At 55.0% G+C, this 374,492-nt stretch carries 339 protein-coding genes, 14 tRNA genes, 3 pseudogenes and 1 riboswitch; of the genes and pseudogenes, 186 read left to right on the top strand and 170 right to left on the bottom strand.

What is annotated here, in order from left to right:
- The 7 genes from L466_RS04430 to L466_RS04460 form a co-directional block, all read left to right on the top strand.
- Positions 1-3,569: Ig-like domain-containing protein (locus L466_RS04430; protein WP_032681502.1), on the top strand; the 3,569-nt coding region annotated here is incomplete at its 5' end.
- Positions 3,570-3,685: 116 nt separating this feature from the next.
- Positions 3,686-9,319 (top strand): Ig-like domain-containing protein, encoded by a 5,634-nt coding sequence (locus tag L466_RS04435; RefSeq protein ID WP_032681501.1) that lies wholly within the window; start codon positions 3,686-3,688, stop codon positions 9,317-9,319.
- A 46-nt stretch (positions 9,320-9,365) separates the two neighbouring features.
- Complete coding sequence (locus L466_RS04440) at positions 9,366-10,274, top strand: OmpA family protein (RefSeq protein ID WP_032681499.1); 909 nt, start codon at positions 9,366-9,368, stop codon at positions 10,272-10,274.
- A gap of 216 nt (positions 10,275-10,490) precedes the next feature.
- Complete coding sequence (locus L466_RS04445; RefSeq protein WP_020885111.1) at positions 10,491-12,773, top strand: type I secretion system permease/ATPase; 2,283 nt, start codon at positions 10,491-10,493, stop codon at positions 12,771-12,773.
- A complete protein-coding gene (locus L466_RS04450) occupies positions 12,770-14,005 on the top strand; it encodes an HlyD family type I secretion periplasmic adaptor subunit (protein WP_020885110.1) in 1,236 nt (411 codons plus the stop codon). Before L466_RS04445 ends, L466_RS04450 begins: the two co-directional genes overlap by 4 nt.
- A 6-nt stretch (positions 14,006-14,011) precedes the next feature.
- Positions 14,012-15,511: a TolC family protein gene (locus L466_RS04455; RefSeq protein ID WP_032681498.1), complete on the top strand. Its 1,500-nt coding sequence runs from the start codon at positions 14,012-14,014 to the stop codon at positions 15,509-15,511.
- 47 nt (positions 15,512-15,558) lie between these two features.
- Positions 15,559-16,257, top strand: coding sequence for a response regulator (locus L466_RS04460; RefSeq protein ID WP_020885108.1), 699 nt, complete (start codon positions 15,559-15,561; stop codon positions 16,255-16,257).
- Positions 16,258-16,314: 57 nt separating this feature from the next.
- On the opposite strand, the gene L466_RS04465 is transcribed toward L466_RS04460, so the two are convergent.
- Positions 16,315-19,269, bottom strand: a complete 2,955-nt coding sequence (locus tag L466_RS04465) for a transporter substrate-binding domain-containing protein (protein ID WP_032681497.1) — start codon at positions 19,267-19,269, stop codon at positions 16,315-16,317.
- A 481-nt stretch (positions 19,270-19,750) separates the two neighbouring features.
- Here L466_RS04465 and L466_RS04470 point away from each other — a divergent pair, with 481 nt between their 5' ends.
- Complete coding sequence (locus L466_RS04470) at positions 19,751-21,025, top strand: tetratricopeptide repeat protein (RefSeq protein WP_025204756.1); 1,275 nt, start codon at positions 19,751-19,753, stop codon at positions 21,023-21,025.
- Positions 21,026-21,091: 66 nt separating this feature from the next.
- Here the strand turns inward: L466_RS04470 and L466_RS04475 are convergent, their stop codons facing one another.
- The gene (locus tag L466_RS04475; RefSeq protein WP_020885105.1) at positions 21,092-21,442 is read right to left on the bottom strand and encodes a hypothetical protein; all 351 of its coding nucleotides are present in this window, start codon (positions 21,440-21,442) and stop codon (positions 21,092-21,094) included.
- 226 nt (positions 21,443-21,668) lie between these two features.
- Between L466_RS04475 and L466_RS04480 the strand changes: the two genes are divergently transcribed.
- The 3 genes from L466_RS04480 to L466_RS04490 all read left to right on the top strand — a co-directional run bounded on the left by L466_RS04480 (position 21,669) and on the right by L466_RS04490 (position 26,308).
- Positions 21,669-25,217 carry a response regulator gene (locus L466_RS04480; RefSeq protein ID WP_032681496.1) on the top strand — a complete coding sequence of 1,183 codons (3,549 nt, stop codon included), beginning with the start codon at positions 21,669-21,671 and terminating at the stop codon, positions 25,215-25,217.
- A 201-nt stretch (positions 25,218-25,418) separates the two neighbouring features.
- Positions 25,419-25,868, top strand: coding sequence for a peptidoglycan-binding protein LysM (gene lysM, locus L466_RS04485; RefSeq protein ID WP_020885103.1), 450 nt, complete (start codon positions 25,419-25,421; stop codon positions 25,866-25,868).
- Positions 25,869-25,912: 44 nt separating this feature from the next.
- Positions 25,913-26,308 (top strand): YidB family protein, encoded by a 396-nt coding sequence (locus tag L466_RS04490; protein WP_020885102.1) that lies wholly within the window; start codon positions 25,913-25,915, stop codon positions 26,306-26,308.
- Positions 26,309-26,378: 70 nt separating this feature from the next.
- On the opposite strand, the gene L466_RS04495 is transcribed toward L466_RS04490, so the two are convergent.
- A complete protein-coding gene (locus L466_RS04495; protein WP_032681495.1) occupies positions 26,379-27,299 on the bottom strand; it encodes an AraC family transcriptional regulator in 921 nt (306 codons plus the stop codon).
- Between the two features lie 103 nt (positions 27,300-27,402).
- On the opposite strand from L466_RS04495, the gene L466_RS04500 reads away from it, so the two are divergent.
- Positions 27,403-28,236, top strand: a complete 834-nt coding sequence (locus L466_RS04500; protein ID WP_032681494.1) for an oxidoreductase — start codon at positions 27,403-27,405, stop codon at positions 28,234-28,236.
- 73 nt (positions 28,237-28,309) lie between these two features.
- On the opposite strand, the gene L466_RS04505 is transcribed toward L466_RS04500, so the two are convergent.
- Positions 28,310-28,660 carry a helix-turn-helix domain-containing protein gene (locus L466_RS04505; RefSeq protein WP_032670748.1) on the bottom strand — a complete coding sequence of 117 codons (351 nt, stop codon included), beginning with the start codon at positions 28,658-28,660 and terminating at the stop codon, positions 28,310-28,312.
- A 332-nt stretch (positions 28,661-28,992) separates the two neighbouring features.
- Between L466_RS04505 and L466_RS04510 the strand changes: the two genes are divergently transcribed.
- Positions 28,993-30,168: an efflux RND transporter periplasmic adaptor subunit gene (locus L466_RS04510; protein WP_014168988.1), complete on the top strand. Its 1,176-nt coding sequence runs from the start codon at positions 28,993-28,995 to the stop codon at positions 30,166-30,168.
- Between the two features lie 23 nt (positions 30,169-30,191).
- On the top strand, positions 30,192-33,344 hold the full coding sequence (gene oqxB / locus L466_RS04515; protein ID WP_020885098.1) for a multidrug efflux RND transporter permease subunit OqxB: 3,153 nt from the start codon (positions 30,192-30,194) through the stop codon (positions 33,342-33,344).
- Positions 33,345-33,413: 69 nt separating this feature from the next.
- Here the strand turns inward: oqxB and L466_RS04520 are convergent, their stop codons facing one another.
- Positions 33,414-33,890, bottom strand: a complete 477-nt coding sequence (locus tag L466_RS04520) for an RrF2 family transcriptional regulator (RefSeq protein WP_020885097.1) — start codon at positions 33,888-33,890, stop codon at positions 33,414-33,416.
- 330 nt (positions 33,891-34,220) lie between these two features.
- A complete protein-coding gene (locus L466_RS04525; protein WP_032681493.1) occupies positions 34,221-35,600 on the bottom strand; it encodes an aminotransferase-like domain-containing protein in 1,380 nt (459 codons plus the stop codon).
- Positions 35,601-35,702: 102 nt separating this feature from the next.
- Here L466_RS04525 and L466_RS04530 point away from each other — a divergent pair, with 102 nt between their 5' ends.
- From L466_RS04530 to L466_RS04545, 4 genes are all read left to right on the top strand, one after another.
- Positions 35,703-36,458, top strand: a complete 756-nt coding sequence (locus tag L466_RS04530; RefSeq protein ID WP_032677597.1) for an AzlC family ABC transporter permease — start codon at positions 35,703-35,705, stop codon at positions 36,456-36,458.
- Complete coding sequence (locus L466_RS04535; RefSeq protein ID WP_014168994.1) at positions 36,451-36,750, top strand: AzlD family protein; 300 nt, start codon at positions 36,451-36,453, stop codon at positions 36,748-36,750. Before L466_RS04530 ends, L466_RS04535 begins: the two co-directional genes overlap by 8 nt.
- 117 nt (positions 36,751-36,867) lie before the next feature.
- Complete coding sequence (locus L466_RS04540; protein ID WP_032681492.1) at positions 36,868-37,350, top strand: glutathione peroxidase; 483 nt, start codon at positions 36,868-36,870, stop codon at positions 37,348-37,350.
- A 171-nt stretch (positions 37,351-37,521) separates the two neighbouring features.
- On the top strand, positions 37,522-38,265 hold the full coding sequence (locus L466_RS04545) for an SDR family oxidoreductase (protein WP_032682046.1): 744 nt from the start codon (positions 37,522-37,524) through the stop codon (positions 38,263-38,265).
- A gap of 150 nt (positions 38,266-38,415) precedes the next feature.
- Here L466_RS04545 and L466_RS04550 read toward each other — a convergent pair whose 3' ends face one another.
- The gene (locus tag L466_RS04550) at positions 38,416-38,727 is read right to left on the bottom strand and encodes a hypothetical protein (protein WP_032681491.1); all 312 of its coding nucleotides are present in this window, start codon (positions 38,725-38,727) and stop codon (positions 38,416-38,418) included.
- Positions 38,728-39,074: 347 nt separating this feature from the next.
- Here L466_RS04550 and L466_RS04555 point away from each other — a divergent pair, with 347 nt between their 5' ends.
- Positions 39,075-39,752, top strand: coding sequence for a DUF1963 domain-containing protein (locus L466_RS04555; RefSeq protein WP_032681490.1), 678 nt, complete (start codon positions 39,075-39,077; stop codon positions 39,750-39,752).
- Positions 39,753-39,827: 75 nt separating this feature from the next.
- Here L466_RS04555 and L466_RS04560 read toward each other — a convergent pair whose 3' ends face one another.
- Both L466_RS04560 and L466_RS04565 read right to left on the bottom strand, forming a co-directional pair.
- Positions 39,828-40,334 (bottom strand): P-loop nucleotide/nucleoside kinase family protein, encoded by a 507-nt coding sequence (locus L466_RS04560; RefSeq protein ID WP_032681489.1) that lies wholly within the window; start codon positions 40,332-40,334, stop codon positions 39,828-39,830.
- Between the two features lie 269 nt (positions 40,335-40,603).
- Positions 40,604-41,479 carry a LysR family transcriptional regulator gene (locus tag L466_RS04565; protein WP_032681488.1) on the bottom strand — a complete coding sequence of 292 codons (876 nt, stop codon included), beginning with the start codon at positions 41,477-41,479 and terminating at the stop codon, positions 40,604-40,606.
- A 128-nt stretch (positions 41,480-41,607) separates the two neighbouring features.
- Between L466_RS04565 and gstA the strand changes: the two genes are divergently transcribed.
- Positions 41,608-42,213, top strand: coding sequence for a glutathione transferase GstA (gene gstA / locus L466_RS04570; RefSeq protein ID WP_032681487.1), 606 nt, complete (start codon positions 41,608-41,610; stop codon positions 42,211-42,213).
- Positions 42,214-42,545: 332 nt separating this feature from the next.
- Here gstA and L466_RS04575 read toward each other — a convergent pair whose 3' ends face one another.
- The gene (locus L466_RS04575) at positions 42,546-43,325 is read right to left on the bottom strand and encodes an SDR family oxidoreductase (RefSeq protein WP_032681486.1); all 780 of its coding nucleotides are present in this window, start codon (positions 43,323-43,325) and stop codon (positions 42,546-42,548) included.
- Positions 43,325-43,651, bottom strand: a complete 327-nt coding sequence (locus tag L466_RS04580; protein ID WP_032681485.1) for a nuclear transport factor 2 family protein — start codon at positions 43,649-43,651, stop codon at positions 43,325-43,327. The genes L466_RS04575 and L466_RS04580 overlap by 1 nt, the downstream gene beginning before the upstream one ends.
- 89 nt (positions 43,652-43,740) lie before the next feature.
- Between L466_RS04580 and L466_RS04585 the strand changes: the two genes are divergently transcribed.
- Entirely contained in the window at positions 43,741-44,067 is a 327-nt protein-coding gene (locus L466_RS04585) for a winged helix-turn-helix transcriptional regulator (RefSeq protein WP_032681484.1), read from the top strand.
- Positions 44,068-44,648: 581 nt separating this feature from the next.
- Positions 44,649-46,229, top strand: a complete 1,581-nt coding sequence (locus tag L466_RS04590) for a phosphoethanolamine transferase (protein WP_032681483.1) — start codon at positions 44,649-44,651, stop codon at positions 46,227-46,229.
- Between the two features lie 204 nt (positions 46,230-46,433).
- On the opposite strand, the gene L466_RS04595 is transcribed toward L466_RS04590, so the two are convergent.
- From L466_RS04595 to L466_RS04610, 4 genes are all read right to left on the bottom strand, one after another.
- The gene (locus tag L466_RS04595; protein WP_032682045.1) at positions 46,434-47,330 is read right to left on the bottom strand and encodes a PhzF family phenazine biosynthesis protein; all 897 of its coding nucleotides are present in this window, start codon (positions 47,328-47,330) and stop codon (positions 46,434-46,436) included.
- A gap of 137 nt (positions 47,331-47,467) precedes the next feature.
- The gene (locus L466_RS04600; RefSeq protein ID WP_032681482.1) at positions 47,468-48,004 is read right to left on the bottom strand and encodes a GNAT family N-acetyltransferase; all 537 of its coding nucleotides are present in this window, start codon (positions 48,002-48,004) and stop codon (positions 47,468-47,470) included.
- A gap of 255 nt (positions 48,005-48,259) precedes the next feature.
- Entirely contained in the window at positions 48,260-51,322 is a 3,063-nt protein-coding gene (locus L466_RS04605; protein ID WP_032681481.1) for an autotransporter outer membrane beta-barrel domain-containing protein, read from the bottom strand.
- Positions 51,323-51,438: 116 nt separating this feature from the next.
- Positions 51,439-51,753, bottom strand: coding sequence for a lipoprotein (locus L466_RS04610; protein WP_014169014.1), 315 nt, complete (start codon positions 51,751-51,753; stop codon positions 51,439-51,441).
- Between the two features lie 175 nt (positions 51,754-51,928).
- Here L466_RS04610 and L466_RS04615 point away from each other — a divergent pair, with 175 nt between their 5' ends.
- From L466_RS04615 to L466_RS04625, 3 genes are all read left to right on the top strand, one after another.
- The gene (locus tag L466_RS04615) at positions 51,929-52,561 is read left to right on the top strand and encodes a response regulator transcription factor (RefSeq protein ID WP_014169015.1); all 633 of its coding nucleotides are present in this window, start codon (positions 51,929-51,931) and stop codon (positions 52,559-52,561) included.
- The gene (locus L466_RS04620; RefSeq protein WP_032681479.1) at positions 52,558-54,345 is read left to right on the top strand and encodes a hybrid sensor histidine kinase/response regulator; all 1,788 of its coding nucleotides are present in this window, start codon (positions 52,558-52,560) and stop codon (positions 54,343-54,345) included. Before L466_RS04615 ends, L466_RS04620 begins: the two co-directional genes overlap by 4 nt.
- 76 nt (positions 54,346-54,421) lie before the next feature.
- On the top strand, positions 54,422-54,739 hold the full coding sequence (locus L466_RS04625; protein WP_032681478.1) for a YebG family protein: 318 nt from the start codon (positions 54,422-54,424) through the stop codon (positions 54,737-54,739).
- 152 nt (positions 54,740-54,891) lie between these two features.
- Here the strand turns inward: L466_RS04625 and L466_RS04630 are convergent, their stop codons facing one another.
- Complete coding sequence (locus L466_RS04630; RefSeq protein WP_032681477.1) at positions 54,892-55,728, bottom strand: MipA/OmpV family protein; 837 nt, start codon at positions 55,726-55,728, stop codon at positions 54,892-54,894.
- Between the two features lie 205 nt (positions 55,729-55,933).
- Between L466_RS04630 and L466_RS04635 the strand changes: the two genes are divergently transcribed.
- Together L466_RS04635 and L466_RS04640 are read left to right on the top strand one after the other, a co-directional pair.
- Entirely contained in the window at positions 55,934-56,611 is a 678-nt protein-coding gene (locus tag L466_RS04635; protein ID WP_020885069.1) for a response regulator, read from the top strand.
- Complete coding sequence (locus L466_RS04640; protein ID WP_032681476.1) at positions 56,611-58,005, top strand: sensor histidine kinase; 1,395 nt, start codon at positions 56,611-56,613, stop codon at positions 58,003-58,005. The genes L466_RS04635 and L466_RS04640 overlap by 1 nt, the downstream gene beginning before the upstream one ends.
- Positions 58,006-58,091: 86 nt before the next feature.
- Here L466_RS04640 and L466_RS04645 read toward each other — a convergent pair whose 3' ends face one another.
- The 4 genes from L466_RS04645 to L466_RS04660 form a co-directional block, all read right to left on the bottom strand.
- A complete protein-coding gene (locus L466_RS04645) occupies positions 58,092-58,790 on the bottom strand; it encodes an alpha/beta fold hydrolase (RefSeq protein ID WP_032681475.1) in 699 nt (232 codons plus the stop codon).
- 183 nt (positions 58,791-58,973) lie between these two features.
- Positions 58,974-59,357, bottom strand: coding sequence for a RidA family protein (locus L466_RS04650; RefSeq protein WP_020885066.1), 384 nt, complete (start codon positions 59,355-59,357; stop codon positions 58,974-58,976).
- A 107-nt stretch (positions 59,358-59,464) separates the two neighbouring features.
- The gene (locus L466_RS04655; protein ID WP_032681474.1) at positions 59,465-60,922 is read right to left on the bottom strand and encodes an MFS transporter; all 1,458 of its coding nucleotides are present in this window, start codon (positions 60,920-60,922) and stop codon (positions 59,465-59,467) included.
- Between the two features lie 49 nt (positions 60,923-60,971).
- A complete protein-coding gene (locus L466_RS04660; protein ID WP_032681473.1) occupies positions 60,972-61,718 on the bottom strand; it encodes a glucose 1-dehydrogenase in 747 nt (248 codons plus the stop codon).
- Between the two features lie 115 nt (positions 61,719-61,833).
- Between L466_RS04660 and L466_RS04665 the strand changes: the two genes are divergently transcribed.
- Positions 61,834-62,703 (top strand): LysR family transcriptional regulator, encoded by an 870-nt coding sequence (locus L466_RS04665; RefSeq protein ID WP_032681472.1) that lies wholly within the window; start codon positions 61,834-61,836, stop codon positions 62,701-62,703.
- A 19-nt stretch (positions 62,704-62,722) separates the two neighbouring features.
- On the opposite strand, the gene L466_RS04670 is transcribed toward L466_RS04665, so the two are convergent.
- Positions 62,723-63,631: a LysR family transcriptional regulator gene (locus tag L466_RS04670; RefSeq protein WP_032681471.1), complete on the bottom strand. Its 909-nt coding sequence runs from the start codon at positions 63,629-63,631 to the stop codon at positions 62,723-62,725.
- A gap of 125 nt (positions 63,632-63,756) precedes the next feature.
- Here L466_RS04670 and L466_RS04675 point away from each other — a divergent pair, with 125 nt between their 5' ends.
- The 10 genes from L466_RS04675 to L466_RS04720 all read left to right on the top strand — a co-directional run bounded on the left by L466_RS04675 (position 63,757) and on the right by L466_RS04720 (position 73,028).
- Complete coding sequence (locus L466_RS04675; protein ID WP_032681470.1) at positions 63,757-64,494, top strand: SDR family oxidoreductase; 738 nt, start codon at positions 63,757-63,759, stop codon at positions 64,492-64,494.
- 232 nt (positions 64,495-64,726) lie between these two features.
- On the top strand, positions 64,727-65,641 hold the full coding sequence (locus tag L466_RS04680) for a LysR family transcriptional regulator (RefSeq protein WP_032681469.1): 915 nt from the start codon (positions 64,727-64,729) through the stop codon (positions 65,639-65,641).
- A 170-nt stretch (positions 65,642-65,811) separates the two neighbouring features.
- Positions 65,812-66,459, top strand: coding sequence for an isochorismatase family protein (locus L466_RS04685; protein WP_032681468.1), 648 nt, complete (start codon positions 65,812-65,814; stop codon positions 66,457-66,459).
- A 333-nt stretch (positions 66,460-66,792) separates the two neighbouring features.
- On the top strand, positions 66,793-67,356 hold the full coding sequence (gene aroQ, locus L466_RS04690; protein ID WP_032681466.1) for a gamma subclass chorismate mutase AroQ: 564 nt from the start codon (positions 66,793-66,795) through the stop codon (positions 67,354-67,356).
- A 97-nt stretch (positions 67,357-67,453) separates the two neighbouring features.
- A complete protein-coding gene (locus tag L466_RS04695; protein WP_032682044.1) occupies positions 67,454-68,509 on the top strand; it encodes a catalase family peroxidase in 1,056 nt (351 codons plus the stop codon).
- Complete coding sequence (locus L466_RS04700) at positions 68,506-69,051, top strand: cytochrome b (protein WP_032681465.1); 546 nt, start codon at positions 68,506-68,508, stop codon at positions 69,049-69,051. Before L466_RS04695 ends, L466_RS04700 begins: the two co-directional genes overlap by 4 nt.
- Positions 69,052-69,126: 75 nt before the next feature.
- Positions 69,127-69,714, top strand: coding sequence for a TetR/AcrR family transcriptional regulator (locus L466_RS04705; RefSeq protein WP_032681464.1), 588 nt, complete (start codon positions 69,127-69,129; stop codon positions 69,712-69,714).
- A gap of 409 nt (positions 69,715-70,123) precedes the next feature.
- Positions 70,124-70,618 carry a putative pterin-binding protein gene (locus L466_RS04710; protein WP_020885054.1) on the top strand — a complete coding sequence of 165 codons (495 nt, stop codon included), beginning with the start codon at positions 70,124-70,126 and terminating at the stop codon, positions 70,616-70,618.
- A gap of 16 nt (positions 70,619-70,634) precedes the next feature.
- Positions 70,635-72,578 carry a putative bifunctional diguanylate cyclase/phosphodiesterase gene (locus tag L466_RS04715; protein WP_032681463.1) on the top strand — a complete coding sequence of 648 codons (1,944 nt, stop codon included), beginning with the start codon at positions 70,635-70,637 and terminating at the stop codon, positions 72,576-72,578.
- Between the two features lie 63 nt (positions 72,579-72,641).
- Positions 72,642-73,028: a hypothetical protein gene (locus L466_RS04720; RefSeq protein ID WP_032681462.1), complete on the top strand. Its 387-nt coding sequence runs from the start codon at positions 72,642-72,644 to the stop codon at positions 73,026-73,028.
- A gap of 108 nt (positions 73,029-73,136) precedes the next feature.
- Here L466_RS04720 and L466_RS04725 read toward each other — a convergent pair whose 3' ends face one another.
- Entirely contained in the window at positions 73,137-73,613 is a 477-nt protein-coding gene (locus L466_RS04725) for a GNAT family N-acetyltransferase (protein WP_014169039.1), read from the bottom strand.
- 92 nt (positions 73,614-73,705) lie between these two features.
- Between L466_RS04725 and L466_RS04730 the strand changes: the two genes are divergently transcribed.
- Both L466_RS04730 and L466_RS04735 read left to right on the top strand, forming a co-directional pair.
- A complete protein-coding gene (locus L466_RS04730) occupies positions 73,706-74,665 on the top strand; it encodes a LysR family transcriptional regulator (RefSeq protein WP_020885050.1) in 960 nt (319 codons plus the stop codon).
- A 15-nt stretch (positions 74,666-74,680) separates the two neighbouring features.
- The gene (locus L466_RS04735; RefSeq protein WP_032682043.1) at positions 74,681-75,037 is read left to right on the top strand and encodes a nuclear transport factor 2 family protein; all 357 of its coding nucleotides are present in this window, start codon (positions 74,681-74,683) and stop codon (positions 75,035-75,037) included.
- Between the two features lie 216 nt (positions 75,038-75,253).
- On the opposite strand, the gene L466_RS04740 is transcribed toward L466_RS04735, so the two are convergent.
- Positions 75,254-75,664, bottom strand: coding sequence for an ASCH domain-containing protein (locus tag L466_RS04740; protein ID WP_032681461.1), 411 nt, complete (start codon positions 75,662-75,664; stop codon positions 75,254-75,256).
- A gap of 178 nt (positions 75,665-75,842) precedes the next feature.
- Positions 75,843-76,241, bottom strand: a complete 399-nt coding sequence (locus L466_RS04745) for a MerR family transcriptional regulator (RefSeq protein ID WP_032682042.1) — start codon at positions 76,239-76,241, stop codon at positions 75,843-75,845.
- A gap of 80 nt (positions 76,242-76,321) precedes the next feature.
- Between L466_RS04745 and L466_RS04750 the strand changes: the two genes are divergently transcribed.
- Together L466_RS04750 and L466_RS0122655 are read left to right on the top strand one after the other, a co-directional pair.
- A complete protein-coding gene (locus L466_RS04750; protein ID WP_032682041.1) occupies positions 76,322-76,798 on the top strand; it encodes a DUF2938 domain-containing protein in 477 nt (158 codons plus the stop codon).
- 293 nt (positions 76,799-77,091) lie between these two features.
- On the top strand, positions 77,092-77,466 hold the full coding sequence (locus L466_RS0122655) for a cell envelope integrity TolA C-terminal domain-containing protein (protein ID WP_032681460.1): 375 nt from the start codon (positions 77,092-77,094) through the stop codon (positions 77,464-77,466).
- 89 nt (positions 77,467-77,555) lie between these two features.
- On the opposite strand, the gene L466_RS04755 is transcribed toward L466_RS0122655, so the two are convergent.
- Together L466_RS04755 and L466_RS04760 are read right to left on the bottom strand one after the other, a co-directional pair.
- The gene (locus L466_RS04755) at positions 77,556-77,936 is read right to left on the bottom strand and encodes an antibiotic biosynthesis monooxygenase family protein (RefSeq protein WP_032681459.1); all 381 of its coding nucleotides are present in this window, start codon (positions 77,934-77,936) and stop codon (positions 77,556-77,558) included.
- Between the two features lie 53 nt (positions 77,937-77,989).
- Positions 77,990-78,883 (bottom strand): NAD(P)/FAD-dependent oxidoreductase, encoded by an 894-nt coding sequence (locus tag L466_RS04760; RefSeq protein ID WP_032681458.1) that lies wholly within the window; start codon positions 78,881-78,883, stop codon positions 77,990-77,992.
- A gap of 122 nt (positions 78,884-79,005) precedes the next feature.
- Between L466_RS04760 and L466_RS04765 the strand changes: the two genes are divergently transcribed.
- From L466_RS04765 to L466_RS04775, 4 genes and pseudogenes are all read left to right on the top strand, one after another.
- Complete coding sequence (locus L466_RS04765) at positions 79,006-79,665, top strand: TetR/AcrR family transcriptional regulator (RefSeq protein WP_193163125.1); 660 nt, start codon at positions 79,006-79,008, stop codon at positions 79,663-79,665.
- 228 nt (positions 79,666-79,893) lie between these two features.
- The gene (locus L466_RS04770; protein WP_032681455.1) at positions 79,894-80,430 is read left to right on the top strand and encodes a dihydrofolate reductase family protein; all 537 of its coding nucleotides are present in this window, start codon (positions 79,894-79,896) and stop codon (positions 80,428-80,430) included.
- An 83-nt stretch (positions 80,431-80,513) separates the two neighbouring features.
- A pseudogene (locus L466_RS24040) lies at positions 80,514-80,630 on the top strand (IS3 family transposase); the annotation flags it as partial.
- A gap of 224 nt (positions 80,631-80,854) precedes the next feature.
- Positions 80,855-81,643 carry a phosphotransferase family protein gene (locus L466_RS04775; RefSeq protein ID WP_032681454.1) on the top strand — a complete coding sequence of 263 codons (789 nt, stop codon included), beginning with the start codon at positions 80,855-80,857 and terminating at the stop codon, positions 81,641-81,643.
- An 86-nt stretch (positions 81,644-81,729) separates the two neighbouring features.
- Here the strand turns inward: L466_RS04775 and L466_RS04780 are convergent, their stop codons facing one another.
- On the bottom strand, positions 81,730-82,185 hold the full coding sequence (locus tag L466_RS04780) for a hypothetical protein (RefSeq protein WP_025204709.1): 456 nt from the start codon (positions 82,183-82,185) through the stop codon (positions 81,730-81,732).
- A gap of 346 nt (positions 82,186-82,531) precedes the next feature.
- Complete coding sequence (locus tag L466_RS04785; protein WP_020885043.1) at positions 82,532-83,413, bottom strand: LysR family transcriptional regulator; 882 nt, start codon at positions 83,411-83,413, stop codon at positions 82,532-82,534.
- A 105-nt stretch (positions 83,414-83,518) separates the two neighbouring features.
- Between L466_RS04785 and budA the strand changes: the two genes are divergently transcribed.
- The 5 genes from budA (at position 83,519) to L466_RS04810 (ending at position 88,248) form a co-directional block, all read left to right on the top strand.
- Positions 83,519-84,298, top strand: a complete 780-nt coding sequence (budA, locus tag L466_RS04790; protein WP_025204708.1) for an acetolactate decarboxylase — start codon at positions 83,519-83,521, stop codon at positions 84,296-84,298.
- Positions 84,299-84,311: 13 nt separating this feature from the next.
- The gene (alsS, locus tag L466_RS04795) at positions 84,312-85,991 is read left to right on the top strand and encodes an acetolactate synthase AlsS (RefSeq protein ID WP_020885041.1); all 1,680 of its coding nucleotides are present in this window, start codon (positions 84,312-84,314) and stop codon (positions 85,989-85,991) included.
- Positions 85,992-86,011: 20 nt separating this feature from the next.
- A complete protein-coding gene (locus L466_RS04800; protein WP_020885040.1) occupies positions 86,012-86,782 on the top strand; it encodes a (S)-acetoin forming diacetyl reductase in 771 nt (256 codons plus the stop codon).
- A gap of 131 nt (positions 86,783-86,913) precedes the next feature.
- A complete protein-coding gene (locus L466_RS04805; RefSeq protein WP_014169053.1) occupies positions 86,914-87,387 on the top strand; it encodes a cold-shock protein in 474 nt (157 codons plus the stop codon).
- 162 nt (positions 87,388-87,549) lie between these two features.
- The gene (locus L466_RS04810) at positions 87,550-88,248 is read left to right on the top strand and encodes a GNAT family N-acetyltransferase (RefSeq protein ID WP_014169054.1); all 699 of its coding nucleotides are present in this window, start codon (positions 87,550-87,552) and stop codon (positions 88,246-88,248) included.
- 46 nt (positions 88,249-88,294) lie between these two features.
- On the opposite strand, the gene betA is transcribed toward L466_RS04810, so the two are convergent.
- The 3 genes from betA to betI are packed head-to-tail and all read right to left on the bottom strand — an operon-like array spanning position 88,295 to position 92,046.
- Positions 88,295-89,959 carry a choline dehydrogenase gene (gene betA / locus L466_RS04815; RefSeq protein WP_020885039.1) on the bottom strand — a complete coding sequence of 555 codons (1,665 nt, stop codon included), beginning with the start codon at positions 89,957-89,959 and terminating at the stop codon, positions 88,295-88,297.
- A 13-nt stretch (positions 89,960-89,972) separates the two neighbouring features.
- The gene (betB, locus tag L466_RS04820) at positions 89,973-91,445 is read right to left on the bottom strand and encodes a betaine-aldehyde dehydrogenase (protein ID WP_032681453.1); all 1,473 of its coding nucleotides are present in this window, start codon (positions 91,443-91,445) and stop codon (positions 89,973-89,975) included.
- 13 nt (positions 91,446-91,458) lie between these two features.
- Positions 91,459-92,046: a transcriptional regulator BetI gene (betI, locus tag L466_RS04825; protein WP_020885037.1), complete on the bottom strand. Its 588-nt coding sequence runs from the start codon at positions 92,044-92,046 to the stop codon at positions 91,459-91,461.
- A 128-nt stretch (positions 92,047-92,174) separates the two neighbouring features.
- Here betI and betT point away from each other — a divergent pair, with 128 nt between their 5' ends.
- Positions 92,175-94,208, top strand: coding sequence for a choline BCCT transporter BetT (gene betT, locus L466_RS04830; RefSeq protein WP_014169058.1), 2,034 nt, complete (start codon positions 92,175-92,177; stop codon positions 94,206-94,208).
- A gap of 599 nt (positions 94,209-94,807) precedes the next feature.
- Here betT and entD read toward each other — a convergent pair.
- Together entD and L466_RS04840 are read right to left on the bottom strand one after the other, a co-directional pair.
- A complete protein-coding gene (gene entD / locus L466_RS04835) occupies positions 94,808-95,494 on the bottom strand; it encodes an enterobactin synthase subunit EntD (RefSeq protein ID WP_032681450.1) in 687 nt (228 codons plus the stop codon).
- A 120-nt stretch (positions 95,495-95,614) separates the two neighbouring features.
- Positions 95,615-97,864 (bottom strand): TonB-dependent siderophore receptor, encoded by a 2,250-nt coding sequence (locus tag L466_RS04840; protein WP_032681449.1) that lies wholly within the window; start codon positions 97,862-97,864, stop codon positions 95,615-95,617.
- Positions 97,865-98,115: 251 nt separating this feature from the next.
- Between L466_RS04840 and fes the strand changes: the two genes are divergently transcribed.
- The 3 genes from fes to entF are packed head-to-tail and all read left to right on the top strand — an operon-like array spanning position 98,116 to position 103,392.
- Positions 98,116-99,315 carry an enterochelin esterase gene (fes, locus tag L466_RS04845; RefSeq protein WP_032681448.1) on the top strand — a complete coding sequence of 400 codons (1,200 nt, stop codon included), beginning with the start codon at positions 98,116-98,118 and terminating at the stop codon, positions 99,313-99,315.
- A gap of 10 nt (positions 99,316-99,325) precedes the next feature.
- The gene (locus L466_RS04850) at positions 99,326-99,538 is read left to right on the top strand and encodes an MbtH family protein (protein WP_014169063.1); all 213 of its coding nucleotides are present in this window, start codon (positions 99,326-99,328) and stop codon (positions 99,536-99,538) included.
- Positions 99,535-103,392 carry an enterobactin non-ribosomal peptide synthetase EntF gene (gene entF, locus L466_RS04855; RefSeq protein ID WP_032681447.1) on the top strand — a complete coding sequence of 1,286 codons (3,858 nt, stop codon included), beginning with the start codon at positions 99,535-99,537 and terminating at the stop codon, positions 103,390-103,392. The genes L466_RS04850 and entF overlap by 4 nt, the downstream gene beginning before the upstream one ends.
- Before the next feature lie 47 nt (positions 103,393-103,439).
- On the opposite strand, the gene fepC is transcribed toward entF, so the two are convergent.
- Genes fepC through fepD form a run of 3 tightly spaced genes read right to left on the bottom strand, consistent with a single transcriptional unit; the run spans position 103,440 to position 106,230 of the window.
- On the bottom strand, positions 103,440-104,240 hold the full coding sequence (fepC, locus tag L466_RS04860; RefSeq protein ID WP_014169065.1) for an iron-enterobactin ABC transporter ATP-binding protein: 801 nt from the start codon (positions 104,238-104,240) through the stop codon (positions 103,440-103,442).
- The gene (fepG, locus tag L466_RS04865; RefSeq protein ID WP_025204701.1) at positions 104,237-105,226 is read right to left on the bottom strand and encodes an iron-enterobactin ABC transporter permease; all 990 of its coding nucleotides are present in this window, start codon (positions 105,224-105,226) and stop codon (positions 104,237-104,239) included. Before fepG ends, fepC begins: the two co-directional genes overlap by 4 nt.
- Positions 105,226-106,230 (bottom strand): Fe(3+)-siderophore ABC transporter permease, encoded by a 1,005-nt coding sequence (gene fepD / locus L466_RS04870; protein ID WP_032681446.1) that lies wholly within the window; start codon positions 106,228-106,230, stop codon positions 105,226-105,228. The genes fepG and fepD overlap by 1 nt, the downstream gene beginning before the upstream one ends.
- A gap of 108 nt (positions 106,231-106,338) precedes the next feature.
- Between fepD and entS the strand changes: the two genes are divergently transcribed.
- Complete coding sequence (gene entS, locus L466_RS04875; RefSeq protein WP_014169068.1) at positions 106,339-107,586, top strand: enterobactin transporter EntS; 1,248 nt, start codon at positions 106,339-106,341, stop codon at positions 107,584-107,586.
- A gap of 44 nt (positions 107,587-107,630) precedes the next feature.
- Here entS and fepB read toward each other — a convergent pair whose 3' ends face one another.
- Positions 107,631-108,590, bottom strand: a complete 960-nt coding sequence (gene fepB / locus L466_RS04880; protein WP_014169069.1) for a Fe2+-enterobactin ABC transporter substrate-binding protein — start codon at positions 108,588-108,590, stop codon at positions 107,631-107,633.
- A 187-nt stretch (positions 108,591-108,777) separates the two neighbouring features.
- Between fepB and entC the strand changes: the two genes are divergently transcribed.
- Genes entC through entH form a run of 5 tightly spaced genes read left to right on the top strand, consistent with a single transcriptional unit; the run spans position 108,778 to position 113,607 of the window.
- Positions 108,778-109,953: an isochorismate synthase EntC gene (gene entC, locus L466_RS04885; RefSeq protein WP_032681445.1), complete on the top strand. Its 1,176-nt coding sequence runs from the start codon at positions 108,778-108,780 to the stop codon at positions 109,951-109,953.
- Positions 109,954-109,962: 9 nt separating this feature from the next.
- Entirely contained in the window at positions 109,963-111,573 is a 1,611-nt protein-coding gene (entE, locus tag L466_RS04890; protein WP_032681444.1) for a (2,3-dihydroxybenzoyl)adenylate synthase EntE, read from the top strand.
- A 10-nt stretch (positions 111,574-111,583) separates the two neighbouring features.
- Positions 111,584-112,438, top strand: a complete 855-nt coding sequence (locus L466_RS04895) for an isochorismatase (protein ID WP_032681443.1) — start codon at positions 111,584-111,586, stop codon at positions 112,436-112,438.
- Positions 112,438-113,193: a 2,3-dihydro-2,3-dihydroxybenzoate dehydrogenase EntA gene (entA, locus tag L466_RS04900; protein ID WP_032681442.1), complete on the top strand. Its 756-nt coding sequence runs from the start codon at positions 112,438-112,440 to the stop codon at positions 113,191-113,193. Before L466_RS04895 ends, entA begins: the two co-directional genes overlap by 1 nt.
- The gene (gene entH / locus L466_RS04905; protein WP_014169074.1) at positions 113,194-113,607 is read left to right on the top strand and encodes a proofreading thioesterase EntH; all 414 of its coding nucleotides are present in this window, start codon (positions 113,194-113,196) and stop codon (positions 113,605-113,607) included.
- Between the two features lie 47 nt (positions 113,608-113,654).
- Here entH and L466_RS04910 read toward each other — a convergent pair whose 3' ends face one another.
- From L466_RS04910 to L466_RS0122645, 3 genes and pseudogenes are all read right to left on the bottom strand, one after another.
- Entirely contained in the window at positions 113,655-114,767 is a 1,113-nt protein-coding gene (locus L466_RS04910) for a M20 family metallopeptidase (RefSeq protein WP_020885023.1), read from the bottom strand.
- 13 nt (positions 114,768-114,780) lie between these two features.
- Entirely contained in the window at positions 114,781-115,245 is a 465-nt protein-coding gene (locus tag L466_RS04915; RefSeq protein ID WP_032681441.1) for a YjiG family protein, read from the bottom strand.
- Positions 115,242-115,963, bottom strand: a pseudogene (locus tag L466_RS0122645) (nucleoside recognition domain-containing protein). The gene L466_RS04915 and the pseudogene L466_RS0122645 overlap by 4 nt, the downstream one beginning before the upstream one ends.
- Before the next feature lie 281 nt (positions 115,964-116,244).
- Between L466_RS0122645 and cstA the strand changes: the two are divergent.
- Together cstA and L466_RS04925 are read left to right on the top strand one after the other, a co-directional pair.
- A complete protein-coding gene (gene cstA / locus L466_RS04920; RefSeq protein ID WP_032681439.1) occupies positions 116,245-118,350 on the top strand; it encodes a pyruvate/proton symporter CstA in 2,106 nt (701 codons plus the stop codon).
- Between the two features lie 58 nt (positions 118,351-118,408).
- The gene (locus L466_RS04925; protein WP_014169079.1) at positions 118,409-118,606 is read left to right on the top strand and encodes a YbdD/YjiX family protein; all 198 of its coding nucleotides are present in this window, start codon (positions 118,409-118,411) and stop codon (positions 118,604-118,606) included.
- 53 nt (positions 118,607-118,659) lie between these two features.
- On the opposite strand, the gene L466_RS04930 is transcribed toward L466_RS04925, so the two are convergent.
- Together L466_RS04930 and L466_RS04935 are read right to left on the bottom strand one after the other, a co-directional pair.
- Positions 118,660-119,403, bottom strand: coding sequence for an SDR family NAD(P)-dependent oxidoreductase (locus L466_RS04930; protein WP_032681438.1), 744 nt, complete (start codon positions 119,401-119,403; stop codon positions 118,660-118,662).
- A 57-nt stretch (positions 119,404-119,460) separates the two neighbouring features.
- Positions 119,461-120,549 (bottom strand): oxidoreductase, encoded by a 1,089-nt coding sequence (locus L466_RS04935; RefSeq protein WP_032681437.1) that lies wholly within the window; start codon positions 120,547-120,549, stop codon positions 119,461-119,463.
- A gap of 160 nt (positions 120,550-120,709) precedes the next feature.
- On the opposite strand from L466_RS04935, the gene L466_RS04940 reads away from it, so the two are divergent.
- From L466_RS04940 to L466_RS04955, 4 genes are read left to right on the top strand one after another with little or no spacing between them, the layout of a single operon-like run.
- On the top strand, positions 120,710-122,212 hold the full coding sequence (locus L466_RS04940) for a sugar ABC transporter ATP-binding protein (protein ID WP_032681436.1): 1,503 nt from the start codon (positions 120,710-120,712) through the stop codon (positions 122,210-122,212).
- Positions 122,209-123,204 carry an ABC transporter permease gene (locus tag L466_RS04945; RefSeq protein ID WP_025204689.1) on the top strand — a complete coding sequence of 332 codons (996 nt, stop codon included), beginning with the start codon at positions 122,209-122,211 and terminating at the stop codon, positions 123,202-123,204. The genes L466_RS04940 and L466_RS04945 overlap by 4 nt, the downstream gene beginning before the upstream one ends.
- Before the next feature lie 30 nt (positions 123,205-123,234).
- Entirely contained in the window at positions 123,235-124,299 is a 1,065-nt protein-coding gene (locus L466_RS04950) for a sugar ABC transporter substrate-binding protein (RefSeq protein WP_032681435.1), read from the top strand.
- Positions 124,296-125,537 carry an LVIVD repeat-containing protein gene (locus tag L466_RS04955; RefSeq protein WP_032681433.1) on the top strand — a complete coding sequence of 414 codons (1,242 nt, stop codon included), beginning with the start codon at positions 124,296-124,298 and terminating at the stop codon, positions 125,535-125,537. Before L466_RS04950 ends, L466_RS04955 begins: the two co-directional genes overlap by 4 nt.
- Positions 125,538-125,591: 54 nt before the next feature.
- Here L466_RS04955 and mtnK read toward each other — a convergent pair whose 3' ends face one another.
- Positions 125,592-126,791, bottom strand: coding sequence for an S-methyl-5-thioribose kinase (gene mtnK, locus L466_RS04960; RefSeq protein ID WP_032681432.1), 1,200 nt, complete (start codon positions 126,789-126,791; stop codon positions 125,592-125,594).
- A gap of 105 nt (positions 126,792-126,896) precedes the next feature.
- On the opposite strand from mtnK, the gene mtnA reads away from it, so the two are divergent.
- The gene (gene mtnA, locus L466_RS04965; protein WP_025204686.1) at positions 126,897-127,913 is read left to right on the top strand and encodes an S-methyl-5-thioribose-1-phosphate isomerase; all 1,017 of its coding nucleotides are present in this window, start codon (positions 126,897-126,899) and stop codon (positions 127,911-127,913) included.
- A 43-nt stretch (positions 127,914-127,956) separates the two neighbouring features.
- On the top strand, positions 127,957-128,427 hold the full coding sequence (locus L466_RS04970; RefSeq protein WP_014169088.1) for an SRPBCC family protein: 471 nt from the start codon (positions 127,957-127,959) through the stop codon (positions 128,425-128,427).
- A gap of 40 nt (positions 128,428-128,467) precedes the next feature.
- On the opposite strand, the gene L466_RS04975 is transcribed toward L466_RS04970, so the two are convergent.
- The 3 genes from L466_RS04975 to L466_RS04985 are packed head-to-tail and all read right to left on the bottom strand — an operon-like array spanning position 128,468 to position 130,307.
- A complete protein-coding gene (locus L466_RS04975; protein WP_014169089.1) occupies positions 128,468-129,010 on the bottom strand; it encodes a 1,2-dihydroxy-3-keto-5-methylthiopentene dioxygenase in 543 nt (180 codons plus the stop codon).
- Positions 129,007-129,696, bottom strand: coding sequence for an acireductone synthase (gene mtnC, locus L466_RS04980; RefSeq protein WP_032681431.1), 690 nt, complete (start codon positions 129,694-129,696; stop codon positions 129,007-129,009). The genes L466_RS04975 and mtnC overlap by 4 nt, the downstream gene beginning before the upstream one ends.
- On the bottom strand, positions 129,693-130,307 hold the full coding sequence (locus L466_RS04985) for a methylthioribulose 1-phosphate dehydratase (RefSeq protein WP_020885012.1): 615 nt from the start codon (positions 130,305-130,307) through the stop codon (positions 129,693-129,695). The genes mtnC and L466_RS04985 overlap by 4 nt, the downstream gene beginning before the upstream one ends.
- Positions 130,308-130,430: 123 nt before the next feature.
- Between L466_RS04985 and L466_RS04990 the strand changes: the two genes are divergently transcribed.
- Positions 130,431-131,591 (top strand): pyridoxal phosphate-dependent aminotransferase, encoded by a 1,161-nt coding sequence (locus tag L466_RS04990; protein ID WP_032681430.1) that lies wholly within the window; start codon positions 130,431-130,433, stop codon positions 131,589-131,591.
- A gap of 154 nt (positions 131,592-131,745) precedes the next feature.
- Here L466_RS04990 and L466_RS04995 read toward each other — a convergent pair whose 3' ends face one another.
- Entirely contained in the window at positions 131,746-132,645 is a 900-nt protein-coding gene (locus L466_RS04995; protein WP_032677673.1) for a DNA-binding transcriptional repressor CitR, read from the bottom strand.
- Positions 132,646-133,284: 639 nt separating this feature from the next.
- On the opposite strand from L466_RS04995, the gene ahpC reads away from it, so the two are divergent.
- Both ahpC and ahpF read left to right on the top strand, forming a co-directional pair.
- Positions 133,285-133,848, top strand: coding sequence for an alkyl hydroperoxide reductase subunit C (gene ahpC / locus L466_RS05000; protein ID WP_008501015.1), 564 nt, complete (start codon positions 133,285-133,287; stop codon positions 133,846-133,848).
- Between the two features lie 175 nt (positions 133,849-134,023).
- Positions 134,024-135,589, top strand: coding sequence for an alkyl hydroperoxide reductase subunit F (gene ahpF, locus L466_RS05005; RefSeq protein ID WP_032681429.1), 1,566 nt, complete (start codon positions 134,024-134,026; stop codon positions 135,587-135,589).
- Positions 135,590-135,642: 53 nt separating this feature from the next.
- Here the strand turns inward: ahpF and uspG are convergent, their stop codons facing one another.
- The gene (uspG, locus tag L466_RS05010; RefSeq protein WP_020885008.1) at positions 135,643-136,071 is read right to left on the bottom strand and encodes a universal stress protein UspG; all 429 of its coding nucleotides are present in this window, start codon (positions 136,069-136,071) and stop codon (positions 135,643-135,645) included.
- A 180-nt stretch (positions 136,072-136,251) separates the two neighbouring features.
- Here uspG and L466_RS05015 point away from each other — a divergent pair, with 180 nt between their 5' ends.
- A complete protein-coding gene (locus L466_RS05015; RefSeq protein WP_032681428.1) occupies positions 136,252-137,490 on the top strand; it encodes a zinc-dependent alcohol dehydrogenase in 1,239 nt (412 codons plus the stop codon).
- A gap of 9 nt (positions 137,491-137,499) precedes the next feature.
- On the opposite strand, the gene yldA is transcribed toward L466_RS05015, so the two are convergent.
- Together yldA and rnk are read right to left on the bottom strand one after the other, a co-directional pair.
- Positions 137,500-137,589 carry a small membrane protein YldA gene (gene yldA, locus L466_RS24085; RefSeq protein ID WP_271661446.1) on the bottom strand — a complete coding sequence of 30 codons (90 nt, stop codon included), beginning with the start codon at positions 137,587-137,589 and terminating at the stop codon, positions 137,500-137,502.
- Between the two features lie 137 nt (positions 137,590-137,726).
- Positions 137,727-138,137: a nucleoside diphosphate kinase regulator gene (gene rnk, locus L466_RS05020; RefSeq protein WP_014169101.1), complete on the bottom strand. Its 411-nt coding sequence runs from the start codon at positions 138,135-138,137 to the stop codon at positions 137,727-137,729.
- A 254-nt stretch (positions 138,138-138,391) separates the two neighbouring features.
- On the opposite strand from rnk, the gene L466_RS05025 reads away from it, so the two are divergent.
- Positions 138,392-139,222: an alpha/beta fold hydrolase gene (locus tag L466_RS05025; protein WP_020885006.1), complete on the top strand. Its 831-nt coding sequence runs from the start codon at positions 138,392-138,394 to the stop codon at positions 139,220-139,222.
- Positions 139,223-139,311: 89 nt separating this feature from the next.
- Positions 139,312-139,929, top strand: a complete 618-nt coding sequence (locus L466_RS05030) for a flavin reductase family protein (protein ID WP_025204679.1) — start codon at positions 139,312-139,314, stop codon at positions 139,927-139,929.
- Here the strand turns inward: L466_RS05030 and rna are convergent.
- Together rna and dcuC are read right to left on the bottom strand one after the other, a co-directional pair.
- Positions 139,923-140,732 carry a ribonuclease I gene (gene rna, locus L466_RS05035; RefSeq protein ID WP_020885004.1) on the bottom strand — a complete coding sequence of 270 codons (810 nt, stop codon included), beginning with the start codon at positions 140,730-140,732 and terminating at the stop codon, positions 139,923-139,925. The two genes, L466_RS05030 and rna, sit on opposite strands and share 7 nt — an antisense overlap.
- Before the next feature lie 94 nt (positions 140,733-140,826).
- Positions 140,827-142,194, bottom strand: coding sequence for an anaerobic C4-dicarboxylate transporter DcuC (gene dcuC, locus L466_RS05040; RefSeq protein WP_020885003.1), 1,368 nt, complete (start codon positions 142,192-142,194; stop codon positions 140,827-140,829).
- 495 nt (positions 142,195-142,689) lie between these two features.
- Between dcuC and pagP the strand changes: the two genes are divergently transcribed.
- Together pagP and cspE are read left to right on the top strand one after the other, a co-directional pair.
- Entirely contained in the window at positions 142,690-143,307 is a 618-nt protein-coding gene (gene pagP / locus L466_RS05045; protein ID WP_014169108.1) for a lipid IV(A) palmitoyltransferase PagP, read from the top strand.
- A 190-nt stretch (positions 143,308-143,497) separates the two neighbouring features.
- A complete protein-coding gene (gene cspE, locus L466_RS05050) occupies positions 143,498-143,707 on the top strand; it encodes a transcription antiterminator/RNA stability regulator CspE (RefSeq protein WP_002439184.1) in 210 nt (69 codons plus the stop codon).
- Positions 143,708-143,927: 220 nt separating this feature from the next.
- Here cspE and crcB read toward each other — a convergent pair whose 3' ends face one another.
- Positions 143,928-144,311, bottom strand: a complete 384-nt coding sequence (gene crcB, locus L466_RS05055) for a fluoride efflux transporter CrcB (RefSeq protein ID WP_014169110.1) — start codon at positions 144,309-144,311, stop codon at positions 143,928-143,930.
- Between the two features lie 67 nt (positions 144,312-144,378).
- Here crcB and L466_RS05060 point away from each other — a divergent pair, with 67 nt between their 5' ends.
- Positions 144,379-145,167, top strand: coding sequence for a deaminated glutathione amidase (locus tag L466_RS05060; RefSeq protein WP_032677679.1), 789 nt, complete (start codon positions 144,379-144,381; stop codon positions 145,165-145,167).
- Positions 145,168-145,293: 126 nt separating this feature from the next.
- On the top strand, positions 145,294-145,497 hold the full coding sequence (gene tatE / locus L466_RS05065) for a twin-arginine translocase subunit TatE (protein ID WP_014169112.1): 204 nt from the start codon (positions 145,294-145,296) through the stop codon (positions 145,495-145,497).
- A gap of 81 nt (positions 145,498-145,578) precedes the next feature.
- Here the strand turns inward: tatE and lipA are convergent, their stop codons facing one another.
- From lipA to leuS, 14 genes are all read right to left on the bottom strand, one after another.
- On the bottom strand, positions 145,579-146,544 hold the full coding sequence (lipA, locus tag L466_RS05070) for a lipoyl synthase (protein WP_014169113.1): 966 nt from the start codon (positions 146,542-146,544) through the stop codon (positions 145,579-145,581).
- A 207-nt stretch (positions 146,545-146,751) separates the two neighbouring features.
- Positions 146,752-147,705, bottom strand: a complete 954-nt coding sequence (locus tag L466_RS05075) for a YbeF family transcriptional regulator (RefSeq protein ID WP_020885001.1) — start codon at positions 147,703-147,705, stop codon at positions 146,752-146,754.
- A gap of 291 nt (positions 147,706-147,996) precedes the next feature.
- Positions 147,997-148,638 (bottom strand): lipoyl(octanoyl) transferase LipB, encoded by a 642-nt coding sequence (lipB, locus tag L466_RS05080; RefSeq protein WP_020885000.1) that lies wholly within the window; start codon positions 148,636-148,638, stop codon positions 147,997-147,999.
- Positions 148,639-148,733: 95 nt separating this feature from the next.
- Positions 148,734-148,997 carry a DUF493 family protein YbeD gene (gene ybeD / locus L466_RS05085; RefSeq protein ID WP_003858718.1) on the bottom strand — a complete coding sequence of 88 codons (264 nt, stop codon included), beginning with the start codon at positions 148,995-148,997 and terminating at the stop codon, positions 148,734-148,736.
- A gap of 105 nt (positions 148,998-149,102) precedes the next feature.
- Positions 149,103-150,314: a D-alanyl-D-alanine carboxypeptidase DacA gene (gene dacA / locus L466_RS05090; protein WP_014169116.1), complete on the bottom strand. Its 1,212-nt coding sequence runs from the start codon at positions 150,312-150,314 to the stop codon at positions 149,103-149,105.
- Between the two features lie 139 nt (positions 150,315-150,453).
- Positions 150,454-151,566: an endolytic peptidoglycan transglycosylase RlpA gene (gene rlpA / locus L466_RS05095; RefSeq protein ID WP_032681427.1), complete on the bottom strand. Its 1,113-nt coding sequence runs from the start codon at positions 151,564-151,566 to the stop codon at positions 150,454-150,456.
- A gap of 16 nt (positions 151,567-151,582) precedes the next feature.
- On the bottom strand, positions 151,583-152,695 hold the full coding sequence (gene mrdB / locus L466_RS05100) for a peptidoglycan glycosyltransferase MrdB (RefSeq protein WP_014169118.1): 1,113 nt from the start codon (positions 152,693-152,695) through the stop codon (positions 151,583-151,585).
- 2 nt (positions 152,696-152,697) lie between these two features.
- A complete protein-coding gene (mrdA, locus tag L466_RS05105; RefSeq protein ID WP_014169119.1) occupies positions 152,698-154,599 on the bottom strand; it encodes a peptidoglycan DD-transpeptidase MrdA in 1,902 nt (633 codons plus the stop codon).
- A gap of 28 nt (positions 154,600-154,627) precedes the next feature.
- Positions 154,628-155,095 carry a 23S rRNA (pseudouridine(1915)-N(3))-methyltransferase RlmH gene (gene rlmH, locus L466_RS05110; protein WP_003858701.1) on the bottom strand — a complete coding sequence of 156 codons (468 nt, stop codon included), beginning with the start codon at positions 155,093-155,095 and terminating at the stop codon, positions 154,628-154,630.
- Positions 155,096-155,098: 3 nt separating this feature from the next.
- Positions 155,099-155,416, bottom strand: a complete 318-nt coding sequence (rsfS, locus tag L466_RS0122640) for a ribosome silencing factor (RefSeq protein WP_003858696.1) — start codon at positions 155,414-155,416, stop codon at positions 155,099-155,101.
- A 270-nt stretch (positions 155,417-155,686) separates the two neighbouring features.
- Positions 155,687-156,352 (bottom strand): nicotinate-nucleotide adenylyltransferase, encoded by a 666-nt coding sequence (nadD, locus tag L466_RS05115; protein WP_032681426.1) that lies wholly within the window; start codon positions 156,350-156,352, stop codon positions 155,687-155,689.
- Positions 156,345-157,376 (bottom strand): DNA polymerase III subunit delta, encoded by a 1,032-nt coding sequence (gene holA / locus L466_RS05120; protein WP_032677681.1) that lies wholly within the window; start codon positions 157,374-157,376, stop codon positions 156,345-156,347. Before holA ends, nadD begins: the two co-directional genes overlap by 8 nt.
- Positions 157,376-157,945 (bottom strand): LPS assembly lipoprotein LptE, encoded by a 570-nt coding sequence (gene lptE, locus L466_RS05125; protein ID WP_020884995.1) that lies wholly within the window; start codon positions 157,943-157,945, stop codon positions 157,376-157,378. Before lptE ends, holA begins: the two co-directional genes overlap by 1 nt.
- Before the next feature lie 14 nt (positions 157,946-157,959).
- Positions 157,960-160,542, bottom strand: a complete 2,583-nt coding sequence (gene leuS / locus L466_RS05130; RefSeq protein ID WP_020884994.1) for a leucine--tRNA ligase — start codon at positions 160,540-160,542, stop codon at positions 157,960-157,962.
- A gap of 214 nt (positions 160,543-160,756) precedes the next feature.
- Here leuS and L466_RS05135 point away from each other — a divergent pair, with 214 nt between their 5' ends.
- On the top strand, positions 160,757-161,239 hold the full coding sequence (locus L466_RS05135; RefSeq protein ID WP_025204671.1) for a zinc ribbon-containing protein: 483 nt from the start codon (positions 160,757-160,759) through the stop codon (positions 161,237-161,239).
- A 79-nt stretch (positions 161,240-161,318) separates the two neighbouring features.
- Here the strand turns inward: L466_RS05135 and rihA are convergent, their stop codons facing one another.
- The 10 genes from rihA to miaB form a co-directional block, all read right to left on the bottom strand.
- On the bottom strand, positions 161,319-162,263 hold the full coding sequence (gene rihA / locus L466_RS05140; protein WP_032681425.1) for a pyrimidine-specific ribonucleoside hydrolase RihA: 945 nt from the start codon (positions 162,261-162,263) through the stop codon (positions 161,319-161,321).
- Positions 162,264-162,383: 120 nt separating this feature from the next.
- Positions 162,384-163,109: an amino acid ABC transporter ATP-binding protein gene (locus L466_RS05145; RefSeq protein ID WP_014169127.1), complete on the bottom strand. Its 726-nt coding sequence runs from the start codon at positions 163,107-163,109 to the stop codon at positions 162,384-162,386.
- Positions 163,109-163,783, bottom strand: a complete 675-nt coding sequence (gene gltK / locus L466_RS05150) for a glutamate/aspartate ABC transporter permease GltK (RefSeq protein WP_014169128.1) — start codon at positions 163,781-163,783, stop codon at positions 163,109-163,111. The genes L466_RS05145 and gltK overlap by 1 nt, the downstream gene beginning before the upstream one ends.
- Complete coding sequence (locus L466_RS05155; RefSeq protein ID WP_020884992.1) at positions 163,783-164,523, bottom strand: amino acid ABC transporter permease; 741 nt, start codon at positions 164,521-164,523, stop codon at positions 163,783-163,785. Before L466_RS05155 ends, gltK begins: the two co-directional genes overlap by 1 nt.
- A gap of 155 nt (positions 164,524-164,678) precedes the next feature.
- On the bottom strand, positions 164,679-165,584 hold the full coding sequence (locus L466_RS05160) for an amino acid ABC transporter substrate-binding protein (protein ID WP_020884991.1): 906 nt from the start codon (positions 165,582-165,584) through the stop codon (positions 164,679-164,681).
- Between the two features lie 331 nt (positions 165,585-165,915).
- Positions 165,916-167,454 carry an apolipoprotein N-acyltransferase gene (gene lnt, locus L466_RS05165; protein ID WP_032681424.1) on the bottom strand — a complete coding sequence of 513 codons (1,539 nt, stop codon included), beginning with the start codon at positions 167,452-167,454 and terminating at the stop codon, positions 165,916-165,918.
- A gap of 5 nt (positions 167,455-167,459) precedes the next feature.
- Positions 167,460-168,338, bottom strand: a complete 879-nt coding sequence (corC, locus tag L466_RS05170; RefSeq protein ID WP_014169132.1) for a CNNM family magnesium/cobalt transport protein CorC — start codon at positions 168,336-168,338, stop codon at positions 167,460-167,462.
- Positions 168,339-168,427: 89 nt separating this feature from the next.
- Positions 168,428-168,895, bottom strand: coding sequence for an rRNA maturation RNase YbeY (gene ybeY, locus L466_RS05175; RefSeq protein WP_032681423.1), 468 nt, complete (start codon positions 168,893-168,895; stop codon positions 168,428-168,430).
- A complete protein-coding gene (locus tag L466_RS05180) occupies positions 168,892-169,938 on the bottom strand; it encodes a PhoH family protein (RefSeq protein ID WP_020884987.1) in 1,047 nt (348 codons plus the stop codon). Before L466_RS05180 ends, ybeY begins: the two co-directional genes overlap by 4 nt.
- Before the next feature lie 164 nt (positions 169,939-170,102).
- Positions 170,103-171,527: a tRNA (N6-isopentenyl adenosine(37)-C2)-methylthiotransferase MiaB gene (gene miaB, locus L466_RS05185; protein ID WP_020884986.1), complete on the bottom strand. Its 1,425-nt coding sequence runs from the start codon at positions 171,525-171,527 to the stop codon at positions 170,103-170,105.
- 136 nt (positions 171,528-171,663) lie between these two features.
- Here miaB and ubiF point away from each other — a divergent pair, with 136 nt between their 5' ends.
- Positions 171,664-172,839, top strand: a complete 1,176-nt coding sequence (gene ubiF, locus L466_RS05190; RefSeq protein ID WP_032681422.1) for a 3-demethoxyubiquinol 3-hydroxylase — start codon at positions 171,664-171,666, stop codon at positions 172,837-172,839.
- Between the two features lie 96 nt (positions 172,840-172,935).
- Here the strand turns inward: ubiF and L466_RS05195 are convergent.
- The 12 genes from L466_RS05195 to nagB form a co-directional block, all read right to left on the bottom strand.
- Positions 172,936-173,010: transfer RNA gene (locus L466_RS05195), tRNA-Gln, on the bottom strand.
- Positions 173,011-173,046: 36 nt separating this feature from the next.
- Positions 173,047-173,121: transfer RNA gene (locus tag L466_RS05200), tRNA-Gln, on the bottom strand.
- 44 nt (positions 173,122-173,165) lie between these two features.
- Positions 173,166-173,242, bottom strand: a tRNA-Met gene (locus tag L466_RS05205).
- Between the two features lie 17 nt (positions 173,243-173,259).
- A tRNA-Gln gene (locus L466_RS05210) sits at positions 173,260-173,334 on the bottom strand.
- 32 nt (positions 173,335-173,366) lie between these two features.
- A tRNA-Gln gene (locus tag L466_RS05215) sits at positions 173,367-173,441 on the bottom strand.
- Positions 173,442-173,464: 23 nt separating this feature from the next.
- A tRNA-Leu gene (locus L466_RS05220) sits at positions 173,465-173,549 on the bottom strand.
- Between the two features lie 8 nt (positions 173,550-173,557).
- Positions 173,558-173,634 (bottom strand) — tRNA-Met (locus tag L466_RS05225).
- Between the two features lie 227 nt (positions 173,635-173,861).
- Entirely contained in the window at positions 173,862-175,526 is a 1,665-nt protein-coding gene (gene asnB, locus L466_RS05230; protein WP_010428626.1) for an asparagine synthase B, read from the bottom strand.
- 249 nt (positions 175,527-175,775) lie between these two features.
- Entirely contained in the window at positions 175,776-176,528 is a 753-nt protein-coding gene (gene nagD / locus L466_RS05235) for a ribonucleotide monophosphatase NagD (protein WP_020884984.1), read from the bottom strand.
- 45 nt (positions 176,529-176,573) lie between these two features.
- The gene (locus L466_RS05240; protein WP_032681421.1) at positions 176,574-177,794 is read right to left on the bottom strand and encodes a DNA-binding transcriptional regulator NagC; all 1,221 of its coding nucleotides are present in this window, start codon (positions 177,792-177,794) and stop codon (positions 176,574-176,576) included.
- Positions 177,795-177,802: 8 nt separating this feature from the next.
- Entirely contained in the window at positions 177,803-178,951 is a 1,149-nt protein-coding gene (gene nagA, locus L466_RS05245) for an N-acetylglucosamine-6-phosphate deacetylase (RefSeq protein WP_032681419.1), read from the bottom strand.
- Between the two features lie 55 nt (positions 178,952-179,006).
- Entirely contained in the window at positions 179,007-179,807 is an 801-nt protein-coding gene (gene nagB, locus L466_RS05250; RefSeq protein ID WP_008501061.1) for a glucosamine-6-phosphate deaminase, read from the bottom strand.
- A gap of 326 nt (positions 179,808-180,133) precedes the next feature.
- Here nagB and nagE point away from each other — a divergent pair, with 326 nt between their 5' ends.
- From nagE to chiQ, 4 genes are all read left to right on the top strand, one after another.
- Positions 180,134-182,083 (top strand): PTS N-acetyl glucosamine transporter subunit IIABC, encoded by a 1,950-nt coding sequence (gene nagE, locus L466_RS05255; protein ID WP_032681418.1) that lies wholly within the window; start codon positions 180,134-180,136, stop codon positions 182,081-182,083.
- A 169-nt stretch (positions 182,084-182,252) separates the two neighbouring features.
- The gene (gene glnS, locus L466_RS05260) at positions 182,253-183,920 is read left to right on the top strand and encodes a glutamine--tRNA ligase (protein ID WP_025204665.1); all 1,668 of its coding nucleotides are present in this window, start codon (positions 182,253-182,255) and stop codon (positions 183,918-183,920) included.
- A 446-nt stretch (positions 183,921-184,366) separates the two neighbouring features.
- Positions 184,367-185,764 carry a chitoporin ChiP gene (chiP, locus tag L466_RS05265; RefSeq protein WP_020884980.1) on the top strand — a complete coding sequence of 466 codons (1,398 nt, stop codon included), beginning with the start codon at positions 184,367-184,369 and terminating at the stop codon, positions 185,762-185,764.
- Between the two features lie 47 nt (positions 185,765-185,811).
- On the top strand, positions 185,812-186,141 hold the full coding sequence (chiQ, locus tag L466_RS05270) for a ChiQ/YbfN family lipoprotein (RefSeq protein WP_025204664.1): 330 nt from the start codon (positions 185,812-185,814) through the stop codon (positions 186,139-186,141).
- 108 nt (positions 186,142-186,249) lie between these two features.
- On the opposite strand, the gene fur is transcribed toward chiQ, so the two are convergent.
- The 4 genes from fur to ybfF form a co-directional block, all read right to left on the bottom strand.
- Complete coding sequence (gene fur / locus L466_RS05275) at positions 186,250-186,696, bottom strand: ferric iron uptake transcriptional regulator (RefSeq protein WP_032681417.1); 447 nt, start codon at positions 186,694-186,696, stop codon at positions 186,250-186,252.
- A 288-nt stretch (positions 186,697-186,984) separates the two neighbouring features.
- Positions 186,985-187,515, bottom strand: coding sequence for a flavodoxin FldA (fldA, locus tag L466_RS05280; RefSeq protein ID WP_008501067.1), 531 nt, complete (start codon positions 187,513-187,515; stop codon positions 186,985-186,987).
- Positions 187,516-187,670: 155 nt separating this feature from the next.
- Positions 187,671-187,958 carry a LexA regulated protein gene (gene ybfE / locus L466_RS05285; protein WP_014169148.1) on the bottom strand — a complete coding sequence of 96 codons (288 nt, stop codon included), beginning with the start codon at positions 187,956-187,958 and terminating at the stop codon, positions 187,671-187,673.
- A gap of 128 nt (positions 187,959-188,086) precedes the next feature.
- Complete coding sequence (gene ybfF, locus L466_RS05290) at positions 188,087-188,860, bottom strand: esterase (RefSeq protein WP_014169149.1); 774 nt, start codon at positions 188,858-188,860, stop codon at positions 188,087-188,089.
- A 183-nt stretch (positions 188,861-189,043) separates the two neighbouring features.
- Here ybfF and seqA point away from each other — a divergent pair, with 183 nt between their 5' ends.
- Together seqA and pgm are read left to right on the top strand one after the other, a co-directional pair.
- Positions 189,044-189,592: a replication initiation negative regulator SeqA gene (gene seqA, locus L466_RS23740; protein ID WP_020884977.1), complete on the top strand. Its 549-nt coding sequence runs from the start codon at positions 189,044-189,046 to the stop codon at positions 189,590-189,592.
- 24 nt (positions 189,593-189,616) lie between these two features.
- Positions 189,617-191,257: a phosphoglucomutase (alpha-D-glucose-1,6-bisphosphate-dependent) gene (gene pgm / locus L466_RS05300; protein WP_032681416.1), complete on the top strand. Its 1,641-nt coding sequence runs from the start codon at positions 189,617-189,619 to the stop codon at positions 191,255-191,257.
- A 70-nt stretch (positions 191,258-191,327) separates the two neighbouring features.
- Here the strand turns inward: pgm and potE are convergent.
- The 9 genes and pseudogenes from potE to kdpF form a co-directional block, all read right to left on the bottom strand.
- Positions 191,328-192,640: pseudogene (potE, locus tag L466_RS05305) on the bottom strand (putrescine-ornithine antiporter).
- On the bottom strand, positions 192,637-194,835 hold the full coding sequence (gene speF, locus L466_RS05310; protein ID WP_032681415.1) for an ornithine decarboxylase SpeF: 2,199 nt from the start codon (positions 194,833-194,835) through the stop codon (positions 192,637-192,639). Before speF ends, potE begins: the two are co-directional and overlap by 4 nt.
- Before the next feature lie 256 nt (positions 194,836-195,091).
- Complete coding sequence (speFL, locus tag L466_RS23735; protein ID WP_106503839.1) at positions 195,092-195,196, bottom strand: leader peptide SpeFL; 105 nt, start codon at positions 195,194-195,196, stop codon at positions 195,092-195,094.
- A gap of 278 nt (positions 195,197-195,474) precedes the next feature.
- Positions 195,475-196,152, bottom strand: a complete 678-nt coding sequence (gene kdpE / locus L466_RS05315) for a two-component system response regulator KdpE (protein ID WP_032681414.1) — start codon at positions 196,150-196,152, stop codon at positions 195,475-195,477.
- Positions 196,149-198,836: a two-component system sensor histidine kinase KdpD gene (kdpD, locus tag L466_RS05320; RefSeq protein WP_014169155.1), complete on the bottom strand. Its 2,688-nt coding sequence runs from the start codon at positions 198,834-198,836 to the stop codon at positions 196,149-196,151. The genes kdpE and kdpD overlap by 4 nt, the downstream gene beginning before the upstream one ends.
- Positions 198,837-199,412: a potassium-transporting ATPase subunit KdpC gene (kdpC, locus tag L466_RS05325; RefSeq protein WP_025204660.1), complete on the bottom strand. Its 576-nt coding sequence runs from the start codon at positions 199,410-199,412 to the stop codon at positions 198,837-198,839.
- Positions 199,413-199,424: 12 nt separating this feature from the next.
- Entirely contained in the window at positions 199,425-201,473 is a 2,049-nt protein-coding gene (gene kdpB, locus L466_RS05330; protein ID WP_014169157.1) for a potassium-transporting ATPase subunit KdpB, read from the bottom strand.
- Positions 201,474-201,491: 18 nt separating this feature from the next.
- Positions 201,492-203,171: a potassium-transporting ATPase subunit KdpA gene (kdpA, locus tag L466_RS05335; protein ID WP_032681413.1), complete on the bottom strand. Its 1,680-nt coding sequence runs from the start codon at positions 203,169-203,171 to the stop codon at positions 201,492-201,494.
- On the bottom strand, positions 203,171-203,260 hold the full coding sequence (gene kdpF, locus L466_RS23310) for a K(+)-transporting ATPase subunit F (RefSeq protein WP_015386886.1): 90 nt from the start codon (positions 203,258-203,260) through the stop codon (positions 203,171-203,173). Before kdpF ends, kdpA begins: the two co-directional genes overlap by 1 nt.
- Before the next feature lie 307 nt (positions 203,261-203,567).
- Here kdpF and L466_RS05340 point away from each other — a divergent pair, with 307 nt between their 5' ends.
- The 7 genes from L466_RS05340 to nei all read left to right on the top strand — a co-directional run bounded on the left by L466_RS05340 (position 203,568) and on the right by nei (position 209,487).
- Entirely contained in the window at positions 203,568-203,774 is a 207-nt protein-coding gene (locus tag L466_RS05340) for a YbfA family protein (protein ID WP_014883027.1), read from the top strand.
- A 412-nt stretch (positions 203,775-204,186) separates the two neighbouring features.
- Positions 204,187-205,599, top strand: a complete 1,413-nt coding sequence (gene phrB / locus L466_RS05345) for a deoxyribodipyrimidine photo-lyase (protein WP_032681412.1) — start codon at positions 204,187-204,189, stop codon at positions 205,597-205,599.
- Between the two features lie 10 nt (positions 205,600-205,609).
- Positions 205,610-206,353, top strand: a complete 744-nt coding sequence (locus L466_RS05350) for a type 2 GTP cyclohydrolase I (protein ID WP_032681411.1) — start codon at positions 205,610-205,612, stop codon at positions 206,351-206,353.
- 14 nt (positions 206,354-206,367) lie between these two features.
- Positions 206,368-207,024, top strand: a complete 657-nt coding sequence (gene pxpB / locus L466_RS05355; RefSeq protein WP_014169163.1) for a 5-oxoprolinase subunit PxpB — start codon at positions 206,368-206,370, stop codon at positions 207,022-207,024.
- Positions 207,018-207,950: a 5-oxoprolinase subunit PxpC gene (gene pxpC, locus L466_RS05360; RefSeq protein ID WP_032681410.1), complete on the top strand. Its 933-nt coding sequence runs from the start codon at positions 207,018-207,020 to the stop codon at positions 207,948-207,950. Before pxpB ends, pxpC begins: the two co-directional genes overlap by 7 nt.
- The gene (pxpA, locus tag L466_RS05365; protein WP_020884969.1) at positions 207,937-208,674 is read left to right on the top strand and encodes a 5-oxoprolinase subunit PxpA; all 738 of its coding nucleotides are present in this window, start codon (positions 207,937-207,939) and stop codon (positions 208,672-208,674) included. Before pxpC ends, pxpA begins: the two co-directional genes overlap by 14 nt.
- Positions 208,675-208,695: 21 nt before the next feature.
- Positions 208,696-209,487 carry an endonuclease VIII gene (gene nei / locus L466_RS05370; protein ID WP_032681409.1) on the top strand — a complete coding sequence of 264 codons (792 nt, stop codon included), beginning with the start codon at positions 208,696-208,698 and terminating at the stop codon, positions 209,485-209,487.
- 100 nt (positions 209,488-209,587) lie between these two features.
- On the opposite strand, the gene L466_RS05375 is transcribed toward nei, so the two are convergent.
- Positions 209,588-210,871, bottom strand: a complete 1,284-nt coding sequence (locus L466_RS05375; RefSeq protein WP_014169167.1) for a citrate synthase — start codon at positions 210,869-210,871, stop codon at positions 209,588-209,590.
- A gap of 641 nt (positions 210,872-211,512) precedes the next feature.
- Here L466_RS05375 and sdhC point away from each other — a divergent pair.
- From sdhC to sucD, 8 genes are all read left to right on the top strand, one after another.
- On the top strand, positions 211,513-211,917 hold the full coding sequence (sdhC, locus tag L466_RS05380) for a succinate dehydrogenase cytochrome b556 subunit (protein ID WP_025204654.1): 405 nt from the start codon (positions 211,513-211,515) through the stop codon (positions 211,915-211,917).
- Positions 211,911-212,258 carry a succinate dehydrogenase membrane anchor subunit gene (gene sdhD, locus L466_RS05385; protein WP_010428702.1) on the top strand — a complete coding sequence of 116 codons (348 nt, stop codon included), beginning with the start codon at positions 211,911-211,913 and terminating at the stop codon, positions 212,256-212,258. Before sdhC ends, sdhD begins: the two co-directional genes overlap by 7 nt.
- Positions 212,258-214,024: a succinate dehydrogenase flavoprotein subunit gene (gene sdhA / locus L466_RS05390; RefSeq protein WP_014883036.1), complete on the top strand. Its 1,767-nt coding sequence runs from the start codon at positions 212,258-212,260 to the stop codon at positions 214,022-214,024. Before sdhD ends, sdhA begins: the two co-directional genes overlap by 1 nt.
- A gap of 15 nt (positions 214,025-214,039) precedes the next feature.
- A complete protein-coding gene (sdhB, locus tag L466_RS05395; RefSeq protein ID WP_014169170.1) occupies positions 214,040-214,756 on the top strand; it encodes a succinate dehydrogenase iron-sulfur subunit SdhB in 717 nt (238 codons plus the stop codon).
- A 226-nt stretch (positions 214,757-214,982) separates the two neighbouring features.
- Complete coding sequence (gene sucA, locus L466_RS05400) at positions 214,983-217,790, top strand: 2-oxoglutarate dehydrogenase E1 component (protein ID WP_014169171.1); 2,808 nt, start codon at positions 214,983-214,985, stop codon at positions 217,788-217,790.
- A gap of 14 nt (positions 217,791-217,804) precedes the next feature.
- On the top strand, positions 217,805-219,031 hold the full coding sequence (gene odhB / locus L466_RS05405; protein WP_025204653.1) for a 2-oxoglutarate dehydrogenase complex dihydrolipoyllysine-residue succinyltransferase: 1,227 nt from the start codon (positions 217,805-217,807) through the stop codon (positions 219,029-219,031).
- Positions 219,032-219,116: 85 nt separating this feature from the next.
- Positions 219,117-220,283 carry an ADP-forming succinate--CoA ligase subunit beta gene (gene sucC / locus L466_RS05410; protein ID WP_006809579.1) on the top strand — a complete coding sequence of 389 codons (1,167 nt, stop codon included), beginning with the start codon at positions 219,117-219,119 and terminating at the stop codon, positions 220,281-220,283.
- Positions 220,283-221,152, top strand: a complete 870-nt coding sequence (sucD, locus tag L466_RS05415; protein WP_014169173.1) for a succinate--CoA ligase subunit alpha — start codon at positions 220,283-220,285, stop codon at positions 221,150-221,152. Before sucC ends, sucD begins: the two co-directional genes overlap by 1 nt.
- A gap of 83 nt (positions 221,153-221,235) precedes the next feature.
- On the opposite strand, the gene L466_RS05420 is transcribed toward sucD, so the two are convergent.
- Positions 221,236-221,952: a GntR family transcriptional regulator gene (locus L466_RS05420; RefSeq protein WP_032681408.1), complete on the bottom strand. Its 717-nt coding sequence runs from the start codon at positions 221,950-221,952 to the stop codon at positions 221,236-221,238.
- 169 nt (positions 221,953-222,121) lie between these two features.
- Between L466_RS05420 and mngA the strand changes: the two genes are divergently transcribed.
- The 22 genes from mngA to pnuC all read left to right on the top strand — a co-directional run bounded on the left by mngA (position 222,122) and on the right by pnuC (position 239,377).
- Positions 222,122-224,038: a PTS 2-O-a-mannosyl-D-glycerate transporter subunit IIABC gene (gene mngA, locus L466_RS05425; RefSeq protein ID WP_032681407.1), complete on the top strand. Its 1,917-nt coding sequence runs from the start codon at positions 222,122-222,124 to the stop codon at positions 224,036-224,038.
- A gap of 21 nt (positions 224,039-224,059) precedes the next feature.
- Positions 224,060-226,696 carry a mannosylglycerate hydrolase gene (gene mngB / locus L466_RS05430; protein WP_032681406.1) on the top strand — a complete coding sequence of 879 codons (2,637 nt, stop codon included), beginning with the start codon at positions 224,060-224,062 and terminating at the stop codon, positions 226,694-226,696.
- Positions 226,697-227,374: 678 nt separating this feature from the next.
- Positions 227,375-228,943, top strand: coding sequence for a cytochrome ubiquinol oxidase subunit I (cydA, locus tag L466_RS05435; RefSeq protein WP_020884962.1), 1,569 nt, complete (start codon positions 227,375-227,377; stop codon positions 228,941-228,943).
- Between the two features lie 15 nt (positions 228,944-228,958).
- Positions 228,959-230,098, top strand: a complete 1,140-nt coding sequence (cydB, locus tag L466_RS05440; RefSeq protein ID WP_014169180.1) for a cytochrome d ubiquinol oxidase subunit II — start codon at positions 228,959-228,961, stop codon at positions 230,096-230,098.
- A gap of 14 nt (positions 230,099-230,112) precedes the next feature.
- Positions 230,113-230,226, top strand: coding sequence for a cytochrome bd-I oxidase subunit CydX (cydX, locus tag L466_RS05445; RefSeq protein ID WP_014169181.1), 114 nt, complete (start codon positions 230,113-230,115; stop codon positions 230,224-230,226).
- A complete protein-coding gene (ybgE, locus tag L466_RS05450) occupies positions 230,226-230,516 on the top strand; it encodes a cyd operon protein YbgE (protein WP_020884961.1) in 291 nt (96 codons plus the stop codon). The genes cydX and ybgE overlap by 1 nt, the downstream gene beginning before the upstream one ends.
- A 148-nt stretch (positions 230,517-230,664) precedes the next feature.
- Entirely contained in the window at positions 230,665-231,069 is a 405-nt protein-coding gene (ybgC, locus tag L466_RS05455; protein WP_014169183.1) for a tol-pal system-associated acyl-CoA thioesterase, read from the top strand.
- Entirely contained in the window at positions 231,066-231,758 is a 693-nt protein-coding gene (gene tolQ / locus L466_RS05460) for a Tol-Pal system protein TolQ (RefSeq protein WP_014169184.1), read from the top strand. Before ybgC ends, tolQ begins: the two co-directional genes overlap by 4 nt.
- Positions 231,759-231,761: 3 nt before the next feature.
- Positions 231,762-232,190, top strand: a complete 429-nt coding sequence (gene tolR / locus L466_RS05465; RefSeq protein ID WP_014169185.1) for a colicin uptake protein TolR — start codon at positions 231,762-231,764, stop codon at positions 232,188-232,190.
- A gap of 28 nt (positions 232,191-232,218) precedes the next feature.
- Complete coding sequence (tolA, locus tag L466_RS05470) at positions 232,219-233,508, top strand: cell envelope integrity protein TolA (protein WP_014169186.1); 1,290 nt, start codon at positions 232,219-232,221, stop codon at positions 233,506-233,508.
- Between the two features lie 130 nt (positions 233,509-233,638).
- Positions 233,639-234,931: a Tol-Pal system beta propeller repeat protein TolB gene (gene tolB / locus L466_RS05475; protein ID WP_025204648.1), complete on the top strand. Its 1,293-nt coding sequence runs from the start codon at positions 233,639-233,641 to the stop codon at positions 234,929-234,931.
- A gap of 35 nt (positions 234,932-234,966) precedes the next feature.
- Positions 234,967-235,488, top strand: coding sequence for a peptidoglycan-associated lipoprotein Pal (pal, locus tag L466_RS05480; RefSeq protein ID WP_003858578.1), 522 nt, complete (start codon positions 234,967-234,969; stop codon positions 235,486-235,488).
- A 9-nt stretch (positions 235,489-235,497) separates the two neighbouring features.
- Entirely contained in the window at positions 235,498-236,292 is a 795-nt protein-coding gene (gene cpoB / locus L466_RS05485; protein ID WP_032681405.1) for a cell division protein CpoB, read from the top strand.
- A gap of 161 nt (positions 236,293-236,453) precedes the next feature.
- A tRNA-Lys gene (locus L466_RS05490) sits at positions 236,454-236,529 on the top strand.
- 27 nt (positions 236,530-236,556) lie between these two features.
- Positions 236,557-236,632 (top strand) — tRNA-Val (locus L466_RS05495).
- A gap of 4 nt (positions 236,633-236,636) precedes the next feature.
- A tRNA-Lys gene (locus tag L466_RS05500) sits at positions 236,637-236,712 on the top strand.
- Between the two features lie 139 nt (positions 236,713-236,851).
- Positions 236,852-236,927, top strand: a tRNA-Lys gene (locus tag L466_RS05505).
- Between the two features lie 31 nt (positions 236,928-236,958).
- Positions 236,959-237,034 (top strand) — tRNA-Lys (locus L466_RS05510).
- 139 nt (positions 237,035-237,173) lie between these two features.
- Positions 237,174-237,249: transfer RNA gene (locus L466_RS05515), tRNA-Lys, on the top strand.
- A gap of 31 nt (positions 237,250-237,280) precedes the next feature.
- A tRNA-Lys gene (locus L466_RS05520) sits at positions 237,281-237,356 on the top strand.
- Between the two features lie 235 nt (positions 237,357-237,591).
- Complete coding sequence (gene nadA / locus L466_RS05525) at positions 237,592-238,635, top strand: quinolinate synthase NadA (RefSeq protein ID WP_032681404.1); 1,044 nt, start codon at positions 237,592-237,594, stop codon at positions 238,633-238,635.
- Between the two features lie 22 nt (positions 238,636-238,657).
- The gene (gene pnuC / locus L466_RS05530; protein ID WP_020884957.1) at positions 238,658-239,377 is read left to right on the top strand and encodes a nicotinamide riboside transporter PnuC; all 720 of its coding nucleotides are present in this window, start codon (positions 238,658-238,660) and stop codon (positions 239,375-239,377) included.
- Here pnuC and zitB read toward each other — a convergent pair.
- Positions 239,374-240,312: a CDF family zinc transporter ZitB gene (gene zitB, locus L466_RS05535; RefSeq protein WP_032681403.1), complete on the bottom strand. Its 939-nt coding sequence runs from the start codon at positions 240,310-240,312 to the stop codon at positions 239,374-239,376. The genes pnuC and zitB overlap by 4 nt on opposite strands.
- A 106-nt stretch (positions 240,313-240,418) precedes the next feature.
- The gene (locus tag L466_RS05540) at positions 240,419-240,799 is read right to left on the bottom strand and encodes a YbgS-like family protein (RefSeq protein WP_025204646.1); all 381 of its coding nucleotides are present in this window, start codon (positions 240,797-240,799) and stop codon (positions 240,419-240,421) included.
- Positions 240,800-241,103: 304 nt separating this feature from the next.
- On the opposite strand from L466_RS05540, the gene aroG reads away from it, so the two are divergent.
- Positions 241,104-242,156 carry a 3-deoxy-7-phosphoheptulonate synthase AroG gene (gene aroG / locus L466_RS05545; RefSeq protein WP_014169194.1) on the top strand — a complete coding sequence of 351 codons (1,053 nt, stop codon included), beginning with the start codon at positions 241,104-241,106 and terminating at the stop codon, positions 242,154-242,156.
- A 61-nt stretch (positions 242,157-242,217) separates the two neighbouring features.
- Here the strand turns inward: aroG and gpmA are convergent, their stop codons facing one another.
- From gpmA to modE, 7 genes are all read right to left on the bottom strand, one after another.
- Positions 242,218-242,970: a 2,3-diphosphoglycerate-dependent phosphoglycerate mutase gene (gene gpmA / locus L466_RS05550; protein WP_020884954.1), complete on the bottom strand. Its 753-nt coding sequence runs from the start codon at positions 242,968-242,970 to the stop codon at positions 242,218-242,220.
- Positions 242,971-243,176: 206 nt separating this feature from the next.
- Positions 243,177-244,220, bottom strand: a complete 1,044-nt coding sequence (gene galM, locus L466_RS05555; RefSeq protein WP_032681402.1) for a galactose-1-epimerase — start codon at positions 244,218-244,220, stop codon at positions 243,177-243,179.
- Positions 244,214-245,362 (bottom strand): galactokinase, encoded by a 1,149-nt coding sequence (galK, locus tag L466_RS05560; protein WP_025204645.1) that lies wholly within the window; start codon positions 245,360-245,362, stop codon positions 244,214-244,216. Before galK ends, galM begins: the two co-directional genes overlap by 7 nt.
- A gap of 3 nt (positions 245,363-245,365) precedes the next feature.
- The gene (gene galT / locus L466_RS05565) at positions 245,366-246,412 is read right to left on the bottom strand and encodes a galactose-1-phosphate uridylyltransferase (protein ID WP_032681400.1); all 1,047 of its coding nucleotides are present in this window, start codon (positions 246,410-246,412) and stop codon (positions 245,366-245,368) included.
- A gap of 9 nt (positions 246,413-246,421) precedes the next feature.
- Positions 246,422-247,438, bottom strand: a complete 1,017-nt coding sequence (gene galE / locus L466_RS05570) for a UDP-glucose 4-epimerase GalE (RefSeq protein WP_020884951.1) — start codon at positions 247,436-247,438, stop codon at positions 246,422-246,424.
- Positions 247,439-247,640: 202 nt separating this feature from the next.
- Positions 247,641-249,113 (bottom strand): molybdate ABC transporter ATP-binding protein ModF, encoded by a 1,473-nt coding sequence (modF, locus tag L466_RS05575; RefSeq protein WP_032681399.1) that lies wholly within the window; start codon positions 249,111-249,113, stop codon positions 247,641-247,643.
- Positions 249,114-249,180: 67 nt separating this feature from the next.
- Positions 249,181-249,969 carry a molybdenum-dependent transcriptional regulator gene (gene modE / locus L466_RS05580; protein ID WP_025204643.1) on the bottom strand — a complete coding sequence of 263 codons (789 nt, stop codon included), beginning with the start codon at positions 249,967-249,969 and terminating at the stop codon, positions 249,181-249,183.
- A 127-nt stretch (positions 249,970-250,096) separates the two neighbouring features.
- Here modE and L466_RS05585 point away from each other — a divergent pair, with 127 nt between their 5' ends.
- The 4 genes from L466_RS05585 to modC all read left to right on the top strand — a co-directional run bounded on the left by L466_RS05585 (position 250,097) and on the right by modC (position 252,949).
- Positions 250,097-250,246, top strand: coding sequence for an AcrZ family multidrug efflux pump-associated protein (locus L466_RS05585; protein ID WP_020884948.1), 150 nt, complete (start codon positions 250,097-250,099; stop codon positions 250,244-250,246).
- Positions 250,247-250,425: 179 nt separating this feature from the next.
- On the top strand, positions 250,426-251,199 hold the full coding sequence (gene modA / locus L466_RS05590; RefSeq protein ID WP_014169202.1) for a molybdate ABC transporter substrate-binding protein: 774 nt from the start codon (positions 250,426-250,428) through the stop codon (positions 251,197-251,199).
- Positions 251,199-251,888: a molybdate ABC transporter permease subunit gene (gene modB, locus L466_RS05595; protein WP_032681398.1), complete on the top strand. Its 690-nt coding sequence runs from the start codon at positions 251,199-251,201 to the stop codon at positions 251,886-251,888. The genes modA and modB overlap by 1 nt, the downstream gene beginning before the upstream one ends.
- Positions 251,889-251,890: 2 nt before the next feature.
- Positions 251,891-252,949, top strand: coding sequence for a molybdenum ABC transporter ATP-binding protein ModC (modC, locus tag L466_RS05600; RefSeq protein WP_020884945.1), 1,059 nt, complete (start codon positions 251,891-251,893; stop codon positions 252,947-252,949).
- On the opposite strand, the gene L466_RS05605 is transcribed toward modC, so the two are convergent.
- Positions 252,950-253,768, bottom strand: a complete 819-nt coding sequence (locus L466_RS05605; protein WP_025204641.1) for a pyridoxal phosphatase — start codon at positions 253,766-253,768, stop codon at positions 252,950-252,952. It abuts the gene before it with no gap.
- A gap of 140 nt (positions 253,769-253,908) precedes the next feature.
- On the opposite strand from L466_RS05605, the gene pgl reads away from it, so the two are divergent.
- The gene (gene pgl / locus L466_RS05610; protein WP_014169206.1) at positions 253,909-254,904 is read left to right on the top strand and encodes a 6-phosphogluconolactonase; all 996 of its coding nucleotides are present in this window, start codon (positions 253,909-253,911) and stop codon (positions 254,902-254,904) included.
- A 91-nt stretch (positions 254,905-254,995) separates the two neighbouring features.
- Here the strand turns inward: pgl and L466_RS05615 are convergent, their stop codons facing one another.
- Positions 254,996-256,279 carry a putative acyl-CoA thioester hydrolase gene (locus L466_RS05615; protein WP_014169207.1) on the bottom strand — a complete coding sequence of 428 codons (1,284 nt, stop codon included), beginning with the start codon at positions 256,277-256,279 and terminating at the stop codon, positions 254,996-254,998.
- Positions 256,280-256,503: 224 nt separating this feature from the next.
- On the opposite strand from L466_RS05615, the gene hutI reads away from it, so the two are divergent.
- The 5 genes from hutI to hutH all read left to right on the top strand — a co-directional run bounded on the left by hutI (position 256,504) and on the right by hutH (position 262,758).
- Positions 256,504-257,727: an imidazolonepropionase gene (gene hutI, locus L466_RS05620; RefSeq protein ID WP_032681397.1), complete on the top strand. Its 1,224-nt coding sequence runs from the start codon at positions 256,504-256,506 to the stop codon at positions 257,725-257,727.
- Positions 257,724-258,662: a formimidoylglutamase gene (gene hutG / locus L466_RS05625; protein WP_032681396.1), complete on the top strand. Its 939-nt coding sequence runs from the start codon at positions 257,724-257,726 to the stop codon at positions 258,660-258,662. Before hutI ends, hutG begins: the two co-directional genes overlap by 4 nt.
- 19 nt (positions 258,663-258,681) lie before the next feature.
- The gene (locus tag L466_RS05630; RefSeq protein WP_014169210.1) at positions 258,682-259,416 is read left to right on the top strand and encodes a histidine utilization repressor; all 735 of its coding nucleotides are present in this window, start codon (positions 258,682-258,684) and stop codon (positions 259,414-259,416) included.
- 136 nt (positions 259,417-259,552) lie between these two features.
- Positions 259,553-261,238, top strand: coding sequence for a urocanate hydratase (gene hutU / locus L466_RS05635; RefSeq protein ID WP_020884940.1), 1,686 nt, complete (start codon positions 259,553-259,555; stop codon positions 261,236-261,238).
- Positions 261,238-262,758 carry a histidine ammonia-lyase gene (gene hutH, locus L466_RS05640; RefSeq protein ID WP_032681395.1) on the top strand — a complete coding sequence of 507 codons (1,521 nt, stop codon included), beginning with the start codon at positions 261,238-261,240 and terminating at the stop codon, positions 262,756-262,758. Before hutU ends, hutH begins: the two co-directional genes overlap by 1 nt.
- A gap of 43 nt (positions 262,759-262,801) precedes the next feature.
- Here the strand turns inward: hutH and L466_RS05645 are convergent, their stop codons facing one another.
- Positions 262,802-263,278: a kinase inhibitor gene (locus tag L466_RS05645; RefSeq protein ID WP_014169213.1), complete on the bottom strand. Its 477-nt coding sequence runs from the start codon at positions 263,276-263,278 to the stop codon at positions 262,802-262,804.
- Positions 263,279-263,350: 72 nt separating this feature from the next.
- Positions 263,351-264,658, bottom strand: coding sequence for an adenosylmethionine--8-amino-7-oxononanoate transaminase (bioA, locus tag L466_RS05650; protein ID WP_050594883.1), 1,308 nt, complete (start codon positions 264,656-264,658; stop codon positions 263,351-263,353).
- A 68-nt stretch (positions 264,659-264,726) separates the two neighbouring features.
- Here bioA and bioB point away from each other — a divergent pair, with 68 nt between their 5' ends.
- Genes bioB through bioD form a run of 4 tightly spaced genes read left to right on the top strand, consistent with a single transcriptional unit; the run spans position 264,727 to position 268,354 of the window.
- A complete protein-coding gene (bioB, locus tag L466_RS05655) occupies positions 264,727-265,767 on the top strand; it encodes a biotin synthase BioB (protein ID WP_014169215.1) in 1,041 nt (346 codons plus the stop codon).
- On the top strand, positions 265,764-266,921 hold the full coding sequence (gene bioF, locus L466_RS05660) for an 8-amino-7-oxononanoate synthase (protein WP_032681393.1): 1,158 nt from the start codon (positions 265,764-265,766) through the stop codon (positions 266,919-266,921). The genes bioB and bioF overlap by 4 nt, the downstream gene beginning before the upstream one ends.
- The gene (gene bioC, locus L466_RS05665; RefSeq protein ID WP_032681392.1) at positions 266,905-267,660 is read left to right on the top strand and encodes a malonyl-ACP O-methyltransferase BioC; all 756 of its coding nucleotides are present in this window, start codon (positions 266,905-266,907) and stop codon (positions 267,658-267,660) included. Before bioF ends, bioC begins: the two co-directional genes overlap by 17 nt.
- A complete protein-coding gene (gene bioD, locus L466_RS05670; RefSeq protein ID WP_032670604.1) occupies positions 267,653-268,354 on the top strand; it encodes a dethiobiotin synthase in 702 nt (233 codons plus the stop codon). The genes bioC and bioD overlap by 8 nt, the downstream gene beginning before the upstream one ends.
- Here the strand turns inward: bioD and L466_RS05675 are convergent.
- On the bottom strand, positions 268,317-269,039 hold the full coding sequence (locus L466_RS05675) for an ABC transporter ATP-binding protein (protein ID WP_014169219.1): 723 nt from the start codon (positions 269,037-269,039) through the stop codon (positions 268,317-268,319). The two genes, bioD and L466_RS05675, sit on opposite strands and share 38 nt — an antisense overlap.
- Positions 269,040-269,790: 751 nt before the next feature.
- On the opposite strand from L466_RS05675, the gene uvrB reads away from it, so the two are divergent.
- Positions 269,791-271,806 (top strand): excinuclease ABC subunit UvrB, encoded by a 2,016-nt coding sequence (gene uvrB / locus L466_RS05680; protein ID WP_020884934.1) that lies wholly within the window; start codon positions 269,791-269,793, stop codon positions 271,804-271,806.
- An 86-nt stretch (positions 271,807-271,892) separates the two neighbouring features.
- On the opposite strand, the gene yvcK is transcribed toward uvrB, so the two are convergent.
- A complete protein-coding gene (gene yvcK / locus L466_RS05685; protein WP_020884933.1) occupies positions 271,893-272,801 on the bottom strand; it encodes a uridine diphosphate-N-acetylglucosamine-binding protein YvcK in 909 nt (302 codons plus the stop codon).
- Positions 272,802-273,027: 226 nt separating this feature from the next.
- Positions 273,028-273,162, top strand: a riboswitch (molybdenum cofactor riboswitch).
- Here yvcK and moaA point away from each other — a divergent pair.
- The 6 genes from moaA to L466_RS05715 all read left to right on the top strand — a co-directional run bounded on the left by moaA (position 273,150) and on the right by L466_RS05715 (position 276,623).
- Positions 273,150-274,139 carry a GTP 3',8-cyclase MoaA gene (moaA, locus tag L466_RS05690; protein ID WP_032681391.1) on the top strand — a complete coding sequence of 330 codons (990 nt, stop codon included), beginning with the start codon at positions 273,150-273,152 and terminating at the stop codon, positions 274,137-274,139. Its footprint overlaps the riboswitch before it by 13 nt.
- A gap of 24 nt (positions 274,140-274,163) precedes the next feature.
- Entirely contained in the window at positions 274,164-274,676 is a 513-nt protein-coding gene (gene moaB, locus L466_RS05695) for a molybdenum cofactor biosynthesis protein B (RefSeq protein ID WP_020884931.1), read from the top strand.
- A 3-nt stretch (positions 274,677-274,679) separates the two neighbouring features.
- Entirely contained in the window at positions 274,680-275,165 is a 486-nt protein-coding gene (gene moaC / locus L466_RS05700) for a cyclic pyranopterin monophosphate synthase MoaC (protein ID WP_008501142.1), read from the top strand.
- The gene (moaD, locus tag L466_RS05705; RefSeq protein WP_020884929.1) at positions 275,158-275,403 is read left to right on the top strand and encodes a molybdopterin synthase sulfur carrier subunit; all 246 of its coding nucleotides are present in this window, start codon (positions 275,158-275,160) and stop codon (positions 275,401-275,403) included. The genes moaC and moaD overlap by 8 nt, the downstream gene beginning before the upstream one ends.
- Position 275,404: 1 nt before the next feature.
- The gene (gene moaE / locus L466_RS05710) at positions 275,405-275,857 is read left to right on the top strand and encodes a molybdopterin synthase catalytic subunit MoaE (protein WP_014169225.1); all 453 of its coding nucleotides are present in this window, start codon (positions 275,405-275,407) and stop codon (positions 275,855-275,857) included.
- Between the two features lie 58 nt (positions 275,858-275,915).
- Positions 275,916-276,623 carry a Bax inhibitor-1/YccA family protein gene (locus L466_RS05715; RefSeq protein ID WP_032681390.1) on the top strand — a complete coding sequence of 236 codons (708 nt, stop codon included), beginning with the start codon at positions 275,916-275,918 and terminating at the stop codon, positions 276,621-276,623.
- A 58-nt stretch (positions 276,624-276,681) separates the two neighbouring features.
- Here the strand turns inward: L466_RS05715 and L466_RS05720 are convergent, their stop codons facing one another.
- The 3 genes from L466_RS05720 to L466_RS05730 are packed head-to-tail and all read right to left on the bottom strand — an operon-like array spanning position 276,682 to position 279,643.
- Positions 276,682-277,644, bottom strand: coding sequence for a lysylphosphatidylglycerol synthase domain-containing protein (locus L466_RS05720; RefSeq protein WP_014169227.1), 963 nt, complete (start codon positions 277,642-277,644; stop codon positions 276,682-276,684).
- On the bottom strand, positions 277,644-278,885 hold the full coding sequence (gene clsB / locus L466_RS05725) for a cardiolipin synthase ClsB (protein WP_014169228.1): 1,242 nt from the start codon (positions 278,883-278,885) through the stop codon (positions 277,644-277,646). Before clsB ends, L466_RS05720 begins: the two co-directional genes overlap by 1 nt.
- Positions 278,882-279,643, bottom strand: coding sequence for an endonuclease/exonuclease/phosphatase family protein (locus L466_RS05730; RefSeq protein WP_014169229.1), 762 nt, complete (start codon positions 279,641-279,643; stop codon positions 278,882-278,884). The genes clsB and L466_RS05730 overlap by 4 nt, the downstream gene beginning before the upstream one ends.
- Positions 279,644-279,776: 133 nt before the next feature.
- Here L466_RS05730 and L466_RS05735 point away from each other — a divergent pair, with 133 nt between their 5' ends.
- Positions 279,777-280,187, top strand: coding sequence for a YbhQ family protein (locus L466_RS05735; protein ID WP_014169230.1), 411 nt, complete (start codon positions 279,777-279,779; stop codon positions 280,185-280,187).
- Here L466_RS05735 and L466_RS05740 read toward each other — a convergent pair.
- The 5 genes from L466_RS05740 to cecR are packed head-to-tail and all read right to left on the bottom strand — an operon-like array spanning position 280,149 to position 285,789.
- Positions 280,149-281,255 carry an ABC transporter permease gene (locus L466_RS05740; RefSeq protein WP_014169231.1) on the bottom strand — a complete coding sequence of 369 codons (1,107 nt, stop codon included), beginning with the start codon at positions 281,253-281,255 and terminating at the stop codon, positions 280,149-280,151. The genes L466_RS05735 and L466_RS05740 overlap by 39 nt on opposite strands.
- Positions 281,256-281,264: 9 nt before the next feature.
- Positions 281,265-282,398, bottom strand: a complete 1,134-nt coding sequence (locus L466_RS05745; protein ID WP_020884927.1) for an ABC transporter permease — start codon at positions 282,396-282,398, stop codon at positions 281,265-281,267.
- The gene (locus L466_RS05750; protein ID WP_032681389.1) at positions 282,388-284,127 is read right to left on the bottom strand and encodes an ATP-binding cassette domain-containing protein; all 1,740 of its coding nucleotides are present in this window, start codon (positions 284,125-284,127) and stop codon (positions 282,388-282,390) included. Before L466_RS05750 ends, L466_RS05745 begins: the two co-directional genes overlap by 11 nt.
- Positions 284,120-285,115, bottom strand: coding sequence for a secretion protein HlyD (gene hlyD / locus L466_RS05755; RefSeq protein ID WP_014169234.1), 996 nt, complete (start codon positions 285,113-285,115; stop codon positions 284,120-284,122). The genes L466_RS05750 and hlyD overlap by 8 nt, the downstream gene beginning before the upstream one ends.
- The gene (gene cecR, locus L466_RS05760) at positions 285,112-285,789 is read right to left on the bottom strand and encodes a transcriptional regulator CecR (protein ID WP_014169235.1); all 678 of its coding nucleotides are present in this window, start codon (positions 285,787-285,789) and stop codon (positions 285,112-285,114) included. The genes hlyD and cecR overlap by 4 nt, the downstream gene beginning before the upstream one ends.
- A gap of 237 nt (positions 285,790-286,026) precedes the next feature.
- On the opposite strand from cecR, the gene rhlE reads away from it, so the two are divergent.
- Both rhlE and dinG read left to right on the top strand, forming a co-directional pair.
- On the top strand, positions 286,027-287,415 hold the full coding sequence (rhlE, locus tag L466_RS05765; protein ID WP_020884924.1) for an ATP-dependent RNA helicase RhlE: 1,389 nt from the start codon (positions 286,027-286,029) through the stop codon (positions 287,413-287,415).
- A gap of 96 nt (positions 287,416-287,511) precedes the next feature.
- On the top strand, positions 287,512-289,689 hold the full coding sequence (dinG, locus tag L466_RS05770) for an ATP-dependent DNA helicase DinG (RefSeq protein ID WP_032681388.1): 2,178 nt from the start codon (positions 287,512-287,514) through the stop codon (positions 289,687-289,689).
- Here the strand turns inward: dinG and L466_RS05775 are convergent.
- From L466_RS05775 to L466_RS05795, 5 genes are all read right to left on the bottom strand, one after another.
- Positions 289,676-290,179: a fimbrial protein gene (locus L466_RS05775; RefSeq protein WP_025204629.1), complete on the bottom strand. Its 504-nt coding sequence runs from the start codon at positions 290,177-290,179 to the stop codon at positions 289,676-289,678. The two genes, dinG and L466_RS05775, sit on opposite strands and share 14 nt — an antisense overlap.
- A 5-nt stretch (positions 290,180-290,184) precedes the next feature.
- Entirely contained in the window at positions 290,185-291,174 is a 990-nt protein-coding gene (locus L466_RS05780) for a fimbrial protein (RefSeq protein ID WP_020884921.1), read from the bottom strand.
- Between the two features lie 22 nt (positions 291,175-291,196).
- Positions 291,197-293,740 (bottom strand): fimbria/pilus outer membrane usher protein, encoded by a 2,544-nt coding sequence (locus L466_RS05785; RefSeq protein ID WP_032681387.1) that lies wholly within the window; start codon positions 293,738-293,740, stop codon positions 291,197-291,199.
- 26 nt (positions 293,741-293,766) lie between these two features.
- Positions 293,767-294,441: a fimbrial biogenesis chaperone gene (locus L466_RS05790; protein ID WP_032681386.1), complete on the bottom strand. Its 675-nt coding sequence runs from the start codon at positions 294,439-294,441 to the stop codon at positions 293,767-293,769.
- Positions 294,442-294,509: 68 nt separating this feature from the next.
- Positions 294,510-295,046 (bottom strand): fimbrial protein, encoded by a 537-nt coding sequence (locus tag L466_RS05795; RefSeq protein ID WP_014169244.1) that lies wholly within the window; start codon positions 295,044-295,046, stop codon positions 294,510-294,512.
- Between the two features lie 256 nt (positions 295,047-295,302).
- Here L466_RS05795 and ybiB point away from each other — a divergent pair, with 256 nt between their 5' ends.
- Positions 295,303-296,265: a DNA-binding protein YbiB gene (gene ybiB / locus L466_RS05800; RefSeq protein ID WP_032677728.1), complete on the top strand. Its 963-nt coding sequence runs from the start codon at positions 295,303-295,305 to the stop codon at positions 296,263-296,265.
- A gap of 115 nt (positions 296,266-296,380) precedes the next feature.
- Here the strand turns inward: ybiB and ybiJ are convergent, their stop codons facing one another.
- From ybiJ to mcbA, 3 genes are all read right to left on the bottom strand, one after another.
- Positions 296,381-296,641 (bottom strand): DUF1471 family protein YbiJ, encoded by a 261-nt coding sequence (gene ybiJ / locus L466_RS05805; RefSeq protein WP_020884917.1) that lies wholly within the window; start codon positions 296,639-296,641, stop codon positions 296,381-296,383.
- Between the two features lie 285 nt (positions 296,642-296,926).
- Entirely contained in the window at positions 296,927-297,193 is a 267-nt protein-coding gene (locus tag L466_RS05810; RefSeq protein WP_032681385.1) for a DksA/TraR family C4-type zinc finger protein, read from the bottom strand.
- Between the two features lie 117 nt (positions 297,194-297,310).
- Positions 297,311-297,577 carry a DUF1471 family periplasmic protein McbA gene (mcbA, locus tag L466_RS05815; RefSeq protein ID WP_032677729.1) on the bottom strand — a complete coding sequence of 89 codons (267 nt, stop codon included), beginning with the start codon at positions 297,575-297,577 and terminating at the stop codon, positions 297,311-297,313.
- A gap of 243 nt (positions 297,578-297,820) precedes the next feature.
- Here mcbA and rlmF point away from each other — a divergent pair, with 243 nt between their 5' ends.
- Entirely contained in the window at positions 297,821-298,732 is a 912-nt protein-coding gene (gene rlmF / locus L466_RS05820; RefSeq protein WP_014169250.1) for a 23S rRNA (adenine(1618)-N(6))-methyltransferase RlmF, read from the top strand.
- 59 nt (positions 298,733-298,791) lie between these two features.
- On the opposite strand, the gene ybiO is transcribed toward rlmF, so the two are convergent.
- The 6 genes from ybiO to rhtA all read right to left on the bottom strand — a co-directional run bounded on the left by ybiO (position 298,792) and on the right by rhtA (position 305,394).
- The gene (ybiO, locus tag L466_RS05825) at positions 298,792-301,002 is read right to left on the bottom strand and encodes a mechanosensitive channel protein (RefSeq protein ID WP_032681384.1); all 2,211 of its coding nucleotides are present in this window, start codon (positions 301,000-301,002) and stop codon (positions 298,792-298,794) included.
- 131 nt (positions 301,003-301,133) lie between these two features.
- On the bottom strand, positions 301,134-301,856 hold the full coding sequence (glnQ, locus tag L466_RS05830; protein WP_014169252.1) for a glutamine ABC transporter ATP-binding protein GlnQ: 723 nt from the start codon (positions 301,854-301,856) through the stop codon (positions 301,134-301,136).
- A complete protein-coding gene (glnP, locus tag L466_RS05835; RefSeq protein WP_014169254.1) occupies positions 301,853-302,512 on the bottom strand; it encodes a glutamine ABC transporter permease GlnP in 660 nt (219 codons plus the stop codon). Before glnP ends, glnQ begins: the two co-directional genes overlap by 4 nt.
- A gap of 84 nt (positions 302,513-302,596) precedes the next feature.
- On the bottom strand, positions 302,597-303,340 hold the full coding sequence (glnH, locus tag L466_RS05840; RefSeq protein WP_014883108.1) for a glutamine ABC transporter substrate-binding protein GlnH: 744 nt from the start codon (positions 303,338-303,340) through the stop codon (positions 302,597-302,599).
- Positions 303,341-303,702: 362 nt separating this feature from the next.
- Complete coding sequence (gene dps, locus L466_RS05845; RefSeq protein WP_010428924.1) at positions 303,703-304,206, bottom strand: DNA starvation/stationary phase protection protein Dps; 504 nt, start codon at positions 304,204-304,206, stop codon at positions 303,703-303,705.
- Between the two features lie 300 nt (positions 304,207-304,506).
- Positions 304,507-305,394, bottom strand: coding sequence for a threonine/homoserine exporter RhtA (rhtA, locus tag L466_RS05850; protein ID WP_032681383.1), 888 nt, complete (start codon positions 305,392-305,394; stop codon positions 304,507-304,509).
- 354 nt (positions 305,395-305,748) lie between these two features.
- Here rhtA and ompX point away from each other — a divergent pair, with 354 nt between their 5' ends.
- Entirely contained in the window at positions 305,749-306,267 is a 519-nt protein-coding gene (ompX, locus tag L466_RS05855) for an outer membrane protein OmpX (protein WP_020884910.1), read from the top strand.
- Positions 306,268-306,363: 96 nt separating this feature from the next.
- Here ompX and L466_RS05860 read toward each other — a convergent pair whose 3' ends face one another.
- A complete protein-coding gene (locus tag L466_RS05860) occupies positions 306,364-307,947 on the bottom strand; it encodes a phosphoethanolamine transferase (protein ID WP_032681381.1) in 1,584 nt (527 codons plus the stop codon).
- Positions 307,948-308,230: 283 nt separating this feature from the next.
- Entirely contained in the window at positions 308,231-308,362 is a 132-nt protein-coding gene (mntS, locus tag L466_RS05865; protein ID WP_020884908.1) for a manganase accumulation protein MntS, read from the bottom strand.
- A gap of 183 nt (positions 308,363-308,545) precedes the next feature.
- On the opposite strand from mntS, the gene mntR reads away from it, so the two are divergent.
- From mntR to L466_RS05910, 9 genes are all read left to right on the top strand, one after another.
- Entirely contained in the window at positions 308,546-309,019 is a 474-nt protein-coding gene (mntR, locus tag L466_RS05870) for a manganese-binding transcriptional regulator MntR (protein ID WP_014169260.1), read from the top strand.
- Positions 309,016-310,125 carry an anion transporter gene (locus L466_RS05875; protein ID WP_020884907.1) on the top strand — a complete coding sequence of 370 codons (1,110 nt, stop codon included), beginning with the start codon at positions 309,016-309,018 and terminating at the stop codon, positions 310,123-310,125. The genes mntR and L466_RS05875 overlap by 4 nt, the downstream gene beginning before the upstream one ends.
- Positions 310,126-310,226: 101 nt before the next feature.
- Positions 310,227-311,321, top strand: coding sequence for an HlyD family secretion protein (locus tag L466_RS05880; RefSeq protein ID WP_020884906.1), 1,095 nt, complete (start codon positions 310,227-310,229; stop codon positions 311,319-311,321).
- Positions 311,318-312,889, top strand: a complete 1,572-nt coding sequence (locus L466_RS05885; RefSeq protein ID WP_014169264.1) for a DHA2 family efflux MFS transporter permease subunit — start codon at positions 311,318-311,320, stop codon at positions 312,887-312,889. Before L466_RS05880 ends, L466_RS05885 begins: the two co-directional genes overlap by 4 nt.
- Positions 312,889-314,409, top strand: coding sequence for an efflux transporter outer membrane subunit (locus L466_RS05890; protein ID WP_025204620.1), 1,521 nt, complete (start codon positions 312,889-312,891; stop codon positions 314,407-314,409). Before L466_RS05885 ends, L466_RS05890 begins: the two co-directional genes overlap by 1 nt.
- A gap of 106 nt (positions 314,410-314,515) precedes the next feature.
- Positions 314,516-315,556, top strand: coding sequence for an aldo/keto reductase (locus L466_RS05895; protein ID WP_014169266.1), 1,041 nt, complete (start codon positions 314,516-314,518; stop codon positions 315,554-315,556).
- Positions 315,557-315,702: 146 nt separating this feature from the next.
- Positions 315,703-317,079 (top strand): glycoside hydrolase family 1 protein, encoded by a 1,377-nt coding sequence (locus tag L466_RS05900; RefSeq protein ID WP_032681380.1) that lies wholly within the window; start codon positions 315,703-315,705, stop codon positions 317,077-317,079.
- A 51-nt stretch (positions 317,080-317,130) separates the two neighbouring features.
- Positions 317,131-318,453, top strand: a complete 1,323-nt coding sequence (locus L466_RS05905) for a PTS sugar transporter subunit IIC (protein WP_032681379.1) — start codon at positions 317,131-317,133, stop codon at positions 318,451-318,453.
- A gap of 15 nt (positions 318,454-318,468) precedes the next feature.
- Entirely contained in the window at positions 318,469-319,185 is a 717-nt protein-coding gene (locus L466_RS05910; RefSeq protein WP_014169269.1) for a GntR family transcriptional regulator, read from the top strand.
- A gap of 70 nt (positions 319,186-319,255) precedes the next feature.
- On the opposite strand, the gene ldtB is transcribed toward L466_RS05910, so the two are convergent.
- Entirely contained in the window at positions 319,256-320,176 is a 921-nt protein-coding gene (gene ldtB / locus L466_RS05915) for a L,D-transpeptidase (protein ID WP_025204618.1), read from the bottom strand.
- A gap of 221 nt (positions 320,177-320,397) precedes the next feature.
- Here ldtB and L466_RS05920 point away from each other — a divergent pair, with 221 nt between their 5' ends.
- Positions 320,398-321,993: an ABC-F family ATPase gene (locus tag L466_RS05920; protein ID WP_014169271.1), complete on the top strand. Its 1,596-nt coding sequence runs from the start codon at positions 320,398-320,400 to the stop codon at positions 321,991-321,993.
- A 76-nt stretch (positions 321,994-322,069) separates the two neighbouring features.
- On the opposite strand, the gene L466_RS05925 is transcribed toward L466_RS05920, so the two are convergent.
- Together L466_RS05925 and L466_RS05930 are read right to left on the bottom strand one after the other, a co-directional pair.
- Complete coding sequence (locus tag L466_RS05925) at positions 322,070-324,433, bottom strand: glycoside hydrolase family 31 protein (protein WP_032681378.1); 2,364 nt, start codon at positions 324,431-324,433, stop codon at positions 322,070-322,072.
- Between the two features lie 17 nt (positions 324,434-324,450).
- The gene (locus L466_RS05930) at positions 324,451-325,752 is read right to left on the bottom strand and encodes an MFS transporter (protein WP_020884899.1); all 1,302 of its coding nucleotides are present in this window, start codon (positions 325,750-325,752) and stop codon (positions 324,451-324,453) included.
- Between the two features lie 287 nt (positions 325,753-326,039).
- Here L466_RS05930 and L466_RS05935 point away from each other — a divergent pair, with 287 nt between their 5' ends.
- Positions 326,040-327,113 (top strand): LacI family DNA-binding transcriptional regulator, encoded by a 1,074-nt coding sequence (locus L466_RS05935; RefSeq protein WP_032681377.1) that lies wholly within the window; start codon positions 326,040-326,042, stop codon positions 327,111-327,113.
- On the opposite strand, the gene L466_RS05940 is transcribed toward L466_RS05935, so the two are convergent.
- The 4 genes from L466_RS05940 to L466_RS05955 all read right to left on the bottom strand — a co-directional run bounded on the left by L466_RS05940 (position 327,110) and on the right by L466_RS05955 (position 332,829).
- On the bottom strand, positions 327,110-328,366 hold the full coding sequence (locus L466_RS05940; RefSeq protein ID WP_014169275.1) for a DUF1479 domain-containing protein: 1,257 nt from the start codon (positions 328,364-328,366) through the stop codon (positions 327,110-327,112). The two genes, L466_RS05935 and L466_RS05940, sit on opposite strands and share 4 nt — an antisense overlap.
- Positions 328,367-328,515: 149 nt before the next feature.
- The gene (locus L466_RS05945) at positions 328,516-329,331 is read right to left on the bottom strand and encodes a Cof-type HAD-IIB family hydrolase (RefSeq protein ID WP_025204614.1); all 816 of its coding nucleotides are present in this window, start codon (positions 329,329-329,331) and stop codon (positions 328,516-328,518) included.
- 161 nt (positions 329,332-329,492) lie between these two features.
- The gene (locus L466_RS05950) at positions 329,493-331,925 is read right to left on the bottom strand and encodes a formate C-acetyltransferase/glycerol dehydratase family glycyl radical enzyme (RefSeq protein ID WP_025204613.1); all 2,433 of its coding nucleotides are present in this window, start codon (positions 331,923-331,925) and stop codon (positions 329,493-329,495) included.
- Between the two features lie 4 nt (positions 331,926-331,929).
- A complete protein-coding gene (locus tag L466_RS05955) occupies positions 331,930-332,829 on the bottom strand; it encodes a glycyl-radical enzyme activating protein (protein WP_032681375.1) in 900 nt (299 codons plus the stop codon).
- Between the two features lie 128 nt (positions 332,830-332,957).
- On the opposite strand from L466_RS05955, the gene fsa reads away from it, so the two are divergent.
- Complete coding sequence (gene fsa, locus L466_RS05960) at positions 332,958-333,620, top strand: fructose-6-phosphate aldolase (RefSeq protein ID WP_020884894.1); 663 nt, start codon at positions 332,958-332,960, stop codon at positions 333,618-333,620.
- A gap of 40 nt (positions 333,621-333,660) precedes the next feature.
- On the opposite strand, the gene moeB is transcribed toward fsa, so the two are convergent.
- Together moeB and moeA are read right to left on the bottom strand one after the other, a co-directional pair.
- The gene (gene moeB, locus L466_RS05965) at positions 333,661-334,413 is read right to left on the bottom strand and encodes a molybdopterin-synthase adenylyltransferase MoeB (RefSeq protein ID WP_032681373.1); all 753 of its coding nucleotides are present in this window, start codon (positions 334,411-334,413) and stop codon (positions 333,661-333,663) included.
- A 1-nt stretch (position 334,414) separates the two neighbouring features.
- Positions 334,415-335,647 carry a molybdopterin molybdotransferase MoeA gene (gene moeA / locus L466_RS05970; protein ID WP_032681372.1) on the bottom strand — a complete coding sequence of 411 codons (1,233 nt, stop codon included), beginning with the start codon at positions 335,645-335,647 and terminating at the stop codon, positions 334,415-334,417.
- A 188-nt stretch (positions 335,648-335,835) separates the two neighbouring features.
- On the opposite strand from moeA, the gene iaaA reads away from it, so the two are divergent.
- From iaaA to gsiD, 5 genes are read left to right on the top strand one after another with little or no spacing between them, the layout of a single operon-like run.
- Complete coding sequence (gene iaaA, locus L466_RS05975; RefSeq protein ID WP_032679658.1) at positions 335,836-336,774, top strand: beta-aspartyl-peptidase; 939 nt, start codon at positions 335,836-335,838, stop codon at positions 336,772-336,774.
- Between the two features lie 11 nt (positions 336,775-336,785).
- The gene (gene gsiA / locus L466_RS05980) at positions 336,786-338,657 is read left to right on the top strand and encodes a glutathione ABC transporter ATP-binding protein GsiA (protein ID WP_032681371.1); all 1,872 of its coding nucleotides are present in this window, start codon (positions 336,786-336,788) and stop codon (positions 338,655-338,657) included.
- 23 nt (positions 338,658-338,680) lie between these two features.
- A complete protein-coding gene (gene gsiB / locus L466_RS05985; protein ID WP_032681370.1) occupies positions 338,681-340,219 on the top strand; it encodes a glutathione ABC transporter substrate-binding protein GsiB in 1,539 nt (512 codons plus the stop codon).
- A 45-nt stretch (positions 340,220-340,264) separates the two neighbouring features.
- Positions 340,265-341,185 (top strand): glutathione ABC transporter permease GsiC, encoded by a 921-nt coding sequence (gene gsiC / locus L466_RS05990; protein ID WP_020884889.1) that lies wholly within the window; start codon positions 340,265-340,267, stop codon positions 341,183-341,185.
- Between the two features lies 1 nt (position 341,186).
- Positions 341,187-342,098, top strand: coding sequence for a glutathione ABC transporter permease GsiD (gsiD, locus tag L466_RS05995; RefSeq protein ID WP_020884888.1), 912 nt, complete (start codon positions 341,187-341,189; stop codon positions 342,096-342,098).
- Between the two features lie 50 nt (positions 342,099-342,148).
- Here gsiD and rimO read toward each other — a convergent pair whose 3' ends face one another.
- The gene (rimO, locus tag L466_RS06000; protein ID WP_014169287.1) at positions 342,149-343,474 is read right to left on the bottom strand and encodes a 30S ribosomal protein S12 methylthiotransferase RimO; all 1,326 of its coding nucleotides are present in this window, start codon (positions 343,472-343,474) and stop codon (positions 342,149-342,151) included.
- A 216-nt stretch (positions 343,475-343,690) separates the two neighbouring features.
- Here rimO and bssR point away from each other — a divergent pair, with 216 nt between their 5' ends.
- Together bssR and L466_RS06010 are read left to right on the top strand one after the other, a co-directional pair.
- Positions 343,691-344,074 (top strand): biofilm formation regulator BssR, encoded by a 384-nt coding sequence (gene bssR / locus L466_RS06005; protein WP_020884887.1) that lies wholly within the window; start codon positions 343,691-343,693, stop codon positions 344,072-344,074.
- A 106-nt stretch (positions 344,075-344,180) separates the two neighbouring features.
- Entirely contained in the window at positions 344,181-345,299 is a 1,119-nt protein-coding gene (locus tag L466_RS06010; protein WP_014169289.1) for a PQQ-dependent sugar dehydrogenase, read from the top strand.
- Here L466_RS06010 and L466_RS06015 read toward each other — a convergent pair whose 3' ends face one another.
- Positions 345,300-345,926 carry a glutathione S-transferase family protein gene (locus L466_RS06015; protein ID WP_032681369.1) on the bottom strand — a complete coding sequence of 209 codons (627 nt, stop codon included), beginning with the start codon at positions 345,924-345,926 and terminating at the stop codon, positions 345,300-345,302.
- A gap of 256 nt (positions 345,927-346,182) precedes the next feature.
- Between L466_RS06015 and dacC the strand changes: the two genes are divergently transcribed.
- Positions 346,183-347,388: a serine-type D-Ala-D-Ala carboxypeptidase gene (gene dacC, locus L466_RS06020; RefSeq protein ID WP_032682040.1), complete on the top strand. Its 1,206-nt coding sequence runs from the start codon at positions 346,183-346,185 to the stop codon at positions 347,386-347,388.
- 52 nt (positions 347,389-347,440) lie between these two features.
- On the opposite strand, the gene deoR is transcribed toward dacC, so the two are convergent.
- The 3 genes from deoR to L466_RS06035 form a co-directional block, all read right to left on the bottom strand.
- Positions 347,441-348,199 carry a DNA-binding transcriptional repressor DeoR gene (gene deoR / locus L466_RS06025; RefSeq protein ID WP_014169292.1) on the bottom strand — a complete coding sequence of 253 codons (759 nt, stop codon included), beginning with the start codon at positions 348,197-348,199 and terminating at the stop codon, positions 347,441-347,443.
- Between the two features lie 67 nt (positions 348,200-348,266).
- Positions 348,267-348,875: an undecaprenyl-diphosphate phosphatase gene (ybjG, locus tag L466_RS06030; RefSeq protein ID WP_032681367.1), complete on the bottom strand. Its 609-nt coding sequence runs from the start codon at positions 348,873-348,875 to the stop codon at positions 348,267-348,269.
- A gap of 7 nt (positions 348,876-348,882) precedes the next feature.
- Positions 348,883-349,611, bottom strand: a complete 729-nt coding sequence (locus tag L466_RS06035) for a phosphatase PAP2 family protein (RefSeq protein ID WP_014169294.1) — start codon at positions 349,609-349,611, stop codon at positions 348,883-348,885.
- A gap of 168 nt (positions 349,612-349,779) precedes the next feature.
- On the opposite strand from L466_RS06035, the gene L466_RS06040 reads away from it, so the two are divergent.
- The gene (locus tag L466_RS06040) at positions 349,780-351,012 is read left to right on the top strand and encodes an MFS transporter (RefSeq protein ID WP_014169295.1); all 1,233 of its coding nucleotides are present in this window, start codon (positions 349,780-349,782) and stop codon (positions 351,010-351,012) included.
- 40 nt (positions 351,013-351,052) lie between these two features.
- Here the strand turns inward: L466_RS06040 and L466_RS06045 are convergent, their stop codons facing one another.
- Positions 351,053-351,865, bottom strand: coding sequence for a Cof-type HAD-IIB family hydrolase (locus L466_RS06045; RefSeq protein ID WP_032681366.1), 813 nt, complete (start codon positions 351,863-351,865; stop codon positions 351,053-351,055).
- Positions 351,855-353,069: an MFS transporter gene (locus L466_RS06050; RefSeq protein ID WP_032677755.1), complete on the bottom strand. Its 1,215-nt coding sequence runs from the start codon at positions 353,067-353,069 to the stop codon at positions 351,855-351,857. Before L466_RS06050 ends, L466_RS06045 begins: the two co-directional genes overlap by 11 nt.
- An 82-nt stretch (positions 353,070-353,151) precedes the next feature.
- Between L466_RS06050 and L466_RS06055 the strand changes: the two genes are divergently transcribed.
- Positions 353,152-353,703, top strand: a complete 552-nt coding sequence (locus tag L466_RS06055) for a TetR/AcrR family transcriptional regulator (protein WP_020884879.1) — start codon at positions 353,152-353,154, stop codon at positions 353,701-353,703.
- On the opposite strand, the gene L466_RS06060 is transcribed toward L466_RS06055, so the two are convergent.
- The 5 genes from L466_RS06060 to L466_RS06080 all read right to left on the bottom strand — a co-directional run bounded on the left by L466_RS06060 (position 353,700) and on the right by L466_RS06080 (position 358,620).
- Positions 353,700-354,476: an SDR family NAD(P)-dependent oxidoreductase gene (locus L466_RS06060; protein ID WP_032681365.1), complete on the bottom strand. Its 777-nt coding sequence runs from the start codon at positions 354,474-354,476 to the stop codon at positions 353,700-353,702. The genes L466_RS06055 and L466_RS06060 overlap by 4 nt on opposite strands.
- A gap of 117 nt (positions 354,477-354,593) precedes the next feature.
- Positions 354,594-355,025 (bottom strand): glutaredoxin-dependent arsenate reductase, encoded by a 432-nt coding sequence (arsC, locus tag L466_RS06065; protein ID WP_032681363.1) that lies wholly within the window; start codon positions 355,023-355,025, stop codon positions 354,594-354,596.
- Positions 355,026-355,037: 12 nt separating this feature from the next.
- Complete coding sequence (locus tag L466_RS06070; RefSeq protein ID WP_032681362.1) at positions 355,038-356,327, bottom strand: arsenic transporter; 1,290 nt, start codon at positions 356,325-356,327, stop codon at positions 355,038-355,040.
- Between the two features lie 36 nt (positions 356,328-356,363).
- Complete coding sequence (locus tag L466_RS06075; RefSeq protein WP_032681361.1) at positions 356,364-356,684, bottom strand: metalloregulator ArsR/SmtB family transcription factor; 321 nt, start codon at positions 356,682-356,684, stop codon at positions 356,364-356,366.
- Between the two features lie 250 nt (positions 356,685-356,934).
- A complete protein-coding gene (locus L466_RS06080; RefSeq protein WP_014169303.1) occupies positions 356,935-358,620 on the bottom strand; it encodes an aspartate:alanine antiporter in 1,686 nt (561 codons plus the stop codon).
- Positions 358,621-358,893: 273 nt separating this feature from the next.
- On the opposite strand from L466_RS06080, the gene L466_RS06085 reads away from it, so the two are divergent.
- Positions 358,894-359,268, top strand: coding sequence for an inner membrane protein YbjM (locus L466_RS06085; protein WP_020884874.1), 375 nt, complete (start codon positions 358,894-358,896; stop codon positions 359,266-359,268).
- Between the two features lie 30 nt (positions 359,269-359,298).
- Here L466_RS06085 and L466_RS06090 read toward each other — a convergent pair whose 3' ends face one another.
- Positions 359,299-359,568, bottom strand: coding sequence for a GrxA family glutaredoxin (locus L466_RS06090; protein WP_014169305.1), 270 nt, complete (start codon positions 359,566-359,568; stop codon positions 359,299-359,301).
- Between the two features lie 182 nt (positions 359,569-359,750).
- Between L466_RS06090 and nfsA the strand changes: the two genes are divergently transcribed.
- The 11 genes from nfsA to L466_RS06145 all read left to right on the top strand — a co-directional run bounded on the left by nfsA (position 359,751) and on the right by L466_RS06145 (position 370,468).
- Positions 359,751-360,473: a nitroreductase NfsA gene (nfsA, locus tag L466_RS06095; protein ID WP_025204598.1), complete on the top strand. Its 723-nt coding sequence runs from the start codon at positions 359,751-359,753 to the stop codon at positions 360,471-360,473.
- Positions 360,474-360,542: 69 nt separating this feature from the next.
- Positions 360,543-361,445 carry a 30S ribosomal protein S6--L-glutamate ligase gene (rimK, locus tag L466_RS06100; protein ID WP_020884872.1) on the top strand — a complete coding sequence of 301 codons (903 nt, stop codon included), beginning with the start codon at positions 360,543-360,545 and terminating at the stop codon, positions 361,443-361,445.
- A gap of 63 nt (positions 361,446-361,508) precedes the next feature.
- The gene (locus tag L466_RS06105) at positions 361,509-361,985 is read left to right on the top strand and encodes a YbjN domain-containing protein (RefSeq protein WP_020884871.1); all 477 of its coding nucleotides are present in this window, start codon (positions 361,509-361,511) and stop codon (positions 361,983-361,985) included.
- A gap of 351 nt (positions 361,986-362,336) precedes the next feature.
- Positions 362,337-363,449: a spermidine/putrescine ABC transporter substrate-binding protein PotF gene (potF, locus tag L466_RS06110; RefSeq protein WP_014169310.1), complete on the top strand. Its 1,113-nt coding sequence runs from the start codon at positions 362,337-362,339 to the stop codon at positions 363,447-363,449.
- A 143-nt stretch (positions 363,450-363,592) separates the two neighbouring features.
- Entirely contained in the window at positions 363,593-364,726 is a 1,134-nt protein-coding gene (gene potG, locus L466_RS06115; RefSeq protein ID WP_050594882.1) for a putrescine ABC transporter ATP-binding subunit PotG, read from the top strand.
- A gap of 10 nt (positions 364,727-364,736) precedes the next feature.
- Entirely contained in the window at positions 364,737-365,690 is a 954-nt protein-coding gene (potH, locus tag L466_RS06120; protein WP_014169313.1) for a putrescine ABC transporter permease PotH, read from the top strand.
- Positions 365,687-366,532 (top strand): putrescine ABC transporter permease PotI, encoded by an 846-nt coding sequence (potI, locus tag L466_RS06125; RefSeq protein ID WP_020884869.1) that lies wholly within the window; start codon positions 365,687-365,689, stop codon positions 366,530-366,532. Before potH ends, potI begins: the two co-directional genes overlap by 4 nt.
- A 65-nt stretch (positions 366,533-366,597) precedes the next feature.
- Complete coding sequence (locus L466_RS06130; protein ID WP_032681360.1) at positions 366,598-367,071, top strand: YbjO family protein; 474 nt, start codon at positions 366,598-366,600, stop codon at positions 367,069-367,071.
- Between the two features lie 40 nt (positions 367,072-367,111).
- Entirely contained in the window at positions 367,112-368,239 is a 1,128-nt protein-coding gene (gene rlmC / locus L466_RS06135) for a 23S rRNA (uracil(747)-C(5))-methyltransferase RlmC (protein WP_032681359.1), read from the top strand.
- Between the two features lie 71 nt (positions 368,240-368,310).
- Entirely contained in the window at positions 368,311-369,015 is a 705-nt protein-coding gene (locus L466_RS06140) for a response regulator transcription factor (RefSeq protein ID WP_014169317.1), read from the top strand.
- Positions 369,002-370,468 (top strand): sensor histidine kinase, encoded by a 1,467-nt coding sequence (locus tag L466_RS06145; protein ID WP_032681358.1) that lies wholly within the window; start codon positions 369,002-369,004, stop codon positions 370,466-370,468. The genes L466_RS06140 and L466_RS06145 overlap by 14 nt, the downstream gene beginning before the upstream one ends.
- Positions 370,469-370,530: 62 nt before the next feature.
- Here L466_RS06145 and artJ read toward each other — a convergent pair whose 3' ends face one another.
- The 5 genes from artJ to artP all read right to left on the bottom strand — a co-directional run bounded on the left by artJ (position 370,531) and on the right by artP (position 374,311).
- Positions 370,531-371,262 (bottom strand): arginine ABC transporter substrate-binding protein ArtJ, encoded by a 732-nt coding sequence (gene artJ, locus L466_RS06150; protein WP_020884865.1) that lies wholly within the window; start codon positions 371,260-371,262, stop codon positions 370,531-370,533.
- A gap of 177 nt (positions 371,263-371,439) precedes the next feature.
- Complete coding sequence (artM, locus tag L466_RS06155) at positions 371,440-372,108, bottom strand: arginine ABC transporter permease ArtM (RefSeq protein ID WP_014169321.1); 669 nt, start codon at positions 372,106-372,108, stop codon at positions 371,440-371,442.
- Entirely contained in the window at positions 372,108-372,824 is a 717-nt protein-coding gene (gene artQ / locus L466_RS06160) for an arginine ABC transporter permease ArtQ (protein ID WP_032681357.1), read from the bottom strand. The genes artM and artQ overlap by 1 nt, the downstream gene beginning before the upstream one ends.
- Before the next feature lie 6 nt (positions 372,825-372,830).
- Positions 372,831-373,562, bottom strand: a complete 732-nt coding sequence (gene artI, locus L466_RS06165) for an arginine ABC transporter substrate-binding protein ArtI (RefSeq protein WP_020884864.1) — start codon at positions 373,560-373,562, stop codon at positions 372,831-372,833.
- Between the two features lie 20 nt (positions 373,563-373,582).
- A complete protein-coding gene (gene artP, locus L466_RS06170; protein WP_014169324.1) occupies positions 373,583-374,311 on the bottom strand; it encodes an arginine ABC transporter ATP-binding protein ArtP in 729 nt (242 codons plus the stop codon).
- Positions 374,312-374,492: the final 181 nt, after the last annotated feature.

The raw sequence follows: 374,492 nt of genomic DNA, 5'->3' as shown, positions 1-374,492 counted from the left end.
TGGGGGCAGACGGTAAATGGGCAGTGACGCCGGAAAACCCACTGGCTGAAGGCCAGCACAACGCGGTGGTGGTGATCACCGATCCGGCAGGCAACGCCAGCGAGCCGTCCGATCCGATCGGCTTTATCGTCGACCTGACTGCGCCGGAAAAACCGGTGATCGGTGACGTGGAAGATGACGTCGGCCCAATCACTGGCCCGATTAACGATGGCGATGTCACCGATGATACCCAGCCGGTATTCAGCGGCGGCGGTGCCGTGCCTGGCGAAACCGTTGAGCTGATTATCGACGATGAAGTGGTGGGCACTGCGATTGTGGGTGAAGACGGCAACTGGGAAGTGACGCCAGAAATCCCGCTGCCGGATGGCGAACATGAAGCGGTGGTGGTCATTACCGATCCGGTAGGCAACGCCAGCGAACCGTCGGATCCTATCGGCTTTATCGTTGACACCACGCCACCGGCACAACCGACCATCGATACCGTTTTCGATAACGTTGGCGACAGAACCGGCAACCTGGCGGCAGGTGAAACCACCGATGACAACACGCCAACCTTCAGCGGTACGGCTGAAGAAAATAGCCTCGTTTACATCATCGTCAACGAGAAAGTGGTGGATTCCGTGCGCGCCACTGAAACCGGCTCCTGGACCTGGGAACCGTCTCCGGGGTTGGCTAACGGTCCGTATAACGTCCGCGTTGTTGCGGAGGATCAGGCTGGCCTGCGCTCTGAGTCGTCTGAGGACTTTAACTTTAACGTGCAGGTGGGCGGAGTCCCTACAGCGCCGGCAATTACCGATGTGATTGACGATGTTGAGTCTCACACCGGCACCGTACAGCAAAACGGTACCACCAACGACGACCGCCCAACTCTCGTGGGGACCGGTCAGGACGGTACCACCGTTTACCTGTACGACGGCGCGAACCCGGACCCGATCGGCAGTGCAGTGGTAACGGGTGGACAGTGGAAAATTGAATTTAGTACGCCGCTGGCACAGGGCGAGCACCGCTTCCGTGCGGTAGCGGAAGATGCCACCGGCAACCGCAGCCCGGAAACGGGCGAATGGGTCATCAACATTGATTCCGCCGCGCCGGGCGAGGCGACAGACGTTGAACTGTGGGACGACTTCGGCACGCCGGGGATTATTGCCGACAACGGTACGACCGATGACAACACCCCGACCTACCGGGGTAAAGGTGAAGCGGGCGGTACGGCGATTATCGACCTGGGCGATGGCACCACCGTGCGTGTACCGGTTGATGGCAGCGGCAACTGGAGCTACACCCCGGCACCTGCACTGGCGGACGGCGACTACACCTGGCAAGTCTCGATTGAAGACAAGGCCGGCAACGTCGGACCTGCATCCGACCCTATTCACTTCATCGTGGATACCAGCGGAAACGGGATTTCGATTAGCCACGTTGTGGATGATGAAGGTGGCATTCAGGGCAACCTGGCCAGCGGCAGCCACACTGATGACACGACGCCAACCGTTGTGGGCCGCGCTACGCCTGGTGCCATTGTGAAAGTCTACGTTGACGGAAACCTGGTTGACAGCGTGGTGGCCGATCCGACCACGGGTCAATGGCAGTACACCGTCAACCCGGCGCTGTCGGCGGATCGCACATATCAGATCACCGCCAGTGAAAACACCGGCACCGGTGACGGTCCACAAACCGCACCGTTTGAGCTGACGCTCGATACCCGCATTCCGACCGGCACCCTGGACGGTATAGCGGATGATGTCGGTCTGGTTCAGGGTGACCTGGCGAACCCGTCTGTGACCGACGATACCACCCCGACCCTGCGCGGTACCGGTGTGGCGGGCGACGTCGTGTTTATTTACGACGGCACGACTCTGATTGACTCCGTCACCGTTGGCCCTGGCGGCAACTGGAACTACACGTTACCGCCGCAGAATAACGGTACAGAGCTGGATATGAACGTGGTGTTCCAGAGCCCAACGGGCGTAAGAAGCGCGCCGAGCGATTCGTGGAAAATCACCATTGATACCGAAGCGCCAACGGCCAGTGCGGTGGCTGATGGCCTGAGCAAAGACTCCGGCGTGAGCGATGCGGACTTCATTACCAATAACAGCGGCCCTGGCAGCCTGGTCACCGGCCATCTCTCGGCTGCGCTGGACGCAGGCGACAAAGTCCTTGTCTCCGTTGATGGCGGCACGACCTGGCAGGAAGCGCTGGTCGACGGCGATAAGTGGGCCTATGTGGACACGCAGGGCCACAGCGCTGACTGGACCATTTTGACCCGTGTTGTTGATGCGGCAGGTAACTACACCGAGTCGTCACAGAACGTGGTGGTGGATCAGGTTGCACCGGACGCCCCGACCGACGTGGTGCGGAGCGGTAACGATGTCACCGTCACGCTGCCGGGCAGCAACGTGACGGCGGGTGATTCGGTTCTGGTGAAGGTCGGAGATGTCTCTGTCACGCACACGCTGACGGCGGCGGATATCGCGAACGGTAATGTGACGCTGAGCCTGCCACCGGGCGGTTATACCGATATTCCGGTCGGGGCAGCCATTGTGGACGCGGCGGGTAACAGCTCGGACTACCGTACCAGCGACTTCACCAGCACCAACAACTTTGAATCTGCTGATGAGTTTACGGCGATCAATGCGGGCCAGTGGGTGCACGGAATGCGTTTCTCACACACGACGGATACCAGTACGGCTGACTACGAATTCGACAGACAGCCCATCGGGGTGGGAAGCACAAACAGCCTGTATCTGTTCAGTTCATCAGCAGATGGCGGGATGGAAGCCAGCATGTTTGTCGACTTCCAGTATGGCGCCAAAACCGTCGATTTCGATTTCAACCCGAGATTTGCGGGTCCGTCTACGGTGGTGACGTTCTATGACATCAACGGCAATGTGATTGGTTCTCAGCCTGTGAACGCGCCGATCAGCAACCGTAACGTCCATGTGTCGTTAAACAATCCGGAGGAGACGCCGGTTTACCGGATGGAAATCCACCATCAGGAGCAGCCGGGCAGCACCGGGTTTGGTTTCAGTATCGATAACCTGGTGGTGAGCGGCACGGCGAAAACCGTCACGCCGGGTGAATTCCTGGCGGATAACCAGGGCGATGTCTGGTATGGCGACGCGGCGGACAACCTCTATCAGGTGAGTGACGTGGCCAGCCTGACCGACGCGGTGATCCAGGGGGGAGAAGGGACGGACACGCTGAAGCTGTTGGGTGCGGATCAGCATCTCGATATGAGCGCGCTGACCAACAAAATCCAGTCAATGGAAGTGTTCGACATAACGGGAACAGGTAACAACACCCTGACGCTGAGCGCGGGCGATGTGCTGGAGAACGCCACACAGAACCTGTTCCACGATAACGACTTCAACCAGTTGATGGTGAAGGGCGATGCAGGCGATCGGGTCAATCTCAGCGACCTGTTGCCAAACGATATAGACCCGGGCAACTGGACAGACGGTGGCACGGTTAACGTTGGCGGAGTGGAGTATCAGTCCTTCCAGATGGAAAGCCTGAATACCGAAATCCTCGTTCAGATGGGAGTGACGGTCACGCTGCAAAACCACTAATTGATATCAGGAAACGGAGGCGCCTTTAAGGGGCCTCCGGAAAGTAAAAACGTTTAGCCGTTTTTTTAATCCAGGGATTTTCCCGAACATAAACAGAATATAGTTGGATATTGAGTATGAAAAAGACCATCGCTTCTAACAACAATACTGAGCCAAACATCGCTGCTGTGGCGACACTGCCGCCGCTGCCGACCGACGTTTTACTGTGGAACGATTACCAGTTCCCGCGTGAAATTAACAATAACGATATCAGCGAAGATAACACCCCGACCATTAGCGGTAAGGGTGAGCCGGGCATGACGGCTGTGATCGACCTCGGTGACGGGCAGAGCATTCGTGTACCCGTCAATGCAGAAGGTAACTGGAGCTGGACGCCTGCCCCTGCGCTGGCGGACGGAACCTATACCTGGTCTGTGGCGCTGGAAGATGCTGCGGGTAACCGTGGTGAAGCCACCGCGCCAGTGACCTTTATCGTCGACACCGTGGGTAATGCGGTATCCATCAGCCACGCGGAAGATAATACCGGCACGTTGACCAACCCGCTGGCCAGCGGCAGCAGCACGGATGACCTTAAGCCGGTTATCGTGGGGACGGCAACGCCTGGCTCTCTGGTGACGCTGTATGTTGACGGGGAAGCGGTGGGTACGATGACTGCCGATCCAACGACCGGTGCGTGGGCCATTGAGATCAACCCTGCGCTGGAGTCGGGTAAAACCTATGAAATTACGGCAGGGGAATTCAGCGGTCCTGGTGAAATTCCACCTCCGACACGTCCATTCCTGCTGACCATCGATACCGTTGTTCCGACCGGGACGTTCGATCGCGTATCGGATGACGTTGGTCGCTATCAGGGGGACCTGCCGAATCCGGCGGTGACGGATGACACCACGCCAACCCTTCACGGTACGGGCCGCCCAGGTGACATTGTTTTCGTACGTAATGGCAGCGACATTATTAGCTCGGTAACCGTGGGCACTGATGGCCGCTGGGAATATACCCTGCCTGAACAAACGAACGGTGCCGCGCTGGATGTGAGTGTGGTATTCCGTGGCCCAACGGGCGTTGAAAGCGCGCCAACCGATCCCTGGAAGCTGGTGATTGACACCGAAGCGCCAGTGAAACCGATCATTGGTGACGTTGAAGACGATCAGGGTCCGGTTATCGGCCCAATTAATAACGGCGATGTGACCGATGATACCCAGCCGGTATTCAGCGGCGAAGGCGCTGTGCCAGGTGAAACCGTAGAACTGATCATCGACGATGAAGTGGTGGGTACCGCGATCGTGGGTGAAGACGGTAAATGGGAAGTCACACCAGAAAATCCACTGGCAGAAGGCGAGCATGAAGCCGTGGTGGTCATCACCGATCCCGCGGGTAACACCAGCGAACCGTCCGATCCGATCGGCTTTATCGTTGATACCACGCCACCGGTGAGACCGACTATCGACACCGTCTTTGACGACGCGGGTCAGCAAACAGGTTATCTGCAAAACGGCGATATCACTGACGACAGCACCCCGACCTTTGCGGGTTCTGCCGAAGAGAACAGCCTGGTGTACATCATCGTCAATGGCCGTGAAGTTGCTTCCGTTCGCGCCACCGATGAAGGTACCTGGACCTGGACGCCGCCGCTGGGGCTGGCGAACGGTCATTATGACGTGAAAGTGGTCGCCGAAGACAAAGCGGGTCTGCGTTCGGATCCTTCTGATGCGTTCTCCTTTGACCTGCTGGCAGGCGGTATTCCAACGGCACCGGCAATCACCGATGTGATTGACGATGTCGAATCACACGTCGGCACGGTACAGAACGGTGGCATCACGAATGACGATCGTCCGGTTATTACCGGTACCGCGCAGGATGGCACCACCGTCTATCTGTACGACGGCGCGAACCCGAACCCAATCGGCAGCGCGGTGGTCACCGGTGGACGCTGGACCATTGAGTTTAATTCGGCGCTGGCGCAGGGCGAGCACCGCTTCCGCGCGGTCGCAGAAGATGTGACCGGCAACCGCAGCCCGGAAACCGGTGAGTGGGTCATTATTGTGGACTCCGTCGCACCAGGCGAAGTGGCTGACGTGGAACTGTGGGACGACTTCGGTACGCCAGGTCTGATTGGTAACAACGACACCACCGATGACAACACCCCAACCTACCGTGGTAAAGGTGAAGCGGGCGGTACCGCTATTATCGATCTCGGTAATGGTACTACCGTGCGCGTTCCTGTCGATGGCAGCGGTAACTGGAGCTACACCCCGGCACCTGCGCTGGCGGACGGCGACTACACCTGGAAAGTCTCGATTGAAGACAAAGCGGGTAACGTCGGCCCTGCGTCCGACCCGATCCACTTCATCGTGGACACCAGCGGTAACGGCGTATCCATCAGCCACGTCGTGGATGATGAAGGTGCCATTACCGGCAATCTGGGCAGCGGCAGCCACACCGATGACACGACCCCAACGGTTGTGGGCCGCGCGACGCCGGGCGCACTGGTGAAGGTGTACGTTGACGGCAATTATATCGATAGCGTACGTGCGGATGCGGTAACCGGTAGCTGGCAGCTGACCATCACCCCTGCGCTGAGCGCGGATGGGACATATCAGATCACCGCGACGGAAGATCCGGGAACGGGTGACAGTGCACCTACCGCACCGTTTGAGCTGACGCTGGACACCAGCATTCCGACAGGGACGCTGGATCGCATCGCCGACGATGTAGGCCTGGTGCAGGGCAATCTGGCGAACCCGGCGGTGACCGATGACACCACGCCAACGCTGCACGGTACTGGCCGTGCGGGCGACACCGTGTTCATTTACGACGGCACCACGCTTGTTAATTCTGTGACCGTAGGCAATGACGGCACCTGGAACTACACGCTGCCACCGCAGAACAACGGCGCCGAGCTGTCTCTGAGCGCGGTCTTCCAGAGCCCGACCGGTGTGAAAAGCGCACCAACCGCGCCGTGGGATCTGACGATTGATACTGACGCGCCAACGGCGCCGACCATTACCGGCATGTATGACGATGCGGGTACGCTGATTGCGGATGGCGGCCGTTCACGCGACACCACGCCAGAACTGCGCGGTACGGCTGAGAAAAACAGCCTGGTGAAAATCTATGGCCCGGACAGCAAAACGCCAATCGCTTCGGTGTATGCCGATGCGGACGGTAACTGGACGTGGACATCGCCTGCGCTGGCAGATGCGAAACATGACTTCTACGTGACGTCACAGGATGCGGCGGGCAACGTCTCTGGCGAATCCAACCACTACGGTCTGGAAGTGGATACCCGCGCTGCAGCTCCGATCATTCTGGGGGCGTACGATGACGTGGAAGGCGGCATCTATAACGGCCTGGTGCCAGACGGTGGGCTGAGCAACGACGGCAATATGCAGCTGCGCGGAACCGCTGAGCCAAACAGCGTCGTGTATATCTACAACGCGTATAACAACGCGGTGCTGGATACGGTGAAAACTGATGCGAAAGGTAACTGGACCTGGGAGCATGCGGTTGCTGACACGGCTGCCGGTCGTCCGCATATGTTCTACACCATTGCGAAAGACGATCTGGGTAACGTGTCGGGTAAATCTGAGACCTATTCGATCAACGTAGATACCGTTAATGCGACACCAGTTATTACAGGTGCTTATGACAACGTAGAAGGTGGTATTTATAACGGTCTGGTGGGCAACGGTGGCGTAACGAACGACCGCACGCCTGAGTTACGCGGTACGGCGGAGGCTGGTAGCGTTGTGTATTTCGTCAACATGGCGAATGGTGCGACAGTGGCTTCCACAACGGCGGGAGCTGATGGTAAATGGTCTTATCAGGCGACAACTAACTATAACCAGACATATTCCTGGCAGGTTTTCTCAATCGATAATGCTGGGAACCGTTCAGCGAACTCATCAACCTTCTCACTCACGGTTGATACGGTGAATAACGCACCTGTTATCACCGGCTCTTACGATGATGTTCAGGGCGGCGTGTATAACGGTCTGGTGGGCAACGGTGGCGTAACCAACGACCGTGGCCTGGATTTACGCGGGACAGCGGAAGCGGGCAGCGTGGTGTATATCATCGACCCGGCAACCGGTGGGACTTATGGCTCGGCGGTTGCCGCTGCGAATGGCGCATGGTCATACCCAGTGACGACCAACTACAACAAGCTGTATGAATTCCAGGCTTATTCAATCGACAGGGCCGGAAACCGTTCGGCTACCTCATCGAAATTTGGGATCACCGTGGATACGGTGAATAACGCGCCCGTTATCACCGGCTCTTACGATGATGTTCAGGGTGGTGTGTATAACGGTCTGGTAGGCAACGGTGGCGTAACCAACGACCGTGGCCTGGATTTACGCGGGACAGCGGAAGCGGGCAGTGTGGTGTATATCATCGACCCGGCAACCGGTGAGACTTATGGCTCGGCGGTTGCGGCTGCGAATGGCGCATGGTCATACCCAGTGACGACCAACTACAACAAGCTGTATGAATTCCAGGCTTATTCAATCGACAGGGCCGGAAACCGTTCGGCTACCTCGTCGAAATTTGGGATCACTGTAGATACCGTCAACGCCGCGCCAGTGATCACCAGCGTAACGGATAACGTCGGTCCGGTAACGGGCAACGTGGCCAACGCGGGTTCAACGGATGACAACACGCCGACGCTGAACGGTACCGCTGAAGCAGGTAGCACAGTGTACATCGCGGTGAACGGTTCTACGTACAGTGTCACCGCCGCCGCTAACGGCAGCTGGAGCTTAACGCCGTCTGCACTGCCGTTGGGGAACCACACGTTTAGCGTGTTCTCTATCGATAAAGCAGGGAACCAGAGTGCGGGTGTTTCACGCAGCCTGACGATTGCACCGCCGATGGCCAGCGGTTACGAAGACTTTACCGGCCAGAGGGCGGGTACGTTCCTGGGGGGGAATCCGACCACGTCAGGGTTTAAGGTATTGGCTGGGGGCAGTGAAATCAGTACGACGTTAATGGGGGTAAATACTGGTAACCCATTCTTGTTCATTCGTCAGGGGAGCACCGGAACAACCTTTACCGTGGGTGACACCGATCAGATTAGCTTCCAGTTAACAGGATGGGGGATCTGGTATGGCGGTGCTTTGACGTCAATCGCACCGGCTAACGTCAAGTTTTATAATGCGGCAGGAAAAGAGATTGGTTCCCTGAGTGGGGTTGGCAGAACGGGCTCGGAGTACGTGAATTTTAATTTCAAGGCTCCTGCAGGTGAAGTGATCAGTAAAGTCACTATTGTCACTAATGACGGGAGTGGTCTGGCACTGGACAATATTGCATGGGGAACCCAGGCAGCCAGCCGTTCCGCAGGGCGTTCTATGTCCATGATGATGAACGCCGAAGAGCAGCATGACGATAGCGCCAGTGTTGTTAGCACCCTGAACGATCGTGAGATTAACCTGGATAATCTCCAGCACAAGACGATTGATATTACCAACAGCAAGCAGGACAAGCTGAATATCAGTCTGCACGACGTGCTGACCCACGCTGAAAAAGACCTGTTTATCACCGATGGCAATAAACAGCTGATGGTGCAGGGTAATAAAGGCGACGTGGTAAACCTGAGCGATCTGCTGCCTGACAACAGCGATCCGGGCAACTGGACCAACGCCGGTAATGTGAAGGTATCGGGTGTTGAGTATCAGGTGTTCCACATGGAAAGCCAGGATGTCGAGCTGCTGGTACAAGCTGGCGTAACCGTCAACGTGAATAATCACTAACTTAAACTTTTCCAGGCCTCCTTTCGGGGAGGCCTCTGGAGGATTTATGACTTTTTTCAAGACCTCTTTATTTGCGGCGCTGTTTACCTCCTCCGCATTTTTCATGCACACCGCCACCGCTGCGGAGAATTTTGGCAAGGTGTATCAGCCTGTTGCACCCGTCGCTCAGACTCAGGCTCAAATTGTTTACTACCGTGACGCCAGCAACACCACCGGCGGGGCGGCACATATTTATGTGGATAATGAATTCCACGATGCGCTGCTGCCTGGCGGTTATACCGTGTTCTGTCTGGCGCCGGGTAAGCATAATCTCGGCGCATACCAGAACGATGCACCGCAGTATCGTGGTAAAGAACAGGGTTATAACGTCGAAATGAACGGCGGGCAAACCTATTTCGTGCGCGTCAGTGACACGATGAATGCCGTGCCGGAAGCCCGTACGCGCGAGCAGGCGGAGAAGGATTTATCGGGGCTGCGCGAGCAGACCCATGTGCTTTCTCGCGCATCCAGCGTGGAAGCCTGTAAGACTCTGGCTGCGCCTCAGTACAAAGATTACACCCTGTCTGGCGATATTATGTTCCGCTTTGGACAGTCCGGTGAAAAGGGCGTTTCCGCTCAGGGCCGCCAGGCGGTGAAAGACCTGGTGGCGACAATAAAACGTGAAAACGTCGAGCTGAAACAAATTCAGGTGATTGGCCATACGGATGCTATCGGCAGCGATCGTAGCAACTACGCGCTGGGGCTGAAACGTGCGCAGACGGTACGTACGATGCTGGCAGAAAATGGCCTTCCGGCGCGTTTGATGGTGGCGTCCAGCGTCGGCAGTAACGAGCCGGTTGTTAATGACTGTGCCGCGTCCGGCAAGCGTGAGTTGGTTTCCTGCTATGCGCCAAACCGCCGCGTTGTTGTGCGCGTAAGCGGCGATCAGAACGTGACTGCACCTGAGCAAAAATAATCTTGTGTCCTGCCTTCCCGCAATGGGAGGGCATTCTCTTTTCCCTCGTGTATCCCTCATCAAACCTGTTTCGTGACAAAAAATAACCCGTTCCATTGAGACAGGTCTCATTAATTTAAGACTGTTCCGCGTGACAGAATATTCTTAATTTAAACCAATAAATCAATTTAATTCATTGATTTAAATATAAATAATCAATCAGGAAAAACGCGAAATATGGAATCCTCAACTGCAAATTTTCAGGAGGAACAGCTGCTTGCCGCCGCTCGCGATAACCGACAAAGTGATGATTCTCTGCTCAGAAGTATTGCCTGGGTGTGTGAGCATTATGGTCTCGGTAAAAGCGATGATGTTTTGCTGGCGGGTCTGCCTGTCGAACAACTCCTCACTCCCTCTTTAGCGCTTGATGCGCTCAAAAATGCCGGTGTGACCGGAGGGCTCATCAAGCGTAATAGCGCAGAACTGCCGGAGCAGATCTTCCCGATGATTTTGCTGCGTAAGGGTGCTGGCGGGATGGTGCTGCTGGGACGCGAGCGTCGTAAAAATGCCGAAGACAAATGGGATCTGTTCTATTCCCTGGTCATGCCGGATGTCTCTGACGAGCCGGTTGAACTGAATCATGAAGCGCTTAACGAGCTGTATGTTGGCTACGCGATCGCGGCTAAACCGACTGCGCGTATTGACAGTCGGGTTAGCGATATCGCGCCGCCGCAGCCGAAAGGCCACTGGCTGTTCAGTACGCTGTGGCGCTACCGTCGTTACTATCGTAGCGCCGCGCTGGCGTCGGTGCTGGTGAACGTGCTCGCGCTGGCCACCGTGTTCTTTACCATGAACGTTTATGACCGCGTGATCCCTAACCAGGCGTTTACCACGCTCTGGTCGCTGGCGATTGGCGTGCTGGTGGCAATGATTTTTGAAGCCGTAACCCGTAGCGTGCGTGCTCACCTGCTGGATACCGCAGGAAAAAAAGCGGATCTGATTGTCGGCAGCGTGCTGTTTCGTCAGGCGCTGGCGGTGAAAATGGAGCATAAGCCCGCCTCCTCAGGCTCTTTTGCCAACCAGCTGCGCGAATTCGAATCCGTGCGTGATTTTGTCTCATCCGCGACGCTTGCAACCATTGCCGACCTGCCGTTCGTTCTGCTGTTTATTGGCATTATCTTCGCCATCGGCGGCCCGCTGGCGATTGTCCCGCTGCTGATGCTGCCAATGATCCTGCTGGTCAGTATGGCCATTCAGTGGCCGCTGGCCAAAGTGATGAAAGCCAGCCTGCAAGAAGCATCGCTGAAGCAGGGCGTCCTGATTGAATCCATCGAAGGGATGGAAACGCTGAAATCCGTGGGAGGCGAGTCCTGGATGCAGAGCCGCTGGCAAAAGTTCAGCGCCATGCAATCGTCCAGCTCGGCGGCGTCTAAGCACTACTCTACGCTGGCGATGAATTCGGTGAGTTTCCTGCAACAGCTGCAGACGGTCATGCTGATTGTCACCGGTGTGTACCTGATTGATGCCGGCACCCTGACGCAGGGCGCGTTAATCGGTACGGTCATGCTGGCCGGCCGTGTGACCGCGCCGTTAAGCCAGGTCGTCGGTTTAGCCGTGCGTTATCAGCAGGCCAAAGCTGCGCTGACTTCGCTGAACAAGCTGATGGAGAACCCAACCGATCGCAGCAGTGAAATTGACTACATCAAACAGCCTGAATTGAACGGTGATATCGAGCTTAAAGGCATTACCTTCTCTTATCCGGCGCCGCCCATGCAGCCGAACCCGGATATCCTCAAAGGCGTGAATCTGACGATAAAACCGGGCGAGCGTGTGGCGATCGTCGGGAAAATCGGCAGCGGTAAATCCACGCTGCTGCGCATCATTGCCCGCCTTTACACGCCGGTGAAAGGGCAGATTTTCAGTAGCGGTCTGGACGTGAATCAAATTGAGCCGTCTGACTGGCGAAACAACGTAGGGTTTGTGGGGCAGGATGCGCGTCTGTTTTACGGCACATTGCGCGAAAACATCATGATTGGCCGTCAGAATGCGTCGTCTGATGAGTTCCTCAAGGTACTGCGTTTAACCGGGCTGGACCACATTGCCGCGCGCCACCCGCGTGGCATTCATATGCCCGTTGGCGAGCAGGGCAACAGTTTGTCCGGCGGCCAGCGTCAGCTGGTCTCCCTGGCGCGAACGCTGTTGGCGCGTCCTAACCTGTTGCTGCTGGATGAACCGACCAGCGCGATGGATGCGCAGACCGAAGCCCTGTTCCTGCAACACCTGAAAATCGCGACTGCCGGACACACGCTGGTTGTTGTTACCCATCGCCCGTCGTTGCTGGCGCTGGTGGACAGAATGGTGATTATTGAGGACGGCAAAATCGTTGCGGATGGTCCAAAACAGCAGATTCTGGCTGCGCTCAACGGCACGCCAACAGCGCAACCTGAGCAGACGCCCGCTAACGACAGTACGCCAGCGCAAGCTGTGCCAGTAAAAGAGCAGGCGGAGGCCAGCGCATGAAATTTCTAAAACAGAAGAAAAATAAACCACTCTCAGCGCGTGATGCCGCCTGGATGAGCGATATCCAGGAGGCGCTGTTCTCCCAGACCACGCCAAAATCGCGACTGGTGTTATGGCTCATCCTGGCGGTGTTCATCGGCTTCTTAACCTGGGCGCATTTCGCCAAAGTGGAAGAGATCACCAAGGGTGATGCGAAGATCGTTTCAAAAAGTCGCGAACAGATTATCCAGAGCCTCGAGGGCGGGATACTCGAAGAGTTGAACGTCCGTGAGGGCGATATCGTTGAACCGGGGCAGGTACTGCTGAAAATCGACCCGACGCGTGCGCAATCGAGTTATCAGGAGACGCTGCGCAAGGTGGTGGCACTGGAAGCGACCGTTAACCGCCTGCGTGCGGAAGCGTATGGTCTGCCGCTGACCTTTAGCGACCGCGTGAAAAAGTATCCTTCTGAGGTCGAGCTGGAAACCCGCGCTTACAATAGCCGTAAGCAAGCGCTGGAAGAGGGCGTGGCTTCGCTTGAGAAGAGCTATCGTCTGGCGCAAAACGAAATTGCCATGTCTGAGCCGCTGGCGGCGCGCGGCCTGCTTTCCGAAGTAGAGCTGCTGCGCATGCGCCGTCAGGCAAACGACCTGCAATCGCAGATTGTTGAGCGCCGCAACCGCTATCAGGCGGATGCCAACGCCGACCTGATCCGTCAGGAGCTGGATCTGGTGCAGGCTGAAGAGAGTCTGACCGGTCGCGAAGACATTGTGAACCGCACAACCATTACCGCACTGGTAAAAGGCACGGTCAAAAATGTGCGGGTTACCACTATTGGCGGGGTTATTCAGCCTGGTGAACACATCATGGAGATCGTGCCGCTGGAAGATCAGCTGCTGGTGGAAGGGAAGATCAAACCGTCTGACGTGGCCTTCCTGCATGCAGGTTTGCCTGCCATGGTGAAAATCACCGCTTACGATTTTGCAATCTACGGCGGCCTGAAGGGGCAAGTGTCTCTCGTCAGTCCGGATACGTTAAAAGATGACGCTAAAGCTGCGGCGGGCCGTCCTGATGATACGTATTACCGGGTGATGGTCTTAACCGACAGCAGTACCCTCAAAGCAGGGGATAAAGCCCTGCCGATTATTCCCGGCATGATTGCGACCGTGGAAATTCGTACGGGCGAAAAAACCATTCTCGATTACCTGCTGAAACCTATTTTCAAAGCGAAAGAAGCCTTCCGGGAGCGTTAATTTACGATGAAAAAGTATTCTCCAGTACAGCGTCGCCTGGCGGCGACGCTGACGGTACTCTCTTGCCTGATTTCAGGGAAAAGTATCGCCAGTAGCGAGGGCTTATTAGCCTTTCAACCTGTCGCTCCGCAGGCAAAATCCGGCATGGTGATGGCCTCCACCCCGCCTGCACCTCTCGCGCCACGGGTGGCGCAGAAAAGCGCGGTGGATAACCATGCTACTAGCACAACCCACACCGCGTTTGCGAAAAGCAACGCGACAAACGTTGATCGACAGACCGCCCGTGCGCCTGGCGAGAATGAAATCCGTCTGCTCTTTAATGATGCGGTCAATACTGCCCTGGGTATGAGCCCTGAGGTTCGTGGCGCACAGTTCAATACCGAGGCGGCACAGGCCAACGTTGATGAAGCGAAAGGGCAACGCTGGCCGCAGGTGGATGTCGGAACGCGTTCAAAAAGCGTTCAGTTCGGTGGCGGAGAACGGGGCTACAGCGACAGTCGTCCGGCGGTGACCGTGAATGTCGCAACCACATTGCTCGATTTTGGTCGTACCAGCAACACCATTAAAAGCCGTGAAGCGCTGCATCTGGCCGCGAAAGAGAATACGGGCGCACAGGCGGAAAACATTGCCTGGCAGGTCAGTAGTGCACTCATTGAGTTGAGTAAGCAGCGCCAGATCATTGTTCTCAGCCAAAAGTACGTGGCGCGTATGAATGAACTGGTCGAAATGCTGGACGGCATTGTGAAGGTTGACCAGGGGCGTCGCAGTGAGCTGACGCAGGCCAGAGGGCGTTTTTTACAGGCGCAATCTTCTTTAGATACGGCCATATCGCGCGCGCGTGATACGGAAATCATCCTCAACCGCCTGCTGGGGGATACGCCCGTTCCTCTGCCAACAGCACCGGTGTGGAACCTGAAGCCAGGGGAGCTGAACAAGCAGTTATCCGCCATTGAAAGCCATCCTACCATTCGACAGGCGCAGGCAGAGACCGCATCAGCACTGGCGGATGCAGAAGCGGCGCGCTCTGCCGCCTACCCAACGGTGACGTGGAACGTTGGCAAAAGTACCGGGCGCGATGAACTGGGACGTGAACAGGCGTGGGAAACCAATGTAAACTTAAGCTGGCCGATTTTCCGGGGCGGTTCACAGCGGGCAGCTGAGCTTTCTGCCGCACGCCGTGCAGATGCCAGCAGAGAGGCCATTGAACAGCAATCCCGCGATCTGGATAACCGGGTACGTGCTGCCGATCAGGATGCCCATAGCATGCTGGAGCGCGCGGAGTTGTATCATAACTTATCGATTGAATCCGATCGTATTCGTCATGATTTCTTCGATCAGTGGTATCACCTCGGTCGACGTACTCTGTTAGATGTGTTGAGTGCAGAAAGTGATTTTTACGGCAACCAGGTCGCGGAAGTGACTAACCGTTTTGATGGCTATTCCGCTATTTTTCGTAGCTATGCCAGTTCCGGTACTTTATTGTTATGGTTACGGAATAATAATTAAGTCTTTTTTAAAGATGGCTCACACTGCAGGCATAAAAGAGAATATGTATGAACCCGTTTTCAGGTAAAAAAATATACGTCGCTTTACTCGACGATCACCCGATTGTCCGTAAGGGGATGGAAATTATATTTAGCCAGGAGCCTGATTTCGAACTAAAAGGCAGCTTTGCCACTCGTATCGAACTCATGAATTTTTTACGCAACAACCGTGTTGATGTGTTGGTTCTTGACTATTTGCTTGGTGATGAAGAGATCGACGGTTTACCGATGATCAAACAGCTCATGAGCACCTTCCCGTGGCTGAAAATTCTTCTTTCCTCCACGCTGGAAAACACGGCGATTGTGCGCATGGCGTTAAAAATCGGCGTGCGTGGGCATGTCGGTAAAAGCCGTGATTTATCGGAAGTGGTGAATGCGGCGCGCCAGGTCGCGGCGGGGCGTATCTCCCTGTCAGAAAGCATGGAGAAAGAGTTCTACCTGATTTCAGAGCCTTGTGCAGACCCGACATCGGGTTCAGAGGGTGACAACGCGCCGCAGGTGATTGAGGGCATTGGCCGCCTGGATCAGCTGTCTCCTAAGGAGCTTGAGGTGCTGCGACTCTTTACCGGTGGAATGTCTGTCCTGCAGATTTCAGAGAAATTCAATCGTAGTCGTAAGACGGTCAGCGGACAGAAGAAATCGGCCATGAAAAAGCTGGGCGTAAAAACGGACTCTGAACTGTTTCTTTGGCACGACCAACTGCTTTAATCCCATTACAACAGATTCATTCGAGACATTATCAGGAGCCTTTTTCAGGCTCCTTTTTTATTTCAGTGAGACGGTATCGTCCGATGCTTTGTGCTCAATGGGATGAATATTTCGCAGTGCAGCCGCGAGATGATTGATTGAGCAGGGCTTAAACAGGCAATCATTCATACCAGCCTGTAAACAACGCGCCGTGATCTCATGCATGGCATTGGCGGTAAAGCCGATAATCCAGGCCGCGGCCCTGTGCTGTTCCTGCTCGCGCGTGCGGATTATGTGAGTCAGCTGATAACCATTCATGCCGGGCATGTTGCAGTCGGTAATGATCACGTCGAAATCTGTTTTTTCCCAGATAGCCAGTGCCTCATTTCCCTCTGACGCAAGATACGCATGCTGTCCTAACCAGGCCAACTGTTTAGCCAGCAGGATCCGGTTGGCAGGGTTATCGTCCACGACCAGGATCTTCAGGGCTGGAATTTTGTCTTCGTCTTCGTGCTGCTGGACATCCACGGCCGCCGCCGTTTTTACTTTCGGCAGTGTAAAGGTTGCTCTCACCGTGGTGCCCACGTTTTTCTCACTGGTCAGCATAAGCGTGCCGCCCATGCTTTCGCAAATGGTCCGGCTGATATAGAGGCCCAGCCCCGTTCCTGCGCGGCGGTTGTCTGCCTGACTAAAGGGCCTGAACAAGGCTGCCTGCTGGCTGGCATCGATCCCCACGCCGCTGTCCTTGACGTCAATGATGTAGTGAACGCTGTCATTTACCGGGTCTTCAGCCTGCTGCAGCGTCAGTGATACGCCGCCGACGTCGGTAAACTTAATGGCATTACTTAACAGGTTCGACAGAACCTGCTTGATGCGTAAGGGATCGGCACAGACATCGATTATGGGTTCCGTCGGGAACGCGCGAATGAGCTCGATATTTTTCTCTATGGCCACGCCCTGGAAAACCCGCATCATATTGTTAATCAGCGTACCGAGGTTCGTGGCTTCAGGATTGAAATCGAGATGCCCCCCCTCAATACGGGAAATATCCAGAATATCGCCAATTAATCCCACCAGTCCTTCTGCCGATTCATACGCCACCTCGAGCGCCTGAATATCTTGCTCACCACGGCGTCCTTTTTTCAGCACGATATCCAGCATGCCAATAATGGCATTCATCGGCGTGCGGATTTCATGACTCATGGTCGACAGGAAGACGGATTTTGCGCGGTTAGAATCCTCGGCCCTGTCTTTGGCTTCCTTAAGTTCAACCAGCAGCGCTTCACGCTCGGTGATGACCTCGCGTAATTGCACAAGCTGGGTGTTCATCTGACGACGAAGTGCCGCTTTACGCGCGATCTGTCGACGCAGGTAGAGTGCCCAACCCAGGGCCAGAATAATTAAGACGGCGCTAAAGACGGCGGTGGCAATCAACACTTCCCGATAGCGATACCAGAAGCTGTCGACAACCACCAGTTCGTTGGGGCGCCAGCGGTTGGCCAGATTTTCCAGCTCAACAGGGGGAATGCTCAGCAATATTTTATCTAAAATCCCCTGAAGTTCCGGATTGGACAGCCCGACCCCGAAAGAGATCCAGACGGGGGCGTCACCCACAATCGACACCACTTTGAGTTTGTCCTGAAAGTTGGTGAAGATTTGATAGTCACTCATGATCAGAATACCCACCGCGGCATCCGCTTTCCCCTCAAGTACGGTGGAAAGCAGCTGTGATTCATTGCCCACGTGAACAATTTCAATTTCCGGGTAACGCTGGCGCACCATACTTTCCACACCAATGTTTTTTACCATCGCCAGCCGTTTTCCACGCAGGTCTGCCAGCATATGAATGTCGTTACGATTTGTCGCTGTTGCCAGGGAAAAGGCGCTCCGCAGATAGGGGCGGGTGAAAAGAATTTTATTTTTACGCGCTTCACTGGGGGTGATTGAGGCGAGCATATCCGCGCTTGACTCGTTCACCTGTTGAATCAGTTCCTCGGTGGTGCTGCCCGTTTCAAAACGAAACTGTAAACCGGTTCTGAGCGACACAACGGAAAACAGATCGGCGGCAATACCGCGCAGCACACCTTTATTATCAATAAATGAGACCGGGGCTGCATTGTCCTGGCTGTAGATCAGAACGTTAACGATGGGATGTTTCTTGATCCACGCTTTCTCTTGCTCGGTAAAGAGAAGGGATTTCGACCCCTGTGCGAGATCAATGCGATCGGGCTGCCAGAGACGATAAAGCTCCTGCTTTTCATCTTCTGGCACGGCCTTGATTGCGGCATTAATCAGTGTGAGCAGTTGTGGTTTTTTTTGACTGACGGCAAACCCCACTTCACGGCTGGTCAGGCGTGAGAATCGCTCAACATGAATATTGTTCAGGTAGTTGCGGCTGAGCGAGTAACTGTTGCCCAGGTAAACCCGCGACTGACCAAACGCCACCGCGCTCAACGCTTCCTGATAACTGTCGAACAGGCGAAAACGGGCGTTAGGGTAGGCGGCCTGAGCCTGTGACAGGGGCAAATAGTCCCTCGGCATTGCGACGTCGGTATCACGCAGATCCTCTGCCAGAGGGGCGGTATCGCTATCGTTGAGCCCCAGCACCGGTTTATCGCTGGCATAAGGCAAAGAAAAGGCAAAGGCATCGTTATCCGGGAAGGCGGCCACGGACGGGATCAGGTCAATATCGCCACGTGCCAGCGCCTGCCACGCCTCTTCAGAGGAGCTAAACACTTTTATCTTAACCGGGAGGTTAAGTTGCCAGGCGACCAGTCCCGTATAATCCGCGCTCAAACCTTCATACTCATTGCGAATGTTACGCATGCCAAACGGTGGGGCATCATAATGGGTCACGCCCACGTTCAGTTGTCGTTGTTGTTTAATAAACGCGGCTTGATCGGCGGTAAGAGATAAACGCTGTAATCCCTGGACCGGTGTTCTCATCAGGATCTTATATTCATCGCCTATCGCTGAAGGCATTGAAAGCGAGAGTGAAACCAGCAGCACAAAAAGGCGAAAATAGTGACGCATATCTCTTTAACTGACTCCTGAAGACGAAGTGAGCCTGGGAATATCTTCCCCGGACATCGGGTGTGCTGTGAATGAAACATCATAAACAACCTGTACGGGCTAGCCCATAACTTACTGTATAGCCGATGAAAAGACATCCTTCATGCCTGACCTCAGCAATACCGGGGTCGAATTATACCGATGTCATCCTCATTTATGTGTGCGCAGTATGATGAAACAGACGATAAAGGGTTATAAGACCTGACTTGGTTATTTTTTTTAATGAAATAACATCTCATTATAAACGGTAATGGTATTAATTAAGTTGCTGTAAAATACTCAGCTTAAGTGAAATGGAATAAGAGGCGGAAATCGCTTTTTACCTGCCAGGACCGGGGCTGTACTCTCTTCAGGGAATATCAAGACGGGTCTTATCGTGAGCCACCCGTAACAATGAAAAAATCGGCTTAATTTTTCTGATTAAATAATTGAGCGGATTTTTATGCGCCCGGTACCTCAACGTCGACCTGTTAACCACGCCGCAATAAGCCAGCAGTTACATTCACTGGCGGAGATTTATCGCCAGTCTATGGCTGACGGGGATTACGCCAGCGCCTCTCGCTGCTGTGAAAAAGCCCTGGCCGTATTGCCCAAAAATATGTCAGTGCAAAGTGACTATGCGTTAAGCCTGATGCGTCAGGGAAAGTACGATCAGGCGTATAAAGTGTATCGTAAAATATACCAGTCGCCGCAGCGTCATGAAGCCTCTGAAACCTGGCTGGATGGTTTTGCTGAACTGTGTGGTCACATGGGCAAAACCCAGGAGATGCGCACCTATGGCCTTGAGTCGCTGACGCTGTCGGATCAACGCTTTGGTCACGGTAAATGCTGGCCGCTTCCCTCAACGCCGCCGCGTCCTTTTGATGCCACGCAGCGCGAAAAAAATATTATCGCCTTCAGCCTGTTCGGCGATCGGCCGCGCTATTGCGAAACGCTGATTAAAAACATTGAAGCCGCAAATTCGCTGTTTCCTGGCTGGTGTTGCCGTGTGTATCTGGATAATTCTGTGCCGCAGCACGTCTGGCAACGTCTGCAGGCGGGCGGTGCTCAACTGGTCGATATGAGCCACGAAAAAACCATCTATCCCACGTTATGGCGTTTTCTGGTGATGGACGACCCGACGGTTGAGCGGTTTTTAGTTCGTGATGCCGACTCGTTGCTCTCCGAACGCGAGCAGGTTTGTGTCGAGGCGTGGCTACGTTCGCCCTGGTACTTTCACCATATGCGTGACTATTTCACGCATACCGAGTTGTTACTCGCCGGGATGTGGGCTGGATGTGGCGGCATCTTCCCGAACGTTGCAAGAATGATGCGTGAGTTTGTCGTGCAGTACCGGGGCAATGCGCGCTTCACTGACCAGTATTTCCTGAAGGCGGTGCTGTGGTCCACCGTGCGGCAAAGTCTGCTTAGCCATGATGCTATTTTTGGTTTTCATCATGCTGAACCCTGGCCGGCGCATCCTCCTGTTCGCTGGAAGGCAGAACACTTCCACGTCGGGAGCAATGCCGGGTTTACGATCATGGCCGGGCCAAGCCATAAACAAGACGGGGAAAAGCAGGCTGTGCTGCTGAAAATGGACGGTAATGCCTGGCGGTATACGGCACCCGTGCAGCAGGGGCAGTGGAAACTGCCGATGCCTTTTTTTCTTGCCGAGGGATTTCGTCAGGGAGACGTTAAGGTCGAGATAGTGAACGACGACGATCGTCAGGGGAGCTGAGACAGATTGCGGGACTCCCGGAAACGCAGCGTCCCGCGTGTCGCCAGGACCGCAGGACGCCTGCATTTACATATTATTGAGGGCGACCTGCATACCGACCTGAACCAGCAGTTCCGTTTCCATACCTGAATGCTGATATACGGCATATTGCACGCCATCGACAGTTACTGAGCCCCGGGCTTTCGTCCATTCACCCATTTCCGCGCCTTCGGGAAGTAGGTCCGAGAGGTTAATTACATCCCCTGCATCACCTTTTATCATCAGTTGCTGGCTGGTGTCGTCGGCAAAAAGACGCGCTTCATTCTGAATTAAAACGTCGTCGAGCGTTATTTCCAGCACCACCGGAAATGGCGTATCGCGGTCCCCATCCGTGAGGGCCTCTGGCGCGATATCGCGATTATCAATATTGTTGTTCATCACGGATTAACCTGTTCAAACGTAAAAAAGTGCTTTCCTGGTAAAATGGAGGAGAAATTTTTACCGGGACGGAACAGGCGCGACAATAAGTCCGGTCTTATACTGTCGGGATCTTGTCTGCCACTGAGGTATCTGCGCAGAACAAGACAAAGCTTACTCAGGGTAAGCCGGGTCATCGGTATAATTTTATTTTCCAGCATGTTTTATTCAGGGAACGACTCGTACGATGCGTTTTTTATCAGCCCGGCTATTGAGCCTGCTTCTTACCGTGTGTTGTGTATGGCAACTGCACGCCCAGCCACTGGAACTGCAGCGTCGCGTTCAGGTTAACGCGCCGCATGTCCAGTTCAGTGAGGCGGCGCAACGCTGGCTGGACAGCCATTCCACGCTGCATGTTGGGGTTTGGGGGCAGGAGCAACCGCCGTTAAGCGAAGGGATGGGACATGGCGTCTTTGGCGGCATTGCCGCTGATTACCTGGCAATGCTGGAAGACAGCCTTAAGGTAAAAATTAAGCTGCATTACTACGAAAACAGCAGTGAAGCGTTACTCGCGCTGAAGCGCCAGGAAATACAGATGGTGGCTATCTGGAATCCGGAGCTGTGGCCAAGCCCGGACCTGCAAGCCTCACCGCCCTGGCTGCTGGATAAAGCGGTTTTGATGACCCCAAAATCACAGGGTGAAACGCCTGTCGATCTGCGAAATAAAGTGATTGGCGTCGTCTCAGGAAGCCAGGCCAGTGAAGCGCTTCGCCGCCAGTATCCGGAAAGTACACTGCGCTTCCAGTCGTGGTATAACACCGCCGTCAGCGCGCTGGCCTTTAAGCAAATCGATGCGCTGTGGATTAACCGGGCCAGTGCGGAATATCTTACGCAATACCACCAGGTCAGAGACCTGAGCTGGACGTTCAGCCCGACGATACCTAATCTGAACATGAGTTTTGGTATCGACCGACAGCTACCGCTGCTGGCGGAATCCATCGATACCGTATTTAAACATATCTCGTTAGCCAGCCGTTTACGCATTGCGACCAGTTGGGGTCTGAACCGGAGCTTTGTTATCACCGCCAATCCACTGGGGTTAGATCCCGAGGAGGAAAGCTGGCTACGCGAGCACGGGCAAATTCAGGTCATTATTGACCGCCGTCAAAGGCCTGTCACGTTTGTCAGCGAAGGTGAACCTCAGGGGCTGGTGGTCGATCTGCTTAACCAGTTTAACGACCAGTACGGCATTCGCTTTTCCTTCCTCAGCGTTGAAAGTGATGCTGAACTTCTGGCAATGAAGCGCGCTCACCCTGACGCACTGTTTGTTGAACAGGTTATCGATACGCCGCAGCAAACCAAAAGCGGTGCAGCGAAAACGCCTCCGTTGCTTACCACGCCCGCCGTGGTGGTGATGGATCAGGGCATCAAGCGCCCCAGTGATTTCTCACAGTTGAAAGGCGAGAAAATTGCCATTCAGGCGAATGACCCGCTGTTGCCCTGGCTGGACACCTGGTATCCCACCATTAAGCTGGTGAAAGTTCCGCATATGGACGACGCCCTTGAACGCTTAAAACGTGGAGAAGTCCGTGGGGTGATTGCACCGCAGTTTATTGCCAGTTATCTCGTGACTCTCCACCATCCAACCCGTTTTCATCTGGCGGTGACCCTTCCTGTGACGCCCGTCGATCTGGTGTTGTCGGCGCAAACGGACAGCAGCCAGTCGATCAATATCCTGAACAAAGCGCTGGCCGATATGCAGCCACGGGCGCTGATGCAAATGGCGGGTGACTGGCGTCAGGCGGCGATAGAAAACAGTGAAACCTGGAATAAAAGCACGTTCGTGAACTCGCTGCTGTGGGGCATATTGCTCTTTCTGGTCGTGGTGGGCTGCTGGCTGTGGATCCAGTATTTGCGCCGTGCATTACGCCGCGGCAACGTCTGGCAGCAGAAGCTGGCTGAGCAGTTGAAATTTACCCAATCACTGATAGACGCCTCTCCTGTTGCGCTCTATGTCCGCGATCGGCAGGGGAATTTACTGCGTTATAACCAGGCCTGGAGCGATACTATTGGCCTGTCAGGGCAGGATCTGAAAGGTCTGCCGATCACCGCCATCAATACGGTTGAGCCTTCAGAGCTGGCGGCGATCGAAGCCCGCTATCGCCAGGCATTGCAGGATGGTCAACCGCAGAAATGGTCCGCCAGGTTTCAGGTGGGTGAGCAGCCACGATACTTGCAGGGGTGGGTCGTGCCGTGGCATGACGGGCAGGGCGAGATTGGCGGGTTAATTGGCGGCTGGCTGGATATCACCGAAAAAGAGCTGTTGATTGCTCAACTCTCTGAAACAAAAAGTAATCTTGAGCAGGCGATTGCCAGTAAAAATGCCTTTATGCTGAGCATGGGGCATGAGGTTCGCACACCGCTTAACGTGATTACGGGTCTGCTGGAACTGGAACTTCAGGCGCTGGACGAGCGCCATGAACGCAACGAGAATCTGAACCTCATCTGGGAGTCCTCCCTTAATCTGCTTTCGTTAATTGGCGACATGTTCGATGTTTTCCGTGCCGATAACCCGCAACTGCTCGGCTTAACGCGCAGCACGAACCTGCCGCAGTTGATTGACAGCACGGTCGCCCTCTATCGTCAGCAGGCAGAAGCAAAAGGCATGAGCCTGAACGTGCTGATGGAGCTTTCAGCGCAACGCTACGATACCGATCCGCTGTTAATTATCCGCATTCTGTCGAGCCTCCTGCGCAATGCCATCAAGCATGCTGACGGCGATGCCATTGATATCGAGGTGTATGAGGGAACCCGTGACCCACAGGTTGAAAGCGTCCGGCTGGTGATTGAGGTGTGCGATGGGGGGCCGGGGATTTCCGAAGCAACCCAGGCACAAATCATCGAACGCGCGAACAACGTGACGCTTAAATCGGAGTGGACCGATACCGGCTTTAGTTTGCCCGCCTGTCTGCATATGGCGCGCGCTGCCGGGGCGGAGGTGCGCATTGAGAGCGAGCCGCACGAAGGATGTGTGGTGAGTTTCCTCTTTAATGCGACACCCTCAGCGAAAATAGCCCTGCATCATCCGGCACCGGACAGCGTAGCCAGCCTGCACATCCTGGTAGTGGATGATTATCCTCCCGCGCGTCAGACCTTACAGCAGCGACTCGAATCATGGGGACACCGCGTCTCTTTGGCCACGCAAGGAGAAGAGGCGCTGGCAATGTGGAAAGCACAGCCAGCGCGTTATGCCGCCATTATTACTGACTGTACTATGCCGGTGATGGATGGTTACGAACTGACCCGGCAGATCCGTGAGCATGAACGACGGGAAGGACGTAAGGCGATCCCCATTTTTGGCCTGACGGCCATGAGCGGCACAGAAGCGGCCGCAAGCTGTATTGATGCCGGGATGGATGAATATCTGGAAAAACCGCTAACGCCGCAAAAATTGCAGGAGATGCTGGAGCGGTATTTCGCCAGTGCCGGAAAGACGGACGCCACCGTTGACGATAAAACACGCCAGCTTCAGCTCGAAATGATCGCCGTGAATCATGACGACGCCGAACACCTTAAACAGCGACTTGAACAGCGAGAGCGCGACAAGGTTGGCCGCATGGCGCACCGGATTAACGGCGGTGCGCGGTTGATGAATTTTACCTCGCTGAAAGAGGCCTGTGAGGCGCTGGAACTCGCCTGCAACAACGAACAAGGCTGGGAATCCATCGAACCGTTGGTCAGCCGTGTGCTGGAAGAGATGGAACGGTTTAACGCGTGGCTGGAACGCCAGACGTGAGACGTCGGCAAGAGGGAATGTTGCGGCATAACGGCGATACCAGGGCAAATATCCTGCACCCTGACGCTTATTGGATATACTTCATGTGGCAGGTTGTGCTGTTTCCGGATTTTTCAGCCAGAGCGGAGACACCGCATCGTACATCCTGCAACGGGATCCAATGAAAATGTTCACCATGAAACAGTTATGGAGGTGTGGAAGATGGGATTATTAAGTTTTGTGAAAGAAGCGGGCGAGAAAATCTGGGATGCCGTATCCGGCGGTAGCAAGGAAGATCAGGCCGACAAGCTGAAAAAACATATTGATAGTCTTAACCTGCCTGGTGCCGAAAAGGTCAACATTAATGTCGCGGACGACGGTACGGCGACGGTGACCGGCGACGTGGGCTCCCAGGAAGATAAAGAAAAAATTCTGGTGGCGGTAGGTAACGTCACCGGGATTGGTCAGGTCAATGATAGCGTGACCGTCACCCAAAGCGGGGTGGAAAGCCGCTATTACACGGTGAAATCCGGCGATACCCTGAGCGCCATCTCAAAAGCGATGTATGGCTCTGCCAATGAGTATCAGCGTATTTTTGAAGCCAATAAACCGATGCTGACGCATCCCGACAAAATCTACCCGGGTCAGGTACTGATTATCCCGGCTAAGTAAGCCGTCAATCAGGACGTGTTAGCGATGTTTGTAGGGAGTCTGTGATGGGATTATTAGATCAAATCGGCAGCCTGGCCGGCGGGCAGGGCGGTAAGACGGAGCAACTCCAGGCGATCATGACCTGGATTGAGCAGCAGGGCGGCATTCAGGGGATCCTCGAAAAATTCCGCAATGGCGGCCTGGGCGGCGTTGTCGAGTCGTGGCTTAGCCAGCAGAGTAATCAGTCGGTGAACAGCGAACAGATCACATCGGTGTTTGGATCGCCAGCGCTGCAGGATCTTGGCGCGAAACTGGGCGTGGATTCTCAAACCGCGTCGACGCTGATTGCTGAATACCTGCCTAAAATCGTCGACGGTCTTTCACCGCAGGGCGAAGCCCCGGCCCAGGGCGACCTGATGTCTGCGGGACTTAATCTGCTCAAAGGTAAGTTCCTGAGTTAGTGCAATCCGCAGCGTCATGACGCCGTGTACATACCAGGCCTGTATTCAGGCCTGGTATGTAGTATCAGGCTTAATGGGAAGAGACAAATATCGACGCCTGCTGCACAGGCGGAACGGCGAAATTACGCTGCATGCGTTTTATTTCCTCTGCGGGTGGCAAACCAAACAGCCGTTTGAATTCACGATTAAACTGCGACGGACTTTCATAACCGACGGCGTAGCTCGCGGCGGCGGCGGTAATATGCTGACGCACCATCAACATCCTTGCCTGGTGCAGGCGCACCGATTTCACATATTGCATCGGCGGCATACGGGTTATCGCTTTGAAATGGGTGTGAAACGTCGGCACACTCATTCCGGCCTCCATCGCCAGTTGATTAAGCGTTAACGGCTCAGCGTAGGCGGTATGGATGTGCTGCAGTACTTTGCCAATTTTGCCGAACTGCCCCTGTAAGGCCAGCGCGGCGCGCATGGCCTTGCCCTGGGCACCCGTCAGGACGCGGAAATAGAGCTCTCGCACCCGCGCCGGGCCGAGGATCGCCGCCTCAAGCGGATTGTTCAGTACTTCAAGCAGGCGCAGCACGGCCGTTTTTACCGCGTCGTCCATCGGGCTCGACATCATGCTTTGCGGCGCAGCGGGAGGATGTGGGGCGTGATGCTGCTCAATCTGCAACATCAGTTCAGCGGCAAGCTGAAAATCCAGATGCAGATATATCGCCAGCAAGGGGTGTTCTGCCGATGCGTCGGTTTCCATCACAAACGGCACCGGAACCGACACGGCCAGATAGTGCTGTTCATCATACAGATAGGTCTTCTGACCGAAAAAGCCGCGTTTGCTGCCCTGGCAGACAATTACAATCCCCGGATCGTAAAGCACGGGCGTTCGCGCAAGCGGGCGGTCGGCACGCAAAATTCGCACATCAGGTAACGCCGTCAGGTTGTACCCCTCCTGCACCGCCAGTGCTTTTACTAAGGTAATCATCCCGGACATCACTGCACCTCATAAAATCAGGCAATAAAAAGAGAAGATACGGCCTAAAAATACGGCAGGGCAGAGAATACCATGCAACCTTCACTGTTCATGGGAGTAATTTATGGCATCTGCAAAAACAATCTTAATCACCGGCGTTAGCAGCGGCTTTGGTCGTGCTCTGGCGGAGGAAGCCCTCGCCGCAGGCCATCGGGTCGTGGGGACCGTGCGCACCCCCGAAGCAAAGCAGGCATTCGAGACACTCGATACGCAGCGGGCATTCGGCTGCCTGCTGGATGTCACGGACTATGCGCACATTGATGAAGTGGTTACGCAGAGTGTATCTACCGTCGGTCCGATTGATGTCCTTGTGAACAATGCCGGTTACGGTCACGAAGGCATACTGGAAGAGTCCTCGCTCGCAGACATGCGCCGCCAGTTTGAGGTGAATGTGTTTGGCGCCGTCGCGATGATCAAAGCCGTGCTGCCGGGCATGCGCCAGCGTCGTCACGGCCATATTATTAATATCACCTCGATGGGCGGTTTCATCACTCTGCCCGGTATCAGCTATTACTGTGGCAGTAAATTTGCGCTCGAAGGCATATCAGATACGCTGAGCAAAGAGCTTGCTCCGTTCAACATACATGTCACTGCGGTGGCACCGGGCTCGTTTCGCACCGACTGGGCAGGACGCTCGATGGTACGCAGCGCGCGCAGCATCCCGGACTATGACGCGTTATTCGATCCTGTCCGCCAGGCTCGTCAGGAAAAAAGTGGTCAGCAACTCGGCGACCCCGTAAAAGCGGCGCGCGCCATGCTGGCTATCATTGAGAGCCAGAACCCGCCGACGCATTTATTGCTTGGCAGTGATGCTTTGAGTTTAGTGCGGGAAAAGCTCGCGCGTTTAGGTGAGGAAATCGATCGCTGGGAAGCGTTAACACGTTCAACGGACGGCTGAGCGGCGAACACGGGAACATGATTACAGGCCGGTTTGCCACCGGCCAGTACGGGTCGCGGCGAAAGCCGCGACACTAGGTTGATTGCTGGCGTTCAGGGCAGACGGTACTGCGACGCCATGCCCCGGGGGCCTGGCCATACTGACGCTTAAAGCTGCGGTTGAAGGACTGCTGGGAGTCAAAGCCCAGCGCGATCGCCACGTTCAGGATCGGTTCATCGCTGTGGGTTAAGCGCTCGACCGACTTTTGCAGCTTTTGTGCACGAATATACTCGGCCAGCGGATACCCGGTATGTTCCTTGAAGATCCGCTGGAGATGCCATTTCGAGTAGCCGGCGCGCCTGGAAACGGTGTTAATGTCCAGGCGGCTTTCAAGGTTGTTGTCGATCCAGTCGAGTAGATCATGAATAAATGCGTCAGTGTTCATGGTTTCCCCCACGCCGCGTTTTAAAAAGCATTTTTGTCTGTTGCATTTAAAGATGACTCGCTCTGACATTAAATGCAAGTTTTATTGTTGCATTTAAATCCTTGCCGAAAACGCGCCTTTTGTCCCTGAGCCAAATAGCACATAAAGTGTATTAATTATTCTTGCACTAAATCTGACGCCTTCCTACAATCGCCGCGATAGTGTATTCGCAACTGTTACAGTTTTGTGGCGATGAACGACACAAATAGTCTCAAGCCAGTCCGGACAAAGGAAGTGGCGCCGCGTCTCCCGCAGCGTCTTGCCCGGCGGCCACCATTACCGGAATAAAAATAATGAGCCTGCAAAAACCCTGGGTTAACGTTCATCTGACGGCGCTGGGAGCGATGTTTCTCTCCATGCTGCTTGTCGGATGCGATGACGGCGTGGCACAAAATGCCGTCCCACAAGCGCCCGCTGTGAGCGCCGCTGACGTGGTAGTGAAATCCATCAGTCAGTGGGATAGCTTTAACGGCCGGATTGAAGCGGTGGAAAGCGTTCAGCTGCGCCCCCGCGTCTCCGGCTACATTGATAAAGTGAATTACACCGACGGCCAGGAAGTGAAAAAGGGCGAGGTGCTGTTCACTATCGATGACAGAACCTATCGCGCTGCGCTGGAACAGGCGCAGGCCACCTTAACGAGAGCCAAAACGCAGGCCAGCCTGGCGCGCAGTGAGGCTAACCGTACCGATAAACTCGTTAATACCAACGTCGTCTCCCGTGAAGAGTGGGAGCAGCGCCGTTCGGCCGCCGCCCAGGCGCAGGCCGACATTCGCGCCGCGCAGGCTGCTGTTGACGCGGCACAACTTAACCTGGATTTCACCAAAGTGACCGCGCCTATTGATGGCCGCGCCAGCCGCGCGCTGATCACCAGCGGTAATCTGGTCACCGCGGGTGACAGTGCCAGCGTCCTCACCACGCTGGTCTCCCTGAAAACGGTTTACGTCTACTTTGACGTGGATGAAGCAACCTACCTTCACTATCAAAATCTCGCCCGCAGCGGGCAGGGCGCGTCCAGTAATCACCTGGCACTCCCGGTTGAGATTGGTCTGGTGGGGGAGGAGGGTTATCCCCATCAGGGCAAGGTGGATTTTCTTGATAATCAGTTAACGCCGAGCACCGGCACCATCCGTATGCGCGCGCTGCTGGATAATGCGCAGCGTCAGTTCACGCCAGGACTGTTTGCCCGCGTACGCCTGCCGGGCAGCGCTGAATTCAAAGCCACGCTTGTCGACGATAAAGCGGTGCTGACCGATCAGGATCGCAAGTACGTTTATATCGTTGATAAAGAAGGTAAAGCGCAGCGCCGCGATATCACGCCGGGACGTCTGGCCGCCGGTTTACGTATCGTGCAGCAGGGGCTGAACCCTGGCGATAAAGTCATCGTCGACGGTTTACAAAAAGTGTTTATGCCGGGTATGCCGGTTAACGCGAAAACCGTTCCGATGACCGCCAGCGCCGCGCTTAACTGATCCCTTACCCGAGAATCCGACATATGGACTTTTCCCGCTTTTTTATCGACAGGCCGATTTTCGCCGCAGTACTGTCGATTCTGATTTTCATCACAGGATTAATCGCTATCCCGCTGTTGCCGGTGAGCGAATATCCTGACGTCGTACCGCCAAGCGTGCAGGTGCGCGCGGAGTATCCGGGTGCCAACCCGAAAGTGATTGCAGAAACCGTGGCGACGCCGCTGGAAGAAGCCATCAACGGCGTTGAAAACATGATGTACATGAAATCCGTTGCAGGCTCTGATGGCGTACTGGTAACCACCGTGACGTTCCGCCCGGGTACCGATCCGGATCAGGCGCAGGTTCAGGTGCAAAACCGCGTGTCACAGGCCGAGGCGCGTCTGCCGGAAGATGTACGACGTCTGGGCATTACCACCCAGAAACAATCACCGACGCTGACGCTGGTGGTGCATCTGTTTTCGCCGGGCGGCAAGTACGATTCACTGTATATGCGTAACTACGCCACGCTTAAAGTGAAGGACGAACTGGCGCGTCTGCCGGGCGTGGGCCAGATTCAGATTTTTGGCTCTGGCGAATATGCGATGCGCATCTGGCTGGATCCCGACAAGGTGGCAGCCCGCGGGTTGACGGCCTCGGATGTCGTGACGGCGATGCAGGAGCAAAACGTTCAGGTTTCTGCCGGACAGCTTGGCGCCGAGCCGCTGCCGAAAGAGAGCGATTTCCTGATCTCCATTAACGCCCAGGGGCGTCTGCACACGGAAGAAGAGTTTGGCAATATTATTCTGAAAACGGCGCAAGACGGCTCGCTGGTACGCCTGCGCGACGTGGCGCGTATTGAAATGGGCTCTGGCAGCTATGCGCTGCGTTCCCAGCTCAACAACAAAGACGCGGTCGGGATTGGTATCTTCCAGTCCCCGGGCGCGAACGCCATCGATTTGTCTAACGCCGTGCGCGCGAAAATGAACGAACTGGCCACGCGTTTCCCGGAAGATATGAAATGGGCAGCACCGTACGACCCGACGGTTTTCGTTCGCGATTCCATTCGCGCGGTTGTGCAGACCCTGCTGGAAGCGGTGGTGCTGGTAGTACTGGTGGTGATCCTGTTCCTGCAGACCTGGCGCGCGTCGATTATTCCGCTGATCGCGGTGCCGGTATCGGTTGTGGGGACGTTCAGCATTCTCTACCTGCTTGGCTTCTCACTGAATACCCTGAGTTTGTTCGGGCTGGTGCTGGCTATCGGTATCGTCGTGGATGACGCCATCGTGGTGGTGGAAAACGTCGAGCGAAATATCGAAGAGGGGCTTTCTCCGCTTCAGGCGGCGCATCAGGCGATGCGTGAAGTTTCGGGGCCGATTATCGCGATTGCGCTGGTGCTGTGCGCGGTGTTTGTACCGATGGCGTTCCTCTCCGGAGTAACCGGCCAGTTCTACAAACAGTTCGCGGTGACTATCGCGATTTCGACGGTGATTTCCGCCATCAACTCACTGACGCTCTCGCCGGCACTGGCAGCGCTGCTGTTAAAACCGCACGGTGCCCCGAAAGACTTCCCGACCCGGCTTATCGATCGTCTGTTCGGCTGGCTGTTCCGTCCGTTTAACCGCTTTTTCCACCGTAGCTCTAATGGTTATCAGGGGCTGGTGGGGAAAACGCTCGGACGCCGTGGTGCGGTGTTTGTTGTATATGTGCTGCTGCTGTGCGCGGCTGGCGTCATGTTTAAAGCGGTCCCCGGTGGGTTTATACCTACCCAGGATAAGCTGTATTTAATTGGCGGCGTGAAAATGCCGGAAGGTTCTTCACTGGCCCGTACCGATGCGGTGATCCGCAAAATGAGCGAAATCGGGATGAATACCGAAGGCGTGGATTATGCGGTCGCTTTTCCTGGGCTTAACGCGCTGCAGTTCACCAACACGCCGAATACCGGGACGGTCTTCTTTGGTCTGAAACCGTTCGATCAGCGTAAACACACGGCGGCGGAAATTAACGCTGAGATCAATGCCAAAATCGCTCAAATTCAGCAGGGCTTTGGTTTCTCCATTTTGCCACCGCCGATTTTAGGGCTGGGGCAGGGGTCGGGTTATTCGCTGTACATCCAGGATCGCGGCGGTCTGGGCTATGGTGCGCTGCAAAACGCGGTGAACACCATGTCCGGTGCGATTATGCAGACGCCGGGGATGCATTTCCCGATCTCAACCTACCAGGCTAACGTTCCGCAGCTGGATGTGCAGGTTGATCGAGATAAGGCGAAAGCGCAGGGCGTGTCGCTGACCGATCTGTTCGGTACGCTGCAAACCTATCTGGGATCGTCTTATGTGAACGATTTTAACCAGTTCGGGCGTACCTGGCGCGTGATGGCGCAGGCCGACGGGCCGTTCCGCGACAGCGTGGAAGACATTGCGAATTTGCGCACCCGTAATAATCAGGGCGAAATGGTGCCAATCGGCAGTATGGTGAATATCAGCACCACCTACGGGCCGGATCCGGTGATCCGTTATAACGGTTATCCGGCGGCGGATCTGATTGGCGATGCCGATCCGCGCATTCTCTCTTCGGCACAGGCGATGACGCAACTGGACGGAATGTCTAAGCAGATCCTGCCGAACGGGATGAATATTGAATGGACGGACCTGAGCTTCCAGCAGGCCACTCAGGGCAACACGGCGCTGATCGTCTTCCCGGTTGCGGTGCTGCTGGCTTTCCTGGTGCTGGCCGCACTGTATGAAAGCTGGACCCTGCCGCTGGCGGTGATCCTGATCGTTCCGATGACGATGCTGTCCGCGCTGTTTGGCGTCTGGCTGACCGGGGGCGATAACAACGTCTTCGTGCAGGTGGGGCTGGTGGTACTCATGGGGCTGGCATGTAAAAACGCGATTCTTATCGTTGAGTTTGCGCGCGAGCTGGAGCTTCAGGGGAAAGGGATTATGGAAGCGGCGCTGGAAGCGTGCCGCCTGCGTTTACGCCCGATTGTGATGACCTCCATCGCCTTTATTGCCGGGACGATTCCGCTGATCCTCGGCCACGGCGCAGGCGCAGAAGTGCGCGGCGTCACCGGGATCACGGTGTTCTCCGGGATGCTGGGCGTGACGCTGTTTGGTCTGTTCCTGACGCCGGTGTTTTACGTGACGCTGCGTAAATTCGTTACGCGCGGCAAGCCGGTCAACGACGTTTTACCTGCCTAGGTTTTTACAGGGCACAAAAAAACCGCCTTCTCGTTAAGGCGGTTTTTTTTCGTATCAGTAAGGGCATGGCTACGCTTTTTTATGCAGGCCTTCAATTTCAGGCACCGGATCGCACCCGCTGGTATCGGCTTTTTTGACTTTTTCCAGCGCGCTGGCCACGGTATGTTGAGCCAGAACCTCTAACGAAGCCTGCTCCGCTTCATCGGCGATAGATTTGAAGTACCAGCACGCGTTGGCGCTGACGACGCAGCGAGCCGGTACGTCAGGACGCGACGCCCACAGCTTTTTATCTTCTATGACAGAAACATAGATATCACGCAGGGTGATCTTATCCGCCGGACGACCAAGATGAATAGAACCGTTACGGCCAAGGGTTGAGACGATAATGCCGTCACGCGTAAGCGGAACCATTAACTTGCGGATAAAGCTCGGATTTGCTTCCAGTCCGTAGGCCAGAATCGCACTCGTCGAACGTTCACCCGATTGCTCCGCCATCGCTACGCTGAGAACCATCTGCAAAGCTGTCGGGAAGCGGTAATCTAACATTTCATTGTCCTGGGTTGCGGTGAATCTTGTTCTTTTTGGCACCGCAGAGGTGAATAATCAATAAGTAACAATATAACAAATACGGCAATTTTTTTGAAGCAGACAACGCCTGACCTGGCCCGTAAAAAAGCGTTTACGCTTCGCGTCGAATGGCAGCATAAGACCCATCCATACGCTTTACCGATTGTATAAGCATCGTCTATTTCATCATGGCGACTGATAAAAATATTATGAAAAAATGCTGATCGAATCGCCGCTGATTTTTTGAGCACATAAAGGGAATGACATTACCCTCGTCAGAAGAAACAGGAGTCACACCTATCCTGTCATTCATACATTAAAAAGCGGGAACGGGTCTGGTTTCTGTTTGAGTTGCCCGGCAATCTCGTTGAGTTTTAAGAGTGCTTGCTTTAACTGGCTGAACTCCGTTCCGCCAATACACAACCTGACGCCGTACTGATCCGACTGTTGACCCACTTCAGTTGAGGCCGGTGCTGTCACTTTGATGCCTGTCGCCAGCGCTGCATTGTAGAAAGAGTGCGCGTCATCGCGTGAAAACGGTAACCAGAGATGAAAGCTGGGCAGCCCCGAGCGATAAACGTGCTCTCCTAAAATGTCGATAGCGAGTTGGTAACGACGCCGGGTTTCGTGTTCAATTGCGAGGGTGACGGTTTCTGCTGTGCCATCAATCAGCCATTGCTCCATGATGGAACTGCTTAGCGGAGAGACCATCATCGCCGTTGCCCTCAGCATGGATTCTGCTCGTGAATACAGCGCCTCTGGTACCAGTAGCCCGCCAATCCGCAATGCTGGATTAAGGATCTTAGATAAGCTATTCACATATAAGGTGATATCGGGGGCGATTTTGGCAATCTGTGGCAATTCTGTCGTGCTCATCAGCCGATAAACATCATCCTCAATAATCTTTATGCCCCTTTCCCGACAAACCCGAACCAGTTCCTGACGGCGGGCCAGGCTCATAATGCGTGTGGACGGACTTTGTAAGAGCGGCGTGACATAGACAGCACCGCCTTTTTCCGCATTTTCATCGAGGGTCTTTTCCAGAACAGAGACATCCATGCCTTCGTCATCCATCGGGATCCCCACTAATGTGAGCTTCAGTAAATGCGACAGCTGAATCAGCCCTGAATAGGTCTGAGCCTCAACGTACAGTCGGCCAAAAGGTTCACAGACCGTAGACAACGCTACAGAGAGCGCATGCTGAGCACCGTTCGTTAAGATGAGATGCTGGTAATCTGCCGGGACACCCAGACGACTGAACCACTGCGCAAGAAGCCGCCGGTGTTCATCATGGCCCGTTGCCGGGGCGTAAGTGTTAAACATATCCATGTCAGGACGCCGGGCGAGGGTGGTGAGTGTCTTACTCAGTGACCGGGAGGTCAGCGCTGCCGGCGGGGTGTTTTGCGACAGGTCGATAAAGGTTCGGCTTCTGGAATTGGCCAGCGCGACAAACATTCCGCTGCCCTTAACGCTTCGAACCAGACCCCGTCTTTCCAGGATCCCATAGGCTTTCGTTACAGTACCCACCGCGATACCGAGCGTATCTGCCAGTTCACGATGCGCCGGAAGGCGCGCGCCGAGCCTCAGCAGGCCTGAAAGAATATCGTCTGACAACGCCTGGACCAGCCGATCGGTAGGGGATGAATTGCCTTCTGCAAGATGGGGTTGCCACGGAGAACGTTCGCGCATGAGATTACCATAAGTGTAATGTGACACTATTTATATTTACTGATAGTGTCACATCTTTTATTCTGGCGCCAGTATTTGAAATAGACGAAATGAGCGAAACGCATGAGTGAACAACGTGTGGATGTCAGTTCTGCCAGACCATTACTGGATAAGAGTGAAACGAAGAAAAAAGAAATCCTTCGTGGCCTGAAAGATGGATTACCCGTATTACTGGGCGTGATCCCGTTTGCGCTGGTGTTGGGTGCGCAGGCAAGCCATAAGGGGCTCACGCCTCTCGACGTTCCCTTGATGACAGGATTAAATTTTGCCGGCGGGTCTGAATTTGCCGCCATACAAATCTGGACGTCGCCGCCACCTTTTTTACTTATTATGGCCGTAACATTACTGGTAAACAGTCGTCATATTTTAATGGGGGCGACGCTGGTTCCCTTACTTTCTCGTTTTCCAAAACGAAAAGTCTTACCTGCGCTTTTTTTTATGACGGATGAGAGTTGGGCACTCAGTTATAATGACGCGCATTCCAGAAATAACAAAACGGCGCCACTGTTCAGCATGCCATATTATATGGCGGTCTCTTTATCTTTCTATACGATGTGGGTTTTCTGTACCGCACTCGGCGCGTTAATTGGCCCGGTGCTGGGCGATGTTCACCAGTATGGGTTTGATATGGCCTTTCCGGCGGTCTTTCTTGTGCTGGTCAGAGGCATGTGGAATGGCATTCGTAAAGCCGTGCCCTGGATAATCAGTCTGGTTGTCTCCGTGGCGGTATGTCATTTTATTGCCGGCCTGTGGTACGTCATTGCTGGCCCTTTAGCAGGATTAGCCGTTGCCGCATTTTTAGGGGGAGAGGATGCCTGATTATCAGACCTTCATCGCCATCGTATTAATGGCACTCACCACGTATGCAACGCGTGTGACCGCTTATCTTATATTACGAAACCGGGTGCTTACGCCCAGGGCGATGACGGTACTTAAATCGTCTCCCGGTTGTGTCATGCTGGCTTTCATTGCGCCTTTTTTTGCCTCCGGAAATCCTGCAGATCTGATCGCGTTAGGGTTAACGTTGGTTGTTGCAATGCGCTTTTCAATGCCGGTGACGGTGATCTCCGGCGTGATGTTTGCCTTTATACTTCGCTATTATTTAGGGTAAGTTTCCAGACCTGCCGCGCAACCAGAAACAGAACCGACTTCCCACGTTTCATTCCCCGCCGCTGTGCGCGACGTGGTAATGTTGGCGTCGAACAGGTTCTGCGTTGAGGATCCCGCTATGACCACGTTTTATCAACTGACAGCCACCCGTCTGGATGGACAGCCTGTCGCTATGCTCGACTTCGCTGGCAAGGTGGTGTTGGTCGTGAATACCGCCAGCCAATGTGGCTTCACGCCACAATACGGCGGCCTTGAGGCGCTTTATAAGAAATACGCCGCTCAGGGGCTGGTGGTGCTTGGGTTCCCCTGCAACCAGTTCGGTAAACAGGAGCCCGGCGATGCCGACGACATCACCAGGACCTGTCACATTCATTACGGTGTGAGCTTCCCGATATTCGAGAAAATCGAGGTCAACGGAGCCGCAGCGCATCCGGTGTTTCGCTATCTGAAAAACGAATTGCCCGGCGTGCTGGGGGGACGAATCAAGTGGAACTTCACCAAGTTCCTGATCGGACGCGACGGTAAACCGCTCAAGCGTTTTGCGCCGATCACCCCCCCCGAGAAAATGGAAGCCGCAATCCTTACTGCGCTTGAACGCTAAGTATTGTGGTCATGATGGCCTGAACTTTGAAGAGTATTCATTGCAGGGGGCGTTTATCGCGCATCGCAGACGCCATGTCCGCATCTAAAAAAGCATTCACGGAAAGATGTCACTCCCTCTCCTCATGCTATATCTCCATAAACATACCCATTAATGAAAGGACGTATGGAGATGCTGAGAGGCAAAAGAGCGGTTATTACGGGTGGGGGCAGGGGATTTGGTCAGGCGCTGTGCGTATGGCTGGCGCGGGAAGGCGTTGAGGTAGAATTTTGCGCGCGGCGGGCTGATGATATTCAACAAACCTGCAGTCTTATCACTGCTGAAGGCGGTATGGCAAAAGGGTATATCTGTGATTTAACCCGGCCTGAATCCCTTTCTGCGTTTTCTTCACAGCTATTAACTTCAGACAAGCCCATAGATATTTTAATTCTCAATGCTGCCCAGTGGTTGTCAGGAACGTTAGACGACCAGCCTGATACCGACATTATTAATACCGTCAGTTCCGGCCTGACAGCGTCGATTCTTCTGACGCAGGCTCTGCTGCCTGGATTAAGACGTTCAGACAGTGCTGATATCGTCTCAATTATCTCTTCCTGCGGGATCCCGAATTTCACGGATTCAATTGCGCACCCCGCTTTTTTCGCCAGCAAACATGGGCTCAGCGGATTTACAACAAAACTCGCTCAGCAATTGTCCGAAGAAAATATACGGGTTACCGGACTGTACCCTCCTGATTTCGAACTTACAGGGTTAGATTCGAGTGTCGATAGCCAATGCAGAATGGGAGAGCGGCTCTTGAACGGGCGATCGGTCTGGGAAGCGATTCGTTTTGTGTTGGTTCAACCGCGTAGTTGCCATATAAGTAGCCTCTACTTTCAAGGTCCAACCCGCGAAGACCTGAGTGATAGGGTCTAAATCGGGTGATGTTAAACAAAACAGTCTACGCACAGAGCAGCATGTTGATACCAGATGAAACAGGCTGCTCTGTGCCTTAAGTGGATGCGTTGAGTCAATATGGGGGTTATGGCAAATCAGGGATACCGAAAGGATACCCGGAAGATGACATTAAAGCGGTGAAATTGCCTCAACAACATGCTGGAAAACGTAAGGGTCAGAAAGTAGCTTAAATTCATCATCATCCGGGTAAGTGACCGCCACATGATAGTTTTCTCCAGCAAATGCCTTCACTGACTGCAGATCCTGCCAGTAAGTTGCCAGAAAGAAATGCTCCCAACTCCCCTGCGTTTCTCTGCGAACGAATGCGCCTTTGTTCCCCGATATGCTCCTGGAATGCTCTACCCCTGTTTTTTCAAGGTGTTTTGCAAAACCTTCCGCATGTTCAAGCGGAACACATCCATGCCAGGTCCTTACAATCATTAGTGTTCTCTCTTTAGGGATGGTGAGGGTATAACCATATCATCAGAAAGCACCTCATGGTGTGATTAACGAAGAACGCTATCTCGCACATCGATTTATCGGACATTCTTCACCTTACTTCAGACTGAATCTCATGACCACGATAAATTTAGGCCACTTCCGCTCCTCGCTCGTAGGTGATCGTACGGCTCTTATGTCGGTCCGCTTTGTGCAAGAAGCGGACCTCCGTTACTATTCTGAAGAGGAAGCACAGAAATATTTAGGTCTGTTGTGTAATAATTACGATATATAATAAAAACTTCTCTATTTCAGAATCCAAGAGTATGGGCATACGCAAGGATGCAATTATGAAATCCAAGAGTGCGTTAGTTTTAGAAGAACTCAGATCCAAATTACGTACTGCATCTGTGGCACAAGTCGGTGGTTTCCGCCCTACAGCAGACCCAATTACATCCTGGTTTTTAAAAGGAGTCGCTCTTCCAGGTGAAGGGTTGCCAGTTTGGAAGGGGCAGCCGATGTTTCCGCTTCTCCAGATTCGCGTAGATGAGCTTCCCGTGATTCCTGAACAACTGAAGGGGATCGCGCTCTTAGTGCTTTATCATAATATGGAAAGCCATCCATTTGATAAACCTCATGGCGAGGGGTGGCTAATACGAGAATACGCAACCCTTGATGGGCTTGAGTTATTGCCTGCAATTAACACTCCATATCGAGCATTTCCGGTTCGGTGGGTGAGTGTCAATGATGATGCTCCGGGATGGGAGGATGCTTGGGATATTATTGACTTGTCTGACGTAAACGATGATGAGGATGCAAGTAATAGATTCTATGATGGTTTTAACCGGTACAGGGGAACCAAGGTTGGAGGATATCCAATGGAGATACAACATGGTGTGGGGATTCAAGATTTTGTCTTTCAAGTGGGGTCAGAAGAAAAAGTAAACTGGATGTGGGCGGACAATGGTATCGGCTATTTTCACAAATCCCCAGAGGGACTCTGGACGTTTTCATCTCAGTTTTACTAGAAACTCAACGTCCTCTCATCGCTCACAGCGGACCTTGCGGCTCGTATGCCGGTCCGCTTTGTGCAGAAAGTAAATTCAGCTGTATTCAATAATATCAAACCCTTCATCAGCCGTTGGCTCTGCGAAAAAGCGCGTTATGGTTTCAAATTCTTGATCTGAGGCTGTAAATTCATGCATTCCTTCTGCATTACGGGCGCGCAAGCGGGATTTACATACTTCATCAGTAACTTTCAGATAATGCAGCCTGTTACTGGCACCTGACTCCTTAATGATGCTCATCATCCATTCACGATTGGTTTGTGTGTTTGCCGGAAAATCCAGAACTACGGATAAACCCGCTTTGAGTAGCGACACCAGGTGAGGCTTCATAGCGTTTCTGAGTCTTGAGGAATACTGCACATAATCAGTTATGGATTGCATTTCATTGGCAAAGAGGGCAGCCAGCCAATAATCTTCACTGACAATTATGGTGCCGGGTAATGCACCTAACTTTGCTGACAATGTGGATTTGCCTGATGCAATTTTCCCACATAACAAGTGCAAAGTGGGTTTTTCTGACGTTGTTACTGAAGCGATATCCATTATTTACCTCACTGGATTGTTACCGGTAAGGCCCGCCTTACCGGCGGGAAAATGGCGAACGTTATCCCACCTGAGTCAGACAGGTGATAATAATCATTGAATGGAATAGGACAGAGTGTGTTTTCATTGTCATTCAAGTTAACAGGGCCTGAATGCAAAATCAGCAATTTTTTTCCCTTATATACTGAATGTCCACTCCAGTGAGTTTGGCCGCTTTGTGCCAGAAGCGGACATTTAACAAGGCGCTGAATTGAATAACACCAGCTGGCTCATCTTCGCTTACGTAGCGCATTAAGTAGCGTCTGCGTTGCATCGGAAGACGCTCCAGATGACGAACAAACCAGCCCAAATTCCCGGTGTATAGCAGGCGTCAAAGGCACCACGCACAGGTTGCGCAGCGTCTCCGGCAGGGCTGATTCAGGTACAAGGGCGACGCCCATCTCTTCCCCGACCAGCTTACAGGCGCTAATCCAGTCGCGTACTGTCACGCGTATATCAGAAAGTTGCAAACCAGCCATTTCCATCAGGCTTTTTCCATTAACGACACATCCGCCTGTGGCCAGAATAAAGGGCTGGTCTGCCAGCGCCTTTAGCGTTATGCCATAAGCCCTGGCATGATGCGCCAGCTGATGTTTAGCTGGTATTACCGCGACCCATGCATCCTGTCCTAATATAACCTCTGCACGCCCGGGGCCGGGATTCATGACCACCCCAAGTTCTACGGTATCGGCGGCAAGCCACTCTTCGACTTCCTCGTCCGATCCTTCCAGGACAACGATTTCAATACCCGGATGCAGGCGCTTAACGTCGCGAAGAAGCCCTGGCAACAATGTGGATGTCACTGAGGGAAAACTGGCCAGGCGAATGCGCCCCCGGTGTAAGTCTCGGCTTTTATCAGCCAGTATGCGGATGGCATTCAGCTGCGAAAGCATGTTTCGTGCATTTTCAATAACCTGCTCACCCAGCGCGGTAATACCGATATACCGTCGCTCACGCGTAAATACCGGGAATCCAAGCGAAGCTTCGAGCTGGGCGATGGCCTGGCTGGCACCTGACTGAGTCATTCCTATCTCTTCTGCGGCGCGCGAGATGTTGCCGGCATCGGCGACGGCCACCAGCAGGCGCCAGTGTAAAAGATTCATCATGATTATCAGTAGCTCAGCTAATAGTTAGATTCTATATCATTAATTTTACAGCGAAATACGCGTCAAATACAGTGAGTTCAGAATTGCTTCGAATTCCTCGATGGCTTTACACATTTAACGGAGACAACATGAAACTCTATTACGCCCCGGATACCTGTTCGTTATCACCGCACATTGTGCTGCGCGAACTGGAAATTGAATTTGAACTGGTGAAGGTTACCAACAAAAGCAAGCTCACTGCTGATGGTCGCGACTTCCGCACCATTAACCCTAAAGGTTATGTCGCTGCACTTGAATTGGATAATGGGCAGATACTCACTGAGGGGCCAGCCATTGTGCAGTACCTCGCCGATCTTAAACCAGAATATGGCCTGGCACCGCGCGCAGACAGTTGGGCTCGGGTGCGTCTGCAGGAATGGCTAAACTTTATCACTAGTGAAATACACGCTGGCTCGGCACCGCTGTTCAACCCCGCACTGCCCGAGGACATCAAAGCGATTTTTCAGGATAAGCTCTTCCGAAAGTTCGATTTACTCCAGGCGAGGCTCAACGAAAACACTTATCTGACTGGCTCATCCTTCAGCGTAGCGGATGCCTACCTTTTTACTGTGCTGGGTTGGTGTAAATTCTTCTCAATCCGACTGGAACGCTGGCCAGCGCTACCGGCGTACATGGAAAAAATAAATGCCCGACCTGCTGTACAGGCTGCATTACTGGCTGAAGCGTCTCAGTAGGGTAGGTAATCGCTTATTGCTGGACACAGCATGTTGAGTGTCTGCAAAGAGGTCGTCTGCCCTTTGTTCTACGCGGGCCTGAAGTTGCGCGTAGCGTTCTGCTCTTTAGCATGAGCAGATGCTGAAACCCATTCCCGGCGGCATTCACTGCTGCTTTCGTTTCATTATGGACTCAACGCCGCGCGACTTTTTGCCTTAATCTTTGCCTCAAGTCAGACCTTGCGGCTCTTATATCAGGCCGCTTTATACCCTAAGCGGCCGTTACGCCTGGCCACTCGTTTGTCGTGAGGAAACGTTAAGGCTCAAAATAATGCACTGTTTCAGATATAAAATTATACCGTCGGGACAGTACCGCCATCGATCACATATTCCGTACCGGTAATAGTGGCAGCACAGGATGACGCAAGGAAGACGATGAGGTTCGCCACTTCGATGGGCTTTGAGGGACGGCCCAGCGGAATTCCACCGAGTGCATTCATGATGATCTGCTTACCGCCCTCGTAGTCCGTTCCAGTCTGCTGAGCAAGTCGTTCCGCCATCGCTACCGATGCTTCGGTTTCTACCCAGCCAGGCGCCACACGCACCACCCGAATTCCCTTAGGGGACACCTCTTTCGACAGGCTTTTGCTGTACGCCGACAGTGCCGCTTTGGCCGCCGCATATCCGGTGGTCGATTCCGGTAACGGCAGTTCACGCTGAATAGAGGTGACGTGGATGATCACCCCATCCTGTTGCGCCAGCATCCCAGGCAACAACGCGCGATCTAAGCGTACCGCAGGCAACAGATTAAGATTGAGCTCCTGTTGCCATTCCTCTTCCCCAAGGGCTGCAAACCCACCGCCGGGAGCGGTAGAACCGCCTGCTACGTGGATGATGATATCGACGCCGCCCAGGTGTTTCTGAACGGCGTCCACGACTAAATTACATCCCTGGATGGTGGTCAGATCCGCCGCCACGAAAGCGTCTGCGGTAGATTCTGCGGGCTCGTGACGCGCGGTGGTTAGCACCGTTGCCCCTTGCTGTTTTAAAAGGCGGACAACTGCTTTGCCGATCCCTTTGGTACCTGCGGTAACCAGAACACGTCTGCCCTGTAAATCAAGATCCATCAGCATCAGATTATCTCCAGAGTCGCAATCTTGTCGCCAGCGAGGCCGAAAGTATGTGTAAGCATCACGGGGCTGCCGGGAAAATTACCGACAACGTTCGAGGTGACTATTACCCGATCGCCTTGCGTGAGAACTTCAATGGGGTGAACGCTATAGTCGAACGCATCACGCGCCGCGCGTTGCCACGCTTCGATTGCCGCGTGCCCCCGATGGGTTTTACCTTCGTCGAACACGATGGCATTGAGGGTAAAACAGCGCTTAACGCTGGCAATATCGGCACCATTGCCGATCGCAAAATAGGTTGAAATAGCTTGCGGTAGAGATAATGACATGGCCCTTACTCCCGTTATTTACAGTACGGGAATTTTTAACATAGACTGTAAAATTGACAAGTACGCACAAAAAAGTGAGCAACTGAATTATGAGTAAGTTATATAGCCCGGAATCTGCCGCAAGCGGCGTGGAACAAGTTCTGCGAATGCTGGAAGGTCGCTGGAAACTCATTATTCTGTTTCATCTTTTCGACGGAAAGGTGCAACGCTATTCTGATTTTGAAAAACTGATCCCCGAAATTTCGCAGAAGATGCTGGCACAACAGCTGCGGCAGCTGGAGGCCGACGGCATTGTGTCACGTAGGGTGTATCCTCAGGTTCCACCGAAAGTCGAATATCGGCTCACTGAGTGGGGGCAGGCGCTGTGTCCGGCTCTTGATGCGATGCTGAAATGGGCAGAAAAACGCGAGGTCTAGGGGCTCGGGTACATTTTTGTTTATGGTCGAAAATTGTTGATGTTCATTCCTTGCTGATAGCAGACCTTGCGGCTCTTATTTCGGTCCGCTTTGTGCCGGGAGTGGACATTATTTTTCTCGACTTATTCTAAATTCAATGCAAGGTACAATTATGAAATATATTGTCTGGTTTAAATTATGAACACAACCAAACCCATAAAGGGCAATATTGTGAAACGGAGGAATATTTGCATATGGCCTCATGGCCGCATCCCTGCTCATAGGCTGTTATGCGGACGTACAACGCATTGAGTGGAGTAGGGAGCATGATAAAGAGCGAAGTATGAAAATCGAAATCTACTAATCCTCGTAGTACCGAAGATTGCCGGCATACTATAGACTCTGGCACCCGCAGCGTTTCATATTCTAAAAGTCCTCAAGAAAGCTAAACAAGGCGTCCTGATTCTGTGAACCCTTTGAGCTTATGGAGCATATTTGCATTAATTGATCAAGCTCAGCTGATTATATAATAAACAAGAACCACACTATTTTCTATTTTTAAATAAAACGGATAAAAACCGAGCCGGTTTAGGTGCTATGAAATGTTATTAACTCTTAAAAAAATTTGTTATGATAATTTTAGATTTGTTTTAAGTGGGGCGTTTTTTATAATTTCAGTATCCATTGTTGTTATTGTTAATTTTATTGGTGCGCGTTATAATTTGGTCATTAATCGCACCTTGGTTTTTGCTTTTCTGTTATTAACACTTCTTTGTATCAATAGCAAAATATTAAAAAACCTTATTGGCTTTATAGTCTTAACATTAATCGCTGCTGATTTGTCTCTTCAGATGTATGCCTGGAATCACTTCAATGCTAAATTTGACTATGGTTTTGCATTAAGTGTAATAAATACTACAGGTAGCGAAGCATTTTCAATGTTAGGCGTTTATTGGAGGAGTTGTGCAATTTTTATGGGGTTGCTGTGTTTATTTTTTTTAACTATCAACTGTAGCACAAGTACCCTGCCGTTAAAGTATAGGCGATACCCTGCAATATTATTCGTGCTTTTGCTAACTGGCTATACTGTACAGGGTGTACTGCATCAATTACGAAAAAGCAATGTTGATAGCCTTGCTCAACGTGTTGTAAATTCAACTCCGCTGAGCACGGCTACAGTCTTTATGCAAGCCATCTCTGATATGAGTATTGCCTCCAGTATTAATAATAATACACCTGACTATTCAATATCACTATCAGATACCGGAATTGATAATTATGTAATTATTATTGGAGAGTCTGAGCGCAGTGCAAATATGAGCATATATGGATATGAGCGAAGCACGACTCCTGAACTGGAAGCAGAAAGGAAAAATCTTCTGTTGTTCCAGCATGCCATTAGCCCCGCGCCAGTGACCATTATGGCTGTGCCACTTGCGCTCACTGCTGATTCAGTACAGGAAGCAGATCCCGCTAAGTACAGTGACAATATTATTAGTATAGCGAACAAAGCCGGGTACGATACGTACTGGTATAGCCACCAGGGAAAAGGGGGCGCATATAATAATGTGATTACAGGTATCGCTATGAAAACCAAACACCATCAGTGGATTGATCAGGGGTTCGATGACTCTTTGCTCCCAGAACTTGAATCAACGCTGAAAACATCTGGTAAGAAATTAATTGTGCTACATCTATATGGTAGCCACGAACCAGCCTGCGCGCGCTTCCCAAAAGATGCATCCGTCTTTAAAGATGGAAATAAAGATGATGATTGCTATGATAACTCTGTGCGCTTCACGGATTATGTTATGGGGAAAGTTTTTAGCCAACTTTCAAATACACGCTCTTCTGTATTTTACTTTTCTGACCATGCCTTAATACGCGATCCTTCACGTTCAGTGGTATATTACCATGCAGGGGCTAATCCCCCCCGGGAAGCGTTATCTGTCCCAGCTTTCATTTGGTATAGCCCTAAAGTTGAAAGAAAGAATAAGTTGATCGGAGACTACGATACGCCATGGTCTACCGATGATGCGAATACCCTTTCCGAATTATGGCTCGGAATACATCGGGTTGAAAATGATATCGTTAGCTTGCAAAAGTGGCTACAGGACTATCAAAAACCGATTGTAATTAAGGATACAACGGGTAAGAAATTTAATTGGACGGATATAAAGTAGTAGAAACGATGATTCTTGGTTAAAAATTATTCTTCCGATTGACTGAAAAAAATTCATGACTATGGGAGCCAGGCCTGAAGAGGTACTGGCTCGTACTCTAAATATTCATGACCAGCTCTCCATTGATTTATACACTATGCTCTGAGTCAATCTTCATCGGGTGTGATAAAAATTGCGACATCCGCACCTCATTCACCGCGGCCGTCAGGGCAATGTAAATGAGCCTTCCATGACAACAACGCTTTTTCCTCCTACCCGAACTGACGGGCTTTCTGCAGTGCCGTCATAACCTGAAAATAATATGCTGGCGCGCCCCATATCAACGCCCTGGCTTACGCGAAGAGAGAGCTCTTTTTTATTGCGAAGCTGAGCCAGCAGGGCTGTTACTGCGCCAGTCGCGCTGCCTGTTGCCGGATCTTCGGTCATGCGTGGCGTAAACATCCGGGCCTGCAAATCACACGGGTCTTCAGGATCCGTTTCCAGCGTATAGGCGTAAATGGACACCGCACCGTCGAGGGGCAAAATAGCCCGGAAACCCTGCAAATTGGGTACGCAACAGCGAAGCGCATTTCGGGTCGCGAGTTCGGCAATCAAGAAAGGCAGGCCAACAGAGGCGACGACAGGCATATGCATTTCAGTGCGTATATCACTGGCTTCAAGAGAGAGGCAGGCCGCCACGTTTTCTGGACTGACTTCTGAGTGGCAGGATAAAGCTTGCGGAACAAGAAGCTCTGCACCCGTGACCTTTGCATTTTCTCTGATAATCCTGACAGGTACCCGCCCGGCGGCTTCTTCGAATATCAGCGTTTCAGGTAGCGATTCGCCATTCAGTTCAGCCTGATACGCCAGGACAAAAGCAGTCCCAATATTGGGATGACCAGCGAAAGGGATTTCACGCGTCGGGGTAAAAATCCGTACCCAAGCCGTATGTGATGGTTCTTCAGGAGGTAAAACAAACGTCGTTTCACTATAGCCAAATTCTAACGCGAGCAGCTGCATTTGCTCAGTGGTCAATCCCTCGGCATCCAGAACGACAGCTACCGGGTTACCGCAAAACGGTTTATCAGTAAACACATCTGCAATCACATAACGTCTTCTCACCAGGACCTCAACTTCCATGCCTTAAAATGAATTTATACTCAACGAGTTTATCGTTTTAATATACGCTCACGTGAAAACATAACCCACTGGCATTTACCTGTATGCGTATTTTTCACCTTAACGACGGACGGTGATGTTTACCTGATTTTGTTCATCCACTCCGTTAAGGTGAGTGAATACAAAAGGCTCGGCGGTGCGTCTTTAATATCATGTATATCTCTGACATATCTCAGTCCCGTTTTCTCAAGAACGTTCTGTGACGCCAGATGGTTAGCTCTGACAACGGCTGAGATCTCGGTGAGTTTCCTATCATCAAAACCATACCTTACCGCGCGTGTAGCAAATTCTGTTGCCAGGCCTTTTCCCCAGGCATCTGTCGATAACCGATATCCAAGATTGTTAATCACACTATCGCCATAGCTACGGATGCTCAGACCACCAAATCCGATAATTTTTTCAGGGGATTCGAGAAGCGATATGGTGAAGCTACCAAAGCTGTGAGTTTGCCAGTGGGCGAGCCAGCGATTGAGAACCGTTTTTGCATGATCAATATCCGGGTAGGGGCCTGCGGGGTTAAACGTGTTCGTCGCCGGATCACCATAAATTCTGAAGAGATCCGCTACGTCTGATGCCATTACCGGGCGAAGGCACAATCGAGTTGTTTCAATTCGCAAACAGACCTCCTGATATGTGTTGACGGGAATATGTCTTTCATTAATTGATGCTCTCTGATTTAAGCATATATGTGCTTTAGCGTAATTCGACAGATCCGATTGTGTGCTGTCGTGGCGAAACGCACACGACGAATACCCTGGTGTGTTAACCAATGGGCACAGATCAGCCTCACCAGACATCAGTATGCGATGGACAGAATACGGACAAAAAAAGACCCGCAGTAAGCGGGTCTGTATAAATGCTGAAAAGGGTAATCAGAACGACCAGCGCAGGTTAGCGTTGACCGAATTGATGCGGGTGTCTTGACCGAGTTGCCCCTGATAACCGACATCCAGCGTCGCAGCGCGCGACAGCTGTACGCTGACGCCGATATCGCCCACCATCACGTCCTCATCAACGGCCTGGCCCTGGGTGATGAACGCGTCACTGCCGGCAAATGCCATCCGCGATGAGGTGTTTTTATCCCCGTAGGCGTGCTGCCAGCCCAACGAACCATACAGGTTAACGTTTTTCGGCAGTTCGGTGACGCCGCGCATCCCGAGCGTGGAGTAGAAGGTGTTCATCGTTTCATTACGCACGCTCAGCGCGGCGGCACCGCCATCTTCCCTGAAACTGTCGGTATGCAGTCGAATCCAGGACAGGTTGATAAACGGTTCAACATTCATCGCCGGCTGGCCAAAACGGTAGCCCGCCTCGGTAAACGCCAGCAGCGAGTTGGCGTCGTAATCTGACTTCAGGCGGTCCGAGAAACCACTGAAATCAACGTTGCGCTCGCCTTCAATCTTGTGCCAGGTGTAACCCAGCGCGCCGCGCAGTGAGAACGCATTCTGTTGCGCTGCGGCATACAGGCCAAGGTGATAGTTGTCGGTATCCGTAGATGAACGACGGCTATCGACGTCGTAATCACCACGGCTATAGCCGAAGTACCCCCCGACACGTACGTTATGGTCAGCCAACGTGCGATCCGCGCCCAGCAGGAAGCCGGTGGTGTTGCCGTCCAGCTTGCCTGCGTTACCGTTGTCGCGCGTTCTGCTCCAGGAACTGAAGGTCTGGCCCCATACGCCGTTATTTTGTTGCTCCGGCTGTTGTACCAGCGACATCGCTAACGGCGGTATCGGCAGACTGTCATTATCGAACGCGCGCTGCATGCGCTGGTTCAGTACGTTGAACAGCTGAGTGCTGCCGGCGATCAGGTTAGACTGTACCGACGGGTAAACTTCACCTGACAGCTGGTTGAACGCCTCGCGCGCTTGCGGTGCGCTGAGTACCAGCAGAGAGTTATACAGCGCCAGGGAAGGGCCGTTTTGTGTCAGCGTGGAAAGCGCGCCGGCGGTATTCCACTGGTTGCTGGTGTTGGCCACCGTCTGGAAAATACCCGGTTTACCGCTGCCTGGATTTTCTCCACCTGGATTCTCGCCGCCTGGATTCTCACCGCCTGGATTCTCACCGCCCGGATTTTCACCGCCAGGGTTCTCACCACCCGGGTTTTCGCCCCCAGGATTCTCACCGCCCGGATTCTCACCACCCGGGTTTTCACCCCCAGGATTCTCTCCGCCGATCTCTTTCTGCGCGATGGTGAGATCGACAGCGTCGGTGCTCTGTTTCAGTGCCACGTCCAGGAAAGCGGATTTGGAGATGGCCCCGGAGAACTGGCCGTCAATTCCCCCGTCGGAGGTTAGAATGCGATAGCTTTGGCCCGTTTTGTAGCTGGTCTGCGGATCCAGCGCGGTAACCTGTACTTTAGCCTGATCGCTGATGGTCGTTTTGCCAGACACCAGTAACTGATCGCTGCGGCCGTCACCGGCGATATCAACGTCATAGAACGATTCACCCACAAAGTTCAGGTAGCGTTTCAGCGTCAGCGTGCCGATAGTGCCATCACCGGGCGAGATATGGCCGCCGGAGAGGATCTCTGTCTGGCCCAGCGTGCCGTCACCGCCCAGCGTGCCGCCGGCTTTGATCGACGCGGCGCTGCTGTAACCTTGTCCGTTACTGACCTCCGATCCCGCCGTCGCGTTGAGGATCAGCGTGCCGCCGTTCTCGGCGCTAAGCGTCTGCACATCAAAAATATCGTCCTCGGGTTGGGTGTTGATATTGCTGGCAATAATGACTTTTCCACCGCGCGCGGTCACGTTCGCCTTGAGCCCTGAAAGATCGCCGTTCAGCGTGGTCTGACCTGAGGTATTGATCACTTCACCTTCGCCGCTCATCTTGTTGCTGAAAACGTATTTTCCGTCGGTATGGTTGAAGTAGACATAGCTGCCGAATAACCCACCCCGAAGGCTGATTGCCGTCTTCGCATCAAGAGTGCCCGCGCCGCCCGCCGCGCCGAGCGTCGGCTCCGTTAAACCGGTGCCGGAGTCCATATTGCCGCGGCTGCCGATTATCAGCGCGCCCCGGTTCGAGCCGGAACCCGTCATCCCCACTACCAGCTCGTTACTGCCTGCGGAAAATGCACCGCCGTCCATGACCGACAGTACGCCATTGCCGTAATCGCCAACGCTAACGCTGCTGGCACTGGTAAAACGCGAGCCCTCGCCCGCGATAACCAGCTCGGCGGTTTTACGCGCGCCAGAGACGCCCGCCACCTGAATGTTGCCCACGTTAACCGCTCCGCCGTTGAGCACGTCCAGATCGCCATAAAGCGTGAGCGTACGGCCAACATTCCATTGCGAACTGGATCCCGTGACGGTGGCTTTCGGGCTCAGCTTGTCGGTTTCATCTGGGCCGGAACCATTGCCGATACGGGCATCGTAGGTAGTGTTGAGCGTCGCACCGTTTTCAATCGCCAGCGTGGAGCGGGCACCCAGGTCAGTGCCGACGCTGAGAAAATTACTGACGACGCGTGAACCGGCGCCCGTAGCGATAAGGTGGCTGTCGTAGCCACGGGTGGTACCGACCACGATCTCCTTCGCGCTGGCCAGCGCCCCGTCTTCAACTCGCAGGGTGCCCAGGCCAAGATTCAGGCCACCACGCAGAATGTACTGATCGTTAACCGCGTTCAGCTCAGCATTTGGTCCGCGGACCGTGACCGCGCTTTCATAAATTTGTCCGTTGAACAGTCGACCGATATTGATGTTATAGGCAGTGATTTTGCCATTATCGATCAGCAGGTTCCCACGTTGGTTACGGCCGACGTAAACATCGCCGGTGTAACCTAAAGATTCGGTAACACGCGCGTCGCCGTCAAAAATGGCATCCGCTGCGCGAGCGAAATCGGCAGGGGAGAGCATCAACAGCGGTGCGGAAAATAGAGCGAGGTAAAGTCTGGAAAGCGGTGTCTTAACCGCTAAAGAATGCGATGTAGAGTTATTCACGGGCTATCTCCGTACTCATTAGCATGATGTCTGGAAAATCGTTTTTATATGAAACTCAAATGTGTCGGGAAATTTAAAAGGCGTTATTATTTGTACGCCTTTTGGTATTGAGGAAATTATTTATGCGTGACAACCGGCGTACAGGTCGGCGCGCTTAGCGTCGGCGCAGATCCTAAAATTCCAGGCATCATCATTGATGAGCAATCGAAAATTCGCCCTTTTTCTGTCGTGGCGCGATAAGAAAGTTTTTGGCCGCCCAACGCATCCGGCTGGGCACCATTCACGTTGGTCACCGTTATTTCGTCCGACGAGCCCAGCCCCAGCATTTTAGCGGTTTCCGCCTGCAGCAATGGAATAGCCTGATCGGTTTTCAGGGTGGAACAACCGGCTAACATCAACGTAACGGTTAAAGCGATTAGTGGTCTTTTCATAAATTATCCTTTATATCCAACCAGTTAAAATCACTGATTGTATTTATGTTTTCTATTACCCAAATCAGCGGGTAATATATTTCTCTTTCCTAATTGAAAAAACCCTCCTAAAGTAGGGTGGGTCGATAATAATTCATCTGTACTCTCAGATACGCGAAGGTGAAAGGAGATTCCTTTGGGGCAGAATTATGCGTTGGTCGTTGATGATCATCCATTGGTAGCAAGCGGCATCGCCAATTTTCTGATTACACATTGCCGGTTCAAACAGGCGTATGTCGTGACGAATGAAGAAGATTGCTACCGTCATATTAGGGAAAATGGCCCGCCACGTTTACTGGTAATCGATTTTTGGCTATCTTCCGGTACGGCGTTGAAATTACTCAAAGAAGTGAAACAGCTTTACCCTCAGGTGCGCCTCCTGGTCGTCAGTGGGGATGAAAATAACGATATCTGGCAGAAAGTGCATACGGCCGGAGGACACGGTTTCGTATTGAAAAGCGAACCTCCTGAATTATTCTCACGGGCCGTTTTTGCCCTGGCGGATAATCTGACATGGTTTCCTTGTGCAAACGAATGTGCCGTTAAGACGAATAATGAGCAGTTAAGTAAATTTAACTTAACGCCGCGGCAAATTGATGTTTTGAATATGATTATGCGCGGCCTGCCAAATAAAAGAATTGCCGCCCAGCTTTCTATTTCTGAGCCCACGGTAAAAGAACACATCAGCAATATTCTGAAAAAGATAGGCGTTAACAGTCGGGTGGAAGCCATCACGCTACTGCATGGCAAACGGGAGCCGTCGGAATGAGGTTTTTCCAGGGTTCACAGAACGATGGCATCTCTCCCCCCGCGCAAATTCGCCTGCTGAATAATACGTTTCTGCGGCTGGTATTCAGCTTTAGCGCTGTGCCTTTTGTCGGCATTCCTTTCGCTATCTGGATCCATTTGCTGGGGGACGATCTGGGTCCCACCATTACCTGGATAATAATTTACTTGCTCTGTGCTGTGGCGATCCGAATAGTGCATCGGCGCTATCAGCGAGAGGTTAAAGAAAATGATGATGAGGCCGTCCTGCGCCGCTGGCTTCCGCGCATTAATAAGGTGGCCTTTTTTCACGGGCTGGGGATTTCATCACTCTATTTAATTACCCCGCAGACGCAGAATTTTGACTTTTTCCTGCTCCTTAATATCAGCATTGCCGCTATTGTCGCTGCCAATGCGACGCATCTGACGCCGGTCATCAGCACCTTCACACGGTTTTTCTTTGCCTCTTGGGGGGTTCTGACTCTCGGTATCATCCTGCGACTGGATGACCTGATGTTCATCGTGCTGATGCTGAATCTGCTGTACGGCTTCGCAATCTACCGCCATGCGTTAACGTCCCACGCGTTCTTTATCCAGCAAGCACTGCTGGAAGAGCAAAGCTCACGCCTGGCGGAGCAGTTCCGGCAGGCCAAAGAAGAAGCGGAACAGGCGTTGCTCGATAAAAATCAGTTCCTGACGACCGCCAGCCACGATCTGCGCCAGCCAGTGCATGCCATGGGCTTTTTGATCGAAGCCATTATCCACAGAAACCAGGACGACAGCCTGACGCCACAGCTGCTTGACCTGCAACAGAGCGTTCGTTCGGTGCACCTGATGTTCAATTCCCTGCTCGATCTCAGCAAAATTGAATCTGGCAATGTAATGACCGCCCCTACACGCGTGGACATCGGCACGCTTCTCGACTCGGTGATCACCCTGTTTCGCGAAGAGGCCAACAGTCGCGCACTGCGGCTGCGAACCTGGCGGCCCAAACGTCGCCTCTTCGTGATGGGGGACCCGCTGCTGGTGCGTCAGTCCTTGATTAACCTGATACAAAATGCCCTTCGCTATACGCAACAGGGCGGTGTGCTGGTTGCCATCCGTCCGCGCGGTGTCGAGTGTCTGGTGGAAGTATGGGACACCGGGGTGGGGATTGCCGACGACGAAAAAAGCAAAATCTTCTCGCCTTACTACCGCCCCGAGCTGGCATGGAAGATCGACAGCGCAGGGCACGGGCTGGGCCTGGCGGTGGTTGCCCGCTGTGCCAAGCTGATGAACGTGAAGTATGGAATGCACTCCATTGAAGGCAAAGGTTCACGCTTCTGGATGCGCTTTACGCAATACACGGGTGACGTGAAAGCGGTGGATCCACTGCCCGCCGGTGACAACATCGCTACACCGGTACGCTATGCGCCACTGCATGGCTCCTGCCTGATCGTTGACGACGATCCGCTGGTGACGTCCGCCTGGGAGAGCCTGATGAGCCTCTGGGGGATTAACGTGCGCTGCGCGGCCTCGGCCGAAGACGCTTTTGCCATCATTGACGACGGTTTCACGCCATTTGCTGTGCTGTGCGACCAGCGCCTGCGCTCCGGCGAAAGCGGGTTCGACATCCTGAAAGCACTTTTCGAACGTCTGCCCGACATGAGCGGCGCGATGGTCAGCGGGGAGTTTAACTCGCCGGTTCTGCTGGAAGCGGAGCAGGAAGGCTACCTGGTGTTGCGTAAGCCGCTGGAGCCCGCCAAACTGCATGCGCTACTGACACAGTGGTCTGCAGGCTCGGGCTAAAACGAAAGTACAATTTGACTGCAACACAATTCTGGAAATGCTATACTGTATATAAATACAGTATGAGAGGTGCATAATGGCTGTTGAAACAAAATATGTTGTCGTACGAAAAGGTGAAGAGAAAATGACATTTGCCAGTAAAAAAGAGGCTGACGCTCACGACAAACTGCTCGACATGGCAGAAGCGTTCACCGACTGGCTGTTGCAAAGCGGAATGCAGATGGACGAAACGCAGGCTGAAAATCTTGGGCTGTATCTCGCCGAGCAGAAAGAGGCCGTGCAGCATATTCTGCGTACCAGCAAGCTTCCCGATCTCAATGCCGTCACTGCCACAGATAACCCAGAGCCAGATGCGGCTGGCAGTAAAAAAATCAGAGCCGTTAAAGCTGCCTGATCGCCAGAGTGCATCATCGATTCTGATGCCCCGAGTCAGGGGGGCATCAGGGCGTGTTGAGTGCCGCCCCGTTATCTTACTGGGGCGGAACGAATACATATTATTGAGAGTTCAGAGCGAGAAGTCGTCGGGAAGCACTCATCCCATCACGATCAGAAGCTGTACGTCACTTTCAAACTTCCCGTGGGCGACGTTTTTCGTTGAACAATGGGGCTATTGCCTGCATCTCCCGTCAACTGCGTAACACCTGTTGCGACAGCTACGCTCCAGTCTGGGGTGAGCTTGTGGGTCCAGTCCACATTCAGCGAATAAGCATAAATACCGGATCCAGCATCATGTCGGGAAAACCCCGATGCTGCTGACTGTGCGGCATTCACCCCGTAGTATGTCTGCATGTATTTGCTGGATCCCCAACTGGTGGTCAGCGCCAGCGTCAGCGAATTTTTCGGTGATGTATAAAGCGGGCTGATAATCCCGAAGTGCAGGGCCTCACCGTTGTTTCTTTCAGAAACCGGCACTTCAGCCTGCAATTGCACACTCAGCCAGTCGGTCACCTTATACCCCAGTCCGGGCACAATGATGGCCGATCCTTTGACATCACCCATACCCCGCAAGTCATCACTGCCGGAGCTTATTGAATCGCTGCTCACGTCACGATCCTTGCGACCAGCGCGGTAGCTCAGCGCAGCGTTGTAATCCAGTTTACCGACACTGTTACCGTAACCGATACCCCGCGTGGTGCTGATAAAGACGCCATTTGCCATGGAGTAATCAAGCACTAATGCTGTAGTGGCGCGGCTTTTATCCGAACCAGAATAGCGTGGCGCAATATCCACACCTCCCCCCAGGGTCAACACGTTACCCTGGTTCTGTTCTGCCGCCAGTGTCGGGGTGGTCAGAAACGCCAGAACGACTCCCGGCACTATTTTTTTCAGGCTTCGAGGCAGGAGCAAAGGAGGAAACTGATGACGCAGTGCGATGTTTCTCATTAAAGAAGTCCTTGTGGATTCAAATGATGACGATACAAGCGGTTATTCACGCCAGTTTTCTCAGTTTGAATACGCACCCTAAGGTTCTTATGAGCCGAAAATGAAGAAACGCTGAAGCAAGTACCGCTGCAGTAAACCTGATAGATTTATCGAAACCGTTTTTTTCTTAAGACGTTCTTCATTCACTGTTGATACCGTTACCAATGTGAAAATTCTACTAATCGAAGACGACCTGGATCTGGGCAATGGCGTGCGGATCGCCCTTGCAGATCAAGGATTTGATGTCATATGGGTTCGCCGAAAAGAGGATGCGCTGCATCAGCTTGATGCCTGCGTGCCAGAATTGATATTGCTCGACCTGGGACTGCCCGATGGCGATGGCATGGGCCTGATGACCTGCTTGCGGCAACAGTTCAAGGGGATCCCTGTCATCATCCTGACTGCGCGAGGCACGCTACAGGATCGCCTGTGTGGGCTGGATGCCGGTGCAGACGATTACCTTGTTAAACCTTTTATTCTCGCCGAGTTGTTGGCCAGGGTAAGAGCGCTTGCGCGACGCAGTTACGGTTTTCAGAATGAGGCAATAGAAATCAGAGGGTTATCTCTGCATGTGCCAACGCGTCGCGTGACGGTGAGTGCCCGTCACGTGGAGTTGACGGCAAGTGAATACGCGCTGCTTGAAACGTTAATGTTGCGCGCTGACCGCGTGCTTACACGACGTTTTCTGGAAGAAAGAATCTTCGGCACCAAAGAAAATCTGAGTAATGCTCTCGACGTGCATATGGGGAATTTGCGTCGAAAAATCGGGGACGGTTATGTGCGAACGGTGAGAGGGGTAGGGTATGTCATTGATACTGTACCGATCTATAAAGGCGGTGATTGATGCGAAATATCTGGCGCACCCTGAGACTCCCCACGCTCGTACGGCGAATCATCATCGCCCAGATGCTACTGCTTACCTTGCTGTGGTGTCTTTTTTTGACTTTTGTTTTGTGGGAGGACTTGCGTAGCCCCCCGATATTAACGGGCAGTAAGACCTACGAAACCCTTTTTACGCTGGTGGACAGTATGGACGATCGCCCGCAGGAACGCACCGTTGTGCTGAACACGTTCAGTAAGGCGTTGCGGGAAGGATATGGCGGAGGTGAAGATCCCGAACTGTCAATCAGCCTCATTATTCGCAAACATAACGAGATAATTTATTCATCTGATGGCGCACCAACAGGGGTTGTAAGCACCAAATTGGGGGAATTACAGCGCATTGAGAGTGAGGGGCGCACCTGGACCAGCCGTACGCTAAAATCCGGGAACTCCGATGTGGAGGTGACACTTGTGACGCCTGCCGGAGGATGGAACTTCTTTATCTACCTGAACTCGCGTGGCTATTACATATTGCCGCTACTGGTATGCATTCCTTTTCTTTTATTTCCCGCGTGGCTGTCAATTCGTATTGCAATGCGACCCTGGAGCAAGGTCGTAAATGAAATATCTTTGCGAACGCCAGACGATCTCTCTCCATTAAAAGCCATGCCAAAACACAGGGAGCTTCGTCAAATGGTGGACGCGATAAATGTATTTCTTGCCAGGGTGCGCGAAAGCGCGGAAAGGGAACGGATTTTCATTGCTGATGCCGCTCACGAGCTGCGTACTCCTCTGGCTGCAATGCGAATCAACGTGGAGGCGCTGCAGTCGTATGTAAGCAATGAGACTCAACAGGAATTACTGGCGGGGATTATTCGCAGCAACAGCCGGGCTGCCCGACTCGTCAATCAATTGTTGCTGATGATGCACAGTGAAGCACGTATTGATACCGTTATGCAGCCAGTGCCGCTGACGACGCTCATTCAGGAGCGAATGGCTGCACTGGAACCGCTGGCTACGGAGCGCAGGATAGAGCTTGAATTCGTCTCTGATGATGAAGTCTGGATCACAGGCATCAGGGAGCGCCTGATGTCGCTGATTGACAATTTGATTGAGAACGCAGTCAAGTACAGCCCTGAGGGCGGACGGGTTGAAGTAGAGCTACGATCGCGGGATAAATCCACGCAGCTTCGTGTCTCAGATGCCGGACCCGGTATTCGGCCTGAATTGAGGGAGCGTGTGTTCGACCGATTTTTTCGCGACCCCAACCAGATGCAAAGCGGGAGTGGACTGGGGCTTGCCATCGTCAACGCGGTTGCGCAGCAACACAACAGCAGCGTAGGCCTGTGTACGTCTGCAGAAGGCGGGCTCCTGGTCACTGTCGATTTCCCAACTCAGATAGCCGAAAAAGCGTAGCAGAGGCCAGAAGCAGACAAATCAGAAAAATGACCTGGCGTTTGATTCGCAGAGAATAGGGGGGCTCTGTTTGCATCAACGTTATTTTAAAGGCCTGTTTTATCGAGCCATCTGGACAGACGCTGGGCCAGTTCATCCGGTTTTTCCAGAGGAATAAGATGTCCACAACCGTCAACATAATCCACACAGGTTCCGGTTAGCCTGGCGAGTTCTTCTGCCTCCTCTGTTGAACGCAGCCGATCATGTTTCGCTGCAATAACGTAGGTCGGGCATAAAATGGGTTTTAATGTTATTCGCTCGCGGTTTAGCCCTGACTGGACTCTGAATACATCGGCTCCCAGCCTTTTTCCCATATTACGGATTTTCTCAATAATGGCCGTATTACTGGCGAGATCAGCATGAAGTGATTTTCTAATGGCCGTTGTGCTCAGCCCACTAAATTCTCTGGAGGAATTGATATTCGCTGCAGCAACACGGGTATTTATCTGTTCTGCCGAATCCTCTCTGAGAGACGTGGCAATGAGGATCATCGCCGCTGTCCGTTCCGGAAAAGCCTCATAAATAGCTCTGGCAACATAACCACCTAGCGAAAAGCCGGCCAGCACAAAACGCTCCGGTAGTTTCTGGACTATATTAGCGGCTATATCCTGGATTGTGGTTCCCTGGCCCAGGCTCGCAGGTATAAAGAGCCTGCGCTCGGGAAATGCGGTGATAAAATCGTCCCACAATGTTTCATCAAGCATAAATCCCGGGATAAGTACCACAGGAAGGTTCTCTGCATTCATCGGCAAGTCCCATTTTCTGGCCGCAGTGCCATTGCCAGGGTTTCTGAATCTGTAAACATAGCCTATTGCAGTTGATGAAGAAATTGTCGTCTCGTCGAGGTCTGCCGTTTGTTCGTAGCAGACCTTGCGGCGCTTAAGCCGATCCGGTTCGTGCCTGGGGTGATTTGGGGACTCACGGCGGCACTACTTTTTAGCCACAATCCGCATTTCCACCAGCGCATTTTCTGGAATGAACGCTGATACGCCTATGGCGGTCCATGCCGGATAGGGTGCCTTTACATATTCATCTTTCACCTTAGAAAAAACGTCTATATGTTTTTTAAGATCAATATGAAAAGTGGTCATCTCAAGAATATTTTCATACCCTAAGCCTGCGGCTTTCAAATAAACACCAAGCTTATAAAACGCATCATGGAATTGTTCTTCCGGATGCTGACTTATCGGTTTGTCCTTCCGTGCCGCGGTAACACCAGAGAGATACACCGTGCCATCTGCTTCGATGACAGGCGAGAAGTGCCAGTCATCGAAATAATGTTGGAATTCTTCAGGGACTATCGATTTTTTCATGATTTTTTCTCAGGTTGACGCATGAGTACCTGCTGCGGGTAAACGGCACGCTGGGGAGGAACATGAGCAAGGATGTCCACGCCTCAGCCAGTTGATTGTCTGTTACGTTACTTGATAGACGCGCCGCTCGCAGCAGAAAATAAACCGGAGGCCTGCCGGATAAGCCGGATGCTTAGCGCGGCACCCGTGGCCAGGCATATCGCCATCGCCAGAAGGGCGACGATAAAGGCATGCGTAATATTTGCACCGCTTCTGCCGGTGTCCAGCATGCTGTAAAAAATGCCACCGATGACGGCGACGCTCAGCGCAGTGCTGATTTGGAGTGTCGAGCTGGTTACTCCGGCAATCATGCCTGAAAACGCCGGTGCAACGCGGCCTGTCACCATCCGGACCAGCGTCGGCATCGCCAGTCCCTGGCCGAGGCCGGTGATAAAAAGCAATACGGCGAGCGGCAGCATGGCCGGTGCGCTACCCGTCATGGTATGGGCAATCAACCCTGCCAGGCCTGCTAACCCCAACGTCTCGCATCCCATCCCGATTGCGCTCAGGTAATTGCCGACAAAACGTCTCAGATAAGGTGTTAGCAACGGACCGATCAGAAAACCCACGCCAAAAGGCAGAAAAAGCAGGCCCGCAGTCAGGGCGTTTAACTGCAACGCATCTTGTAGATAAACGGAGAACAAAAGAAAGAAGGCCCCGATAGAATAAAACAGCAAAACGATCGCCAGCCCCTGGCCCAGCCCCGGCGCGCGTAACACGACCGGATCAAGCAGAGGCGAACCGCCGTTCTGGCTAAGGCGACGCTCATAACGCCATAACAGCGACGCCAGCAGCGGGACAGCCAGAAATGACAGCCATGTCCACCAGGGCCATCCCGCTTCACGGCCTTCAATTAACGGCACAATCAGCGCACTCAACGTGGCGGTCGCCAGTAACATGCCGACCGGGTCCAGTCGTTGTGCGGATGGCGCACGCGTCTCTTTCAGCAGTGGCAACCCGAAGAGAATGACCAGCAGCGCCACCGGCAAGTTAACGAGAAAAATAGCGCGCCATCCCAGGTGAAACAGATCCGCTGAGATCAGGATACCGCCCACTACCTGCCCGATAACCGAGGCCAGGCCAAATACAGCGCCATAGATACTCAACGCGAACGGTTTTTCCGCTTCCGGAAAAATGGCCTGTACGGAAGCCAGTGCCTGAGGCGCCATAATCGCGGCCGTAGCACCCTGTAACACGCGTCCACTAATCAGTACCCATGGTGACCAGGCTAAACCGCACAGCAGCGATGCCGCCGCAAAACCGATAAGCCCTATAAAAAACATCTTCCCACGACCATAAATATCACCCAGACGACCGCCGGTAATTAAGGTTACGGCATACACGGCTGCATAGGACGAAATGACCAGCTGTTCAGCAGAGGAAGAGGCGCTCAGCTCGTCCTGAATAGCAGGCAGCGCAACATTGACGATAAAAAAATCGAGCGGGGGCAAAAATGCGCCAACCAGAAGGATGACAAACATTGCCCAGCGACGCGGCTCGGCTTGCGGGAGGATAGGGGTCGACATGGAACACTCCACAGGTAACGGTTATGTGCAGAGATTGAGAGGCAGGGCGTTAGCGCATGCCACCAGAGGCAAGAATCACCTCACCGGAGATCCATCCCGCATCGTCTGATGCGAGAAATGAGACGATCGGCGCAACATCCTGCACCTGACCGATGCGGCCGAGTGGGGTCTGCTTTTCATTCCATGTCTGGAAGTCCGAGTTCATCGCGCCAGCACTATGACTGCCTTCCGTTTCGATAAGGCCAGGGTTGACCGCGTTGACGCGAATTCCCCGGGGGCCGAGTTCTCGTGACAGTACCCCGGTAATAGCATCGATCGCCCCTTTGGTGCCGCTGTAGATGGCACTCTCGGCGATAAAGACGCGGGTGACGAACGAACTGATGTTAATGATGCTACTGCCTTTATTCAGATGCGGTGCAGCAGCGCCGGACATTAACAGCGGGCCCAGAACATTGATGTCGAATTGTCTGCGGTAGAGTGCCTCTGTGCTCTCTTCAATGCGGGCAAACTCATAAATGCCGGCGTTGTTCACCACAATGTCCAGCCGCCCGAAAATGTCGATGGCCGCGTGAACCAGCGCCTCAACCTCAGCCTGACGGGTGACATCCGCCGCGACCGCTACCGCCTGCCCGCCGGCAGCCTGTATATCGGCAACGACGTGATCAGCACTACTTTTGCCTGACGCGTAATTGACAATAACCTTCGCGCCGTCAGCCGCCAGTTGACGGGCAATCCCGGCTCCGATGCCTTTGGAACCACCGGTTACAATCGCCACTTTGTCTTTTAATTTGTACATGTCATTCATTTCCTGACTGGGGGGGGTGAGGACGCTATAGTGATATCGACAAAGTTGTTTTGGAACTGCCACTTTTGTATATTCAATGTTCATTTTTGTACGGTGAGATACTGGCATGGAATGGGGCGACGTCCGGGTATTTCTTGCAGTTATGCGTAAGGGCTCTTTCGGCGAGGCGGCACGAAGCCTGGGTGTGAGCCATCCGACGGTTGGTCGCCGGATAAAGGCGCTTGAGGAAGAGGCGCAGCAAGCGCTATTTCGCCGGACACAGGATGGTCTGGTTCTGACCGACGCCGGCGACAGGGTGCTGAAGCTGGCAGAAGCGATGGAAAACTCCGCGCTGGCGATGGAGCGGCGTCTCGCCGGTAATCACGAACGTCTTGAAGGGATATTGCGGATCTCTTCAGCAGAGTGGTTTGCCAACTATGTTCTCGCACCGGTCCTGGAGGAACTGACGCGCCGCCATCCGGCGATTGTGCCGGAGCTTATCGCAAGCTACCGCTTACTTAACCTGTCGCGGCGTGATGCCGACATTGCGTTTCGCATCGTTCCCTTTACCGAACCGGATATTGTCCAGCGCCGCCTGATGCGCATCCCCTATGCGCTATATGGAACGCCGGAAATCGCCGATATCGCCCGACACGATCCGGCCGCAGTGGGGCTTATTCTAATGAACACGGCACAATCCCACTTCTCTGACGTCGCCTGGCTGCTCGACAGGTTCCCCCAGTCACGACGTGTGTTCACCAGTACCAGCCGGGCCGTACAGGCACAGATGTGCCAGCGTGGAATGGGCATCGCCGTGTTACCGCGCCCGCTTGGTGATGCCATCACCGGCTTAGCGGCTATCAGCATGCCGGAGCCACCGCCGTCCAAAGATATATGGGTAGGGTATCACTCTGACCTCCGGCATATGGATCGCCTGCGGGTTATGCTGGATATCGCCGATGCGATGCTTGCCGATCCCGCGGCGCCGTCAACGTGAGCGACGGTTTACGCAGCCATTAAGCGTTCACCTCAAAGCGTTCCCGATAGAGAGAAACCAGCCAGTCTACAAAAATCCGGACACGGGGAGACAGCTGTCGGTGCTGTGGATAGATAGCCGAAAGTTGCATGGCCGGGCTTTTCCAGTCACTTAACACTTCCTGTAGCAGGCCATCCCGAAGGGCATCGTCCACATGATAACGTGGAAGCTGAACCAGCCCACATCCACGCAACGCGCAAATAACGTAATTCTCTGCGTCATTCACTGTCATCCAGCCTTTGGTCGGATAGCTTTTCTCTTTACCGTTAACAATGAGTTCCAGAGGGTAGTTCTTACCCCGGCTGGTGGAAAAGAAATTGACGCTCTGGTGAGAAAGCAGATCGTCAGGGGTCATCGGTCGGCCGTGCTTACGAAGATAGCCCGGACTGGCGCAGATAACCTGAGGCATCTGGGCTAAAGGCCGGGCAATTAATGATGAATCAAAGAGCTTGCCCGCGCGTACGGCGCAGTCAACGCCTTCCCGAATCAGATCGACCAGACGATCCCCACTGCTGATAACCAGCCTGATGGCGGGATAGCGGGCGTGAAACTCGTCAATACGGGGCAGTACAATGCGGGTCGCATGGGCCCCGTGAAGATTCACGCGCAAAATCCCCTGTGGCCTTACGCCGGAATGACGCAGGGAAGACTCCGCATCGTCCAGTTCAGAAAGAATATGCACGCAGCGTTCATAAAATGCCTCGCCATCCAGCGAGGCCCGCACGTGTCTGGTCGTCCGCTCCAGCAGACGACACTCCAGGTTTTTCTCCAGGCTTTTTATTGCATTGCTGGCCGTCGCTCTGGGGATCCCTAGCTGGTCCGCGGCCTGACTGAAGCTTTGAAGCTCTACAATGCGGGTGAAGAGCAGCATGGTATCAAATTTATCCATCACGGATCCTGAAGGCGATTATTAACGATAATGGAATTATGTTATCAAATATCACCCATTTATCTCTCCCGCTAAAACATTAATATCTCCATTCAGACCCCCTTTCACTGAAACCGGAGAGAACGATGGACAAAGTCAATAAAACTGCCCTTGTTACGGGCGGTTCCCGTGGTATCGGCCGCGCCATTGCTGAGCGTCTCGCGCGGGACGGTTTTACCACTATCGTGAATTACGCAGGTAATGCCGAGGCGGCAGAGCAAACCGTGCAGAGCATCGTCGCTAAAGGTGGCCGTGCGACGGCGATTCAGGCTGATGTTGCCAGCGAAGCGCACGTCAGCCACTTGTTCCAGCAAGCGAAAGCGGTTACCGGCAGGCTGGATGTGGTGGTGCACAGCGCGGGAATCATGCCAATGGCGAAGATTACCCCTGCCGGTCTTCACGATTTTGATCGTGTCATTCATACCAACCTGCGTGGCGCATTTCTGGTGCTGGCAAATGCTGCTGAAACCGTGAGTGAAGGCGGCAGAATCATTGCCCTTTCGACGAGCGTGATCGCCAAATCCTTCCCGGCTTATGGTCCCTATATCGCCTCTAAAGCAGGCGTGGAAGGGCTTGTACACGTGCTGGCAAACGAACTGCGGGGCAGAAATATCACCGTTAATGCCGTTGCCCCGGGCCCCACCGGGACTGAGCTCTTCTTTAACGGTAAGAGCGAAGAGCAGGTTGCGGCCGTTGCAAAACTGGCCCCGCTCGAGCGCATCGGTACCCCAGAAGAGATCGCCAGCGCAGTAGCGATGATCGCCGGTCCGGACGGGAGCTGGATCAACTCGCAGGTTATTCGTGTAAACGGTGGCTTCGCCTAATCCCCCCGACAGGCGGATGCATACGCTTTCGGGGTAAATGAGCGATGAGGCCTGCACGGTCATGCCGCGCAGGCAATAGTCAATATCGTCACTACACCTGCGGGAAACGTCCCTTCCGGGTTGATATTGATCCGACTGATGAGAGTGCGGCGGTGGTCAATGCCATTGCCGAGCGCATCCGCCAGCAATTTTTACAGCTGGCCTGCCGATAAGATATTTGGATTTAAAGAGTATGAAGAAAATGACCTCCCAGAACTTTTCCTGGGATGATTTGAAAACCGTTATGGCTGTAGGTGAGCACGGTAATCTGTCACGCGCCGCAGATGCTCTGGGCATCAATCATTCCACCTTGTTTCGTCGGTTGGGGGCCATTGAGACGTCGCTGGCATTAGCCCTCTTTCTGCGTCGCCGCACCCACTACGTTCCGACAAAAGCCGGAACCGCGCTGATCGCCCTGGGACACCGCATTGAAGAGGATATCCACTATGTTCTACAGAACATTGAAGAGGATGAATGCGGTTTTTCGGGGGAGATAAGGGTCACCACGTCGGATGCCCTTTTGCAGGATTACCTTAACCCGCTGATCGCGTCATTTAGCCGGGTAAATCCCCACATTACCTTTCAGGTCTCGACAGGAAATGAATCCGTCAATTTGTTCGATGGCGGGGCGGATATCGCGTTTCGAGCCACCAGAGACATTCCGGAGCATCTTTCCGGCCGCAAGGTGGGATCGGCGTTCTGGGCAGTGTATGGTTTACGTGAACAATGGGAAAAAAAGCAAGTCAATGCTATGGCGCTCACGGAGCATCGCTGGGTCTCCTTCCATTACGCAATGTCTAAGTTAAACGCCTTTCTGTGGATTGAAAAAAATATTCCCGAGAAAAATATCACCTTTCGCGGCGACTCCGTTCTCAGTGTTGCGTCGGCTATCTCAAGCGGGATTGGGATCGGTTTGTTACCCTGCATGCATGGCAATCAGATAGATAAACTGGCTCAGATTAGCCCCATCGTGGAGGGACTGGGTGAAGACATTTGGCTACTCGCGCATCCTGATGTGAGGAAATCAGCAAAAATAAGGGAATTTATGAATCACTGTTCCCACTATTTAGCAGAGAACAGAAAGAGAATATTCGGACAGACATATTAATTCCTTTTTTCATATAAAATTCATTAATATTTCACAGCGTTCATTTTTGCAATAAGCCCTTTGCAAAAATGAACGGACAAAAGAATATTTCGTTTTGTATAGTTTTCTCGTGTTCACGAATCAGGTCATTAATACACTGATAAATTTAAACAAACATCGCGGAAACTATTATGACGATTAAAGCAACACCTGCAGCGGCCAGAAATCTGTTAAGCCCGGAAAACCATGCGCTGATCCTGCTGGATCACCAGAGCCAGATGGCGTTCAATGTGAAAAATATTGATATCGGCCTGCTGAGGCAAAATACCGCAGTGCTCGCGGAAACAGGTAAGGGGTTTAATATTCCGACCCTTGTTTCGACGATTTCACGCCATGATTTTGCGGGCCCGGTATTTCCTGAAGTTTCAGCGGTATTCCCGGATGACGCGTCGTACGTTAACCGATCCACCTCAAACGCATGGGAAGATGGTAATTTTGTTGATGCCGTCAACAAACTGGAGCGCGACCGCCTGGTGTTTGCAGGTCTGTGGACCTCGGTCTGTCTGAATGGTCCGGTTCAGTCTGCCATTGAGCAAGGTTTTGACGTCTATATCGTCACAGACGCCAGCGGTGACATGAGTGCAGAAGCTCATGAACGCGCTGTGCAACGCATGATTCAGGCTGGCGCAAAGCCGATTACTGCCCTGACTTACCTGCTTGAACTGCAACGTGACTGGGCACGTCATGAAACCTACGATCTGACCACTTCGATCAGCCAGAAACATGGCGGAGCGTTCGGTATTGGCATCCAGTATTGTGCAGATATGGTTCACGCCTAAGATAACTCGCCATACGATTTTTTTTGCTGGGGGAGTGGAATGACCGTATGGCCGGTATGCGGGCAGGATGCAGTATTCCTGCCCGCATGATTTTTCTGAGTACTGTTCACTTCTCTTCGTTCCCCTCGCTCGCCGTTTCGGCTGCCTGACTTACCCCGAATTCTTTTGAAAACCATTCCGAACAAACATGGCATCCAGCATTGAGTAAAAAATGAGTGATGAAATTGACACTCAACCTACCAACTGGTAGGTTGGTTTTCGTTCGCTTTCCAGCCAACCGGATCCGGGCCTGAGAACGTTATTTTTTTACCTATGCGATAAGTGAGATCGGTAATGGAGAAAAAGCATGAGTTAGCGGCAGGGCCATCCATTCAGGGAGATGGCATTGCGGAAACAACGACAGCGACCGAGGTTTTTTCCGGCCCTGGCATGAGTATCAACCTGCGTTTTTGCCTGATGAAAGAGGTTGCGGCGTATAAGGCGCAGCAGGGTCAGGCAATTGCTGACCCTGAACAGGAACGGGACGTGCTTGAAAGAGCCTTTGCTGTCGCCCACGCGTCAGGGCTGGAAAGAGAGAGCGTCAGGTCTTTCATTCAACTGCAGATGGACATTGCGAAGGCTATCCAGCATTTCCATTGTGCCGACTGGCTGATGGAAGAAGACACACCGAGGACACCGATGCCGCTCTCTGCGGTGAGAGCAAAAATTGCCCATGCCGATGAATCAACGCTTCGCAGTATCGCCCGGAAATTAAAAACGGAGGGCGGCTTTTCCGGGGCCGATAAAGCGGCATTCATGCGAGAAATTCAGCATGAAAAAGTACGTGACAGAGATAAAGAGCGGCTCTGGGCTACAGTTAAAAAAATCCTGCTTCATTCATCCTGTGGCGCGTCTTAATGGGCGAGTTATCACGCCAGCAGCGAAAGACGTGCTTAATGTTTTCAGGAATACGTTCTCGCGTATTTGATTGTGTATTCACTGTGTGAGCAAAAATATGACGAACACTTCACTTTCCACCGGCCAAAAAATAGTCCGCCTGTGCCTGGTCGCGATTATTCCCCTTGTCTTGATAGCGCTGTTTCTCTGGTCAGGCGGCTGGCTGACGCCGAATCGTCTGACGTCTGACAAACTGGTTTCGGTATTGCAGAAATCGGGTGGGGAACATCCCGGTTTTCGCCGCAATCACGCGAAGGGCGTGTGCGTGGTGGGGGATTTTATCTCTAACGGCCATGTCAGTTCGTTATCGCGAGCAGCGCTATTTGCCCCTGGCGAAACGCCAGTTACGGGCCGTTTCGCCATCGCAGGGGGTAACCCAAAAGCGCCGGATTATGCCGTTCCCGTGCGCAGCATGGCGCTGCAATTCAGGCAGAGCAACGGCGAGCAGTGGCGAACAGGCATGAACGCGATGCCACGCTTTCCGGTCTCTACCGTTGAAGACTTCTATGCGCTGCAAAACCTGACTCTGCCCGATCCGGCAACCGGTAAACCCAACCCCGATAAGCTTAAGGCGTTTGTGATCGCGCATCCTCAGATGCAACCCTACCTCGCCTGGGCAAAGCAGTATGTACCTTCATCCAGTTGGGCAAGCGATCGCTTTAATAGCCTGAATGCATTTCGCTTTATTGATAAAACGGGTAAAGAGCATCTGGTCCGCTGGAGTATGGTGCCGCATATTGGCTCTCAGCCGATGAGCGAGGCGGATAAAAATGATAAAGATTTTCTGCAACACGATCTTGAAGAGCGCCTGAAGCAAGGGCCGCTGAAATGGGATCTGATGATTACCGTCGCTAAACCGGGCGATCCGGGCAACGATGCAAGCCAGGTCTGGCCTGAAGATCGGCAAACCATCAATGCCGGCATGCTCGTGCTGACGCGTGCAACACCGCAGCAAAACGGTCCGTGCAATGACATCAACTACGATCCGCTGATTTTGCCCGATGGCATTGCCCCTTCGGACGATCCTTTACTGAATGCGCGCTCGGCGGCCTATGCCAAATCCTACAATGTGCGTACCCGTGAACAGTCCCGACAGTCAGGAGCTGGCTTATGAAACAGGTTGCTTATTTCCATCCGGCGTTGCGCATTCTGCACTGGTTCATGGCAGCGGCTATCGTGGCAATGTTGTTTATCGGCATCGCGATGGTTTCAACCATTTCGTCGAAACATGCCCTGCTGGTGGCGATCCACAAACCGCTGGGGCTGATGATTCTGGTTCTGGTGGTGGTCAGGCTATGGCTGAGGTTTTATACCTCCGTCCCTTCGCTACCGGCTTCCATACCGGCCTGGCAGCGCCTGATAGCGCATCTCTCACACTGGGCGTTATACATCATGATGTTCCTTCAGCCCCTGATTGGCTGGGCGATGCAGTCAGCGGCGGGGTACCCCATCACCCTCGGGGGCGGGGTTGTTTTGCCACCCATTGTTCCGGTGAATAACGACTGGTTTGCCATTCTGCGGCCATTGCACTCTCTGGTTGCGCTGATGCTATTTGCTACCGTGATGCTGCATTTGGCGGCCGCGCTTTTTCATGCGTTAGTGCTGCGAGATAGCGTCTTTGACAGTATGGCGGGGACCGGCAGACGGCGGCAGTAAAGGCGGCCTGTCGGTAGGTTTTCGCTCTGCTCTCTGATATCTTATTGATCTGTATACTGACAATGGGTTACGGCTATGTCCACCGAACGTTCACAGAAAGCAAACGACATTGTATTTTTCACCCGACAATTACTTACCACCGGTGGCTACCGAAGCTTCAGTTTTGCCGACCTTTCTGAAAAGGTGAATATTCGCAAGGCGAGTATTCACCACCATTTTTCAAGCAAGGCGGAGCTGGTAAGGGTCGTCGTGAGCGAGTATCGCCAGGAGGCCCGCGCCGGAATGCAGGCATTAAGCCATCAACTAAATAATCCGGTTGCCGAACTTCAGGCCTATGCCGATTATTGGGCCAAATGCATCCAGGACGGTTCTGCGCCATTTTGTATCTGCGCGATGCTTGCCGCCGAACTGCCGACGTTGCCGCCCGAAGTCGCTTCGGAAGTGACGGGACATTTCGCCGATCTCTCTGGCTGGCTGACGGAGTTGCTTCAGAGAGGAGAAAGGGAAAAATGCTTTACTGTCCGGTCAACCCACGCCAGCGAGGCGGGGCAGTTAATGGCAACGGTACATGGTGCCATGTTAGCCGCACGCGCGTTTAACGACGCGAAAGTATTTCAGCAAATCGTCCAGCCGGTGATCGACAATATTCTTGTGTCGGATTGATCGCTCGATAGCACGACATTGCCCTTTTAACCTGCTTATAAGGGCGCAATGTGCACCTCTCCTGAGGGTATTCCGTAGCAATAATTGACCACTCCGCACAAATTCTGACCGTTTAAGACGCAACGGGGGATTAGAAACGACAATTTTTTCAAATTCCGCCTTCGTCCAATTTTAATAACCTGCTCTGTCTCATATTATCATGGTGTAAAAGGGAGACAGGGACACGTCTGAAGGCTAATCTTTGTTAATGACGATACGGCAAGCAACAACGTCGGGATGGCTGTCATGGACCGTTAAACGAGAGTATAACGGGACCGTTTCGTCCTGGAGTCTTATCTGGTTGGCTGGTAACAATTTGTGTCAGAATAGACGACAAGACATACCTATTTCCTTATTGGAGTCATCGCGCATGAGAATGGCAATCACCCTACTTTTCTTGATTATTTCGACCTGTTCCTGGGGGAAGGAACTCCCTAAGCTTGAAGGGAAACCCGTGTTAACCATCTCCGGGAAAATCGAGAATAGTAATCAAAATGGCGCTGCAGTCTTTGATATCGCTGGCCTGGAAAAAATCGGCCTCGTTACCATGCGTACCCGTAACCCATGGTATAATGACCAGACAAGCTTTGAGGGTATTCCCATGAAAAAACTCATGGAACTGGTCGGCGCCAAAGGCACTGTTCTGAGTGTAACCGCGCTCAATGATTATACGACTGAAATTCCCATTGAAGACTTCACAAAATATAACGTGATCCTTGCAATAAAAATGAACGGCCAATATATGCGCGTTCGCGACAAGGGCCCTCTGTTTATTGTCTATCCTTATGAAAGTAACAAAGAGTTGGATAACCAGGTCTATTACTCGAGATCAGCATGGCAGATTAGCAAAATGGTCGTAGAGTAATAATCTGGAGAAATGCATGAACAGGATCCTGGTAGGCATTATATTTTTCCTATTCATTACAACCGGGTATATTTCATTTCTTTTGCATGAGCGGCAGGAGGATTTGCAAAAACTCAACCATTATAAGGACTCCTGGTCTGTGTCTCAGATGGTTTCAGAATACTACAGGCTGGAGTCTTGGATCAGCCGTTATTCTGACAATAATCCTGATATCACCATGGACGATCTCCGCATGCGGCTGGAGATCATGCTTAGCCAGCGTGAGTTACTGAAAGAAGGCGATTTAGGGAAATATGTAAAGTCGAATAAAAACCATAATGCACTGGCAAAAAACCTGCATGAAACGCTTGATTACCTTGATCATCATCTGGAAGGGATGAGTCGCGCTCAACTTGCTGATTATCTTGAGAAAATGTATGCGCTTGATTCCGCCCTTAGCCAGTTTTCATCCAGTGCACTCTCCAATGATGTTAACTCCATCAACGAGACAAACCAGAATATACAAAACCTGTATCGTATCTATTCAGGCCTTTCGGTTCTGCTGATTATTTTAAGTGCGATATTGGGTGTTTTAAACGTCTGCCAGAACAGGAAGATACTTAAAACTCACCGACAGGTTACCAGCCTGGCAAATGAACTTCAGAAATCGAAGGAAATACTCCAGCAACAGAATAAAAAACTGGCGTATGACGTTTACCATGACTCGTTGACGGGGCTTAAAAACAGGCTTTATTTCTGGGATGATCTTATTAATAACATCTCGATAGCGAGCCGCATACACAGGCCAGTCACGGTCATGTTGTTTGATCTCGATCGCTTTAAAGAAGTCAATGACAGCTTTGGTCACGATGCCGGCGATCTGTTATTGCGTGAGGTTGCGCACCGGTTATCCTCCATGAGCAACGAAACAAATACATTCTATCGCCTCGGGGGCGACGAGTTTGCATTATTGTCTCATGAGCTGACGGAAGAAAGTGCCGTTAATCTGGCCATGGAAATCTGTGAGTGCATTAAAAAGCCTTACATAATAGGTAACTCTAACGTCACCATTGGTACCTGCGTCGGTATTGTTGTTTCAGAGTTAGAACGACGTTCAGATTACCTTTATAAGTTTGCCGATCTGGCTCTGTATGAAGCTAAACGTGCAGGCTTAAACATGATCAAAGTGTTTCGCCGCATTATGCTGCAAAAGCTCGAGGAAAGCAGAACCCTGGAGCGTGATTTATCAGTGGCAGTCGCAAATAAAGAGTTGGTCGTTTACTATCAGCCGATTGTTGATTCGTACACCACTGAAATATATGGCTATGAAGCCCTTCTGCGCTGGAATCATCCCGTTAAGGGCATCATTGCGCCGGATGATTTTATTTCGGTAGCAGAGAAAACGGGATTCATCCATGAGATAGGCAAAGCCGCGCTTGAAATCGCCTGCAAGGAAGCGACGACATGGAAGGTGCCGGCAAGGATCTCTGTCAACGTGTCTCCGGTGCAGTTAAGCAGTATGAATTTTGTCGATACAGTACGCGCAGTGCTGGCCGAAACGGGGTTGCCCGCGACCCGACTCGAACTGGAAGTGACGGAATCTTCGCTGTTTACCGACAGTGAAACCCCCATCGAAATCCTTATGGCACTCAGAGTGCTGGGCATAAAAATCTCTATTGATGATTTCGGTACGGGCTATTCCTCCCTTTCAAGATTGATTCAGTTAGGCTTTGATAAAATAAAAATCGATAAATCGTTTGTGCGAACAATATCCACGGATGAAGAAACTCAGACCATCGCAAAATTAATGGTCGGCATGGCGAAATGCCTTGATATGATAATTATTGCTGAAGGCGTTGAAACCAATGATCAACTGTTGTGCCTTCAACGTTTAGGGTGTGATTTGGCACAAGGATATCTCTTTGGAAAGCCCGCGCCCTTTATCAGTCAATCAATCAAAGCGGGTGAAACACTTGTTTAATCCTGCGGTGACGCTCCCTGGTCAACACGTGTGCCTGGCGCCTGGAAGAGAAGAGAGGGCGATATGCAGTCGCAACGGCTGATGGGGGAGGGGTATGAACCGTACGTTGAGCAACAGGGTGACAGACTGACCTACTCTTTGACGGTCGATTCCGGATTTGTCAGTTTTAACTTCACGTTTGATCTTCGCCAGACCGATCTGGATGTCCTGCTGTCGAGCGATTACAGGCGAGCCGTCCTCGAGATCACGGCCCACACCTTGCTCCAGCATTCGACACTGAAGGGGAATGACCGTTTCACTCAGAAAGACTTCGACAATCTGGTCGCAGTCACACTCCACGCATCGCTGGCGCTTTTGCACATATTCATTTCGCGCGTGAGCCGTGAGCACAATATTGCCATTGACCATTATGTCGAAGAAATACTCCACCGACGCCCACGCCGCGGTTGAACAGGCCCGAAGCCTGATCAATGTGTTCCTGATACTCCCCTCAACGCGAACATGACTGCCCCTCAACAGAAGCAGCCTGCATCTGCAATTTGCTGCAACACGGTCGCGTTATTCGGCAAAGTTCAACAGCGCGTTACCCTCCAGGCGATACCGTACCCATTCGTTTTGAGGTAATGCGCCAATGCTGAGGTAAAAATCAATTGCGGGCTGGTTCCAGTCCAGTACGCTCCATTCAAGGCGTCCGCAGCGCCGTTCCACGGCGTACTGCGCAATTTTCTTCAGCATCGCTTTTCCCGCGCCCTTGCCGCGATAATCGGGGGAAATATACAAATCTTCCATGTAAATACCGTTACGTCCAAGCCATGTGGAGTAGCTGGTGAAGAACACGGCGTATCCGGCGATTTTCCCTTCAATCTCGCAGATTAATGCTTCGGTATGGCTGCCGTCGCCAAAGAGTGTTTCGCGAATCTCATCCGGTGTGGTGACCACTTCTTGCGGGGCTTTTTCGTAAACCGCCAGCTCATAAATCATATCGTAAATAGCGGAGGCATCTTCCGGGCGGGCCTGGCGAAGGCTGATACTCATATGTTTTCCTGTCTTTTTTGCAAGGCATCGTTATTGATGGCGTTAAGCATAGGGGGTATTGTCGGAAGAATTAAGTGCAATGAAATCACCCCATGATGAATATTATGCATCCAGCGCTACGACGTCTTGATTTAAACCTGCTGCTCATTTTTGACGCCATTTATCGGCACTGTTCCGTTCGCCTCGCCGCGGATGAACTGGCGATGAGCACCTCTGCGTTGAGCCACGCGCTGTCCCGACTGCGTATTGCGCTCAATGACCCGCTATTTTACCGGGAAGGCCACCGGATGTGCCCAAGCGTGTATGCTACCCAGCTCGCGCCGTCTATTGCATCAGCACTGAAATTTCTCAATCAGGAGCTGACTGTACAACCGGCGTTCGTGGCTTGCGAAAGCACGGAGCGGATCCAGATTGCGATTACGGACTTTACCGCGTTGTGCATTTTCCCGACGTTGATGCAGAGACTGCAGCAGGAAGCGCCTGGCTTGCGCTTTGATTTACGCTATTTGCCACACAGCCCGGCGCTGAACGAACTGTTGGCAGGAGAAGTGGATCTGGCGCTGGGATTCAGTACACCCGACGATATCCGCCACAATGAACTGGACGAGATAAACTGGTTTGAGGATGAGTATGTTGTCATCAGCAATACCCGCCGAACACAGCTGACGCTGGAAGATTATCTTGCCGCACGGCATCTGGTGATAACCCCCTGGAACGAAAAACAGGGTGTACTGGATTTACGGCTTGAGCAGTTGGGATATACGCGGCAGATAGCGCTTAAGACGCCATCCATGCTGAGTGCCCCGTTTATCGTTGCGGAAAGTGACCTGCTAATGGCCATTCCCCGTTTTGCTGCTGAGAAGCTGAAACATGCTGCCAGTATTCAGATTTTTTCATTGCCGTTCACCATAAGCCCGTTTGAAGTAAAGATTTACTCGCATAAACGCAGTGGCCAGAGAGGGGCAACCAAATGGCTGAAGACGACACTTCACATGCTGGCGGACGAGTTGCCGCAAAACATTTATGGCCATGAAACTGACAGTCGAATTTGAATGAGGGTAAATGCCATGCTTCTGGAACAGTTGAAAACGCTGGAACGCACGCTTCATGGCAGCAGACGCAACGATCGTGAATGGCTTGAACAGATACTTCACGACCAGTTCAGAGAAATGACACGATCAGGTGTGTTGATCGATCGTTCGCAGACAATAGAGGCACTTTCTGCCGAAACAGTTATCCCGAACATTCTCAGCAGCAACTTTCAGCTCATCCAAATAAGAGAGGATGTCGCGATATTGCACTACAGGACATTCAATGCGGACGGCACTCGCCCGACTTTGCGCTCTTCGTGTTGGGAGCGGGCCGGGAGCGGGCAATGGAAACTGGTATTCCATCAGGGGACTCCTGATGCGGGGAGCGGATAAGGTCCCAGGAGCGCACCGCAGAAAACGATTTCTGGGGAAGTTAAACAGCCGACGGTCTGGCCTGAAATACCGGCATTACTCCGCACTCATTGTAAGCTTGTGGGGTCGCCTATCGTTCTTAGCAAACCTTGCGGCTCTTATGTCGGTCCGCTTTGTGCCAGAAGCGGGAGTTGTTATAAAGAGCAGGGGATTGAACGCAAGATCGTTTAGCTCATCTTACAGTAGTTCAACCACTTCAAATTCTTCTGTAATTAGCTCCATTTCTTCAGAGAAATACCCTTCGCGGGTGAAAAACCGCTGATGTTCCTTCTGCCAGTATTCAAGGCTTAAATCGCCTTCACCTTCTTTGCGGGCAAACTCCTCAGTAACATCACAAAAACGAACCAGTCGCATTGAAACCAGCCTGATTACGCAGATCGGGATGCTCTGGCCATCAAGGATAATGTTATAGCTCCCAATTTTCGGCGCAGGCTCTTCCTGCTGATAAGAGGCAAAAGATCCGCAAGAGGCTGTTTTGATCCCTTTTTTAATCAGATCCGCAAGCTCACTGGCCAGTTCCTGGCTGTCACCCATTTGCCAGGCATTTGCACCTGGATACTTCACTTTCAATTCCTCAACAGCAGCCATGAATAGCCCTTCTTAATTGTCTATGAAAAATGTCACACGGGGGGAGCATGAACTGTCCAGATATTAACAGCGATGCTTCCCACTGGTAATGTCGTCCACTTTTTGCTGCTGGAGACTTCACAACTCTTTTGTTAATCCGCCTGGTATCCTGAGGCGTGCCCGATTCGTTAATCGTCATTTATATGACGAGCCGAAGTCCTTTTGAGACAATCTTTTTGAACTCCTCGCATTCGGAATGCACGCTTTTCGAACAGCAAGCAACATGCTTCAGTCCCTGGCTTAACAACTGGAGCCGGCGGATGGTACTGTCGATCTCCTTTGCTCGTTGAAGAAGCAGAACATTGTTGAGTATGAGTTTGTTGTCTTCACTGAACATGTCGGCAATCTCATCAAGACAAAAACCTGCTGCCTGTCCCAGATCGATTAATTGCAATTTATTGACCACAATCTCGTTGTACTGCCTCCTAAGGCCATTACGACCAATAGGTTTAATAAGCCCTTTCTTTTCGTAATATCGCAACGCCGATGGTGTAACTCCCGTAAGGTTGGCGACTTCTCTGATATCCAGTTCTTTCATTGTTGACTTAAACCGCACTTTAAGTTGCACACTGATTATCAGCTTATCATTTCACTGATAAAAGGAAGTGGACTTTGGATATTATTTTCAAAACGATCATAACGGGAATTGGCGCAACGCTGGTTATGGATTTGTGGTCATTTTTTCAGAAGTACATTCTGAAAATACCACCATTGAATTATGCTTTGGTTGGGCGCTGGGTTTTACTCCTCCCTGAGGGGAAATTCAGGCATCACACCATTCTTTCATCGCCGCAGATACATGGAGAGATGCTTACTGGCTGGATATTCCATTACCTTACCGGTATATTTTTTGCGTTTATCCCGTTTTCGCTTGACGGAAAGTTCTGGCTCCATGAACCCTCGCTGTTAATTGGCGTGTTGACAGGCTTAATAACGTTAACTGCCCCGTTTTTGATGTTGCAACCCGCGTTTGGCTTTGGTATCGCGGCCTCACGTACACCTCATCCATGGCTTTCACGTCTGATAAGCCTGCTTACACACATTGTATTTGGTATTGGCTTATATGGCGTTGCCGCTGTTTTGGCGTCATTCTAAGAGCCTCATCAAGTCGTTCAGGCGTGAGACAGCTCGTGCTTCTTACCGGAACTACCCTCTGTCGAATTTCGCAATAATCGGCATTTTGAGAGCGCTTAAGAGGCGGGCATTGAAAAACTCCATGAGGTTATCAAAAGGGAGCCAGTAACTGCTTAATAACGACCTCGTCATCGCCAGAATGGGCAGTTGAAAATGTACTCGTGATGGCGGAATAATCTATCAATGTACATAACGAATTTAATGGAGTGAGGGTGCAGGGAGTGAGAGCGAATGAAATGGTAAGGAAATTTTTTATGCTGGCATTTGTTGCCAGTCTGGCAACGGGATGCACGCCATTAAAACCTTCCGGATGCCATAAAACCACTGCAAGGGCTAATTGCGGTTCTGGCTACTGGGACGATCAGGATGAATGGGGCGCGCAAGCGCGGGCGATCAGAGCAGCGATAAATGCAAAACTGGCTGACCCACAAAACTGGAAAGGGAAGAAGTGTCGATTACACATAGAGTTTGCTCAGAATGGTAAGGCTTTAAACATATCAACTAGCGACGGTAATAAAGCATATTGCGAAGCGGTAAAATCAGCAGCCCAGAAAGCCACCTTTCCAGCTTTTACTAATCAGGAAGTGTACCGCGATTTTCAAAAATCTCGCTTTGATTTGCGCGGTTAGTCATACCATGAACATCAGTAGGTCCGCTCCTCGCTCGTAGCGGACCTTACGGCTCAGTTAGGGGGGCGCGCTTTGCTATATTTCCGGAGTCAGGCTGTGCAGAAGCCGGGGACGGCGACCTTCTGGAACAGATGAGGGCTGGCTACGACGGATGAAGGATATGCTGGAAGTTTCGCGAGGAACTCGGGATCAGTGAAGGCCGCGCGAACCGCCTCGGTGGATTCCCACACTACATAGTTCAGGTAAGTCGGACTATCGCCGATCGCCCGATGTAATTGCATGGAAATGAAGCCCGGTTGCTTCGTTATGACCTCGGCAGCTGCCTTGAAAGCGTCCAGGAAGCCTGCTTCGTCGTCGGGATCCAAGACCGCGAAGAGGTTGATTAGCACGAGAGGTGCAGCCGCAACGCCTAGTTGGCGGTCAAACGGAAATTTCTCGTCCAGAGGTTTAAATGGTTTTATCGCGGCCATGGCGGCACTCCTGTCTACAGTAAATTGAACTGGATGAACGATGCTGCCTGCGCTCAACTGAGCATCGACTGCTGAGCGAAGATACCCGCCATCGTGCCTTGCCATGCTGCCGTAGTGACCGAGGGGATACCGGGGTTGGCAAGGTCACCGGCGGCGTAGATGCCAGGCATGCTGGTTTCGCGGCGCTCGTCGGTCTTGAGGGCGATGCCGGTTGGCGTATTGACCGTGGCGAGGCCCAGTGCATCATGAAGGCTTGCGGACGGCCTGGTCCGCGGATGCGCGAACAGAATATCGACTGAAACATCGGGGCCGGATTCGATCCTGATGGTGGCACTATGGCTTCCGTGAGGTTCGATTTCAGTGATCCTGCCATCAATGAGAGGTACCTGGCGAGTGGCCAGATCGGCCCGTATGTCGAGACTGATGTCGTGACCGTTGCCAAAGACAGTCAATCTGTTTGTCCAGTCGTGGAAGAGCCTGACCTGATTGTGCGACTGTACGCCAGACCAGATGAGGCCCCAGTGCTGGTCGGCGACTTCAAAGCCGTCGCAATAGGGGCATGGTATGATGGATGTCCCCCAGCTTTCGGCAAAGCCGGGAATATCAGGCATCTGGTCAGCGACGCCATAGCTCAGAATTAAGCGGCGCGCCCGCAGGCTTTCGTTATCATCCGTGACGACGCAGAAATCGTCGATGGTGCCAGATACGCTTTCGGCGCGAGCGTTGACGAGCTTGATCGTTGGGTAGCGTGCCAGTTGCTGCCGCGCCTCGGCCAGGATGTCCTGTGGCGGCTTGTGATCGTGGCCGAGCACACCATGTGAACGGGCAGCAAAGCGATTACGTTGCCGGCCAGTGTCGAGGACCGTAACCTTGCGACGGGCACGGCCAAGCTGCAGGGCGGCGGCAAGACCGGCAAAGCTGCCTCCGATGATGATGACGTCATTCATGGTGATAAGTTCCGTGTTGAGGATGTAAGGAGATGTGCTAGCTCTGGCGCACCTTGCAAATTTATGAAACTGCATGGTATCGTAATTAAATAATTACGATACTGTCAAGGACTGTATTTATAGTGACCAATAAAAACAACCCGACCCGGCGGGGCCGGCCTGTCAACGAGGCGCTTGGCCAGACAATCGTCGAGGCCGCCTCCGAGCTATTCGTAGAATTGGGATTTCAGGCGACAACCCTGGACAAAGTCGCCCAGCGAGCGAAGATATCCAAACTCAGCATCTATCGGCACTTCGAGAACAAGGAGGCACTCTTCAGTGCGGCCATTGTGGCCGGTTGTCATCAGTTGTTTGCACCACAGTCCCTTCTTGAAGGCGTTGACGGTTCGGTTGAAGATCAACTGATGGCGGTGGGATCATTACTGCTGCGCACGTTGTTGAGGCCCGACGTGAGTAGTGTCGAAGCCATGGTCATGGCTGACAAGACGAATCAAAAGTCGTTAAGCAAACTCCATTATGAAGCTGGCCCCGCTCATGTCATCGCCCAAATCGAAGCTCTTTTACGTCAATTGCACCAGAAAGCGCTTCTGAACGTTCCCGATCCTCTTCAATCCGCTCGCTTGTTTGCCGCGCTTTTCAAAGGCTCTGACCTTCTGATTATCGCGCGCTTCGATGCGGCCAGAGCAGAGGACGACAACGAAATCGAATCATATTGTCGGTCGGCCGTCGCCATGTTTATCGCCGCGCACGGTGGCACCCAGGATGCGATATCGCAGCTGTGAACTTGCCCTATATTCCCGCTCCGTCCTGGTCGCAACGTAAAGCCCAGACGTGATGCAACTGGAATGTCCGCTTTTCGTTCACAGCGGACCTTCAGCTAAGGTAGCTTGCTCGCTGCGTGCCTGGAGCAGATGTTGCTAACATTGTGATGTGACTTTATCGGAGCATATCAATATGGCTAACATTGCTAAACTCAACGAGATATATGCAACCTGAATACGGAGCACGTGATGGTCACCACACATGTTTTCATCGCAGTCAGTCTTGATGGTTATATCGCTCGACAGGATGGTGATATCGACTGGCTGTTGAAGCGCGATGACCCGACAGAAGATCATGGCTATGCCGCATTTATCGCGGACAAAGAATGGATCATTATGGGGCAAGGCAGCTATGAGAAGGTGCTGACTTTTGACGAATGGCCTTATGATCGACCCGTGCTGGTGCTTTCCCGGCAGCTAACCGGTACCCCCGTGCCCGAGGCGCTGAAGGGTAAAGTGCAGTTTTCATGCTGCACGCCAAGGGAGGCTCTTACTGAGCTAATGGAGAAGAACGTGCACCGGGCCTATATCGATGGTGGGCAGTTAATACAGTCGTTCCTTCGCGAAGGTCTGGTCGCCGATATCGTTATCACTACTGTTCCTGTCCTGCTCGGTTCGGGAAAGCCGCTGTTCGGAGTGCTGCCCCATGATATCGATTTGACGCTATTATCCAGCCGTAGCTTCCCTTCGGGTCTGGTACAGTCACACTATCGGCTGACGTCATAAGCTGAATCTAAGCAGAGTGATGACCTCCGCTAACGCGAGAAAATGCCCCATCTGCCAGCGGTACTGTTTTACTTCTACGACCTTACTTCAGTTCGCTGAAAAAGCAATGAATCAGAAAACGGGTCTACAAACCCCGGGATCTGCCTCGCGCCGATATCTTCGATGACATTGACATGTTTATCAGTCGGAGACTGCGGTAAAGCCATATTGGGGCGTCAGTAGAGGCCTTTGAACACTCTCCGTCGTGAGGGCTGAATTTGTCTACCATTGTACTGGCTGTCTGTACAAGAGCCAGCTTCCGCTCTTCGCTCTAAGCGGACCTTCCCACAACCTGCAACACTGCCCGTAAAACGCAATGCCCCTGATCTCTCCGCATCACACTACACTTATCCCTTAAAGCCAAACCTGACACAGGGAGTCATGTATGTCTGCGGAGAATTTATCCCAAATGGGTGCGGCAAAAGTGCAGCGTTTGGTGGATCAATATGGTCAGCAAGTCATAGATAAATGCCCTGTTAGCCCTGTGGAATACGCTTTCTACGAGCATGCGGCGGAAGAGCTCAACAGCAGGGGGATCAAAACGCCGACGCTGTTGTCTGCCGATCTACATCCACGCCGGTTAAGGCTGGAATATATCCCTGGAAAAGTGTCTCAGGATGAGGTGTCGGGGGATGACATATTGAAATGCCTTTCTCATCTTCATCGCACTCCACCAGACCCAACCTGGGTGTATCACCCTCATTCCTGGTCCGAGAAAGCGCTTGAAAAATCATTGGCGCTTTTGAAATTACCGGACCGCGCGGCCCACCAGATGCGCTGTTTTCAGCAAGCGGGCAGCGTTTTGTTTCGGCAGAAATGTTTAATCTCAGGGGATACCAACGCCGGTAACTGGGGGAGGAGAGAAAACGGAGAGTGGGTTCTCTTTGACTGGGAAAGGTTTGGCACGGGCAGTCCGGCTATCGACCTCGCCCCGCTGGTAAAGGGGATGGGCTCCAGGCAAAGCATTTTACAGCTTGCGGAGCGTTACAGCGTGCATTATCCGCATATGCCTGCCCGACAGTTAGCGATGGAAATAACCCTTGCTAAAGCATGGATTGTGTCAGAGGTGGTGTCCCTGCTCTATGACCGGAACAAAACAGATTTTGAGCTGTACCTGAACTGGTACAGAGAAACGCTTCCCGGCTGGCTGGACGAGGCTATCTCAGTACTTTAACCCTTCGTCTGCATGGGTTTTTTATATTATTAAGGCCGAAATTCTGGCTCACAGACCAGCTGGATTTCGGCCCTTAAGCTCTGGCCTTAGTGCGCCGTGATATACGGCTCCTTGACGAACTCCGCCAGCAGCCAGACCATATCATGTAGCAGACCGGTCAGCTCTTTTGCCACGTTTGCAGGCAATGTTCCGCCCATTACCGCCTGCGTTAACGCCAGCGCATAGTCCACCTGGAGCGACGTATCCTGCCAGCAGTCCGGAACGCAGGAGACAATCTTCTCTCCTGCAATCAGCTGTTCGACCAGATAAGGCGGGAGGGCAGAATCACAACGCGCGCGAAGGCGTTTAAGGACTGCCAGCAAACGCGTGCACAGTGTTGCATGGGTGACCGCATCGTCGGTTTCTACCAGCACGCTTACATACGCGGTGCAGGCATCGGCCAGTTCGAAGAGATCTGCAGATTCAGGCAGTTGTAGATGAATCAGATGGTGTATAGCGCTTTCTTCAGAGAGCGCGTAAGACAGGGAAGGGACAGTTGTCATGTGATTTTCCATTTTAAAAAAACTCCAGACCATCCAATAAGTTCCTACGCTCATGGGTGGTAGCGCTGACGGAGGTAGGAATACCGCACACGACAAAAACGGCCAACCTTTCGGTTGCTCCGCCAGCGCGACCGTAGTGTAACGGGATGAGCGCTGCCGCGACAAAATAATTGTCGTATCGTGATATGCGGGTTCCTACGCCCGGTTGCGGATGTGCCGCAACGCAGGCACTTTACGGCCGGGAGGAGAGTAAGAAAAGCAGTAACCCTGAATTACACAAGGTTACTTGCAGGTTTGCGAGGCGGCTTCCAGAAAGGCCTTAGCGGGCGCAAGCAACGCCGCGCCATTACCCTTCACTCAGCATCGCCAGAAACCGTTTCACCGTCCGCGAACGTTCAAAACGCCGCCAGCACAGCGCGATATCGGTATAAAGCTCCGGTGATGTCAGCGCATGGTAGGTCACATTGGGGGGCGAAATGGCGGCCATCGACTTCGGCACCAGGGCGAACCCGCCGCCAGCGGACACCATGCTCAGGGAAGAGGAAAGTTGCGAAGACTGCAGCGTGTGCTGCACGTCAATTCCGGCTCGCTCGCAGCAGCCGTAAACGCGATCGTACAGCCCTGGCGCGACCTCCTGCGGGAACAAAACGACCGGCGTATCACGAAGCTGGTCCAGCGCCAGCGATCCACACTTCGCCAGTGGATGGTCGCGATGCAGCGCCACAACCATCGGCTCACGGTCGAGAATTTTTAGCTCAAACGCTTTGCTGCTCTCACACGGCAGACGCACAAACGCGATATCCAGCTCACCCTCCGCCAGCATCGCCGTCAGCGAAGACATATTGGCTTCTACCTGGTGCACTCTCACCGCCATGTTCTGCAGCTGATACTGGCGAATAAGGGTGAAGATTTTGGGGTGAAAGGCGTCTGAACTGGTGATCCCAATCGACAGACTGCCGTTCAGCCCGCGGGCAATGCCCCGGGCTTTCTCCAGCGCGGCGTCGCTCAGCGCCAGGATCTTACAGGCGTCCTCATAGAAGGCTTCTCCCGCTTCAGTCAGCTCCACGCCTCGCGTCAGGCGTCTGAATAACGGCGTGCCCACTTCTTCCTCGAGCCGTTTAATCTGCTGACTCAGAGGAGGCTGTGAAATACCCAGCGCTTTGGCCGCTTTGGTGAAGTGTCGCTCACGTGCAACGGCGACAAAATACCGCAGATAACGAAGTTCCATATCAAAAACGTCTCAAACCAGCATGGATTCTATATTGGAACTCTATGCTGAATCGGGTCAACATTTATTTAACCTTTCTAAATAAAGTTGAAGAGGACGAGCATGATGGTGCATTCATCTGCATGCGACTGTGAGGCCAGTTTGTGCGAGACCCTGCGTGGGTTTTCTGCCCAGCATCCTGACAGCGTGATCTATCAGACATCGCTAATGAGCGCCCTGTTAAGCGGCGTGTACGAGGGGGATACCACTATCGCCGATCTGCTTGCGCACGGCGATTTTGGTCTGGGTACGTTCAACGAGCTGGATGGCGAAATGATTGCCTTCAGCAGCCAGGTGTATCAGCTGCGCGCCGACGGGAGTGCCCGTGCCGCGAAGCCGGAGCAAAAAACACCGTTTGCGGTGATGACCTGGTTCCAGCCGCAGTATCGCAAAACCTTCGATGCGCCGGTCAGCCGTCAGCAGATCCATGACGTGATCGACCAGCAAATCCCCTCCGATAACCTGTTCTGTGCGTTACGCATCGACGGTAATTTCCGCCACGCCCACACCCGTACCGTTCCGCGTCAGAAGCCGCCATACCGTGCGATGACCGACGTGCTGGACGACCAGCCGGTGTTCCGCTTTAACCAGCGAGAAGGGGTACTGGTCGGGTTCCGCACGCCGCAGCATATGCAGGGCATTAACGTCGCGGGATATCACGAACATTTTATCACCGACGATCGTCAGGGCGGCGGGCATCTGCTCGACTACCAGCTTGAGAGCGGCGTGCTGACCTTCGGTGAAATTCACAAACTGATGATCGACCTGCCTGCCGACAGCGCATTTTTACAGGCCAACCTTCACCCCAGCAACCTTGATGCTGCAATCCGTTCCGTCGAAAACTAACAGGAGAACCACCGTGAACAGTGATAAACAGGCACGTCAGTGGGCGCATGGCGCCGATATGGTCGTAGGCCAGCTGGAAGCGCAGGGCGTGAAGCAGGTTTTCGGTATTCCGGGTGCAAAAATCGACAAAGTATTTGATTCCTTGCTCGATTCCTCCATCGAAATCATTCCCGTGCGCCACGAAGCGAACGCGGCGTTTATGGCCGCAGCGGTAGGGCGCCTCACCGGCAAGGCCGGGGTCGCGCTGGTCACCTCCGGACCGGGCTGCTCAAACCTGATCACCGGGATTGCCACCGCCAACAGTGAGGGCGATCCGGTGGTCGCGCTGGGCGGTGCCGTGAAGCGGGCAGATAAAGCGAAGCTGGTGCATCAGAGCATGGACACGGTCGCCATGTTCAGCCCGGTGACGAAATACGCCGTAGAGGTGAGTTCACCGGATGCGATTGCCGAAGTGGTCTCGAACGCGTTTCGCGCTGCCGAGCACGGCAGGCCTGGGGGCGCGTTCGTCAGCCTGCCGCAGGATATTGTCGACCAGCCCGCCACGGGCGCGATTTTGCCGGGCAGCAGTACTGCCAAAATGGGGCCAGCACCGGAATCCGCCATTAACGACGTGGCGAAGCTTATCGAAAAAGCCAAAAATCCGGTCATTTTACTGGGCCTGATGGCCAGCCAGCCTGCCAACAGCGCCGCGCTGCGTAAGCTGCTGGAGAAAAGCCGCATCCCGGTCACCAGTACCTATCAGGCGGCCGGGGCGGTGAATCAGGAACATTTCACCCGCTTTGCCGGACGTGTCGGCCTCTTTAACAACCAGGCAGGCGACAGATTGCTGCATCTGGCGGATCTGATTATCTGCATCGGTTACAGCCCAGTGGAATACGAACCGTCCATGTGGAACAGCGGCGACGCCACGCTGGTGCATATCGATGTGCTGCCCGCCTATGAAGAACGCAATTATGTGCCTGACCTCGAGCTGGTGGGGGACATCGCCGAAACGCTGAACCTGCTCGCCAGCCGGATCGCCCACAAGCTGGAGCTCAGCGCGCGTGCGTCAGAAATCCTGGTCGATCGTCAGCATCAACGGGATCTGCTCGATCGCCGTGGCGCCTCGCTCAATCAGTTTGCCCTGCATCCGCTGCGCATCGTGCGGGCCATGCAGGACATCGTCAATAACGACGTTACGCTCACCGTTGATATGGGGAGCTTTCACATCTGGATCGCCCGCTATCTCTATAGCTTCCGCGCACGTCAGGTCATGATCTCTAACGGTCAGCAGACCATGGGCGTTGCACTGCCGTGGGCGATTGGTGCGTGGCTGGTCAATCCTGGTCGCAAGGTGGTCTCGGTGTCCGGTGACGGCGGCTTCCTGCAGTCGAGCATGGAGCTGGAAACCGCCGTGCGTCTCAACGCCAATGTGCTGCACATCATCTGGGTAGACAACGCCTACAACATGGTGGCGATCCAGGAAGAGAAAAAATACCAGCGCCTTTCCGGCGTAGAGTTCGGCCCGGTCGATTTCAAAGTCTATGCCGATGCCTTTGGGGCGAAAGGCTTTGCCGTCGAGAGCGCGGATGCGCTGGAGCCTACGCTGCGTGCTGCAATGGATGTCGATGGCCCGGCCGTGGTCGCCATTCCCGTCGACTATAGCGATAACCCGCTGCTGATGGGCCAGCTCCATCTCAGCCAGATTTTGTGAATCAATATAAGGACAGAGAAATGCAAAAAGTTGCTCTCGTAACAGGCTCAGGCCAGGGGATTGGTAAAGCGATTGCGCTTCGCCTGGTGAAAGACGGTTTTGCCGTCGCCATCGCGGATTACAACGAAGAGACGGCAAAAGCCGTTGCCGATGAGATCACCCGCAATGGAGGGAAGGCCGTCGCCGTGAAGGTGGATGTCTCCAGCCGCGAGCAGGTGTTTGCAGCGGTGGAAAAAGCCCGCACTGCGCTGGGCGGTTTCAACGTGATCGTCAACAATGCCGGGATCGCGCCTTCCACGCCAATTGAGTCGATCACCCCGGAAATTGTCGACAAAGTTTACAACATCAACGTCAAAGGGGTTATCTGGGGTATCCAGGCCGCCATTGACGCCTTCCGTAAAGAAGGGCACGGCGGCAAGATCATCAACGCCTGTTCACAGGCAGGCCATACCGGGAACCCTGAACTGGCGGTCTACAGTTCCAGTAAGTTTGCGGTACGCGGGTTAACCCAGACGGCGGCACGTGACCTTGCGCCATTAGGGATCACCGTTAACGCTTACTGCCCGGGTATCGTCAAAACGCCAATGTGGGCGGAAATTGACCGCCAGGTCTCCGAAGCGGCGGGTAAACCGCTCGGCTACGGCACTGAAACGTTTGCCAAACGCATTACGCTTGGCAGATTGTCCGAACCCGAAGATGTGGCCGCCTGTGTCTCTTATCTCGCCGGGCCAGATTCCGACTACATGACCGGTCAGTCCCTGTTGATTGACGGTGGTATGGTGTTCAACTAAATACTAATAAGCTCTGACATGAGTTTTCCCCTGCCCCCGTGCAGGGGCTTTTTTTTGTCTCCTCAGCCATTGTGGATTACACTGCGCGCTGCAAAACTTTAGTCTTAGAGATCTGACAGGCGGTAACAGCGATGAACGGTACAATCACAACGTGGTTTAAAGATAAAGGCTTTGGATTTATCAAAGATGAAAACGGTGACAACCGCTATTTTCATGTGATTAAGGTCGCCAACCCTGATCTGATTAAGAAAGACGCAGCGGTGACCTTCGAGCCTACAACCAACAACAAAGGCCTTTCCGCCTATGCGGTGAAGGTGATCCCGGAAAGCAAACACCTCTATATCGCAGGCGAGCGCGTGAAGCTCACCTCGATCAAATCGTTTGTGGTGTTCAGCGAAGAAGAGCCAGCAGATACCGGCATCGATAAAGAGAACGCGGTACTGTCCGTGGGGCTGCTGATGAATAACATCAAACCTAAGTCTGACAAAAAACCGGGTGAAATGCGCACGGTGAAGAAGCTGGCTATCACCACCTTCCAGAATACGACGATGATCTTCACGGAAGATGAGATCGACATCGACGCTACGGTGAAGCTGCTGAAATAATGTTTTGCCGGGTAGGGCGACGTCTTACCCGGCGTACCGCTGTCATCCTGGCGTGCAAACGCCACTCCCCCCGTTTTCCCGAGCAGGCGATACGCCGCGTCTCTTTTCGTCCGCTTTTTAACCTGCTATAACAAAACCCTTATCCTTCCGGGAGTCAACGCCGTGCCCGAGCTTAATCAACATGGTCAAACTGTTAACGATATCGTCCCCGACTGGAAATGCGCCCGTGCGTTAACCCGCACTCCGCTCGTCGGTCAGTATTGTCGTCTGGAGCCGCTGGATGCCGAACGCCACGCCGCGGATTTGTATGAGGCCTATGCGCTGGGGGACGACAGCGACTGGACGTGGCTTGTCAGCACCCAGCCCGTGAGCGTTGAAGACACCGCAGAATGGGTCCTTGGCAAAGTACTGGATGATGAACTGGTGCCGTACGCCGTCATCGATTTACGTACCGGGCAAGCTGTGGGGCTGGTGAGCTATATGGCAATAGAGCGCATGCAAGGGTCGGTGGAGATCGGCCACGTCACCTGGTCACGCAAGATGAAAGGCTCCCGCCTTGGCACGGAAACCGTATGGCTGCTGCTCAGGAATGCATTCGAGCATGGCTATCGTCGGCTGGAGTGGAAGTGCGATTCAATGAACACTGCCTCGCGTAATGCGGCGGAAAGGCTGGGGTTTGTCTGGGAAGGCCGGCTGCGTCAGAAGCTGGTGCGCAAAGGGCGCAACCGCGACAGCGACATGCTGTCAATCATTGATGGCGAATGGCCACAGCGGGATGCCGAACTCCGCGCCTGGCTGGCTGAAGCGAATTTTGACGGGGAAGGGCGGCAGCGTAAAAAGCTGGAGGCGTTTCGTCTGTAAAATATGCCCCTCCCCCGTTGGGAGAGGGGCTGCTTAGCAAACTGCGTTACAGGCGAACCGGTGCACCGTTGGCGACATAATATGCCGCGGTACTCTTCGCCAGCGGCTCGCGTCCGCGAATGGCATCGGCAATTTTCTCGCCAATCATGATGGTGGTGGCGTTCAGGTTGCCGGTGATGATCTGCGGCATAATGGACGCATCCACCACGCGCAATCCTTCCAGCCCATGAACGCGACCTTCGCCGTCGACCACGGCCATTTCGTCATACCCCATCTTACAGGTGCCGCACGGGTGGAAGGCGGTTTCAGCGTGGTTACGCACAAACTCGTCCAGCTGTTCGTCGGTCTGGCACTCAATGCCCGGGCTGATTTCCCGTCCACGGTATTTATCCAGCGCCGGCTGGTGCATGATCTCACGGGTGATGCGGATCGCATCGCGAAACTCCTGCCAGTCCTGTTCATGGGACATATAGTTGAACAGGATCGCCGGATGCTGATGCGGATCGCGTGATTTAATCCGTACATGCCCGCGGCTTGGTGAGCGCATGGAGCCAACGTGACACTGGAAACCGTGCTCTTTGACCGCGTTCGACCCGTTGTAGTTAATGGCGACCGGCAGGAAGTGGTACTGAATATTCGGCCATTCAAACTCCTCGCGGCTGCGGATAAACCCGCCCGCTTCAAAGTGGTTGCTCGCTCCCACGCCGGTGCCGCCAAACAACCATTCCGCACCAATCTTCGGCTGGTTCCACCACTGCAGGGCAGGGTAGAGGGAAACCGGCTCTTTGCACTCGTACTGCAGGTACATCTCTAAGTGATCCTGCAGGTTTTCACCCACACCCGGGAGGTCATGTACCAGCGGGATGTCAAACTGCTTCAGCAGTTCCGCGTTACCCACGCCGGAGCGCTGCAGGATCTGCGGAGAGGCAATCGCCCCGGCGCACAGCAGCACCTCTTTGCTGGCCGTCGCTTTTGACGGAATCGTGCTCTCGCCTTCCAGCCACTCGACGCCTGTCGCACGTTTGCCGTCAAAAATAATGTGATCGGTCATGGCATGGGTGCGAATGGTCAGGTTCGGGCGTGATTTCGCCTGATCCAGATAGCCGCGTGCGGTACTGGCGCGACGGCCCTGCGGCGTCACGGTTCTGTCCATCGGACCGAAGCCTTCCTGCTGATAGCCGTTAAGGTCGTCAGTACGCGGGTAGCCCGCCTGCACACCGGCTTCTACCATCGCTTCAAACAGCGGGTTTACGCCGGGTTTAGAGGTGGTCACGCTCACCGGGCCGTCGCCGCCGTGGTAGTCGTTTGGCCCCACGTCACGGGTCTCTGCCTTACGGTAGTAGGGTAGGCAGTTGAGATAGCTCCAGTGTTCCAGACCCGGCTCAGTTGCCCAGTTATCCAGATCCATCGCGTTACCGCGGATGTAGCACATGCCGTTGATCAGGGATGAGCCGCCCAGCCCTTTGCCGCGACCGCACTCCATACGGCGGTTGTTCATGTGCGGCTCGGGCTCGGTTTCATACGCCCAGTTGTAACGCTTGCCCTGCAAGGGAAACGCCAGCGCGGCAGGCATCTGGGTGCGGAAGTCAAAACGGTAATCCGGGCCGCCCGCTTCTAGCAGCAGAACGGTGGTATTGGGATCTTCCGTCAGTCGTGTTGCCAGTACGTTGCCGGCAGAGCCGGCACCAATAATGATGTAGTCAAATTGCAAAAAAACCTCCCGGTTAAAATATGGACTGGAATTTACCCATCTCAACCTGGATGGACTTCACCTGGGTATAACTCTGGAGCGTCATTACGCCGTTCTCGCGGCCAATGCCAGAGTGTTTGTAGCCACCAACCGGCATCTCTGCCGCGGATTCACCCCAGGTGTTGATCCAGCAGATACCCGCTTCAAGCTGGTGGATCGCGCTGTGCGCGCGGTTCAGGTCGGCAGTCACGATACCCGCCGCCAGACCGTAATCGGTGTCGTTGGCGCGACGAATCATCTCTTCGTCGGTTTCGTACGTGAGGATGGACATCACCGGCCCGAAGATCTCTTCGCGCACGATGGTCATCTCATCGGTGCAGTCGGTGAACACGGTGGGAGCCACCCACGCGCCGTTGTCAAAGCCTTCGCCTTTCAGCACATCGCCACCGCACAGCACACGCGCGCCTTCCTCTTTGCCTTTGGCGATATAGCGCAGCACGTTTTCGCGGTGCGGGAAGCTCACCAGTGGGCCAAAGTTGGTGCGTTCATCGAACAGATCGCCCGCGCGAATACGTGCCACGCGCTCAACAATTTTCTGCTCAAACGCGGCTTTGAATTTCGCCGGCACGAACACGCGGGTGCCGTTGGTGCATACCTGGCCGGAGCTGAAGAAGTTGGCCATCATGGCGATGTCCGCCGCGAGATCCAGGTCGGCATCGTCGAAAATAACCAGCGGGGATTTCCCGCCCAGCTCCATCGTTACCTCTTTCAGGGACGAGGCCGCCGAATTGGCCATCACTTTTTTTCCGCTGGCAACGCCGCCGGTGAAGGAGACTTTGGCGATGCCCGGGTGCTCGGTCAGGAACTGGCCGGTTTCTGCGCCCACGCCCGGCAGAACGTTAAACACGCCATCTGGCAGACCCGCTTCGGTGTAGATCTCGGCAAGCTTCAGGGCGGTGAGGGGCGTCACTTCGCTCGGCTTGAAGATCATCGCGTTACCTGCGGCCAGCGCTGGCGCGGATTTCCACAGGGCGATCTGGATCGGGTAGTTCCACGCGCCAATGCCCGCGACCACGCCCAGCGGTTCACGACGGGTGTAGACAAATGAGGTATCGCGCAGGGGGATCTGGCTGCCTTCCAGCGCCGGGATCAGCCCTGCGTAGTACTCCAGCACGTCCGCGCCGGTGACGATATCAACGGTGCTGGTTTCTGAGTACGCTTTGCCGGTGTCGAGGGTTTCCAGCTTCGCCAGCTCGTCGTTACGCTCACGAAGAATGTCTACCGCACGGCGCAGAATGCGCGAGCGCTCCATGGCGCTCATTGCCGCCCAGATTTTTTGCCCGCGCTGCGCGCTTTCTACGGCGCGATCGACATCCTCGCGCCCGGCGGCCTGAACGATCGCCAGGACTTCACCGTTGGCCGGGTTGATGGTCTCGAAGGTGCGACCGCTGGTGGCCGATGTATAACCACCATTGATATAAAGCTGCTGTTCTGCCATTCGGGACATAAATTCTCCTCGGTTAATCGGTCGGTAAATGCTGGCTAATAAAGTGGCTGGTGAGCGACTGGGCCAGGGTTTTATCCAGCGGTTTGCCACTCAGCGCGGCGCGCAGCCACAGCCCGTCAATCAGCGCCGCGAGCCCGTAACCCGCCTCCTGCGCCTGTTCGCGCGGCAGCTCGCGGCGGAACTCATACACCAGGTTCGACAGCAGACGGCGGCTGCTCACCTGTTGCAGACGGTAGAGCATTGGCTGATGCATGCTGCTCGCCCAGAAGGCCAGCCAGGCTTTCATTGCCGCGCCGCTGATCTGGGTTTCATCAAAATTGCCGCCGACAATCGCCTGCAGACGCTGCTCAGCGCTGCCGTGCGGTAAGGCATGCAAACGGTTCAATACCGCGTCGCGCAGCTGGCCGGTGATGTCGCGCATGGTCGCTTCCAGCAGGCCATTTTTGTCCTTGAAATAGTGACTGATGATCCCCGTGGAAACGCCCGCCCGACGGGCGATCTGCGCGATGGTCGCGTCATGCATTCCCACTTCATTTATTGCTTCCAGCGTGGCGTCGATCAGTTGCCTGCGCCGGATTGGCTGCATCCCCACTTTGGGCATTTTTGCCACTCCATTCATCAGCGTTGGTTAACCATTAAAGCGGTTTTTGATTGGACGTTCAATATAAAATGTGTCTTAATTGTTGCGGTTTTGGATTTCAATAGTTACAAAAACAGTGGGGATACTGGATGACAGATCTTTCGCAAGACAGAGAAAAGGACAAAATCAATCCGGTTGTTTTTTATACATCCGCAGGACTGATTTTGTTGTTTTCCCTGATGACGATCTTCTTTAGCGATTTTTCTGCCGAGTGGATTGGGCGCACCCTTAACTGGGTGTCGAAGACCTTCGGCTGGTACTACTTGCTGGCGGCGACGCTCTATATCGTCTTCGTCGTCTGCATCGCCTGCTCGCGCTTTGGCTCGGTAAAGCTCGGGCCGGAACAGTCAAAACCCGAGTTCAGCCTGCTGAGCTGGGCCGCGATGCTGTTTGCCGCGGGCATTGGTATTGACCTGATGTTCTTCTCCGTGGCGGAACCGGTCACGCAATATATGCAGCCACCGGAAGGGGCGGGGCAGACGATGGAGGCCGCGCGACAGGCGATGGTCTGGACATTGTTCCACTACGGCTTAACCGGCTGGTCGATGTATGCCCTGATGGGGATGGCGCTCGGATACTTTAGCTATCGTTATAATTTACCCCTCACGATCCGCTCCGCGCTCTATCCGATTTTCGGTAAAAAAATTAACGGACCGATTGGACACACCGTGGATATTGCGGCGGTGATTGGCACCATCTTTGGGATCGCCACCACGCTCGGTATCGGCGTGGTGCAGCTCAACTACGGTCTGAGCGTGCTGTTTGATATCCCGGATTCCATGGCGGCCAAAGCGGCGCTGATCGCGCTGTCGGTGATTATCGCCACCATTTCGGTTACCTCCGGCGTGGACAAGGGCATTCGCGTGCTTTCTGAGCTGAACGTCGCGCTGGCGCTGGGGCTGATCCTGTTCGTGCTGTTTATGGGCGATACGTCATTCCTGCTCAATGCGTTAGTACTGAACGTGGGTGATTACGTGAACCGCTTTATGGGTATGACGCTGAACAGCTTCGCCTTTGACCGCCCGGTCGAGTGGATGAACAACTGGACGCTGTTCTTCTGGGCGTGGTGGGTCGCGTGGTCGCCGTTTGTTGGCCTGTTCCTGGCGCGTATTTCGCGTGGACGCACCATTCGTCAGTTTGTGATGGGCACGCTGATTATCCCGTTCACCTTTACGCTGCTGTGGCTGTCGGTGTTCGGCAACAGCGCGCTGCACGAGATCATTCACGGCAATGCGACGTTTGCGCAGGAAGCGATGGTGCATCCGGAGCGGGGGTTCTACAGCCTGCTGGCGCAGTATCCGGCGTTTACCTTTAGCGCCTCTGTTGCGACCATTACCGGCCTGCTGTTTTACGTCACCTCGGCGGATTCCGGCGCGCTGGTGCTGGGGAACTTCACCTCGAAGCTCAAGGACATCAACAGCGATGCTCCCAACTGGCTGCGCATCTTCTGGTCTGTCGCCATTGGCCTGCTGACTCTGGGCATGCTGATGACCAACGGTATTTCTGCCCTGCAGAACACCACGGTGATCATGGGTCTGCCGTTCAGTTTCGTGATCTTCTTCGTGATGGCCGGGCTGTATAAATCTCTCAAGGTGGAAGATTACCGCCGCGTCAGCGCCAGCCGCGACACCGCGCCACGCCCGATGGGTGCGCAGGACAGACTGAGCTGGAAAAAGCGGTTGTCACGTCTGATGAACTATCCGGGCACGCGCTACACCAAACAGATGATGGAAACGGTCTGCTTCCCGGCGATGGAAGAGGTAGCGCAGGAGCTGAAGCTGCGTGGTGCGTATGTTGAACTGAAAAACCTGCCGCCGGACGACGGTGAGACTCTGGGACACCTGGACCTGCTGGTGCATATGGGCGACGAACAAAACTTTGTCTACCAGATTTGGCCACAGCAGTATTCGGTGCCCGGGTTTACCTATCGCGCACGCAGTGGGAAATCAACGTATTACCGCCTTGAGACGTTCCTGCTGGAAGGGAGCCAGGGGAATGACCTGATGGATTACAGTAAGGAACAGGTGATTACGGATATACTGGATCAGTATGAGCGGCACCTGAACTTTATTCACCTCCATCGCGAGGCGCCGGGGAATAGTGTGATGTTCCCGGATGTTTGAGCACTGAATTGAAGTAAAACCGCGGGGCCAGTTCTGGCCCCGTTCTACGACTGCTTATCCTTTACGACTCAGCAGCACTGCTATTTGCCCATTCTTTTTTTATATTTATCTGCCTTATCTGTTTTTATCAGTCTTTCCTTAAGCACAAATGCATTAATTCAAAAAGCGATTTACGATAATACTGCTGGTTTTTATAAGGAGATAAAAATGACGATCCCAGCTTACGTGTGGCTTAAAGGCGATGGCGGTGTTGATATTAACGGTTCTCCTGCGGAGCAATAACGGTGACCCGATGAGGACTTTCACCGGTTTTTTCCTTTTTTGCGTACAAATAGTATTTTGGTTTTTTGTTTGCGGCCTGGTATGGGCAGCCTTTTTTCCTCTGGACAACGTTCAACGTCTGGCAAACGTGTTTAGTATTTACGGCATAGAGGGTGTGCATGATTTTGCTTCGATTCTTGTTCTGTCCGTCTCGGCCATTGGTGCCACTGGGATAACAGTCATTTGCATGAGGTTTTTGTTCAGTAAGAAGTAACACCCAGCCTTATCTGCGCTGCACCTGGGGCAAGGATTGAAAAGACTGCAGTCTGGCGTATTGTTCAACGCCGTGATGATGACTTGCGCGAAGCGGCGGGAAAAGGCGGAAGCAGTGTGATCTGCGTGTTGCCGTCACGCAGCCAAAACAGCGTGAAGGCATCATCTTGCGAAAACCCCGCCAGCGGGCGGGTCAGCGCCAGCGTCAGGGTATTCTCGTCGAGCGCCGTGACGCGGGCACAATCAAAGCCCATCATCGCGTTAACCTGTGAAAACAGCGCCTTAAACAGGCTCTCTTTGGCGCTAAACGTCAGCGTCAGCGCCTGCGCAAATGGCAGGCCGGTGTGGCGCAGCAGCGTGTCCTCTGCGGGGCCAATAATCCCGTCTTTGATCTCCACCGCTTCGTCATCAGCGAGGATAATTTCCCCGTCGATACCCGTTAGCCCGTGCGGCGTTACAACGGCCAGCGCACGACTGGCCGTATGGCTGATGCTGCCCGTCATGCCGTCAGGCCACAGCGGCTCGCCGCTGCTGCCGATAGCCGGTATGGCCGTAGAGCCATATTCCTGCAGGGCGTGGGCGGCGGCGAGGCGTCCGGCCAGGTGTTCAGCTTTACGTTTGGGGGCAGCGTGAGCAAGCGCGTTGTGGTGAGGAAGCCAGAGGAGGTCTGCGTCGGTAAAGGTGGTGGGATCGAAGGTAATTTGGTGGACCGTGGTTCCGGCAAGACGAAATGTGGAGTGGGTGGTGCGCATGTTTTCTCGTCCTGACGTTGAGGAATAGTGCGGCCTGATGCCTTCACCCCGATCCTCTCCTGCCGGGAGAGGGAGACATTCAGCCCCTCTCCCGGCAGGAGAGGGGAGACACAGCCTGCCTTAGAAGTGCGTGTTCACGCTCATAAACCAGGTTCGGCCCGGCTCATTATAGGTGTATGCACCCGCGCCGTACATATACGCACCGGTTGTGGCGTTGCCGGTGGTCTGGGCATTACCCGCGCGCCACTGGCGTTTATCAAAGACGTTATCCACGCCGCCGGTCAGGCTGACGTTTTTGGTCACGTCCCAGGTCGCACTCAGGCCAACGATGCTGTACGGGCTGACTTCGTCTTTCTCAGACCCGGTCACCGGCTGGCCTTTGTAGTTGTACTTCTTCGGCTGCTGCTTGCCGTACCAGGTGAAGGTCGACTGCAGCGACACATCCTGATGTACCTGCCAGCTCAGGGTTGAGTTCAGCGTGTACTCCGGGATGATCGACAGACGGTCGCCGGTCTCCTTGTTCTTACTTTGCAGCATATAGGTGATGTTGTTGGTCCAGTTGATCGTGTCGCTGACCGGCACGTTCAGGGAGCCTTCCAGACCTTCAACCACCGCTTTAGGCACGTTTTCCCACTGGTAAATATCGGTGGTCACTTTACTGGTGGAGGTCTGGCCGACTGGCGCATACCCCGCTTCAATCTTGTTGCGGTAGTCGTTACGGAACCAGGTCACGCCCGCCAGCCAGCCGTCGTGTTTCCACTCCAGACCAATCTCTTTGTTGATGCTGGTTTCGGCTTTCAGGTCGTCATTACCCATCATGTAACAACCCACGCCGTCGGAGCTGGCGTAGCAGCCCTGGCCTTTGCTGTACAACAGATAGTTCGGGTTGGTCTGGTACAGGCTCGGCGCTTTATAGGCGCGGGCGATACCCATCTTCAGCGTAAAGTCGTCACCCAGGCCTTGCGACAGGTTCAGGGACGGGCTCCAGTTGTTACCGACGATCGTATGGTGATCGAAGCGCAGCGCCGGGGTCAGCATGGTGCTGTCCGTCAGCTCCATGTTGTTTTCAGCGAACAGGGAGAAGATCTCCGCCGAGGTATACGGGCTACGATCGTTGCTGAGCCCCGGAATGGTCCCGCCCTGCTGGGTTTGCGAGAAGGAGGTCGAGTCCTTCATGCGCTGCTGGTTCCACTCGGTGCCCAGCGTCAGGTTCTGGTTGACGAGAAAATCAATCGGCAGGTTGATTTCGCTGTGCAGCATCACATCAGCCAGGTCGGTGTCGGTGAATTTATTGCTGTTGAATAATCCTTCCGTACCGCCTGCCAGGCCTTCGCCGAGACGCGAATTGCGGGTGTGCTCGTACTGCGCCCAGTTGCTGGTGGTGATGCCATTATCCCAGCCGCCGTTCCAGGTCACCGCAAAGTTCTGGCGATAGATACGGTTAGTCTCTTTACCGTAGTTTTTCTTCACCAGACCGCTGGAGCTGTTGTCGTTGTTGGTGTTCTGGGTATCACCCGCGTAGAGGTTGTTCTGGCGGCTGTAACCCGCTTCAAACTCCAGGGACTGCATGGGCGCGAAGTCCCAGCGGACCACGCCGTTAATGTCTTTGTTCTCGACCCCTTCACGGCCTGCAGGCAGGGTGTCGGCATAGGTACCGGTACGATCGGACTGGTGACCCTGGTTGATGTCCCACGCATCGGCCTGGGTTTTGTCCAGGTTACCAAACATGCGGAAGCTGAAGTCGCCGCTCAGCGGGCCGCTCAGGCTGAAGTTGGTGCGCTTAGTGGAACCCTCATCCTTATGTTCTGGAGCATTCAGGTAGGTGTTCCAGGAGCCATGCCATTGGTTGTCGAATTTTTTGGTGATGATGTTCACCACGCCGCCTGCCGCACCGTTACCGTAGCGAGCTGCGGCCGGGCCGCGAATGACCTCAATGCGTTCAATCATCTCTGGCGGTACCCAGCCGGTGTCACCGCGGGTATCTCGCTCGCCGCGCCAGCCCAGACGGATGGAGTTGCGGCTGGTGACCGGCTTGCCGTCGATCAGGATCAGGGTGTTTTCCGGACCCATACCACGAATATCAATCTGACGGTTATTGCCGCGCTGTCCGCTGGTGGAGTTCCCGGTCAGGTTAACGCCAGGCATGGTGCGGATGATTTCGGCCACGTCACGTGCGGGCGGGTTTTTACGGATTTCATCGGCGGTGATGGTCGATACCCCTGGTGCCTGCAGGTTCTGCTCTGCGGCGGTGATCACCATGGTGTCTTCGTGCTGCGCGTTGGCGGTGTTGTCGTCTGCCAGCGCTGGCATCGCAACGCCGTAAATCCCTAAGTTGACCAGCAAGGCCAGGGAGTGAATCTTCTTATTCATTGTACGTCCTGCTTTTCGCGCCGCATCCCCGGGCTCCATTCCCGAAAGGGAGAGGAGGCGGCATGGTGTCACCCGCAGTTTGCGTAAGCAGCCCCGTCCTCGAGCGCACACAACGCGTGGCATGGTTGTTTTATGAGCGCGCTTCCCACAGCGCGGCCACTACTCTATTGCAAATGCAAATAGTTATCAATAATATTATCAATAAAATTTGTCCTGAAACAAAAAAGACTGATAAACATGAGGTTATACGGGTGACGGGGTTAAAAACGGGAAGTGAAGCCTGGTGGCAGTCGAAAAACGGACCCGAATGGACCCGCGAGAAGGGGCACTATCGTGTCACTTTCTGGTGGCGTGATCCGGCAGGAACGCAAAAGACCTCGCCGCTAAAACGCGTCTGGCTCTACATCACCGGCGTGACCGATCACCATCAAAATGCCCGTCCGCAATCCCTTGAGCGCATTCCTGATACTGACGTCTGGCAGTGGCAGGGCGCGTTCACCCCGCAATGGCGCGGCAGCTACTGTTTTATCCCCTCAGTGAACGAAGATGATTTTGCCGACGCGGTCTTCCACGGCGAGCAACCCGAACGTTTGGCGCTGCGTGAAGGCTGGCGAAAGTTGCTCCCCGCGGCGATGGCCGATCCGTTAAATCCGCAAAGCTGGCGTGGCGGACGCGGGCATCCCGTCTCGGCGCTCGAAATGCCCGAGGCCCCGGTTCAGCCCGGCTGGAACACGCCCGCAACGCCCGGCAACGCGCCCGTCTGCTTTGAATGGGAAAGCGTGCGTCTGAATAACCGCCGCCGGGTGTGGGTTTTCACCACCGGTGAAGACAGCCCGGAGCGGCCGCTTGCCGTACTGCTCGACGGTCAGTTCTGGGCCGAAAGCATGCCCGTGTGGTCTCCGCTAACCGCGCTGACAAACGCGGGCAAACTGCCGCCTGCCGTCTACGTCTTAATCGATGTGATCGACATGGCGCATCGCAATCACGAGTTACCCTGCAACCCGGATTTCTGGCAGGCGGTGCAGGAGGAACTTCTCCCGCGGGTGAACAGCCGCACTCCGTTCAGCGACCGCGCCGACCGAACGGTAGTCGCGGGTCAAAGCTTTGGCGGCCTCTCTTCACTTTATGCCGGGCTTAACTGGCCCGAGCGCTTTGGCTGCGTATTAAGCCAGTCCGGCTCCTACTGGTGGCCGCACCGTGGCGGTCAGCAGGACGGGTTGCTCATCGAACAACTTAAAGCGGGCGACCTCACCGCGCGCGGGCTGCGTATCGTTCTTGAGGCCGGACGCAATGAGCCGCTCATCTTCCGCGCGAATCAGGCGATCTACGCCGAACTGCACCCGCAGCAACCGGTTATCTGGCGTCAGGTTGACGGCGGACACGACGCGCTTTGCTGGCGCGGTGGGCTGACGCAGGGGCTGATGACCCTCTGGCAGCCGCTTATTCACTAACGGAGTCTGTATGGAATTCAGCAACCCTTTCGATAATCCGCAGGGTCAGTTTGCGATTTTGCGTAACGACCAGGGACAGTACAGTCTGTGGCCGCAGCAGTGCCAGCTGCCGGCGGGCTGGCGCGTGGTCTGTGAAGCGCAGTCTCAGGAAGCCTGTCAGCAGTGGCTCGCCGACCACTGGCAAACCCTGCAACCGTCTTATTTTGCGGGAGAGAAAGCATGAACCGTCTTCCCCTTGTCGCCGCCCAGCCGGGTATCTGGATGGCGGAGCAGCTTTCCTCCCTGCCAAACGCCTGGAGCGTGGCGCACTACACCGAGCTGAAGGGCAATATTGACGCACCGCTGCTGGCAAAAGCCATTGTTGAAGGAATGCGGCAGGCCGACACCCTGCGCATGCGTTTTGTGCAAGAGAATGGCGAGGTGTGGCAGTGGGTGGATGATGCTATGTCACTGCCTGAACCGTCCGTGGTTTGCGCCGAATCCCATGACGCGGCGATGGCCTGGATGGCAGCGGATTTAAACCAGAACCTGCGTGTGGACAGCGGTCAGCCGCTGGCGTTCCATCAGCTGATTCAGGTAGGCGAAGGGCACTGGTACTGGTATCAGCGATATCATCATCTGGTGGTGGATGGCTTCAGTTTCCCGGCGATTACCCGCCAGATCGCCGCCATTTATCACGCATGGCAAAACGGCGAGCCCACGCCCGCGTCGCCGTTTACCCCTTTCGCCGAGGTGGTGGAGGAGTACCAGCGCTATCGCGACAGCGAAGCGTATCAGCGCGACGGGGCGTTCTGGGCGGAGCAGCGTAAGCAGCTTCCTTCCCCGGTCTCGCTGTCGTCGGCACCGCTGCCGGGCCGTGCGGCGACCACCGATATTCTGCGTCTGAAGGTGACGGCTGACCGCCGCGCCTTTACCCGGCTTGCTCAGGCGGCGGGGCCGGTTCAGCGTACCGATCTGGCGCTTGCGCTGGTGGCGCTGTGGATCGGGCGTCTGACCGGACGGCTGGACTACGCCGCCGGGTTTATCTTTATGCGCCGAATGGGATCGGCGGCCTTAACGGCAACCGGTCCGGTGCTGAACGTGCTGCCGCTGGCGGTGAACATTGCCCCGCACGAAAGCCTGCCTGCGCTGGCGCATCGTCTGGCAAATCAGCTGAAAAAAATGCGTCGCCATCAGCGTTATGACGCCGAGCAGATCGTGCGTGACAGCGGACGTGCCGCGGGCGATGACGCGCTGTTTGGCCCGGTACTGAACGTCAAGGTGTTTGATTATCAGCTGGATATGGATGGCGTGGACGCCATCACCCATACGCTGGCCACTGGCCCGGTCAATGACCTTGAACTGGCGCTGTTCCCGGACGAGCAGGGCGGCCTGAGTATTGAAATCCTTGCCAATAAGCAGCGCTACGATGAAGCGACGCTAACGCGCCACGTTGCACGCCTGAACGCCATGCTGATGCAGTTTGCTGCCAACCCGGATTTGCGCTGCGGCGAAGCAGAAACCGTTTCAGAGCAGGAATACCAGCAGCTGGCGCGTATCAATGATACCGGGCTGGCGCTACCGTCAACCACGCTGGCTCAGCTGGTGGCAGACCAGGCGGATAAAACGCCGGATGCCCCCGCGCTTGCTGATGCGCACATCGAACTGAATTACCGCCAGATGCGCGAGCAGGTGGTGGCTCTTGCGACATTACTGCGGGAACGCGGCGTTAAGCCTGGCGACAGCGTGGCGGTAGCCCTGCCGCGCTCGGTGTTTCTTACCCTGGCGCTGCACGGCATCGTGGAGGCGGGCGCCGCGTGGTTGCCGCTGGATACCGGTTACCCGGACGATCGTCTGCGCATGATGCTGGAGGACGCGAAACCGTCCCTGCTGATCGCCTCTGACGATCAGCTTTCGCGCTTTAGCGATCTGCCGGTCCCTGTATTTAGTTACAACACACTATTACCTCCTGCGGGCAGTGAACCGCTGCGGCTGGCAAAGCCGGCGCACACGGCGTACATCATCTTTACCTCAGGCTCAACGGGGCGGCCAAAAGGCGTGATGGTAGGGCATACCGCCATCGTTAACCGCCTGATGTGGATGCAGGATCACTATCCGCTGGACGCGCATGACGTGGTGGCGCAAAAGACGCCGTGCAGTTTTGACGTCTCGGTCTGGGAGTTCTGGTGGCCCTTTATCGCCGGCGCGAAGCTGGTGATGGCCGAGCCGGACGCGCACCGCGATCCGCAGGCGATGCAGAACTTCTTCGCGCATTATGGCGTGACCACGACACACTTTGTGCCGTCGATGCTGGCGGCGTTCGTTGCCTCGCTGACGCCGGAAAATGCCGACTGCTGTCAGACACTGAAGCAGGTGTTCTGCAGCGGGGAAGCGCTGCCGACAGAACTGTGTCGGGAGTGGGAGCACCTTACTCATGTCCCGTTGCATAACCTTTATGGTCCAACAGAAGCGGCGGTGGACGTGAGCTGGTATCCGGCGTCGGGTCCGGAACTGGCGGCGGTGGCGGGCAACAGCGTGCCGATTGGCTTCCCGGTGTGGAATACGGGGCTGCGCATCCTGGATGCGATGATGCGTCCGGTGCCGTTCGGCGTGGCCGGTGACCTCTATCTTACCGGGATCCAGCTTGCGCAGGGGTATCTCGGTCGTCCGGACCTGACCGCCAGCCGCTTCATTGCCGATCCCTTTGCACCTGGCGAGCGGATGTACCGCACCGGTGACGTGGCGCGCTGGCTGGATAACGGCGCGGTGGAATATCTGGGCCGCAGTGACGATCAGCTGAAAATTCGTGGTCAGCGTATCGAACTTGGCGAAATCGATCGTGCGATGCTTTCGCTGCCTGACGTGGCGCAGGCTGTAGCGCACGCGTGCGTGTTTAATCAGGCGGCGGCAACCGGGGGCGATGCCCGACAGCTGGTAGGGTATGTCGTCTCCGGGTCCGGCTTGCCGCTGGACCGCGATGCGCTGCTGCACTCGCTTAAAGCTCAATTGCCGCCCCATATGGTGCCGGTGGTGCTGCTGCAAATCAGCGCGCTGCCGCTCTCTGCCAACGGAAAGCTTGACCGCAAGGCGCTTCCGTTGCCGGAATTGACCCGCAAGACGGCCGGGCGGGCGCCAGAAACAGACGCTGAAGTGGCCGTCGCGCAGGCATTTTCTGCCCTGCTCGGCTGTGAGGTGAACGACATCGATGCCGATTTCTTCGCCCTCGGCGGTCATTCCCTGCTGGCGATGCGCCTGGCCGCGCAGCTCAGCCGTACGTTTGCCCGCAGGGTCACGCCGGGGCAGATTATGGTGGCCTCGACGGTCAGCATGCTCAGCGCGCTGCTGGATTCATCGATGAATGACGAACAGGCACAGCGTCTGGGCTACGAGACCCTTCTGCCGCTGCGTGAAAGCAACGGTCCGACGCTGTTCTGCTTCCATCCGGCATCCGGTTTTGCCTGGCAGTTTAGCGTGCTGGCGCGCTATCTCAGCCCGCGCTGGTCAATCACCGGCATTCAGTCGCCGCGTCCGGAAGGGCCGATGCAGCAGTGCGCTACGCTGGACGAGGTGATCGAACAGCATCTGCAGACGCTGCGCGCGCAACAGCCGCAGGGGCCGTATTATCTGTTCGGCTACTCGCTTGGCGGCACGCTGGCGCAGGGCATTGCGGCCCGTCTGCGCGAGCAGGGGGATGCGGTGGCGTTTCTCGGCTTGCTGGATACCTGGCCGCCGGAAACCCAGAACTGGGCAGAGAAAGAGGCCAATGGTCTCGATCCGGACGTACTGGCAGAAATCGAACGCGAGCGTCAGGCGTTTATCGCCGCGCAGCAGGGGCAAGGCTCTGGCGAGCTCTTTAACGCCATCGAAGGGAATTACGCCGATGCCGTCCGCCTGCTGACAACGGCGCACAGTTCACGGTTCGACGGTAAAGCGACGTTGTTTGTTGCCGGGCGCACGCAAACGCTGGATCCGCAGCAGGCCTGGGCGCCGTGGGTGGGGGAACTGGAGGTTTACAGCCAGGATTGCGCCCACGTGGATATCATTTCACCGCAGGCGTTTGAGACAATAGGACCGGTGCTGAAGGCGATATTGGGGTAGCGGTTTCCCCTCACTCTCACCCTCTCTTCCAGGAGAGGGTGAGGGCATCAGACTGCACGCTTGCCCAACGGCACCACCAGCGGCGTACCGGCCACGGGATCGTCGATAATCATGCAGCGCATGCCGTAGATCTGCGCGATCAGATCCGGCGTCACAATCTCTTTTGGCGCACCCTGCGCCACAATTTCGCCGTCGCGCAGCGCAATCAAATGCGTGGCATAGCGGCATGCCTGATTTAAATCGTGCAGTACGGCCGCCAGCGTATAGCCCTGCGTGCGGTTCAGCTCGCTCAACAACTCCAGCAGATCGATCTGATGGCTGATATCCAGCCACGTGGTAGGCTCGTCCAGCAGCATGATGGCGGTTTCCTGTGCCAGCACCATCGCAATCCACGCCCGCTGGCGCTGCCCGCCGGAGAGCGTATCCACGCTTTGCCGGGCAAGATCGGTAATGCCCGTCGCCTGCATTGCCCGCTTCACCGCCTCATCATCCTCTTTACGCCAGCGAGTAAACAGCGGCTGATGCGGATAGCGCCCGCGCGAGACCAGTTCCTGCACCGTGATATCCCCGGGCGTGGTGGCGTTTTGCGCCAGCAGGCCGATACGGCGCGCCACCTCTTTGCTGGCAAAGCGCTGGATCTGCTCGCCGTCGAGATACACGCAGCCCTCAACCGGCGTCATCAGGCGGCTGAGGGTGCGCAGCAGGGTCGATTTACCGCAGCCGTTCGGGCCGATAATCGCCGTAAAATGGCCGTCCGGGATAGCCACCGTCAGGTCACGGGCAATGATTTTTTTGCCATAGCCGAGGGTTAAGTGTTCGCCGCGCAAGCGGGTTGTGCTGTTTGTCATTTCTTGCGTGACTCCTGAACTAACAAGACGATGAGGTAAATCCCGCCGAGGCTGACGGTCACGACGCCTACCGGAAGTTGATAAGGCATAAATAACCGCTGGGCGCAGAGGTCGGCGGCCAGCAGTAACGCTGCGCCACACAGCGCCGCCTGGGTTAATCCCCAGCGCGCCGTGCCGCTGATGCGCCGGGCAATATGCGGTGCAACCAGCGCGATAAACGAGATCGGCCCGGCGATGGCGGTGGCGGCAGCGGTCAGTAACACCGCCACCAGCATCAGCATCAGGCGCGAGCGCTCAACGCCCACGCCCAGCGCGCAGGCGCTGTCATCACCCATCTCCAGCAGGCGCATCCGGCGTACCAGCAACACCGCGCCAATAAACATCACCAGGATCAGCGGGGCAGCGGGCCAGGTTTTGCCCCACGTCAGGCCATTGAGCGAACCGGCATACCACAGCCCGGCAGAGAGCGCGGTGTCGAGCGAAGCCTGCAGCAATAGCCAGGTGTTGAAAGCCATTAACATGGCGCGAATGCCGATACCGATAATGATCAGGCGGAAGGTGTCGATACCGTTGCGCCAGGCCAGCGCCCAGATAATGAGCGCGGTGACTATCCCGCCGGTCATCGCGGTGAACGTGATGGCCGTCAGGTGCTGACCAAACAGCACCATCGCCACCAGCACGCCGCTCCAGGCGCCGGTGTTCAGCCCCATCACGTCCGGGCTGCCAAGCGGGTTGCGCATCAACGACTGAAAAATGGCACCGCTGACGCCGAGCGCCGCGCCCACCAGAATCGCCATCGCCACGCGCGGCAGTCGCCACTCGGTGACCACCAGGGTGACATTGCGCGGCGCACTGCCAAGCAGCGCGTTAAAAACCTGCGCGAAATCGAGCGTGACCGCGCCGCTGCGCAGGCTCCAGACCGCCAGCATCAGAATGACGACGGCCAGCAACGACACGCTGGTGACTAAACGTCGGGACGGGGCCATCATGCGCCACCTCCGCGTTTACGTCGCACGAGGAAGATCAGCACTGGTGCACCGATAAATGCGCTTACCACCGAGACGCGCAGTTCACCAGGCACCAGCAGGCGACCCACAACATCCGCGAACAGCAGCAGGGCAGGGGTAGCAAGCAGTGTGACCGGCAGCGACCAGCGGTGATCGGCACCCACCAGCCAGCGTGCCATGTGGGGCATCATCAGGCCGATAAAAGCAATGGGGCCGACAACTGCAGTTGCGCTGCCGCACAGTACGGTGATCGCGATAAGACCCGTTAGCTGCGTGCGCGCCACGCGGTTGCCGAGCGCGGTTGCGGTGTCGCTCCCGAGGCTCAGGCTGTTGAGCGCACGGCTTAAACACAGCGCGACGGCGGCGGCGATGAAGACCGGGATCACCACCACTTTTAAGGTTTCCAGGGTGCGGATATCCAGCGAACCGGCCTGCCAGAAGCGCAGCTGGTCGTAAACATCCGGGTTAAGCAGGGCGATGCCGTTGGATAACCCTTCCAGCACGGCGGCGAGCGCCACGCCCGCCAGCGTCAGGCGTACCGGACTCAGCTGTCCGCCACCCTGGCTACCGGTAAACGCCACCACCAGCGACGCCGCCAGCGCGCCGCAGAAGGCCATCACCAGTTGTTCAGACGGAGAGGTAAAACCGAAGAGCGCCGCGCCAAGCACAATCGCAAAGCTGGCACCGCTGTTTACCCCAAGAATGCCGGGGTCGGCCAGCGGGTTACGGGTGAGCGTTTGCATTAAGGCACCGGCAAGACCCAGCGCACCCCCGGCCAGCAGTCCGGCAAGGGTACGGGGAAGGCGGGCATCGAGCACGATGGTGCAGTCGGCGCTCTGACAGCTGCCAGTGAACGCATCGACAATAACGGACGCGGGCAGCGGCTTCGCGCCGACCAGCAAACTGAGTGCAATCGCAAGGATTAACAGTAGCAATAACACGGGCACGGCAACGGCGCGCACCGCGGAAGAGGAAAACGACATAGCAACATCCATGATTTGATAATGATAGTGATTATCGTTATCTATCTTATTTGGCTATGTTAGCATGTGCGCCAATGGAATTGGTAGAAATACACTCAAGGCCTTGTCATGAATCAAAAATCCTGGCTGCTCAACCTCAGCCTGCTGAAGACGCACCCCGCATACCGCGCTGTCTTTATCGCCCGTTTTATCTCCATCCTCTCCCTCGGCCTGCTTGGTGTTGCCGTGCCGGTGCAGATCCAGTCCATGACCCACTCCAGCTGGCTGGTGGGGCTTTCGGTCACCTTAACCGGTGGGGCGATGTTTATCGGCCTGATGGTGGGCGGCGTGCTGGCGGACCGGTATGAGCGTAAAAAACTGATCCTGCTGGCACGCGGCACGTGCGGCGTAGGCTTTATCGGGCTGTGTCTGAACGCCATGCTGCCGGAGCCGTCACTGATTGCCATTTACGCCCTCGGTCTGTGGGACGGTTTTTTTGCGTCACTCGGCGTCACGGCGCTGCTGGCAGCCACGCCCGCGCTGGTCGGGCGCGAAAACCTGATGCAGGCGGGGGCAATCACCATGCTGACCGTGCGCCTCGGGTCGGTAATTTCACCGATGGTCGGTGGCCTGCTGCTGGCGACCGGCAACGTGGCGTGGAACTATGGGCTGGCGGCTGCGGGCACCTTTATCACTACGCTCACGCTCCTGCGTTTGCCGCGCCTGCCGCCTCCGCCACAGCCGCGCGAACATCCGCTGACATCACTGATGGCCGCGATCCGTTTTCTGTTCAGCAATCCGTTGATAGGTGGTATTGCGCTGCTCGGCGGTCTGCTGACGATGGCCAGTGCCGTACGCGTGCTTTACCCGGCGCTGGCGGGCGTGTGGCAGATGAGCGCGTCGGAAATCGGCGTGCTGTACGCGGCTATTCCGCTCGGCGCGGCATGCGGCGCGTTGACCAGCGGTAACCTGGCGCAGAGTGCGCGTCCCGGGCTGATCATGCTGCTGGCTACCCTGGCGTCGTTTATTGCGATTGGTTTCTTCAGCCTGATGCCGGTATGGGCGCTGGGCGTAATGTGCCTGGTGATTTTTGGCTGGCTGAGCGCCATCAGTTCATTGCTGCAGTACACCCTGATCCAGACCCAGACGCCGGAAGGGATGCTGGGGCGTATCAACGGTCTGTGGACCGCACAGAACGTGACGGGCGATGCCATTGGCGCGGCTATCCTCGGCGGGCTGGGGGCGATAATGACCCCGGTGGCTTCAGCGAGCAGCAGCGGCTTTGTCCTGGCTATGCTGGGAGTGATATTGCTGGTGGTCCTGGTTGAGCTGCGTCGGTTCAGGCAGGAGGTTGTGTTGAACGACAGTGCGGCCTGACGCGTTCACACCGGCCCTCTCCCGAAGAGGGCCGGGTTAGCCTCTTACCTGAACAGTGCGTCTAAACGCTGCAGTACCCGCATTGCACTGTAATAATCCAGGCGGAACGTCTCTGTTCCCAGTGCCCAGACGCGCTTGTTCTGCACGGCAGGAAGGTGCGCCAGCAGCGGATTGGCGTAAATCGCATCCACATCTTTCTGATCTCCGGCAAACAGGAACAGCCCTTCGCCGTTCAGCCCGGTCGCCAGATTTTCCCCGCCTAACTGAATAATATCGTGACGCTGACCCTGGCTTTTGGAGGTGTGCAATCCGGCAGGCAGTTCAGCCAGCGTAAAGCCCAGCTGCTGCAATAACTGGCCCTGAGCGGATTCCGCCGTCCACAGGTTTGCCGAGTGCGCGGCGGCGGTGTAGACGATGGCGTTCACCGGCTGCGGCGGTAATGTCATCTGCTGTTTCACCTGGGCAAGCTGCTTATCAAACGCGGCGATGCGCTCGGCGGCCTGTTTTTCCTGACCCGTGATTGTGCCGAGCTGTTTTAGAAGCGCCTGCCAGCTTTTGTCGTCGTAGTTAATAACAAGCGTCGGCGCGATAGCTGAAAGCTGGTCATACAACGCCAGCGCCGAATCCCCGCCGGTGGCGCTGATCAAAATCAGGTCCGGCATCTGGGCGGCCACCGCTTCGGCGCTCGGCTCGCCAATGTACAGACGCGCAAGCTGACGCTGTTTCGCGATATCGCCCCACTGGCGCAGGAATCCCTGCGCATCCGCCACGCGGTTGTTGGGCGTGGTGGCGCCGCTGGCAATAACCGGCGCGTCAATCGCCAGCAGGGAGCCGGTCAGGGTCACGCTGGTGGAGACGATGCGCGTCGGTTTGTGCTCAAGCGTATGCACGCCGCGGCTGTCTGTCACCTGACGCGGCCAGTCGGCGGCAAGCGCTGAGGTAAGTCCTAAAACAAAAAGTCCGATGAAAAGCAGGGGATTACGGCAGACGGCAAGACATTTCACAACGTGGCATCCTGTTTCTGTTGAAGTTAATGCTTCTCATTTTCATGTCTGCGACGACGGGATGCAAGCGTTACCCGAAGAAGATGTTTGCTCTGCGGTTGACAGCGACGCGATGTGAGATTAGGTTAGCGAGCGTAAATATAAATGATAATCATTATTACTGCCTTTATCATTTTAGGAGGATGAAATGGATACGTCCCTGGCTGAGGAAGTTCAGCACACCGCCAGCACGCTGCAATCGGACAGCTTTTTCTTTATGTCGCCTTACCGCAGTTTTACCACGTCCGGCTGTTTTTCCCGCTTCTCTGAATCCGCCGTCGGGGGTGACGATCCGGCAGGACAGTTTCAGCAGAAATTAGCCCAGGCTTTCCGCAACGCAAAAGCCAGCGGCATTGCCCATCCTGTGATGGTGGGTGCCATTCCGTTTGATACCCGCAAGCCGTCGTCTCTGTTTATACCGCAACGCTGGCAGACCTTTTCTCGCCCGGCGCGTCAGCAGTCCGCCCGCTATGTTGCTGGCTCACAGGCGCTGAAGGTGGAAAAACGCACCGAGATCCCGCCGCAGCCGGTATTTGAAGAGATGGTCGCCCGCGCGGCTGCCCTCACCGCCACGCCGCAGGTGAACAAAGTGGTGCTGTCGCGCCTGATTGATATCGTTACCGGCAAACCGATTGATAGCGGTGCGCTCATGGAGCGGCTGATCGCCCAGAACCCGGCCAGCTACAACTTCCACGTACCGCTGGAAGACGGTGGCGTGCTGCTCGGCGCAAGTCCGGAACTGCTGCTGCGTAAAGAAGGGGCGCATTTTAGCTCTCTGCCGCTGGCAGGCTCCGCGCGTCGTCAGCCGGATGACGTGCTGGATCGTGAGGCGGGCAACAAGCTGCTGGCGTCCGAAAAAGATCGTCACGAGCATGACCTGGTGACCCAGGCGATGAAAGCCATTCTCAAACCGCGCAGCCATCACCTCAGCATGCCTTCCTCCCCACAGTTGATCACCACCCCCACGCTCTGGCATCTGGCCACGCCGGTGGAAGGTGAGGCGCGTGAAAACGAAAACGCGCTGACGCTGGCCTGCCTGCTGCACCCGACGCCAGCCCTGAGCGGTTTCCCGCATCAGGCTGCTAAGGCGTTGATCGCCGGGCTGGAGCCGTTCGATCGCGAGCTGTTCGGCGGCATCGTCGGCTGGTGTGACAGTGAAGGCAATGGCGAATGGGTGGTCACCATCCGCTGCGCTCGTCTGCAGCAGAATACCGTTCGCCTGTTTGCCGGCGCGGGCATTGTCCCGGCCTCTTCACCCGTGGGCGAGTGGCGTGAAACCGGCGTAAAACTCTCCACCATGCTCAATGTTTTTGGTTTGCACTAAGGAACACTCATGACCCTTCCCTTTACCCGTTGGCCCGAGGATTTTGCCCGGCGCTACCGTGAAAAAGGCTACTGGCAGGATCTGCCGCTGACCCACATCCTGACGGATCAGGAGAATAACGATGCGGTGGCGATCGTCGACGGTGACCGTCGCATAACGTACCGCGAGTTTAACCAGGCCGTGAATAACCTGGCATCGCGGCTGCAGGCGTTGGGGCTTCATCGCGGTGAAACGGCGCTGGTGCAGCTTGGCAACGTGTGCGAGTTTTACATGACCTTTTTCGCCCTGCTGCAGGTGGGCGTGGCGCCGGTCAATGCGCTCTTTAGCCATCAGCGCTCGGAGCTGAACGCCTACGCCGCGCAGATCAAACCTGCGCTGCTGATAGCCGATCGCGAGCACGCCCTGTTTGCAGGGGATGACTTCCTCAATACTTTTGTCGATGAGCACCGTTCGGTACGCGTCGTGCTGCTGCGCGGCGACAAAGGTGAACATGCGCTGGACGCGGCGATTGCGCATCCGGCAGAAAATTTCATTCCGAACCCGACTCCTGCCGACGAAGTGGCGTTCTTCCAGCTCTCGGGCGGGAGCACCGGCACGCCGAAGCTGATCCCGCGTACGCATAACGACTATGACTACAGCATCCGTCGCAGCAATGCGATCTGCGGGATTACCGCGGACACGCGTTATCTGAATGCGCTGCCAGCGGCCCATAACTACGCCATGAGCTCGCCCGGCTCGTTAGGCGTCTTTACGGCGGGGGGCTGCGTGGTGCTGGCAAACGATCCGAGCGCCACAATCTGCTTCCCGCTGATAGAAAAACATCAGATCACGGTTACCTCGCTGGTGCCCCCGGCGGTCAGCCTGTGGCTGCAGGCGATTGCCGACGGTGCAGGGAATGCCCCGCTCTCATCGCTGACGCTGCTGCAGGTCGGTGGGGCGCGCCTGTCCGCGACGCTCGCGGCGCGTATTCCGGCAGAAATTGGCTGCCAGCTGCAGCAGGTGTTTGGTATGGCGGAAGGGCTGGTGAACTACACCGCGCTCGATGATACGCCGGAACGCATTATCAATACGCAGGGGCGCCCGATGTGCCCGGATGACGAAGTGTGGGTGGCGGACGAGCACGGTAATCCGCTCCCGCGCGGTGAAGTCGGGCGTCTGATGACCCGCGGGCCGTATACCTTCCGCGGCTATTTCAACAGTCCGGAGCACAACGCCAGCGCCTTTGATGCGGACGGCTTTTACTGCTCCGGGGATCTGATCGCCATTGACGAACAGGGCTACATCACCGTTCAGGGACGGGAGAAAGATCAGATCAACCGTGGCGGCGAAAAGATTGCCGCAGAAGAGATTGAAAACCTGCTGCTTCGCCACGACGCGGTGATCCACGCGGCCCTGGTGAGCATGGAGGACAGCCTGCTGGGTGAAAAGAGCTGCGCGTATCTGGTGGTGAAAGAGCCACTGCGTGCGGTGGAGGTGCGCCGCTTCCTGCGTGAGCAGGGCGTTGCAGAATTTAAACTGCCGGACCGCGTGGAGAGCGTTGATGCGCTTCCGTTAACGCCCGTCGGCAAAGTCGATAAGAAACAGTTGCGCCTGTGGCTAGCTGAACGCGCCCGGGGCTAAGGAACAGAGTATGGCCATTCCACAATTAACCGCTTATGCGCTGCCGACGGCCGCAGACCTGCCAGACAACAAAGTGAACTGGGCGTTTGAGCCAGAACGTGCCGCGCTGTTGATCCATGATATGCAGGAGTATTTCCTGAACTTCTGGGGCGAAAATAGCCCGATGATGGCCCAGGTGGTCGCGAATATCGCCAGACTTCGCGATTACTGCAAGCAACACAATATTCCGGTTTACTATACCGCTCAGCCGAAAGCGCAGAGCGATGAAGACCGCGCCCTGCTGAACGATATGTGGGGACCGGGGCTGACCCGCTCACCAGAGCAGCAGCGCATTGTGTCTCAGCTGACGCCGGATGAAGCCGATACGGTACTGGTGAAGTGGCGCTACAGCGCGTTCCACCGCTCGCCGCTGGAGTTGATGCTGAAAGAGACGGGGCGCAACCAGCTGCTGATCACCGGGGTTTACGCCCATATTGGCTGCATGACGACCGCTACAGACGCCTTTATGCGGGATATCAAACCGTTCTTTATCGCCGATGCGCTGGCCGATTTTACCCGCGATGAGCACCTGATGTCTCTGAACTACGTCGCAGGGCGCGCCGGCCGGGTGGTTATGACGGACGACCTGCTGCCGTCTATTCCGGCCACGAAAGCGGCGCTGCGTGACATCATCCTGCCGCTGCTGGATGAATCAGATGAGCCGATGGATGACGAAAACCTGATCGACTACGGTCTGGACTCGGTGCGCATGATGGCGCTGGCCGCCCGCTGGCGCAAAGTGCACAGCGATATCGACTTTGTGATGCTGGCGAAAAATCCTACCCTCGACGCCTGGTGGGCGCTGCTCTCCCGCGAGGTGAAGTGATGGCGGGGTTCGATTTTACCGGCAAAACCGTCTGGGTAACGGGCGCGGGTAAGGGCATCGGTTACGCGACGGCGCGGGCGTTTGTTGAAGCGGGCGCGCAGGTCACCGGATTCGACCTGGCCTTCCCGGAGGAAGCGTATCCCTTTGCCACCGAAACGCTGGACATCGCGGATGCCGCACAAGTCCGCGAGGTGTGCGGGCGCGCGCTGGCAAGGCTTGAGCGTCTGGACGTGCTGGTGAACGCGGCGGGAATTCTGCGTATGGGCGCGACCGACCAGATTGCGCAGGAGGACTGGCAGCAAACCTTCGCGGTTAATGTCGGCGGGGCATTTAACCTGTTCCAGCAGACGATGGGCCAGTTCCGTCGCCAGCAAAGCGGGGCGATTGTCACCGTGGCGTCTGACGCGGCCCACACGCCGCGTATCGGCATGAGCGCCTACGGTGCGTCGAAAGCGGCGCTAAAAAGCCTGGCGCTGACCGTCGGGCTTGAGCTGGCGGGCAGTGGCGTGCGCTGTAATCTGGTGTCGCCCGGGTCAACGGATACCGATATGCAGCGCACCCTGTGGAAAAGCGACGACGCTGAGCAGCAGCGTATTCGCGGCTTTGGTGAGCAGTTCAAGCTCGGTATTCCGCTGGGCAAAATCGCCCGTCCGCAGGAGATTGCCAGCACGGTGCTGTTCCTCGCCTCCGATGCTGCCAGCCATATCACGTTGCAGGATATCGTGGTGGACGGCGGCTCCACGCTGGGGGCGTAGATGATCTGGAAACGTCACTTATCGCGTGAAGAAATGAACGCCACCAGTCTGAACTCCATGGTGGCGCATCTGGGCATCGTCTATACCCGCATCGGTGACGATACGCTTGAGGCCGAAATGCCCGTGGATGCGCGTACCCATCAGCCGTTCGGTCTGCTGCACGGCGGGGCGTCGGCGGCGCTGGCGGAAACGCTGGGGTCGATGGCCGGGTTTCTGATGACCCGCGACGGACAAAGCGTGGTGGGAACGGAGCTGAACGCAACGCACCATCGCGCGGTATCGCATGGGAAGGTGCGCGGAGTGTGTCAGCCGTTGCATCTTGGGCGAACCAGCCAGAGCTGGGAGATTGTGGTGTTCGACGAGCAGGGACGGCGGTGCTGTACCTGCCGGTTGAGTACCCAAATTTTGGGCTAGCGTTGCACGGTCAACATCCCTCTCCCCGCTGGGGAGAGGGGGAAGGCTTACAGCATTGAAATCACCCGCTTCAACAAGCGTATTCTCGGCGCAATCGACGCTTTATCCAGCCACTCCGCCGGGCTGTGGAACCCGGCACCGATTGGCCCCAGCCCGTCCAGGGTCGGAATGCCCAGCGCGGCGGTGTGGTTGGCATCACTGCCACCACCGACCGCCTGCCAGGTAATGGCTATTCCTTCCGCCTGACCTGCCGCTTCAACCTGCTGCATCAGCGCCTGCGTGGCTTTACTCGCTGCCATCGCCGGTTTGTGGTTCACGCGCGCCAGCGAGGTCGTGACGCCCTCTAAAAAGCCTTTTTCACACAATGCCTCCAGCGCCTGGTTCACCCGGCTGTACTCATCGTTTTCCCAGAAACGCACGTCCAGCTCGGCAACGGCTTTATCGGCCACCACGTTTGCCGCGCTGCCGCCGTGGATCACGCCGACGTTGAGCGTGGTGCCACGTTCCTGGTCGGTCAGGGCATTAATGGCAATAATGCTGTTTGCCAGGGCGGTTATCGCCGAGCGGCCTTTCTCCGGTTCGTTACCCGCGTGTGCCGCCACGCCGCTGAACGTCAGGTGATAGCCCGCCATCCCTTTGCGAGCCTTCACCAGCGAACCGTCGGCGCGCGCGGCTTCGCATACCAGCACGCAGCGGGCGCGTTTTGCCAGTTCGCCAATCCATTCGTGTGAATAGACGGAGCCGGTCTCCTCGTCGGGATTCATGGCGATCGCAATGGCCAGACGATCGCGGTCGGCTGCGTCCAGATCACGCATCGCCCACAAGATATTCAGCAGGCCGCTCTTCATATCCGATACGCCAGGGCCATAAAGACGGGTGGCGTCCTCGCTCAGCGGACGCTCGGCGACGGTGCCGGGGGCAAATACCGTATCAAGATGGCCGACCAGCAGAACGTCGAACTGTGCCGCCTGTGGCTTATTACTGACGAATACGCCCGGGCCAACCTTGTCGCCCAGATTGACCCGTTCGGTGTGCCAGCCTTCGCGCTGCCAGAGCGTTTCAATAATGCCAGCCACGGTTTCGACGCCTGCGACAGTACGGGTGCCGCAGTCCACGTTCACCAGGGTTTTCAGCTCTTCAATATAATGGTCAAGGTTCATAGTAACGTCCTGTTCAGAGAATAATGCGCATCAGCAGCATGGCTAAGAAGGCGTTGATGACCGAAATGGCAATCATCAGCGGAATACGTTTGGCGCGGGTGCCAATCACACCCAGAATGCGGCCGAGATACTGCACCTGTGAGCCCATCAGATAGATAGCAGGTGCCAGAATCGCCAGGTGCTCGCCGGTAATAATGTCTTTATCAAACAGGCCGATCGCCACGCCGATCCCACCGCCCATCGACATCCAGCCGCCAATCAGCACGGCAGCCGCTTCACCCGGCAGGCCAAACAGGCCCATCAGCGGGGAGAAGATCATCCCCAGCCCTTTCAGTGCCCCGGTAATTTCCAGCGCCTTGATGATGATAAAAGCCATGACCACGTTGGGCAGGGTGCTGCCGGTGGCAATACTCCAGCCCTTGCGTGCGCCTTCGACAAACACATCGGTAATCACGGGATGAGATTGTGGGGCACTCATACGGTCTCTCCTTGTGTCGGTTGTTGCTCAGGGGCATCTTTGCCGATGACGGTCAGGATCAGGCGCAGCAGATTCGCGCCGACAATCTTCATGATGAACATCACGGCGATGCAGGCACCAATGGAGGTCGGCACCGCGGCCGTCCCGTCAACGGCGACCAGGGTAAAGAGGATGGCACCAGAGGAGAAAAAGTTGGTGATCATCGCCCCGGCGGAGAACTGGAACATGGCGAAAACGTCTTTCTCTTTTTCGCTAATCTGCCCTTCATCGGACAGGTGCGGGTGAGGGATGCACCCACATCGGTGCTCTGCAGGCTGCCAATCAGCGCCAGCCCGGTGGTACCGGGAATGCCCAGCAGCGGGCGCAGCAGCGGCGTTAACAGCTTACGTGCTGCACGCAGCGCACCATAGTGCTCCAGCACGTTGATCATCCCGAGCGCAAACATCACGGCCGGAATTAAACCGAGCGCAAAGAGAAACCCGTCCATTGCGCCACTGCCGCCGGTACCGCGAAAGGCGCTGGTGGCGGTAGTCAGGGTGCCGTCTTCAAGACTGGCCTTGCTGACCACCTTGCCAAACGCACCGTTGAGGGTGGTGAAATCAAACACGCCGTACCACTCTTTTCCGCCCAGCAGGCCAGAGAAGAAAACGGCTGCGAATGCCAGCGCAACGTACGCGCCGGGCCCGACCTTGAGATCCTGAGGTACTGAACTGTTCATATCCTTTTCCTTGTATGCACGCGATTGCGCAGGGTCATTCTGGCGAGGTTTTGAGCAAAAAAAATGATACAAATCATTTCGTAAGGCGGTGTCAGGACGAAAAAGGCAAAAGTGTGACCCGTGGCGGCAGGGGTGTTTCAGCGGAAGGTGATCGGCTTAACAATGTGGTGTAAATGTCTGGTTTGACCACGCATTATTGCGTTTCAAAGTTGTTAAATTTTGAGCGTTGTTCTAGAAACAAAATGTAACATCTCACTGTTTCACAACAACGGACAACAACTATGAACAACTCAGGGAAATACCTTACGTGGGCAGGGCTCTCCGTTGTGGGAGCATTTGCCCTGGGCTATATCGCCCTCAACCGGGGGGAACAGATCAACGCGCTGTGGATCGTTGTCGCCTCGGTCTGTATTTATCTGATCGCGTACCGTTTTTATGGCCGCTATATCGAGAAGACGGTGTTAGGGGTCGACGGCACGCGCATGACGCCTGCGGTTCGTCATAACGACGGTCTGGACTATGTGCCTACCGACAAGAAAGTGCTGTTCGGTCACCATTTTGCGGCGATTGCCGGCGCGGGCCCGCTGGTGGGGCCGGTCCTGGCGGCGCAGATGGGTTATCTGCCGGGGATGATCTGGATCCTCGCGGGCGTCGTGCTGGCCGGTGCGGTGCAGGACTTTATGGTACTGTTCGTCTCCACCCGCCGCGACGGACGTTCGCTCGGTGAGCTGGTGAAAGAGGAGATGGGAGCCACGGCCGGGGTGATCGCCCTGATCGCGACCTTTATGATCATGGTGATCATCCTCGCGGTGCTGGCGATGATCGTGGTGAAAGCGCTGACCCACAGTCCGTGGGGAACCTATACCGTGGCCTTTACCATTCCGCTGGCGCTGTTTATGGGGATCTACATTCGCTACCTGCGTCCGGGACGCATTGGTGAAGTGTCGGTCATCGGCCTGGTCTTTCTGGTGTTTGCCATTATCTCCGGCGGCTGGGTGGCTGAGAGCCCGACGTGGGCGCCGTTCTTCGATTTCACCGGCGTACAGCTGACGTGGATGCTGGTAGGGTACGGATTTGTGGCGGCGGTGCTGCCGGTGTGGCTGCTGCTGGCCCCGCGCGATTACCTCTCTACCTTCCTGAAAATCGGCACGATTGTGGGGCTGGCAATCGGCATTTTGATTATGCGCCCGACGCTGACCATGCCTGCGCTGACCAAATTTATTGATGGCACCGGCCCGGTCTGGACCGGCAACCTGTTTCCGTTCCTGTTTATCACCATCGCCTGTGGCGCGGTGTCTGGCTTCCACGCGCTGATTGCCTCCGGTACCACGCCGAAAATGCTCGCCAATGAGAATCAGGCCTGCCTGATTGGCTACGGCGGCATGCTGATGGAATCGTTCGTGGCGATAATGGCGCTGGTCTCGGCCTGTATTATCGACCCGGGCGTTTACTTCGCGATGAACAGCCCAATGGCGCTGCTGGCACCGGCCGGCACCGTTGACGTGGTGGCCTCTGCCGCGCAGGTGGTGAGCGGCTGGGGCTTTGCCATTACCCCTGACACGTTGACCCATATCGCCAGTGAAGTGGGCGAGCAGTCTATTATTTCCCGAGCGGGGGGCGCGCCAACGCTGGCGGTGGGTATGGCGTATATTCTGCACGGCGCGCTGGGCGGGCTGATGGACGTGTCGTTCTGGTATCACTTCGCCATTCTGTTTGAAGCGCTGTTTATTCTGACGGCGGTGGATGCAGGAACGCGTGCGGCACGCTTTATGCTGCAGGATTTGCTGGGGGTGATCTCACCGAACCTGAAACGTACCGATTCATTACCGGCGAACCTGCTGGCAACGGCGCTGTGCGTACTGGCGTGGGGATATTTCCTCCATCAGGGCGTCGTCGATCCGCTGGGAGGGATTAACACCCTGTGGCCGCTGTTTGGTATTGCCAACCAGATGCTGGCGGGCATGGCGCTGATGCTCTGTGCGGTAGTGCTGTTCAAGATGAAGCGTCAGCGTTATGCATGGGTGGCGTTACTGCCGACCGCATGGCTGCTGATTTGTACCCTGACGGCAGGCTGGCAGAAAGCCTTCAGCCCGGACAACAAAGTGGGCTTCCTGGCTATCGCCAACAAGTTCCAGGCGATGATCGACAGCGGTAAGATCCCGGCGCAATATACGGAATCACAACTGTCGCAGCTGGTGTTTAACAACCGTCTGGACGCCGGACTGACCATCTTCTTTATGGTGGTGGTTGTGGTGCTGGCGTTGTATTCTCTGAAGACTGCACTGGCGGCGCTGAAAGAAGACAAGCCGACGGCAAAAGAGACACCGTATGAGCCAATGCCTGAGAACCTGGAAGAGATTGTGACCCAGGCGAAAGGGGCGCATTAATCGCTCAACCTCACCCTCTCCCCGCCGGGGAGAGGGGATAAAAGACGAGATATCCACTATGTTCGACACCCTCTCCAAAGCAGGAAAATACCTGGGCCAGGCCGCCAAAATGATGATCGGCGTTCCGGATTACGACAACTACGTCGAGCATATGCGCGTCAACCACCCTGACCAGACGCCAATGACCTATGAAGCTTTCTTCCGCGACCGCCAGGACGCCCGCTACGGCGGCAAGGGCGGCGCGAAGTGCTGTTAACCCTCTTTCGGTAAACAAAGGCTGATCTGCTTTTGTTTACATTCAATATGCGATCAGGCGTTTAACCCGCCATCGACATCCAGTCCCGTGCCGGATATTTGTCCGGCGGCAGGACTCGCCAGGAAGGTGACCGCGGCGGCGATGTCTTCCGGCTGGCCGTAATGTCCCACCGCAATCATCTGGCGCTGAGATTCAGCCTGTTCTCCATCCTCCGGGTTCATATCGCTGTTTGTCGGGCCAGGATGCACAAGGTTCACGGTAATGCCGCGCGGGCCGAGATCGCGAGCCAGACCCCGGGTAAGGGAGTTGAGTGCAGATTTGGTCATCGAATAGACGGCAATACCGGGCATCGCCACACGGTTTGCCAGACAACTGCCGATGTTGATAATGCGCCCGCCGTCAGACATATGCACCAGCGCTTCCTGAATGGCGATCACCACGCCCCGGATATTGACGTTAATCAGGGCGTCAATATCCGCCAGCGTCATGGACTCCAGCGGACCGCCGCGTGCGATCCCGGCGTTGTTGACCAGAATATCCAGCCCGCCCAGGGAGCGTGCCGCATGGGTAACCGCATCCTGAATGGCCTGTGCGCTGGCGCTGTCGGCCTGAATCGCCTCGCTGTGGCGCCCAAGCGCCTTTATCTCTTCGGCGACCGCCTGGGCTTTGTCGGCGGATTTTTCATACGTAATAACCACATCGGCACCGGCGCGTGCCAGTGAAAGTGCGATGGCACGACCCAACCCACGGCTGGCGCCGGTAACCAGCGCCTTCTTACCTGTTAAATCGATCTGCATGATGACCTCGTTGCGAGAGTGATGAGAATCATCATTAGGTATAGTCGGTCGGAACGATTAATGGCTGAAGGATTCCACTTTCTCAAACGCGGCGCGCAGAACCTCAGGGGTGAGCGCGACCGGCAAATAGTGGATAGATTCCACCGGGCGCAGCGTATGGGCAATGACCTTGTCCAGCTCGTCGCGGTTGTTGATATCCACCTCCAGTTCGCGAAGCGTGGTGGGCAGGGTAAAGCGCTGATAGGCCGCCACCAGCTCGGCCAGCACCTCATCCTGGCCGAGCAGCGCACTTTGCACCAGGATGCCGTAGGCCACTTTGGTACCGTGCAGGTATTTTTCCGTTTGCGGCAAAACGGTTAAACCGTTGTGCACCGCATGCGCGGCCGCCACGCGGGTATAGCGCTCGCCCAGACCGCCCACCATTCCGCCCCCGGCAATAATGGCATCCACAACGTCCCTGAACGCCTGCGTCGCTTCGCCACGCTGCTGGTCGGCCAGCGCCTCTTCGCTACGGGAAAGCAGCACGTCGCGGATCGCCAGCGCGCCGTTGATCCCCAGACGTACGGTCAGGGGCAGGTGTTCGGGTTGAGGGGCCAGGACCACCGCTTCATACCACTTCGCCAGCGTATCGCCGATGCCTGCCAGCAGGTACTCCGCTGGGGCATTGAGGATAATGTGCGGTTCCACCAGCACCAGGAAGTTAGCATCGTCGAACACCTCAAACTGCAGCGCCTGACCGGCATCGTTATACCAGACGGAGAGCGGCGTCCAGGCGGCGCAGGTGGCGGCGATGGTGGGAATAGCCACCACCGGCACGCCGAGACGGCGCGCCACCGCTTTGGCGGTATCAAGCAGTGCGCCACCGCCGACACCAATCACCACGCTGGCGTTATTGCCAGACGCCGTCACCAGATCGGTCACGTCACGTTCGCTGCAGTGCCCTTTAAAGCGCAGATGTTTCGCCCCCGGTGTGTGAAAGCTTTCCGGCAGGAAAGGGCGCGCGCCTTCAATGGCGCGTTCGCCATAAATCCACACCGCGCGGGAGAGCTGTTCCGGCGTAAAGAATTCATTCAGGTGCGCAAGGCTTCCCGGATGCGAGAAATAGTTCGCCGGGCCTGGCACGACGCGGATATCGGTGTTGCTCATGTGTTGTCCTTTTTTTAGCAAGCGCTAACCCGATGTTATGTCTGGACATCCGGATGGCTAATAATATTTCGCTTTATCTTATGCCTTTTCCGTCGTTGTCAGTCAACCGGAGCTGTGAAAAATTCGATAAATCACAATATGAAAGAAGGATTTAACGCGGATGGTTTCCAGTCGCCTTGAGATGCGCGGTATCAGCCTGGCCTTTTCCGGCTTTCAGGCGTTGTCGCGCGTGGATTTGACGTTAATGGGCGGCTCCGTGCATGCGCTGACCGGCGCAAACGGCGCGGGGAAATCGACGCTGATGGCGGTGCTCTGCGGCACTTACGATCGCTACGAAGGTGAGATCTGCATTAATAACCAGCCGGTGACGATCCGCGAGCCGCTTGATGCCAAACGGCTGGGTATCCACCTGGTGCAGCAGGAAGTGGACGTCGCGCTGATACCAGGGCTGAGCATTGCCGAAAACATCATGCTCGATCAGCTCGCACTGCCGGGGCATCGCTATCGCTGGCGCGCAATCCGCCAGCAGGCGAAACAGGCGCTGGCGCAGCTGGGTATCGCTTTGGATGTGCGACGCATCGTCGACACCTGCACGCTGGCAGAAAAGCAGCAGATTTTGCTGGCGCGGGCGCTCTCACACCACTGCCGTTTTCTGATTCTGGATGAACCGACCGCGCCGCTGGATAGCCATGAAAGCGAACGGCTTTTCGCCGTAGTGAGACGTCTGCAAAAGCAGGGGATTGGCGTGGTGTTTATCTCTCACCGTATTCACGAACTGAACGCTATTTGCGACACCTTAACCGTGCTGCGCGACGGCAAGCTGATTGAATCCGGCCCGATGGCGAACCTCAGCGGTGACGCAATCGTTGAGAAGATGCTTGGCCATGAGCTTAACGATATCTATCCGCCGGCCCGTCCTGCGCACAGTGACGAGACGTTGCTGCGCGTGGAAGGGCTGCACGATGACGCGCTGTTGAAAGATATCTCCCTGCACCTGCGAAAAGGCGAAATTCTGGGCATTGCCGGGCTGGCGGGAGCGGGCAAAACGGAACTCTGCAAGGCGCTGTTTGGGGCCAGCAAAAGCCGTGTAGCGCGCGGTGAGCTAAATCATCAGCCCTGGCAGCCGCGCGATCCGGCGGATTCGGTATTGCGTGGTCTGGCGCTGGTACCGGAGGAGCGGCGTAAAGAGGGCATTTTTATTGATGAACCGGTGAGCATGAACCTGGCGGTCACCGCGGATAACAGCTTCTCGCGCTGGAGCCTGTTCGGTCACCGTCAGGCGTGGCGCTGGGCGGAAGAGGTGATTGCCCGCGTCGGCGTGCGTGCGCGTGGGCCGGGGCAGGTGCTGCGTCGTCTGTCGGGGGGCAACCAGCAGAAGATTGCCATCGGCAAGTGGCTGCGCAACGACGCCAGCGTGTTGATTTTCGATGAGCCGACCAAAGGCGTCGATGTCAAAGCGAAAACCGATCTGTTCCAGTTAATTGACGGCCTGGCGCGCGAGGGCAAAGGGGTGATTTACGCCTCCGGTGAATTCGCTGAACTGGTGGGGCTGTGCGATCGCATTTGCGTGCTGTGGGACGGACGTATCGTGGCGGAAATCGCCGGGGCCGAGGCCCACGAAGAGACACTACTTTATTATTCAACCGGAGGAACGGCGTCGTGAGCAAGGCCCTTTCAGTGACGGCGGCAGCGTCTGGTCGTCAGCAAATTTTTGATTTTCTCTACAAGTGGGGCATGTTGCTGACCGTGGTGGCGCTGGTGGCCATCTTTGGCCTGGCGTCGGACAACTTCCTCGATCCGAACAACATTATCAATATCCTGCGCTCCATTGCCATCGTGACGGTGATTGCTATCGGGGTATCAATTTCGCTGACCATCGGCGGGTTTGACCTGTCGGTTGGTTCAACGGCATCGCTGGCTAACGCGCTGGTGGTGTCACTGTTCGTCTGGTACGGCTTCGGCACCACCGAATCGATACTGATTACCCTGGCGCTTTGTACTCTGGTTGGCCTGTTTAACGCGTTTCTGATTGTCATCCTGCGGATCCCGGACATGCTTGCCACGCTTGCCAGCCTGTTTGTTATCCAGGGCGTGGCGATGACCTACAGCTACGGCGGGTCAATTACCGAAAACATGGTGCTGCCGAGCGGCGACATGGCTGAAGGGACCATTCCGGCGGCATTCAGCCTGCTGGGACAGGTGCCGACTATCGTGATCATCATGCTGGTGGTAACGATCCTCGCACAGCTGGGGCTGTCACTGACCACCCACGGACGACGCATGTATGCCATCGGCGGTAATCCGGAGGCGGCACGTCTCTCCGGTATTCGCACCACGCGCTACAAGGTGGCGGCCTACGTGATTGCCTCTCTGCTCGCCGGATTAGGCGGCATTTTACTGGCCTCGCGGATTGGATCGTCACAGGTGAATGCGGGCGGCGGCTATCTGATGGATGCGGTTGCGGCGGCGTGGATTGGCTTCTCGCTCGCGGGGTCCGGAAAACCGAACGCGCTGGGTACGCTCGTCGGGGCAGTCATTCTTGGCGTGCTGTCGAACGGTCTGGTGATGCTTTCCGTACCCTATTACGCGATGGACATTATAAAAGGGCTGGTGCTCGCCGTGGCGCTGGCGATTACCTACATACAAAAACGCTAACGATTGATCACAACACAACGGGAAAACAGAATGAAAAAAATCACCCTCTCTCTGGTGGCATTAGGGTTACTGACGTCGCTGCCAGGCTTTGCGGCAACCCCCGCACCGCTTCCGCCCGCCATTGCAAATCATGATGGCCCCATCCGCATTGCGGTGATCCGTAACCTCGGCTCTGACGACAACACCACGCAGTTTGTCGCCGGTGCCATTCAGGAAGGCAAAAAGCTCGGCTTTAAGGTCAGCACCTTTTTGAGCAATGGCGACGATGCCAAATTCCAGGACTTCGTCAATCAGGCGATCAGCCAGAAATATGACGGGATTATCCTCTCTCAGGGGCGCGACCCCTATGCGACCGCGCTGGTGAAAAAAGCCGTCGATGCCGGCATTAAAGTGTCGGTATTTGATACCGCCGTTCAGGGCGACATTCCTGGGGTGACAGTGACCCAGCAGGATGATGCTTCCCTGACCCATCTCTCTTTCGGCCAGCTGGCGAAAGATTTCAACGGTAAAGCCAACATCGTGAAGCTGTGGGTTGCCGGTTTCCCGCCGATGGAACGTCGTCAGGCAGCCTATAAAGCGCTGCAGAAGCAGTATCCGGACATTAAAGAGCTGGAGTCTATCGGTGCCGTTTCGTCTGACGTGCAGGGAGATACCGCGAATAAAGTGGGCGCTATTCTGGCGAAATACCCGAAAGGCAAAATTGACGCCATCTGGGGAACCTGGGATGCCTTCAGCCAGGGGGCCTACAAAGCCCTGAAAGAGAACGGCCGCACCGAAATCAAACTCTACAGCATCGATATCTCAAACCAGGATCTTCAGCTGATGCGCGAGCCAGGCAGCCCGTGGAAAGTGAGCGTGGCGGTGGATCCGAAGCTGATTGGTGCAACCAACGTACGTCTGATTGCCAACAAGATTGCCGGTGAAACCACACCCGCCACGTATGATTTCAAAGCGGCGGCGATCCCGCAGGCGCTGCTGACCGCCCAGCCAGGCGCGGTGAACGTGGCGTCGCTGGGGAAAATCATTCCAGGCTGGGGTCAGACCGAAGATTTTATCGCCCCGTGGTTTGCGACGCTTGAAGCGAAACATCAATGAGTGTGCTTCCCACGCCTGAATACAGCCGCAATATGCGGCTGATTGGCCATAGCGACCAGGGCGGTCGCCCGGACGGCGTGCAGCTGATGGTGCATCGCGGTTTCGCGTACATCGGGCATATGGTCTCACAGGGCTTTTCTATTGTGGACGTGCGTGACCCGAAACATCCCAAGCCGGCAGGCTATATGCCCGCGCCGCCCGGCACCTGGAACGTTCATCTTCAGGCGCACGACGATCTCCTGCTGGTCATTAATGCGCGAGACTTGTTCGCGGATGCCCGTTTCGCTGACGAAAAGGTCTACTACACCCGTCAGGTAGGTGAAACCGTACGCGACGTGCAGGACAAAGGCTGGAGCGCAGGGTTGCGGGTGTTTGATATCTCCACCCCTGACAAACCGCGTGAGATCGGCTTTTTATCCCTGAGCGGCATCGGCATTCACCGTATCTGGTACGTCGGTGGGCGCTGGGCGTATGTTTCGGCGCTGATCGACGGCTTTACCGACTATATTTTCCTGACGATCGATCTGGCCGACCCGCAAAAGCCTGAGGTCGCCGGGCGCTGGTGGCTGCCGGGGATGAACCAGGCCGACGGTGAGCAACCCAATTGGCCGGAAGGTAAACGCTACGCGCTGCACCACGCGATTATTGCCGGGGATACCGCTTACGGGTGCTGGCGCGACGGGGGACTGACGCTGCTGGACGTGAAGGATCGCACGCAGCCGAAGCTGATTAGCCATCGCAACTGGAGCCCGCCGTTTGGAGGTGGCACGCACACCGCGCTGCCATTGCCGGATCGTGACCTGCTGGTGGTGCTGGATGAAGCGGTGCTGGATAACCAGGAGGACGGTGAGAAGTTCATCTGGCTGTTTGATATTCGCGAGCCGTCGAACCCGGTAAGTATTTCCACATTCCCGCAGCCGCAGGAGCGGGATTATGTGGCGAAAGGGGCGCATTTTGGTCCACACAACCTGCACGAGAACCGGCCGGGAAGCTTTGTCAGCTCAACGCTGATTTTTGCGACCTGGCAGAATGCGGGCGTGCGCGCGTTTGATATTTCCAATCCTTACCGTCCGGTTGAAACCGGTGCGCTGGTGCCGGCGGCGCCTGAGAGGATGATGGATACGCGGCCGAATCGACCGCAGGTGATCCAGTCATGCGATGTGTTTGTCGATGCGCAGGGCATTATCTACAGCACGGATTATAACGGCGGATTGTCGGTGATTGAGTATCTGGGGTAACGGCGCGCTGGTGTCTTTCTGACGGCCCTCTTCATCGGGAGAGGGCCGAGGCGTTTAACTGTACTGACGCACCCGCGCCACCAGATCTTCAGCGGTGTCGATACGGTCGGCAATCACAATCAGCGCCTTGCCAAGCGTAATCGCGTGGCGCAGGCATTCGTGGCGCATTGCTTCATCCTGAATGGTCTCGATATCCGCCACGTGCGACAGTCCGACACTGCGGCGAATCAGCTCCGTGCCGCAGAATCCGATCGCGTCTTTCCACACCTTTTTCAGGAATTCAGAGGCGTAGCCCGGGGCAGCAAGTGCCGCATCGCGCGTTTTCTCACTGGCCAGGATCTGGAAGCGCTCCGCGAAGGTGTTCCACAGCGTCTGAATGTCGGTCAGACGCTGTTCACGGGCCGCAGCGGCATCGCGAATACCGAGATGCCCCGGCAGGCCGCAGAAATTGAGCAGCAGGTTGCCGATGGCGGTGCCGACGTCAAAACCGATGGGACCGAAGTAGCCGAACTCTGCGTCGATGGCTTTCAGACTGCCGTCTGCCACGAAAATCGAGCCGCTGTGAATATCGCCATGCAGCAGGGCTTCAGCGTGTGAGAAGAAGCGGTGCTTCAGCGAGGCCACGGCAATTTTTAACTGAGCGTCATCGCGCAGGGCGGCAACGTCTTTTTCCAGTTCAGCAGGGTAGTTGTTACGTTCGTGGACCTGGTACGGATCGTTGAAGAACAGATCTTCGGTGATCTCGCACATCTCCGGATTAAGGAATTTCGCGACCTGCGCTTTCTTTTCATGCGGGTGCAGGTAAAAGTCGCTGGTATGGAACAGCGTGTGCGCGAGGTATTCACCCAGCTGACGCGCCGCCTGCGGGTAGTAGGTGTTTTTGATCAGCTCCCCGCGCCAGATGGCATGGCTGGAGAGATCTTCCATCACCATCACCGCCAGTTCGGGGTCGAAGTGGTGGATTTTCACCGTGTGCTGCGGGCTGTGCTGGTAGTGTTCGACCAGCGTTTGCGCCTCCAGGCGGGCGCGATCCAGGGTCAGTGGCCAGGATTCGCCGACGCAGCGCACATACGGCAGCGCCTGCTTAACAACGATGCGGCTTACGCCCTCGGTATCGTAAATTTTGAACACCAGATTGAGGTTACCGTCGCCCACTTCCTGCGCCTCCACCAGCGATGAGGGATCATCAAGGCCGCCGAACTGCTTTGCATACTCCACGGCATCCTGGGCGGTAAAGGTACGGTATTGCGACATTGCCTGTTCCTCACTGGTTTTGCTAATAAAGACATTTAGACGTCTATACATCTGGATTTCATCCTGACACAATGTGCTACAACAACGCAACAGGGAATTAACGACATGCAGACATTACAGACGACCAGCCTGCGAGTGGCGGAGAATCAGTTATTTATTCTCGATCAGCAGGCGCTTCCTCAGGAGAAACGCTGGCTTGACGCCTCGACGGTAGAGGCGCTGGTCGGCCATATTCACGCCCTGCGCGTACGCGGGGCACCGTTGATTGGTCTCTCTGCAAGCCTGCTGCTGGCCCTTCTGGCGGAAAACGGCAAAAGCCGTGATGAACTGGCTGTGGCCCTGGAGACCCTGCGGGCATCCCGCCCGACGGCGGTGAACCTGATGAACAACCTCGACCGCATGAAGCTGGCTCTCTGGCAGGAGGATTTTGTGCCTGCGCTGGTGGCGGAAGCGCTGCGTCTGATTGATGAAGACAAGCAGCTGTGCGAGGCCATCGCGAATGCCGGCAGTACGCTGGTGAAACCCGGCAGCCGTCTGTTGACCCACTGCAATACCGGCGGGCTGGCGACGGCAGGGGTTGGCACCGCGCTCGGCGTGATTGCCCGCGCGCATCAGGAAGGACGCGTCAGCTCTGTCTGGGTGGATGAAACCCGCCCCCTGTTGCAGGGTGGAAGACTGACCGCATGGGAACTCGGCGAACTGGGCGTGCCGTACCAGCTGATCGCCGATTCCATGGCCGCCAGCCTGATGGCAAAAGGGCTGGTTGACGCGGTGTGGGTGGGCGCAGACCGTATTGCGGCTAACGGCGACGTGGCGAATAAAATTGGCACCTATTCTCTGGCGGTTCTGGCAACGTTCCACGGTATTCCGTTCTATGTCGCCGCCCCGCATACCACGCTTGACCCGGCGTGCCCGAACGGTGAGGCAATCCCCATTGAACAACGTGCGGCCAGCGAAGTGACGGGCGTGGCCGGGAGCTTTGGCGCGGTGCAGTGGGCTCCTGAAAACGCGCAGGTCTACAACCCGGCCTTTGACGTCACGCCAGCGGCATTGATAAGCGGTTGGGTGCTGGATACGGGCATCGTCACGCCGGAAGAGGTGGCAAAAGGGAAATTCGCCTGAGGACGACTATCCTTTAAGGGGTTCCCTTTAGGAGGACAGTCACGTGACGCTTGATCCTGATACAGACTTAAAACTGGAACGCGTGGTGGATGCCCCGCGCGATCTGCTGTGGCTTTGCTGGACGACACCCGAGCACATCAAAAACTTCTTCATTCCGGTTCCGCACAAAGTGACCGAGTGTGATCTTGACCTGCGCGTTGGCGGGCGGTTTAACACGGTGTTTGAGGTAGACGGGCAACGGATGGATAACCGGGGTGTGTTTCTCGAAATCGATCCCGGCAGGAAGCTGGTCTTTACCGACGGTTATACGGAAGGCTGGAAGCCCGCCGAAAAGCCGTTTATGACGGCCATTCTACTGCTGGATGATGTGGGGGAGGGCAAAACGCGTTATACCGCCATTGCTCGCCATCCAACGGCGGAAATCCGCGAGCAGCATGAACAGATGGGCTTCCACGAAGGGTGGGGCATTGTGCTGGACCAGCTGGTGGCGTATACGAAGGGATTGAAACACTGACGTTTTTTCGCCCCCTCTCCCTGGAGGGAGAGGGGAAAAATCATGCCAGACGCGGATACGCATCCGCAATCGCATCGCCGGTGAACTGCGCAATCCACCCCTCGGGGTTATCAAAAATACGAATGGCGGTAAAGTTCGGCTCTGAGCCCATATCAAACCAGTGCGGCGTTCCGGCAGGCACGGAAATCAGGTCGTTTTTCTCACACAATACCTGACACACCTCGTCGCCAATGTGCAGGCAAAACAGCCCCGCACCCTCAACAAAGAAACGCACTTCATCTTCCCCGTGGGTATGCTCATTCAGGAACTTTGCGCGCAGTGCCTCTTTTTGAGGGTTATCGGCACGCAGGCTGATGACATCCCAGCTCTGATAACCTTTCTCTGCCACTAACGTGTCGATTGCATGCTGATAAGCCGCGATAACCGCATCGGGGGCAGGATCGCGGCCTAAGTCGCGGTCTGCGGCCCAGCGTTCAAAACGAACCCCTCTGGCGTTGAGCTGTTGGGCGATGTCGGCAGCGTCGGTGCTGTGCCAGCGAGGTTGACTGGGGTCTTTATCGGAATAAATGGTCAATGCGCTCATGAAGGGATCTGCTCCGGGTTAATCTCGTCGAACTGGTGTACCTGATGGTGATGGCTTGCACCGTCATCATCGCCGCGAATCAGCTGCAGGGTGCGAAAACCTGCCTGCTCAGCGGCGTCCAGCTCCTGATGTATATCCGACAGGAACAGGATCTGCGACGGGGGGATACCCGTTTGTGCCGCAATGTTCTGGTAAGACTGGACGTCGCGCTTGGCACCGATGTGGGTATCAAAATAGCCGCTGAACAGATGAGTAATATCACCTTCGTCGCTGTAGCCAAATAACAGTTTCTGCGCCGCGACGGAGCCTGAGGAATAAACATAGAGATCAATACCCTGCGCTTTCCATTTTTCCAGCGCAGGCAGGACGTCCGGGTAGAGGTGGCCGGTAAAATCGCCGTTAACGTAGCCGTCGTGCCAGATGATCCCCTGCAGTGCTTTCAACGCGGTTGACTTGCGGTCTTCATCCATAAACGTAAAGAGTGTGTCGATAAGGTCGCTTACGCTGGCGTGCGGGTGGTTAATTTCATCACGCAGGTTGTCCAGAATCGATTTGACCGGCTCGGCGTACTGCTGCGCGGACACAAAGGCCGCCAGACGCTCACGCGCGTAGGGGAACAAAACATCATGGACAAAACGGATATCGCTGGTGGTCCCTTCAATATCCGTCACAATCGCGCGAATCATACTCTCTCCCAGTGTCGTAAACGCATTTCGCATTCAAATAAGAATTCCAGTCCTTCCAGATGACGGCGGGCCTCGGCCACATCGCGTCCCCAGCAGGTTAAGCCATGACCGCGCAGAAGAAAACCATAATTAAACGGGTGCGCCTGAGCGTATTCGGCAATGCGCACGGCGAGTGCGTCGATATCCTGGTCGTTATCAAACACCGGGATGGCGACCGTATCCAGATGCGTGCTCTGCCCGGAGAGGGATTTTTGCATCTCAAAGCCGGTGATCTTCAGCTCGGGCTCTTTGACCAGCCGCGACAAGACCGTGGCATTGACGGTATGGACGTGCAGAACCGCGTTGGCTTCGGGAAACAGACGATAGATGAGCGTGTGAAGCCCGGTTTCAGCCGACGGCGTGCGGCCAGAGGGTGCACGGTTGGTCGCAATCTCCACCTGCAGAAAATCGTCGGTGGTCAGGCTGCCTTTATCTTTACCGGATTCACTGAGCCAGCACAGATGCGCATCCTGACGCACGGACATGTTGCCGCCGGTCGCGGGAGCCCAGCCTTTGGCGCCGATCCAGCGGCAGGCGTCGACCAGGTGTGTGAGTTGCAGGTTGTCGGTCATCTTCCTTTTTCCCTCTCGGTCAGGAATATTCATATTGTTTAGACGTCTAAGCGTCTTGATTGCCAAAGACTAACATCGTGTTATAGTGTCAGCAACATAAGTATTACATGCAGGCACAACACAATGAGCAATAACGCATTGATTCCTCAGAGTAAACTTCCCAGTCTTGGTACCACCATCTTTACGCAAATGAGCGCACTGGCCCAGCAGCACAACGCCATTAATCTCTCGCAAGGGTTCCCGGATTTTGATGGCCCGCGTTATTTGCAGGAACGTCTGGCGTACCACGTTGCGCAGGGGGCGAACCAGTATGCACCGATGACGGGCGTGCAGGCTCTGCGGGATGCCATTGCAGATAAAACGGCTGAGCTGTATGGCTATAAGCCAGACGCTACCAGCGACATCACGGTGACAGCAGGGGCGACCGAAGCGTTGTATGCCGCAATTACCGCGCTGGTGCGCACGGGTGATGAGGTGATCTGCTTTGACCCGAGTTATGACAGCTACGCGCCGGCGGTTGAACTCTCCGGCGGCGTGGTGAAACGTATCGCGCTACAGCCACCGCATTTCCGTCCGGACTGGCAGGCGTTTGCTGCCTTGCTGAGCGACAAAACCCGTCTGGTTATTATCAATACCCCACACAACCCGTCGGCGACCGCATGGCAGAAAGCCGATTTCGCAAAGCTGTGGCAGGCGATTGCCGGGCGTGAAATTTACGTGCTGAGCGATGAAGTGTATGAGCACATCTGTTTTGCGCAGGAAGGGCATGCCAGCGTGCTGGCCCATCCGCAGCTTCGCGAGCGTGCCGTGGCGGTATCGTCATTTGGTAAAACCTATCATATGACCGGCTGGAAGGTGGGGTACTGCGTGGCTCCCGCGGCCATTAGCGCTGAGCTGCGTAAAGTGCATCAGTACCTGACGTTTGCCGTAAATACGCCGGCCCAGCTGGCCCTGGCTGATATGCTGCGCGCCGAACCGGAGCACTACTGCGACCTGCCGGCATTCTACCGTCAGCGTCGGGATCTGTTTGTGAATGCGCTAAGCCAGAGCCGTCTGGAGATTTTACCCTGCGAAGGGACCTACTTCCTGCTGGCGGACTACAGCGCGATTTCAGATCGGGATGACGTGAGTTTTTGCCAGTGGCTGACAAAAGAAGTGGGCGTTGCTGCCATTCCGCTGTCCGTATTTTGCGCCGACCCGTTCCCGCATAAGCTGATCCGGCTCTGTTTTGCGAAACAGGAATCGACGCTTCTCGCGGCGGCGGAGCGGCTGAATACACTCTGAGCGTGTCATCCCTCTCGCGTTAGAATAACGGCGGTCTGCCCGTAATAAGTGAGAGTAATATCAGTCAACATAACGCGAAAGCGCGTTATAAAATATAAGTCAGGATTATGTATTAACAGAGAAAACGGGCTGTGAGCGACACAGCCCGTCGCTGTTATTTTTCTGTTACTTCGTTAATAAATTTCGCGAATGCCGTACTGTTCAATGCCGAACGATTATAAATCATAAAAATGTCAAGCGAGGGAAGGGTGAACGGTGCAGTGATTTTTTTGAGCCTTAGCACTTCACTGTATTTATCAAATAAAATTTCCGGTACGTAACCAATTAAATGAGAGGCGCTTATCATCGAAATAATAGTAAATACAGAGTCACAGCGAAAACCGATTGTCTTTTCCGCATGCACTTTTTCTGCCATCGATTGGTAGGTTTTAACGCCCGGCTCATCACTGAGGAATATCGTAAACTTCTCTTCCTGAAGCTCTTCCATGGTGGCCACCTCTTTCATCCGCGGATGATCCTGGCTGCAGACCAGCAGGACGGAATAAGATGCATATGGCACACAAATCATTGAACGGTTACTAACCGGGGCCATTGAGAAAATTAAGTCTGCCTTACGGTATGCCAGCAGATCTTCTGCGGAGTCAGCAGAGAGTAGCATGTCATGCAGTTCAATCTCGTAATTGTGCTCTCGCATCAATAATTTAAGCGGACCCAGCAGGTTTTCGGTGGTCAGAATTTGCGGGCTGTACACCACAAAATTCTTTTTTAGCGTTGAGCCATGCATGATGTTAATCGTCTGCTCAAGCTGGTTGAGGTTTTGCTCAAGATGATGGTGCAGGTTCACGCCTACCGTGGTGGGCGTAATCCCTTTCCCGGAACGAATGAACAGGGGATCGTTGAGCTGATTACGCAACCTTTGCAGCGACTGGCTGACCGCCGAGGGCGTAATATAAAGCGTTTCTGCTGCCTTGCTGATGCTTAAGTGCTGATAAATACACTCGAAAATTACCAGCAGATTAAGATCAAATTTTTTTAGATCGTAGAGATTAGCCATGTTTCATCCTGAGTGGACTGCGTTGCGTTAACACATCACTGATAACTATAGAAGGAAGTTAATCATTTACCATCCATGCAATTAACTTACTTAATTAGAGTTGTATGTTGACTTAATATATCACGATGGCAGATTTATAAAATAGAGCTTCAATGAATATTAAGATATTTTTATCTCTAAAACTGCGAGGCTGTTTGCATTAAAATAGTCTCAATTATATATAGACAAATAATTATCATTCATTTTTATTAATCCTCGCAGGCGCGTCTTCACTCCTGCGCGATAAACCGTGTTCGATGAAACCTATCACAGCCATAGATACGATTGGCGCTCATGTGCATTGCCCTCGCGCTGTGCGGGTGTTGTAATCAAGGCGCTGTTACGGCCTTGATATGAGGTTTGTAGAGCGCAACGCAACGCCAGCAATTGCTGGCACTGAAAGTTCCTGTGGAAAGTTCAGGTATCAGGGCCGCCCACCAGGGCGGCCTTTTTACTTTTGGCTTTTCGTTAATTCAGTTCATCACGTTGTCTTGTTCGGGTTGTTAGGTATGGCTGATTGATTTGATAAAGCAAACGCATTAGCCCACCCGGCGAAAGTTGGTTACCTTACATCTCAACGAAAACACGGAGGAAGTACAGATGTCTTTGATTAATACCAAAATTAAACCTTTCAAAAACCAGGCGTTCAAAAACGGTGAATTCATCGAAGTGACCGAGAAAGATACCGAAGGCCGCTGGAGCGTCTTCTTCTTCTATCCGGCTGACTTCACCTTCGTTTGCCCGACCGAACTGGGTGACGTTGCAGACCATTACGACGAACTGCAGAAGCTGGGCGTAGACGTTTACTCTGTTTCTACCGACACCCACTTCACCCACAAAGCATGGCACAGCAGCTCTGAAACCATCGCGAAAATCAAATATGCGATGATCGGTGACCCGACTGGCGCCCTGACCCGTAACTTCGACAACATGCGTGAAGATGAAGGCCTGGCTGACCGTGCTACCTTCGTTGTTGACCCGCAGGGCATTATCCAGGCAATCGAAGTTACCGCTGAAGGTATCGGCCGTGATGCTTCTGACCTGCTGCGTAAAGTGAAAGCGGCACAGTACGTTGCTTCTCACCCAGGTGAAGTTTGCCCGGCGAAATGGAAAGAAGGCGAAGCGACTCTGGCACCGTCTTTAGACCTGGTTGGCAAAATCTAAGTTTCCCGCCGTCTTTCGCGCAGTGCATCGCCTGCTCTGACGCGACAGGCTCCGGAAATGACAGTCGTAATGGGCGCGCCCGCGCCCATTTTATTCCAGCACCATGATGCAAGTTGCATTCAGGCCGCCCGAATAAGGCAGCTTGCATGATGACGTTTTTAGAGAGGGAAGAACAATGCTCGACACCAATATGAAAACCCAGCTCAAGGCCTACCTTGAGAAACTGACCAAACCTGTTGAGCTGATTGCCACGCTGGACGACAGCGCTAAATCGGCAGAGATCAAGGAACTGCTGGCAGAGATCGCCGAACTGTCACCGAACGTGACCTTCAAAGAAGATAACGGTCTGGCGGTGCGCAAGCCCTCCTTCCTGATCACCAATCCGGGTTCTGACCAGGGGCCGCGTTTTGCCGGTTCTCCACTGGGCCACGAATTCACCTCGCTGGTGCTGGCACTGCTGTGGACCGGTGGTCATCCGTCAAAAGAGGCGCAGGCGCTGCTCGAGCAGATCCGCGATATTGACGGCGATTTTGAGTTTGAAACCTATTACTCGCTCTCCTGCCATAACTGCCCGGACGTGGTGCAGGCGCTGAACCTGATGTCGGTGCTGAACCCGCGCATTAAGCACACGGCGATTGACGGCGGTACGTTCCAGAACGAAATCACCGATCGTAACGTCATGGGCGTTCCGGCGGTCTTTATGAACGGTCAGGAGTTTGGCCAGGGCCGTATGACGCTGACCGAAATCGTTGCCAAAGTGGACACGGGTGCCGAAAAACGTGCGGCAGAAGCGCTGAACAAACGTGATGCGTATGATGTTCTGATTGTCGGCTCCGGCCCGGCGGGCGCGGCGGCGGCGGTTTACTCCGCCCGTAAAGGCATTCGTACCGGCCTGATGGGCGAACGCTTCGGTGGCCAGGTGCTCGACACCGTGGATATCGAAAACTACATCTCTGTGCCGAAGACCGAAGGCCAGAAACTGGCTGGCGCACTGAAGGCGCACGTCAGCGATTATGAAGTGGATGTGATCGACAGCCAGAGCGCCAGCAAGCTGGTTCCGGCCGCGGTTGAAGGGGGATTACACCAGATTGAAACCGCCTCCGGCGCGGTGCTGAAAGCGCGCAGCATTATTATTGCCACCGGCGCCAAATGGCGCAACATGAACGTTCCGGGTGAAGATCAGTATCGCACCAAAGGCGTCACCTACTGCCCGCACTGCGACGGCCCGCTGTTTAAAGGTAAACGCGTGGCGGTGATCGGCGGCGGTAACTCCGGTGTGGAAGCGGCGATTGACCTGGCGGGTATCGTTGAACACGTCACCCTGCTGGAGTTCGCCCCAGAGATGAAAGCGGACCAGGTGCTGCAGGACAAAGTGCGTAGCCTGAAAAACGTCGATATCGTGCTGAATGCGCAGACCACGGAAGTGAAAGGTGACGGCAGCAAAGTGACCGGTCTGGAATACCGCGACCGCGTGAGCGGTGACGTGCATAGCGTGGCGCTGGCGGGGATCTTCGTACAGATTGGTCTGTTGCCAAACACCACCTGGCTGGACGGCGCGATTGAGCGCAACCGCATGGGCGAAATTATTATCGATGCGAAATGCGAAACCAGCGTGAAAGGGGTGTTCGCGGCAGGGGACTGCACCACGGTTCCGTACAAACAGATCATCATTGCCACCGGTGAAGGGGCGAAAGCGTCTCTGAGCTCGTTCGATTATCTGATTCGCACCAAAACGGCATAAAAAGAAAGCAAGACTACACCTGCAACAGGCCACCGAAAGGTGGCCTCTTTTTTTTACCTGACGACCATCACCGGAATGTGGGTGTGGCGGATCACGCTCGACGCGTTAGAGCCCAGCAGGTGGGTGGTAATGGAAGGATTACGGGAACCGATCACCACGACGTCTGCTTTCAGTTCATTGGCCAGTTCATTAACGGCATCCCGCACGCTGCCGAACCTGACGTGAGTTTTGATACGTGAAGGGTCGATGCTGAAATGCCCGACCATGGTTTGTAGACGATTTTCAGCTTCGTGCTGAAGATGCTCTTCGAAGCGACGTACATCGGCGGCAAAGCGGTGCAGACTCAGGCTGGCGGAACCCGGTAACACGTGTAAAAGATGAATGATCCCGTCCTGCTGCGCCAGGAACTCCGCGTGGCGTACGGCCTTGTCGCTCAGCTCCATCTCGAAAACATCAACCGGCATAATGATTGTCTGATACATACCCGTTTCTCCTTGTTTATAAACGCTGAATTCATTCAACCACAAAATATGAATGGTTTCTGTAAGCGCGGCGCCACTTTTTGATCTCGCCAGGAAAAATCTCAAAAGATCCGTCATCACGGGCAAGTCTTCTGGGGTAGCTACCCTTTATACACTGTCCTGGATCCTTTCGGAGGTTGCATGAAAGCACTCACGTATCACGGCCCACATCATGTTCGCGTCGAGAATGTCCCCGATCCCATCATTGAACAGCCAGACGATATTATTCTGCGGGTCACGGCTACGGCGATTTGCGGGTCCGATCTGCATCTCTATCGCGGCAAAATCCCGAAGGTGCAACACGGCGATATTTTTGGTCATGAATTTATGGGGGAAATCGTTGAGTGTGGCAGGGAGGTGAAGAATTTACAGAAGGGCGATCGCGTGGTTATCCCGTTTGTGATTGCCTGCGGTGACTGTTTCTTCTGCCGTCTGCAGCAGTACGCGGCCTGCGAGACGACCAACGCCGGGCAGGGCGCCGCGCTGAACAAAAAGCAGATTCCCGCGCCGGCCGCGCTGTTTGGCTATAGCCATCTCTACGGCGGCGTGCCGGGAGGCCAGGCGGAATATGTTCGCGTACCGAAGGGGAACGTTGGGCCGTTCAAGGTGCCGCCGCTGTTGTCCGATGACAAAGCGCTGTTCCTGTCAGATATTTTACCCACCGCCTGGCAGGCGGCAAAAAATGCGCAGATCGAAAAAGGATCGAGCGTGGCCGTGTTCGGCGCCGGGCCGGTGGGGTTGCTGACCATTGCCTGCGCGCGACTGCTCGGGGCGGAACAGATCTTCGTCATTGACCACCACCCGTATCGCCTGCGATTCGCTCAGGCGCGCTACGGCGCAATCCCTGTCAACTTTGATGATGAGAACGATGCCGCCGAAAAAATCATTGAGCAAACTGCCGGCCAGCGTGGTGTCGATGCGGTGATTGATGCCGTCGGGTTCGAAGCCAAAGGCAGCACCACGGAAACAATCCTCAGCAACCTTAAAATTGAAGGCAGCAGCGGCAAAGCGTTGCGTCAGTGTATCGCGGCTGTCCGGCGCGGCGGCGTTGTCAGCGTCCCTGGCGTTTACGCCGGGTTTATTCACGGCTTCCTGTTTGGCGATGCCTTCGATAAAGGGCTGAGTTTCAGGATGGGGCAGACACACGTCCACGCCTGGCTGGGCGAGTTGCTGCCGCTTATCGAAAAAGGGCTGCTTACGCCGGAGGAGATTGTGACCCACTATCTGCCGCTGGCGGATGCGGAACGCGCCTACAAGATTTTCGAAAAACGGGAGGAGGAGTGCCGCAAGGTCATTCTGGTGCCGGGGGCGGAAACGCCTGACGCGGCGGCACAGCAGGTGAAAGGCCTGGTCAATGCTTTCCCGGGTGGGGTGGTGTGAGATTATCGCTTACCGATGACGCTCAAGATAAAGCACCGCCATGACGATGATCGCCAGAATAATGAGAAAAATAAGTGTGATAACCACTATCTCACTCATGACCGTCCCCGCGGCACCCAAACAGATTAAGCGTGGGTTAAGGGGTTTTCGGGCGATATAGGATAATCGGGTGAATTTGCGGAAAGAGGATGCGGGTGCATCCTCTGTGCAACGCGGGAGCGTTTGTTCAGATGGGGTTAACGCAGGTAGTCGCCCGCGGCTTCTGGCTGGTAGAGCAGCTCCAGCACTTCCAGATGCGCCGCGGCACCGCCTGGCAACGCCCAGTTGATGGTGTCTCCCGTACGCAGACCAAGAAGCGCGGCACCCACAGGGGCAAGGACCGAAAGCTGTGCACTGCTGTCGGTCATCTGCGCCGGGTAGACCAGCGTTCGGGTCAGCTCTTCACCGGTGGCCAGGTTACGGAATTTAACCCGGCTGTTCATGGTGACCACGTCGTGAGGCATGGATTCAGGCGTGCACATCTGCGCCCGGTCAAGCTCTTCATTCAGGGCGTCAGCCACCGGAAGCGAAGCGAATTCTGCTTTTTCCAGCAGTCTGTCAATACGTTCTGCGTCAAGCTCATTGATGATGATGGTGGGTCTGGACATTTTTTACTCCATGTCGTTAATGCTGCGTGTAACGCAGAAACCAATCCAAAAGAAAACCCTCGCCGTCTGGCAGCGAGGGTTTAACTCTTCTGATGATACTGGCTGAGCGCACAACTTTGAAGTGATACAGGTCACATTCATGGGTCATATGAATTTTCGGTGAAAAACGTGCTCCCTTGCCAATTTGCATTATTCTTTTTAAGCGCCCCCTGCGGGCGACTATCCGCATTCAGTGTTTCTTCTCAGGAGATCTCATGAGCGATTACGACAAAATTACGTTGAAAGACGGCAGTTATTTATATTTTAAAGACTGGGGAAGCGGGCAACCCGTGGTGTTTAGCCACGGCTGGCCGCTGACGGCGGATGCCTTTGAAGACCAAATGTTATACCTGGGATCAAAAGGATTTCGCGTAATTGCACATGACCGCCGCGGACATGGCCGCTCAGCGCAGCCGTGGGATGGGCACAATATGGATCAGTATGCCGACGACCTGGCTGAGCTGACGGCGCGTCTGAATCTGAAAGACGCTGTTCACGTGGGGCATTCAACCGGCGGTGGCGAAGTGGCGCGCTATATTGGTCGCCACGGTACGGATCGCGTGGCGAAAGCGGTACTTATTGGTGCCGTGACACCGATTATGATCAAAACCGATTTCAACCCGAACGGTGTGCCGAAAGAGGTGTTTGATGGTATTCGGGAAGGCGTGATTAACGATCGCGCAGCTTTCTTCTATGCGCTGACCGAGGCGTTTTATGGCTATAACCGCCCGGGGGCAAAAGAGTCCAAAGCGGTGCGGGAGAGCTTCGTTGAGCAGGGGCTTCAGGGGTCGATCAAGGCGCTGTATGACTGCGTAAAAGCGTTCTCTGAAACCGATCTGCGTGAAGATCTGAAAAAGATGACTATCCCGACGCTGGTGATCCACGGCGACGACGACCAGATAGTCCCGATCGAGACCTGTGGTCGGGTGGCCGCAGAGATCCTGCCGAACGCTGAACTGAAGGTCTATGCCGGGGGTTCTCACGGCATATGCACCACGCATAAGCACCAGATCAATGACGATTTGCTGAAATTTATTCAGTCTTAATTCCTTGCGGATTGCGTTACGCTGAGTGTCCTGATCCAGGGTACTGAGCGAAACGCAATTCGTGTCTGCCCCACCATTAAGAGAGCACTATGTATTTCTATCAACCTTCTCTGGGACACGGCCTGCCGCATGACCCACTGAACGCGATTATTGGCCCACGCCCGATTGGCTGGATCTCCTCGTGCGACAACGCCGGTCAGCTGAATCTCGCGCCGTATAGCTTCTTTAATTGCTTTAACTATCGTCCGCCCATCATCGGTTTTTCCAGCAACGGCTGGAAAGACAGCGTGCGTAATATTACCGAAACCGGCGAGTTTGTCTGGAACCTGGCGACGCGCGATCTGGCTGAAGCGATGAATGCGACCTCGGCGATGCTTCCCCACGATGAGAATGAATTTACCTTTGCGGGGTTAACGCCAGCGGCCAGCCAGCTGGTGAACGCCCCGCGGGTGGCAGAAAGTCCGGTTAACTTTGAGTGTCGCCTGTCGCAGTGTATTCAGCTTACCGGGGCCGACGGCACACCGGTTGATACCTGGCTGGTGCTCGGCGAAGTGGTGGGTATTCACATCGCCGAAACGTTGCTGGAAGAGGGGATTTATCAGACGGCGAAAGCGCAGCCCATCCTGCGTGCGGGTGGGCCGACGGCTTACTATGGCATCAGTGACGAGCACCGGTTTGACATGACCCGACCAATCGTCAATCAGTGACCGGCTTTATCAATGACGAATTGTTTTCCGCAGTTACCCGGATGTGGCTGCGGAGCAAATGAGGTCGCAGAAAGCGGGTTATTAATGGTGTCTGCCTTAAGTGAGATCTGCATTTCGGTCAGGTAGGACGGGTTGCCATTACAGGTAAGTTTGAACGCTTTGACATTCTCCTTGCCCCAGCCCTTGGCCACGGCGCTGTCAAAATCGCTGCGGCTTACGGTTTTTCCATAGTTATCGGCGAGGAACTTGCCGACCGCGCTGTTTTTTATCTCCTGGTTCATGCGCACCATCGTGCCGAAATACGCGTCAGGATCAAAACCAAAGCACACGCCGTGTTTGGCATATTCGTAGCGTTCCAGGCAGGAGTTACCGCCAGCACCTGGCATAACGCTGTTCAGCTTCGCAGCACCTGATAGCGACAGTCCGGTTTCGGCTGCAGCGCATTTGCGGCTGGCCTTCACCTCCGGCATGTTCGGGATTGGACGGGTCGCGCAGCCAAAACGCATCCAGCGGCGTTCATCCACCCCCCGAGCGGCAACAGATTTTGGCAGCCCCGGCCATAATCCGTGCACGGTCAGAAAATCGGTTTTGTTATCACTCTCTTTTTGTAAACGGCACTCTTCGGGCTCGTTGCGGTTACGGTCGGCCATGCTCTGGCAGAACCCGGTTTGCCAGGAAAGAGCCAGAACGTAGCGATCGAAATCGCCATACTGCGTTGCCTTGAGTGGGTCGGCCTGTGCGGAGAATACACAGAGTGCCAGCGCGATTGCGCCAGACGGAATAACGATATCCTTCCTGAACATGTGATTTCCTGATCGAATGAGCATGAATAATTTCTGGAAATTATTAAAGCACAAAAAGCGCCCGCAGGCGCTTTCTGGATATCAGGAATTTAGCTTAAGCTGCGCCGGGTACCAGCACCTGCGTAGCAATAATCACGATAATCAGCCCCACAATCACGGGGACGGAGGTGCGTTTGATCACTTCAAAAGGCGAGATTTTTGCCATCCCGGCAACGGCTACAACCACACCCGATACCGGCGAAATGGTGCGACCGAGGTTTGACGCCTGCAGCATGGGGATGGAGAGATAGGCCGGGTTAATGCCTGAGGAGTGAGCCAGTTTCGGGATCATCTCAACAAAGGCGTAGAACGGCGCGTTACCTGAACCGGTGGTCATGGCGGCCAGCATGGTCAGCACCACCAGAACCAGCATCAGGATAATACTGGCCGAGCCGAACGAGGTGGCGATGGAAATCAGGCTCTGAATAAAGCCGATGGTGCTCAGGCCCTGAGCGAAGACGCCTGCTGCAACCAGCAGCATAACGACCCCTGCAAACGCATCCGCCATACCGCGATAGGCCACTTCCAGACCCGAGAAGACTTTCTGCGTGTTAAACCCACGCACAAACTCCAGCAGGGCGGCCAGCAGCATGCAGATCACCAGAATGGTGATGATGTGCAGCTGCGGGCCCCATTTACCGTCAAAAATAAGCACGCCAATAATAGGTGTGAACGGCAGAATGGCATAAAACGCTGGCGCGGTGGTGGTGATTTCACTCACGTCCAGCATCTCGTGGCTGATGTTCTCTTTCTTATCGAGATAACGCTGCCAGAAGAAGTGTGCGATGCCCATGCCGACAATGGCGACGATAGAAATGGGCAGCGTGGTTTTGAACGCAAAGTCGATAAGCGACATCTCAGCGGCTTTGGCTGCGAGCACGACATCACCGGAGGTGGGGGAAAGAATAATGGCGGCTGGCGAGGCGCAAATCGCGGCGGCCGCGCCGCGGCTGATACCGACGTTAACCATAATCGGGAACAGGGTAGCCATTAACAGTACGCCCAGACCGGTGGCGGACGACACGGCGAGAGACATCAGGCAGGCAAGGAAATAGGCCGCGACCATCAGCAGATAGGGGGAGTTAATGTACTGCAGCGGTTTGGAGGCCAGTTTAACCACCATATCATTCGCGCCGATATGGGTCATGTACGCCGCAAAACCGCACAGCATCATGATCATCATACCCAGGTCGCCACCGCGGCTCATGAGCAGGATTTTAATGTATTCAACAATGTCAGTGGCGGTGTAGCCCGTACTGTCTGCGCTGGCCGGTAACACCTGATGGCCCATGATGGCGCTGATAATGAGCAGGGTTAGCCCGCCGACAAATAACACCCCTGTGGCCGAGTAACCTTTAATGATGTAGCGCGCTACACCGACAATGACGACGACTCCGATAAGGAGCTCGATAAACGTAAGCATGGTTTCCCCTGTATCCTTGCTGCCCGAGAGCACAAATAATCAATAAAAAAGAAGGATGAAATGTGCCGAATTAATGTTCTGTCCTTGCTGATTAAAATCAATAAACAGACTACTAAAGAAGATATTAACGGTATTTTTGCCATAGCCCCGGCATTTATCTCATGCGCATATTGACCGGTATAGATATCACTATATGTCAATTAAATGATAATGGGTTGTTAAATATTTTGTGGGTTTAAATTCGCCGCAGAAAGAAAAGGCAAAAACCCTTTGGGAACTGGGTTTTTAATGGCTGCCGGCAGCCCTCCGGGACGGGCCCTGGAGACCGTCATTGCTGGCGTTGGTTGGGTTATCCAGCGTATTAAAGCCTAATAAAGGCTTACTTTTGTTGTGCTTATTATGGCGTGAAGGTATGTTCCTCTCAGAATATTCCCAGGAAGAAGCTGATTAATTAGGAATAACGCTGATGCTGTTAAGCTTTGATTAAACTATTTTATGGTAAACTTTGCCTCGAATACTAAGAATGGTAATTGCATTGTGATTGTACGTAATAAATTTTTCCTCATTTTGTTGTTTATTTTTGGGCAGTTAGCATTGTCGTCTGTTGCACACGCCGAGAGCAATGCAACCGATAAAGGCTGGTTCTCCACCTTCACTGATAATGTGTCGCAGACCTGGACTGCGCCAGAGCATTATGACCTGTATGTTCCGGCAATAACGTGGCATGCGCGTTTTGCCTATGACAAAGAAAAGACTGACAAATATAACGAGCGCCCGTGGGGGGCTGGTTTTGGTCAGTCGCGTTGGGACGAAAAAGGGAACTGGCATGGCATCTATCTGATGGCCTTTAAAGATTCCTTTAACAAATGGGAACCGATCGGGGGTTATGGCTGGGAGAAAACCTGGCGTCCGTTAGCCGATGAAAACTTCCATGTGGGGCTGGGCTACACCGCCGGTGTGACCGCACGCGACAACTGGAACTACATTCCGATTCCGGTGCTGCTGCCTCTGGCCTCTATCGGCTATGGTCCGGCAACGTTCCAGATGACCTATATCCCGGGGACATACAACAACGGTAACGTTTACTTCGCCTGGATGCGTTTTCAGTTTTAACTGAAAAAACGTCACGTACTGGTGAAAAAGTGTGCAGTCGTTGATTCCGTTGAGATAAAAAACCGTCAGCAGAAATTAACGCGACTTTAGTCACTTTTTATCAAAGAACCGCTGGACAAAAGGTCCCACAATTGATGTACTGGTACCCGACACAGCATTTGTGTCGTTTTTTAATGTAAAGGTAATTTTGATGTCTAAGATTAAAGGTAACGTTAAGTGGTTTAATGAGTCCAAAGGATTCGGTTTCATTACTCCTGAAGATGGCAGCAAAGACGTGTTCGTACACTTCTCTGCAATCCAGTCTAATGGTTTCAAAACTCTGGCTGAAGGTCAGCGTGTAGAGTTCGAAATCACTAACGGTGCCAAAGGCCCTTCTGCTGCTAACGTAATCGCTCTGTAATTCAGACGCGTCAGCAAGAATTTCAAAACCCGCTCACTGAGCGGGTTTTTTTTCGCGTTGAATCAGCTAAGCAGATACATTTTGAGGAAGCTGGCAACGATCAGCACGCTCAACAACACCACACCTGCGCTCATCAGGTTCTGTTTCATTCTGTCACCCTCGTTCAGTATTGCGTTCAGAGTGACAGAGAAAAATTAAGCCAACATTAACGCAGCGTCTGTTAGTGCGTCGTGGCGGAGGAAAATAGCCAGAATGCGATCCCCGTCATCGCAAAGGAGCCGAGCATATTAATCGCAATGTTCATCAGCGCCCAGCCGACACGCCCTTCCTGAAACAGGAAAACCACTTCCGCCGAGAACGTTGAGAAGGTGGTTAAACCGCCGCAAAAGCCGGTGGTAATCAATAGCTTCCACACGGGATCGATATGCGTCATACGGTTAAACCAGGCCAGCCCCACGCCAATAATGAAAGCACCTATCAGGTTAGCCGCCAGCGTACCCATTGGAATAGCCTGATGCAGGGGATTAAAACGCATACTCAAAAACCACCGCGCAACGCTACCCGTACCCCCACCAATAAAAACGGCTAAAAGTAGTTGTAACACTGTAAATACCTGCTATTTGATGTGTAAGAGTGGCGAGTTTAACGCGGTTTTTGCTGAGGGGACAAATATGTATGTTGCGGTAGGACAGTTTGCGGTTACGCCTGACTGGCAAGAGAATGCAGATAAATGTGTCTCTCTGATGAGGCAGGCCCGCCTGAAAGAAGCTTCCTTGCTGGTGCTGCCGGAGGCGCTGCTGGCAAGAGATGACAACGACCCGGACCTGTCGGTGAAGTCTGCCCAGCCCCTGGACGGCGGATTTTTACAGCACCTGCTGGCGGAAAGTGCGGGCAATGGTTTGACCACCCTCTTTACGGTGCATGTCCCCTCGACGGCAGGACGAGCGGTAAATACGCTCGTGGCCATCCGTGACGGCGCGATCGTTGCGCGCTATGCCAAACTCCATCTTTATGATGCCTTCAGCATTCAGGAATCGCGGCGGGTGGATCCGGGAGACAGCATCCCACCGCTGCTTGATGTCGATGGCTTTAAGATTGGGTTGATGACCTGCTACGACCTGCGTTTTCCTGAGCTGGCACTTACGCTCGCGTTAAAGGGGGCTGACGTGCTGGTTGTGCCTGCCGCGTGGGTCAAGGGGCCGCTTAAAGAGCATCACTGGGCAACGCTCCTTACAGCGCGTGCGCTGGATACTACCTGTTATGTTGTGGCCTCGGGGGAGTGCGGCAATAAGAACATTGGGCAGAGCAGGGTGGTGGATCCGCTGGGTGTTACGATAGCCGCTGCGGCGGAGGCCCCGGTTTTGCTGATGACAGAGTTACAGCGGGAGAGGATTACGCTTGCACGGCAGCAATTACCGGTTCTTCGCAACCGTCGGTTTGCGCCACCGCAATTATTGTGATGTTTTTTTCAACAATGCTTGATTCACCTTGTTACAGATTGCTATTGTGTGCACGCGTCAAATGACCGTTAATACAATCAGGTTTTTGGCGCTGAATGCAGCCTGGTTTATGTAAAGAAGGTATCTATGGGTGAGATTAGTATTACCAAACTGCTGGTGGTTGCCGCACTGGTCGTCCTGCTGTTTGGTACCAAGAAGTTACGCACGCTGGGTGGTGACCTGGGTGCCGCCATCAAAGGCTTTAAGAAAGCAATGAACGACGATGATGCGGCTGCGAAGAAAAGCGCCGAGGGTGACATCCCGGCAGAGAAGCTTTCTCACAAAGAGTAACGGCAATGCCTGAGGGCTTGCGAAAAAAAACCGGCTCAAGAGGCCGGTTTTTTTGTATTACTGTAAGTGAATATTACAGTCTTATTTCACTTCTTCGCCTTTTGCCTGCATATCGGCATGGTAAGAGGAGCGAACAAATGGGCCGCAGGCTGCGTGGGTAAAGCCCATCGCCATCGCTTCGGCTTTCATCTCATCAAACTCATCCGGGCTCACGTAGCGCTGCACGGGCAGGTGGTGGCGGCTTGGCTGCAGATACTGTCCCAGCGTCAGCATGGTCACACCGTGGCGGCGCAGATCGCGCATCACTTCGATGATCTCAGCATTCGTTTCACCGAGACCAACCATCAGGCCTGACTTGGTGGGAATATGGGGATGCGCTTCTTTAAAACGCTCCAGCAGCTTCAGAGACCAGTTATAGTCCGCACCAGGACGTACCTGACGGTAGAGACGTGGCACGTTCTCCAGGTTGTGGTTAAACACGTCTGGTGGCGTTGCGGTCAGGATGTCCAGCGCGCGATCCATACGGCCGCGGAAGTCTGGAACCAGCGTCTCAATTTTGATGTTCGGGCTTTTCTCGCGAATAGCGGTAATGCAGTCAGCGAAGTGCTGAGCACCGCCATCACGCAGATCGTCACGGTCAACGGAGGTAATAACGACATAACGCAGCGCCATATCGGCGATGGTCTGTGCCAGTTTCTGAGGTTCGTTGGCGTCGGGCGCTACCGGGCGGCCATGAGCCACATCGCAGAACGGGCAGCGGCGGGTACAGATGGCACCCAGAATCATAAACGTCGCGGTACCGTGATTGAAACATTCAGCAAGGTTCGGGCAAGAGGCTTCTTCACAGACGGAGTGAAGGCCGTTCTTGCGCATCGCCGCTTTGATCCCCTGGATACGCGAAGAGTCAGCCGGAAGTTTGATTTTCATCCATTCCGGTTTTCTTAACAGCGCTTCGCGCTCTGTAGCCACGTTTTTAACCGGGATAAGGGCCATTTTATCGGCATCGCGGTATTTAACACCGCGTTCCATCACAATGGGTTTACTCATAGCGTGCGTGTTCCAGTTGCGAATATCGAAGGAAAGCGTTTCTATTCAAGGGAATGTTGTATTTATCAACTATTTTTGAACGAACGACAGGCAGTATATCATTGAAACGGTCGGTAAAGCAGCCTGCCAGGTCGCCAATTTGTAAAATAGTTGTTGTTTTGTGCGTTTTGCCCGGCAGGGGACAGGGGCTTGTGCTGTATCAACCAGTCAGAAGGCCTGGCGGATGACGCGGATAACGTTTTCCAGCACCGGATCGCGCAAGCTGAGTTTGTTGTAATGCAGTGAAATCTCGATAGATTCCGCATTGAGCTGGTTGAGAGGAATGCTCTCCAGCGGCCAACATTTACGCAACAAGGTATACAGACGCGAAGGCATGATGCAGAGCATGTCGCTGCTGCCAATCAGGGAGGCAGTGGTGAACATATTGTAACTACTGAAGCTGATCTGGCGTTCCGGGAATATCTCATCGATTCGCTGACGCAGCGCATGGTTGGACTGTCCTTCGGTCATGAAAGACGAATGATCGTAGTTGCGCAGATTTTCAATGGTCAACGGCCCGCTCAGGGCGGGATGCTGCTGGCGGCACACCAGCACCAGGTTATCCGCATACAGGACATGTTGTCCGAGCGCTCGGGCGCTAAAGCTGCCGCTTTCTATAATCAGGTCGGTCTGAAACTGAGCAAGCTGAATATCAGGCTCGTTGAGCGGCACATTTCGCAGCAGGAGCTGGGGAACATGCTCTTTTATCGCCTGAAAAATAGCGGGCATCACCAGCACGCCGACAGACGGGGTGCAGCCGATAGTGATGGTTCTCTGTTTGTCATAGCTGCCGGTTAAATCCAGCGCACCCAGAATCGACTCCAGCCCCTGGCTGATGTACTCATGCAGATGGGTGGCGTAGGCCGTCGGCGTAACCCCCTGGCCCTTACGAATAAATAACGGGTCGGGAAATATAGCGCGCAGTTTTTGAATTGACTGGCTTATTGCTGAAGGCGTGAGATTAAGAATTTTCGCAGCATTAACGATACCCTTATGGACATATACTGCCTCAAAAATAGTCAACAAATTGAGATCAATATTACGTAAAGTCCGAAAAATTTGTGGCTTGTCCTCACCACCTGGGTCATTCAGTCGTTTGGCTGGTAAATTATTATACTCCACGCTTTCACTCCGTATACATTCACATTATGAATGATAGTTGAATTTATTTATTATGCTTGTAGAGATTCGTAAAGTGTTGGTTTTGTTTCACTTGTTTATCAAAAACAAACAGTTGTGTGATTATCACGCAAGTTACTTACGCCCTGTATGCAGTTCTGGCTGGAGGCTAAATAATATGTAGCGGTAATATTCGGGCGCTTCGAAAATATAGAATAAGCGGATTATTGTAAAGCGTAAAAGCGGTAAATAAACAGTGGCCCGTCAAATAATCGAGCCATGATGCATGATATATTAAGCAGTGATATATTCGTAAGATGGATTGTTAAGTAGGGCTAAAACGTTCTTCAAAAGCACAGGACGAATATTCTCGGGCGTTGCGCTTTCAACCCACTGGCGCATTTGCGTCATCTCCATTCCGGCGTAGCCGCAGGGGTTTATGCGCTGGAAGGGGGTAAGATCCATATTAATATTCAGTGCCAGCCCGTGGAAGGAGCAGCCCTTGCGGATACGCAGCCCCAGTGAGCAAATCTTACTTTCTCCTACATAGACGCCCGGCGCATCGGCACGCGGATGGGCTTCAATACCGTATTCCGCCAGCGTGTTAACCACGGTTTGTTCCAGCAGGGTAACCAGTTCGCGAACGCCGAGCTTTCTGCGCTTCAGGTTCAGCAGAACGTACATCACCTGCTGCCCGGGCCCATGGTATGTGACCTGCCCACCGCGATCGCTTTGGATTACCGGGATATCTCCCGTCATCAATAAATGTTCCGCTTTTCCCGCCTGTCCCTGTGTAAATACCGGCAGGTGTTCGACCAGCCAGATCTCATCAGGGGTGGTGTCATCGCGTGAATCGGTGAAATCATGCATGGCCTGGGAGACAGGCTCGTAAGGTTGCAGCCCGAGATGACGGACAAGAATTTTATCCTGATACAAAAGGACGTCTCCGAAGACGAGGGACAAAAGGTGAGGGAGAGTATATCACAAGCGGGGAGGCGGGTTACCCGGCAAACCGGGTAACCGCAGAGGGACTACAGCACCATACGAACAATTTCGATATTGCCGAGCTCTTCGTACAGCGTCTCAACCTGCTCAATGTGGGTTGCGGTAATGGTAATGGATACCGAGTGGTAGTTGCCCTTGCTGCTTGGTTTTACTGACGGAGAGTAGTCACCCGGCGCATGGCGCTGTACCACTTCAACCACCTGATCAACCAGCTCAGGTTTCGCCAGACCCATTACTTTGTAGGTAAACGGGGTAGGGAATTCAAGCAGTTCGTTAAGTTTGGTTTTCATGTCAGCTCCGGCGTAACGTCAAAAAGAATAACTCCCACGACAGGTGGGAGTTATCAGGATATCTAGTATATGGGGATCAAAATCACACTTTCAAGTGTTCAATTTTTAGCCAAACCAGTGATGGAACATCAATTTAATGTAATCAATGATTTTGCCGAAGAAATTGCCTTCCGGGATTTCTTGCAGAACAACCAGCGGACGCTGATCGATGGTTTTACCATCCAGCTGGAAGTTGATGGTGCCCACCACCTGGTTTTTCTGCAGTGGCGCGTGCAGCTCAGTGGTGTTCAGTACGTAGCTGGCTTTCAGATCTTTCATGCGACCACGAGGAATGGTCAGGTACAGATCTTTATCCACGCCAAGGGAAGCACGGTCGTTATCACCGAACCAGACTGGCTCAGAAGCAAACTCTTTACCGGCTTTCAGCGGGTTCACGGTTTCGAAGAAACGGAAGCCCCAGGTCAGCAGTTTCTTGCTTTCCGTCTCACGACCTTTGAAGGTACGACCGCCCATCACGGCAGAGATCAGACGCATCTGGCCTTCGGTGGCAGAAGCAACCAGGTTGTAGCCAGCTTTATCGGTATGGCCAGTTTTGATGCCGTCAACGTTCAGGCTGTTATCCCACAGCAGGCCGTTACGGTTGGTCTGACGGATACCGTTGAAGGTGAACTCTTTCTCTTTATAGATGGAGTATTCGTTCGGCACGTCACGGATCAGCGCCTGACCAATCAACGCCATATCACGTGCGGAGCTGTACTGACCATCTGCGTCCAGACCATGTACGGTCTGGAAATGGCTGTTCTTCAGACCCAGCGCGGTGACGTAGCTGTTCATCAGACCGACGAAGGCATCCTGGCTTCCCGCGGCGAAATCGGCCATTGCCACGCACGCATCGTTACCGGATTGCAGGTTAATACCACGGATCAGCTGAGAAACAGGAACCTGCATGCCCGGTTTCAGGAACATCAATGATGAACCTTTAAATACCGGGTTGCCGGTTGCCCACGCATCGTTACCGATGGTGACCAGATCCGTTTCTTTGAACTTCCCTGCTTTCATGGCCTGGCCGATAACGTAGCTGGTCATCATTTTGGTCAGGCTGGCCGGATCGCGGCGGGCGTCGGCATTCTGTTCAGCCAGCACTTTGCCAGAGTTGTAGTCGATCAGGATATACGATTCCGCGTCGATTTGCGGAACGCCAGGGATCATGGTCTTGATATTCAGGTCATCGGCGTGAGCTGCAGAGAGAGCAGTTGCGCAAAGGGCCGTGGTCAGCGCCATGCGCTGCACAAAACGAGCAGAAAAAGTGGTCTTCATGGTCAGAACAACGACATCCGTGATGGAATTAAAAAAAGTGCCTTACTATAGCAAATGCTATTCAGGCAGGCATCCGACTTTAAGCATGAGTTTGTGAATGTGTTTTACACAAATTGACACTTTGGATGCCGCCAGTTCATTATTTCGCTACAGCGATAAATGATTGTAGTTGGGCTTCATTTTGCAGGCGCTGCTGCAGAGACGCTGCCTGCGATTTGCTGGCAAACGGCCCCATCTGAATACGCCATACTGCGCCGTTTTGCGCAACGCGTCCCGGAACACCAAACTGCTGGCTCAGACGCTGTTGATACTGCTGCGCACGGGCCTGATCGCTTACCGCCCCAACCTGAACCACAAAGCCGCCACTGGCCGCCGCTGGAGCCGCAACCGGTGTGCTTTGCGCCGTCGCCGGAGCCGTTACGGGCGCAGGTTGTGTGGCAGGAGCGGCAACAGGAGCCGGTGCTGGCGTTGGTTCGCTGCCTTCCAGCACGCCGGTGGCTAACGTAGTCGGCGCGCCAAGGAAGCCGCTACTCTTTACCGGCGCACCCGTCGTGTCTTCGCTCTGCAGCGTATCATTGCTGATTGGGCGCACTTCTCCTGCTGGCTGAGAAGACTCTGCCGGAGAAGAGACGCTTCCCATGCCGCCGTCCAGGTTCGGGCGGTCAGGAAGGGCGTAAGTCTGTTTCGCCACCGTCGTACACGCGGTACCTGGCCCGGAGAGGGAGCCATCCTGCGCCACGATAATCGGGTCAATACGGACTTTGGTATTGTTCGAGGTGTTCAGGCGGTCTGCAGCCGCGCGTGACAGGGAGATCACCCGGTCGTTACCGTAGGGACCACGATCGTTAATGCGTACCACGATCATACGACCATTCGCCAGGTTGGTGATACGGGCGTAGCTCGGGACAGGCAGGGTCGGGTGAGCCGCCGTCAGTTGCATCGGATCGAACGCTTCGCCGGTCGCCGTCAGGTTGCTGCCTGGCTCGGCATCATAAATGGCGGCAAAGCCAGCCTGGCTAAAGCGGGAGGGATCCTGAACAATTTTGTAGCTTTTGCCGTCGCGCTCGTAATCCTGATTCGCGCTGGCATTGAGCGGTTCATAAACGGGATCGGCACCGCTGATTTCAACGATCGGGCCATTACAAACCGCAGGCTGCGGCGGCGCGACGGTTGCCTGTTGCTGACCATCATCACTTGTGCAGGCCGCAAGTAAACTTGCCGCAATGCAGATCCCCAGCCACTGCTTACGCATTCCGATCCCCTTATTTTTATACGCTTTTTGACAACATTTTTCTGTGGGTATGGATCGACATCACGATACCAAACCCGGCCATCAACACGATCAGTGCCGAGCCTCCGTAGCTCACCAGCGGGAGCGGGACGCCAACAACCGGCAGAATACCACTCACCATACCAATATTTACGAAGACATAAACGAATAAAATCAGCATCAACCCGCCTGCCATCACGCGGCCAAAGGTGGTTTGCGCACGTGCGGCGATCCACAGCCCTCGCATGATCAACAGCACATACAGCGCCAGCAGAATCAGGATGCCAACCAGGCCCAGCTCTTCCGCCAGAACCGCAAAGATAAAGTCGGTGTGGCGTTCCGGTAAGAACTCCAGCTGGGACTGGGTGCCGTGCAGCCAGCCTTTACCGCGCAGGCCGCCGGAACCGATCGCAATCTTGGACTGAATAATATGATAGCCCGCACCCAGCGGATCGGTTTCCGGATCGAGCAGCATCATGACGCGTTGTCGCTGGTAATCATGCATCAGGAAGAACCAGAGAATCGGGATGAACGCTGCCACCAGCACGACTGCAATGCCAATCAGACGCCAGCTTAAACCCGACAGGAACAGGACAAACAGGCCGGAGAGGGCGATAAGAATCGAAGTGCCGAGGTCAGGCTGCGCCGCAACCAGTAGCGTCGGCAGGAAAATCAGCACCAGCGCAATGGCGGTATTTTTCAGCGAAGGCGGGCAGACGTCACGGTTAATAAAACGCGCCACCATCAAGGGAACCGCTATTTTGGCTATTTCAGAGGGCTGGAAGCGGACAACGCCCAGATCCAGCCAGCGCTGCGCGCCTTTAGAGATGGCCCCAAAGGCATCTACCGCAACCAGCAGCACAATACAGAATATGTACAGATACGGCGCCCAGCCTTCATAGACCCGCGGCGGGATCTGCGCCATGACCACCATAATGACCAGACCCATCGCGATCTGGCCGATTTTGCGCTCCATCATGCCGATGTCCTGGCCGCTGGCGCTCCAGATAACCAGGGCGCTGTAAACCAGCAGAGCCAGCAGGATCAGCAGCATGGCTGGGTCGATGTGGATTTTATCCCACAGCGATTTTTTATTTGGATTATCCGTCATGATTATTGGTCCTCCGCCGCAGCGGCGGCCGGGTTTTCAGCCGGCAGTTCGGTGTTGTTATCACCCAGCATAATGTGGTCGAGGATCTGGCGCATGATGGTCCCTACGGCCGGACCTGCGCCGCCGTTTTCCAGAATCATCGCCACCGCAACCTGCGGGTTATCATAAGGGGCAAAGGCCGTCATCAGCTTATGGTCACGCAGACGTTCAGCAATGCGGTGCGCGTTATAGGTTTCATTGGCTTTCAGACCGAAGACCTGGGCAGTACCGGATTTGGCGGCCACTTTATACGGTGTGCCGGCGAAATACTTATGTGCGGTCCCGTTCGGGCGGTTCGCCACGCCGTACATACCGTCTTTGGCAATTTCCCAGTAACCGGAATGAATGTCACCCACCGGGGCTTCATGCGGCTGGATCCACGGCACTTTTTTGCCGTCTTCAACCGTACTTTGCAGCAGGTGCGGAACTTTCACTACGCCATCGTTGATGAGGATCATCATCGCTTTGTTCATCTGAATCGGGGTCGCCGTCCAGTAGCCCTGACCGATACCCACCGGAATGGTATCACCCTGATACCACGGCTTCTTAAAGCGCTTCAGCTTCCACTCACGGGTTGGCATGTTACCGGAACGTTCTTCTGAAAGGTCAACGCCGGTGTAATGTCCGTAACCGAATTTGCTCATCCACTCTGACAGGCGGTCAATGCCCATGTCATACGCAACCTGGTAGAAGAAGGTATCCGCAGACTCTTCCAGCGATTTGGTGACGTTGAGGTGACCATGACCCCATTTTTTCCAGTCGCGATAGCGTTTTTCAGAGCCTGGTAATTGCCACCAGCCCGGATCAAACAGACTGGTATTGCGGTTGATGACGCCCGCGCTCAGCGCAGAGACCGCCACGTACGGTTTTACCGTTGACGCTGGCGGGTAAACCCCTTGTGTGGCGCGGTTCACCAGCGGTGTATTCGGGTCATTGAGCAGACCGGAATAGTCTTTGCTGGAGATACCATCGACAAAGAGGTTCGGGTCGTAGCTTGGCATGGACACCATCGCCAGAATGCCGCCGGAACGCGGATCGGTGACGACAACGGCAGCACGGCTGCCCGCCAGTAAGGTTTCAATATACTGCTGCAGCTTGAGGTCGAGCGTCAGGTAGACGTCATGCCCCGCCTGCGGTGGCACTTCTTTGAGCTGGCGAATGACGCGGCCACGGTTGTTAACTTCAACCTCTTCATAGCCGGTCTGCCCGTGCAGGACATCTTCGTAGTAGCGTTCGATCCCCAGCTTACCGATATCATGCGTCGCCGCGTAGTTCGCCAGTTTGCCGTCTTTATCGAGGCGTTCAACGTCTTTATCGTTGATCTTGGAAACGTAACCAATGACATGCGTCAGCGCGGAACCGTAAGGGTAGTAGCGACGCTTGTAACCTTTCACTTCCACGCCGGGAAAACGATACTGGTTCACGGCAAAGCGGGCCACCTGGACTTCCGTCAGGTTCGTTTTAACCGGGATTGAGGTGAAACGGTGGGAGCGGGCACGCTCTTTTTTGAACGCGGCGATATCATCGTCGGTCAGATCGACAACGCCTTTTAGCGCTTCAAGCGTATCCTGCACATTATCGACTTTTTCCGGCATCATTTCGATTTGATAAATGGTGCGGTTTAACGCCAGCGGAGTGCCGTTACGGTCGTAGATAATGCCGCGGCTGGGCGCGATGGGCACCAGCTTGATACGGTTTTCGTTTGAACGCGTCTGATAATCGGTAAAGCGGACAATTTGCAGATTATAGAGGTTGGCGATCAGCACGCCGGTAAGCAGCAAAATCCCCGTAAAGGCGACCAGCGCCCGGCGCACAAACAGCGCGGACTCAGCCGTATAGTCGCGAAAAGAATTCTGTAGTTTCATCCGCTGCTTAATCTACCCTGGTCAGTCACTACTCGCGGTGATATGGGTGGTTGGTAGTAATGCTCCACGCGCGATACAGGCTTTCTGCCACCAGTACCCGAACGAGCGGGTGGGGAAGCGTCAGCGCGGAGAGAGACCAACTTTGTTCTGCCGCCGCTTTGCAGGCAGGAGATAACCCTTCAGGCCCGCCAATCAACAGACTGACGTCACGACCATCCTGCTTCCAGCGCTCCAGTTCGTGCGCCAGCTGCGGCGTATCCCAGGGTTTACCTGGAATATCGAGGGTGACGATGCGGTTTTTGCCTGCGGCAGCCAGCATCAGCTCTCCCTCTTTATCGAGAATACGTTTGATATCGGCGTTCTTGCCGCGTTTCCCGGCGGGAATTTCCACCAGTTCGAACGGCATGTCTTTTGGAAAACGACGCAGATATTCAGTAAAACCGGTTTGTACCCAGTCCGGCATTTTGGTGCCGACGGCGACCAGTTGCAACTTCACGCATTAACCCCAGAGTTTTTCCAGCTCATACAGGCGACGACTCTCTTCCTGCATGACATGGACAATCACATCGCCGAGATCGACAACCACCCAGTCAGCGGTCGCTTCACCTTCAACGCCAAGCGGTAACAGGCCTGCTGCACGCGATTCCTGAACAACGTGGTCGGCAATCGAAACAACATGACGCGTTGAAGTACCGGTGCAGATAATCATGCAGTCGGTGATGCTGGATTTACCCTTAACGTCGATAGCGATGATGTCCTGACCTTTCAGGTCATCAATTTTGTCGATAACAAAATCCTGGAGTGCTTTACCCTGCAAGTTTTCCCCCTGGGGTGAATGAGATTGTATAACTATGAATTCGTGGCCAGACAGTATACCTGAACTGACGCCAGTGTCGGGACAAATGTCTCCGGCCGGGCTTTTGAAGGCGGGTATCATCCCACCCTCCGCCTGAGATTGCATCGCCATTTTTGTAAAACAATTTCTGTAAAGCAATGATCGGCGGGAAAGTCTGGCAGCGGAGGATAACAGTATGGCTTAACCTGTCAAGGCAGGATAATCATTACGCCGCTTTTTCATGCGCCCCCGCTATGCGTCTGCGCTTTTCTGATACAACCCATGCGCGTGAATGTAGTCCAGCACAGATGATGGCAGCAGATCGTCACAGGCTAATCCCTGCTGCAGACGCTCGCGAATGAGGGTCGCAGAAATATCGAACCACGGCGTCTCTGCCAGATAAATCTTCCCGGCAGGCTGGTTGTGCAAGTCTTCAATATTGTCTGTGAGATGCGCCTCAAGCCACTGCTGGTACTGCTCTTCTCGCATGGTCAGCGGATAGCCCGGACGGCGACAGACAAGCAGGTGGCTGTTTTCCAGAATCGTTTCATACTGGTGCCAGGTGGGAAAATTGAGCAGGGAGTCCTGACCAATAATAAAGGCCAGCGGCGTGTCCGGCCCTTGCTCGGCTCGCCACTCCTGCAGCGTTTGCGACGTCCAGGACGGTGTGTTGCGGCGCAGTTCTCGCTCATCAAGGCTAAAAAGCGGTTTATCCGCGATAGCCAGAGTGAGCATCTCTTTTCTCTGCTCGCTGCTCGCCTCAGGTTGTGGACGGTGTGGCGGCACATTATTGGGCATGATGATTACGCGCTGAAGGCCGATCAGATTCGCCAGAATTTCAACCGGCTTCAGATGTCCGTAATGGACCGGGTCGAAGGTGCCACCGTACAGGGCCTGTAAAGAATGCATACTATCCATCGATAAATACGTCTGCCAGCGCCTTATGGCAGAGCAGCAGAGAGAGACTTTCCAGCTCCGCCCAGACCGACTGACCATAATCTTGTTTCAACGTAAGCTCAGCGCGCATCAGAAGCTGCACGGCCTGACGCAGCTGTTCATGACTCAGGCGGTTGATGGCCTCGGTGGTCATCGCCCGACGGTTTTGCCACACCCGATGTTTATCAAACAGCGAACGTAATGGCGTATGTGCAGACTGACGCTTGAGCGTAATCAGCAGTAATAATTCACGCTGAAGGGTGCGCAGCAAAATAACCGGTTCGCTACCTTCCAGGCGCAGCTGTTGCAGTATATGCAGGGCGCGTTTGCTTTTCGCTGCCAGCAGCGCATCCACCCAGTGGAAGGGCGTAAAGTGCGCGGCATCGTTAACGGCCTGCTCCACGCGTGGCAGTGTCAGCTTACCGTCTGGCCAGAGCAGGGAGAGCCTGTCCAGCGCCTGCGCCAGTGCCAGCAGGTTACCTTCATAGCAGTAGCAGAGAAGCTGGTTTGCGGCGTCGTCCAGCTGAAGATTGTTTTGCTTCGCTCTTGTCGCGACCCATTTTGGCAGATGGGATTGTTCAGGCGTCTGACAGGTCACCATAACCGCATTGGCCGCGAGCTGGGTAAACCAGGCCGCGTTTTCCTGCGCTTTGGTGAGCTTGTTGCCGCGCACAATAAACAGCAGATCGCTGTGCAGCAGACTGACCAGCGTTGCCAGCTGTTCATTGATGGCCGCGTTAGGGCCATTCTCCGGTAGCAGGATCTGGATGGTCTGGCGCGATGCGAAGAGGCTCATCGCCTGGCAAAGCGAGAAGAGGGCATTCCAGTCGGTGTTGTTATCCAGTTGGACGGTGTGGTGTTCATCAAAGCCCTGACCGGCCGCCGCCTGTCGGACGGCATCCAGGCTTTCCTGAAGTAATAACGGATCGTTTCCGAGAAGCAGATACGCCGCGCGCAGCCCTTCATTGAGCTGCGCGCGGAGTTGTTCAGGATACAGCCTGATCATCAGTTACCCATGGAGGCAGAAACAGGAGGCGTGGTGGCATCCGGTTTTTCGATGATGTCAGAACCCTGTTTCGTTGATGCGGCAACGCCCGGCAGCTTACGGATCAGCTGCTCTGCGGCCTTATCGTACATTTCGTTAATGATAATCTGCTGCTCGGCGTCTTTTGCCAGAGCCGTCTGCGGGTTATCGAAGAACGAACGGTACACTTTCGTGCTGATTGGGTAGATGTCTTTACCCGGGATCAGAACGGCAGCATTAACCGACAGGACCATCTGATACTCTGCGGTACGGCCGTCCTGGAAAATGGACGCCGTGTCTTTGGCTAAGGTTGAGCCCAGAACGCGCAGGGATGGAACATCCTGACGTAACGTCCCTTTCTCAATCAACTCAACATCGTTAAGACGCAGCTGGTTTCGAATTGCCCGGCTGAGTGGACCATTCGGATCCGATGAGTCGAAAATCATCGTTTTCATTTCAGCAGGCACTGCCGTGGTATTGCGCAGATGCCAGCCACAACCAGCGGTGACAAGCACCGCCAGAGATAAGAGTATTGTTGCCAGTTGTCGCACGTTTCCTCCCGCGCTTAGCCAACGACCAGATTCAGCAATTTACCCGGTACGTAGATCACTTTACGTACGGTAACGCCCTCAAGATATTTCGCAACCAGATGTTCCTGGCCTGCGCGTTCGCGAACCTGTTCTTCGGTAGCATCGACCGCCACGGTAATTTTACCGCGAACTTTGCCGTTAACCTGGACCACAACCAGCGTGGTGTTTTCCACCATCGCGGATTCGTCAGCCACTGGCCACGGTGCGTTGTCGATATCGCCTTCGCCTTTCAGCTCCTGCCAGAGGGTGAAGCTGACGTGCGGGGTGAACGGGTTCAACATGCGAACGACGGCCAGCAGCGCTTCACGCATTAAGGCACGATCCTGCTCGCCGTCCTGCGGGGCTTTTGCCAGCTTGTTCATCAGTTCCATAATAGCCGCAATTGCGGTATTGAAGGTCTGACGACGACCAATATCATCGGTCACTTTTGCAATCGTTTTATGAACATCACGACGCAGCGCCTGCTGATCTTCAGTCAGTGCCGCGACGTTCACTGCCGGAGCATCACCCTGAGAGGTGTGCTCGTAAACCAGTTTCCAGACACGCTTCAGGAAGCGGTTAGCCCCTTCAACGCCCGATTCCTGCCATTCCAGGGTCATGTCAGCTGGAGAGGCAAACATCATAAACAGACGCACGGTATCTGCGCCGTAACGCTCAACCATCACCTGAGGGTCGATGCCGTTGTTTTTAGACTTCGACATCTTGCTCATGCCGGTATAAACCAGTTCATGACCTTCGGCGTCTTTCGCCTTCACGATACGACCTTTCTCGTCGCGCTCAACGATCGCGTCAACCGGAGACACCCAGTTACGCTCGCCGTTCGCCCCGACGTAGTAGAAGGCATCGGCCAGCACCATGCCCTGACACAGCAGCTGTTTTGCTGGTTCGTCAGAGTTGACCATGCCTGCGTCGCGCATCAGCTTGTGGAAGAAGCGGAAGTAGAGCAGGTGCATGATGGCGTGTTCAATACCACCGATGTAGATGTCCACAGGCAGCCAGTAGTTTGCTGCATCGGAATCCAGCATGCCTTCCTGATACTGCGGGCAGGTGTAACGCGCGTAGTACCATGACGATTCCATAAAGGTATCAAAGGTGTCAGTTTCACGCAGCGCTGGCTGGCCGTTAACGGTCGTTTTTGCCCACTCAGGATCGGCTTTGATTGGGCTGGTGATACCGTCCATGATCACATCTTCCGGCAGGATCACCGGGAGTTGATCTTCTGGCGTTGGCATCACGGTACCATCTTCCAGCGTCACCATTGGGATAGGTGCTCCCCAGTAGCGCTGGCGAGAGACACCCCAGTCGCGCAGGCGGTAGTTGACTTTACGCTCACCGACGCCCAGCGACGCTAACTTGTCGGCAATCGCGTTGAAGCCATCTTCAAAGCTCAGACCGCTGAATTCACCCGAGTTGAACAGCGTGCCTTTTTCGGTCAGGGCTTGTGCGGAGAGGTCTGGCTCAGAACCGTCAGCCGCGAGGATGACAGGCTTGATGGTCAGGCCATATTTGGTGGCAAATTCGTAGTCACGCTGATCGTGGCCTGGAACGGCCATGACGGCACCCGTACCGTACTCCATCAGCACGAAGTTGGCTGCCCAGACAGGGATTGCTTCGCCCGTCAGGGGATGGATAGCCTTAAAGCCGGTATCAACGCCTTTCTTCTCCATCGTCGCCATGTCGGCTTCGGCCACTTTGGTGTTGCGGCACTCGTCGATGAAGGCCGCCAGTTCCGGGTTGTTTTCCGCGGCTTTCTGTGCCAGCGGGTGACCAGCGGCCACGGCCAGATAGGTCGCACCCATGAAGGTGTCCGGACGGGTAGTGTAGACGGTCAGAGTCCGATCGTCGTTCTCAACGTTGAAGGTGATCTCCACGCCTTCTGAACGGCCGATCCAGTTACGCTGCATGGTCTTGACGGTATCAGGCCAGTGATCCAGATTATCCAGATCGTTCAGCAGCTCGTCAGCGTAGGCGGTGATTTTGATAAACCACTGTGGGATCTCTTTACGCTCAACTTTGGTATCACAACGCCAGCAGCAGCCGTCGATAACCTGCTCGTTCGCCAGTACGGTCTGGTCGTTCGGGCACCAGTTAACGGCAGAGGTCTTCTTGTACACCAGGCCTTTTTTGTACAGCTCGGTGAAGAATTTCTGCTCCCAGCGGTAGTATTCCGGGGTGCAGGTCGCCAGCTCGCGGCTCCAGTCATAGCCAAAGCCCAGCATTTTGAGCTGGTTTTTCATGTACGCGATGTTGTCGTACGTCCACGGGGCAGGTGCCGTGTTGTTTTTGACCGCCGCGCCTTCTGCAGGCAGACCAAACGCATCCCAGCCGATTGGCTGCAGGACGTTTTTGCCGAGCATACGCTGATAGCGGGCAATCACATCACCAATGGTGTAGTTACGCACGTGGCCCATGTGTAGTCGACCAGAAGGATAGGGAAGCATCGACAGGCAGTAATACTTCTCTTTGCTCTCGTCTTCGGTTACTTCAAAGGTGCGCTTCTCGTCCCAGTGTTGCTGGACTTTTGATTCTATCTCTTCCGGGCGGTATTGCTCTTGCATGGCAGCCAGTGGTCCTGTTTTCAATACAGCTACAAATGTAGCCAATGGATGTGGTAATTCAGATCCGCATAGCATAGCCCAAACGCCCGCGCCAAAACAGCCTTTCGCACAAATGCGCGCGTGAGGAATTTGTCGGGTCTGTGGTTCACCTGGCAAAGCGGTGGCGAAATAAGGTCTATTATTAGAGTCAGTTACTTACCCGGGAGGCAAAATGATGAACAAGGTTGCTCAATTTTACCGAGAACTGGTGACAACACTGACGGAACGGCTGCGTAACGGCGAGCGTGATATCGATGCGCTGGTGGAACAGGCGCGGGCCCGCGTGACGCAAACGGGTGAGTTAACGCGAACCGAAGTGGAAGAGGTGACGCGCGCCGTACGCCGCGACCTGGAAGAGTTTGCGCGAAGCTACGAAGAGAGTCAGAACGAGGTTACCGACAGCGTTTTTATGCGGGTAATTAAAGAAAGCCTGTGGCAGGAGCTGGCGGATATCACCGATAAAACGCAGCTGGAGTGGCGTGAAGTCTTTCAGGATCTCAACCACCACGGGGTCTATCACAGCGGAGAAGTGGTCGGACTGGGGAATCTGGTGTGCGAGAAATGCCATCACCACATTGCAGTCTATACGCCGGATGTGTTGCCGCTGTGTCCAAAGTGTGGACACGATCAGTTCCAGCGTCGGCCGTTTGAGCCCTAAGTAAAAGCCGCCCTCTGCCTTCAGGTCAGAGGGAGGGCATCAGGCCACAGAGCAGTCTACCATGCCCGGTGGCCATCGCTTACCGGGCCTGACTGTAATAGCTGAGTCTTTCCGCCAGCAAATCCACGAACGCTTCCCGGTCGATATCCACCATCAGCGTGGTATTGGGTTGATTGCCCGTCAGTGAATAGTAGTCCACCACCGTCATACCCTGAGTGTATTTCCCCTGGGTTTCCACGCCCACCCACCGTTCTACTGTGGTAAACATCTCCGGTTTGAGCAGCCAGGCAATGGTGCACGGATCGTGCAGCGGCGCGCCGTGAAAACCCCATTTCTCGGCTTTGTGATACGCCATAAAGAAGTCCAGCAATTCTGCGACGGTTGTCGCCACCGGGTTGCCAATGGCACGAAAGCGCGCAATGTCGTGCGCCATTATTTGTGCGCGATGGGTGACGTCCAGGCCGGCCATGACAATCGGCAGGCCAGACTGGAAGACAATCTCTGCGGCTTCCGGATCGACAAAAATGTTGAACTCCGCCGCTGGCGTCCAGTTCCCGAGTCCCATTGCGCCGCCCATGATCACGATTCGGGCGATTTTACTGTGCAATTCCGGATGGCTGTTGAGCAGCAGCGCAACGTTGGTTTGCGGGCCGGTGGCCACCAGCGTGACCGGTTCCGCGCTTTCACGCAGCACTTTCGCCATCAACTCTACGGCGGTGCAGGGTTGCGCTTCAAACCCCGGTTCGGGCAGTGCCGGGCCATCCAGCCCACTTTCACCGTGCACGTTGTCGGCAATGATCAGATCGCGCATGAGCGGTTTGACAGCACCACCGGCGACCGGTATATCGGTGCGTTTGAGCAACGTCAGCATACGCAGGACATTACGCAGCGTTTTCTCCGGGGTCTGGTTTCCGGCAGAGGACGTAACGGCTTTGATGTCCAGTTCAGGGGAGGCAAGTGCAAGGACGAGGGCGATCGCGTCATCATGACCCGGGTCGCAATCGAGAAGGATAGGTTGTGCCATAGCGTGCTCCATACGTAGCATTATTTTGTGACAAGGTTAACGCTGCAATGTGACGCCGACGAGAAGAAGAGAGCTAAAGCGTGAAGCAGTGCGCAATCCGCAGATTGCGCACCGGGGAGATTAGTGCAGGATTTTGGCGAGGAAGTCTTTTGCTCGCTCGGATTTTGGATTGGCGAAGAACTCTTCTTTCGGCGAGTCTTCAACAATCTTCCCTTCGTCCATGAAGATCACGCGGTTCGCCACTTTGCGGGCAAAGCCCATTTCGTGGGTCACCACCATCATCGTCATCCCTTCGTGCGCCAGCTCAACCATTACGTCCAGCACTTCGTTGATCATCTCGGGATCGAGAGCGGAAGTCGGTTCATCAAACAGCATGGCGACCGGATCCATACACAGGGCCCGGGCAATAGCCACACGCTGCTGCTGACCGCCAGAGAGCTGCGCCGGGAATTTATCAGCATGCGCTGAGAGCCCCACGCGTTCCAGCAGCTTCAGACCTTTATCGCGCGCGAGCTTTTTATCGCGTTTCAGCACTTTTACCTGCGCCAGCGTCAGGTTCTCGATAATGGAGAGGTGCGGAAACAGCTCAAAGTGCTGGAACACCATGCCGACGTGGGAACGCAGCTGAGCAAGGTTGGTTTTCCTGTCATTGACTTTGGTGCCATTGACGAGGATCTCACCTTGCTGCACCGGCTCCAGGCCGTTAACGGTTTTGATCAGCGTGGATTTACCGGAGCCGGATGGCCCACATACCACCACCACGTCACCTTTTTTCACTTCGGTTGAGCAGTCGGTCAGCACCTGAAAGTGCCCATACCATTTAGAAACATTTTTCAGGGAAATCATTATACAGTCCTTTTCTTCAGCCAGCTGACCAACAGCGACGCGCTTAAACTAATCACAAAATAGACGCCACCCGCGAAGAGCACCATTTCGACCTGCGTACCGTCACGTTCACCGATGGTAGACGCGGTACGGAAGAAGTCTGCCAGGCTCAATACGTAGACCAGAGAGGTATCCTGGAACAGTACGATGCCCTGGGTCAGCAGGAGGGGAACCATGGCGCGAAACGCCTGCGGCAGAATAATGAGCTGCATGGATTGCCAGTGCGTCATCCCCAGCGCCAGCGCGGCGCTGGACTGCCCACGGGAAATACTCTGAATACCCGCTCGGATAATCTCTGAATAGTAAGCAGCCTCAAACATTGAGAACGCGACCATCGCGGAGATCAGGCGGATATCGGTTTTCGGCGACAGCCCCAGCACGTTTTGCAGAAAGCCGGGAACAATCAGGTAAAACCACAGCAGTACCATCACCAGGGGGATGGAGCGGAAAACGTTAACGTAGGCCGTGGCAAACCAGGCGAACGGTTTAAAGGCCGACAGGCGCATGACCGCCAGCAGGGTGCCCCAGACGATACCCACCACAATAGCAATCACGGTGATTTTTAAGGTGATCAGCAGGCCATCCAGCAGGTAAGGCATGGATGGAACGATAGAACTCCAGTCAAATTCGTACATTATTTGCCCCCCAGATTGCCCGGCAGGCGGATTTTGCGTTCAACCAGGTTCATCACCAGCATGATGAAAGTGTTAATCAGAACATAGGCGAGTGTGATCGCCGTGAAGGATTCCCACGCGTGGGCGGAATAATCCAGCAGCTTGCCCGCCTGTGCGGCCATATCCACCAGACCGATGGTCGAGGCGATGGCCGAGTTTTTCACCAGGTTCATCATCTCAGACGTCATTGGTGGAACAATGACGCGGTAAGCGTTAGGCAGCAGTACGTAGCGGTAAGTTTGTGGCAGCGTCAGGCCCATCGCCAGGCCAGCATTTTTTTGTCCGCGCGGCAGTGACTGAATGGCGGCACGCACCTGCTCGCAAACGCGCGCGGCGGTGAAGAGCCCCAGGCAGAGCATGGAAGAGACAAAGAACTGCACGTTCGGATCCAGTTCCGACTTAAACCACATGCCAATATTTTCCGGCAGCAGTTCCGGGACGACCAGATACCAGGTGAAAAATTGCACAATCAGCGGAACGTTACGGAACAGTTCCACATACAGGGTGCCGAGAGATGAGAGAAAACGGTTAGGTACGGTGCGCAAAATACCGAACAGTGAACCGACAAGAAACGCGATAATCCACGCCGTGATCGATAAGGCGACGGTAACCTGAAAACCGCTCCACAGCCAGCCAAGATAGGTGGTGTTGCCGAACGGGGCTTGTTGCAGGAATATGCCCCAGTTCCAGTCTATTGACATAATAAACTCCAGAAAAAAAAGGGTAGCAGCGCTACCCTCGAAGATTGGTGAGAAGCTCATTTTTCGCGCTGAGTGGGGAACGACCACTCAACGTATAGTCTGTCCATGCTTCCCGACAATCGAGAGGGCAGGAGATCCCGCCCCTGTTGTTCTAATTAGTTAAGAGCCTTGTCGTTTGGTGATTTGAACAGCGCTTTCATGTCGTCAGACAGTTCGAAGTTCATGTTAAGATTTTTGGGTGGAATCGGGTTCTTGAACCATTTATCGAACCATTTTTCCGCTTCACCGGAGGTCTGAACCTGAGCGATGGTGTCATCGATCAGCTTCTTGAACTGCGGATCGTCTTTACGTAGCATACAACCGTACGCTTCTTTAGATTGCGCCGTGCCGACGATATCCCAGTTGTCTGGTTTCTTCGCTTTTGCACGTTCGCCTGCCAGCAGGGCATCATCCATCATAAACGCCACAGCACGGCCACTTTCCAGGGTACGGAAAGAGTCGCCATGATCTTTCGCGCTGATGATGCGCATATCCATTTTCTTCTCGTCGTTCAGCTTGTGCAGCAACACTTCGGAAGTGGTACCGGAGGTAACAACGACGGCTTTGCCTTTCAGGTCCGCAAAGTCTTTGATCTCGCCGCCTTTCTTGGTCAGCAGGCGGGTGCCCACGACGAAGATGGTGTCAGAGAAGGCAGCCTGTTTCTGACGTTCAAGGTTGTTGGTGGTGGAACCGCACTCAAAATCGAACGTGCCGTTTTGCAGCAGTGGAATACGGTTTTGTGAAGTGATTGGAATCAGCTTCACCTGCAGGTCAGGTTTGTTCAGCTTTTTCTTCACAGCTTCAACGATAGCGTTGGAGTAATCCTGTGAATAGCCCACGACTTTTTGCGTGTTGTCGTAGTAAGAGAACGGGACAGAAGATTCACGGTGGCCGACCACGATCACGCCGTTTTTGGCAATCTTGTCGAGAGTGCTCCCGGCAGCCGGAGCATCTTCAGCGTGAACGACGCTTGCCGACATCCCCATAACCAGCATTGCTGTGGCCAGTTTACGTAATTGCATACCCAACTCCTTTCTTATCAGCGCCAGTGACGCATTGATACCCATTGTGATGTTGTTATATCTCGCGCTATGCGAGTGCAGTGTTATGCAAGCTTGTTAACATTTAGTCTGGCTTAATGTAAAGATTTTGCTGCGTTATTGTTTATTTTTGCGAAGCGCGCCGCACCAATCAGAGGCAAATATCTCTCGTTGCACCGTTTCGGTGCTACCGGTGATCTACGCTGGTGCGACGAAGTTGCACGTTAAGCCAAACTGCGTTTACGTGGGGAAATAAAGCAAGAGACGTGCCAGAAATGCCCTCTCCCAACGGGAGAGGGGAAGGGAGGGGAAATTATCGACGACGCTGACGCAAGCTCATCAGCACCGCGCCAAATCCGAACAGCGCGGTCAGGATCCACAGCGGCCAGTTGCCGGTGCGGGCATAAGGCGTCAGGCCCGTCGCAGGCGTGACGTTGGTCGTCAGCACTTCACGGGTGAACTGCGGGATCATGGCCTGGATTTCGCCCTGCGGGCCAATCACGGCGGTAATGCCATTGTTGGTGCTACGCAGCAGCGGGCGCGCCAGCTCCAGGGAGCGCATCCGCGCCATCTGGAAATGCTGCCACGGGCCAATCGACTTACCAAACCAGGCATCGTTGGAGATAGTCAGCAGGAAGTCAGTGTCCGGACGGAAGTTATCGCGCACCTGCTCGCCGAGGATAATTTCGTAGCAGATGGCCGCCGTCAGGGCAAAACCGTGCGCATGCAGCTGGGGCTGAACGTACGGGCCACGGCTGAATGAGGACATCGGCAGGTCAAAGAACGGTGCTAACGGGCGCAGAATGGACTCCAGCGGTACAAATTCGCCAAACGGTACCAGGTGATTCTTGTTATACCGGTCAGTGGAGTTGTAGCTGTATTCGCTGTCTTTACCCAGCGTAATGATGGTGTTGTAGGTGTCGTAGCGGTTCTGCTGATTCAGACGCGCATCGACAATCCCGGTAACCAGCGTACTGCCGCGAGCCAGCAGTAGATCGTTCATCATGTTCAGGAACGGCTGCTGGTTAATTTCCAGATCCGGAATCGCCGACTCTGGCCAGATGATCAGCTGCGATTTACCCATGACCGCCTCGGTGGCGTTAGCGTAGATCTTCAGCGTGTTCAGCAGCTCTTTCTCGTCCCATTTCATTGACTGAGGGATATTCCCCTGCACCATTGAAATCTGTGTAGTGCGCTCTGGCACCAGGCTGTACCACTGGATATAACGCAGTGGGAAAGGCAGGGCAACCAACACCAGCGCCACGACCAGCGTCTTCCAGTTATGTGTGACAAGCGCCAGGACCAGCAGTCCGCTCACCACCATCAACAGGAAGTTAATCGCTTCAACGCCCATTACCGGAGCAAGCCCCTTTAGCGGGCCATCAATCTGACTGTAACCGAACTGCAGCCACGGGAAGCCAGTCAGTACCCAGCCGCGAAGGAACTCGGTAATTTGCCAGACAACCGGCGCAGCAATGGCAACGCGCAGCCAGGTGGTTTTTGGCCACAGGCGAGAAAGGATACCCGCGAACAGACCGGTATAGAGCGAGAGATAAGCGGCCAGCAGTACCACGAGGAAGACGTTAACGGGTCCTGGCATACCGCCAAACTGAGCGATGCTGACATAGACCCAGTTGATGCCGGAGCCAAACAGCCCCAGTCCCCAGAAGTAGCCAATCGCTGCCGCCTGGACGGGACGACGATTCAGGGTTAAACCCTGAAGTCCCATCAGGGAGAGAATGGCTGCAGGCCAGATATCGTAAGGAGAAAAAGCCAGCGTTCCGCTGGCTCCGAGTAACAGCGCCAGCAGCAGACGTACGCGCTGGCGTTCAAGTAATGGGGCAAATGCCATTTACATTAATCTTCCAGTTTTGGCACCGGTGAGTCGTCCGGCGTTCTGACATGAACCTGTATAATACGTCGGCTGTCGGCCATTGCCACTTTGAACTGGTAACCGTCGATGTCAACGGTCTCGCCGCGTGCCGGAAGGTGGCCAAAGGCCTGCATCACCAGCCCGCCAATAGTATCGACCTCTTCATCGCTGAAATGGGTACTAAAGGCGTCGTTAAAGTCCTCAATCGAGGCCAGCGCGCGAACGGTCCAGGTGTGACGGCTAAGCTGACGGAAGTCGATATCCTCTTCTTCGTCATACTCATCTTCGATTTCGCCCACGATCAGCTCAAGGATATCTTCGATCGTGACGAGACCGGAAACGCCACCAAATTCATCAATAACAATCGCCATGTGGTAGCGCTGAGAGCGAAACTCTTTCAGCATCCGATCCACACGTTTACTTTCCGGCACAACCACGGCCTGGCGTAACACTTTTTCCATGCTGAAGGCTTCGGCATCGCTGCGCATAAACGGCAGCAGATCTTTCGCCATCAAAATCCCTTCAATGTGATCTTTATCTTCGCTGATGACCGGGAAACGCGAGTGTGCGGATTCGATGATCACATCGAGGCACTCGTCCAGAGTCTGGTTACGTTTCAGGGTGATCATCTGCGAGCGGGGGATCATGATGTCGCGAACGCGCTGGTCGGCGATGTCCATTACCCCTTCGAGCATTTCGCGCGTATCTTCATCGATAAGGTCGTTTTGCCCGGAATCACGAATCAGCTCCAGCAGTTCGTCACGGTTTTTAGGTTCGCCGTGGAAAAGCTGGTTCAGAATGAGGGAGAAAAATCCCTTTTTGGTGTTTGTCGTGTCGCTACTGTGTGAATTGTCGTCGCTCATGGCGTTTGTTAAGGGTTCTCTTGTTAGTTCAACGTTTACCGCCGCGCTATTTCCCTACGCGGCGGCATGTTAGTCAGTCGGTCGACTGACTATTCTTTCTCGGCAATGTACGGATCCTCATAGCCCAGAGCAAGCATTATCTCTGTCTCGAGGGACTCCATCTCTTCCGCTTCGTCATCTTCAATATGGTCGTAGCCGAGCAGATGCAGGCTACCGTGTACCACCATATGCGCCCAGTGAGCTTCCAGCGGTTTTTGCTGCTCTTTAGCTTCCTGTTCCACGACCTGGCGGCAGATGATCAGATCGCCCAGCAGCGGCATCTCAATTCCCGGTGGGGCTTCGAAGGGGAAAGAGAGCACGTTGGTCGGCTTATCTTTCCCGCGGTAGGTCAGGTTAAGCTCATGGCTTTCGGCTTCATCCACCAGACGAATCGTGACTTCTGATTCTTCCTGAAACTGGGGGATAACCGCATCCAGCCATTTCTGAAACTGCGCCTCTTCTGGCAAACCGGAATTATCGTCACATGCCAGTTGTAAATCGAGGATCACCTGACTCATTTTTGTTCTTGCTCCTGCGCTTCGCGCTTACGTTCTGCGGCCAGTTCGGCCTTACGCTTCTGATCTGCTTCTTCCCATGCTTCATAAGCGTTAACGATGCGCGCCACAACCGGGTGACGGACCACGTCTTCGCTGTGGAAGAAGTTAAAGCTGATTTCGTCGACGTCGGCCAGCACTTCAATGGCATGGCGCAGACCCGATTTGGTGCTGCGCGGCAGGTCAATCTGCGTGACGTCACCGGTAATGACCGCTTTTGAGTTAAAGCCGATACGTGTCAGGAACATTTTCATCTGTTCGATGGTGGTGTTCTGGCTTTCATCGAGAATAATGAATGCATCATTCAGCGTACGGCCGCGCATATAGGCGAGCGGGGCAACTTCAATCACGTTACGCTCAATCAGCTTCTCAACTTTCTCAAAGCCGAGCATCTCGAACAGTGCGTCGTATAACGGACGAAGGTAAGGGTCAACCTTCTGGCTCAGATCGCCTGGCAGGAAGCCCAGTTTTTCACCCGCTTCCACCGCCGGACGGGTCAGCAGGATGCGACGAATCTCCTGGCGTTCGAGCGCATCAACCGCCGCGGCAACGGCCAGATAGGTTTTACCCGTACCCGCCGGGCCCACACCGAAGGTGATGTCATGGTCGAGAATGTTGGCGATGTACTGCGCCTGGTTTGGCGTACGCGGCTTAATGACGCCACGTTTGGTCTTAATATTGATGGCCTTGCCATAGTCCGGCACACTTTCTGCGCTTTGCTCAAGCACGCGCGCCTCTTTGATCGCGAGGTGGATCTGTTCTGGCTCGATATCCTGTATTTCACCGCGCATTGGGGCGGTATCCACATACAGGCTACGCAGAATATCCGCAGCGGCGTTGACGCAGAGAGGGCGTCCGGTGAGTTTGAAATGATTATCGCGACGATTGATTTCGATACCCAGACGTCGCTCCAGTTGTTTGATGTTGTCATCAAACGGCCCGCACAGGCTCAGCAGGCGAGCGTTGTCTGCTGGCTCAAGGCTAATTTCACGCGTATCTATGTTCAAACTGTTCCTCTTTGATTGTTTAACTGACCCGGTGCCACCTGGCGTAATAAAACGGTCATTACCGAAATTATTCACGCCATAGAATAAAGGCGCAAGCGTTGCGGAAGATATTGGGGGCGATGAGAGGAAATACAAGGCCTGCCGAAACGGCAGGCCGGATGGCGTTATGGCTGGTAAATACCGACGCCAGCGTCGCTTTCTTTGCGGGTGCGGGACATGACGGATTCCGGCGACTGTGCGATGCGCAGACCCATTTCGTCTTCGGTACGGACCACTTTCGCGCGCAGGGAGTTGGTCAGCACGTCGACAATCTCCACGTCCACAAATTTACCGACCATGTCTGGCGTGCCTTCAAAGTTCACGACGCGGTTATTTTCGGTGCGTCCTGACAGCTCCATAATGCTCTTACGGGAAGTGCCTTCCACCAGAATACGCTGGACGGTGCCGACCATACGACGGCTCCAGGCGTTGGCCTGCTGGTTGATACGCTCCTGCAGAATATACAGACGCTGCTTTTTCTCTTCTTCCGGCACATCGTCGACCATATCGGCCGCAGGAGTACCTGGACGCGCTGAGAAGATAAAGCTGTAGCTGACGTCAAAATTCACTTCGCCAATGAGCTTCATCGTGCGCTCAAAGTCATCCGTGGTTTCGCCCGGGAAGCCAACGATAAAGTCGGAGCTAATCTGGATGTCAGGACGGGCTTCACGCAGCTTGCGGATGATGGATTTGTACTCCAGTACCGTATGTGGACGTCCCATCAGGTTCAGCACGCGGTCGGAACCGCACTGAATCGGCAGATGCAGGAAGCTCACCAGCTCTGGCGTGTCGCGATACACATCAATGATGTCATCGGTAAATTCCATCGGGTGGCTGGTGGTGAAGCGAAGGCGGTCGATGCCGTCGATCGCGGCCACCAGGCGCAGCAGTTCTGCAAAGCTGCCGGTGGTACCGTCGTAGTTCTCGCCGCGCCAGGCGTTGACGTTCTGGCCCAGCAGATGAATTTCACGCACACCCTGTGCCGCCAGTTGCGCCACTTCAAACAGAATGTCGTCGGTCGGACGGCTCACTTCTTCGCCGCGGGTATACGGTACGACACAATAGGTGCAGTACTTGTTACAGCCTTCCATAATGGAGACGTAGGCTGTTGGACCATCCGCGCGTGGTTCTGGCAGACGGTCAAATTTTTCGATTTCCGGGAAGCTTACGTCAACCACCGGGCGGCGATTCTCGCGAACGGCGTTGATCATCTCCGGCAGGCGGTGCAGCGTCTGCGGGCCAAAAATAATATCAACATAGTGAGCACGCTGGCGGATCAGTTTGCCTTCCTGCGAGGCCACACAGCCACCCACGCCAATGATCACATCGGGTCTTTTGCGTTTGATAAGCTTCCAGCGGCCCAGTTGATGGAACACCTTCTCCTGCGCCTTCTCACGGATCGAACAGGTATTGAGCAGCAACACGTCCGCTTCGTTCGCGTTGTCAGTCAGTTGATACCCGTGCGTGGCATCCAGCAGATCGGCCATCTTGGATGAATCGTATTCGTTCATCTGACAGCCCCAGGTTTTTATATGGAGTTTTTTTGTCATCGACTTGCTCATGCTCAGGAATGCAGGGCGCGTATTGTAATGCTTTGCTGCGGTTGTGACCAGTATGAAGGTTGTCAACCTCAAGACCGAAAAAATCCGGTAAACTTAAGGTATATACCATTAAGGATAATTGACCATGACTCTCCAACAAACCGAAATTGCCGTTGTCGGCGGCGGTATGGTCGGCGGCGCACTCGCGCTGGGGCTGGCGCAGCAGGGATTTGAGGTGACGGTTATCGAGCAGGCTGCCCCTGTTGCGTTTGACCCGATGGCAAAGCCGGATGTGCGAATTTCAGCTATCAGCGCCGCCTCTGTCGATCTACTGCGCGGGCTGGGCGTCTGGGATGCCGTGCTCGGGATGCGCGCGCACCCTTACAGCCGTCTCGAAACCTGGGAGTGGGAGAATGCGCATGTCGCGTTTGATGCCGCTGAACTGAAGCTGCCCCGTCTGGGCTATATGGTGGAAAACACGGTCCTCCAGCTGGCGCTCTGGCAGGCCCTGGAGGCGCATCCGAAAGTGGCGCTGCGCGTCCCGGCGTCACTTAACGCACTGCATCCCCACGAAGGCGGGTATTTGCTTGAGCTGGATAAGGGTGATGAGCTGGCCACGAGGATGGTTGTCGGAGCGGATGGTGCCAACTCACAGGTCAGGCAAATGGCGGGAATTGGCATTCATGCCTGGCAGTACCAGCAGGCGTGCATGCTGATCACCGTGCAGTGTGAGAATGACCCGGGTGAGAGCACCTGGCAGCACTTTACCCCGAACGGCCCGCATGCCTTTTTACCGTTGTTTGATCGCTGGGCGTCGCTGGTGTGGTATGACAAACCGGCGCGCATTCGTCAGTTGCAGGGGCTTTCAATGGAGCAGCTGCAGCGAGAGATCCATCAGCACTTCCCACGCCGTCTGGGCAACGTCATGCCGGTTGCCGCCGGGGCGTTTCCGCTTACCCGTCGCCATGCATTGCAGTATGCCCGTGCAGGGCTGGCGCTGGTGGGGGATGCGGCACACACCATTCACCCGCTGGCGGGGCAGGGCGTGAACCTGGGATACCGTGACGTTGAGGCTTTACTGGATGTGCTGGGCAATGCGCGCGCTCACGCGGAGGCCTGGGCCAGCCATCCGGTACTGAAACGTTACCAGACGCGGCGCATGGCGGATAACTTTATCATGCAGTCGGGGATGGATCTGTTTTACGCCGGCTTCAGTAACGATCTTGGTCCGGTGCGCATTCTGCGTAACATTGGGTTGATGGCGGCGGAGCGTGCCGGTGGGCTGAAGCGTCAGGCACTGAAGTACGCGTTAGGCATTTAATCTGAGTGCCTTCTCCCGCGGGAGAGGGCTTTCGGATGCGGTACATAATCCAACAAAAACAAAAAAGCCCGCAGAGCGGGCTTTTTTGTTACTAAGTGGCTGGGGTGCAGGGATTCGAACCCCGGAATGCTGGTATCAGAAACCAGAGCCTTACCGCTTGGCGACACCCCAATTGCGTTAAACAATGTGCTTAACGACTTTTTAAATTGGCTGGGGTACGAGGATTCGAACCTCGGAATGCCGGAATCAGAATCCGGTGCCTTACCGCTTGGCGATACCCCAACAATTTTTTCTCGTCTACCGAATCATTCGACAGATGATTAATTTGGTGGCTACGACGGGATTCGAACCTGTGACCCCATCATTATGAGTGATGTGCTCTAACCAACTGAGCTACGTAGCCAGTAATGCAATCTTCGATGGCTGGGGTACCTGGATTCGAACCAGGGAATGCCGGTATCAAAAACCGGTGCCTTACCGCTTGGCGATACCCCAATACCGCGGAGAACCGCAAAATCGAAGAAATATGGCTGGGGTACCTGGATTCGAACCAGGGAATGCCGGTATCAAAAACCGGTGCCTTACCGCTTGGCGATACCCCATCCGTGCAACGCTTACCTGGGAATGGTGCGGGAGGCGAGACTTGAACTCGCACACCTTGCGGCGCCAGAACCTAAATCTGGTGCGTCTACCAATTTCGCCACTCCCGCAAAAAAGATGGTGGCTACGACGGGATTCGAACCTGTGACCCCATCATTATGAGTGATGTGCTCTAACCAACTGAGCTACGTAGCCATCTTTTTTTCGCGTTACCTTATCGGCGTTGCGGGGCGCATTATGCGTATAGACCCTTGCAGCGTCAACACCTTTTTCAACGAAAATAGCCGGAATGTGACTGTTTGGTTAGGTTGCGAACAGCGTGACCGAATATTCGGCAATTATTGGTTATTTATCGTTTTTGGGGAGTGAAATAGGGGGCAAAAAAAATCAGGCCCCGCAGGGCCTGATTGGATGCTTTTCGATTACTTATAGGCAGACTGGTGTACGCCTACCGCACGTCCTGATGGATCGTTCATTGACTTGAAAGATTCATCCCATTCAATGGCTTTAGCCGAAGAACAGGCAACGGACGGGCCGCCCGGAACACACTCCGCCGCACTCGGCACCGGGAACAACTCTTCAAAGATTTCACGGTACAGATACGCTTCTTTGGAGCCTGGTGTGTTGTACGGGAAGCGGAAGCTCGCGGTTTCCAGTTGCTGATCGGAAACCTGTTTTGCCGCCACCTCTTTCAGGGTATCGATCCAGCTATACCCGACACCGTCAGAGAATTGCTCTTTCTGACGCCATGCCACGCTCGCCGGCAGGTAGGATTCGAAACATTCACGCAGGATATGTTTCTCCATTTTGCCGTTGCCGCACATTTTGTCCTGCGGGTTGATGCGCATTGCCACGTCGAGGAATTTCTTATCCAGGAAGGGAACACGCGCTTCCACGCCCCAGGCAGACATCGCTTTGTTGGCGCGTGCGCAGTCAAACATATGCAGCGCCTGCAGTTTACGTACTGTCTCTTCATGCAGCTCTTTAGCGTTCGGCGCTTTGTGGAAATAGAGGTAGCCGCCAAACACTTCGTCAGACCCTTCACCGGAGAGCACCATCTTGATGCCCATCGCTTTGATCTTACGCGACATCAGGTACATCGGCGTGGAAGCGCGAATGGTGGTCACATCGTAGGTTTCGATGTGGTAGATAACATCGCGGATCGCATCCAGGCCTTCCTGCACGGTGAAGTGGATCTCATGGTGCACGGTACCGAGATGGTTTGCCACTTCCTGCGCGGCTTTCAGATCCGGTGCGCCTTCCAGGCCCACAGCAAAGGAGTGCAGTTGCGGCCACCAGGCTTCTGAACGTTCCTGATCTTCAACACGACGCGCGGCGAATTTCTTGGTGATCGCGGAGATCACGGACGAGTCCAGCCCGCCGGAGAGCAGTACGCCGTAAGGCACATCTGACATCAGGTGGCTTTTAACAGAATCTTCCAGCGCCTGACGCAGTTCGGCTTTATCAGTCACGTTGTCTTTAACCGCATCATAGTCGAACCAGTCGCGCTGATAGTACTGACGGATCTCGCCGTCTTTACTCCACAGGTAACTTCCTGCCGGGAACTCTTTAATGGTGCGGCAAACCGGCACCAGGGCTTTCATTTCTGAGGCGACATAAAAGTTGCCGTGTTCATCGTGACCCATATACAGCGGGATAATACCAATATGGTCGCGGCCAATCAGATAGGCATCTTTTTCGCTGTCGTACAGGGCGAAGGCAAACATACCCTGCAGATCATCGAGGAATTCCGGGCCTTTCTCCTGATACAGCGCCAGGATCACTTCACAGTCAGAACCGGTCTGGAAGGCGTAACGGTCGCCGTACTCGGCGCGCAGCGCCTGATGGTTATAGATTTCACCGTTGACAGCCAGCGCGTGTGTTTTTTTCTCGTTATACAGCGGCTGAGCACCGGCGTTGACGTCAACAATGGACAGACGTTCGTGTGCCAGGATGGCTTTATCGCTGGCGTAAACGCCGGACCAGTCCGGGCCGCGATGGCGCATCAGGCGGGACAATTCGAGTGCCTTTTTACGCAGTTCGCCTGCGTCAGTTTTAATATCCAGTACGCCAAAAATTGAACACATAACCTTCTCCGTTAACCCTGTTGCTTTGTAATGTTGCTTGCTTATGAAAATGCCGCAAAGGGGGAGGGCGCGCAAGGGTTTTACGGGATAAAACGGAAATAGTGCAATGCTGATTGCCGAATAGTGAAAAACGAGCACGTCATGAACGCTTTTATTGATGATTATGCAATAAATCGGCTGTTTTGTTAGGTGTGGGTTTGTTTATCGGGCGTGAAAATAAAAAACCACGCGCTGAGGCGTGGTTTGGGATCAGATAATATCAATTTCTTCGACGGAGGGATAAATCCAGCTCGGCCGGAAGGGCATGGCGTCAATATCGTCGAGGGTGGAGACACCGGAAAGCACCAGAATGGTTTCCAGGCCCGCCTGGAATCCGGCCAGGATATCGGTGCGCAGGTTGTCGCCGACAATCACCGTTTCTTCAGAGTGGGCCTGCATCTTGTTCAGCGCAGCACGGATGATCCACGGGCTGGGCTTGCCCACGTAGAATGGTTTCCGGCCAGAGATCTTTTCGATACCGGCACACAGCGCGCCGCAGGCAGGGTAAAAACCACGGCCGTGGGTATCCGGGTTGGTGGCAATAAAACGCGCACCGTTGGCAACAAAGTAGGAGGCTTTGTGCATCATCTCCCAGTTATAGGAGCGCGTTTCGCCAACGATCACAAAGTCCGGGTTCACATCTGTGATGGTAAACCCTGCCTTATATAACTCGTGGATCAGCGCCCCTTCACCCACCACGTAGGCCTTTTTTCCTTCCTGGCGCTTGAGGAAATCAGCGGTGGCCATGGCAGAGGTATAAAACACGCTGTCCGGCACGTTGACGCCTGCTGTGGCAAAGCGGTTTGCCAGGTCCTGACCGGTCTGAGAAGGGTAGTTCGTGAGAAGAACCAGAGGCATTCCTTTGTCGATGATGCGGTGAAGAAATTCCGCAGCACCTGGTACAGCAACGTTGTCGTGCATCAGCACGCCGTCGATATCACAAATTACATTCTTAATGGTCATGGACATTCCGACATCAAAAAAAGAAGGCGTTACTATAAGACCCGATCAACTTTCCAGCAAATGTTGCAACAGAATACCGTTGAGCATGGCGCGTTTAACCAGCGCAAATGCGCCTATCGCTGAGCGATGGTCAAGCTTAGAACGAACGACGGGAAGGTTCTGGCGGAAGGCTTTCAGCGCCTGAGTGTTAATGCAGCCTTCAATGGCGGGCAGCAGGACCTTCTCGGACTCCACAATCTCACCGGCGATCACCACTTTTTGCGGGTTAAACAGGTTGATGGCGATGGCGATGGTTTTACCCAGATGGCGACCCACCTGCTCAATAACTTCACAGGCCAGCGCGTCGCCTTTGTTGGCGGCTTTGCAGATAGTCCCTATCTTGCAATCGTCCAGCGTGACGCGGCTCTGGTAACCCTGTTCAAGCAGATGGCGCACCCGCTGTTCAATCGCCGTGTTGGCGGCAATCGTCTCCAGACAGCCAAAGTTTCCGCAGTGGCAGCGTTCGCCAAGCGGCTCTACCTGAATATGACCAATCTCACCGACGTTACCGTTGCGGCCAATAAAAATGCGGCCGTTAGAGATGATGCCTGCCCCTGTCCCCCGGTGTACGCGCACCAGAATCGAATCTTCACAATCCTGGCTCGCACCAAAGTAGTGCTCTGCCAGGGCCAGTGAGCGGATGTCGTGCCCCACGAAACAGGTCACTTTAAAGCGTTTTTCCAGCGCATCTACCAGCCCCCAGTTCTCAACCTTTATATGGGGCATATAGCGGATCACGCCGCTTTCGGGGTCCACCAGGCCTGGCAGGATCACCGAGATCGCAATCAGTTCACGGATTTTGCGCTGACAGCTCTCGATAAAGTGTTCAATGGTATTCAGCAGCGCGTGTTCCAGCGTCTCCTGAGTGCGCTCCGGAAGCGGGTAGTGTTCTTCCGCGATGGCTTTGCTGCTCAGATCATAGAGCGTAAGCGTGGTGTCATGACGACCAAGACGGACGCCGATCGCCTGAAAATTGCGGGTTTCGGTAATAATGGAGATGGCGCGGCGGCCTCCGGTAGAGGCCTGCTGATCGACTTCTTTGATCAGTCCGCGCTCAATGAGCTGACGGGTAATTTTTGTCACGCTGGCGGGAGCAAGCTGGCTTTGTTCGGCTATCTGAATGCGCGAGATTGGTCCGTGTTGGTCAATCAGACGATAAACCGCCGCGCTGTTAAGTTGTTTAACGAGATCGACATTACCGATTTGAGCTTGTCCGCCTGGTGTCATACTTTTACTTACTCAGTGACGACCTCGTTACCATTAACGATGGTCTTGATAATTTTATAATCGTGTGTGAATGCCGTCAGGTTTGCAACCATACCTGGTGCAATTCCGCCAAGCTGTTTATCTACGCCCATCGCGCGCGCAGGATAAAGGGTCGCCATACGCAGGACTTCATCAAGCGCAATCCCGCAATGTTCAACCAGGTTACGCACCCCTTCAATCATCGTCAGGGAGGAACCACTCAGCGTACCGTTTTCATCAACACACAGTCCATTGCGGTAGTATATTGTTTTACCGGCAAAAATGAACTGCTCAATATTTGCCCCTGCCGGTGCGGTGGCATCGGTTACCAGACAGAGTTTGTCACCTTTCAGGCGCTTGGCGTTGCGAATGTTGGTGTAATCGACGTGCAAGCCGTCAGCAATAATGCCGCAGTAAACGTCCTGCTCATCGAGAATTGCCCCGACCAGCCCAGGTTCACGACCGGTGATATACGGCATCGCGTTGTACAGGTGCGTCGCAAAGGTAATGCCGGCGCGGAAACCTGCTTTCGCTTCTTTTTGCGTTGCGTTTGAATGGCCCGCTGAAACGACAATCCCGGCGGCGGCCAGTTTGCTGATAACGTCAGGTCCCGCGATTTCAGGAGCCAGCGTCACTTTGGTGATCACATCGGCGTTGGCACACAGGTAGTCGACCAGCTCAGCGTCAGGTTTACGCACGTAATCCGGGTTATGCGTCCCTTTTTTCACGATGTTCAGCCACGGTCCTTCAAGATGCAGACCCAGCGCCTGATTAGGGTGTTTTGCCAGGTAGTCGCGCATCACGCGGATACCCTGTTTCATGAGCTCATCACTGCTGGTGATGAGGGTTGGCAGATAGCTGGTGCAGCCCGATTTCTCGTTGGCTTTCTGCATGATTTCCAGCGTGTCGACCGTCACCGCCTCCGCGGTATCATTAAATTGCACACCGCCGCAGCCGTTCAGCTGTACGTCGATGAAACCGGGGGAGATTACTGCTCCATTGAGTGAGCGCTGTTCAATCCCCGGCGGCAGTTCTGCCAGCGGGCAAACACGTTCAATCAGGCCATCGGCGATAACAATCGCATGGTCATCCAGAATATCATGGCCGGTATAAATCCGACCGTGGGTTAAAGCGTACATAACGACCCCCGGTTAAAAAAAGCGGCCGCCTCTTGATGAAGAGGCGGTTATTCAATTACAGACCTTTGATGTTCTCAGCTTCTAACTCGTTGAAGTATTTCAGTGTTTTCACTTTCAGCTCCATCGTGGACGGTTCGTCGCACACGATGACTGATTTTGGATGCAGCTGCAGGCAGCTGATGGTCCACATGTGGTTAACGTTGCCTTCAACGGCAGCCTGCAGCGCCTGCGCTTTCACACCGCCCAGAACCAGAATCATCACTTCTTCGGCATCCAGCAGGGTGCCTACGCCTACGGTCAGGGCGTATTTTGGAACCTGGTTAACATCACCGTCAAAGAAGCGGGAGTTTGCCACGCGCGTGTCATGAGTCAGGGTTTTAATACGCGTACGGGAAGCCAGAGAAGAGGCCGGTTCGTTGAACGCGATATGACCATCGTTGCCCACGCCACCCATGAACAGGTGGATTTTACCGTAGGAACGGATTTTTTCTTCATACTGACGGCATTCTGCGTCAATATCAGGCGCGTTTCCATTCAGCAGGTTAATGTTTTCAGCCGGAATATCAACGTGATCAAAGAAATTACGGTGCATAAAGCTATGGTAGCTTTCCGGATGATCCTTGGGTAAGCCGACATACTCATCCATGTTGAAGGTCACAACATGTTTAAAGCTAACCTGGCCTGCTTTATGCATCTCAACCAGGGCTTTATACGCGGTCAGCGGCGTGCCGCCGGTAGGAAGGCCGAGAACGAAAGGACGATCGGCGGTGGGTTTGAACGCGTTAATACGGTTAACGATATGACGGGCGGCCCATTTACCGACTTGTTCAGCAGTTGCCAGGGGAATCAGTCTCATTGTTCACCTCAAGAGTTAAAGTAGAAGAGTGGGCGGATGGCTATCGGAACCTGAACTAAGCGTAACCTGGAACCTTTCAGGCCGGATCAATCCGTCTTGATTTTTTGAATGATAAAATAAGTTTTCACTGTTAGCCAGAGAAAGGGAGGGTTATTAACGATATTTGGTGACAAAAATCACAAAAAATACGTGTTTAATTTGCGATACGAATTAATTTTTCACACACTCACAATGCCAGTGAATCATCAACTGTATTTATCGTTGTCGACACAATAAAAACATAGTTTATGCACGAGCCTTAATAAGGGTCTCGTAGGGGGAATAGGATGAATATTTTAGGTTTTTTCCAGCGCCTCGGTAGGGCTTTGCAGCTCCCTATCGCCGTGCTACCGGTTGCAGCACTGCTGCTGCGATTCGGGCAACCCGATCTGCTTAATGTGCCATTTATCGCGCAAGCGGGTGGCGCGATTTTTGACAATCTGGCGCTGATTTTCGCCATCGGTGTGGCATCCAGCTGGTCAAAAGACAGCGCGGGTGCAGCGGCGCTGGCCGGGGCTGTCGGTTACTTCATCCTGACGAAAGCGATGGTGACGATAAACCCAGAAATTAACATGGGCGTTCTGGCAGGTATCATTACCGGTCTGGTCGGCGGGGCTGTTTATAACCGTTGGGCGGGGATCAAACTGCCAGACTTCCTGAGCTTCTTTGGTGGAAAACGTTTTGTGCCGATTGCGACAGGCTTCTTCTGTCTGATTCTGGCCGCGATCTTTGGCTACATCTGGCCACCGGTGCAGCACGCTATCCATGCGGGCGGTGAGTGGATTGTTTCCGCTGGCGCAGTGGGTGCGGGTATCTTCGGTTTCATCAACCGTCTGTTGATCCCAACCGGCCTGCATCAGGTGCTGAACACCATTGCCTGGTTCCAGATTGGTGAGTTTACCAACGCCGCGGGCGCGGTATTCCACGGTGATATCAACCGCTTCTACGCAGGTGACGGCACCGCGGGCATGTTCATGTCGGGCTTCTTCCCTATCATGATGTTTGGTCTGCCGGGCGCGGCGCTGGCTATGTACCTGGCCGCACCGAAAGCGCGTCGTCCAATGGTTGGCGGGATGCTGCTGTCAGTTGCCATCACCGCGTTCCTGACCGGTGTTACTGAGCCGCTGGAATTCCTGTTCATGTTCCTGGCTCCGCTGCTGTACCTCATGCACGCTGTGCTGACGGGTATTAGCCTGTTTGTTGCAACGCTGCTGGGTATCCATGCGGGCTTCTCCTTCTCCGCCGGCGCGATCGACTACGTGTTGATGTACAACCTGCCCGCGGCGAGCAAGAACGTCTGGATGCTGGTCGCAATGGGTCTGGTGTTCTTCGTTATCTACTTCGTTCTGTTCAGCGCAGTCATTCGTATGTTTAACCTGAAAACACCAGGCCGCGAAGATACGAAAGACGACATCGTCACTGGCGAAGCTAACAGCAATACCGAAGAAGGGCTGACCCAGCTGGCAACCAATTATATTGCCGCAGTAGGCGGTACGGATAACCTAAAAGCTATCGATGCATGTATTACCCGTCTGCGCCTGACGGTAGGTGATTCTGCGCGTGTTAACGATGCCATGTGTAAACGCCTTGGCGCATCCGGTGTGGTGAAACTGAACAAGCAGACCATCCAGGTTATCGTGGGTGCGAAAGCGGAATCGATTGGCGATGAAATGAAGAAAGTGGTTGCCCGTGGACCGATCGCGGCTTCTGCAGCGAACAGCGCGCCAGTGACGGAAGCCCCGGTGACAAAACCGCAGGCCGTCCCTAACGCAACGACCATTGCCGCGCTGGTTTCACCGATTACCGGTGAAGTGGTTGCGATTGAGCAGGTGCCTGACGAAGCGTTTGCCAGCAAAGCTGTCGGTGACGGTGTGGCGGTGAAACCAACGGACAAAACCGTGGTGTCACCAGCTGCCGGGACCATCGTTAAAATCTTCAACACCAACCATGCGTTCTGCCTCGAAACTGAAAAGGGCGCGGAGATCGTTGTCCATATGGGTATCGATACCGTCGCGCTGAACGGTCAGGGCTTTACTCGCCTGGTGGAAGAGGGGGTCGACGTGGTGGCAGGTCAGCCGATTCTGGAAATGGATCTGGATTACCTGAACGCTAACGCGCGCTCCATGATTAGCCCGGTCGTTTGCAGCAATATCGACGACTTCAGCGGCCTGGTGATTCAGGCGAAAGGTCAGGTCGTTGCGGGCCAGACGCCACTGTATGAGATTAAAGGCAAGTAATCGCTCCTGAGTAGAGTCATGCCTTAAGCGGCGGGGGTTTTCCTCCGCCGCTTTTTTTTGCAGCAATTGCCCCCATTATTTTCTTCAGAGACGTTTTAAGGGTTGTCACTACGTCCGGCTTATAAGATCATATGCCGTTATACGTTGTTTACGCTTTGAGGAATCCACGATGAGTGAGGCTGAAGCCCGCCCGAGTAACTTTATTCGTCAGATCATCGATGAAGATCTGGCCAGTGGTAAGCACACCACAGTTCATACCCGTTTCCCGCCGGAGCCAAACGGCTACCTGCATATTGGTCATGCAAAATCGATCTGCCTGAACTTTGGCATCGCGCAAGACTACCAGGGACAGTGCAACCTGCGTTTCGATGACACCAACCCAGTAAAAGAAGACATCGAATACGTTGAGTCTATTAAGAATGACGTGCAATGGCTGGGCTTCAACTGGTCTGGCGATATCTGCTACTCCTCTGACTATTTTGATCAGCTGTATGCCTATGCGGTCGAGCTTATCAATAAAGGTCTGGCGTATGTCGACGAGCTGTCTGCTGAAGAGATCCGCGAATACCGCGGCACGCTAACCGCGCCGGGTAAAAACAGCCCGTTCCGCGATCGCAGCGTTGAAGAGAACCTGGCGCTGTTTGAAAAAATGCGTGCGGGTGGCTTCGAGGAAGGTAAAGCGTGCCTGCGTGCCAAAATCGACATGGCATCACCGTTCATCGTGATGCGCGATCCGGTTCTGTACCGTATCAAGTTCGCTGAACACCATCAGACCGGTAACAAGTGGTGCATCTACCCGATGTACGACTTTACCCACTGCATCAGCGATGCGCTGGAAGGCATTACGCACTCCCTGTGTACGCTGGAGTTCCAGGATAACCGCCGTCTGTACGACTGGGTTCTGGATAACATCACGATCCCTGTGCATCCGCGTCAGTACGAATTCTCTCGTCTGAATCTGGAATACACGGTGATGTCCAAGCGTAAGCTGAACCTGCTGGTGACAGACAAGCACGTTGAGGGATGGGACGATCCGCGTATGCCAACCATCTCGGGTCTGCGTCGCCGTGGTTATACTGCCGCGTCTATTCGCGAGTTCTGTAAGCGCATCGGCGTGACCAAGCAGGATAACACCATTGAGATCGCCTCTCTGGAATCCTGCATCCGTGAAGATCTGAACGACAACGCGCCGCGCGCAATGGCCGTCATCGATCCGGTTAAATTGGTTATCGAAAACTACCCGCAGGGCGCGAGCGAAATGGTCTCCATGCCTAACCATCCGAACAAACCGGAAATGGGCACCCGTGACGTGCCGTTCAGCGGTGAAATCTGGATCGATCGTGCTGACTTCCGCGAAGAAGCGAACAAGCAGTACAAGCGTCTGGTGCTGGGTAAAGAGGTGCGTCTGCGTAACGCATACGTGATCAAAGCTGAGCGTGTTGAGAAAGATGCGGAAGGGAATATCACCACCATCTTCTGCTCTTACGACGCTGAAACCCTGAGCAAAGATCCGGCAGATGGCCGCAAAGTGAAAGGCGTGATCCACTGGGTAAGTGCAACACATGCGCTGCCGGTTGAAATTCGCCTGTACGATCGTCTGTTCAGCGTGCCTAACCCAGGTGCAGCAGAAGACTTCCTGGCGACAATCAACCCGGAATCTCTGGTCATCAAGCAGGGGTATGCTGAGCCGTCTCTGAAAGCCGCTGAAGCGGGCAAAGCGTTCCAGTTCGAACGTGAAGGCTACTTCTGCCTCGACAGCCGTCACAGTACCTCGGAAAAACCGGTGTTTAACCGTACCGTTGGTCTGCGTGATACCTGGACTAAAGTCGGCGAATAATAACGCTGCTCTGGTCAATGAGAGACAAACGCCGCGTAATGCGGCGTTTTTTTATTGAATGATCATATCGTTAAGCGCGAGCAAAAATAATGTCTGCGCAATATTCAGGTCAATGTGGTGCTACTTATTTTTCTAAAAAAAGTTTGTATATTTCTGAAAATAGTGAAGGCCTGAAAATAACCAGTAATTTACACAATTACTGACTTAAATTTAATGACTTGCCCCGCCAAATCTCGTCTCCCGCTAAATGTTACAAAGCACTACGAATTATGTGCACTTCGTCATAATCCTGACTTTTGCCCACGGAAAAGCATTGATAATTCGCGTCGCGAAAAATAACCTAAAGGCGGTAGTTAATTCGAGGGTATTTCTGACTACCCCTGACCTTTTGGTCTTTTATCTTTTTCGCCGTTCAGGCGTTTTAATTCGTCAAAGAGGAATAATCTATGCGTACGTTCAGTGGCAAACGTAGTGCGCTGGCGCTGGCTATCGCCGGTGTGACAGCAATGTCAGGCCTGGTGATTGCGCCAGAGGCTAAGGCAGCAGGTTTCATCGAAGATTCTACCCTCACGGGCGGTATTTATTACTGGCAGCGTGAACGTGACCGTAAAGACGTTACCGAAGACAAATACAAAACCAACCTTTCTCACTCTACCTGGAACGCCAACCTCGACTTCCAGTCAGGCTATGCCGCCGATATGTTCGGCCTGGATATTGCCGCATTCACGGCAATTGAAATGGCGGAAAATGGCGACAGCGGACACCCGAACGAAATTGCCTTCTCGTCCAGCAATAAGGCCTATAAAGAAGACTGGTCCGGCGATAAAAGCGGTATCAGTCTGTATAAAGCCGCTGCAAAATTCAAATATGGTCCAGTCTGGGCGCGCGGCGGATATATTCAGCCAACTGGCCAAACCCTGTTAGCGCCACACTGGAGTTTTATGCCTGGTACTTACCAGGGCGCTGAAGCTGGCGCTAACTTTGACTACGGTGATGCGGGTGCGTTGAGTTTCTCCTATATGTGGACCAACGAATACAAAGCCCCGTGGCATATCGAAATGGATAAGTTTTACCAGAACGATAAAAAGACCAAAGTGGATTACCTCCACTCGCTGGGTGCGAAGTACGATTTTAAAAACGACCTCGTGTTAGAAGCCGCTTTTGGTCAGGCTGAAGGTTATATCGATCAGTATTTTGCCAAAGCCAGCTACAAGTTTGATATCGCAGGGAGTCCGTTGAGTACCAGTTACCAGTTCTACGGCACGCGAGACAAAGTCAGCGATGGTGGCGTCAACGATATTTATGACGGCACGGCCTGGCTGCAGGCGCTAACCTTTGGCTATAAAGTGGGTCAGGTGGATTTGCGTCTGGAAGGAACATGGGTGAAGGCGGAAGGGCAGCAGGGCTACTTCCTGCAGCGTATGACCCCGACTTACGCATCTTCCAACGGTCGTCTGGATATCTGGTGGGATAACCGCTCTGACTTCAACGCCGACGGCGAAAAAGCGGTCTTCTTCGGCGCAATGTATGACCTGAAAAACTGGAACCTGCCGGGCTGGGCGGTGGGCGCCTCCTACGCGTATGCCTGGGACGCCAAACCGGGCGACATGGCCACACCGGATGCGTACTACGATCCGAACTACCGTCTGAAAGAGTCCTCTTACAGCCTGGATGCCATCTATACCGTGCAGGATGGACGTGCGAAAGGCACGATGTTCAAGCTGCACTTCACGCAGTATGACAACCACTCTGATATTCCAAGCTACGCGGGCGGTTACGGCAACATCTTCCAGGATGAACGTGACGTGAAATTCATGGTTATCGCACCATTCACTATCTTCTGATGAACGCTCCGGCGGGTTCCGTCCCGCCGGAATGGAGACTGCACATGATGAAAAAAATGGTAATCGTCGCGTTGCTGGCCTCGGGGCTGGTGGCTTGCGCCCAGGACCCGGCACCGAAAGAAGATTCTCGCCTGAAGGAGGCTTACAGCGCCTGCATTAACACCGCTGAAGGCTCACCGGAGAAAATTGAAGCCTGCCAGAGCGTGCTGAATGTGCTGAAGAAAGAGAAGGCGCATGAGCAGTTTGCGACGCAGGAAAATGTTCGCGTGATGGACTATCAGGCCTGCATTCAGGCGCGTAAAACCGGTAACGATCAGGAAGTGGCGAAGCGTTGCGACCAGATCTGGAAGGAAATACGCAGTAACAACGGAAATTAATTAAGCGTGTTAAGGCCCGGTGGCGCTGTGCTTGCCGGGCTTTTTTTCGCCGGGTGACAGGCAAAAAAAAGCCAACCTTGCGGCTGGCTCAGAGTATGAAAGTTCGACTTATTTGGCGTCGTGTGCGTGATCGTCTTCGCGGCAATCACCTTCAGCACAGTGACCATACAGATACAGGCTATGGTTGGTCAGGCGGATACCATGACGAGCAGCGATTTCACGCTGACGTGCTTCGATGGAATCATCGCTAAATTCAATGACCTTGCCACAATCCAGGCAGATCAGGTGATCGTGGTGGTGCTGCTGGGTCAGTTCGAATACAGATTTACCGCCTTCGAAATTATGACGGGTAACAATGCCCGCGTCATCAAACTGGTTCAGCACGCGATAGACGGTTGCCAGCCCAATCTCTTCACCCATGTCGATAAGACGCTTGTAAAGGTCTTCCGCACTGACATGGTGATTGTCTGGACCCTGAAGCACTTCAAGGATTTTTAACCGAGGAAGCGTAACTTTCAGGCCAGCCTTCTTTAATGCGGTATTGTTGTCAGTCATGCGGAATCTGTCCTGTTGCTAAACGATTCACTTCTGGAGGAAGTGACAGAAAATGCACCTGGAATAATGCGTCTCATTATAGAACTGCCATGGCTAAATGAAAACTGCAAGTCTCAGGCAAAGTATGCTTATAAAAACGTGGTATCACCGACAAACTTACTCAATGGCACCCCATTTTACCTGGGAGACATTGTACAGGTCTGGGCGAAAAAGTTAAAAGATTGTAGCGATTAATTTAATCGTTTGACCCGGTTCCTGGGCGCAACCGGGGTTGCGCCACAATAACAATCAGGCGTTAAGAATATCGTCCAGGTGCAGTTCTTCGCGGATCTGCTTCACCCACTTCTCAACGCGCTCTGCGGTCAGTTCTGGCTGACGGTCTTCGTCGATCGCCAGACCCACGAAGTGGTCGTCATCGGCCAGGCCTTTAGACGCTTCAAAGTGATAACCTGCAGTCGGCCAGTGGCCTACGATAACTGCACCATTCGGTTCAATGATATCGCGGATAGTGCCCAGCGCGTCACAGAAGTACTCAGCGTAGTCTTCCTGATCGCCGCAGCCAAACAGGGCGACCAGCTTGCCGTTGAAGTCCACTTCTTCCAGCGTCGGGAAGAAATCATCCCAGTCACACTGGGCTTCACCGTAGTACCAGGTTGGGATACCCAGCAACAGGATGTCATAGCCTTCGAGATCTTCTTTGCTGCTCTTGGCGATGTCATGCACATCGGCAACGTCTTTACCGAGCTGTTTTTGAATGTTTTTTGCGATATTTTCGGTATTGCCGGTATCACTGCCGAAGAAAATGCCGATGATTGCCATGAGTAAAATAACCTCTTGAAACTTAATGGTATGGTGGCGCAATTTGTCCACGGATAAGGGCAATAATAGCAGAACTGGCAACCCCGCGGAAACAGCTATCGCGCAGGACTGCACTCTGTGCTACATGAAAAGGGTAAGAAAGGGGATTTTCAGACTTATGCCTGGCGGCGCAACGTCTCAAGCTGGGCGATCAACATCTCTTCAATGAGCTCGCTACGGCTGATATTACGCGCTTCAGCCAGTTCGTTAAGCGCATCGACGGCGTCGGCATTGAGCTTCAGTTCGACACGCTTAAGCCCACGATTTTTATCGCGTTTAAGCTGGTTGCGTTTATTAATACGCAGCTGTTCATCGCGCGAAAGCGGATTCGTTTTCGGTCGTCCCGGTCGACGCTCATTCGCGAACAGATCTAGTGTCGTACGGTCCGTTTGTTCTTTGGCCATGATTCTGAGACTTCGGGGGAAACAAGCCGCCCTGCTATTGCCCGGGCGATGAGCGCGCCATCATACATCACCAAAAACGGCACGCCAACGACTGGAAGCCCGCAACCTTCCAGTCGCTCTCTTTTTAATCAATTCGCAGTATCAGAGAGATAGCGGCGGATGGCGCGTAACACGGCGTCAGGTTTTTCCGCGTGAACCCAGTGTCCGGCACCGGCGATGACATGGGCGCGCGCCTGCGGGAATTGCGCCAGCAAGGTGTCGCGGTAGGCGTCAGTGACATAAGGGGAGTTACCGCCGCGAATAAAGAGGGTAGGGTGTTGCCAGGCGGGCACCGTATCCCAGCCGACGATGTTGTTGTACTGCGCCCAGAGTACCGGCACGTTGAAACGCCACTGGCCGTCGACAAACGACTTCAGCAGAAACTGAATAACGCCTTCTTCATTAAGATGTTCGCGCATGACGGCTGTGGCCTGTTGGCGGGTTGAAACCCCAGCCTCTGTCACCGCATTGATGGCAGCAAAAATGTCGTCATGACGGCGCACGTCGTAATCCACCGGGGCAACGTCGATCACGACCAGACCGTTGATTCTGTCCGGTGCCAGCGCCGTCAGGGCCATTACCGCCTTGCCACCCATAGAATGCCCGATGAGCGTCACCTTCTGAAGATGGTTGGCATCAAGCGTATCGAGCAGATCCTGGGCCATTGCCGCGTAGGTCATCTCCTCTGAACGCCCGGAAAGACCGTGATTTCGCATATCGACCTGCAGAATATCGTGATCGGTAACCAGATCGCGCGCCAGCACCCCCAGGTTATCCAGGCTGCCAAAAAGCCCGTGAACCAGTACGATGGGAGAATTATTGTTCGGCGATTGTGCAGTTTGCGCTCGGGTATTCAATTTCATGGCAAAGTTCTTTTTTTACGTATGTCAGGTTAGGGTATCATGTTGACCATTCTGCCGCCCGGCTGCAAGGTTCCAGTTTAATCTGACTTTTGCCGCCAACCTGGTTTGACGCTATCCGCTGTTGGAATTTAACTTTATAATCCCAACGACTTGTATTCAGATAAGATATCGCACTGGATTAAGATGAAAACAATCGAAGTTGATGACGAACTCTATCAGTATATTGCCAGCCAGACGCGGCATATCGGGGAGAGTGCGTCCGACATTTTACGGCGCATGCTTAAAATTTCCGCCGCCTCACAGCCTGCTACCCCAGTCACTAAAGATGTCGTGTCTCAACAAAACGTTGTTGCACAAGCAAAACCTGCCGTCGCGCAAGTGAAAGACAAAGTACGTGCGATGCGCGAGTTGCTGCTCTCTGATGAGTACGCCGAGCAGAAAAAAGCGGTTAACCGCTTCATGCTGGTGCTGTCTACACTCTATTCACTGGATAACAAAGCGTTTGCTGAAGCGACCGAGTCGCTGCACGGTCGTACCCGCGTCTATTTCGCAGGCGACGAGCAAACGCTGCTGCAAAATGGCAACCAAACCAAACCTAAACATGTCCCGGGCACACCGTACTGGGTCATCACCAATACCAATACGGGCCGCAAGTGCAGCATGGTTGAACACATCATGCAGTCCATGCAGTTCCCGGCGGAATTGATTGAAAAGGTTTGCGGTACAATTTAACCCTTGCATCAGAAGGACCCGGTAATGGCAAATCACAGCCGTGCAGGCCAACCTGCACAACAAAGCGATTTGATTAACGTCGCTCAGCTGACCGCGCAGTATTACGTGCTGAAACCGGTCGTGGGCAACGCAGAACACGCAGTGAAGTTTGGTACATCTGGCCACCGCGGTAGCGCGGCGCGCCATAGCTTTAACGAACCGCACATTCTGGCTATTGCTCAGGCCATCGCGGAAGAGCGCGCTAAAAACGGCGTTACCGGTCCGTGCTATGTGGGAAAAGATACCCATGCTCTGTCTGAACCGGCGTTCATTTCCGTGCTGGAAGTGCTGACGGCGAATGGCGTTGACGTCATTGTTCAGGAAAATAACGGCTTCACGCCGACCCCTGCGGTCTCTAACGCGATCCTTGTCCACAACAAAAAAGGCGGCGCGCTGGCTGACGGGATTGTGATCACTCCATCACACAACCCGCCAGAAGACGGTGGGATCAAATACAACCCGCCTAACGGTGGACCGGCAGACACGAACGTCACGAAAGTGGTTGAAGATCGTGCCAATGCGCTGCTGGCGGATGGCCTGAAAGGGGTGAAACGCCTCTCTCTGGATGCGGCCATGGCGTCCGGCCATGTAAAAGAGCAGGATCTGGTACAGCCATTTGTGGAAGGTCTGGCGGATATCGTCGATATGGCGGCCATCCAGAAAGCCGGTCTGAAGCTGGGCGTTGACCCTCTCGGCGGCTCCGGTATCGAATACTGGAAACGCATCGCAGAGCATTACAAGCTGAACCTGACCATCGTTAACGATCACGTTGATCAGACCTTCCGCTTTATGCACCTGGATAAAGACGGCGCCATCCGTATGGACTGCTCTTCCGAGTGCGCGATGGCGGGCCTGCTGGCGCTGCGTGATAAATTCGACCTGGCGTTTGCCAACGACCCGGATTATGACCGCCACGGTATTGTCACCCCGGCAGGGCTGATGAACCCGAACCATTATCTTGCGGTTGCCATCAACTACCTGTTCCAGCATCGTCCACAGTGGGGCAAAGAGGTGGCTGTAGGTAAAACGCTGGTCTCCTCGGCGATGATTGACCGCGTGGTTGAGGCGCTGGGCCGTAAGCTGGTGGAAGTACCGGTAGGCTTCAAATGGTTTGTTGACGGTCTGCACGACGGCAGCTTCGGTTTTGGCGGTGAAGAGAGCGCGGGCGCATCCTTCCTGCGTTTCGACGGCACGCCATGGTCTACCGATAAAGACGGGATCATCATGTGCCTGCTGGCGGCGGAAATCACCGCTGTCACCGGTAAAAATCCGCAGGAACACTATAACGAGCTGGCGGCACGCTTTGGCGCGCCAAGCTATAACCGTATTCAGGCTGGCGCGACCTCCGCGCAGAAAGAGGCGCTGTCTAAACTCTCTCCGGAGATGGTCAGTGCCAGCACGCTGGCCGGAGACCCTATCACGGCCCGTCTGACGGCGGCCCCGGGTAACGGTGCCTCTATCGGTGGTCTGAAAGTGATGACCGAAAACGGCTGGTTTGCCGCGCGTCCATCCGGTACGGAAGATGCGTACAAAATCTATTGTGAGAGCTTCCTCGGTGACGAACACCGTAAGCTGATTGAGAAAGAAGCGGTAGAGATTGTCAGCGAAGTGCTGAAAAACGCGTAAATCGCGGTGGGCTGATGCCCTCACGATGCAGTCAAAACGGCAACCCCAGGGTTGCCGTTTTGCTTTTGCATTAACTGTGTTTATTTTTCAATTAAACCGTGGTGATACCAGACCGTACAGCGTCCAGCCCATAAAGGTCACCATCGCACCATACAGCATGGCTTCCTGGCCGGAAGAGTAGAGCGCATAGAAGCTGTAAATTGCCCCAATCAGCGCCACAATATTCGCCACCCTCGCTTTGCCTGCGTCCACCTTCGCCACCTTCTGAATGATGACCAGCGCCGCCATCGACAGAATATACGGAATGATATTGGTCACTACCGCCAGGTTGACCAGCACGTTGAACTGGCTGTTCAGCGACGGGCTGATGGTCATCAAAGATAACCCACTCTGGAAGATAACAATCGCCAGCATGCCCTGAACCGGTGCCTCTGCTTTGCTGACCCGGGAGAAGATTTTCGGAAAATACCCTTCGTCAGCGGATGATTTAAAGACCTGAGCGATGGTGAACTGCCAGCCGAGGAGCGAGCCGCAGCAGGACATCACCATCAGCCCCATGATCACTTTCCCGACACCCGGCGTAAACATCTGCGCAAAGGCCAGACCGAACGGTGCCGTGGAACTGGCAAGATCCATGTTCGGTACAATCCCTGCAATCACGTTGGTTGAGACAATGTAAATGGCCGCAGCGCCCAGCGTACCGCCAAGCACGGCAATCGGTACGTTCTTCTCCGGGTTTTCCACCACTTCGGCGTTAGCACACGCAGATTCCAGCCCCAGGAAGGCCCACAGCGTCATGGCGATGGAAGAGCCCACTGCGGTGAAGAACGGAACATGGTGTGGGTTCCAGGAGTTGACGTACAGCGTGGGGCTAAACCAGAACCAGCCGATGATGCACAGCCCAACCACCGGGATAATGACCCCCCAGACGGTAATACTGCTGATCTGTCCGGTAATACGCGCGCCGCCAAAGTTAGCCACGGTGCAGATCCACAGCACGCCGATGGTGGCCAGCCCGATTTGCACCGGGGTCAGCGCCACACCGAATAGCTCCGTACCGTAACCCACGGCGGAAATGGCAATCGCCACGTTAGCGATCAGCAAAGAGACGCCGTAGGTGTAGTTGGCCATGAAGTTACCGGATTTGCCAAAGGCATATTCGGCGTAGCCGCCCATCCCGCCGGGCTTGCGGCTGAACATACCGCACTTGGCGAATGCCCAGGCCAGTGCCATTGACCCCACTGCGGTCACCATCCAGGAGATAATCGAAATGGTTCCTACTTCCGCAAGCTTGGTGGGCAGCATGATGATCCCGGACCCCATCATGTTTACCATGGTGAGAATGGTCAGCTGCACCACGCCCATTTTATTGGACTTGCTCATAATTTTTCTCCTTTCAGCAGCGATGGCTGAGCGGCAGCGTGTTTGATGACGTTACAACGAACCTGCTTACGACCGTCACACTCCTCAACGTAAACGCCCTGCAGTTCCGGCGCGAAGCCCGGTAAAAGGTTGATACCCTCTTCCAGCGCAGCAAAGTAGCGCAGCACGGAACCGCCCCAGACTTCACCCGGCACAACGCACAACACCCCCGGTGGATAAGGAAGGGCACCTTCGGCGGCAATGCGACCTTCCGCATCGCGCAGCGAGACCAGCTCGACCTCACCCCGCAGGTAGGCATAGTTCGCCTCTTGCGGGTTCATCATGACGCGCGGGAAGTGAGACTTGCGGAACATCTCTTTTTGCAGCTGCTTCACATTGTGGCGGGCGTACAGCTCATGCATTTCCTGGCAAATCTGGCGCAGGGTGTAATCTGCATAGCGCTCCGGATACTGTTTACAGACAGAAGGCAGTACCTCTTTGAGGGGGGCATCCGTCTCGAGCAGTTTTTCGAAGCGCACCAGTTGCGCGACCAGTTGCTGCAGTTTGCCCATATCCTCGGCAGGCGTGAGCAAGAACAGGATGGAGTTGAGATCGCATTTTTCCGGCACGATGCCGTTTTCACGCAGGAAGTTGGCGAGAATAGTGGCGGGGACGCCGAAATCCTCGTACTCACCGGTCCGGGCGTTAATACCCGGCGTGGTCAGCAGCAGTTTGCACGGATCGATAAAATACTGATGTTCGGCATAGCCTTCGAAGGCGTGCCAGTGTTCACCGGGCACGAAGTGGAAGAAGCGCAGGTCCGTGGCAATCTCAGCGGTGTCCCAGCTTTCCCACGGACGGCCATCAACCAGTTCCGGCACGAATGGGCGAAGATACTGGCAGTTCTGCAGGATCAGCTTACGGGCTTCGATACCGGTCACCACGCAGTCCATCCACATGTTGCGACCGCTCTGTCCCTCATGCATGCGGGCGTTGATATCCAGTGCAGCAAACAGCGGATAGAACGGGCTGGTGGACGCGTGCATCATGAAGGCGTTATTCAGCCGCTTATGCGGAACATAGCGCTGCTGGCCTTTGATGTGGCTGTCCTTCTTGTGGATTTGCGAGGTCTGTGAGAAACCGGCCTGCTGTTTATGGACTGACTGGGTGACCAGGATCCCCGGATCGTTTTCATTCAGCTCCAGCAGCAGCGGAGAGCAATCGGCCATCATCGGTATAAACTGCTCGTAACCCACCCAGGCAGAGTCAAACAGGATGTAGTCGCACAGATGGCCGATGTTATCCACGACCTGGCGAGCGTTATAGATGGTGCCATCGTAGGTACCCAGCTGGATCACCGCCAGGCGGAACGGACGCGCGTCGCGGGCACGGCCCGGCGCCACTTCGGACACCAGCTCACGCAGATAATTCTCCTCGAAGCAGTGGGCGTCGATGCCGCCAATAAAGCCGTACGGGTTACGTGCGGTTTCCAGATAGACCGGCGTTGCGCCCGCCTGAAGAAGTGCTCCGTGATGGTTGGATTTATGGTTGTTGCGATCGAACAGGACCAGGTCGCCCGGAGTGAGAAGGGCGTTGAGCACCACTTTGTTGGACGATGAGGTTCCGTTCAGCACGAAGTAGGTTTTATCGGCATTAAAGACTTTCGCCGCATGCTGCTGCGCAATGCAGGGTGCCCCTTCGTGGATCAACAGATCGCCCATCGCCACGTCGGCGTTGCACAGGTCTGAGCGGAAAAGGGTTTCGCCAAAGAAATCGACAAACTGATTGCCGGCAGGGTGACGGCGGAAGAATTGCCCGCCCTGGTGACCCGGACAGTCGAAGGCACTGTTACCCTGTTTGACATAGTCGACCAGAGCCCGGAAAAACGGCGGCCGCAGTTGGGTTTCATACTTCTGCGCGGCCGCTTCCAGTTGGCGTCCGTGGAAGTCGTTGCTGGTGTCTGATGCTTCGAATACGCCGTGGATCCGCGATAAATACTCTGCCGGGATAATTTCTTCTTTATGCGTCGCGACAAAAACAGGAATGCCAAATCCGGTTGCTTCTATTTCTTCTATACGACCAGTGAAAATATCGCTGACGGCCAGAACAATGGCGGCAACATCAATATAATCTGTGGCGTTGATATCCACCAGTTCACGGTGAGTGGTAAAGCAATCAGGGCAGGTGCGGCTGGCTGCAATTTTTAAACTTTTCATCTTTCTCTCTTTATTTTAGGTAATAACATTCCCTCGATTTCTTGCAGAAAAGAAATCGATAATATGCCGGAAAACAGCAAAAGGAGGCCGCTGATTAAAAAAATCAGTAATGCGTTTTTTGCTGAATAGAATTCAGTCCGCCCGGTCGCGGATGAGCCTGAATTAAGATGAATGAGCGCACGGGTTCACAGGCAAAGGCCTGTAAAATAGGGTGTTTCAGGATAACCTGCAAGCGGGTGCGCCAGAAGTCGAAGGACTACCGGGCATTAAAGATATGAAAGTCAAAACAGTTTCGGTGGGCAAACATCATGATATGAGTTGTCCGCCTTATATGGGGCATTAAACGATTATTGTTTTCCATGTTTCATTTCCTTTCAGTAATTGAAAGCATGGACATTTTATCCTGGAAAAAGCGATTAACTGTGAAACAGATCACCGTTAACCGATCAAATCAGAAATAAATATTCGCTTTTGATGAATATCGCAGATCAAAATGCTGATATGTTGATGTTGCGTTAACGGATTGTGTTATGAATGTTCTGAGTGGACATAAATACACCAAAAAATAACCCGGAGATTATTTTCGCGCGTATTTTAGAGGAGGGTAGGTGTTTATTTAAAAATAAACTGAATAGTTATTCAAAGCATGAACCGATAACCGATACCGGTTTCAGTTAATAAATGACGAGGACGCGCGGGGTCAACTTCCAGTTTTTGTCGAAGGTGTCCCATATATATGCGTAAATAGTGACTATGTTCCACGGCGTTTGGCCCCCACACCTGACTCAATAGCTGGCGCTGGGTGAGTACCTTACCGTGATTATTGAGCAAAACGGCGAGTAGCCGAAACTCGATGGGGGTGAGATGGATTTCCTCTTCACCGCGAACAATGCGCCGTGCTGCCAGATCAACCCGAATATCACCAAACGTGTATGTTGGGTCGGCAGGGGTGGTGGCGCTGTGACGACGCAGCGCGACACGAAGGCGAGCCTGCAGTTCGCCAATACCAAAAGGCTTAATCAGATAGTCATCCGCTCCGGCATCCAGCGCCGCGATTTTATCCGACTCTTCGGTACGGGCTGACAGCACCAGAATGGGCATCTGACTCCACTGTCGAACCTCACGAATAAAATCGATGCCGTCGCCATCCGGCAGGCCGAGATCGAGGATCACCAGTTCAGGTTTGCGCGTGGCCGCTTCAATCAAACCCCGCTGGAGCGTGCCGGCGTCATGAACGCGCAGGCCATCGCCTTCCAGCGCAGCACGCAGAAACCGGCTAATGGCGATCTCATCTTCAACAATCAGAACGTTGATCACAAATCCTCTGGTAATTCATTAAGTTCTGGCGGGGCTTCCAGAGGAAGTTTAACACAAAAACGTGCGCCGCCTTCCGGGCGATTCTCCGCCGAAATGGTACCGCCATGAACGTCAATAATCGCCTGGCAAATCGCCAGACCCAGACCCACGCCGGGAATGGCCGACTCTTTATTACCGCGGGCAAATTTCTCGAAAATAGCGAACTCCTGTCCGGCAGGGATACCCGGCCCGGTATCCCAGACGTCAAGCCGTAGCGTGTGATCTTCCACCGTGGCATCCACCCCAATCCGGGCGTTTGCTCCTGCGTATTTGCCGGCATTTTCCAGCAGATTGATCAGCACGCGTTCAAACAGCGGGCCATCAACGTGAATTAACGTCAGCGGTTCGGGCATGTTCAGCGCAATGTGGCGCCCACCGAGGCCCGGCTCCAGCATTTTCAAAGCGCTACCCACCACCTCTTCGAGCGTGAGCCACTCTTTTTTGAGGTTAAATCCGCCCGACTGAATACGCGCCATATCAAGCAGATTATTTACCAGGCGTGTGGTGTTCAGCACATGCTGGCGGATCTCGCTGGCCTGCAACGCATGTTTCGAGCCTTCCGCTGCCAAATCCAGCGTCAAAATTTCTGACTGGCCAAACAGCACGGTGAGTGGGGTGCGAAGGTCGTGGGAGAGGGCGGCCAGCAATGAGTTACGAATGCTCTCGCGCTCGCTTGCCAGACGGGCCTGTTCTTCGCTGGCGGTAAGCGCCAGCCGTTCCAGCGCGCTTGCCACCAGCAGGGTAAATGTCTCCAGCAATCGCTGCTGTTCGGGGATCATCAGCTGGCGCAGATTCGAAGGTTCAACGATCACCAGCCCCTGATTTTTATCGGCACTGCGCAGCGGCAGAATTTGATACGGTACGCCGGGCAGGGTGTCCGTCCCTGCACCCGCAGGAAGTCCTTTATCAAAGCTCCAGCGCGCAATGGCTTCATCCCAGGGCGTCATGCCTGAGGCCGAGGTCAGCGGGCGCAGTTTCCCGTGTTCGTCCGGGAGTAAAATCAGGTTGCTGGCGTGAAAGGTCGAGCGGATAAACTGCTCGCTGGTCTGCACAATATCCAGCGGTGTACGGCCAACCGCCAGCGATTTAGACATCTCATAGAGATGCCGTGTGCGCTGTTCGCGGTAGCGGGCGATACGGGCCTGATAGCGTACGCCCGCCGTCAGATTACCGATCACCAGCCCAACGGTAAGCATCACGGCAAAGGTGAGAATGTACTGCACATCCGAAACGGCGAGCGTTCCGCGGGGCGCGATAAAGAACAGATCGAAGCTGATGACGTTGATGAACGTCGCCAGTACTGAGGGCCAGCGCCCGTAAAAGAGCGCCACCACGACCACGCCGAGCAGGTAGATCATCACCAGATTGGCCGCGTCGAAGGCAATCAGCCAGTGGCTGGCAATCACGGTGATCAGCGCGCAGAGCACGACGGCGACAAGACAGCCGCGGATCTGAATTCGCCATTTATCATTAAAAGTGCGGCTGTCCGGTGCGCGGTTGGGTAAAGGGGTGGGTTTGTCATCCAGTGCGACAATCACCAGATCGAGGTCGGGAGCACGCCGGGCCAGTTTGTCAGCAAAGGATTCGCGGCTAAACCAGCGACGATGCTGACGACGGCCAATGACAATTTTCCCGAGGTTGTGCTCACGCGCGTAGCGCAGAATGGCTTTATCTTCCTGGGGATCGGAGAGAGTGGCGGTTTCTGCGCCCAGCTCCTGTGCCAGACGCAGCGAACTTAAGATCGCGCGGCGCTGGTTTTCAGGCAGCGCGTGAAGCTGCGGCGTCTCGACATAGACCGCATGCCAGACGCTGCCAAACTTGGCCGCCAGGCGCGCTGCGGTGCGGACGAGCTTTTCATTGCCGCTGCCGTGACCCACACACAGCAGAATGGCATCCCGCGTATGCCAGACGCGCTCCTGCCCTTGCAGGTCACGCCAGGCGCGCATCTGATCGTCCACGCGATCCGCCGTGCGACGCAGGGCCAGCTCGCGCAGGGCTATCAGGTTGCCTTTGCGAAAGAAATGTTCGATGGCGCGTTCGGCCTGACCTGCAATATAGACTTTTCCTTCATGCAGTCGCTGGCGCAGATCGTCTGGAGGCAGATCGACCAGCACCACTTCGTCCGCAGAGTCGAAAAAGGGATCGGGTACGGTTTCGCGAACCTGAATCCCGGTCACGCCGCTGACCACGTCGTTCAGGCTTTCGAGATGCTGAACATTTACCGTGGTGAAAACATCAATGCCTGCTTCAAGCAGCTCTTCAACGTCCTGCCAGCGTTTGGGGTGGCGCGAGCCTGAAGCATTACTGTGTGCCAGTTCGTCCATCAGGATAAGCGCGGGCCTGCGGGCGAGGGCGGCGTCGAGATCGAACTCCGTGACCAGACGCCCACGATGGCTGATACGGCGAGGCGGCTGTGTCGCCAGCCCCTTCAACAGTGCTGCCGTCTCTTTCCGGCCGTGGGTTTCCACCACGCCGATAAGAATATCGAGCCCCTGCGCCCGAAGCCGCTGGGCTTCTGTCAGCATGGCGAAGGTTTTCCCGACGCCAGCACAGGCGCCGAAGAAGATTTTCAGTTTGCCGCGATGGGCTTCAGCCGTCTGTTCGAGCAGCCTGTCCGGATCCGGGCGCATGGGCTCGTCGGTCATTTAGTTTTTCCTTAGCGCGTCCAGCGCCAGATTCAGCTCAACAATATTCACCACGGGCATGCCGATGAAGCTGACCAGCGGTTTTTGCGTATGCTCTGCGACCAGCTTGCTCACCTGTTCGACCGTCAGCTGACGGGCCGCCGCGACGCGGGGGATCTGCCATGCCACCGCCTTCGGCGTCAGGCTGTAGTCCAGCCCGCTCGCAGAGGCCGTCACCAGCTCCACAGGCACCTCCCGGCTGGCCTGTGGATTTGCGGCGCGCAGGGCGGCTACACGTTCGGCAATGGCTTTATCCAGCTCCGGGTTGCTGCCGGCCAGGTTACTGCCACCGGATGCCATCGGATTATACGGGCTTTCGGCAGTGGCGGAAGGGCGTCCCTGGAAGTAACGGGCGTCGGTAAAATTCTGTCCAATCAGACGCGAACCGCGGTTTTCACCGTTTTGCACGATCAGCGAGCCGTTGGCCTGATCCTTAAACCACCACTGGCCCAGCGCGGTGGTCACCAGCGGATAAAGCCCGCCGGTAATAAGCGACAACAGAATAAACAGAAGTATAGCGGGACGTAACATCGTCATTTGATTCACCTTTTAAACCAGCCCAAACAGCGTCAACAGCAGGTCGATAACCTTGATACCGATGAAGGGGACAATCAGCCCACCCAGCCCGTAAATCCACAGGTTGCGGCGCAGCATGGCGGCCGCGGTCAGCGGTTTATAGCTCACCCCTTTGAGCGCCAGCGGGATCAGGAAGACAATAATCAGGGCGTTAAAAATAACCGCACTGAGAATGGCTGATGCTGGCGAGTGCAGATGCATCACGTTCAGCGCATTAAGCTGCGGATAGGTGGCTGCAAACGCCGCGGGAATGATGGCAAAGTATTTTGCGACGTCGTTGGCGATACTGAACGTTGTCAGTGAACCGCGCGTCATCAGCATCTGCTTACCGATGTGCACAACTTCAATCAGCTTGGTCGGGTTCGAGTCGAGGTCGACCATGTTGCCCGCCTCTTTCGCCGCCTGGGTACCGGAGTTCATGGCCACCGCCACGTCGGCCTGCGCAAGGGCTGGGGCATCGTTGGTGCCATCACCCGTCATCGCCACCAGGCGGCCTTCCGCCTGATACTGACGAATTAACGCCAGCTTGGCTTCAGGCGTTGCCTCCGAGAGAAAATCATCCACGCCCGCTTCGGCAGCAATCGCGGCGGCGGTCAGACGGTTGTCCCCGGTGATCATCACCGTTTTGATCCCCATTTTCCGCAGCTGGGCAAAGCGCTCTTTGATCCCGCCTTTTACGATATCCTTCAGCGAAATCACCCCCAGCACATGTGCCCCTTCAGCCACCACCAGCGGCGTCGCGCCCTGACGTGCCACGCTCTCGACCAGGTTGTCCACTTCTGGTGGGAAATGACCATTATTGGCTTCAATGTGGCGACGAATTGCGTCGACGGAGCCTTTACGGATCATGCGGTCCTGAATGTTGATGCCGCTCATTCGGGTTTGTGCCGTGAAGGGAACGAAAGTCGCATGGAGACTCTGAACGTCGCGCTGGCGCAGGTTAAAGCGCTGCTTGGCGAGGATCACGATACTGCGGCCTTCCGGCGTTTCATCGGCGAGGGAAGAGAGTTGCGCCGCATCCGCCAGCGTTTTTTCATCCACGCCGGGGGCAGGTAAGAACTCTGACGCCTGGCGGTTACCGAGGGTAATTGTCCCGGTTTTATCCAGCAGCAGAACGTCCACATCCCCTGCGGCTTCGACCGCACGTCCGCTGGTAGCGATGACGTTCGCGCCCAGCATACGGCTCATACCGGCCACGCCGATGGCCGACAGCAGCCCCCCGATGGTGGTCGGGATCAGGCAGACCAGCAGCGCCACCAGAACGGTGGTGGTGACCGCGGTACCGCCGTAAGCGGAGAATGGCCACAACGTGGCGGTTGCCAGCAGAAAGACAATCGTCAGCGCCACCAGCAGGATGGTCAGGGCAATTTCGTTTGGTGTTTTACGACGCTGCGCGCCTTCCACCATGGCAATCATACGGTCAAGGAAGGTTTCACCCGGGTTGACGCTACACTGGATCACCAGCCAGTCGGAGAGAATGCGTGTCCCGCCCGTTACGGAGGCGAAATCACCCCCGGATTCACGTATGACGGGAGCGGATTCCCCGGTGATGGCACTTTCATCTACCGACGCGCCGCCTTCGATGACTTCACCGTCGCAGGGGATAATGTCCCCGGCTTCGACCAGCACCACGTCACCTTTACGCAGTTCATCTGCCGGGACATGGTCCATCTGGGCACCGTATTTCGGTTCGCGTAATTTGCGCGCAAAAGCGGTCTTTTTCACCCCTTTGAGGCTATTGGCCTGCGCTTTGCTGCGGCCTTCCGCCAGCGCTTCCGCAAAGTTGGCAAACAGTACGGTGAACCACAGCCACAGGCTGATAGCGCCGGTGAACATCGCATTCCCCTGCAGATGACCCGTTCCCATGGCAATCGCCAGCGCGGTGGTGAGTAAACTCCCTATCCAGACGATAAACATCACCGGGTTGTGCCACTGCACGCGCGGGCTCAACTTTTTCACCGCATCCATGAGGGCCTGTCGAACTAACGACGGTTCGAACAGGGCCATTTGTTTACGACTCATGACAAATTCTCCGCAAAATCAGCGTAAAGAGAGGTATTCCGCGACCGGGCCTAACGCGAGGGCGGGGATAAAGGTCAGGGCGCTGACCAGCAGCACGGTACCGGTCAGCAGTCCGATAAACAGCGCGCCGTGGGTCGGCAACGTCCCGCTGGTGGTCGGTTGAATTTTTTTGCTCACCAGCGACCCGGCAATCGCCAGCACCGGCACAATGACCCCGAAACGACCCACGAACATGCAGAACGCCAGCAGACAGTTCCAGAACGGTGAGTTAGCGCTTAAGCCTGCGAAGGCACTACCGTTATTGTTAGAAGCAGAAGAGACGGCATAAAGCACTTCGCTAAAGCCGTGGATGCCAGGGTTGAAGATGCCGCTGCGTCCGGCCTCCGTCATCAGTGCCAGTGCGGTACCAGCCAGCACGAGGGCGGGGGTGACCAGAATCGCCAGCGCGGTTAACTTCATCTCACGGACATCGATTTTTTTGCCCAGATATTCCGGGGTGCGACCAATCATCAGACCCGCAATGAACACCGCCAGCAGAACAAACAGCAGCATGCCGTAAAGACCCGAGCCTACGCCGCCGAATACCACTTCACCGATCTGCATCAGCCACATCGGGATCATGCCGCCCAGTGCCGTGAAGGAGTCGTGCATAGCATTGACCGCCCCGCAGGATGCCGCCGTCGTGACCACGGCATAAAGGCTACTGGCGAGAATGCCAAAGCGGCTCTCTTTCCCTTCCATATTCATGGTGCCGTCAGCGCCCAGCGTCAGGAAATGCGGGTTACCTTGCCATTCGGCCCACATCACCAGCGCAACACAGACGACAAAGATGAGCGACATGGTCCAGAGCAGGGTGCGACCCTGACGACGATCGTTCACCACATCGCCAAAAGCAAAGCACAGCGCTGCGGGGATCAGGAAGATCGCCAGCATTTGCACAGCGTTGGTCAGTGCCGTTGGGTTTTCAAACGGATGCGATGAGTTGGCATTGAAGAAACCGCCACCATTCGTACCGAGCATCTTAATGGCTTCCTGTGAGGCCACAGGCCCCATCGGCAGAAGCTGTTTTGCCCCTTCAAGCGAGGTATAAGGCGCGTAAGGCAGCAGGTTTTGCAGCGTACCTTGCTGAATAAAGAACAGCGCGATGAGCAGAGCAATCGGAAGTAAGACCCACAGAGTAATGCGCGTGAGATCAACCCAGGCATTGCCCAGCGTACCCATATTCTGACGTGCAAACGCACGCGTCAGCGCGAAGACAACCGCGATGCCGCTGGCTGCTGAGAGGAAATTTTGTACGGTTAATCCCACCATCTGGCTGAAGTAGCTCAGCGTGGTTTCGCCGGCGTAGGATTGCCAGTTGGTATTGGTGACAAAGCTGACGGCCGTATTAAGCGCAAGATGCCAGGACAGGCCCGGTAACTGTTGCGGGTTCAGCGGCAGGCTACCCTGCAACATCAGCATGACAAAGAGCGCGACCAGCCCAACGATATTCAGCAGCAGAATAGCGACCAGATACTGACGCCAGTTCATCTCCTGATCGCGTATTCCCAGTACGCGCCAGATCCCTTTTTCGATACTTCCCGTACCCGGTAAGGACACGTTGTTGATCAGCCGCGCGAGCCCCGTTCCCAGCGGTCTGGCAAGCACCAATAAGACCAGTAAAAAGCTGGCTATAAGTAAAAACGCCTGAGCAGCCATCAGAAGGCCTCCGCATTAATCAGGGCGTATACCAGATAACCCAATAACAGGAACACCAGCACGATGCCGGTAATCAGACCTGCACTCACAATCCACCTCCGAGTGACATTTGTATTTGTGTTAACGGTAGGATTTATGGCGCAAAGATTTCGCAAAAATCGGCAGGGTGGGTGTAAAAAAAGTATAAAAATGGAAAAGGCACAATTTAACTATTGGTAAGTAAATCGTTAACTTTTTTGTAACTTACTTACGGCGGAAATGTAAATATTCACTAAATGGATGAAAATAACTGGTCTGATGAGTAGTAAAATTACAAACAAAGCGGTATTATTTTAGCCAGATCACAGATTTCAAATTTTCCGGAGCATGTTTCCGGCCAACTATAGGGGAGAAAATATGGATCTTTATAAAGCGTATCCGGCTCATATCGTTTTCATGCGTCGCACTTTCGCCGTAGTGGCTGGCGTGCTGGCCCTGCCGGTGATGCTCTTCTGGAAAGACCGCGCACGTTTTTATAGCTATTTGCACCGCGTCTGGGCCAAAACCAGCGAGAAGCCGGTGTGGATGGATCAGGCCGAGAAAGCGACCTGCGATTTTTACTGATACGAAGACGACACACAGCAATAAAAAAACCGCCTACAGCAATGTGGCGGTTTTTTTTATCCCTCAGGATCCGCGGTCCGTTGGGCCGTTTTTGGGCTATCGTCAGAGCGTGTGTCCACCGACTTATCACCGGTGGTGAACGGTGGAGCGGTTAGCAGCAGGGACCGCATGATGAAACGCTCTTTTTGCATTGCGTTCATTGTCACCAGCGTACTCGTGGTAAGACGTGATGAACCGACAGTGTCTATTGCTTTTACCATGATGGCGCAAGATACGTAGCGTTAAGGCCGCACCGGGCGGCCTTTTTTATTTCATCGCGTCTACACTTCATGGCAAAGTAGATAAAAGCCAGCCGCATTTTCTCTTTAGTGGCATGGCCTTATGGACATAATGGATAATTGCCAGGAGTTTTATGCCCACCCATCTGGTTTGGTTTCGCGCGGACCTGCGCGTACATGACAATCTCGCCCTTGCGGCTGCCTGCCGCTCCCCGGAAGCCCGCGTGCTGGCGGTGTTTATCGCCACCCCCGGGCAGTGGCAGCAGCATGCTATGGCACCACGCCAGGCGGCTTACCTCAGCTCACATCTGAATGGTTTGCAGTGTTCGCTTGCCGAAAAAGGGATCCCGCTCATTTATAAAGAGGTCAGTGACTTCTCCGCACAATGCCAGGCCGTGCAGGCAATCTGTGAGCAGTACGATGTCACCCACCTTTTTTACAACTATCAGTACGAATTCAATGAACGTCAGCGGGATCGTCAGCTGGAGAAAATCCTGCAGGATGTAGAGTGTCAGGGTTTTGATGACAGCGTCATGCTGCCGCCGGGCAGTGTCATGACCGGCAACCACGAGATGTATAAAGTCTTTACGCCGTTTAAAAATGCCTTCATTAAAAGACTGAAGGAGGCGCTGCCGGAATGCGTGGCTGCACCCACCGTGAGGGGAGAGGCCATAACGGAGATACCCGAGCGGGAGTTTGACTATCCGCAACAGGCGTTTGATGAGACTCTGTTCCCGGCTACCGAAAAAAACGCTATCGCGAAGCTGCGCCAGTTTTGTAAAGCGGGGGCAGGCGATTACGACGCGCATAGGGATTTTCCCGCGACTGAGGGCACCAGCCGTTTATCGGCCTGTCTGGCGCTGGGCGTGCTCTCTCCGCGCCAGTGTCTGCATCGTCTTCTGGCGGAACAACCGCAGGCACTGGACGGGGGCCCCGGCTCCGTCTGGCTTAACGAACTTATCTGGCGCGAATTTTATCGCCATTTGATGACGTATCACCCTGATTTATGTAAGCATCGACCGTTTATACCCTGGACTGATAACGTAAAATGGCAACACAACGAGAGCCACTTACAGGCCTGGCAGAAAGGCGAAACGGGCTTCCCGATTGTTGATGCCGCGATGCGCCAGCTCAATGAAACCGGATGGATGCACAACCGGCTGCGAATGATTACCGCCAGCTTCCTGGTGAAGGATCTGCTTATCGACTGGCGTGTCGGGGAGCGGTATTTTATTTCTCAGCTGATCGATGGCGATCTGGCGGCGAATAACGGCGGCTGGCAGTGGGCGGCGTCCACCGGAACCGACGCCGCGCCCTATTTCCGTATTTTTAATCCTGCCACGCAGGGACAAAAATTTGATGCAGACGGCGAGTTTATCCGCCGCTGGTTGCCCGCGCTGAGCAGTGTCCCTGCAAAAGCGATCCACGACCCGTGGGCATGGGCGGATAAACAGGGCGTGAAGCTCGATTATCCCCGTCCGATTGTTGACCATAAACAGGCGCGTGTCGCCACGCTGGCGGCGTACGAGGCCGCCCGCAAAGCTTAAGAGAGTGATGATGAAAAACAGCGAACTGGAAAGCCTGATTAACGAAAAACTGAACAGCGCCTCCTTCAGCGATTACGGCCCGAACGGCCTCCAGGTTGAAGGACGCGAAACGGTGCAGAAAATTATCACTGGCGTGACGGCAAGCCAGGCGCTGCTGGACGAAGCTGTCCGTCAGGAAGCGGATGCCGTTATTGTCCATCACGGTTATTTTTGGAAAAACGAAGCACCGATCATTCGCGGTATGAAGCGAAACCGCCTGAAAACGCTGCTGGCAAATGATATCAACCTGTACGGTTACCATCTGCCGCTGGATGCGCACCCGGAGCTGGGCAATAACGTACAGCTCGCGCAGCTGTTGGGGATTACCGTAATGGGTGAAATTGAGCCGCTGGTGCCTTGGGGAGATCTGGCCATGCCGGTGCCCGGCCTGGAGCTGGCTTCCTGGATTGAAGCGCGTCTGGGACGCCGTCCGCTCTGGTGCGGTGACACCGGTCCGGATACGGTGAAGCGGGTTGCCTGGTGTACTGGTGGTGGTCAGGGCTTTATTGATAGCGCGGCACGCTTTGGTGTCGACGCCTTCATCACTGGAGAAGTGTCCGAGCAGACCGTCCATTCGGCGCGTGAGCAAGGTCTGCATTTTTATGCGGCAGGTCACCATGCCACCGAGCGTGGCGGAATTCGCGCCCTCAGTGAATGGCTGACCGAAAATACCGATCTGGATGTCACGTTTATTGATATCCCTAACCCGGCCTGATGAGAGGTATCTGAGTGCAGCGAGCGCGTTGTTATCTTCTGGGGGAAACGGCAGTGGTTCTGGAGCTGGAACCGCCAGTGACCCTTGCCACGCAAAAGCGTATCTGGCGGCTAACGCAGCGCCTGGCCGATGTGCCTGAAGTGGTTGAAGCGATTCCGGGTATGAATAACATCACCGTGGTGCTGCGTAATCCGCATACGCTGGCGCTGGATGCTATTGAACGTTTGCAGCGCTGGTGGGAAGAGAGCGAGGCGCTGGAGCCGGATTCCCGGACAATTGAGATCCCGGTGGTGTATGGCGGCGAGCATGGACCCGATCTTGGCGTGGTGGCGGAACACTGCGGATTAACGGAAAAGCAGGTGGTTGAATTGCACGCCTGCGTTGATTACGTGGTCTGGTTCTTAGGTTTCCAGCCGGGCTTCCCCTATCTGGGGGGGCTCTCACCGCAATTGCATACGCCGCGTCGCGCCGAACCCCGCCTGAGCGTGCCGGCGGGCACGGTGGCTATCGGGGGTGAGCAGACCGGCATTTATCCTCTGACGTCACCGGGGGGCTGGCAGCTTATCGGGCATACGTCCAGGCCGTTATTTGAACCAGGGCAGGAGGTTCCCATACTCCTTCGTCCCGGCGATACCCTGCGCTTTATCCCGCAGAAGGAGGGGGTATGTTAACGCTGATTCGCGCCGGGCTTTACACGTCCGTACAGGATGCCGGCCGCTTTGGCATGCGCCAGTCGGGCGTGAGCTACTGTGGTGCGCTGGACAGGCCTGCGCTGGAGATTGCTAACGTGCTGGTGGGCAACCCTGGCAGCACGGCGGCACTCGAAATTACGCTTGGCCAGTGTGTGATTGAATTCGGCGAGGAGACCTGGTTTGCCTTAACCGGGGCCGCCTGTGACGCCGAGCTGGATGGCAAAGCGGTCTGGACAGGCTGGCGGCTGCGAGCGAAAGCCGGGCAGCGTCTGACCCTCAAACGTCCTGTGCACGGCGTGCGAAGCTATCTTGCGGTCGCAGGAGGGATTGATGTGCCAGAGGTGCTGGGTTCATCCAGCACCGATCAGAAAGCCGGCATTGGCGGTCATGAAGGGCGCCTGCTGCGTGACGGCGATCGTCTGGCGGTTAACCCCTCAATGCGCCACTTCTCGACGGCCCAGGGGGTAAAACAGCTGTTATGGACCAACCAAATCCGAGCCTTACCGGGGCCGGAATATCAGGAGTTCGATGAAGTCGCTCAGGAGACGTTCTGGCGTTCGCCGTGGAAGATCAGCCCGCAAAGTAACCGTATGGGATACCGCCTGCAGGGGCAGCCATTGACCCGTACGACAGATCGGGAATTGCTCTCACACGGTTTATTACCTGGTGTCATTCAGGTGCCGGGTAACGGTCAGCCGATCGTACTGATGAACGATGCGCAAACCACGGGGGGATACCCGCGTATTGCCTGCATCATTGAAGCAGATCGCTACCATCTGGCGCAAATTCCTCTCGGACAGCCGATTCATTTTGTGCAATGTTCGCTGGAGGAGGCGCTGAAGGCACGCCAGGATCAGCAGCGTTATCTGGAACAACTGGCATGGAGGCTCGATGGCAAAGATTGATTTAAACGCCGATCTGGGTGAGGGCGGAAGTGCCGATGCTGAACTGATGACGCTGGTCTCTTCGGTCAATATTGCCTGCGGGTTTCACGCGGGTGACGCGCAAACCATGCTGGTCAGCGTGCGTAATGCGATTAAGCACGGCGTGGCGATAGGGGCACATCCCAGTTTTCCTGACAGGGATAATTTTGGCCGCACGGCAATGGATCTCCCTCCTGAGACGGTGTATGCCCAGACGCTCTATCAAACGGGCGCGCTGGAGGCGATTGTGCGTTCCCAGCAGGGCGTGCTGCGCCATGTGAAACCCCACGGCATGCTCTACAATCAGGCGGCCAAAGATCCGGCTCTCGCGGATGCCATTGCCCGCGCGGTGCGGGACTGCAACCCGCAGCTCATCCTGGTGGGGCTGGCGGGGAGCGAGCTTATTCGCGCCGGACAGCGGCTGGGGTTAACCACCCGTCAGGAAGTTTTTGCTGACAGAGGGTACCAGCCGGATGGCAGCCTGGTTCCCCGTTCACTGCCCGGTGCGCTTATTACCGATGAATCACAGGCGCTGGCGCAAACGCTGGCGATGGTATGTGAGGGGTCGGTAAAGGCAATTGATGGTTCAACGGCCAGAGTCCAGGCGGATACGGTGTGTTTACACGGTGATGGTGAGCATGCGCTGCAGTTTGCACGCCGCTTACGGGCGGCCTTTGCGGAGCAGGGTATTCTCGTGAGTGCATGACATAACGATAAGGACAGAAAAATGCCTGAAGGCCCGGAGATCCGCCGTGCTGCGGATAGCCTCGAGGCGGCGATAAAGGGCAAACCGCTGACGGATGTCTGGTTTGCTTTTCCTCAACTGAAACCGTTTGAAGCCCAGCTGGTGGGGCAGACGGTGACGCACATTGAAACGCGCGGCAAAGCGCTGCTCACGCATTTCTCCCATAACCTGACGTTATATAGCCATAATCAGCTGTACGGCGTTTGGCGCGTGGTGAAGGCAAACGAGCAGCCACAAACTACCCGCGTGCTGCGCGTCAGGCTCCAGACGGCAGACAACGCGATTCTGCTCTACAGCGCATCCGATATCGAAATGTTAACGCCAGAGCAGCTGCTCACTCATCCGTTCCTGCAGCGCGTCGGGCCGGATGTGCTGGATATGAGCCTGACCCCGTGCGAGGTGAAAACCCGTCTGGTGTCACCTCGGTTTCGTAACCGACAGTTTTCCGGACTGTTGCTCGATCAGGCGTTTCTGGCTGGATTAGGAAATTACCTGCGGGTGGAAATTCTCTGGAAAGTGGGCCTGGCGGCGCAGCATAAGGCATCGCAACTCAGTGATGAACAGCTGGAGGCGTTATCCCACGCACTGCTGGATATCCCGCGCCTGTCCTACAATACGCGTGGCGTAGTGGATCACAACAAGCACCATGGGGCATTGTTCCGCTTTAAGGTGTTTCATCGTGAAGGGAAGGCGTGTGAGCGGTGCGGCGGGTTAATTGCGAAAACCACGCTGTCGTCGAGACCGTTTTACTGGTGTCCGCACTGCCAGAAGTAAAATGAAAACGGTAACCCAGGGGGTCACCGTTTTTAATGTCTTCACTCTCTCGGAGTAAGAGAGGGATGGGGTGAGGACATCAGGCCACACCCCGTTAACATCAGCGTTTGATGTCAGACTTAAAATCACGCTGCTCGTAGCCAGTATACAGCTGACGAGGACGGGCGATTTTCATGCCTTCGCTGTGCATTTCGTTCCAGTGCGCAATCCAGCCAACGGTACGTGCCATGGCGAAGATCACGGTGAACATGGAAGACGGAATGCCCATCGCTTTCAGAATAATGCCAGAGTAGAAATCGACGTTCGGGTAGAGTTTCTTCTCGATGAAGTACGGGTCGTTCAGCGCGATGTGCTCAAGCTCCATCGCCACTTCCAGCAGGTCGTCTTTTGTACCCAGCTCTTTCAGCACTTCGTGGCATGTTTCACGCATAACGGTAGCGCGTGGGTCGTAGTTTTTGTACACACGGTGACCGAAGCCCATCAGACGGAAGGAGTCATTCTTGTCTTTCGCGCGACGCACGAATTCAGGAATGTGCTCAACGGAGCTGATCTCTTCCAGCATCTTCAGTGCCGCTTCGTTCGCGCCGCCGTGCGCCGGTCCCCACAGGGAGGCGATACCCGCAGCGATACAGGCGAACGGGTTCGCGCCTGAAGAGCCTGCGGTACGGACGGTGGAGGTGGAGGCGTTCTGTTCGTGGTCAGCGTGCAGGATCAGAATACGGTCCATCGCACGTTCCAGTACCGGGTTCACTTCGTATTCTTCACACGGTGTGGAGAACATCATGCGCAGGAAATTACCGGCGTAGGAGAGGTCGTTACGTGGATAAACAAACGGCTGACCGATGGAGTATTTGTAACACATCGCTGCCATTGTCGGCATTTTGGACAGCAGGCGGAACGCCGCGATATCGCGGTGACGTGGATTATTCACGTCCAGCGAGTCGTGGTAGAACGCTGCCAGCGCGCCGGTAATACCGCACATCACCGCCATTGGGTGAGAATCACGACGGAAAGCATGGAACAGACGGGTAATCTGCTCATGAATCATGGTGTGACGGGTGACGGTGGTTTTGAATTCATCGTATTGTGCCTGCGTCGGTTTTTCGCCGTTCAGCAGGATGTAGCACACTTCCAGATAGTTGGATTCGGTGGCTAACTGATCGATGGGGAAGCCGCGATGGAGCAGGATACCTTCGTCACCATCAATGAAGGTGATTTTGGATTCGCAAGATGCGGTAGAGGTAAATCCAGGGTCGAAGGTGAATACACCTTTAGAACCCAGCGTACGGATATCAATAACATCCTGACCGAGCGTGCCTTTTAGCACATCCAGTTCAACAGCAGTGTCACCATTTAGGGTGAGCGTTGCCTTTGTATCAGCCATTTACGGTCTCCTTAGCGCCTTATTGCTTAAGACTGCCAATTACCGGATTTGCATTCTGCTGATTTCTCACCGTTACCAGTTTGTTATTTGGCTTACCGCTCAGCTCACGAGGAGAAACCAGGGTACAGAGCTATGGCGCCTTGCAGGTAAAAACATGAAAAATCAGTGAAACAACAGCAAATCAGTGTCTTCGCAGTCCGAATTATTCAAACCTGTATATCACTAATAACTGTCCTGATAACTTCGGTCAATACCATCACACTGTTACATAACTATTTGTCAGGTGAAAGTGAGACCTCATAACTTTTGCGCATTATATGCCTTTTCTGATGACGTTTGTAACAATATTGTTTAACATTTGTCAAATCAGATGATTAAAAATTAAAAAGATGTTGTTATCGTGACCCTGATCACTGTTCCAGAGAAAACCCGACAAACTGTATGTAGGTTAATTGTAATGATTTTGTGAACGGCCTATACTGCCGCCAGGTCTCCGGAACACCCTGCAATCCCGAGCCACCCAGCGTTGTAACGTGTCGTTTTAGCATTTGGAAGCAATGTTTTGCATGACGCGCAGTTATAGAAAAGGAACGCTGTCTGACCCGCATCGCAGTCCGGAGGAAGGAAACAATAAGAACAGCATGTGGGCGTTATTCATGATAAGAAATGTGAAAAAACAAAGACCTGTCAATCTGGATCTCAAAACGATCCGGTTCCCTGTAACAGCAATAGCGTCCATTCTGCACCGCGTTTCTGGTGTGATTACGTTTGTGGCGGTCGGCATTCTGCTGTGGTTACTGGGTACCAGCCTCTCTTCTCCTGAAGGATTCCTCCAGGCCTCTGCCATCATGAACAGCTTCTTCGTGAAATTTATCATGTGGGGCATTCTGACTGCGCTGGCGTACCACGTTGTTGTGGGCATTCGTCATATGCTGATGGACTTTGGCTACCTGGAAGAGACTTTCGAAGCCGGTAAACGCTCCGCTAATATTTCATTTGTATTGACTGTCGTGCTTTCACTTCTCGCAGGAGTTCTCGTATGGTAAGCAACGCCTCCGCATTAGGACGCAACGGCGTACATGACTTCATTCTGGTCCGTGCTACCGCCATCGTTCTCACCCTTTATATCATCTATATGATTGGTTTCTTCGCGACCAGCGGCACGCTGACGTGGGAAATCTGGAGTGGGTTCTTCGGATCTGCCTTCACCAAAGTGTTCACCCTGCTGGCTCTGTTCTCCATCCTTATTCATGCCTGGATTGGTATGTGGCAGGTGTTGACCGATTACGTTAAACCACTGGCGATTCGCCTTCCTCTGCAGCTGGTCATTGTCGTTGCACTGGTGGTTTACGTTATTTATGGATTCGTTGTGGTGTGGGGTGTGTAATGAAACTGCCAGTCAGAGAATTTGATGCTGTTGTGATTGGTGCTGGTGGCGCAGGTATGCGTGCAGCACTGCAAATTTCCCAGAGCGGCCAGACCTGTGCGCTGCTCTCTAAAGTCTTCCCGACCCGTTCCCACACTGTCTCCGCGCAGGGCGGTATTACCGTTGCGCTGGGCAATTCCCATGAAGATAACTGGGAATGGCACATGTATGACACGGTCAAAGGTTCCGACTACATCGGCGACCAGGATGCTATCGAATATATGTGTAAGACTGGCCCGGAAGCGATTCTGGAGCTGGATCACATGGGGCTGCCGTTCTCCCGTCTGGAAAATGGCACCATTTATCAGCGTCCGTTTGGCGGCCAGTCGAAAAACTTCGGCGGCGAGCAGGCGGCACGTACTGCAGCTGCGGCTGACCGTACCGGTCACGCACTGCTGCACACGCTGTATCAACAGAACCTGAAAAACCACACGACTATTTTCTCCGAGTGGTATGCGCTGGATCTGGTGAAAAACGCCGATGGCGCCGTTGTAGGTTGTACCGCGCTGTGTATTGAAACCGGTGAAGTGGTCTACTTCAAAGCGCGTGCTACCGTGCTGGCGACCGGCGGTGCAGGTCGTATTTATCAATCTACCACCAACGCCCACATCAACACCGGTGACGGCGTAGGTATGGCTATCCGCGCCGGCGTACCGGTGCAGGATATGGAAATGTGGCAGTTCCACCCAACCGGCATCGCCGGTGCCGGCGTGCTGGTAACAGAAGGCTGCCGTGGTGAAGGGGGTTACCTGCTGAACAAACATGGCGAGCGCTTCATGGAGCGTTATGCCCCGAATGCGAAAGACCTGGCGGGTCGTGACGTGGTGGCGCGTTCCATCATGATCGAAATCCGTGAAGGCCGCGGCTGTGACGGCCCATGGGGTCCACACGCGAAGCTGAAACTCGACCATCTGGGTAAAGAGGTTCTGGAATCACGTCTGCCAGGCATTCTGGAGCTGTCTCGTACCTTCGCGCACGTCGATCCAGTGAAAGAGCCTATCCCGGTAATCCCAACCTGTCACTACATGATGGGCGGTATTCCGACCAAAGTGACCGGCCAGGCGCTGACCGTGAACGAGCAGGGTGAAGACGTTGTTATCCCGGGCCTGTTTGCCGTCGGTGAAATTGCCTGCGTATCCGTACACGGTGCAAACCGTCTGGGCGGGAACTCCCTGCTTGACCTGGTGGTATTTGGTCGTGCGGTAGGTCTGCATCTGCAAGAGTCTATTGCCGAGCAGGGTGCGCTGCGTGATGCCACCGACGATGAAATTGATGCGTCGCTTGAGCGTCTGAACCGCTGGAACGGCAACCGTAATGGTGAAGATCCGGTGGAAATCCGCAAAGCGCTGCAGGAATGTATGCAGCACAACTTCTCGGTATTCCGTGAAGGGGATGCGATGGCCAAAGGTCTTGAGCAGCTGAAAGCGATCCGCGAGCGTCTGAAAAATGCCCGTCTGGACGACACGTCCAGCGAGTTCAATACCCAGCGCGTTGAGTGTCTGGAGCTGGATAACCTGATGGAAACGGCGTTCGCTACCGCGATGTCGGCAAACTTCCGTACCGAGAGCCGTGGCGCGCATAGCCGCTTCGACTTCCCGGATCGTGACGATGAAAACTGGCTGTGCCATTCCCTGTATCTGCCAGAGTCGGAATCCATGACGCGTCGTAGCGTCAATATGGAACCGAAACTGCGTCCGGCGTTCCCGCCGAAGATTCGTACTTACTAATGCGGAGACAGGATAATGAAACTCGAATTCTCAGTTTATCGTTATAACCCGGATGTAGATGATGCTCCGCGTATGCAGGATTACACCCTGGAAGCGGAAGAAGGCCGTGACATGATGCTGCTGGATGCCTTAATCCAGCTGAAAGAAAAAGATCCGACACTGTCGTTCCGTCGCTCATGCCGTGAAGGCGTTTGTGGCTCTGACGGTGTGAACATGAACGGTAAAAATGGTCTGGCCTGCATCACGCCAATTTCAGCGTTGCAGCGCGCGGGTCAGAAAATTGTTATCCGTCCTTTGCCTGGTCTGCCAGTCGTTCGTGATTTGGTGGTAGACATGGGGCAATTCTATGCACAATATGAGAAGATTAAGCCTTACTTATTGAATAATGGGCAAAATCCACCGGCTCGTGAGCACTTACAGTCTCCTGAGCAGCGTGAAAAACTCGATGGTTTGTACGAGTGTATTCTCTGTGCATGTTGCTCGACCTCTTGCCCGTCGTTCTGGTGGAACCCGGACAAGTTTATCGGCCCGGCCGGTCTGTTGGCTGCCTATCGCTTCCTGATCGATAGCCGCGACACCGAAACCGACAGTCGTCTGGAAGGACTGAGTGATGCTTTCAGCGTATTCCGCTGCCATAGCATCATGAACTGCGTCAGTGTATGTCCTAAGGGACTGAACCCGACGCGCGCCATCGGCCATATTAAGTCGATGCTGCTGCAGCGCAGTGCATAAGTAACAGGAGGGGAGCGTTGTTCCCCTCACTCTGACCCTCTCCTGACAGGAGAGGGGATAAAATGTAGGAAACCTCTAAAAACTGCCCCGAGGTGCAGACAGTTTTTAAAGGTTCCTTCGCGAGCCCAAGACAACATAAGAGCTCGCAGGTGAACCCCGGCACGTACGTGTTGTACGTGGTAGTTTCTACGGCGAAAGTAAGCATAAAAATGCTTAAGGGATCACGATGCAGAACGGCGCAATGAAAGCCTGGCTGGACTCTTCTTACCTCTCTGGTTCAAACCAGAGCTGGATAGAACAGCTCTATGAAGACTTCTTAACCGATCCTGACTCAGTGGACGCAAACTGGCGTTCCATGTTCCAGCAGTTACCTGGCACTGGAGTCAAACCGGATCAATTCCATTCCAAAACACGTGATTATTTCCGTCGTCTGGCGAAGGATGCCTCACGTTACTCTTCTGCGATTTCCGACCCTGACACCAATGCGAAGCAGGTTAAAGTCCTGCAGCTTATCAACGCTTATCGCTTCCGTGGTCACCAGCATGCGAATCTCGATCCGCTGGGACTGTGGAAACAAGATCGTGTGGCGGATCTCGATCCGGCGTATCACGATCTGACCGAGGCCGATTTCCAGGAAAGCTTTAACGTAGGTTCCTTTGCCATCGGCAAAGACACGATGAAGTTGGGCGAGCTGATTGACGCGCTCAAGCAAACCTACTGCGGCTCCATCGGCGCGGAATATATGCACATCACCTCTACAGAAGAGAAACGCTGGATCCAGCAGCGCATCGAATCTGTGGCGGGCCACGCGAATTTCTCTGCTGAAGAGAAAAAACGCTTCCTCAGCGAACTGACCGCAGCAGAAGGCCTTGAGCGCTATCTGGGCGCGAAATTCCCGGGTGCGAAACGCTTCTCGCTGGAAGGCGGCGACGCGCTGGTACCTATGCTGAAAGAGCTGATTCGTCACGCGGGCAAAAGCGGTACCCGTGAAGTGGTGCTGGGTATGGCGCACCGCGGTCGTCTGAACGTACTGGTCAACGTGCTGGGTAAAAAACCGCAGGACCTGTTCGACGAATTCGCGGGCAAACATAAAGAACACCTCGGCACCGGTGACGTGAAGTACCACATGGGCTTCTCGTCTGATATTGAAACCGAAGGCGGTCTGGTTCACCTGGCGCTGGCGTTTAACCCGTCACACCTGGAAATCGTGAGCCCGGTGGTTATCGGTTCTGTACGTGCGCGTCTGGATCGTCTGGACGAGCCGAGCAGCAACAAAGTCCTGCCAATCACCATTCACGGTGACGCGGCGGTCACAGGGCAGGGCGTGGTTCAGGAAACGCTGAACATGTCCAAGGCGCGTGGTTACGAAGTGGGCGGTACCGTTCGCATTGTTATCAACAACCAGGTGGGCTTCACGACTTCTAACCCACTGGATGCGCGTTCTACCCCGTACTGCACCGACATCGGTAAGATGGTTCAGGCGCCGATCTTCCACGTTAACGCGGATGACCCGGAAGCCGTGGCGTTCGTTACCCGTCTGGCGCTGGACTACCGTAACACCTTCAAACGCGATGTGTTCATCGACCTGTTCTGCTACCGCCGTCATGGCCACAACGAAGCTGACGAGCCAAGTGCAACGCAGCCGCTGATGTATCAGAAAATCAAAAAACACCCGACGCCACGCAAAATCTATGCTGACAAGCTGGAAGGCGACAACGTGACGACGCTGGAAGATGCGACCGAAATGGTCAACCTCTACCGCGACGCGCTGGATGCGGGTGAATGCGTAGTGAAAGAGCTGCGCCCGATGAACATGCACTCCTTTACCTGGTCGCCGTACCTCAACCACGAGTGGGATGAGAGCTACCCGAACAAGGTAGAGATGAAGCGCCTGCAGGAGCTGGCTAAACGCATCAGCACCGTACCAGACGCTATCGAGATGCAGTCTCGCGTAGCGAAAATTTATGCTGACCGTCAATCAATGGCGGCGGGCGAGAAGCTGTTCGACTGGGGCGGGGCGGAAACACTGGCTTACGCAACGCTGGTTGATGAAGGCATTCCTGTTCGTCTGTCCGGTGAAGATGCGGGCCGTGGCACCTTCTTCCACCGTCACGCGGTAGTTCACAACCAGACTAACGGTTCAACCTATACTCCGCTGCAGCATGTCCATAACGGTCAGGGTCAGTTCAAGGTATGGGACTCCGTTCTGTCTGAAGAAGCGGTACTGGCATTTGAATACGGCTACGCCACCGCGGAACCGCGCACCCTGACTATCTGGGAAGCGCAGTTCGGTGACTTCGCCAACGGTGCCCAGGTCGTTATCGACCAGTTCATCTCGTCCGGCGAGCAGAAATGGGGCCGTATGTGTGGCCTGGTGATGCTGCTGCCACACGGATACGAAGGTCAGGGTCCGGAGCACTCCTCTGCTCGTCTGGAACGTTATCTGCAGCTCTGCGCTGAGCAGAACATGCAGGTCTGCGTGCCGTCTACTCCGGCTCAGGTCTACCACATGCTGCGTCGTCAGGCGCTGCGCGGTATGCGCCGTCCGCTGGTGGTCATGTCGCCAAAATCCCTGCTGCGCCACCCGCTGGCGGTGTCCAGCCTGGACGAACTGGCGAACGGCACCTTCCTGCCTGCCATCGGTGAGGTTGACGAACTGGATCCGCAGGCCGTTAAGCGTGTTGTGATGTGTTCTGGTAAGGTTTATTACGACCTGCTGGAACAGCGCCGTAAGAACGACCAGAAAGATGTCGCCATCGTGCGTATCGAACAGCTTTATCCATTCCCGCACCAGGCGGTGCAGGAAGCGTTGAAACCGTATGCTCACGTGCATGATTTTGTCTGGTGCCAGGAAGAGCCGCTCAACCAGGGCGCCTGGTACTGCAGTCAGCATCATTTCCGTGAAGTCATTCCATTTGGGTCTGCCCTGCGTTATGCAGGTCGCCCGGCCTCCGCCTCTCCGGCGGTAGGGTATATGTCCGTTCACCAGAAGCAGCAACAAGATCTGGTCAATGACGCGCTGAACGTCGATTAATTAAAGGATACATAATGAGTAGCGTAGATATTCTTGTTCCCGACCTGCCTGAGTCCGTAGCAGATGCGACCGTCGCCACCTGGCACAAAAAACCGGGCGATAGCGTTAAGCGCGATGAAGTGCTGGTAGAAATCGAAACTGACAAAGTGGTACTGGAAGTACCGGCTTCAGCGGATGGCATTCTGGATGCAGTCCTGGAAGACGAAGGGACAACCGTAACCTCCCGTCAGATCCTGGGTCGCCTGCGTGAAGGCAACAGCGCGGGCAAAGAGTCCAGCGCGAAGTCTGACGAAAAAGCGTCTACCCCAGCCCAGCGTCAGCAGGCCTCTCTGGAAGAGCAAACTAACGACGCGCTCAGCCCGGCGATCCGTCGCCTGCTGGCCGAGCACAACCTGGATGCGGCTGCCATTAAAGGCACCGGTGTCGGTGGTCGTCTGACCCGTGAAGATATCGAGAAGCACCTGGCGAAAGCCCCTGCTCAGGCAGAAGCTAAAGCGCCAGCAGCGGCAGCGGCGCCGGCAGCACAGCCTGCGCTGGGTGCCCGTAGCGAAAAACGCGTGCCGATGACTCGCCTGCGTAAGCGTGTGGCTGAGCGTCTGCTGGAAGCGAAAAACTCCACCGCGATGCTGACCACCTTCAACGAAGTGAATATGAAGCCAATCATGGACCTGCGTAAGCAGTACGGTGACGCGTTTGAAAAACGTCACGGTATCCGTCTGGGCTTTATGTCCTTCTACGTGAAAGCGGTTGTTGAAGCGCTGAAACGCTACCCGGAAGTTAACGCCTCTATCGATGGCGATGACGTGGTTTACCACAACTACTTCGACGTCAGCATGGCAGTCTCTACGCCACGTGGTCTGGTTACCCCGGTTCTGCGTGATGTCGATACTCTGGGTATGGCTGATATCGAGAAAAAGATTAAAGAGCTGGCTGTAAAAGGTCGCGACGGCAAGCTGACCGTAGACGATCTGACCGGCGGTAACTTCACCATTACCAACGGCGGCGTTTTCGGTTCACTGATGTCTACCCCGATCATCAACCCGCCGCAGAGCGCGATCCTGGGTATGCATGCCATTAAAGATCGTCCAATGGCGGTAGACGGCAAAGTTGAGATCCTGCCAATGATGTATCTGGCACTCTCTTACGATCACCGTCTGATCGATGGCCGCGAGTCCGTGGGCTTCCTGGTTGCCATTAAAGAGCTGCTGGAAGATCCAACGCGTCTGCTGCTGGACGTCTAGTTTTAGCAGTCTTGCCCGGCGGCGCGTTGTCTGCCGGGCCTACAAAAGCACTACCTAACGATTACCTGAAGGATGGATAGAACACATGAACTTACATGAATATCAGGCCAAACAGCTGTTTGCCCGGTATGGCTTACCGGCTCCGGTGGGTTATGCCTGTACTACCCCGCGTGAAGCAGAAGAAGCCGCATCTAAAATCGGTTCCGGCCCTTGGGTAGTTAAGTGTCAGGTTCACGCTGGTGGCCGTGGTAAAGCGGGCGGTGTGAAGGTTGTTAAGAGTAAAGAAGAGATTCGTGCGTTTGCTGAACATTGGCTCGGCAAGCGTCTGGTAACGTACCAGACAGATGCGAACGGTCAGCCTGTCAACCAGATCCTGGTTGAAGCTGCAACTGACATCGCGAAAGAACTGTACCTGGGCGCGGTTGTTGACCGTAGCTCCCGTCGTGTGGTGTTCATGGCATCTACCGAAGGCGGCGTGGAAATCGAGAAAGTGGCAGAAGAGACGCCACACCTGATCCACAAAGTGGCGATCGATCCGCTGGCAGGCCCAATGCCTTACCAGGGCCGTGAGCTGGCGTTCAAATTGGGTCTGGAAGGCAAGCTGGTTCAGCAGTTCACCAAGATCTTCATGGGTCTGGCCACCATCTTCCTGGAGCGCGACCTGGCGCTGATCGAGATCAACCCGCTGGTCATCACCACTCAGGGCGACCTGATCTGCCTCGACGGCAAACTGGGCGCTGACGGCAACGCACTGTTCCGCCAGCCGGATCTGCGTGAAATGCGCGACCAGTCTCAGGAAGACCCGCGTGAAGCGCAGGCTGCACAGTGGGAACTGAACTACGTGGCGCTGGATGGCAACATCGGCTGCATGGTTAACGGCGCAGGCCTGGCGATGGGCACCATGGACATCGTTAAGCTGCACGGCGGTGAGCCTGCAAACTTCCTCGACGTGGGCGGTGGCGCAACCAAAGAGCGTGTAACCGAAGCGTTCAAAATCATCCTCTCTGACGACAACGTCAAAGCCGTGCTGGTTAACATCTTCGGCGGTATCGTGCGTTGCGACCTGATCGCAGACGGTATCATCGGTGCGGTAGAAGAAGTGGGTGTTAACGTCCCGGTTGTGGTGCGTCTGGAAGGTAACAACGCTGAACTCGGCGCGAAAAAACTGGCTGACAGCGGCCTGAATATTATTGCAGCGAAAAGTCTGACGGATGCAGCTCAGCAGGTTGTTGCCGCAGTGGAGGGGAAATAATGTCAGTTTTAATTAATAAAGATACCAAGGTTATCTGCCAGGGCTTCACCGGTAGCCAGGGGACTTTCCACTCCGAACAGGCGATTGCCTACGGCACGCAGATGGTTGGCGGCGTAACGCCAGGTAAAGGCGGCACCACGCACCTGGGCCTGCCGGTATTCAACACCGTGCGCGAAGCGGTTGAAGCGACGGGCGCGACCGCGACCGTTATCTACGTTCCGGCTCCGTTCTGCAAAGACTCGATTCTGGAAGCGATTGACGCGGGCATCAAGCTCATCATCACCATCACCGAAGGTATCCCGACGCTGGATATGCTGACCGTGAAAGTGAAGCTGGATGAAGCTGGCGTGCGCATGATCGGCCCGAACTGCCCGGGCGTTATCACCCCAGGCGAATGCAAAATCGGCATCATGCCGGGTCACATTCACAAACCGGGTAAAGTGGGTATCGTCTCCCGTTCCGGTACGCTGACCTATGAAGCGGTTAAGCAGACTACCGACTACGGTTTCGGCCAGTCCACCTGTGTGGGCATCGGTGGTGACCCCATCCCAGGTTCTAACTTCATTGATATCCTGAAAATGTTCCAGGAAGATCCGCAGACCGAAGCGATCGTGATGATCGGTGAGATCGGCGGTAGCGCAGAAGAAGAAGCGGCTGCGTATATCAAAGAACATGTGACCAAGCCGGTCGTCGGTTATATCGCAGGTGTGACAGCGCCGAAAGGTAAGCGTATGGGTCACGCAGGCGCGATTATCGCAGGCGGTAAAGGTACGGCTGATGAGAAATTCGCCGCGCTGGAAGCCGCAGGCGTGAAAACCGTTCGCAGCCTGGCGGATATCGGCGAAGCACTGAAATCCATCATTAAGTAAATCCTCTCTGCTCCCTGTAAAAGGGAGCGTTGAAGTAATAAGTGTCCGTTTCGACATGGTTGGCCGCTGTAAAGCGGCCTTTTTTAATGCCTGCGTTTCGCGACCAGCGTGAATTTGTAATCGTCGCTGTTAAACACGTTACGGCTGTATTCAAACACCCGCCCATCCTTCAGAAAACCACGTGACACCTTTTCCAGTATCGGTTTTGCCGGATCCAGCGCCAGCGCGTCGATCGCCTCCTGAGAGGGCATGATCGGAACCAGTTCCTGTTCACTGCGATCGATAACCATCTTCTTGATCTGTTCGATGTAGTGATATTTGGAATTTTCCATCACCTCCCAGGTGAGGTCGGCGAACATCGCCAGCGGCATCCACGTCTCTTCCAGATTCACCGGTTTTTGCTTAATAAAGCGCACCCGTTTGACATGCCACACTTTGTCATCCGGGCGAATGTTAAGCGTCTCAGCCAGTTTCACATCCGCTTTGATCACTTCGAATGTTTTTACGTCGCTGTGGGTATCGACGTTTCGGTCCGCCAGTTTTTCATAAAAGCCGGTAAGCTGATAAATGTCGTAATTGACGCGCTCCTCTCTCACATAGGAACCGCTGCCCTGAATGCTCTCGATAATCTGCTCTTCAGTGAGGAGCTTCAGTGCCTGCCTCACCGTGACGCGACTGACGCTAAATGTCTCCTGCAGGCTGGATTCCGTCGGTAACGCGTCACCGGGTTTTAACTCACCGGCGGTAATTTTCTCGCGAAGCGCATCCGCTATCTGCCGGTACATCGGTTTATTGCCCATGTCGTCTGCCTTCTAATACCTTTTCACGGAATTATGCCTCCAGCACAGAATTTGTAAATAATACAAATTAAATACAGATTGTTGGTGTTAGTGAAAATGATCACATAAAGGTATTAGCTTGTCTGTCACAATTGATCCGGAATAATTCCCCTTGAGTGTGAGGATCCTGATGAACCTGACGACCCTGACCCATCCCGACGCTGTCTGCGTGCAGGCGCAGTACACCAGTCGTGATGAAGCAATACGCCAGCTCACGATGCGGCTGGTGACGCTCGGCAAAATTACCGACGGCAATGCGTTTTTAACCGAAGTCTTTCATCGGGAATCGCTAGGCCCTACCGCGCTCGGCGAAGGGCTGGCAGTCCCGCATGGTAAATCAGCGGTGGTGAAAGAGGCGGCTTTTGCCGTAGCCACCCTGTGTGAACCGCTGAGCTGGGAAGGCGTGGATGGCCCGGAAAATGTCGAGCTGATTTTCCTGCTTGCCATTCCGCCGGCTGAAGCTGGCTCAACCCATATCCAGGTGCTGACGGAACTTACTTCTCGTCTGGCGGATGAAACTCTTCGGGCGCGCGTCATGGCGGCTACCACGGCAGCAGCGCTACTCGCCGCGCTGGACGACGTGCCACAGGAAGATGGCGTTGTCGCGTTCGTGGATGCGCCAACCATCGTTTGTGTAACTGCATGCCCCGCCGGCATTGCGCATACCTATATGGCAGCTGAGTATCTGGAAAAAGCGGGGCGTAAGCTTGGCGTAAACGTGGTGGTGGAAAAGCAGGGGGCGAACGGTATCGAAGGGCGGTTGACCGCGCAGCAGTTACGCACTGCGCAGGCCTGTATCATTGCCGCAGAAGTGGCCCTCAAAGAGAGCGAGCGTTTTCAGGGCATCCCGACGCTGTCCGTGCCGGTAGCGGAACCGCTTCGCCATGCTGAAGCGCTTATTAAGCGTGCGTTGGCCTTACCCCCCGCGGGAACGGCTCGCCATGTGCATACCGGCAATGATGTGAGCAAAAGCCTTAAAACGGAGCTTAAGCAGGCCCTGCTCAGCGGTATTTCCTTTGCCGTGCCGCTGATTGTGGCGGGAGGCACGGTGCTGGCCGTTGCGGTATTGCTGGCACAGATGTTGGGATTACAGCATCTGTTCGAGCAAGAGAACTCATGGCTGTGGATGTATCGCAAACTCGGCGGGGGGATGTTAGGCACGTTAATGGTGCCGGTACTGGCCGCGTATACCGCCTACTCGCTGGCAGATAAACCTGCTCTGGCGCCGGGTTTTGCGGCCGGTCTTGCCGCTAATATGATCGGTTCAGGTTTTTTAGGGGCGATTGCAGGTGGCCTGATTGCCGGCTATCTGATGCGCTGGGTGAAAAACCATATCCGTCTGAGTCAGCGTTATAACGGCTTTTTAACCTATTACCTCTACCCGGTGATTGGCGTGCTGGGCGCGGGCAGCCTGATGCTGTTCGTGATCGGCGAGCCGGTCGCGTGGATCAACTCCTCCCTCACGGCATGGCTTAACGGGCTCTCCGGTGCCAATGCGCTGCTACTGGGCACTCTGCTCGGTTTTATGTGCTCGTTCGATTTGGGGGGACCGGTCAACAAAGCGGCCTATGCGTTCTGTCTGGGGGCGATGGCCAACGGCGTTTACGGGCCGTATGCCATTTTTGCTTCCGTCAAAATGGTCTCGGCTTTTACCGTCACGGCTTCAACCATGCTGGCACCGCATCTCTTTAAACCGTTTGAAATCGAAACCGGCAAGTCGACGTGGCTGCTGGGCCTTGCGGGCATCACCGAAGGGGCAATTCCGATGGCCATTGAAGATCCGCTGCGGGTGATTGGCTCGTTTGTTGTTGGCTCAATGGCAACAGGGGCAATTATCGGTGCAATGGGCATCGGGTTGTCTACGCCGGGAGCGGGCATCTTCTCTCTCTTTTTACTGCATGACGCGGGGATGGGGGGCGCGATCGCGGCGGCAGGCTGGTTTGGAGCTGCGCTGGGGGGAACGATGCTCTCTACGCTCATCTTACTGTTCTGGCGACGTCAGGGCGTAAAAAAAGGCAAATACCTGACGGAAGACGTCACGCCATAAATTCACTTACAGGAAACGAAGATGAAAGCTGTATCTCGCGTTCATATCACGCCACATATGCACTGGGACCGTGAGTGGTATTTCACCACCGAAGCGTCGCGGATCCTTTTGGTCAATAACATGGAGGAGATCCTGACCCGTCTGGAGCAGGACGAAGAGTATAAATACTACGTTCTCGATGGACAGACCGCGGTACTGGAGGATTACTTTGCCGTTGTGCCGGACAACCGGCCCCGGGTTAAAGCGCTGGTTGAGCGCGGAAAGCTGATTATCGGGCCGTGGTATACCCAGACCGACACCACGATAGTCAGCGGCGAATCGATCGTTCGCAATCTGATGTACGGGATGCGCGACTGCATGGAATTCGGTGAGCCGATGAAAATAGGGTATCTGCCGGATTCGTTTGGCATGTCCGGGCAACTTCCGCATATCTATAACGGCTTTGGTATCACCCGCACGCTGTTCTGGCGCGGATGTTCTGAGCGTCACGGCACCGATAAAACAGAATTTTTATGGCAGAGCGCAGACGGCAGCGAAGTTACGGCGCAGGTACTACCGCTGGGCTACGCGATTGGTAAGTACTTACCGGAGGATGAAGCGGGGCTGCGTAAACGGCTCGATACCTGGCTTACATTGCTGGAGAACGCTTCCGTGACGAAAGAGATTCTGCTGCCTAACGGTCACGACCAGATGCCCCTCCAGCAGAACATTTTCGCGGTGATGGATACCCTTCGAAAGATGTACCCGCAGCGGAAATTTGTGATGAGCCGGTTCGAGGAGGTCTTTGAACATACTGAAGCGCACCGTGACGAACTGGCGACGCTGAAAGGGGAGTTTATCGACGGCAAATACATGCGTGTACACCGGACAATCGGCTCCACACGGATGGACATCAAAATTGCCCACGCCCGCATTGAAAACAAAATCGTGAATATCCTCGAACCGCTGGCGGCCCTCGCCTGGATGCTGGGCTTCGAGTATCACCACGGTTTGCTGGAGAAAATGTGGAAAGAGATCCTCAAGAATCATGCTCACGACAGCATTGGCTGCTGCTGCAGCGACAAAGTGCATCGTGAGATTATGGCCCGGTTTGCGCTCGCTGAAGACATGGCCGATAACCTCACGCGCTTCTCGATGCGCAAGATTGTCGACAATATGCCACAAAGCGAGGCCGACAAGCTGGTGATGTTCAATCTGATGCCCTGGCCCCGTGAAGAGGTGATTAACACCACCCTTCGTCTGCGCGCGAGCCAGTTCCGGTTGCGGGATGATAAAGGCAATGAGATCCCCTGTTTTATTCGCCGCGCCCGGGAAATTGACCCGGGGCTGATTGACCGGCAAATCGTGCACTATGGTAATTACGATCCGTTTATGGAATTTGATATCCAAATCTGTCAGATCCTGCCCGCGATGGGATACCGCACGCTTTACATCGAGCCCCAGGCTCCTGAAAAGAGGCTGTCCGCGAGGGCAAAAACGGATGCTTTGCTGGAAAATGCCTTCTGGCAAATTGATATAAATGACGATGGCACGCTGCGCCTGCGTGATAAAGAATCCGGACTTATTTATGACCGCGTACTGGAAATTGAAGAGGGGTCGGATGATGGCGATGAGTACGACTACTCGCCTTCCCGGGAAGAGTGGCGGCTCACTTCAGCGCACGGGCAGCATCATGTTGAGGTGATACAGGAAGCCTGGCAGAGCAGGGCGGTGATCCAGCATCGCATCGCCGTTCCGGCAAACCTGGTCGAGCGGTCGGCCCGCCTGCGCAATGGCGCTCTTGCGGTTGAATTTGAGGTTACTCTCAGCCATAACAGCAGGCGTGTAGATGTTGTGGCGCGTCTGGATAATCAGGCTGACGATCACCGGGTCCGCGTGCTTATCCCGACGCCGTTTATGACGGAGCAGGTACTGTCAGATACGCAGTTTGGCTCCATAACGCGCCCGGTTCGCGATGACGCGATGGCTAACTGGCAAGAAGAGGGCTGGAAAGAGGCACCGGTTCCCGTCTGGAATTTACTTAACTACGCCGTGCTTCAACAGGATCGAAACGGGCTTGCCCTGTTCACCGAAGGGTTACGCGAATTTGAAGTGGTGGGGGAGGCTGAAAAAGCGTTTGCTCTGACCCTTTTACGCGGTGTGGGCGTGTTGGGAAAGGAAGATTTACTGTTGCGCCCGGGCCGACCGTCCGGCATAAAAATGGCCGTTCCGGACTCGCAGCTTCGGGGCCGGCTCGATTGCCGTTTTAGCCTTCTGAGTTTTAGCGGCTCTCCCGAGAACGCCGGCGTTGCTCAGCAGGCGAAAGCGTGGCTTACCCCCGTCCAGTGTTATAACAAAATCCCCTGGGATGCCATGAAACTTAACCGTGCGCCGTTCAGCACGCCGGACAGATACAGCCTGCTGACCCTTTCGCCGACAGGCTGTGTTATGAGCGCGATAAAAAAGGCGGAGGATCGGGACGCGCTTATCCTTCGTCTGTTTAATCCGTCGGAGTCTGTGTCCTGTGATGCCTCTTTATCGTGGAATCAGGCCCTTAAAGGCTGTTGCGAGACGGATTTAAAAGAACAGGTGCTGGCAGGCAGGGGAGAAGAAAAGGGCATTACGGGCCTGTTCAGGCCTGGGCAATCGCGGACTTTTAGCCTGAAAACGGAAAGGTAGCGTTTGAAGTGAACAAAAGGCTGCACGCAGGGCAGCCTTTTTTATTGAATAGTCACATTGTGGTGTTAATTTTAAGCATGTCGCAGGTAAAATAAATGTAATTATCTGCGGCTGTCGTCGCACAATGGAAAAAAAACGCGCTGACGACTACCTTTATACGTTAACGCGAATGTAAAGATGCGTTGTTCTTCAGCGTTAAAATAAATCACGTCTGTTTATATTCTTTCTTGCTTTTGATAACTCCAAATATCTCGTCGTACACATGGCATTAACAAGGTTTTTACCATTCACACCACATTTAAACATGGTTAACAGAAACGGTGCTTTTTGATTTAAATCAAAGTTTAATCCTTGGAAAAAGGTGTCGAAAGGCGGTAAATTGTCCCCGATCAAAATGGCTGAAAAGTGGTAATTTTGCTATAAATTGATCGCCGTCGAAAAACGTAAATGTGATTCAATAAAAACCTGTTTATTGTAAGGGTTTTGCAGCGTATTATATTTGCGGGATCAATTTGAGTTTTTTATTAACGTATTTGTAACCTATCGTCATTGCTTTTATCCTTTCTCAGGCTAAGCGCGACGACATGGATGCGAATAATTTGTATTGGGGCATGTGTGTGAATCCTTTTCTAACGGGGTTCACTCTCGGAGTCTTCATGCGATGAGCAAGGAGTCATGATGTTAGATATAGTCGAACTGTCGCGCTTACAGTTTGCCTTGACCGCGATGTACCACTTCCTGTTTGTGCCACTAACGCTCGGTATGGCGTTCCTGCTGGCCATCATGGAAACGGTCTACGTCCTCTCCGGCAAACAGATTTATAAAGATATGACCAAGTTCTGGGGCAAGTTGTTTGGTATCAACTTTGCACTGGGCGTGGCTACCGGTTTGACCATGGAGTTCCAGTTCGGGACTAACTGGTCTTACTATTCTCACTACGTTGGGGATATCTTCGGTGCGCCGCTGGCCATTGAAGGTCTGATGGCCTTCTTCCTCGAATCCACCTTTGTAGGTCTGTTCTTCTTCGGTTGGGACCGTCTGGGCAAAGTCCAGCATATGGCGGTGACCTGGCTGGTGGCACTCGGTTCGAACCTGTCCGCACTGTGGATCCTGGTCGCGAACGGCTGGATGCAGAACCCTATCGCGTCTGATTTCAACTTCGAAACCATGCGTATGGAGATGGTCAGCTTTGCCGAACTGGTGCTGAACCCGGTCGCACAGGTTAAATTCGTTCACACCGTGGCGTCTGGCTATGTGTGCGGCGCGATGTTTGTACTGGGCATCAGCTCTTACTACATGCTGCGTGGTCGTGACTTCGCGTTTGCTAAGCGCTCCTTTGCTATTGCTGCAAGCTTCGGTATGGCTGCAATCCTCTCTGTTATCGTGCTGGGTGATGAATCCGGTTACGAAATGGGTGACGTGCAGAAAACCAAACTGGCCGCTATCGAAGCTGAATGGGAAACCCAACCCGCGCCTGCTGCCTTTACTCTGTTCGGTGTTCCCGACCAGGATGCACAGGAAAACCGCTTCGCCATTCAAATTCCTTACGCGCTCGGCATCATTGCTACCCGCTCCGTCGACAAGCAGGTGACGGGTCTGAAAGAGCTGATGGTGCAGCATGAAGGCCGTATCCGTAACGGTATGAAAGCTTACGCGCTGCTGGAGCAGCTGCGTGCGGGTTCTACCGACCAGGCCGTGCGTGACCAGTTCAACGATGTGAAGAAAGATCTGGGTTACGGTCTGCTGCTGAAACGCTATACCCCGAACGTCTCCGACGCGACGGAAGCGCAGATCCAGATGGCGACCAAAGACTCCATTCCACGCGTGGCGCCACTGTACTTCGCATTCCGTATCATGGTGGGCTGCGGCATCATCATGCTACTGATCATTGCGGCGTCCTTCTGGTCCGTGATTCGTAACCGCATCGGTGAGAAAAAATGGCTGCTGCGTACCGCGCTGTATGGTATCCCACTGCCGTGGATTGCTATCGAATCCGGCTGGTTTGTTGCGGAATATGGCCGTCAGCCATGGGCGATCGGTGAGGTGCTGCCAACGGCGGTAGCGAACTCCTCTCTGACTGCAGGCGATCTGATCTTCTCCATGCTGCTGATTTGTGGTCTGTACACCCTGTTCCTGGTGGCTGAACTGTTCCTGATGTTCAAGTTCGCGCGCCTTGGCCCAAGCAGCCTGAAAACCGGTCGCTATCACTACGAGCAGTCCGGTGCGACTACTCAGCCGGCACGCTAAGACAGGAGTCATCAAATGATCGATTATGAAGTATTGCGTTTTATCTGGTGGCTGCTGGTCGGTATTCTGCTGATCGGTTTCGCAGTCACTGATGGTTTCGACATGGGGGTGGGGATGCTCACCCGTTTCCTCGGTCGTAATGACACCGAACGTCGAATCATGATTAACTCCATCGCCCCGCACTGGGACGGTAACCAGGTGTGGCTGATCACCGCAGGCGGCGCGCTGTTCGCTGCCTGGCCGATGGTCTACGCGGCTGCGTTCTCCGGTTTCTATGTGGCGATGATTCTGGTGCTGGCTTCTTTATTCTTCCGTCCGGTTGGTTTCGACTACCGTTCCAAGATTGAAGACACCCGCTGGCGCAACATGTGGGACTGGGGCATCTTCATTGGTAGCTTCGTTCCACCGCTGGTGATTGGCGTGGCGTTCGGTAACCTGCTGCAGGGTGTACCGTTCCACATCGATGAATACATGCGTCTTTACTACACCGGTAACTTCTTCCAGCTGCTGAATCCGTTTGGTCTGCTGGCAGGCGTGGTGAGTGTGGCAATGATCATTACTCAGGGTGCGACCTATCTGCAGATGCGTACCGTAGGTGAATTGCATCTTCGCTCTCGTGCAACGGCGCAGGTTGCTGCGCTTATTACCCTGGTGTGCTTCGCACTGGCCGGCGTATGGGTGATGTACGGTATCGACGGTTATGTCATTACGTCTGCAATTAACCACACGGCACCGTCTAACCCGCTGACGAAAGAAGTGGCACGACAGGCTGGCGCGTGGCTGGTGAACTTCAACAATATGCCTGTTCTGTGGGCTATTCCGGCTCTGGGTGTGTTGCTGCCGCTGCTGACGATACTGACGTCACGTCTGGAAAAAGGTGCCCTGGCATTTGTATTTTCCTCACTGACGCTGGCGTGCATTATTCTGACTGCAGGTATCGCGATGTTCCCATTCGTCATGCCGTCCAGCACGATGATGAATGCAAGCCTGACCATGTGGGATGCAACGTCCAGCCAGCTGACGCTTAACCTGATGACGTATGTTGCTTGCGTGTTCGTACCGATTATCCTGCTGTACACCGCCTGGTGTTACTGGAAAATGTTCGGTCGTATCACGAAAGAAGATATTGAAAGCAACACTCATTCTCTGTACTAAGTAAGGAGCTGAATATGTGGTATTTCGCATGGATTTTAGGGACGCTTCTTGCCTGTGCATTTGGTGTCATTACTGCCCTGGCGCTTGAGCACGTCGAAGCGTCTAAAGCAGGTGAAGACAAACACTAATGAACATTATCGCGACGCTTTACGCGGTAATGGATAAGCGCCCGTTAAGGGCGCTTTCTTTAGTGATGGCATTACTGCTGGCAGGTTGTATCTTCTGGGACCCTTCGCGCTTTGCAGCGAAGACCAGCGAGCTTGAGATCTGGCACGGCTTCCTCATTATGTGGGCGGTGTGCGCAGGTGTGATCCACGGCGTAGGCTTTCGTCCGAAAGCGCTGCACTGGCAGGGGATTTTCTGCCCACTTATCGCCGATCTGGTGCTTCTCGCTGGCTTGATTTTCTTCTTCTTCTGAATAAGAAATGTCCGTTAATGATATGGGCTTACCCTGGCCCATAAAAATTTACTCTCCGTTTACTTTCTCCCATTCCAAACCATCTTTCCCGCGCGTATAGTAGCGAAGTTTAAAAGCTCTAACTTTTGTTGCATTACCGGGATGTAAAGTGAATACAACGCTGTTTCGATGGCCGGTTCGTGTCTATTACGAAGATACCGATGCCGGGGGTGTGGTTTACCACGCCAGCTACGTTGCTTTTTATGAACGGGCACGCACAGAGATGCTGCGCCATCATCACTTTAGTCAACAGGAGCTGTTGGCTGAGCGAGTTGCCTTCGTGGTTCGCAAGATGACGCTTGAGTATTTTGCGCCTGCCAGACTCGACGATATGCTCGAAGTCCAAACTGAAATTACATCAATGCGCGGAACCTCAATGGTTTTCACGCAGCGGATAGTCAATGCAGAAAATACGGTACTGAACTCAGCTGAAGTCCTGATCGTCTGTGTTGATCCAACCATAATGAAGCCTCGTGCGCTTCCTAAGTCTATTGTCGCGGAGTTTAAGCAGTGACTGACATGAATATCCTTGATTTGTTCCTGAAGGCAAGCCTTCTGGTTAAACTTATCATGTTGATTTTGATTGGTTTTTCAATCGCATCCTGGGCCATCATCATCCAGAGAACGCGTATCCTCAATGCGGCTGGCCGTGAAGCAGAAGCGTTTGAAGATAAGTTCTGGTCGGGTATTGAGCTTTCTCGTCTGTATCAGGAAAGCCAGGGACGCCGTGATAACCTCGTAGGCTCCGAACAGATTTTCTATAGCGGATTCAAAGAGTTTGCTCGTTTGCATCGCGCAAACAGCCACGCGCCTGAAGCGGTTGTGGAAGGTGCCTCGCGTGCGATGCGTATCTCCATGAATCGCGAGCTGGAAAACCTTGAAACGCATATTCCTTTCCTGGGAACCGTTGGTTCCATCAGCCCGTATATCGGTCTGTTTGGTACGGTCTGGGGGATTATGCACGCCTTTATCGCCCTGGGGGCGGTGAAGCAGGCGACGTTGCAGATGGTTGCCCCGGGTATTGCAGAAGCACTGATTGCGACCGCTATCGGTCTGTTTGCGGCGATCCCGGCGGTTATGGCTTACAACCGTCTGAACCAGCGCGTGAATAAACTGGAACTGAACTACGACAACTTTATGGAAGAGTTCACCGCGATTCTGCACCGTCAGGCGTTTACCAGTACCGAGAGTAACAAGGGGTAAACCATGGCCAGATCGCGTGGACGAAATCGTCGCGAGCTCAAGTCCGAAATCAATATCGTTCCACTGCTGGACGTTCTGTTGGTACTGCTGCTGATCTTCATGGCGACAGCACCCATCATTACCCAGAGCGTGGAGGTTGATCTGCCGGATGCGACAGAATCACAGGCGGTAAGCACCAATGACGATCCTCCGGTCATCATTGAGGTTTCCGGTGTAGGGCAATACAGCGTAGTGGTAGAAAAAGATCGTATGGATCAACTGCCACCTGAGCAGGTTATTGCTGAAGCGCAGCGACGCCTGGAGTCAAATCCGAAAACGGTCTTCTTAATCGGTGGCGCGAAAGACGTACCATACGATGAAATTATTAAAGCGCTGAACTTGCTACATAGCGCGGGCGTTAAGTCAGTTGGCTTAATGACTCAGCCTATTTGATCATCTGCGTAGTTTTTGGGAACCGATAGTGTCAAAGGCAACCGAACAGAACGACAAGCTTAAGCGAGCGATAATCGTCTCCGCAGTGCTGCACGTTATTCTTTTTGCAGTGCTGATCTGGAGTTCGTTCGACGAGCACATTGATGCATCATCGGGCGGCGGTGGAGGCTCTTCCATTGACGCCGTCATGGTGGATCCCGGTGCGGTAGTGCAGAACTATAACCGCGAGCAACAGCAGAAGGCGAGTGCAAAACGGGCTGAAGAGCAGCGTGAAAAACAGGCGCAACAGCAAGCGGAAGAACTGCGTGAAAAGCAGGCCGCTGAGCAGGAGCGACTGAAGCAGCTTGAGAAAGAACGTTTGCAGGCGCAGGAAGCGGCGAAAGAGCAGGCGGAACAGCAGAAGCAAGCTGAAGAGGCCGCGAAGAAAGCTCAGGAACAGCAGAAGCAGGCGGAAGAGGCGGCAGCCAAAGCCGCGGCGGACGCGAAAGCACAAGCTGATGCCCAGGCAAAATTAGCGGCGGAAGCGGCGAAGAAAGCCGCTGCCGATGCTCAGAAGAAAGCTGAAGCCGAAGCGGCGAAGAAAGCCGCTGCTGATGCTCAGAAGAAAGCTGAAGCGGAAGCGGCAAAAAAAGCTGCTGCTGATGCTCAGAAAAAAGCTGAAGCGGAAGCCGCGAAGAAAGCCGCTCAGGAAGCAGAGAAGAAAGCTGCTGCCGATGCTGCGAAGAAAGCGGCTGCTGCCGAGAAGGCTGCAGCAGAAAAAGCGGCCGCTGCTGAAAAAGCCGCAGCAGAGAAGAAAGCCGCCGCCGAGAAAGCGGCTGCTGACAAAAAAGCTGCAGCAGAAAAAGCTGCTGCCGATAAGAAAGCAGCTGCAGAGAAAGCCGCCGCCAAAAAAGCGGCCGCCGCTGAGAAAGCCGCGGATGCCGCTGGCGTTGACGATCTCCTGGGCGATCTGAGTTCTGGTAAGAATGCGCCGAAAGCGGGCGGTGGTGCGAAAGGCAGTGGTCAGCCCTCTAAAGACAGTGGTACTTCTGGTGCCAATGGTGGGGCGACGGGGGCTGATATCAGCGCTTATGCTAAGCAAATTCAGGTTGCGATTCAGAACCGCCTGTTTGATGCAAGCATCTATCAGGGCAAACAATGTGTACTGCATATCAACCTTGCGCCAGATGGTAGGTTGAAAAGCGTGACCTCTGAAGGGGGCGATCCTGCGCTTTGTCAGGCAGCATTGGCCGCTGCAAGGTCGGCGAACATTCCTAAACCGCCTAGTGAGGCTGTTTATGAACGGATAAAAGATGCCAAACTGGACTTTAAACTGTAATCGACTGTCCTTACGGAAGTATGAAAAACAGTCTATTGTCCTAACGAGTGTTTAGTAGTTTTGTCTATTTGGGTTTGTTAACATTCTGCTAAATTATCGTGGGTAAGGTTACCCGGATAAGGGAGATATGATGAAGCAGGCATTACGTGTAGCATTTGGTTTTTTAATGCTGTGGGCAGCAGTACTGCACGCAGAAGTACGTATCGAGATCACCCAGGGGGTGGATTCGGCACGCCCAATCGGTGTTGTTCCGTTCCAGTGGGCCGGTCCTGGCGCTGCGCCTGAAGATGCCGGTGGCATCGTTGCGGCTGACCTGCGTAACAGCGGTAAATTCAACCCATTAGATCGTTCTCGTCTGCCTCAGCAGCCGGGCAGCGCGCAGGAAGTACAGCCTGCCGCATGGTCTGCACTCGGTATCGATGCTGTCGTTGTTGGTCAGGTTACACCTAACCCGGACGGCTCTTACAACGTTGCATGGCAGCTGGTTGATACCGGCGGTGCACCGGGTACCGTTCTGGCACAGAACTCTTACAAGGTCACTAAACAGTACCTGCGCTACGCGGCACACGCTGCCAGCGATGCGGTATTTGAAAAACTGACCGGCATTAAAGGTGCGTTCCGTACCCGTATTGCTTATGTGGTACAGACCAATGGCGGTCAGTTCCCGTATGAGCTGCGCGTATCTGACTACGATGGTTACAATCAGTTCCTGGTGAAACGTTCTTCTCAGCCGCTGATGTCTCCAGCCTGGTCTCCGGACGGTTCTAAACTGGCTTATGTTACCTTCGAAAGCGGTCGTTCAGCGCTGGTTATCCAGACGCTGGCTAACGGTGCTGTTCGCCAGGTTGCGTCGTTCCCTCGTCACAACGGTGCGCCTTCGTTCTCTCCGGACGGTACCAAACTGGCGTTTGCGCTCTCTAAAACCGGTAGCCTGAACCTGTACGTGATGGACATTGGCTCTGGTCAAATTCGCCAGGTGACCGATGGTCGCAGCAACAACACCGAACCGTCCTGGTTCCCGGACAGCCAGAACCTGGCATTTACGTCTGACCAGGCAGGTCGTCCACAAATCTATAAAGTGAACGTCAACGGCGGTGCTCCACAGCGTATTACCTGGGAAGGTTCGCAGAACCAAAACGCGGACGTGAGCAGCGACGGTAAATTTATGGTAATGGTCAGCTCCAACGGTGGGCAGCAGCACATTGCCAAACAAGATCTGGTAGCGGGTGGCGTTCAAGTTCTGTCGTCAACGTTCCTGGATGAAACGCCAAGTCTGGCACCTAACGGCACTATGGTAATCTACAGCTCTTCTCAGGGGATGGGATCTGTGCTGAATCTGGTTTCTACAGATGGGCGTTTCAAAGCGCGTATTCCGGCAACTGATGGACAGGTAAAATCACCTGCCTGGTCGCCGTATCTGTAAATAATAATTAATTGATTACTAAAGGAATCATAGAAATGCAACTGAACAAAGTGCTGAAGGGGCTGATGATCGCTCTGCCTGTAATGGCAATCGCAGCGTGTTCTTCTAACAAGAATGCAAGCAATGACCAGAGCGGCGAAGGCATGATGGGTGCCGGTACCGGTATGGACGCGAATGGCAATGGCAACATGTCTTCTGAAGAGCAAGCGCGTCTTCAGATGCAGCAGCTGCAGCAGAACAACATCGTTTACTTCGATCTGGATAAATACGACATCCGTTCTGACTTCGCTGCGATGCTGGATGCTCACGCTAACTTCCTGCGTAGCAACCCGTCTTACAAAGTCACCGTAGAAGGTCACGCGGACGAACGTGGTACTCCAGAGTACAACATCTCCCTGGGTGAACGTCGTGCTAACGCCGTTAAAATGTACCTGCAGGGTAAAGGCGTTTCTGCTGACCAGATCTCCATCGTTTCTTACGGTAAAGAAAAACCTGCAGTACTGGGTCACGACGAAGCGGCTTACTCCAAAAACCGTCGTGCCGTACTGGTTTACTAAGAGAATTGCATGAGCAGTAACTTCAGACATCATCTGTTGAGTCTGTCGTTACTGGTTGGAATAGCGGCCCCCTGGGCCGCTTTTGCTCAGGCACCAATCAGTAGTGTCGGCTCAGGCTCGGTAGAAGACCGGGTCACTCAACTCGAGCGTATTTCTAACGCTCACAGTCAGCTTTTAACCCAACTCCAGCAACAACTTTCCGACAACCAAAACGATATTGACTCTCTCCGTGGTCAGATTCAGGAAAGCCAGTATCAGCTTAACCAGGTTGTGGAACGTCAGAAGCAAATCTTGCTGCAGATGGATAGTCTCAGCAGCGGTGGCGCAGCTGCGCAACCAGCAGCAGGCGATCAGAGCGGTGCGGCGACGTCGACCCCTGCTCCTGCGGCAGATGCTTCGGCCTCGACGGGAGCGCCTGTTCAGAGCGGTGACGCGAATACGGACTACAACGCGGCCATTGCCCTGGTACAGGATCAATCTCGTCAGGATGACGCTATCGTTGCGTTTCAGAGCTTTGTGAAGAAATACCCTGATTCAACTTATCTGCCAAATGCAAATTATTGGCTGGGTCAGCTGAATTACAACAAGGGTAAAAAGGACGATGCGGCGTTTTATTTTGCCTCAGTGGTGAAAAATTACCCGAAATCGCCAAAAGCGCCTGATGCGATGTTTAAAGTCGGCGTCATCATGCAGGACAAAGGTGACACTGCGAAAGCGAAAGCGGTTTATCAGCAGGTGGTTGCTAAATTCCCTGGCACCGAAGGTGCGAAGCAGGCGCAAAAACGTCTGAATTCGATGGGATGATTATCGCATGACCAGAAATCGCGTTATTTCTGGTCGTGCAGCATGATTCGTAAGCAGTTAAGTGATCTTCATCGAAATTTTTGTTGCGCTGAATTCTTAAATCAGTAATATATGCCGCCGTTGCCACGGGATATCAAACAACGTGAAAACAGCGTAAAAGTGGGTCGTTAGCTCAGTTGGTAGAGCAGTTGACTTTTAATCAATTGGTCGCAGGTTCGAATCCTGCACGACCCACCACTTAAAGCAGTTCCGGTAATACAGAGTGGGTGATTAGCTCAGTTGGTAGAGCATCTCCTTTACACGGAGGGGGTCGGCGGTTCGAGCCCGTCATCACCCACCACTCCGGGTCGTTAGCTCAGTTGGTAGAGCAGTTGACTTTTAATCAATTGGTCGCAGGTTCGAATCCTGCACGACCCACCAATTTTAATGTCTTACTCAGATATTAAACGTGAAGGATAACGTTGCAACAGCAACGGCCCGTAGGGCGAGGCAAAGCCGAGTCATCCTGCACGACCCACCAGGTTATTGGTATGAGTAAAAATTCAGGCAACACCCAAGCGGGTCGTTAGCTCAGTTGGTAGAGCAGTTGACTTTTAATCAATTGGTCGCAGGTTCGAATCCTGCACGACCCACCAGCCTGAATAGATTTGCAGTACATCCCGCAAGGGGTCGTTAGCTCAGTTGGTAGAGCAGTTGACTTTTAATCAATTGGTCGCAGGTTCGAATCCTGCACGACCCACCAATTTTAATGTCTTACTCAGATATTAAACGTGAAGGATAACGTTGCAACAGCAACGGCCCGTAGGGCGAGGCAAAGCCGAGTCATCCTGCACGACCCACCAGGTTATTGGTATGAGTAAAAATTCAGGCAACACCCAAGCGGGTCGTTAGCTCAGTTGGTAGAGCAGTTGACTTTTAATCAATTGGTCGCAGGTTCGAATCCTGCACGACCCACCAGCCTGAATAGATTTGCAGTACATCCCGCAAGGGGTCGTTAGCTCAGTTGGTAGAGCAGTTGACTTTTAATCAATTGGTCGCAGGTTCGAATCCTGCACGACCCACCAATGTAAAAAAGCGCCCTAAAGGCGCTTTTTTGCTATCTGTATTCCGCATATTTTGACCTTGCAGGTCGGCTCCGGCGAAGTCGCCATCCGATGCGTGCTACGCACACCTATTTCCGGTGACTTTTTCTCGCAAATTCGCTATCTTGTTTAGTATACAAAACACATTTGCCGTCCGTTTTGCTATGTCATGCAAAAGAAAGGCAATAATGTTAAGCCAGTAAAACGAGAAGCCATAATGAGCGTGATGTTTGATCCAGAAGCCGCAATCTATCCCTTCCCGCCAAAGCCTGTCCCGCTGAGTCAGGATGAGAAGCAGTTTTACCGTGAGAAGATCAAACGTCTTCTTAAAGAGCGAGATGCAGTGATGGTTGCACATTACTACACCGACCCGGAAATCCAGCAACTGGCGGAAGAGACCGGGGGCTGCATCTCTGACTCTCTGGAGATGGCACGCTTTGGTGCCAGACATCCTGCTTCCTCGTTACTGGTCGCAGGCGTTCGCTTTATGGGGGAAACCGCAAAGATTCTCAGCCCTGAAAAAACCATTCTGATGCCAACGCTACATGCGGAGTGTTCACTCGACCTCGGCTGTCCGATTGATGCGTTCTCGGCCTTCTGCGATGCCCATCCGGACCGTACCGTGGTGGTCTATGCCAATACCTCTGCCGCAGTGAAAGCGCGGGCAGACTGGGTCGTGACATCAAGCATCGCCGTTGAACTGATTGAGCATCTGGACAGCCTGGGCGAGAAAATCATCTGGGCGCCTGACCGCCATCTCGGTAATTACGTGCAGAAGCAGACCGGCGCTGACGTACTTTGCTGGCAGGGTGCCTGTATTGTTCATGACGAATTTAAGACGCAGGCGCTCTCGCGCATGAAGGCGCTTTACCCGCACGCTGCGATCCTTGTTCACCCAGAATCACCGCAGTCCATTGTCGACATGGCGGATGCCGTGGGATCCACAAGCCAGCTTATCAACGCTGCCAGGACGCTGCCGCACAAGCAGCTCATCGTGGCAACCGACCGCGGTATCTTCTATAAGATGCAGCAAGCCGTGCCTGAGAAAGAGCTGCTTGAAGCACCAACGGCGGGCGAGGGGGCGACGTGTCGTAGCTGCGCGCACTGCCCGTGGATGGCGATGAACGGCCTGAAAGCTATCGCTGAGGGGCTGGAGAAAGGCGGAGCAACGCATGAAATCCATGTGGATGCTGCTCTGCGTGAAGGTGCGTTAATTCCGCTTAACCGCATGCTGGATTTTGCGGCTACACTACGTACTTAATTCAATACGCCCTGGGGAAAAGATGGATTTTTTTAGCACACAGAACATTCTGGTTCATATACCGATTGGTGCAGGTGGCTATGACCTGTCATGGATTGAGGCCGTGGGTACGCTGGCTGGGTTATTGTGTATCTGGCTGGCAAGCCTGGAGAAGATCAGCAACTACGCGTTCGGGTTAATTAACGTTACGCTCTTTGCGATTATCTTCTTCCAGATCCAGCTGTACGCCAGCCTGCTTTTGCAGTTGTTCTTCTTTGCGGCGAACATTTACGGTTGGTACGCGTGGTCGCGGCAGAACAGCCAGCAGGAGGCGGAACTGCAAATCCGCTGGCTGCCCTTACCGAAAGCCATCGCCTGGTTTGTCGCCTGCGTTGTCGCCATTGGTTTAATGACCGTCTATATCAACCCGGTGTTTGCATTCCTGACCCGTGTCGCGGTGTCGGTCATGTCTGGCCTCGGGCTGAATGTCGCTATGCCATCACTCCAGCCGGATGCTTTCCCGTTCTGGGACTCCTGCATGATGGTGCTGTCGATTGCTGCGATGATCCTGATGACCCGTAAATACGTTGAGAACTGGCTGCTCTGGGTCGTCATTAACGTCATTAGCGTGGTTATTTTTGCACTTCAGGGCGTCTATGCGATGTCGCTGGAGTATCTGCTGTTGACCTTCATTGCCCTGAACGGGAGCCGGATGTGGATTAACAGCGCGCGTGAGCGAGGCTCTCGCGCGCTTTCGAACTAATGATGGTGATGATGTGAATGGCCGGACTGCGCCTCGTTCAGGTGGCAGTCCGGGCCGTTACAGGGCTGGTACTCCATCTGGATGGTGGCGTGGCCAATCTCATAGTGATGTTCGAGAAAGTGCTGGATGCGCTCAAGCAGGCCATCATGGTCATGGGTAGGGATCACCTGGACGTGCAATGTCATGACCGGTTTCTCACCCACCAGCCAGACGTGAACATGATGCACGTTGCGCACCTCGGGCACGGAACGACGCAGGTTGCGTTTAAGCTCGGTAATGTCCACGGATGCCGGTGCCCCTTCAAGCAGTTCATTCACGCTCTCCTTCAGCAGCCGCCAGGCACTGCGCAATACCAGACACGATACCAGCACGGACAGAATCGGGTCGACGGGCGTCCAGCCGGTATAAAGGATCACCAGCGCGGCCACAATAGCGCCGACGGAACCCAGCAAATCGCCCATAACATGCAGAGCCGCAGCGCGCACGTTGAGGTTCTTTTCCCCGCTGCCGCGATGCAAAATCCAGAACGCCAGAAGATTGGCCAGCAGACCTGCTACGGCGATAACCATCATTGTCGCTCCGGCGACCGGCTGTGGGTGACGAAAGCGCTGTATGGCTTCCCAGACGATAAGAAGGGTGATAACCACCAGAGCAATAGCGTTAACAAACGCCGCCAGAGTGGTCAGCCGCAGCCAGCCAAAGGTATGACGCGCGTTAGGCGGACGACGGGCAAACTGCACGGCCAACAGAGCGAAGAGCAGGGCGGCGGCATCGGTAAGCATATGTCCGGCATCCGCCAGAAGCGCCAGCGAGCCGGAAACCAGGCCACCAATGACCTCGATAACCATAAACGTTGCCGTGACGCCGAAGGCCAGCATAAGGCGTTTAGCGTTGTCATCGCCAGGAGACGGGGTGTGTGAATGCGTGTGCGCCATATCAGCTTTCCTTTTTGTTATTGTTTTTAGTGTAGCGTTTTTAATGGCTTACTCCAAAAAGAAAGGAGAGCCAGAGCTCTCCTTTTACGTTTACATCCGTCACGGATTATTGGGTTGTGCCATCCGTTTTGGTATTGGCATCGTCGCCCACTTTGTCATTCGAATTCGGACACTTACCGTCTTTGCACATGGTGTTCTTATGCATCTCATCGGTACTCATCGTGTCATGATTCATGGTGCCAGAGCCGCTACTGTCCGGATGCAACATCGTGCCTCCGGTATTGGTGTTCCCGGTATTGATCTGGCTGTTATCGACATTATTCGGGGCGATATTCTGTTTTGCATCAGGGGCGACCTGACCCGCCGCCGCCGCGGCATTTGCATCACCGTTGTTATCTGTTGAGCCCGTCTCAGCGGCAAGGACGCTGCCGCTTGCCAGGGTAAGGGAGGCTGTGAGGAAGAGGGTTGCCAGTTTCGTCATTTTCATCTTGGTGCTCCTGTTCTTGTCGTTACGCTGGATAACATTTTCCAACAGTGCATCTTTTTCAGAGGCGAAAGATTCCGTCATACGGACTTACGTCAGTATGGAATCGCGTTTAATCAAACAAAAGTGGTTGTTACAGTTAAAAAGCTTAGGTTAGATCTCGTTTTTCGCTATTTTGTGGCGATTTTTAGGTGAATTCCAGGAATTATCTGCGTGAAGTGTAAAACCGTGTTTACACTTTCTGGTCGGCAAGTTAGATTGAAAGGATTGCTTTCATTAATAAAGATATGGCAGAGCTGGAAAGAAAATGAATTATCAGAACGACGATTTACGTATTAAAGAGATCAATGAGTTATTACCTCCTGTAGCACTCCTTGAGAAATTCCCCGCCACTGAAAATGCCGCAAACACGGTGTCTCATGCTCGTAAAGCGATCCATAAGATCCTGAAAGGTAATGACGATCGTCTTCTGGTGGTGATTGGCCCTTGCTCAATTCACGATCCTGCTGCGGCCAAAGAGTACGCAGCAAGATTGCTCCAGCTTCGCGAAGAACTGCAAGGCGAGCTGGAAATTGTCATGCGTGTTTACTTCGAAAAGCCGCGTACGACCGTTGGCTGGAAAGGGCTGATTAACGACCCGCATATGGATAACAGTTTCCAGATCAACGACGGTCTGCGTATTGCGCGCAAACTGCTGCTGGAGATCAACGACAGCGGTTTGCCGGCTGCCGGTGAGTTCCTCGACATGATTACGCCGCAATATCTGGCGGATCTGATGAGCTGGGGCGCAATCGGTGCGCGTACTACAGAATCTCAGGTTCACCGCGAACTGGCGTCAGGTCTCTCGTGTCCGGTTGGTTTTAAAAACGGTACCGATGGCACCATTAAGGTGGCAATTGACGCCATCAATGCCGCCGGGGCACCGCACTGCTTCCTGTCCGTCACCAAATGGGGTCACTCCGCCATTGTGAATACCAGCGGTAACGGTGACTGTCATATTATTCTGCGTGGCGGTAAAGAGCCGAACTACAGCGCAAAACATGTCGCAGACGTGAAGGTCGGGCTGGAAAAAGCGGGTCTGCCACAACAGGTGATGATCGACTTCAGCCATGCCAACTCCAGCAAGCAGTTTAAAAAACAGATGGAAGTCGGCGCCGATGTTTGTCAGCAGATTGCCGGCGGTGAGAACGCGATTATTGGCGTGATGATCGAAAGCCATCTGGTGGAAGGTAACCAGAATCTGGAAGGCAGCGAGCCGCTGGTCTACGGTAAGAGCGTCACGGACGCTTGCATCGGCTGGGACGATACGGATGCCCTTCTGCGTCAGCTGGCGAATGCGGTAAAAGCGCGTCGCGGCTGAGTTTCCGGAGCCAAATAAAAAAGCGTGGATTGCTCCACGCTTTTTTTATGTCCAGCGAAAATTATTTCGCTTTACCCTGGTTCGCTACAGCCGCGGCTTTTGCAGCGATCTCATCAGCGTTGCCCAGATAGTAATGTTTGATTGGTTTGAAGTTTTCGTCGAACTCATACACCAGCGGAACGCCAGTTGGGATGTTCAGTTCGAGGATCTCGTCTTCACCCATGTTGTCCAGGTATTTCACCAGCGCACGCAGGGAGTTACCGTGAGCTGCGATGATCACGCGCTCGCCGCTTTTCAGGCGTGGCAGAATGGTTTCGTTCCAGTAAGGCACAACGCGGTCGATGGTCAGCGCCAGGCTCTCGGTCGTTGGCAGCTCAGCATCCGTCAGTTTCGCGTAACGCGGGTCGTGGCCCGGGTAGCGCTCGTCATCTTTGGTCAGCTCTGGTGGGGTTACCGCGAAGCCGCGACGCCACTGTTTAACCTGCTCGTCACCGTATTTTTCAGCGGTTTCCGCTTTGTTCAGACCCTGCAGCGCACCGTAGTGACGCTCGTTCAGTTTCCAGGATTTCTCAACCGGCAGCCAGGCCTGATCCAGTTCGTCCAGAACGTTCCACAGAGTATGGATGGCACGTTTCAGCACAGAGGTGTAAGCAAAATCAAAGCTGAAGCCTTCAGCCTTCAGCAGTTTACCTGCTGCTTTTGCTTCGCTTACGCCTTTTTCTGACAGATCAACGTCGTACCAACCGGTAAAGCGGTTTTCGTTGTTCCACTGGCTTTCGCCATGACGCACCAGGACCAGCTTAGTTACAGCCATATCGTACTCCTCATAAGCTTTATTGAATGATAACAATTCTCATTATATTGCCGTGACAGTGCCAGCAGCAACGCTTAACCCTAACCATAGCGAAAATAGTCTCTGAGTGTAAGATGCTTGTGAATCCAGGGTTATGATTTTGTCTGCGATCGGCGCTATTTTCAGCAAGACGGAGAGAAAAAGCCCTCCGCAAGGAGGGCTGGGAATTATGAATGCGGGATGAAATGATATTCTGTCACGCTAACGTACTCTTCACCCGGGCGCAGCACACAGTCCGGCTGTGGCCATTCTGGATGGTTCGGACTGTCCGGCAGGAACTCGCTTTCCAGCGCCAGACCTTGCCAGTCGCTGTACTCTTCATGTTCGCGTGCCGTGGTACCGCCAAGGTAGTTGCCTGAATAGAATTGCAGGGCAGGGGCCGTGGTGTAGACCGTCATCTGCAGTTTTTCATCCGCAGACCAGACCTGTGCGGCAGGCTGAGTCACATCGCCTTTCGCCTGCAGCAGGAACGCGTGGTCATAGCCTTTTACCTTGCGCTGATCGTCATCGCTCAGGAAATCCTGCGCGATGGTTTTTCCGCTGCGGAAATCAAAGCTGGTACCGCTGACGGCCTTGAGTCCCTGAAACGGGATCCCCATTTCATCCACCGGCAGATAGGCATCGGCCAGGATCTGGAGCGTGTGATTACGCACGTCGCACTGGTTGCCGTCCAGGTTGAAATAAGCGTGGTTGGTCAGATTGACCGGGCACGGCTTATCAACTTTCGCGCGATATTCAATGGCGATACGGTTATCGTCAGCCAGCGTGAAATGCGCGAACGCGGTGAGGTTACCGGGGAATCCCTGGTCACCGTCACGCGAGTCAAGTGAGAACAGCACTTCGCGGTCGTTTTGCTGAACGATTTTCCAGCGGCGCTTATCGAACCCTTCAGGTCCACCGTGTAACTGATTTTCGCCCTGACTGGAAAGCAACGAGTAACGCTCGCCATCAAGTTCGAAAGCGCTTTTCGCGATGCGGTTAGCATAACGGCCGACAGACGCGCCAAGATAGGCGGACTGATTGACATACTGCTCAGGCGACGCGCAGCCAAGCAGGGTTTCACGTACGCTGCCATCAGGCATTGGTACGCGAGCGGATAGCAAAGTGGCACCCCAGTCCATTAACGTAACCACCATTCCTGCGCTGTTGCGCAGGGTTAACAGGCGATACGGCAGGCCATCCGGGGCAAGGGTTGGCGTTTCGTTTAGCACTGTCCTGCTCCTTGTGATGCTTTACACACGTAGAAAGTTTCTTTAATACCTGTTTTCGCTTCGTACTGTTTTTCCACTGCCTGCTGGACGGCAGGGACGAGCTCTTCCGGCATCAGGGCAACAATGCAGCCACCGAAGCCGCCGCCGGTCATACGCACGCCGCCTTTATCGCCAATCGTGGCTTTGACGATGTCCACCAGGGTATCGATTTGCGGAACGGTGATTTCAAAATCATCGCGCATGGAGGCGTGAGATTCTGCCATCAGTTCACCCATACGTTTCAGGTCACCTTTCGCCAGCGCGGACGCCGCTTCAACGGTACGGGCATTTTCCGTCAGCACATGACGAACGCGTTTCGCCACTACCGGATCCAGTTCGTGCGCCACTTTATTGAACTCGTTGAGCGAAACGTCACGCAGCGCAGGTTGCTGGAAGAAGCGTGCGCCGGTCTCACACTGCTCGCGGCGGGTGTTGTACTCACTGCCCACCAGCGTGCGTTTAAAGTTGCTGTTAATAATTACCACAGCTGCGCCTTTTGGCAAGGGAACGGCTTTGGTGCCCAGAGAGCGGCAGTCGATAAGCAAGGCATGCTCTTTTTTACCCAGCGCAGAGATCAGCTGGTCCATGATGCCGCAGTTACAGCCCACAAACTGGTTTTCCGCTTCCTGACCATTCAGGGCGATTTGTGCCCCGTCCAGCGGCAGATGATAAAGCTGCTGGAAGACGGTACCCACGGCGACTTCCAGCGACGCGGACGAGCTTAATCCGGCGCCCTGAGGCACGTTTCCGCTGATGACCAGATCAGCGCCGCCCACGTTTTTATTACGTTTCTGCAGGTGTTTTACCACGCCGCGCACGTAGTTAGACCATTGCTGGCTGTCGTGGGTAACGATGGGTGCATCGAGGGAAAACTCATCCGTCTCATTGTTGTAATCCGCTGCAATAACGCGGACTTTACGGTCATCGCGCTTAGCGCAGCTAATGACCGTCTGGTAATCAATGGCGCACGGCAGAACGAAACCATCGTTATAGTCGGTATGTTCACCAATCAGGTTTACGCGGCCAGGCGCCTGAATGACATGGGTGGCAGGGTAGCCAAATTTCTCAGCAAACAGGGATTGTGTTTTATCTTTCAGACTCATTTTTTAGACTCCTGATTCGCGATAATGGACGTCACTCACAGCACGTAGGCGTTCTGCAGCCTGTTCTGCCGTCAGGTCACGCTGGGTTTCTGCCAGCATTTCATAGCCCACCATGAATTTACGTACCGTCGCAGAGCGCAGCAGCGGCGGATAGAAATGGGCATGCAACTGCCAGTGTTGATTCTCTTCACCGTTAAACGGAGCGCCATGCCAGCCCATTGAGTACGGGAAGGAGCACTGGAACAGGTTGTCATAACGGCTGGTCAGTTTCTTCAGTGCCAGGGCGAGGTCATCGCGCTGTGCGTCGCTCAGATCGGTGATGCGCAGAACCTGTGCTTTTGGCAGAAGCAGCGTCTCAAATGGCCATGCTGCCCAGTAAGGTACGACGGCCAGCCAATGCTCGGTTTCCACCACCGTTCGGCTGCCATCGGCCAGTTCACGATGGGTGTAATCCACCAGCATCGGCGATCCGTTTTCCGCGAAATAGGCTTTTTGCAGACGGTCTTCACGCTCGGCTTCGTTTGGCAGGAAACTGTTGGCCCAGATCTGACCGTGCGGGTGCGGGTTAGAGCAGCCCATTGCCGCGCCCTTGTTTTCGAACACTTGTACCCACGGGTAGGTCTGACCCAGTTCAGCAGTTTGCGTCTGCCAGGTGCTGACGACCTCTTTCAGCGTGTCAACACTCAGCTCCGGCAGCGTTTTGCTGTGGTCGGGCGAGAAACAGATAACACGGCTGGTGCCGCGCGCGCTTTCACAGCGCATCAGCGGGTCCTGGCTATCCGGCGCGTCGGGCGTGTCGGTCATCAGGGCGGCAAAATCGTTGGTGAAAACGAAGGTGCCTTTGTAGTCCGGGTTTTTATCGCCCGTCACACGCGTGTTGCCCGGACACAGGAAGCAGTCCGGGTCGTGCTGTGGAAGCGTCTGTTTTGCAGGCGTCTCTTGCGCCCCCTGCCAGGGGCGCTTGGCGCGATGCGGAGAAACCAAAATCCATTGCCCGCTTAGCGGGTTAAAACGACGATGCGGATGATCGACGGGATTGAACGAAGTCATGACGGATCCTTAGTCCGGATAACCTTGTGGATGGCGAGACTGCCAGTGCCAGGTATCCTGTGCCATTTCATCAAGCGTGCGGGTGACACGCCAGTTAAGCTCTTTATCGGCTTTGGAGGCATCGGCCCAGTAAGCCGGGAGGTCGCCTTCACGGCGCGGTGCGAAGTGATAATTCACAGGCTTACCGCAGGCCTTACTGAAGGCATTCACGACGTCCAGCACGCTGCTGCCGATCCCGGCGCCGAGGTTGTAAATATGCACGCCTGGCTTATCGGCCAGCTGCTGCATTGCCGCCACGTGGCCGTCGGCCAGATCCATGACGTGGATATAATCACGCACACCGGTACCGTCTTCGGTTGGATAATCATTACCGAAAATAGCCAGTGACTCACGGCGGCCAACGGCCACCTGGGCGATGTACGGCATCAGGTTATTCGGGATGCCCTGTGGATCTTCACCCATATCGCCTGACGGATGGGCGCCAACCGGGTTGAAGTAGCGCAGCAAGGCGATGCTCCATTCAGGCTGTGCTTTTTGCAGATCGGTGAGGATCTGCTCCACCATCAGTTTGCTTTTGCCATACGGGCTTTGCGGCGTACCGGTCGGGAAGCTTTCAACGTAAGGGATTTTTGGCTGATCGCCGTAGACGGTTGCGGAAGAGCTGAAGATAAAGTTTTTGACGTTCGCTGCGCGCATGGCGGAGATCAAACGCAGGGTACCGTTGACGTTGTTGTCGTAATACTCCAGCGGTTTCGCGACGGATTCACCCACCGCTTTCAGGCCGGCGAAATGGATCACCGTCTCAATGGCATGGTCGTGAAGGATCTCGGTCATCAACGCTTCATTGCGGATGTCGCCTTCCACGAAGGTCGGTTGTTTACCGCCAAGACGTTCAATCACAGGCAGCACGCTGCGCTTACTATTGCACAGGTTGTCGAGGATGATGACATCATGACCGTTTTGCAGCAGCTGCACGCAGGTATGACTACCAATGTAACCGCTACCACCTGTTACCAGAACTCGCATATTTCGCTCCATTGGGCTTATGGTATGTAATAACCATAGCATAACAGAGACGCGAAAAGTGTGACATGGGATAAAATAGTGGAATCGTTTACACTGCTTTTAAAATCCGTTTTTTGGCGGCAATGCGACATTGTAGATCAAAGGGATAGGGAAGTCTTTGTGCAGGTTATCCGAAAAAACGGAGGGGCAGAGCCCTCCGGGGTTAATCGATTTTGCTCAGCAGGTACTGATAGCGTTCACCGTCGGGCACAAACTCGAGGCGGTGCGTAATGCAGGACGGGGCATCTTCGGCATGATGGGAAACGAACAGCAGCTGCGTTTCACCTTCGCTAATCAGGACATCCACAAAACGGCGGATCAGCTGGCGGTTTAATGGGTCCAGCCCCTGTAGCGGTTCGTCGAGGATCAGAAGGGTCGGGTGTTTCACCAGCGCGCGAACGATCAGCGCCAGACGCTGCTGTCCCCACGAAAGGCTATGAAACGGCGCGTCAGCGACCCGGTTATCCATCCCCAGAATATCCAGCCACTGCTGGGCCAGCTTATGCTGTTTGTCCGAGACCGCCTGATAAATGCCAATGGAATCAAAATACCCGGACAGGATCACATTGCGCACCGTGGTGCTGACCCGGTAATCCAGATGCAGGCTGCTGCTGACATAGCCGATATGCTTTTTGATATCCCAGATCGTTTCACCGCTTCCGCGGCGGCGGCCAAACAGGGTGAGATCGTTACTGTAGCCTTGAGGGTGATCGCCGGTGATCAGGCTCAGCAGCGTTGATTTTCCCGCGCCGTTGGGGCCAACAATTTGCCAGTGTTCACCCGGGTTGACCGTCCAGCTGAGATGATTAAGGATCGGCCGATCGTCATACGCTACCACGCCATCACGCAGCACGATGCGCGGCTGGTGGGGATCTAACGCGTGGCGGGCAGAAGGTGCGTCCGGTTCCGGCAGCGTGATGCCGTCCAGGTTTTCACTGTGCGCCAGCTGGGCAATTAACGCCTGCTTAAGTAACGCCGATTTTTCGCCGGTTTCAGTCAGGTTGCAGTCAGCGAGCACGCCGGCGTTCTGAATAAACTCAGGAATTTCATCAAAACGGTTAAGCACCAGTACCAGCGTATAGCCCTGCTGGTTAAGCGAGCCGAGCAGGGTGGCCAGCTGTGCGCGGGACTGCACGTCGAGACCGTCGAACGGTTCATCCAGAATCAACAGTTCCGGCTCGCTCATCAGCGCCTGACACAGCAGCGTTTTCCGGGTCTCACCGGTCGAGAGGTATTTAAAGCGCCGGTTCAGCAGGGAGGTGATGCCAAACTGTTCTGCCAGATACGCAAAACGGGCAGGATTGTTGACCTCATCCTGAATAATGTCTGCCGTCGTGCGGCCCGTATCTTCTTCGCCCGGGCTGAGTAAATCGGTGTTATTGCGCTGCCATTCATCGCTCACCAGCTTTTGTAGTTGCTCGAATGACAGGCGCGTCAGGCGCGTAAAGTTACACTGGTATTCCCCTTTAAGGTGCGCGAGCTCTCCGCTCAGCGCACGGGCCAGCGCTGATTTCCCGCTTCCGTTTGTACCGACAAACGCCCAGCTTTCACCGGCGCGTATTGTTAAATCAGAAATCGTCAGCGTTCGGGTGTCGCTAAGACGAAACGTGCCTTGCGAAATATGCAATGATGACATGACTTATCCCATTTTTTGCAGCAACAGATGTCAGGGATACTCACTGTCGACACGCTTGTCAATGTGCTCAGCACAATGTGGCGATAATCACCCGGTCGGCGTTGAAATATGCGGTCACCACAGCACCTTCTTCTAATTCTGCGGCGTCGCTGAGGGGAAGGGTTGCGCAGAGTTCTTGCCCGTCCGGCAGGGTCATCAGTACTTCACACTGCTCTTCACCGCGTTCAACGTGGCGGATGGCACCGCGTAGCTGGTTATCAGCGGCTTTTGCTTTTTCGGCATCGGCAGTGATATTCACCCACGGCGCTTTCAGTAACACCAGCACCTCTTTACCTTCATTCAGCGCCAGTCGGTCTGCGCTTTGTGCGGTAATCGCGGCTTTCAGACGGGTTGTTCCATCGGCAAGCAGGATCTCAATATGACGCTGCACCTGGGCGTTATCGCCCGCCATCACCGTGCCAAACCACTGGTTACGGGCGCTGGTTTGCAGCGAAAAACGGGAAATGGCAGCCAGCAGGCTGTCCAGCGGGAGATTATCGTCGTCACTTAACACATCAAATGCTTTTTGCTGGATCTGCGCCAGCAGATCATACAGCTGAACCAGGCGCTGGCCGTAACGTGTCAGGATCGCACCTCCACCGCCTTTGCCGCCCGTGGCCCGGTCAACCAGCGTTTGCTCGCTCAGGGTGTTCATGTCGTTGATGGCATCCCAGGCGCTTTTATAGCTAATGCCAGCGTTCTTAGCCCCCTGGCTTATTGAACCGGTTTGTTCTATTTGTTTAAGCAGGGCGATACGTCGCGGATCGGCGAAAAGCTTCTGCTGTAGTCGTAGAGTGAGGAGAATTTCGGCCTGCATAACACTGTCCTGGCAAAAAGTGCATTGTGACCCAAATGGCGAAGGTCGCAAAGGGCACCGCACAAAAGGGGATGTTTTTCTCACTTTTCAGGGTAGAATAAGCCATTCACAATATCTGGAGAAAACCATGTTGGAATTGTTGAAAAGTCTGGTATTCGCCGTGATCATGGTACCAGTAGTGATGGCCGTTATCCTCGGTGCCATCTACGGCCTGGGTGAAGTGTTCAACGTATTTTCGAACATTGGTCACAGAGACCAGGCTAAAAAGCAGCATTAATTTCCCCCCGAAACGCCCGGCTTGCCCGGGCGTTTTGCTCTCAAGTATTTCCCTTACTCGCCGATATTATTTAAAGCATCAGCTTGCTGTACCCCTTGAGCGGTACGATTTAGCGCTGGGATCTCCCCGGAGTTACCGTTATATTAGTGTGTATATAACGATACTCACAGGAGCTACAAATGGCACGTACATGGGTACGCCTTTTCGCAGGGGCAACGCTGACACTTTCGCTGAGCGGACACGCGCTGGCTAACGAGGGTAAAATTACCGTCTTTGCGGCGGCGTCGTTGACTAACGCGATGCAGGATATCGCGACAGCGTATAAAAAAGAGAAGAACGTCGAGGTGGTCTCCTCTTTTGCTTCTTCATCGACGCTGGCACGTCAGATTGAAGCGGGAGCGCCGGCCGATCTGTTCATCTCTGCAGACCAGAAGTGGATGGATTACGCGGCTGAAAAGAAATCGATTGATGCGACAACCCGCGAAACATTGCTGGGGAATAGCCTCGTCGTGGTGGCGCCGAAAGCCAGTAAGCAAGGCGAAATCACTATCAACAACGAGACCCCCTGGACCCGGTTGCTGAACGGAGGACGCCTGGCCGTTGGCGATCCGGAGCATGTACCGGCGGGGATCTACGCCAAAGAAGCATTGCAAAAACTGGGTGCCTGGGAGACGTTATCGCCCACACTGGCTCCGGCTGAAGATGTGCGCGGTGCTCTGGCGCTGGTTGAACGTAATGAAGCGCCGTTGGGGATAGTCTACGGGTCGGACGCCGTCGCCAGTAAAGGGGTGAAAGTGGTTGGTACGTTCCCGGAAGACTCCCACAAGAAAGTGGAATATCCTGTTGCGATTGTTGATGGACATAAAAATGCGACCGTGACGGCCTTCAGCGAATACCTGAAGGGACCCGAAGCGTCCGCAATCTTTAAACGTTACGGATTTACGACTCACTAATGATATTGACCGATCCTGAATGGCAGGCTGTCCTGCTGAGCCTGAAAGTCTCTTCCCTGGCGGTTGCGCTGAGTTTGCCCTTTGGGATCTTCTTTGCCTGGTTACTGGTTCGCTGTAAGTTTCCCGGCAAAGCCCTGCTGGATAGCGTTCTTCATCTTCCCCTCGTGTTGCCACCGGTGGTGGTTGGCTACCTGCTGCTGGTGTCGATGGGGCGGCGCGGTTTTATTGGCGAATGGTTATATGACTGGTTTGGGCTGACGTTTGCGTTTAGCTGGCGAGGGGTGGTACTGGCGGCGGCGGTGATGTCATTCCCGCTGATGGTCAGGGCCATTCGCCTGGCGCTGGAAGGGGTTGATATCAAACTGGAACAGGCTGCCCGCACGCTGGGTGCCGGGCGCTGGCGCGTCTTTTTCACCATCACGCTCCCGCTTACGCTGCCGGGCATTATTGTCGGCACGGTACTGGCGTTCGCCCGCTCGCTGGGTGAGTTTGGTGCCACGATTACCTTTGTGTCGAATATCCCCGGTGAGACGCGAACGATCCCGTCAGCAATGTACACCCTGATTCAGACGCCGGGTGGAGAAGGTGCCGCGGCGCGGCTGTGCATTATCTCAATTGTGCTGGCGCTGGTCTCGCTGCTGGTTTCGGAATGGCTGGCGCGACTCAGTCGCGAGCGGATGGGGAAATAGTCATGCTCGAACTTCAGTTCACCCAGACGCTGGGAAATCATACCCTGACCCTTAACGAGACGCTGCCTGCGAGCGGCATTACCGCCATCTTTGGCGTATCTGGTGCAGGGAAAACCTCATTGATCAATGCCATCAGCGGACTGACGCGGCCGCAGTCCGGACGGATTGTGCTCAACGATCGTGTCTTAAACGACGTTGAGAACAAAATTTACCTGGCACCGGATAAGCGGCGAATTGGTTATGTTTTTCAGGATGCGCGATTATTTCCGCATTACAGCGTGCGCGGTAATCTTCGCTACGGCATGGCCAAAAGCATGGCCGCGCAATTTGATAAGCTGGTGGCGCTGCTGGGCATTGAGTCACTGCTGGACCGGCTCCCTTCATCGCTTTCTGGTGGTGAAAAACAGCGCGTGGCGATAGGCCGCGCGTTGCTCACCGCGCCAGAACTGCTGTTGCTCGACGAACCGCTGGCCTCGCTGGATATTCCGCGAAAACGTGAACTGCTGCCCTATCTTCAGCGCCTTGCGCGTGAAATCAATATCCCGATGCTCTACGTCAGCCACTCGCTGGATGAGATCCTGCATCTGGCCGATAAAGTGCTGGTACTGGAAGAGGGCAGCGTTAAGGCATTCGGTAATCTGGAAGAGGTGTGGGGCAGCAGCGTGATGCACCCGTGGTTACCGAAGGAGCAGCAGAGCAGCATCCTTAAGGTGAGCGTGCTGGAACATCACCCGCATTATGCGATGACCGCACTGGCGCTGGGCGACCAGCATTTGTGGGTCAACAAAATCGACAAACCGCTGCAGTCTGCGTTGCGTATACGTATTCAGGCTTCAGATGTATCTCTGGTGCTGCAAGCGCCGCTGCAGACCAGTATTCGCAATATCCTGCGCGCGAAAGTGGCGGAGTGTTTTGATGATAACGGACAGGTTGAGGTAAAGCTCGAGGTGGGCAGCAAGACGCTCTGGGCGCGCATCAGTCCGTGGGCCAGAGATGAGTTAGGGATCAAGCCTGGCCTGTGGCTTTACGCACAAATCAAGAGCGTCTCCATCACCACCTGATTACAGCAGGTGGGTATAAATATACTGCGCGATGCTGTCGGTGGTGTTATCACCAATCACGACATTAGCACGCGCTTTTACCGCATCGTCGGCGTTGCCCATTGCCACGCCTGTACCGGCGGCCTCCAGCATGCTGATGTCGTTGTAGTTATCGCCAAAGGCAATCACATCCTGCATTGACCCGCCCTGAGACTCCACGAACTGTGTCAGACGTTTGCCTTTGCTGTTGCCTTTGCGGGCGATATCGACCTGGTCGTGCCAGGACCACTCGCACTCCAGACCCAGCGTTTGTTCAACGTGCGTCGCGAAGGCATTCAGTTTGGTGGTATCTTCATCCGTCAGCGCAAATTTCCAGATAGCATCGACATCCTGAGCCGCCTGGCGCAGGGAGGAAACCTGGGTAAAGACCGGACGCTGCGCTTCAGGCAGAGACAATGCCCAGTTGCTGGTGCGGATCACGTGGCCTGTCGGACGTTCATACACCATTGCGTTATCCACGTACATCAGGCCGTGAATGGCATGCTCATCAAGCAGATCAATCAATTGCAGCGCCTGAGGCACGGGCAGCGGATCGGATTCTAAAACCTTTTTTGCCTGATAATCATACAAATAAGTGCCATTACAACAAATTGCAGGTGTATCTAACGCCAGTGCCTGATAAAAAGGATGAATGGCAACGTGATGTCGACCCGTTACGATAAGGAGTTGATATCCCACTTCCTGCGCGCGTTTGAGTGCTTCAAGGGAAGAGGGGAGAAGGGTTTTCTGCGGAGTAAGTAAGGTACCGTCTAAATCCAGAGCTATTACACGCGAGGTCATTTGTTTTTCCGGGTTAATATTGAATTTACGTTCTGAAGGGATGGTACACCGAGAGGCAAAGGCTTCAAAATTCCCGATGACAATTCAGCATTCACCGTCAAAAGTTAACTACTTTCATGCGCAGTGAGGAGTGAATATTCATGAAACAAACCGTTTATACCGCCAGTCCTGAAAGCCAGCAGATCCACGTCTGGCGTTTAAATACCGAGGGTACCCTCACGCTGGTTCAGGTTGTTGATGTGCCAGGTCAGGTGCAGCCGATGGTTATCAGCCCGGATAAACGTTTCTTGTACGTGGGTGTGCGCCCGGAGTTTCGCGTGCTGGCCTACCGCATCTCGCCGGACGACGGCGCGCTGACTTACACTGCGGAAGCACCTTTACCGGGCAGCCCAACGCATATCTCTACCGATCGCAAAGGCAACTTCATCTTCAGCGGCTCTTACAATGCCGGCTGTGTCAGCGTAACGCGTCTGGAAGCGGGCCTACCGGTTGAAACCGTGGAGGTGGTTGACGGGCTGGAAGGTTGCCACTCGGCGAATATTTCTCCGGATAACCGTACGCTGTGGGTCCCTGCGCTGAAACAGGATCGTATCTGCCTGTTTACCCTGAGCGATGACGGTCACCTGGTGGCGCAGAATCCTGCAGAAGTGACCACCGTTGAGGGCGCGGGCCCGCGCCATCTGGTGTTCCACCCGAACCAGCAGTACGCCTATGTGGTGAACGAGCTAAACAGTTCTGTGGACGTATGGGAACTGAAAGATCCTAACGGCAAGATTGAGTGCGTGCAGACGCTGGATATGATGCCGTCTGACTTCTCTGACACCCGCTGGGCGGCTGATATTCACATCACACCGGATGGGCGTCATCTGTATGCCTGCGACCGTACCTCCAGCCTGATTACGGTATTCAGCGTTTCCGAAGACGGTAGCGTGCTGGCGATTGAAGGTTTCCAGCCTACCGAAACCCAGCCACGCGGGTTTAATATCGATCACAGCGGTAAATACCTGATTGCGGCGGGGCAAAAATCCCACCACATCGCGCTATACGAAATCAAAGGTGCGCAGGGGCTGCTGGAAGAGAAAGGGCGTTACGCCGTCGGCCAGGGGCCAATGTGGGTGGTGGTAAACGCACACTAAAAGGCTTAAAACAAAAAACCTCGCAAATGCGAGGTTTTTTTATGCCCGGTGGGTGCCGGGCGAGTACAGCAAAAGACATCAACGCATTCTTTTATTGCTTAGGCTCAGCAACCACTTTGCTGCCCAGACCGCGGTTGTTGTATTCCCACATGCGGTTGAAGTTAGCGTCATTCAGGTTGCGCTGCACGTTACCTTTATCATCCACGCTACCGGTATTGCCGGAGAAAGGACGTTTGGAGATAGCGGCATCGGCCCATGGCTTAGCCATGTTGAAACCTTCGTTGATCACGCTGTCACGAATAACAACCTGACCGTTGGTGGCAGAGTCCACATCCAGCGAGCGGCCCAGCTGCGCGACGCCGTCACCGGACGCGTTAAAGCGGCTGTTAACGGCCAGGAAGCCGTAGAACAGGTTAGATTGCGTGGCAGGGGCAAACACATAACCTTCCTGCTGAGTGCGTGAATTCACCACGCGGAAATCGGTGTTCTCAAACACCACCGCGCCGCGACCGGAGACCAGATCCACGTCACCTTCAACGTAGCTGTTAGTGACCAGCGTACGGGTCAGACGGTTATTCTGCAGCGTGTTCTGAACACCGCTGTTCGTCACGAAGAAGGTGTTCTGACGGCCGAGAATATTCACGTTGTTGATCTGCACTTTATCGCCATCGCTACGCAGTGCAACGGCCTGGTGGTTACCCGCATCAACGCTATCGCCCAGGGTATTCTGAATGGTCAGGTTCTGCAGCTGCAGGCCATTATTCTGAGACCAGACGACCGCCGAACACATCACGCCGATGGTAGCTGCACGCTTGCTCTGGCAGTTGTCAAACATGTACCACGCCGGTTTGCCTGGCATGTATTTACCCGCCGGGTTGACCAGGCGACGCCAGGTGTTGCTGTCGATTTCAGAATCAATCGCCAGACCAATTTTCACGTCGACCGCTTTCTCGCCTGTCCCGTAAAGGGTGATGCTGCCCGGTGCTGCCGGAACGTAAACGGTGCCTTCATATTCCCCAGGCAGGATCGCGATGTACTGGCGAGAGGCGCTGTGTTTGGTGATAGCCGCGTCAACCGCAGCCTGAATCGTCGTGTGCGTCACGCCCTGCGTGCCTGCCGGACCGACAACGAAGTCAGGTTGTTTCGGCAGGTTAATAGAAGACGGTGTCCACGGCGCAGCGTTAGGGTCCATCGCCGAGAAGTAGTGTGCACGGTCAAAGTTCTTCGCTTCATCAGCGGACAAAATTGGGCGAGAGGCGGTACCCGGTGCAACCTGCTCAGAAGGCTGCTGGTCCGGTGGGGTAGAACTGCACGCGGATAATGTCACGCCAAAGGCGAGCGCTAACGCCAGACGGGAAATCCTGGAAATGTTCAAGGTAAAGCTCCTGGGTATGCAAGTCTTAACGGGATAGACGAAATAGCCTGCTTTTTTATACTAAGTTGAGCGAAACGGGAAGATAAAAAGGGTAAAAGATGCATTTTTTACCCGCGGGAGGCGGGAAAGTCATCACAAATAAATAACATTTTCCGCCAGAGCGGTTGACAGCAGGGGGCAGATGAAAATAAATGTCTATACAACCCATGACAAGTGGAATGCCCATGCAGCAGCTTCATCCCGACGATGTAATATGGCGCAATGCGCGACTGGCGACAATGATCCCGGACGACAGCACGCCTTATGGCCTGAAAGCGCAGCACGCCCTGGTGGTGCGCGGCCAGACGATTCTGGCCGTTATTCCCGAATCCGACATCCCTTCCGGCCACCGTCACTGTGTCGATCTGCACGGTCGTCTGGTCACGCCCGGGCTGATTGACTGCCATACCCACCTGGTGTTCGGTGGCGATCGTGCGGCAGAGTGGGAGCAGCGTCTGAACGGCGTCTCTTATCAAACCATCAGCGCGCAGGGCGGCGGGATTAACGCGACCGTGACGGCGACGCGGAGCAGTTCGCCCGAGACCCTGCTCAGGCTGGCGCAACAGCGTCTGCAGCGGCTGATCGATGAAGGGGTGACCACGGTTGAAATCAAGTCGGGATATGGTCTCAACGCCGAAGCGGAAGAGAAGATGCTGCAGGTCGCCCGCCAGCTGGGCCAGAACAATCCGGTAGAGATCAGCCCAACGCTTCTGGCTGCGCATGCGGTTCCGGCGGAATACCGCCACGACGCGGACGCGTATCTCACCAGGGTGTGCGAGCAGATGATGCCCACGCTGTGGCAAAAAGGCTTATTCGAAGCCGTGGATGTCTTTTGCGAAAACGTCGGCTTCACGCCAGCGCAAACCGAGCGGCTTTTCCGCGCTGCCACTGCCCTGGGGATTCCGGTCAAAGGACACGTGGAACAGCTTTCAAATCTTGGCGGCGCGGCGCTGGTCAGCCGCTTTAAGGGGCTTTCCGCCGATCATATTGAATATCTTGACGACGCCGGTGTTCAGGCGATGGCGCACAACGGCACGGTTGCGGTATTACTGCCGGGGGCGTTCTATTTTCTTCAGGAGCGCCAGCGTCCGCCGGTTGAACAGCTCAGAAAAGAGGGCGTTCCCATGGCTGTCGCCACCGACTATAACCCCGGCACCAGCCCGTTCGCGAGTATTCATCTCGCGATGAATATGGCCTGCGTGCAGTTTGGCCTGACGCCTGAAGAGGCCTGGGCTGGCGTGACGCGACATGCTGCCCAGGCGCTGGGACGCGGGGCCACGCACGGGCAGCTGCAGGCTGGATTCGTGGCTGACTTTGTCGTCTGGGATGCACATCACCCGGTCGAAATGGTCTACGAGCCCGGACGTAATCCGTTGTATCAACGTATTTTCCGTGGGGAGAGCGTATGAGACTCTGGCGGCCGGTTGCCGAGACCGTCTGGCAGGGGCGTGACGACAGCGCCGAGGCCAGCAATGCAAAACGTATTTTTCAGACCCTACGACAGATGCCGGTATTTACTCCTCAGTCGTCCGGCATCGCTTTGATAGGGTTTGAATGTGATGAAGGGGTAAAACGCAATCAGGGCAGGCCCGGCGCCGTACAGGCCCCGGAGGTGCTTCGCAAAGCGCTGGCGAACATGGCAAGTCATCATGGACATGACCGGCTGGTGGATATGGGGTCGGTGTATGTCGAGGGCGATAATCTGGAAGCGGCTCAGCGGGCGTTAAGCGATGCCGTGCAGGCCTGCCAGCAGTCCGGCATGCGTACGCTGGTTTTTGGCGGGGGACACGAGACCGCCTGGGCGCATGGCCGCGGGGTTCTGGATGCTTTCCCGAACGCGCGCGTGGTGGTGATAAACCTGGATGCACACCTTGATCTGCGCAAGGCGGAGCATGCGACCTCCGGCACGCCGTTTCGTCAGCTGGCACACTACTGTGCGGAACAGACGCGCGATTTTCAGTATGCCTGCCTGGGCGTCAGCCGGGCGGCGAACACGCAGGCGCTGTGGGATGAAGCTGAGCGACTAAACGTCACGCTGGTGGAAGATCTTCATTTCAGGCGAGATGCGTTATCGGCTCTGGACAAGATTCTGGCCCAGGCCGACCGCGTTTACCTCACCATTGACCTCGATGTTTTGCCTGCTGGCGAAATGCCAGCCGTCTCAGCGCCCGCGGCGTTAGGGGTACCCGCGCTGGATCTTCTGCCGGTGATTGAACACATCTGCCGCAGTGGAAAACTGCAGGCTGCCGATCTGGTAGAATTTAACCCGCAGTACGATCGGGACGGACAGGGGGCAAAGCTTGCCGCTCGTCTGGCCTGGCAAATTGCTCACTGGTGGGCATAACAACGTTTAAGGAGTCAGGATGTTTTCACGCTCACCGCTGTCGCAGTCCAGCCCTCCCGCGCCTTTCTATGAAAAGGTGAAGCAGGCCATCAGCGAAAAAATCGCAACCGGCGTCTGGCGGCCGCACGATCGCATTCCGTCCGAGGCCGAACTGGTCGCACAGTTTGGTTTTAGCCGAATGACCATCAACCGGGCGCTGCGCGAGCTGACCGATGAGGGCCTTCTGGTGCGTCTGCAGGGGGTCGGAACCTTCGTTGCGGAGCCGAAAGGGCAATCAGCGCTGTTTGAGATCAGAAGTATTGCCGATGAGATAGCCTCGCGTAACCATCAGCACCACTGTGAAGTGCTGGTGCTCGAAGAGACACAGGCCAGCGCTGAGCAGGCCGTGGAGCTGAATGTCAAAGAGGGAAGCCGCATCTTTCATTCCGTGATGGTGCATTATGAAAACGACATCCCGGTGCAGATTGAAGATCGCTGCGTGAACGCCGATCGGGTGCCCGAGTACCTGGATCAGGATTACACCCAGACCACACCGCATGCCTATCTTTCGCTCATCGCGCCGCTGACGGAAGGGGAACATATTGTGGAAGCGGTTCGCGCTACGCCGCAGGAGTGCGAACTGTTGCGGATCAAAGAGCACGATCCTTGCCTGCTCATTCGTCGCCGTACCTGGTCTTCGTCGCATATTGTGTCGCATGCCAGACTGCTGTTCCCGGGAAATCGATACCGGCTGCAGGGCCATTTCATGTCGTAAGGGTCATACGTTTTAAAAGCGTGATAGCTAACGCAATATAACAAAATTGTATCTTTTTTGTTAAATCTGACCTTGTGTGTGCTTGTCTATACAAGTATATCTGAATACATCATCTGTCCCGTATGAGGAGCACACAATGTCGTCAGGTAAATACCGCCAGCAGGATGTCCGCGCCGCGCGCGGCACCACACTTACCGCCAAAAGCTGGCTCACCGAAGCCCCGCTGCGCATGTTGATGAATAACCTCGATCCTGAGGTCGCGGAGAACCCCCACGAGCTGGTGGTGTATGGCGGCATAGGCCGCGCCGCGCGCAACTGGGAGTGCTATGACGCGATTGTTGAATCCCTGACTCATCTGGAACATGACGAAACCCTGCTGGTGCAATCCGGCAAACCGGTCGGCGTGTTCAAAACCCACAAGAATGCACCGCGCGTGCTGATCGCCAACTCTAACCTTGTCCCGCACTGGGCGACCTGGGAACACTTTAACGAGCTGGACGCCAAAGGGCTGGCGATGTATGGCCAGATGACGGCGGGAAGCTGGATCTACATCGGCAGTCAGGGGATTGTGCAGGGCACCTACGAAACCTTCGTGGAAGCCGGTCGTCAGCACTATAACGGTTCGCTGAAAGGTCGCTGGGTACTGACCGCCGGTCTGGGGGGAATGGGGGGCGCACAGCCGCTGGCCGCGACCCTTGCCGGTGCCTGCTCCCTGAACATCGAATGTCAGCAGAGCCGCATTGATTTCCGACTGCGTACCCGTTACGTCGATGAACAGGCTGAAAACCTGGATGACGCGCTGGCACGCATCAAAAAATACACGTCAGAAGGCAAAGCGATGTCGATTGCGCTCTGCGGCAACGCGGCTGACATTCTCCCTGAACTGGTGGCCCGTGGTGTACGCCCGGATCTCGTCACTGACCAGACCAGCGCGCACGACCCCCTTCACGGCTATCTGCCATCGGGCTGGACGTGGGAAGCGTACCAGCAAAAAGCCGAAAGTGACCCGGAAGGCACGGTGCTCGCCGCTAAACGTTCCATGGCGGAGCACGTGAACGCCATGCTGGCCTTTAGCCAGATGGGCATTCCGACATTTGATTACGGCAACAATATTCGCCAGATGGCGAAAGAGATGGGCGTGAGTAACGCCTTCGACTTCCCGGGGTTTGTGCCTGCCTATATTCGTCCGCTGTTCTGTCGCGGTATTGGCCCGTTCCGCTGGGTGGCCCTGTCCGGCGACCCGGAAGATATCTACAAAACCGACGCCAAAGTGAAGGAGATCGTCGCCGACGACGAACATCTGCACCACTGGCTGGATATGGCTCGCGAGCGCATTAACTTCCAGGGCTTGCCGGCGCGGATCTGCTGGGTCGGGCTGGAGTGGCGACAAAAACTGGGTCTGGCCTTTAACGAAATGGTGCGCAGCGGTGAAGTCTCCGCGCCGATTGTTATCGGACGCGACCATCTCGACTCGGGCTCTGTTGCCAGCCCGAATCGTGAAACCGAAGCCATGCGCGACGGCTCCGATGCCGTCTCCGACTGGCCACTGCTGAATGCCTTACTGAATACCGCCAGCGGGGCGACCTGGGTGTCGCTGCATCACGGTGGTGGCGTAGGAATGGGCTTCTCCCAGCACTCGGGAATGGTCATCGTGTGTGATGGTACGGATGAAGCGGCAGCGCGTATCGCTCGCGTGCTGCATAACGACCCGGCAACCGGCGTAATGCGCCACGCGGATGCCGGTTACGAGATTGCGATTGAATGTGCCAAAGAGCAGGGCCTGAACCTGCCGATGATCCCTGCCACACAAGGAAAGCATTAATGAACGCCTTAACCCTCACTCCCGGCTCACTGACGCTCAAACAGCTGCGTAACGTCTGGCGTCAACCGGTCACGCTCTCACTTGATGAAAGCGCCCACGCCGCGATTAACGACAGCGTTGCCTGCGTTGAAGCCATTATTGCCGAAGGACGTACCGCCTACGGCATCAACACCGGATTTGGTCTGCTGGCGCAGACGCGTATCGCCACGCACGATCTGGAAAATTTACAGCGCTCGCTGGTGCTTTCGCATGCGGCGGGTGTCGGTCAACCGCTGGATGATGACATTGTCCGCCTGATGATGGTGCTCAAAATCAACAGTCTGGCACGTGGGTTCTCCGGAATTCGCCTCAGCGTGATCGAGGCGCTGATGGCGCTGGTGAATGCGGAAGTCTATCCGTGGATCCCGGCAAAAGGTTCCGTCGGTGCATCCGGCGATCTTGCGCCGCTGGCCCATATGTCGCTGCTGCTGCTCGGTGAAGGTCAGGCTCGCTGGAAGGGCGAGTGGCTCCCTGCGAAAGAGGCGCTGAAAAAAGCCGGGTTAACCCCGATAACGCTGGCGGCGAAAGAAGGGCTGGCGCTGCTTAACGGGACCCAGGCCTCGACGGCGTTTGCGTTGCGTGGTCTGTTTGAAGCCGAGGATCTTTTCGCCTCCGCGGTCGTGTGCGGTGCGCTGACCACCGAGGCGGTGCTTGGCTCACGTCGTCCGTTTGACGCCCGTATCCACGAGGTGCGCGGCCAGCGCGGGCAGATTGACGCCGCGGCGATGTACCGTCACCTGCTGACCGAGACCAGCGATATTGCAGACTCTCACCATAACTGTGACAAGGTACAGGATCCCTATTCGCTTCGCTGTCAGCCCCAGGTGATGGGAGCCTGTCTGACGCAGCTCCGCCACGCGGCAGAAGTGCTGCTGGTGGAGGCGAATGCGGTGTCTGATAACCCGCTGGTGTTCGCTCAGGAAAACGAAGTGGTCTCCGGGGGGAATTTCCACGCCGAGCCTGTGGCGATGGTGGCGGATAATATCGCGCTGGCGATTGCGGAAGTAGGGGCCTTATCCGAACGTCGCATCGCGCTGATGATGGATAAACATATGTCCCAGCTGCCGCCGTTCCTGGTCCGCAACGGCGGGGTTAACTCCGGTTTTATGATTGCCCAGGTGACGGCCGCGGCGCTGGCGAGCGAGAATAAGGCCCTGTCGCATCCGCACAGCGTGGACAGTCTGCCAACGTCAGCGAACCAGGAAGATCATGTTTCTATGGCCCCGGCCGCCGGACGTCGTCTGTGGGAGATGGCCGCCAACACCCGCGGCGTGCTGGCGGTGGAATGGCTGGCCGCATGTCAGGGCGTTGATCTGCGTGAAGGTCTGACATCCAGCCCGCTGCTGGAACAGGCGCGTCATCTGCTGCGTGAACAGGTCGCGCATTACGATGATGACCGTTTCTTTGCGCCGGATATTGATAAAGCGATCGCGCTGCTGGAGAAGGGAAGCCTGGTGGGCTTACTGCCTTCGGTGCTCTAAGATTTGCCCGGTGGCCCGGACACGTTCAGGCCACCGGTTTTTTTTACGAATACATCGCCGTGATCGATGCGCTGCCCAGCGAATGAAAATGGACGTTAAAGCCGACCATTGCGCCACTCGCGCCCTCATCCACCTCAATCTTGTCCACATCCAGCGCGTGAACCGTGAAGATATAGCGGTGCGTTTCCCCTTTTGGCGGCGCGGCGCCACCGTAACCCGCTTTGCCAAAATCGGTTCGGGTCTGGATAGCGCCTTCAGGCAGCGCCACCAGGTCAGAGCCGGAACCTTGCGGCAGAACGCGCGTATCCGCAGGCAGGTTCGCCACTATCCAGTGCCACCACCCTGAGCCTGTAGGGGCATCCGGGTCATAGCAGGTGACAACAAAGCTTTTGGTTCCCGCCGGAACATCGTCCCACGCCAGATGCGGAGAGATATTATCCCCCTGATAACCCATGCCGTTAAAAACGTGGCGTTCAGGCAGTTTTTCCCCGTCGCGCAGATCTTTACTGATGATTTTCATACGATTTACCTCGGTACCCGATTATGCAAAAAGTGTAATGCATAAACAGAGTACCGACGTTAACGCTCAGGGTTAAATCGCAAAATGTGCGGGAATGTTAACGGCGTCAACTACCGCAGCCGTTAACTGACGTAGCTGAGCCGGCGAGATAACATAAGGCGGCATCAGATAGATAAGCTTGCCGAAAGGACGCACCCACACTCCCCGTTCCACGAAGAAACGCTGCAGCGCCGCCATGTTAACCGGATGGGTGGTCTCAATCACGCCGATGGCACCCAGCACGCGCACATCCGCCACGAATTCAGCCGCTGACGCTGCGCTCAGCTCCTGGCGAAGCTGCGCTTCAATCGTCGCGACCTGCGTTTGCCACTCGCCGCTCTCGAGAATGGCCAGGCTTTCGCTCGCCACCGCGCAGGCCAGTGGGTTGCCCATAAACGTTGGGCCGTGCATAAAGCAGCCCGCGTCGCCGTCGCTGATGGTGTCGGCAACGTGGCGCGTTGTCAGCGTGGCGGACAACGTCATGGTGCCGCCGGTCAGCGCTTTACCCAGACACAGAATATCCGGTGCGATCCCCGCATGCTCGCAGGCGAACAGCTTGCCGGTGCGGCCAAAGCCGGTGGCGATCTCATCGGCAATCAGCAGAATGCCTTCGCGATCGCACATCTTACGAATGCGCGTCAGCCATGCCGGGTGGTACATCCGCATCCCGCCTGCACCCTGCACAACCGGCTCAAGAATAACGGCGGCAATCTCATGGCGGTGGGCAGCCATCAGCCGCGCAAAACCGACCATGTCCATTTCATCCCACTCCCCGTCAAAACGGCTTTGCGGTGCCGGGGCAAAGAGGTTCTCTGGCAGATAGCCCTTCCACAGGCTGTGCATGGAGTTATCCGGATCGCACACCGACATCGCGCCGAACGTGTCGCCGTGATAGCCGTTGCGGAAGGTGAGGAACCGCTGGCGGGTCTCACCTCTGGCGTGCCAGTACTGCAGCGCCATTTTCATCGCCACTTCCACGGCAACAGAGCCGGAATCTGCAAGGAAAACGCACTCCAGCGGGGTCGGGGTCATCGCGACCAGACGCCGGCACAGGTCAACCGCAGGCTGATGGGTGATACCGCCAAACATCACGTGCGACATCTGGTCAATCTGCGCTTTCATCGCCGCATTCAGACGCGGGTGGTTATACCCGTGAATAGCCGCCCACCAGGATGACATGCCGTCCACAAGCGACTCACCGCTGCTCAGGGTCAGTTCGCACCCGTGAGCCGAGGCGACCGGGTAAACGGGGAGGGGGCGGGTAGTGGAAGTGTAAGGGTGCCAGATATGCTGCTTGTCGAAGGCGAGATCGTCCTGGGTCATAATCGACTTGTAAACCATTTTGAAAAGTTTTAGGTTTACGAGTATAAACCGATCTGAAAATTAACAAAACCCTTTGGAGAAGCCCCATGGCTCACCACGCACGCTGGACGATGTCGCAAGTTACTGAATTATTCAATAAACCTTTCCTTGAGCTGATGTTTGAAGCCCAACAGGTGCATCGTCAGCACTTCGATCCACGCCATGTGCAGGTCAGTACGCTGCTGTCGATCAAGACCGGCGCATGCCCAGAAGATTGCAAATACTGCCCGCAGAGTGCGCGCTATAAAACCGGGCTTGAATCTGAACGACTGATGGAAGTGGAGCAGGTGCTCGACTCTGCCCGTAAGGCGAAAAATGCAGGCTCAACCCGATTCTGTATGGGCGCGGCATGGAAAAACCCGCACGATCGCGACATGCCGTATCTGGAGCAGATGGTGAAAGGGGTGAAAGAGATGGGTCTGGAAGCCTGCATGACCCTTGGCACGCTGAACGAAGAGCAGGCGCAACGCCTTTCCGCGGCAGGGCTGGATTACTACAACCACAACCTCGACACCTCCCCTGAATTTTACGGCAATATCATCACCACGCGGACCTATCAGGAGCGTCTCGACACGCTGGATAAAGTGCGTGACGCCGGCATCAAAGTCTGTTCTGGCGGGATTGTGGGGCTGGGCGAGACGGTGAAAGACCGTGCGGGTCTTCTGCTGCAGCTGGCGAACCTGCCCACGCCGCCGGAAAGCGTGCCGATCAACATGCTGGTGAAAGTTAAAGGTACGCCACTGGCGGATAACGAAGACGTGGATGCATTTGATTTTATCCGCACCATTGCGGTGGCGCGTATTATGATGCCGACCTCCTACGTGCGCCTCTCGGCGGGTCGTGAGCAGATGAGCGAGCAGACGCAGGCGATGTGCTTTATGGCCGGGGCCAACTCCATCTTCTACGGCTGCAAACTGCTGACCACCCCGAACCCGGAAGAGGATAAAGACGTCCAGTTGTTCCGCAAGCTGGGGCTGAACCCGCATCAGACCGACGTCCTGACGGGGGATAACGAGCAACAGCAGCAGCTGGAGCAGCAGATTTTCAACGCCGATACTGACCAGTTCTACAACGCGGCAACCGTATGACCTGGCAGGCACGTATCCATTCCGCGCTCGAAGAACGGCGGGCGGCAGATGCCTTTCGCGTTCGCAACGTGGTAGAAAACGGCGCAGGCCGTTTTCTCACCCGCGAGGGCCGGCAGTTTTGCAATTTCTCCAGCAATGATTATCTCGGGCTGAGCCAGCACCCGGCAATCGTCCGCGCCTGGCAGCAGGGGGCGGAGCGGTTTGGCGTCGGCAGCGGCGGTTCGGGGCATGTCAGCGGCTACACCACGGCGCATCAGGCGCTGGAGGAGGCCCTTGCCGACTGGCTGGGGTATCCGCGTGCGTTGCTGTTCATTTCAGGTTTTGCCGCCAACCAGGCGGTCATCACCGCGCTAATGGGCAAGGACGACCGCATTGTTGCCGACCGCTTAAGTCACGCCTCGCTGCTGGAAGCGGCAAGTTTAAGCCCTGCGCAGCTCCGCCGCTTTGCCCATAACGATGCGGCTCAGCTTGCTGGTCTGCTCGATAAGCCCTGCACCGGACAGCAACTGGTGGTCACAGAAGGGGTGTTCAGCATGGACGGCGACAGCGCACCGCTGCGTCCGCTGCATGAGACGGCGCAGCGACAAAACGCCTGGCTGCTGGTTGATGATGCGCATGGTATTGGCGTGATGGGTGAGGAAGGGCGCGGTAGCATCCATCAGCAAAACGTGAAGCCGGAACTGCTGGTGGTGACTTTCGGGAAAGGTTTTGGCGTGAGCGGGGCGGCCGTGTTGTGCAGCGAGTCTGTCGCCGACTATCTGCTGCAGTTCGCCCGTCATCTCATTTACAGCACCAGTATGCCGCCCGCACAGGCCGTGGCGCTGTCTGCATCACTGGCGGTGATCCGCGGCGCTGAAGGCGCGGAACGACGGGCGCGTCTGGCTGAACATATCCGGCGTTTTCGCCAGGGGTTACGCCATCTCCCGTTCCAGAGCACCGATTCGCAGAGCGCAATCCAGCCGGTGATGGTGGGGGAAAACGGTCTGGCTCTCACGCTGGCGCAGACGCTTCGCGAGCGGGGGATATGGGTGACGGCTATTCGTCCACCAACCGTACCGCCAGGCACTGCCCGGCTGCGTCTGACGCTCACGGCGGCGCACGAAGCAGAGGATATCGAGGCACTTCTGGAGGCGCTGCATGACACCCGTGAATAAACAGGCGATCGCGGCGGCATTTGGCCGGGCCGCGCGCAGCTATTCGCAGCACGATGAACTCCAGCGTCAGAGCGCACAGGGGCTGCTTGCTTTACTCAACGAGACCCGGTTCTCTCAGGTGCTGGACGCCGGGTGTGGGCCGGGTGCCAATAGCCGACACTGGCGTGCGGCCGGCAGCGAGGTGACGGCTATCGATCTGTCGCCCGATATGCTCGAGGAGGCCCGTCAGCAGCAGGCCGCGCACCACTATCTGGTTGCCGATATTGAGTCCATTCCGCTGCCGGATGCGCGGTTTGATCTGGTCTGGAGCCATCTGGCGGTACAGTGGTGCAGTAGTCTCCCGCAGGCATTAAACGAGCTTTATCGCGTGGCGCGCCCGGGTGGATGCGTGGCCTTCACCACGCTGCTGGAAAGCTCTTTACCGGAGCTCAATCAGGCGTGGAAAGCGGTGGATGAACAACCTCACGCTAACCGTTTTTTGTCGTACGAGCAGGTCATCCACGCGCTGGCGGGATGGCGCTATCGCTGCGCTGAGCAGACCATTACGCTGAATTTCGACGATGCCTTCAGCGCCATGCGCTCCCTGAAGGGCATTGGTGCGACCCATCTGCATGCGGGGCGTGAAAAGAAACCTCTTACCCGCGGCCAGTTGCAGCGTCTTGAGCTGGCGTGGCCGCAGCAGCGGGGGCAGTTCCCGCTCTCATATCAACTTTTTCATGGGATTATTGAACGTGACTGAACGTTATTTTGTCACCGGAACAGATACCGAAGTGGGCAAGACGGTTGCCAGCTCAGCGCTGCTGCAGGCGGCGCGCATGCAGGGAAAAACCACCGCCGGATATAAGCCTGTCGCCTCCGGCAGCGAGATGACGGCGCACGGGTTACGCAATACCGACGCGCTGGCGCTCCAGCGCAACAGCACGCTTGAACTTGCCTATTCAGCGGTGAATCCGTACACCTTTGCCGAGCCCACCTCGCCGCATATTATCAGCGCCGATGAAGGTCGCCCGATTGATTTTGCCGTGCTTTCTGCCGGGTTACGCGCCCTTGAACGCCAGGCTGACTGGGTGCTGGTGGAGGGCGCCGGTGGCTGGTTTACGCCACTTTCGGCGGACCAGACCTTTGCTGACTGGGTGCAAATCGAGCAGCTGCCGGTAATCCTGGTGGTAGGGGTCAAACTCGGCTGTATCAACCATGCGATGCTGACTGCCCAGGCCGTTCAGCAGGCCGGGCTGCGCCTGGCCGGCTGGATAGCCAACGACGTGGTTGCGCCGGGCAGGCGACATCAGGAGTATCTGGCAACGCTGAAGCGGGTGCTTCCTGCGCCGTTTCTTGGGGAGATCCCGTGGCTGGCTGACACGGCCGGGTGCGCTGAAACCGGGCATTACCTCGATCTCAGCGTCTTGCCTCCAGCGACATCCAGTGGGCGATAAGCTCGTCATCCAGCTCGTTAACGTGGCCCTGGGCCACGTTACGCCCGCGATAGAGCATGCAAAAGCGCTCCGCAACCCGGCGGATAAACGACAGCTGCTGCTCAGCTAACAACACCGTCATTCCCAGTTCCCGGTTTAACCGCACCAGCAGCTGGCTCAGCTTCTGGGCGAAGCTGTGGCCCGCGCCATGCATCGGTTCATCCAGAATCAGCATCCGCGGACGGATGACCAGCGCATTGGCCAGCGCCAGCTGATACTGGTCGTCTGGCGAAAGCGTGTTGGCCCGGGTTTGTCGCAGCGCATAGAGTTCCGGAAAGAGGTCGTAAACGTCACTTTTCGCTTCAGGGTCAGGTTTCCCTGTCGCGCGCATGGCGATATGCAGATTTTCATCAATGGTTAACTGGGAGAAAATCCGCCTGTCCTGCGGGACATAGCCTATTCCCGGGCCAGCGAAGGGTTCTGGCGTCTGGCTAAGCAAATCTCGCGGCGGTGCACCGGCTTCGTGCCAGATGATGGTGCCGCTGTCGACAGGCACTTTCCCGGCGATGCAATTCATCAGGGTCGTTTTGCCCATCCCCGGCAGGCCAACAACGCCTGTACACATGCCTTTGGGAAAATCTAAATCCACGTTCCATAGCGTATGTTGGCTTCCGTAAAACTGGTTAACTGCACGCAGACTCAACATCTTTCTCTCCTTAAAAATCTGTGTGGATGAGGCTCATTGTGGGATGTGCAAAACTCCTGCCAGAAACCCTAAATTGATTAAAAAAGAGGCTTTTTTAGGAATTTGTCCTGGATAAGCGGTGTGTGATTGACCCCTTTGCACATCCGCAGTGCCGGACGTGATGAGTTGTGGTGCAGGGTTAAAATGGTGGAAATGTGAGCAAGATCGCATCGGTTGGTTATGAATGACACAACTGTTTATCAGCAAAAAATAGCTATAAAAAATTTTTGCTGCCGTTTCGTGGGAAAAGTCGGGAATTTGCTGAGCGGCGGTCTGCACGGGCTGGAAGCAGTTATCCACTATTCCTGTGGATAACCATGTGCATTAGAGTTAGAAAACACGCGATAAGCGAGAGAAGACGCGGGTTACGACCAAATTGGCGCGAAACGCGGCTTTAGAAAATATCGCTTAATATTTAATTGGTTAGATAAAAGCAATTGCCGTAATGAAAGTGTCACCTGTTGCCATAAAACTATCATTACCTGGCTTGACAAATGTTAAAAAAGAAAAAGTTCTGGGGATAACCCGTCCTGACTGGTGTTTTATGTTGTCACGGTCCAAATTTTGACCGCTATCGCGCTAATCACCCTGCCGGTACTCTAAATATCCTGACATGCTACTGGTTTTTCATCCAGTGTTTTTTACTGGCATTCCTGGCAGCAACGAGTAAAATTACTCACCTGCCGCTTATAACGTCATCAGGTTGTCGCCCATGAGTAAACCGTTCAAATTGAATTCTGCATTCCGTCCTTCCGGCGATCAGCCTGAGGCGATCCGACGTCTCGAAGAGGGGCTGGAAGATGGGCTGGCGCACCAGACGCTGCTGGGGGTAACCGGTTCGGGCAAAACGTTTACCATTGCCAACGTTATCGCCGATCTGCAGCGCCCCACGATGGTGCTGGCCCCAAACAAAACCCTGGCCGCTCAGCTTTACGGCGAGATGAAAGAGTTCTTCCCGGATAACGCCGTGGAATATTTTGTCTCCTACTACGATTACTACCAGCCTGAAGCGTATGTCCCGAGCTCTGACACCTTCATTGAGAAAGATGCCTCGGTGAACGAACACATTGAGCAGATGCGTCTGTCGGCGACGAAGGCGCTTCTTGAGCGTCGCGATGTGGTGGTGGTGGCGTCAGTGTCGGCTATCTACGGTCTGGGCGATCCGGATCTCTATCTCAAGATGATGCTGCACCTGACCCAGGGGATGATCATCGATCAGCGCGCTATTTTACGCCGTCTGACAGAGCTGCAGTACACCCGTAACGATCAGGCGTTCCAGCGCGGTACCTTCCGCGTGCGCGGCGAGGTGATTGATATCTTCCCGGCAGAGTCGGACGATATCGCCCTGCGCGTTGAGCTGTTTGACGAAGAGGTTGAACGCCTGTCGCTGTTTGACCCGCTGACCGGCCACGTCGAGTCGGTCGTTCAGCGCTATACCATCTACCCGAAAACGCACTACGTGACGCCACGCGAGCGTATCGTGCAGGCGATGGAAGAGATCAAAGTTGAGCTGGCAGACCGCCGTAAGGTGCTTCTGGCGAATAATAAGCTGCTGGAAGAGCAACGCCTGAGCCAGCGCACCCAGTTTGACCTGGAGATGATGAACGAGCTGGGCTACTGCTCCGGTATCGAAAACTACTCACGTTTCCTCTCCGGGCGTGGTCCGGGCGAGCCACCGCCGACGCTGTTTGACTATCTGCCGGCAGACGGTCTGTTGGTGATCGACGAATCTCACGTGACTATCCCGCAAATTGGCGGGATGTATCGCGGTGACCGGGCGCGTAAAGAGACGCTGGTGGAGTATGGTTTCCGTCTGCCATCTGCGCTGGATAACCGTCCCATGAAGTTTGAAGAATTTGAGGCGCTGGCACCGCAAACCATCTACGTCTCGGCTACGCCGGGCAACTACGAGCTCGAAAAATCGGGCGATGAGGTGGTTGACCAGGTGGTGCGTCCGACCGGGCTGCTGGATCCGATTATCGAGGTGCGTCCGGTCGCCACTCAGGTTGACGATCTGCTGTCAGAAATCCGTATCCGCGCGGCCATCAACGAGCGTGTGCTGGTAACGACGTTGACCAAGCGTATGGCGGAAGATCTCACCGAGTATCTTGAGGAGCACGGTGAGCGGGTGCGTTACCTGCACTCGGATATCGATACCGTCGAGCGTATGGAGATCATCCGCGACCTGCGTCTGGGCGAGTTTGACGTGCTGGTGGGTATCAACCTGCTGCGAGAAGGCCTGGATATGCCGGAAGTCTCGCTGGTGGCGATTCTGGATGCCGACAAAGAGGGCTTCCTGCGCTCTGAACGCTCCCTGATCCAGACCATTGGCCGTGCCGCGCGTAACGTTAACGGTAAAGCGATCCTTTACGGTGACAAAATTACCCCGTCAATGGCGAAAGCAATTGGCGAAACGGAGCGTCGTCGTGAGAAACAGCAGCGTTACAACGAAGAGCACGGTATTACGCCGCAGGGCCTGAACAAGAAAGTGGTGGATATTCTGGCGCTGGGTCAGAACATTGCGAAGACCAAAGCGAAAGGGCGCGGGAAAGCGCGTTCAGTGGTTGAGCCGGATACCGTCGAGCTGACGCCAAAAGCGCTGCAGCAGAAAATCCACGAACTGGAAGGGCAGATGATGCAGCATGCGCAGAACCTCGAATTCGAAGAGGCCGCGCAAATCCGCGACCAGCTGCATCAGCTGCGCGATCTGTTTATCGCCGCCTCCTAGGTAAAAGCAAAATGACAGCCGCAGGCTGTCATTTTTTTAGTGTTTGCACTCTCCTGTGGGAGAGTGGTCGGGTGAAGGCATAATCTCTATCCCAGGTCCTGAATCGCCTTCTCCAGCGCTTCACGCAGCAGGTGACGGTCGTGGCGATATTTGATATCGCTCGCTTCCAGCGGCTCCTGCACCACCACGCGATCGCCAATTCCTGATACATCAACTTTCGGGCCGACCACCACGCCATCGATGATTTTCTTCCCGACGTACTGCTCCATCAGATTCAGTTTATCCGCCAGCGACAGGCTGGCCGCCGCCGGGCTCAGCTCACGGCCTAAATTGCCGATGTAAACCATGGGGGCTGGCGTTCTGCGCAGGGCCTGTGCCAGCTCTTTGACCAGTAAAATGGGCATCAGGCTGGTGTAAAAACTGCCCGGCCCAATCAAAATCAAATCCGCTTCGCCGATGGCCTCAATGGCTTCACGCGTAGCGGGCACGCTTGGGTAGGTCATCAGCTCTTTTGGCGGCACGGTAAGCTGGTCGATGTTCACTTCGCCATAAACCTCGTGCCCTTCCGCATCGATTGCCATTAAATCGACCGGTTGTTCGGACATCGGGATCAGGAACGCGTCAACCTTGAGCAGGTTTCGGATCAAATTGATGGCTTCCAGCGGGCGCACTGACAGGTGATCCAACGCTTTAAGCATCAAATTTCCAAGGTTATGCCCGGAAAGTTCGCCGTTACCGCCAAAACGGTACTCAAACATCGCCGAAGCGACGCTCGGCTCGGTAATTAACTGGTTCAGACAATTACGCATATCGCCCCAGGCGATACCCCCTTCCGCGCGTCGAATACGCCCGGTGGAGCCGCCATTATCCGTGGTTGTCACTATCCCTGTCAGCCTTGAGCCAAGTGAAGACAGAGAAGACATCACTCGCCCCAGACCATGGCCTCCGCCAAGAGCGACAACACGGTCAAGATCCGCAAAAGTGCGATTGCGCATACACATTCCTTATCACGTTCGATCTGCGTAACACTACCCTAACTACCCCTAAAAGACGATGCCTCACCCGGCGCAAAATGACGTATATCAATGTGAATATGCTGTTTTTAGGTATTCTGTAGCGAAAATACACGATTATGTCGTTATGTATATGGTTATATAGCGTTAAGTGATAATGGCGAAGGGAAGATTTCCGCGCTACTATCGCCATAACCACGTTTTCAAATTTGAAAACATACACTCGAGCCCTGGCGCCTGTGTCGAAAGATATGGCGTCCTGGCCGTGGCGAATATGCCACCAGGGTACAGAAAGAAATGACTGTGCCTCCCGTCTCTGGAAAGGTGTACATGGCTTCACAACTTACTGATGCATTCGCGCGTAAGTTTTTTTACTTACGTCTGTCGATTACCGATGTGTGCAACTTCCGTTGCACCTACTGCCTGCCCGATGGCTACAAACCGGGCAGCGTCACCAATAACGGCTTTCTCTCCGTGGACGAAGTGCGCCGCGTCACGCGTGCATTCTCTGAACTCGGCACGGAAAAGGTCCGCCTGACCGGAGGGGAACCCTCTCTGCGTCGTGACTTCCCCGATATCATTGCTGCGGTGCGTGAGAACGATCGTATCCGTCAGATTGCGGTCACCACCAACGGGTACCGCATGGCCCGTGACGTTGCAACCTGGCGCGACGCGGGCTTAACCGCCATCAACGTCAGCGTGGACAGCCTCGATGCCCGCCAGTTTCATGCCATTACCGGCCAGGATAAATTCCGCCAGGTGATGGATGGAATTGACGCGGCGTTCAGTGCCGGGTTCCAGAAGGTCAAAGTCAATACGGTGCTGATGCGTGACGTCAACCATCACCAGCTTGATACCTTCCTGGCGTGGATCAAATCCCGCCCCATCCAGTTGCGTTTTATCGAGCTGATGGAAACCGGCGAGGGCAGTGAGCTGTTCCGTCGGCATCACATCTCCGGGATGGTGTTGCGTGATGAGCTGCTGAAACGCGGCTGGATCCACCAGATCCGTCAGCGCAGCGACGGCCCGGCGCAGGTCTTTTGTCACCCGGATTACGAAGGGGAAATCGGGCTTATCATGCCGTATGAGAAAGACTTCTGTGCCAGCTGTAACCGTCTTCGCGTCTCCTCCGTTGGTAAGCTGCATCTGTGCCTGTTCGGGGATGGCGGTGTCGACCTTCGCGATCTGCTGGCGGAAGACGCCCAACAGGCCGCGCTTGAAGCGCGGATTTCTGAAGCTCTGACGCACAAAAAACAGACCCACTTCCTGCATCAGGGCAACACCGGCATTACTCAGAACCTGTCCTACATTGGCGGGTAATCAGGCTTAAGAAGGAACCAGAAGATGAGTCAGGTTAGCGCGGAATTTATCCCGACACGCATTGCTATTCTTACCGTTTCCGACCGCCGCGGTGAAGAGGATGACACCTCCGGCCACTGGCTGCGCGATGCGGCACATGATGCCGGGCACAGTATTGTTGATAAGGCGATCGTGAAAGAGAACCGTTATGCCATTCGTGCCCGGGTCTCTCAGTGGATTGCCAGCGATGAGGTGCAGGTGGTGCTGATCACCGGTGGCACCGGTTTTACCACAGGCGACCAGGCTCCCGAGGCGCTCGTCCCGCTGTTTGACCGGGAAGTGGAAGGCTTTGGTGAAGTGTTCCGCATGCTCTCGTTTGAAGAGATTGGCACCTCCACGCTGCAGTCGCGTGCGGTGGCCGGTGTGGCGAACGGCACGTTGATTTTTGCCATGCCCGGCTCGACAAAAGCGTGTCGCACCGCGTGGGAAAATATCATTGCGCCGCAGCTGGATGCCCGTACTCGTCCGTGTAATTTCCATCCCCATTTAAAGAAATAAGTTATGTCGCAACTGACCCACATTAACGCCGCTGGCGAAGCACATATGGTGGATGTCTCCGCCAAAGCAGAAACGGTGCGTGAGGCGCGTGCTGAAGCCTTCGTGACCATGTTGCCAGAGACCCTGGCGATGATTATTGACGGCAGCCATCACAAAGGCGACGTCTTTGCCACCGCCCGCATCGCCGGGATCCAGGCTGCGAAACGCACCTGGGACTTAATTCCGCTCTGCCACCCGCTGATGTTGAGCAAGGTGGAAGTCAACCTGCAGGCGCAGCCGGAGCACAACCGCGTGCGCATCGAGTCGCTCTGCCGCTTAACCGGCAAAACCGGGGTTGAGATGGAAGCCCTGACGGCGGCCTCTGTCGCCGCGTTGACTATCTATGACATGTGCAAAGCGGTGCAGAAAGATATGGTGATTGGCCCGGTTCGTTTGCTGGCGAAAAGCGGTGGTAAATCCGGTGATTTTAAGGTGGACAGCCATGATTAAGGTGCTCTTTTTTGCTCAGGTCCGCGAGCTGGTGGGCACCGACAGCCTGACGCTTGATGCCCCGTTTGACACCGTTGCCGACCTGCGTGCGCATCTTGCCGCGCAAAGTGACCGCTGGGCGCTGGCGCTGGATGAAGGCAAGCTGCTGGCCGCGGTTAACCAGACGCTGGTGGAGCTGACCCATCCGCTGACGGCCGGGGATGAAGTGGCCTTCTTCCCGCCGGTGACAGGGGGCTAAGATGGCTGAAACCCGAATTCTGGTAGGTCATGACCGTTTCAGCGTGGGTACAGAATATGACTGGCTGGCAGAGCGTGACGAAGACGGTGCGGTTGTCACCTTCACCGGTAAAGTGCGTAACCATAATCTCGGCGACAGCGTAAAGGCGCTGACGCTGGAACACTATCCGGGCATGACGGAGAAATCCCTCGCGGAGATCGTTGAACAGGCGCGTGGCCGCTGGCCGCTCGGGCGAGTGACGGTTATCCACCGTATTGGTGAAATGTGGCCTGGTGAGGAAATCGTTTTTGTCGGCGTGACCAGTGCCCACCGTAGTAGCGCCTTTGCCGCAGGGGAGTTCATTATGGATTACCTCAAAACCAAAGCGCCATTCTGGAAACGTGAAGCGACGCCGGAAGGCGACAGGTGGGTTGAGTCGCGTGACAGCGACAAAGAAGCCGCCAGTCGTTGGTAGTCGGTTTGCGTGGATGTGTTAGTCTTAACGTGTGTGTCTACTTAATCAGGAGTGAATCATGGACCGATTTCCGCGTTCCGATTCAATAGTACAGCAGACCCGTACCGGGCTGCAGACGTATATGGCTCAGGTTTATGGCTGGATGACGGTCGGTTTACTGCTGACCGCCTTTATCGCATGGTATGCAGCCAACACGCCTGAGCTGATGATGTTTATCTTCTCAAGCAAAATCACCTTCTTTGGGCTGATCATCGCGCAACTGGCGCTGGTCTTTGTTCTCTCCGGCCTGGTGCAGAAGCTGAGCGCCGGAATGGCGACCACGCTGTTTATGCTCTACTCGGCACTGACGGGGCTAACGCTCTCCAGCATCTTCATCGTGTATACCTATTCCTCCATCGCCAGCACGTTTGTGGTCGCTGGCGGGATGTTTGGTGCGATGAGCCTCTACGGCTACACCACGAAGCGTGACCTGAGCGGTTTCGGCAGCATGCTGTTTATGGGGCTGATTGGGATTGTGCTGGCGTCGCTGGTGAACCTGTGGCTGAAGAGTGAAGCGCTGATGTGGGCGGTGACCTATATCGGGGTGGTGATCTTCGTCGGTTTGACGGCCTACGACACTCAGAAGCTGAAAAATATTGGCGAACAGATTGACGTACGCGACGGCTCAAACCTGCGCAAATACGCGATTCTGGGCGCCCTGACGCTGTATCTGGACTTTATCAACCTGTTCCTGATGTTGCTGCGTATTTTAGGCAACCGTCGTTAAGGGTATTTCCCTTACCCGACCTGCGTTGCGCAGGCCGGGTAAGTTCCCTCGCCAGACCTCACTTCGCTAACGCTTTCTCATTCTTCGCCCGCAGTTTCTTCGCCCGACTTTCCAGCACCAGATAACACACCGTTGCCAGCGCCAGCGGCAGGAAGTAATAGAGCATACGGTAGGCCAGCAGGGCGGCAATAATCGTACCCTGTGAAACATGCTCTCCGGCGAGCAGGGCGATAAATACCGCCTCCAGCACCCCAATCCCCGCCGGAATATGCACGATCACGCCGGCAATGCTGCTGACCAGCAGCACGCCCAGCACAAAGAAGTAATTCACATCTTCACCAATGAGCATCCAGATAATCGCCCCCATTGCCATCCAGTTGGCGCTGGACACGGCCATCTGCAGGACCGCGAATTTCCACGAAGGCAGTACCAGTTTTTGCCCCTTGATGGTCATGTGTCGGCGTTTGGCAAAGGCGCAGGCCCAAAGATAGAGCGCAATGATGAGCAGTAATGCAAAGCCTAAAATCCGCAGCGTGGTTTCATCGATGTACCAGTGCGCAGGCAATTGCACCACGCCGATGGTGAAAATCACCCCGCCGAGCAGAATGTAACCCAGCCAGTTGGTGGTGATGCTGAGGGAAAAAATGCGCGTAATGGTCCCGCCCGGCAGGCCGAGGCGCGAGTAAAGGCGATAGCGCATGCCGATCCCGCCCACCCAGGTACTCAATGTCAGGTTAAAGGCGTAGCAGATAAACGACACCAGCATGACCTGGCGCTTCGCAAGCTTATGGCCGCAGTAGGCGCGGCCCAGCAGGTCATAGCAGCCGTACATGAGGTAGCTTACAATCACCAGCCCCACCGCGCCCAGCAGCACCAGCCGGTTGTAGTTGCGGATAACTTTCCACACCTCTTCCCAGTCAACTTTCTGTGCGTAAACCACCAGCAGAACCGCGACGGCGATGAAAAACAGCCAGGTGAGGATCTTTTTAGCCAGCCGCCAGCGTGGATGTGATTTCGACATCAGGTTTTCCCTCCATCTTCCGCTTCAACGCGGTCCTGGGTTTCCATTTCGGGCTGGACAGGCGGATCCACCAGCGCAAGTTTTGGCGTGTGCGCCGGCAGCCAGCCCACCATCGCCGGGAAATGACGCAGAAAGTGGAACACCACCACGCTAATGCCCAGATTCCACCAGGTGCGTTTGGGCACCATGGATTCGTCCACGCGCACGCAGTCGTTCACGATCAACGCCTGCAGGTTATCCCTGAGAGTCTGGTTGAACTGGCGATCGTGGATGATCAGGTTAGCTTCAAGATTCAGTGACAAACTCAGCGGGTCGAGATTGCTGGAGCCCACGGTGGCCCAGTGATCGTCCATCAGGGCAACTTTGCCGTGCAGCGGCCGGCGGCGATATTCGTAAATTTGTACGCCACCTTTCACCAGATAGTTGTACAGCAACCGGGCACCGATTTTGACAATCTGCATGTCCGGCTCGCCCTGAACAATGAGCTTCACGCGCACGCCGCGTCGGGCCGCATTGCGCATGGCATGCAGCAGGCGATAGCCCGGGAAAAAGTAGGCGTTGGCGATAATCACTTCGCGCTTCGCATTCGCCAGCATCTTCAGGTAATGCCGCTCAATGTCGTCCCGGTGCTCACCGTTATCCCGCCAGACAAACAACGCCTGCGCTTCACCGGGGTGACGGTTCTCTTCCGGACGATGATGGCGGCGCTGCCACCAGCGACGGGCAGCCTCTTTACCGGGCAGGTTTTCCAGCTCAAAGAGCAGGATATCCTGCACCACCGGTCCTTCAATGCGAATCGCGTAATCCTGCTTGGCTTCCGGGCCGTAATCGGACATATGTTCAGCGGAGTAGTTAATGCCGCCAACAAACGCTACCGTCTCATCCACCACCACAATTTTGCGGTGCATCCGGCGGAAAAGATTGGTACGCATGCCGAAAAGGCGAGGGCCAGGATCGTAATAACGGAACACGACGCCTGCTGAGGTGAGCTCATTGACGAACGCATCGCTGAGGTCCGGTGAGCCATAGCCATCCAGCAGCACTTCGATTTTGACGCCACGCAGGGCAGCACGCAGCAGCACGCTGTGCAACTGCTTACCGACGTCGTCTTCGAACCAGATAAACGTTTCAAGGATCACTTTCTGCTTTGCGTGGTCAATCGCGTCAAACACCGCGGGGTAATATTCATCCCCGTTGACCAGCAGCGTGATCCGGTTGCCTTCCTGCCATGAACATTTCATAAGTGGATCTCCGCGCTGAGCGGCGCATGGTCGGAAAGATGTCGCCAGTTAAGTAACGCCAGTGCGGTCGGGCTGCTGGCATGGGCGTTTTTTACGTAGATTCTGTCGAGTCGCAAAAACGGGAACCGTACCGGAAAGGTGCGTGCAGGCCTGCCGTTTGCACGGGTGAAAATCTCCTCAAGCCCCGCATCAACCTTCAACGGATGGTTAGCCCGCTGCCGCCAGTCGTTGAAATCACCGGCCACGACCACGGGTTCACCTTCAGGCAGGGCATTGGTCCATTCGGCCAGCATTTTTAGCTGTGCCTGGCGATGGGCTTCGCGCAGGCCCAGATGAACACAACCCACGTGCACCGGGAACGCCAGGTCCGGCGGGGCGATACGGCAGTAAAGTAGCCCGCGTTTTTCACTTTCACCCACAGAGACGTCGCGGTTCTCGTAATGTTCGATGGGAAAACGTGACAGCACCGCATTACCGTGATGCCCTTCCGGGTACACCGCGTTGCGCCCGTAGGCGTAATCACTCCACATGGTGTCGGCCAGGAATTCGTAGTGCGGGGTGTCCGGCCAGTTTTCAAAGTGAAGCGGATGCACTTCGTGCGCGCCCATGACTTCCTGAAGACAGACAATGTCCGCGCTGACGGTGCGAACCGCGTCGCGCAGCTCCGGTAAAATGAAGCGGCGGTTAAATGCTGTGAAGCCTTTATGAATGTTTATCGTCAGCACTTTAAGCGAGAAATGCTGCATTTTTTTGGTCATACGTTCCTTCCAGGGTGACTATCCCGATGAAAATAAAGTGTAGTAGGCGTCACAAAAAGATGCGGTGTTACGGAATTTTCCGTAAAGTGCGGTAGTCTGATTAAGCAGAGAAAAATCCTTCAGGAGAGAAGCCATGAAGTGGCAACAACGCGTTCGTGTCGCAACTGGCCTGAGTTGCTGGCAGATAATGTTGCATTTACTGGTCGTGGCCGTACTGGTGATGGGCTGGATGAGCGGCACGCTGGTGCGGGTCGGCTTAGGGCTATGCGTCCTCTATGGCGTCACCGTACTGTCGATGCTGTTTTTACAGCGCCACCACGAAGCACGCTGGCGTGAGGTGGGTGATGTGCTCGAAGAGCTCACCACCACCTGGTACTTTGGTGCGGCGATGATTGTGCTTTGGTTGCTGTCGCGTGTGCTGCAAAACAACCTGCTGCTGGCCCTGGCCGGTCTGGCAATCCTCGCAGGGCCTGCCGTGGTCTCGTTACTGACCAAAGAGAAAAAGCTACGCGATGTTTCGTCTAAACATCACGTACGCCACTGAACCCGTCGTGGCCGCTATGATCAGTAGCGGCCACAAACTTCCCCAGACAATGTCCAGACTCGCATCCTTCAGATAGATCTGCTTGGTGATATCCGTGAAGTGCCGAATTGGGTTTATCCACGTCAAATCCTGTAACCATACCGGCATGTTCTCGACGGGTGAGACGTAGCCCGAAAGCAAAATCGCCGGCATCATAAAGACGAACACGCCAATAAATGCCTGCTGCTGGGTAGAGCAGAGCGCGGAAATCAGCAGTCCAAACCCGACCAGCGACAGCCCGTAAATCACCATGGTGAAGTAGAACAGCGCCAGCGAACCGGCGAACGGGATCTGGTAGGCCCATATTCCCACGCCCAGCACGATGGTGGCCTGGAAGGTCGCGACAATCAGCGCCGGAACCGCTTTGCCGACGAAAATTTGCCATGTTGCGAGCGGGGAAACCAGCAGCTGATCGAGCGTCCCCTGTTCGCGCTCACGGGCGACGGAGAGCGACGTTACGATCATCACTCCGATGGTGGTGATCATGGCGATCAGCGATGGCACCACGAACCATTTGTAATCCAGATTCGGGTTATACCAGTTGCGCACCACCAGCTCGCTGTTGTTAGGTTTCGGTTTCCCGTCCATCAATTCCTGTTGGTAATCCTTCACCACCTGCTGAAGATAGTTGGCTGCAATCTGGGCGCTGTTGGAGTTGCGCCCGTCGAGGATTAACTGCATTGGTGCCGTCTGGAAGGTATCCAGGTTGCGGGAAAAATCGGCCGGGAAACGCACCAGCAATAACGCTTTTTGCGTATCGATGGTGGGCTGGATCTCCTGTGGGCTTTTCAGCAGCAGGATGTGGGTAAAAGCCTTCGCCCGGGCGAAACGCTGCGTCAATTCGACGGAATGTTTGCCGTTATCTTCGTTGTAGATAGCAATGGTGGCGTTAGTCACCTCCAGCGTGGCGGCAAACGGGAAGAGCAACACCTGAAGCAACACCGGTAATACCAGAATGGCGCGCGTCTGCGGCTCGCGCAGCAGCGACTGCAGCTCTTTGCGTATCAATGTCCATAAACGGTGAAACATGTTCGCTCCTTAATCCAGACGCCGTTTGGTCTTTATCCACGTCAGCCCAATAAACATCGTTGCCGATGCCAGCAAAAACAGCGTGTTGATGATCAGCACCACCGGAATATTCCCCGCCAGGAACAGGCTTTGCAGCGTACTCACGAAGTAGCGCGCCGGAATAATGTAGGTCACGGCACGGATCACGGCGGGCATGCTGTCTATCTGGAAAATAAACCCGGACAGCATAATCGACGGTAAAAAGGCGGCGTTCAGGGCCACCTGCGCGGCGTTGAACTGGTTACGGGTGATGGTAGAGATAAGCAGCCCCATCCCGAGGGTGCTCAGTAAAAACAGACTGGTGATAAAGAACAGCACCACCAGCGATCCGCGGTACGGCACGCCGAGGATAAACACCGAGACCAGCATGCAGAGCAGCATCGCCAGCATGCCGAGGAAGTAGTAGGGGATAAGCTTACAGAGCAGCAGTTCAACCCGTGTGACCTCGGTAGACAGCAGCGCTTCCATGGTGCCGCGTTCCCACTCGCGGGCAATCACCAGCGAGGTCAAAATGGCGCCAATAACCGTCATGATGATGGTCACTGCACCCGGGATAATAAAATGCTGGCTAATGGCCGCAGGGTTAAACCAGTAGCGCGTCTGCACGTCGATCAGCGGTTCGAAGGTTTCCCCGCGATCTTCGGCACGCTGCATTTGCCACAGCTGCCAGATGCCCTCCACATAGCCTTGTACAAAGTTCGCGGTGTTTGGCTCGCTGCCATCAGTGATCACCTGCACCGGCGCACTGGCATCGGTGCGCGCCATGTTGGCGGCAAAATCCACCGGGATCACCACCAGCCCGCGTATCTTCCCGGCCTGCATCATCTGGATTAGCGCCTGCCGGTTGTCGCTGATGGTGGCGTCAATGTAAGGGGAGCCGGTCATGGTGTGGGTGAAATCAAGCGCCTCTTCGCTCTGCTGCTCCAGCAAAATCCCGACCCGCAGTTTGCTGGAGTCAAGGTTGATCCCGTAGCCAAAGATAAAGAGTAGCAGCAGGGGGATCACCACAGCGATCAGCCAGCTGCTGGGGTCACGCACGATCTGGCGCGTCTCTTTGATACACAACGCACGCACCCTGCGCCACGAAATGGCGTTATTGCGCATGGGCATTCTCCTTATCCCAGTCGTGGATGAGGGTAATAAACGCCTGTTCCATGGTCGGGTCCGGCACCTCGTCATCGGCGGCCTGTTCTTTCAGGTCGTCCGGCGTACCGTGGGCAATCAGCTTGCCGCGATACACCAGCCCGATGCGGTCGCAGTATTCCGCCTCATCCATAAAGTGGGTGGTTACCATGACCGTGACCCCTTTCTCCACCATGCTGTTAATATGCAGCCAGAACTCGCGGCGGGTGAGGGGGTCAACGCCGGACGTCGGCTCATCGAGAAACAGGATATCGGGCTCATGCATTAATGAGCAGGCCAGCGCCAGCCGCTGCTTGAAGCCGAGCGGCAGTTCGTCGGTGGCATGGGAAGCAATGCCCGTCAGGCCAAAGGCCTCGCTCATGCGGTGGATTTTCTCGTTCTGCGCGCGGCCCCGCAGGCCGTACACGCCGGAGAAAAAGCGCAGGTTCTGCTCGACCGTCAGGTTGCCATACAGTGAGAATTTCTGCGCCATATAGCCCAGATGCTGACGCGCCTTGCCGGAGCTGACCTTCAGGTCCATGTCGAGCACCAGCGCTTTGCCCGAGGTCGGTACCAGCAGGCCGCACATCATCTTAAAAGTGGTCGATTTCCCGGCGCCGTTTGGCCCGAGCAGGCCAAAAATCTCACCGCGTTTCACCGCGAAATTGACGTTATCGGTGGCGGCAAAATCCCCAAACTTTTTGGTGAGGGATTTGGCTTCAATCACCGTTTCACCCGGCGTACCTTCAACCGTGTGCAGGATCGCGGCGAGGGGGGATTCTGATGTCCCTGCGCCGCCGAGCAGATCGATAAACGCATCTTCAAAGCGTGGCGCGGTCTCCTCCATCTCAATTTCAGGCATACCCGGTGCACGACGTATATCGTCCGCGGTCGCCTCTTTCGTGAGGATCACGCGCACCGAACGGCCCTGAATCATTCCATCGCTGACCTGAGGTAGCTTTAGCACCCGCTGCAGCAGCTGACGGTTGGAGGCCTGGGCGCTGTGCAACAGGAAGCTGCGACCAGCCATGCTCTGCGTCAGTGTGGTCGGCTCTCCCTGATAAAGCAGCTCACCTTCGTTCATCAGCAGAACGTCACGGCACTGTTCCGCTTCATCAAGGTACGAGGTGCTCCAGAGGATCAGCATCCCATCGCCGGCTAACTCATGCACCATCTGCCACAGCTCGCGGCGCGAAATCGGGTCGACGCCCACGCCGGGTTCATCGAGCAAGAGAACTTTCGGCTCGCCCACCAGCGTACAGGCCAGCCCCAGCTTCTGTTTCATCCCGCCGGAGAGCTTGCCCGCCAGCCGGTCGGTGAAGGGGCCAAGCGAGGTAAATTCCAGCAAACGGGCAAAGGTCTTCTGACGGGTTTCGCCAGTGACGCTGCGCAGGTCAGCATACAGATTGAGGTTTTCCATCACCGTCAGGTCTTCATACAGACCAAACTTCTGCGGCATATAGCCCAGCATGGCATGGAGCGCGCCATCGTCTTTAATCGGGTCGAGTCCGAGCACGCTGGCGATTCCTTCATCGGGCTTTAACAAACCCGCCAGCATCCGCATCAGCGTCGTTTTGCCTGCGCCGTCCGGGCCAACCAGCCCGGTCACATAGCCTTTCTGAATGGTACAGTTCAGCGGGGCGACGGCAGGTTTTTCCATTCCCGCGAAGCGTTTGACCAGATTGTTGAGCTGAATAACCGCGTCATTCATGTCGTTCCCCGTCGCTGACTTTTACGGTGACAGGCATGCCCTGACGCAGCGCGTCGTCGGCATCGGTCACGATGATGCGCAGGCGATAAACCAGGTCGGTACGCAGATCCGGCGTTTCAACCGTTTTGGGTGTGAATTCAGCCGTCGGTGACACAAAGCCAACTTTGCCATGATACGGTTTATCCGGCCGACCGTCGGTGTAGAGCAGCAGCTCGCGGCCCGGCTGCATCTGGCCGAGATTAGGCTCATCAATGTAGGCGCGCACCCATACCGGACGCGTCAGAGAAAGCGTCAGGACGGTGCTTCCCGCGCTTAACATGCTGCCCGGCTCCACGGCGCGGGTCATCAGCGTGCCGTCAGACGGGGCAATGAGCGTGGTGTCGTGCAGATCCAGTTCCGCCTGCGCCAGCTGCGCCTGCGCCTGTTCCAGGCTGGCTTTTGCCTGCGCGATGTCCTGCGGGCGATTACCGGTGTGGTACTGGCTTAATTTATCCTGAGCGGATTTCAGCGTCGCCTGGGCCTGGTCGCGGGAGGAGCGGGCGTTTTCCAGGTCGTTGGCAGAAATGGTGCGGCTTTTCCACAGGCCCTGCTGACGAGCATAGAAGTTTTGCGCGTAGTCATAGGCGGCCTGCGCCTGTTTGACCGCGGCGGCGGCCTGAGCAATCTCTTCGTCACGGTAGCCGGCCAGCATCAGGTCATATTGCGCCTGCGCCACGGAAACGCCTGCTTTCGCCTGCATCAGCGCGTTCTCGTACGGGGCCTTGTCGAGCATCCCCAGCATCTGACCGGTTTTGATGGTATCGCCTTCATCAACGGTGAGGGAGGCCAGGCGCCCCCCGACGCGGAAACTCATATTCACGGTGCGAATATCGACGTTACCGTACAGCGTCAGGCCTCTGTCCTGGTGACTTTGATACCACAGCCAGCCGCCGATACCTGCGGCAAGCAGAACAACGACCACCAGAATGATGGCGACAGGTTTTTTCATGACTTCAGGCTCCTTTGCGTTAAGCCTTGCAGGATCAGATCGAGATGACAGGTGATGACCTGGCTAATCTGCGCGGCTTTATCCTCATCAAATTGTGTCCAGCCGGTGCGTAACAGGATCGTTTCGCGCCCAAGACGGAAGGCGAGAATTTCACCCAGCAGGGCGTGGGTATGCAAAATAGTCTCGGTATCGTCGGCGTCTCGTCCGGTATAGGCCGCGATCAGCCGGGTCAGGTGCGTATGCATCGGAGCAATCACCTGATCGTGCACTCGCTGGTAAGCCGCCGTAGGGGAGAGCTGCTCACGGGAGATGAACTTACTCAGGCTCAGCGTCTCGTCGTGGGTCAGCAGGCGAATCATATTGTCGCAGGCGCTGATAATCAGCTGCCTGATGGCGGCGCGATCCGGCGACGGCTGGCTCAATAGCCCGCTGGCCTCTTCAACGTGTGGCCGAAAATGGTTACCGATAAAGTCGGCGATCCACTGGGCACAGGCGAGGTACAAATCCTCTTTTGAGCCAAAATAGTAGGTAATGGCCGCAATGTTTTGCCCGGCCTGCGCCGCGATGTCCCGCGTGGTGGCATGCAGACCATATTCGCCAAACTGCGCCAGCGCGGCGGCAATAAGCTGGTTTTTGGCCTGTTCACCTTTCGATGTCGTTGGGGTCGTATTCATGGCGGTTTTAAAAATTAATCAATCGATTGATTAACATTATGCCCGGTTGCCCTTTTTGTCCAGTGACCACACGGCGGGAAATCTTTCGTCAACGCAGCGCCGCGGGATATTTTATGCGCCACGTCACAAAACCTGCTACACTCCGCTGCTTCACGACATTGTGGTTTTTGTCCTTCCCTATTCGTTATATCTCCCTGAAAACTACACCTGTGATGGTCGGGGCGGTTCGGAGTTTTTATGTCTTTTGATTCCCTTGGCCTGAACCCTGAAATTTTGCGCGCTATCGCAGAGCAGGGCTACGTCGAGCCAACCCCAATCCAGCAGCAGGCTATTCCGGCCGTTCTGCAGGGCCGCGACCTGATGGCCAGCGCCCAGACCGGTACCGGTAAGACCGCGGGTTTTACCCTGCCGCTGTTAGAGCTGCTGGTAAAAAATCAGCCGCACGCTAAAGGACGTCGTCCGGTGCGTGCCCTGATCCTCACCCCAACGCGTGAGCTGGCGGCCCAGATTGGTGAGAACGTGCGTGAGTACAGCCGCTATCTCAACATTCGCTCGCTGGTGGTTTTCGGTGGAGTAAGCATTAACCCGCAGATGATGAAGCTGCGTGGTGGCGTGGACGTGCTGGTGGCAACGCCGGGTCGTCTGTTGGATCTTGAGCACCAGAATGCCCTGAAGCTTGATAGCATCGAAATCCTGGTGCTGGACGAAGCTGACCGCATGCTGGATATGGGCTTTATCCACGACATTCGTCGCGTGCTGGCTAAGCTGCCACCGCGTCGTCAGAACCTGCTGTTCTCTGCCACCTTCTCTGATGAGATCAAGGCGCTGGCGGAAAAACTGCTGCATAACCCGCTGGAAGTGGAAGTGGCGCGCCGCAACACCGCCTCTGAGCAAATTACCCAGCACGTGCACTTCGTTGATAAAAAGCGTAAGCGGGAACTGCTCTCCCATATGATTGGTCAGGGCAACTGGCAGCAGGTGCTGGTCTTTACCCGTACCAAGCACGGTGCTAACCATCTGGCGGAGCAGCTGAATAAAGACGGTATCCGCAGCGCGGCGATCCACGGTAACAAAAGCCAGGGGGCACGTACCCGCGCGCTGGCTGAATTTAAATCCGGTGACATTCGCGTCCTGGTTGCCACCGACATTGCTGCCCGCGGTCTGGATATTGAAGAGCTGCCGCACGTCGTCAACTACGAGCTGCCAAACGTACCGGAAGACTATGTTCACCGTATCGGTCGTACCGGTCGTGCGGCGGCAACCGGTGAAGCGCTCTCGCTGGTGTGTGTGGATGAACACAAACTGCTGCGTGATATCGAACGTCTTCTGAGAAAAGAGATCCCGCGTATCGAAACCCCGGGCTATGACGTTGACCCGTCCATCAAGGCGGAGCCTATTCAGAATGGCCGTCAGGGCGGCGGCGGTGGTCGTGGTCAGGGTGGCGGAGGGCGCAGTCAGCAGCCGCGTCGTTCTGAAGGCGGTGCACCGAAAGCCGCGGGCAAACCTCCGCGTCGTAATACAGAGGCTAAGCCAGGCGGTGAAAGCCCATGGCGTAGCGGCGAGGGGAAACCGGCAGGGGAAGGGCAGCGCCGACGCCGCCCGCGTAAACCTGCTAACCCGCAGTAATCTGGAAGCCCGGTCGTAGAGCCGGGCTTTTCTTTTGCGGCAGCGGAAAGAAAGTGCCACAATAGTGGCTGTTTATACAGTATTTCAGGTCCTCCGATGGCTTTAACCGCGGCGCTCAAAGCGCAAATTGGCGCCTGGTATAAGGCGCTACAACAGCAGATCCCCGATTTTATCCCCCGAGCGCCTCAGCGGCAGATGATTGCTGATGTGGCAAAAACGCTCTCCGGGGACGACGGACGACATCTGGCGATTGAAGCCCCGACGGGTGTCGGGAAAACCCTTTCGTATTTAATCCCGGGCATTGCCATTGCGCGGGAAGAGCAAAAAACGCTGGTGGTCAGCACCGCTAACGTGGCCCTGCAGGATCAAATCTTCAGCAAAGACCTGCCGCTGCTGCGCAAAATCATCCCTGAACTGCGATTTACAGCCGCCTTTGGCCGTGGGCGTTATGTGTGTCCGCGCAATCTCGCGGCTCTCGCCAGCAGTGAGCCCTCTCAGCAGGATCTGCTGGCCTTCCTGGATGATGAACTGACGCCGAACAACAAAGCGGAACAGGAGCAGTGCGCGAAGCTAAAAACCGAGCTCGACAGCTACAAGTGGGACGGCCTTCGCGATCACACCAGCCATGCCATCAGCGATGATTTGTGGCGCAGGCTCAGCACCGATAAAGCCAGTTGCCTTAACCGCAACTGCCACTACTACCGCGAGTGCCCGTTCTTTGTCGCACGGCGGGAGATTCAGGAAGCGGAGGTGGTTGTCGCTAACCACGCGCTGGTCATGGCCGCGCTGGAGAGTGAGGCCGTCCTGCCGGAGCCCAAAAACCTGCTGCTGGTGCTCGATGAAGGCCACCATTTGCCGGATGTGGCGCGGGATGCGCTGGAGATGAGCGCCGAAATCACCGCGCCGTGGTTCCGCCTGCAGCTGGATCTGTTCTGCAAGCTGGTGGCGACCTGCATGGAGCAGTTCCGCCCGAAAACCACGCCGCCGCTGGCGGTGCCCGAGCGGCTGAGCGAACATTGCGAAGCGGTCTACAGCCTTATTGCTTCCCTGAATAACATCCTCAATCTTTATCTCCCGGCGACCCAGGAAGCAGAGCATCGCTTTGCGATGGGAGAGCTTCCCGACGAGGTGATGGAGATCTGCCAGCAGCTGGCGAAGCACCTTGAAAAGCTGCGCGGGCTGGCGGAGATGTTCTTAAACGATCTCAGTGAGAAAACCGGTACCCACGACGTGGTGCGTTTGCACCGCATTCTGCTGCAGATGAACCGTGCGTTGGGCATGTTCGAAGCCCAGAGCAAGCTCTGGCGTCTGGCCTCGATGGCGCAGGCGTCCGGAGCGCCGGTCACCAAATGGGCAACCCGTGACGTGAAAGACGGACAGGCGCACCTGTTTTTCCACTGCGTGGGGATTCGTGTTGCCGATCAGCTGGAAAAGCTTATCTGGCGCAGCGTGCCGCACGTGGTAGTGACTTCCGCGACGTTGCGTTCCCTGAACAGTTTCTCCCGTTTACAGGAGATGAGCGGGCTGAAAGAGAAAGCCGGCGACCGTTTTGTGGCGCTGGATTCGCCGTTTAACCACTGTGAACAGGGCAAGCTGGTCATTCCGCGCATGAAGTATGAGCCGCTTATCGACAACGAAGAACAGCACATTGCCGAAATGGCAGCGTATTTCCGCGAGCAGCTGGAGAGTGAAAAATATCCCGGCATGCTGGTCCTGTTTGCCAGTGGAAGGGCGATGCAGCGTTTTCTGGAGCACGTTACCGACCTGCGATTACTGTTGCTGGTGCAGGGCGATCAGCCTCGCTACCGGCTGGTAGAGCTGCACCGCAAACGCATTGATAACGGGGAACGTAGCGTACTGATCGGGCTGCAGTCATTCGCGGAGGGGCTGGATCTGAAGGGGGATTACCTGACACAGGTGCATATCCATAAAATCGCCTTCCCGCCCATCGACAGCCCGGTCGTCATCACCGAAGGTGAATGGCTCAAAAGCCTCAATCGCTATCCGTTCGAGGTCCAAAGCTTACCCGCGGCATCGTTTAATCTGATTCAGCAGGTGGGGCGTCTCATCCGTAGCCACAGCTGCTGGGGAGAGGTGGTGATTTATGACAAACGTCTGCTCACCAAAAATTACGGCCAGCGGTTACTCAACGCTCTGCCTGTTTTTCCGATTGAACAGCCGGACGTGCCCGATGTTAAAAAACGTCCGGCAAAACCTGCCGCCGGACGGCGTAAAAGCATCCGTACGAAGGGGCGCGGGCCTACTGGTAAGTAAAGGTCACCTGGACCACGCTGTTAAACGTTCCGGCGGTGACGGGCAATGCGCTGGCATAATAGCGGGCAGCCAGAGGAAACGTTGCCGTGTGGTCCGCTGAGTTAACCGGAACGTTAAAGGCTGCCTGCGGGGCAATGAGTATATTGTCCTGGCGGTCTGCCAGTTCCAGTGCTAACCCTTTCGCACTGCCGATATTGGCGAATTTTGTCGGGTGCGTACTGTCGGCCTGACCATAGAAAAAGGCGGTCGCCAGCGCAAGTGTGGGAGGGCAATGCGAGACCGAGAGCGTAAAGTCTTTCCATGCGCCGGTATCGCCCACATTTTTAAAATCCCCTGATACCGCCTGGCCTAAATCCACCGTCAGGTTGCGGCTGGCGCTGTCAATAATGCAGGTGTTGGCGTAAATATTGCCTGTCATCTGGATCTGAATATCGTCTGCCTGTGCCCGGGCAATCAAGCCGAGAATCAGGATCGCAAGTGTCTTTTTCATGTTGGTCACTTATAAGCCAGAGTGATCGTCGCCACGGTATTGGCCGGCCCCGGTGTCACCACGTTGCTGACCTGTTCGTAACGAACCTCGAACGGTATTCGCAGGGTTTCGTTGGCGATGGCCTGGCTTCGGGTGCTGACATAGGTGTCAAAGGTGGCGAGATGGTCATCAAAGAGCATTCTCACGCCCACGCCGGTTGCCATGCCGTTCTGCTGAGTCAATTTGATCACTCCTTCGAATGCCGTTTCGTAGCCGTTTGCGCTGGTCACCTTTAGCTCAGGCTGGACGGTGCTGTCGCAATTAATCGTGACGTCAAAGTTTTGTGCAGGGCTGGATAGCAACCCGATACTGATAAAATCACTGACGGGAAAATCGCCCAGATTCACGGTGAGATTTTTAGGCAGGACAGAGCAGGTAACCGTTTCGAGATTCACATTGCCCGCATAGGAAATCGTATTGGGATCGCTGATGCCTTCATGCTGATAAACCCCGACACCAAATTTAGACTCCGCCTGAGAAAGCGAACCTGATTTGACCGTATTGCTCGTTTTCACCAGTTCCAGTGTGACATTAAAGTTAAAGGACTCAGAAATGTCGTTGGAGACATAGCCCAGCGGCGTGCCGCTTGAATTACAGTAAATTCCCCCGGCACCGGTAATTCGCTGGCCTTTGTCATTCATCAGCGCTACGCCAATTCCTTCCAGCCCTGATTCATACACCCCAGAAAGACCGGGGATCTCCAGACCTGCGCCGTAATAGCATGCAACAATCGGAAGCCCGAAGTCAGAAGGGTTATAGCAGTTGCCCGCCACGTGAACGGTCTGCTCGGTACCCGGAATGGTGGCACCTACCGGCAACGTGCTCGAGACGGATACGGAGGCCACATTAATCTGTTTTGGCAGATCGGAGGAGGTACAGAGCGCGTTAGCATGTGGCATAAATAACGCGGCGGTTCCCAGAACCAGGAAGAAAAAGCACTGTTTAATCATTTGCATAATGGTTTGCCTGAACGGTGAATCAGTGGCACTGCGCAGCAGCGTTAAGGATGTTGGTTTTCTTTGTCTCATCCGTAAGGACGTAGTCGGCCTCGCAGTGCTCGCTCGCATCCTGTCCCCAGGTGACGGCGAGATGCCCTTGCTTTGGCAGGCCGGAGAGATAGGTCTGGCCGTCATTGCCGACAATAAATTCGCTGTCCTTATCCTCCGTTGTTACCGTCGCACCGAAGGGCAGCGGTTTACCGTTGTGCGTCAGCGTCATCAGGACCCGGCTGCCCACGCGGGTATTAAAGCTGGCGCGCACCACGGCCCCGCGTGTCGGGGTCACAACGTACGCTGCGTGCGTCACGTCGGCCTCGTCGGGCAGGGTTTCGGTATCCAGCGCAATGGTATTGTGGCGATAAGGGGTAACAAACGGCACGATGGTATAGCCGCGGAAGTCGGTCTCAACGCCCGTCTGATTGGCGATATGCGTACCGTGTGTTCCCGGTGCTTTCACCAGCGCAATGGTCTCTCCGAGCGGCTGGCTCAGGGTTATCCCATTGGCGTGCACGATCGCGCCACCCTGCAGCCCGACGTTTACGGTTTGCTGATATTTATCCTGGCTTACCCCGCCGCTCACTTCGCCATAGGTCGCTTTATAATCGGCGTTCATGCTGGTGGAGTTTCCGCTACCGGTGCTGCTCAGCCCCTCCTGAATATTCCAGTTCAGGTTGTCTCCCTTCAGCGCGGTACCGTTAAGGCCGATGTTCTGCGTCGTACCGTCTTTGGTGTTGTTGAGGTTGTAGGTGGCCCAGGTGTTATGCATCCAGCGATCCAGTGGAACGGAGACATTTAACGAGAACTGGTTGTCGTTCATCACATCGTCACCGTTCGCATCGCTGTCCTGGGTGTTTTTGTTCATGCTGTAGCTCAGGCTGTAGCTGACGCCGTGCAAGCTGTTGTTGTAGCTGACGCTCATGGAGGTCATATCCTGGCTCTGGCTCCAGTAGGTCTCTTTGACCAGGCTCAGGGTGACAGAGCCCCAGCCCGCGGGCAGCGTCTGGTCGACGGTGGCTTCCGTTCGGGCATGTCGCTGCTGCGGCGCAGACCCGTCATCTGAACGGGTGTAAGACTCCATCGTGTCTTCCAGGGTGTAAAACCCTTTGCTGTTGTAGCGATAGCCCGCCAGGGAGAAGTGAGTGCCCGAGGCGACAAAATCTTTGCTGTAGCGAACGCGCCAGGATCGGCCTTTGCTGGCCTGCTGCTTTTTCAGCAGCGCTTTGGCGCGGGTGACATCAAGGGAGAAGGCACCCAAATCGCCCAGGTTTTTCCCGACGCCCAGCGCCCGGGACTGATAATGGCGACTCTGCTGCGCACCACCGTAGGCGGTGAAACCCAATGGCATGCCGTAGATGGCGCTGCCCTGGGCAAACGGAGTTTGCTCTACGTCCTTATCGTAAGACCGGTAACGCCCGGCGGTCACGCTGTAGCGGAGATTCTTTTCACGCTGCAGTACCGGGACCGAGGCGTAGGGCACGACAAAGTGACTTTCGCTGCCGTCGGTCTCTTTCACGGTGACCTGCAGATCGCCGCTGCTGCCGGTGGGATAGAGATCGTTAATTTCAAACGCACCGGGTGCAACCGTGTTCTGATAAATGACGTAACCGTTCTGACGAACCATCACCAGCGCATTACTGTGGGCAGTGCCGCGAATAATCGGCGCATAGCCTTTTTCACTGTCCGGGAGCATATCGGTATCGGATTTCAGCTCAACCCCGGTATAGGGCACGCTGTCGAAAACGTCCGACGGGGAGGTGCTTTGCCCGACGGTCATATCGCTTTTCATCGCCACGATATCGCGTTGAGCATAGGTGTAGATGGAGGAGAACCTGTGCTCTTCCTCGTTGCCCGTTGTACTGCGATTCCACGTGGAATAATTGCGTATGCGCCAGGCCCCCACATTGAGGCCCGGGCGCAGGTTAACGTACTGGCTGCTGTTATCCTGCTCTCCCTGCACACGGGCATGGCTCTGGCTGGCGGTGGCGCTGTAGTTCAGCAGACCTGCGGTGATCCCTTCGTCGAACGTTTTCGGGTCGATATACCCGCGCGGGATCTGGCCCAGCGCCGTTTGTGGAATACTGAGCAACAGTTGCTGATGACGAACCTGAAACGTTGCGGATGCCGCGGGAATGGCGCTTATATAGGCGCACTGGCCTTTAGCCATCAGCGCGGGATACTGCCGGGTTTTGATCCCAAGGTTTTTTAGCTCATCCAGGCTAAAGCAGGGTTGAAGAGAATGATTGCCCTGAGCGTCTTTTATTAATTTGAACGTGACATCACGGGTATCAATTTTATTATTGTTGATGAAAATGTTGACCTGATATTTCCCGGGGGCTTGTCCCGGTCCTTTTTCATAAACAGACAGGTCGGTTTTCCCCTGTTGAGGATTATCAATATCCAGTAATGCCGGGTTGAAATAATCATCAGCCATAACCTGCTGCGCAAAGATCGCCAGTGCCAGGCCACATAAAATGACCAGCATTGAAGAAAGGCGATGGATGAACGGCTTTTTATGGCTGTACATGATGATATTAATAGCCTGAGTGGGTGTTAATGAACGGATGCCGACCAGGTCTGACTGATGCTGCCGTAATCAGTAATAATGGAGTAGGTGACGGTCGACCCGCTGGCATTATCGGGTAAGGCAAAATGCGTTTCCGTTTTGGGGACTGCCCAGGTGGCTTTATCCACTTTATGGCCGTTAAGCATCACCGTCTGGAAATTCATATAGAAAGGCGTCGGGTTATTCACAACCAGGTCGTGACCTTCACGATGCCACTGAAGCTTGTCCGCCACAGCCTCGGGTTTGCCAGTTATTGCTGACGGGCGATACAACAATTTAATGCGTGTATTAATGGCAATCTGCAGGGTATTTATCCCTTCGACGTGCTTTGACGAGGGAATAGCTTTGATATTAAGCCAGTAGAGAGACTCACGATCCTCGGGCAAATTCCCGCCAGTGCGCACGACACGCAGGACGTTATCCTCTTTTGCATCGAGACGAAACAGCGGTGGGGTGATCAGGAAGGGGGCTTTAGCCGGGTTTTTACCGCCAGAATCAACCCAGGACTGTACCAGATAATCCGTGGCATCTGGGTTTGAAAGACCCAGAGACGACTCCTTTTTGTCGCCCTGATAGACCAGGCGTGTGCCATTAATAACGACACCGGCATGGGAAGTGGCGGCTACCAGTAAAAGAGCACTCAGTAAATAACCGTGGCGCATAAAGGTATCTCAATAAAAGAAGAGATATTAACTCTCAGAACAGAGCTAATATCTCAGGATGGATAATATCAGTTATAAATAACGGTGAAGGTCGACACGGCGTTTGCCAGGCCTGCGGTGATTGCAGCCTGGGTCTGAATATAACGGGCTCCAAATTCCAGGTTATTGACCGCCGTACCGGAGGCTAACGGATATTGCTGAGAGGGCGTATACAGACTCACCGGTTGCTCAGACGCGTCCACCAGTTGAATAGCGACACCTGTTGCAGCGTCTACATCCGGTGTTAATGCCAGCGTAGTGTTGTTATCCGGATCCGGCGTGCCGCCGAAGTTAATGGCGGCAGATGTCACGGTCTCCGGGCAATTCTTTAATTGAATATCAAACTTCGTTAATGTGCTGGTAGATCCAGCCCCGGTAAATACCGTTTTAGACACTTTGCCTAACTGAACATTTAATGGATTACTTAACCCGTTCACTACCTGACAAGCAGAATCAATAATTTCACCGGTGAAGTTAATCTGACCTTCACCGTTTGTTGCCGCAAATGCGGATGCAGAACATCCTGCCGTTGCGGCGATAAATAAACCTATAGCAACCTTGTTCATAACAAATCCTGGTATGTTTCTGGTGAGAACGTTGCCTGGACGTTTTCACCGTTGACCTTAAATGATTTTCCGTTGGTTATTTAATCAGAAACGGGTGGGGTAAGAATCTTCAACGGCAATCACAAATAATTGAAATAGTGCTTGAGTTTCTTTTTTCATCATAAAAACAGAAGGATGATCCGGTTCAAAAACACTAACGGCCAGACGTTTTTCAGGGCTATATTGTTAACAAGATGAAGCTGTCAGGAGAGATGTCGTGGATTATCGCAAAATTATCAAAGAGGTAGGACGAGGGAAAAATCATGCCCGCGATCTGGACCATGAAACCGCTCGTGCGCTCTATACGCATATGCTCAACGGTGACGTACCCGACCTTGAAATGGGCGGTATCCTGATAGCGCTGCGTATCAAAGGAGAAGGCGAAGCGGAGATGCGTGGCTTCTACGAAGCAATGCAGGCGCAGACCCTGCGCTTAAATGCGCCAGTGGCAAAACCGATGCCGATTGTGATCCCGAGCTATAACGGGGCACGCAAGCAGGCCAACCTGACGCCGCTGCTTGCTATTTTATTGCACAAGCTGGGCTTCCCGGTGGTGGTGCATGGCGTAAGCGAAGATCCAACCCGCGTGCTGACCGAAACGATTTTCGGCATGCTGGGTATCGAACCCACACGGCATGCCGGCCAGGCACAGGCGAAGCTTGATGGCCATCAGCCGGTTTATATCCCTGTCGGAGCACTCTGCCCCCCGCTGGAGAAGCAGCTTGATATGCGCTGGCGCATGGGCGTGCGTAACAGCGCGCATACGCTGGCGAAACTGGCTACGCCGTTTGGCGAAGACGCGGCGCTGCGTCTTTCCAGCGTCTCTCACCCGGAGTACGTGACGCGCGTGGGGAAATTCTTTGAAGACATAGGCGGCAGGGCCTTGTTGATGCACGGCACGGAAGGCGAGGTGTATGCTAACCCGCAGCGCTGCCCACAGATGATGCTGATTGATTCCGCTGGCACGCGCGCCATTCTCGAGCGAGGGGAAGAGCGTTCCGACGCGATCCTGCCTGACGCAAAAGATCCGCATACCACCGCCCACTGGATTGAGCAGTGCCTGGCCGGAAAGGTTCCGGTGCCGCACGCGATCAAGCTGCAGATGGCCTGTTGCCTGCTGGCGACCGGTGAAGTTGAATCCGTAGAGGCAGGGATGGAACGCGTCGGGAAGACGTTTTAAGCCCAAAAAAAAGCCCGTCCAGTGGCGGACGGGCAAGCAAGGGTAACAACAACAGGGTCAATGAGGGTTGGAGCAGCTCACCAGAGGGTATGGCGAGGGTGGAGCATTCAGTCAATTACTTATAGATAACCGCAGTACCGCTCAGTTTGTTATTGGTGTTCGCGGAGGTGATGGTGTATCCGCTTGCACCGGCAGCAGCAGCTTTCTCAGCCAGTTTCGCTTCCAGACCGTCCAGAGTGGTCGCGCCTTCAGCACTTACCACACCGAGTTTGTTCATGCTCTGCGCCTGAGATGGAGACACAGGTTCTGCAGCAAAAGCGCCGAAAGACAGAGCGGACAGGGCAACAGCAGCAACAGCATATTTGATGGTTTTCATAATTAATCTCTCGCAGGTGATTCTGTTAAGGGGACGATGTTCCGTCGATGTGATAAGTATCACGTTTTTTTATGCGAGAGAAAATCGAAGAGAATTGACGTGGTTGCTCAAAAAAATTGAATGACAAATAACTTATTGAATATTAATAAATTCAGAGGACGACTTTACACTTCTTGTAGCTGCGCTTTACAGACGCGACGAGAAGGGCACATTTTGCTACGCGGTTCGCAAAAAACCGTGAGCGTAAAGGTAACCGCTTGCGCCGTTAACTTCGGTAAAGGAAAGTCAACGTAGCTGGCTGTCTTTCGATCCTCTGCGATTATATCCTGAGTGCGCGTTATTTTTCGAATCTTTCTCCTGCTGGCAGGCGATGCATAACCGCACGCCCGGTATGGCTTTGCGCCGCGCTTCCGGGATCACTTCTCCACACTCTTCACATTCATAGAGACTTTCACCGCGCGGAATTTCACCGCGAGCGCGCGCAACCGCATCTTCAATTGTACTGTTGATTTGTTCGTTAACGGCGTCATCATTTGCCCAACCGGAAGCCATGGTTTACTCCTGGGTTCTGTTAAACCTTGTTTTTACTATGGGGTGAAAAAACGTGCAGTCAAGGCAGAGAGGAACTGCATCTGTCAGGCAGATGCAGTTTGTTTATAGAAAGAGACGTTATTTATAAATGGTCGCCGTGCCATACATATGGTTATCCCCGCCCGCGGCGTTAACCACGAAACCTTTAGCCCCTTCCTGGCGGGCTTTTTCGGCGAGTTTATTCTGGAGATCATCAAGGTTACTTGCGCGGCTTACCGAGACGGTGCCCGCAGGCTTGAGCTGGCTGGTATCTGTATTGTCGGTCAATGACTGTACCGCCATGGCAGAGAATGACGCGGTAGCCAGTGCACCCGCGAGAACAACAAGGGTCAGGTATTTTTTCATAATCACATCCTCATGAGGAAACAACAGGTGATTCCCTTTAAGTTTAGAAGCCTGGCGAGTGTGATTTAGCGCAAAAATTTGATGATGATCTGCTTATTTTTTGAACGATATAAACTGACGTTTTACTGACAGATCATAGACATAAAGGTGTTTGATTTATGACGGGTTTTTGAGCGTCGCAGAGAAATATTTACCGTTGAGCCTGCAAAGGGTATCTTACGCCGCTGTTTAAAGGAGAAAGCCATGACTTCCCAAAAGCCGGGATTGCACCCACGAAATCGCCATCGTAACCGCTATGACATGAATGCGTTATGTCAGAGCTGTCCTTCGCTGCAGGACTACATTGTGCAGACACCTGCCGGTGAATCTTCGGTCAACTTTGCCGATCCGCAGGCGGTTAAAATGCTCAATAAAGCCCTGCTGGCACACTATTACGGTGTGGCGCACTGGGATATTCCGGAAGGCTTTCTCTGCCCACCCGTGCCGGGGCGAGCCGATTATCTCCACCATCTTGCCGATCTTCTCGCTGACGATCGCAACGGTGTCATCCCTGAGCAAGCATCCGTGCTTGATATTGGTACCGGGGCGAATCTGATTTATCCGTTGATTGGCGTTCATGAATATCACTGGCGCTTTACCGGCAGTGAAATCGGTAATGAGGCGTTTTCCAGCGCACAGGCGATTATCAACGCCAACCCTGGGTTAAGCCGGTCTGTCCGCTTGCGTCGGCAGAAAGATGCCGCATCGATCTTCAACGGGATTATCCACAAGAACGAAAGCTACGATGCCACCCTGTGTAACCCACCGTTCCATGACTCCGCGGCCACCGCCCGTGCGGGCAGTGAGCGCAAACGCCGCAATCTCGGTCAGGCGGAAGATGCCGCGCTGAACTTTGGGGGGCAGCAACAGGAACTGTGGTGCGAGGGGGGAGAAGTGGCATTCATCCTGCGAATGATTGAGGAAAGTAAAGTATTTGGCCGTCAGGTTAAATGGTTCACGACGCTGGTATCCCGTGGGGATAACCTTCCACCCCTCTACCGTGCACTGACCGATGTGGGTGCCGTTAACGTGGTGAAAAAAGAGATGGCGCAAGGCCAGAAGCAGAGCCGCTTTATCGCCTGGTCATTTATGGACGCTAACAAGCGCAGTAAATAACCCACAGGCAGGGCGGGTAAGGCGACGCCGTTACCCGGCCCCCACGCTATGTCCCCACGCTATAAGGTGGGCTCCTGTGGCGGTGTGGGGGACGCCGGTGAGGGTAATACCTGATAGGTCTGCACCGGCATCCGCACCGCGGCCAGGTCAAAGTGTTTTTTCACCATACTGTCGAGCGCAAAGCGCACCGTCCACTGCTTCAGTGGCTGCGTGGTGAACGACACGCGCAGGGTAAATGCCGTGTTCGTCAGGCCGACAATACCGGCAAACGACGGCTCTCCAATCACCAGCCCGCGAATATCCTCCATCGCCATCATCTCCTCCACGGCGTCCCGTAGCGCCTGTTTCGCTTTATCTGCATCTTCATGACGGTCAACGTCGTAGTTGGCCACTACCGAGCCAATGCCTCGGACAAAGTTAGCGAAGGTGGTTATCGATGACCAAGGAATTATGTGGTACGCCCCGGTGTCCTGGCGCACGCCGACGGAGCGAATGGACATGCGCTCTACCGTGCCGGTTAACGGCCCAATCGTGACCAGATCCCCAGTGTTCATCCCGTTCTCAAACTGGATAAAGACGCCGGTGATTATATCCTTCACCAGGGTTTGCGAACCAAAGGAGATAGCCAGACCCAGCGCGCCAGCACCTGCCAGCAGCGGCGCGATGTTCACGCCGATTTCCGAGAGCACAATCATGATGGTGATGGTGCTGATAATAACCGCCAGCGCATTGCGAAACAGCGTCAGCAGGGTGCGGGCACGGGCGCTGGGCAGGGGGCGCCCGTGAATGTCGGAGACCAGACGGTTCTCGATAAGGCTCGCCAGCAACGTCCAGCCAACCGCAGAGAAGAAGAGGATCAGCGCGATGCGAATTAAAATATCGACGGTCTTTTCGCCCGCGCCGTTGTGCAGCCAGTTCCAGAAGTCAAACAATCCCCATGCGTTAAGCAACAGCATAATCGCCACGCAGACGGTGAGAATACGCGCCACTTTCAGTGATACCGAGATCCAGCCGTTGACCCTTTTTTGCAGTTCCGGATAACTGCGCTGCACCTGTGGCGAGAGGGTGAAGGTTTTCGATAGCCAGCGCGACAGCAGGCCAGAGACAAATGCCGCAATGCCAATGATGGCCAGGCTCTTGAACGTCGCCCCCATCATAAATTTCAGGCTGTTGCCCGGGTCGAACAGCGAGAAGAAGCACAACACGATAAAGTAGGCGCTCGCCAGCCAGTGCCACACCAGCGCGAAGGCGCGGATAAAGAGACTGAAAAACGACAGGGAACGATCGGCCAGATGCAGCAAGCTTTGGGTAATGGTCTTTTTGTTATGGAAGATAAGGTACAACGCCCAGACGGTAATGCAGATCATAATCAGCACATTCGCCAGGGCGCCAAACTGCACGTTGACCTGGTTGGAGATGATCGGCACGGCAACCAGCAGACCGTAACCAATCAATCCACTGAGCACACTGAGGCGCAGCGCCCAGTATCTGGCGCTCTCATCCCGAATCGAGAAGGGACGAAGATCCGGTACGTGCGGGCAAAATATCAAACGCAGCAGCGCCTTAAAGAACTCAATCAGCGCAAAGGCGTTGAGGAAGAGCGCCTGCTGGAAAGCGATGGTTTTATTGCCGGCGTTAAGCCTGTCGGCCAGGACCTGGCCCATAAACAGCGTCAGCGCCAGCAGCAGTAAATCGATGATAAACGCCGACGCTATCATCAGCGGCAGGTGTAACCAGCTGCTTTTCTGCTGGTTCTTCTTGCGTCCCCATTTCCCCATCTTACGGTAGAGCGGCCATGCGCACAGGCGTACCAGCCAGTAAAACAGAAATACAGCGCCCGCCAGCATCAAAAACTGCGTGGCGGCTGTCGTAAACGTATGGGGATTAAACGGTTTATGGGGCGAACCAATCAGGTTGCGATAGAGTTGGGCAAAGCGCGAGGAGAGCTCGCTTCCATAGTGACGGCTCACGTCGGTGACATTTTCCAGCACCGTTTTTTGTTCTTCCACTTGCGGAGGGGTAATTGTCGGCACCGGTTCCTGCGGCGGCGTGGCGGCGACTTTTCGCAACTGTCCGATTAACTCCTGCCGGGAGGTATCGTTTTCAAGCACATCGGCAAGGGCACTGTAGGCGGCTTTTTTCTGTTCAACATCCGGCTCTGGGGGCGGTGTCGTTTGCTGTGTGGCGGTCGTGCCGGTGGTGACGCTGGTGATGGAAACGGCGAACGATGGCGCACAAAACAGGCTAAGCAACAGCAAGATCCACGGCACGGCATCCTCCGGTGAAAATAATGAACAAAAAGATAAGTATAGAGGGCGAGGCGCGCGGGAGGATTTTTGGGAACAATCTGGCGTAAAAAAGCCGGGCATGCCCGGCTCAGAATGGCGTAGCTGAAGCGCTATCAGGAGACGTGCTGCAGGAACTCCTGCAGGCGCTGGCTCGGTGGATTAGCGATCAGCGCTTGTGGGTTACCGTCTTCAGCGATACGGCCCTTATCAATAAAGATCAGGCGGGAAGCCACTTTCTCAGCAAAGCCGATTTCGTGGGTCACGATAACCATCGTCATCCCTTCTTCAGCCAGATCCTGCATGACTTTCAGCACTTCGTGACGCAGTTCCGGGTCAAGCGCCGAGGTTGGCTCATCAAACAGCATCATCTTCGGTTTTACCGCCAGTGCGCGGGCGATAGCCACACGCTGCTGCTGTCCACCGGACAACTCAGAAGGGTAGTGATGAGCACGTTCCGCGAGGCCGACTTTAGCCAGCAGATCTTTAGCCAGCGTTTCCGCCGCCGCTTTGCTGGCGCCACGTACGCGCAGTGGACCAAACATTACGTTTTCCAGCGCCGTCAGGTGCGGGAACAGGTAGAACTGCTGGAACACCATGCCGGCTTCCTGACGAATCAGACGGTCGTCGACTTTCGGGTCATTCACCTTCAGGCCATCGACAATCAGATCGCCGCTGGTGATCTCTTCCAGCTTGTTGATGCAGCGCAGCAGGGTCGATTTACCGGAACCGGATGGCCCGATAATGACCACCACTTCACCCTGTTTGATGTTCAGATCGATATTGTGCAGCACCTGGGTTGGGCCAAAGTGCTTGGAAACGTTTTTAAATTCAATCACAGGATTTTCATCCTTCTTTCAAGACGACGCAGAACGAAACTCAGAACCAGAGTGATGATCAGGTAGACAACGGCTACCGCACTCCAGATTTCCAGCGCACGGAAGTTGCCCGCAATGATCTCCTGGCCCTGACGGGTCAGCTCAGCAACGCCGATAACGATGAACAGCGACGTATCCTTAATACTGATGATCCACTGGTTCCCCAGCGGTGGCAGCATGCGGCGCAGGGCCAACGGCAGAATGACGTGGCGGATCGTTTCGCGACGAGAAAGGCCTAACGCCAGACCCGCTTCACTGAAACCTTTATGAATCGACAGGACCGCACCACGGGTAATTTCCGCGATATAGGCACCTGAGTTGATCATAATGGTCACGACAGCGGCGCTGAACGGGTCAATGCGCAGGTCGGTGAAAGCCATTGGCAGGGCGAAGTAGATGAACATGACCTGAACGACAATTGGGGTGCCGCGGATCACTTCGATGAAAACCAGTGCGATGTGGTTTGCAATCCAGCCGCCGTAGGTGCGGGCGAAACCGGCGACAAGACCGATAATCAACCCACCAACCAGACCGAGGACCGAAATCCACAGGGTCATTTTAGCGCCTTCAAGCAAGATAGGAATGGCAGGCCAGATGGCGCTCCAGTCAAACTGCATGATAGTTTCCTGTTACTGTTACCGTGTTTCTAAAATAGCAGGGGCGAAAGGTCGCCCCCGAGTGAACGTCATTTTTAAGAATTATTATTTAGGCTCGGTACCGAACCATTTTTTATAGATTTCGTTGTAGGTGCCGTTCTCTTTCAGGGTTTTCAGCGCGCCGTTAACTTTCGTACGCAGGTCGTCGCTGCCTTTCGGGAACGCAATACCGTACTGCTGGGCTTCCAGAGAATCACCGACGGCTTTGAACTTGCCGTTGCCCGCCGTTTTGATGAAGTACAGGATGTTAGGGGTATCGTGCAGCACCGCGTCAGCACGGTTGGTACCCAGCTCCATGTAGGCGTTATCGATGTTCGGGAACTGACGCAGGTCTTTGGTTTTGATGTTTGCTTTCGCGTAATCAACAGAACCGGTACCGCCTTTCACCGCGACGACTTTACCGTCGAGGTCTTTCACGCTTTTTACGTCGTTATTATCGGCTTTCACCATCACCAGCAGGCCGCTTTTGTAGTAGCCGTCAGAGAAGTCGATCGCTTTTTTACGTTCTTCAGTAATGGTGATACCGGCCAGGGCCAGATCAACGTTTTTCGTTTGCAGTGCCGGGATGATGCCGCTGAAGTCCATTGGCTTCAGGGTGTAATCCAGTTTGAGTTCTTTTGCGATAGCAGCCCACAGATCAACATCAAAGCCAACGTACTTATCACCCTGTTTGAATTCAAACGGAACGAACGCCGTGTCGGTCGCCACAACCAGTTTGTCGGCAGCCTGGGAAGAGACCGCAAAAGCCAGGGTAAGTGCAGCCAGTGAAACTTTTAATACAGACTTCATAGCATTTCCTTTTATATCCACGGGGCGATCCCCTGCGAGAACGAGTGGCACAATGAAAAAATCGTGCCAACTTTACAAGCTGTTGTTTTACAAAGGGGATGATGTCATGCATTGCACAGAAAACGGGGCAATGAACTTTTATTGCACCAAAGTGGAGCACCGTTTTGGTGCGCGTCATTTGGCTCAACAGACGAAGCGTTATTTAGCGTAAATTCTGACGAAAAAACAATCTTCCGTTAACGGTTGTGTGAGGTGATTATTACAATTTTTTCACTTTTGCAGCATCTCAGGCCAAAAACGTGCACCATAGATGTGCAAAACCCTCACCGGAGGGCGAGGGTTGTATAGGAAATTCTTATGAATTATTCGATGTTGGACTCAATGAACCACAGGAACTGGTCCAGGTCGCGGGAAGCGGCGGTGAAGATATCGGCTGTATCTTCGTCTTTCGCTTCACCGATAGCTTTACGCACATCATTAGCCACTATCGCGTAGCGGTCTGCCAGTTCTTTCAGGTGATCCTGAACGGTATGGATATCCAGCGGATAACTTTTCAGTGGCGTTTTGCTGTTAATCACCTGCGTGGTACCCAGTGCCACACCGCCTAACTGTACGGCACGTTCGGCCATGGTATCGAGGTGGGTAACCAGTGCTGTGCGGAAGCCATCCAGCATTTCATGAACGGCAATAAAGTTTGCACCGCGCATATTCCAGTGGGCCTGTTTGGTGATCAGCGAAAGATCGATGAACTGGATCACCTGGCGATTCAGCAACTCAATGGTCGCTTTTTTGTCGCTATCCGATACATCGTTACGGGTATAAAGCAGATTAGACGCTTTCGTTTTCACCAGTTTAGCGGTACTCATAATCTCATATCCTCTTGATGTTTGTGTCCCAGGTAATTGCGGGATTAAGTATAGCACCGGATTTTTTTCCTGCGGGGAGGCTCTGCCTATCAGTTTAATAGTGAGAAGGACGTTGTGTTTACAATGGTATGAAATTAAAGGGATTATTTAAAATTGATGCAGATCAATCCTAATTCAGGAAAACGTTATAGACAGCGGGGGAAATATTTCACGAAGAGTGCAAAGTATGTAAAAAAATATTTTAAGCGGGAAACTGGCCTTTATTCTGCATGGCTATAAAGCCACGCAGAATATAGAGCGCTAATTGAGGTCAATTTTCTCAACTTTAGGTTCCGGGCGCATCGTCAGCGTTGAGCCCATTGAGGCGGCGATAATCGAACACAGGGCCAGCGTCTGGGTGAAGGTCAGGGTTTCCCCGAGGAAGACCATCCCTGACAGGGCGGCGAGCGCGGGCTCCATGCTCATCAGCGTGCCGAAAATGCGCGTCGGCAGGCGCGTAAGGGCTATCATCTCTAAAGAGTAGGGGAGTGCTGTGGAAAGAATGGCGACCGCCAGCCCGATGGGCATGACTGACCATTGCCAGATGGACTCGGTGGCCTGAGCCATACCCACCGGCACAAAGATGATAGCGGCAATCAATGAACCGATTGCCACCGTCGCCGGGCCATGCTCTTCCCCGGCGCGCTGTCCGGTCAATATATAGATAGCCCAGCAGGCACCCGCCCCCAGAGCCAGCGCCGCGCCCGTGAGATCGATCTCTGAGACGCTCTGGCCCAGCGGCAGCAGGAACCACAGGCCAAGAACGGCTAAAATTACCCAGATAAAGTCAACGGGACGACGGGACGAGAAAAGCGCTACCGCCAGCGGGCCAGTAAACTCCAGTGCCACGGCAATCCCCAACGGAATTGTCTGGATGGAGAGATAGAACATGTAGTTCATCGCTCCCAGGGACAGCCCGTAAAAAAGCAGCGGTAAGCGTTGTTCTTTTTTAAAGCGTAAACGCCAGGGTTTGAAAATCACCACCAGGATCGCGGTTCCGAGGGCAATACGCAGGGCCGTGACCCCAGGCGCACCGACCAGCGGAAAGAGGGATTTAGCCAGCGAGGCACCGCTTTGAATGGACAACATGGCGATGAGTATGACGACAACCGGCAACCAGACCGACGTCGAGCGGGATAACCCAGGCATCCTTTCTCCTGTCAACTTATGTCAAATGAAGTAAAGGTTGCAGTGTAAAGGAAATAAGCTGCAACGGTTGAGAGACCGTTGAAAAAAAAACGTGTAAATTCCGTAAAATGGTTAAGCGCTGGTGGATTTATCGCCTGTCAGATTAGGAATAATCTGGATGAATGTAACGGCGCAGACGCGCAGTATGAGCGTTTTATAGCGAAAATTGTATGTGATTTGAATGAGATAGCTGACGCTGGAAACGTTCTGTTACAGGAAAGGTTCAGTTAGACATCACGAATCACAAAGAGTTTCGCAAATTTTTTTGATATATTTAAAACTTACGGACTTACTTGAAGCACATTTGAGGTGGTTATGAAAAAAATTGCATGTCTTTCAGCACTGGCCGCTGTACTGGCTGTTTCCGCAGGTACCGCTGTAGCTGCTACTTCTACTGTAACTGGTGGTTACGCTCAGAGCGATATGCAGGGCGTGATGAACAAAGCTAACGGTTTCAACCTGAAGTATCGTTACGAGCAGGATAACAACCCACTGGGCGTGATCGGTTCTTTCACCTACACCGAGAAAGATCGTTCTGAAAACGGCGCATACAACAAAGGCCAGTACTACGGCATCACCGCTGGTCCAGCTTACCGTCTGAACGACTGGGCAAGCATCTACGGTGTTGTAGGTGTTGGCTACGGTAAATTCCAGCAGACCGAAAACCAGGGTCTGAACCGCACTGCAAGCAACAGCGACTACGGCTTCTCCTATGGCGCGGGTCTGCAGTTCAACCCAATCCAGGACGTCGCTCTGGACTTCTCTTATGAGCAGAGCCGTATCCGCAACGTTGACGTTGGCACCTGGATCGCGGGCGTAGGTTACCGCTTCTAATCACTTCGGTGAGCCAGTAAAAAATCCGCCCAATGTGGCGGATTTTTTTTTACGTTAATCCCTCGCCTTGCAGGAGAGGGTAGCAGATTGTCCGGATTATTTACTCTTAATATCGAAGATATCGGTTCCCAGATGGTTATAGTCAACTTTCTGTAACTTGAAGTTGGTAATGTAAACTGGGGGAGCCTTCTTGTTAGAGACAAACGGGTACGCATTTTTTATCTGCTGTGCCGAAATCCCCGTCCACTGCGAGAAGAAGGTCAGGAAATCATTGGCCGAACGCCGCGCTTGAATAATGCGATGCGTTTTATCATCACTCGACACAACCATAAACGGTACCTGGAAGTTCTGCTGGAACTTATCGTCGTGCGCCAGATACTGCACCTCTTTACCGCGCTCTTTAAACGCCAGCCCGTGATCCGAGAAGTAGACCATCGAGAAACTGTCACCCGTATTGCGCAACTGATCGTACAGCTTGCTCAGCAGGTCGTCGGTTTGCGTCATGGTGTAGAGATAGCATGAGGTCTCTTTGGATTGCACAAACTCTGCGTATTTACCGCCGGTCCGATCGCAGGCCTGCGGGTGAGACCCCATCAGGTGCAGAACAATCAGCTGCGGCTGGGTACGCGGAGAGGCAAAGACCTGCGCCGTCATTTTCAGCAACGCTTCATCTTTCGTATTCTTGTCCGCTTCAAAATCACCGTTCTTCAGGAACTGCACTTCGTCGGCGCGTCTGGCGATACTGGCAATGGCCGTATCGTATTCGCCAATTTGTCCCTGATTGGAGAACCACCAGGTCTGGAAACCTGCGCGGTTCGCCAGGGTAACAAAGTTATCCTGAAACTGGGGTTTGTCATCGACCACCCGGTTCAGCGTCAGGCCGAGAGATTTCTGCGTTGAGCCGCTGGCCGCAACATAATCGGTAAACAGGGTGCCTTTGACCGAACTGGCGAACGGCGTGTTGTCCCAGTGTCCGCCAAAGGCTCCCATGGCGTCGCGACGTGCACTTTCACCAATCACCACCACATAGGTGTGATATTTGGGCTTCACGGCCAGCACGTTCCAGGTGTCTTTCATATTTGAAAGCTCAGCCATACGTGCCTGTTCGTCGAGCACCTCTTTATTGTTAACGACGACGTCTTTCACAAAACGGAACACCGGATAGCCGGTATCCTTCAGCTTGAAAACCCCACCCCAGGCCAGGTTTTGTACTGGTGCGACAAAGAACGCCACCACGCTGAACGCCAGGCACAGGTGCTCAATTTTTCCCCACGTTTTTTTCTCTTCCGCTTTACGGCGAACGGCTATCACGCCAAGGGCAAAGATAAAGAGGCCGACCACATAGCTGTACCAGGGGAAGATCGTCAGGATCTCTGTCGACTCTTCCATATTGGTCGAGTGCAGCGCCAGCAGGGTATTAAAGTTCGGCGAGCCGTAAGCCTGACCAAACGGGAAATAGAGTGCAGCGACCAGAGAACAGATTCCGACTAACGTTTTTTGCGCGCGCGGAGCCGTTCGCCACAGCACATGCAATATGCAGGTAAAGGCCACGGCATAGAGCAGGCTAAAGGGATAGCCAAGCGCAAAGTTAATCAGTAATGACTGCAAAAAGTAAAATCCCGTCCACGGGCTTAAGGCCCGGCTACGGGTAACAACGGTGTCTATCAGGGTTAAATTCATAGGTCACTATCATGGATAAAAACGCCATGTGCTCACCCTGGCGTCAAGGGTCATAACCTGCCTGACAGTGCGTGGAGAGGGAATGAGGGTCCGCTTCAGCGAGCCGCAAATTGTGCAGGGCTGCAAGAAGATAGTGCGAGCGCTAAATAATAGCAACAGTTGCTAAGCAGATGTTTTGCGAAGGGGATTGCAAATCCGTAAAAAAGATCGGGAATAGGGCGGCTGAAAGCCAGTGTACAGAGGGTTTGTGACGGAAAAATGAAGCGGCGTACCGCAACGCCGCTTAGTGGGAAGGTTTGTCGTCCTGATGCGGGGGTTTGTTGTTAAACATATCGCACAGCATGTTCAACAGCATCAGGCGTACTTTAAAGGGAGAGTGGGTAAACACGTTCATACACCTCTTGAATTCGTTCATGAGACCTCCTGATTTTTGATCCCTTCGATCCGTGAAGGGTGACTGCATTACATACAGATATAGCACAGGCTATATTGTATAGCTATGGCTATTTCGTTAATTTTTTGTGCTTGTAGAGGGATGGTTTACAATGTGCGCTCTCGATACCGGGCGCTGGAAGCGTCACCCCACTGAGGAAGTACAATGAACCGTCGCGCAGGTAAGCCAACAATCAGAAAAACGACGCAACTGGTGAATGTTGAAGAACATGTCGAAGGTTTTCGCCAGGTACGTGAAGCGCACCGTCGTGAGTTGATTGATGACTATGTTGAACTGATTTCCGATTTGATTCGCGAGGTCGGGGAGGCGCGCCAGGTGGATATGGCTGCACGGCTGGGCGTTTCCCAACCGACAGTGGCAAAAATGTTAAAACGTCTGGCCTCCGTGGGCCTGATTGAAATGATCCCCTGGCGCGGCGTCTTTCTGACGCCGGAAGGGGAGAAACTCGCCCAGGAGAGTCGCGAGCGCCACCAGCTCGTCGAAAACTTCTTACTGGTGCTGGGCGTAAGCCCGGAAATTGCCCGCCGGGACGCGGAAGGAATGGAACACCACGTCAGCGAAGAGACGCTGGTTAAGTTTCGCGAATTTACCCTTAAATATGGTCCCTCCGCTGAATGAACATCCCCGGACTGCAGGCCCTGGCACGCGATCGTTTCTTCCATCTCTTATTCATCATTGGCGCAGTACTGAGCATCTTTGTGCCGTTTGCGCCACACACCTGGCCTGCGGTGATTGACTGGCGCACCATCATTACCCTCAGTGGCCTGATGATGCTCACCAAAGGGGTAGAGTTGAGCGGCTATTTTGACGTCCTGGGACGTAAAATGGTGCGCCGCTTTGCCACTGAACGCCGTCTGGCGCTGTTTATGGTGTTCTCCGCTGCGGTGCTGTCGACGTTTCTGACCAACGACGTGGCGCTGTTTATCATCGTGCCACTGACGCTCACGTTGCGTAAGCTCTGCGAGATCCCGGTTAGCCGGCTGATCATCTTCGAGGCGCTGGCCGTTAACGCCGGTTCGCTTCTGACCCCTATCGGCAACCCACAAAATATTCTCCTGTGGGGACGCTCCGGGCTGTCGTTTGCCGCTTTTACCTGGCAGATGGCTCCGCTGGCGCTGGTGATGATGGTGTCGCTGCTGGCGGTCTGCTGGTTCGCGTTCCCGGTTAAAAAACTGCAGTACCACAGCGGTACCACGGGCCCGCAGTGGCAGCCGCGTCTGGTGTGGAGTTGTCTGGCGCTGTACATCGTTTTCCTGTTCGCGCTGGAACTGAAGTATGAACTGGCGGGCGTGCTGCTCGTCGCCGCCGGTTTTTTATTCCTGGCGCGGCGCGTGCTGATCAGCGTGGACTGGACGTTATTGCTGGTCTTTATGGTGATGTTTATTGATGTGCATCTGCTTATCCAGCTTCCGGTACTGCAACACGTTCTGCACAGCGTCAGTGGCCTGTCGCAGCCGGGATTGTGGCTCACGGCGATTGGTCTGTCACAGTTCATCAGCAACGTGCCTTCCACCATTTTACTCCTCAACTACGTTCCCCCTGACACGCTGCTGGCATGGGCGGTGAATATCGGCGGGTTTGGGCTGCTGCCCGGTTCGCTTGCTAACCTGATTGCCCTGCGTATGGCTAACGATCGTCGTATCTGGTGGCGTTTCCATGTCTGGTCGATCCCGATGCTGATTTGGGCCGCGGCGATCGGTTTCGGAATTTTCCTTCTCATATAGTGCGCAATTTGTCAGTTTTTCCTGGCAAACGTATAGCAACGTCCTAGCTTTAGTGAACGGCATAGTGTGATGCCGCTCACTGACAGGACTGTTGCTGACCTATGGCTGAAGATCAAAACCTGCCTGCTGACGAGCAGGAAAATAACACTAAACAGCGTAAGCGCCCGGGCAAAAAACCGTTAATCATCCTTGGCATTGTCGTGGTGGTGATGGTTATCGTGGCGCTGGTCTGGTGGTTTTTAACCCGTAACGAAGAGACCACTGACGACGCCTTTACCGACGGTGATGTGGTGACGATTGCCCCGAAAACGGCAGGCTATGTCACCGAGCTGCGTGTGCGCGATAACCAGCGGGTGAAAAAGGGTGACCTGCTGGTGGTTATCGATCCGCGTGATACCACTGCCCAGCGCGATCAGGCGCAGGCCCAGCTTGGGCTGGCGATAGCCCAGCTGCATCAGGCTCAGGCGCAGCTGGCGCTGTCAAAAGTCCAGTATCCCGCTCAGCGTGATGAAGCCAAAGCGCAGGTGATTAAAGCGCAGGCCGATCTGGCCAATGCGCAGGCGGAGTATCGCCGCCAGCGAGGCGTTGACCCGCGAGCGACCACCCAGCAAAGTATTGATACCGCCAATGCCCAGCTGCGCAGTGCCCAGGCGGGCCTGGCAAGTGCGCAGGCGCAGCTTGAAGTGGCGGAGCAGGTACAGCTGCAGATCCGCCAGCAGGAAACCAATGTGGAAGCGCGTCAGCGCCAGGTCGATCAGGCCAAAGCGCAGCTGGAAACCGCGACGCTGAACCTCTCTTACACCGAAGTCCGCGCCCCGTTTGACGGTTTTGTCACTAAACGCAACGTCCAGCCCGGCACCCTGGTGCAGGCGGGTACCGCGCTGTTTTCACTGGTCTCTCCGAATGTGTGGGTGGTAGCGAACTTTAAAGAGTCGCAGCTCGAACGCATGAAGCCGGGCGATAAGGTCGAGGTGTCCGTAGATGCCTGGCCGGATATGGCGCTCGAAGGCCATGTCGACAGTATTCAACAGGGCAGCGGCTCGCGTTTCTCCGCCTTCCCGTCGGAAAACGCTACCGGTAACTTTGTCAAAATCGTTCAGCGCGTGCCGGTGAAGATCGTGATTGATAAAGGGCTGGATCCCAACAAACCGCTGCCGCTTGGGCTGTCGGTTGCACCGAAGGTGACAGTGGAATGACGGATCACAGCCACGACAACTGGCGACCCGCCAGTAATCCGTGGGCGGTGGCGATTGTGGTCACGCTGGCGGTGTTTATGGAGATCCTCGACACCACTATCGTTAACGTGGCGCTCCCGCATGTGGCCGGGTCGCTCTCGTCCAGCTACGACGAATCCACCTGGGTATTGACCAGCTACCTGGTGGCAAACGGCATAGTGCTGCCGATATCGGCTTTCCTGAGCCGGGTTTTTGGCCGCAAGCAGTTCTTCCTCATCTGCATCGTGATGTTCACCGTCTGTTCGTTCCTGTGCGGGATCGCCACCGAGCTGTGGCAAATCATTCTCTTTCGCGTAATGCAGGGCTTTTTCGGCGGGGGGCTGCAGCCCACGCAGCAGTCGGTGCTGCTCGACTACTTTAAACCCGAGGACCGGGGTAAAGCGTTTGGCCTGTCGTCAATCGCCATCATCGTTGCGCCGGTACTTGGCCCGACGCTGGGCGGCTGGATCACCGATAACTACTCCTGGCGCTGGGTTTTCTTCATCAACATTCCGGTGGGGATTGTAACGGTGCTGGCGATCTACCAGCTGCTGGAAGACCCGCCATGGGAAAGCAAATCGAAAGAGAAGCTGTCTATCGACTGGACGGGGATTGGCCTGATCGCGCTGGGGCTAGGCTGCCTGCAGGTGATGCTCGACCGGGGAGAAGATGAGGACTGGTTTTATTCGAACTTTATTCGCACCTTCGCCGTGCTGACGCTCATCGGCATTATTGGTGCGATTTACTGGCTGGTGTATGCCAAAAAACCGGTGGTAGATCTGCACTGCATGAAAGATCGCAACTTCGCCATCTCCAGCCTGTTGATGGCGGGCATGGCGATGATTCTGTACGGCAGTTCGGTGGTGATTCCGCAGCTTGCACAGCAGGATCTGGGCTACACCGCCACCTGGTCCGGGCTGGTGCTTTCGCCGGGCGCCGTGTTGATCGTATTGACTATCCCGCTGGTGCTGAAGCTGATGCCGGTGGTGCAGACGCGCTGGATTATCGCTTTTGGTTTTACCTGCCTGGCGGTGTCGTTCTTCTGGTCACGCACGCTGACCCCGGATATCGATTTCGAAACGCTGGTGTTGTTCCGCAGCGCCCAGTCGATAGGGCTTGGGTTCCTGTTTGTTCCTCTCACCACCATTGCTTTTATTTCGATACCGAGGCGGCTGAACGCCGATGCGGCGGCACTGTTTACCATGTTCCGCAACGTGGCGGGCTCAATTGGCATCTCGCTTTCTACGGCGGCCATTACCGAACGTTCCCAGGCGCACAGCGCGCATCTGGCCTATCACGCGTCACCGTTTAATGAACAGTTCCAGCTGGCGATACGCGAAAGCGCACAGGCGATCCAGAACTTCACCACTCAGGTCGGGGACCCTACCGGTATCGCCACCGGGCGCATGTACCAGACCATGATCGAGCAGTCGCGCTTCCTGGCGTATATCGACGTGTTCACCATTCTGAGCGTGGTAGCCATGTTACTGATTCCGTTTTGTTTGTTGCTCTCGCCGGTTAAGAGCGAGGGGAGTGCAGGAGCACATTGATGATACACAGACGTTTAACCCCCCTGATGATCATGCTGCTGGCAGGCTGTGCCGTGGGGCCAGATTACCAGCCGCCGGCGTCGCAGACCCCGACACACTGGAACGATCCGGGTGACAGCGGCGTGAAGTCAAAAACGGCCTCGACGGCAACCAACCCACGCTGGTGGAAAACCTTCGGTTCACCGCAGCTGGACAGCCTGATTGAACGCGCGATCGCGGGAAATTTATCCCTGCAGCAGACGGTATTGCGTATTGCCGGGGCGCGCGAACAGATTAACCAGGCGGGTGGGGCGTTTTACCCTTCCGTAAACGGTAATCTGCAGGCCACGCGCCAGCAGCTTGGGCTGGAGGGAGAGCTGAAATCCCACGGCGTGTACGACCAGCTTGATAACGTGGATCCTGAACTCAGGGGCGCGCTAGGACCGTTGACGCAGCCGATCAATCTTTACCAGGGGAGCTTCGATGCGCAGTGGGAAATCGACCTGTGGGGCAAGGTGCGCCGACAGGTAGAGGCTGCCGAAGCGCAGCAGAAAGCGGCGATAGAGCAGCGTAACGACGCGCTGGTGTCGCTGGAGGCGGAAGTGGCGCGCGCATGGCTGCAGCTGCGGGGTGCGCAGAGCATCATTGCCACGCTGAACACCCAGATTAAGAGCGCGCAACAAACCCTGGAACTCACCGAAAGCCGCCAGCGGGGCGGGCTGTCACCGCAGATGGACGTTGAAAACGCGCGTGCCCAGTTGGGGAACCTCGAAGCGCAGCTTCCTCAGTATCAGGCCCAGGCACGGCAGGCAATGAATGGCCTCGCGATTTTACTCGGCAAGCCGCCGGGGGCGCTGGATGCGGAGCTGCAGTCGGCGCAGCCGATGCCCGCCCTGCCGGATATCGTACAAACGGGTATCCCATCCACGCTGGCCCGTCGTCGTCCTGACGTACGCGAGGCGGAAGCCAACCTCCACGCCGCCACGGCGCAAATTGGCGTTTCCGTGGCGCAGCTGTTCCCGAGCTTTACCCTCTCCGGGCAGTTTGGTCTGCGAAACAGCGAAACCAACTGGCTGACGGACTGGAGCAGCCACTTCTACAGCTTCGGCCCGCAGGTCTCGATACCGATTTTCCAGGGCGGAAGACTGGTCTCGAGCGTGAAGGTGGCGCGTGCGCAGCAGGGCGCGGCAGTGCTCGACTACCGCCAGACGGTGCTCACCGCGCTCGGGGACGTAGAGAATGCGCTGGTGAGCTACCGCACCGATCAGCAGCGTGAAGCCGGCCTTGCTAAAACCATCGATGCGTTGCAAAACGCGTTTGATTTGGCGAGCGACAGCTACCGGCAGGGGATCGCCAGCTTTATTGACGTGCTGGATGCCCAGCGGCAGCTGGCGCAGGCGCAGCAGCAACGCGCGCAGGCGCAGGTGCAGAGCGCTCTCGATCTGGTGGCGCTCTACAAAGCGCTGGGCGGCGGCTGGGAGCCGTATCAGCAGGTGCAATTACCGGATTACAAGGTCTTTGGTGAGGCTCCGCGCGGATAAGATTCAGAGGATTGGGCAAGAAACGGACAGGAACACCACATTCGCGATGGCTATGGGGCGGGTATAACTATCGGGTACCCATCGAACGACATGCGAGGATTATCTTATGCGTTATCAAAAACTGGGCAATACCGGTCTGTTTGTGTCTGAACTGTGCCTTGGCACCATGACCTTTGGCGGAGAAGGCGGCATGTGGGGCAAGATTGGTCAGCTGCAGCAAAGTGAAGCCGAGCAGCTGGTGGGCCGTGCACTGGATGCCGGAATTAATTTCATCGATACCGCGGATGTGTATTCGGAAGGGCGCTCGGAGGAGATCACCGGCCAGGCGCTGAAGAACCTGAAAATTCCGCGCGAAAATGTGGTGGTTGCCACCAAAGTGTTTGGCGAAACGGGCACGGCCGGGGTGAACTCCCGCGGCAGTTCGCGCTATCACATCATCAGTAGCGTCAAAGAGAGCCTGCGCCGTCTGCAGCTCGATCATATCGATCTGTATCAGCTCCACGGTTTTGACCCGGCAACCCCTGTCGAAGAGATGCTCTACGCGCTGGATAACCTGGTACAGCATGGGCACGTGCGTTATATCGGCGTCTCTAACTGGGCGGCGTGGCAGATTGCCAAAGCGCTGGGCATTTCCGAACGCCTTGGACTGGCGCGTTTTGCTTCACTGCAGGCGTATTACACCATCGCCGGGCGCGATCTTGAGCGTGAACTGATACCGATGATGCAGAGTGAAGGCGTCGGGTTGATGGTCTGGAGCCCACTGGCAGGCGGTCTGCTTAGCGGAAAATATGGCCGTGACGGGCAGAGTGAATCCGGCGGTCGCCGCCTGGAATTTGACTTCCCGCCGGTGAATAAAGAGCGTGCTTTCGATTGCGTGGATGTGATGCGCACCCTGGCCGAGCGCAAGGGTGTCTCTGTGGCGCAAATTGCGCTGGCGTGGTTGCTGCATCAGAAGGCCGTAACCAGCGTCATTATTGGTGCCAAACGTGTCGACCAGCTGGACGACAACATTGCCGCCACCGGGATCCGTTTAAGCGAAGACGAGCTTAAACAGCTTGATGCCGTCAGCGCGCTGCCGCGCGAATACCCGGGCTGGATGCTGGAGCGGCAGGGTGAATATCGTCGTCATCAGCTCGCACAACAATAACCGTCCTTCTCCCGGTCTCGCTTCGCTGACCGGGTTTTTTTCCCGCCTTGCTCACAAAAAACGATCCTCCTCTTTGATTGATTTTTCGTCTTCGCCTATATGACTAGTCATGAAATTTTAAATGACTAGTCATATAGGGAGCGATCATGAATCAATTTCTGCCAGCCAATTTTTTATGGGGCAATTCCGTATCCAGTATGCAGACGGAGGGAGCCTGGAATGAGGGAGGAAAGGGAATGTCGGTTTATGACATTCGCGAAGCCGGGGAGAACGTTTCTGACTGGAAAGTCGCGACCGATTCCTACCACCGCTATCGGGAAGATTTCGACCTGATGCAGGATCTGGGCATGAACTGCTACCGCTTTCAGATCGCCTGGAGCCGCGTATGTCCACAGGGCGACGGTGACTTCAACGACGAAGGTATCGCCTTTTATGACCGCTTTATTAACGATTTAATTGCCCGCGGCATTGAGCCGATGATCTGCCTCTACCACTTCGATATGCCGCTGGCGCTGGCGCAGGAGTACAACGGTTTTAACGATCGCCGTGTGATGGACGCGTTTATCCGCTACGGCAAAAAGATGATCGACTGTTACGGCGACCGGGTGAAGTACTGGCTGACGTTTAACGAGCAGAACATCTTCCACATGCCGGAAGCCTTCCGGATCTCGGGCTATATGAAAGGCGAGAAAACCCTGCGCGAGCTGTATGAACTGCAGCACCACACCATGGTCGCGCATATGACCCTGACCGAATACCTGCACCAGACCCGTCCGGGCCAGCTGATGGGCGGTATGCTGGCGCACCAGCTGGTCTATCCGGCGACCTGTAAACCGCGTGATATCTTCTGCGCCCAGCAGTATGACGAATTCCTCAACCAGAACCTGCTGCGTGTCTTTGCCGGCCAGGGTTACAGCCCGGCGGTGATGGCCGTCGTGGAACAACAAGGTTTTGCGGATATCTACCGCGCTGAGGATCTTGCGCTGCTGGCGCGTACCAAAAACGACTATATGGCCTTCAGCTACTACGCCAGTAAAACCCTCGACAGCGATGCGATCCCCGAAGGAACGCCGGTCAACGATTACCTTCTGCACGGTGATAAAAATAACCCGTACCTGAAAGCGACCGAATGGAACTGGCAGATTGATCCGCTGGGCTTTCGCACCATCATCACCCGCTATTACAACGACTGGCGTATGCCGGTATTCCCGATTGAAAACGGTATTGGGGTGATCGAGTCCTGGGACGGTGTGAATCCGATTGAAGATACCTACCGTATTGACTACCACCGGGCGCATATCGAGGCGATGAAACAAGCCATGTTTGAGGATGGCGCAGAGGTGATCGGTTACCTCGGCTGGGGCTTAATCGACATTCTGAGTTCACAGGGAGACATGCGTAAGCGTTACGGCGTGGTCTATGTGAACCGTGAAAACCACGACCTGAAAGACTTAAAGCGCGTACCGAAGAAGAGCTACGCATGGTTGAAACAGGTTATCCATACCAACGGACGCGAGATGTAAGCCGTACGCTGCCGGGCCGTTTTTGTGACTGATTGAAGGGAAATATCCGCTATGTCTGAAACAAAAATAACACCGCATATGCAGTCTTTTGTCGACAGATTTGTTGAGTTCTCGGCGCGCCTGGCAAACCAGGTGCACCTGCGTTCCCTGCGCGATGCCTTCGCCACGGTCATGCCCATTTTCATCCTTGCCGGTCTGGCGGTGCTGGTGAATAACGTGGTATTCCCATGGATTTTTGAAGGCGACACGCTGGCGCATTTTAAGGTGTGGGGCGAGGCTATTATTAACGGTACGCTGAATATCGCCGCGCTGTTGCTGGCACCGATGATTGCCTGGTCGCTGGCACGCAACAAAGACTTCGACAACCCGGTCTCGGCAGTGGTTATCGCCATCAGCAGTTTTATCATTATGATGCCGATGCGCTTACAGCTCACGCCCGTCGGCAGCGACGCCACGGTGAACGTCACGCAGGTGCTGACGTTCTCCAATATTGGCTCAACCGGCATTTTTGCCGGGGTGCTGATTGGTCTGCTCTCAACGGAACTGTTTATCGCCATTTCTCGTCTGAAAGCGCTGCACATTTCTTTAGGTGAAAATGTACCGCCGGCGGTCAGTAAATCGTTTACCGCGCTGATCCCGACGATCCTGACGCTTTACCTGTTTGCCATACTGGCCGCGCTTCTGGCGAACGTGTTGCACACGGATCTCATCCACCTGATCACCACTTTTATTCAGCAGCCGCTGCGCCTGATCAATACCAGCCTGCCGGGCACGATTTTTATCTATAGCTTTGGTAACTTCCTGTTCACGCTTGGGATCCATCAGTCGGTGGTTAACAGCGTGGTGCTGGAGCCGTTTCTGCTGATCAACACCAACGAGAATATGCTGGCCTTTGCCAACGGTCAGCCTGTCCCACATATCATCAACAATATCTTTGTACCGACCTTTGGTATGGTGGGGGGGACCGGCAGCACGATTTCCCTGTTGATTGCCATTTTCATCTTCTCACGGCAAAAATCGGCGAAACAGGTGGCCCGTTTGTCGCTGGCGCCGGGCCTGTTTAACATCAACGAGCCGGTCATTTTTGGCCTGCCGATTGTGTTCAACCTGCCGCTGATGATCCCCTTTGTGCTGCTACCTGCCATAGGTATCTGGTTTGCGTGGTTCTGTACTACCCTGGGGTTAATGTCGCGCTGTGTGGTTATGATCCCGTGGACAACTCCGCCCATTCTGAGCGCCTGGCTGGCAACGGCAGGGGACTGGCGGGCCGTGGTCGTGCAGTTGGCAATCATTGTATTTGGTGTATTCTTCTACCTGCCTTTCCTCAAAATTGCCGAGAGAGTGGCATTAAAAAACAGCGGGACAGAAAACTAACAGAAAGGAAGGACGATGGCGGCGAAGTACATCACCATAGCGCGGGAAATTAAGAAACGCATTATTAGCCAGCAATACGCCGCCAACGAACCGCTCCCGGACCAGTTTGCCCTGGCGGCGGAGTTCAGCACCAGCCGGATGACCATACAGCAGGCCATACGCCAGTTAATTGTGGAAGGGCTGATCTATACCCGTCAGGGGCAGGGGACGTTTATCCGCAAAAATTTCCTGCAACTCTCGCAGTGGGATCTTTCCGGCAGCGACTACTTCGGCGCAACAAAAACCTGGGAGCATCTGGGCACCGTTTCCAGCGTCGTGGTCCATTTCGAGCTGCGTTTTCCAAACGAGAAGGAGCAGGCCTCGCTGATGATTAACGCCGATGCGCCTGTCTATGACTTTGTTCGGCTGCGTCTGCTCAACGGTGAGCCGATGTCGCTGGACTCCACCGTAATGCCGCTTAATCTGGTGCCCGGTCTGAATAAAAGCCATCTTGAAGGCTCCGTGTTCCGCTACGTGCAGGAGACGCTGGGGCTGAAAATTATGGGGTCGTACCGGGTGGTGCGGGCGCTAAAACCGAACGCGCTGGATATGCAACACCTTATCTGCGAGCAGACCGATCCGGTGCTGGAGGTGGAGCAGGTTATCTATCTGGAGGATGGCACACCGCTTGAGTATGCCCACTGTCACTACCGTTACGACCACGGCGGGATAGTTATCGTCAATAACGGATAAAAAAAAGCGGGCATCAGAGCCCGCTTTTTTATTCTCAGACCCGGTCAGCAAAGCGCCACCGGGCAGAGGGTCAGTTCAGACGCACTGGCATACCAGAACGGTTCTGAACGGCCTGGTCAACAATCGCTGTCTCTACATCCGGCTGAGAGGTCACGGACTGCACCGCGCTGTTCAGCGTAACCGGAACGATTTCGTTGTTGTTGATCTGGTCTTCGCTGGTGGACAGCGGGTTGTGTACTTCAATGTAACGGCTGCCATCCGGCTCAGACGTCGCTTTAACCGGTTCGTTGATGAACTGGACGCGGGTACCGACCGGCACGTTTTCGAACAGGAATTTGATGTCTTCGTTACGCAGACGTACGCAGCCGTGGCTTACGCGCAGGCCGATACCGAAGTTGGCGTTGGTCCCGTGAATCGCGTACAGACGGCCAATGTACAGCGCGTACAGACCCATTGGGTTATCCGGGCCTGCCGGTACAACAGCTGGCAGGGGTTCACCCGCAGCGATGTACTCTGCGTGCATTTTGGCGGTTGGCGTCCAGGTTGGGCCTGCTTTCTTACGCTCAACTTTGGTCGTCCAGTTCATTGGGGTGTCTTTACCCAGCTGGCCGATACCGATTGGCAGCACGATAACCGTGTTGGTGCCTTTCGGGTAGTAATACAGACGCATTTCCGCGCTGTTGATGACGATACCTTCATGGACGGTATCCGGCAGGATCAGCTGCTGAGGAATGTTCAGCACGGTACCGGCTTTAGGCAGATACGGGTCAACACCCGGATTCGCTTCCAGCATGTTAGACAGGCCCAACTGGTACTGCGCCGCGAAATATTCCAGTGGCTGAGCGTTACCTTCAGGCACCGTCACCACCTGGTTTTGACCAACCAGACGGCTACCGTCTGTCGGCAGCGGATAAGTCACCGCAGAAGCGGTTTTGCAAAAACCTACTACGGCTAACGCCGCCGCAAAAAGCGTTGTTAATTTCATGTTCATGTTGTGCGAGGTATCTAAGCCATTCCGGCGATGAGTTGATAAGTCTGAATCTTGATGGGAGCGCATTATATGTGCATTCCCGCTAACAGGGAATTCAGATGTGTACGAAATCACATTTTTTTCGATTTTGTTAAAGTTTAGCGGATTGCCGCAACGCGGGATCTCAATTCGGAATTGTGGCATAATGCCGTGTTTATCACACTTTTCGCAGGAATCTCCCCGTGTTAGTTACCAGCAACGTCACTATGCAGTTTGGCAGTAAGCCGCTGTTCGAAAACATTTCCGTCAAATTTGGCGGCGGCAACCGTTACGGCCTGATTGGCGCCAACGGTAGCGGTAAATCTACTTTTATGAAAATCCTCGGCGGTGATTTAGAGCCGACGCTGGGCAACGTTTCGCTCGATCCAAACGAGCGCATCGGTAAGCTGCGTCAGGATCAGTTCGCCTTTGAAGAGTTCACCGTCCTTGACACCGTTATCATGGGACACGCGGAGCTGTGGGAAGTGAAGCAGGAGCGCGATCGCATCTACGCTCTGGCGGAGATGAGCGAAGAAGATGGCTACAAAGTGGCCGATCTCGAAGTGCTGTACGGCGAAATGGATGGCTACTCTGCGGAAGCGCGTGCGGGCGAGCTGCTGCTGGGTGTGGGTATTCCGGTAGAACAACATTACGGCCCGATGAGTGAAGTCGCGCCAGGCTGGAAACTGCGTGTTCTGCTGGCGCAGGCACTGTTCTCCAATCCGGATATCCTGCTGCTCGACGAACCGACGAACAACCTGGACATCGACACCATCCGCTGGCTGGAGCAGACGCTGAACGATCGCGACAGCACCATGATCATCATCTCGCACGACCGTCACTTCCTGAACATGGTGTGTACACACATGGCGGACCTGGACTACGGCGAGCTGCGCGTTTATCCGGGCAACTACGACGAGTACATGACGGCAGCCACGCAGGCGCGTGAACGTCTGCTGGCGGATAACGCCAAGAAGAAAGCCCAGATTGCTGATCTGCAGTCTTTCGTCAGCCGCTTCAGCGCGAACGCCTCTAAATCTCGCCAGGCGACCTCTCGTGCGCGTCAGATTGACAAGATCAAGCTTGATGAAGTGAAAGCGTCCAGCCGTCAGAACCCATTCATCCGCTTCGAGCAGGACAAGAAACTGTTCCGTAATGCGCTGGAAGTTGAAGCCCTGGCTAAAGGTTTTGAAAACGGTCCGCTGTTTAAAAACTTTAACCTGCTGCTGGAAGTGGGCGAGAAGATCGCCATTCTGGGTGCCAACGGCGTGGGTAAATCCACCCTGCTGAAAACCCTGGTCGGCGAACTGCAGCCGGATAACGGTACCGTGAAGTGGTCTGAAAACGCGCAGATTGGTTATTACGCACAGGACCATGAATACGAGTTCGAAAACGACCTGACCGTCTTCGACTGGATGAGCCAGTGGAAGCAGGAAGGCGACGACGAGCAGGCAGTGCGCAGCATTCTGGGTCGTCTGCTGTTCAGCCAGGACGACATCAAGAAGCCTGCTAAAGTGCTGTCCGGTGGTGAAAAAGGGCGCATGCTATTCGGTAAACTGATGATGGAAAAACCTAATATCCTGGTGATGGATGAACCGACTAACCACCTGGATATGGAATCTATCGAATCGCTGAACATGGCGCTGGAGATGTATCAGGGGACCCTGATCTTCGTCTCTCACGACCGTGAATTCGTCAGCTCGCTGGCGACCCGCGTGATCGAAATTACGCCTGAGCGCGTGGTGGACTTCACCGGTAACTACGAAGATTACCTGCGCAGTAAAGGTATCGAGAGTTAAAAAAAGCCCGGTGGCGCTACGCCTACCGGGCCTGTGTTTGATGCCCGCTCCCACAGGGAGAGGGCATCAGGCTGTACTAGACCACCCATTCACTCCCTTCAATACCATTCACCAGCAGCGTGCGTTTTTCCCCGGCCGGTAACGATATCTTCAGCGCTTTCCACGCCGGACGATAATCTCCCCGCGCACTGACCTTCAGGTTGATGGTGGCACCGTCGCATGCCATGTCCCATTCCACCCACAGCGCATTGCCGTTCTGATAGCCCCAGCTTTCACCATCGTCTTCAAACAGCAGGCCCGCGGTTGAACCGACGCCTTTCACCGGGAACAGTTTCAGCTCACGGGTAGTGTCTTTTTCCGCGCTGACATGCGTAATGCGTTCGCTGAGCGGCAGACCCGCACCGGCACGTACCAGCAGCGGCAATTTCTCCAGCGGCGCATCACGTACGATCCACTGCCCGCCAGCGAACCACTCGTGGGTGTAAAAATCGTACCAGCCCGTTTCGTTATCCGGCAGCCAGACGCGTCGCTCGCGCTGCCCGGCCTCCACCACGCTGGCCACCAGCAGGTCGCGACCCAGCAGGAAATCATCGTTCTCCTCAAACGTCTGCGCATCGTGTTCGTGGTCGACGAAGGTCGGGCGTAGCATCGGTTCGTCGTCGGCATGCGCCTGCCAGAGCAGGGTATAAAGGTACGGCAGCAGACGATAGCGTAATTCAATGGCACCACGAATAGCCGGCGTCACGCCCGGATACATCCACGGCTCGTTAACGGTGTGGTCATCATTCCATGAGTGAATGGTAAAGCGCGGATGCATCACGCCGTTTTGCACCCAGCGTACGAACAGTTCCGCGTCGGGTTTGTCGCCGGAGAAACCACCGACATCATGACCCACATTAAACAGCCCGGACAGGCTCATTCCCAGACCCATGCGGGTGTTATAACGCAGGGTGTCCCAGCTGGTACGGTTATCGCCGCTCCAGGTCTGGACGTAACGCTGCATGCCCGCGCAGCCGGAGCGGGAAATGAGATACGGACGTTTTTCCGGGGCAAAACGCTGCTGCGCTTCCAGTGAGGCACGCATCATCAGCAGCGGCATCACCGGGCGAATGTGCTTGATCGCGATTTCCTTGCCAAAGCCGTGGCAGCGGGCTTCGCCATCCCACACTTCATATTCGTTGTTGTCGTTCCAGGTGGAGTCAATCCCCATCTCAAGCAGCTGCGTGGTTACCCCTTCCTGCCACCATTTCACCGTCTGTGGGTTGGTAAAATCGAGGTGAGAACCTTCGTCATCCCAGAAGCTAGAGCGTTCTGGCGCGTCGGTTTCTGAATCGCGGATGAACAACCCGTTTTCCGCAACTTCGTTATAGCGCGGGTGATCCTGCAGCAGGCATGGCTTGATGTTGGCCGCCAGCTTTAACCCCGCGTCGTGGAAAGCCTGGGTCATCACCTTCGGCTGCGGCACCTTGTCGTGGTTCCAGTTAAAGACGTAGCGCTTGCCGTTGATCGAGGTATAGCCCGAAGAGAGCTGGAATGAGTCGCAGGGAATAGCATGTTCTTCGCACAGACGAATAAAGTTCATCAGCTGGTTCTGCGCATCCGGCGCGTCGGTGTAATGCATGGTCGAACCGCTGTAGCCCAGGCTCCATTTCGGCCCGAAGAGCGTTTTCCCGGTCAGACGCACGAAAGCTTTGGTCACGTCCAGCGCCCGTTTTCCCGTGAACAAGTAGTAATCGATGTCGCCCGCTTCCGCCTGCCAGCGACGATAGGCAGTGTGATAGTTGTCAATCTCGTTGCCCAGATCCAGCCAGCAGCTGCTCAGGTTGTCGTAGAAGAGACCGTAGCTCACGTCATCGCGACGGGTGAGGGTGAACGGAATATGTTTGTACAGAGGATCGGTGCTGGCCGCGTTGTAGCCCATTGCATCGAGGTTGCGCATCTCGTAGCGTTTACCGTTACGCTGCAGATCGCCGGCTTTCTCACCCAGACCGTAGAAGCGTTCATCCTTGCGGCGGCTCAGGTAGTGCGCCGCACCGTCGCCATGGGCATTCAGCAGATAGGCACTGGTTGGACGGTCGTTGACCAGTGGCTGCCACTCACCCGCCTCATTGCGGTAGTGCCACTCCAGCCACAGCGGCTGATGCACGGTCACACGCAGCTGTTCGGTGGCAACCGTCAGTACGTCGTCCTGCTGCGTTAGCGTCCAGGAGGGGCAGGTGAAACCACTCAGGTCGTCGCGGCGGCGACCTTCCCACGGCACATCTTGCTGCGGGGCGATGCTCCAGGTGCGATCCAGCGTCAGCTCACCTTTGCGTTTAATCAGCACGCGGAACAGATTTTCTTCCAGCACATACAGGCACAGACGATGCTGGTTATCGACCAGCAGTTCCAGATGATTTGCCGACTGCTTATCAACGGTCCAGTTTTTCAGGGTTTTCATACGCAATACATCCACTATCAGGCGCGCTTGGCGCGACGTTCAGCAATAAATGCCACCAGGAAAACAGCGCCAATCAGGTCAAAGAACCCCATGGCAATAAAGAGCGGGTTAAAGCCGATTTTGTCGGCGGTCACCCCAATTAACAGGGAGAACAGGAAGCTGGCGATCCAGGCCGCCGAGCCGCGCATGCCGTTAACGGTCGCCATCTGACCTTTATCAAATGACTCCACGACCAGGGCGCTGAGCATGCAGGAGATGATCTGATGCCCGAAACCGCCGATGGAGATCAGCACGATGGTGATATACGGGTCGCGGGTAATGGCCACGACCGCCAGGGAGATCATCAGGAATGCGCCGGTGACGGAGCTGGCCACCACCGAGTTCACACGGCTGCAGCCGAACAGTCGGGCATACAGACGGGTGAGGTAGCCGCTTGCCACGCTGCCGAGGTCCGCGGCAAGGAACGGCAGCCAGGCAAACATCGCAATCTGCTTCAAATCCATGCCGTGCTCTTTGGCGAGATACAGCGGAACCCAGAAGCTCAGCACGGCCCAGGCCGGTTCGGCCATAAACGCCGGAAGGGCGATACCGTAGAAGCGCTTATTTTTGGAGACATTTTTCAGCGCGGTGAGGAAGGGCAGTTTTACCGCAGGCGGTTCGTTATCCTGCTTGATAAACGCCAGCTCGTCCTTGCTCAGGTTCGGATGCTGTTCCGGGTTGTGGTAAAAAGCCCACCAGAGGATCACCCACAGCAGCGCCAGCACGCCGGTAAACATAAACGCGCCCTGCCAGCCAAACGAGGCGTGCGCGAAATAGATGATGGGCGGTGCCAGCATCGCGCCAATGGAGAACCCTACGCCCGCCCACCCGGCCGCGACAGGACGTTCCGATTTCGGGAACCACTCGCCAATGGTTTTCGCATTCGCCGGCGTGGCGGCCGCTTCAGAAGCACCCATAAAGAAGCGCAAGATAGCCAGGTGCAGCCAGCTGCCCGCCCCGGCGTGGAAAATACACATCAGCGCCCAGATCCCGGCGCAAACCATAAAGCCAATTTTCAGACCAATCACGTCGATCAACCAGCCGCACAGAGGCTGGAAAATGGTGTAGGCAATCTGAAATGCCCCGACGATCCAGGAGTATTGCTCGGTGGTGATCCCAAGGCTCTCTTTCAACTCAGGGGCGAGAATACCCAGCGAGTTTCGGGTGATGTAGTTAACGGTGACGCCCAGTAAGAACAGCACCAGCACATACCAGCGCAGGTTCTTAATGACGCGACGGGTTTTGCTTGTCGCAACGGTGTTATTGATGTCCTGACTCATTTTACTCTCCACAAGACGGACGGTAAGGGGACGGAGGTTCAGGTGTCACACAGATTTTTATGGCTTTGATTTCTATCCGTTTTAATTTAGAAGTTGCTATACAACTAGTATGGAAGTGGTGTGACAAATTCACCTTAAGGGAGAAAATGAGCGGGCAATAGTGGATTTTGTGCAAAATTTCTCATCAATGACATAAATCATCTGGCATGATGCTTTTTATGCCCGTTACTGCCTGATGAGTACGCTATGAAAATTTTTTCATTTCGCAAATGGAGCCAGATCACAAAATGGACAAAAGGCTAAAAATCACCGAAATTGCCGCCCGCACGCAGCTCTCCATCAGCACCGTGTCGCGGGTGCTGGCAGGAAAAGCGAACACCAGTGAAAAAGCGCGCGCCAGGGTGCTGGCCTGCGCGCGGGAGCTGGGGGTGATGGACGGTCTGGCGGCGGGGCGTCTGCTGCTCAACAGCCTGGTGGTTTTTGCGCCACAGCGCGCCTTTGACGAGCGGTCCGACATCTTTTACTACCGGGTGATCCAGAGCGTGAGTAAAGGCCTTGCTTCCCACGATGTCCGTCTGCGTTATTGCGCGCTGGAAGAGAATGACAGCGACGCACAGCTTTTTCTGGCACGGATGAACGAGCCGGAGACACAGGCCGCTATTCTTCTCGGTATCGACGATCCGCATATCTACGATCTGGCGGTGGATGTGGGTAAACCCTGCATGCTGATTAACTGCCGCGACCGGCATATGCGCCTGCCTGCAGTGGCACCGGACCACCGCGCGATAGGTGAGCGGGCCGCGGACTATCTGTTTGAAATGGGACACCGTGAGGTGATGAATGTCCTCTGCCTGCGGCGTTACACCATGGAACTGCGTCTGGCCGGGATCCGCGATGCGTGGCAATCTCACAACCTGAAATTCAACGATAAACGCGATCTGCTGGTGGCTCCGAGCTTCAGCGCGCGTGAAACGGAAGAGCTGGTCACCTCCTGGCTCCGTCAAATGCAGGGTAAGGATCTGCCCACCGCATTTTTGGTCGGCGGCGATTTTATGGCGGCGGGCACCATCAGTGCGCTGCAAAAACAGGGCTTGCGCGTGCCGCAGGATATCTCGGTGATGAGCATTGACGGGTTTAATCTGGCGGCCATTCAGGATGTTCCGCTCACGGCGGTGCACGTACCGCGCGATGAACTGGGAACCGAAGCGGTGCATATGCTTCAGCAACGGCTGATGCGCCCGGATGCGCCGGTGGGAACATTATTGCTTAACGGCACGCTGGCCGTGCGGGGATCTGTCCGGCGGATACGTCAGGGGAAACGACGTACCGCCGTGGAGCGGGAAGGGTTATACGACAATTAAGCCATGCCCAGTGCACGCTTGCCGTGAATATTCAGATCGTTCACGGTAAAGCGGTCCTGCCAGTTTTTTTCATAATCTTCGCGCGGGAAATCGCCCGGCGATGCACCGGTTTCCAGCGCTGCTTTCACTTTTTTCGCATAGGCGAGGTTTTTCTCGCACATCGGGGCGGCAGGGATATACATTACGTTGCCCCAGCCTTGCTGATTTTCCACCGGTGCAACGGAGTGGATCACGTCACAGTGCCACCACACGGAATCGCCTGCTTCCAGTGCTGGGATGCTGCTCAGCGCTTCGATTAACAGCGGATGCCATTTCTCGGAGACCGGCAGGACACGTCCCGGCGCGACGCCGCAGAGTTCATCTTCCGGGACATCATCCAGCAGCGGACGCAGCAGAATGTAGGCCATCGCTTCCGGAATAGGCACCACATGCAGCAACCCCTGACCCGGGATCATATCTGACAGCGCCGTCCAGCCCTGGAAGGTGCGGAATACAGAACATTTTGTGGTGTTATCCACGGTGTACTCTTCCACTTCGGTACGGTGTGCGGCGTTCCACGGATCGTATTTATCCACGTTGCCGTCAAAAACGCGGGCAAAGACCTGCTGATAGGCCGGCAGCAGCCAGCGCTCCAGCGCGCCGGAATCGGTATGCGCGCCCAGCCCTTTAGAGGTGGTACCCGGTGGGCGACGACGAATACGGTCCGGATAAATGACGCTGACGTCCGGATCGAACCACTGTTTGCCATTACTCTCGAAGGTCCATAAACGGTTCAGGAACGACTGTACCTGCGCCATCTCTTCACTCTGCCGGGCCTGCATTTGCGCCTGCGACCAGTAGATAGGATAAATTTCCGGACGTGAGGCGGTTAAGGTACCAAAGAAGTTATCGCCCGGACCTTTATAGACCTCATCAAACCGGTTGAGATCGAGGTAGTCGAGCATCGATTGATCCCACGCCAGCGCCTGCTCGCGAGGGAAGTGTCCTTTAATCACCGCGCAGCCACGGCGTTTGACCGCGTCACGCTGTGCCTGGGTGATCGTCCCGTTTTTCACATCCGCAAACGGGATAACCGGCCAGACGGTTTCACCTTTGTTCTTCAGGGCATTAATTTCCGCCACGCGGGTCGCGATTTTATCGCTGAGCGTGTCGAATACCGCCTGAACGTCTCCGATCTGCGCACGTAGTTCACGCTTCAACTGACGAATCGCTGCTTTATGGTCCGCAGGCAAACTTTCACTGGTAAACGTCATAACTGCCTCGCATCTTTCATTCGAAAGTAAAAATATCTACAAGTGATACTTTAAGTTAAAAATTAGTTAATGCAAGTTTAAATATTTGACGTGTTCCACAGGATGGAAAAAGAGTGAGGTACCGGAGCAGTGCTCCGGCAAGAGAGAGATTACGCGTCGAACGGGGAGTGGTCGTCAAGCACGGCCTGAATCACATTCAGTGCGCCCTGATGGTTGTTGTCATCCGTGCTGTAGCGGCAGATCGTTTTGATGCTCTGCGCCGCGTTGCCCATGGCAAAATTGTATTTCACCAGCTTCAGCATTTCCGCATCGTTGCCGCTGTCGCCGATGGCCACGCACGCCTGTGGGGAGATTTTCCAGCGCTTCAGCAGACGGCTAATACCGTTGGCTTTGTGCAGGCCCGGGATAATCAAATCGACAAACCCAAAACCGCTGGTGACGGGTTTCATAATCCCGTCGAGGGAGACGTGCAGTTTGTCGACAAGATTCGGGATATCGCTGTCCGGCAAATTCAGGGAGAATTTGAACAGCACGTCGTCAATTTCGCGGTAATCACGGATGCGTTTTAAGCGGTGGTAGTGCTTTGACATGAGCGCCACAAACGCGTCTGGCGCCCGTTCGCTGACGTAGGCGCTCTCCAGCCCACAGGCCACAAAGTTGAGCGCGTTGTCTTTCAGCAACTCGCCAATGACAATTTGCGACTCATGGCGGGTCAGTTCACCGTGAAAAATCTGCTCACCGTGATCGAACACCAGCGCGCCATTTTCCGCCACGAAGGAGATCTGATCTTTCAGTTCCGGGAAGAAGGAGATGAGCTGGTAATACTGGTTGCCGCTGGCGACAACAAATTCAATATCACGGGCTTTAAGCTGCTCAAACTGTGCCTGAAAGCGGTCGCGGTCGTACTGCTTGGCATCATCAAGGAAAGTTCCGTCCATATCGGTGACGATAACTTTTACGGTCATACTGTGCTCCTGAGTCACTGCGTTTGAAACATTCTAATAACAAGGTGACGGAGAGCACAAATTTAATTTCATTCGAAAGTCAAAGCAAAGCGGCAACCGAAATTGCCGCTTAAAGACAGGTTCCCTCTCCTTGATGGGAGAGGGCATAAGTCTGAAGAGAGTTAAAGCGTGTGCTCGGTACGCGCAATAATATCGTCCTGCGCATCCGGCGACAGGGCGGTAAAGAACGCGGAGTACCCTGCGACGCGCACCACCAGGTCACGATACTGGTCCGGGTGTTTTTTCGCTTCCAGCAGCGTTTCACGCGAAACGATGTTGTACTGAATATGCCAGCCCTTGTGCACTTCAAAGAAGGTACGCAGAAGCACCATCAGTTTCTGACGGTCACTGTCATTTTCCAGCGTCGACGGATTGAGCTTCTGGTTTAACAGTACCCCGCCGAGGATCGCTTCGGTTGGCAGTTTGCCGACAGAGCCAATTACCGCCGTCGGGCCGAGGTGGTCAGTACCGGAGGCCGGGCTGGCTCCTTCTGCCAACGGAGTATGCGCCTTACGTCCATCCGGGGTTGCCATCGTTGCCGCGCCAAACGGCACGTTCGCGGAGATAGATGACGTGCCGGCATAGTAGTTACCGCCAATCGGACCACGGCCATAGCGCGGGTTATGGTACTGCTTCAGCTCGGCGATATAGGTTTCGTAGGCACGGGTCAGCAGCATATCCACGCTGTCGTCATCGTTACCGTATTTTGGCGCGCCGTTGATCAGCCGCTGACGCAGCTGCTCGTGGGTCAGCCCGTCGAAATCATCGGCCAGAGCGGCGGCCAGCTGTTGCTGACCTATCGTACCCTGTTCGAAGACCAGTTTTTTCACCGCGGCCAGGCTGTTGCCCAGGTTAGCAATACCCACCTGCAGGCCTGACACCCAGTCATACTTCGCGCCGCCTTGTTTGATGCTTTTCGCGCGTTCTATACAGTCATCCACCAGCGCTGAGCAGAGAATATCGGGGACGTTCTCTTCCAGCATCGTGTCCACCACATACTCAATCTCGATAGATTTGCGGGTGTAGTAGCGGATCTGGGTATCCCACGCTGCCATCACCTCTTCGAAGTTATCGAAGTTACCGGCAGAGAGTGCTTTCTCCTGTGGCAGGAATACCTTACCGCTGGTGGCATCGCGGCCGCCTTCCAGCGCTGCCAGCATCACGCGGGCGAAGTTGATAAAGCTCATGCCGGTGCAGCGATAACCCCATTTGCCACCCACTGCGGTTTCGATGCAGCCAATCGCGGCATAGTCATAGGCATCCTCTTTTTCGACGCCGAGCTTGATGAATTCCGGAATAACAATCTCATCGTTGTTGAACGCGGGCATACCAAAGCCGCAGCGGATCACCTGCACGCAGGCGTCGAGGAAGTCATTGCTCATGCCCGCATGATAACGCACGCTCAGGTTTGGCTGCGTGGAGCGCAGGCGACCGCAGGATTCCAGAATCGCGTAGCTGAGCGGATTGACTGCGTCCATAGGCTCACCGTTGATCAGCGTCTGTCCACCGATGGTGACGTTCTGATACAGCGGGCTACCCGCTGAAGCTTTGGAGTGCGAACCGGAGCGGATTTTGTTCACTTCCAGCAGCTTCAGCCAACAGCTGTGCAGCAGCTCAATGGCATGTTCGCGGTCGAGGCTCTGGTTCAGCTCCACGTCGCGGCGGTAGTACGGATAGAGGTATTGGTCCATGCGGGCAAACGAGACGGAGTGGCCATTGGACTCAATCTGCAGAATAAGCTGGATGAAGTAGCACAGCTGCAGCGCCTGCCAGAAGGTTGTTGGCGGCTGATGGGCGATTACATCACAGTTTTCTGCCATCGCCAGCAGCTCGTCGCGACGGCTTTCACGGGATTCGGTTGCCGCCATTTCACGCGCCAGCGCGGCGAAACGTTCGATGTGCAGGCTGACCGCTTCCAGCACAATATCGATCGCTTTCAGGAACTGTTCCCCGTGAAGGTCGTCGAGCACCGTCAGGTTGATACGCGAACGACGCTCGGCCACTTTGTCGCGCAGACCATCGAGGCCTTTCTCCAGCAGAAGCGGGAAGTTAACCGCCAGGTGTGCGTCGCCGGAGGTCATGTTACCTTCCGCTTTGATAATGCCGGTTTCCAGCAGCCCTTTTTGCTCGTCGGTGAACATGCCGTAGCAGCGATCCTGCACCGTCTGGCCGCGCCACCATGGGCAGATCTCATGCAATACGCGCTTGTTTTCTTCGCTCACCGCAAAGCCTGCGCCCGGACGGTCCGCCAGATCGTCAATCTCTTTTTCAATCCACGAGACGGTGTATTCCGGGAAAATTGGCGCGGCGCGGACTTCACTGGCCTGGTTACCGATGATCAGCTCATCATGTTTTATCCAGATGGTGCGCTGCGCGAGGTGATGCGCCAGCGCCAGCGCGCGACGCACCGGGATCGGCTTGTCCATATGCTGCTGGTACATCTCGGTGTAATGCAGGGCGCGCTCGGTACAGACCGGCGGCTTCACGATATGCACGAGGGCCGTTTTGTGTGCTTTTATGCGCTCGCTAAGGGTGCTGAGATTCAGGGTCGTCATAAGTTTATCCTCGTAAGGTCGCGGTTAACCCTTTCTGGCAGGCGTACTGCTGTGCGAAGTCCAGAAGCGCAGGATCATCCAGCGGTTTATCAGGGGCAGAGTAGGGTTGGCCGAGCAGGGTATATTTGTTCATGCCCAGCGTGTGGTACGGCAGAAAATGGATCTCGCGGACGTTGAGTTCGTCTGCGGCAAAATTGGTGATGGCGGTAATCGACGCTTCATCGGCGTTGAAGCCCTGAATCAGCGGTACGCGGAGGGTGACCTGTTTACCGGCGGCGGCCAGGCGTTTCAGGTTATCAAGGATCCGTTTGGCGGAACCGTCGGTCCACTGTTTGAACGTCCTGCCATCAACGTGTTTCAGGTCCGCCAGGAACAGATCGACATACGGTAATGACGGTGCAATATAATGCCATGGCACGTGGAGACAGGTTTCCACGGCGGTATGTATGCCTTGCTCATGGCTGGCTTTAAACAGGGCATGAGCCAGATCGGGATTCATAAACGGTTCACCGCCGGACAGGGTTATCCCGCCGCCGCTGCGGTCATAGAAGGGCTTGTCGCGCAGTACGGTGGACATAATCTCTTCAACCTGCTTTTCTTCACCACAGACGGTGAGCGCCTGCGTTGGGCAGCAGTCGGTGAGGGCGTCGAGAGTCTTTTCGTTAAGCTTTTCACGGTGGATAACCAGCCCATTCAGCGCACGATCGATAATGCCCGGCGCCGCTTTCTGGCACAGGTCGCAGCCTTCCAGGCACAGCCGCGCGTCAAAGAGCACATCCCGGTGGCGGGAGCGGCTTTCCGGATTCTGGCACCAGCGACAGCCCAGCGAGCAGCCTTTCAGGAACACCACGGTACGAATACCGGGGCCATCGTGGGTAGAGTAACGCTGAATATTGAAGATCATGTTTTCGCCTCTCATATTGCATATGAAGATTAAATAACTTTCGAATGAAAGTTATCTTGATGCAGGTCAACTCCTGAGCAGGTTTTGTCGTGATAGGGTAAGTGCAGGCTAAATTTGAGGGTTACATCATGGAACTTTATCTCGATACTTCCGACGTCGCGGCAGTGAAACGGCTGGCGCGTATCTTCCCGCTGGCGGGCGTGACCACGAACCCCAGTATCGTGGCGGCAGGGAAAACGCCGCTCGAGGCGCTGCTACCGGCGCTGCAGGATGCGCTCGGCGGGAAAGGTCGCCTGTTCGCGCAGGTCATGGCGACCACCGCTGAAGGGATGGTGGAAGAGGCGCGTAAACTGCGCACCATTATCAACGACCTGGTGGTAAAAGTGCCGGTAACGGCGGAAGGTCTGGCGGCGATCAAAATGCTGAAAGCGGAAGGGATCCCGACGCTGGGTACGGCGGTGTACGGTGCAGCACAAGGGATGCTATCCGCGCTGGCGGGCGCTGAGTATGTTGCCCCTTACGTTAACCGCGTGGACGCGCAGGGCGGGGACGGGATCCAGACGGTGGTTGAACTGCAGCAGCTTCTGACGCTGCATGCCCCGCAGTCAAAAGTGCTGGCCGCGAGCTTCAAAACGCCGCGTCAGGCACTGGACTGCCTGCTGGCAGGTTGTGAATCCATCACCCTGCCGCTGGATGTTGCTCAGCAATTTATTACTTCGCCTGCGGTGGATGCGGCAATAGTGAAGTTTGAGCAGGACTGGCAAGGGGCGTTTGGCAGAACGACGCTCTGATACGGTTGCCGGGTTATGCTAACGCTTGCCCGGCTACCATTTAGCGTCCGCATACCTCACAGCCGGGGTTGCGCATCAGTTTCATCTCGCGGAACTGGCAGGTCATCGCGTCATACATCACGATTTTCCCCGCGGCAGGCGTCCCGTAATGCGCCAGCACTTTGATCGCTTCCATAGCCTGCAACGAACCTATGACGCCGACTAACGGAGCCATGACGCCCGCCTCCACGCAGGTGAGGGCGTTCTCGCCAAACAGACGGCTCAGGCAGCGATAGCACGGTTCGCCCCCGGCGTAGGTAAAGACGCTGATTTGGCCTTCCATTCGAATGGCGGCACCGGAGACCAGCGGCGTTTTGTGGGCAAAACATCCTGCATTCAACTGATTGCGAATGGTGACGTTATCGGTACAGTCCAGCACCAGATCGTGTCGTGCTATCTGTGCCGACAGCGCCTCATCATCCAGCAGGGCGTCAATCAGGGTGAACTTCACGTTAGGATTGATGCGCACCAGCGCCGCGCGGGCCGATTCCACTTTGGGCTGGCCGAGGGTCGCGTCGCTGTGCAGCGTCTGGCGCTGAAGGTTCGACACCGACACGGTATCAAAATCCAGCAGCGTCATATTGCCCACCCCCGCCGCGGCCAGATACTGGGCCGCAGCGCAGCCCAGCCCCCCCAGCCCTACGACCAGCACCCGTGCTGCCTTAAGCGCTTCCTGGCCGTCGAAATCAAAACCGCGCAGAACAATCTGGCGGTTATAGCGCATCATCTCCTGGTCGCTGAGTTCAGCCGTCATGTTAGCCTCCGAAGAGGTGGTTAAAGCTTTCCACCTCAACCCATTCACCCGGCTCCACGCTGCCGCGTTCACGCTCGAGAACGATAAAGCAGTTGCCCTGGCTGAACGAGCTGAAGATATGCGAGCCCTGGTGTCCGGTGGTGCTCACTTCCAGCTCGCCTTCAGCGTTGCGCGTCAGAATACCGCGCTGGAAATCAAGACGGCCCGGTGATTTCTTTAGGCGCGTCGCCGCTCGTACGCGCTGGCGAACCGGCAGCGGGTGGGCCTGGTTACCAGACAGTTTTGCCAGCAGCGGAATGACCAGCTGGTAGAAGGTCAGGGCGGCGGAAACCGGGTTACCCGGCAGGCCGCAGAACCAGCTGTGTTTCAGCTGACCAAACGCGAACGGTTTGCCCGGCTTGATGGCCAGTTTCCAGAAGCCGATCTCCCCCAGCTCTTCAAGAATGGTTTTGGTGTAATCCGCTTCACCTACGGAAACGCCGCCGGAGCTAATTACCACGTCCGCAGACTGGTCCGCTTTAATAAACGCGGCGCGCAGTTTTTCCGGATCATCCGCAATGATGCCAAGGTTAATGACCTCACACCCCAGCTGTTCAAGCATCAGGTGTACCGCGAGGCGGTTAGTGTCGTAAATTTGGCCGTCCTGCAGTGGCTGGCCCGGAAGCTGGAGTTCATCGCCGGTGGAAAAGACCGCCACGCGTACCTTACGGATAACGTCAATTTCTGCAATGCCGAGCGAGGCCAGCACCGGCAGTTCGCCCACCGTCAGTTTCTGCCCGGCGGCAAATACCGTTGCGCCACGCGTGATGTCTTCACCGGTACGACGGATATTCTGTCCCGCTTTAACACTTGCGGTGAAGCGGACGCCCGCTTCCGTTTGTTCGGTCTCTTCCTGCATCACCACCGCTTCGCAGCCTGGCGGTACGGGGGCACCGGTCATGATGCGTATGCAGGTACCCGCAGGCCACTCACCGTTAAACGGCTGACCGGCAAATGCTTTACCCGCCACAGGCAGCGCCGTATCCGTCCGGATATCCGCCAGGCGTACCGCGTAGCCGTCCATTGCGGAGTTATCGAACCCAGGCACGTTAAGCGGAGAGATGATATCGCGCGCGGCAATACGACCAAAACAGCGCACCAGTGGCAGCGTCTCGTGGTCGTGCAGGGGGGAAATTCGGTCAAGCATCTGCGTGAGTGCCGCCTCAAGCGGCATCAGTCCGGCGGTAAAATCCATGGTGGGCTCCTGCGGAGTAACGACGAAAGCGTCCATTATGGCAGAAAAGTGCCACTAACTGTATGACCCGATGGGTGTACGCTTTACATCACAGTTGCGTCTTTCTATATTCAAAAATCATCTGAAGTTTCAGCGACGATAATGATATTTATAGAAAAAGCCGCAAATCAGGCTAACGGGTGATGGGAATGGTTAATGCGGTAATCGCAATTCATGGTGGCGCCGGGGCAATCACCCGTGCCCTGCTCAGTCCCGAGCAGGAAAAACGTTATATTGATGCGCTGTATGCCATTGTGGAAACGGGCCAGCGGATGCTGGAGGCGGGCGAGAGCGCGCTGGATGTGGTTACCGAGGCGGTACGTCTGCTGGAAGAGTGCCCGTTGTTTAACGCGGGCATTGGTTCGGTCTTTACCCGCGATGAAACGCACGAGCTGGATGCCTGCGTCATGGACGGTGTCACCCTTAAAGCGGGCGCCGTCGCGGGGGTGAGTCATCTGCGTAATCCGGTGCTGGCCGCGCGTCTGGTGATGGAGGCGAGCCCGCATGTTCTTCTGACCGGGGCCGGGGCGGAGACGTTTGCCGCGGAACATGGCATGACGCCAGTTTCTCCCGATCTGTTTTCAACGCCGGAGCGTTATCAACAGCTGCTTGAGGCGCGCTCGGCAAACGTGACGCAGCTTGACCATACCGCGCCGCTCGATGAGCGCAGCAAAATGGGCACGGTAGGGGCGGTGGCTCTTGATAAAGCCGGGAATCTGGCTGCGGCCACGTCGACTGGCGGAATGACCAACAAACTGCCGGGCCGGGTAGGTGACAGTCCATTACCGGGGGCAGGGTGCTATGCCAATAACGCCACGGCGGCAGTGTCGTGCACCGGAACCGGTGAAGTGTTTATTCGCGCCCTCGCGGCGTATGACATCACCGCGCTGATGGATTACGGCGGGTTAAGCCTGGCCGAAGCCTGTGAGCGCGTGGTGATGGAGAAACTGCCCGCGCTGGGGGGTATCGGTGGGTTAATTGCGGTGGATCGTGAGGGCAACGTGGCATTGCCGTTTAACAGCGAAGGTATGTACCGCGCGTGGGGTTATGCCGGTGATGAACCCAGTACGGGGATCTATCGTGAATAAGGGGGCAAAGCGTGCCGCACAGTGAAGAGCTGGACAACCGTGAAGTGCTGGCTGTCCATCAACTGAATATTGCGTTTCAGGAAGAGCGGCAGTTCATCCCCGCAGTACAGAATTTATCGTTCTCGCTCAACCGCGGCGAAACGCTGGCGATTGTGGGCGAGTCCGGTTCAGGGAAATCGGTCACCGCACTGGCGCTGATGCGTCTGCTGGAACAGACCGGCGGACAGGTCAGCTGCGAAAAAATGCTGCTGCGCCGGCGTAACCACCAGGTCATTGATTTAAATGAGCTGAGCGCCTCGCAGATGCAGAGCGTGCGCGGGGCCGATATTGCGATGATCTTCCAGGAGCCGATGACCTCGCTGAACCCGGTCTTTCCGGTCGGGGAACAGATTGCCGAGTCCATCCGCCTGCATCAGGGGTTGAGCGGTGATGAGGCGCTTCGTGAAGCGAAACGCATGCTCGACCTGGTACGCATACCGGAAGCGCAGGCCATTCTGGGACGCTACCCGCATCAGCTTTCTGGCGGTATGCGTCAGCGCGTCATGATTGCGATGGCGCTCTCCTGCCGTCCCGCGGTGCTGATTGCCGACGAACCCACGACGGCACTGGATGTGACTATTCAGGCGCAAATTCTGCAGCTTATCAAAGTGCTGCAGCAGGAGATGGAGATGGGGGTGATTTTCATCACCCACGATATGGGCGTGGTCGCCGATATTGCCGATCGCGTGCTGGTCATGCATAAGGGCAACGCCGTGGAAACCGGCATGGTTGAGCAGATTTTCCATGCGCCGGTTCATCCTTACACCAAAGCGCTGCTGGCGGCGGTTCCGCGGTTGGGGGCGATGAACGGCAGCGATTTACCGCGCCGGTTCCCGTTGATTTCTCTCGAAGCGGTAGGCCAGCAGGAAGATGAAATCGAGCAGGATACCGTGGTACCCGGAAAGCCGATTCTGGAAGTGCGCGATCTGGTGACCCGTTTTCCCCTGCGCAGCGGAATGTTTAACCGCGTGAAGCGCGAGGTGCATGCGGTTGAAAACGTCAGTTTTGATTTATGGCCAGGCGAAACGCTGGCGCTGGTGGGAGAGTCAGGCTGCGGCAAATCCACCACCGGGCGGGCGCTGCTCAGGCTGGTGGAGTCCCAGGAGGGCAGCATAACCTTTAACGGGGAGCGCATTGATACCCTTCCGGACAGCAAACTGCAGGCGGTAAGGCGAGATATCCAGTTTATTTTCCAGGATCCGTATGCCTCCCTCGACCCGCGCCACACGGTGGGGTATTCGCTTATGGAGCCGCTGCGGGTGCATAACCTGCTCGACGGTGAAGCCGCGCAGCGTCGGGTGGCCTGGCTGCTTGAGCGCGTGGGGCTGAAGCCAGAACATGCCTGGCGTTATCCGCACGAGTTTTCGGGCGGTCAGCGGCAGCGTATTTGCATTGCCCGCGCGCTGGCACTTAACCCGAAAGTGGTGATTGCAGATGAATCCGTCTCGGCGCTGGATGTCTCTATCCGGGCGCAAATCATTAATTTACTGCTCGACCTGCAGCGGGATATGGGGATTGCCTTCCTCTTTATCTCCCACGACATGGCGGTGGTTGAGCGTATCAGCCACCGTGTCGCGGTGATGTTTATGGGACAAATTGTGGAGATAGGACCGCGCAGGGCGGTATTTGAAAATCCACAGCACCCTTACACACGCAAGCTTATCGCCGCAGTGCCGGTTGCCGACCCTGAGCATCGCCACGGCCAGCGTGTGCTGTTGCAGGACGAAATGCCGAGCAATATTCGTAAACGGGGCGAGGCGGTGGAGCGCGTGGCGCTGCGCGAGGTTGGCCCGGGGCATTTTGTGGCCCCTCCGCGTCAGGACAATGCATTCTCGCGGTTATAACTTAAAACAGGCAGGAGAACACAATGGTTAAATTTGTAGCGCGCAGATGGTTACTCGCCGCGAGCGTGACGGCAGCCCTGGCCGCCGCGCCGGCGTTCGCTGCCAAAGATGTGGTGGTCGCCGTCGGTTCCAATTTCACCACGCTGGATCCGTATGATGCCAACGACACGCTCTCCCAGGCGGTGGCGAAATCGTTCTATCAGGGGCTGTTTGGCCTGGATAGCGAGATGAAACTTAAAAATGTGCTGGCGGAAGGGTATACCGTTTCCAGCGACGGGCTGGTGTATACCATTAAGCTCAGAACCGGCGTGAAGTTCCAGGACGGTACAGATTTCAACGCGGAGGCGGTGAAGATAAACCTCGATCGCGCCAGCAACCCGGAAAATAGCCTCAAGCGCTACAACCTGTATAAAAACATCGCCAGCACCGAGGTGGTCGACCCGACGACGGTGAAGATCACCCTGAAAGAGCCGTTCTCGGCGTTTATCAATATTCTGGCGCATCCGGCCACGGCGATGATTTCGCCCGCCGCGCTGAAAAAATACGGCAAAGAGATCGGGTTCCATCCGGTGGGTACCGGCCCCTACGAGCTGCTCACCTGGAACCAGACCGACTTTGTGAAGGTTAAGAAGTTTGCGGGTTACTGGCAGCCGGGCCTGCCGAAGCTGGACACCATTACCTGGCGTCCGGTGGTGGACAACAACACCCGCGCGGCGATGCTGCAGACCGGCGAGGCGCAGTTCGCGTTCCCGATCCCCTATGAGCAAGCCGCCATTCTGCAGAAAAACAGCAAGCTGGAGCTGGTCGCCAGCCCGTCCATTATGCAGCGCTATATCAGCATGAACGTGACGCAAAAGCCGTTTGATAACCCAAAAGTGCGTGAGGCCATCAACTACGCCATTAACCGCCAGGCGCTGGTAAAAGTCGCCTTTGCTGGCTATGCCACGCCGGCTACCGGCGTGCTGCCTCCGGCGATCGCCTATTCGCAAAACTATCAACCGTGGCCTTACGATCCGGCCAAAGCGCGTGAGCTGTTAAAAGAGGCGGGCTTCCCGAACGGCTTTAGCACCACGCTCTGGTCGTCGCATAATCACAGTACCGCTCAGAAGGTGCTGCAATTTACCCAGCAGCAGCTGGCACAGGTAGGTATCAAGGCGCAGGTCACCGCGATGGATGCCGGTCAGCGTGCGGCTGAGGTGGAAGGGAAAGGGCAGAAAGAGAGCGGCGTACGGATGTTCTACACCGGCTGGTCGGCCTCTACCGGTGAAGCGGACTGGGCGCTGTCGCCGCTGTTTGCCTCACAGAACTGGCCGCCGACCCTGTTCAACACCGCCTTCTACAGCAACCCGAAGGTGGATAAAGACCTGGCGGATGCCCTGAAAACGACCAAACCGGAAGAGAAAGCGCGCCTGTATAAAGAGGCGCAGGATACCATCTGGAAAGAGTCGCCGTGGGTACCGCTGGTGGTGGAAAAACTGGTTTCCGCGCATAACAAAGCGCTGACCGGATTCTACATCATGCCGGATACGGGCTTTAGCTTTGATGAAGCAGATTTAAAATAATACTCATGCCCGCAGGCCACTGCCTGTGGGATGAGAGGGAAAGGCATGCTGAATTATGTTTGTAAACGCCTGTTGGGGCTTATCCCGACGCTGCTGATTGTGGCGGTGCTGGTGTTTTTGTTTGTTCATATGCTGCCGGGCGATCCGGCACGTCTGGTTGCAGGGTCAGATGCGGATGCAACGGTTATCGCGCTGGTGCGAAAACAACTGGGCCTCGACCAGCCTTTGTATATGCAGTTTCTCCACTATATTGGCAACGTTCTGCAGGGTGACTTTGGCACTTCTATGGTGTCACGTCGTCCGGTGTCGGAAGAGATTGCCAGCCGCTTTATGCCCACGTTCTGGTTAACCATTGCCAGCATGAGCTGGGCGGTGCTGTTCGGTCTTGGCGCAGGAATTGTCGCTGCCGTCTGGCGCAACCGCTGGCCGGATAAGCTCGGTATGGCTCTGGCCGTCACGGGCATTTCCTTCCCGGCATTTGCACTGGGGATGCTGCTGATGCAGATATTCTCCGTGGAGCTGGGCTGGCTGCCGACGGTCGGGGCCGACACCTGGAAACACTACATTCTGCCCTCAATGACGCTGGGCGCGGCTGTTGCTGCCGTGATGGCCCGCTTTACCCGCGCCTCGTTCGTTGACGTGCTGAGCGAAGATTATATTCGCACCGCCCGGGCGAAAGGGGTCAGCGAGAAATGGGTCATCCTCAAACACGGCTTTCGTAACGCGATGATCCCGGTGGTGACGATGATGGGGCTCCAGTTTGGTTTCCTGCTGGGCGGCTCGATTGTGGTGGAGAAGGTCTTTAACTGGCCGGGGCTGGGACGTCTTTTGGTGGATTCAGTCGAAATGCGTGATTACCCGGTTATTCAGGCCGAAGTCCTGCTTTTCTCACTGGAATTTATTCTTATCAACTTAGTGGTGGATGTGCTCTACGCCGCCATTAACCCGGCCATCAGGTATAAGTAAAATGCGATTGTTGAACTGGCGTCGTCAGGCCATGTTAAACGCTATGCCGGGGCTAAAGCCGGACCATATCCGCACGCCGTGGTCTGAATTCTGGCGGCGTTTTCGCCGTCAGCCGGTCGCCATGACGGCGGGGCTGTTTGTCCTGCTGCTGATTGTGGTGGCGGTCATTGCGCCGTGGGTAGCACCGTTTGATGCGGAAAACTATTTTGATTACGACCGTCTCAATGATGGACCGTCGATGCTGCACTGGTTCGGCGTGGACTCGCTTGGGCGCGACATCTTCAGCCGCGTGCTGGTGGGGGCGCAGATCTCTCTCGCCGCCGGGGTTTTTGCGGTACTGATTGGCGCGGCAATCGGCACCGTGCTGGGTCTGGTCGCCGGATATTACGAAGGCTGGTGGGACCGCATTATCATGCGTATCTGCGACGTGTTGTTTGCCTTCCCGGGCATTCTGCTGGCGATTGCGGTAGTGGCGATAATGGGCAGCGGTATGGCTAACGTCATTATTGCGGTTGCGGTCTTCTCAATACCGGCGTTTGCGCGTCTGGTACGAGGCAACACGCTGGTGCTCAAACAGCAAACCTTTATTGAGTCTGCGCGCAGCATGGGGGCCAGCGATGCCACTATCCTGTTCAGCCATATTCTGCCGGGGACGGTGTCGTCTATCGTGGTCTATTTTACCATGCGTATCGGCGTGTCGATTATCTCGGCGGCCAGCCTGTCGTTTCTGGGGCTGGGTGCGCAACCGCCTACGCCGGAGTGGGGCGCGATGCTGAATGAAGCAAGAGCGGACATGGTCATTGCACCGCACGTGGCCATCTTCCCGAGCCTGGCCATTTTCCTGACCGTGCTGGCGTTTAACCTGCTGGGTGATGGGTTACGCGACGCGCTGGATCCGAGGATTAAGGGGTAGGATGGAAACCCTCTCCCGGCGGGAGAGGGTGAAGGGAAGGGTAAACGCCGTTAAACCCGGCTTCCCCACAAATCATACTCGTCGGCGTTTTCAACTTTCACGCGGACAATATCGCCCGGCTTAACGCTGGTTTCGCCGTTCAGGTAGACCGCGCCGTCGATTTCAGGGGCGTCCGCCATGCTGCGGCCAATTGCGCCTTCTTCGTCCACTTCATCGATGATGACCAGAATTTCGCGGCCCACTTTTTCCTGCAGACGTTCAGCAGAGATCTGCTGTTGCAGCTGCATGAAGCGGTTCCAGCGCTCTTCTTTCACCTCTTCCGGAACCTGATCCGCCAGTTCGTTGGCGGTCGCGCCTTCGACCGGGCTGTATTTGAAGCAGCCTACGCGGTCCAGACGTGCTTCTTTCAGGAAGTCGAGCAGCATCTGGAAATCTTCTTCGGTTTCACCCGGGAAGCCCACGATGAAGGTGGAACGCAGGGTCAGGTCCGGGCAGATTTCACGCCACTGTTTGATGCGCGCCAGCTGGCGATCGACGGAGCCAGGACGCTTCATCAGCTTCAGAATACGCGGGCTGGCGTGCTGCAGCGGGATATCCAGATACGGAAGAATTTTCCCTTCTGCCATCAGCGGGATGACATCGTCAACGTGCGGATACGGGTAGACGTAATGCAGACGTGTCCAGATACCCAGTTTGGCAAGCTGTTCGCACAGGCCAACCATGCTGGTTTTCACCGGCTCACCGTTGTGGAAACCAGAGCGATGCTTCACGTCGACGCCATAGGCCGAGGTATCCTGAGAAATGACCAGCAGCTCTTTAACGCCTGCGTCTGCCAGACGTTTGGCTTCTGCCAGCACTTCACCAATCGGACGGCTGACCAAATCGCCACGCATGGACGGGATAATGCAGAAGGTGCAGCGATGGTTGCAGCCTTCGGAAATTTTCAGGTACGCATAGTGACGCGGGGTCAGCTTCACGCCCTGTTCTGGCACCAGGCTCAGGAACGGATTGTGCTTAGGTTTAGGGACATAGTGATGAACATGCTCCAGTACCTGCTCGTAGCTGTGCGGGCCGGTGATCTCCAGCACTTTCGGGTGCACTTCGCGGATCTGGTCCACTTTCGCGCCCAGACAGCCGGTCACAATCACTTTGCCGTTTTCCGTCAGGGCTTCACCGATGGCTTCCAGTGACTCCTGAACCGCGCTGTCGATAAACCCACAGGTGTTAACGATCACCATGTCGGCGTTGTCGTAGCTTGGCACCACGTCATAGCCCTCGGTGCGCAGTTCGGTCAGGATGCGTTCAGAATCCACCAGGTTTTTTGGGCAGCCCAGGGAGACGAAGCCGATTTTAGGCTGGTGCGTAACATTGCTCATAGGTTAAAAATTCATCAATTATGGAGTTATCAGGGCGGGATTTTACAGCGTTCCGCGGGGGATTTATACACTCTTTGCGAGGCGGATGACCGGCGAGAAGGTTGTAACATTGTAAATAATGTTAATCAGTTAAGAATTATTGATCTCAGGCATTAAACTGTACAAAAAATAACCTTATTCTGAATGTGCACAATGACTGACAGAGGAGGAAAGAGCATGTCCGTTGACAGACTGAAACGCGATCTGCTTAACAAGCTGATCAATGCCCGAATCGACCTTGCCGCGTACCTGCAGTTGAGGAAGGCAAAAGGGTATATGTCAGTCAGCGAAAGCGAACATCTGCGTGATAATCTCTTTGAACTTTGCAACTTCATGCGTGAAAAAGCACCCGTCCTGAAAGCGGAATACGCCGAAAGCGAACTCGTTGCGCTGCGCCGCGCCGCCGAGGTGCTCTCCATTGCAGGGGTATGTTTGATGAACGGACGCCACGACTGCCCGAATTTTATCGCTGTTAACGCGGAGAAGCTTGAAAACTGCCTGACCACGCTCTCTCTATGCATCATGTGTCTGAACAAGCACGAGACGCTTGAACAACACTGACACCGGGGGAGGCAACTCCCCCTTCTGATTAAGCTTTTGTAAAAGTGATAACGTGCCCGGACCCAGTGGCTAACCTTTATGCCATAAACCGATAAAGGAGCGCGTTATGCATCGATCTTCGCTGATTTTCCTGCCTGCGTTATTTTTCCCGATTTCTCTCCTCGCCGCCCCTGACGCGGTAAAAGTCGACGTTGTGCAAAACCGGCTCGATCATCCCTGGTCGATGGCGTTCCTGCCGGACAATAAAGGGCTGCTGGTGACCCTTAAGGGAGGCCAGTTAAAGCACTGGCAGGCAGGAAAAGGGCTTTCCGACCCGATCGTCGGCGTACCCAAGGTCTGGGCAAACGGCCAGGGCGGGTTGCTGGACGTGGCACTCGCCCCGGATTTTGAAAAATCGCGCCGCGTCTGGCTGAGCTATGCCGAGGCGGGGAATGACGGCAAAGCGGGAACGGCGGTTGGCTATGGCCGCTTAAGCGATGATCTCTCCCGAATTGAAGGTTTCCAGGTGGTCTTCCGTCAGATGCCGAAACTGTCCACCGGTAACCATTTCGGTGGCCGACTGGTCTTCGACGGCAAAGGCCATCTGTTTATTGGTCTGGGCGAGAACAACCAGCGTCCGACGGCGCAGGATCTGGATAAACTGCAGGGCAAAGTTGTGCGCCTGACGGAGGACGGCAAAGTGCCTGCCGATAATCCGTTTGTGAACACTCCCGGCGCACGGCCCGAAATCTGGTCTTACGGCATTCGTAATCCGCAGGGGATGGCGATGAACCCCTGGAGCGACACGCTATGGCTTAACGAGCACGGTCCGCGCGGCGGGGATGAAATCAATATCCCGGAGAAAGGCAAAAACTACGGCTGGCCGCTGGCGACGCACGGTATCAACTACAGCGGCCTGAAGATCCCGGAAGCCCAGGGCGAGCACGTCGAGGGAACGGAAAAGCCGCTGTTTGTCTGGAAAGTGTCCCCCGCCGTGAGCGGGATGGCGTTTTACAACAGTGACGTATTCCCGCAGTGGAAAAACACGCTGTTCGTCGGGGCGCTGAAGGAGAAAGACGTTATCGTGCTGAGCGTGGAGGGCAACACGGTTACCGAGAAGGGGCGAATTTTAGGTGACAGAGACCAGCGCATTCGCGATGTGCGGGTGGGGCCGGATGGGTATCTGTATGTCCTGACCGATGAGACGGACGGGCAACTGTTGAAAGTCAGCCCGTCCGGATCGTAATCAGGTCACCGGGATCATCACCACGTGACGGTATGCCGGGCGCTCGCTCAGTTGCTTCAGCCAGCGCTCAAGGTGCGGGCGCGGCGTCCAGGTAACGTCAATGTTGGTCAGGTTCCAGATGAATGGCGCAACGGCAATATCGCCTACGCCGAAGCGTTCGCCTGAGAACCACGGATGCTTCGCCAGTTCGTCGTCCATCATCGCAAACAGGTTTTCACAGGTGTCCTGGGCTGCATGAATGGCAGGATAGTCGCGGTCAGCTTCGGGGGTTCTGACAAGCCCCATCAGGATCACGCGGTGTGCGGGGGAGAGCGTCTGGTTTGCCCAGTCCATCCACTTTTCACCCTGAGCGCGTTGGGCAGGACTGTCCACCCACAGGCGGCTCTGACCATACTGTGCCGCGAGGTAACGCACGATGGTGTTGGACTCCCACAGCGTCACGTCGGTCTCTTCGTCGCGCAGCAAGGGCACCAGACCGTTTGGGTTCATGGCCAGATAGTCGGCATCTTTATTTACCCCAAACTGCAAACCTGCCATCACCTGCTTAAACGGTAAATCCAGCTCCTCCAGCGTCCAGAGGACTTTCTTAACGTTGGTTGAATTGTTCCTGCCCCACAGCGTAATCATAGAAACTCCCGAAATAGTCAAATAACCTGAGATGTGAATCAACGCCAGCGATTTGCCATGGTGAGATAAACCTAACAATTACGCAACAGAAGACAAAAAAATCGCCTGAATCAAAGCGTATCTGAATGTTATTGCATAAACTTTAATAACTTTACCTTGGTTAGGTTTCTTTAACCGTTTTAGTGCGCTATTACTCATCGCTTCTTGCGACACGGTGATGTGACGTAATTTTTGAATGGACACTCGGGTGGCATTTATGACGCGAAAAATGACTTCTCTGCGCAGCCTGGCGGCAGGCTCTGCGCTCCTTTTCCTGTTTGTACCAACTCTCTACGCAGCGGAACAGGCTGCGCCCGAAGCGCCGCCTGTGGATGCGCGCGCCTGGATCCTGATGGATTATTCCAGTGGTAAAGTGCTGGCGGAAGGCAATGCGGATGAGAAACTTGACCCGGCAAGCCTGACGAAAATCATGACCAGCTATGTGGTGGGTCAGGCGCTGAAAGCGGGCAAAATCAAGCTTGACGATATGGTCACCATTGGGAAGGACGCCTGGGCGACCGGTAACCCGGCGCTGCGTGGGTCATCGGTGATGTTCCTCAAACCCGGCGATCAGGTGTCAGTGTCTGATTTGAATAAAGGGGTCATTATCCAGTCCGGTAACGATGCCTGTATTGCGCTGGCCGATTTCGTTGCGGGCAGCCAGGACTCCTTTATTGGCCTGATGAACGGCTACGCGCAAAAACTGGGCCTGACCAATACCACCTTTAAAACCGTGCACGGCCTTGATGCGCCGGGTCAGTTCAGTACCGCGCGCGACATGGCGCTGTTAGGCAAAGCGTTGATCCACGACGTGCCGGATGAATATGCCATCCACAAAGAGAAAGAGTTTACCTTCAACAAAATCCGCCAGCCGAACCGTAACCGTCTGCTGTGGAGCAGTAACGTCAACGTCGACGGTATGAAGACCGGCACCACGGCCGGCGCGGGTTATAACCTGGTCGCTTCCGCAACTCAGGGCGATATGCGCCTGATCTCGGTCGTGCTGGGCACCAAAACCGACCGCATTCGTTTTAATGAATCAGAAAAATTGCTGACCTGGGGTTTCCGCTTCTATGAAACCGTCACGCCCATTAAACCGGATGCCACGTTCATCAGCCAGCGCGTCTGGTTTGGTGACAAGAGTGAAGTGAACCTGGGGGCGGGTGAAGGCGGGTCGGTGACCATTCCCCGTGGTCAGCTGAAAAACCTGAAAGCCAGCTACACCCTGACCGACAGCCAGCTCACCGCGCCGCTGAAAAAAGGCCAGGTGGTCGGGACGATTGATTTCCAGCTTAATGGCAAATCGATTGAACAGCGTCCGCTGATTGTGATGGAAGCGGTAGAAGAGGGCGGTTTCTTTAGCCGGATGTGGGACTTCGTCATGATGAAATTCCACGGATGGTTTGGCAGCTGGTTCAGTTAAGCCTCCATTGCCGGGTGGCATCGCGCCACCCGGCATGACCTCTGCACCTGACTCAGTACATCAACTTCACCTGCTGCGCTTTCGCGTAGGCCACGGTCTCTTCATCCGGACGGCAATCGCTGACGATGGCGTCAAAGCGCGATAACTCACCCATTCTTGCCGGACGAACCTTGCCAAACTTGCTGTGATCGACCACCAGCACATGGTACTGCGCGGCGCTTAATGCCCAGTGCTTGACCGGCAACTCTTCCAGGTTAAAGCAGGTTGCTCCCTGACGGACAGTGACCCCCGCTGCGGAATAAAACGCGATATCCGGACATACGTTGCTGAGCGTATCCTGCAGATTCAGCGGCTTAAAGATGGCGTTGCTGGCGTGAAACTCACCGCCACAGAGGATCACCCGGCACTCGGGTTTCTCCTGCAGTGCCAGAAAGGTATTCAGCGAGTAACACACCGCCGTAAACGGGATGCTGCTGTCGATCGCTTCGATTATCCACGGCGTGGTGGTGCCGCAGTCAAAAAACAGCGTCTGATGCGGCTGCACCAGCGAGGCCGCAAGCCGGGCGGCTTTGCGTTTCTCTTCCACCAGGCGCGTCTTTTGGTCGCTGATTAGATAATGGCTGGCGCTGCGCGGCTCAAGCACAATGTATCCGCCCAGCAGCACAACAGGCGCGCTCTCGCTGTTCAGATCCCGGCGAATGGTCATCTCAGAGACCCCGAGGAGACTGGCGGCTTCCTTAAGATGAAGCTTATCACTGCGCTTCAGCGCCTGTATCAGCTGAGCAATGCGGTCATCGCGACGTGTTTCCATAGTTCCTCGGGATAAAAAAGTGAACCCCCGCAGGGCGGGGGTTCAAGTGTAACCTGTCAGACTGGGGTTAGTCACGTATCCAGCCTTTGCGGATCGGGATAGCAAAAAGGGTGCGATACAGATAAGACAGGCCGCGGTAGAGCGCTTCACCGAAGAGATTCCACAGGATCGCTGCGCTGACGCAGCCGATGAGACCGACCAGCAACCCCCCCACCATATCCATCGGCCAGTGGACGCCGAGATAAACGCGAGACCAGGCGATAGCCCCGGCCACCACCATCAGCACCGCACCCGACCACAGACGATGCCAGAACAGGAAGGCCAGCGCGAAAGTAAAGATAACCGTCCCGTGATCGCTTGGGAACGAGTCATCCGGGGCATGGTGCAGGAAGGTATACCCCGCGTGGTCGACGAAGGGGCGGTCGTGCGGGAACGTCAAGCCCAGAATGTAGCTGACCAGCACGCTAATCCCGAGGGCCATCGCCATCTTAATTACCAGCTGACGCTGCGCCTTCACCTGGCTTCTCGGCCCCCACAGCCAGAGGATCGCCGCCAGCACCGGCACGATACTGATCAGATCTTTTGCCAGGAAGGTGGCGAAATCAATCATCCACTCTGGCGAGGCCGGAGTGGCGTTGATGAGATAAAACAGCTGGTAATTCAAATTCTCTAACATAGCGTTGTCACTCTTTAGCAAACCAGGTGGAGACCAGACCGTAGACCACCAACTGGGAAAACCAGACCCACCACCCAGCCCACAGGTTGTGAGAGAAAAAATGCGCCCCGCGCATGACCTGGCCGTAACCCATCGCCAGACCTAAAACGACGCCCAGTACGACGAAGCACCAGGCAAGACGCGGACGCTCGCGCCAGAAGGCAAAGAACAGTCCCATCACCATAAAGCCGCTGGAGGCATGACCGCCGGGGAAACAGCGCCCCGGACCGCTGTCAGCGGGAGCGGCACTGAACAGCGGATAAGAAACGGCCTTACCGCCATACTCCACCAGATCCCACGGGCAGCTGTGATGGCTTATGCTTTTCAGTACGCCAACCACCAGCGCGCCAAGCCCCATCAGCAGCGCGGCCGTGACCAGTCTCGCATTGCGCCTGAACGCGCCATAAATGAGCGCAACAGCACCTGCGGCGATGGCGATGTACTTCGCCAGTCGATGGTTCAGCAGGTCCAGCAGGTGGTCTTGCTGCAGTGGAAAACGGTGAGCAGCCGCGTCATACCATAAACCGGTGATCCATCTGTCGAGCGTTTCATCGCGGGATAGCCAGGTAAACAGCACGGCAAGGGCTATCAGTATTAAAAGCTGATAACCATAAAAGCGGGGTGGTAGACGGTAAAGTCGTTTTGTCTTATTTGTCTGTAAGTTAGACAATTCTGAACGGCTGGAAGTGGGTGCCATAATCCGGAGTCGTTGACGAGAAATGGGGCTATCATAAATCTGTCAACTTAAGGAAACCTTAAACAAAGACGATATGTGCTTTATTTCTGTTTCTTCTGGATAAATCACTATCTCGGGCCAGGGCATTTCATTACACTCGTCGCGATTTTGTCACGATAAAGAGATTGCATGTTAAACCGTTCTTCTTCTGGTTCACGTCTGGGTCGTCAGGCGTTGCTTTTCCCCTTGTGTCTGGTGCTCTACGAATTCTCTACTTACATCGGCAACGATATGATCCAGCCCGGCATGCTGGCCGTTGTTGAACAGTACAACGCAGGGATCGAATGGGTACCGACCTCCATGACCGCCTATCTGGCTGGCGGCATGTTTTTGCAGTGGCTGTTAGGGCCGCTGTCGGATCGTATTGGCCGTCGTCCGGTGATGCTGACGGGCGTGGTGTGGTTTATCGTGACCTGCCTCGCCACGCTGCTGGCGCAAAATATTGAGCAATTTACCCTGCTGCGCTTCCTGCAGGGGGTGAGCCTCTGCTTTATCGGTGCTGTCGGGTATGCCGCCATCCAGGAGTCGTTTGAGGAAGCGGTGTGTATCAAGATTACCGCGCTGATGGCGAACGTGGCGCTGATCGCGCCCCTGCTGGGGCCGCTGGTGGGCGCTGCCTGGGTACACGTTGCGCCGTGGGAAGGGATGTTCGTGCTGTTTGCCGTGCTGGCCGCCGTCGCTTTCTTTGGCCTGCACCGCGCGATGCCGGAAACCGCTACCCGTCTGGGTGAGAAACTGTCGCTAAAAGAGCTGGGCCGGGATTACAAAGAAGTGCTGAAGAACGGCCGCTTTGTGGCGGGCGCGCTGGCGACGGGGTTTGTTAGCCTGCCTCTGCTGGCGTGGATTGCCCAGTCGCCGGTCATTATCATCAGCGGCGAGCAGCTCAGCAGCTATGAGTATGGCCTGCTGCAGGTGCCGATTTTTGGCGCGCTGATTATCGGTAACCTGGTGCTGGCGCGTCTCACATCCCGCCGTACGGTGCGTGCCTTGATCATTATGGGCGGCTGGCCCATTGCTGCCGGGCTGGTTCTGGCGGCGGTCGCGACAGTGGTGTCGTCCCATGCGTATCTGTGGATGACCGCAGGATTAAGCGTTTACGCGTTCGGTATCGGTGTGGCGAATGCCGGACTGGTGCGCCTGACGCTGTTTGCCAGCGAGATGAGCAAAGGTACGGTGTCAGCGGCGATGGGCATGTTGCAAATGCTGATTTTCACCGTCGGTATCGAGGTGAGCAAACACGCCTACGCATTTGGCGGCAACGGTCTGTTCAGCCTGTTTAATCTGGCTAACGGCGTGCTGTGGGTTGGGCTTATCGTGGTGTTCCTGAAGGATAAACGCGTCGGGAATGCTTTACAGCCGTAAGCTGTTTTCCCTCTCCCGGCGGGAGAGGGCCATGGTGGCGTTAATAAAACGGCGCTTCGCCGTTCAACACCTTATCAATTACATCCAGCACGCCTTCGTCGTTATTGTGCGGGGCTTCAAAGCGCGCCACCGCCTTAATATGCGGCCTGGCGTTTGCCATCGCAAAGCTGAACCCTGACTGGCGCAACATTTCTACGTCGTTCCCGCTATCGCCAAAAGCCACCACTTCGCTGTCATTAATGCCCCAGCGCTTTTGCAGTATTCGCAGACCGTTGGCTTTATGCACCCCGGGGATGATGAGGTCGATACTGCCGTGGCCGGTCGTGACGGGCACCATAATATCGTTCAGCTTTTCGTGCAGCATCGCCTGAATACGCGGGATGTCGTCGTCAGAGACGTTAAGCCCGAATTTGAAGAAAATATCGTTCAGGTTGCCGAAATCACTCACCATTTCGAGACGGTGGTAGTACTTTGCCGCGATATCCTTAAAGCCGTCGTCATAGTGCTTCAGCGTATAGGCGCTGCTTTTTCCGCAGGCGATAATCTCAATGCCCGGCACATCGTTTAACACGGCGGCAACGGTGTCGAAGTGCGTCTTCGACAGTTCACCGTTAAAGACATCTTCCCCGGCGCTGACCACCCAGCCGCCATTTTCCGCGACAAACGCAATTTCATGGGCAATCTCCGGGAAAAAGGAAATCAGCTGGTAGTACTGGTTGCCGCTGGCAACCGCAAAGCGAATGCCTTGCGCTTTCATTCGTGCATATTGCGCCAGAAAACGCGGGCGGTTATAGGTTTTGGCATCGCTCAGAAACGTGCCGTCCATGTCGACGGCGATCAGTTTAACGCTCATATCCCTTCTCCAGTGTCGTTTGTTCCGTTTCCGGCTTCGCGACCGCGCGCGCTACCAGCGCTGCGATGATCACTAACCCTAACACCACCAGCATGGCGCTGCGCAGCCCGTAGTGCTCACCGAGGAAGCCGAGCAACGGTGGCCCCACCAGGAAGGCGAGGTAGCCCGTGGTGGCCACCACGCTGACGCGGGTCGGTGCATCCGGGCCAGTATCGCTGGCGGCTGAAATGGTGAGCGGGAAGCCAAGCGATGCCCCCAGACCCCAGAGGATCACCGACACGCCGGCAATCCAGTCCACGTCCACAAAGATGATCATCGCAATCCCCAGCCCGCCCAGCAGGGCGCTGGCACGCACCACCGCCACGCGGCTGTAGCGGTCAATAAACCAGCCACCGGTAAAGCGCCCAACGGTCATCCCGAGGGTGAAACCGGCGTAGATCAGGGAACCGGAGGTTGGACTAAAACCGTGGCCGTCAACCATCAGCAGCGGCAGCCAGTCGTTAGCGGACCCTTCCGCAAAGGCCATCGCCAGCACCACCACGCCGATCAGCATCAGCTGAATGTCGCGGTAAAACGGCAGCCCTTTTTCCGCGGTGGCGTGTTCGTCAGAGGTGTTCTTGCCGGTGCCGTCAGGGATCGCCCGGATACCGGTCAGAATGGGGATAATACATACCAGTGCGGCCAGCAGAATATGCAGGTTCGCGGCGACGCCCGAGGCCGTCAGCGCCATCCCCACACCCGCACCGGCCAGCGTGCCAAGGCTGTAAAAGCCATGCATCATCGGCAGTACGGTTTTATTCATCTCACGTTCAACCGATGCCCCTTCAACGTTAATGGCCACTTCAGCGGCACCGAAGCTGCCGCCAAACACCGTCAGCCCAAGGGCAAACAGCACCGGCGAGGCAAGCCACAGCGCCACGCTCAGCACCAGCATCCCGAACACGGCACAGCACATGGTGGTGCGGATGACCGCCCGTGTACCGAAGCGTTTGACAAGCCACGCGGAGCACAGAATACCGCTCATGGAGCCTATCGACAGGCCAAACAGCACGATGCCCATCTCGGCCGTTGAGACGGATAAAATATCGCGAATGGCCGGGGTTCGCGTGGCCCATGAGGCCATCAGCAGACCGGGAATAAAGAAGAACATAAACAGCGCCCACATGCGCAGTTGCAGAGTTCTACGGGGGGAGGTCAGAGTCATTGAAGTCAGCACCGGAAGTACAACAATAGCGACAACACTAGCAAGTTTGTGTACATTTGTACACAAACCACGTGGGGAATTTATGAGCAGAGCACCGAACGATCCTCAACGCCGGGAGAAGATCCTGCAGGCGACCCTGGACACCATTGCAGAGCACGGTATTCATGCCGTGACGCACCGGAAAATCGCCACCTGCGCGGGCGTGCCGCTGGGGTCGATGACCTACTATTTTGACGGTATGGAGTCGCTGCTGGAAGAGGCCTTTACGTGGTTTACCCGGCAGATGTCGCAGCAGTATCGGGATTTCTTCGCCGGCGTGACCGGGCCAGAAATGGCGTGCGAATCCATCACCACGCTGATCCACAGTTCGCAGGTCACGACGCCGCAGAATATGGCGCTGATGTACCAGCTCTATGCTTTTATGCACCGCAGTGCGGCGCTCAAAACGGTAATGCAGGACTGGATGAAGATGAGCCAGACCACGCTTGAGCAGTGGTTCGACCCGGTGACCACCCGCGCGCTGGATGCCTTTATCGAAGGGATGACGCTGCATTTTGTGACCGACAGAGCCCCGCTCACCCGGGAGGAGATCCGGGCGATGGTCGGCAGGATTGCGGGCGAGAGCGGACGTTAGATTGTGGTCGCGCCAGCCGTCATGTTTACCGTTGTGCCCGTGATGGCACCGGCTGCATCTGACGCCAGAAACGCGATGGTGTCTGCCACTTGCTCCAGCGTCGGCAGGCGATTCAGCATCGTGCTCTGTGCCGCGTCCTCCAGAAACTGCTCCACGGTGATGCCCATCGCCTGCGCCTTGATGGCGAACAGGTCACCCACACCGGAACCGGCCTGAACCGCGTCGGCTATCGCATGCGAACGCACGCACAGGACACGAATATTCTTTGCCCCCAGCTCCGCCGCGAGCGCACGGGTTAACGCTTCCGTTCCCGCACAGCCGATGATATGCCCGAGATGTCCCGGCATCGCCATATTTGCAGCCGGAGCAACGACGGTGATAAGCGTTCCGGCACGCTCACCGCCCATACGGGGTGCGACAGCTTTGGCGATGTTGAAATAGGCGGCCAGAAAAGGGTCGAACCCCTGTCTGAATTCACTGAGCGTTAATGCGTCGAGGCGTTTACCCTGGTCATGCATAAAGCCCGTGGCATTCACGACGATATCAATGCCGGCAACGTCCGGGAGCGTCGCATCGGCATCGAGAGCATCGAAAACAAACAGCCGGGCTGACCCGCCAACGGCGTGAATGCGGTTAGCGACGTGCTCCAGCCTGGCCTGATCGCGTGCCGCGAGGTAGACCGTTGCCCCTTCACGGGCGAGCGCGTACGCAGTGGCGCTGCCAATAGCGCCGCTGCCACCAAAGATAACGGCGGTTTTATTTTTGAGACTCATACCTGCATCCCCTCACCAGACCGGTCCATCAAATTATGGGTCGGGTGACGACGGATGCAACTCCGCCACGGGGCAGGGGATGTGGCTGACAAGACTTACGGCATCACTATCAGCGGATTAGCTGCCGGAGATTTTTTTTCCGCTGGCGTCCACCACCGCTTCGCCATCTTCTTTCGTAAACGCCCCTTTCTGTGCATCAGGCAGGATATCGAGTACGACTTCGGAAGGGCGGCACAGGCGAGTGCCCAGCGGCGTCACCACGATCGGACGGTTAATCAGGATCGGATGCTGCAGCATAGAATCGATAAGCTGGTCGTCGGTAAACTGGTCCCCGGCGAGGCCCAGCTGTTCATAAGGTTCGACATTTTTGCGCAGCAAATCCCGCACGGAAATCCCCATCTCAGCAATCAGTCTGGTCAGTTCATCACGAGACGGTGGGTTCTCGAGGTACAGAATAATTTCGGGTTCAGTGCCGCTGTTGCGGATCATCTCCAGCGTGTTGCGTGAGGTGCCGCAGGCTGGATTGTGGTAAATGGTGATATGGCTCATATCCGTTACTCATTACAGTGTGAAGGAGAGACGTAACGCCAGCGCGGCGAGCGTCACAAACAGAACCGGCAACGTCATGATGATGCCTGTCCGGAAATAATAGCCCCAGGTGATCGTCATGTTTTTCTGCGCCAGGACATGGAGCCAGAGCAGGGTGGCCAGGCTGCCGATAGGCGTGATCTTCGGACCCAGGTCGCAGCCAATGACGTTGGCATAAATCATCGCGTCCTCAATCACACCCGATGCCGTGCTGCCATCGACAGACAGTGCCCCAATCAGGACGGTCGGCATATTGTTCATTATGGATGACAGGAACGCCGTGATGAACCCGGTACCGAGCGTGGTGGCCCACAGGCCATGCCCGGCGAGGAGATTGAGAACCCCTGACAGATACTCCGTCAGCCCGGCATTGCGCAGGCCATACACCACCAGGTACATCCCCAGCGAGAAGATAACGATCTGCCACGGTGCGCCACGAAGCACTTTTCCCGTATTAATGGCATGCCCGCGCTTTGCAACCGCAAACAAAATCAACGCGCCTGCTGTCGCGATAGCACTGACCGGAATGCCGAGCGGTTCAAGTACAAAGAACCCGACAAGGAGCAGTAACAGAACAATCCAGCCCGTTCTGAAGGTTGGAAGATCGTTAATCGCGCGGGAAGGCTCGCGGAGTTTTGACAGGTCGTATGTCGGCGGAATGTCCTTTCGAAAGAACAGGTGCAGCATCACCAGCGTGGCCGCAATCGCGGCCAGATCCACGGGGATCATCACCGAGGCGTATTCGCTGAACCCCAGCGAGAAGAAGTCTGCCGATACGATATTGACCAGGTTCGAAACGATCAGCGGCAGGCTGGCAGTGTCGGCGATAAATCCAGCCGCCATGACAAACGTCAGCGTGGCCTGCTTGCTGAACCCGAGGGCGAGCAGCATGGCGATAACGATGGGCGTGAGGATAAGCGCCGCGCCGTCGTTGGCAAAAAGCGCCGCAACGGCCGCACCCAGCAGAACGATATACGTAAACAGTAACCGGCCCTTGCCATTACCCCAGCGGGCCACGTGCAGCGCCGCCCACTCGAAAAATCCGGACTCATCAAGCAGCAGGCTGATGATGATGACGGCGATAAACGTGGCCGTCGCGTTCCAGACAATATTCCACACCACCGGAATATCGTTAATGTGGATCACGCCGCTGGCCAGCGCCAGTACAGCGCCCATCGTGGCGCTCCAGCCGATACTTAACCCTCTGGGCTGCCAGATGACCAGCACCAGTGTAAACAGAAAAATTGCCCCAGCCAGAAACATCGTGAACTCCGTTATATCTGTTTTTATGAATGTGTTTTAACACGCGCCCGGAAGGCGGTTTTTCAGCTTTGTGCGGGTCTCTTCCCGCAAGCAATTCCAGCTGTTCTCAATCACGGTGGCAGCCCATGCCGGCATAGTGGGGGACAAACGGTAATAAACCCATTTCCCCTCCCGGCGATCGCTCACCAGCCCAGATTCACGCAGCAGTGCCATATGGCGCGATACCTTGGGCTGTGATTCAGCCGTGGCGGAACAGAGATCGCAGACGCACAGTTCCCCGGCTTCGCGCAGAAGCATGACGATGGACAGGCGGGTCTCGTCGGAGAGGGCTTTGAAAAGTTGGACCGGATGTAGCATCGGCTTTCCTGCGGTTGGTTATATATATGGTTAATCATATATGTTTGGGTGGGGAGAGAGAAGGCGGAATGTTGAAGAGGGGAATTTCAGGCAACAAAAAACCCATCAACCTTGAACCAAAACGGCGGGGTTGATGGGCTCCACAAATTGGGGACATCAAAGAAAAGCAGTGGCAATAGTTATGACTGCCCCCTGATAAAAAAGTTCTGCGCGTAACGAAAATTTTTTCGTCGTGCGCAGAACTTAAGAGTTATCCGAGTCCAGGCCAGATGATGATGATCAGCGTACCCGCCAACGTAAGCAGTACGTTAGCGATAGCGTAGGTGCCCGCATAGCCCAGCGCAGGAATATTGCTGCGTGCGGTATCACTGATAATTTCCATTGCCGGGGCGCAGGTACGGGCCCCCATCATTGCCCCGAAGAGCAGGGCGCGGTTCATGCGAAGCACATAAGCACCGAACAGGAAGCAAATCACTACCGGTACCAGGCTGACGATAAGTCCGGAAACCAACATCTGCCAGCCAACAGCCCCCAGGCTGTGGCCAATGCCGCTACCGGCGCTTAAGCCGACGCCCGCCATAAAGACCATCAGACCAAACTCTTTCACCATATTGAGCGCACCCTGCGGAATGTAGCCGAAGGTCGGGTGGTTCGCTCGCAGGAAGCCCAGCATGATGCCGGCGAACAGCAGCCCGGCAGCGTTACCGATGCCAAAGCTAAAGTTGCTGAACTGGAAGGTGATCATCCCGATCATCAGGCCAACGATAAAGAAGGCGCAGAAGGCCAGCAGGTCGGTGACCTGGCTGTGAATAGAGATAAAGCCGATGCGGTCTGCAACGGTTTTAACGCGTCGCGCATCGCCGCTGACCTGCAGAACGTCGCCTTTGTTCAGCACGACGTTGTCGTCAATTGGCATCTCAATCTGGCTGCGGATCACGCGGTTGAGGAAGCAACCATGATCGGTCAGCTTCAGCTGCGCCAGACGACGGCCGACGGCGTTATGGTTTTTCACCACAATCTCTTCGGTGACGATACGCATATCGAGCAGATCGCGGTCAAACACCTCTTTACCGTTGCGGAAGCTCGGGTCGAGGCGGGCGTGGGCATCCGGGTAACCAACCAGGGCAATGTCATCGCCCATCTGCAGCACGGCGTCGCCGTCCGGGTTTGCCAGAATGCCGTTACGGCGAATACGTTCGATATAGCAGCCTGTCTGGCGGTAAATCCCCAGCTCGCGGAGGTTTTTCCCGTCCGCCCATGCAACCAGCTCGGGCCCAACGCGGTAGGCGCGAATCACGGGCAGATAGACTTTACGCTTGCTGTCGGTGTCCAGACCGCGTTCGCGGGCAATTTGCTGAGCGCTGGTCTGCAAATCCTGGTGCTGCAGTTTTGGCAGGTAGCGGGCGCCCACAATCAGGCTCACCAGACCAATCAGATAGGTCAGGGCATAGCCCAGGCTCAGGTGGTCGAGTGCGGTAGAGAGTTGCGCACCGGCCATGCCGGAGTGGCGCAGGGTATCGCCTGCACCCACCAGCACCGGCGTGGAGGTCATCGAGCCGGCGAGCATACCGGCCGTCAGCCCGATATCCCAGCCAAACAGTTTACCCAGCCCTAAGGCGATCAGCAGCGCGCTGCCGACCATGACCAGCGCCAGCATCAGATAATTTTTGCCGTCGCGGAAGAAAATTGAAAAAAAGTTGGGCCCGGCTTCCACACCAACACAAAAAATAAACAGCATAAAGCCTAAGTTGAGCGCGTCCGTGTTAATGCTGAAATGCTGCTGGCCTAATAATAGTGAGACGACTAAAACGCCAATGGAATTACCAAGTTGAACCGAACCAAGGCGCAATTTACCCAGGCAAAGGCCCAGCGCCAGTACCACAAATAATAACAGGATGTAATTCCCATTTAACAAGTCTGCGACGTTTATATTCACGGAGGCTAACTTCTTGTTTACCAGTAAGTTGTTGAATGAAAGGGCTTTTTGGGCTACTGTTTTCTGGGTCAGGGAAAGGCTTTAACGCTCCCTGTTTCCAGCTTTATTCCCTAAAACATTAGCTGGCGGTTAGTTTAATCGTATTAGCTACTGACAGCCACCTATTATCGCTTCACCCTGTGTGTACTTTGGCAAGGATTGCCGCATTGCTTTATCTGACTGGGCGTCTACCCGACGAAAGTGTATTTGATAGAGATAAGTCAGGAGGATAGTTTGAACATTAAACGAAACTGGGCGGGGGTGATCAGCTGCTTTTTGCTGTTCATTGTCGTTTGCATGTCCCTCGCTTTTAATGTGAAGGGGGCGTTCAGGGCGTCGGGTCATCCCGAGCTGGGGTTGCTCTTTTTCACCCTGCCAGGGGCTGCTGCCAGTTTTCTCTCCCGCCGGGGGGAAGTGGTGAAACCGTTACTGGGCGCAATACTTGCAGCGCCGCTGTGTCTGCTGCTGATGCGGTCACTGTATATTTCAACGCGAAGTTTCTGGCAGGAGCTGGCGTGGTTGCTGAGTGGCGTCTTCTGGTGCGCACTGGGGGCGCTATGCTTTTTGTTTGTCCACAGCATGTTGGCCCGGCGCAGACAGCACAAATAAAAACGCCCTCAGGGTGAGGGCGTCTTAGCATTACTGAGCGGCAAACAGGCCCAGATGCTCTTTAGCGTATGCTTCAAAGTCTGTGCAACCGCCGATGTGTTTCTGATCGAGGAAAATCTGCGGTACGGTTTCAACCGGTTTACCCACGGTTTTTTCCAGATCGGCTTTGCTGATCCCTTCCGCGTGGATATCAACATAACGGAAGTTAAAATCATCACGCTCTTCGGTCAGTTTCTCAGCCAGCTCTTTCGCGCGCACACAGTAAGGGCACCCTGGACGACCAAAAATTACTGCAAACATTTCTCTCTCCTCGAAAACAAGCCTGACGGCGAATGGGTCTATAGTGCCCGATAACCTGCCGTCATTAAAGAAGGTTTCGCCTGTCGTTATAATACCTCTCAGCTATGTTTCGCCAATTACATCGCGCGCATCATTGCCTATACTGGCTGCGATATGATTCACGCAAGACAAAGAGAGACAAGATGACGCCAACCATAGACCTGCTACGTTCCCATCGTTCAATTCGCCACTTCACCGACGAGCCGATAACGCCGGCGCAGCGTGAAGCCATTATTGACAGTGCAAGGGCGACATCCAGCTCCAGCTTCCTGCAGTGCAGCTCCATTATTCGTATTACCGACCCGGCAATGCGTGAACAACTGGTGACCCTCACCGGTGGACAAAAGCATGTGGCACAGGCAGCCGAGTTCTGGGTGTTCTGCGCCGATTTTAACCGCCACCTGCAGATCTGCCCGCAAGCCGAGCTTGGCCTTGCCGAACAGCTGCTGCTGGGTGTGGTGGACACTGCGCTGATGGCGCAAAACGCCTTCACGGCGGCGGAATCGCTGGGGCTGGGCGGCGTGTACATCGGTGGGCTGCGTAACAATATCGAAAGCGTTACCGAACTGCTGAAGCTGCCAAAACATGTTCTGCCCCTGTTTGGCCTGTGCCTTGGCTGGCCTGCGGATAACCCGGACCTCAAGCCGCGCCTGCCTGCGGCGATGCTGGTGCATGAAAACCACTACCAGCCTGTCGATCAGGATGTGCTGGCGCAATACGATGAAGAGCTGGCGCACTACTACATGACGCGCGACAGCAATAACCGTCGCGATACCTGGAGTGACCACATTCGTCGCACCATCATTAAAGAGAATCGCCCGTTTATTCTCGACTATCTGCACAAACAGGGCTGGGCGACACGATAGCCCATTCATCCTGCGCCTGCCTGCGTGTATGATACGCAGGCTTTTTCCATGTCTTTAGAGAGGTGCAGGGTGAAAATTGCCATTTTGTCCCGGGATGGAACGCTCTATTCATGTAAACGCCTGCGAGAAGCGGCGGCAAAACGGGGGCATCAGGTTGAGATCCTCGATCCGATGTCCTGCTATATGAACATTGATCCTGCTGCCTCATCGATTCATTACAAAGGCCGCAAGCTCCCGCATTTTGATGCGGTTATCCCCCGCATCGGCTCCCAGATAACCTATTACGGCACGGCCGCGTTGCGCCAGTTTGAGATGCTGGGCAGTTATCCGCTCAATGAATCCGTTGCGATATCTCGGGCCCGCGATAAGCTCCGTTCGCTGCAATTGCTTGCCCGGCAGGGAATCGATCTTCCGGTTACCGGCATTGCGCATTCACCGGACGACACCAGCGATTTAATCGATATGGTGGGTGGCGCGCCGTTAGTGATCAAGCTGGTGGAAGGCACTCAGGGCATTGGTGTGGTGCTGGCCGAAACGCGGCAGGCGGCGGAAAGCGTGATTGACGCCTTTCGTGGGCTGAATGCCCATATTCTGGTGCAGGAGTACATTGAAGAAGCCAAAGGGCGCGACATTCGCTGTTTTGTTGTCGGTAACGAGGTGGTCGCGGCCATCGAACGTCAGGCAAAAGAGGGCGACTTCCGCTCTAATCTGCACCGTGGCGGCGTGGCGAGAGTCGCGGATATCAGCGATCGCGAGCGTGAGATTGCCGTGAAGGCGGCGCAAACGCTGGGGCTGGATGTGGCGGGTGTTGATTTACTGCGGGCGACGCGCGGGCCGTTGGTGATGGAGGTGAATGCCTCACCGGGACTGGAAGGGGTGGAAAAAACCACCGGGGTCGATATTGCGGGTAAAATGATCTCATGGGTCGAGCGCCACGCAACGCCGGGCTACTGTCTGAAAACGGGCGGTTAAATGGATTACAGCGCACTTTTTGCGTACTCTATGCGAAGTTTTTATTAAAGAGGCTGCACAGCGATGGATTTACAGGTCGTTCCAACACTGGATACGTTACGTCAATGGCTCGATGATGCCGGTATCACTTTCTTTGAATGTGATTCCTGCCAGGCGCTGCATTTGCCTCATATGCAAAATTTCGATGGTATTTTCGATGCCAAAATCGATCTCATTAACGACGTGATCCTCTTCTCTGCGCTGGCCGAAGTGAAACCGTCTGCGCTGCTGGCCCTGGCCTCTGACCTGTCGGCCATCAACGCCAGTTCTTTGACGGTGAAAGCATTTCTCGATATACAGGATGATAATCTGCCAAAACTGGTCGTTTGCCAGTCTTTATTCTCCGGTGCCGGCCTCTCATTCAAGCAGTTCTCCTGGTTTATGCGCTTGAGTGAAGAGCAAATTTCGATGGTAATGATGGAAGCGAATGCGCACCATCTGCTGTATAGCACGGAAGATGATGCAGAGAATAATGATGCATCTCCCAATTTTCTTCACTAAGCCTGTCTGACTTTTGCGCAGTCGCTGCCATAGCGGCTGCATAACGCCATTTTTTCTGCTGCTTTTAACCTTTCTTTAAAGAATTTTTCACCTCCCCAAACGCCATTTCGACTTATCACGTAGACATAACCTGCATAAAAAATTGATAAAAGGCGTTTTTTCGTCTGGGCTATAGCCGGAGACACGGGCTACAGTTATTCTTGCGATGCTTAAAAAAGCGAGCGGATCCTGCCGGGTAAAGAGGTTTCTTTTTATTTCGTGCAGAGCGACAAACTATGCATGATTATTGCATATCTTCAGATTGCACAGTTTTAGTTCGTTTGTTAACGAGCTTTCAGAAGGAATAACGATATGATCGCCTTGAATAAAAAATGGTTATCGGGTCTGGTTGCGGGTGCTCTGATGGCCGTCTCTGCCGGCACGCTCGCTGCGGAACAAAAAACGCTGCACGTTTATAACTGGTCTGACTATATCGCGCCGGATACCGTCGCTAATTTCGAAAAAGAGACCGGCATTAAAGTGGTCTATGACGTTTTCGATTCCAACGAAGTGCTGGAAGGGAAACTGATGGCGGGCAGTACCGGTTTTGACCTGGTGGTACCCTCCGCAAGTTTCCTTGAGCGTCAGCTGACGGCAGGTGTTTTCCAGCCGCTCGATAAGAGCAAATTACCGAACTGGAAAAACCTCGATCCGGAAGTGCTTAAGCTGGTCGCCAAGCATGACCCAGACAACAAATACGCGATGCCGTATCTGTGGGCGACCACCGGTATTGGCTATAACGTCGATAAAGTCAAAGCGGTGCTGGGTAAAGATGTCAAACTCGACAGCTGGGACGTGGTGCTGAAGCCGGAAAACCTTGAGAAGCTGAAAAGCTGCGGCGTCTCTTTCCTGGATGCGCCAGAAGAGATTTTCGCCACCGTACTGAACTACCTGGGCAAAGATCCTAACAGCAGCAAGGCCGATGATTACACCGGCCCGGCAACCGATCTGCTGCTGAAGCTGCGTCCGAACATTCGTTACTTCCACTCCTCGCAGTACATCAACGACCTGGCAAACGGCGACATCTGCGTGGCGATTGGCTGGGCAGGGGACGTATGGCAGGCGGCTAACCGCGCCAAAGAAGCCAAAAACGGCGTGAATGTTTCCTACTTCATTCCGAAAGAGGGCGCGCTGGCGTTCTTCGACGTCTTCGCCATGCCGGCTGACGCGAAAAACAAAGACGAAGCTTACCAGTTCCTTAACTACCTGATGCGTCCGGAAGTCATCGCGCATATCAGCGATCACGTCTACTACGCTAACGGCAATAAGGCCTCTGTGCCGCTGGTCAGCGAAGAGATCCGCAATAATCCGGCTATCTATCCGCCGGCGGATGTGTTTGCCAAGCTGTTCACCCTGAAAGTTCAGGATCCAAAAATTGACCGCGTACGTACCCGTGCGTGGACCAAAGTGAAAAGCGGTAAATAACGGCGTCCGGTACGGTTGCCCGGTGGCGAAAACGCTCACCGGGCCTGCTAAACCCGTCGGTCGGGCTGGCGTGAGCGCCGCCCGACGATGCGCACCCTGATGGTGCGTTTGCACCAGTTTTGATTTCTGCCGGAGAGCACCCCGTGAATGACGCGATCCCCCGCCCGCAGGCGAAAGTCCGTAAAGCGCTGACCCCGCTTCTTGAAATTCGTAACCTCACCAAATCTTTCGATGGTCAGCATGCCGTGGACGACGTCAGCCTGACTATCTACAAAGGTGAAATTTTTGCCCTCCTGGGCGCATCTGGCTGCGGTAAATCGACCCTGCTGCGTATGCTGGCCGGTTTTGAACAGCCTACCGCCGGGCAAATCATGCTGGATGGTGTCGATCTCTCCCGCGTGCCGCCGTATCAGCGCCCGATAAACATGATGTTCCAGTCTTACGCGCTCTTCCCCCATATGACGGTGGAGCAGAATATCGCCTTTGGTCTTAAGCAGGACAAACTGCCGAAAGCCGAAATCACCGCCCGCGTGGCAGAGATGCTCAGCCTGGTGCACATGCAGGAGTTCGCGAAGCGTAAACCGCATCAGCTCTCTGGTGGCCAGCGTCAGCGCGTGGCGCTGGCCAGAAGCCTGGCGAAACGGCCAAAGCTGCTGCTGCTCGATGAACCGATGGGTGCCCTGGATAAAAAACTTCGTGACCGTATGCAGCTGGAAGTGGTGGATATCCTTGAGCGCGTGGGGGTGACCTGCGTGATGGTTACCCACGACCAGGAAGAGGCGATGACCATGGCCGGGCGTATTGCGATCATGAACCGCGGTAAGTTCGTACAGATTGGCGAGCCGGAAGAGATTTATGAGCATCCGACCACCCGCTACAGCGCGGAGTTCATCGGGTCGGTCAACGTCTTCGAAGGGCTGCTGAAATCGCGCGAGGAAGACGGTCTGGTGATCGAGTCGCCGCGGCTGCAGCATCCGCTTAAGGTCGATCCGGATAGCTCGGTGGTGGATAACGTGCCGGTGTATGTCGCGCTCCGCCCGGAGAAGATCATGCTGTGCGAAGATCCACCGGCCGATGGCTTTAACTTCGCCGTCGGGGAAGTGGTGCACATTGCTTACCTGGGCGACCTCTCCATCTACCATGTGCGTCTGAAAAGCGGGCAGATGCTCAGCGCCCAGCTGCAGAACGAACATCGTTATCGCAAGGGACAGCCGACCTGGGGCGACGAAGTGCGCCTGTGCTGGGATGCGGACAGTTGTGTAGTGCTGACGGTATAAGGAGCGGACAATGAGTACCTTAGAACCTCCAGCCCGCGTTGAAAAACCGGGTGGCTTTGCGCACTGGCTGGCGCGTATGCAGATGAACCACGGACGCAAGCTGGTGATTGCCATGCCTTACGTGTGGCTGATCCTGCTGTTCCTGCTGCCGTTCCTGATTGTTTTTAAGATAAGCCTGGCGGAAATGGCGCGGGCGATCCCGCCCTATACCAACCTGCTGGACTGGGCTGACGGACAGCTGACGCTGACCCTTAACCTCGGCAATTTCCTGCAGTTGACGGAAGATCCGCTCTATTTCGAAGCATATCTGCAGTCGTTGCAGGTGGCGGCGATCTCGACGATCTGCTGTTTGCTGCTGGGTTACCCGCTGGCATGGGCCGTGGCGCACAGTAAATCGTCGACTCGCAACATTCTGCTGTTGCTGGTGATCCTGCCGTCATGGACCTCGTTCCTGATCCGCGTCTACGCGTGGATGGGGATCCTGAAAAACAACGGCGTGCTGAATAACTTCCTGATGTGGCTTGGGGTTATCGATCAGCCCCTGACAATCCTGCATACCAATCTCGCGGTCTATATCGGGATTGTTTACGCCTATCTGCCGTTTATGGTGCTGCCAATTTATACGGCGCTGACGCGTATCGATTATTCGCTGGTGGAAGCATCGCTTGACCTTGGTGCCCGTCCGCTTAAAACCTTCTTCAGCGTTATCGTTCCGTTGACCCGGGGCGGCATTATTGCCGGGTCGATGCTGGTCTTTATCCCGGCGGTAGGGGAGTTTGTTATCCCGGAACTGCTCGGTGGCCCGGACAGCATCATGATTGGGCGTGTGCTGTGGCAGGAGTTCTTTAATAACCGCGACTGGCCTGTGGCGTCTGCGGTGGCGATCGTGATGTTGCTCCTGCTGATCGTACCGATCATGTGGTTCCACAAACATCAGCAGAAACAGATGGGAGACCACGGATGAACAACTTACCGGTAGTGCGCTCCCCGTGGCGAATTGCCATCCTGGTGATTGGCTTTACTTTCCTGTATGCACCCATGTTGATGCTGGTGATCTACTCGTTCAACAGCTCCAAACTGGTAACGGTATGGGCCGGCTGGTCGACGCGCTGGTACGGCGAATTGTTCCATGATGACGCGATGATGAGCGCGGTGGGGCTGAGCCTGACCATCGCCGCGCTGGCGGCCACGATGGCCTCCGTGCTGGGGACCATTGCCGCGCTGGTCATGGTGCGCTTCGGGCGTTTTCGGGGGTCGAACGGCTTTGCCTTTATGATCACCGCGCCGCTGGTTATGCCAGACGTTATCACCGGTCTGGCGCTGCTGCTGCTGTTCGTCGCCCTGGCGCATGCCATTGGCTGGCCGGCAGATCGCGGCATGCTCACCATCTGGCTGGCACACGTCACCTTCTGTACCGCGTACGTGGCGGTGGTTATCTCTTCGCGTTTGCGCGAGCTGGACCGCTCCATTGAAGAGGCGGCGATGGATCTCGGTGCGACGCCGCTGAAGGTCTTCTTCATTATCACGCTGCCGATGATTATGCCGGCGGTGATCTCCGGCTGGCTGCTGGCGTTTACGCTGTCGCTCGACGATCTGGTTATCGCCAGCTTTGTCTCAGGACCGGGCGCGACGACGCTGCCTATGCTGGTCTTCTCCAGCGTACGCATGGGGGTCAATCCGGAGATTAACGCCCTGGCCTCGATTATCCTCGGGGTGGTCGGAATTGTCGGATTTATCGCCTGGTATTTGATGGCGCGCGCGGAAAAACAACGTGTGCGTGATATCCAGCGTGCAAGACGCGGCTGAAGGATTTAAAATTTCCAGTGATGTGCCGCGCATGACGCGGCACTGTTTTTCAGGGAAGTAAAACATTGGGATTATTAAAAAAATCACGTCTTACGCACGCTCGTCCAAACGTTCCTGCACTGGTGCAGGTGGCGGCGCTCGCTATTATTATGATCCGCTGTCTTGATGTGCTGATGATCCTTAACACCCTGGGTGTGCGCGGTATGGCTGAATTCATTCACCGCAGCGTACAGACGTGGAACCTGACGCTGGTCTTTTTGAGCAGCCTGGTACTGGTGTTTATCGAGATTTACTGCGCATTTTCGCTGGTCAGAGGACGCAACTGGGCACGCTGGGTCTATTTGCTGACGCAAATTACGGCGGCGAGCTATCTGTGGGCCGCCTCGCTGGGGTATGGCTATCCGGAACTGTTCAGCATTGCGGGTGGATCAAAACGCGAGATTTTGCACTCGCTGTTTCTGCAAAAACTCCCGGATATGCTGGTGCTGTTCTTCCTGTTCGTGCCTGCTTCCAGTCGGCGGTTCTTCCAGCTGCAATAATGTGTATAATCGCAGCCCTCGTGATTCTTAAGGTTTTGATATGCAGTGCGCACTCTATGACGCCGGTCGCTGCCGCTCCTGTCAGTGGATAGAACAGCCGGTTTCTCAGCAACTCACCGCCAAAATGGCCGACCTGCAACACCTGCTGGCAGACCATGCCGTGGGCGAATGGTGCGCACCCGTCAGCGGGCCGGAGCAGGGCTTTCGTAATAAAGCCAAAATGGTGGTGAGCGGCAGCGTTGAAAAACCGCTGCTGGGCATGTTGCATCGCGAGGGTACGCCTGAAGATTTAACCGACTGTCCGCTTTATCCTGCCTCGTTTGCGCCGGTCTTTGCTGCGCTCAAACCGTTTATTGCCCGTGCCGGGTTAACGCCCTATAACGTTGCCCGCAAGCGCGGCGAGCTGAAATACCTTCTTCTTACCGAAAGCCAGGTAGACGGCAGCATGATGCTGCGCTTTGTTCTGCGCTCAGAAGCCAAGGTGGAGCAGCTTCGCGCGGCGTTGCCATGGCTTCAGCAACAGCTTCCGCAGTTAACCGTTATCACCGCGAATATTCAGCCGGTGCATATGGCTATCATGGAAGGGGAGCGGGAGATCTTCTTCACCGAACAGCATGCGCTGGCAGAAACGTTCAACGATGTACCGCTGTGGATCCGTCCGCAAAGCTTCTTCCAGACCAACCCGACCGTCGCGAGTGCGCTTTATGCCACCGCCCGTGACTGGGTGCGGGCGTTAAATATCCATCATATGTGGGATCTGTTCTGCGGGGTGGGCGGCTTCGGTCTGCACTGCGCCACGCCAGACATGCAGCTTACCGGGATTGAGATCTCCGCCGAAGCGATTGCCTGTGCCAGACAGTCTGCCGCAGAGCTTGGGTTGACCCGGCTGCACTTCCAGGCGCTGGACTCCACGCAGTTCGCGACGGGGCAGGTCAATGTGCCTGAACTGGTGCTGGTGAACCCGCCGCGCCGGGGCATCGGGAAAGCGCTGTGCGACTATCTGAGCCAGATGGCACCGGACTACATCGTCTACTCCAGCTGCAACGCGCAGACGATGGCAAAAGATATCGCGACGCTGCCGGGCTACCGCATTGAACGCGTCCAGCTGTTCGATATGTTCCCGCATACCGCGCATTATGAAGTCCTGACGCTACTCGTTAAATCTTAAACAAAATGTGAACTCTGTCCGCCTGCGAAATCAGGTAAGCTTATCTCATCAGAATTGAAGAAGGCTTACCCATGAAGCAGATCCTGCTGGTGGAAGATGACCACGATATCGCGGCGCTTCTGCGCCTCAACTTAGAAGATGAAGGCTACGCCATCACCCACGAGCCCGACGGGGGCAATGCCTTACAGCGCCTCGAGAAGCAGCCGTGGGACGCGGTGATCCTCGATTTAATGCTCCCCAACGTCGACGGTCTGGAGATTTGCCGTCGCATCCGCCAGATGACCCGCTATCTGCCGGTGATCATCATCAGCGCCCGCAGCAGCGAAACCGACCGCATTACCGGGCTGGAAACCGGGGCGGACGATTATCTGGCCAAGCCGTTTTCGGTACAGGAGCTGATCGCGCGTATCAAGGCGCTGTTCCGGCGCCAGCAGGCGATGGGGCAGGCGCAAAGTGCCGGGAATATTCAGGCTCACGGCCTGACGCTCGACCCGCTGGCGCGCAGCGTGCTTTTGCACGGCCAGGTGGTGGATCTCACCCCGCGCGAGTTTGAACTGCTGTACTTTTTTGCCCGTCATCCCGGTGAAGTTTTCTCGCGTCTGGCGCTGCTGGAACAGGTCTGGGGCTATCAGCACGAAGGTTACGAACACACCGTCAACACCCACATTAACCGCCTGCGCATCAAGATTGAGAAGGACGCCGCCGAGCCGGAGATCATTCGCACCGTCTGGGGCAAAGGCTACAAATTTGCGGAGCCAAACGATGCGCCGCTTTAGCCTGAGCCAGCGCCTGACGCTGTTGTTTATTCTGCTGCTGACGCTCTGTGCGACCATCGCCTGCGCGGTGCAACTTTACAGCACCACGCAGTACGGTAATGCGATGGTGCAGCGGCTGTCAGGTGGCCTGGCGCAGCAGATTGTCCAGCGGGAACCGATTCTGGATGCGCAGGGCAGGGTTGACCGCCACGCGCTGAAACCGCTCTTTGACCGGCTGATGACCTTCAATCCGAGCGTCGAGCTGTACGTTGTCTCGCCTGATGGCGAACTGCTGGCTGACGCCGCGCCACCGGGGCATATCCAGCGGCAAAAAATCGACCTCGGGCCGGTGCAGACTTTCCTCAGTGATGCCGCACGGCCGGTACTGGGCGATGACCCGCGAAGCCAGAACAAAAAGGTTTTCAGCGCAACGCCGTTGCGTCAGGACGGAGAGCTGAAAGGCTATCTGTACATTATTCTGCAGGGCGAAGAGTCAAACGCGCTGGCGGAGATGGCCTGGCATCAGGCGCTCTGGAGCACCGTCCTGTGGTCATTGATGTGGGTCGCGCTGTTTGGTGTGCTGGCGGGGTTACTGGTCTGGTACTGGGTAACGCGTCCGGTCAAACGTCTTACGCAGGAAGTGGCCGGGCTGGAGCAGGACAGCATTAGCGCCATTAAGCAGCTGGCGGCGCAGCCTACAGAAACCACGGTAAAGGATGAAGTGGCCACGCTGCGCAATACGTTTATCGAGCTGGCCCGTAAAATCACCCTGCAGTGGGATCAGCTGGCCGACAGCGATCGTCAGCGCCGGGAGTTTATCGCCAATATTTCGCATGATTTACGCACGCCGCTCACCTCCTTGCTGGGCTATCTCGAAACGCTGTCGCTGAAATCCGCGACGCTGACGCCGCAGGAGCACCAGCAGTATCTCGCCACGGCGCTGCGCCAGGGTCAGAAAGTGCGTCATCTTTCGCAGCAGCTGTTTGAACTGGCGCGTCTTGAGCACGGCGGCATCAAACCGCAGCGCGAGCGTTTTGCCATGGGTGAGCTGATTTCAGATGTGGCGCAGAAATTTGAACTCACGGCCCGCACGCGGGAGGTGAACCTGCGCATTGATGTACCGGGCCCGTTGCCGCTGGTGAATGCCGATGTCTCGATGATTGAGCGGGTGGTGACTAACCTGCTGGATAACGCGATACGGCATACGCCGACCGGTGGAGAGGTCCGTCTGGCGGTCTGGCAGGAGAACGCGCAGCTACAGGTTGAGGTGGCTGATAATGGAACCGGCGTTGATGCTTCTCTTCGCAACGATCTGTTTGAGCGTCCTTCGGCGTTAAATCCGCAGGCATCACGGGAAAACCGTGGCGGGTTGGGGCTGTTGATTGTGAAACGCATGCTGGAACTGCACGGCGGGGGGATCAGGCTGATGGAGTCCACGAACGGGGCTCGCTTTCGCTTCTTTGTTCCACTGTGAAATTGCCGGGTTTGCCCGGCCTACAGACCACCCCCGTAGGCCAGGCTACCCGACAAAAGCTGTTATTGCGGGAACCACTGATCGCTGATTTTCTTGTACGTGCCGTCAGCTTTAATTGCTTTCAGCGCGCCATTCAGTTTTTCCAGCAGGGCTTTGTTATCCGGACGCACCGCAATGCCCAGGCCCGTACCGAAGTACTGTGGATCGGTCACTTTTTCGGTCGCGGTGCCCAGCTGTGGGTTGGTTTTCAGCCACTCGTTCACCACCGCAGTGTCACCGAAGACACCATCAATACGGCCATTTTTCAGGTCGATAATGGCATTCTGGTAGCTGTCATAGGCCACGGTTTTCACTTCAGGATGTTTGTCCTGCAGGTATTTCTGGTGCGTGGTGCCGTTTTCCATCCCAATGCGTTTGCCTTTCAGCTGGTCAAAGGATGTGTAAGCCCCTTTCTTCGCAATGACCACCGCCGAGTTGGCGTAGTACGGGTCGGTGAAGGTGACCTGCTTGCTACGCTCTGGGGTGATGTCCATCCCGGAGATCACCGCGTCGTATTTTTTGAATTTCAGCGACGGGATCAGGCTGTCAAACGCATGGTTAGTGAACGTGCAGTCGGCCTGCATCTGTTTGCACAGGGCTTTGGCGAGGTCGATATCAAAACCGACAATCTGGTTGCTGGCATCCAGCGACTCAAACGGCGGATAGGTGGCCGAAACGCCGAAGTTGATTTTATCTGCAGCTGATGCGCCAGCGGCGAAAGTGGCCAGTAAAGCGGCCAGAACTAACTTTTTCATTGTAATGCTCCCGTCTGTCAGTCTGTCTTATGCGCCGTGTCTGCGGCATGGAAATACAATGCCATTTAATGAATTTATATTCAATAAAAATGATTAAATATTATTTAACCCATAAAAAAAGACGGGCAGTCGTTAGACTTGCCCGTCTTCGTCAATAAAATTTATGCAAATCGGTGATTAATTACGGCGCTCAAACGCCAGCGCTTTACGCTCAATAAGGCGCATCATCAGCGTCAACAAACCGTTCACCACAAGATAGACCACGCCCGCGGCACCGAACACCATGACGTCGTAGGTGCGTCCGTAGAGCAGCTGCCCGTGGCCCATGACCTCCATCAGCGTGATGGTGTAGGCCAGAGACGTACTCTTGAAAACCAGCACCACTTCGTTGGAGTAGGAGGAGAGCGCACGTTTAAACGCGTACGGCAGCAAGATAGCCAGCGTGTCTTTCTTGCTCATGCCCAGCGCACCACAGGACTGCCATTGCCCTTCCGGGATGGCACGGATAGCCCCGTAGAACAGCTGCGTGGTATAGGCCGCACTGTTCAGCGAAAGGGCAATCAGGGCGCACAGCCATGGCTCAGAAAGCAGGTGCCAGATAACCGGATACTCCTGCAGCGACGGGAACTGACCCGGGCCGTAGTAAATCAGGAAGATCTGCACCAGCAGCGGTGTACCGGTGAACAAGGTTATGTAGGCTCGCACAATCCATACCAGCACCGGCGTTTTTAGCGTCAGGACGATGGTAAAGATCAACGCCAGGATCAGCGCCACGATGATCGATGCGACGGTCAGCGTCAGGCTGGTGTGCAGCCCTTTCATCAGCTCCGGAAAATATTCAAGCATCAGCCTGGTCTCCGTTCAAAGCGCGTCGCACGCAGATCAATGCGCTTGAGGATGTACTGACTCACCAGCGTGATCACCAGGTAGATAGCCGCTGCCACGATGTACCAGGTAAACGGCTCCTGGGTACGGGTCGCGATACTTTTGGTTTGCAGCATTAAATCGTTCACGCTGATCAGGCTTACCAGCGCGGTATCTTTCAGCAGCACCAGCCACTGGTTACCCAGCCCGGGCAGCGCATGACGCCACATCTGCGGCATCACCAGACGGAAGAAGATCGCCGATTTCGACAAGCCTAACGCCTGGCCAGACTCCCACTGTCCCTGCGGAACCGCTTTCAGCGCACCGCGCAGGGTTTGCGAAGCATACGCGGAATAGAGCAGAGAGAGGGCAATCACGCCGCACAGGAACGGGCTGACGTCAAAGTTCTCAATCTGCATCTGCACCGGGATCTGCACCACACCCAGATTGAAGGTGAAGCCGTCCGACAGCGTTAACAGCAGCTGCGAGGAGCCAAAATAGATAAACAGGACCACCAGAATTTCAGGCAGCCCACGCAGCACGGTGACCAGCGCTGAGCCGGCCCATGCGACAGGGAACCATTTTGCTGATTCCCATACCGCAAAGATCATCGCCAGCACAAGGCCGATAATCAGTGCGCAAACGGCAAGGCCGACGGTCATCCCGGCGGCGCTTGCTAAAGGAAAAATTTCATTCATCAGGAATTACTTCTGGAACCATTTTTTGTAGATGGTTTCGTAGGTGCCGTCTTTCTTCACTTTTTCCAGCGCAGCGTTGAATTTCTGCTGCAGCTCAGTGTTGCCCTGACGAACGGCAATACCCAGACCCGTGCCGAAGTAATCCTTGTCGGTCACTTTATCGCCCACTGGTGCCAGTTTATCGTTGGCTTTCAGCCACTCGGTCACCACGGCGGTGTCGCCGAACACGCCATCAATACGACCGTTCTGCAGATCCAGCTTCGCATTCTGGTAGCTGTCATACGGAACGGTGGTGATTTCCGGGTGTTTATCCATGATGAATTTCTGGTGCGTGGTGCCGTTCTGCACGCCCACTTTCTTGCCTTTCAGCTGATCAACCGACGTGAATTTGCCTTTCTGACCAATAAACAGGGCGGAGTTGTCGTAGTAAGGGGTAGTGAACAGAACCTGTTTTTCGCGCTCAGGGGTGATATCCATTCCGGCCATAACGGCGTCGATACGGCGGAACTTCAGGCTTGGGATCAGGCTGTCGAACGCCTGGTTGCTGAAGGTACAGGTTGCGTCGATCTCTTTACACAGGGCGTTTGCCAGATCCACGTCAAAGCCGACAATTTTATTGTTCGCATCAATGGATTCAAACGGAGGATAAGACGCTTCAGTCGCGAAACGAATCGTCTGGGCTGCGGTAGCGGAAAGGGTGACGCTGGCGAGCAGCGCGGCAAGTAATACTTTTTTCATTATCATTTCCCCTGACACAATCAATGAGATAAATAGTTTTTGAACGCATCGGTTTGCGGGTTTGAGAAGCAGCTCGCATCACCTTGCTCAACGATATACCCGTTTTCCATGTAGACCACGCGGCTGGCCGTTTTGCGCGCCACTTCCACTTCATGGGTTACGATGACCTGAGTAATATGGGTTTCCGCCAGCTCGCGAATGATGCTCACGATCTGGGCGGTAATTTCGGGATCTAGCGCCGCGGTCGGTTCATCAAACAGCAGTACCGCAGGCTCCATCATCAGCGCACGGGCAATCGCCACACGTTGCTGCTGACCACCGGAGAGGTGCAGCGGATAGCGGTCGCTGTAAGGCTTAAGGCGCAGACGCTCCAGCAGCTTATCCGCACGCGCGATCGCCTGATCTTTACTTAAGCCCAGCACGCGGCACGGGGCTTCGATCAGGTTTTGCAGTACGGTCAGATGCGGCCAGAGATTGTATTGCTGGAAGACCATGCCAACGTTTTGACGCAGTTCACGAATCGCTTTATCAGACGGTGTTTTCGCGAAATCAAAATGGTTACCGGCGATAGCCAGCGTACCCGAACGGGGCATTTCAAGCAGATTAAGGACACGCAGAAGGGAGCTTTTACCTGCACCGCTTGGGCCAAGCAAAACCAGTGTTTCGCCTTCCGGGCAGTCCAGCGTGATGTCAAACAGCGCCTGGTGTGCGCCGTAGAAGCAGTTAATGCCGTTTAGTTTAATACTCATCGGGGCAGTCTTTACTCATCCAGGCAATCTATAGCAATTGAGGCCGCAGATAGTACCGTTGACAGAATAGTTATGCAATATTTCTGCGTTAAAAGTTAAATATAACCCGCAATACCCTCTAAACATAGCACAAAATAGCGAGCGGCAATGTCGGCGAGTATAAATGTCGGCATTCCGCATG

Source organism: Enterobacter sp. BIDMC 30, from assembly GCF_000534355.1.
GTDB classification, from domain to species: Bacteria; Pseudomonadota; Gammaproteobacteria; order Enterobacterales; family Enterobacteriaceae; genus Enterobacter; species Enterobacter ludwigii.
This window is presented reverse-complemented; position numbering and strand designations above follow the sequence as displayed.

Bases quoted from the DNA above. Each gene is read 5' to 3' on its own strand.
- L466_RS04435 (WP_032681501.1), top strand. From the start codon at position 3,686: ATGAAAAAGACCATCGCTTCTAACAACAATACTGAGCCAAACATCGCT.
- L466_RS04440 (WP_032681499.1), top strand. From the start codon at position 9,366: ATGACTTTTTTCAAGACCTCTTTATTTGCGGCGCTGTTTACCTCCTCC.
- L466_RS04445 (WP_020885111.1), top strand. From the start codon at position 10,491: ATGGAATCCTCAACTGCAAATTTTCAGGAGGAACAGCTGCTTGCCGCC.
- L466_RS04450 (WP_020885110.1), top strand. From the start codon at position 12,770: ATGAAATTTCTAAAACAGAAGAAAAATAAACCACTCTCAGCGCGTGAT.
- L466_RS04455 (WP_032681498.1), top strand. From the start codon at position 14,012: ATGAAAAAGTATTCTCCAGTACAGCGTCGCCTGGCGGCGACGCTGACG.
- L466_RS04460 (WP_020885108.1), top strand. From the start codon at position 15,559: ATGAACCCGTTTTCAGGTAAAAAAATATACGTCGCTTTACTCGACGAT.
- L466_RS04465 (WP_032681497.1), bottom strand. From the start codon at position 19,269: ATGCGTCACTATTTTCGCCTTTTTGTGCTGCTGGTTTCACTCTCGCTT.
- L466_RS04470 (WP_025204756.1), top strand. From the start codon at position 19,751: ATGCGCCCGGTACCTCAACGTCGACCTGTTAACCACGCCGCAATAAGC.
- L466_RS04475 (WP_020885105.1), bottom strand. From the start codon at position 21,442: ATGAACAACAATATTGATAATCGCGATATCGCGCCAGAGGCCCTCACG.
- L466_RS04480 (WP_032681496.1), top strand. From the start codon at position 21,669: ATGCGTTTTTTATCAGCCCGGCTATTGAGCCTGCTTCTTACCGTGTGT.
- lysM (WP_020885103.1), top strand. From the start codon at position 25,419: ATGGGATTATTAAGTTTTGTGAAAGAAGCGGGCGAGAAAATCTGGGAT.
- L466_RS04490 (WP_020885102.1), top strand. From the start codon at position 25,913: ATGGGATTATTAGATCAAATCGGCAGCCTGGCCGGCGGGCAGGGCGGT.
- L466_RS04495 (WP_032681495.1), bottom strand. From the start codon at position 27,299: ATGTCCGGGATGATTACCTTAGTAAAAGCACTGGCGGTGCAGGAGGGG.
- L466_RS04500 (WP_032681494.1), top strand. From the start codon at position 27,403: ATGGCATCTGCAAAAACAATCTTAATCACCGGCGTTAGCAGCGGCTTT.
- L466_RS04505 (WP_032670748.1), bottom strand. From the start codon at position 28,660: ATGAACACTGACGCATTTATTCATGATCTACTCGACTGGATCGACAAC.
- L466_RS04510 (WP_014168988.1), top strand. From the start codon at position 28,993: ATGAGCCTGCAAAAACCCTGGGTTAACGTTCATCTGACGGCGCTGGGA.
- oqxB (WP_020885098.1), top strand. From the start codon at position 30,192: ATGGACTTTTCCCGCTTTTTTATCGACAGGCCGATTTTCGCCGCAGTA.
- L466_RS04520 (WP_020885097.1), bottom strand. From the start codon at position 33,890: ATGTTAGATTACCGCTTCCCGACAGCTTTGCAGATGGTTCTCAGCGTA.
- L466_RS04525 (WP_032681493.1), bottom strand. From the start codon at position 35,600: ATGCGCGAACGTTCTCCGTGGCAACCCCATCTTGCAGAAGGCAATTCA.
- L466_RS04530 (WP_032677597.1), top strand. From the start codon at position 35,703: ATGAGTGAACAACGTGTGGATGTCAGTTCTGCCAGACCATTACTGGAT.
- L466_RS04535 (WP_014168994.1), top strand. From the start codon at position 36,451: ATGCCTGATTATCAGACCTTCATCGCCATCGTATTAATGGCACTCACC.
- L466_RS04540 (WP_032681492.1), top strand. From the start codon at position 36,868: ATGACCACGTTTTATCAACTGACAGCCACCCGTCTGGATGGACAGCCT.
- L466_RS04545 (WP_032682046.1), top strand. From the start codon at position 37,522: ATGCTGAGAGGCAAAAGAGCGGTTATTACGGGTGGGGGCAGGGGATTT.
- L466_RS04550 (WP_032681491.1), bottom strand. From the start codon at position 38,727: ATGATTGTAAGGACCTGGCATGGATGTGTTCCGCTTGAACATGCGGAA.
- L466_RS04555 (WP_032681490.1), top strand. From the start codon at position 39,075: ATGAAATCCAAGAGTGCGTTAGTTTTAGAAGAACTCAGATCCAAATTA.
- L466_RS04560 (WP_032681489.1), bottom strand. From the start codon at position 40,334: ATGGATATCGCTTCAGTAACAACGTCAGAAAAACCCACTTTGCACTTG.
- L466_RS04565 (WP_032681488.1), bottom strand. From the start codon at position 41,479: ATGATGAATCTTTTACACTGGCGCCTGCTGGTGGCCGTCGCCGATGCC.
- gstA (WP_032681487.1), top strand. From the start codon at position 41,608: ATGAAACTCTATTACGCCCCGGATACCTGTTCGTTATCACCGCACATT.
- L466_RS04575 (WP_032681486.1), bottom strand. From the start codon at position 43,325: ATGCTGATGGATCTTGATTTACAGGGCAGACGTGTTCTGGTTACCGCA.
- L466_RS04580 (WP_032681485.1), bottom strand. From the start codon at position 43,651: ATGTCATTATCTCTACCGCAAGCTATTTCAACCTATTTTGCGATCGGC.
- L466_RS04585 (WP_032681484.1), top strand. From the start codon at position 43,741: ATGAGTAAGTTATATAGCCCGGAATCTGCCGCAAGCGGCGTGGAACAA.
- L466_RS04590 (WP_032681483.1), top strand. From the start codon at position 44,649: ATGTTATTAACTCTTAAAAAAATTTGTTATGATAATTTTAGATTTGTT.
- L466_RS04610 (WP_014169014.1), bottom strand. From the start codon at position 51,753: ATGAAAAGACCACTAATCGCTTTAACCGTTACGTTGATGTTAGCCGGT.
- L466_RS04620 (WP_032681479.1), top strand. From the start codon at position 52,558: ATGAGGTTTTTCCAGGGTTCACAGAACGATGGCATCTCTCCCCCCGCG.
- L466_RS04625 (WP_032681478.1), top strand. From the start codon at position 54,422: ATGGCTGTTGAAACAAAATATGTTGTCGTACGAAAAGGTGAAGAGAAA.
- L466_RS04630 (WP_032681477.1), bottom strand. From the start codon at position 55,728: ATGAGAAACATCGCACTGCGTCATCAGTTTCCTCCTTTGCTCCTGCCT.
- L466_RS04640 (WP_032681476.1), top strand. From the start codon at position 56,611: ATGCGAAATATCTGGCGCACCCTGAGACTCCCCACGCTCGTACGGCGA.
- L466_RS04645 (WP_032681475.1), bottom strand. From the start codon at position 58,790: ATGAATGCAGAGAACCTTCCTGTGGTACTTATCCCGGGATTTATGCTT.
- L466_RS04650 (WP_020885066.1), bottom strand. From the start codon at position 59,357: ATGAAAAAATCGATAGTCCCTGAAGAATTCCAACATTATTTCGATGAC.
- L466_RS04655 (WP_032681474.1), bottom strand. From the start codon at position 60,922: ATGTCGACCCCTATCCTCCCGCAAGCCGAGCCGCGTCGCTGGGCAATG.
- L466_RS04660 (WP_032681473.1), bottom strand. From the start codon at position 61,718: ATGTACAAATTAAAAGACAAAGTGGCGATTGTAACCGGTGGTTCCAAA.
- L466_RS04665 (WP_032681472.1), top strand. From the start codon at position 61,834: ATGGAATGGGGCGACGTCCGGGTATTTCTTGCAGTTATGCGTAAGGGC.
- L466_RS04670 (WP_032681471.1), bottom strand. From the start codon at position 63,631: ATGGATAAATTTGATACCATGCTGCTCTTCACCCGCATTGTAGAGCTT.
- L466_RS04675 (WP_032681470.1), top strand. From the start codon at position 63,757: ATGGACAAAGTCAATAAAACTGCCCTTGTTACGGGCGGTTCCCGTGGT.
- L466_RS04680 (WP_032681469.1), top strand. From the start codon at position 64,727: ATGAAGAAAATGACCTCCCAGAACTTTTCCTGGGATGATTTGAAAACC.
- L466_RS04685 (WP_032681468.1), top strand. From the start codon at position 65,812: ATGACGATTAAAGCAACACCTGCAGCGGCCAGAAATCTGTTAAGCCCG.
- aroQ (WP_032681466.1), top strand. From the start codon at position 66,793: ATGGAGAAAAAGCATGAGTTAGCGGCAGGGCCATCCATTCAGGGAGAT.
- L466_RS04695 (WP_032682044.1), top strand. From the start codon at position 67,454: ATGACGAACACTTCACTTTCCACCGGCCAAAAAATAGTCCGCCTGTGC.
- L466_RS04700 (WP_032681465.1), top strand. From the start codon at position 68,506: ATGAAACAGGTTGCTTATTTCCATCCGGCGTTGCGCATTCTGCACTGG.
- L466_RS04705 (WP_032681464.1), top strand. From the start codon at position 69,127: ATGTCCACCGAACGTTCACAGAAAGCAAACGACATTGTATTTTTCACC.
- L466_RS04710 (WP_020885054.1), top strand. From the start codon at position 70,124: ATGAGAATGGCAATCACCCTACTTTTCTTGATTATTTCGACCTGTTCC.
- L466_RS04715 (WP_032681463.1), top strand. From the start codon at position 70,635: ATGAACAGGATCCTGGTAGGCATTATATTTTTCCTATTCATTACAACC.
- L466_RS04720 (WP_032681462.1), top strand. From the start codon at position 72,642: ATGCAGTCGCAACGGCTGATGGGGGAGGGGTATGAACCGTACGTTGAG.
- L466_RS04725 (WP_014169039.1), bottom strand. From the start codon at position 73,613: ATGAGTATCAGCCTTCGCCAGGCCCGCCCGGAAGATGCCTCCGCTATT.
- L466_RS04730 (WP_020885050.1), top strand. From the start codon at position 73,706: ATGATGAATATTATGCATCCAGCGCTACGACGTCTTGATTTAAACCTG.
- L466_RS04735 (WP_032682043.1), top strand. From the start codon at position 74,681: ATGCTTCTGGAACAGTTGAAAACGCTGGAACGCACGCTTCATGGCAGC.
- L466_RS04740 (WP_032681461.1), bottom strand. From the start codon at position 75,664: ATGGCTGCTGTTGAGGAATTGAAAGTGAAGTATCCAGGTGCAAATGCC.
- L466_RS04745 (WP_032682042.1), bottom strand. From the start codon at position 76,241: ATGAAAGAACTGGATATCAGAGAAGTCGCCAACCTTACGGGAGTTACA.
- L466_RS0122655 (WP_032681460.1), top strand. From the start codon at position 77,092: ATGCTGGCATTTGTTGCCAGTCTGGCAACGGGATGCACGCCATTAAAA.
- L466_RS04755 (WP_032681459.1), bottom strand. From the start codon at position 77,936: ATGGCCGCGATAAAACCATTTAAACCTCTGGACGAGAAATTTCCGTTT.
- L466_RS04760 (WP_032681458.1), bottom strand. From the start codon at position 78,883: ATGAATGACGTCATCATCATCGGAGGCAGCTTTGCCGGTCTTGCCGCC.
- L466_RS04770 (WP_032681455.1), top strand. From the start codon at position 79,894: ATGGTCACCACACATGTTTTCATCGCAGTCAGTCTTGATGGTTATATC.
- L466_RS04775 (WP_032681454.1), top strand. From the start codon at position 80,855: ATGTCTGCGGAGAATTTATCCCAAATGGGTGCGGCAAAAGTGCAGCGT.
- L466_RS04780 (WP_025204709.1), bottom strand. From the start codon at position 82,185: ATGACAACTGTCCCTTCCCTGTCTTACGCGCTCTCTGAAGAAAGCGCT.
- L466_RS04785 (WP_020885043.1), bottom strand. From the start codon at position 83,413: ATGGAACTTCGTTATCTGCGGTATTTTGTCGCCGTTGCACGTGAGCGA.
- budA (WP_025204708.1), top strand. From the start codon at position 83,519: ATGGTGCATTCATCTGCATGCGACTGTGAGGCCAGTTTGTGCGAGACC.
- L466_RS04800 (WP_020885040.1), top strand. From the start codon at position 86,012: ATGCAAAAAGTTGCTCTCGTAACAGGCTCAGGCCAGGGGATTGGTAAA.
- L466_RS04805 (WP_014169053.1), top strand. From the start codon at position 86,914: ATGAACGGTACAATCACAACGTGGTTTAAAGATAAAGGCTTTGGATTT.
- betB (WP_032681453.1), bottom strand. From the start codon at position 91,445: ATGTCCCGAATGGCAGAACAGCAGCTTTATATCAATGGTGGTTATACA.
- betI (WP_020885037.1), bottom strand. From the start codon at position 92,046: ATGCCCAAAGTGGGGATGCAGCCAATCCGGCGCAGGCAACTGATCGAC.
- betT (WP_014169058.1), top strand. From the start codon at position 92,175: ATGACAGATCTTTCGCAAGACAGAGAAAAGGACAAAATCAATCCGGTT.
- entD (WP_032681450.1), bottom strand. From the start codon at position 95,494: ATGCGCACCACCCACTCCACATTTCGTCTTGCCGGAACCACGGTCCAC.
- L466_RS04840 (WP_032681449.1), bottom strand. From the start codon at position 97,864: ATGAATAAGAAGATTCACTCCCTGGCCTTGCTGGTCAACTTAGGGATT.
- L466_RS04850 (WP_014169063.1), top strand. From the start codon at position 99,326: ATGGAATTCAGCAACCCTTTCGATAATCCGCAGGGTCAGTTTGCGATT.
- entF (WP_032681447.1), top strand. From the start codon at position 99,535: ATGAACCGTCTTCCCCTTGTCGCCGCCCAGCCGGGTATCTGGATGGCG.
- fepC (WP_014169065.1), bottom strand. From the start codon at position 104,240: ATGACAAACAGCACAACCCGCTTGCGCGGCGAACACTTAACCCTCGGC.
- fepG (WP_025204701.1), bottom strand. From the start codon at position 105,226: ATGGCCCCGTCCCGACGTTTAGTCACCAGCGTGTCGTTGCTGGCCGTC.
- fepD (WP_032681446.1), bottom strand. From the start codon at position 106,230: ATGTCGTTTTCCTCTTCCGCGGTGCGCGCCGTTGCCGTGCCCGTGTTA.
- entS (WP_014169068.1), top strand. From the start codon at position 106,339: ATGAATCAAAAATCCTGGCTGCTCAACCTCAGCCTGCTGAAGACGCAC.
- entC (WP_032681445.1), top strand. From the start codon at position 108,778: ATGGATACGTCCCTGGCTGAGGAAGTTCAGCACACCGCCAGCACGCTG.
- entE (WP_032681444.1), top strand. From the start codon at position 109,963: ATGACCCTTCCCTTTACCCGTTGGCCCGAGGATTTTGCCCGGCGCTAC.
- L466_RS04895 (WP_032681443.1), top strand. From the start codon at position 111,584: ATGGCCATTCCACAATTAACCGCTTATGCGCTGCCGACGGCCGCAGAC.
- entA (WP_032681442.1), top strand. From the start codon at position 112,438: ATGGCGGGGTTCGATTTTACCGGCAAAACCGTCTGGGTAACGGGCGCG.
- entH (WP_014169074.1), top strand. From the start codon at position 113,194: ATGATCTGGAAACGTCACTTATCGCGTGAAGAAATGAACGCCACCAGT.
- L466_RS04910 (WP_020885023.1), bottom strand. From the start codon at position 114,767: ATGAACCTTGACCATTATATTGAAGAGCTGAAAACCCTGGTGAACGTG.
- L466_RS04915 (WP_032681441.1), bottom strand. From the start codon at position 115,245: ATGAGTGCCCCACAATCTCATCCCGTGATTACCGATGTGTTTGTCGAA.
- cstA (WP_032681439.1), top strand. From the start codon at position 116,245: ATGAACAACTCAGGGAAATACCTTACGTGGGCAGGGCTCTCCGTTGTG.
- L466_RS04925 (WP_014169079.1), top strand. From the start codon at position 118,409: ATGTTCGACACCCTCTCCAAAGCAGGAAAATACCTGGGCCAGGCCGCC.
- L466_RS04930 (WP_032681438.1), bottom strand. From the start codon at position 119,403: ATGCAGATCGATTTAACAGGTAAGAAGGCGCTGGTTACCGGCGCCAGC.
- L466_RS04935 (WP_032681437.1), bottom strand. From the start codon at position 120,549: ATGAGCAACACCGATATCCGCGTCGTGCCAGGCCCGGCGAACTATTTC.
- L466_RS04940 (WP_032681436.1), top strand. From the start codon at position 120,710: ATGGTTTCCAGTCGCCTTGAGATGCGCGGTATCAGCCTGGCCTTTTCC.
- L466_RS04950 (WP_032681435.1), top strand. From the start codon at position 123,235: ATGAAAAAAATCACCCTCTCTCTGGTGGCATTAGGGTTACTGACGTCG.
- L466_RS04955 (WP_032681433.1), top strand. From the start codon at position 124,296: ATGAGTGTGCTTCCCACGCCTGAATACAGCCGCAATATGCGGCTGATT.
- mtnK (WP_032681432.1), bottom strand. From the start codon at position 126,791: ATGTCGCAATACCGTACCTTTACCGCCCAGGATGCCGTGGAGTATGCA.
- mtnA (WP_025204686.1), top strand. From the start codon at position 126,897: ATGCAGACATTACAGACGACCAGCCTGCGAGTGGCGGAGAATCAGTTA.
- L466_RS04975 (WP_014169089.1), bottom strand. From the start codon at position 129,010: ATGAGCGCATTGACCATTTATTCCGATAAAGACCCCAGTCAACCTCGC.
- mtnC (WP_032681431.1), bottom strand. From the start codon at position 129,696: ATGATTCGCGCGATTGTGACGGATATTGAAGGGACCACCAGCGATATC.
- L466_RS04985 (WP_020885012.1), bottom strand. From the start codon at position 130,307: ATGACCGACAACCTGCAACTCACACACCTGGTCGACGCCTGCCGCTGG.
- L466_RS04990 (WP_032681430.1), top strand. From the start codon at position 130,431: ATGAGCAATAACGCATTGATTCCTCAGAGTAAACTTCCCAGTCTTGGT.
- L466_RS04995 (WP_032677673.1), bottom strand. From the start codon at position 132,645: ATGGCTAATCTCTACGATCTAAAAAAATTTGATCTTAATCTGCTGGTA.
- ahpC (WP_008501015.1), top strand. From the start codon at position 133,285: ATGTCTTTGATTAATACCAAAATTAAACCTTTCAAAAACCAGGCGTTC.
- ahpF (WP_032681429.1), top strand. From the start codon at position 134,024: ATGCTCGACACCAATATGAAAACCCAGCTCAAGGCCTACCTTGAGAAA.
- uspG (WP_020885008.1), bottom strand. From the start codon at position 136,071: ATGTATCAGACAATCATTATGCCGGTTGATGTTTTCGAGATGGAGCTG.
- L466_RS05015 (WP_032681428.1), top strand. From the start codon at position 136,252: ATGAAAGCACTCACGTATCACGGCCCACATCATGTTCGCGTCGAGAAT.
- yldA (WP_271661446.1), bottom strand. From the start codon at position 137,589: ATGAGTGAGATAGTGGTTATCACACTTATTTTTCTCATTATTCTGGCG.
- rnk (WP_014169101.1), bottom strand. From the start codon at position 138,137: ATGTCCAGACCCACCATCATCATCAATGAGCTTGACGCAGAACGTATT.
- L466_RS05025 (WP_020885006.1), top strand. From the start codon at position 138,392: ATGAGCGATTACGACAAAATTACGTTGAAAGACGGCAGTTATTTATAT.
- L466_RS05030 (WP_025204679.1), top strand. From the start codon at position 139,312: ATGTATTTCTATCAACCTTCTCTGGGACACGGCCTGCCGCATGACCCA.
- rna (WP_020885004.1), bottom strand. From the start codon at position 140,732: ATGTTCAGGAAGGATATCGTTATTCCGTCTGGCGCAATCGCGCTGGCA.
- dcuC (WP_020885003.1), bottom strand. From the start codon at position 142,194: ATGCTTACGTTTATCGAGCTCCTTATCGGAGTCGTCGTCATTGTCGGT.
- pagP (WP_014169108.1), top strand. From the start codon at position 142,690: ATGGTAAACTTTGCCTCGAATACTAAGAATGGTAATTGCATTGTGATT.
- cspE (WP_002439184.1), top strand. From the start codon at position 143,498: ATGTCTAAGATTAAAGGTAACGTTAAGTGGTTTAATGAGTCCAAAGGA.
- L466_RS05060 (WP_032677679.1), top strand. From the start codon at position 144,379: ATGTATGTTGCGGTAGGACAGTTTGCGGTTACGCCTGACTGGCAAGAG.
- tatE (WP_014169112.1), top strand. From the start codon at position 145,294: ATGGGTGAGATTAGTATTACCAAACTGCTGGTGGTTGCCGCACTGGTC.
- lipA (WP_014169113.1), bottom strand. From the start codon at position 146,544: ATGAGTAAACCCATTGTGATGGAACGCGGTGTTAAATACCGCGATGCC.
- ybeD (WP_003858718.1), bottom strand. From the start codon at position 148,997: ATGAAAACCAAACTTAACGAACTGCTTGAATTCCCTACCCCGTTTACC.
- dacA (WP_014169116.1), bottom strand. From the start codon at position 150,314: ATGAAGACCACTTTTTCTGCTCGTTTTGTGCAGCGCATGGCGCTGACC.
- rlpA (WP_032681427.1), bottom strand. From the start codon at position 151,566: ATGCGTAAGCAGTGGCTGGGGATCTGCATTGCGGCAAGTTTACTTGCG.
- mrdB (WP_014169118.1), bottom strand. From the start codon at position 152,695: ATGACGGATAATCCAAATAAAAAATCGCTGTGGGATAAAATCCACATC.
- mrdA (WP_014169119.1), bottom strand. From the start codon at position 154,599: ATGAAACTACAGAATTCTTTTCGCGACTATACGGCTGAGTCCGCGCTG.
- nadD (WP_032681426.1), bottom strand. From the start codon at position 156,352: ATGGATAGTATGCATTCTTTACAGGCCCTGTACGGTGGCACCTTCGAC.
- holA (WP_032677681.1), bottom strand. From the start codon at position 157,376: ATGATCAGGCTGTATCCTGAACAACTCCGCGCGCAGCTCAATGAAGGG.
- leuS (WP_020884994.1), bottom strand. From the start codon at position 160,542: ATGCAAGAGCAATACCGCCCGGAAGAGATAGAATCAAAAGTCCAGCAA.
- L466_RS05135 (WP_025204671.1), top strand. From the start codon at position 160,757: ATGAACAAGGTTGCTCAATTTTACCGAGAACTGGTGACAACACTGACG.
- rihA (WP_032681425.1), bottom strand. From the start codon at position 162,263: ATGGCACAACCTATCCTTCTCGATTGCGACCCGGGTCATGATGACGCG.
- L466_RS05145 (WP_014169127.1), bottom strand. From the start codon at position 163,109: ATGATTTCCCTGAAAAATGTTTCTAAATGGTATGGGCACTTTCAGGTG.
- gltK (WP_014169128.1), bottom strand. From the start codon at position 163,783: ATGTACGAATTTGACTGGAGTTCTATCGTTCCATCCATGCCTTACCTG.
- L466_RS05155 (WP_020884992.1), bottom strand. From the start codon at position 164,523: ATGTCAATAGACTGGAACTGGGGCATATTCCTGCAACAAGCCCCGTTC.
- L466_RS05160 (WP_020884991.1), bottom strand. From the start codon at position 165,584: ATGCAATTACGTAAACTGGCCACAGCAATGCTGGTTATGGGGATGTCG.
- lnt (WP_032681424.1), bottom strand. From the start codon at position 167,454: ATGGCATTTGCCCCATTACTTGAACGCCAGCGCGTACGTCTGCTGCTG.
- corC (WP_014169132.1), bottom strand. From the start codon at position 168,338: ATGAGCGACGACAATTCACACAGTAGCGACACGACAAACACCAAAAAG.
- ybeY (WP_032681423.1), bottom strand. From the start codon at position 168,895: ATGAGTCAGGTGATCCTCGATTTACAACTGGCATGTGACGATAATTCC.
- miaB (WP_020884986.1), bottom strand. From the start codon at position 171,527: ATGACAAAAAAACTCCATATAAAAACCTGGGGCTGTCAGATGAACGAA.
- ubiF (WP_032681422.1), top strand. From the start codon at position 171,664: ATGACTCTCCAACAAACCGAAATTGCCGTTGTCGGCGGCGGTATGGTC.
- asnB (WP_010428626.1), bottom strand. From the start codon at position 175,526: ATGTGTTCAATTTTTGGCGTACTGGATATTAAAACTGACGCAGGCGAA.
- nagD (WP_020884984.1), bottom strand. From the start codon at position 176,528: ATGACCATTAAGAATGTAATTTGTGATATCGACGGCGTGCTGATGCAC.
- L466_RS05240 (WP_032681421.1), bottom strand. From the start codon at position 177,794: ATGACACCAGGCGGACAAGCTCAAATCGGTAATGTCGATCTCGTTAAA.
- nagA (WP_032681419.1), bottom strand. From the start codon at position 178,951: ATGTACGCTTTAACCCACGGTCGGATTTATACCGGCCATGATATTCTG.
- nagB (WP_008501061.1), bottom strand. From the start codon at position 179,807: ATGAGACTGATTCCCCTGGCAACTGCTGAACAAGTCGGTAAATGGGCC.
- nagE (WP_032681418.1), top strand. From the start codon at position 180,134: ATGAATATTTTAGGTTTTTTCCAGCGCCTCGGTAGGGCTTTGCAGCTC.
- glnS (WP_025204665.1), top strand. From the start codon at position 182,253: ATGAGTGAGGCTGAAGCCCGCCCGAGTAACTTTATTCGTCAGATCATC.
- chiP (WP_020884980.1), top strand. From the start codon at position 184,367: ATGCGTACGTTCAGTGGCAAACGTAGTGCGCTGGCGCTGGCTATCGCC.
- chiQ (WP_025204664.1), top strand. From the start codon at position 185,812: ATGAAAAAAATGGTAATCGTCGCGTTGCTGGCCTCGGGGCTGGTGGCT.
- fur (WP_032681417.1), bottom strand. From the start codon at position 186,696: ATGACTGACAACAATACCGCATTAAAGAAGGCTGGCCTGAAAGTTACG.
- fldA (WP_008501067.1), bottom strand. From the start codon at position 187,515: ATGGCAATCATCGGCATTTTCTTCGGCAGTGATACCGGCAATACCGAA.
- ybfE (WP_014169148.1), bottom strand. From the start codon at position 187,958: ATGGCCAAAGAACAAACGGACCGTACGACACTAGATCTGTTCGCGAAT.
- ybfF (WP_014169149.1), bottom strand. From the start codon at position 188,860: ATGAAATTGAATACCCGAGCGCAAACTGCACAATCGCCGAACAATAAT.
- seqA (WP_020884977.1), top strand. From the start codon at position 189,044: ATGAAAACAATCGAAGTTGATGACGAACTCTATCAGTATATTGCCAGC.
- pgm (WP_032681416.1), top strand. From the start codon at position 189,617: ATGGCAAATCACAGCCGTGCAGGCCAACCTGCACAACAAAGCGATTTG.
- speF (WP_032681415.1), bottom strand. From the start codon at position 194,835: ATGAAAAGTTTAAAAATTGCAGCCAGCCGCACCTGCCCTGATTGCTTT.
- speFL (WP_106503839.1), bottom strand. From the start codon at position 195,196: ATGGAAAACAATAATCGTTTAATGCCCCATATAAGGCGGACAACTCAT.
- kdpD (WP_014169155.1), bottom strand. From the start codon at position 198,836: ATGACCGACGAGCCCATGCGCCCGGATCCGGACAGGCTGCTCGAACAG.
- kdpC (WP_025204660.1), bottom strand. From the start codon at position 199,412: ATGACGATGTTACGTCCCGCTATACTTCTGTTTATTCTGTTGTCGCTT.
- kdpB (WP_014169157.1), bottom strand. From the start codon at position 201,473: ATGAGTCGTAAACAAATGGCCCTGTTCGAACCGTCGTTAGTTCGACAG.
- kdpA (WP_032681413.1), bottom strand. From the start codon at position 203,171: ATGGCTGCTCAGGCGTTTTTACTTATAGCCAGCTTTTTACTGGTCTTA.
- L466_RS05340 (WP_014883027.1), top strand. From the start codon at position 203,568: ATGGATCTTTATAAAGCGTATCCGGCTCATATCGTTTTCATGCGTCGC.
- phrB (WP_032681412.1), top strand. From the start codon at position 204,187: ATGCCCACCCATCTGGTTTGGTTTCGCGCGGACCTGCGCGTACATGAC.
- L466_RS05350 (WP_032681411.1), top strand. From the start codon at position 205,610: ATGAAAAACAGCGAACTGGAAAGCCTGATTAACGAAAAACTGAACAGC.
- pxpC (WP_032681410.1), top strand. From the start codon at position 207,018: ATGTTAACGCTGATTCGCGCCGGGCTTTACACGTCCGTACAGGATGCC.
- pxpA (WP_020884969.1), top strand. From the start codon at position 207,937: ATGGCAAAGATTGATTTAAACGCCGATCTGGGTGAGGGCGGAAGTGCC.
- nei (WP_032681409.1), top strand. From the start codon at position 208,696: ATGCCTGAAGGCCCGGAGATCCGCCGTGCTGCGGATAGCCTCGAGGCG.
- L466_RS05375 (WP_014169167.1), bottom strand. From the start codon at position 210,871: ATGGCTGATACAAAGGCAACGCTCACCCTAAATGGTGACACTGCTGTT.
- sdhC (WP_025204654.1), top strand. From the start codon at position 211,513: ATGTGGGCGTTATTCATGATAAGAAATGTGAAAAAACAAAGACCTGTC.
- sdhD (WP_010428702.1), top strand. From the start codon at position 211,911: ATGGTAAGCAACGCCTCCGCATTAGGACGCAACGGCGTACATGACTTC.
- sdhA (WP_014883036.1), top strand. From the start codon at position 212,258: ATGAAACTGCCAGTCAGAGAATTTGATGCTGTTGTGATTGGTGCTGGT.
- sdhB (WP_014169170.1), top strand. From the start codon at position 214,040: ATGAAACTCGAATTCTCAGTTTATCGTTATAACCCGGATGTAGATGAT.
- sucA (WP_014169171.1), top strand. From the start codon at position 214,983: ATGCAGAACGGCGCAATGAAAGCCTGGCTGGACTCTTCTTACCTCTCT.
- odhB (WP_025204653.1), top strand. From the start codon at position 217,805: ATGAGTAGCGTAGATATTCTTGTTCCCGACCTGCCTGAGTCCGTAGCA.
- sucC (WP_006809579.1), top strand. From the start codon at position 219,117: ATGAACTTACATGAATATCAGGCCAAACAGCTGTTTGCCCGGTATGGC.
- sucD (WP_014169173.1), top strand. From the start codon at position 220,283: ATGTCAGTTTTAATTAATAAAGATACCAAGGTTATCTGCCAGGGCTTC.
- L466_RS05420 (WP_032681408.1), bottom strand. From the start codon at position 221,952: ATGGGCAATAAACCGATGTACCGGCAGATAGCGGATGCGCTTCGCGAG.
- mngA (WP_032681407.1), top strand. From the start codon at position 222,122: ATGAACCTGACGACCCTGACCCATCCCGACGCTGTCTGCGTGCAGGCG.
- mngB (WP_032681406.1), top strand. From the start codon at position 224,060: ATGAAAGCTGTATCTCGCGTTCATATCACGCCACATATGCACTGGGAC.
- cydA (WP_020884962.1), top strand. From the start codon at position 227,375: ATGTTAGATATAGTCGAACTGTCGCGCTTACAGTTTGCCTTGACCGCG.
- cydB (WP_014169180.1), top strand. From the start codon at position 228,959: ATGATCGATTATGAAGTATTGCGTTTTATCTGGTGGCTGCTGGTCGGT.
- cydX (WP_014169181.1), top strand. From the start codon at position 230,113: ATGTGGTATTTCGCATGGATTTTAGGGACGCTTCTTGCCTGTGCATTT.
- ybgE (WP_020884961.1), top strand. From the start codon at position 230,226: ATGAACATTATCGCGACGCTTTACGCGGTAATGGATAAGCGCCCGTTA.
- tolR (WP_014169185.1), top strand. From the start codon at position 231,762: ATGGCCAGATCGCGTGGACGAAATCGTCGCGAGCTCAAGTCCGAAATC.
- tolB (WP_025204648.1), top strand. From the start codon at position 233,639: ATGAAGCAGGCATTACGTGTAGCATTTGGTTTTTTAATGCTGTGGGCA.
- pal (WP_003858578.1), top strand. From the start codon at position 234,967: ATGCAACTGAACAAAGTGCTGAAGGGGCTGATGATCGCTCTGCCTGTA.
- cpoB (WP_032681405.1), top strand. From the start codon at position 235,498: ATGAGCAGTAACTTCAGACATCATCTGTTGAGTCTGTCGTTACTGGTT.
- nadA (WP_032681404.1), top strand. From the start codon at position 237,592: ATGAGCGTGATGTTTGATCCAGAAGCCGCAATCTATCCCTTCCCGCCA.
- pnuC (WP_020884957.1), top strand. From the start codon at position 238,658: ATGGATTTTTTTAGCACACAGAACATTCTGGTTCATATACCGATTGGT.
- zitB (WP_032681403.1), bottom strand. From the start codon at position 240,312: ATGGCGCACACGCATTCACACACCCCGTCTCCTGGCGATGACAACGCT.
- L466_RS05540 (WP_025204646.1), bottom strand. From the start codon at position 240,799: ATGAAAATGACGAAACTGGCAACCCTCTTCCTCACAGCCTCCCTTACC.
- aroG (WP_014169194.1), top strand. From the start codon at position 241,104: ATGAATTATCAGAACGACGATTTACGTATTAAAGAGATCAATGAGTTA.
- gpmA (WP_020884954.1), bottom strand. From the start codon at position 242,970: ATGGCTGTAACTAAGCTGGTCCTGGTGCGTCATGGCGAAAGCCAGTGG.
- galK (WP_025204645.1), bottom strand. From the start codon at position 245,362: ATGAGTCTGAAAGATAAAACACAATCCCTGTTTGCTGAGAAATTTGGC.
- galT (WP_032681400.1), bottom strand. From the start codon at position 246,412: ATGACTTCGTTCAATCCCGTCGATCATCCGCATCGTCGTTTTAACCCG.
- galE (WP_020884951.1), bottom strand. From the start codon at position 247,438: ATGCGAGTTCTGGTAACAGGTGGTAGCGGTTACATTGGTAGTCATACC.
- modF (WP_032681399.1), bottom strand. From the start codon at position 249,113: ATGTCATCATTGCATATTTCGCAAGGCACGTTTCGTCTTAGCGACACC.
- modE (WP_025204643.1), bottom strand. From the start codon at position 249,969: ATGCAGGCCGAAATTCTCCTCACTCTACGACTACAGCAGAAGCTTTTC.
- L466_RS05585 (WP_020884948.1), top strand. From the start codon at position 250,097: ATGTTGGAATTGTTGAAAAGTCTGGTATTCGCCGTGATCATGGTACCA.
- modA (WP_014169202.1), top strand. From the start codon at position 250,426: ATGGCACGTACATGGGTACGCCTTTTCGCAGGGGCAACGCTGACACTT.
- modB (WP_032681398.1), top strand. From the start codon at position 251,199: ATGATATTGACCGATCCTGAATGGCAGGCTGTCCTGCTGAGCCTGAAA.
- modC (WP_020884945.1), top strand. From the start codon at position 251,891: ATGCTCGAACTTCAGTTCACCCAGACGCTGGGAAATCATACCCTGACC.
- L466_RS05605 (WP_025204641.1), bottom strand. From the start codon at position 253,768: ATGACCTCGCGTGTAATAGCTCTGGATTTAGACGGTACCTTACTTACT.
- pgl (WP_014169206.1), top strand. From the start codon at position 253,909: ATGAAACAAACCGTTTATACCGCCAGTCCTGAAAGCCAGCAGATCCAC.
- hutI (WP_032681397.1), top strand. From the start codon at position 256,504: ATGCAGCAGCTTCATCCCGACGATGTAATATGGCGCAATGCGCGACTG.
- hutG (WP_032681396.1), top strand. From the start codon at position 257,724: ATGAGACTCTGGCGGCCGGTTGCCGAGACCGTCTGGCAGGGGCGTGAC.
- L466_RS05630 (WP_014169210.1), top strand. From the start codon at position 258,682: ATGTTTTCACGCTCACCGCTGTCGCAGTCCAGCCCTCCCGCGCCTTTC.
- hutU (WP_020884940.1), top strand. From the start codon at position 259,553: ATGTCGTCAGGTAAATACCGCCAGCAGGATGTCCGCGCCGCGCGCGGC.
- hutH (WP_032681395.1), top strand. From the start codon at position 261,238: ATGAACGCCTTAACCCTCACTCCCGGCTCACTGACGCTCAAACAGCTG.
- L466_RS05645 (WP_014169213.1), bottom strand. From the start codon at position 263,278: ATGAAAATCATCAGTAAAGATCTGCGCGACGGGGAAAAACTGCCTGAA.
- bioA (WP_050594883.1), bottom strand. From the start codon at position 264,658: ATGGTTTACAAGTCGATTATGACCCAGGACGATCTCGCCTTCGACAAG.
- bioB (WP_014169215.1), top strand. From the start codon at position 264,727: ATGGCTCACCACGCACGCTGGACGATGTCGCAAGTTACTGAATTATTC.
- bioF (WP_032681393.1), top strand. From the start codon at position 265,764: ATGACCTGGCAGGCACGTATCCATTCCGCGCTCGAAGAACGGCGGGCG.
- bioC (WP_032681392.1), top strand. From the start codon at position 266,905: ATGACACCCGTGAATAAACAGGCGATCGCGGCGGCATTTGGCCGGGCC.
- L466_RS05675 (WP_014169219.1), bottom strand. From the start codon at position 269,039: ATGTTGAGTCTGCGTGCAGTTAACCAGTTTTACGGAAGCCAACATACG.
- uvrB (WP_020884934.1), top strand. From the start codon at position 269,791: ATGAGTAAACCGTTCAAATTGAATTCTGCATTCCGTCCTTCCGGCGAT.
- yvcK (WP_020884933.1), bottom strand. From the start codon at position 272,801: ATGCGCAATCGCACTTTTGCGGATCTTGACCGTGTTGTCGCTCTTGGC.
- moaA (WP_032681391.1), top strand. From the start codon at position 273,150: ATGGCTTCACAACTTACTGATGCATTCGCGCGTAAGTTTTTTTACTTA.
- moaB (WP_020884931.1), top strand. From the start codon at position 274,164: ATGAGTCAGGTTAGCGCGGAATTTATCCCGACACGCATTGCTATTCTT.
- moaC (WP_008501142.1), top strand. From the start codon at position 274,680: ATGTCGCAACTGACCCACATTAACGCCGCTGGCGAAGCACATATGGTG.
- moaD (WP_020884929.1), top strand. From the start codon at position 275,158: ATGATTAAGGTGCTCTTTTTTGCTCAGGTCCGCGAGCTGGTGGGCACC.
- moaE (WP_014169225.1), top strand. From the start codon at position 275,405: ATGGCTGAAACCCGAATTCTGGTAGGTCATGACCGTTTCAGCGTGGGT.
- L466_RS05715 (WP_032681390.1), top strand. From the start codon at position 275,916: ATGGACCGATTTCCGCGTTCCGATTCAATAGTACAGCAGACCCGTACC.
- L466_RS05720 (WP_014169227.1), bottom strand. From the start codon at position 277,644: ATGTCGAAATCACATCCACGCTGGCGGCTGGCTAAAAAGATCCTCACC.
- clsB (WP_014169228.1), bottom strand. From the start codon at position 278,885: ATGAAATGTTCATGGCAGGAAGGCAACCGGATCACGCTGCTGGTCAAC.
- L466_RS05730 (WP_014169229.1), bottom strand. From the start codon at position 279,643: ATGACCAAAAAAATGCAGCATTTCTCGCTTAAAGTGCTGACGATAAAC.
- L466_RS05735 (WP_014169230.1), top strand. From the start codon at position 279,777: ATGAAGTGGCAACAACGCGTTCGTGTCGCAACTGGCCTGAGTTGCTGG.
- L466_RS05740 (WP_014169231.1), bottom strand. From the start codon at position 281,255: ATGTTTCACCGTTTATGGACATTGATACGCAAAGAGCTGCAGTCGCTG.
- L466_RS05745 (WP_020884927.1), bottom strand. From the start codon at position 282,398: ATGCGCAATAACGCCATTTCGTGGCGCAGGGTGCGTGCGTTGTGTATC.
- L466_RS05750 (WP_032681389.1), bottom strand. From the start codon at position 284,127: ATGAATGACGCGGTTATTCAGCTCAACAATCTGGTCAAACGCTTCGCG.
- hlyD (WP_014169234.1), bottom strand. From the start codon at position 285,115: ATGAAAAAACCTGTCGCCATCATTCTGGTGGTCGTTGTTCTGCTTGCC.
- cecR (WP_014169235.1), bottom strand. From the start codon at position 285,789: ATGAATACGACCCCAACGACATCGAAAGGTGAACAGGCCAAAAACCAG.
- rhlE (WP_020884924.1), top strand. From the start codon at position 286,027: ATGTCTTTTGATTCCCTTGGCCTGAACCCTGAAATTTTGCGCGCTATC.
- dinG (WP_032681388.1), top strand. From the start codon at position 287,512: ATGGCTTTAACCGCGGCGCTCAAAGCGCAAATTGGCGCCTGGTATAAG.
- L466_RS05775 (WP_025204629.1), bottom strand. From the start codon at position 290,179: ATGAAAAAGACACTTGCGATCCTGATTCTCGGCTTGATTGCCCGGGCA.
- L466_RS05780 (WP_020884921.1), bottom strand. From the start codon at position 291,174: ATGCAAATGATTAAACAGTGCTTTTTCTTCCTGGTTCTGGGAACCGCC.
- L466_RS05785 (WP_032681387.1), bottom strand. From the start codon at position 293,740: ATGTACAGCCATAAAAAGCCGTTCATCCATCGCCTTTCTTCAATGCTG.
- L466_RS05790 (WP_032681386.1), bottom strand. From the start codon at position 294,441: ATGCGCCACGGTTATTTACTGAGTGCTCTTTTACTGGTAGCCGCCACT.
- L466_RS05795 (WP_014169244.1), bottom strand. From the start codon at position 295,046: ATGAACAAGGTTGCTATAGGTTTATTTATCGCCGCAACGGCAGGATGT.
- ybiJ (WP_020884917.1), bottom strand. From the start codon at position 296,641: ATGAAAACCATCAAATATGCTGTTGCTGCTGTTGCCCTGTCCGCTCTG.
- L466_RS05810 (WP_032681385.1), bottom strand. From the start codon at position 297,193: ATGGCTTCCGGTTGGGCAAATGATGACGCCGTTAACGAACAAATCAAC.
- mcbA (WP_032677729.1), bottom strand. From the start codon at position 297,577: ATGAAAAAATACCTGACCCTTGTTGTTCTCGCGGGTGCACTGGCTACC.
- rlmF (WP_014169250.1), top strand. From the start codon at position 297,821: ATGACTTCCCAAAAGCCGGGATTGCACCCACGAAATCGCCATCGTAAC.
- glnP (WP_014169254.1), bottom strand. From the start codon at position 302,512: ATGCAGTTTGACTGGAGCGCCATCTGGCCTGCCATTCCTATCTTGCTT.
- glnH (WP_014883108.1), bottom strand. From the start codon at position 303,340: ATGAAGTCTGTATTAAAAGTTTCACTGGCTGCACTTACCCTGGCTTTT.
- dps (WP_010428924.1), bottom strand. From the start codon at position 304,206: ATGAGTACCGCTAAACTGGTGAAAACGAAAGCGTCTAATCTGCTTTAT.
- rhtA (WP_032681383.1), bottom strand. From the start codon at position 305,394: ATGCCTGGGTTATCCCGCTCGACGTCGGTCTGGTTGCCGGTTGTCGTC.
- ompX (WP_020884910.1), top strand. From the start codon at position 305,749: ATGAAAAAAATTGCATGTCTTTCAGCACTGGCCGCTGTACTGGCTGTT.
- L466_RS05860 (WP_032681381.1), bottom strand. From the start codon at position 307,947: ATGAATTTAACCCTGATAGACACCGTTGTTACCCGTAGCCGGGCCTTA.
- mntS (WP_020884908.1), bottom strand. From the start codon at position 308,362: ATGAACGAATTCAAGAGGTGTATGAACGTGTTTACCCACTCTCCCTTT.
- mntR (WP_014169260.1), top strand. From the start codon at position 308,546: ATGAACCGTCGCGCAGGTAAGCCAACAATCAGAAAAACGACGCAACTG.
- L466_RS05875 (WP_020884907.1), top strand. From the start codon at position 309,016: ATGAACATCCCCGGACTGCAGGCCCTGGCACGCGATCGTTTCTTCCAT.
- L466_RS05880 (WP_020884906.1), top strand. From the start codon at position 310,227: ATGGCTGAAGATCAAAACCTGCCTGCTGACGAGCAGGAAAATAACACT.
- L466_RS05885 (WP_014169264.1), top strand. From the start codon at position 311,318: ATGACGGATCACAGCCACGACAACTGGCGACCCGCCAGTAATCCGTGG.
- L466_RS05890 (WP_025204620.1), top strand. From the start codon at position 312,889: ATGATACACAGACGTTTAACCCCCCTGATGATCATGCTGCTGGCAGGC.
- L466_RS05895 (WP_014169266.1), top strand. From the start codon at position 314,516: ATGCGTTATCAAAAACTGGGCAATACCGGTCTGTTTGTGTCTGAACTG.
- L466_RS05900 (WP_032681380.1), top strand. From the start codon at position 315,703: ATGAATCAATTTCTGCCAGCCAATTTTTTATGGGGCAATTCCGTATCC.
- L466_RS05905 (WP_032681379.1), top strand. From the start codon at position 317,131: ATGTCTGAAACAAAAATAACACCGCATATGCAGTCTTTTGTCGACAGA.
- L466_RS05910 (WP_014169269.1), top strand. From the start codon at position 318,469: ATGGCGGCGAAGTACATCACCATAGCGCGGGAAATTAAGAAACGCATT.
- ldtB (WP_025204618.1), bottom strand. From the start codon at position 320,176: ATGAACATGAAATTAACAACGCTTTTTGCGGCGGCGTTAGCCGTAGTA.
- L466_RS05925 (WP_032681378.1), bottom strand. From the start codon at position 324,433: ATGAAAACCCTGAAAAACTGGACCGTTGATAAGCAGTCGGCAAATCAT.
- L466_RS05930 (WP_020884899.1), bottom strand. From the start codon at position 325,752: ATGAGTCAGGACATCAATAACACCGTTGCGACAAGCAAAACCCGTCGC.
- L466_RS05935 (WP_032681377.1), top strand. From the start codon at position 326,040: ATGGACAAAAGGCTAAAAATCACCGAAATTGCCGCCCGCACGCAGCTC.
- L466_RS05940 (WP_014169275.1), bottom strand. From the start codon at position 328,366: ATGACGTTTACCAGTGAAAGTTTGCCTGCGGACCATAAAGCAGCGATT.
- L466_RS05945 (WP_025204614.1), bottom strand. From the start codon at position 329,331: ATGACCGTAAAAGTTATCGTCACCGATATGGACGGAACTTTCCTTGAT.
- L466_RS05950 (WP_025204613.1), bottom strand. From the start codon at position 331,925: ATGACGACCCTGAATCTCAGCACCCTTAGCGAGCGCATAAAAGCACAC.
- L466_RS05955 (WP_032681375.1), bottom strand. From the start codon at position 332,829: ATGATCTTCAATATTCAGCGTTACTCTACCCACGATGGCCCCGGTATT.
- fsa (WP_020884894.1), top strand. From the start codon at position 332,958: ATGGAACTTTATCTCGATACTTCCGACGTCGCGGCAGTGAAACGGCTG.
- moeB (WP_032681373.1), bottom strand. From the start codon at position 334,413: ATGACGGCTGAACTCAGCGACCAGGAGATGATGCGCTATAACCGCCAG.
- moeA (WP_032681372.1), bottom strand. From the start codon at position 335,647: ATGGATTTTACCGCCGGACTGATGCCGCTTGAGGCGGCACTCACGCAG.
- iaaA (WP_032679658.1), top strand. From the start codon at position 335,836: ATGGTTAATGCGGTAATCGCAATTCATGGTGGCGCCGGGGCAATCACC.
- gsiB (WP_032681370.1), top strand. From the start codon at position 338,681: ATGGTTAAATTTGTAGCGCGCAGATGGTTACTCGCCGCGAGCGTGACG.
- gsiC (WP_020884889.1), top strand. From the start codon at position 340,265: ATGCTGAATTATGTTTGTAAACGCCTGTTGGGGCTTATCCCGACGCTG.
- gsiD (WP_020884888.1), top strand. From the start codon at position 341,187: ATGCGATTGTTGAACTGGCGTCGTCAGGCCATGTTAAACGCTATGCCG.
- rimO (WP_014169287.1), bottom strand. From the start codon at position 343,474: ATGAGCAATGTTACGCACCAGCCTAAAATCGGCTTCGTCTCCCTGGGC.
- bssR (WP_020884887.1), top strand. From the start codon at position 343,691: ATGTCCGTTGACAGACTGAAACGCGATCTGCTTAACAAGCTGATCAAT.
- L466_RS06010 (WP_014169289.1), top strand. From the start codon at position 344,181: ATGCATCGATCTTCGCTGATTTTCCTGCCTGCGTTATTTTTCCCGATT.
- L466_RS06015 (WP_032681369.1), bottom strand. From the start codon at position 345,926: ATGATTACGCTGTGGGGCAGGAACAATTCAACCAACGTTAAGAAAGTC.
- dacC (WP_032682040.1), top strand. From the start codon at position 346,183: ATGACGCGAAAAATGACTTCTCTGCGCAGCCTGGCGGCAGGCTCTGCG.
- deoR (WP_014169292.1), bottom strand. From the start codon at position 348,199: ATGGAAACACGTCGCGATGACCGCATTGCTCAGCTGATACAGGCGCTG.
- ybjG (WP_032681367.1), bottom strand. From the start codon at position 348,875: ATGTTAGAGAATTTGAATTACCAGCTGTTTTATCTCATCAACGCCACT.
- L466_RS06035 (WP_014169294.1), bottom strand. From the start codon at position 349,611: ATGGCACCCACTTCCAGCCGTTCAGAATTGTCTAACTTACAGACAAAT.
- L466_RS06040 (WP_014169295.1), top strand. From the start codon at position 349,780: ATGTTAAACCGTTCTTCTTCTGGTTCACGTCTGGGTCGTCAGGCGTTG.
- L466_RS06045 (WP_032681366.1), bottom strand. From the start codon at position 351,865: ATGAGCGTTAAACTGATCGCCGTCGACATGGACGGCACGTTTCTGAGC.
- L466_RS06050 (WP_032677755.1), bottom strand. From the start codon at position 353,069: ATGACTCTGACCTCCCCCCGTAGAACTCTGCAACTGCGCATGTGGGCG.
- L466_RS06055 (WP_020884879.1), top strand. From the start codon at position 353,152: ATGAGCAGAGCACCGAACGATCCTCAACGCCGGGAGAAGATCCTGCAG.
- L466_RS06060 (WP_032681365.1), bottom strand. From the start codon at position 354,476: ATGAGTCTCAAAAATAAAACCGCCGTTATCTTTGGTGGCAGCGGCGCT.
- arsC (WP_032681363.1), bottom strand. From the start codon at position 355,025: ATGAGCCATATCACCATTTACCACAATCCAGCCTGCGGCACCTCACGC.
- L466_RS06070 (WP_032681362.1), bottom strand. From the start codon at position 356,327: ATGTTTCTGGCTGGGGCAATTTTTCTGTTTACACTGGTGCTGGTCATC.
- L466_RS06075 (WP_032681361.1), bottom strand. From the start codon at position 356,684: ATGCTACATCCGGTCCAACTTTTCAAAGCCCTCTCCGACGAGACCCGC.
- L466_RS06090 (WP_014169305.1), bottom strand. From the start codon at position 359,568: ATGTTTGCAGTAATTTTTGGTCGTCCAGGGTGCCCTTACTGTGTGCGC.
- nfsA (WP_025204598.1), top strand. From the start codon at position 359,751: ATGACGCCAACCATAGACCTGCTACGTTCCCATCGTTCAATTCGCCAC.
- L466_RS06105 (WP_020884871.1), top strand. From the start codon at position 361,509: ATGGATTTACAGGTCGTTCCAACACTGGATACGTTACGTCAATGGCTC.
- potF (WP_014169310.1), top strand. From the start codon at position 362,337: ATGATCGCCTTGAATAAAAAATGGTTATCGGGTCTGGTTGCGGGTGCT.
- potH (WP_014169313.1), top strand. From the start codon at position 364,737: ATGAGTACCTTAGAACCTCCAGCCCGCGTTGAAAAACCGGGTGGCTTT.
- potI (WP_020884869.1), top strand. From the start codon at position 365,687: ATGAACAACTTACCGGTAGTGCGCTCCCCGTGGCGAATTGCCATCCTG.
- rlmC (WP_032681359.1), top strand. From the start codon at position 367,112: ATGCAGTGCGCACTCTATGACGCCGGTCGCTGCCGCTCCTGTCAGTGG.
- L466_RS06140 (WP_014169317.1), top strand. From the start codon at position 368,311: ATGAAGCAGATCCTGCTGGTGGAAGATGACCACGATATCGCGGCGCTT.
- L466_RS06145 (WP_032681358.1), top strand. From the start codon at position 369,002: ATGCGCCGCTTTAGCCTGAGCCAGCGCCTGACGCTGTTGTTTATTCTG.
- artJ (WP_020884865.1), bottom strand. From the start codon at position 371,262: ATGAAAAAGTTAGTTCTGGCCGCTTTACTGGCCACTTTCGCCGCTGGC.
- artM (WP_014169321.1), bottom strand. From the start codon at position 372,108: ATGCTTGAATATTTTCCGGAGCTGATGAAAGGGCTGCACACCAGCCTG.
- artQ (WP_032681357.1), bottom strand. From the start codon at position 372,824: ATGAATGAAATTTTTCCTTTAGCAAGCGCCGCCGGGATGACCGTCGGC.
- artI (WP_020884864.1), bottom strand. From the start codon at position 373,562: ATGAAAAAAGTATTACTTGCCGCGCTGCTCGCCAGCGTCACCCTTTCC.
- artP (WP_014169324.1), bottom strand. From the start codon at position 374,311: ATGAGTATTAAACTAAACGGCATTAACTGCTTCTACGGCGCACACCAG.